Below are 448952 nucleotides of genomic sequence, written 5' to 3'. Positions count from 1 at the left end.
GGCACGACCTGGCGCCGCAACCCGGCCTGCGCGAACCAGTCCTCCCACTGCGCCGGATCGCCGAGCAACGGCGCCTGGGCCAGCGCCTCCAGCGGCTGTCCAATCAACTGGTGCGCCAACGCGGGCGACGCGACCGGCAGCATCGAGAGGTCGAAGAGCGGTTCACTCGTCAGGCCTGGCCAGGGACCGAGGCCTTGCCGCAACGCGATGTCGAATTTTTCCCGCTCCAGGTCGATGAGCCGGGCCGTCGCCTCAATCTCGATCGTCACTTCGGGATGCCGTGCGTGCCAGCGGCCCAGCCGCGGCAGCAGCCAGCGCTGCGCGAAGGAGGGCAGTACCGTCACGCGCAGGCTGCGCTGCCCGACGCCGTGCGCGGAGGTCGCGGCGCGCAGGCCCTGGTCGAGTTCCTGGTAGGCGCGCTCCACGCCGCGCAGCAGGGCTGCGCCGGCGGCGTTCAACACCACGCGTCGCCCCTGTCGATCGAAGACCGGGAAGCCGAGCTGCAGTTCCAGCGCACGGATCTGCTGGCTCACCGCGGAGTGCGTCAGGTTGAGTTCCTCGGACGCGGCACGCAGGTTCTGGTGCAGCGCGGCGGCCCGGAAGGCGGCCAGGTACTGGAGCGGCAGGCGGGGAAGTCGCATCGGGTGTCCTCCGGGAGAACGGGAAGGGAAGGCGAGGGCGACTGTAGCGACTCGTTGGAAAGTTTGGCTACTCAAGGAGGCAAGGATATAGCGTTTGTGGAGCGCTTGTTGGGCATCTAGCATTACCAGCACTGATCCCGAACTCCCCCCGATGAACGAAGGAACGACCATGAACGAGCCCGACATCACCGCCTGCCTCCGCCCCCGCGTGACCCCGCAGGTGCCGTGCTACGCCTACTCGCCGTGGGCGCGTTTTCCGGTGGTCGGCCCGGCGCTGACGGTGCTGATCGCGATCGTCTCGGCGCTGGCGCTGGTCTCGAACGCCAACGCGTTCAACGACGTCAACGCCGAACTGCAGATCGCCGCCCGTGAGCAGCGCGTCGCCAAGGTGGAGGCGCAGCGCGTGGCGCGCGAGCAGGCTGCGCGCCAGGCGACGCTGGTCGCCGCGGCCAACGATCGCCAGGGCGCCGTGGCGCCTCGCGTGCAGCCAGCTGTGAACCGGACCAGCGACCGGACCAGCGAAGACAAGAAGAGCCGCGCGCAATGAGGCCAAACGCAAACGGGCGCCTCGTCAGCGCCCGTTTCGTGTCCGGCGAGGACATCCCCGCCGGGAAGTGACGGTCAACCGCCGGTCACCCGTATTCAACCGCCATTCAACCGCACATCACACGCGGTTCATCGACATGCCCGCCGTGCTGCGCAGGCGCTCGATCAGCCGCGTGGCGATCTGGTGCAGCGGCAGCACCTCGTCGGCGGCGCCAGCGTTGATCGCCTCGCGCGGCATGCCGAAGACGACGCAGGTCGCCTCGTCCTGCACGAGGTTGTAGGCGCCCGCGTCCTTCATCGTCTTCATCGCCTTGGCGCCGTCGGCGCCCATGCCGGTAAGCATGATGCCCAGCGCGTTCTGACCCACCACGCGCGCGGCGGAGTTGAAGAGCACCTCCACCGACGGCTTGTGGCGGTTCACCGCCTCGCCGTCCTGCACGCGGGCGATGTAGTTGGCGCCGGAGCGCTCCACGCTGAAGTGCATGCCGCCCGGTGCGATGTAGCCGTGGCCGGGCAGGATGCGCTCGCCGTCCTGCGCTTCCTTCACGCGGATCTTGCACAGGCCGTCCAGGCGCGCCGCGTAGCTGCGGGTGAAGCCCGCCGGCATGTGCTGCGTGATGCAGACCGCCGGGCAGTCGGCCGGCAGGTTGATCAGCACGTCCTTGGTCGCTTCGGTGCCGCCGGTCGACGCGCCGATGAAGATTATCTTCTCGGTCGACAGCCGGCCCAGGCTCGCGATCGGAGAGGCCGGCTTGAGCGGCGGCGTCGCCCCTCCCGCCGGCGCGGGGGCGCCCGGCGCGGCGGCCGGGCCCGGCGCGTGCAGGCGGCGGATCTGCGCCTTCGCCGCGATGCGGATCTTGTCCGTGATGTCCTGCGCCAGCGCGCGGATGCCGTCGGCCACGCCGATCTTGGGCTTGGCGACGAAGTCCACCGCGCCCAGCTCCAACGCCTTCAGCGTGACCTCGGCGCCGCGCTCGGTCAGCGTCGACACCATCACGACCGGCATCGGTCGCAGGCGCATCAGGCGCTGCAGGAAGTCGAGGCCGTCCATCTTCGGCATCTCGACGTCGAGCGTGATCACGTCAGGGTTGAGGTTTCGGATCATCTCCCGCGCGACCAGCGGATCGCTCGCGGCCCCGATGCATTGCATGTCGGGCTGGCGGTTGATGATCTCGGTCAGGATGCTCCGCACCAGCGCGGAATCGTCGACGACGACGACGGTGGTCTTGGCCATTGGTTCTTACTCCTCGGTACTTCCGGGCACGCTGCTGTTCCGTGCTGCCTCAGTGGTGTCAGTGTCTTCTCAGAACAGATCGATCGAACCGCCGGTGCTCGCCACCGGTTGCGCCTGCTGCGCCGCGGCCTTGTCCTGCTGGACCAGGGCATCGGTGTTGGTCGGCGCCAGGCGCTTGACCATGGCCTTGCCGCTCTTGGGCAGGAAACACACCTTGCGCGGGTAGACGTCCATCACGTCCTTGGACACGATGGGAATGCGCTCGAGCTTCAGGAAATCGATGACGAAGTTGGTGTTGCGCTCGCCGACGTTGATCGTGTTCATGCCCGCGATCACCGCGCCGCCGCCGAAGATCTTCGCTTCCATGCGGCTCTTGGAGGCGCCGCGCTTCATCATCTCGTTGATCAGCAGTTCCATCGCGAACGAGCCGTAACGGCCCGAGTCGCCGTGGCCCTCGGGCAGCATGAAGTGGTTCATGCCGCCGATCTGCGCGTGGCGGTCCCACAGGCAGGCGGCGATGCACGAGCCCAGCGTGGTCATGACCAGCAGGTCGTCGTTGTCGACGAAGTACTCGCCGGGCAGCACCTTGACCGCGGCGTTCTTGAAATGCGCTTCGTAGAAGAAGAACGACGCCTCGCCGTTCTTGCGCGTCACCGACTTGAGCTGGGCCACGCGGGCCGCGCCGGCGCTGGCCAGCGCCGCGCTTTGCTGCATCGCGGAGGAGGCGGAGGGCAGGGTCATGGGGGTGTCGCTGAATGGGGGTTCTTCGGATCGTCGTGCGGCGGATCGTTCGCGGCGATCAGCCGACGCGCTCGTAGATCGTCTTGCCGCGCAGGCGGAAGAGATCGCGGGAATCGGTGAAGTTCTCGGAATGCCCGACGAACAGCAGCCCGCCCGGACGCATCACCTTGTGGATGCGCTCCAGCACCTTGCGCTGCGTCGGGGCGTCGAAATAGATCATGACGTTGCGGCAGAACACGACGTGGAAGGGATCACCCAGCGACCACGAGGCATGCATCAGGTTCAGCGGGCGGAAGTCGATCATCTTCGCCAGTTCGGGGCGCACGCGGATGCGGCCCGCGTTGGCCCCTGTGCCGCGCAGGAAGAACTGCTTGAGCCGCTGCGGCGACAGGCCGCGGGACTCGGCCGCGTAGACGCCCTTGCGCGCCGTGTTCAGGACGTTGGTGTCGATGTCGCTGGAGACGATCTGCACGCCGCTGTTCGCGCCCAGCGATTCCTGGCAGGTCATGGCGATGGAGTAGGGCTCCTCGCCCGTCGATGCCGCGCAGCACCAGATGCGGATCGGCTTGCCGGTGAGCGTCTTGAGGTCGTCGGTGAGCGACGTGAAGTGGTGGTCCTCGCGGAAGAACGAGGTCAGGTTGGTGGTCAGGCAGTTCACGAACTCCTGCCACTCCTGGTCGCCTTGCGGGCCGGTGACGCCCTCCAGCCATTGGAGGTAGTCGGCGAAGCTCTTGTAGCCGGTGTCGCGCAGGCGGCGCGACAGCCGGCTGTAGACCATCGCATGCTTGCCGTCGTGCAGCGAGATGCCGGCGTGCTGGTAGATCAGCTGGCGGACGCGTTCGAAGTCGGCCTTGCTGAAGCTGAACTCATGATCGATCGCCTCCACCGGCGACGGGGCCGCGAGCGAGACCGGTTGACCTTGGCGCATGGGGCTGTTTGGTTTTCTTCGAAGAGGAGATGCCGTAGCACCGGGTGATCACCATTGTCGACAATGCTAGTTTGATTGTGTTTGGTCCATTTGATGTGTGAAAGAGGTGGGGGGAACCCCTCTTTTCTGCGCGCTCATTTGAGGGGGAAGCCGCTAGACTGCGCCGGAAATTGCTTGAATCGACCTTGGACGCTCCGCAAAGTCTCATTGCAGCCCACAAGCTGCGCCTGGACCTGGCCCTGCAGCTGCTGCAGCAGGCCGGTGCGATGCTGCCCGACGCGGAGCCGTATTCGGAGCCGTGGCTGCAGGGCATCCTCGACGCCTTGTGCGATCTCTCCAGCAAGGACGCGTTGACCGGGCTGGTCAACCGCCGCAGCTTCGAGATGGCACTGGGCCGCGAGGTCGATCGCGTGGCGCGGTCCGGGGAACCGGCGCTGCTGCTGATGCTGGACATCGACCACTTCAAGGCGGTCAACGACCAGCACGGCCACGCGGCCGGCGACATGGTGATCCGCGCGGTCGCCCAGTCGATCGCGCAGACGGTGCGGCCGATGGACACGGTGGCACGGATCGGCGGCGAGGAATTCGCCATCATCCTGCCCAACTGCCCGACGTCGTTCGGGGTGACGGTCGCGGAACGCATCCGGCAGCGGGTGCAGGCGCTGGCGATCAGCGCCGGCGCCGGCCATGCGCCGCTGACCTGCACGATCAGCATCGGCGGGGCGTTCGCGCCGCAGTGGGTGCGGTCGTCGACGCTGATCTGGACGGAGCGGGCGGACCGCCAGCTCTACCGCGCCAAGGCCGAAGGCCGCAACCGCGCCTGCCTCGAGAGCCATGTGGACTCGCTGGTGAGCGCCGAGGAAAAGGGCATGTTGTTCGCCGTAACGCAACAGGATAGTGAATGAGCAATACAACAGCTCCTGCTGCATCGAATGCCCGCGGAGGCGCTCGCACCTTGGCCGTCACGAGCGGCAAGGGCGGCGTGGGCAAGACCTTCGTCACCGCCAACCTGGCGGCGGCCCTGGCCGCGCGCGGCGAGCGCGTGCTGGTGCTGGATGCCGACCTCGGCCTGGCCAACCTGGACGTGGTGCTGAACCTGCACCCCAAGCTCACGCTGCACGATGTCTTCACCGAGCGCTGCACCCTGGAGCAGGCGATCCTGCCGGCGCCGGGCGGCTTCCACGTGCTGCTGGCGGGCTCGGGCATGGTCGAGTATTCGCGGCTGACGCCCGACGTGCGCGACAAGCTGCTGCACATCCTCGAGGTCGTGCGGCCGCGGTTCGACTACGTGCTGCTGGACACCGGCGCCGGCATCTCGGACGTGGTGCTGTTCTCGGTGTCGATGGCGAATGACGTGCTGGTCGTCGCGACGCCGGAACCGACCTCGCTGACGGACGCGTACGCCACGATCAAGGTGCTCGCGACCCAGCAGGAGCGCCGCCTGGTGCGCCTGATCGTCAACCAGGCCAACCGGCCAGGCGAGGGCAAGCTGATCTGCGGCCAGCTGCAGCAGGTGCTGCAGCGTTTCGTCGGACCGACGCCGGGGCAGACCTTCAAGCTGGAGCTGCTCGGCGAGGTCAAGAACGACCCGATGGTGCGGCAGGCCGTGCTCAAGCGGCAGTTGCTGCTGGAGCATTACCCCGGCTGCGACGCCGCGCAGGGGATCCGCGGACTTGCGTCGAAGGTGCTGGAATACTGTGCGGGTCACGCGTGACCCCCTCCGCTTCGCGCTTCCTGCTCCCCGCTTCCTGATGACCGATTCCACCGATACCGGTGCCGCCGACGACACGGCGAGCACCGAAGACACCCCGACGGGGGCCGCTCCCGCCACCCCTTTCGAGTGGGTCGGCGGCGAGGACGCGGTGCGGCGACTCGTCGACCGCTTCTACGACCTGATGGACCTCGAGCCGCGCTTCGCGCAGTTGCGGGCGATCCACCCGACGACGCTGGATGGCTCGCGGGACAAGCTGTTCTGGTTCCTCTGCGGCTGGCTGGGCGGGCCGGACCACTTCGTGGAGCGCTTCGGCCATCCGCGCCTGCGCGCCCGCCACATGCCGTATCGCATCGGCATCGCCGAGCGCGACCAGTGGATGACGGCGATGACGCAGGCGATGGCCGAGTGCGAGCTCGACGTCGAGTTGCAGCGGCGCCTGGCGGCGTCTTTCGCCAACACGGCGGACTGGATGCGCAACGTCTGAACTGCGGGTGCTTCGCCGCGTCCGGGCATAGTCTGCAGTGACTGGAAATGATGTAAACGGAGCTTCCAGCGTGCATATCTGACACTGGCGCGGGTCGCGTCAGGGCACCGATGAACACGGCCCCGCCGCCTTCGTCTACCGTCGCGACCATCATGTACACGCTGCTCCACGACGATGAGGTCGGCATCGACGCCAATCCCGACCTGATGCATGTCCGGATCGACGATGGCCGCCTCTGGCTGTCCGACGATGCCCGTGAAGACATCGAGGTCTGCGCCGGTTACTGCCCGGACACCGACAGCCCCATCCAGATGCTGAACTTCCTGCGCGCGGCCTGCGTGCGGCTGCAGCATGTGGACATGGACGGCGAGGAGGCGGAGCACGCCTTCATGTCGTTCTGCGTGCTCAAGGGCCTGGAGCATGCGATCGAGACGCACTGGCAGGGCGCCGAGTCGGTCGGCGAGTTCCGCCCGGAGCGGCTGCTGATGGCGTTCACGACGCCCGTGTCTCCCTACGGCAGCCTGATGCTTCACTGATGTCGCCGCCCGGAAGGGCGAGGCGTTGACGCAGGAGGAAAAACGCCGGCCACGCGATTCGCGTGCCGGCGTTTTTGTCATTTCGGCCTCTGCACGAAGCCAGCGCGGGATGTCAGTCCATGCGGAAGGCGAAATCCTGCTGGAAGCGGTGCTCGCCCGGGCAGACGTAGCGCGACTTCAGCGTGCCCTCGATGGCGTTGGAGAACGCGCGGCGGGTGCGGGCATCCATCGATCCGCCGAGCGTCTGCAGTTGCACGGCGACGACGCGGCCGCCCTGCACGTCAGCCACGGCGCGGAATACCGCTTCACCGGTCCAGTTCACTGCGGGCATCTCCGGCGCCGCCATCTGCGTACAGATCGCGCCGGGCGTCTTGATGGTGGTGGGCGGGGTCGTCAGGGTGGGGGTCACCTCTTGCTTTGCGCCGGGTTCCGTCACCTCTGATGGCGTGGATGTCCTGCCGTCGGTCACCCCCACGGCGACGATGACCGGCTCTTTCGTCTGGGTGATGTCCACCGGAGGAATCGGTACCTCGACCACGCGCGGGGTCTGGATCGTCGGCTCCAGGATGCGCAGCGGCTCGGCGGGTTTGAGCTTGTCCTCGGGTTCGACGATCGTCTTCAACTTGATGAGCGGCGGCGCCTCGACGGCGTGGCGCTGGAAGCCCTTCACCAGGGCCCCAACCATCAGCAGGTGGACGAGGCCGACCAGGAGGAGGCCGGTGGTGCGGGCATTTGGAGCGCGCATCCGGCCGCGGATCCTGGCGGCGGTAGCGAGAGCCGGAAAGGTCGGCGACGTGGACATCAACATGCGTGTTCCCTCCCCATCGAAACGATGGCTGCGTGGTTGTGGAGACTCAATTTGTTGAGAACGGTTCTCGACTACGCCGGCATGTCCGCAGACTAGCCACGCGGCCACGGCGATGCAATCGCGTGTTCCGGAAAACAACGTGGAGCGGGGGAGGGGAAAGCCCGTGTGGGCGAGGGGCGGGGAGAGCGGCGACGCTCGATGGTTGCTCCCTCGTGAGGGGGACCCGTCGCGAGGGGTCAGGTCGCGTTCAGCAGGACCATCAACGCGCCGCTGCCGCCATCACTGGCGCGGGCCTGGACGAAGGCCAGGACTTCCTGCTTCTGTACCAGCCAGCGGCGCACGCGCGCCTTCAACACGGGCTCGCGCCCCGGCGAGCCGTTGCCCTTGCCGTGGACCACGCGCACGCAGCGCAGGCCACGCCGGGCGCTGTCGTGGATGAAGTGGCCCAGCGCCTCGCGCGCCTGATCGCGGCGCAGGCCGTGCAGGTCGATCTGCGCCTGCAGCGACCAATGGCCGCGTCTGAGCTTGCGCACGGATTCGGCCGAGATCTCCGGTCGGCGGAAGGACAGCGTCTCATCCGTCTCCAGCAGCGAATCGACGTCGAAATCGTCCGACAGCGCCTGCTTCCACGCCATCTGCTCGTCGAGTTCGCGCTGGCGGGGTTCCGGCTCAGGTCTGCCGAGGTTCAGGATCACGCGGTTGGTGTCGGGCAGCGGCACGACCATGCCGACGGTGCGCTCGAAGATGCGGGCTTCCTCGTCGCGCAGGCGGGCCAGCGCGGCCTCGCGCTCGCGGCGCTCTTCCTCCGCGCGTTGGCGGAGCTTCAGTTCTCGATGCAGCGTCTGCAGGTCTTGCAGGCTGCGCAGTCGGTCGGTCACAGCAGGCCCAGGTCGGTCATCGATGCGGGCTGGCCCACGCCGACGATGAAATGGTCCAGGACCTTCACGTCGATGAGCGCCAGCGACTCGATCATCGCGCGGGTCAGTTGGACGTCCTGCGGCGACGGATCGGTACGTCCCGAAGGGTGGTTGTGAACCAGGATCACCGCGGCGGCGTCCAGGATCAGCGCGCGTTTCACCACCTCCCGGGGGTATGCAATGGTATGGGAAAGGGTGCCGTGGAACAGCGTCTCCAGGGCGATCAGCCGATGCTGGGTGTCCAGGAACATCACGGCGAAGCACTCGGCGCTCTTGCCGTCGTACTCCAGGCGCAGGTAGTCGCGGACGGCTTCAGCCGATTCGAAGACCGGGCCGTCGCCGAGTGCGTGGCGGAATGAGCGCCGCGTGATCTCCAGCACCGCCAGCAGCATGCTTCGCTTCGATGGCCCCAGCCCCTTGATGCCCGCAAGCGCGTGGGCGGGGTCATTCAGCAGGCACTTGAAACCGCCGCATTGGTCGAGCACGTCGCGCGCAAACGTCAGGACCGGGCGACCGGGCAGGCCTGTACGGAGCACGATGGCCAGCAACTCAGCGTCGGAGAGGGTGGAAGGGCCCTGCGCGAGCAGCTTCTCCCGTGGACGAGCCTCGGGTGGCAGCGCGGCGATGACCGACATGACAGAGGGCCTGGGCAAGGCGATCGGGGCGGCGAGAACGGTCATGAGGAGACTCGGAGGAAGGATCGTGGCGCTCCAGCCTAAAATCACCCCTCGATTCCCAAAATCCCCCTGACTAGTGAACCTCGTTCAACCAGGATCCTTCCTGACCCTGCATTACCGGCTGAGCGGGCCGGACGGCCAGGACTTGATCAACACCTTCGCCGACAAGCTGCCGGCCACGCTCACGCTGGGCGCCGGCGAGCTGGCGCCCGCGATCGAGGCGCGCCTGGTCGGCCTGGCCGAGGGCACGCACACCCGCGTCGAACTGGCGCCGGGCGAGGCCTTCGGCGAGCGCAACCCCGAGCTGCTGCAGCGCGTGAAGCGCGCGCTGATGCGCCAACTGGGCGATCCGGACGAGGAGTACCACGTCGGCGACGTCGTGCAGTTCCCGACGCCGGACGGTCAGGGCCAGTACGCCGGCGTGGTGCGCGAGCTGGGCGAGGACTGGTTGCTGTTCGACTTCAATCACCCGTTGGCGGGACAGCCCGTCAGCTTCGAGGTGCAGCTGATCGGGGTGCTGTGATGACGGCCATGGACGTGAACATGAAGGACATCGTGCTGGCCGAGCCGCGCGGCTTCTGCGCCGGCGTGGACCGCGCGATCGAGATCGTCGAGCGCGCGCTGAAGAAGTTCGGCGCGCCGATCTACGTGCGGCACGAGATCGTGCACAACACCTACGTCGTCAACGACCTGAAGGCCAAGGGCGCGATCTTCATCGAGGACCTGGCCGAGGTGCCGCCCGGCGCGACGCTGGTGTTCTCGGCCCACGGCGTCAGCCAGGCGGTGCGCAAGGAGGCCCAGGAGCGTGGCTTCCAGATCTTCGACGCGACCTGCCCGCTGGTGACGAAGGTCCATGTCGAGGTCGCCAAGCTGCACCGCGAGGGCTATGAATTCATCATGATCGGCCACAAGGGACATCCCGAGGTCGAGGGCACGATGGGCCAGCTCAGCGACGGGATCTATCTCGTCGAGGAAGCGTCGGACGTGCCGCACGTGCGGGTCAAGGATCCGAGCCGGTTGGCCGTGGTCACGCAGACGACGCTGAGCGTCGACGACGCTGCCGAGATCCTGCGCGCCGTGAAGAAGCACTTCCCCGAGGTCCGCGAGCCGAAGAAGCAGGACATCTGCTACGCCACGCAGAACCGCCAGGACGCGGTGAAGGTGATGGCGCCGCAGGTTGACGTGGTGGTGGTGGTCGGCAGCCCGACGAGCTCCAACAGCAACCGCCTGCGCGAGCTGGCGGAGCGCCTGGGCACGCCGGCCTACATGGTCGACGCGGCCGAGGACGTCCAGGCCGAGTGGCTGGAAGGTCGCTCGAAGGTGGGCCTCACGGCGGGGGCTTCGGCGCCGGACGTGCTGGTGCAGGCCGTGATCTCGCGACTGCGCGAACTGGGCGCGACGACGGTCCGCACGCTGCCGGGCGTCGAGGAGCACGTGCGCTTCCCGCTTCCGATGGGACTGGGCGACAAGTCGATGGCCGAGGTCACCAGCGGCCGATCTTGATCGTCGTGGCTTCCCTCTTCGGAGGGCGGCCCGCCGAGCTCCCGATGAGCTCCGGCTGAGCTCACGCTGATCGACATCCCCCCATGCCATCGCCGACGCCCCCCCGAAGCGGGCCGCCGTCGGCGCAGAACACGAAAGACACACCATGCTGGACATCACCCTGCTGCGCAAGGACCTGGACGCCGTCATCGAGCGCCTCCAACAGCGCAAGAACCCCCAACCGTTCCTGGACGTCGAGCGTTTCAAGACGCTGGAGACCGACCGCAAGCAGGTGCAGATCCGCACCGAGGAACTGCAGGCCAAGCGCAACCAGCTGTCCAAGCAGGTCGGCATGCTGAAAGGCAAGGGCGAGGACGCCAGCGCCGTGATGGCCGAGGTGGCCGGCATCGCCGACGAACTGAAGGCCGGCGCCGAGAAGCTGGACCTGATCCAGCATGAACTCAACACGATGCTGATGAGCGTCCCCAACCTGCCCGACGCCAGCGTGCCGGCCGGTGCGGACGAGACCGGCAACGTCGAGGTGCGTCGCTGGGGCCAGCCGCGCGAGTTCGACTTCGCCGTCAAGGACCACGTCGACCTCGGAGCTCCGCTGGGCCTGGACTTCGAACTCGGCGCCAAGCTGTCGGGCTCGCGCTTCGCCTTCCTGAAGGGCCCGGTGGCGCGCCTGCACCGTGCGCTCGCGCAGTTCATGCTCGACATGCAGACGCAGGAGCACGGCTACACCGAGTGCTACACGCCCTACATCGTCAACCGCGAGATCCTCGAAGGCACGGGCCAACTGCCCAAGTTCAAGGAAGACATGTTCTGGGTCCTGCGCGGCGGTGACGACGAACAGAGCGAGCAGTACCTGATCTCGACCTCGGAGATCTCGCTGACCAACTCGGTCCGTGAGAGCGTCCTCTCGGTCGATGAACTGCCGGTGAAACTGACGGCGCACAGCCCGTGCTTCCGCTCGGAGGCCGGCTCGGCCGGTCGCGACACGCGCGGCATGATCCGCCAGCACCAGTTCGACAAGGTCGAGATGGTCCGCATCGAGCAGCCCGAGCACAGCATGGCCGCGCTGGAAGAGATGACCGCCCACGCCGAAGCGGTGCTGCAGAAGCTCGGCCTGCCGTACCGCACCGTGCTGCTGTGCGCGGGCGACATGGGCTTCGGCTCGGTCAAGACCTATGACCTGGAGGTTTGGCTGCCGGCGCAGAACACCTACCGCGAGATCAGCTCGTGCTCGAACATGGGTGCGTTCCAGGCCCGTCGCATGCAGGCGCGTTTCAAGACCGCGCAGGGCAAGAACGAGCTGGTGCACACGCTGAACGGCTCGGGTCTGGCGGTGGGCCGTACGTTGGTCGCGGTGCTGGAGAACTACCAGCAGGCCGACGGCAGCATCACGGTGCCGGAAGCGCTGCGTCCTTACCTCGGCGGCAAGGACGTGCTGAAGGCCTGAGCTGGCTGGTAGGGCGGGGGAGAAACGGGGGAACGGCGGCTGTAGCGGTCGCCGACGCGTCTTTCGCACAAACTCACGCGAGTTCTTGCCAAGCCCTCTGAAACCTCGCTATACTCTTAGGCTTAGTCGCTAACGACCACAGCGATCACCGAATTCCGGAGAGGTGGCAGAGTGGTTGAATGTACCTGACTCGAAATCAGGCGGACGGAAACGTCTCGGGGGTTCGAATCCCCCCCTCTCCTCCAGAACAGCTTGTTGAATCAAGCACTTAGAAAACCCGCCTAGAGCGGGTTTTCTTTTGTCCGCAGTGAGTTGATTGGAGTTTCCACAACTCCGCTGCGTAACTCACCGGCACCGGTTCCCGAATCGCCAGCGATGGCGATGGCGGTCTCAGCGCATATGCAGCGAACTCAGGCTCATGGGCCGGCTCGCCGCCAGTCGTGGAGCCTCGGCCAGCACGTTGAGGTCAGCCAGGAACTGCTCGAAGTCGCGGCCCTTGTCGTAGAAGGCGTTGGCGCCGTTCTGCACGCACAGCGGTCCATACATCTCCGACTCGCGGTTGCTGAGGACCAGGATGGTCCCGCCGAAGCCGGCCAGGCGCAGCTTGCGCAGCACCTCCAGCCCGGAGCCCGAGGCCAGCGCCAGGTCCAGCACCACGACATGCGGGCGCGTCAGTCCGACGGTGCACAACGCCTCCGCCTCGGTGGCGGCGAGGCCGACGACCGACAGGAAGGGCTGTTCCTTCAGTGTCGCCAACAGATGCTTGCGGACCAGCGGGGAGTCTTCGACAAGAACGACTTTCATGTATCAATTTTGCGCTTTTAAAATTGACAGAACCATGTGGAAAACCGAACGGTTGCGCTACCACGTGACATTCTCTGGACGTCGTCGATGACAAGCCCCCATCCGGGGGCGTCGCCGAAGGAGGTGCCGTCCCTGCCTTGTGGCTCCGGGGAGCCAGGCGCACACTGGACCGAACCCCCACCGCGATGGCTCTCAACGAGGCAATGAATCCATCCGGCCCGTCCGCCGATCGAGGGCCACGCCGTCGCTCCGTCGTGGGCGGCCTGGCGCTCGCCTGGGGGGCCTCCGTGTGGGGAAGTCCCCGACCCCGCGTGCTGCGCGCGCTGGTGGAATCCTGGCCGCCTTATCTCGTGCCCGGCACCGACGGGAGCGTGCGCGGCCTCGATGCGGAGCTGCTGCAGGCGATCTGCACGCAGGCGGGTTACGAGCTGAACTGGATCCGCGGCTCGGCGCAATGGCGCAAGCGGCGCTTCCGCGAGTTGCTGAACGACCAGTTCGACGTGATCTTCTCGGCGACGCCGGTGCCCGGTCGGGGCCGGATCGTCATGTACAGCCGGACCTATCGGAACGAGGCCTTCATGGTCGCGGCGGCGGACCGCCGCGATCCCCTGCTCGATGGGCTGAAGGGCTTCGAGCAGGTGCTCCAGCGTCGCATCCCGCTGCTGCATGTGGACGCGCTCGGCCTCGGTGCCGACTTCGAGGAATGGCGCAAGCGCCTCTCCGACGCAGGCCTCCTGCTCCCTTACCAGACCACGCGCCAGGGCGTCGACATGCTGCAGCTCGGACGCGCGTCGTTGATCCTCGGCGACGACCTGGACGTGCATGCGCAGGCGCGCGCCTCGGGCGTGCAACTGCTTCGGCAGCCTTTCGGGCGCAGCGTGCAGCCCGTGTGCCTGATGCTGAGCCGCCGTCGGCTCGACGAGCGCGACTTGGCGCGCATCGACCAGGCGATCCAGGTGTTGGAGCAGCGGGGCGCGCTCGCCGCGATCCGGCGGCGCCACGGCGCGACCTGAGCGGGATGACACCGCATCGCCGCCCGACGATGGCAGACTCGGCGACGACCCCTCTCCTGGAGCGTTGCCGTGAGTGAATCCCTTGAGTCCCCCGACGCCTTCGACGCCATCGTCATCGGAGTCGGCCAGGCCGGCCCCGCGCTGGCGGAGCGCATGTCGCAGGCCGGCTGGCGCGTTGCCGTCATCGAGCGCTCGCGCGTCGGCGGCACCTGCGTCAACACCGGCTGCATCCCGACCAAGGCGATGGTCGCCAGCGCCCATGCCGCCTGGGTCGTGCGCGAAGCCGCGCGCTGGGGCGTGCGGGCGCCGGCGCAGTCCGGCGTCGACCTGCCCGCCGTCATCGCGCGCAAGGAGCGGATCTCCGGCCAGTCGCGCCAGAACGTCGAGAAATGGCTGCGCGGCATGGACAAGGTCGAGCTCGTCATGGGCCACGCACGCTTCGAGGATCCGCACACCATCAGCGTCGAAGGACGGCGCCTGCGCGCGGACCGCTTCTTCATCAACGTCGGCGGCCGCCCCGCGCAGCCGGGCGTCGAGGGCCTGGACTCGGTGCCCTGGCTGACCAACGCGTCGATCATGAAACTCGACGAACTGCCCAGGCACCTGGTCGTCGTCGGCGGCAGCTACATCGGGCTGGAGTTCGCGCAGATGTTCCGGCGCTTCGGGTCCGAGGTGACCGTCGTGCAGCGCGGCCCGCGGCTGGTGCCGCGCGAGGATGCCGATGTCTCCGAGGCCTTGCGCGGGATCCTTGAACGAGAAGGCCTGACCATCCGCACCGGCGCCGAGTGCGTGAAGCTGGCGCCGGCCGAGGAGGGCGTCGCCGTGCGAGTGAACTGCCAGACCGGCGAGCCCGAGGTGCGCGGCAGCCACGTGCTGATCGCCACCGGCCGCAAGCCCAACACGGACGACCTGGGCCTGGACCGCGCCGGCGTGCGCGTGGACGAACGCGGCAACATCGTCGTGGACGACCAACTGCGCAGCAGCGTGCCCCACATCTGGGCGCTCGGCGACTGCAACGGCCGCGGCGCGTTCACGCACACGGCCTGGAACGACTTCGAAGTCACCGCGGCGAATCTCTTCGACGGCGCCGCGCGCGGCGTCGGCGATCGTGTCGTGACCTACGCGCTGTACACCGATCCGCCGCTGGCGCGCATCGGTCTCGGCGAGCAGGAAGTGCGAGCGAGCGGCCGTCCCGCGTTGATCGGCACGCGGCCGATGGCGCGCGTCGGCCGGGCGATCGAGAAGGGCGAGACCGAGGGCTTCATCAAGATCCTCGTCGATGCCGAGTCGAAGGCGATCCTCGGCGCCATGGTGCTCGGCGTCGACGGCGACGAGGCGGTGCAATCGCTGCTCGACGTCATCGCGTCGAAGCGGCCGTACACCGACGTCACCGCCGGCGGTGTGCGCATCCACCCGACGGTGAGCGAACTTCTGCCCACGGTGCTGCAGTCGTTGAAACCACTGTGAGCTACTGTGAGTCGCTGCGAGCCGCCGCTGATGCGCTGTTGATCGCTGGTTGATGGGTGGTTGATGGGCTGCGAGCACGCTGCCCCGTCGGGTATGGGCCTTGCCATGCGTGCTCACCGCATGATGCGGTTTCAAGAGGCTCGCGATGGACCGCCCTGCACAACGACGCCCCGGCATGACGCCGACGCTCTCTGCCGTGACGACGGTGAACCCCGCGCTGTCGCTGCATGTCGTCGAGATCATCGGTGCCGTCCCGCCGGACGAAGCGGCGGACGATCACGCCTCACTCGCATCGGCGTCGGACCGACTCGGCGCTACGCAGCTGGTGGCGCGGCTCGTGGATCGGCTGGGCAGCAGCGGCAACGTCCGCTTCACCGTCGTTTGCCCGGCGGACGGGCCGTACGCGGAACGGCTGCGCGGACTGGGTGCGGACATCGTGATCGTCGCCATGCCCGATGACCCGCCGTGGCACGCGATCCAGGTGCTCATCGGGCTGATCCGCAACAGGCAGGCGGCGGTGCTCCATGCGCATCTGCCGAACGCGCATCGCCTCGCGGGCCTGGCCGGAGGCATCACGCGCACGCCGGTACTCGCCACGGTACAGGGCGTTCAGCTGGACATGCCCGATCTGGAAGTGCATCGCCTGATCGCGAGCCAGCTCAGCGTGGTCACCGAGGCGAGCTACTTCCACGCGCTGGGGCTGGGTCTCTCGCCGGAACGCATCAGCCTCGACCCCTTCGACGCGCAGGCCGACGACGAGACGGCGCAGAACAGCCTCGATGCGATCGGGCAGCGGCTGCGATCGCTCGCGGCACCGGCGGAGTCACGTGGCGCGGCGCAAGCCCGCGCGCTCGTTCAACCGCTGGCGCAGGAGGTCGTTGCTCCGGTCACCACCGGCGCGCCGGTCGCGATCCGCGCGGTGCTCGATGAACTCGAGCCTTCACCCGCGCAGACCGCGATGGTCAAGGGGTGATCGGCAAGCGCCGCGGGCATCGGGATTGCCAGTCTTCTCTTGCAAGGGTGCTGTGATGGTTCGAGATGCGATACGACGCAAACCGGACCACGCGGGGCCCCCGGCAAGACCTCAATCCACAGCTTCCAGGAGATCCACCATGAACCCCCGTTCCAAGATCACCACCGTGGCAATGGCGATTGCGCTGGCTTCCGGCGTCGGCTTCCTTCACGCCCAGAGCGGCGGCCAGGGCGGCAGCTCCGGCTCCGTCGGCGCGCGCGACCAGACCAATGATCCGCTGTCCAACAACAACAATCAGGGCAAGGCGCCGCCCGCCACCCCGGCGGCCAATCCGAGCACGGGCCAGCCCGCGACCGCCACGGACATGCAGAACAGCCAGCCGGCCACCAGCAGCCAGAACAACGGCAACAACACGACGACCGAGCAGCGTCAGGACCCCAACGTCCGCACGCAGACGGACCCGATGCCGATGAGCGCGCCGAGCGCCGGTACCTCGTCGACGGACATGTCGACGACGAACACCGACAGCACGCTGCCGGCCCGCGCCGACCGCAACTGATCCTGCTGTCATCACCACGCAAGGCGGCCCGAGGGGCCGCCTTTTTCATGGGCGCGGCGGTCGTTGCGCGACCCCGCCGTACGTCCGACGGCAGCGAGATTGCCGCTTTGCCTTGCAAAGTGCCTTGCAGTGCCTTGCAGTGCCTTGAACGCTGCCTGAAGCTGCTTGGAGCGCTTTCAGCGCGCTCGGCGCGCGAGCCACACGCCGATCGCGACCAGCGCCATGCCGGCCATGGCGAGGCCGGTCAGCGTCTCCCCGAACAGCGACCAGGCGATCAATGCGGTCGTCGGCGGGGTCAGGTAGAAGAGGCTGGCGACATTGACCGCGCTGCCTCTGCGGATCAGCACGTTCAGCAGACTGACCGCGCCGAGCGACAACACCAGCACCAGCCACGCCAGCGCGAACAGGAACTGGCCGGTCCAGTGCACCGCCATCGTCTCGGTCGCCGCCGCGAGTGCGCCGGTGACGAGCAGGCTGGGCACGAACTGGATGATCGAGCCGGTGCGCAGGTCGAAGGACGGACAGAACTTCTTCTGGTAGAGCGTGCCGGCGGTAATGCCGATCAAGGCGATCACGGCCGGCAACAGCATCGTCAGCAGCGCGTTGCCGGGGACCGCCGCGATCTTCTGCGCGACGACGAGTCCTACGCCGAGGAAGCCCAGCGCCAGACCCAGCCACTGCATCCGGTCGATGCGTTCGCCGAGGAACGCGCGCGCACCGAGTGCCGTGACCAGCGGCTGCAGGCCGACGACCAGGGCGGTGATGCCCGCCGGCAGTCCATGCGCGATCGCGGTGAACACGCCGCCCAGATAGACGCCATGCACCAGCAACCCCGTCACCGCGATGTGCCCGCACGCGGACATCGAGCGGGGCCAGGGCGCGCGCAGCACCAGCACCACGGGCAGCATCAACGCGATGACGGCGGCATAACGCCACGCGAGGAAGGTCAGCGGCTCCGCGTCCGGCAGGCCGAACTTCGCGCCGATGAAGCCGGTGCTCCAGACGGCGACGAAGAGCAGCGGCAGCAGGCCGCCGGACCCATGCGTGCGATGCGCAGGCGCAGCGGCCGGCGAAGCAGGGGCGTTGGACGCGGAGGGCGGCGGGCTCATAAGACCCCGATGCTAACGAGGCCCTCCCGCCAGGCGGGCGGCTAGCGCGCCACGCCCCCTGTCGCGTTGGGCGAAAGCAGCGCCGTCGTGGGCGAGGGCGGGAGGGGCAGCGTCTCCTGCGCCTTCTCGGATGGAGCGGGCGTCGCGGCGTTTGTGGTCGCGTCCCAGCCGCCGCCGAACGCGCGGAACGCGGACACGGCCGCGCGCGCGTGGTTCGCGTCCAGCTGCGCGAGCTGGTCGCGCGCGGCGAGCAGCAGGCGATCCTCCTGCAACACCTCGATCAGGCTGGCGGCGCCGCCCTTGTAGGCGTCCTCGGCCGCGTCGCGCGCGACCTGGTGCGCGCGGACTTCCTGCGCGAGGTCGCCGCGTTGCTGCTCGAGCTCGGAGAGCGTGACGATCGCGTTCTCGACATCCTCGGTCGCGCGCAGCATGCGCTGGCGCACCTGCGCGAGCGCTTCGGCCCGCGCGCCGCGTGCCTGCGCGACCTCGGCGTCGACGCGGCCGAAGTCGAACAACCGCCAGTGCAATCCGAGCAGGGCCTGCGGCTGGAAGGCCTCCGAGCTGAACAGCCCACCATGCAGGCTCGACGCACCGAGCACGCCGCCCAGCGTCAGACGCGGGTAGTACTCGGCCGTCGCCACGCCGATGCGGGCCTGGCTGGCGTCGAGCTGGCGTTCGGCGGCGATGACGTCGGGACGACGGCGCATCAGCGTCGCGGGCGTGAGATCGCCCGGCAGCGACGGCACGCGATACGTCGGGGACTGCGAGGACGTCGAGGACCGCGAAAGCGTCTGCGAGGTGGACATCAGCTTCGCCGCATAGGTGCCGGCCTGCTCGCCCATCAGCACGTCCAGGCGATGCTGCTGCTGCGCGAGCTCCGTCCGCAACGGCGGCAGCGTGCCGCGCGCCTGCAGTTGCAGCGCCTGCGCCTCGGCGACTTCGCGCTGCGCGGCGAGCCCGCCCTTGAAGCGATCCTGGATCAGTTGCAGCAATTGCGACTGCGTGCGCAGATGGGCCTCGGCGACCTCGATGCGGGCTTGCGCGCCGCGCACGCGGAAGTAGGCGTCGGCGGCCTCCGCGGCGACGGTCACGCGGGCACCCAGCCGCGCGGCTTCGGCGGCCTGCCATTCCGCGACGGCCGCGGCCTCGCCTTGGCGCAGGCCGCCGGCGAGGTCCGCTTCCCAGCTGGCGCCAACGCCCAGCGTCTGCAGGGTCTGATTGCGGTCGTAGCCGGGAAAGCCGTGCGCGAGCGAGCCTTCAGGGCTCTTCAGCGACTGGCGCTGGCTCAGCAACTGTCCCTGGACAGCGCCCTGAGGCAGCCGCAACGCGCCGGCGCCTTGCGCCGCGGCGCGCGCCTGCTCGACACGCGCCAGCGCGATGGCGAGGTCCAGGTTCTGATCCAACGCGCGCTGAATGATGGCGGTCAGCGCGGGATCGTCGAAGTCCTGCCACCAGGTGCCGAGCGTGGCCGGCGCGGCGCCGTTCTGATGCTGCGCGATCAGGGCCTGACCGGCGAAGCGGTCGTCGAGCGCGCGGGGGCGCTCCCCGGCGCCCGGCATCTGAGCGCAGGCGACGAGGAAGGCCGCGAGCGCGAGCGGCGCGAGCCGGGCCAGCGGGCGGAGGGAGGCGGAATGCAGGAGCGTCATGGCGGGTCTCCTAGGGGATCGAAGGGTTCGGAGCGAGTGAGGGCGGTGGGGCGTCGGCATCAGAGTGGATCGCTGCGCATCAATGCGCATCGGCGGAGGGCGCGGCCGGCGGCGCGATCTTGCGCAGCATCGGCACGAACACCAGCGCGACGACGAAGCAGCCCATCACGATGAGGAAGGCGTCGGCGAAGGTCATCGTCAGCGCCTCGCGGTAGGTCAGGGACCAGAGCTGGCGCAGCGCGGCGGTGGCCGCATCGCTCGACGGCATCGAGGCCGACAGCGACGAGCTCACCGAGGCCAGCAACTGCGTCATCGACTCGTTGCTGGTGTTCAGGTGCTCGGCCAGACGCTGGAAGTGCAGGTTGGTGCGGTCGTTGAGGATGGTCGCGCAGGCCGCGATGCCGATGGCGCCGCCGAGGTTGCGCATCAGGTTGAACAGCCCCGAGGCCAGCTTGAGCCGCGACGGCGGTAGCGCGCCGAGCGCCAGCGTCACCACCGGCGGCACGCTGAGCTGCTGGCCCATGCCGCGCAGCGCTTGCGGCAGCAGCAGCTGATGCGAGCCCCAGTCATGCGTGATCGGCGCGAACTCCCACATCGAGATCGCGAAGAGCGAGAGTCCGGCGAAGAGGATCCAGCGCAGGTCGAAGCGGCTGGCGAGGAAGGCGTAGAGCGGGATCGACATCACCTGGAACACGCCGGTCGAGAACACGGCCAGGCCGATGTCGAGCGCGCCGTAGCCGCGCACGCGGCCGAGGAACAGCGGCGTCAGGTAGATGGTCGCGAAGATGCCGATGCCGGTGATGAACGAGAACAGGCTGCCCAGCGCGAAGTTGCGGTCCTTGAGCGCACGCAGGTCCACGATGGGATGGGGATGCGTCAGGCTGCGGGCGATGAAGGCGACGCCCGTCACGCCGGCGATCCACGCGGTGGCGACGATGGTCGAGTCGCTGAACCAGTTCCATCGCGGCCCTTCCTCGAGCGTGTATTCCAGGCAGCCCAGGAACACCGCGAGCAGCACCATCGACAGGTAGTCGGCGCCCTTGAGCAGCGAGAGGTTGGGCTTGTCGACGCGGACCATCAGCGGCACGACCACGGTCACGACCAGGCCCGGCAGCAGGTTGATGTAGAAGAGCCACTGCCAGGACAGCACGTCGGTGATGTAGCCGCCGACGACCGGGCCCAGCGTCGGTGCGAGCGAGGCGATCGCGCCAATCGTCGAGGCGGCGATCACGCGCTGCTTGCCGCTGAAGTACATGAACGCGGTGGTGAAGACCATCGGGATCATGGAGCCGCCCATGAAGCCCTGCAGCGCGCGGAAGGCGATCATGCTCTGGATGTTCCAGGCCAGGCCGCAGAGCAGGCTGGTCAGCGTGAAGCCCAGCGCCGACACCGCGAACAGCCAGCGCGTGGACATCACGCTGGCGAGCCAGCCCGAGAGCGGGATCACGATGATCTCGGCGATCAGGTAGCTGGTCTGCACCCAGGTGGTGTCGTCCGCGCCGGCCGAGAGACCGCCGCCGATGTCGCGCAGCGAGGCCGACACGATCTGGATGTCCAGCAGCGCGATGAACATGCCGACGCACATCGTCGCGAAGGCCAGCACCTTGTCGCGGGTCGTCAACTGGTCGATGGGGATGACGATGTCGGACCAGAAGGGCGGGCGCTTGCGCGAGAGGGCCGCCGTGTCCGCGGGCGCCCCGGCGCCCGGCGTGGCGGGGAGGGCGGTGCTCATTGCACGCTCGCCGTGGCCGTGGCCGTGGCCGTGGTCGCCTTGGCGGCGCTCGTGGTGGGAGCCGCGCTGGCGTTCTTGGTGCCTGCGCCGGCATGGTTGGTGTCGATCTCGACGACGACGGACAGCCCGGGGCGCAGGCGGCCGAGGCGATCGTCGGCGGGATCGAGCTGGATGCGCACCGGCACGCGCTGGACGATCTTCGTGAAGTTGCCGGTGGCGTTCTCGGCGGGCAGCACGCTGAACTGCGAGCCGGTCGCCGGCGCGAGGCTGCCGAGCGTGCCATGCAGCACGACGCCGGGCCAGGCGTCCGCGCGGATGGTCACCGGCTGGCCGGTGGTCATGCGCGCGAGCTGGTCTTCCTTGAAGTTCGCGTCGACCCACAGGCCTTGCGCGGGGACCACCGACAGCAGCGGCGTGCCGACGCCGACGTAGGTGCCGAGCCGCGCCTTGCGGTTGCCGATGTAGCCGTCGCGCGGCGCGCGCAGCTCGGTGTAGCCGAGGTTGAGCTGGGCGATGTCGCGTTCGGCCCTGGCCTGGTCGAGCGCGGCCTGCGCCTGGCGCTTCTGCGTGGCGATCACGTCGAGCTGGCGCTCGGCCGCCTGCTGTTCGGCGCGGGCGCGCGCGGAGCCGGCCTGCGCGGTCTTGAAGTTCGCCTCGGCGCGTTGGCTGCTTTCGACCGACACGGCCGCGCGGCCGACCAGGTCCTTGTAGCGCGCGAAGTCATCGCGGGCGCGCTGTTCCTCGGCCGAGGCGGCGTCGATGCCGGCGCGGGCCTTCGCGATCACGGCCTGCTGCAACGCGGCGGCCGCGCCCAGGTTGGCGATCGCGGCGTCCTGCGCCTCGACCGCGCCGATGGCGCGCTGCAGCGCGGCCTGGTAGTCGCGGCTGTCGATGCGGGCGAGCAGGTCGCCGGCGTGGACGAACTGGTTGTCTGTGACCGGCAGTTCGGTGATGTAGCCGGTGACCTTCGCGCCGATCACGGTCACGTCGCCGCCGACGTAGGCGTCGTCCGTCTCTTCATGGAAGCGGCCCACCGTCCACCAGTGCGCGCCGTACGCACCGGCCCCGAGCACGACGGCGGTCAGCACGGCCCATTTCAGCGAGGCGCGGCCGAGGGACCTGCGCGGCGTGGCGTCGGGCGCGACCGTCGCGGGGGTTGCCGCGGCTGTCGTGGCTGCGGGGGAGGCGGAAGGCGTTGAAGCGGTCATGGAAGGACTCCGGCGTCGAGGGCCCGCCGGGCGGCGAGCGATGGAGCGGACTATAGGAACGTCACTTTCATCATGGAAGTCACTTGGCGCGGAATGCACTGTTGCGGATTCGTCAACTAACTTTCATGATGAAAGTCAGTGAGAATCGCCGGACCGCCGTCGCGCCGATCGGGTGCGGCGGCCTTGGCACCACAAGGAGACCCCGATGCGCCGCACGAGCTTCGAAGACATGGCCTGCCCGGTCGCGCGGGCGACGGACATCCTCGGCGACAGCTGGAGCATGCTGATCCTGCGCGAGGTGTTCTACGGGCATCACCGCTTCGACGAGTTCGTGACCGAGCTGGGCATCGCGTCCAACACGCTGACGCGCCGGCTGGGGGAACTGGTGGAACGGGAGCTGCTCGAGAAGCGGCTCTACAGCGACAAGCCGCCGCGCTATGAGTACGTGCTGACGCAACGGGGCCGCGACCTGCGGCCGGTGATGCTGGCGCTGCTGACCTGGGGCAACAAGCACGCGGCACTGAAGAACAAGCCGGTGCGCCTGATCGACACGGAGACCGGGGAGCCGGTGGAGCTCAAGCTCATCGACGCCCGCACCGGCAAGGCGATCGGGCCGCAGCACAAGGTGGAGCGGCGATCGGGGCAACCGAAGAAGGTGGAGCTGTTCGCCTTCGACGGCGTGGTGCCGGCGGCGGACGAAGCGGCTTAGACCCTGACGGACGTCGCCGTCAGCGCTGGACCAGCGCGAGCTTGACACCCAGCCCCACGAAGGCGGCCGCGAAGCCGCGGCGCATCCAACGCAGCACCGGCGGTCGCGTGAGCACGCGATCGCGCATCGCGGCGGCGAAGACGCCGTAGACCGCGAACACGGCGAAAGTCATCGCCATGAAGACGAGGGAGAGCTCGATCATCAGCGGCGTCGGGTGCGGCTCATCGCGGGCGATGAACTGCGGCAGGAAGGCGAGGAAGAAGATCGAGAGCTTCGGGTTGAGCAGGTTCACGAGCACCGCGTGGGTCACCACCTGACGCGCGGAGCGCGGCGGGCTGTCGGCGTCGACGGCGAGCGGTCCGCTGTCCTTCAGCGACATCCAGGCCATGTAGAGCAGGTAGACGACGCCGATGTACTTGACCGCGTCGAAGGCGACGGCGCTGGCGTGCAGCAGCGCGGCCAGGCCGGTGATCGCGGCCAGCATGTGCGGGACGATGCCGATCGTGCAGCCGAGGGCGGCGTGGAGCGATGCCCGCGCGCCGCCCGCCAGGCCGGCGGCGAGGGTGACCAGCGCGCCGGTTCCGGGCGAGGCGACGACGATCAGCGAGGTGATCAGGAACTCGGGGTTCGAGAGCGAGGAGAAGGGCACGACGGACCTTGGTGCGGTGAAGGCGGGGAGGTCATCGTCGGCGCGCGCCGGTGGCGCGTCTTGGATGAAATTGCAGGCTGGTCTGTCGACCCATGGACCCGTCGGCCTTGGCCCCCTCGGTACTCAGCGAACTGGATGACCTTCAGTGAGCCTCGTGGCTTCAGCGAAGAGCGGCCGCGTACGCGCCCGGCGCGATGCCGAAGCAGCGGACGAAGTGGCGCGTCAGATGGCTCTGGTCGAAGAAGCCGCTGGCGGCGGCGACATCTGCGAGCGGCGTACCGAGCGCGATCAGCCGGCGCGCGTGCTGCAGTCGGCGCTGCACGAGATAGGCGTGAGGCGGCAGGCCGGTGGCGCGGGTGAAGCCGCGCAGGAACTGGAAGCGGCTGAGGCCCGCTTCGCGCGCGAGGTCGGCGAGGCTGACTGGCGCGGTGAGGTCGTCATCGAGCCGAGACCGTGCGATCGCGATGCCGACAGGGATCGCGGGCAAGCTGGCGGCGCGCGGCTGGAGCAGCGACTGCAGCAGCAGGAGCAGGGCGCCGTCGATGCGGAGCGTGTCAGTGGCCCCGGTCGGCGTGCCGGCCATCGCATGGAAGAGCGCCTCGAAGCGGCCGGCGATGCGGTCGTCGTGCAGCGTGGGTCGGTGGAACTCGACGCCGCCGATGGCGCGGCCCTCCGCGATGTCGGCGACGAGATCGCCGACCAACTCGGGCGAGAGGTACAGCATGCGCCAGGCGCGCCCGTGATCGCCGAGCGGCAGGCCATCGTGGACCTCGCCCGGGTTGACGGTGATCACATCGCCCGCGACGGACTGGACCATGCCGCGACCGCTCGCGGTCTTCTGCGCGCCGCGATCGATGCGGCCGATGCCGAACTCATCGTGGATGTGACGCGGGAACGCCTTCGCGCTGTCGGCGGCGACGATGTCGACGCCGGGGAGCGGGCAGGGGAGGCGGGTGAAGGCGGGCATGGCGCGGCGCGGAGGATGCAGCGACTCTAGCAAGGCCGAGGCACCCATAATCGCGCGTCCTCAACGCCCTCACTGGTTCCCGCGCTCATGCCCACCTCGCTTCGTATGGCCAACATCGTGCAGCTCGTGCTCTTCGGGCTGATGCTCATCGGCAATGCGATGCTGACGGTGTCGATCGGCGGAGAACTCTCGGGGGTCCTGACCTTGCTGCCGCCGGGGCTTGCGCTGATCGCGGGCCGGGCGGACTCCAAGCGGCTTGCGAGCTGGGCGTCGCTTGTCGTGAACACGTTGTGGGCGCTCATCCTCGGCTACATCGTGGTGTTGGTCGCGACGAAGTCGCCGATCAAGCTGGCCGCGGTGCCAGTCTTTGCCTTCGTGCTGTTGGCGCTGTGGAACGTGGCGGTCGCCTGGCTGCGGCTTTTCCCGTCGGAAGACGTCGTGAAGACGCCAGCGGCGGAACCGACGCCGTGAAGCGGTGCTCGCCGTCTAGGCGAGCAGATCCAGCGTGCGCTGATCCGGCTGGCCGCCGAAGTAGCGATCCAGTGCCTCGGTGAACACGGCCTCGTCGGCAGACGCCTTCGCGAAGAGCGTCAGCGATGAGCGGAACTTCATCGCGTCCACGACGCCCAGGATCTGCTCGGCGGTCCTGTTGCGGTGGGTGTTCATCAGCGCCACGCATTCGCGCAGGCGCGGTCCGAGGACTTCGTGGTCGAGATAGGCGATCGCCTCATCCAGCGACTGGATCCCGTAGAACTGCGCCGTGCTGCTCACGCCCAGCCCGCGAAGCTGGGGGAAGAAGTACCACATCCAGTGGCTGAGCTTGCGGCCGCGCTTCAGTTCGGCGAGGACGTCAATCACCTGCGGCGCTTGAGCGTCGAGGAAGCGTTGGAGATTGAAGGCTTTGGGCATGGAGGGCTAGCGTGGGATCGTCGAACTCTAGTCTTCGAATGACGTCAGAAATCAGGGGAACGTCAACCGCCAACTGAAACCACTCAACATTCCCCGTAGTTTTTCTTTCCGCCTTTCGTCAACGTATAGGTGCCGCCGCGAAGGCCTGTGTAGCAAACAGGGGCGGAGGGGGCCTCGTCGCGGCAGCGGAGGCGGAAGTCGCGGCAGGGGCAACCTGAGACGAGCTGTTCGATGCCTGTTGCGTCGGCGCGGGGCGCGCTGGCGGGCAATGGCAGTGATAGTCGCCCGTCTTGCGGTTGGTGTGGCAACTATCGGCGTTCAAGCCGCCGCCGTGGGCCATGGCGGCCCGGGAAATGAGAGGCGCCATCAATGCCGGCAGCGGTCTGAGCAGCTTGTTCAATGCATCCCCCTGCCTCATTCGAAGTCTTATGTTGCTTAGATTCTGCAAACTGCAACTGCAACTGCAACTGCAACTGCAACTGCAACTGCAACTGCAACTGCAACTGCAACTGCAACTGCAGGGCAGGTGGATGGTCCCGCTGAAGCAAATCGTCTCAGACTGGATGGACGAGGGGCCCACCCTGGAGTTTAAGGAGACCCTCCCTGACAGCTCCGACAAAAGGACAGTGGAGTTCTTAAAAGCGTTGCGGGCATGGCGAACCGCCTCGGCGGATACATCGTCTATGGCATACGCTGGGCTGCGCTGCGCTCTCGCTGGAGACCTTTCACCCTCGAGGTCGGCAAGCACATGCTGATGGGCTATCCGCTCGAAGAGACGCGGCGGCTGATCAACAAGACTCAGGATTTCCAGTCCAAGTTCGCAGCACTGTTCAGCGAGGAGCTTAGCCTGATGATCTCGCCGGACGTTGCCAACGACATGGCGGCGGCGGGGTGGGAGCGACACAAAGTCGAAGAGGCCGTCGCGTCCGGCATGCGGTATTCGCCATCGCGCACCACGGTGCTTACGCCCATGATCCGTGGTGGCTTCGGCGACGGCTTCGATGCCGAGTTCGACGACGAGTAGCCGCCAGCGACGGGAATATGCAGTGGTCGGACAGGTGTGGCGTCCGGCCGCTGCCGCCCGTCATCGGAACCAGTCGTCGGCAAGGACGTCATGCCCGAGCGCGATCTCGCGCTCGGCTTCGCGAAGGAAGCTCTCGATCTCTGCGTCCGGCAGGGTCACCCGCACCAAGTGTGAGCTCGAGACATCGACGGTCGCATTCGGATGCTCGGCCAGCACCCGTGGCTCGGCCAGAATTTGCGTCGTACGCTTGTCCAGAGGCGAAAGTGGCTTGAGCTCTTCGATCGTGTCCACGAAATGCCGAAGCTCGTATTGCAGCATTCGCCGGAGCCGCTCCTCGATGTCCGCTCGGCCCTTCACCACCAGCGGATCAGTCTCCGTCACTGCACATCCAAGGGTTCGGGACAACTCCGCCGGCAAGCGCTCCTGATCGTGGAGTGCTTGTACCCCCATGTAGTAGCAGACAGACAATGTGGCGTACATGCGCGTGATGGGCATGTTGTACTCAACGTCGCCTCGCCCTTCCTCTGGCTCGACCTGCGAGCTCGACACCCGCAGGTAGTAGGAGCCGGCGCCGTACACGTGCGATGCCCACGGGAATCTCTGACGCATGCCCTCCAACACCTGCGGGTACACCGTGCTCCAGATCCCGCTGACCGCCGGTCCTCGGTCTTCGGTGAACAAGCGATTGACCTGAATGAGCGTGCAGCGCTGTGCCATCACCATTGCGTCGATGAGGCGTCGATATTGCGGCTTCAACTCCTTTCCCTGCGCATCGACGATGAGCAGGAAATGGCACTGGGTCAGCCCCTCCTCCTCGAAGGCCTTGAAGATCTCGCAGACGGCTCGCCCAGAAACGACCGTGTCCACGAAGATGAACCGTTCCTTGGGCAGGTCGCGCGGCATGTAGCCCAGCCATTCCTGCTTCGCCAGCTTCTCGACCAACTGCTTGTAGAACACTAAGCGAGAATCTTTGCCGTCTCGGCGGACGATTGCCGCGAGAACTTGAGTCCAGTACGTTCTGATCGCCGCCGTCGTCTGGGTCTGCTCATTCGGATCTGCGGAGAACGGCAGCACGATCTCTTCGAAGAACGGGGAACCATTGAGCTCGCCCAGCGCGTTGATTTTTCCCTCAAGCGTTGGCTGAGCACGTGCGTCCAGTCGCCAAGCCATGTGGGCCGCCTTCACGAACGGCATGGCTCCGCGACTCGGGATGACCAGTTGGCCATACCCATCTTGAGCCAGCAACCGGACGTAGTGCGACAGTGCGCAGGCGGCCCTTGCGTAGTCGATCAGGTTGTCGACGGTGAAGTCGGTCTTCCACAACGCCGGCAAGTCTCCCTGCGGATCGCCTGCCAATCTCGGTCCTCCCTTGGATCCTTTGGAAGATTGTCGCCGCCGCAATAAGGCGGCGGTCCACAACGGGGCCCTACTGGAACGTCGTCACCACCAGCCAGCAGTTGGCCGTTGCGATCACCACAAACACCAGCCACGCCGTCAACGACACCAGCAAGACGTCGGCGTTCTGCTCCAAGACCTTGCAATCGCCCGTCAGCCGCGACTGGTCGATCGCGATGTCCTGTCTCGTCGGTCCGACTGCCCTGGAGCGTCAGGCGGCCTCGCCATCGTCCTGGTCCTTTCGGCGGTACTTGACCTGCGAGATTTCGTGGGTCGAGACGTCTGCGCTCTCGATCGTCACGTCAAAGCGCGCCCGGCCCAGTTCCGCGTGACTGTGCCTGTCGAACAGGACGTAGTTAACACCGCCCTTGTTCTGCACGGACCGGAACGAGATGCCGTCGAACGCATTGGGCTTATTGAAACGGATGAACTCGGCCAGCGCCTGGGTCATCACGTAGTCGACGTCGCCGAACCGGGTTGGGCGCGCGATCTCGTCGTGGAGATACTCGAGCAAGATCCGATGGTGATCTCGCTTCTCGTAATCGTGCTCGAAGAAGCTCAACGGCTCGTGGTGCAGGCGATGGCCCAGCACGTTGAAATCGAAGAACGTCAACGTCTTCGTCGATCTGAAGCGACCCACGACCACTAGATCCCCGATCGATGGACGGATCTCAGCGATGCTGGTCTCTATGTCCTTGGCGACATAGAGCAGCGGTATGCCAGAAGCACTCATCCGGTTGTTGGCCGCACGGTCCAACGGAGGTGCACCAAGCTTTTCCGCTGGCTTCTCGGTGAATTCCTCGACTTCCTTGCGACTGCTTGCGGCGCGCGCTCGGTAAAAGTAAGTCCCCTCCGGCAGCATCGTCGAAATCGCGGACTCATCGGATCCCTCGCTGCGTCGCGCACCCAGAGCTGCACCGACCAGGGACTCGAAGAATCGCTGAGCCCGCGGATTGAAGAAGCGCTGGCCATGCATCAAATCGCGGGCGATGCTGTGCCACTCGCCGGTCACATACCAACGTTCATGCTCCTGGTCATCGAAGGGGTTCCCGCGGCGTGAATACGTTTGCCCCGGCCAAAAGAAGCCCTCCTCGTCGTCACTCGGGCGCTCTAGGCAGCGGGCGACCGCCTCGCAGACCTCCTTGGACGCGCAGCCTATGGCGCGCTGTACGATTTGCGCCAGTGACTGCTCGTAGCCGGGGTAGAGGCCGAAGTCGACCTCGAAGTGCATGGGCAAGTACTTGCCAATGAATGCCGCGAGTCTCGATGGCTCCAGGAAGTTGGTCTTCTCCTGGCCACATGCCTCGCACAAATGCGGCTCTTGTGTGCGGGCGCCTAGCTTCTTGAGCATCGAGTCGCCCAGGCAATCCTGGCAGACCCACATCGGCTCCTGGCGTTCGCGTTCGAGCCCGAACTGCGCAAAATCCAAATGCTTCATTCTCCGCATCCTCCTCTCCTCCACCTAGATGTGAAGCTTCAATAGGTTGTATCGGGTGTTCACCAGGACTGAATTTGAGACGGGAAATCGCCAGACCCCAGTCACTCAGGAGAGCAGCCGGATGAACACTCGCAAGCATGCCCGACTCACCTTCGCGCGTCGACGCCAGATGGTCCAGCAGCTAACTTTCGAAGGGTTCTCCTTCGCTCAGGCCGCAGCCGAGCACGGCGTGACCCTGGCGACGGCGCGGAAGTGGCTGGCCCGCTATCTCGCGGGTGATGAATCCGCACTGGAGGATGAGTCCCCGAGGCCTGCGAAATCACCTCGCTCGATCTCCCCGACCAAGGCACTGCTGTTCGTGGAGTTGCGGCGTCGGCCCCTGCTGCAAGCGCGCATCGCGCAATCCGTAGGCGTCTCCGAGTCGGCTGTCAGCCGCGTGCTGGCGCGTACGGGACTGTCCAAGCTCAGCGACCCCAAGCCGGTCGAGCCGGTGCAGCGCTACGAGCACGAGGCGCCGGGAGGTCTGCTGCACATCGACCCGAAGAAGCTCGGGCGCATCATGCGGCCCAGCCATCGCGTCACCGGCGACCGCCGTGACAGCGCGGGCGGCGCTAGGTGGGAGACATTGCTCGTCGCCGTCGACGACCACGCTCGTATCTCCTTTACGGAGATGCAGCCTGACGAGAAGACACCGAAGGCTGTGCAGTTCTTGTGCGACGCCGCGGCGCATGACGCGTCGCTCGGCGTGCGCCTCAAGCGGCCGCTGACCGACAACGGTTCAGCTTTCAGACCCCGCGACTTCGTGGCCGCGTGTAAGGATCTGGGCATCCACCACCGCTTCACCCTGGCCTATAGACCGCGGGCCCAACGGCACGGCCGAACGCTTCATCTAGTCTGCGCTGCGCGAGTGGGCCTACGGCTGGGTGTCTCAGCACTCCAGGCATCCCACCGTAGCCTTGGCCAGTTGGATGCGCCACTGCAAATGGCATCGTCCTCACAGCGGCATCGGCGATGTCGCACCAATGACCGAGCTCAATGCTTCCGGACATAACATCTTGACGCTTCATACTTAGACAGCATCTGCGCCAGCGAGGGTGGCCGAGCGTGTCCTTGCCGCGATGGGCCTTGTCCGTGCTTTCCAGAGAATTGCGGCGAGCCGAAGCACAGCTAGCGGAGGTCCGTTCGTCGCCAAGGGTTTCGTGAGGAAGGAGAAGTTAGGTGTGCCCATGCAGGCTTCCGGCTTCTTGGTTGGCCGCTACAAACGAAAAAACCGCCTCCCGGCGGTTTTCACTTGAATGAGGTTGACGAGCCTTACCCTCCCCGGTGAACAGCGAGAACCCAGTGTTCATCGGGCTTGTGGCCGATGAGGTGGACGTGTCGGTACACAGTCCGGGTCCGCAGTTGCGCACTTTATCAAACGCTAGCGGCGTGACTTGTGTCGTGGGTACGGTTGCAGAAGGGCGCGTATCAACCAGGCTCGGATTTTTGGATTTGCGCGACCAGAGCGCGTAGTAGCCGATCCGATTGGATGAAATATCGTCCATCCCGGGCTTGCGTGATGAGTTGAGGCGAAAAAATTGGAGGAAGGCCAGGAATCATCATGTATCCGAGGATCGTGGTATTCGGAGTGTTGTGTTCAAGAACGCTACCCATTACTTTATCCACCGATACTGCGCCACTCATGAAGACCGAAATTTGATAGTCTCGTTCGCCGCACGTGATTTTCGAAGTGGCCCACTTTGGAAATGTTGGATAACCGGCATTGGCGAAAGTGGCTGCCACTGCATAGCTGATGTACTGAAAGTCTTTTAAGTAAAGGTCTCCGAACACCTTTGACAACGCATCTCGGGAATTTTTTTCAAAGGCGTCGCCGGCATCCGCAGCAGCGCCATTCGCTCCATTTGATCGAAGTCTGTAGGTGTGAAGGTGGGAGGACGTTTCCTTCCAGAGGTCCGCTGTCACTCCGTCATCGCGCCCGTTTCGCATCGGAGCTGAGGTAGCCCAAGAAACCAACAAATGAAGCCGAGCCGCTTCAATAATTCCGTTTAGTGCGTTTTGGCCCTCTGCAGCGCCGTTTGTGGCGATGGAACCTGTGATTAGTGCTAGCAGATCGAGAAAAGTGCCACCGCTTGATGCAACGTAAGCCAGTAGGGCCTCGCTTATAGTAACCATCCCCGTTGGGCATCCTCGATCTTTGATTGCCTCTGGAAGCGCAGCGCAAGGTGCGGTAATAATGGATATGACTAAAACCGACTCCATATCCTTATATTGCAAGGTGCAGCTGTCTCCGAATCGATTGAAGCCGGTTAAGTCGAAAGCGTGATTGTTGCTCCTGCCCCCTTCGTGCCAGAGGCGGACATATCGATGTTGCTGCTGTTGGTTATGCCGATATTGCTTCGCCAAAGGCGCAGCGGAATCGTGCAAGTAGAACAGGGCGACATGTCGACCATTCGACCAGAATAGATCGCATGGTTCCTTCGACGTGAAACCCTGTCTATAGTTCTGCGGTCGGAAGAGGTGAAAGGCGCCAAATCGTTCGGAGAACAATTTCTCAACTAGATGCTCTTGATTGCTGCTTAGCATGATGCGTCGATAACGGTAACGACTGCGAGAGCTTATGCAAAGGGCGTTAATATCAAACGGCCCTCAACCGTTCGTTCCGTCTCGTACAATGGGAATGCCAGTTGCTCATCTACAACCTCTATATACGGGCGCCGTTCTTCTTGGGTGACTGGAGAACAGAATGTTGGCATGTCTGTCTGCATCACGGGAAACTCTATCGGCGCCGAGGTGATCTTCGAAAAGTGAACCCGGCAGTACAGCCACCAGAATCCGTGATGCTCTCGCAAGCGTAAGAACGCCTGCCCCTCATCCCCCAAATCTACGCGAGCATCTTGAAGAATGGAAGCGATGCAAACGTTGATTTCTCTTATTAACTGTTTGGTGGTGTTTGCTGAAGTAAATGCATAGTCACCAGGTAGGGGATGCAGGGCAGCGGTTGAAAGCAAGCCAAAGGAATATTGATCTGCGTGAAAGTGTTGATACCTTCGCCCGATAGATCCCCATTCTGCAAGTTGCTTACCTTCTTGGATAAATTTCCCGATGTGGCCGAGCTTCTCGCGAATCTTCCGTCGAAACGCGCCCTGTGTGCGGCTCGGGTGGGCTATGAAATCACATACTTCAGCGAAGTCGCTGATTATGTGCGCTTGGGGGTGATTGATCTTTAACTTTGGGGATTCACGAGCAAGTTCTCGCAAATCGACCATCAGCTCTTTTACGTGGCTTTCATCGAACGTCTTGAGCTTGACGTAGTTGAGATTCTCCGAAATGGTTCGCAGCGTTTTCCTGGAAACGTAGTGCATGGCTGTTAGCGTCGCGGCGTAGGCACGGTCAGCAGCTTAGTCGCAGTTGAATGCGAAGGGGGATTGCTTAAAACACCGATATGGAGGTCGTCCTGAGTTGGTGCTTAATCGTCTCTAGCCACTCGCAGCGAGTCACCATGTGCAACCTGTACCACATGACGCCGAAGAACGACCTTGAGGTCTACATCCGGCGACACCTGTTCAAGCTCTACCTGCGGGGAAGCCCCCGCGAAGCCCTTCGTGGGCCCCTTCGACACCGGCATGTTCCTCCGCTCGGACGGCGAGGACGGACTGCATGGCGTCCTCGGCCAGTGGGGTCTCATCAGACCAGGTGCGCCAGCTCGCAAGGACATGATGGCTCCCAAGGCAGTGCCCGGGAAGAAGCCTCCGGCACCCCGCGCGAGGAGCACCAACAACGCCCGAGCTGAGACCGTGGCGACCTCACCAACATTCCGGGCTGCGTGGACCGAGGGTCGGCGCTGCCTGATCCCTGCGGTGTGGTACCAGGAGCCGAACTGGGAAACTGGCCGGAACATCTGGTGGCACATGCGGAGAGCTGATGGCCTCCCGTGGATGCTCGCGGGAATCTGGAACGAGTGGGTCGACCCCGAGACCGGTGAGCTGGTGCCGAGCTACAGCATGTTGACCATCAACTGCGACAACCACCCGCTGCTCCGCAGGTTGCACAAGCCGGACCCAAAGCTGCCTGAGAATGCGCAGGACAAGCGGGCTGTGGTCCATATCCAGCATGACGACTGGAGTAGATGGTTGGCAGGCGACGAGCTGGCAGCAAAGAGCCTGCTTCGAGCGCCACCATCGGAGTTCTACAACCAGGGCGACGCAGTAGCCACCGATGCATTGTTAACGGCTCTGTTCTAGTTGCAGGCCCTGTGCGCGGGATAAATTAGTAAGTTAGTCATGGCTATGAAATTTTTCTTCTCATTCGATCGAACGAACAAAGTCGTCTTTACGAAAGAGATCGACCTGAATAAGGATCGATTCTTCATTCCAAAGCCACTGCGGCTGAGGCTGTTTCGCAACGCGTCAATTTTGCTCGTCTTGCCAATCATTGCCTACTATTTTGAACAGATGCACATGGTTTGGTTTTCCCTGCTGTGGGCAGCGGCCATCACAGGCTGGCAAGCAATCGCATATGGATACTCCCCTAAGTCCTTTCTGGAAGATGATCTGAGCCCCACCGGAATCTATGGAAGAGGAACCTTGATCTTCCTAGCTGTCTTCTGGTCTGTTCTCATAGGTTCAGTCTCCATTGCCCTGTACCTCAAATCTCCATAGAGGCAATCAATCCAGGTCCCTCACAGAATCTCGCGCCAAGCCTAACCCCAATCGAGAGGATATGTTCCTGTAAGCCGGGTCATCCCATCTCAAACGTTGAGCGGCAGCTTTCTGGAAGCTTGACAGGTCTGTCGCGATGTCTGCTTCGGGCAACGCTGTCGTATGGACGCCGTCCGCGAGGGTCTGCGACCGTCAGCAATCGCTGCGAAGCGGAACATCACGCTGCCAACGGTTCGATGGTCACCAACTCTTCAGCAAGGGCCTCAGCAAGGGCCTCGTCATCCAGCCTCAAAGCCAACGCAGGGAACTGCGTGCGGGCTGCATCAAGCGCCACCTCGACCGCCGCCCACCATCGGCTCGCCGCCGCGCGCTGAGCATCGCTGGCCGGCAGATGAGGGGTCAGGAGCTGGGGCGCAGCAAGGTACGCCGCAAGCACCCCTTCAGGCCCTCCTAGGCACTCCTCCAGCACCCTCCGCACGACCAGCTCGGCGCCCTCAAGGTTTCGCTGAAGAACCGCGACTTGGTGCATGAAAACTTGGTACGGCACGCTCGCCTCCAACAGGCCAATTGCTACACTGTATGAATATACAGTAGTTGCCATGTTGGTCCATGCCCTCCGCCTCCGCAAGCTAGGTGTCAAGCTGACGCCCGCCGAGCTTCGCCTTCAGACCCCCCCTTGTGGGTCACCTCAGCTTCGTGCCGAGCCCGTATGCAAAGCGCGATGGGAAGGGCGCGTGGTACTGCTGCCTAGTGCCGGAGGTGACCCGCGTTTCCTATCGGAACAAGGCGGGCGTCATGGTCGAGGACACCCGGGCTCGAGAACTGCGGGCCTCGATGCTGTCCGGCGTGGCGGACTGGAACGCAAGGGTGAGCTTGGCGACAAGATAGCAAACTTGAAGGCGCCGACTCGTTATACAGAGTTCGGCGCCGCCTTTACTTGCATGTCTTCTAATATGCTGCTGAGAGTCCATTCCAGGAAGGACGGTTCAATACTGTATTTAATTGCCTCGCCAATGCTCAGAGTCTGATGTGCCTTGTCCCGGGTGCAATATAAGTCGGGAATCTCAACTTTGGGGTATACCAGTCGTATCCATTCAAGTCCGACAGAGTATGACCAGTCGAATCCCAGTGCCAGCCGGGCTTTCATTTCCTCAGTTGCGCTTGCTACTTCATCCTTTGTGGCTGCTGCCGACGAGATGAGGTTGACATTTGCCTCTCGGTTTTTTCCAAGGCAAACTTTGGATACTTCGGTGAATGCGCCTCTATGCCGGACTATCACTAAATTGGGGTTGATCGAGGCGTTGGTCAAACGCCTCTCAGAGTTGAAATTGCATATGACGTGGTAATACATCGCGGAATCGGTGATGTATTCAAATTGAGTGCCATTGTAAATTATGGCTTCAAAGGCGTAGCCGTAGGCATCTCTATGCCTCCCAGACGGCGCCAATTCTTCCTTCATTAACCCCACTGCCGCATTGAAAACGCAAATCCGCTTTAACTCGTCATCGTCGTCGGGACTTTTCGGGCCTTCGAAGAGAAGTGCTTTTGCTTCAGCACCTCCAGTGCCCTGATAATGCGTGTCATCGTAATAGACGCCGGATGGGTAGTTCGACCACCATGAAAAGCAATGTGAACTTTGGTCCTCGTCTATCACCCAGCCAACGATATTGCAGAAGTATGGGTTGCCATCGCCGTGTTCCGACATCTCTTCGGATTTCAAGAAGGCTTCAAGCGTGGATTTTGAGATTTGGTTTTGGCTCGCCCAATTCCGAAGGGCTCGCATTGCCGGCTGAATGGATATCAATTTTCCGGAGTAGCCTACGGCGAGCTTTGGATGAAGAATGACGATTTTCTTCATTGTTCCGACATCATTCCCATGTTGCGTGACGAGCAAATCGCCTATTAGCGCTGGCATGCCTATCGAGCGAAATGCGGCAATCATGGTCATAAAACGGTCCTCAAGTCGCGACGAGGAGTGTGTGCTGGATCGCGGTCTATGCCGGATGCAATCTTCGACGGCGAATGGCGGGCGGACGAGTCAGGCTGCTCGCCCGCAACGCTTGTTTATTCGTCGGGAAGAAGTTTCTCCAAAGGGAATCCGATTTCCGCTTCGTTCTGCCTATATTCCTTCTTGAGGAACTCAAAGAACTGCGTGAGGTAGACGTAGTGCTCCTCGTGCTCCGAACGGTCCCGGACGGTCTCGCTTCGAAGCAAACCCTCTTGGTAGAGAACCGCGTCGCGCACGGCGGTCATGAGCAGCGCCGCGTACGGGTTGGGAATCGTGATCATGCGGCTTCCTTGATGGCATTCACAGCGAGTTGGTTCAAGAGCATTTTGAACTGGTCCAGCGGCATGTCATGCGCCGGAGCGATGGTGTAGTGGGTGGCGCCTAAGCGCACATTGAAATTGTCTTTCACGATTGCCAGCCCGTGGGGCAGCACTGTCCCCGCTGAAATTCTGTAGTACGACCAGTCTTTTCCAGGCGGCACACCGACCATGTCGAAAGTGCTGATGCCTCGGGGACTCCTCGCGACGGTGACCCATTTGCTGCCACCTCGGTTCACGATGTCGATGTCTGGAGGGCGGATGCGGCCAGCCGAGTAAACAACGACCTCTTCAATGAGGTCGAACAGACCGCCACCCTTTTTGGTGTGAAGACCGCGCCAAAGATTCACAGGCACTTTGCCATCAAAGTAGTTGTGATCCTCGCCCAAGGAATGAAGCACATCCTTCAAGGTAACGCTCATCTAATGCTCCCGGTAAAACAGAGGGAGCAGTGTGGGTAGCGCGGCGTGGCACACGAAGTGACCTAAGTCCTTCGCATGCCGAAGTAGGGGACGGCGACATCGGCTTACCGAGGTGGCGGTACGTATGCGCGGGGCAAGTGCAGGGCGAGATATTGGATGGCCGAACTTGCCTTCGAACAACTTGAGCGCGCGGTCGCATGCTTCTTCGGCATCCGATGAGCGGACCTTCGCAGCCTTCCAGCGCGTGTAGACCTGACGCAGCGTCCGGGGTGTGCCGCGTGGCTCGGCGTGGGAGTCGCTCTCGGTGGACCCTGCGGGCGCTTGCACGGCCTCCAGGGCATCGGTTGGGGGCTCGGGCGGGGTGTCCACCAAGTCGCCGGAATGGCGCGCGAGGATGGCCTGAATTGCCCGGAGGCGAGCTTTCACCAGCTCTCGCGCCAGCGAGGGGCGAAGCGGATCGGTCGCGCTGACCGTCAGCCCGAGCGCTTGGAGCCATGTCGGCACGATGGTTTCGACCGGCCACGAATTGCCCGATGCATTCGCTTGTCGGAGCTGTGCTCGCTCGACCTCTAGGACCGTGGCAAGGCTTTCCATTTCCTGCGCAGACAACCCACCCAGGCGGCGCGCTTCGTCCGACTCCAGCATGCGGACATGCATGAGGTCGCAGGCTTCCTTGATGAGCGCCTCGGTCAGCACGACCGGTGCCATTGGGTTCGCGAGCTGCGGGCCAACAATCTCGCCCTTGCGTTGATGCTTGAAGCGCTCCATCCACTCGGCCCGAAGGCCAGCAGCCTTGGTGTTGGCGTCGCGGAGGTCGGCGGTCTCAAGGGAGCAGCGGTGTGCCCACTGACCTGCGTAGAGGTGCTTGAGGTCGCTCGGTGCTTTGATGCCCCAGTGCCAGGACGTGCTACCGGGCCGCTTTTGGACCCCCCGTGGCTCGCTTCATGTCTTCGCTCACATTCGTCATGAGCGGACCCTGAAGTTACACACCATCGGTACACAGTCGGATGCTTGGAACCCCGATAAACACGGGGATCCCGCATGAACACTGGGGAAAAGGAAAGAAGGTTGACGAGCCTTACCCTCGGCACTGGTCACAACGGTTAGGGCTGCTTGGTTCCCCATCTGACCCGGTTGGCCGCGCTTCCATGCGAGGAGGCCCGTCACCTCGCATTCTATCCGAGCTTTCGAGGGGCTCCGGACGAGCCGCCCCCCGTTCGCGCCGTCGCGCACCTCTCGCCGTGCGACCCGCGTGCGAACAACACCGCCCCGCCGTCGACTCACCCGTCGCGCCTGTGGTTAAATCCGTTCCGGACCTCGCGGGCGCCAGCCCTCCAGTGCCATCGCCGATTTACCAACTACTTGCGGGCGATCAACAAATGCGGCTAAAGCGTTGCGGCTCCGACTGCCCCCGGGCCGGCAAACGCCGGTGATCTCTGTGGGCTCTCGGAGTTTTTTCATGTCCGCTCGTCTCGCCCAGTTCGATTCGCTGCTGTCTCGCCGTCGCGCCGCTCGCGCCACCACCACCACGCCCGCCCAGCCCCCGCGCACCCTGCGCGACCCCTGGGGCGAACCGGTCGCCGAGTTCTCCCGCTTCCCGTCCGACCTCGAACTGCTCAAGGCCGCGTTCCGCCTCCAGGCCGACGACTGGATCGGCGCGCTCGCCGACGACGGCCAATCCCATCGCCTGAACGCCGCCTGGCGCCTCGCGCTGTTGCGCGCCGATCGCCATGGGCGCGCCCGCTTCTCGCGCGAGGTCGGCCCGCAGTGGCTCAGCTCGCCGCGCGTCGCGCGGCCCGGCGAACGTCCCGCCGCCCTGCGTCGCCAACTCCACGCCGCCGCCGTCCACCAACTCTGGCTGGCCGGCTGGAAGCTGGTCTGATCGGATGTCGATGAGACGGCTGGCGCGGATCCTCCTTGTGATCGTCGCGCTCGCCGTCCTCGGCGTGGGGGCGCTCTGGCTCGCCGGTCGGGAACTCGCCGCACCGGCCTTCCGCCCGATCGGCGCACCGCCGCCGGTGCTGCAGGCGCGGCAGATCCAGTTGGTGACGTCCTCCGACGTGCTCGTGTCAGGCTGGTGGAGTGCCGGTCGTCCCGGTCTCGGCACCGTCCTGCTGCTGCACGGCGTGCGCGGCGATCGCCGCCAGATGCTGCGACGCGCACAGCTGCTGCATCGTCAGGGACGCGGCGCGCTGTTGATCGACCTGCCCGGCCACGGTGAGAGCGGCGGCACCGCCATCACCTTCGGCTGGCGCGAGTCCGAAGCCGTCGTCGCCGCGCTCGAGTTCCTCGCCAAGGAGGCGCCTTGCGAGCGGCGTGGCGTCATCGGCGTCTCGCTGGGCGCCGCGTCGACCGTGCTCGCGCGAGACCGGCCACGGATCGACGCCGTGGTGCTGGAGTCGATGTACCCGACGATCGAGGACGCGGTCTCCGACCGGCTCAAGCTGCATCTCGGCGAGTGGGCCGGCGGGCTGTCGCCGCTGCTGCTGTCGCAGTTGCCGCTTCAGCTCGACATCACCGCGCAGCAACTGCGCCCGATCGACCACATCGCCGAATTACACGCGCCGCTGCTGGTGATCTCCGGCAGCAACGACCGACACACCACCGCCGAGGAGACGCAGCGGCTCTTCGCCGCCGCCACCGAACCCAAGTCCTTGTGGATGGTCCCGGGCGCGGCCCATGTGGACCTGTTCGACTTCGCGCCCGAGGACTACACGAGGCGGGTCTCCGCGTTCCTCGCGAGCCGTCTGGAGAGTCCCACCTGCGTCCCCGACCTGGCGGCCGCGTTCACGCCGTGACGAGCCGCTCCGCGAGCCACGCCTCGGTGGCGTAGGGGAAGGCGATCGTCGGCGCGCGCAGTTCCGCGTGGCGATCCTTCAAGGCGCGCAGCCGATCCGCGACGATTGCTTGTTCCGCCTCCCGCAGCGCGGCGATGAAGCTCACCGACAGGATGCGGTCGAGCACGACCTGCTCGAACGTTCCCACGTGGCTGTGCGGGAGCACCGTCCGCCGCAGCGGTCCGAAGAGCGCCTGTCCCTCGAAGGGCTGCTTCCACGTGCCCTTGTAGAAGCGCGGCGCGTCGCCCTCGTAGGGGGTGACGATCTCGGTGATCTCGGCGACCCAGTCGCGCGATTCGTCCCGCACGTTCCAGATCAGGCCCAGTCGTCCGCCAGGTCGCAGCACACGATGCATCTCTCGCAGCGCCTGGCCGTTCGCGAACCAGTGGAAGGCCTGGGCGCAGACGAGCACGTCCGCATCGCCGTCGGCCAGCGGGATCGCCTCCGCCGTGCCCGCGAGCGCCCGCACGCCGGGCAGGCTTTCCGAGAGACGCGCGCGCATCGCGTCGACCGGCTCGACCGCCGTCACCGTCGCGCCGGTGCGCGCCAGCAGCTTCGTGAACTTGCCGGTGCCCGCGCCGAGATCGAGGACCCGCGCGCCCGCCTGGACGCCGAGCGCCTCGCCCAGCCAGCCGGCGAGGGCGTCGGGGTACTCGGGGCGACCGCGCTGGTAGTTGTCGGAGGCGCTGGTGTAGCCGCGCTGCGCGGCGTCGTGGATGGACGTGTTCGAGGGCATCGGATGATCCTACGCCCGGCGGGGCGAGGGGACGTCAAGCCCGCGTCGTGGGCGTGATCGCCCGTCGACCGATCGGCCGTCCAGCACCGATTCCTCGACCGATCGAGGCGCGTCTCAGAGCCCGAGCAAGACCTGGCGCGTCACCGACACCGCCATCACATACGCGAGCGCCACCAGCGCGAGCACGTAGCCGAGGATGCGGAACTCCCCGCGCCCGAAGGCCCAGTGCCCGGTCGCGAAGTAGAGGCCCAGCGCGATGAACTTCGCCGTCATCCAGGGCTCGTAGCGCGGGTCGTGGTGCAGCGCGCCCCACAGGCTCAGGCCGGACACGACGATCAGCACGTGGCTGCTGAACACCAGCGTGCGCAGCCGTTCGTCCGCCACCCACGCGGCGCCGAACTGATGCGCCAGCCCGCGGACGAGGAACAGCCCGATGCTGCACCACGCCAGCAGCGCATGCATCTTGACCATCGGGCCGTAGAACCAGTCCATGACCGGGGAGCTTCGTCACCCGGCGGGGGGATGTCAACCTGGGGAACGCGAGGCGGGCAGGGCGCCCGGCAAATCCCCCGACTTCCCTCGGAAGAGGGCCCTCTCCGCATCCCCCGCCGCCCACAACTTTGAGTCATGGCAGAACGCCTCTCGATTCCGAGAATGAGCGCATTGCATCGACGTGGGTCGGTGATGGAAAGGCAAGCAGCGATGTTGCAGCAAGTTGAAATCATGGAAGCGCCACAGATGGCGGCGCTGGAGTCGCGCGCCACCGGTCGTGCGCGACCAGTGTGAGTGCACAGCAAGTCCCAGGCGCCGTATCTCTTCCGTCCGTGGATGAACCCCTGCGTGCCCGGCGAATGGCCTTATGACCTCCAGGCCTTGCGTGGCACGCAAGACTACGAAGACATCATCGACTGGTTCGCCCGCAAGCATCCGCATCTGCAGCGCGAGGACTTCGATACGGTCGACCGAGAGCTCGCCCGGTGCGCGGGGGGGCGGCAGATCAGTGTCCATGTGAAAAGGGATCCCGAGGAGTACGACCTGCTCTTGATGTTCACGCTCTTCGGCTATCCGCCGACTTCTGGCTACCCCTACGCGGAGGTTGAGGCATTTGAAGCATTGCACACGACGGTGCCGGCAATAGATCGCCTCTGGCTGACAGCGTTGGTCCGTACCTGCCCCGGTCGCTATGAGGACCGCCATCTGGTGAGGTGAGGACAGCGCAATGACAGTTTTCGATCCTGATGAGGTCCTTGTCGTCGCGCAACACTTGTTGACGCGAAACGACGAAGCGAGCAACCGCAGTGCAGTGTCGCGCGCCTACTATGGTGTGTTCCTGAGGGCGCGCGACATGGCGAACATTTCTGATCGGCATCCCAAGGTTCATCGATGGACCCTGGAGCACTACGAGCGTGAAGGGGAGAAGGTACTGGCCAAGAACTTGCGACTGCTGCGCGAGAGCAGGAACGACGCTGATTACGCGACCGATCGCCATGTGAGTCAACAGGACACCGATGACGCAATGAGGCGGTCCCGTCAGATCCGCGCCCAGCTCCAGGTGATCGCGGGCCGCGAGAAGTACCGCCTCGAACGAGGAAACAAGGTCGCGACCACAAATCCACCTGCATGAACGACGAAGGGCGCCTCAGCGCCCTTCATTCCTTCAGACCTGACCCCGCTCAGCGCAGTTGCAGATCGTCATCCCCGAAGCGGATGTCCAGCGGCTCGATCAGCAGCTGCTTCTCGCCGTCCTCGACGCGGCCCGCGTCCCACGCGTCGATGCCGCAGGCCTTGGCGATCTCCACCACCTTCGCCGCCTGGTCCGCCTTCACGAAGATCGCGAATCCGGCGCCCATGTTCAGCGTCGAATACGCCTCGCGGTCGTCCTGCTGCGCGTGGTCCTGGATGAACTTCAGCACCGGCGTCACCGGCGGCACCGTGTGGATGCGGTACGTGAACTTGCCGGGGTGGCGCAGCAGCTTGCGCCAGCCGTGGCCCGTGATGTTGGCGCAGTAGTGCGGCGTGATGCCGGCCTTGTACAGCGCCTCGGTCACCGGCGAATACAGCGCCGTCGGCGCCAGCAGCGCGTCGCCGTAGGTCAGGCCCGGCTGCACCTCGGTCAGGTAGCCCTGCGGCAGGCGCTCCGTCAGCTTGCGCGCCAGGCTCAGGCCGTTGGCGTGGATGCCCGACGAGGCCAGCAGCACGATCGCGTCGCCCGCGCCCAGCTTGTCGCCGACCGACAGGCGTTCCTTCGGATTGATCAGGCCGGTGCAGGACGCGGCCAGGTCGATGCGGCCGCCTTCGACGATGCCCGCCAGCGCCGGCGTCTCGCCGCCGCCCCAGGCGACCTGGCAGACATCGCAGGCCTTCTTCCAGCCCGCCACCAGCGCCTGCGCGCGCTGCGCGTCGCCGAACCAGTCCGAGCCGCCCGCGGCCCAGTAGGCCTGCACCACCAGCGGCGTCGCGCCGACGGTGATCAGGTCGTTCACCGCCATCGCGATCGTGTCCTGCGCGATGCCGTCGTAGTAGCTCTTGCCGGTCAGCGTCGCCATCTCGTCGGCCACCAGCGTCTTCGTGCCCAGGCACTCGACGATCGACGCGATGTAGAACGGACCCACGTCGACGACGTACGCCGACTCGCCGCGCGATGCCTTCACCTCGGTGAAGCCGTGGGCGCTCAGATGGCCGGCGGTCGCGGCCGCGGCGCGCTGGGCGCTGATCTTCAGCGGGTCGATCAGGTCGTAGTTGACGCCGGCCTGTTCGTAGCTCAGCGTGCCGGAGGAGGGATCGTGCGGGGTGCTCATGGGCGCGGATTATCCGTCAGCGCCGAACGCCTCTCCTGACAAACCCGGACGCGTTCCCGCCGCCGCCCGTCCGGGCGTGCCAAGCCGCCCCCGTAGAATGCCCCGCCATGAGTTACCAGGTCCTCGCACGCAAGTACCGCTCCCGCACGTTCGAGGAGCTGATGGGTCAGGAACACGTCGTGCAGGCCCTGGCCAACGCGCTGACGCAGCAACGCCTGCACCACGCCTATCTGTTCACCGGCACGCGGGGTGTCGGCAAGACCTCGGTGTCGCGGATCCTGGCCAAGTCGCTGAACTGCGTCGGACCGGACGGCACCGGCGGCATCACCGCCCAGCCCTGCAACGTCTGCGACGCCTGCCGCGACATCGACGCGGGCCGCTTCGTCGACTACGTCGAGCTGGACGCCGCCTCCAACCGCGGCGTGGAGGAGATCTCCCAGCTGCTGGACCAGGCCGTCTACAAGCCGGTCATCGGGCGCTTCAAGGTCTACATGATCGACGAAGTGCACATGCTCTCGAACACCGCCTTCAACGCGATGCTGAAGACGCTGGAGGAGCCGCCCGAGTACCTGAAGTTCGTGCTGGCGACGACCGATCCGCAGAAGGTCCCGGTGACCGTGCTGTCGCGCTGCCTGCAGTTCAACCTGCGCCCGATGGCGCCGCAGACGGTGCTGGAGCACCTGACGCGCGTGCTCTCCAACGAGCACGTCCCGAACGAGCCCGGTGCCCTGCGCCTGCTCGCCCGCGCCGCGCGCGGCTCGATGCGCGACGCGCTGTCGCTGACCGACCAGGCGATCGCCTTCGGCTCCGGCGAGCTCAAGGAAGCCGGCGTGCGCCAGATGCTGGGCAGCGTCGACCGCGGCCATGTGCTGGGCATCCTGAACGCGTTGATCGCGGGCGATGGCGCCTCGTTGGTCGGCGCGTCGGACCGGTTGCGCGACATGGGCCTGTCGGCGGGCGGCACGCTGGAGGATCTGGCGGTCGCGCTGCAGCATCTGGCGGTCGCGCAGGCGGCGCCGGGCGCGCTCGACGCGGGCGACCCCGACCTGGCCGAGCTGCTGCCGCTGGCGGGCCAACTGCCGGCGGATGAGATCCAGCTGATGTACAGCATGGCGCTGCATGGACGGCAGGAACTGCCGCTGGCGCCGGACGAGTACGCCGGCCTCACGATGGTGCTGCTGCGCATGATGGCGTTCCGGCCGAACGGGCAGGGCGCGCGTCAGCCGTCGGCGCCCGAAGGCGCGGCGCGTTCCGCTCCGGCTTCTGCCGCGAGCGCCGCGCCGGTCGCTCGTCCGCCCGCCGCGCCCGCGTCGCAAGCCGCGGCACCGCTGCCGGTCGCGCCTGCTCCGGCGCCCGCCGTGCCGCGCGTCGCCGAGGCGGCGGCGCCTGAACCCGAACCCGAGCCTGCGGAAGCGCCCGCAGCGGCGCCGGCTCCCGAGTCGCCCGCTCCGGCGGCCGCGGCCGCAGTCGCTGAAGCGCCGCCTCACGCCGCCGCGCCAGCGCCCGCACCGCCCGCAGAACTTGCAGAGCCTGCCGTGGCGCGTCCGCCTGAGCGTGCGCCAGCGCCGACGCCCCTGGCTGCGGCGCCTGCCCCTGAACCCGTGGCCGCACCAGCACCAGCGCCAGTGCAGGCAGCGCCGCGCGCACCCGCTCCGTCGGGGCCGCTGCGCGCCGCCACCGCGGGTGCGCCCGCGACCCGTTTCAGCGAGCGCCTGCGCCCGCGCGCCGCGCCGCTGCCCGCCGCGAAGGCGGAGGCCGACGGCGAGGAGCCCGAGGACCTGTCCCCGCCGCACGACGACGACGGTCCGCCGCCCTGGATGGACGTGCCGCCGCCGTCCGATGAGGAAGCGTCCGTCGGCATGTCGATGCCGGACATGGACGACCCGATGCCGTCGTCCGGCGATTCCGGCGGCGGCAGCGGTGGCGGCAACGGCATCTACGTGTCGACTGCGATCGAAGAGGTCGAGCTCGTGCCGACGGCGCTGGGCGAGCGCTGGTACGCCGTCGTGCCCCAACTGGGTCTGAACGCGCTGGCGCGCGAGCTGGCGCTGCAGGCCGAATGCCTGGAGATCGACGAGACCGCCGAGCCGCAACGCTGGCGTTTCCGCGTCGAGCGCGAATCGCTGCGCCAACCCGGCCTGCTGGAGAAGCTGCAGTCGGTGCTGGCGGGCTTCGTCGGCAAGCCGGTGCGGGTCGACATCGAAGCCGGCCGCGCATCCGATTCGCCCGCGCTGCGCGACACGCAGGCCACGCGCGCCCGCCAGCGGCAGGCGGAGTCCATCATCCTGGAAGATCCGGAAGTCCAGCAGCTGCTCGCGCAGTTCAAGACGGCGCGGATCCTGCCAGGCTCGATCAAGCCGGTCTGAAGATCCGGCCGCGGACCGCCGACCTTCGACCGCAGACAGCCGATCGCGGGACACCACGACGAGGCGCCAGCGCAGGCGCGCGCTGTGGGCGACAATCCCGCCCATCGCATCGACCTCCGGGTCATCTCCGGGGCGGCCCTCCACCGCCCCATTGAATCTCTGAACAAGGAATCACGATCATGATGAAGGGTCAACTCGCAGGCCTGATGAAGCAGGCGCAGGCGATGCAGGACAACCTGAAGAAGGCGCAGGACGAGCTCGCCAACATCGAGGTCGAAGGCCAGTCCGGCGCCGGCCTGGTGAAGGTCACGATGACCTGCAAGCACGACGTCAAGCGCGTCGCCATCGACCCCAGCCTGCTGGCCGATGACAAGGACATGCTGGAGGACCTCGTCGCCGCCGCGTTCAACGACGCCGTGCGCCGCGCCGAGCAGGTCAGCTCGGAGAAGATGGGCAAGCTGACTGCCGGCATGCCCATGCCCCCGGGCATGAAGTTCCCGTTCTGATCGCCGTTCTGATCATCGATCGGATCGGACTGCGGTGACCGCGCTCGAGCAGTTGATCGAGGCCCTGCGGCGTCTGCCCGGCGTGGGCCAGAAGTCGGCCCAGCGCATGGCCTACCACCTGCTGCAGCACGACCGCGCCGGCGCCGACGCGTTGGCCCGCGCGCTGCAGTCCGCGGCGACCAACGTGCGGCATTGCGAGCGGTGCCACACCTTCAGCGAAGCGCCGCTGTGCCCGATCTGCTCGGACCCGCAGCGCGACGCGCGGCTGCTGTGCGTGGTCGAGTCGCCGGCCGACCAGGCCGCGATGGAGCGCACCGCCTCCTACTTCGGCTACTACTTCGTGCTGCAGGGCCGGATCAGTCCGCTGGATGGCGTGTCCACGCGCGAGATCGGCGTCGATCAACTGCTGGAGCGCGCCGCCGACGGGCAGGTGGAGGAGGTGATCCTCGCCACCAGCTTCACCGCCGAAGGCGAGGCGACCGCGCATGTGCTGGCCGAGGCGCTCCGCGCGCGCGGCCTGCGCAGCACACGGCTGGCGCGCGGCGTGCCGGTGGGCAGCGAGCTCGAGTACGTCGACCTCGGCACCATCGCGCATGCGCTGGTGGATCGTCGGTCCACCTGACGCATCAGCTCCGGCGCGACCCCCTGATGCGGACCGTCGACGCACGGCCTCCCGACCCGGTGAGGGATACCCCATGACCATCGCCAACTACTGCCTGATCGTTGCCTGCCTGATGCCGGTGCTGTGCGCCGCGCTGGCCAAGTCCAAGGGCTTCGGCAAGCGCCGCCGCGACGGCGGCTTCGACAATCACGACCCGCGCGGCTGGCTGACGCGGCAGGGCGGCTGGCAGGCCCGCGCGAACGCGGCGCAGGCCAACGGCTTCGAATCGCTGCCGCTGTTCATCGCCGGCGTGCTGGCCGCGCAGCAGATGCAGCACGCGCAGTCGCGCATCGACCTGCTGGCGATCGCGTTCGTGATCACGCGCGTCGTGTATGTCGCGCTCTACATCGCCGACCAGCCGAGCCTGCGCAGCCTCGCCTGGGCGGTCGGCACGGCGCTCAGCGTGGCGCTGTTCTTCGCCTGATCCTCGCCTGACCTTCGCCTGACCTTCGCCTGACGAGGCGATTCAGCGCTCGGGGCGAGCTTCGTCCCGTGGCTTCGCGCCCCCCAGGAACATGTCGACGGGCGCTCGATCGAGCGCCCGTTCTTCTCCCGACGCGCGCCGTGGATCAGCGCAGGGCCGTCTTCGTCGCCACGGTGCGAGCGCCCTTGCCGTCGCTGGCGGCGACCTTCGCGCTGCGGGTCTTGGCGCTGCTCTTGGCCGGCTTGTTGGCCGCGCTCGACGCGACCTTGGTGACCTTCGCCGACTTCATCGTCCTGCTCGACGAGGACTTCGACGGCCCGGTCGACGTTTCCGCCGCGGCGAGCTGCTGGCCCTCACGCACGTAGGCGACGACCTGCTGGCCCGGCTTGAAAGCGGCCTTGGTGCTGACGCGGTTCCACTGCGCCAGCTGCGTCGTGCCCAGGCGGTAGCGGCGCGCGATGCTGGCCACCGTGTCGCCCTTGTTGGCCTTGAGGGTGACGCGGCGCATCGGCGGCACGTCGGGCGCGAAGCCGATCCGGGCGTTGTCGGCCAGGTGCTCGGACACGTCCTGGTCGCGCGACGCGGTGCGCGGCACCAGCAGCGTCGAGCCCTTGGTCACCAGCATCCGCGCCGGGATGCGGTTGATCTCGCGCAGGCCGGTCTCGCTCATGCCGACCTGCTTCGCGGCATCCGCCGGCTTCATCGTCTTCGGCACGACCCAGGCCGTCCACGACGCCAGCGGGCCGCGGTGCTTCTCGAGGTTGGCGACGAAGGTGCTGGCGTTGTCGTAGGGCAGCAGCAGCTGGCCGCTGCTGGCCGCCAGGATCACCGGCTTGTTCATCGACGGGTTGAACTGGCGGAAGGTCTCCTCGTCCAGTTCGGCCAGCTGCGCGGCGCGCGTGACGTCCATGTCGCGGTCGATGTTGACCGACAGGAAGTACGGATGGTTCGCCACGGCCGGCAGCTCCAGGCCGTAGGCCTCGGGGCGCATCACGATGTTCTTCACCGCCTGCAGCTTGGGCAGGTAGTAGCGCGTCTCGTCGGGCATGCGCAGGCTGTCGTAGTCGATCGGCAGGCCGGCCTTCTGGTTGCGCGCGACCGCCTTGCTGACGTTGCCCTGGCCCCAGTTGTAGGCGGCCAGCGCCAGCTGCCAGTCGCCGTCGAAGAGCTTGTTCAGGCGCTGCAGATAGTCCAGCGCCGCCTTGGTCGAGGCCAGCACGTCGCGGCGGTCGTCGCGGAAGATGTTCTGCTTCAGGTCGAAGTCACGACCCGTGGCGGGCATGAACTGCCACATGCCGACGGCCTTCGCGCTGGACTGCGCGTCGTTGCGGAACGCGCTCTCGACGAAGGGCAGCAGCGCCAGCTCCATCGGCATGCCGCGCTTCTGGACTTCCTCGACCACGTGATAGAGGTAGAGGCTGCCGCGGCCGGTCATGCGCGCGACGTAGTCGGGCCGGCTGCTGTACCAGTCCTCGGCCTTGCGGACCAGGTCGTTGTCGAGCTCGGGCATCGCCATGCCGGCGCGCATCCGCGCCCACAGGTCGACGTGCGTCTTCGGGGCGTCGAGGTCGACCTTCTCGCCGGGGTTCAGGTTGTCCTCGAGCAGGACGTCCAGCTTCTCTTCCGGTGCGGTGGCGACGCGCGCCACCGGCGTGGCCGGCGACGGGACGGCGGAGGCCGCGGACTCGACCGCCTGCACCGTCTGCTGCGCGACGGCCTGGGCTTCCTGGTTGTCGGCCCGCGGCGCGTTCGTCGCGCACGCGGCCAGCACCAGCGGCAGCAGCGCGGCGATCAGCGTCAGCGCGGGACGTTTCGCGGTGCCGTGGGCGGCAGTGGGGGAGACGGCGTCCGCGCCGGTCGCGGCGCGGTGGGAACGGGCGGTCGTGCGGGGCGGGGTCAGGTGTCGATGCATCGGAGGCTCAGCGAAATTCGTTCTTCCATTGACGCAGTCCGGCCAGGACCGAGACCGGCTGCGAGGTGACGCCCGGATCGCGGCGCTGGGCGGCCTCGCGGACGGCGGCGTGCTCGCAGCGCAGGAAGGGGTTGATCTGGAGCTCCACGGCGATGGTGGAGGGCAGGGTGGGCAGCGACTGCTCGCGCCGGGCCAGACACCAGGCCTCGTGGCGCGCGACCGCCTCGTTCTGGGGCTCGACTGTGCGAGCAAAACGCAGATTCGACAAGGTGTACTCGTGCGCACAGCAAACGCGGGTTTCCCCGGGGAGCGCCGCGAGCTTGGACAGCGACTCGTGCATCTGCGCGGGCGTGCCCTCGAAGAGCCGGCCGCAGCCGGCGGAGAACAGCGTGTCGCCGCAGAACAGGATCGGCGCGCCGCCATCGGTGGGCTGCTTCAACACGAAAGCGATGTGACCGGCGGTGTGACCGGGGACGTCGAGCACGTCGACGACCTGGCCGAGGACCTCGAAGCGGTCGCCTTCGCTCAACGGTTCGACGGGCACTGGCATGCTTTCGCCAGCGGGACCCCAGATCCTTGCGCCCTCGGCCAGCAAGGGCATCAACTCGCGCAGGCCGCCGACATGATCGGCATGGTGATGGGTCACTAGAATGCCCTGCAGGTCCAGTCCCAGCGAGCGCAGCGCCTCCTTCACCGGTGCGGCGTCGCCCGGGTCGACCACGAGCGCCGACCGGCCGTCATGCAGCAGCCAGAGATAGTTGTCTGTGAAGGCGGGAACGGCGACCAGGTTCATGCAGGCAAGGGGATCAGGTCCCAGCGATGAAGACTCCGGGCCAGGACGACGACAGCGACGAGAAGCCGCCGATTGTAGAGGCGCACTTCCGGCCGGACACCGCCGCGGCGGAGTTCGCGCACTGGTTGCGCACGCCTGCCGGGCGCTACCTGCTCGCGTGGGAGCAGCGCTTCATCGATGCCGCCGTCATCGACTGGTTCGGGTATCACGCGCTGCAGCTCGGCTTCCCGCAACTGCACGGCCTGCGGACCAACCGCATGACCAACCGCTGGCTGGCGCTGAACCACCGGCCCTTCGAGGACGGCGTCGCCGGCCCGCCGCGGGAGGGGCTGAGCATGCACCCGCTGGAGTACCAGCCCGAGCCGCAGGCCGAACTCGCCCCGGGCCTGAACGGCGCGGGCCGCGCGGCGGTCTATTGCGAGTTCGATGCGCTGCCGTTCGAGTCCAACAGCCTGGACCTGGTGCTGCTGCCGCACACGCTGGAACAGGCGGCCGACCCCCACCGTTGCCTGCGCGAGGTGGAGCGCGTGCTGCGTCCCGAGGGGCGCGTCGTGATCCTCGGCATGAACCCCGCCAGCCTGTGGGCGGTGAGGCAGAATCTCGCCCGCGTCAACGGCCGCATGCTGGGCCGCCCGCCGCGCCTCTACCTGCCGGAGGAGCGCGAGTACCTCGGCTACTGGCGCTTGCGCGACTGGCTGCGGCTGCTGTCCTTCGACGTCGAACGCGCGCAGTTCGGTTGCTACCGGCCGCCGCTGCTCAGCGATGCGTGGCTCGCGCGCTGGCAGTGGATCGAGAAGCCCGGCGGCAAGTGGTGGACGGTGCTGGGCGCGCTGTACGGCGTGATTGCGGTCAAGCGCGTGCACGGCATGCGGCTGATCGGCCTGGCGCGCAGCAAGAAGCGCGCCGCCAAGACCGCTCCGGCGGTCGCGGCGGTCCACCATCACCATCATCATCGCGACGATGCCGAGGTCGATTGATCCTCACGCCATCCCGGCTGCCGGACGCGTGATCCCGACCTGACTTCGACGTTCCCCGTTCCTTTCCGACTCCTTCATGACCGATACCTCCGCTTCTCCTGCTCCCGCTCCCGCCGCGCCGAAGATCGCCAAGCCGCCCGTCGTCATCTACACCGACGGCGCCTGCAAGGGCAACCCGGGCCCGGGCGGCTGGGGCGCGTGGCTCAAGAGCGGCGACCACGAGAAGGAGCTGTTCGGCGGCGAGCGCAACACGACGAACAACCGCATGGAGCTGACGGCGGTGATCGAGGCGCTGACCTCGCTCAAGCGCAGCTGCAACATCGTGATCTACACGGACAGCGAGTACGTCCGCAAGGGCATGACCGAGTGGATCGCGGGCTGGCAGCGCCGCGGCTGGAAGACGGCGGACGGCAAGCCGGTGAAGAACGCCGACCTGTGGCAGCGCCTGGAGGCGCTGCGCAAGCTGCACACGGTCGAGTGGCGCTGGGTCAAGGGCCACGCCGGCGATCCGGGCAACGAACGCGCGGATGCGTTGGCGAACAAGGGTGTGCTGGTCGCCAAGTAGGCCGCAGGCTTGTCCATCGGCGCAGTGCCATGGCGCGCTGCCGAGGTGCTCGATGGGCGCGTGCGTTGGAAACGCCATGTAGAAGTCCACAAGTACCTAGGAAATGCAACATCCCGAATAGGAAGGGCGCTTTCAACGTACCGCTGGCGACAATCCTTGCGCGATCTCTCTCGGCGTCTTCCCGAGCAGCCGCTTCAGCGAGTGGCTCATGTGCGCCTGATCGGAAAAGCCGAGCTCGGCGGCGACCTGCGACGCGGTCCACCCCTGGCGCAGCAGTTCGGCGGCCCGGTGGGCGCGCGCGATCTGCTGCAGCGTCTTGAGACCGAGCCCCGCCACCTCCGCGAAGTGCCGCTGGATGCTGCGTTCGTCGAGCCGTTGCCGTTGCCGCGCGCCCTGCATCGCCCGCAGGACGACCGGATCCCGCTCCAGCACGCCCTGGCGGGCCAGCGCCGCCACGAGCTGCTCGGCGCTGTCGAAGCGGGGGATCTCGAAGCGCTCTTCGCCGAGGTGGAAGCGCCCCCGCCGGTCGACCGGGCAGACCACGCCCTGGCCGACCATCAGCCGCCCGGGCAGGCGCGGCATGTAGACGTCGGTCTTGAAGGCGATGCTGAGGATCTCGTCGCCCGCGCGGTTGTCGATCGTGAGCGGGGCGGCAATCTGGCCGGTCTGGATCACGGTCACCGGGCCGTCGCCGCGGCGCACGAACAGCAGGTCCCACGAACCGTCGGGCAAGGCCGTCTCGCGGTTGTCCGCGAGATGCCGGACGCGGCGGACCTTCGCCACCAGGGGCGAATCCGCCGGACGCTCCTCCTCAGCGATCGGTCCTTCCATCCAGACCCTCTCGGGGTGTTCGGGACGCTTGCGCCCGCAGCGCGCCGAAGAATCGGCGCAGGTCGTCCACGACCAGTTGCGGGTCCGTTTCGTTGGCGAAGTGGCCACCGCGCGGCATCTCGGTCCACTGTAGCAGCCGGGTATGCGAGCGCGCCGCGAAGCTTCGGACCGAGCGGAAGTCGTCGGGGAACACGGCCACGGCCGTCGGCGTGTGATTGGGCAGGTCGCGATAACCCGCGCCGCTGGCGGCGTTGGCGAAGTACATCTCGGCCGCCTGCCCGCCGGTGCCGGTGAACCAGTAGAGCGACAGGTGGGTGAGGAAGCGGTCGCGGTCGACCTCGGCGGCGCGTTCTCCTTCGAAGCCGAAGAACAGCTCGGCATTCCAGGCCAGCAGCGCCGCCGGCGAATCCACCAGGCCGAATGCGAGGGTGCCGGGCCGCTTCGACTGGATGTCGACATAAGCGGCGTACTTCCTGAAGTAGCCCAGGCGTTCGAACCCCGACATCTCGAACGGGGTCAGGTCTTGCATCTCGTCGGGCGAGCCGGCGGGGAACGCGAAGATCTGCTGGACGTGGACGCCAGCCAAACCTTCCGGCGCGAGGATGCCCATCTCCCGAGCGACCAGCGCGCCGACGTCGCCACCCTGCGCGCCGTAGCGCTCGTAGCCCAGGCGCTTCATCAAGGTGTCCCAGGCGGCCGCGGTGCGGGCGGCATCCCAGCCCGCAGCCGCCAGTGGCGACGACAAGCCCATGCCCGGCACCGACGGGATGACCAGGTCGAAGGCCGGCGCATCGTCGCGGCCGTGGCCGCGCGGGTCCGTCAGCGGACCGATGAGGTCCAGGTACTCGGCCGGGGAGCTCGGCCAACCGTGCGTCAGGATCAGCGGAAAGGCCTGCGCTTCCGGCGACTTCACGTGGATGAAGTGGAGGGTCTGGCCGTCGATCTCCGTCGTGAATTGCGGCAGCGCGTTCAGGCGCGCTTCCTGGGCGCGCCAGTTGAAGCCGTCGCGCCAGTAGTCGGCCAGCTCGCGCACCAGCGACACGGCCTGGCCGTGGCTGAAATCGCGCACGACCGGCTGCGGCCAGCGCGTGGCGGCGAGGCGGGCGCGAAGGTCGTCGATCTGCGAGTCGGCGATCTCGATCCGGAACGGATGGATGGCGGTGTTCATGTCGGCTCCTTGGCGGGGTGGGAATGGCCTCACTGTCGGACAAGGCGGCGGCCGGGTCTTGTAGAAAACCGACGCGGCGGTTCGCCCGCTCCGCGATGGGTTCGCCGGGTCGACGTCCCGCGTGCCGCGGCGCCCCGACCGCTCCACTACACTTCTCCGCCTTCCTGGACCTCCGCGTTCCCGCTCCCGTCATGGACAACCAACCGCTGATCGACTGGCATTCGATGTTCATGGGTGTGGCCCTGCTGGCCAGCGCCCGTTCCAAGGACAGCCGCAAGCGCAACGGCGCCTGCATCGCCAGCGCGGACTACAAGATCGTCGGGGTGGGCTACAACGGCCTGCCGCGCGGCTGCGACGACAACGACCCCGCCTACTGGTCCGACGACGACGCCGATCCGGCCAACTCGCGCCACAGCTACATCGTGCATGCCGAGGTCAATGCGATCCTCAACTGCGTCGTGCTGCCGCTGACCGGCAGCACCATCTACACGACGCAGTACCCGTGCCCGCGCTGCGTGCAGTCCATCATCCAGGTGGGCATCCAGCGGGTGGTCTACCTGGAGAAGAAGGACCACCAGATCGGCCTCAACACGGCCTCGGCCAAGATGCTGACGGACGCGCGGATCGACGTGCTGGCGCTCAACGAGCTCGACGTGCCGTCGGCCGTCTGGTGCACCGACCTGTCGGGCTTCATCGCCAAGCCGCGGACCTGAGCGGTGCCCGGCGGCTGGCGGAAGCCGTGCGCGAGGACGCGAGGACGATGGGTCGCTTCGATGGATCACCCCGACGGGTGATCCGATGAACTGACCGGGAAAGACCCCGCTTTTCCCGCTCAAGTTTTTTCCGGCCCGATTCATGATCCCTCCCACGCCGACATGAATCGTTCCGAGGCCGCCATGCACACCACCATCCCGCCGCACCTGATGCCCGAAACCGCCCAGGCTCCCTGGGGACTGGTGCCGGATCTCGGCCTGACGGTGGCCGGCACGGCCAGCATGGACGAGCTGTTCGCGCTGCAGGACCTGATGGCCGGACAAGGCCTGACCCTGCAACCGACGCGCATGCTGTACGACCGCCTCTACGCGCTGGAGCGCCTGAACACCGCGCACGCCCGCGGCGACGCGCGGCTGCAGGCGGCCGCGCAAGAACTGTTCGACGCCTACCAGCGCCGCGGCGAATGGATCGGCCTGGTGCACTGAGCCGACGTTCCGTTCCTCGACCCCGATCCGAAGGCGCCCGTGTGGCGCCTTTGTCGTTTCCGGCATGACCTTCGGCCGCCTTGGCGCCTTCATTCCCCCAGTGCAGAATCCGCGCTCGAAAAAAAAGCCGATACGGCGGTTGAACTCGGGAGGAAAAGGCGATGCCATTCGTCGGATTGGGTGTTCACATTCTGCTGGCGAAGATCGACAAGGTCAGCGCGAAGTGGAATGCGCTGGCGAAGCAGCTGAATGAGCCGGTGATGCGGCGACTGCGGGTGGCGCGCAAGGCCTGACCCTGCGGCTCGACGAGGGCGCTGATTCAAGCGCTCACGAACGCCCGCTCCCGCATCCACTTCGTCGCCACCCACTTCTCGCCGCGCGTGACCGCGCTGCTGGCGTGCAGCGAGGCGTGGTCCAGTTCGCCGTGTGAGTTGGCGTACTCGAAGTAGACGGCGTTCCCCCGTTGCGGCGAGACCGCCCAGCCCGCCGCCGGAAACACCGTCTCGCCGCCGGCGGGCACGTCGTTCAGGTAGGTGACGAGCGTGCTGACGCGCTGCCCGCTGCGCGCGATCGACGCCTGGTTGGCTGGATTCGACGGCACCAGGAAGTCATAGTGCGGTGCGCTGGCGGCGCCTTCGGGGTAGTGCAGGATCTGCAGCCCTTCGCCGTGCGAGACCGGCAGGTTCATGATCTCCGCGATGCGCCGATCCAGGCGCGCGATCAGCGGGGTCTCGGCCGGGCGGAAGAACATGCCGAGGCTGCTGCGCAAGCCGCTCACGACGTCGCGCCCCGTGCGCGGATCGACGAGCGTCGAAGGCCGCAGGCGCCCTCGCGCCAGGGCGATGACCTCCTCGCACTCCTCCGCGCTGAAGACGCCGTTGAGCACCGCCAGCATCGGTCGCTCCGCACGCGCGGCCACGCGCACAAGGCGGTTGTCCGTCACCAGCGATGTGCCGGGGCGAAAGCGCGGTGTCTCGTACCGGTAAGGCGGTGCGCCGTCGAGGGCCGATGCCATCAGCATTCCCGTCGGCGTCCCTGTCGACATGCCCGTCGGCATCGGCGTGGGTGACAGCTCGACCTGATCCACCGGCATCGCGCGCTCCCCGCGACGCGCACGCACGAACGCCTCGACGATCGCCTGCGCCGCCTCGGCCGCGATGTCGCGCTCCTGCAGCGCGCCGCGCAGCTCGTCCGGCGCCACGCCGTTGTCCAGATGCTGGCGGACCCAGTCGCCCAGCGCGGGAGGAAAACGCACGACGGTCGTCATGTCGCCGCGCGCCTCAGAGCAGGTCCACGGCGACCCAACCGGTCTCCGTCTTCTTGAACGTCTCCTGCAGTTGCGCGCTGCCCGCGCCGCGGATCACCTGCGCCACGACGGGGAACACCTTCTGCAGCTCGGCATCGCCGGTCCACGGCGCAGCCTTGACCTGGTAGGTGTAGCTGACGATCGCGTGCCGGTCCTTGCCCTCGCCGCCGAGCTCCCAATGCACGACCTTGTCCAGACTCAGCTTGGCCGCGCAGAAGTCGCCGCGCGTCTCCTTGCCGCCGTCAGGGCGAGGCTGCTCGCGCATCACGTAGAACTGCTTGCCGCTCTCGGTCAGCGCGTAGCGGCGGACCTTCATGTGGTGCGACACCTCGTTGTCGTCCTTCACGTCGACCTCCGCCACCGTCGAACTCGCCAGCCCCAGCCGCTCCAGCACGGGCATCTGCAGCGCGTTGCGCGCGCCCGCGTCGATCTCGCGCTGGGTCAGGTCGATGGGCCACTCGTTCTTGGCCAGGCACAGGTCGCCGCGCTTGGCGAGGTAGTCCTGCATGCCCTGCACGAAGTGATCGGCGGTCGGCTCGGCCGCGGCCGTGGGGCCGGCCGGCTGCGCGGGCCGCGAGCAGGCGGCGAGCACGGACAGCGTGAGCGCCGCCGTAGTGAGACCGGCGGCGCGCGTCAGGCGATGCAGAGCGCGACGCGGAGCGCCACGAGGGACGGAAACGGCGGTCATGCGGAAGATGGACATGGGGGATTCGGAAGAGCTCATCACGACGTGCAGGCTCCCGGCGCGGGCGCTTTCGCCGGCTGGGTGTCCTTGTCGTTGAGCGTGTTCAGGAAGCAGAGCAGGTCGGCATGTCCTGCTCCGACATCGGCGGCTTGCTGTGCGCCGCGCGGCCGTCCAGGGGCATCTGCGAGTCGATGTTGCCGACGAACTGCGGAGGCAGATCGTCGAACTTGCGCACCTTGCCGCCGACGTACTGCGTGGTGATCAGGCCGTAGGTCGGGAAGTCGGGATCCGGCGTCGCCTTGGGCGTGCCGCCCACCGTCGGATACCAGAGCTCGGGCATCGTGTCGCGCGTGTTGTAGAAGCGGATCGTCTGCTCCAGCGAATGGAAGATGCCGTTGTGGAAGAAGCTGCCGCGCGTCGCCACGTTGCGCAGCGTCGGCGACTTGAACATGCCGCAGAAGGTGTTGCCCTTCACCGGCGCGTGGTCCGTGCGCAGCGGACCGCACAGGCCGATGTCGGCGTAGGCCGGGTCCGCATTCGCCGGAATGGCCGCGTTGCGCGGGACGCCGATCGCCTCGTAGGAGAAGTCCGTGAAGATCGCCGTGCTGCCGTTCAGGCCGGCGCCCTGGTAGTGGCAGGACGCGCAGTTGCCGCCGTTCGGGTCGGCGAAGACCTTCAGGCCGCGCGCCTCGGCCGCGGTCAGCACGCCGCCGATCTTGTTGCCGATGTAGAGGTCGAACTTGCTCGAGTACGGATGGAAGCTGACGTCCTCCAGCTGGAAGGCCTGCAGCGCCTTGCCGGCGGCGGCGAAGGCCTGATCGGCGTCCTCGAAGATCCGCGCGCCGAAGGCTTGCCGGAACTGCTCGGCATACGGGCCGGCCTGCAGCTTCTTGACGACGTCGGCGGCGCTGGCGTTGGCCATCTCGTTCGGGTCCAGCAGCGGCAGGCCCGCCTGCTCGGCGAGCGTCGCCGCACGGCCGTCCCACGCGAAGCCGCCGCCGGGACCGGGCACGCTGACGCCGTCGGGGTTGTCGAGCAGGTCCGCGTAGGGCGGCGTCGCGTCCTTGTAGCGCAGCGACGGCACGGCGCGTAAGCCGGCGCTCTTCAGATCGGGGCCGCCGAGTTGCACCGACAGATCGTTCGGCGGGCCGTAGGCATTCTTGGGAGCGTGGCAGGTCGCGCAGGCCATGCGGCCGGAGCCCGACAGCGTCGCGTCGAAGAACATCTTCTGACCGACCTGCGCGATGGGGCTCAGCGGCGTGACCGGGTTCAGCGCGGTGCCGACGGCGGCATTCGACGCAGCGTCCGATGCGGCGCTTGATGCCGCGCCCGATGCGGCGACATCGGCGTCGGTCTTGCCGGACGGACCGCAGGCGGCGAGCAGGGCGCCGAGGCCGACGCACACGCACGCGCCGACAAAGGCGTCAATCGCGCCGCGCACAGGGAAGAGGAGGTCACGCATGGCAAGCAGGGAAGGCAATGAGAGGGCCGGCGGCGCTCGCGCGCCGCCGGCTTCAGACGCGGCGGACCGCGATTACTTCTTCAGCGCCCAGACGTTGGTCTGGACCGCGTCGGCGCCGATCTGCGCGGCCGTGTTCACGTCGGACGACTGCTTCTGCGTGTAGTTGGCCGGGGCCTTCCACGCATGGTTGATCGCGCGCACCGAGTCGAAGTGGGTGTCGGCGCTGCCGGCGTACTCCGGCAGGTTGAGGATGTTGGCCGCGATGAACTTCTCGGTGTACTTCGAGCGGTTCATGTACGACGCATCCACCGCCGGGTCGGCCAGCTGGAACATGTCCTGCAGCGTGCGCACGAACGAGAAGTGGCTGTAGGCATCGCCGTCGGACACGCCCTTGGGTGCGTCGGCCTGGTTGGTCAGGATGCCGAAGATGCTCTGCCCGTGGCCGCGGTTGCCCTTGGTGTAGTTGTTGATGCTGGCGTCGACCGTGACCGCGCCGGTCTTCGGATCGACGACCACCGGCTTGGCCACCGCGCTGTTGGACACGTTCCAGCCGCAGCAGGAGTTGAAGCCCGAGGTGGCGCTGCCTTCGTCGAACATCAGCACGATGGCGACGCGCTTGGCCGGGTTCTTCCACAGCGGCGAGGCCTGGATCTTCTTCACCAGCGCGTCGACGTAGTTGTCGCCGCGCGTGATGATGTTGGCCGCCGAGCTCTGCGCCACGTTGTTGGCGACGCTGCCGCAGTCGCTGGCCGTGGCGGTGCTGCCGCTGGCCAGCTTGCCGATGACGCTGATGCCGTGCATGTCGTCGCACTGGTCGGGGACCAGGAAGTTCAGCGTGCCGACCTTGCCGCTGGCCAGGTCGGTGCCGAGCTGGTCGACGTCGTAGTTGGCCGGCATGGCGTAGGCGGAGCTGCTCTTGAGGTTGGCGTCCCACTGGCCGCCGCCCATGGTGCGGTTGCTGTACTTGAACTCCGGCGCGCTGCGGACGTTCTGGTAGGCCATGCCCGGATGGTGCTTGGTCTTGTACAGGCCGGCGGGCATCGGCAGCGTCAGGCCGGCGGTGCCGACCGCGGCGGTGTTGCCGTTGATCGTGCCCGGCGCGTAGACGTTGTCGGCGGCCGTGACGGCGGCGTCGGCGACGGAGTCGGTGCGGAAGTCCTGGCCCGGGTTCATCGACTCGCTGTAGGTGCGCCAGGTCATGCCGGCGGCCGTGATCGCGTTGAACAGGTTGGGCTTGCCGACGATGTTGTGGTTGATCGCCGCGGTCTGCGTGCAGCTGGCCGCGAACGGCGAGCTCGCCAGGCCCGGCTGGGTCTTGTCGGGCAGCGGCAGGTCCTGGACCGCATTGGCGCCGGTGGCGTCGCAGTTCCACTGGCTGTCGTCGGTGATGCCGAAGTCGTCGGCGCCGCCGAGGGCCGTGTAGTTCGGCTCGGACGGGTTGCCGGTGGCGTAGTAGCTGGTCAGCTGGTTGCCGGCGGCGAGCAGCGCGTTGATCTTGGGCGCCCACGGCGAGCCCTTGATCGACAGCGTGGCCTTGTTCTCCAGCATCACGATGAAGATGTGGTCGTAGCGCGGCACGCCTTCGAGCGCGAACGCGGCCTGCTGCGATTGCGCGAAGGTGATCTTGGTGCGGGCGTCGGTGCCGGTGGGCGCGGTGGCGACGCTCACGTTGGCGGCGCCGGCCAGACGCGGATCGCCGCCGGGCGCGGCCAGCGCGTCGGGGTACAGGTCGCCGCGGTCGAGCTTGGTGATCGCGTAGGTGAAGCGGTTGTCCAGGGCCTTGGACTCGGCCAGCAGGGCGACCTGCTCGGCGCCGGTGACGGTGCTCGCGTCGGCCAGCACGTTGGCCAGCGACACGCCGATGCGCGTGGCGACGGTCTGCTTCTCGGTCGCGTAGCTGGTGCCGTTGGCCTCGACGAGGCGCTGCACTTCCGACGACAGCGGGCTGATGACGACGTTGCCGGCCTGCTCGATGACCTGGTCCAGCGACGCGCGCAGCACGTCGCGGCTCGAGACCTTGGCGCCGGTGGTGGACAGCGTGGCGTCGGTGCCGATGTCGGCGATCAGCGCGGCGTTGGCCGGCAGGGTCAGCGAGAAGTGGCCCTTGGCGTCGGTGACGACGGGGTTCTCGGCGGTGTCGCAGACGCCGTTGCCGTTGGTGTCGACGCAGACCTTGGCGCCGACGTAGTAGGCGGGGTCGATCTTGGGATCGGTCGCGCTGCCGGCGGTGAAGCTGGTGGCGGTGACGACGCCGTTGATCGTGACGCTCGGCGACTGGGTGTCGCTATCGGAGCCGCAGGCCGCCAGGATGGCGGCGGCAACGAGGGTGAGCGAGGCGTTCAGCGCGGTGGATTTGCTGTGTCGCATGGGAGTCCTGGAGTGGTGGCGATGGCTGTGTTCGTGGGCCTCGGGGAGGAGGCTGTTCGAAACGCCGCGCACTCTAGAAATCACGCATGACGGATCCGTGTCACTCGTCGTCAAGGCCGCGTGAGGGCCCTTGCCAGGCAAGGCCTGGCACGTTTCGCAAAGTTACGTGAAGCGATGCACACACGCGGAATGGGTTGCGATGCGCACGGGGCTTGATGGCGAGGGAACGCATTCGGAATGAACTTGAGCTGGATCGCAGCGTGCCTTGCCCAGGCGCGTTGAACGCAGCAGGGCCTCAGCCCTTCACCCCACCCGCCGTCAGCCCCGACACGATCCACCGCTGCGCCAGCAGGAACACCGCCGTGATCGGCAGGCCTGAGAGCACGGCCGCGGCCGCGAAGTCGCCCCACAGGAAGCGCTGGTCGTGCAGGAAGTACTTCGACCCCACCGCCAGCGTGAGGTTGGATTCCTCGCGCAGCAGCACCGACGCCACCGGGTACTCGATGATGCAGCCGATGAAGGCCAGCACGAACACCACCATCAGGATCGGCACCGCCATCGGCAGCAGCACCAGCCGGAACGCCTGCCAGTGCGACGCGCCGTCGACCTTGGCGTTCTCCTCGATCTCCACGGGGATCGTCTCGAAGTAGCCCTTGATCGTCCAGATGTGCGTCGCCACGCCGCCCAGGTAGGCCACGATCACGCCCGCGTGCGTCTCGATGCCCAGCCACGGCACGAAGGTGCCGATGGTCTCGAAGATCGCGTAGATCGCCACCAGCGCCAGCACCGCCGGGAACATCTGCAGCAGCAGCATGCTGTTCAGGATGCTGGCCTTGAACGGGAACTTCAGCCGCGCGAAACCGTAGGCCGCCGTCGTCGAGATCGCCACGATCAGCACCGCCGAGATCGTCGCCACCTTGATCGAGTTCCACAGCCACGTCAGCACCGGGAAGGGCGGCTGCACCAGCGAGCCGTCCGCCGCCTGGTACGGAATGCCCAGCGCCAGCTGCCAGTGCTCCAGGCTGATCGTCGTCGGGATCAGGCTGCCGGTGGCGAAGTTGCCCGGCCGCAGCGAGATCGACACCACCGCCAGCAGCGGGAACAGCGTGATCGCCAGGAACACCCACAGCAGCACATGCGCCGCGATGACGCGCCAGCGCGCCTGTTTGCCTCGAACGATGGCCATGTCGTGTCCTTGTCCTTCGGCCGCGTCAGCGGTTGGCGTTGCGCATCAGGCGCAGGTTGAGCAGCGACATCCCCGCGACCAGCACGAAGATCAGCGTCGAGATGGCCGCGGCCAGGCCGAAGTCCGTGCCCGAGTCGCGGAACGCGATGCGATACGTGTAGCTGACCAGGATGTCGGTCTGCCCCGCGGGGATCTTGGTGGACAGGTAGTCCGGCCGCCCATCGGTCAGCAGCGCGATCAGCACGAAGTTGTTGAAGTTGAACGCGAAGGCCGAGACCAGCAGCGGCGACAGCGGCTTGATGATCAGCGGCGCCGTGATCTTGAAGAAGTTGGTCAGCGGCCCCGCGCCCGCGAGCGCCGAGGCCTCGTACAGGTCCGAGGGGATCGCCTTCAGCAGCCCCGTGCACAGGATCATCACGTACGGATAACCCAGCCACACGTTGACGATCAGCAGCATCGTCCGCGCCAGCGACGGGTCCGCGAACCACGCCGGCCGCACGCCGAAGAGCGCGTCCAGGATCGCGTTGATCTCGCCGAAGTTCTGGTTGAACAGGCCCTTGAACACCAGGATCGAGATGAAGCCCGGCACCGCGTAGGGCAGGAACAGCAGCGTGCGGTAGGTCGTGCGGTAGCGCAGGTCCTCCCAGTTCAGCAGCACCGCCAGCATCATGCCGATCGCCGTCGCGAAGACCACCGTCAGCAGCGAGAACACCACCGTCCAGCCGAAGATCGACAGGAAGGGGCCGCGGAACTCCGCGTCGAACAGCATGCGCTTGTAGTTCTGCGCGCCGACCATGACCTTGTAGCCGGGCGCCAGGTGCGTGCCCGCCGCCGCGCCCTGGCCTTCGTAGTAGCCGGTGCTCGCGTCCGGGCGGAAGAGGGCGCCGTCGGCGACGCGCTTCAAGCTGCCGTCGGACTGCTCCTCGAAGTGGGGCCGGATCGGGCCAAACTCGCGCAGGCCGAGGTAGCGCAGCGTCGAGGCGTCGCCCGCGCCGCCGGTGGCCGCCGTGCCGCCGCTTTCGCCCGGCAGCCGCAAGCGCAGTTGCGCCAGCGCCTGGCGGTGCTCGACCAGTTCCTTCAGCGTGAGCGCGGTGCCCAGCGTCGCATCGGCCGGTCCGGTCGCCTGCATCGCGACGTCGACCGGCTTCGTGCCCTGGCGCAGCGCCAGCGGCGGAGAGACGAATTGCGCCGTGCCATTCGACGGGTCGCGCAGCACCACGCGGAAGTCGCTGCCGGCGCCGTGCACGCTGTAGTCGCGCACGGCCTCGAGCGCCGTGTCGTGCTGGTCGAGCAGGAACTCGCGCACGCGTTCCTGGCTCAGCAGGTGGGCCGACGAGTAGTTGGTGAAGCCGATCTGCGTCGTGTACGCCAGCGGGAACGCGATGAACAGCAGCATCCCGGCCACGCCGGGGAAGAGGTAGCGGTAGGCGAAGCCGGCCTTCGACAGATAGACCGCGAAGCCCGTGCCGAAGAGCAGCAGCACGCCGAGCGCCCAGCTTGTCAGCCCGGCCGCGTACAGCATGAAGACGAGGTACAGCGCCCCCAGCGCGATCACGGCCATCGTCGGCCAGTACAGCGCCTGGGTGATCCGGTCGAGCACGCCGGGCGGCTGGCGCGTGTAGGCCTCGGACAGCGGCGAGCCGGGCAGGGCGGCGGCCCTGGAACTGGACAGGGCGCCTGACGGTGCCGGAGTCGATGCGGTCGTGGCGTTCATTGCTTCAGCAGCATCCGGCCCGACGCGCCGTCCAGCGCGTCCTTGGGGCTTTGCAGGCCGTTGGTGATCGCCTCCAGCGCCGCGTCCATCGCGGTCCAGAAACGCCCCACCTCGGGGATGTTGGGGATGGCCTCGCCGGCGCGCGCGTTCTCCATGCTCGCGCGGATCAGCGGGTTCACCGACAGCTGCTGGTAGAAGGCCTTGTTGGCTGGAACGCCGATCGGCACGTCGGCGTCAAGGACCTTCAGCGAGGCGGGGCGCATCAAGTGGTGCTCGATGAACTCACGCGCGAGGTCCTTGTTCTTCGACGGCGCCGAGATCATGCAGCCCAGCACGCCGACGAAGGGCTTGGACGGCTTGCCCGCCACCACCGCCGGGATCGGCGCGACGCCGATGTCGATGCCGGCCTTGCGCGCGTTCTCCCAGGCCCAGGGGCCGGAGATCATCATCGCGACCTCGCCGCGCGCGAAGCCCGATTCCATCTCGGAGTAACGCGCGCCGCGCGGCATCACGCCCTCGGTGATCAGTCGCTCCAGCATCTGGCCCGCGGCCAGCGCGCCGTCGTTGTTGACCTTGACCTGGCGCGCATCGAAGTCGCCTTGCGCGTCACGTCCGAAGATGACGCCGCCGGCGCCCGCGAACATCGGCCAGGTGAAGAAGCTCTTGTTGTAGTCCCACAGGATCGCGTGCTTGCCGCGCTGGCGCAGCTGCTTGTCGACGGCGATCAGTTCATCCCAGGTCGCGGGCGGCTTGCTCACCAGTGCCTTGTTGTAGATGAGGCCGGTCGTCTCGATCGCGATCGGGTAGCCCCAGAGGCGGCCCTGGTAGCGGAAGGCCTGCCACGCGGCGGACTCCACCTCGTCGTAGAGCGCCTTGCGCGGCTGGACCGGCGTCAGCAGCCCGGCCTTGGCCCATTCGCCGACGCGATCGTGCGGCCAGCAGAAGACGTCCGGCCCCTTGCCGGCGCCGGCCGCCTGCGTGTATTTCTCGGGCGCGTCGACCGGATGCTCGACGACGACCTTCACACCGGACTCGCGCTCGAACGCGTCACCGACCTTCTGCAGCCCGTTGTAGGCCTTGTCGCCGTTGATCCAGACCAGCAGCTTGGGGGCGGTCTGCGCGGCGACCTTCTCGCAGCCGCCGAGCAGCGCGACCGCCGCCAGCGTGACGAGCGCGACGCGCGCCACCGCCACGCGCCCGCCTGCACGAGAGGCAGGGCGCGTGAAGGACGCCGTGAAGGGCCGCGTCATTGCGCCGCCCCGAGCCGCTTGAACGCCAGGCCCTGTGCGTCGAAGAGATAGCAGAGGTCCGGCGGCAGGTGCAGTTGCAGGGTGTCGCCGGCGCGCACGCGCGTCCTGCCGTCGAATTCGCAGGTCAGCGCGTCCTCGACGCCCGGATAGGCGCAGTACGCATGCGTCACGCCGCCCAGCGATTCGACGAAGGTCACCGTGCTGGCGATCAGGTTGGCGTCGCCGCCGACCTCGAAGTGCTCCGGTCGCAGGCCCAGCGTGACCTTGTCGCCGGCCTTCGCGCGCGACGCGTCGACGCGCGTGCGGATCGTCGCGCCATCGCTCAATCGCACCGTGGCATGGTCGGCGCCGGCCGTCACGATCTCGGCCTCGATGAAGTTCATCTTCGGGCTGCCGATGAAACCGGCCACGAAGAGGTTGTCCGGATGCTCGTAGAGCTCCAGCGGCGTGCCCACCTGCTCGATGGTGCCGGCGCTCAGCACGACGATGCGGTCCGCCAGCGTCATCGCCTCGACCTGGTCGTGGGTGACGTAGACCATCGTGGTCTTCAGGTCCTCGTGCAGCTTCGCGAACTCGTAGCGCATGCGCACGCGCAGCGCGGCGTCGAGGTTGGACAGCGGCTCGTCGAAGAGGAAGACCTCGGGCTTGCGCACGATCGCGCGGCCGATGGCCACGCGCTGGCGCTGCCCGCCGGACAGGTCCTTGGGCTTGCGCTCCAGCAGGTGCTCGATGTGCAGGATGCGCGCGGCGTAGCGCACCGCGCGGTCGATCTCGTCCTTGGGCACCTTCGCCAGCTTCAACCCGAACGCCATGTTGTCGTACAGGTTCATGTGGGGATAGAGCGCGTAGCTCTGGAACACCATCGCGATGCCGCGCTCGGCCGGCGGCACGTCGTTGACCAGCCGGCCGCCGATGCGCAGCTCGCCGCCGGTGATGTCCTCCAGGCCCGCGATCGTGCGCAGCAGCGTCGACTTGCCGCAGCCCGACGGACCGACGAAGACCATGAATTCACCGTCCCGGATCTCCAGGTCGATGCCATGCAGGATCTTGGTCTCGCCATAGGCCTTGGCCACGGCTTGCAGCTTCACATCCGCCACGGGGTGTCTCCTTGTTTGTAGAGAATATACATGCCAGACCAGCGATTCACAACGCGGACTCGCCCCGCGTTTAATCAATGAATCTCATGAAATCAACAGCTTGCAATCGAATTCGGGATTACCCGATGTAGTGAAACTACATTCCTGTGAACGCCTGAGAGATACTTCGAACCATGATGACCGTCTTCCCAGAGGCCTTGTCAGCGGGCCGCCATGAGCCGCTGGGCGCCACCGTCCGCGACGGGGGCGTCAACGTCGCGGTGTTCTCGGCCCACGCGACGGGCGTCGATCTGTGCCTCTATGACGAGACCGGGACCGTCGAGCTGAAACGGTATGCGCTGGACGAGCCGGTCGACGGCGTGTGGACCGGCTTCCTGCCCGGCGCGCGGGCGGGCCAACTCTACGGCTTGCGCGCGCACGGCCCGCACGCGCCGCGCGAGGGGCACCGCTTCAACGCCGGCAAGCTGCTGCTGGACCCGTACGCGCGCGAGATCGTCGGCGAGTTCCGCAACCTGCCCGAGGACCACGGTTACCCCTTCGGCCATCCGGACGGCCCGCTCGCGCTGGACGAGCGCGACAACGGCGCGACCGCGCTGAAGGCGCGTGTCGCCGCGCCGCCCGCCGGCCCGAGTCCGCGCGCCAATGCGCCGCGTCATGCGCCGCGCGACGTGGTGCTCTACGAGGTCCATGTGAAGGGCTTCTCGATGCGCCATCCGCAGATCCCGCAGGCGCTGCGAGGCAGCTATGCCGCGCTCGCGCATCCGGTGGCGATCGCGCACTTCAAGCGGCTCGGCGTGACCACGCTGTCGCTGCTGCCGGTGCAGTTCGCCGTCGACGAGCCGCATCTCTCCGGCACCGGGCTGCGCAACTACTGGGGCTACAACACGCTGGGCTTCTTCGCGCCCGATCCGCGGCTGGCCTCCGCCGCCGTGCGCCACGACCCGACCGCCGTCGCCGCCGAGTTCCGCGCGATGGTCCGGGCGCTGCACGAGGCCGGACTGGAAGTCGTGCTCGACGTCGTCTACAACCACACGCCCGAGGGCAACGAGTGGGGGCCGACGCTGTCGCTGCGCGGGCTCGACCAGAAGAGCTACTACCGGCTGCAGGCCGACGATCCCTCGCGGATGGAGAACCTGACCGCCTGCGGCAACACCGTCAATGTCGAGCACCCGCGCGTCGCGCAACTCGTGCTGGACTCGCTGCGCTTCTGGGTCGGCGAGATGGGCGTGGACGGCTTCCGCTTCGACCTCGCGCCGGTGCTGGGCCGCACGGCGGCGGGGCACGATCCGCAGGCGGCCTTCTACACGGCGCTGCGGCAGGATCCGCTGCTCTCCCAGGTGCACCTGATCGCCGAGCCCTGGGACGTCGGGCCGGACGGTTATCAGCTCGGACGTTTCCCGGGCCGATTCATGGAATGGAACGACAAGTTCCGCGATGCGGCGCGCGGCTTCTGGCTCGGCCACGGGCCGGACGGCACGACAATCGGCCGCGCCGAATTCGCGCGACGCTTCACCGCGTCGCGCGATGTGTTCCATCCGCAAGGGCCGGGCGACGAGCGGGGGGCGCGTTCGCCGCTGGCCTCGATCAACTTCCTGGCGGTGCACGACGGCTACACGCTGAACGACCTCGTCAGCTACAGCCGCAAGCACAACCAGGCCAATGGCGAAGACAACCGCGACGGCCGCGACGGCGAGCTGTGCGGCAACTTCGGCGTGGAAGGGCCGACCGACCATCCCCACATCCGCGAGGCGCGCGAGCGCGCCCGGCGCGCGATGCTCGCGACGCTGCTGCTGTCGCAGGGCACGCCGATGCTGTACTCGGGCGACGAGTTCGGCAACGGGCAGGGCGGCAACAACAACGCGTACTGCCAGGACAACGAGATCGGCTGGCTCGACTGGCCGAACGCCGACGAGGCGCTGATCGCGTTCACCGCTGAACTCGCGCGGCTGCGCCGCACGCACCCTTTGCTTCGTCACGCGCGCTGGTTTGCCGCGCCGCAGGCCGATGGGGCCGATGAGACCGAGGCCGCACCGGACACGGGCACAGGCGCGATCGACCGCCCGGCGTTGCGCTGGTTCCATCCCGATGGACATGCGATGCGCGATCCGGACTGGCGCGATGACGAAGCGCCGGCGCTCGCCGTGCTGCTGAGCGATGGCCGCGAGCGCTTGCTGCTGATCGCCAATCCCTCGGCGACGCCCCGCCGCTTCACGCTGCCGGCCGCCGTGGCCGATGCAGCCGATGCAGCCCATGCAGCCGGCGCGATCGTGTCTGCCGGCGCGTGGCGCCTGCTGCTGGACAGCAGCGGCGAACTCACGGCCGCGCCCCTGGGCGACGATGCCTTCACCGCGCTCACGGCGCCCGCGCGCAGCCTGCTGCTGTGCATCGAGAATTCCGCAGAACCCCTCAGAGCGACACCATGACGATCGACCTCCACAAACGCCAATCCGGCGTGCTGCTGCACGTCACTTCGCTGCCCGGCCCGAACGGCGCCGGCGACTTCGGGCCCGGGGCCTACCACTTCGTCGACTGGTTGCAGTCGGCCGGCCAGTCGATCTGGCAGTGGCTGCCCAGCACCCCGATCGGCCCGGGCGAGAGTCCCTATCAGGGCGTGTCGGCCTTCGCCGGCAATCCGTGGCTGGTGGCCCTGGAGCCGCTGGTGGCCAAGGGCTGGCTCGCACAGCCGGTGCCGCCCGAAGGCGGCTTCGACGCGGCACGCGTCGATTACGGCCGCGTGCTGCCGTGGCGCGAGCAGCAGCTGCGCGCCGCCGCGCAGGGCTTCTTCACGACGGGCGCGGCCACCGACCGCGCCGCCTATGAACTCTGGTGCGTGTCGCAGCGCGACTGGCTGCAGGACTACGCGCTGTTCATGGCGATCCGCTCGCGACGCGACGGGCAGGGCTGGTGGGACTGGCCGCGCGACCTGGCCGCGCGCGAGCCGCGCGCGCTCGTGGCTGCCCGCGAGCAGTACGCGGACGAGGTCGCGTTCTGGCAGTTTGTGCAATGGTGCTTCGACGTCCAGGTCGGCGCGCTGAAGGCCTACGCGAATGAACGCGGCGTCCACATCATGGGCGACCTGCCGATCTTCGTCGCCCACGACAGCGCCGATTGCTGGGCCCGTCCCGACCTGTACGAGTTCGACGAGCACTTCCAGCCCACCGTCGTCGCCGGCGTGCCGCCGGACGCGATGGCCGCGACCGGTCAGCGCTGGGGCAATCCGATGTACCGCTGGGACAAGATGGCCCACGAGCACTTCGCGTGGTGGACCGCGCGCGTCAAGCGCATGCTGAGTTCGGCCGACGTGTTCCGCATCGACCACTTCCGCGGCTTCGCGGCCTACTACGAGATCCCCGCCGACAGCCCCGACGCGACGCGCGGTGTCTGGAAGACCGGTCCGGGCAAGGCGCTGTTCGACGCGATCGCGAAGTCGCTGGGCCAGCTGCCCATCGTGGCCGAGGACCTGGGATTCATCACGCCCGACGTGCATGAGCTGCGCGACGCGCTGGCCTATCCCGGGATGAAGATCCTCCAGTTCGGTTTCGGCGGCGACGGCGGGCACGAGTTCCTGCCGCACAACTGGCCGCGCGCGGCCGTCTGCTACACCGGCACGCACGACAACGACACGGTGCGCGGCTGGTGGAACCAGGCCAGCGCCCACGAACGCGCCTACGTCGCCGCATACCTGGCCTGCGGCGACCACGACATCCACTGGGCCATGATCCGCGCCTGCGCGAACTCGGTGGCCAACGTGGCGGTCTATCCGCTGCAAGACGTGCTGGGCCTGGACAGCGCCCATCGCATGAACATCCCCGGCACCCTCGGCGGCAACTGGGAATGGCGCTTCACCTGGGACATGGTCGGCGCCGAGCCGGGCCGCGTGCTCGGCCTGATCGCCGCGACCAGCGGGAGAGCCCCTATTGCCGGCGCCGGGCTGCCGGAGTGAAATCCTCTGAAACCGCTTTCATAAGAGCCTAGGGAAAGCGAGGGCGGTGATTGCGGGGGCGTGCCCCTCACAATCGAATCCCTGAGAGACAACGTTGTCATCGACTGCCCGGGCGCTGTGGCGCACCGGGCGGCGGACAGCGCAGAGGAGCCGCCGATGAGCACGACCGAGATCTTCCTGATCGCCATGGCGATCATCTTCACCGTCCCCTACCTGGTGTGGCGACTGGGGGGCACGGACTACTTCGCGCCGTTGGTCGTGGTGCAGATCATCACCGGCATCCTGCTCGGCCCGGGCGTGCTCGGCCGGGCCTTCCCCGAGTACTACCAGTTCGTCTTCAACCCGTCGGTCGTGCAGTCGCTCAACGGCGTGGCCTGGTGGGCGGTGATGCTGTTCGTGTGGATCGCCGGCATCGAGCTCGACCTGAAGAAGGCCTGGGTGCATCGCGTCGAGAGCGGCATCACGGCCGGCCTGGCGCTGGGCGTGCCGATGGCCTTCGGCTCCGTGGCCGCGGTGGTGCTGCTGGGCATGGGAACGCAGTGGATGGGCGCGCAGGCGCAGACCTGGCAGTTCATCGTTGGCGTCGGCATGGCGTGCGCGGTGACGGCGCTGCCCATCCTCATCCTGCTGATGGAGAAACTCGAGATCCTGCGCCAGCCGATCGGGCAGCGCATCCTCCGTTACGCCAGCCTGGACGACATCCTGATCTGGGCCGTGCTCGCCATCATCCTGATGGACTGGTCGCGGGTGGGCAAGCAGGTGCTGTTCCTGGCGGCATTCGCCATCGCGACCGTGCTGTTCCGGCGCCTGATGCGCGCCATTCCCGCGCGGGACCGCTGGTACGTGGGGCTGGTCTGGCTGGCGGTGATCGCGTTCGGCGCGGACTGGTCGGGGCTGCACTACATGGTCGGGGCGTTCCTGGCCGGTGTCGTGATGGATGCCGAATGGTTCGACCAGGAACAGATGGACGCGCTGCGCCATCACGTGCTGCTGGTGATCATGCCGGTCTTCTTCCTCAGCACGGGCCTGCGCACGCAGTGGGGACTGGAGGGCGGCGCGGTGTTCGCGGCGGCGGCGCTGCTGCTGGCGGCGTCGGTCAGCGGCAAGCTGCTGGGCACGCACGTGGCGGGACGCATCCTGCGATGGGCGCCCGGCGAGGCCGGCATCATCGGCTGGCTGCTGCAGACCAAGGCGCTGATCATGATCATCTTTGCCAACGTGCTGCTGGACAAGCAGATCATCACCAGCGAGACCTTCACCGCGCTGCTGCTGATGGCCGTCGGGTCGACGATGCTGACGGTGCCCGTGGTGGCGCCGCGGCTGGCGCGGATCAAGGAGCTGGTGTTCCGCGCCAGTTGAGGAGGGCAGGCAGAATCCCGGCGTTGTCGCCTGACGGGAGTCTGCCTTGATCGATCACCTCGACCACCTGGTCCTCACGACCGCCCATGAGGCGGACTGCATCCGCTTCTATACCGAGGTGCTGGGCATGCGGCTGGAGCGCTTCGTCGGCGGCACGCCGCCGGTCACGCGCCAGGCCTTCCTCTTCGGGTCGCAGAAGATCAACCTGCATGTGAAGGGCCGGGAGTTCGAGCCCAAGGCGCACACGCCGGTGCCGGGCGCGCTGGACCTCTGCTTCATCGCGTCGATCCCGCTGGATCAGGTCATCGAACGCTTGAACGCGCTGCAGGTGGCCATCATCGAAGGGCCGGTGATGCGCACCGGCGCGACGGGAAAGATCCGCTCGGTCTACCTGCGGGATCCCGACCTCAACCTCATCGAGATCTCGGAGCTGGCGGAGCCGTCGCCGGGCTCCTGAAGCGCCCCTGAAACGCCCCTGAAGCGAGCTTGGCGCTTCAGGCGTTCCTGGCGTTCCCGGTGTTCCAGGCGCGGGCCTCGCGGCTCGCGGCGCCTCAATGGGCCATCATCGCCGCGTGCGCCAGGGTCGGCATGTGCGTCAGCATCGAGGGCGGCGGCACCATCGCGGCCTGGGCCGCGGCGCTGACGACCACCGCGGCCGTCGCCGACCACGGCAGTCCGACGCGGGCCTCGGCCAGCAGGCGGGCCGGCACCTCCAACAGGTGGGGGACGATGCTGAGGGACTCGTCCGCGCGGGCGAGCTCGATCTCCTGCGCCGACATGCCCACGAACACGTGCGCGAAGCCCTGCTCGATGGCATCCAGCGCCGCCTCCGTGGCGCGGCGCCAGCGCTTCACCGCGGCGACGTCGGCCCGGGATGCGGCTTCCGGGATGGGCCACCGCGTGTCCCCGCCCGTCACCGCACGCGCGGCGTTGAACGCGTCCACCACGCCCGCCGGCCCGCCCAGTCGGGCGTCCAGCACCTGCATCGCGATGACGCATGCCAGCTCGCGCTGGTGATAGGGGACCATGACTCGTTCCAGGATGACTTCGTAGCGACGCATGACGGGTTCCTCGGTGGCTCGGCTGCTGAATGGGTAGGACGAGAATACTGGATGAACGTACAGTATTCAATCGCGATCCTGGGGGTAGCTGCCACGCGCTGGCAGGAGGGGGATTCCGGAGGGAACACAGGAGGGAATGCAGGGGGAATGCGGGCGGAATGCGGCCGGAATGCGGGGGGGGGCGGGCGGAATGCGGGGAAAGGGCAGGATGAAAAAAGCCCCCGCGCGGAGGACCGCGCGGGGGCTCTTGGCACCCTGTCGGGGGAGCGGCCGGTGCCGCTCCGGAGGGCTTCAGGCCTTACTTCAGGCCCGCGCCCATCGCCTTGGACAGCGAGGCCGTCGGATCGTCCCCCGAGAACTCCCAGAAGAACGCGCCGCCGAAGCCCTTGGACTTCACGTAGGCCATCTTGATGGCGATCGTGGCCGGCGTGTCGAAGCTCCAGAAGGTCGAGCCGTTGTAGATCCACTGCGCCTTGCTGACGTCGTCGATCCGGCTGGTGTAGCCCTGCAGGTTCTTCAGGACCTTGTAGTCCTCGTTGCCCGCCTCGTAGGTGCCGGGGGCCGGCGTGCCGCTCTGGTACAGGCCGTTGTTGACGTTGGGGACGTTGGTCCAGCCGCGGCCGTAGAAGCCGATGCCGACGTTCAGCTTCGAGGCCGGGACGCCCTTGTCCAGGAAGGCCTGCATCGCGTCGTTGGTGTTGTACTTCTTCACGTCACCCGTCGACGGATCGTTGGCCGGCGGGTACAGCGCCGAGTGGAACCCGGTGATCGTGTCCCAGCCGCCGTGGAAGTCGTACGTCATCACGTTGATGAAGTTCAGGTACGGATGGATCTGGTCCGGGTCATAGGCCCGCACCTTGTCCACGCCCGCGCCCGACGCGATCGACAGCAGCAGGCCCGGACGCACCGCGTCCAGCTGCTTGCGGAACTCGGCCAGCAGGCCGGTGAAGTTGGCGCGATCCTCGGCCGTGCCGCAGGCCAGGCCGCAGGCGTTCGGGTACTCCCAGTCGAGGTCGATGCCGTCGAACACGCCGGCCGCCGCGCCCGGGCCGCCCGCGCCGTCCGTCACCGGCACGTTGCCCTTGATGTAGGCGTCCACGCAGCTCTTGACGAAGTTGACGCGGTTCTCCGGACGCGCCGCGCTCGAGAAGCCGCGCGACCAGGTCCAGCCGCCCAGCGAGATCAGCACCTTGATCTTCGGGTACTTGGCCTTGAGCTTCTTCAACTGGTTCCAGCTGCCGCGCAGCGGCTGGTCCCAGGTGTCGGCCACGCCGTCGACGCTGAGGTCGGCGCCGTAGGACTTGCCGTAGTCGGCGAAGGCGTCGCCGCCTTCACCGGTGGACTCGTTGCTCGGGATGATCTTGCCGACTTCGCAGACGTTGTTGCGGACGTTGCCGAACGCGTAGTTGATGTGCGTGAGGTTGGCCGCCGAGCCGCTCGTGTCGATGTTCTTGACGTGGTAGTTGCGGCCGTAGATGCCCCACTGCGCGAAGTAGCCCAGCAGCACCTTGTCGCCGGTGGACTGCGTGTCGGTCTTCACCGTGATCGGCGCCGACGGCTGCGACGAGCCGGCCTGGTTGAAGGCCGAGACCGTGAAGGTGTAGTTCGTGTTGGCCGTCAGGTTGGTGACGCTGGCGCTGGTGGCCGCGCCCTGCGCGACCTGCGTCGAGCCCTGGTTGACGCGGTACTGCACCGTGCAGTTCGGGCCGGCGGCGACGGCGTTCCAGGCCAGGTTGACGCTGGTGGACGTCTTGGACGGCGAGCTCAGGCCCGAGGGCGTGGCCGGCGCCGCGGCGCAGGTGCCGTTGCTGGCGGTGCTGGTCAGCAGCGTGCTGCTCAGGCCGGAGACATTGCCCGCCTTGTCCTTCGCGCGGACCTGGTAGCTGTACGAGGTCCCCGCCGACAGGCCGGAATCGGTGTAGCTGGTCGCCGTGGGCGACGCGATCAGGGAGCCGCCGCGCAGCAGCTCGTAGTTGTTGACGCCGCTGCCGGCGTCGGTGGACGCGCCCCAGCTCAGCGTGATGCTGCTGCTGGTGATGCCGCTGGAGGTCAGGCCCGAGGGCACGGTCGGCGGCGTGGTGTCGGTGCCGCCGCCGGTGCAGGCGCCCAGCGACTTCCACACGTCCCATTGGCCGGAGTGGGTGGCGGGCGCTTCGTTCTGCGTCCACCACTTGGCCTGGTAGGCGACGTTGTTCTGCTTGGCGAAGCTGTTGGAGGTGCCGGTGTAGATGCCGGACGCCGACCATTCGGGCACGTTGGTGCAGTCGTAGGCGTGCGCGGTGCCGGCGGCCATCGCGGCGGCCAGGGCGATGCCGCCGAGGCGGACCATCTGTCTCTTCATGTCGATCTCCTGTGGGTCAAAGGGTGGTGGTGGGGAGGTCCGGGAGGCCGGCGCCGATGTCGTTCATCGCGCGGCCGAAGTCTTGGCGGAGGTCTTCGCCGCCGCCGCCGCCGGTGCTGCGGCAGGCACCGCGCCGCGGCGCGCTTCCTGCGCCAGCGCATAGCTGCGGCCGTTCACGGTGACGGTCCAGTTGCTGGGCATCGTCGACGGCAGGAAGTAGTTGATCGTCAGCGTCACGCTGGCCCCGGGGGCCAGGCTTTGCCACGACGGCAGCTTGAAGCTGGCGCGGTGGAAGTCGTTCTTCAGCCCGCCGATGTTGTTGCCCGCGGGGTTCGAGCCGTTGCTGATCACCGTGAGGCCGAAACCGCTCTGGTCCGTCACCGTCGACGGGATCGCGGTGGGGACGTCGAACTGGAACTCCGTGCCGCCGGGCAGCGTCGTCGTGCTGTTGTTGGTCAGCGTGAGCTTGGGCGTGATGGGGTAGTTGCTGTCGCCGAGCGCGAAGCCGCCGAGCGCGTACGCGATGTCCAGCGTCTGCGCCGGCAGCGCCGCCGAGCTGAGGCGGTTGCCGTAGGCCGGTGCCGTCTTCAGCTTGTTGTAGAGCGCGCTCGTCAGCGTGTTGCCGATGAAGTACTCGTTGCGCGCCGTGTCGAAGGCGTAGTCGCCGGCGAACTCCCAGAACATCACGCCGCCGATGCCGCGATCGGCCACGTACTGCGCCTTCACGCCCAGCGACTGCTCGTCCTCGGTGCTGATGAAGACCTTCTTCTGCGCGTTCCACAACCACGGCGCCACCAGCGTCGCGTCGTAGCTGCGGACGTAGGTGCCGGTCAACTGGTCGGCCGGGTTGGTCGCCGGATTCAGGCCGTAGGCGGCGAGGTAGCTGCCCGGGCGGCCCGAGGCGAGGTTCATCGCATGCCACATCGGGTTGGAGCCGGCGGGCACTTCCTTGCTGGAGACGTCGAGGTCGTGCCAGAGGTTGTCGATGCCGACGGCGCCGTTGCCGCACTTCTGCACGGTGCCGCCGCCGGTGCCGGCGGGGCACTTGCTCTGGTCGGGCAGGGCCGCCTGGCCCCACAGGCCGTTGGTGCCGCCCGTCACGCCCTGCCAGCCGCGGGTGTAGTACGGCACGCCGATGTTGATGCGGCCCGCCGGCATCGCGCCGCGGAAGTAGTGGTACGCCCAGTCGGTGTTGAGGTAGCCGATGCGCGCGTACTGCGTGGCGCTGTAGTAGCTCCACGCGGTGAGCTCGCCGTCCTTGCCGTCGTCGTACAGCGCCGCGTTGGGTCCGACGAACTGGTTCCACGCCCCATGCAGGTCGTAGCTCATGATGTTCACGTAGTCCAGGTACTGCGTGACCTGGAAGGCCTCCATCCCGCGCAGCAGGTAGGCGGAGGAGGGCGCCGCGATCGTGAGCAGGTAATGGCGCTGATCGGACTGGCTGGCCGCGTCGAGCTTCGCGCGCAGCGTGCGCATCAGCACGACGTAGTTCTTCATCAGCGCGCCGCGCCGGGCGTTGCTGATGGCGAAGTCCACCGGGTTGCCGGCGTTGTTCATGCTCGTCGGGTACTCGTAGTCGATGTCGACGCCGTCGAACCCGTACTGCCGCAGGAAGGCCACCGCCGAATCGGCGAAGGCGTTGATGCCGGCCGTGTTGGTCGAGCCGTCCGCGTTCGTCGTCATCGTGTAGAAGCCGCCCGTCTCGGCCCAGCCGCCGACGGAGATCAGCGTCTTGACGGCGGGGTACTGCTTCTTGAACTTGTTGAGCAGGTTGAAGTGGCCCTTGTACGCATAAGCCGGGTCCATCTCCGCGCCCGCGATGCCGGGCCAGGTGAGGCCGGTGGCGGGGTTGGTCGCGTCGGCGGTGTTGCCGACGGAAAGCTTGTTGGCCGCGTCCACATGCGCGAACGCGTAGTTGATGTGCGTGACCTGACCCCACGGGATCTGGTGCGCGAGGAACGCGGGCTGGCCGGTCTTGCCGGTGCGCCAGCTGGTGAAGTAGCCGATGATGCGGCGCGGCTTGTCCGCGCCCATCTTTTCGCGGCCCTGGTCGTCGTAGACCTTGCAGTAGGCGGGCGCGGTGCCGGCGGTGGTGGCGAGGCCCTCGGGGCGGCAGCGCTCGTCGCCGGTGACCTGGCCCTGCACGGTGACGCGCAGCGCGGCGGTGTCGGTGGTCGCGCCCTTGTCGTCGGTGGCGCGGGCGGTGATGTCGGCCACGCCGGCACGCGCGGTCCAGCTCACGCTGAACGGCGCGGTGGTGTCCTCGGCGACCAGCGCGCCGTTGACGTAGAAGCCGACCTTGGCGACCGAGCCGTCGCTGTCCGCGGCAGTCGCGGCCAGCGTCACGGTGTCACCGGCGGTCGGCGAGGTGCCCGCGGTCGGCGCGCTCAACGCCACCGTCGGCGGCTTGTTCGTGCCGCCGCCGCCACCACCGTCGCAGGCGCCCAGCACCTTCCACACGTCCCATTGCCCGGAGTTCGTCTCCGGCGGGTTGTTCTGCGTCCACCACTTGGCCTGGTAGGCGGTGCTGGTCTGCTTGACGATCGCATTGCCGCTGTACGCGGTGGCGGCGTTCCAATCGGTGACGCCGGTGCAGTCGTAGGCCATCGCCGAGGTGCCGGCGACGGCCAGCACCATCGGCATCAGCCACGGCAGCATCGGGTGGGGACGGGCGCAGGGACGTTGTCTCATCGGGGGGGCTCCTGACGGGGGGCGTGGTGGACGTCTTGGGGACGTCTTGCGGACGTCTTGTGGTCGTCTTCGGGAACTGCAGGGATGAGCGCCGCCGCACCGGGCGACTGCGGACGCAGCGCGGCGGAAACGGTCAGGGCTCGGGAAGAAAAAGCGCCGGTCGGTTCAACCGGCGAAGGCGGCGGCCGCTCGGGCTCGGCCGCCGGGGACCGGCCTCAGACGGTGGTCAGGCCGGCCACTCGGGGGCAGCGGGGCGGATCAGCGGTGCCGCGGCCGGCACGGGGCCGGCGGCGCGGTCGGCGGTACGGAAAAAGGCGCGTGCAGACATGGCAGTCACTCCCTGGCTTGTCGACGTGCGGTCCGCGGGCTGATCCCGGCGGACGGCGTGCGGTTTGCAACCGCGGCGTCTAGGAGACCAATACCGCTGCTGATCTCATAGTGGTATGCAATGTAGATACCACTAGCGCTCGAATCATTCAGGTTAACCCGCAGGACCTGCGTAACGTGTCGTAATGGTGTCGTCAATGACGTGTATGGACGTCAATTGATGCAAATCAAAGGGAAAACCGGTACGACCGGAGAGGTCGACAGGAAAAACCAGTGTGGGACCAATTCTTGCCACACGCGGTCTCCCGACCGGCTGCAAGGGGAGGAAAAGGGGAGGCAAAGGGGCGACAAGGGGGCCGCGCCGGGGAGGCGCGACAGCGTCGGAACTCAGCGCTCGACGCGCGACCACAACCCGTCGCGCAGCAACTCGTGCGGCAGGAAGCGGGCCTTGTAGGCCATCTTGTCGCTCTGCGCGATCCAGTAGCCCAGGTAGAGGTGGGGCAGGCTCAGGTCGCGGGTCTGGCGCAGCTGCCACAGCACGTTGTAGGTGCCGTAGCTGACGTTGGGCTCGGGCTCGTAGAAGGTGTAGACCGCCGACAGCCCGTCGCCCAGGATGTCCAGGATGGAGACCATCTTCAGCGCGCCGTCGGGCTCGCGGAACTCCACCAGCCGCGAGTTCACCCGGCTCTGCAGCAGGAACTGCGTGTACTGGTCGACGCTGTCGTGGTCCATGCCGCCGCCGCTGTGACGGCCGGCCTGGTAGCGCAGGTAGAGCTGGTAGTGCTCGTCGCTGTAGCCCAGCCGCATGACGCGGGCCTGCAGCGCCTGGTGCTGCGTCCAGGCGCGGCGCTGGCTGCGGTTGGGCTGGAAGTCCGCCACCGGGATGCGCATCGGCACGCAGGCCTTGCAGCCGTCGCAGTAGGGACGGTAAGTGAACATGCCGCTGCGCCGGAAGCCGGCGGCGACCAGGCTCGAATACGCGTCGGCGTGGATCAGATGGCTCGGCGTGGCGACCTGCGAGCGCGCCTGGCGGTCGCTGAGGTAGCTGCAGGGGTAGGGCGCAGTCGCGTAGAACTGCAGCTCGGCCAGCGGGAGTTCCTTGGGGTGCGTCACGGGCTCTGGGGCTCGGGGGCTTGGTGGCTCAGGGCGGGTCGTTCTGGGAGTCGCTCAAAGAGTCGCTCAGGCCCAGGTGGGCCCACAGGCGCGGATGATAGGACCAATCCCCGGGCGCAGGCAGGCCGGCGTGCGCGGCGAGGTGCGCCTCGAACGCGTCGCGGGCGACCGGCGCCGCGCCCAGCGAGGCGAGATGCGCCGTCTGCTGCTGGCAGTCGATCCAGGGGATGTCGAATTCCCGGCACAGGCAGATCAGCGCCGCAAGGGCGATCTTGGACGCGTCGGTCCTGCGCATGAACATAGATTCGCCGAAGAACATCCGGCCGAGGTTGACGCCGTACAGGCCGCCGGCCAGTTCGCCGTCCACCCAGGTCTCGACCGAATGCACCGTGCCTTCGCGCGCCAGCTGCAGGTAGGCCTGCTGCATCTCCGGCACGATCCAGGTGCCGTCCTGGCCGTCGCGCGAGGTGCTGGCGCAGGCCTTGAGCACGGTCTCGGCCGCGTGGTCGACGCGGATCTCGCAGCCCGGCGTGCGGATGAACTTCGCCACCGTCTTGCGCAGCGAGCGCGAGAGCTTGAAATCCTCCGTCCGCAGGACCATGCGCGGGTCGGTGGTCCACCACAGGATGGGCTGGCCTTCCCCATACCAGGGGAAGATCCCCCGGGCGTAGGCCGCGCGCAGGCGGGCGGGCCTCAGGTCGCCGCCGGCCGCGAGCAGCCCCGGCGCATCGCTGCGCGGCCCCAGCGCGCGGCGGGTCGGCGGGAAGTCCAGAGAGTCATCGTCGAGCCAGGGGATCATCCGCTTCATGGTAGCGTGCCGCCTTCGTTCCACGCCCGTCGGCGCCCCCCTCGTTCCCATGATCACCCTCTACGGCATCCCCAACTGCGACACCGTCAAGCGCGCCCGCGCCTGGCTCGACGAGCAGGGCCTCGCGTACCAGTTCCACGACTACAAGAAGCAGGGCGTGCCCGCGACGAAGCTGCCGCAGTGGATGGCCGAGCTCGGCTGGGACAAGGTGCTGAACCGCGCCGGCACCACCTGGCGCAAGCTGGACGACGGCGCCAAGGCCGGCGTGACGGATGCGACCAGCGCCGCCGCGCTGATGGTCGAGCAGCCGAGCGTGATCAAGCGCCCCGTCGTCGAATGGGAGGAAGGCCGGCTGAGCCTGGGCTTCTCGCCCGAGCTGTTCGCGTCGCACGCTGCTGAAGCGGCGAAAGCGGCGAAACGCTGATCGGAGGTCCGCCATGTTCACCGGCATCGTTCAAGGCATCGCGCAGGTCGCCGCCATCACCGACAGGGAAGGACTGCGCAGCTTCACGCTCGACTTTCCCGAGGGCTTCTGCCAGGACCTGGAGATCGGCGCGTCCGTCGCCTGCGACGGGGTCTGCCTGACCGTCACCGCCCTGAAGGGTGACCATGAGGCCGACTTCGACGTGATGCTCCAGAGCCTGAACCTCACGGCGCTGGGACAACTGGGCGTCGGCGGCCGGCTCAACGTCGAGCGCGCCGCCAAGGAGGGCGCCGAGATCGGCGGCCATCCGCTGTCGGGCCACGTCGACTTCATGGCGAAGGTCGAGTCGATCCGCCGCCCCGCCAACAACCACGTGATCCGCATTGCCGTGCCGGCGCCGTGGATGCGCTACATCTTCGCCAAGGGCTACATCGCGGTGAACGGCGCCAGCCTGACGGTGGCCGAGGCCGGCCGCAACGCCGATGGCTCGGGCTGGTTCGAGGTCTGGCTCATCCCCGAGACGCTGCGCATGACCACCTTCGCCGACAAAGGCGAGGGGGCGCCGCTGCACATCGAGATCGAGCGCCAGACGCAGGTGATGGTGGATACCGTCCGCGACGCCGTCGCCGAGAAGATCGGCGCGCTGATGCCGGCGCTGAAGCTGTTCGCGCAGGAGCGGGGCCTGGACCTCGACGCATAGCCGGCACGGTCGGCGGGGTCGCGCTCGCGAGGTCGACCCATAGTCGATGTCCCCGCATTCGCCATCCCTACAACACCAGATGACCTAAGTCATCGCGACGGCGAGATGCGCCCGCGCGGCGCCTGAACGAAAGTCCCCGCCGCCGCCCTGGCCGCGTGCGGGACACGGCCCCCGCGATGGCCGCCGCCGACTTTGCCCCGTGGCCATCGGCCCTCGCGCCTCACCCCGCCAGCCCGCGCCGTTGCTCGCTTCGCCGGGGGCAGGCGTTGCCGTGCGGTGTCCGTCGAAAGACCTCCGTGCGGCCTGTGGAACATGGGCGTGGCGGAATTCTCGAATCCGCCATCCCATCAACGTGGGCCCCGGGCATACCACCACGATGGGGGCCTCGCTTTTTCGCCGGGAGGCGGCTGACAATCCGCAACATTCCTTTGAAATCCGTCTGATTTCGAACCACTCGCGCAAGGGGAAACGAATGTTGGCCAGAGGCCTGATGGTTGCTGGATTGCTTGCCGCCTCGCTCGCGGCGGTCGCCCAGGTGCCTTACGTGTTCAGCTACAACCCGGGACCGTCCCGCGGGACGAAGTGGGTGGCCAAGGCCTCCGACGGCGATGCCGAAGGCGCGGCCTCGGTCGTCTCGTCCTCGCCGCGCCCGGTCTGGGCGCGGGTCTGCTACACGATCGGCCCGTCCGACAGCACCGTGTCGGTCTACGCGCAGACCCGCAATGAAGAGGCGCGCGCGTTCGAGATCGCCTGGGGCGGGTGCAGCGACGTGTTCGGTACCAGCATCTGGATCGGCAATCCGCACGGCCAGCCGGTCGGCGGCTATTACGGCGTCGCGCCGGCCACGCCCCTCGATTGATCCCTGAGTTCCCGGCTCCGTCCGGTCGGGTCCGGGCGGGGCATCGCGTCCGTTGCCCGCGTCCTTGTCGTCGCCAGCAGTCGCTCGCAGTTGCTCGTTGTCTCTCGTTCTTGTTGCTCGTTCTTGTTGCTCGTTGTGAGACGTCGTCCCGGACGTCGCTAGAAAACCTGGAGGATTCCATGCTTGCCACTTCCCGTCTTGTTTCGTCGTCCAGCCTCGTGCTGAAGTCCGCCCTGATGCTGTCCCCGCTGCTGCTGGCCGGTTGCCTGGCCACCGCGCCGACGATGGGCGAGAACAAGGGCACCGTCTCCGGCGCCGCCGGCGGCGCGACCGCCGAGAACCAGAACAGCAAGCTCGAGCATTGCGACGAGACGCTGGGCACGCTGGCCATCTTCGAAGACACCAACGCCCCGTGGTGGTCGCAGCTGCGCGACCGCCAGCTGGGTTCGACCACGCCGGTGCTGCGCCTGATGGTCCAGCAGTCCAACTGCTTCGTGATCGTGGAACGCGGCCGCGCCTTCGCCAACATGGAACGTGAGCGCGCGCTGATGCAATCCGGCGAAGTCCGCTCGGGCAGCAACTTCGGCCAGGGCCAGATGGTCGCCGCCGACTACACGATGAGCCCCGAGATCCAGTTCTCCGGCAAGACCGGCGGCGGTGGCGGCGGCATCGGGACCGGCGCGATCGGCCTGCTCACCGCGGTGGCCGCCAACGTCAGCACCAACGAGGCATCCACGACGCTGCTGCTGGTGGACAACCGCTCCGGCGTGCAGATCTCGGCCGCGGAAGGCACGGCCAAGAACTTCGACTTCGGCTTCGGCGGTGCGAGCTTCTTCGGCAATGCCGCGATCGCCGGCGGCGCCTACGGCAAGACGCCGCAGGGCAAGGTCATCGTGACCGCGTTCGCGGACTCGTACAACCAGATGGTCAAGGCGCTGCGCAACTACAAGGCGCAGCAGGTCAAGGGCGGTCTGGGCACCGGCGGCCGCCTGGGCGTGCAGGGCGGTTCGACCGCGGCGTCCAAGGAAGTCGACCAGGCCGCCACGCCCGCGAAGGCGGCTCCGAAGCCGGCCGCCAAGCCGGCCGCCAAGCCGGCGGCGAAGAAGCCCGCGACCACGACCACGACGACGACGACGCCGCCGACGACGAAGTGATGGGTCGTTGATGGCGGGAGCGGGGCGAGTCGGGGGACCGCCCAACTGCGCTTCGCCAAGCGCGGGCTCTCCACGAGGCAGGGGGCATCCCTCCGGGAACCCCCAGCCTCATTCCGGCCCCACTCGCAGCAGTTGACGACCTCGGTTCTGAGGTCGTGATGTGCGGGGTGGGGCTTTGCTTTTGCCTCTATTGCTGCTGGATCTCGGCGCGCAGGCGCTCTTCCTGCTCGCGCAATTCGGGCGTGAGGGCCTCGCCGAAATCTTCGGCTTCGAAGATCTGCCGGATCTCGATGTCCGAGTCGGTCATCTGCGGGTTGGGGCACTTCTTGACCCACTCGATCGCCTCCTGCAAGGAGGCGCATTGCCAGATCCAGTAACCGGCAACCAGTTCCTTCGTTTCAGCGAAGGGGCCGTCGACGACCTTGCGCTCCTTGCCGGAGAAACGCACCCGCGCGCCCTTGCTCGTCGGTTGCAGCCCTTCACCGGCCAGCATCACGCCGGCCTTCACCAGTTCCTCGTTGTACGTGAACATCGCGGTGAGCAGTTCGGTGCTGGGCATCTCGCCCGCTTCGCTGTGCTCGTCCGCCTTGACGATGACCATGAATCGCATGTCGGTCTCCTGATGCAGTCCTGAAAATGAAAGAGGGTGGACGAACCATTGAATGAATGGCGCGTCTCACCCTCATGACGTTCGGCGGGCACCGCTTTCGACACCGTCGACAGCGGCCCCACGTTCTTTTCAGTGGCGGATCGATGGGTCCCGTGGTCGCCCGATCACGCGGCCAGCAGTTGGCGCAGCACGTAGGGCAGGATGCCGCCGTGGCGGTAGTACTCGACCTCGATCGGCGTGTCGATGCGCAGGATCAGCGGGACGCGGCGCTCCGGCGCGACGCCGTCGGCCGCGCGGATCACCAGCGTCGCCTCGGACTGCGGCTTGATCTCGTCGCCGAGCTGGATGTCGATGATCTCGTCGCCCTTCAGGCCCAGCGATTCCCAGGAGTCGCCCGGGCGGAACTGCAGCGGCAGCACGCCCATGCCGACCAGGTTGGAGCGGTGGATGCGCTCGAAGCTCTTGGCCACGACCGCGCCGATGCCCAGCAGCTGCGTGCCCTTGGCCGCCCAGTCGCGGCTGGAGCCGGTGCCGTACTCCTCGCCGGCGAAGATCACCGTCGGCGTACCGGCGGCGATGTAGCGCATCGCGGCGTCGTAGATGAACATCTTCTCGCCGCCCGGCTGGAACAGCGTCAGGCCGCCTTCCTCGCGCGCGCCGTCGAGCTTGGCCGGGATCATCAGGTTCTTGATCCGGACGTTGGCGAAGGTGCCGCGCATCATGACTTCATGGTTGCCGCGGCGCGAGCCATAGCTGTTGAAGTCGGCCTTGAGCACGCCCTGCGCCTTGAGGTAGGCGCCCGCGGGCGAGACCTCCTTGATCGAGCCGGCCGGGGAGATGTGGTCGGTGGTGATCGAGTCGCCGAACAGCGCCATGATCCGCGCGCCCTTGACGCCGACTTCCTGTGCCTCGGGGATCTGCGTGAACTTGCCGAAGAAGGGCGGCTGAGCGATGTAGGTGCTCTTGGGCCAGCCGTAGACCTGGCCGGTGCTGCCCTTGATCTTTTCCCACAGCTTGCCGGGCTCCGACTTGACCTTGCCGTAGTTGGAGCGGAAGGCGTCGGGGTTGAGCGCCAGCTTGAGCAGCGCGTGGATCTCGTCGCTGGTCGGCCAGATGTCGCCCAGGTAGACCGGCTTGCCGCCCGTGCCCAGACCGACCGGCTCGGTCATCAGGTCGCGCGTCACGTTGCCGGCGATGGCATACGCGACCACCAGCGGCGGGCTGGCCAGGAAGTTGGCCTTGATGTTGGGGTGGATGCGGGCCTCGAAGTTGCGGTTGCCCGACAGCACCGCGGCGCAGACGAGGTCGTTGCCGGTGATCGCCTCGTTGATCTCGGGCGTCAGGTCGCCGGCGTTGCCGATGCAGGTCGTGCAGCCGTAGGCGGCCACGGAGAAGCCCAGCTTCTCCAGGTAGGGCAGCAGGCCGGCGTTCTGCAGGTACTCGGTGACGATGCGCGAGCCCGGCGCCAGCGAGGTCTTGATGTGCGGCTGGACCTTCAGGCCCGCCTCGACCGCCTTCTTGGCCAGCAGGCCGGCGGCGAGCATCACGCTCGGGTTGGACGTGTTGGTGCAGGAGGTGATCGCGGCGATCAGCACGTCGCCGTTGAAGATGTCCAGCCCCTTCTGCGTGCCGCCGAGCGGGAAGGACTTCGGCAGCTTGTCGACGGGTTGGTTGAACCCGTTCTCCGCGACCGGCTTGGTGAACAGCGAGGCGAAGGTCTTGGCCAGGTCGGTGATGACGATGCGGTCCTGCGGGCGCTTCGGGCCGGCCAGCGACGGCACCACGGTGCCCAGGTCCAGCGAGACCACCTGACTGAAGCGGATGTCACCCGCCTTGGGGACGCCGAACAGGCCCTGCGCGCGGAAGTAGCTCTCGAAGGCCTCGATCTCGTCGGCCGTGCGGCCGGTGCCCTTGAAGTAGTCGATGGTGCGCTCGTCGACGGGGAAGAAGCCCATCGTCGCGCCGTACTCGGGAGCCATGTTGCCGATGGTGGCGCGGTCCGGGACGGTCAGCGAGGCGGTGCCCTCGCCGAAGAACTCGACGAACTTGCCCACGACCTTGGCCTTGCGCAGGATCTCGGTCACGGTCAGCACCAGGTCGGTGGCGGTGACGCCCTCGCGCAGGCGGCCCGACAGCTCGAAGCCGACGACGTCCGGCGTCAGGAAGTAGACCGGCTGGCCGAGCATGCCGGCCTCGGCCTCGATGCCGCCGACGCCCCAGCCCACCACGCCGACGCCGTTGATCATCGTCGTGTGGCTGTCGGTGCCGACCAGCGTGTCGGGGTAGTAGACGGTGTCCGCGCCGCTGCCGGTCTTGTGCACGCCGCGGGCCAGGTACTCGAGGTTGACCTGGTGGACGATGCCGAAGCCGGGCGGCACGACGCCGAAGGTGTCGAAGGCCTGCATGCCCCACTTCATGAACTCGTAGCGCTCGCGGTTGCGCTCGAACTCCAGCTTCATGTTCAGGTCCAGCGCCTTTGGGCTGCCGAAGTGGTCGATCATGATCGAGTGGTCGACGACCAGGTCGACCGGCACCAGCGGCTCGATCGTCTTGGGATCCTTGCCCTGGGCCTTGGCGACGTTGCGCATCGCGGCCAGGTCGGCCAGCAGCGGCACGCCGGTGAAGTCCTGCAGCACCACGCGGGCGACGACGAAGGGGATCTCCTCGTTGCGGGGCGCGTTGGGCTGCCAGTTGGCGAGCTGCTCGACATGCTCCGCGGTCACGCGCTTGCCGTCGCAGTTGCGCAGCACCGATTCGAGCACCAGCCGGATCGAGACCGGCAGCTGGTTCACGTTGGGGAAGCGCTCGGCCAGCTTGGGCAGCGAGTAGTACTTGCCGCTCTTGCCGAACGCGGTCTTGAAGCTGGCGACGGTGTTGGCGAATGCATGGGGCATGGCTGACTCCTTGGCTTGGGGGTCCTGGCGCGCTCCTGGCCGTCGAGGAGGCGGGACGGTTTCTCTTCGGTCGGATGGGATGGGATGTCGGGGCTGATTGTGGCCTCGGGCGGCGGGCTTGTGATGACTCCTTCGGGCGAGCTTGTGCGAGGGCGCAACGACCCCTCGCGGGGGCCCCCGCCGGAGGGGCGCGGGCATGCGGCTTGCATCAATGTCCCCAGTCCGGGCGAGGGGGGAGGCATTGGCTAACATCGCCCGAAGACTTCCAGGCCGCCGGCACCCTGGCCGACAAGAACTGACCCCGGGGCGCTTCCGACCAACATTCTTTCGTAGCTTTCCGGACGAGGAATCCATGGATCAGGAACTGCTGTCGCCCACCGCCAGCGCCGCCCCCCGCGCGGCCGAGGTGATCCCGGAGGTGGCCGGCGCGCCGCCGCTGCCACCGGCGGGGCTCACGCTGCTGCAGCGGCTGTTTTCCGCCTACCCGGGCAGCATGGGGCTGCGGCTCGGGCACTGGTCGACGCGGCTGGGCCGGCAAGCACAGCAGCCGGCCGAGTTCACGCTGGTGCTGAACGACCCCACCGCGTTGCGGCGCCTGCTGCTCGGTCGCGACCCCTTGCGGTTCGCCGAGGCCTACTTCACCAGCCAGATCGATGTCGAGGGCGACTTCTTCGCCGCGCTCCAGCTCAAGGACCACCTGCCGGACTTGACGCTGTCCTGGAGCGACCGCCTGCGCCTGGCCGTTCGGCTGCTGGCCCCGCCGCCGCCCGCGACCGACGCCGAGCTGCGTTCGGGCGGTGTGCGCCGGCACACGCGCGCCGAGAACAAGGCGGCGATCGCCTTCCATTACGACCTGTCCAACGACTTCTATGCGTTGTGGCTGGACCCGGCGATGGTCTATTCCTGCGCCTACTACGAGACCGACGACACGGCGCTGGCCCAGGCCCAGTGGTCCAAGCTGGATCACATCTGCCGCAAGCTGCGGCTGCAGCCGGGCGAGGAACTGCTGGACATCGGTTGCGGCTGGGGCGCGCTGGTGATGCATGCGGCGCGACATTACGGCGTGAAGGCCACCGGCATCACCTTGTCTGAACGCCAGCTGGCGCTGGCCCGCGAGCGCATCGCCTCGGCCGGGCTGCAGGGGCAGGTGGAGGTCCGCCTGTGCGATTACCGCGACATGACAGGACAGTTCGACAAGATCTCCAGCGTCGGCATGTTCGAACACGTCGGGCTGAAGAACCTGCCGACCTATTTCGCGAGCGTGAACCGGCTGCTCAAGCCGGCGGGCCTGTTCCTCAACCATGGCATCACCCATGAGGAGGAGGGGTGGGGGCAGGCCTTGTCGTCGAAGTTCATCAACCGCTACGTGTTCCCCGATGGCGAACTGGACCGGGCGAGCAACGTGATGCGGGTGATGGAGCAGGAGCAGTTCGAGCTCCACGACGTCGAGGCGCTGCGCATGCACTACGCGAAGACGCTGCGCGCCTGGGTCGCGAAGCTGGAGGAGGGGCACGACCAGGCGCTGCAGTACGTGGACGAAGCGCATTACCGGATCTGGCGCCTGTACATGGCGGCTTCCGCGCTGGAGTTCGAGACCGGCGAACTGGGCCTGTACCAGATCCTGGCGAGCAAGCGTGATGGTGGCCCAGCCCCCGTGCCGTTGACGCGCCGCCACATGTACGACGCCCGCTGACCGCATTCCCAAGGCCCGAGGTCAACGGGCGCTTGTGGGGCCGGAATGGTGCTGGGGGTCCCTGGAGGGGCGCCCCCTGCACCGTGGAGTGCCCGCGCCAGGCCTCCCGAAGTTTTCCCGGAACTCGACCAGGTGCCCGCGCTTGGCCTGCCGAAGTTTTTTTCGGACCGCATTTAAGTCGCCCCGCCGACCGGTCGTCCTGTGAGTGGGAGGGCAGCTCAAGCCCTTCGATCAACGAAGCGCCCCCGCGCTTGCCCACACTCTCAAGGAGCGAACACCATGTTGAGCCTGCACACCAATGCCTCGGCCCTGTCGACCCAGAACTCGCTGAGCTCGACGCAGAAGAGCCTGGCCACGTCGATGACCCGTCTGGGGACCGGCTTCCGCGTCAACTCCGCGATGGACGATGCCGCCGGCCTGCAGATCGCCACGCGTCTGGATGCCCAGACCCGCGGCATGGCCGTGGCCCAGCGCAACACGCAGAACGGCATCTCGATGCTGCAGACCGGCGAAGGCGCGCTGAACGAAGTCAGCAACATCCTGCTGCGCATGAAGGACCTGGCCACGGAAGCCTTCTCGGCCTCCTCGACCGCGACCGACAAGACCGCGATGCAGGGCGAGTACGACGCGCTCGGCACCGAATTGACCAACATCGTCAAGAACACGTCCTTCGGCGGCACGCAGCTGTTCTCGGACGGCACGACCATCGACGGCACGCTGGGCAAGATGTCGGCCGCGATGAGCTTCCAGATCGGCGCCTCGGCCGGCGAATCGATGTCGGTGGACGTCAGCACGCAGCTGACCGCCCTGACGACCGCGCTGGGCACCGTGTCGACGCAGTACGCCGCCACGCCGGCTGCCGGTACCGAACTGTCGGCCACGACGAACACGCTGCTGACGACCATCGGCGGCGCGATCGACAAGGTCGGTGAACTGCGCGCCTCCTTCGGCGCCGCGGCCAACCGCCTCGACCACGTCTACAACAACCTGCAGAACATGAGCACCAACACGGCCGCCGCCAAGGGCCGGATCATGGACACGGACTACGCCGCCGAATCGTCGACGATGACGACCAAGCAGATGCTGATGCAGTCGGGCACGGCGATGCTCAAGCAGAGCAACAGCATGTCCGGCCTGGTCATGTCGCTGCTGGGCTGATGACCGCGGGGCGCGCCGCGCGGCGCGCCCGACGACATCGACGCGAGGGCTGGACGGCAACGTCCGGCCCTTTCTTTTTTCGACGGCAGCCGGAACGGCCGCGCGAGGCGGGGGCACATGGCGGGATCGACATCGAATGCCGGCGCGGTCGGCGGCGTGAGCGGCATCGGCGCCGTCGGGCGGCTGCAGGCGTCGTTGCGCGATGTCGGCGGACTGACGCCCGGCGCGGTGCTGCGTCTGTCGGGCGGCGGCGACCGCAATGGTGGCGGATCCGGATGGCGGTTGGAGTCGCTCGACAGCGGCGAGATCATGACGCTGATCGAGCCGCCGCTGGACGACCTGCTGCCGGGCGACCAGGTGCTGCTGCGCGTGCGGGCGGTGGTGCCGCGGACGGAGCTCGAAGTGATCGAGCGCCGCCGGGATCCCGCCAATGTCGGTGCGGCTTCCCCCAACGCCGGCGCTGCCGGGGGGCATGGCGACGGCGCGATGCCCAGCGCCTGGGGGCAGCTGTCCGCCTTGCGGGTGGACCTGGCGCAATGGCGGCGGCAGCTCTTGACCGCGATCGTCGAGACCCCGCCGGCGCGCACGCCGGCCGGATTGGTGTCGGCCTGGACCCTGGCGCTGGCGCACGGCCAGATGCCCGTGGGACCAGGCGGTGAGCCGCTGTGGCTGCTGCCGATTTCCTATTGGGTCCGGCGAGAGGGCCGTGACCCTGGCGACCCGCCAGGACGGCCTTCCGGCACTGGATCGTCCGCCCGCCATGACGACGTGCTGCACGCGCCGGCCGCATCCGCGCAAGGCGAGGAGCCCGCGCTGAGTCTCCTGCTGCGCTGGCGCGCAGAGGCGGTCGGCCTGCAGCTCCAGGGCACGCGCGCGGCGCTGGCGCTGACGGTCCTGGCCGAGCACGACCACGTGCTGACGGCGCTGCGCGGCGAGTTGCCGCGCGTGGTCGCGGCGCTGGTGCGGGCGGGCTTCCGTCTGAGGCGCCTGGGCTGGCGCAAGCAGCCCTTGTGGGTGCCGGTGGATCCTTCGCCGCCGATGCGATCGGACACGGCCTTGCTGACGGCGGCCGCCGAACTGGTGACGGCGCTGGGGTAGGCCTCCAGGCTGTCAAGCCTCTCATGGTCGGTGTGGCGTGTCGGCTGCTTTCCCCGCCGTCAGGGGGAACGCGCGTTGACCGTCTCTGGGGCGGCGCGCAAGATACCTCTTCATGGGGATCCGTCATGACGAAGTCAGGAACTGGCGGACGGCGGTCGAGCAGGGCGCCTTCGGCGTCTGGGACTTGAACCCGCCGCTGGAGCTGGTGCATTACTCGCCGCGCTGGAAGGAGCACCTGGGCTTTCCGCATCCGGACCAGCCCGACAGCACGGCGTTCTGGCGCTGCCGCGTCCATCCCGAGGACCTCGAGCCGATGATGCTGTCCTTGCGGGCGCACTTCGACGGCTTCACCGACACCTACGAGCAGCGCTTCCGCCTGCGCAGCAACGGCTCCGGCTATCGCAGCGTGCTGTCGCGTGGCCGGGTGGTGCAGCGCGATCACCGCGGCAACGTGCAGCGGATGCTGGGCACGATGGTGGACCTGACGGTGCGGCCGTTCACGCCGTATCAGGATCGCTCCCTGGGGGAGCATCAGCCGATCGGCGCGCTGGGGTGCACGCCGTTCCATGCGCTGCTCGGGTCGAGCCGCGCGGAGGCCGCGGCGCATGAGCCGCTGCCGGACGATGACACGGGACAGCTGCTGGACCAGTTGGCGGAGATCCTGGCGGTGTCGTTCAGGCAGGCGACGATGGTGCCCTGAGCAGTGGCTCTCATTCCTGCGCGGCCGACAGCGCATAAAAAAGGAGGAGCCTCGGCTCCTCCTTGAACACACGATCAGGACAGGATCAGAACGGGAAATCCGCCTTCTTGATCTTCACCCTGCGGCCATCTTCGTGATGCCACACGATGCCTTCAATCGGCTTGTCCCGCAGGTACGCCATGAGACCGGCAAAGGTCCGCGGAGCGTCCGCCAGCACATCCTCGCCGTGCGGGATGAGCACGTGCTCGGTGAGGTTCTCCGGATTCGCGCCGTGACGGGTGCCGATGCGCGGTCCGCAGACCTCGTAGGTGCCGTCCGGAATGCCTCGCGGATACCGCGTGGCAGCCGCCTGCACCGCCTCGTGGATGTAGCGCGAGTCCGGTCCCTCGGCCGCCACCCAGCCCGGCCAGTGGCCACTCACCGGGTCCGGATCCGGCTGAGCCGGGATGAACCCTGCGGGCGGCGTCCGACCGGTCTTGGCGTCGTACCGCTTGAACACCGCGCCGTCCTTGACCATCACCGCCAGGCCGTCCCACTTGCGGGTGGCCTGGCCTTCACCGTCGAGCACCCATCGGGCGTCGGGCGTGACTTCGTCGCGGACCTTGCGGTTGCCTTCGTAATTGCGCTGGAACAGCGAAATGATCTTCTTCATGAAAACGCCTTAACTTGGTTGATGATTTTTCGAGTCCCATCGCCTGCCATTAAGGTGCCCGTTCCTGGAAAGCCGAGATGACCCCGGCCTTCCAACAGCGGACCTGAAGTGTAGCCACGACAAGAGCAGGAGAGGCCCCGAAGGTCCTCGCGGCCATGCCGGTGGCGGTCGGCCAGCTCACCGGTGATATCGTTTCGCCGCACCCGGCAGAGGGGCGAGGGAGCGAGAGATGGATACGACGACGAGCGGTCCGGTGATGGCCGCCAACGATGACATGCCGACGCAAGGCGGCGATCAAGCCTGGCGCGACATCCTGTTCAAGACGGGCCGCGTGCTGTTCATCGTGGGTCTGCTGGACATCGCGGTGATGGTGGCGTGCATCGTGATGGGCAAGGCCTACTCGTCATCGGTGAACGTCTTCGCCGTCGTCGCCGGCTGGTTGCTGATGAGGGGGAGCCTCAAGTCGGCCGGCATCGTGCGGTGGATCGCCGTCCTGAGCTTGAGTGCCGCCCTTGCCGCGACGCTGGTCATGCCCTGGATCACGCCATGGGACCTCACGCGCGTGAAGATCAGGCTGATGCCGTGGTGGACGATGCTGAGTCTGACGGTCTTCACCGTGGCGGGACTGGCGCTTCTGGGATGGGTCGCCTCGCGCCTGGGGCGTCCGGAAGTGCTGGCGGCCCGCGAGTCGGCCGGGCTGAAACGGCGCGACATGCGCGTGCCTGCCGTCATCGGCGTCCTGTTCTGCGTGGTGATGGCCGGCGGCGTTGCATGGGGACTGAACGGTGAGTCGGCCCGACACGCGGAGCAGGTGGCCCGTGAGCGTTTCGGGGACACCTATCGCTACCAGACCACCCGCGTCGCGATGAACCACGTCGCCGGCAAGTCGACGTACTGGGCGACGGTCACCGTCTACAACGACACCGACATGCGCGAGGTGCCGGTGCAGTGGACCGATCCGCCGTCTGATGAAGAGACGCCGGCGGGCCGTTGAGCCGTTGAGCCGCTGAGCCGGCCCCTCAGGTCACCGGCGCCGGATTGAACAGCACCAGCGCGTTGTGCAGCTTGTGCTGTTCCGCCCAGGTCTTGCGGCCTGAGGCCACATCGAGCATCAGCCGGAACATCTCCCAGCCCATTTCCTGGATGGACTTCTCGCCGTCGGCGATCTGGCCGGCGTTGATGTCCATCAGGTCGTGCCAGCGGCGCGCCAGATCGCTGCGCGTCGCGACCTTGATCACCGGGCATTCCGCCAGGCCGTAGGGCGTGCCGCGGCCCGTCGTGAAGACGTGCAGGTTCATGCCCGCGGCCAACTGCAGCGTGCCGCAGATGAAGTCGCTGGCCGGCGTGGCCGCGTAGATCAGCCCGCGCTGCTCGCGCGTCAGCTTGTTGCCCGGCGACAGCACGCCCGAGATGGCCGAGCTGCCGCTCTTCACGATCGAGCCCATCGCCTTCTCGACGATGTTGGACAGCCCGCCCTTCTTGTTGCCCGGCGTCGTGTTGGCGCTGCGGTCGACGCTGCCGCGCTCCAGATACGCGTCGTACCAGGCCATCTCGCGCACCATCGCCTCGGCCACTTCCGGCGTGCTCGCGCGCGAGGTCAGCTGCGCGATGCCGTCGCGCACCTCGGTGTTCTCGCTGAACATCACCGTCGCGCCCGCGCGCACCAGCAGGTCGGCGCAGAAGCCCACCGTCGGATTCGCCGTCACGCCCGAGAACGCATCGCTGCCGCCGCACTGCACGCCGACCACCAGCTCCGACGCGGGCACCGTCACGCGCCGACGCTGGTTGAGGCGCTCCAGATGGACCGCCGCCTGCGTCATCACCGAATCGATCATCGACATGAAGCCGACGTGCTTCGCGTCCTGCAGGCAGACGACGTCGAGCGTCTCCGGTGTCGCGGACTCACCGCGTTGATCCGCGATCGGGATCACGCCCGGTGGCATCAGCCGCTCGGGCTGCAGCTTCTCGCAGCCGAGGCTGACGACCATCACCTCGCCGCCGAAGTTGGGGTTCAGGCTGATGTTGCGCACCGTGCGGATCGGGATCACCGCGTCCGGCGCATCGATCGCGACGCCGCAGCCGTAGGTGTGCTCCAGGCCGACGACGTCGTCGACGTTCGGGTACTTCGGCAGCAGCTCGCGCTTGATGCGGTCCACCGCGAACTCGACCACCCCCGACACGCATTGCACCGTCTGCGTGATCGCCAGGATGTTGCGCGTGCCCACCGAGCCGTCCGCGTTGCGGTAGCCCTGGAAGGTGTAGCCCTCGAGCGGTTCCTGCGCGGGCGCCTTCACCGTGGCCATCGGCAGGCCCTCGAGCTCGCGCGCCGGCGGCATGCGCAGCAGACGCTCGTGCACCCAGCTGCCGGCCGGGATGTCCTGCAGCGCGTAGCCGATCGGCACGTTGTAGCGCAGCACCGCCGCGTCGGCCGGCAGGTCGACCAGCGCGACCTTGTGGCCCTGCGGCACGTGGTTGCGCAGCACCAGCCCGGAGGCCAGCACCGTGCCCTCGGGCAGTCCGCCGTCGTTGGCCACGATGGCGACGTTGTCGGCCTCGTGGATCTGGATGGTCAGCGGGGAGGTGATCATGGCGGTGTCCTGGGTCGATTCAACCTGGGGAAATGGGGGAAGGGCGAGGGCGCGGTGCTCGGCGCCCTCGCGTCCGGACGTTCAGACGGGCTTCAATTCGACGCGCTTGATCTCGCCGACGATGAGCAGATAGCTTGCCACCGCGATCAGCGCGTGGGCGCCGACGAACACCAGCGCGCCGTTGAACGACTTCGTCGTCTGCACGATGTAGCCGATCACGATCGGCGTCACGATGCCGGCGACATTGCCGAAGGTGTTGAACAGCGCGCCCGACAGGCCGGCGATCTCCTTGGGCGAAGTGTCCGACACCACCGCCCAGCCCAGCGCGCCCAGGCCCTTGCCGAAGAAGGCCAGCGCCATGATGCCGACGACGACGGCCTCGATGCCCACGTAGTTGCACGCGATCATCGACGTCGACAGCAGCATGCCGACCACGATCGGCAGCTTGCGGGCGAAGGTCAGCGAGTGGCCGCGGCGCAGCAGCCAGTCCGAGATCACGCCGCCCAGCACGCCGCCGGCGAAGCCGCAGATCGCGGGCAGCGCCGCGACGATGCCGGCGTTCAGCAGCGACATCCCGCGCTCCTTGACCAGGTAGATCGGGAACCAGGTCAGGAAGAAATAGGTCAGCACGTTCACGCAGTACTGCGCGATGTAGACGCCCATCAGCATGCGGTTGCCCAGCAGCTGCTTGAGGTAGCCGAGCTTGGGTCCCGACGCGGTCTTGGCCTTGCCGTCGCCGGACAGCAGCGCGCCGCCGGACTCGATGTGCTCGCGCTCCGCGGCCGTGATGGTCGGGTGGTCGGCCGGACTGTTGTGCATCGTGCGCATCCACACGACGCTCATCACGATGCCCAGCGCGCCCATGAAGTAGAAGACCTCGGACCAGCCGATCGCGTGCACGATCCACGCCATGATCGGCGCGAACAGCACGGTGGCGAAGTACTGCGCGGAGTTGAAGATCGCCGACGCCGTGCCGCGTTCCTTCACCGGGAACCAGGCGGCGACCATGCGGCCGTTGGCGGGGAAGGAGGGCGACTCGGCCAGGCCGACCATCAGGCGCATCAGGAACAGCGCCGACACCGCCAGCGGCAGGCCGAACAGCATCGAGTTCATGCCCATGTGGTGCACGCTGCCCTGCAGCATCGTGAACAGCGACCACAGCAGGATGCTCCACGCGTAGACCTGCTTGGCGCCGAACTTGTCGAGCAGCCAGCCGCCGGGCAGCTGACCCAGCACGTAGGACCAGCTGAAGGCCGAGAAGATGAAGCCCATCTGGACCGCGTCGATGCCCAGTTCCTTGGACAGGACGGGGCCGGCGACGCCGACCGTGGCGCGGTCCGCGTAGTTCAGGACGGTCACGGCGAAGATCATCGCCAGCACGCCGAAGCGCGCGCGGCCGATGCCGGTCGCGGCCGAGGAGGAGAGGGATAACTGCATGTTGTCTCCGGATCGTATCGAGGGCCGGTCTGCGCCGGCTTGCCTGTCGGAAAGGCCCGGGGTCGGGCTTGGAATCAGGGGAGCACTCAGGCCTGCGTGTAGGCCGTCTTCACCGTCGTGTAGAACTCGGCGGCGTAGCGGCCCTGTTCGCGCGGGCCGTAGCTCGACGACTTGCGACCGCCGAAGGGCACGTGATAGTCGACGCCCGCCGTCGGCAGGTTGACCATCACCATGCCGGCCTGCGCGTGACGCTTGAAGTGCGTCGCGTGTTTCAGCGAGGTCGTCGCGATGCCGGTGGCCAGGCCGAACGGCGTGTCGTTGGCCAGGTGCAGCGCTTCGTCGTAGTTCCTGGCCTTGATCACGCTGACCACCGGGCCGAAGACCTCTTCGCGGTTGATGCGCATGGACGGCGCTGTCTCGGTGAACAGCGCCGGCGTCAGGTAGAAGCCGGGCGCGCCCGCGCTGCTGCTGGCCTGCGCTTGGCCGCCGGCGGCGAGCGTCGCGCCTTCCGCCTTGGCGATGGCGATGTACTCGAGGTCTTGCGCGAGCTGGCGCTCGTCGACGACCGGCCCGATGTCGGTGCCGGCCTTGCGGGCGTCGTCGACCTTCAGCGTCTTCATGCGTTCGACCATCGCGGCGACGAAGCGGTCGTGGATGCCTTCGGTGACGATCAGGCGCGAGGACGCGGTGCAGCGCTGGCCGGTCGAGAAGAAACCGCTGTTGATCGCGGCCGCGACGGCGACGTCGAGGTCCGCGTCGTCCAGCACGACGAACGGATTCTTGCCGCCCATCTCCAGCTGGAACTTGGCGCCGCGCGCGACGCAGGCCGCCGCGACGCGCTGGCCGGTGGCGACGCTGCCGGTGAAGCTGATGGCGTCGACGCCGGTGTTCTCCAGCAGCTCGGCGCCGACCTCGGCGCCGCGGCCCATGACGAGGTTGAAGACGCCGTCGGGCAGACCCGCGCGCTGGAGGATGTCGGCGATCGACCAGGCCGAGCCGGGCACCAGGTCGGCCGGCTTGAGCACGACGCTGTTGCCGAAGGCGAGGGCGGGCGCAATCTTCCACGCGGGGATCGCGATGGGGAAGTTCCACGGCGTGATCAGGCCGACGACGCCGATGGGTTCGCGCGTCATCTCGACGCCGACGCCGGGGCGCACGGACGGCACGACCTCGCCGCCGACGCGCAGCGCCTCGCCGGCGAAGAACTTGAAGATGTTGCCGGCGCGCACGACTTCGCCGATGGCTTCGGGCAGCGTCTTGCCTTCCTCGCGGGCGAGGAGGTCGCCGAGTTCGGCGCGGCGCGCGAGGATCTCGGCGCCGGCCGCGTCCAGCACGTCGAAGCGCTGCTGCGGCGTGGCCAGGCTCCACTTGCCGAAGGCGTTGCGCGCGGCGGCGATGGCGGCGCGGGTCTGCGTCACGTCGGCCTGGGCGTATTCGCCGACCACGTCGCGCGTGTCGCTCGGATTGATGTTGCGGGAGGCGCGGGGGCCGTCGACCCACTCGCCGTTGATGAGGTTCTTGAACATGCGGACTGCTCTTTCTTGGACTGCGCTCGCGTCGGGATCCTGGGCGCGCGCCGACACGGCGTCGGTGCGCGCCGCAGGGCTTACTGCGGGCCGAGCCTGGAGATCAGTGCGCCCAGCTCGTCGACTTCGGCGGGCTTGAGGTCCGACAGCGGCGGACGCACCGGACCGGCGGTGTGGCCGACCAGGGTCGCGCCGGCCTTGACGATGGAGACCGCGTAGCCGTGGCCCTTGTTGCGCAGGGCGATGTAGGGCAGGAAGAACTCCTTGATCAGGCGGTCCGTCGTGGCGGTGTCGCCGGCGGCGTGGGCGTTGTAGAAGTCGATGGCGGTCTTCGGGATGAAGTTGAAGACGGCGGACGAATACACCGGGCAGCCCATGGCGCGGTAGGCGCCGGCGAAGACTTCGGCGGTGGGCAGGCCGCCCAGGTAGCTGAAGCGGTCGCCGAGGGTCTGGCGGATGGAGACGAAGGACTCGATGTCGCCGAAGCCGTCCTTGAAGCCGATCAGGTTGGGGCAGGTGTCGGCGAGCTTGAGCAGCGACTCGGGCGTCAGGCGGCAGGCGCCGCGGTTGTAGACGATGACGCCGAACTTGACGCTGCGGCACACGGCCTGGACGTGGGCGACGAGGCCTTCCTGCGACGCTTCGGTCAGGTAGTGCGGCAGCAGCAGGATGCCCTGGGCGCCGAGGCGTTCGGCTTCCTGCGCGTACTGGATGGCGACGCGGGTGGGGCCGCCGGCGCCCGCGATGATGGGCATGCGGCCCTTGCAGGTCTCGACGGCGACGCGGATGACGTCGCTGTATTCCTTGGGCTCGAGCGAGAAGAACTCGCCGGTGCCGCCGGCGGCGAACAGGGCGGTGGCGCCGTAGGGCATCAGCCACTCCAGGCGCTCGGCGTAGGGCTTGGGCGCGAAGTTCAGCTGGGCGTCGAAGTCGGTCAGCGGGAACGACAGCAGGCCGTGGGAAATCGTCTCTTTGAGGGCTTGGGGCGAGGTCATGAGGGGGCTTGTCTCCGTGGCTACAACAGCGCTGGACCCTTCATCGCACCTGGATTGGTACCGGTACCAGCGTGAGCCGGATGGTAGCGAGCACGACCTCACGGTTCAAGAGGGAGGTCGTACAACTGCGGGTAATCACCTAATCATTCTTCGCGCAAGACATGAGGCGGAAATCGAGCCGGTTTGGCGATGGCGGGCAGTCGCCGGAATCGATGCGGCGGTGCTTCTGGTGTCCCCCAATGGGGGGCGCTCATTCGCGGGCGCCCATTGGAGGGACCACTTCAGAGGGAGGAGAGCTAGGGGTAGTGGGTCGCCGGAGCGGCATCTACAACCGGTAGGCGATCGAGGGGAAGCAGTCCGCTTTGTTCCCGATGCGCCGAGGCCGTACGCAGGCCTCTTCACGGCATTACCAAGGAGTCAGCCATGAGAACCGAAGCGAGAACCGCATTCCAGCAGCAGGTCATCGAAGCGCTCGTCGAGAGCAAGGCCATCAACATCGACGCGGTCAGCGCGACCTTCGCCAAGTTCGGCGAGCGCGCCCTGCTGCAGGGCGAACCGTTGGTGACCATCATCAACCGCCACGCCATCTGGAACTGCGGCTGGCCGGGACCGGAGCTGGACATCCTGCGCAACGTCCCTCAACTGCGCGAGTGACGCCATGAGCGCGGTCGTCTCGATGCCCAGTGTCCGGCCGATGGTTGGCAGGCGGTCGGTCGCGACCCGGCGTCGGGACGACCTGCTGGGCCGCGTGCACCTCGCGGTGCGCCTGGCCCGGAGAACCTTGAAGGCGGCCGCGGCCGCGGAGGAGGAGGGCCTCGCCAAAGTCGCCACGGACGAGCCGCCCGTGCTGGTGCTGGGCAAGGTCGTCGGCGAGGCCGCCATGCTGCTGCGCACGACGGCGCCCTTGCGCGGGGAGGACGAGACGCTCGATGTCGAGGCGCGCCTGCTCGCGGTGCAGCTCGTGGCGCAGGCGCGCGGGGCGAGGGTGCGGGAGCGCCTGTGCAACGACGCGGGTTGCGCGCTGGAGCATGCGTCGGCGCATCTGTTCCTCGGCGACGCGGGGTATCCGGACGAGGCGTTCGATCGCCTGCTCGGCGACATCCTCGATGGCAACGAGGCCTGCGGGCCGGAGCGGCTGCCGAATCACCAGCTCGAATGCGCGTGGCTCGATCAGATCCGGCGCGGTCGCGTCGATGTCGAGCCCATCGATGAAGAGCTGCTGATGAGCACCTGCATCGCCTGGCCGCTCGACGTGCTGGGGTGCTCGACCTTGGACCTCTACATGTTCACGCACGTGGTGATGTATGCCTCCGACATGGGGCGGCGTCCGGTGCACCTGCCACGACCGGTGGAGGAGATCCTCGCCGAGGCGGAGGCGGGACTGGCCGCGGCACTCGACGCGGACAACTTCGACCTCGCGGCGGAGTTGCTGTGGACCTGGCCGATGCTGCAGCAGCCCTGGAGCCCGGCGGCGGTCTTCGCCTTCGACGTGCTGGCGAGCGCGCAGGACGCGCAGGGTTTCCTGCCCGGGCCGGACCATGCGCGATGGATGGCGGCGACTGGACACGGTCTCTCGCATGAGGACGTCGTGCAGCGCACCTCGTATCACGCGAACCTCGTGATGGGCATGCTGTGCGCCGTCGCGCTGCAGGCGGGCAGGGAGCCGCCCGCGGAACCGCTGATGGCGGAGCAGGCCCTGAACATGCGGCATCGGCTCGATGGCGACCTGTTGCGGCGCCTGCCGCCGAGGCCCCTCGTGCCGCGTTGGCAACGGGCTTTCCTCGCGCTGGAGGAGCGCGAGCAGGCGGCGCTGTCCTCGCTGTGCTTCAGCGTCTGGTTCCGCCGGGCCGCGGCTGCGAACGACATCGCGCGACTGCGCGACGCCTTGGCCGCCACGCTGGAATACGACGACTGCGACGGGCCGTCAGCCCATCAGGCCTTGAAGCGACTGCAGCGGGTGACGGCCATCGGTCGGCTGCACGCGGTCGCGGTGGCTGCGCGCTGATCGAAGATCCTCGCCCGCGAGTGCGAGTGCGAGTGCGAGTGCGAGTGCGAGTGCGAGTGCGAGTGCGAGTGCGAGTGCGAGTGCGAGTGCGAGTGCGAGTGCGAGTGCGAGTGCGAGGCTTCAGCACGTCCGCCGCCGTTGGCCCTCACCCCCGCCCTCTCCCGCAAGCGGGAGAGGGAGTAAGAAGCGCTTGACACGGTTGCTCTCCCGCAAGCGGGAGAGGGAGAAGAGCGCGTCACTTCACGTCGACGACGGTGCCAAGCGAGAAGGCGCCCAGCGTCGCATCCCAGCGCTGACCCGAGGCGGCGTTGTCCGCATTGGCCCAGCGGATCGCGTAGCGCGCGTCGCCGCTCAGACGGGCGTCGCCGTCGGGCAGCGCCACGCTGACCTGATAGCGGCCAATCGGGAGGTCGGCGGGCACGGGCGCGGTGAGCGTCGCGGCCTGGTCGACGCCGCTGGGCAGCCACGTGCGCGGGTCGGCGCCCGAAGCATCGATGCGGCGCACCCCGCCGTTCGCGGCGTTCGTGAGCACGAGCTGCACGCCGCGCGGATTGAACACGCGCGCCCATCCGTCGTTGCGCAGGTCCAGACGCACACTCAAGGCCTGACCCCGCGTGACCGACGCCGCGTGCGTGGCCTTCACCAGCGCCAGTCGATAGCCCATCTTCCGTTGCACCTCGGTCATGCAGCCGCCTTGCACCCATTTGTCGTGGAAGGCGGTGCGGTAGTACTCGTCGTTGAGGTAGGTCAGGTTGTAGCGGGCGCCCTCGGCGAGGATGTCGGCGCATTGGCTGCGCGGCACGGCGCCGGCTTCGTCGGCCGGGTTGCAGGTCTCGCCGCCGAAGGGCGCGAGATCGCCCAGCCGGTCGATGTAGTCGCGCTGCTTCGAAGCGGTGGCCGTGTCGTCGTCATAGGTGCCGACGTCGGTCTTGCTGGCGAGGAAGCAGTCGTTGTGCACCCCGACGCGCAGGCTACCGGTCAGCACGGCGCTCAAGGGCGGCAGCGTCGGCGTGCCGTCCATCACGTAGGGCGGATAGCGCAGCTGGATGAAGCGGCTTGCCGGCAGCGCGGCGAGCAGCGCATCGCGGATCTGGTTGCGGCTGGCCGGGGCAGTCAGGTTGTTGGAGGAGGTGTGCCACTCGCCCCAGGCGCCGATGAAGCCCGCCTGCATGAACGCGATCACGTCGGCGTTGCGCTGCAGCACCGGCTTGAACTGCGTGATGTGGGCGAGCACGCGTGACAGCGGCGCGTCCTTGGCGTTCTGGTAGTCGACTTCCGATTCCGGATAGTTGTAGACCACGCGGATCACGAGCTTGACGCCGGCGGCGCGCGCATGGCCGAGCGCCGTCTCCACTTGAGCGAGCAGCGCCGGGGTCAGGTCTGAACCGCGATAGGCCGACAGGTCCAGCTTGGAAAAGAGCAGGCGATAGCCGGCCTTGTAGGCGTCATCGGCATCGGCGCGTGTGAAGGCGTCGAGGTTGGCCCAGGTCCAGCGGAAGAAGCCGCGCTCGGGATTCGGGAGTTCGGCGTCGGTCGCGGTGAAGGTGGCGGCCGTCTGGGGATCGTCCGCCCCGGCAGGAGGCACCGGCGCAGGCGTCGGCGTGGTGGTCGGCGTTTCTGGATTCTGCGGATTCTGCGGATTCTGCGGAGTCTGCGGAGTCGTCGGCGTTGTTGGTGTCGTCGGTGTGGACGGCGTTTCCGGCGTCGTCGGTGAACTGGCGCCGGTCGACGGTGGGGTGGTCGCCACCGGCGGCGGCGGGGCTTCGCTCGATCCCGATCCGCCTCCGCAGGCCGTGAGGATCGCCAGCGAGAACGCCGCGGCGATCGGGCTCATGCCCGTGAACGGACGGCGGAGGAGGCGTGGCTTCTGCATGGAGGCGGCTCATTGACTGGTTTGTTGCCAATGTATTTCTGCAGAAGCCGCGACGGCCGTTGCACCGCGCAACAGAGTGCTTCGCGGGCGACCGTTGGAAAAAGTCTTTCGAGGTTTCAAGGGGCGAAAGCGTGAACGCCCCCGCACCATCGAATGGTTGCGGTGGGCACTGGTGTCAAACAGCGTCAGCCCGGAGACGGTGGAGCGGGCGAAGGCCTTGCTCCATGAGTTGAAGCGGGATGGATCGGTGGGCGTTCCGTCGCTGCCGGTCGAAGGGAAGACCGCGGAATGGTTGATGCATCGTCAGGTCCGATTGGCTTGTTGAAGTCGGCCCTGGCGTGAGTCCTGCACCTTTGGGGGATCTCAGTCGCTCCAGAGGGTGAGACGCCCGAACCACGATGCCCAGGCCCTTGGTTTGCGCCCCGCCGGAGCGGCCATAGAGTGCCGTCATGCATTGATCTGAAGAGACATGACATGACCGCATTCCAATCACAGAACGACGAATCGACGACCTCGCTTTTTGAAGAGGACTTCCTTCTCCGGACGATCGGTCCCATCGCGGAAGACGCCGGCATGGCGTTGACGGAGCTCGTGGCCAACGCGTGGGACGCTGGCGCATCGCTGGTCGATCTGACGATTCCGGAGGCGACTGGCGGGACGCTGGTGGTCGAGGACGACGGTCACGGCATGACCGCCGACCAGTTCCGGGAGCGGTGGATGACGCTGGGGTACGACCGACTCAAGCGTCAAGGGGTCGAGGTCGAGTTCCCTCCGCTGCGCAAGGGTTGGCGGCGCTTCGCCTATGGTCGCAGCGGCATGGGGCGTCACGGGCTGCTCTGCTTCGCGGACAGGTACTCGGTCGAGACGTGGCGCGATGGTGAGGCCACGTGTGTAACCCTCGCTACGCCCACGGTGTCGATGCCCTTCGGTATCGAGAACGAGCTTCGTGCTCTCCGCGATGGTCATGGGACGCGCATCGCCGTCGTCGTTGAACGACGGCTTCCGGAAGCTGGTGAGATCCGCGCGCTGCTCGCGGCGGGGTTCCTCCATGACCCACGATTTCTGGTGCGTGTGAATGGTGAAGCTGTGACGACCGCGGATCTGTCCGGTTCAATCGAGCGCACCGCGCTGCGGCTGGACGGTCGCCCGCCGGTATCGGTGAGCGTTGTCGACGCCACTCGCGCCGGTCGGGTCGCCAGCCATGCCGGCATCTCCTTCTGGGTGAATGGACGGCGCGTTGGAATGCCGAGCTGGACGATCGAAGGCGAATCCCTGATCGATGCACACGGCCGTTTCGCGAAGCGCTATGCCATCGTCGTTCAGGCGGGGGAGGGGTGGTTGCCGGAAGTCGGGAGGGACTGGCGTGAGTTCAGGCCAGGCGCGATGGTCGATGCCATGCGTCTCGCGGTGCGCGACTACGTCAGCATCTCGCTCGACAAATGGGGCGGCACGGTGTCCGAGAAGAGTTCCGAGGACGCATTGATGTGCCATCGAGCGGCCTTCGGGATGCTGACGCCGATGCAGCGCGCGGGAGTCGCGACCTTCACGCGGGAGCTGGTGAAGGCCACGCCGGCTGTTTCCCAGGACATCCTGTCCGCGGCCGTGCTGGCGGCCATCCGCCTTGAACAATCGCGTGGTGGCTCAGGGTTGCTCGACAGGCTGGCGGTGTTCGGGGACTCGGACATCGAAGGTCTGGGTCGTCTTCTGGACCAATGGACCGTCCGGGACGCGCTCACCGTGCTGGACGAGATCGACCACCGCATGGCCGTGCTCGCCACGCTCGACCAGTTGAGCGGCGACCCGACGGCGGACGAATTGCAGGTCCTGCATCCGTTGGTGGCCCAATCCCGGTGGCTCTTCGGAGCAGAGTTCGATAGCGCCGAATACGTGTCCAACGTGTCGCTTCGGACCGCGGCGGAGAAGATCTTCAAGAAGCGCTTGTCTCCGATGGACTTCTCCAATCACCGAAAGCGCCCCGATCTGGTGATGCTTGCGGATGCCACCTGTTGTGTCGTCGGGACGGAGGGTTTCGGGCCCGGAGACGAGCGCCTGATCCGGCAGCAGAAAGTACTGCTGGTGGAACTCAAGCGTGGCGGACATGTGCTGCAGCGCGTTGATCTCTGGCAGACGCTCGGCTATCTGGACGACTTCTATCGCTGCGGCGCATTGGACGGGCCGTCGCAGCTGACTGCATTCGTCGTCGGTCACGCGATCGGAGAGGACGCGGAACTTGAAATGCCATTCGTGGCCGGCGGCCTGATTCGCGGCAGCGTCCGCGCGGTGACCTATGGGCAACTCACGCGCTCCGCGCACTGTCGCCTGCTTCAAATGAAAAACAGGATTCCGGCTCGCTACGAGGACATGTCGGGCGCGGATCTGTCCGCCAGGGTCATGCGTGCTGCGCAGCCCGAATCAGCATAGGCGCGGGCGTTCACAGAAAGTCACCCCAGCGTCCCCACCACCGCAATCTCCTTCTGATCCGGCACCTCGTTGTACGAGAGCACGGCCAGCCCGGGCGCGAAGAGCCGGGCGTATCGCGCCAGCAGCGGCCGCACCTGCGGCATGACGAGCAGCGCCGGCGGCGCGCCGAGCGACTTCATCTGGTCCCGCGCCCCCGGCATGTGCTGCTGCAGCTGCGACAGCAGCTGCGGATCCACCGGATAGCTGTCCAGCTGCACCTTCGCGCCGCCCGCGCGCGCCTGGTTCAGCGCGTTCAAGAGGTGGTTCTCCAGATCGCTGCCGAGGTTGAACACCTTCAGCGCCCCCAGCGCCCCCTGCGGCCCCTGCAGCTGCGAGACGATCTGCCGCTTCAGCGCGCAGCGCACCTCCGCCGCCAGCAGCACCGGATCCTTCGTCGCCTCCGCGTTCTCGACCAGCGTCGACGCGATGCTCTGGATGTCCTTCACCGCCACGCCCTCGGCCAGCAGCAGGCGCATCACCTTCAGCAGCTGCGCGTGCGTGTACGCCTTGTCCAGCGCACCGCCGAGCTTGGGCGCGATCGCGTTCAGGCGCTCCATCAGCGCCGCGATGTCGTCGAACTTCAGCAGCTCCGGCAACTGCTCGCGCAGCACCTTCGACACGTGCGTCGCGACCACGCTCGCCACGTCCACCACCTGGTAACCGAGCCCCAGCGCGTGCGCCTTGTGCTCGGTGTCGATCCACGTGATCGGCATCGCGTACGCCGGATCGAAACCCGGGATGCCGTCCACATCGCCCCACACCTGGCCCGACGCGATCGCCATCAGGCGGTCCGGATAGACCTCCGCCTGCGCCACCACCGCGCCGCTCAGCGAGATCGCGTACTGGCTCGGCTTCAGCGAGAGATCGTCCCGCACCGACAGCGTCGGCAGCAGCACGCCCAGCGACTCGCTCAGCGATTGCCGCATGCCGCGCACCCGCGCCTGCAGCGGCGCGCCCTGCGCCGGATCGATCAGGCCGACCAGCTTGTAGCCCAGGCTCACCGACACCGCCTCCACCACGGGCAGCGCGCGCCAGTCGATCTCCGGCGGCGCGCCGGCGACCAGCGCGCTCTCCACCGGCGCCGCCGGCTGGATGCGGTCGCGCGACCGGTCCCCCATCCGCCACGCCGCATAGGCCAGCGCCACCGCGAACGCACCGAACGCCAGCCACGGCATGCCGGGAATCAGCGCCAGCACGCCCATCACGCCCGCCGCGCTGTACAGCACCTGCGGCGACGCCAGCATCTGATCGCTGACCTGCTGCTCGAATTCGCCCGAGTCGCTGACCCGCGTCACGATGATCGCGGCCGCGGCCGACAGCAGCAGCGCCGGGATCTGCGCGACCAGGCCGTCGCCGATCGTCAGCAGGCCGTATTGGCGGATCGCCTCGCCCAGCGACAGGCCGTGCATCAACGCGCCGATCGCGACGCCGCCCACCAGGTTGATCAGCAGGATCAGGATCGACGCGATCGCGTCGCCGCGCACGAACTTGCTCGCACCGTCCATCGCGCCGTAGAAGTCGGCCTCGGTGCCGACCTCCTGCCGCCGCTTCTGCGCCTGCTCCTGGTTGATCAGGCCGGCGTTGAGGTCGGCGTCGATCGCCATCTGCTTGCCGGGCAGCGCGTCCAGCGTGAAGCGCGCCGACACCTCCGAGATCCGCTCCGCGCCCTTGGTGACGACGATGAAGTTCACCACCATCAGGATCACGAACACCACCAGGCCGACGATGAAGTTGCCGCCGATGACGACGTTGCCGAAGGACTCGATCACCTTGCCCGCCGCGTGCGTGCCCTCGTGCCCGTGCAGCAGCACCACGCGCGTGGACGCGACGTTCAGCGACAGCCGCATCAGCGTCGTCGCCAGGATCACGCTCGGGAAGATCGAGAAGTCCAGCGGCCGTCGGCTGTTCACGCTGACCAGGATCACCACCAGCGACAGCACGATGTTGAACGTGAACAGCACGTCCAGCAGCACCGGCGGCAGCGGCAGGATCACCATCCCCAGGATGGCCAGCAGGAACAGCGGCGCGGCCACGCGCAGGTCGCGCAGTTGCTGGCCGAGGCGGCCGAAGCGGCTGAAACGCGCGGCCCCGGCGGACGGCGAAGACGAGGAGGGCGGAGAGGACTTCATTCGGACTCCGGATCGGAGAGATGGCGCGGCACCGGCAGGTCGCCCGCCAGGCTTGGTTCGGTCGGGCGGCGGCCCGCGTGGAAGGCCTTCAGCTGCATCACGTAGCTGAGCACCTGCGCGACCGCCTGGTACAGCGACGCGGGAATCTGCTGCTGCACCTGCGCGCTGTTGTAGAGCGCGCGCGCCAGCGGCGGCAGCTCCAGCAACTGCACGCGGTGCTCGCGCGCGAGGGAGCGGATGTAGAGCGCCATCTCGTCGACGCCCTTGGCGACGACGTAGGGCGCCTCCGCCTTGGTGCTGTCGTAGCGCAGCGCGACCGCGTAGTGCGACGGGTTGACGATGACGACGTCCGCCTCGGGCACCGACTTGCGCACGCTGCGCCGCGCCAGCTGCTGCTGCAGTTGCCGGATGCGCTGGCGCACCTCGGGCCGGCCTTCGTTCTGCTTGTATTCCTCCTTGACCTCCTGCTTGCTCATGCGCTGGTTGCGCAGGAACAGCAGGCGCTGCAAGGGCACGTCCACCAGCGCATAGAAGGCGAGCACCGCCGCCAGCGTCAGCAACCCGTCCATCACCAGCGCGGCCGCGCGCGTCAGCGCCAGCGGCAGGCTCAGCGCCTGCAACTGCACGTACTGCGCCGCGTAGGCCGTGGTCACCCAGTACAGCACGGCCAGCACGCCGCCGGTCTTCATCAGCGTCGCGGCGAGCTCGGTGTAATGCTTGGCGCTGAAGAGCCGGCCCAGGTTGCCCAGCGGATTCAGCTTCGAGAACTTCGGCGCCCACTGCGACGGCGAGAACACGATGCCGCCGCCGAGCTGCGTCGCCAGGATCACCGCCGCCGGCAAGGCCAGCAGCGGCATCAGCATCTTCGCCAGCAGCCACAGCGATTCATGCGCCGCCTCGCCCCAGAGCGCGTCCAGTCCCTGCAGCGCATCGTTGCCGTCCAGCGGCGCGAGCGCCAGCCGGAACAGCCGCGCGAAGTCCTCGAGGTAGGACGGCGCGATCATCATCAGCAGCTTCAAGCCGGCCAGCAGGCCGATCGCCGCGCCGATGTCCTTGCTGCGCGCGACCTGGCCCTGCTCGCGCGCCTTGCGCAGCTTCTGCTCGGAGGCCTTCTCGGTCTTGTCGGCGGTGTCGGACTCAGCCATGCAGGCCCCCCGGTCCGATCATGCCGACGACGCCTGCCGCATCGGGCACGCCGCGCATGCCTTGCTCCAGCATCCGCAGCAGCTGCTGCGTCATGCGCAGGTAGTGCGCCGGCACGTGCGCCAGCATCTGCGTCAGCATGAACAGCCCGAACAGCGTGACCAGCGAGTAGCCCAGAGAGAACAGGTTGAGCGCCGGCGCCACGCGGTTCAGGAAGCCCATGCCCAGCTGCACGACCAGCGTCGCCGCCACCACCGGCAGCGCCAGCAGCAGCGCCGCGGAGAACACCCACGCCAGGTTGTAGGCCAGGTTCTGCAGCGTCAGCAGCGACAGCCCGGCGCCCAGCGGCCAGGCGCGGAAGCTCTCGCCCAGCACCGCCGTGAACAGCAGGTGTCCGTCCATGCCGAAGAAGGCGAGCACGCACAGGATGTTGAGCAGCGCGCCGACGACGTCCGAGGAACTGCCGTTGATCGGATCGTTCATCACCGCCATCGCCAGGCCCAGCTGCGACGACAGCAGGAAGCCCAGCACCCCGATCACGGCGATCGCCAGGTGGAAGGTCAGGCCCATGGCCAGGCCGAGGACGGCCTGCTCGGCGGCGGCCAGCACGCCCTGCATCGAGAAGACCGGGATGTGCACCGCCGTCGACTGCGCGACCGGCATCATCACCACCGCCAGCACCAGCGACAGCAGCACGCGCGCGGACATCGGCATGCCGGCGTCGCCCATCGTCGGCGCCGCGGCCAGCATCGCCAGGATGCGGCAGAACGGCCACCACAGCGCGCTGAGCCAGGCGGTGAGCTGGCTGAATTCGATCTCCACGGCGCGCTTCCTCGACGGGACCGGCTACGAGGCCAGCTGCGCCGCGCGCTCGAAGATCGAGACGCAGTAGTCCATCAGCAGGCCCACCATCCAGCGGCCCGCCATGCCCAGCACCAGCAGCGTCACCAGCAGCCGCGGCAGGAAGGCCAGCGTCTGCTCGTTGATCTGCGTCGCGGCCTGGAACAGCGCCACGATCAGGCCCGTCACCAGCCCCGGCAGGATCAGCACCAGCACCAGCAGCATCGTCAGGTGCAGGCTCTCGCCGATCAGGTCGGCGGCGATCTCGGGCGTCATCCCGCCACCCCGCGCACGCTCGACACCAACGTGTTCACCGTCAGCGTCCAGCCGTCGACCAGCACGAACAGCAGCAGCTTGAGCGGCAGCGAGATCACCAGCGGCGACAGCATCATCATCCCCATCGCCATCAGCACCGAGGACACCACCAGGTCGATCACCAGGAAGGGGATGAACAGCATGCAGCCGATCTGGAAGGCGGTCTTCAGCTCGGACAGCGTGAAGGCGGCGAGCTTCACCGGGAAGCTGTGGTCCTCCGGCTTGGCCACGTTGGTCTCGCCCGACAGCTGCGCGATCTGCGCCAGCGCGCTCTTGCCGGTCTGCGCCAGCATGAAGCGCGAGATCGGTTTCTCCGCGATCGCCAGCGCCTGCATCAGCGTGATCCTGTCGCTGTCGTAGGGCACCATCGCCTGCTCGTAGATCTGCGCGCCGATCGGGCGCATCACCAGGATCGTCAGGATCAGCGCGATGCCGGTCACCAGCCGGTTCGGCAGGCCCTGCTGCAGGCCCAGCGCCTGGCGCAGCAGCGACAGCACGATCACGAAACGCGTGAAGCTCGTCATCATCAGCACCAGCACGGGCAGCAGCCCGAGCAGCGTCATGATGACCAGCACCTGCGTCTTCAGCGTGAAGTCGCCGCCCCCCGCGCCGGCACCGGCGATGCGGATCGCCGCCATCGCCGGGTCGGCCGCGATCGACGCGAGCGCGAGCAGGCCGCCCAGCGCGACGAGCCTGGGCGCCAACGGGCGGCGCGCTCCCCACGTCCGTGGAGCGCCGCGATCGATCGCGTCCCCAGTCCTCATGAACCCAGCCGGTCCAGGTCCAGCCCGTCGATGTCGAGCACGCGCAGCGCGTGGCTGTCGCCGCTGACGACGACCTCGGCATGCCCGATCGGCGTGCCGTTCACCTTGATCACCAGCGGCGCGCCGGCCAGCGTGTCGAGCTCGACGACGCTGTCGGCCTGCAGCTGCGCCAGGTCGTGCAGCGACAGGCGCGCCTCGCCGACCTCCAGCGTCAGCGTCACCGGGATCTTGCGCATCAGCGCGGGCAGGTCGCGGCCGGCCGGTCGGCTCTCGACCACGCGGGCGTCCTCCGCCATCGGTTCGTCGAGCAGGCCGGCGATCAGATCGGTATCGCTCATCATCAATCACTCCAGGTCTTGGAAAGAGGTCAGGCACAACTTGCCCTGGTGTTCGGCCACGGCCGCGCTCATCAGCGCCGAGCCCTCGACCATCACGGTCGCATCGGTCAGCCGGATCGGGATCAGCGCGCCCGGGCGCAGGTCCAGCACGCTGCCGAGGTCCAGTTCACGCTCCAGCAGGCGCGCCTGCACGGTCAGCGCCAGGCGGCGGTCCAGCGGCTGCTGCTGCGCCGGCGGCCGCGACGGACGGTGCTGCGCGGACAGTTGACGCAGCAGCGGCAACAGATAGGCGCCGGCCAGGGCGAGCGAGATCGTGGCCTCCTGGTCGCCGTCGCGCAGCGAGGCGATCAGCTCCCAGCCGTCGGGGCCGAAGGCGGGCAGGGCGCCGCCCTGCAGCGGCGGCAGATCGCTGGCGGGGGTCAGGTCTTGCGTGGCGTCGCCATCGGGACGGGAGGCCTGCGCCAGCCAGTGCACGCACAGCCCGGCGAACTGGCCGGCGAGCAGGTGCAGCAGGCGGTCCTCGGTCGCGGTGGGCGGCGTGTCGGCGGTGGCCAGCGCGGTGTCCGCGCCCAGGCCGAGCCGCTTGGCCATCAGCGCCAGCACCAGCGGGCGGTCGATGCGGCAGGCCAGCAGGCCCGACGGCCCCGTGGTGCGCAGCCAGCGGGGCCCGTCCCCCGCCGGGCCCACCTCACCGAGGTCGCCGACCTCGCCGGCCTGGAGCCCTGCGCCGTCCAGCGGCCGCAGCGTCAGCGCGTGCAGCTCATGACGGCTGTGATAGCGGCGATTCCACGGCTGCACGAGCAGGCGCTGCAGCGCCTCGCGCAGGCGCTGCGCCACCTGCGGCAGCAGATGCACGGGGCGGCCCAGGCTGCGCGGATCGAGCGCGGCGGGCCGGTGCGGCTGGGCGGAGCGAGGCTGGTTCATCCGTGGTTCCAGAGAAGAAGGGAGGCGTGCTGAATGAAACTGTCGTACGACAACGGCCGGCACAACCATCGGGCGACGATTGCATTTCACGCCATAACCAGCGAATTCTAGGAATCGATGGTGATTTCAGCCAGCATTGGAACTGCTGGTTCGGAACATGCGGGGAATAAATCACAAACCGCCGATCGCGAATCGCACATCGCGGAAGCGGCGCGTTTAAGTCTCTCTCTGGATGGGTCGTTAATATCCCGACGAGCGCAGGGTGAATTACATTGTTCACATTTATCAATCCCGAAACAAAACCGACTTATTTCGAGGCAAATGCGCGAGCAGCGGATCGCCGTCCCGCGAGTATCGACGCCGGTTCGTGACATCCGTCACACCGGCGGACGCTGTTTTGGTGCGGTGCAAAAAGGGTTCTTGTTGCGCACGCTCACATTGACTACAGTCCGGACACATCAGGGCACACCCGAGCGAAAGCCGGGGTCGCAAAGCCTCCGGTCTACCGTCGGGCGCCAGCTGAAACCCTTTCAGCCAGGCGCCGGATCACGATAGCGGGGTTGCCAGACCTGAGTCTGCGAGCCGCGTGACGCGTGGTTCACAGGCGCTCGCCTGCCAGGCCCCACCCGGGCCTGTTGTGACCCTGCCTGCCCTCTCGCCGAGGTGCGCCCGTCTTGCACAGAGAGGACGGACATGGTCATTCACAGCCACCTTTTCATTCCCTGACCCGGCCCGCGACGGCACTGTCGGAGTCGTTCCGCCAGCGTCGCCCGGCCGAATGCGGCTCGCCGCCGCATGGGTTTCGGATATTCCCCGGAGATTCTCTATATCGATATCGCAGCCAAACTGGCGCGAGGGAATCTCTTTGTCCGAATCTCAGGGAATGAAACGGTCTGTAAATATCGAGGAAATGTCGCTGCAAAAATACGCGCCGCCAACACGGTGACAAAAAGAACAGCGACATTCGATCCGTCATGAATCTCCGCCCGGAGATTGAAAGATATCGATGCCAAAACCGCGCCATTAACCAGATGGAATGGGCGGATGAGGTGAATGAATAGCCAGGGGAAAACCCGCGCCGTCCGGCGCGGCGAGGCCCCTTTTTGCCCGGAGCCAAGGTATGTCGGCCACTATGCTCAATGCCGCCATCGGTCAATCGACGATGGAATCCCTGCTGAAACAGGACAGCGTGCGGCTGCAGCGGGACGCCCAGGCGCTGTCACAAGGCGTGGGCGATAACCTGTCCACACCGGGTTTCGAGCAGATGCTGCGGCGCGTGGACGACCGCGACCAGGCCGCCGCGGCCCGCATGGAAGCGGTCGAACGCGGGGAGAGCGACGACCTGGTCGGCGCGATGCTCGCCAGCCAGGAAGCCAGCCTGTCGTTCTCGATGCTGATGCAGGTCCGCAACAAGGTCGTCGGCGCCGTGGACGAGCTGATCAAGATGCAGCTCTGAGGCCTGCGGGACGCACAAGATGAACGAGCTGCAGACCCTTCAGAACGCGACCGGCACCGCCGGCGACGGCGGCATGCCGGCGTGGCGCCGCCGCCTCGGCCAGGCGCTGGGCGGCTTCAACAGGGCCGCGCCCGCCGCGGGCGCCGGTTTGCCGCTGCTCCGGTCGGCCGCGCCGCTGCTGATCCTGGCCGCCGCCGTCACCGCGCTGGTGCTGATGCTGCTGTGGCGCGACCAGGCCGGCTACAAGCCGGTCTTCGGCCAGCGTGAGCATGTGCCGACCGCCGACGTGCTGTCGGTGCTCGACGCCGAACACATCGCCTACCGCCTGCATCCCGAGAGCGGCCAGGTGCTGGTGCCCGATTCGGACCTGGGTCGCGCGCGCATGCTGCTCGCCGCCAAGGGCGTCGTGGCCAAGCTGCCGGCCGGCCTGGAGCTGATGGACCAGAACGATCCGCTGGGCGTGAGCCAGTTCGTGCAGGACATCCGCTTCCGCCGCGGTCTCGAGGGCGAGCTCGCCCAGAGCATGATGGCGCTCGACGCCGTCGAGGGCGCGCGCGTGCATCTGTCCGTCGCCAAGAGCAGCTCCTTCGTGCTCAACGACGGGCAGAAGAGCTCGGCCTCGGTCGTGCTGACGCTCAAGCCGGGCCGTTCGCTTAACCACGAGCAGATCGCCGCGGCGATCAACCTGGTCGCCGGCTCGGTGGCCAACCTCGATCCCGCGCGGGTCAGCCTGGTCGACCAGCAGGGCAACCTGCTGTCGGCGCGCGTCGACCTGAGCGAGGGCTTCGACGGCGGCGCGCAAGGCAACGAGGCGCAGCGCCGCATCCAGGACGACATCCGCCGCAACGTGCACGAGCTGCTGGCCCCGGTGCTGGGCGAGCAGAACTATCGCCTGAGCGTCACTGCCGACGTCAACAACGATCGCATCCAGGAAACCCGCGAGCAGTACGGCGACTCGCCCAAGCTGACCAACGAGGCGATGCGCGAGGAGCAGGACCGCGAGCGCATCGCGCTGGGCGTGCCGGGCTCGCTGAGCAACCGTCCGCCGGCCGCGCTGGCGGCGGCCGCCGCGTCCGCGGCGCAGGGCGAGGATCCCAACGGCGCGAACGCCAACAGCAACACCGCCCGCAAGAACGCCTCCACGCGCCAGTACGCCTATGACCGCTCGATCACGCAGGTGAAGAAGAGCCGCGGCCGGCTGCAGCGCCTGAGCGTGGCCGTGCTGCTCAACACCGCCGCCGCGCCGGGCGGCGCGAAGGACTGGACGCCGGCCGACCTGCAGAAGGTCGAGCGGCTGCTCAACGGCGGCCTGGGCATCGACACGCAGCGGGGCGACACGCTGAGCGTCTCCACGCTCGCCTTCCCGGCGCCGCCGGTCGTCGAGCCCTGGTACCAGCAGCGCGACACGATCGTCGAGTTCGGCGGCTGGGGCGCGTATGCCTTGGCCGCGCTGCTCGGCTACCTGCTGCTGGCGCGTCCGCTGCTGCGCATGGGCCAGCACGCGCTGGGCATGGGCGGCGCGCGGCGCAAGGAACGTGGCAACGACGGCCGCGCCGAGCGCCGCGCCGACGGTCCCGGGATCACGCCGCTGGAGCCGCTGTCCGGCGCCGCCGGCGCGGGCCTGGGCGCTCAGCCGGCGATGGCGCCGGCGGGCGAGGGCGTTCCGGCGCTCGGCGGCCCGATCGGTGCCGGCATGGGCGCCGGCATGGGCGCCGGCATGGGCGCTTTGGCCGGTGCCGGGCAGTCCGGCTCCGCGGTGACGCCGCTCCTCGAGAACTACGAACTGCCGCCGCCGGGATCCCCGGTGGACGTGCTGGTGGACCACCTGAAGGTGCTCGCGGCCAAGGAGCCGGAGCGGGTGGCGGAAGTCGTCAAGCAATGGGTGCAGAAGAAAAATGGCCGAAGCGAGTGATTTCATTCCGCCCGGCAGCGCGTCGTCGCTGAGCCCGGTCGAGCGTGCCGCCATCGTGCTGCTGAGCATGGGCGAGGAGCCCGCGGCCGCGGTGCTGCGCTGCCTGTCGCGCGACGAGCTGCTGGACGTCACGCAGGTGATGTCGCGGCTGTCGGGCATCAAGGTCGACTGGGTGCGCACCTCGCTGCAGACCTTCTTCGACGACTATCGCGAACAGAGCGGCGTGCACGGCGCGTCGCGCACCTACCTGAAGCGATCGCTGGACCTGGCGCTGGGCGGACAGATCGCGGCCAGCGTGCTCAACAGCATCTACGGCGACGCGATCCGGCCCAAGATGCAGCGCCTGCAATGGGCCTCGCCGAAGTGGCTGGCCGAGCAGATCAGCCATGAGCACCAGCGCATGCAGGCGGTCTTCCTGGCCTTCCTGCCGAGCGCGCTGGCCGGCGACGTCGTCGCCGCGCTGCCCGAAGGGCCGGCCGGCGGCCGCGACCGCGTGCTGCTGCAGATGGCGCGGCTGTCGGAGGTCGACGCCGAGCTGCTGGTGGAACTCGAGGAGCTGGTCGAGCGCTGCCTCTCCGGCCTGGGTCAGCAGGGCGCGACCGTCGAAGGCGTCAAGCAGGTCGCCGAGATCCTCAACCGCATGCCCGGCCAGCGCCAGCAGATGGTGGAACTGCTGCGCGCGCACGACCCGGGCGTGGTCGGCGAGATCGAGTCGTCGATGTACGAGTTCTTCATGCTCTCGCGCCAGAGCGAGGCGACGCTGACGCGCCTCATCGAGGAGGTGCCGCTGGAGCTGTGGGCCGTGGCGCTCAAGGGTGCCGAGCCGCCGGTGCGCGACGCGCTGCTGGCCGCGATGCCGCGCCGCCAGGCGCAGAGCTTCGAGGACCTGATGCGCCGCGGCGGTCCGATGCCGATGAGCCGCGTCGAGCAGGCGCGCGCCGAGATCATGGCGCAGGTCAAGGCGCTGGTGGACGTCGGCGAGATCCAGGTCCAGCTGTTCGCCGAGGACGTCGTCGAATGAAGACGCTGCGCCCGCATCGCTTCCCGCCGCTGGCCCAGGTCGGCCGCGCGTCCTCGCTGCTCGACGGGCAGTCCGGCGCGCAGCTGCAGGCCAGCCTGGCGCAGGGCTTCCAGGAAGGCCTGGCCAAGGGCTACGAGGAAGGCTATGCGAGCGGCCTGCAGACCGGCATCGACGAGGCGCGCAGCGCCGCCGAGGCGGCCGGCCATGCCGAAGGACTGGCCGCCGGCCGCGAGGACGCGCGGGCGCTGCTGGTCAGCCCCGTGGCGGCGGTCGACACGCTGCTCACCCACCTGTGCCAGCTGCAGCAGGACTACCAGTCCGCGATGCGGCGCGAGGTCGTCGAGCTGGTGGAGCGCGTCGCGCGCCAGGTGATCCGTGCCGAGTTGACGCTGCGGCCGACGCAGCTGATGGCGCTGGTCGACGAGACGCTGTCGGCGATGCCGCCGGCGCGCGACGGCGTCGAGGTCTTCCTGAATCCCGAGGATCGCCAGCGGCTGCTGGAGCTCGGTCCCGAGCGCGTGCACGAGTGGACGCTGCATGCCGACGCCTCGCTGGACCCGGGCGAGTGCCGCGTCATCGCCGGCGGTCGCGAGGCCGATGCCGGCTGCCGCCAGCGCCTGGCGGCCTGCATGGATCAGGTGCGGGGTCAGTTGATGCCCGAGACCACGATCGACGGCCACGGGTCCGACGGCGGTGCCGCGCCATCGCATTCGCACACGGCGGCTGGCGAGCTCGATGCGCTCGGCGCGGCCGGGGAGGGCGCCCGATGATCAGCAACGCGCTGCGTCGCGTCGAACTCGGCGACGTGCCGGTGTCGACCCCCACCGGCCGTCTGGTCGGCGCCTCGGGCCTGCTGCTCGAAGCGAGCGGCTGCACGCTGCGCACCGGTCAGCGCTGCCTGATCGAACAACGGCTCGAAGGCGCGAGCGAAGGTTCGCCCGACGGCTGGCTGGCGGCGCAGGTCGTGGGCTTCCGCGACCAGGTCGCCTACCTGATGCCCTTCAAGAAACCCGACGGCCTGGCCGCCGGCGCGCGCGTGCTGCCGGCGCCGGAGCGCTCGTCGCTGATGATCGGTCCGCAGTGGCTGGGCCGCATCGTCAACGGCCTGGGCGAGCCCATCGACGGCCGCGGCCGCCTCGGCGGCGACCTGCCGCTGCAGATGGTGCCGCCCAAGGTCAATCCGCTGCGCAAGAAGCCGGTGCACGAGCCGCTCGACGTCGGCGTGCGCGCCATCAACGGCCTGCTGACGCTGGGCCGCGGCCAGCGCGTCGGCCTGATGGCCGGCTCCGGCGTCGGCAAGAGCGTGCTGCTGGGCCTGATCACGCGCAACACGGTGGCCGATGTCGTCGTCGTCGGCCTGATCGGCGAACGCGGGCGCGAGGTGCGCGAGTTCATCGACCTGTCGCTCGGCGCCGAGGGCCTGGCGCGCGCGGTCGTCGTCGTGGCGCCGGCCGACGAGTCGCCGCTGATGCGCCTGCGCGCCACCGAGCTCTGCCACAGCATCGCCGCCCACTACCGCGACCAGGGCCAGCACGTGCTGCTGCTGGTCGATTCGCTGACGCGCTACGCGATGGCGCGCCGCGAAGTCGCGCTGGCGCTGGGCGAGCCGCCGGCCACGCGCGGGTATCCGCCGTCGGTCTTCAGCCTGCTGCCGGAGCTCGTCGAGAGCGCCGGCAACGGCGAGGGCGAGGGCAGCATGAGCGCGATCTACACGGTCCTCGCCGAGGGCGACGACCAGCAGGACCCGGTGGTCGACACGGCCCGCGCGATCCTGGACGGCCACATCGTGCTGACGCGCGCGCTGGCCGAGCGCGGGCACTACCCCGCCATCGACGTCGCGCAGTCGATCAGCCGCTGCATGGCGCTGGTCGCCGATCGCGGCCAGCAGCAGGCCGCACGCGAGATCAAGCAGCTGATGGCCCGCTTCGAGCAGGTCCGCGAACTGATGCCGCTGGGCGCCTACGTGCCCGGCGCCGATCCCGCCACGGACCGCGCCGTCGCGCTGTGGCCGCGCATCGAGGCTTTCCTCCACCAGGGCACCCACGAGGGCGCGCCGCTGGCATCGACACAAGCCCAACTGACGGAGGTGCTCGCATGAGCGGCAGCCAGGATTCGCTGCGTCGCAGCCTCGGCAAGCTGGCCGAGCTGCAGCAGTTCCAGCTCGATCGTCAGCAGGCGAAGCTGGTCGCGCAGCAGCAGCTGTGCCAGCGCGTGCAGGGCACGGTCGACCGGCTGGATGCGCTCGGCGCGCAGGCGACCCTGAGCGGCGTCGCCTTGCCCGGCCTGGCGCAGAACAGCGCCGCCTACAAGCAGGCGATGCGCGGCTGGGCCGACCAGCAGCGCGCGGAGCTGGCGCGTCGCCAGGCCGAGCTGGAGCTGGCCCGCGCCGACACGCTGGCCGCCGCCCGCAAGCAGGAGACGCTGCGCCAGCTGGTCGACCGCGCCGACGCGCGCGTCCGCACCGAGCAGGCCCGCCGCGACCAGAAGGGGCAGGACGAGATCGCGTCGCAGAGCACGGCCCAGCGCGGCGGGGCGGTCGGCGCCCAGAACGACAGCGCCTTCGGGGGGTTGAGCGCCTTCGGTGCGCTCGGACCGGGCGCCATGACCCGCATCACCGATCGGGGGCGCCGTGGCTGAGACCTGCGCCCGTCAGGCGGCCCGCCGCCAGAGGCCACCGTCGTCGCGGGGCGTCGGGCGGCGCCTGCTTAAGTTCCGGCCGCTGCCGGTCGCCTACCACCAGGGAAGTCTCAACCCCGGACCTTGTGGAGGAGCCCGCCATGGCGACTAGTTTCGATCCGACCTCGACGGCCACCAGCCTGGCCACCGCGTACACGCAGCCGGCGCAGACGCTGCTGGACGCCCAGACCAAGGCCGCGCAGACCGCGTCCAGCGGCCTGACCAAGCTGCAGAGCGCGCTGAGCGCGTTCAAGACGGCGCTGGCCGCCTTGTCGTCCAAGCCCGGCCAGTCGGTCACGCAGTACAGCGCCACGCCCAGCGACAGCGCGGTCATGACCGCGACCGCCGCGTCCGGCGCGCAGCCGACCAGCACGCCGCTGTTCGTCGAGCAGCTCGCGACGACCAACCAGGTCGCCTTCCAGGACCTGCCCGCGGTGCCGGCCGGCCCGGGCAGCATGTCCGTGCAACTGGCCAACGGCACCAGCTTCAACGTCGACCTCGCCAGCGCCGACGGCGACGGCGACGGCACGTTGTCGCAGACCGAGATCGCCCGTGCGATCAACACCGCGGCCAGCGGCAACGCCACCGCGATGGTCGTGACCGTCGGCGGCGCGACGCAGCTGGTGCTGACCTCCGGGGTCAGCGGCGCGGGCGGCAAGCTGACGATCGACACCTCGGGCCTGTCCGGTCCGCTGAAGACCGCGCTGGACGACACGAGCAAGCGCAAGGAGCTGGTCGGCGCGCAGGACGCCGTCGTCTGGCTGGGCGCGCAGGGCACCGGCGTGCGGCTGCAGCAGGCCAGCAACACGGTCACCGCGATCCAGGGCGTGTCCATCACGCTGAAGAAGGCGCAGGCCACCGGCGAGTCGCCGGTGACGCTGACCGTCGCGCGCGACGACACGGCCACCAGCGCCAAGCTGCAGAGCTTCGTCGACGCGTACAACACGCTGGAGAAGGCGCTCGACGACCTGACCGTCGTCGGCAAGGAAGGCACGGCCAACGGCGCCTTCGCCAGCGACGCCGGCGTGCGCGCGCTGCGCGACCGCATCGGCAACGTGCTGCGCAACGACTACGGCGGCGCCAGCCTGCGCACGCTGGGCGTGTCCATCGGCCGCGACGGCAGCGCCTCCCTCGACAGCACCAAGCTGGGCAAGGCGCTGTCGGCCACGCCCGACGCGCTGGACAAGGTGCTGGGCTCGACCGCGCTGTCCAACTCGTCGGGCCTGCTCGGCGCGATGGACAAGCTCGCCGACACCTGGACCAACAGTTCCAACGGCCAGATCAAGCAGCGCCAGACCACGATCCAGTCGCAGCAGAAGAGCATCAGCGACCGCCAGCTGCGTCTGGACCAGCAATACAACCAGGCGTACACGCGCTACCTCCAACAGTTCACGCAACTGCAGAACCTGCAGACGCAACTGGGTGGCACGGGCAGCCTGTTCGACGCCGTCGCGGCCTGAGCGCCGCGCACCTCCTCGACGACACGCCCACGACGACCCCATGAGCTACGACGCCTACCAGAGCTACCAGTCCGTCCATCTGCAGGCGCAGACCGCGCAGGCCTCGCCGCTCCAACTGGTGCTGGTGCTGATGGACGGCCTGCTGGACGAGCTCGCCCGCGCCCGCGCCCACATCGAGGCGCGGCGCTTCGAGCTCAAGGCCGCCAGCCTGGACAAGTGCGTCGCCATCATCAACGGGCTGTCCAGCGCGCTGGACCTGGACACGGGCGGGGAGGTCGTGGTCAGTCTGGCTCGGCTCTACGACTACTGCGCGGAGCGGCTGTACCGCGCCGGCGTCGAGCTGGACGTCGCGCTGGTCGACGAGGTGCGCGGCCTGCTCGCGCAGATCCGCGGCGGCTGGCAGGGCGTGCTCGCCCGCCACGGGTGAGGAGGACATGGCGATGCCCCAGACCCTCCGACCGGTGCCGATCACCGCCCGCCTGCAGATGCTCGGCGAGCGCCTGCGCGACGCCTGCGCCCAACGCAACTGGACCGCGCTGGCCCGCGGCGACGCGGAACTGGCCCAGTTTCTGGGCGGCCTCGACGCCGCGGCGCTGACGCCCGGCGAGCGCGCCGCGCTGCAGCAGCTGCGCCGGCTCCATCAGCAGGTCAGCGGCGAATGCCAGCGCGAACTCGAGCGGCTCGGGCAGACGCTGGAACAGATGCGGCAGCAGCGCCAGGGGTGGTCCGCGTATGCGGAGTCCGCCGACTGGGGCACGGAGGCGCAAGCATGACGATGACGATGAATCCGATGGCCGCCGCGGCCAATGCCGCCGCCTCGCCGTCCGCCGCGACGGCGCCGGGGCTCCCTCCTGGCAACGCGACCGGCGGCAAGGCGGACCGTGCGGGCTCGGCGGACGGGACCGCCGCCGCGCCGGCCGTGGTGCTGCCCTTCGCGCCGCTGATGGCGCCCGCGGGGGAGCGTGATGCCGCGCAGCCCCACGGGGCCGACGCGTCGGGCGGCAACGCCGATGGGAACGTCGACGTGCTCGACGCCGCGCTGATGCAGGCGCTTGATGAACTGCTGGGCCGCGGCCCGGCGGCCAGTGCGGGCCAGGACGCGATCGGCGTCGTTGTAGGGGGCGCGCGGCCGGCGGGCGACGGCACCGAGGGTGAGACTTCCGCTGCGCAGGACGCTGCGCTGCCCGGGAGCGCGACCACGCCGCTGATGGCGATGCTGATGCCGACCCTGATCCCCATGGTGATGCCGCCGACCCCGGTGGCACGCGATGCGGCCGGCGCGTCGGGTTATCCGGCCGGCGCGGCGTCGAACGCGCTGGCCTCGCCATCCACGCGGTCCTCGCAAGGTGCGACGACCCTGCCATCGGCACTGACCACCGACGCGGCGCGTCTGCTCGCGCTGCAAGGCGCGGACGTCGCGGTGCCGGCGAACGCGACGGACGCGGGTTCGTGGCAAGGGCTGCAGCGCTGGAGCGCCGACCTGATGACGACGATGACGCCGGGCGCGATGTCGGGCGGCACCGACGTCGGTGCCTCGGCGTCCTCGACGCTCACGCTGCCCGCCTCGCGCGAGGCCTGGCAGCAGCCGCTGCTGCAGGCGCTGGGCGACCGGCTGCAACTGCAGATCGCGCAGCGCGCGGACAGCGCTCGCCTCCATTTGGAGCCGCCGCAGCTGGGCCGCATCGAGATCGACATCCGCCAGCAAGGCGGCGCGCTGCAGGTGCAGCTCTCCGCCAGCAATGACGACGTGTGCCAGCAACTGCGCCAGATCGCCGAGCCGCTGCGCCATGAGCTGGTGCAGCGCCACTCGGGCGATGTGTCGGTGCAGGTCGCCTCGGGCGCGCAGGCGGCCGGCGACGGCCGTGGTCGCGACGGCGCCGCCGCGGGCGGACAGCCGCAATCGGGCGGTCAGCAACGCGATGCGCAACGCCAGCCCGGCCGCGCGCTGCAGGACGACGACCACGGCACGTCGGGCGCTTCCGCCGCCTTCGGCTTCGCGGACGCGTTGGCGGGCAACGCCGCGGGGGCGGGCGGTGTGGGCGCCATGGGCATCACGGGCGGCATCACGGTCGGCAACACGAGGACCACGCGATGAAGAGCAGGACCAAGTTGATCGGCGTGATCGCCGTCGTCGCGCTGCTGGCCGCCGGCGGCGCCGGCGCCGCCGTGTGGTGGCTGAAGGCCGACGGCACGAAGACGGCCGCCGGCGCCGATGCCGCCCATGGCGGCAAGGAGGCCAAGGACGCCAAGGATCCCAAGGACGACGGCAAGCCGGCACCCGACTACAAGTACGTGACGCTGGACAAGGTGCTGGTGATGCTGCGCGGTCCGAACGGCTCGGCGGTGTCGCACTACATGGCGGTGGACATCGTCTTCAAGACCTTGCCCGAGCAGGAGAAGCGCACCAAGGACCACCTGCCGCTGCTGCGCACGGTGGCGGTGAAGGCGCTGTCCACGCACACGGTCGAGAGCGCGCAGGCGATGAGCGTCGAGCAGTTCGCGCAGCTGCTCAACCAGGCCTATGCCGAGAGCTATGCGGCGGACCGGCGCGACGCGCCGTTCGCCGAGGCGCTGATCGGCAAGCTGATCATCGAGTGACGGTCCCGTCCGCGCGCGATCCCCAGCACGACCAGAACCACCAGCACCACCGGGACAGAGCACCGTGCAGCATGCCTACGCCGAATGGGGCGCCGTCGCGACGGCGGGCCTCAGCGCCGCGCAAAGCGCCGAGCTCGAGCAGCGCGCGCTGCGCGAGTACGCGCCGCTGGTCAAGCGCGTGGTGCGGCAGCTGTCGGCGCAGGCCAGCGCGGTGATGGACCGCGAGGACATGGAGCAGATCGGCCTGATGGGCCTGCTGGAGGCGCTGCGCCGCTACGGACAACCGGACGGCGGTTTCGGCGCCTTCGCCGCGCTGCGGGTGCGCGGCGCGATCCTGGACGAGCTGCGCCGCCAGGACTGGCGTCCGCGCACCGTGCGCCAGGACAGCCACAGGCAGCGCGACGCGCTGCGCGCGCTGACGCGCCAGCTCGGCCGCGAGGCGACCGAGGCCGAGATCCTGCGCCATCTGAAGCTCACGCCGCAGCAGTACCAGGACTTCCTCCAGGCCGAGGTGGCCGAGGAGATGGCCAGCTTCGACGAGCTGGTCGAGGAACTGGCGCAGATGCCCAGCGAGCATCGCAATCCGGAAGCGCAGCTGATGGTCACGCGCTCGATCGCGCAGGCGCTGACGGCGCTCAACGAGCGCGAGCAGCGGGTGATCCAGCTCTATTACGAATTCGACGCCAGCCTCAAGGAGATCGCCGCCGTGCTCGATCTCACCGAGGCGCGCGTCTCCCAGATCAACAAGGCCGCGCTCGCCAAGATGCGCGCCTTTCTGCAGCAAGTCTGAAGACCGGCGGAACAGGAAAAAGGAACGGACATGCAGGCACTCATCGGAATCGGGATCGTCCTGGGCTGCGTCTTCGGCGGCTTCATGCTGCACGGCGGGCAGTTCAAGGTCATCTGGCAGCCGGTGGAGCTGCTGATCATCGTCGGCGCCGGCGTGGGCGCGATCGTGCTGGGCAATCCGCGCCACGTGCTGTCGGAGATGCTGCTGCAACTGCGCAAGCTGGTGCGCCGCAACGACCATGGGCAGGAGTTCCAGCGCCAGCTGCTGCTGCTGATGTACGAGCTGCTGCAGACGGCCGCCGGCGGCCTGAAGGCGCTGGACGCGCACGTCGAGGCGCCGCACGAGAGCGCGCTGTTCCAGCGTTATCCGCTGATCCTCGACAACCGCAAGCTGCTGCACTTCATCGTCGACAACTTCCGCCTGATGGCGATGGGCAAGATCAACGCGCATGAGCTCGAGGGCGTGCTGGAGCAGGAGCTCGAGGCCATCCACGACGAGCTGATGCAGCCGTCCAAGTCGCTGCACAAGATCGCCGAGGCGATGCCCGGTTTCGGCATCCTGGCCGCGGTGCTGGGCATCGTGATGGCGATGAACCACGTCGCCGAAGGCGCGGGCACCGGCGAGATCGCCGTGATGGTCGCCGCCGCGATGGTCGGGACCTTCATCGGCATCTTCTTCTGCTACGGCGTGATGGACCCGCTGTCCAACATGATGAAGCAGCTGGTGCATGAGGAGCTGGCGTCGCTGGAGTCCGTCAAGGTCGTGCTGGTGACGCACGTGTCGGGCAAGCCGCCGCTGCTGGCGATCGACGCCGGCCGCCGTCTGGTGCAGCTCAACATCAAGCCCAGCTTCGCGCAGCTGGAGGGCTGGATCGACGCGCTCAGCGGCGACGACGCGTCCGCCGCGTCGCGCCGGCGCGCCGGCGACCGCGCGCCGGGCGAGGGGGAACGCCGTGCAGCCTGAGGTCGTGACCATCGGTCCCGGCGGCGTCGGCGGCCGGACCTCGCGCGACCACCACCCGACGGTGGTGAAGCGCGTCTCGCGCCGTGCCGACGACGAAGGCCACGGCGGCGCATGGAAGGTCGCGTTCGCCGACTTCTGCCTGGCGCTGCTGTGCCTGTTCCTGGTGCTGTGGCTGCTGGCCTCGCGCAACGCCGAACGCATGCAGGTCGTGCTGCAGAACGCGGGCGCCAACCTGATCGAGGACGGGCAGGGGCTGACGAACTCGCTGGCCGCCGGCTCGCGCGGCAGCATGATCGAGCGCCATCCGGTGCCCGCACGCAGCGAGGAGCCCAGCCCCGGCGATCCGCAGCACGGTTCGACCGACTCGCGCATGGGGCGGCCCAGCCTGGATTCGCCGGAGCAGTTGCAGGCGCTGGCGCGTCGCATCGCCGCGCTGGCCAAGGAAGAGGGCCTGGAGGGCCACCTGCGCAGCGCCGTCACGCCGCAGGGGCTGCGGCTGCAGTTGCACGACACCGAGGCCAGCGGCATGTTCGAGCGCGGCAGCGCGCAGCCGGCCGCGCCGCTGCGCGCGCTGCTGCGCAAGCTGGGCCCGCTGCTGGCGGAGATCCGCAACCAGCTGCTGATCGTCGGGCACACCGATGCGACGGCCTATCAGGACAAGGGCCCGGGCGCCTTCACCAACTGGGCGCTGTCCAGCCACCGCGCGATGGCGGCCCGCCAGGAACTGCTGGTCGGCGGCATGCCCGAGTCCAGCGTGCTGCAGGTCACCGGCATGGCCGACGCCGCGCCGCTGGACCCGCTGGCGCCGACCGCGGCGGCCAACCGCCGCATCGAGCTGATGCTGCTGACCGCCAAGCAGGCGCAGGCGATCGCCGGGATGTTCGGCCCGGCCGGGCTGCGCGACCCGGCGCGCGACGGCGATGCCGCCGAGCAGGTCCGCGGCGCGTTGATGAAGCCGCAGCCGGCGGCCTCCCGCTGACGGAGGCCGCATGCGCACCAGATCCAAGGGTGAACGAATGAAGATCACTGGCACCAACCCGTTGAATCCCGCCGCCGGCACGACGTCGTCGGCGTCCGTCGAGTCGACCGACCGCGCGCTCGGCGCCGGTCCGTCGTCCGGTCCCGCGATGCTCGCCGGCGAACTGGCGAGCGAGGTCCTCAAGCCCGCGCAGGCGACGCTCGCCGCGATGCCGGAAGTCGACGAGGTGAAGGTCGCCGCGCTGCGCGACGCGCTGGCCAAGGGCGAGATCAAGTTCGACGCGAATCGCCTGTCGCAGCTCATCCAGCGTTATCACGGAGGCCGCGCGTGACCGCGACGCTGACCCGCACGGCGCGCCGCGCCGACAGCACCGCCGCGGTGATGCTGCAGCAGCTCGTCGACGGACTCTCGCAGGACCTGCGCGGCTACGAGACCTTGCGCGCGCTGCTGGACCGCCAGTTCCACGCCGCGCTGCGCCACGAAGCCGAGGCGATGGCGGCGCTGTCCGCCGAGATCCTCGCGCAGGCCGCGGAGATGGAGGCGCAACGCGCGCGTCGCCGCGAGCTGCTGGTCGGGCTGCTCGGCCGCGCGGCGCAGCCCAGCCTGCGTGCGTTGCTGGAGCGCCTGCCCGCCGCGACGGCCGAGCCGATCGCCGCGCTGCGCCGAGCGATCGAACGCGGGTTGGCGGAATGCAAGGCGATGAACCTGCGCAACGCGCAACTGATCGGCGAGCAGCAGGCGCTGATGCAGCAACTGCTGGGCCGCGAGGAGCACATCTATGCGGAACGTTGAACTCCGCGCGGGCGAGTTCCCGTCGCTGGCGAGCGCTCAAGTCGCGCCGGCGCGCGCTGCCAGCGCGGGTGCCATCGGTGCGGTGGGCGCGGTCAGCCCGATCGGCGCCACGAGCACTGCTGGCGCGGGCGGCTTCGGCACGCCGCGCTTCGACGCGTTGTTCAACGAGCTGAACCGCGACGTCGTCCGCTACATCGAGCAGGGCGACGGCGGCTCCGGCGGCGGTCTCAGTCCTGAAGGGGCGTGGGGCCGCGTGCGGTCCCAGGCGGTGGCCGGCATGGACGCGGCGCCGGGCACCGGCGGCTCCGCGGACGACGCCGTCAGCGATGCGCAGCGCCAGGCCTTCATCGACGAAGTCCTGCCGCTGGCGCGCGGCGCCGGCGCGAAGCTGGGCGTCGCGCCCGAGGTGCTGACCGCGCAGGCCGCGCTGGAAACGGGCTGGGGCCGCTCGCCGATCCGCGCGGCGGACGGCGCGAGCAGCCACAACTACTTCGGCATCAAGGCCACCGGCTGGCAGGGTGCCGTCGCGCAGGCGATGACGACGGAGGTCGAGGGCGGCGCGCCCGTGGCACGCAGCGAGGCGTTCCGCGCCTACGCGTCGCCGTCGCAGTCCTTCGACGATCTGGCCCGGCTGGTCGGCTCGAGCCCGCGTTATCAGGGCGCGCTCAACGCCGGCGCCGACGCACGCGCCTACGGCGTCGCGCTGCAGCGCGGCGGCTACGCCACCGATCCGGCGTATGCGGAGAAGCTCACGCAGGTGGCGGCTCGCGTCACGGCGCACATCGACACCGCTCAACGATCGACCTCGACCTCGAACTCGAACTCGAATTTGATGGCGACTCGGATGTCGACCTCGACGGGCGCCGCCGCTCGCGCGACGGGAGCTGCGAAATGAAGCCGGTCTTCGCGGCGATCGCCTCAGCGCAGTTCGGCGGGCTCGACCAGTCCGGCGTCCAGCACGCGCGCCTGGATCACCCGACCGCTGGCGCTGTTGCGCACGCGGATCAGGCCCTGTCGCGCGCCGCTGTCGAGCGCCTCGCCGGCGCCCTCGACGCTGACGCCGCCGCGGCTGGCCTGGATGCGCACGGCGTCGCCGCGTTTGACCACGATGGCCGCCGCCAGCAGCCGCTTCTGCAGCAGCTGGCCCGGGCGCAACGTCGTGCGCGCGGCGAAGCCGGGCTCCAGCGTGGACAACGCGTCGGGCGTCTGGCTGATGTCGCGGCGCTGCAGCTGGAGCTGATCGTCGGTGACCGGCTGACCGCTGGCCACGCCCTGCGTGACGACGAGCACCTCGGCGCTCAGCGTCGCGCGCAGCAGGAAGTCCTGCGGCGGCACGCGGGCGGCGTCGTCGGTGCAGCGGGCCACCAGGCGCAGGCGCATCAGGCTGCGGCTGTCCTGCAGCGCGACGTCCCAGCCGGCCGGGCAGGCCGGACGTGGGCGCGGCGCGGGCTGCTGAAGCTGCAGCTCCGGCGAGATCAGGCCGGCCTGCTGCGCCTGGTCGAGCAACGCGGTCCGGGCGGTGTCCAGCACCTGGGCGTCGAGCTGGGCGGTGCCGTCCCTGGAGGCGCTCGGCGCCTGAGGTGCCGGACCCGCGGCCAGGGCGGCCGGCAGCCCGCAGGGCAAGGACAACGCTGAGATCGCCAGAGCGATCGACAGCGGACGACAGACAGCAACGGATTCGGAAACGAACGGAAAGAGGGAGTCGCGCATGAGCATCGATTTCAGCAAGGCGGCCGGGGTGCATGACGACGCGCTGCGTCTGCGCGCGGAGCGGACCAAGGTCCTGGCCTCCAACATCGCCAACGTCAGCACGCCAGGGTTTCAGGCGCGCGACATCGATTTTGCCGCGTCCTTGCGCAGCGCACTCGGATCCGGCGACGGATCGGGCGACGGGTTCAACGGCGAGCTCGCGCTGGACACCGGCGACCAGGACATGAAGTACCGCGTCCCGTATCACCCGGCGCAGGACGGCAATACGGTCGAGCTCGGCGTGGAGCAGGCCGCCTTCGCGCAGAACGCGCTCGATTTCCAGACCAGCCTGAGCTTCGTGAACATGAAGCTCAAGGGCGTGGCCAAGGCCATCAGCGGTCAATAAGCGACAAAACGGGAGCTGTCATGTCCTTCAAGCAGATCAGCCAGATCGCCGGTTCGGCGATGTCCGCGCAGACGGTGCGCCTGAACACGATCGCCAGCAACCTGGCCAACGCGCAGTCGGCCGCCGGCACCGAGACCGCCACGTACCACGCCCGCAAGCCGGTGTTCGCCGCGCTCGCCGCGCGCGAAGGGCTGGGCGACCAGCAGCTCGCCGGCACGCGCGTGCAGGTGCTGGACGTCGTCGAGAGCCAGGAGCCGCTGCGCAAGGCCTACGAGCCCGAGAACCCGCTCGCCAACGAGAACGGCGAGGTCTTCTACCCCAACGTCAACCCGGTCGCCGAGATGACCGACATGTTGTCCGCCTCGCGCGCCTTCGAGACCAACGTCGAGGTGCTGTCGCGCGTGAAGTCGATGCAGCAGTCGCTGCTGCGCCTCGGCGAAGGCTGATCCATGCCTGATCCGACCCTGATCAAGACCTGACCCCGATCCTCCACGGAGCACCGACATGACCACTTCCGTCAACAACAACTCGAGCGGCAACGGCGCTTCGTCGTCCAGCGCGGTCGCCGGCAACGGCGACAGCGCCGGCCTGAGCAACCTGTTCACCACGCTGCTCGTCGCGCAGATCAAGAACCAGGATCCGCTGTCGCCGCAGGACCCGTCGCAGTTCGTCAGCCAGCTCACGCAGCTCAGCCAGGTCGAATCGATGCAGAAGCTCACCTCGCAGGGCCAGACCAACGCCAGCATGCTGGCGAGCCTGCAGCTGATGACGCTGGGCGCGCAGGTCGGATCGACGCTGCAGGCCACCGTGTCGCAGGTGCAGCTGCAGGGCGAGCCGGTCGAGCTGCGCTACGCGCTGGATTCGAGCAGCCCCGCCAACACGCTGGTGGTGACGGCCGGCGACGGCACCGAGCAGCGCATCGATCTCGGCTCGCTCGGCAAGGGCGAGCACGGCTACACGCTGGACCCGGCCAAGCTGGGCCTGCGCGACGGCCAGTACAGCCTGAAGTTCGAGGCCAAGGACAAGCGCGACGTGAGCCTGGAGACCGTCGCCCGCCTGGACGGCGTGCGCCTGTCCGCCGACGGCAGCGTGATGCTGCAGCTGGCCGGCGTCGGCGAGGTCACCAGCCAGGCCATCACCCAGTTCAAGGGCCGCGCCGCGTCCTGACGCGCGTCCCTTCCCAGGTTCTTCAGAGTCTTCCCCAGTTCCCAGCATCCAACGCCTTCGGAGGCCCCCATGAGTTTCGAAATCGCACGTTCGGGCATCAACGCGGTCAACGCCAGCCTGGAGACCATCAGCAACAACATCGCCAACTCCGGCACCTACGGCTTCAAGTCCAGCCGCAGCAACTTCTCGTCCATGTACGCCGACAGCTCGCCCACCGGCGTGGAAGTGGGCTCGATCTCGCAGAGCATCCAGACCGGCGGCGGCCTGTTCAACACCGGCCGCGGCATGGACGCGATGATCCAGGGCCGCGGCTTCTTCGCGGTCAAGGGCGACGACGGCCAGACCGTGTTCACCCGCGTCGGCCTGTTCGACGTCGACAAGGACGGCAACGTCATCGACAGCCTGGGCCGCAAGGCCCAGGGCTACGCCGCGGTGCTGGACGCCAACGGCCGGCCGGTGCCGGGCGCCGGCCTGGGCGCCTTCGGCGACCTGCGCGTCAACGCCGGCACGATCCCGGCGCAGGCCAGCGACGTGCTGACCTACAACGGCAACCTCAGCGCCGACTGGACCGTGCCCGCGCTCGCGCCCTTCGACAAGGACGACTCGCGCAGCTACAACAGCTCGGTGACCTCGGTCGTGTACGACTCGCTGGGCACCAAGCACAGCGTGACGCAGTACTTCGTGAAGACCGGCGTCGGCGCCGTCAACGCGTACTACAGCTTCGACGGCGCGGCCCCGGCCGGCGTCGGCGCGACGCTGAACTTCGACGCGCTGGGCCAGCTCACCGCCGTGCCCGCCGTGACGCTGAACGCCGCGCCGGCCAACGGCGCCGCGCCGATCGCCATGCGCATCGACTACACCACCACCACGCAGTACGCCGGCGACACGACGACCCGCACCAACGAGTCCAACGGTTATGCCGCCGGCACTCTCACCGGCACCAGCCTGTCGGAGGACGGCTCGCTGGTGGCCAACTACAGCAACGGCGAGAAGCAGACCGTCGGCACCATCGCGCTGGCCACCTTCGCCAACGAGAACGCGCTCAAGCCGATGAGCGACACGAGCTGGACGTCGACCATCGACAGCGGCGTGGCGCTGTACTCGCGCCCGGGCGCGGGCACGGCGTCCAAGCTCAGCGCCGGTGCGATCGAGCAGTCCAACGTCGACGTCACCGGCGAGCTCGTCAGCCTGATGAGCGCGCAGCGCAACTACCAGGCCAACACCAAGCTCATCTCGACCGAGAACGAGATGATGCAGGCGCTGATGCAGGCCGTCTGACGCGAGCTCTCCCGCGAGTTCTTCCCGACCACCCGGACTGAAGCGAGCCCCCGATGGACGCCCTGATCTACACCGTCATGAGCGGCGCCGAGCGCATCCAGCGCGCGCAGGCCGTGCATGCCAACAACCTGGCCAACATGGAGACGGCCGGCTTCCGCGCCAACCTGGAGCAGGCCGGCGCCGCGCAGGTGAAGGGCTACGGCTACGACGCGCGGCACCTGGCGCAGGCGCGTTCGGACGTCGTCAGCGCGCGCGCCGGCAGCCAGCGCGACACGGGCCGCGATCTCGACCTGGCGGTCGAGGGCGAGGGCCTGTTCGCCGTCGCGCAGGACGGACCGGCGGGCCGCGAGGCCTACACCCGCAGCGGCAACTTCACCGTCGACGCCGACGGCACGCTGCGCCTGGGCCGTCACGCGGTGCTGGGCGAGGGCGGTCCGATCGTGCTGCCGCCGCACGACAGGCTGGAAGTGCAGGCCGACGGCACGATCTCGGTCCTGGCCAACGGCCAGCCCGAGCTGCAGACGGTGGACCGCCTCAAGCTGGTCAAGCCGCCGTTCTCGCAGCTGACCAAGAACGAGGCCGGCCTGCTGGTGACGCGCGACGGCAGCACGCCGGCCGCCGATCCGGCCGTGCAGGTCGCCAAGGGCAAGCTCGAATCGAGCAACGTGTCGGCCGTCGAGGAGATGGTCGCCACGATGAACCTGGCCCGCGACTTCGAGCTGCAGATGCGCCTCTACAAGGCCGCCGACGGCATGGCCGATACCGGCAACCGGCTGGTCCGCGAGTGACGCGGCCCTCCGTTCACTCGACCGCGATCTCGCATTCGAATTCGACCTCGACCTCGACCTCGACCTCGACCTCGACCTCGACCTCGATCTCGATCTCGATCTCGATCCCGTTCCCCCGACATTCCCGCATTTCCCCAAGGAGCCCCCGATGAACCCCGCCATGTGGATCAGCAAGACCGGCGTGCAGGCGCAGGACGCCAAGCTGCAAGCGATCGCCAACAACCTGGCCAACGTCAACACGGTCGGCTTCAAGCGCGACCGGGTGATGTTCGAGGACCTCTTCTACCAGGTGGAGCGCCAGCCCGGCGCGCAGGCCGAGGACGGCACCGCCGCGCCGACCGGCGTGCAGCTGGGCAACGGCACGCGCATGGTGGGCACGCAGAAGGTGTTCACCAACGGCAACCTGCAGACGACGGGCCAGAGCATGGACGTGGCCATCGTCGGCAACGGCTTCCTGCAGGTCGAGGGACCGAACGGCCGGCCGGCCTACACGCGCGCCGGCCAGCTCAACGTCAGCCCGGAAGGCCGGCTGACGACGGCGCAGGGCCAGCGCCTGCAGCCGGAGATCACCATCCCCGTCAACGCCAAGTCGCTGACGATCGGCGAGAACGGCGTCGTGTCGATCACCGTCGCCGACAACGCCGCGCCGCAGGAGATCGGCCAGCTGCGCCTGACGCAGTTCGTCAACCCGGCCGGCCTGCTGGCGCTGGGCGACAACCTGTACCAGGAGACCGGCGCCAGCGGCGCGCCCACCGAGGGCGTGCCCGGCGAGAACGGCCTGGGCAAGCTCAAGCAGGGCGCGCTGGAAGGCTCGAACGTCCAGGTCGTCGAGGAGATGGTCGACATGATCGCGGCGCAGCGCACCTACGAGATGAACACCAAGGTGCTCTCCGCCGCCGACAACATGCTGCAGGTGCTGGCGCAGGCCGCACGCTGAGGAGACGTCGATGAACGCCGCCGCACCGCCCGCCGCCGCACCTTCCACCGGAGCCGACCGCCTCGACCGCTCCGCGCGCTCCGCGACCCTGGCCGCGGTCCTTGCCGTGGTACTCGCGACGGCCCTGGGCGGCTGCGCGATCATCGCGCCGCCGGAACTGCCCAGCGCCGATCCGGGCGGCCTGCCGTTGCCGATCGCGGAGACGGTCCGGCCGTCGGGTGGCGGCGTGTTCGCCGCGGGCCGCAGCGCCAGCCTGATCGCCGACACGCGCGCCTTCCGTTCCGGCGACGTGCTGACCATCGTGCTCGAAGAGGCGACGCAGGCCAGCAAGAGCGCCAACACGCAGAGCGGCAAGACCAGCGGCGGCAGCTTCGGCCTGGATCTGAACGGCAAGCAGCGCTCGTACGGCATCAACGCGGGGCGCGACTTCAACGGCAGCGGCAGCAGCACGCAGCAGAACACGCTGCAGGGCGCGATCACCGTGGTCGTGCAGGAGGTGACCTCCAACGGCCTGCTGCGCGTGCACGGCGAGAAGAGCCTGACGCTGAACCAGGGCGAGGAGCTGATGCGCGTGGCCGGCTACGTCCGCCCGGCGGATGTGGACAGCGAGAACCGCGTGTCCTCGCAGCGCGTGGCCAACGCCCGCATCGCCTACAGCGGCCGGGGCGTCCTGGCCGATGCCGCCACGCCGGGCTGGTTCACGCGCTGGTTCAACAGCCCGTGGAATCCGATCTGAGATCCGGTCAGATGACCAATCCGATCCCCCTCCATCGCGAGTCCCCCATGAAGAATCGATCGATTCCCCTGTCCACCGGCCTGGTGCTCGGCCTGGTGCTCGGCGTGGTCCTCGGCCTGGGCGTGGCGATGCCGACCTTCGCGGCGCAGCCGCTGCGCCAGCTCGTCGACATCGAGGGCGTGCGCGAGAACCAGCTGCTGGGCTACGGCCTGGTGGTCGGCCTGAACGGCAGCGGCGACAGCACGCAGGTGAAGTTCGCCGGCCAGTCGGTGGCCAACCTGCTGAAGCAGTTCGGCGTGAAGCTGCCGGAGAAGACCGAGGCCAAGTCGCGCAACGCGGCGGCCGTGATGGTGAGCGCGAGTTTCCCGTCGGGCTATCGCCGCGGGCAGTCCATCGACATCACCGTGTCCTCGCTGGGCGATGCGAAGAGCCTGCGCGGCGGCACGCTGCTGCTGACCGAGCTGCACGCCGCCGACGGCGAGGTCTATGCGCTGGCGCAAGGCAACCTGGTCGTGACCGGCCTGAACGCGCAGGGGCAGAGCGGCTCCAGCGTGACGGTGAACACGCCGACGACCGGCCGCGTGCCCAACGGCGCGTCGATCGAGCGCGAGATCGCGAGCGACTTCGACTCGCGGCCGGACGTGGTGCTGAACCTCAAGCGCCCCGCCTTCCAGACCGCGACGCAGATCGTCGACGCGCTGAACCAGCGCTTCGGCAGCGGCACGGCGTCGACGCGCGACGGGACCAGCGTGTCGGTGCGCGCCCCGATGGAATCGACGCAGCGGGTCGCCTTCGTCGCGCAGCTGCAGGGTCTGTCCATCGACGCCGCGCCGGCGCTGCCGCGCGTGATCTTCAATTCCCGCACCGGCACCGTCGTCATCGCCGACGGCGTCAAGGTGCGGCCGGCGGCGGTGTCGCACGGCTCGCTGAAGGTCGTCATCAGCGAGAGCCCGCAGGTCAGCCAGCCCAACGCGTTCAGCCAGGGCCGCACGCAGACGGTGCCGCAGTCGCAGCTGCGCGTGGACCAGGGCGACGGCCGGATGTTCCGCTGGCCGGCGGGCACCTCGCTGCAGGCGATCGTCGACATGGTCAACAGCATCGGCGCGAATCCGGACGACCTGATGGCGATCCTGCAGGCGCTCGATCAGGCCGGCGCGATCGAGGGCGAGCTGCAGGTGATCTGATGAGCGACTTCCCGACTTCTTCTCCGATGCCGTCGGTCGCCGCGCTGGACGGCGCCAAGGATCCCGACGCCCGCATCAAGGCGCAGGCCACCGACGCGGCCGTCAAGTTCGAGGCCTTCTTCATCAAGCAGATGATCAGCCAGATGCGCGCCGGCACGCGCGCGCTGGCCGACGACGACAGCGTCGAGAACAAGCGCGCCAACCAGGACATGCTGGACCTGGCCGACGGGATGGTCGCCGACGCGCTGGCCCAGCAGCGCGCCTTCGGCATCGCCGACCTGATGCTCAAGCAGGTCCTTCCCGCGGCGGGCTTAAGTTCCGGCGCCGGCGCGTCGCCTTCCGGAGGGAAGACCCCCGCGGGCGCCCCCGCATCCTCAGGAACCTCCACCCCATGAGCATCCTCCTCAACGGCCTCACCGGCGCGCAGGCCGCCCAGGCCGCGCTGGGCACCACCAGCCAGAACGTCGCCAACGCGATGACGCCGGGCTACACCCGCACCGGCGTGCTGCTGGGCTCGCTGCAGACGCCGCAGGGCGGGGCCGGCGTGCAGGTGTCCAAGCTGCTGCGCTTTGCCGACAGCTTCAAGAACGTGCAGCTATGGCAGGCGACCAGCCAGCTCGGCCAGTACAGCGCCGGGCAGTCCTACATGACGCAGCTCGAGCAGGTCATGTCCGACGACACGGCCAACATCAACAACGGCATCGACCAGTTCTTCGCCGCGCTGAACGCGGCCAGCGTCCAGCCGGAATCCGGTCCGCTGCGCGAGGCCGTGCTGACCGCCGCCGACGGCCTGGTCAAGCGCTTCGACAGCCTGCAGCAGCTGTTCGCCAACCAGCAGACGGCGATCGCGACGCAGCGCGACGGCGTGGTCAACCAGGTCAACGCGCTGACGCAGGACATCGCGCTGCTGAACAAGCAGATCGCCGGCGGCCGCGCCACCGGCATGAACGACGCCGGGCTGCAGGACGCCCGCGACGAGAAGATCAAGGCGCTGTCCGCGCTGGTCGGCCTGCAGGTCGTCGACACGCCCGACGGCGCCAAGAGCGTGTCGCTCAAGGGCGGCCAGCCGCTGGTCGTCGGCGCGGACGCGGCGGTGATGTCCACGTCCGGGCCCGGCGCGCTGAAGATCCAGTTCGCCAACACCTCGTTCACCTTGTCGGACGTGGGGCAGGGCGGTCAGCTCGGCGGCCTGGCCGATCTGCAGAAGCAGGTGCTGGGTCCGATGCGCACGACGATCTCCGAGCTCGCCCTGGGCATCGGCAACGCGTTCAACGCGCAGCTGGCGCTGGGCTTCGCCCCGCCGGCCACGACGCCGGGCGCGGCGCTGTTCGACACCAGCGGCGGCACGCTCAAGATGACCGGGATCACCGCGTCGCAGCTGGCGTTCTCCGCCAGCGCCACGGTCAGCGGCGACAGCGGCAACCTCACCGCGCTGATCGGCCTGAAGAACCGGCCGATGACCATCACCACCTTCGATGCGGCCGGCAACGCCGCCGGCACGACGCAGATCATCACCGGCGACGTGTTCACGCAGCTGGTGGGCAAGCTGGGCGTGGCGAGTTCGCTGAACCAGAGCTCGCAGAAGACCGCGACGACGGTGCGCGACCAGTCCGAGGAGGACTGGAAGTCCAGCGCCGGCGTCAACACCGACGAGGAAGCCATCAACCTCATGCAGTACCAGCAGATGTACCAGGCCAACATGAAGGTGGTGGCGGTGGCGAACCAGCTGTTCGACAGCACGCTGCAGATGCTGGGCTGAGCCCGGCGTCGTCCATCCCCTTCAGCCCCGTTCAGATCGTCGCTTTCCGGAGAAGCCGCCATGCGCATCGCCAGCAACCAGTACCACACGACGATGAACAGCGCGCTGCAGGCCGCCAACGAGGGCCTGACGCACGTGATGCAGCAGATGGCGTCGGGCCAGCGCGTGCTCAAGCCGTCCGACGACAGCATCGCGGCGCTGCGCCTGGCGCGGCTGTCGCGCGAGGAGGCCTCGCTCGACCAGTACCGCGACAACATCGGCGCGCTGCAGAGCCGGCTCAAGACCAGCGAGGTGTCGCTGGACAGCATCCGCGAGGACCTGCAGGCGACGCGCGACCTGCTGGTCTGGGCGGCCGACGCGGGCAACACCGGCGACGACCTGAACGCGATGTCGGGCTCGGTGAAGACGCTGCACGACAGCCTGCTCTTCCTGGCCAACAGCAAGAACGCGGAAGGCCGCTACCTGTTCTCCGGCACGGCCAGCGACCAGCCGACCGTCGACGCGGGCTACAACTTCCTGGGCAACTCGCAGACGCAGCAGGTCGCCGTGGCGGACAACATGGCCATCGGCGGCAACGTGTCGCTCGAGGGCATGGGCGCGTTCCTGCGCCAGCTCAACACGTTGGGCGGCCAGCTGGCCACGCCGGGCGTCACCGCCGAAGGCGTGCACGCCGACGTGACCGCGATGATCGCCGCGCTCGACCAGACGCTGGGCGACGTGGCGGGCAAGATCGGCCAGCTCGGCGGACGGCAGAACATCCTGGACACCATCGACACGAACCATGCGTCGGTCAGCCTGGCCAACCGGCAGACCGCGCTGGACCTCGGTCAGATCGACTACGGCGAGGCCGCCACGCGCCTCAACAGCTACACGCTGGCGCTGCAGGCGACGCAGAAGGCCTATGCGAAGGTCAGCCAGCTGAGCCTGTTCGATGCGATCTGACGCGCTCACCGCGCCGGTGTTCGGCGGGGATCGCGCGTCGCGGTCCGCCGACGGCGCTCGCATGGCGGCGTTGCCGACCGCGCCCGCCTTGGCGACGAGCGGTGCCGGCGTCGCCGCGGCACGTCCCGCGCCCCTCGATGCGCCGGGCATGCGGCCTGCGCCGACCGCGCCGACGGCAGAGAAGCCCCTCGTCATCGAGGTCGCCGCGGCGCCGCTGCGCGCGGGCGACGGCGCTTCACCCGCTCGCGAACCGGGCGCGCAACTTCAGCTCGGCAAACTCCAGCAGGGGCTGGACTACCTCGATCGGCTGGCCGCGGCGATGCAGCAGCTCAAGGGCGGTCTCAGCGAGACGCTGGCGCGCCAGACTCCCCCGTCGGCGACGCTGGGCGGGCAGGTCGACCAGTTGCGTCAGCTCTGGTCGCAGCGCAGCCGCGAGGCCGGCGGTCGCGTCGATGCCGAATTGCAGGCCGCGCCCGAGGACGGCGCGGCGCGCCAGCGCTTCAAGTTGCGCGGCCTGGATCTGGCCGTGCTGCAGCAAGGGGGCAAGGAGACGCTGAGACTCCAGCTGCCGGGTCAGCCGCAGGAAGGCGGCGCGCCGGGCAAGGCGACGGTGATTGCCGTGTCGCTGGACGGCGAGGGCACACAGCAGCAGTTGCAGGCGCTGACGAAGGCGTTGTCTCCGGCGGGGCTGTCGGTGCAGGCGCAGGGCACGGAGATCGTGTTCAGCGTGGCCGAGTCGCAGTGGCCCGCGCTGCGCGACGGCCTGACCCTGCGCGGCGAAGGCAAGCGCTTCCCCAGCGGCCAGCCGGTGCGCGCGCTGCTGGAGCCGGCGCCGGACGCGCTGCAGCCGCAGCGCTGGGACCTGAAGGAAGCGACCGGGCAGCGCCAGGCGCTGGGACAGTTGCTGCAGGCGCAGCCCAAGGTCGCGCAGGCGCGGGCCCGCCTGCATGAGCAGCTCGAGTCGGCCGCGCGGCCGGCGCCGTCGATGGCGCCGGAGCAGGCCGGCGCGCTTGCCGGCGCGTTGGCGGGTGCGCTGTCCGGCGCCGAGTACAGCGACGTCGGCGCGCTGCTGCCGGCGCTGCGCGGCATGCACCGGCAGCGCGTGCGTCAGTTGCTGTCGCCCTGACGGGACCTGACGCTCGACGCCCGACGGGGGCGCTCAGGAGGACGGCAGGCGGCCGACGAAATCGTCGATCTGGAACGGCAGGCAGATCGTGTGCGGCAGCGACTTGCTGTGGCTGAACTCGAGTAGCGTCTTCACGAGCAGCGAGTCTTCGCGACAGTCGCCCCGCTCGACGCTGGCGACGCGCTGACCCTCGGTCTTCAATCGCGCGATCATGTCCTCGGTGTTGCGCGCCGGGATCAGGGAGTCCTTGCTGTTGTGGAACATCCTGAACTCGGCCAGCGGCAGGTCGTATCGCTGCGAACCGGACGCCAGGCTGTTCAACAGGAGATGCGGCGTGAGGCCGCTGAGCTTCCCGGCCCGGTAGTCGGCGAGGAAGGCCGGCAGCACCTGACCATCGGCGCCGAAGACCGTCCTGGGGTCGTAGGACAGGTGCTGGTAGTCGCGCAGTGCCGCGAGCGTGCGGCCCAGGTAGTCCGGGATGCGGCTCAGATCGGCCTTGTCCGAATACTCGTCGCGCGGTTCGCCGGCGGCCGCTCGCAGGGACGAGTCCAGCGTCCGGCGGATCTCGAAGGGACCGTCGCCGGTCGACACCAGCCGGATCGTCGTCTGGCGCGCCAGGTGCGGGATCGAGGCCATGGCGGAGAACGCCCCCTGCGACGGACCGATCATGCGCAGGTCCATCCCGGGCTGCGCGCGGTGGACCTGCATGAAGTACTCGTTGACGGCGCTCAGCATGTCCACGGTGTGCGCGGCCGTGTCCGCGGCGATCAGGAAGGCCTGCGGCGAGGCCGCCGTGTCGCCCTTGCCGATCAGGTCGGGGGTGAAGTAGATGTGGCCCTTGCCCGCCGCGCCCAGGCCGATCAGGACCATGGCGTTCCTGCCCGACGAGGGGGCGTCGGACTCGTTGGATTCGGCACCGCGCTGCCCGATCACCACGGGCCGGCCGTTGTAGTCGACCGGTGGGCCGCCTGCCGACGGCACGGGATAGACCAGCAGGCCGCTGAGCGTGATGGGCGCGCCGGACGCGTCGATGCTCCGATAACGGACGCGTTTGACCTGGGCGTCGAAGGCGGCGTTCGGCGAGGCGATGTGGGGCAGTTCGTGGCGCAGGAGCGGCTTGAGCACCGCGGCGGTCACGGGGTTGCCCCTCGCGTAGTCCTCCACCAGGACGCTGACCAGGTCGTTGATCTGCGAACGGGCGATCCGCGACGAGCCCGTCAGGCCGCCGAACTCCACCGGGAGGTCCGTGACGTCCCCGTCCAGCGCCCCACGGCGTTGCTGGCCGGTGCTGAAGACGGACACGGCCTTGCCGTTCAGCTGGAGCCCGTAGGACGTGTCCGGCTGCAGCGTCTGTCGCGGCTCGATCGTGCGCGAGCCGGCGAGGCCCCCGTTCGGGTTCGCCCATTCGCTGGACGCGACGACGGTGGTCGGCACGGTCGCCTGGGTCTTGTCGACCAGCTTGAAGTCGTCGCACGCGCCGGCGGTGGCGGCGGTGTAGTCGATGGTCACCGACGGATCGATGAACCCGGCCGTGACGGAGGCTTCGGGGGTGACGCGCAGCACCGTGCAGGCGGGCGCGACGATGTCCGGGCTCTTGTCGCCCTTGCCGCCGCCGCAGGCGGCGACCAGGACGGACAGGCTGAGCACGGTGAACAGCGAGGGAGGGGAAGGGCGCATGGGGAGTCGGGGAGGAGAGAGTCGGGGAGGAGGGACGAGGGGAGCGAGGAATGGGGAGAGGAGACGGGCCGCGGCAGAAGCACCGGAGGCAGGGAAGAGGGGGCGGGAGTCGAAGAGGGGATCGTCGATGCCCCGTTGCGCCGGCTCAATGCGGCGGACGGGGGGAAGCAGCGGCCCCGACTGGCTCATCGAGGGGAGGGAACCACCCGGATGCGGGGGGTGGCCCCGGGGGCGGCGGTCGATTGCCGGACCGGCGTCATCGCGCGGTCCGGCGGCTTATGTAGACTGTTTCCCCGATGAATCCGCCGGCCCGCTTTCCGACCGCAACGCCTGACCCCGGCCTGGACGCCGTGGCGCGCGACTTCCAGACGACCCCGCGCTTCGACCGCCTCGATGCGCTACGGGGCCTGGCCATGGTCTGGATGACCGTCTTCCACTTCTGCTTCGACCTGAGCTACTACAAGATCGTGGTGGAGGACTTCTACCGCGACCCGTTCTGGACCTGGCAGCGCAGCGCCATCGTCAGCCTGTTCCTGCTGTGCGCCGGCATGGGCCAGGCGGTGGCGCTGGCGCAGGGCCAGACGGCCTACCGCTTCTGGCGCCGCTGGGGCCAGGTCATGGCCTGCGCGCTGCTGGTGTCGATCGGGTCGTGGTGGATGTTCCCGCGCTCCTTCATCAGCTTCGGCGTGCTCCACGGCATGGCGCTGATGCTGATCCTGGTGCGCTTCGGCTTCTCGAGACTGCCTACCGCGGCGTTGTGGCTGCTGGGCGCGGTCGCGATCGCGCTGCCGTTCTTCGTCGCGCATCCCTTCTTCGACACCCGCACCACCAACTGGCTCGGCCTGGTCACGCGCAAGCCCCTGACCGAGGACTACGTCCCGCTGCTGCCGTGGCTCGGCCCGATGCTGTGGGGCTGCGCGCTGATGCGCGTCGAGGCGGTGCGGACCTGGATGCAGCGTCCGGTGCTGCCGGCGGTGCGTCCGCTGTCGGTGATGGGGCGGTGGTCGCTGTCGTACTACATGCTCCACCAGCCGGTCATGATCGGCCTGCTGGCGGCGGCGCGCACGCTGGGCTGGCTGTCAGGCAGGCCGTGACGGGTGCGCGACAATCGCGCCCATGAGCTCTTCCTCTCCTTCCAAGACCCAGATCCTGTTCGGCTTCCACGCCGTCACCGTGCGGCTGAAGACCGCGCCCGCCTCGGTGCAGGAGATCCTGTTCGACGCCACCCGCAAGGACCAGCGCATGCGGGGCTTCCTCGAGAAGGCCGAAGCGGCCGGCGCGAAGCTCGTCGAGAGCGACGACGACCGGTTGAAGGCGCTGTGCGGCACGCACCGCCACCAGGGCGTGGTGGCGCGGGTGAAGGCGGTGGCGCAGTCGCATTCGCTGGATGAGGTGCTGGAGCAGGTCGAGGGGCCGCCGCTGGTGCTGGTGCTGGACGGCGTCACCGATCCGCACAACCTCGGCGCCTGCCTGCGCGTGGCCGACGGTGCGGGCGCCCATGCGGTGGTCGCGCCCAAGGACCATGCCGTGGGGCTGAACGCGACGGTGGCCAAGGTCGCCAGCGGCGCCGCGGAGACCGTGCCCTACCTGATGGTGACCAACCTGGCGCGTTCGCTCAATGAGCTCAAGGAACGCGACATCTGGGTGATCGGCACCTCGGACCAGGCGGAGAAGACGCTGTACGACCTGGACCTGACGGGTCCGGTGGCGCTGGTGCTGGGCGCCGAAGGCGACGGCATGCGCCAGCTGACCGCGAAGACCTGCGACGAGCTCGTGCGCATCCCGATGCAGGGCGCGGTGGAAAGCCTGAACGTCTCCGTGGCCGCCGGCGTGTGCCTGTACGAGGCGCTGCGCCAACGTCAGAAGAAGGCCTGAGCACCCGACGCGAGATAATCGCGTCCATTCCGGCGCCCACGAGGCGCCGTTCCACCCTCCGCATCCCGGTAGCGCCATGCCAGTCATCGAAGTCACGCATCCCCTCGTCAAGCACAAGATCGGCCTGATGCGGGAGGGCGACATGTCCACCAAGAAGTTCCGCGAGCTGACCGGCGAGGTCGCGCGGCTGCTGGCCTACGAGGCGACGGCGGACTTCCCGCTCGAGAAGACGACGATCGAGGGCTGGTGCGGCCAGGTCGAGATCGACCAGATCGCGGGCCGCAAGGTGACGGTGGTGCCCATCCTGCGCGCGGGCCTGGGCATGCTGGACGGCGTGCTGGACATGATGCCCAACGCCAAGGTGAGCGTGGTCGGCCTGGCGCGCGACCACGAGACGCTGCAGCCGGTGAACTACTTCGAGAAGTTCGTCGGCAAGCTGGACGAGCGCACCGCGCTGATCGTGGATCCGATGCTGGCGACGGCCGGCTCGATGATCGCGACGGTGGACCTGCTCAAGCAGCGCGGCTGCAAGGACATCCGCGCGCTGGTGCTGGTGGCGGCGCCGGAAGGCGTGGCGGCGCTGAACAAGGCGCATCCGGACATCCGCTGCTGGACCGCGGCGATCGACTCGCACCTCAACGAGAACGGCTACATCATCCCGGGCCTCGGCGACGCCGGGGACAAGATCTTCGGGACGAAGGACGTCTGAGGTCCTTGTGCGGTGAAGGGATGATCGATACGACCGGTCGTTGATCAGTCGATCCGTGCCTCGGTCGGTCCCTCGGTCGGTCCGTCTGTTGGCCGGGACCGCTGCGCCAACAGGCGCTTGCGCACCGCATAGATGTTGTTGCGCAGCGCGTAGAGCTCTTCGGCATAGGACAGCGGCACCGCAATGCGGTGTGTGACGCGATCCAGCTCGTCCAGCTCGTCGAGCAATGCCTCGCGCTCGCCGGTGCCGGTTTCCAGCTTGGCTTCCACCTCGCGCAGCCGCGCATACCAGCGGAACACGCGCGAGCGCACGCGGAAGGTGTAGAGCGGCGGCACCACGCGCGACAGCGGCAGCATCAGCACCAGCAGGCCGCCGACCACGAGCCACATGCGCTCCAGCAGATTGCCGGCCCAGAAGGGCAGGTAGCGCGCCCAGGCCGGCGGCGTGCCGTTGATCGCGCGGTCGCCCTCGGCGCTGACCGGCAGCTCGCTGGTGCGGGTGTTGGGGAAGTCGCGCGCGCCGTTGAACCAGCCGGCCCCGCTGTGCTGGCCCAGGGCCGCCTGCGCGAACAGCTGGCGCAGCGCCGGGTGCGTCTGCTCGCGCGCCAGCAGGGCGGTGGTGGTGGCCAGCAGCGGTACGTCGTGCGGCGGCAGATCGGCCGCCAGGTCCACCACGCCGCGCGGCAGCGTCACGGTGGACAGGAAGGGCAGGTGGCGGGAATAGGCCTCGTTCTGCTCGAAGGCCATCAGCGCGATGGCCGGGTCGCGCAGCAGCGCGCGGATCAGGCCGGACTGCGGCGCCGAGATCAGCACCGCGGCGTCCAGCCGGCCCTGGCGCAGCGCCGCGCCGGCGTCGTCGGGCGCCAGATTGGACAGCTGCAGATCGGTCGGCTTCAACTGGTTCAGCGCCAGCAGCTTCTCGACGATCTGCGGGACACCGCTGCCGTCCTGGTCCACATTGACCCGCAGGCCGCGCAGCTGGGTCAGGCGCTGCAGTTCGCCGCCGGGCTGGCGGCGCGCGATGCCGAGATCGCGGCGATAGAAGATCCAGATCGGTTCGTAGAACAGGCTGCCCAGGGAGACGATGCCGGCCTCGGTATCGGCCACCGGATCGGCCATGCCGCCGCGGACGAAGCCCACATCGGCCGTGCCCGCGCGCAGATGGGCCAGATCGTCCTGCGCGCCTTCGCTGGCGATCAGCGCCACCTGGATGCGCTCGCGCGCCAGCGCCTTCGCATAGCCCTCGCCGAAGCCGGCGTAGGCACTGCCGACCGGGCCGGTGGCCAGGCGCACCTGGCGCGGCGGCTGCGGATCCAGCCACCAGTAGGCCGCGACCAGCAGACCGCCGCCGAGCAGCAGCAACGGCCCCATCGAGACCAGCATGTCGCGCACCGTCTGCACCAGCAGGCGCAGGCTGCGGGTGGCATGCCATTGCTGGATCGGGGTCATGGCTTGCCGTCCTGGGCGGGCAAGGTCCGGGCCTGCGCGTTGCGGGGGCGCTCGCCGTCCTGGGCACCCGCATGAGTGGCGGCCGCAAGGGTGAGCGTGAGCGTGAGCGTGAGCGTGATGCCGAGGCGTCGCATGGGCTGGGTCTTTGCCGATGGAGGATCGGTCCATCGTATTCGAGGCGTGCCGGTCGGACTGATATGCCCGCTCCGGTGCAGAGCTGCCGCCGCTAGACCACCCCGAGTGCTCCCAGCACGCCACCCGCCAGCACCAGCCACACGATGCCGATCTTGGTCCGCATCGTGAGCACCACCGTTGCGACGATCATCGCCAGCGTCGCCCAGCGGTGGTCCGGCTCCACGAGGTAGGGCGCGGCCAGTAGCCAGCCCGTCGCGATCATCAGGCCCAATGTCAGCGGCGCCATGCCGACGGTGAAGGCGCGCACGCCCAGGTGCTCGCGGTTGTTGCGGGCCCAGCGCGTGGCCGCGACCACCAGCGTCGTCGACGGCAGCAGGATGCCGGCCATCGCCGCCGCCGCGCCCAGCAGTCCCGACACGTTGAAGCCGAGCACCGCGACGAACAGGATGTTCGGCCCCGGCGCCGCCTGCGCCAGGGCGATCGAACTCGTGAAGCTCTGGTCCGTCAGCCAGTGCCGCTCATCCACCAGGTAGCGATGCATGTCCGGCGCCGTCGTGATGGCGCCGCCGATGGACAGCAGCGACAGCATCAGGAAGTGCAGCATCAGCGCGCCGAGCTCGGGCCAGCTCAGCGTGCCGACGAGCATCTGCGTCCAGCCGACGTGCGCGACGACATGGGGACCGACCTGCGCGCCGACGCTCACGTGCGCACTCCCACGCGGCTGCGCTTGAGTGCGATCAGCGCCAGCGTCATGCCCAGTCCGCCGACGCTCAGCACGATCCAGAACAAGGGCAGCTTGAGCCAGACCGTCGCGCCGAAGACCAGCGCGGCGAGCGCCAGTCCGGGCATCAGACCGATCGGGTTCTTCCTCAGCGAGGGCAGCAGCTTGAAGCCCGTGGCCAGGATCAGTCCGGCCGACACCGCCCCCATGCCGCGCAGCGCGCCGGTCATGCGCGGCGAGGCCAGCCAGGTCGTGGACAGGGCCGCCAGGATCAGCACGATCACGGCCGGGAAGAGCATCATTCCCGCCAGCGCGACCATCGCACCGCGCAGGCCGAAGAAGCGGTCGCCGATCATCAGCGAAATGTTCACGATGTTCGGCCCCGGCAGCACCTGCGCGACGGCGAGCGTCTCGACGAACTCCTCGCGCGTCATCCAGTTCAGGCGCTCCACCAGTTCCCGCTGCGCCACGGCCAGCACGCCGCCGAAGCCCTGCAGCGCCAGCCAGGTGAAGGCCCAGAACAGCTGGGAGAGGGATTCGGGTTGCGCGAGCGCGGGTTCGGGCGCGGCGGCGGCGGCGCCTGGCTCGGCGCCTTCAGGGGACGGTGGCGGCGTGGAGGAGGGCCCCGCGCTCACCGGTGCCCCTTCAGCACATCCGGATTGACGATGTTGCTCGGCTTGCCGGCCATGTAGTTCAGGACGTTGTCGAACGCCGCGTCGAAGTACATCTGGTAGCTGTCCTGCTCGACGTAGCCGATGTGGGGCGTGCACACGGCATTCTCGAGCCTGAGCAGCGGGTGGCCTTGCAGGATCGGTTCGGACTCGAACACGTCGACCGCAGCCATGCCGGGCCGGCCGCGGTTCAGTCCGGAGACCAGCGCGCCGTCGGCGACCAGTTCCGCGCGCGAGGTGTTCACGAACAGCGAGGTCGGCTTCATCCGCGCCAGGTCTTCGGCGCTCACGATGCCGGTGGTTTCGTCCGACAGCCGCAGGTGCAGCGTCAGCACGTCCGCCTGTTCGAAGAAGGCTTCGCGGCTGTCCGCGGCCTGATGACCGTCGGCCTGCGCGCGCAGCCGCGAGGCCTCGCTGCCCCAGACCAGCACCTGCATGCCGAAGGCCTTGCCGTAGCCGGCGATCAGCTGGCCGATCTTGCCGTAGCCCCAGATGCCCAGCGTCTTGCCGCGCAGCACCATGCCCAGGCCGAAGTTCGGCGGCATCGAACCGGACTTCAGGCCCGACTGCTGCCACACGCCGTGCTTGAGCGTGGAGATGTACTGCGGCAGCCGCCGCATCGCGGCCATGATCAGCGCCCAGGTCAGCTCCGCGGGGGCGATCGGTGACCCGCCACCTTCCGCCACGGCGATGCCCAGCCGCGTGCAGGCGTCGACGTCGATGTGCTTGCCGACGCGTCCGGTCTGCGAGATCAGCTTCAGCTTGGGCAGCTTCTCCAGCAGTTGGCGAGGGAAGTGGGTGCGTTCGCGGATCGTCACCAGCACTTCGGCGTCGCGCAGCCGGACCGACAGCTGCCCGATGCCCTTGACGGTGTTGGTGAAGACCTTGGCGTTCAGCGCGTCCAGCTTGGCGGCGCAAGGCAGCTTGCGCACGGCGTCCTGGTAGTCGTCGAGGATGATGATGTTCATAGGCGTGCGGGCTCCGATCCTACTCGCCTGAAACGGTCGCCCCAAGGCCATTGGGCGAGCGTCGTGCAACAGATCGGAACAGGCACTAGCATCGCGCCCGCATCGCATCCCCCCATCCCAGACAAGGAGACTCCCATGGACATGTACGCCGCCACCGTGCCGGTGTTCGACCGCATGCTGAGCAACATGCAGACCTGGATCCGCACCGCGCGCGATCACGCCCTGGCCAAGGGCTTCGACGAATCGGTCTACCTGACGCTGCGCCTGGCGCCCGACATGCTCCCGCTGCCGCGCCAGGTCCAGATCGCCAGCGATGCCGCGAAGAGCGGCGTCGCGCGCCTGGCCGGCATCGAGGTGCCGAGCTGGCCCGACAGCGAAGCCACGCTGGAAGAGCTGATCCAGCGCATCCAGAAGACGCGCGACTTCATCAAGTCGGTCAGCGCCGAGCAGATCAACGGCTCCGAGACCCGTGCGGTCAGCGTGCCGCGCCGCGACAAGGAGCCGCTGCAGTTCCAGGGGCAGGACTTCACCCGCTTCTTCAACCTGCCCAACTTCTTCTTCCACGCCACCACGCTGTACGCACTGCTGCGCCACGCCGGCGTGCCGCTGGGCAAGATGGATTTCCTGGGTCAGCCGAAGTAAGTCGCCCAGCGGCCCCGGGGCCACATCTACCCGGCCCCCAGAAGTCCTCAGTCGCAAAACCGTCGAAGGACGGCAGTGGTTGGGGGCGGCATGGCTTGGGGTTCAGGCGCTTGCCGCCCGCGGCCCCATGCCATGGCGACCTTCGCTCGGGCCGCCGCAGCGGGCGTCAGCCCAACAGCCGCCGCAGCAGGCTCTTCCCCTGCTCGAGCTGCCGATTGAGCGCGATCAGGCGCGCCTCGGCTTCCGCCTGGTCGACGCACCGGGCCACTTCCGTGTAGATCGCCGTCCGCAGATGCCACAGGTCCTGCGGATGCCGGGCATGGACGATGTGCCGGAGCAGGGCGCGCACGCGCTCCTGCGTGTCGACATCGGCATCGTCGGTCAGGTCGGTGACGCTGGCGCGGAAGGCTGTGCGCAGCCGGGCCATCGCCCGGGCGCTGGCCTGGGGCCGGCGACCTTCGCCGGGCCACAGCCGCATCAGGCTCTGGAAGATGGAATCGCCGTTGCGCCGCCGCGTCGGCGCATCGTTCATCGCCGCGCCGCCGGCACCGCCGAGGCGGACCGCCGGTTCCGTCCAGGTCTGGGTCTCTGCCGCCCGCGTCTCGAAATCGTCCGGCGCCACGGAATCCACCGCTTCCGCGGCTTCGACGATCTCATCCCAACGGGACAGACTCGGCATCGCTTTCATAGGCTGCGTTCTTCTTGTCCTGGTTGATCGGACGCGCGTCCCTCGACGTCCCTTTGCGGGCTTGCTCTATCGCGCGGCGTCCGGACTTCTGAGTGCCCGGATCGCGAGACGATTGTGGAAGTCGGCCATGTAACAAGAAGCTCGAATAAGGCGGTGACGGGGGCCTCAAATCGTGCTCAAGTTCTCACTCCGGCGGCCGATAAAGGGCTGAATGGGCGGGTCGCCGGTGTCCGCGGCGTGCCCAGGGCGGAGGTCCCAGGCGGGGAAATGGGCGGTCGGCACCGTCCATTTGCCGGGATGCTTCCGGGAACGCACGGACACAATCCCGTACAGGCGGCCCGTGGGCCCGAGCCGGCGTGTCCGGCCGCGCCCGCCGGATCGCTCCACCGTGCCCCGAAAGCCCGATCACATGGACATCGCCCACCCCAGCATGCCGAACTTGAGCGTTCCCGCCCCGCTGGCCCAGGAATGGGAGCAATTGCTGACCCGTGCCCGCGAGGGCTCGCTCCCGCTGCCGGAGCTGATGGACCGGGGCAATTTCTTCCAGGGCCAGAATCTTGGCGACGCCGCCGCCCATCTCTATGAGACGTGGCTCGCGCAGGAGGGCCAGCCGCCCGCCGCGCGTCTGGTGGCGCTGTACAACTGGGGCACCGTGCTGGGCAACATCCAGCAGCATGAGCGCGCCGAGCAGGTCTATCGCCAGGCGCTGGCGATCAGCCCGACCTTTGCCCAGGCCCGTCTGAATCTCGGTCATCAGCTGGAGCACCTCGGGCGGGTGGACGAGGCCCTCGGCGCCTGGCGCGAGGTCTACGAGGGCGCCGGCCCGATGGAGGCGCTCGGCGCCGACCAGACCGGCCTGCGCACGCATGCCCTGAACAACGCGGCCCGGCTGCTCGAAGTGCAGCGCCGCTACGACGAATCGGAAGCGCTGATGGTGCGCAGCCTCACGCTCAATCCCGAGCAGACGGACGTGATGCAGCATTACGTGCACATCCGCCAGAAGCAGTGCAAGTGGCCGGTTTACGAGGCGTTCGGCGAAGTTACACACAACAGGCTGCTCATTGCCACCTCGTTGCTGGCGACGCTGAGCGCCACCGACGATCCCGCGCTGCAGATGGGCGCCGCCCAGCGCTTCGTCCACGAGAAGGTGACGAAGCAAAAGGAGGCGCTCTGGCGCCATCCCGTTTCCGTGGCCGCGCGCCAGCAGGGGAAGCTCAAGATCGGCTACCTGTCCGGCGACCTCTGCATGCACGCCGTCGGCCTGCTGACCGCCGAGCTGTACGAGCTGCACGACCGCGAGAAGTTCGAGATCCATGCCTTCGACTGGAGCCGCGACGATGGCACCGCGCTGCGCAAGCGGATCCTGATGTCCATGGACAAGGTCTGGCGCCTGAACGCGATGGACGACGCCACGGCCGCCAAGCTGATCGCGCAGGCGGGGATCGACGTGCTGGTCGACCTGCAGGGCCTGACCAGCGGCGCGCGCCCCAACATCCTGGCCCATCGGCCGGCGCCGGTGCAGGTCAGCTACCTGGGCCTGCCGGCGACCTCGCTGCTGCCTGGCGTGGACTGGATCCTGGCGGATCGCTTCACGATGCCGGCCGAATACCTGCCGTACTGCAGCGAAAAGCCCATTTACCTGCCGCATTGCTATCAGGTCAGCGACCGCAAGCGCGAGATCGGGGCGACCCCCACGCGCGCCCAGTACGAGCTGCCCGAGGACGCCTTCGTCTTCTGCTCGTTCAACAACAACCACAAGATGAACGCCGAGATGTTCGGCGCCTGGATGCGCATCCTGCAGGGCGTGCCGAACTCGGTGCTGTGGCTGCTGGCGGACAACGAGTGGGCCAAGGCCAACCTGCGGCGCGAGGCCGAGTCCGCGGGCGTCGATCCCTCGCGGCTGATCTTCGCCCCGCGCGTGGCGCCGCCCGACTACCTGGCGCGCTTCCAGCTGCCGGACCTGGTGCTGGACACCTTCCCGTACAACGCCGGCACGACCGCCAGCGACTGCCTGTGGATGGGCACTCCGATCCTGACCCGCTCCGGCCGCAGCTACATCTCCCGCATGTGCGGCAGCCTGCTGACAGCCGTGGGCCTGCCGGACCTGGTCACCTTCTCGGTCGAGGAATACGTCCAGCGCGCCATCCAGATCGGCCTCAATCCTGGCCGTGCGAAGTCCTACAAGCGCTACCTGCGGGACGAAGGGCGCAACAGCGCACTTTTCGACATGCCGGCGATCGTTCGTGACATCGAGCGCGAATTCGAGCAATTGGCCCTCGCGCATCGAGGCTGAAACTGAAAAGATTTGATCAATGAACCGGCCGCACGACCCCTTCTTCGACGGTGACCAGCGCGCCCGCGGCCCCGGCCTGCGCCTGGCCGCGGAGGATGGCCAGCGTGCGCCCGGCATCCCGGACGCGCCGCACGACCCGCTCGCGGACCTGGCGCAGCAGCCGGCCGTCGATCCGCTGCTGCAGTGCCTGTCCTGGCTGACGCAGCATCATGGCCGCGCCCGCTCGGTCGAATCGCTGCGTGCCGGCGCGCCTGTCGAAGGCGCGCTCAGCCCCGATCAGGCCATCCGCCTGATGCGCGAAGCCGGCTACAACGCCGGCCTGCTGCGCAAGGGCATCGAGGAAATCAACCAGCTGCTGCTGCCCGCGGTGCTGCTCCTCAACGGCGGCGACGCCTGCGTGCTGGTGCGTCGCCTGGACGACGACGGCTCGGGCGCCGTCCGCTACGAGGTCGTGTTCCCCGGCCCCGAGGCCGCCAGCTGCGTCGCCCCGGCCTCCGAGCTGGACCAGGAGTACAGCGGCTTCATCCTCGCGATCGCTCCCCAGGAGGTCTCGCAGGCCAAGCCGATCGCCGGCGCGAAAGACGACACCCCGCTGCTGCAGGCCGATTCGCACTGGCTGTTCGGCACGCTGAAACGCTTCATCCCGTACTACCGCTCGGCGATGCTCGCCGCGCTGCTGAGCAACGTGCTGATGTTGGTGTCGGGCCTGGTGACCTCGGTCATCTACGACAAGGTCATCCCGCACCAGGCCTTCGTCACGCTGTGGACGCTGGCCGTCGGCGCCGGCCTGGCGCTGGTCTTCGACCTCTTCGCGCGCCAGCTGCGCGCTCACCTGATCGACCTGGCCGGCCGCAAGACCGACCTGCTCGTCGGCGCCAAGCTGTTCCGCCAGACGCTGGGGGTGCGGATGGAGCACCGCCCCGCGTCGGCCGGCTCCTATGCGCATTACCTGGCGCAGGTGGAAGTCGTGCGCGACTTCTTCACCTCGGCCACGATGTCGGTGCTGACAGACCTGCCGTTCGTGGTGCTTTTCGTCGTGATGACCTTCGTCATCGGCGGCCCGCTGGGCTGGGTGCTGATGGCGGCGATCCCGCTGATGCTGCTGATGAGCTTCGGCATCCAGGGCTACCTGCGCCGCGCGATGCGCACCAACATGACCGAGGCGGCCGACCTGCACGGCACGCTGGTCGAGGCGCTGGAAGGCCTCGAGGACCTCAAGACCACCGGCGCCGAAGGCCGCTTCCTGCGCCGCTACGAGCACAGCACCGCCATCGTCGCCGAGTCCGCGCTCAAGGCCCGCACGATGGCCAGCTGGAGCATGAACATCTCGATGACCATGCAGCAGGCGATCAACCTCGTGATGCTGGTCTGGGGCGTCTACCTGATCAACGAGAGCGTGATCAGCGCCGGTGCGCTGATCGGCGCGGTCATGTTCGCCGGCCGCGCCACGGTGCCGCTGAACAGCCTCGTGAGCCTGGCGACCCGCTACCAGGGCGCCCGCGCGGCGATGCTGTCGCTGAACGCAGTGATGAGCGCGCCGGTGGAGCGCGACTCCACCCGCAACTACGTCCCGCTGAACCAGATCACCGGCCGCATCGGCTTGAACGACATCGGCTTCTCGTACCCGGCGCAAGGCGACGCGCAGTCGCCCAAGGTGCTGCGCAACGTCACCATGCGCGTGCAACCGGGCGAGCGACTCGCGATCCTGGGCCGCATCGGCAGCGGCAAGTCGACCGTGCTGCGCATGCTGGCCGGCCTGTACCAGCCGACCGAGGGTCACGTCGAGATCGACGGCATCGACCTGCGCCAGGTCGATCCGGCCGAGTTCCGCAGCAAGGTCGGTTTCGTGTCGCAGGAGCCGCGGCTGTTCCACGGCACGCTGCGCGACAACGTCCTGATGGGGCGTCACGTCGATGCGCAGCGGCTCGTCGAGGTGGCCAAGCTCACGGGCCTGGACCGTGTGGTGGCCGGTCACCCGATGGGCTGGGACCTGCCGGTAGGCGAGATGGGTTCGCTGCTCTCCGGCGGCCAGCGCCAGCTGGTGGCGCTTGCGCGCAGCCTGGTCACCAAGCCGCAGATCCTGCTGATGGACGAGCCGACCAGCTCGATGGACGCCCAGTCCGAGATCGCCTTCCTCCGTCAGCTGCGCGACGCCGCCGGCGACTGCACGCTGATCATGGTCACGCACCGTCCGGCGGTGCTGGAACTCGTGTCGCGCATCGTCGTCGTCGACACCGGTCGCCTCGTCATGGACGGTCCGCGCGACCAGGTCCTGGCGGCGCTCTCCGGCGCCCGCCCGCCCGGCCAGCCGCAGCAGCAGCAACCGCAACCGGGCCAGCAGCCGCAGGCCGCGCCCGTTCACGTCCATCCGGCCGCGCAGGCGGTGAACCGCGCCGCGTCGGTGTGATGGCCGTCCGACGTCCGATCTGAAGAAGTCCGCCCCATGTCGCAGTCCCGCACCCTCAGCCGCGAAGAAGGCCTGTTCGTCGGCAGCGTCCAGTCGGCGCTGATCGACGAGCCGCTGCCGCGCGCCGTCTGGGCGCTCTACCTGATGGCGGCGGTGCTGCTGGTGGGGCTGGCCTGGTCGTCGATCGCGACGGTCGACGAGGTCACCCGCAGCGACGCGCGCATCGTGCCCGACGGCAAGGAGCAGGTGATCGCCAGCCTGGAGTCGGGCACGCTGGGCAAGCTGCTGGTCCATGAAGGCGAGGAAGTCGAGGCTGGCGAGGCCTTGGCCGAGCTGGACCCGACCCGCGCCGAGGCCGCCGAGAACGAGAGCCAGGCCAAGCGTCTGGGTCTGATGGCGCAGGTCTCCCGCCTGCGCGCCGAGGCGCTGGGCGTGCCGCTGAAATTCCCCGACGAAGTCAAAGGTGTGCAGCGCCTGGTCGACAGCGAGACCGAGGTCTTCGACACCCGCCGCCGCGTCCTCGAGGAGGCGACCGCCAGCATCAACCGCAGCATCGGGCTGCTCGCCACCGAGCAGAAGATGGCGCAGGACATGGCGTCCAAGGGTCTGATGTCCAACGTCGAGGTGATGCGCGTCACCCGCCAGGTCAACGAGCTGCAGCAGCAGCGCAACGAGCGCATCAGCCGCTTCCGCCAGGACTCGAGTTCCGAACTGTCGAAGGCGCAGACCGACCTCGCGCAGCTGGACGAACAGCTCGTCGTGCGCCGCGACGCGGTCACGCGCTCGGTGCTGAAGTCGCCGGTCAAGGGCCTGGTCAAGAACATCAAGATGAACACGGTGGGCGGCGTCGTCACGTCCGGCACGCCGATCATGGAGATCGTCCCGATCGGCCCGCGCATCCTGATCGAGGCGCGCATCAAGCCCAAGGACATCGGCTACATCCAGGTCGGGCAGACGGCCATCGTCAAGCTCAACGGCTACGACTTCAACGTCAACGGCGGCCTGCACGGCAAGATCGAGTACGTCAGCCCCGACGCGCTCGGCGAGACCGAGAAGAACAACGAAGGCACCTACTACCGCGTGCTCATCACGGCCGAGCGCAACACGCTGCGCGCCAAGGGCGAGCCGCTGCCGGTCATCCCCGGCATGACGGCGATGGTGGACATCCGCACCGGCGAGCGCTCCGTCCTGAGCTATCTGCTGCGGCCGATGCTGAAGTCCAAGGAAGCGCTGCGAGAGCGCTGAGTCAGGGCTGAAACAGTCCGGTTGCGCGCCGCTTATCGGCGCTTCGATTTCCCGCTGGAATGGTCCAGTTGAGGCATGGGAAATTGCTTGCAGTACGCGTGACCATGACCGACACCACCCGGCGCCGCAACCTGCGGCGCGCCTCGATCTCCTCCTTCCGACTGAGCGCCGGCGCGACCGTCGTCCTGACGGCGCTCTGCGCGTTCAGCGCGTCCGCCTGGGCGCAGGATCCGCCGCCCAGCCGCTGTTCGGACGAGCGCACGCTGCCGCCCGCGCAGCTGTCCGCCAAGGACACGGCGCTGCTGGATGTCGGCGACTCCGATCCGCGCGCCCAGCTGCAGGACCTCGTCAACCGCTCGCTCAACCGCAGCAAGGCGCTGGGCGCGACGCGGCTGCTCACGCTGGCGGCCGAGGCCGACTTCGAGGAAGCCAAGTCGCAGCGCCTGCCGACGGTGACGATGGGCATCACGGCCGGTCACACCGGCACCGTCGTGCCGGGCAACGGCTCGATCGACAACTCCAGCGGCCTGCAAGGGCGCGGCTCGTTGAGCGTGACCGCGCCGATCTACGATTCCGGCCGCATCACCAAGCTCACCGAATGGCGCTCGCAACTGCTCGAGGCCGCGCGCTACGGGCAGTCGAGCGCCGAGGAGCAGGTCGCCCTCCAGACCGTGTCGCTGGCGCTGGACCGCGGGCGCTATCAATTGCAGGCGCAGGTCTACAGCCAGTACGTTCGCAAGATGTCCTGCCTGGTCGAGGCCCTGGAGATCATCACCAAGGCCGACCGCGGCCGCGCCAGCGAGCTGGTGCAGGCGCAGAAGAGTCTGCAGCAGGCCGACCTGTCGTATGAGCAGACGACCTCGGCGCTGCGTCAGACCGAGGTGAGGCTGAAGCGCTTCGTCGGCGACGATCTGCCGCGCGGCGCGGCGATGAGTGCCGTGCTGGCCCGCCTGCCCGATCTCAACGAGATGCTGGCCGACGTGATGGTGTCGCCCGACGTGTCGGCGGCCGCGGCGCAGGCCCAGGCGCAGCGCAGCTACGCGGAATCGGTGCGCGCCGGGCAGCAGCCCAGCGTGAGCCTGCTGGTCAGCGGGAATTCGACGATCGGCCAGGCGCGGCAGACCGACTGGATCGGCGGCGTCACGGTCAACATCCCGATCGTGCAGCCGGGCGCCGACTCGGCGCTGACCTCGGCGCGGCGACGCGCGCAGGCGGCCTCGCTGCAGCGTGACGAGACGATCGAAGCCAAGCGCTACCGCGTGCAGGAGATGTACGAGGCCGCGTCCTCGTCGCTCGACCGTTCGCGCCGCCTGGTCGACATCCTGCGCAGCAGCGAACGCGTCCGCGGCTTCACGCTGCAGCAGTGGCAGCAGCTCGGCAAGCGCTCGCTGTTCGACGTGATGGCGGCGGAGGGCGACTACTACTCGAACCGCATCGCGCACGTGAACGCGCTTTACGACGCGCAGCAGGTCGTGGCGATCATCTGGTCGCAAGGGCGCGGCGTGGTGACGCCGCTGCGTTGAGCGGGAAGAGGAATCGGAAAAGGAAAAGCCGCCCCGAGGGGCGGCTTTCGCATTCAGCCGAGGCTGATTACTTGCGCAGGGCGCGGCGGCGTTGGGCGAAGCCCACGCCCGCCAGGGCCAGGCCGACCAGGGCCAGCGTGCCAGGTTCCGGCACGTTGATGACCAGCGAGCCGTCCAGGGTCGACTGACGGATCAGGCCGCTGCCGGAGTTCCACAGTTGGTCCGGGGTCGGGATCGGGGGATCGACGTTGGTGTCGAGCACCCAGCTCACCGAGATGCTGTTGTTCAGCCAGTTGCTGTACAGCGAGCCCAGGCCTTCGCCGGAGTTGAAGAAGTTCTGGATGAAGGTGTCGCCGCCAGCGTAGCTGTAGTCGACATAGCCCTTGACATTCAGGTTGGTCAGCTGGATGTCCGAACCCGTGACGATCAGGCGCAGGACTTCCTTGCCGTTGTTCGGATCCGTCGCGGCGCTCTGATAGAACACGCTGAAGACGCCGCTGGTGTAGGACACGTAGTCCGACACGCCGTCGCCGGTGGAGTCCACGGTCGTACCGACGATCTGGTACGAGTAGGTCAGGCCCCAGGCGCCGCCCAGGCCGCCGACGTTGCCGAAGCCGTAGGCCGGGAAGCCCACGCCGCCGACGAAGCCGTTCAGGTCGGTCGGGTTGACCGGGTTGTTCAGCGAGTCGATGTTGGTCTGTGCCGGCGCGTTCGGGTAGTTGAACGAAGCGGAACCGCCCGACAGCGTGGGATGCGTGCCGGCCGAGAAGCCGTAGAAGTTCATCACCGACGGAATGTTGGTGTCGATCACCGTGGTGCCGGGGGTGGCCGGGGAACCCAGGTAGATCGAGGTCGCCAGCGTCCCGCTGTAACCCAGCTGGTCGAACACCGTGGTGTTCGTCGAGCCGTTGGGCTCGGGATTGAAGTCCTGCCCGGTGTTGATGTACAGCGGTGCTGCCATCGCCGGCAACGTCGCGGCTGCCAGCGTCATCGCTGCCAGTGCGAGCTTTGCTTGCTTGAACATGTGTCTCTCCTTGAGGATGCGTCTTGCCAGAAGCACGTTAGGAAGCGGCACGTGCCGGCTTCTTGGCGGACATCAAAGCGACAACCGTGCCAGCGCACTTTCATCTTTTTAAATCAATGACTTAACATTCTGATGCGGGAATCCTCGACGGGTCCTGTCAAGTTTTTCGACAGCGGTCTGGCCCGCATATCGGGGGGTGTCAAGGGGGGGGAGGGGCCAGGCCGGGCGTCCTTGGCGCGATGCCCGGCGAGGATGCTTTCAGCGTTTTGCCGTCATGGCGCGGGCGCATACTCCTCGCCTGCGCTGTGCGAACCGATTTCGTGCGATCCGGCGGCGGCGCGATTCGAATAAAAGGGAGACCCCATGACGCGAGACACTCCTTCCGGTTTCGTCTTCGATTACGACCGCGCGTTCTCGCGCAATATCGGCTGGGTCACGAAGGACGAACAGCAGCGCTTGCGGCGGGCGCGCGTGGCGGTGGCCGGATTGGGCGGCGTCGGCGGTGCCCATGTGCTGACGCTGTCGCGTCTGGGAATCGCCAATTTCAATATCGCCGACTTCGATGAGTTCGACGTCCACAACATGAATCGCCAGGCGGCGGCATTCATGTCGTCGATGGGCCGCCCGAAGATCGACGTGGTCGCGGAAATGGCCCGCGACATCAATCCGGAAAGCGACATCCGTCTTTTCCGCGAGGGCGTCACCGACGCCAACCTCGACGAGTTCCTGAAAGGGGTCGACGTGTATGTCGACAGCCTCGACTTCTTCGTCCTCGAGGTGCGCCGCAAGGTTTTCCGCCGCTGTCGTGAGCTGGGCATCCCCGCGATGACCGCCGCGCCTCTGGGCATGGGCACCGCCTTCCTGTACTTCAGCCCGACCGGGATGAGTTTCGAGGACTATTTCCAGGTCGAGGGTCGCGACCACGAGGATCAATATGCGCGCTTCATCGCCGGGGTATCGCCGGCGATGCTCAGCCGCCAGTATCTGGTCGCGCCCGAGGCCGTGAATTTCAAGGAGAAGCGAGGACCCTCCACCGGCATGGCCTGCGAGTTGTGCGCGGGCCTGATGGGCACCAGCGTGCTGAAGCTGCTGCTGAATCGCGGCGCTTTGCGCGCCGCGCCGTGGGGCCTGCATTTCGACGCCTATCGCGGCCGGCTCAAGCACACCTGGCGGCCTTGGGGAAATGCCCATCCGCTGCAGCGCTTGCTGATTGCGCTGATCAAGCCGGTGCTGCGCGGGAAATAGCGTCTGAGGCCTCCCGCTTGCGGGTTTTCCATGACGCCGTCATGAGGTTTCCCGGGGGGATTTCGAAGCGCCTTCGCGCCGAGTTGTTTCGGGGGTGTATCCGGGCGGTTCCCAAGGCGGATCCGCTAGCACGGAAATCGCTCACGTCAGGGAGGGATCGCCCTCAGTCCAGGGGGTTCCACACCCGTGCGCGCTGAGGTGCAATCCGGTCAGCTTCCAGAGGGGTGGACATGGTGAAGAACACTGGATTGAAGATCGCTTCCGTCAAGGCGGCGCACGCCGCGTTGCTGGCCGCCGCCGCGGCGCTCGCCGGCTGCTCGACCACCGGCAACCTGCCGCCCGCGCCGGTCGCCGCCTCGCAGGCGGACTACAGCTACGTCGTCGGTGCCGGCGACCAGCTCAACATCATCGTGTGGCGCAACCCGGAGCTGTCGCTGACGGTGCCGGTCCGCCCCGACGGCAAGATCGCCGCCCCGCTGATCGATGAGCTGCAGGTGCAGGGCAAGAACTCGGTCGAGGTCGCCCGCGACATCGAGAAGCAGCTCGGCAAGTACGTGCGCGATCCGGTGGTGACCGTGATCGTGACCAGCTTCGTCGGCCCGTACAGCGAGCAGATCCGCGTCGTCGGCGAAGCCGCCAAGCCGATGTTCCTGCCCTACAAGCAGAAGATGACGCTGCTGGACGTGATGATCGCCGTCGGCGGCCTGACCGACTTCGCCGCCGGCAACTCCGCCTCCATCCTGCGGACCGCCGAGGGCAACAAGCAGTACTCGGTGCGCCTCAAGGACCTGATCCGTCGCGGCGACGTGTCCGCCAACGTCGAGATGCGTCCCGGCGACATCCTGATCATTCCGCAGAGCTTCTTCTGACCTTTGCCCGGAAGGCCGCGCGCGCGGCCCGCCGGGGCGCCGGGGTCGGCCAGGGGGCGAGACCCGGATCGTTGCCCGCATTTCCCGCATTTCCCGCAGTATCGGCCCGCCCCGAACCGGGCCCCGCCGGCGCTCCCGCCGGTGCAACCGAGATCGCCGCATGGATTCCCTCATCGCGCAACTGATGGCCGTGTTCAAGCGGATGTGGCGCTACCGCTGGCCGGGCCTGATCGCGTCGTGGCTGACCGCCATCGCCGCGGCCGTCGTCGTGTTCGTGGTGCCCGACCGCTACGAGGCCAGCGCGCGCGTCTACGTCGATACGCAGTCGATCCTCAAGCCGCTGATGTCCGGCATGGCCGTGCTGTCCAACACCGAGCAGCAGGTCAACATGCTCAGCCGCACGCTGATCAGCCGGCCCAACGTCGAGAAGCTGGTGCGCATGGCCGACCTGGACCTGAAGGCCACCAGCAAGTCCGACCAGGACGCGCTGATCGACCGCGTCACCCGCAACCTGTCGATCCAGACCGCCGGCAACTCGGCCAACAACCTGTACCTGCTGTCCTACCGCGACTCGTCGCCGGAGACGTCGAAGAAGGTCGTGGCCTCGCTGCTGTCGATCTTCATGGAGTCCAGCCTGGGCGCCAACCGCAAGGACAGCACGACCGCCGCGACCTTCCTGAACGAGCAGATCAAGACCTACGAGACCAAGCTCGAGGAGGCCGAGGCGCGCCGCAAGGAATTCCGCCTGCGCAACCTGCAGCTGACGCAGGCCGACGGCAAGGACGCCGCCGCGCGCCTGGCCGAGACCAGCAACCAGCTCGAGGCCGCCCGCCTGCAACTGCGCGAGGCCGTCAACGCCCGCGACGCCGCGCGCCAGCAGATCGAGGCCGAGCGCAAGCGTAGCCAGCCCGGCACCAGCCTGCAGAGCCTGATGCAGGAGAGCGCGCAGAAGTTCGCGACGCCCGAGCTGGACAACCGCATCGTCGAGCTCAAGCGCAACCTGGACCAGCTGCAGCAGCGCTACACCGACGCGCACCCGGACATCGTCAACGTCAAGCGCCAGATCCGCGATCTGGAAGAGCAGCGCCGCAAGGAGGTCGCCGAGCTGCAGAAGGCCGCGCTGGCCAATCCGGTGCCGACCGGCGGCCCCAACGACAGCCTGGCCAACCAGGAGCTGGCCCGCATCCTGGCGGCAAAGGAAGTCGAGGTCGCGCAGATCCGCGCCCGCGTCGACGAGTACAGCTCGCGCTACGCCTCCGCGCAAGGCTCGATCAAGCTGGCGCCCCAACTGGAGGCGGAGTTCTCGCAGCTGAACCGCGACTACGACATCATCAAGAAGAACTACCAGGAGATGGTCGAGCGCCGCGAGTCGGCCTCTCTGTCGACCGACCTGGACAACACCTCCGGCGTCGCCGATTTCCGCATCATCGACCCGCCACGCGCGTCGCCCAAGCCGGTGTCGCCGAACCGCCTGATGCTGCTGGCCGCCGGTCTGGTGGTGGCGGCGCTGGCCGGCCTGGTCACGGCCTTCGCCGCCAGCCAGATCCGTCCGGTCTTCCACGACCTCAACGAGCTGCGCCACCGCCTGGAGCTGCCGATCCTGGGCGCCGTGTCGCGCCAGGAGACGCGCGAGGACCGGCGTCGCCAGAAGGTGGACCTGCTGCGTTTCGGTGTCGCGTCGGGCAGCCTGGTCAGCCTGTACGCGGTCGGCCTGATCGGCATGGCCATCTGGATCAGCCGCCAGGCCGGGTGAGGGGAGCTTTCGCATGACGAGCCTGATCGAACAAGCCGCCGCGCGGCTGGAACAACTGAAGCAGGCCGGCGTCGACGTCGGCCTGGCCACGGCCGCCGCACCGGCGACCGTGCCCGCGACCGCGCCGCCGGCGCCTCACGTGGCGCCCGCGGTCGCACCGGTGGTGCTGCCGGCTGCCGTGCCGGCGGTGATCCGCACCCCCGGCGACGTGACCTCCAAGCGCGTCGACCTGGACCTCGAGGCGCTCGCCGCCCAGGGTTTCCTGACGCCGAACGCGCCGCGCACCGTGATGGCGGACCAGTACCGCAACATCAAGCGCCCGCTGATCCGCAACGCGATGAACAAGGGCGCCTCGTCGCTCAATCACGCCAACCTGATCATGGTGACCAGCGCGCTGCCCGGCGAGGGCAAGAGCTTCACCTCGCTGAACCTGGCCATGTCGATCGCGGCCGAGTTCGACAGCACCGTGATGCTGGTCGACGCCGACGTCGCCCGCCCGTCGATGCTGCGCATGCTGGGCCTGCCGCCCGGCCCCGGCCTGCTCGACGTGCTGGAGAAGGAGGCCGACATGGCCAGCGTCCTGCTCAAGACCAACGTCGACAAGCTGACGCTGCTGCCCAGCGGCCGCCCGCATGCGCGCGCCACGGAGCTGCTGGCCAGCGATGCGATGACCGCGCTGCTGGACGACATGGCCAAGCGCTATCCGGACCGGATCATCATCTTCGACAGCCCGCCGCTGCTGCTGACCACCGAGTCCCGGGTCCTGGCCACGCACATGGGCCAGATCGTCATCGTCGTGCAGGCCGAGCGCACGCCGCAGAGCGCCGTGCAGCAGGCGGTCGCCGCGATCGAGCACTGCCCGCTGAAGATGCTGCTGCTCAACCAGGCCAGCAACAAGCGCAGCAGCGGTTATGGCTATGGCTACGGCTACGGCTACGGCTACGGTTATGGGTACGGCAGCGCGGACGGGCAGGGCCATGCGCCGGACGCCGCGCCCAGCCCGGCCGCCGGCCCGGATCGGGCCTGACACGATGACGCGGGCCAACGACCTCCGCCGCCGGCCGCTGTCTCCGGTCCGAGTCGCCTGTCTGGCGGCGATGGGTCTGGCCGCGGCCCTGGCGCAGACGCCGGCCGCCGCCCAGGATGACGGCACCAGTGCCGCGGGCTCGCGCAAGGGCATCGCGTTCACGCCGCGGGTCAGCGTCTCCGAGACCTGGACCGACAACCTGGCGCTGTCGCCCGACAACTCGCGCGATCGCGCGTTCATCACGACGGTGTCGCCCGGTCTGACCATCTCCAGCACCACCGGCGCGATCCGGGGCAGCTTCGACTACACGCTCGACGGCATCGTCTACACGAAGAGCGACCGCGACGCGCGGCTGCAGAACCAGTTGAGTACCCGCATCACGGCGGAACTGGTGCAGTCGGCGCTGTTCGTCGACGTCACCGGCAACATCAGCCAGCAGACGGTCTCGGCCTTCGGCCAGCAGTCGCCGGACGGCACGCTGGACAACCCCAACCGCACGGAGACGCGCACGCTGCAGGTCTCGCCGTACTGGCGCGGCCGGCTGGGCAGCTTCGCGGGCTTCGAACTGCGGGCGATGGGCCAGATGCGCGATTCCAGCGAGGGCGGCACCGGTGCCGCCGGCGGCAGCGGCAACAGCAAGGAAGGCGCGTTGTCGCTGAACCTGTTCGGTCCCGCCGGCCGTGAACTCAACTGGGGCCTGAACGCGTCGACGTCGCGCATGCACTTCGAGCAGACCGGCATCGACTACCGCACCACCAGCGTGATCGCGTCGCTGAACTGGGTGCCCGACGTCGACTGGGGCGTCGGCCTCACCGGCGGTCGCGAGCGCAGCGACTACTTCGGACCCGAGACGACCTCCGTCTACGGCGCCAACCTGCGCTGGTCGCCGGGACCGCGGACCAAGTTCTCGGCCGACTGGCAGCACCACAGCTACGGCGACAGCCACAACCTGAGCTTCGAGCACCGCATGGCGCAGTTCTCGGTGCGGGCCAACAGCAGCCAGAGCGTCAGCACCGGCGAGACGCCGACCCAGGCGACCAACTACCAGCTGCTGGACCTGCAGTTCGGCAGCCTGGAGCCCGATCCGGTCAAGCGCGATGCCTTCGTCCGCGGGCTGCTGGCCGCGCTGGGCCTGGACCCGAACTCGTTCAGCGGCACCGGCTTCCTGAGCAACACCGCGTCGCTGCAGCGGCGCAGCGACCTGTCGCTGATCTGGACCGGACCGCGCATGACGGTCACGCTCAGCGGCAACGACAACAACAGCCGCCGCCTCATCAACTCGCCGCTGGGCGTGGGCAGCGGCGACCTGGCGCTGACGGACCGCGTGCGCCAGCGCGGCGCGACGGTGTCGGTGGGCTATCGGCTCACCCCGCTGGCCAACGCCAACCTCAGCTACTCGCGGCAGAACTCGCGCGGCGACGGCGGCGTGGGCGGCAACGACATGCGCACGCTGACCGCCAACGCCACCTACCGGCTGGGCCCGCGCACGGACGCGGCCTTCGGCCTGCGCCAGACCAGGTTCGACGACACCAGCCTGTTCGCCACCAGCTATCAGGAACACGCGATCTACGCATCGCTGACCCAGCGCTTTTAAGCAGTCACCGACATGTACGAGGCCTTCTACGGGCTGGCCAGCAAGCCGTTCCAGCTCAGTCCCGACCCCAGCTTCTACTTCGGCAGCAAGCAGCATCGCCGCGCCAAGGCCTACCTCGACTACGGGGTGCTGCGCAGCGACGGCTTCATCGTCATCACCGGCGAGATCGGCGCCGGCAAGACGACGCTGGTGCGCGGGCTGCTGGACAGCCTGAACCGCAGCAACGTCGTCATCGGCAACATCGTCACCACGCAGCTGGACGCCGAGGACACGCTGCGCCTGGTCGGCGCCGCCTTCGGCGTGCGGGTCAAGGACCTGCCCAAGAGCGAAGTGCTGATGGCGCTGGAGGCCTTCTTCGTCAGCGAGGCCAGCCGCGGCAAGCGCTGCCTGCTGATCGTCGACGAGGCGCAGAACCTGACCGCGCGCGCGGTCGAGGAACTGCGCATGCTGTCCAACTTCCAGTTCGGCAACCAGTCGCTGGTGCAGACCTTCCTGGTCGGGCAGCCGGAGTTCCGCGGCATCCTGCAGCGGCCCGAGATGGAGCAGTTCCGCCAGCGCATCGCGGCGAGCTGCCACATCGGTCCGCTCGACGAGGAAGACACGCAGCGCTACATCGAGCACCGGCTCAAGTGCGCCGGCGCCGCCGACAAGCCCAGCTTCGACGCCGACGCCTTCACCGCGCTGCACCGCGCCAGCCACGGCATTCCGCGCCGCATCAACACCTTGTGCGACCGGTTGCTGCTGCTGGGCTTCATGCACGAGAACCCGCACCTGACCGCGGCCGACGTGGAAGAGGTCGTGCAGGACCTGTCCGCCGAGTCGGCGTCCGCGCCGGCGCCGGCGGTGCACGGGTCGGAGATCAACGGCCATGCGTCCGAGGGCGACCTCGCGGTCGACCTGGACCTGACGCGGCTGCGTTCGCGCGTGGCGCAGGGCGGCGGACTGAACGGGGAACTTGGCGCACTGGCCGACGGACTCGCGGGCCTGAACCTGGACGGCCAGGAGACGCGCCTGCAGCGCATCGAGGACAGCCTGATGCGCCTGGAACGGATCAACCAGCAGACGCTGGCGCTGCTGCAGAAACTCGTGGGAGCGATGCGATGAACAAGATCCGCAACGCGATGAGCATCGACGTCGAGGACTACTTCCAGGTCTCCGCCTTCGCGCCCTACATCGCCCGTGGCGAGTGGGACGCGCGCGAGTGCCGCGTCGAGCGCAACATCGCGCGCATCCTCGATCTGCTGGACGCCAAGGGCGTCAAGGCCACCTTCTTCACGCTGGGCTGGATCGCGCAGCGTTATCCGCAGATCGTGCGCGAGATCGTCGCGCGAGGGCATGAACTCGCGAGCCACGGCTTCGGCCACGAGCGCGCCAGCGATCTGGATCGCGCCGCCTTCCTGAAGGACGTCGGCGACGCCAAGGCGCTGCTCGAGGACCTGGGCGGCGTCGAGGTCAAGGGCTATCGCGCGCCGAGTTTCTCGATCGGCAAAGACAACCTCTGGGCCTTCGACGTGCTGGCCGAGTGCGGCTACCGCTACAGCTCCAGCGTCTACCCGATCGAGCACGACCACTACGGCATGCCCGATTCGCCGCGCTTCGCCTACGAAGTGCGCCCGGGCCTGATCGAGGTGCCGGTGACGACGCTGCGCTGGCGCGGCAAGAACTATCCGAGCAGCGGCGGCGGCTGGTTCCGGCTGCTGCCCTACGGCGTGTCGCGCTGGATGATCGAACGCTTCAACCGCATCGAAGGCCGCAGCGCGGTCTTCTACTTCCACCCCTGGGAGATCGATCCGGAACAGCCACGCATCCCCGGCATCGACGCGAAGACGCGCTTCCGCCATTACGTCAACATCGGCCGCACCGAGTCGCGCATCGAGCAACTGCTGGGCGACTTCGCCTGGGCGCGGATGGACGAGATCTTCCTGCCGCAGGCCGGCACGGACCGGCTGGCGGCATGAGCGCGGCCGCACCGTCGATTCCGGGCGTCGCCACGGACGTGGCCGCGCCGACCGCCGTCGGCGCGACCGCGGCGGGCCTGCTCGAGGTCCGTCAACTCGACATCGCGGACAGCGCGACCGCGCGGCGCTGGGACGAGTTCGTCCGCGGTTGCGCCTACGCCACCTTCTTTCACCTGTCCGGCTGGCAACGCATCATCAGCCGTCAGTTCAAGCACCGGTGCTTCTTCCTCTACGCCGAGCGCGACGGCCGCATCGAAGGCGTACTGCCGTTGGCCCAGGTCAAGAGCCGCCTGTTCGGCCATGCGCTGGTGAGCCTGCCCTTCGCCGTCTACGGCGGCGTGGCGGCGGACAGCCTGGAGGCGGCCGACCATCTGGAGCAGATGGCGCAAAGCCTGTGCAAGACCCTGGATCCGGACCACCTGGAGTTCCGCAACGTCCAGCGCCGTCACGAGGACTGGCCGCACCAGGACCTCTACGTGACCTTCCGCAAGGAGATCCTCGAGGACGAGGAAGCCAACATGCTGGCCATCCCGCGCAAGCAGCGCGCGATGGTCCGCAAGGGCATCAAGAACGAACTGAAGGCCGAGATCGACCGCGACGTGTCGCGTTTCTTCGCGCTCTACGCGGACAACGTCCATCGCCACGGCACGCCCGCGATGCCCAAGCGCTACTTCCAGGCGCTGCTGGACGAGTTCGGCGACGCCGCCGAGGTGCTGATCGTCAGCAGCCCGCAGGGCCAGCCGCTGTCCGGCGTGCTGAGCTTCTACTTCCGCGACGAGGTGCTGCCGTACTACGCCGGCGATGCGGTCGCCGCGCGCGACCTGGCCGCCAACGACTTCAAGTACTGGGAGCTGATGCGCCGCGCCTGCGCCCGCGGGCTCAAGGTCTTCGACTACGGGCGCAGCAAGCAGGGCACCGGCAGCTATTCGTTCAAGAAGAACTGGGGCTTCGAGCCGACGCCGCTGCACTACGAGTACTGCCTCTACCGGCGCGACAGCGTGCCGCAGAACAACCCCAGCAACGCCAAGTACCAGCTCATGATCAAGGCCTGGCGCAAGCTGCCGATCGCCGTCGCCAACTGGCTCGGTCCGCACATCGTGCGCAGCCTGGGCTGAGGACGACGCATGGCCAACATCCTCTACCTGGTCCATCGGCTGCCGTACCCGCCCAACAAGGGCGACAAGCTGCGCTCGTACCACCTGCTCAAGCACCTGACCGCGCATCACAAGGTCTGGCTGGGCACCTTCGTCGACGACGCCGAGGACTGGGCCCACGTGCCCGCGCTGCAGGCGCAGTGCGAGCAGCTCTTCGCCGCCGACCTCAACCCGCTGCTGGCGCGCGTGGCCAGCCTGCGCGGCCTGGCGACCGGCGAGGCGCTGAGCCTGCCGTACTACCGCCACCGCGCGATGCGCGACTGGATCGCGCAGATCGCCAAGACGCAGCGCTTCGACGCGATCGTCGTGTTCTCGTCGACGATGGCGCAGTATGCCGAGCAGCTGCGGGCCGTCGCCGGCCCGGTGCCGATGCTGATCGACTTCGTCGACGTGGACTCGGCCAAGTGGACCGACTACGCCAAGGCCAACCGCTGGCCGATGTCGTGGCTGTACCGGCGCGAGGGCCGCGAGCTGCTGGCCTACGAGCGCCGCGTCGCGGAACAGGCCCGCTGCTCGTTCTTCGTCACCGAGGGCGAGAAGGCGCTGTTCCAGCGCCTGTCGGCCACCGGCGCGCCGGTCGAGGCGCTGGGCAACGGCGTCGACAGCGGCTACTTCGCCCCGCTGCCGCAGCAGGCGAACCCGTTCGCGGCGGACGAGCTGCCGCTGGTCTTCACCGGCGCGATGGACTACTGGCCCAACGTCGATGCGGTGCAGTGGTTCGCGGCCGAGGTGCTGCCGCAGCTGCGCCAACGCTGGCCGACGCTGCGCTTCACCATCGTCGGCCGTGCGCCGACGCCCGCGGTGCTGGCGCTGGCGGGCGACGCGGTGCGCGTGACCGGCACGGTGCCCGATGTGCGGCCCTACCTGCAGCACGCGGCGGCTGTCGTCGCGCCGCTGCGCCTGGCGCGCGGCGTTCAGAACAAGATCCTCGAGGCGATGGCCGTGGGCCGGCCCGTCGTGGCGGCACGCAGCTGCGTCGAGGCGCTGGGCGCCGACGGCGTGCTCGCCGGCCAGGACCTGCTCTCGGCCGACAGCGCCGCCGACTACCTCGAACTGCTCCACGCGTTGCTCAGCGCGCCCACCCGCGCGCAGGCGATCGGCCAGCAGGCGCGTGAACGCGTCCTGCGCCAGTTCAGCTGGCAGGCGCACCTGGCCAAGCTGGACGGGTATCTGCCGCAAGGACAAGTTGCATGAGCGCGCGCAGGGCCGCCCCAAGCAAGCTCAGCGTCCCCTCGGGGGACCGGCTGCGGCTTGCCGCAGACGAGGGGGCAACACTGCGCGCGCGCAGGGCCGCCCCAAGCAAGCTCAGCGTCCCCTCGGGGGACCGGCTGCGGCTTGCCGCAGACGAGGGGCAGCAATGAGCGCCACCACGCCGTCGGCGCTTCAGCAGCGCGGTGTCCCCGATGCCTGGCGCCGCCCGCTGGCGGTGCTGGTGCTGCTCGTCGTCGCGCTGCTGCTGCTGTACCGGCAGACGGCGCTGGGCATGGTCACGATCTGGTGGCGGTCCGGCACCTTCACGCATGCCTTCCTGGTTCCGCCGATCGTGCTGTGGCTGGCCTGGCGCCGCCGCGGGATGGTCGCGCCGCTGACGCCGCGGCCGGTGCCGTGGCTGGCGCTGCCCCTGGTGGCGCTCGGCGCGGTCTGGCTGTTCGCCGACTTCGCCGCGATCAACGCGGTCACGCAGTTCACGCTCGTCGCCATGCTCGTGCTGCTGGTGCCGGCCGTGCTGGGCTGGCGCATCGCGCGCGAGATGGTCTTCCCGCTCGGCTTCCTGTTCTTCTGCGTGCCGGTCGGGGAGTTCCTGCTGCCGCAGCTGATGGACTGGACCGCGAAGTTCACCGTCGTCGCGTTGCGGCTCAGCGGCCTGCCGGTCTACCAGGAAGGCCTGCAGTTCATCATCCCGAGCGGCCAGTGGTCGGTCGTCGAGGCCTGCTCCGGCGTGCGCTACCTGATCGCGTCGGCGATGGTGGGCACGCTGTACGCCTACATCAGCTACCACTCGAACCGCCGTCGGCTGGGCTTCATCGCCTTCGCGCTGGCGCTGCCGCTGGTGGCGAACTGGGCCCGGGCCTACCTGATCGTGATGATCGGCCACCTGTCGGGCAACACGCTGGCGGTCGGCGTCGACCACCTGATCTACGGCTGGCTGTTCTTCGGTATCGTGATGCTGGCGATGTTCCTCATCGGCGCGCGCTGGGCGCAGCCCGAGCTGCCGCTGGTGCCGCCGCCGCGCGATGTCGCGCCGGCCGCGACCGGTGCGGGCTGGCTGGCGACCGTCGCCGTGCTGCTCGCCATCGCGTTGCCGATCACCGCCGGCGTGCTGCTGCGCCAGGGGCACTCGGCCCCGATCGCCGCGCTGCCCGCGGTGTCCGCGGAGCCGGGCTGGTCGGACCAGACGGTCCCGTCCGACGCCTGGGTGCCGGACTTCGAAGGCGCCAACGCCGCGCTGCACCAGGAGTTCACCGGCCCGGCCCAGGTCGGCGCCGGGAAGCCGCGTGTCGGGCTGCACCTGCAGTACTTCCGCGATCAGGACTACGAACGCAAGCTGGTCAGTTCCAGCAACGCCGTCGTGGCCGCCGAGGACAAGCACTGGGCCGTCACCGGCCGCGGCGAGGCGGCGTTCTCGCCGGTCACCGGCGTCCCGGCGGCGCCGGTCCCCGTGCTGACCACGCAGGTGCGCGCCTCGTCGCTGGACGCGGTGACCGCGCCGCGGATGCTGGTGTGGCACGTGTACTGGATCAACGGCCGGCCGATGACGAGCGCCTGGCAGGCGCGCGTGCGCGGCGCGCTGGAGCGGCTCCAGGGCCGCGGCGACGACGCGGCGCTGGTGCTCGTCTACACCGAGGCCGACGAGCTGGCGCCGCAGCGGCTGGAGCTCTTCCTGCGCCAGCACTGGGGCACGATCGATGGCGAACTCCGCCGCGTGCGCGACGGCGGCGCACGGGGCGCGCCTTCGACGACGCCAACGACGCCAACGACATTGACGCCCTCGTCGCCAGGGGCGCCGACATGAGCGCCGGCCTGAGCGTCGAGCGCGCGCTCGCGGCCGCGGACGAGCGGCCGCTGGTGCTGCACGTGATGTACCGCTTCGACACGGGCGGTCTCGAGAACGGCGTGGTGAACCTGATCAACCACATGCCGGCCGACCGCTACCGGCACGCGATCGTCGCCCTCACCGAGGTCACCGATTTCCGCAAGCGGCTGCAGCGCGACGACGTCGAGTGCTTCGCGCTGGACAAGCCGCCGGGGCAGGGCTTCTGGCTCTATCCCAAGCTCTACAAGCTGTTCCGCGCGCTCAAGCCGGCCATCGTGCACAGCCGCAACCTGGCGGCGCTGGAAGTCCAGCTGCCGGCCTGGGCCGCGCGCGTGCCGGTGCGCATCCACGGCGAGCACGGCCGCGACGTCGGCGACCTGGACGGCCGCAACCGCGCCTACCAGCGCGTGCGGCGCTTCTACAAGCCCTTCGTCTCGCACTACATCGCGCTCTCGCGCGACCTCGGCGACTACCTGACCGGTCCGGTCGGCGTGCCGCCGGCGCGCGTGAGCCAGTTCGTCAATGGCGTCGACACCCTGCGCTTCCAACGCCAGCAGGTCGAGGCCATCCCGGGCTGCCCCTTCGATCCCGCCGCGCACTGGCTGATCGGCACCGTCGGCCGCATGGCGCCGGTGAAGGACCAGCTGATGCTGACGCGCGCCTTCATCGCGCTGATCGGCCAGGCGCCGGACCTGCGCGCGCGCGCGCGGCTGGTGCTGATCGGCGACGGTCCGCTGCGGGCGCAGTGCCAGGTCTTGCTCGACGAGGCCGGCCTGAGCGAGCTCGCCTGGCTCCCCGGCGAACGCACCGACGTGCCGGCGGTGATGCGCGGTCTGCACGTCTTCGCGCTGCCGTCGCTGGCGGAGGGCATCTCCAACACCATCCTCGAGGCGATGGCCAGCGGGCTGCCGGTGGTCGCGACCGAGGTCGGCGGCAACGCGGACCTGGTCACGCGCGACGTCAGCGGACTGCTGGTGCCGGCGGCGGATCCCGCGGCGATGGCCGCGGCGCTGCTGCGCCTGGCGCGCGATCCGGAGGGCGCGGTGGCGATGGGCGAGGCCGGCCGCGCGCGGGTCGAGCAGGATTTCAGCATGCGTGCCATGGTCGCTCGGTACCAGGGCCTGTATGACACGCTGCGCGGCCACAATGCCGCCAGCCACAAGAATTGACACGGGGTACGACCATGTGCGGAATCAGCGGACTTTTCGATACCCGGGGGCGGCGCGACTTCGACGGCGCGCTGATGCATCGCATCAACGACTCGCTGCACCATCGCGGCCCCGACGAAGGCTCGATCCACCTGCAGCCCGGGCTGGCCTTCGGCCACCGCCGGCTGTCCATCATCGACATCGCGACGGGCCAGCAGCCGCTGTTCAACGCGGACCATTCGGTGGGCATCGTCTTCAACGGCGAGATCTACAACTACCAGCAGCTGACCGACGAGCTCACCGCGCTCGGCTACCAGTTCCAGACGAAGAGCGACACCGAGGTCATCGTGCACGCCTGGTCCGCCTGGGGCGAGGCCTGCGTGCAGAAGCTGCGCGGCATGTTCGCGTTCGTGATCTGGGACAAGGCGCGCGACCAGCTCTTCATGGCGCGCGACCGGCTCGGCGTGAAGCCGATGTTCTACGGGCTGCTGGACGACGGCACGCTGGTCTTCGGCTCCGAGCTGAAGGCGCTGCTCGCGCATCCGGGCATGAAGCGCGACATCGTCCCGCAGGCGGTGGAGGAGTACTTCGCGCTGGGCTACGTCGCCGAGCCGCGCACCATCTTCCGTCAGGCGCTGAAGCTGCCGCCGGCGCACACGCTGGTGATCCGGCGCGGCGAGCCGCTGGGCCAGCCGCGCCGCTACTGGGACGTCAGCTTCACGACCGACAGCAAGATCGACGAGGTCCAGGCGCAGGAAGAACTGACCCGCCGCCTGCGCGAGTCGGTCAAGCTGCGCCTGATCGCCGAAGTGCCGCTGGGCGCCTTCCTGTCGGGCGGCGTGGACTCGAGCGCGGTCGTGGCGATGATGGCCGGCGAGACCAACGGGCCGGTGAAGACCTGTTCGATCGCGTTCGACGACCCGCAGTACAACGAGTCCGAATTCGCGCAGAGGGTGGCGGACCGCTACCAGACCGAGCACCACGTCGAAACCGTGCAGAGCGACGACTTCGACCTGATCGACACGCTGGCGCGGCTCTACGACGAGCCCTATGCCGACAGCTCCGCGATCCCGACGTACCGCGTCTGCCAGCTCGCGCGCAAGCACGTGACGGTGGCGCTGTCGGGCGACGGCGGCGACGAGAGCTTTGGCGGCTACCGCCGCTACAAGCTGCACATGATGGAAGAGCGCATGCGCGCCAGCCTCCCGCTGGGGCTGCGCAAGCCGCTGTTCGGCACGCTGGGCCGGCTCTATCCGAAGGCGGACTGGGCGCCGCGCGTGTTCCGCGCGAAGACGACCTTCCAGGCGCTGGCGCGCAACTCGGTGGAGGCCTACTTCCACACGATGTCCGTGATCCGCGACAACGAGCGCATGCCGCTGTACAGCGCGCGCTTCAAGTCGGAGCTCGGCGGCTACAACGCGCGCGACCTGTTCCTGCAGCACGCCGAACGCGCCAACACCGACGATCCGCTGGCGCTGATCCAGTACATCGACACGCACACCTACCTGGTCGGCGACATCAACACCAAGGTGGACCGCGCGTCGATGGCCCATTCGCTGGAGGTGCGCGAGCCGCTGATGGACCACCCGCTGGTCGAGTGGCTGGCGACGCTGCCGTCCCACCTGAAGCTGCGCGGCGGCGAGGGCAAGTACCTGTTCAAGAAGACGCTCGAGCCGCACCTGCCCAACGACGTGCTGTACCGGCCCAAGATGGGCTTCGCCGTGCCTTTGTCGCGCTGGTTCCGCGGACCGCTGCGCCAGCGCGTGCGCCATTCGCTGCTGGGCGGGCCGCTCGCGGATTCCGGCATGTTCGACCTGAAGACCGTCGGCCAGATGGTCGAGCAGCATGAGAACGGCAGCCGCGATCACAGCACGCCGCTGTGGACGCTGCTGATGTACGACGCGTTCCTGCGCAACGTGATGGGCGCGACCTCGATGCGCGAGGCGGCGTGAAGATCCTCTACCACCATCGCACCGCGTCCAAGGACGGCCAGGCGGTCCACATCGAGGAGATGATCGGCTCCCTGCGCGCGCTCGGCTACGAGGTGCGCGTGGTCGCGCCCGGCGGCGAGTCGGCGCCCGAGGACAAGGCGAAGATGGGCGACGACACCGGCTGGGTGCATCGCCTGCGCGCGAAGCTGCCCAAGTTCGTCTACGAGCTGCTGGAGCTGGCGTACTCGCTGGTGGCCTACCGGCGACTCGCGGCGGCGGCCCGGGACTTCCAGCCCGACCTGATCTACGAGCGCTACAACCTCTTCCTGCTCAGCGGGCTGATGCTCAAGCGCCGCCTGCGCGTGCCGCTGCTGCTGGAGGTGAACGCGCCGCTGGTCGACGAGCGCGCGAAGTTCGGCGGCCTGGCCCTGCCGCGCATCGCGCGCTGGGCCGAGGACACCGTCTGGCGCGGCGCCGACGCGGTGCTGCCGGTGACCCAGGTGCTCGGCGCGATGGTCGGCGCGCGCGGCGTGCCGCAGGAGCGGCTGGTCGTGATCCCGAACGGCATCAACGAGGAACACTTCGACGCGGCGCCGTCGTCCGAGGAGGCCAAGCGCACGCTCGGCTGGGACGGCGCGCTGGTGCTGGGGTTCACCGGCTTCGTGCGCGACTGGCACGGCATGGACCGCGTGATCCGCTGGATGGCGACGGACGCGGCGCCCGCCAATGCACGGCTGCTGCTGGTCGGCGACGGGCCGGCGCGGGCCGAGCTCGAAGCGCTGGCCGGCGAGCTGAAGCTCGGCGAGCGTGTGCGCTTCACCGGCGTCGTCTCGCGCGACGCGGTACCCGCCTACGTGGCCGCCTTCGACATCGCGCTGCAGCCGGCGGTGGTCGCCTACGCGTCGCCGCTCAAGCTTTTCGAATACCTGGCGCTGGGCAAGGCCATCGTCGCGCCGAACCAGCCCAACATCGAGGAAGTGCTGGACGACGACCTCAACGCCTTGCTCTTCGATCCGGCGCAGGCCGGCGCGCTGGAAGCGCTGCTGGCGCGGCTGGCGTCGGATGAGGCGCTGCGCCGACGTCTGGGCGAGGGCGCGCGCGCCACGATTGGTCGACTGCAGCTGACCTGGCACGGCAACGCCGCGCGCGTCGTGGCGCTGGGCCGGGCATTGAAGAGCGGGCAGGGCGCTTGCGAGGCGCAGCAGGCCGCTCACGCGGCCATTGCCCCGGGCGCCGTCACGTCCGCCATCACGTCCGCCGTCACGCCCGCCGTCGAGGCCGCCACCGCGGCGACGTCCCCTGCCGAGGACGCGAAGGCCTGAGCCATGCTGAAGCTGCTGACCTTCTCGACGCTGTACCCGAGCGCGGTGATGCCCGGCCACGGCATCTTCGTGGAGACCCGGCTGCGTCACCTGGTCGCGTCGGGGCAGGCTGAATCCCGCGTCATCGCGCCGGTGCCGTGGTTTCCGCTCAAGGGCGAGCGCTTCGGCGAGTACGGCAAGTTCGCCGCGACGCCGGCGCGCGAGTCGCGCCACGGCCTGGACATCACGCATCCGCGCTTCGTGCGCCTGCCCAAGGTCGGCATGAGCAGCGCGCCCTACACGCTGGCCTGGACCTTCCTGCGCGCGGCGCGGCAACTGCAGGCGACGGGTTACGACTTCGACCTGATCGACGCGCACTACTTCTATCCCGACGGCGTCGCCGCGGTGATGGTGGCGCGGGCGCTGAACAAGCCGGTGGTGATCACCGCGCGCGGCACCGACATCAACCTGATCCCGCAGCACGCCTTCCCGCGCAAGCTGATCCTGCGCGCGGCGGCGCAGGCCGACGCGATGATCACCGTGTGCGAGGCGCTCAAGGACGAGCTGGTCGCGCTGGGCGCGGACGCCGCGAAGGTGACCGCGCTGCGCAACGGCGTGGACCTGACGCTCTTCCATCCGGCCGGCCGCGACGAGGCCCGCGCCGCGCTGGGCCTGGCGGCCGGGCGCTTCACGCTGGCCTCGGTCGGCCATCTGATCGAGCGCAAGGGTCATGAGCTGGTCATCGGCGCGCTCGCCGAACTGCCCGACGTCGATCTGCTGATCGCCGGCACCGGCCCGGAGGAGGGCGCGTTGCGCCGCCTGGCCGAGTCGCTGGGCGTGGCGTCGCGGGTGCGGTTCCTCGGCGCGCTGCCGCAGGCGCGGCTGCGCGAGGTCTATGCCGGCGTGGACGCGCTGGTGCTGGCGTCGAGCCGCGAGGGCTGGGCCAACGTGCTGCTGGAGGCGATGGCCTGCGGCACGCCGGTGGCGGCGTCCAACGTGTGGGGCACGCCCGAGGTCGTGGCCAGCCCCGAAGCCGGCGAGCTGATGCCCGAACGCACCGCGTCGGGCGTGGCCGAGGCCGTGCGCCGCCTGCGCGCGTCGCCCCGCGACCGCGCGGCGACGCGGCGCTACGCCGAGCGTTTCAGCTGGGACGCGACGACGCAAGGCCAGCTCGACCTGTTCCACCGCATCCTGGCCGCGCGGCGGTCGCCGGAGCTGCGCCATGCGTGACCTGCTGATGCTGGGCCTGTTCGTGGCCCTGATCTACAAGACCTTCAAGGACCCGATGTGGGGCGTGCTGGGCTGGGTGTGGATGGGGGTGATGAACCCGCACCGCCTGGCCTACGGCTTCGCGCACGACGCGCCGTGGTCGATGGTGATCGCGCTGGCGCTGTTCGCGAGCCTGATGGTGCACCGGGACAAGCTGGTGAAGTTCCCCGTCAACGCGGTGACCATCCTGCTGTCGATCTGGATCCTGTGGATCGGCGTGTCGCCGCTGCTGTTCTCGTTCTACCCGGACAAGGAGATGCACTTCTGGTCGCGCGCGTTCAAGGTGCTGCTGATGGTGCTGGTGTCGCTGCTGGTGGTGAAGCGGCGGCGCGACCTGGACTGGCTGGTGCTGGTGCTGGTGATCTCGATCGGCTACTACGGCATCAAGGGCGGCGTGTTCACCGTGCTGTCCGGCGGCTCGGCGCGGGTGTGGGGGCCGGAGGGCTCGTTCATCGAGGACAACAACTCGCTGGCGCTGGCGACCATCATGACGGTGCCGCTGATCCGCTACCTGCAGCTGCAGGCCACCAAGCGCTGGCAACGCCACCTGGCCACCGCGGCGATGCTGCTGTGCATGGCGTCGGCGGTGGGATCGCAGTCACGCGGCGCCTTCCTCGCGATCGTGACGATGTCGTTCTTCATGTGGATGAAGAGCCGCAACAAGCTGCCGCTGGCGCTGGTGGTGCTGGTGGCGCTGCCGCTGATCTTCGTCTTCATGCCGGACAGCTGGACCAGCCGGATGGAGACCATCAAGACCTACGACCAGGACTCGTCGGCGATGGGGCGGATCAACGCGTGGCAGATGGCCTGGCGGCTGGCGATCGACCTGTTCCCGTTCGGCGGCGGCTTCACGGTCGCGGGGCCGGCGGTGTTCGCGAAGTACGCGCCCGATCCGTCGGTGCCGCTGACGGCGCACAGCATCTACTTCCAGGCGATGGGGGAGCACGGTTTCCTGGGCCTGGCGATCTTCGTCGGCATCTTCGCGACGACCTGGCGGCTGGCGAGCGCGACCATCCGGTCCGCCAAGGACCTGCCCGAACTGCAGTGGGCGCGGGACCTGTCGGCGATGTGCCAGGTGGGCCTGATCGGTTATGCGACTGGCGGGGCGTTCCTGAGCCTCGTGTATTTCGACCTGCCGTACTACCTCGTGCTGATCGTGGTGGTGGCGAACCGCGTCGTCGCCGCGGAGGTGGCGGGGCGCAAGCAGGCCGCCGTCGCGGCGGGGCAGGCGCCGCGGGACGTGCATTCGCCGTACTGGGGAGGCACCTGATGCTGGCGTCGCTGAGCCTGCTCGGCTGGCCGCGCGGCGAGCCGGCGTTGAGCATCCTGATCTATCACCGCGTGCTGCCCGCGCCGGACGCGATGCGGCCGGGCGAGATCGACGCGGCGCGTTTCGAGGCGCAGGTGTCCTTCCTGTCGCGGCACTTCTCGCTGATGACGGTGAGCGACGCGGCGCTTGCGCTGCGCGAGGGGCGCCTGCCGAAGCGCGCGGCGTGCATCACCTTCGACGACGGCTATGCGGACAACTGGACGGTGGCGCATCCGATCCTGGCGCGTCACGGCGCGCGCGCGACGGTGTTCATCGCGACCGGCTACCTGAACGGCGGCCGCATGTTCAGCGACACGGTGGTCGAGTTCGTGCGTCTGGTGCCGGGGCCGGTGCTGGACCTGTCGGCGGTGGGAATGGGCGTGCATCCGGTCGCGACGACCGAGGAACGTCTGAAGGCCGTGTCCGCGCTGCAGGTGCAGCTGAAGTACCTGGCGCCGGACGAGCGCGAGGCGCAACTGCGCCGGATGCTGGCGGCGCAGCCGGTCGGCGCGATGCCGGACGACCTGATGCTCACCGACGCGCAATTGAAGCAACTGGCCGACGCGGGCCACGAGATCGGCGGCCACACGGTGGACCACACGGTGCTGACGACCTTGTCGCCCGACGGCGCGCGCGAGCAGGTGCAGGCGGGACGCGACCACCTCGCGGCGCTGCTGGGGCGGCCGGTGCGCAGCTTCGCGTATCCGAACGGTCGGCCGGTGCGCGACTACGACGCGGGTCACGCGGCGATGCTGCGCGATCTCGGCTTCGAGGCAGCGGTCAGCACCGCCCCCGGCGTGGCGCTGCCGGGCGCCGACCTGTTCCAGCTGCCGCGCTACACGCCGTGGGGGAACTCCACCGCGATGTTTGCCGCGCGGATGATGCGCAACGCGCGCATGGGCGGACCGGCCGCGGTGGTCTGAGCACGCCCGGCGCCTCCGGGTGCCGCTGCGGATCGTCGCTTTTCGGACGCAAAAGTTCTAGGGATGGAACTTCGGTTGTCTGTGGACAAACACCCCCAAAAGATTCCTGCCAGTTCGTGGGCGCGACGCAACGACTGACCCCGTTTCGCCGGCCCCGTTGAATTTCGACGTGTTCGGACGGGCTAAGAATTTGTGGTCTGGAGGTGATCCATGCTTCAAATTCCACGCCCGGTCAGTCAGTGCGATCCGGAGTCTTCCGATCTCGACGTTGACGACCCGGGTCTGCTCTTTCCCCGTCGTCAGTTGGCGTCCCAGATCGCGAATGACCTGATGTCGCGCCCTCGCGAGTCGGGCTTGCTGCTCACCGGTCCGCGTCGCACCGGCAAAAGCACATTCGTCCGCGAAGACCTGCTCCCGATGCTGCACGCCGAGCACGACGTACACGTGGTCCATATCGATCTGGCGGCCTATCGGAACGCGGAGCCTGGACAAGCAAGCCTGCACGCACTGAGGACGGAGCTGCAGCGCTTCGATGGCGTGGTGCTGCGCGCGGCGCGGAGCCTCGGGCTCACGAACATCCGGTTGGGCGGCCTCGAGATGAATGTGGCCCAGGCCCAGGCGGTCTACACGGACGGTGTGCTCGATGTGCTCAAGGCGCTCTCGCAGAAGGCCGGGAAGCGCCTGGTCATCGTCATGGACGAGGTGCAGCGCAGCCAGTCCACGGAGCACGGGCGCAACGTGCTCTTTGCCCTCATGCGCAGTTCGGACCACCTGAACATCGGCCGAGGAACCGGCGTGCGCGTCGTGGCGACGGGATCGCACACGCACAAGCTGAGGAAACTGCTGTCCTCCAAGGAAGAGGCGTTCTATGACGCCACGGTGCGGGATCTGCCCCATCTCGGAACCGGGTTCGTCTTCTGGCTCAGGGAACAGATGCCGGGCCTGCTGAGGCTGAACCCGGAACTGATGGTCAAGGGCTTTGAGCTGCTGCTGCATCGTCCTCGCGAACTGATGGATGTCTGCAAGCAATTGGGAGAGACCGACATCCGATCGGAAGGCGCGGTCGATCAACTGTTCCAGTTGCTGGTCGCCGATCGTGCTGCCGAGGGCAAGGGGGAGTTCGTCGCGAAGCTCCGATCGCTGGCCGACCTGGAACTGGCGTTGCTGCGTGTGATGGCGGAAACCGGACCTCGCTTCTCGCCGCATGCCACGTGGTGCCGTCGACGCGCCGCGGAAGTCCTGGAGATGCTGCTGGGTGTTCCCCGGGCCCCGGATCCTGCGCGGGAGGACATCGAGTCGGCCCTCGACGGACTGGTGGCGCGCGGCATCATCTGGCGCGGCCTGGGCTTCGCCTTCGAGAACCAGCGCGCCGCGGATTGGCTGCTGTCGCTGGATCCGATCATGGACTTTCGAGGGGACCCGGACGACGTGTCGCCACCCGTCCTCACAGGGCAGCCCCTGGACTTCCCTGTGCTGGTGTCGTGACGTCCGGCGGTCCGAAAGTCCGAAAGTCCGAAAGTTCGAAAGGCAGCGGACTCAGACCCGGTAATTTGGCCGCCGCCCCCGCAGCCACTGCTCCAGCATCATCAGGATCCACACCATCTCGCCGTAGTACCCGGGGTGTTCCGGCAGCCGTTCCCTGAGCAGGCTCTGGATGAACTGCGGGCGGACGATGCCGCGCGTGGCCAGGCTGCCGAGCGAGTCCTCCGCCAGCGCGCGCAGGTTGGCGTCGCGCGTGGCCCAGACGCCGAAGGGCAGGCCGAAGCCCTGCTTCTTCTTGACGATGATCTCGTCGGGCAGAAAGCCGCGCAGCGCCTCCTTGAAGAACCAGCGCAGCTGCAGCCCCTTGAGCTTGTAGTCCGCCGGCAGGCGCTCGGAGAAGGCCAGCAGTTCGTCGTCCAGCATCGGGAATCCGACAGAGGTCCCCGCCAGCCGCGTCGTGCCGACCACCTTGGGCAGATCGGTGTCCGCCAGCGTGTAGCGCCAGTCGAAGGCCAGCATCCGGTCCACCAGCTTGCCGGTCTTCAGCCCGCCCCACACCTGGCGCTGCTGCTTCTGCGGCCCCAGGGGATCCACGCGACGCAGGAAGTCCGTCTCCAGCACGTCGGCCATGCCCAGCCGCGTCAGCAGGTTGTAGCTCTGCAGCCGGTCCGGCATCGGCACCCGCGCCTGGTCGATGTAGCTGGCGCCCTTCTTCAGCAGCGGCAGCTTGCCGATCGGCGAGCCGAACACCGGCTGCAGCACGAAGTCGCGCAGCGGACCCGGCACGTTGCCGTACCAGGAGAACACCGTCTGCTTCGCATAGCGGGTGTTGCCGCCGAAGAGCTCGTCCCCGCCGTCGCCGGCCAGCAGGTGCCGCACGCCGTTGTCGTAGGCCCGGCGCGCGCAGTAGTAGGCCGGCAGCGCCGAGCTGTTGCCGAAGGGCTGGTCGTAATGCGTTGCGACTTTCGCGATCCCGTCGACCAGGTCCTTCGGCGTCACGTAGTACTCGTGATGCCGGCAGCCGAAGTGCTTGGCCGCGATGCGCGCGAAGGCCATCTCGTCGTAGCCCTCGGCCTCGAAGCCGATCGAGTAGGTGTCCGCCGGCCGCCCCGCCACGCGGCTCAACATGCCCGCGACCGTCGAGCTGTCCGTGCCGCCGCTCAGGAAGCAGGCCGCGTCCGGCGCGTGCATCGCCCGTTGCACGGAGCGCTGCAGGATCTCCTTGAACTCGACCTTCAGGTCCTCGAGCCGGGGCGACGGATCGGCGCGGAAGGTCGGCGTCCAGTACGGCGTCACGCGCAGCTCGCCGCGCTCGAAGATCGCGACGTGCCCCGGCGGCAGCCGGAAGATGTTGCGGAACACCGTCCGCGGCGACGGGATGACGTGGAAGTAGAGGTAGTCGAACAGCGCCTGCGGGTCGAGGTCGACGTCGTCCCCGGCCAGGTCGTCCGCGCGGGTCGCGAACTGCAGCTCGTGCCCGACGATGCGGTAGCACAGCGGCTCGATGCCGAAGCGGTCCGTCGCCAGCAGCGTGCGTCCGCCGGGCTGCTGCCATGCCACCGAGAAGCGTCCGCCGACCTGCGCCAGCGCCGGCGCCGGATCGGTCGCCGACAGCAGCGTCTGCCACGCGGCGTCGCGTTGCGCGGCCGGGACATCGGCGGAGAGACCCGGCAGCACCGGTTGACCAGTGGAAAGGAAGGTGGCGGTGCTCGTCGTCATCGTTGTGTACGGACCGGCGAAGCGGCCAGGAGGCAAGGGAAGGGGCGCCCACGCGGCGTGGAATTCCCCCGGCGGATTCTGGCGTGGAAATGCGTCGGCGCACCCGTCCCCGACCCCACCCACTTGGAGGGCCGCGCTTCGGGGGGCGGCTTCCGACCATGCCGCACAATCGCGGCCTGCCCGCCGCCGGAGGCGGGCGCTGGAGCCGGTTTGCAGATTCACTGGATGCCTCACGCGCTGAACCCGGCCTATGCCGGCGTGCGCCTGCGCTGCCTGATGCCGAGCCGCGAATTGCGCCGCTCGGGTCTGGTCTCGCGCGTGCTGGATCCGGCGCCGGACTCGCAGCCGCTGCCCGAAGACGGCGTGCTGGTGGTCCAGGCGAAATGGCTGCTCGATGCCGGCTCGCCGGCCGCGCTGCGCGACCGGACCCGGCGTCTGGCCCAGGCCCGTGAACGCGGCGTCCGGCTGGTGCTGGACAGCTTCGACAACTACTTCCTGAACGAGTCCGGCGACCCCGCCCGGGCCGAGCTGCTGACCGCCTACCGCGAGGCACTGCCGCTGTTCGCGTTGTTCACCGTGTCCTCGCCGGGCCTGAAGCCCTTGCTGGAGGCGGAGCTGCCCGCCGACCTGCGTGCCGCCGCGCCGGTGCGGGTCGTCGGCGATCCGGTCGAGACGCCCGCCGCCGCGCGCGACTTCGAATCCTGGCCGCACCGCATGCATCCGGGTCGCTGGCGCGGTCAGTGGCGCGCCTGGCGCGAGTTGCGCGAGCACCGCGCGCAGCGCCGCGTCGCCCGTCAACTGGTGTGGTTCGGCAATCACGGCAGCGCCTACGCGACCGGCGGCATGGCCGAGCTCGAACCGCTGCTGCCGCTGCTGGAGGCCGCCTCGCGGCGTCAGCCGCTGCGGCTGACGGTGGTCAGCAACTCCGAGCAACGCTATCGCGAGCTGCTCGGTCGCGCCGCCTTCCCGCATCGCTACCGGCCCTGGGACCGCCTGCATTTCCTGTCGCTGCTCGGCGAGCAGGACCTGGTGCTGCTGCCCACCCGCATGACCGCCTTCACGATGGCCAAGAGCAACAACCGCATGCTGCTGGCGCTCGCCCAGGGCGTGCCGGTGATGGCCGACCCCTTGCCCGATTACCAGCCGTGGCGCGCGCACTGCGCGCTGGACGACTGGGACCACCTGGCCGACCACATCGCCGATCCGGCGCCGCTGGCCGCCCGCGCGCGTGCCGCGATGCCCGCCATCGAGCGCGACTACTCCACGCGTGCCATCGCCGCCCAATGGCGCGAGGCGCTGCAAGCCCTCGTTTCCCGATGAACCGCATGACGCCCGATTCCCTCGCCACGCCGGACCGCGCGGACGCGCACGCGTCTTCGACGCCGGCCTCCTCCGCGGAGAACCCGCTCGCCATCGCCATCGTGCTGCCGCAGTTCCACCCGTTCCGTCAGAACGACGCCTGGTGGGGCAAGGGCTTCACCGAGTGGCGCAACGTCGCCAAGGCCAGGCCGCTGTACAAGGGCCATTACCAGCCGCGCCTGCCGGGCGAGCTCGGGTTCTACGACCTGCGCCTGCCCGAGGCGCGCGCCGCGCAGGCCGAGCTGGCCCGCGAGCACGGCATCGGCGGCTTCTGCTACTACCACTACTGGTTCACCGGCGAGCGCCTGATGGAGCGTCCGATCGAGGAGATCCGCGCCAGCGGCGAGCCCGATTTCCCTTACTGCCTGGCCTGGGCCAACGAGAACTGGACCCGCGCCTGGAACGGCAAGGACCGGGAGATGCTGATCGAGCAGCGCTACTCGGACGAGGACGACGAGGCGCACATCCGCACGCTGCTGCCGCACTTCCGCGATCCGCGCTACATCCGCATCGACGGCAAGCCGCTGTTCATCGTCTACAAGGTCGATCACCTGCCCGATCCGCGACGCACGCTGGCGACGTGGCGCCGCATCGCGCGCGAGGAGGGCGTCGGCGAGCTGACGCTGGCCCAGTTCGAATGGAGCGGCACCGGCTCCGGCGCCGATCCGCGCGAGGTCGGGCTGGACCTGTCCATCGAATTCGCACCGGACTGGCGGCGCCTGGGCGGCAAGCACTTCACCGGCTGGAAGTCGCGCCTGGCGATGGCGCTGGGCCTGCTGCCCAAGGCCTACGGCCAGCACAACTTCTTCGACTACGACCGGATGGTCGACGGCGTGCTGGCCAAGCCGGCGCCGGACTATCCGTTCCTGCGCTGCGTCAGTCCCGGCTTCGACAACAGCGCGCGGCGCTCCTCGGGGGGCGCGACGATTCTCATGAACAGCACGCCGCAGCGTTATCGCCGCTGGCTCGAGGCCGCGCTCGCGTGGACGCGCAAGCACCAGCCGCCGCAGCGTCAGGTGGTGTTCATCAATGCCTGGAACGAATGGGCCGAGGGCAACCACCTCGAGCCCGACGCGCTGAACGGCCGCGCGCTGCTGGAAGCGACGCGCGACGCGTTGAAGCAGAAAGATTGAGGGGTCCATCGGTCCGGCGGACCAGGACTGCACCGGCTGCTCAGCGCCCGATCCGGGCCGCGCACGCGGCCTGGTGCCGGGCCACCGATCCCCGCATCGACGCCAGCGCGTCCTCGGTGCGTCGCAGGTCGTCGGCGATGCGCGGCGCGCGTTCGATCGCGGCCAGCCAGTAGTCGCACATCGAGGCCGCGTCGTCGCACTCGTGCAGCACGCCGCGATCGCGCAGCAGGCGGTAGACCGGATAGGACGGATAGGTCGTGTCCCAGCCGCCGCGGATCGTCAGCGGCTTGTTCAGCCCCAGCGGCTCCAGCACGTTGTGGTCCACGCCCACATGCGCGACGCTCGCCGCCGCGTAGAAGTCCCGCAGCTCGCCGACGGTGTCCAGCACAAGGCATTGCACGTCGGCCGCGAGCGGCGCGTCCTTGATCTGCGAGCGCCGCGTGACCCGCAGTCCCGCCTCGCCGAGCTGGCCCAGCAGCTCGCCCATGCGCTCGAGGTTCTCCGGATGCCGCGGCGCCAGGATCAGCAGCGCGTCGGGATGCGTGCGCCGCAGCCGTTCGAAGGCGGCCAGCACCTGGTGCTGCTCGGCGAGCTCGGTGACGCAGCCGCCGACCACGATGGGCCGGGCCGACGCGAGCAGATGGCCGAGCAGTCGCGGGCTGCGCGTGGCCTGCTCGACGCCCCAGTCGGCGCGGCGCATCGCGTCGAACTTCATGTTGCCCGTCACCTGCAGCCGCTCGCGCGGCGCGCCGCGCGCCTCGAGCTGTCGCGCGGTCTCGGCGTCCTGCACGCACAGCACGTCGAAGGCGTTCAGGAAGTCGCGCTCCAGCAGCCGGCGCTCCATCTGGTCCAGCCGCGCCGGCGGGTCGTAGTGGTACAGCCAGCCGTTGAGCATCAGCGTGGCGGCGTTGTGGCGGCGTGCCTCGCGCAGGAAGGCGTAGGAGAAGCGGCAGGGCGCCTCCGACGGCAGGCAGGGGATCTCCGCCACGGCCAGCATCGCCGGCGGCAGCAGGCGGGCGAGCCGGCGCGCATCGGCGCTGTGACCGCGGCTGGTGCAGACCACCGCCTGCGGCAGCCGGGCCAGGTAGGCGTCGCGGTAATGCGGATGCTCGGTGATCAGCACCGGACGCAGGTCGGGCCGCTGTGCGATCAGCCACTCGATCATCGGTGCGACCGCGTTGAGCTCGCCGATCGTCGTCACGTAGAACCACAGCGCCGGACCCGACGCGTCGGCCGGCGTCACCGAGAACGCGCCCAGCGTGTTGTTGCCGCGCAGGTCGCTGAGGCGCTCCAGCGCGCGGAACATCGCCCAGCGCAGCGCCTCGCCGGGGCGGATCGGCGCGGCGGTGGCGGGCACGGCCAGGGACGGTGTCAGCTCAGGCATGGCGGCTCCGGAGATGGGTCAGGGCGCGACGGACCTCGGTCATCGCCGGATGCCGCAGCAGCGCGGCGCAGGCCAGCCAAGCACCGGCGCCGGCGACGACGCACAGGACGATGCGCGGGATCAACGGCAGGCTCAACTCATGGCTGGCCAGTTGCGCCAGCCCGAGGCCGGCACAGCAGCCCAAGGTCAGTTGCACGCTGACCCAGCTGGGCGCGAACAGCTCGCGCGGCGTGGCCTTCAGCACTTCGGTCAGGTGGCGCGTGTACATCGCGACCTGCACCAGGTTGCCGATGACGAACACCGCCGCCACCGCGTGCAGGTTCCAGAACGCGGCCATCCCGACGCAGGCCAGGTGCGTCGGTCCGTACCAGAGAGCCACCGACAGCCGGCGGCGGATCTGGCCGGTGGCCGCCAGCGCGTTGGGCGCCAGCATCGTCAGCGCGTAGGGCAGGCCGGCCAGCGCGAGCAGCGTGGCCAGCGGCGCGGCCTCGTGCCATTGTGGGCCGAACAGCAGCGCGATGATGTCGCCTGACATCAGCGCCACGCCGCCCATGAAGGGCCAGGCGATGCCGGTGAAGATGGCCGTGCCCTTCGCGTACGGTCCGACCAGGCTGTGGCCGGCGCGGTGGTCCGCCGCCAGCGCGGGCGTCGCGACGCGCAGGATGGCCGAGCTCACCGTCTGCCCGAGCAGGTCGATCAGCCCCGTCGCGCGGCTGAACAGCCCCAGCGAGGTGAAGCCGAAGACCTTGCCGATGATCAGTTCATGGCCGTTGCGCGAGCCCGATTCCACCAGCCGCGAGCCGGTGAACATCGCGCCGAAGCGCAACTGCCGGCCCGCGCCGCGCAGGCGCGGCATCAGCAGCGCGTCGCGCGGCCGCAGCCAGACGAGGATCGCCACCTGCACCGCGATGCCGACCACCGGGCCCCAGGCCAGGCTCATCGCGCCATGGCCGCTCCAGGCCAGCGCGATGCTGGTGGCCGAGTTGGCGGCGTTGGCGCTGACCTGCACGAGGAAGATCTGGTGGAAGGCCATCTCGCGGTTGAGCAGCGCGAAGGAGGGCGAGGCCAGCGGCAGCATCACGAAGTTGAGGCTCAGCACCAGCAGCAGGTCCGCCAGCAGCGGCTCGTGGTACCAGTCGGCCAGCAGGAAGCGGCCGCCCAGGATCACCAGCGCGATGCTCCAGGCCATCAGCAGCGTGATGGTGAAGGCGCTGCGCAGCTTCTCGCGGTCGAGCTCGCGCTCCTGGATGAGGTACTCGCTGACGCCGAAGTCGCGCAGGATGGACGCCAGGTTCGTGACCACCGCGCACAGCGAATAGACGCCCACCTGCGTCGGCGTCAGCAGCCGCGCCAGGATCATCGTGGTCGGCACGGTGATCAGCAGGCTCAGGTAGCGCTCGCCGAAGGACCAGGCCAGCGCGCCGCGCACGGACGGGCTCTTGCTCATGAACCGGCCTTCACGACGCGGACTCCGCGCGCGCCGGGGGCGGCGTCGGCGATGTCGATGCCATCGCCGTCGCGGGCGTCGCTGCAGAGGCCGTCTCCGGCATCGCTGCAGAAGCCGCGTCCGGCATTCCTGCCGAAGCCGCCTCAGGGGTCTTGGCCGCACTCTCCTGCGCCGCCTCGGCGCCGGGTTCGCCGCCGCCGCGACGCAGTAGGCGCTTGAGCGCCGGCACCCAGCCCCAGCGGTACAGCGTGGCGTGATAGACCGGACGCGCGTCGGCGGTCCAGCGCGTATGCCACTCCATGACCTTGCCGTAGAACTCGATGCGGCGGATCGGACCGCCGGCCGCGGCCGCGTCGAACAGCTGCTGGAACTGCAGCTGGCGCATCAGCGTCGACGGCGACACGGCCTTGTGCGCCTCGTCGTAGGCGGTCTTGAGGATCACGATCTTGCCGCCCGACTCGATGCACAGGTCCATCGCGACGACGGCGTCGTCGAACCAGTACTGGTAGAGCCGGACCCGGCCGGCGCGCGCGAAGGCTTCCAGCATCGCGCGATAGAACTCGTACTGCGGATGCCCCGGCGCGATCGCCGTGCCTTCGGAACCCTTCCAGCCGCTGGCTTCCAGCCGGCCGTAGTTCGTCAGCGCGGGGGCGACATCCTCGGGCCGCGTCAGGCACTCCAGTCGCGTGATGGTGCCCGCCGTATCCAGCTTCTTCTGCTGCTTCTTCAGGTTCTGGCGCAGGTTCTTGCCGCGTGCTTCCCAATAGGTCGCGAAGTCGCCGGTCAGGTCGACCCAGGCGGTGTCGATGTAGTCCTGTCCGCGCCAGCGCGTGCCGTCGGCGGGGCGAGGGTGGAACAGGCTGTCGATCTGCGTCAGGCCCAGCGCGAGCGCGGGCAGCGGCAGCGCGCGCAGCAGGCCGTCCGCCAAGGGCTCGAGGGCCTCGCCGCCGGCGCTCAACCAGGCGCCCAGCGGCAGCTGCGAGGGCTGGAAGGTGGTCCATTGCGCGGTGCCGGCCGGCGTCACGATCGCCGCGGCCCGTGGAGCCTTCGGATCGCCGAGCAGCGCCAGCCGTTCGCGGCCGGTGCCGAAGACGCTCAGCAGCGGCGCGAGGAAGGCGCTCTCCAGGAACGGCAGGCCCGCAACGCGCGCCTGCAGCGCGTCCCACGCGGCGGCATGCGGCGCGAAGGCGGCCGCCGCGTCGGGCTGCGGCAGCGGGATCAGGGTCCAGCGCAGGGCGGCGGAGGCCGTCGAGGCAGGCGGGAAAGACGGGGAAGGCGGAGTCGTCGGGGTCATGGGCGGGCCTCGGCGGTAGGCATCTGGGGGGCGCAGGCCTCGTCGAGCACGCGGGCGAGTTCGCCGCTGCGGGACTCGCGCGAGGCTGCGGCGATGGCCGGCGCCGCGGGCAGCGCGGCACGGCCGTGGAACAGGTCGTCGAGGAAGCGGTCGAGCACGGCGGCCACGCCGGGACCGTCTTCCAGCGCCGCGTTGTGCGGCAGGCCGGCGCGGCGCATCAGCTGCGCGGTGTCGCCGGCCGGATCGGCCAGCGTCAGCACTGGCCGGCGCGCGCGCAGGTATTCGTAGGCCTTGGCGGGAATCTGGTCGTTGCAATCGTTGGACTGCAGCAGCAGCAGGCCGTCGGCGCGCAGCATCTCGGCGAGCGCGTCGGCATAGGGGATGGGAGGCGCGAGTTCGACCAGGTCGGCCACGCCCACGCGCAACGCGAGTTCGCGGACGAAGTCGTCGTGCGCGGTCGCGCGCAGGCGCAGCTTCAGGCGCGAGGCATCGATGCGGCCCGCGGCCTTGGCGGCGGCCAGCGCCTCGAACAGCCGCACCGGACTGCGCCAGTCGGGATAGACGACGCCGCTGTGCAGCAGCACGCGCGGGCCGGTGCCGCGTACCTCGGCGGCATGGGCCGCGTGGGCGGTGAGAGAGGCCTCCGCACCGCTGCGCTCGCCGCCGACGCCCATGGCCTGTTCAGCCTGCCGGAACGCGTCCTCGCTGTAGCCGTTCTCGATCACGCGGATGCGGTCGGCGGCGGCGGGGAAGCGCTTCGCATAGAGCCTGGCCGCGCCGGGCGTCGTGAACGTGAAGCGAGCGGCGCGCGCGAAGACCTTGCGCTCGACCGCCGCGAAGCTCTGCCACAGCACCGGGTCGGCGGGATACCCGTCGTGGGCCATCGGATCGCGGAAGTCGGCGACCCAGGGCAGGCCGCTGAGGCGGGACAGCCAGTCTCCGACCAGGTGCGCGGTCGGAATCGGGTAGGTGCTCCAGATCGCGTCGGGGCGGGTCTCGCGGATCAGCTTCAAGCCGGCAGGCACGGCGCCGAGCAGCCAGCTGTGCCAGCGGTCCGGGCGCGCCAGGAAACCGGGATAACGGCCCGCGATCGACAGGTGCCGCGCGGCGTCCAGCGCGAAGGCGCGGCGCACGATCAGGTCGGCGGGGATCTCCTCGACAAGGTCGGTGCCGGTCTGCGCATGCACGCGGGGATGCGCGGTCAGCACGCTCGGTATCCAGCCCGACGCGGGCAGCTGCTGCGCGAAGCGCAACGCGCGTTGCACGCCGCTGGTCCCCGCCATCGGCGGGAACTGGAAGGAGACCATGAGCACGCGCCGCATTGCCTGGCCCTCAGCGCGCGGGCGCGATGAAGAGGCGCTCGACCTGCTCGACGATGCGCCGCAGGTCGGCGTCGCTGAGGTCCTGGTGGCAGGCGAGCTGCAGCACGTGGTGCGACCACGACTTGCCGGCGTCGCCGGGCAGCGCCGGCACGCCGGGCCAGAGCCGGTCCCAGCGCGACACCGGCACGCCGAGCTTGCGCATCTCGGCGTAGCCCGGATCGGGCGTGCGCACCCACAGCGGGAAGACGTAGGGCGCGCAGTCCGCCGGCAGCGTCGGCAGCAGCGGACGCACGCCCTCGCGCCGCGAGAAGGCTTCGGTGAAGAACGCGTAGTGGTGCCGGCGCGCCTCGACGATGCGACGCCGCGGCACGCGCCGCGAGATCCATCCGCTGGCGCGCGTCAACGCGCGGTGCGACAGCGGCAGGTCGATCAGCGCCATGTTGGCGTCGATCTCCTCGGCCTCGTCGAGCTCGCCATGGCGGCTCGGCGTCGCGTCCGCGCCGCCCGCCCGGCCCTTCACCAGATGCCGCAGGGCGCTCTTGAGCGCGAACGCGCCGCGGATCAGCCGGTTCAGGCCGGTCAGCCGGTCGTGCGCGGCGCCCATGTGGAGGATGTCGGAGCCGGCCTTGACCTGGTCGATCCGCGAGGCCGGTGTCAGCGCCGGCATCGCCAGGTCGGCGCGGTTGAGCGCGAGGATGCCGCCCTCGGGCGTCGGGAAGAACTTGGTCAGGCTGGCGATGGCGACGTCGCCCCAGGAGCCGATCGGCCGCGTGCCGGCGCGACCGAACATCGCGTGCGCGCAGTCCTCGATCAGCGCGATGCCGCGCGCGTCGCACCAGGCGCGCACCGCTTCCATCGGCTGCGGCAGCCCGAAGTAATGCGGCACCAGCAGCGCCTTGGTGGCGGGCGGCACGTGGGCCGAGAGCCAGTCCAGTCGCGGCGCGCCGTGCTCGTCGATCGGATAGAAGGCGGCGTCGGCGCCGAGCGTCTTCACCGGCGAGACCATCGTCGGGCAGTGGTAGGTCGGCAGCAGCACCAGGTCGCCGGGACCGACGTCCAGGCATTCCAGCGCCAGCAGGATCGCCGCGCGGCCGCTGGTGGTCGACAGGTGACGCGGATGGTCGAGCAGGCTGTGCTGGTCGATGTGCGCGGCGCCGGCGAAGGTGCGCCAGCCGATGACAGGCAGTCGCGGCGCGATCATGGTGGGCGGCGGGCTCAAGTCGGCGGCCTCCCGGTCAGCGGGCGGTGGCCGGCGCGGCGGACTCAGGTGCCGAGGCGGCGGACGCCGCGGCCGATGCCGGTGACGATGCGGGCGAGGACGCCGGCGCGGAGGCCGCTTCGCCGGGCAGCACGAAGTCCGCGGGCCAGCGGTTGATCGCCATCAGCCGCTGGCGCAACACCGGGTGCGTCATGCCGGCGCCGTAGGCCTTGCGGGCGGACTCGACCGCCAGGTCGACCTGGTTGAGGTCCAGCGCGACCATGCCCACGTTGTAGACCGAGAAGGCGTTGTCGCCGGTCAGCTTGGACGCCGCTTCCAGCTGCTCCTTGGCGGGCGCGGGCTTGCCCTTGCCGTTCAGGTAGCCGGCGTAGATCAGGCGCACGATGACGTCGTCCGACTTCCAGGCCAGCGCGCGCTTGAAGTAGCAGTCGACGGTGAACAGCGCGTCCGGCGGCTGGTCGCGCTTGGTGCGATCGCCGTAGAGCATCATCGCGACCAGCGCGCGGTGGTGGTTGGGAAAGGCGCGCAGCGTGTAGTCGATGTCGCTGCCGATGGTGCCGCGCTTGCACTTGACCAGCGCCTCGCAGGTGTCGATGAAGTGGGCGCCCTCGACCATCTGCAGCGGCGACATCTGCTTGGTCACCGGATCGATCTCGGGCGCGTCCTTGTACTGGCGGTAGTCGTACGGGCCGTAGTTGTTGGCCAGTCCGCCGCAGCCCATGCCCTGCGCGACGGCGGCATGGGCGGCGACGACGCCGGCCAGCGCCAGCACGAGGGTGCGCCAGCGGGCGCGAGGCGCTTGAGAGGCGCCAGGGGCACGGGGGGCACGAGGGGCGCCGGGGGTAGCAGGGACGGACATGGCGGGGCTCCGGTGGGGCCGGGTGTACCGGTCAGGGCGGTCAGGCGGCGGCGGGCACGCCGCGCACGAAGGCGGCGGTCAGCCGTTCGACGTGGGCGCGCCAGGCGGCGGTCGAGAAGGTGTGGTCCGCGTCGGGCAGGTCTTCGCGGCGCAGGCCGGGGCGGGTCAGCAGGCCCTGCCAGGCGGGGCCGCCGTCGCGGCAGCGGTCCAGGAATTCATTGGCGCAGACATCGTCGCCCGAGAGGATCAGCAGCACCGGGCCGCCGAACGCGCGCAGGCCGTCGGCCATCTGCTCGGTGTAGTGGCGGGTGTCGACCAGACTCGTCGCGCTCGACGATCCCGCGGCGTATGCCGGCGCGCGGCTCTGCGCGAGCTTGCCCAGCAGCTCGCGCACGGCGCCCAGGCCCACGCGGCCGCTCAGCAGCTTGCGCCAGAACGCCGGCTGGCGCAGGCGGTCCAGGTAGTAGTGCTTGACCTGCGCGCGGGCCAGGCTGGTCGCGGTGCGGACCCAGGGATTGGCCAGGCACAGGCCGGCGACGCGCGGGTCGCGACGGCGATGCACGTAGAGCAGGGCGGCGGAGGCGGCGTCGCACAGGCCCCAGAGCACCACGCGCTTCAGCGACGGGTGTTCGCGCTGCCAGGCATCGATGGCGGCGGCGATGTCGGCGTCGAGCTGTTCGAAGTCGCGCTGCTCGCCTTGCGCGTCGCCCATGCCGCGGTGGTCCAGCCGCAGGCAGGGCACGCCGGCGCCGGCCAGCGCGCGGCCGAGCAGCGTGAACTGGCGGTGGCTGCCCACGCGGTACTGCGGGCCGCCGACGATCAGCAGCACGCCGGTGTCGGGAGCGGGCGCGTTCATCGACGTGGAAGCGGAGGCGGAGGTGAAAGCAGCGGCGGACGTGGACGTGGAAGCGGAGGTCGACGCGGCGGTGATCGCGAAGACGGGCTCGCTCAGCAGTCCGAAGAGCGCCTGGCCGTCGCAGTCGATGCGCAGCACGCTGTCGCGATGGGCGGGCGCGGCGGTCGCGTTCATGCGGGCACCGCCTCGACCGGTCGGGTCGCGAAGTCCGCGTCGGCGTTCAGCGCGGCGAGGCTGGCTTCGATCAGGCGCGGCGCTTCCTCGATCTCGGTGGCGGCCCAGAACGACGGACCTTGGCAGACGGCGGCGCGCACCTCGGCGCCTTGCGCGGTCCAGGCGTCGACGGCCATCGCCGCGGCGGGCGTGAGCGTCGCGTCCTCGCGCGGCGAGAGCTCCAGCCATGCGACGCGGCGCACGCGCGCCGACGGCTTCAACTGGGCGGATTCGAGACCTTCGGCCAGCGCGGGCGCGAGCAGGTAGCCGGCGATCTCGACCGGCTCGCCGCGCGCGAGCTGATCGCGCATCGCCTGGACGGCGCCCTTGGCCTGGCCGCCGATGAGGTCGGCCGCGACGCGCAGGCGCATGAACTGCTGGAGCTGGAGCTTGCCGGCGGCCAAGGGCTGCCAGAGCAGCAGATGCAGCGGCCGGTCGGTCAGCGCGTCGAAGGCCGCGGGCGCCAGCAGCGCACCGGCGCGCAGGCCCCACAGCCACAGCGGCGGCTTCCCGCCGCGGTCCGCGCCATCCGGGCCGGGCACGGCGCGGGCGTCGAGCCAGTCGACGGCCAGACGCACGTCGTGCTGCCAGCGTGTCCACGTGGCGTCGCCGAAGTCGCCGCTGCTGTCGCCGCAGCCGAGCAGGTCGATCGTCAGCACCTCGAAGCCGGCGGCGGCGAACGCGCGCGCGGCGAGGGCGATCATGCGGCGGGACTTGTTCATCTCCTCCGCGAAGGGCGGCAGGAGCAGGATCTGGCCGCGCGCGGCGCCGGTGGCGGGGTAGTGGACGCACAGCCGCTGCCCGCCGGCGCCGTCATCCAGGAAGAACGGCGTGGATGGGGAGGGCGGCGTGGTGGCGGCGGCCATGGGCAGGTGGCGCGGCGGTGGCGGCGATCGTGGCGGTCGCGGCGCCCGTCAGGCGGCGAGCTTGCCGTTCACGAAGTCGAGCAGCGCGCCGACGGTGGCGAAGGTGGCGCCGTCGATCTCGTCGTCGTCGACGACGATGCCGAACTGTTCCTCGAGCGCGGTGATCAGGCTGACGACCGCCATGGAGTCGAGCTCCGGGATCGCGCCCAGCAGCGCGGTGTCGACGGTGAAGTCCTTCGCCCGGCCTTCCAGGCTGAGGACGTCGTCGAGGATGGCGAGCAGGTGTTGTTGGCTGTTCATGGTCGGGGAGGATCTTAACTGTCGCCCTCTGGGGGAACCCCCGGGGCGCCCCCTCATCCCAAGGGGATCCAAGGGGATCCGGCGGGCTTCGTGCGGGATTGCCAGGGGACCGCGTGAGATACTTTTTTCATGACCGCCGCCACCGACAGCCACCTGCTTCCGCACCTGATCTGGCACAGCGCCGAGCGCGATCCGGCGGCCCCGGCGCTGCGCGACGGCGCCCGCGCGCTGGACTACGCCGGACTCGCCGCGCAGGTCCGCGCGCTGGCCAACGGGCTGCTGTCGCTGGGCCTGCAACGGGCCGAGCGCGTCGGCATCTACCTCGACAAGCGGCTGGAGACGGTGGTGGCCAGTTTCGCGGCGCCGGCCGCGGGCGGCGTGTTCGTGCCGGTCAACCCCATCCTCAAGCCGGAGCAGGTCGGCTTCATCGTGCGCGACTGCGACGTGCGCGTGCTGATCACCTCGCGCGACCGCTTCGCGTCGCTGCGGACGGTGCTGGCCGACTGCCCGTCCGTGCGTCACGTCGTCGTGGTCGATCCCGCGCCGAATTCGTCGTCTGAGGCTTCGTCCGATGCGTCGCCGGACGGCTGGGTCCGCTACAGCGACCTGCTGGACGCACCGGCGCAGACCGCGCATCGCGTCATCGACACCGACATGGTGGCCATCCTCTACACCTCCGGATCGACCGGCCGGCCCAAGGGCGTGGTGCTGTCGCACCGCAACATGGTGGCCGGGGCGAAGAGCGTCGCGAGCTACCTCCGCAACCGACCCGAGGATCGCCTGCTGGCCGCGCTGCCGCTGTCCTTCGACGCCGGCTTCAGCCAGCTGACGACGGCCTTCCACGCGGGCGCGTCGGTGTCGCTGCTGAACTACCTGATGCCGCGCGACGTGCTCAAGGCGCTGGAGCGCGACCGCATCACCGGCCTGACGGCCGTGCCGCCGCTGTACATCCAGCTCGCGCAGCTGGAGTGGCCGGCGGCGATCGACCAGCAGCTGCGCTACTTCGCCAACACCGGCGGGCGCATGCCGCGCGAGACGCTGAACCTGCTGCGCCAGCGCGTGCCGTCGGCGCAGCCCTTCCTGATGTACGGCCTGACCGAGGCCTTCCGCTCGACCTACCTGCCGCCGGAGGAGGTCGACCGCCGGCCCGATTCGATCGGCAAGGCGATCCCGAACGCCGAGATCCTGGTGCTGCGCGAGGACGGCTCGCCCTGCGCGCCGGACGAGCCCGGCGAACTGGTGCACCGCGGCGCGCTGGTCGGGATGGGCTACTGGAACGACGCCGAGAAGACGGCCGAGCGCTACAAGCTGCTGCCGCCCGGCGCGGCGGGCCGCGAGGCCGGACTGCAACTGCCGGAGTACGCGGTCTTCTCCGGCGACAACGTGCGCATGGACGCCGAAGGCTTCCTGTACTTCATCGGCCGGCGCGACGAGATGATCAAGACCTCCGGCTATCGCGTCAGCCCGACCGAGGTCGAGGAGATCCTGTACGCGACGCAACTGGTGGGCGAATGCGTGGCCTTCGGCGTGGACCACGCGACGCTGGGCCAGACGATCCAGGTGATCGCGACGCCGCCGGCCGGTGCCGACACCCTCGACAGCGCCGCGCTGCTGGCGCTGTGCAAGGCGCGCATGCCGGCCTACATGATTCCCGCCGGCGTCGAGCAGAAGGCCGGCCCGCTGCCGCGCAACCCCAACGGCAAGATCGATCGCAAGCTGCTGAGCACCGAATGGGTGGCGAAGCAGGAAGCCCAGTGAGAACCTCGTGACGACTGCCGTGAACAACGACGACAAGACCTCTCCCGCCGCGCCCGCCAAGGCCGCGCCGCAACACGCGCCGATGGACCAGTTCGTCGCGCGCGACGGCGTGCTGCAGATCGGCGGCCAGCCGCTGACGCGGCTCGCGGACCGCGTGGGCCGCACGCCGTTCTACGCGTATGACCGCGCGCTGCTGACGCGTCGCGTCGAGGAGCTCCGCGCCGCGATGCCCGCGAAGCTGGAGCTGCACTTCGCGATGAAGGCCAACCCGATGCCGGCGCTGGTCGCTCACCTCGCGACGCTGGTGGACGGCATCGACGTTGCCTCGGCCGGCGAGCTGCAGGTCGCGCTGGACGCCGGCGCCGACCCGCGCGAGATCAGCTTCGCCGGTCCCGGCAAGAGCGCGCTGGAACTGAAGCAGGCGCTGGCCGCCGGCATCCTGATCAACCTGGAATCGTTCCGCGAGGTCGAGCTGCTGCGCACGCTGTGCGCGGAGACCGGCTACGCGGCGCGCGTCGCCGTTCGCGTGAACCCGGACTTCGAGCTGAAGTCTTCGGGCATGAAGATGGGCGGCGGTCCGAAGCAGTTCGGCGTCGACGCCGAGCTGGTGCCGGAACTGCTCGCGCGCATCGGCGAGGCGGGCCTCGGTTTCGAGGGCTTCCATCTCTTCGCCGGCTCGCAGAACCTGAAGCCGGAGGCGATCGTCGAGGCGCAGCTCAAGAGCTTCGAGCTCGCGCTGCGGCTGGCGAAGGACGCGCCGGCGCCGGTGAAGGTGCTGAACCTGGGCGGCGGCTTCGGCATCCCGTATTTCCCCGGCGAGCAGCGCCTGGACCTGACGACCATCGGCGCCAACCTCGCCGCGCTGATCGAGCGCGCCGCGGTCGAGCTGCCGCAGGCGAAGCTGGTCGTCGAGCTCGGCCGCTACCTGGTCGGCGAGGCCGGCATCTACGTGTGCCGCGTCGTCGACCGCAAGGTCTCGCGGGGTCAGGTCTTTCTCGTCACCGACGGCGGCCTGCATCACCACCTGGCGGCCTCGGGCAACTTCGGCCAGGTGATCCGCAAGAACTATCCGGTCGCCATCGGCAACCGCGTCGGCGGCGAGACCGAGGCGGGCGTGTCCGTGGTCGGACCGTTGTGCACGCCGCTGGACCTGCTGGGCGAGCGCATGACGCTGTCGCACGCCGAGCCGGGAGATCTGGTGGTCGTCTTCCAGTCCGGTGCCTACGGCATCACGGCGAGCCCGCAAGGCTTCCTGAGCCATCCCGGCGCGGCCGAGGTCCTGGTGTGAGTTCCGCTCCACGCCTGGCGCAGCTCGATGCCCTGCGTGGCATCGCGGCGCTGGCGGTGGTGCTGTTCCACTACACGACGCGCTACGACCAGCTCTTCGGTCACGCGCAGGCGCCGGTGGTCTCGTTCCCGTACGGGTACCTTGGCGTCAACCTGTTCTTCATGATCAGCGGCTTCGTCATCTTCATGACGCTGGAGCGCACCGCGCGGCCGATGGACTTCGTCGTCTCGCGCTTCAGCCGGCTGTATCCGGCGTACTGGGGCGCGATCCTGCTGACCTTCGCGCTGACCCACGCGATCGGACTGCCCGGCAAGACGGTGGGCTGGGACGTGCTGCTGGTCAACGTGACGATGGTGCAGGGCTTCTTCGGCGTGGCGCATGTCGACGGCGTGTACTGGACGCTGGAGGTGGAGCTGCTGTTCTATGCCTGGGCGCTGCTGAGCTTCCGCTTCGGCGGCGCGGCGGGCCTGCGAAACTTCCTCTTCGCGTGTCTGGCGCTGCGGCTGGTCTATGCGGGGGCGAAGACCTTCTGGGGCGTCGATCTGCCCTGGGTCGGGCAGCGCTGGCTGCTGCTGCCCTACATCTGCTGGTTCGCGCTCGGCGTGACGGTCTATCGATTGAGTCGCAAGGGCGCAGGGTCCGCCTGGGACTGGGCCCTGGCGGCGGCGGCGATCCTCGTGATCGGGCTGGTCGAGGACTGGAGCCTCGCGGCACTCGCGGCGGTGTTCTACGCGGTGCTGTTCGGCGCGGCGCGCGGGCGATGGACCTGGCTGGAGCATCGGGTGCTGCTGTGGCTGGGGGCGATCTCGTACACGCTGTATCTGCTGCACGAGAACATCGGCTGGGCCGTGCTGCGTCGGCTCGAGGCCTGGGGCGTCGAAGTGCACCTCGCCATCGCGCTGACAATGACCCTGTCGATGGCGCTCGCCCACGGGCTGACGACGTTGGTGGAACAGCCAGGAATGCGCTGGATCCGCGACCGCTATCGCGCGCGAACGCAGACGTCGACACCCGCACCCGCCGGGGGCTGAGGCGCACTGGGCACTCCGCACTGCGCACTGCGCACCCCGCCCGCTTGGGGGCGCCGGTACCCCTCTCCGCTCAATCGCCTCCTCACGCTCGGCATTCGCTTCGAGGGGCACCGGCGCCCCCAAGCTCGAAGCGCGCCATGCGCTATGCGCCATGCGCCATGCGCCATGCGGCTTGCTGCGTGCTGCGTGCTGCGTGCTGCGTGCGGAGACAATGCGCGTTCACTCTCCTCAGCACGACGCTCCTGATGACCGAAGAACGGAAGAATTCCCTGATCCCGCTGGCGATCGGCGCAGTGGCGCTGCTGTCCTGCGGCGGCATGATCGCAGCGGGCGTGGCGATGTTGCGCAACGGCAAGCCCTCGACGCCCGCCGACGATCTCGCGGCGCGGATCGCCGCGATCCACGACATGCCGGTGACGGCGCCCGACTGCGGCACGGTGTTCAAGAACGAGGAGCCCGTGGTGATCGTGGTGATGGGGCAGTCCAACGCATCGAATCACGCCGACCCGATCCCGCCCGCCGCCGCGCCGGTGCCGCCGATGCCGGTGCTGCATCTGGGCGGCTGCGGTCTGGCAAGTTCACCGGTGCCGGGCGCGACCGGCAACGGCGGCAGCATCTGGCCGGCGGTGAACCAGGCACTGGGCGGACGCTGGAAGGGCCGTCCGATCGTGTGGGCGGTGGTGGCCGTGGATGGCAGTTCCATCGCCGAATGGACCGAACCGAACAGCGCGCTGCGCAGCTACTGGCAGACGCAGATGGACCGCATCAAGGGCACGCGCTGGCCGGTGGCGGCGGTGCTGTGGCAGCAGGGCGAAGCCGATGCGCGCGACCGCACGGCGATGGCCGACTACCGCGACGCGCTGGCGGCGCTGCGCGCCGGCGTGGCCCTGCGAGGCATCGATGCGCCGTGGTGGATCGCGCGTTCGACCTACTGCCCGCCGCACGACGGCGGTCAGGTGCGCGAGGCCGTGCGCGAGTTGCTCGCCATTCCCGACAGCGGCTTCCGCGCGGGGCCGGACACGGACACGCTCAGCCTGCCGCTGCGCAACGGGTGCCACTTCACGGTGGAGGGCACCGCGCGCGCGGCGGCGTTGTGGGCCGAGGTGCTGAAGCCGGCGGCGGCCGGGCAATAAGGCCGCGTTGAGAAGTCGTTGAGAACGCGTTTGCGCCGTCGCCATCGTGTGGCGCGGACGTCGACACCCCCTTCGGAAGGAGCGTTTCAGTCGCTCGGGACGGGTATCGTCAGCCTCCTGAACCCAGGGAGGGAACATTGAACGCACGACGACTTGCGCCGTTGCTGGCGCTGATCCTGGCGGCCACGGGGGCCGCCGCCGCGGAGGAACCGGGCAAGGCCCGCTGCGGCATCGAGGCGATGAACATCCCGGTGCGGCTGGTCGATCACCGGCCGGTGGCCACCGTGCAGTTGAACGGGGTCGAGGTGCCGATGCTGGTCGACAGCGGCGCCTTCTACAGCATGATGAGCGCGGCCACGGCGGCGCAACTGAACCTGAAGCTGCGGCGTCCGCCGCCCAACTTCACCATCCAGGGCCATGCGGGCTCGGTCGAGTCGCTGCGGGTCACGACGGTGGACGAGGTGGGCCTGCAGTTGGCCACGTTGAAGAAGGTGGACTTCTTCGTTGGCGGCAACGAGCTCAACGCCGGGATCATGGGCATCCTGGGCCGCAACTTCCTGTCCGCGGCGGACACCGAGTACGACCTCGCGCACGGCATGCTGCGCCTGGTCTTCCCCAAGGGCGACTGCGAGAAGGCAAACCTCGCGTACTGGGCCGGCGACGCGCCGGTGATCGAGGCGCCCATCGAGACCAACGGCCGCCGCAACGACACGGCGGTGCGCGTCCTCACGAAGATCAACGGCGAGCGCGTGACCGCGCTGATGGACACGGGGGCGCCGGGGACGTCGCTGTCGCTGAAGGCGGCGCGACGGGCAGGGATCAAGGACGCGGACATGAAGCCCTTCGGCCGCGCGAGCGGCATCGGCAGCGGCTACGCCGAACGCTGGATCGCCGATGTCGAGACCTTCGAGCTGGCCGGCGAGAAGATCACCCGGAACCGGCTGCCGATCGCCGACGTGGACACCTATGACCACGGGATGCTGCTGGGGCTGGACTACTTCCTGTCGCACCGGGTCTATGTGTCGCGGCTGCAAGGCAAGGTGTACGCGACCTGGAACGGTGGGCCGGTCTTCGCGCAGGGCCGCGCCGATGCGACCCAGTACGACCAGCGCTACGCCGCGAAGGCGGAGGAAATCGCTGCCGACGATGCCGACGGCTTGCTGCGGCGCGGCGCGGCGGCGCTGGCGGCCGGCGATCCGAAGCGGGCGCTGGAGGACCTGAACCGCGCCTGCGAACTCAAGCCCGAGGTTGCGGGCTGTTTCGACGCGCGGTCACGTGTGCACCAGGCGATGAAGCAGCCCAAGCTGGCGCTGGCGGACCTGGACACGGCGCTGACGCTGGACCCCTCGCTGGCCGAGGCGCGCCTGCGCCGCGTGCCGCTGCGCGTGGCCGCCGGTGACCGCGACGGCGCGAAGGCGGATCTGGCGGCGCTCGATGCGACGCTGCCGGCGGCGTCGAACCTGCGCGTCACGATGGCGGAGTTTCACGCCCGCTTCAACCAGGTGCCTGACGCGCTCAGGCAGTACGAGCTCTGGATCAAGAGCCACCCGAACGACCTGCGACTGGCCGAGGCCTACAACGGCCGGTGCTGGTTGCGGGCGCGGATGAACGTCGACGTGGCGCAGGGGCTGGACGACTGCAAGGAGGCGGTCGACCTGGACGGCGACACGCCGGCGTATCGCGACAGCCTGGGCTGGACCTACCTGCGCCTGGGCGATGCGTCCCGCGCGAAGAAGGCCTTCGACAAGACGATCGAGTTGAGATCCTGGGCCTGGCCGCTGTACGGCCGCGGCCTGGCGCAGCTCAAGCTCAACGAGGCGGAGAAGGGCCGTCAGGACCTGGAGGCCGCGCGCAAGTTGATGCCGACGATCGATGAGGCGGTGAAGAAGGCCGGGTTCGACGCATTGGCGGAGGCCGTGCATTGAATTCGATACATCGCGCGGGGAAAGCATCGAATTCGATACTTTGCTCGCGCACCTGATTTCGAGTCAGGTACATCGCTCCACCCTCGCTGCATAACAACCACGCTTCGCAAAATGTACCTGGAGGTAGCGAACATCCGGGTGGGCGAAGAAGCGTTCGATCAGAGGCTCGACCTGATCGCCGTCGACGAGGTCCGCGTCGACCATCATCCCCGTCGCGTCGAACGCCCGGACCGACAGCATCCGGCCGCGCAGCGCCTTCGGCACCTCGTTGACGCGATCGAAGCGCTCGGCGTCGGCCTCGCGGATGTAGATCGCATGCGTGCCGCGGTACGGCGTGTCGACGTCCAGGTAGACGTAGTTGAGCAGCAGCACCGTCTCGCCGGGCGCGGCGTCGTCCAGCGTGACCCGGTCCGGCGCCGAGCGCGGGCTGTCGACGCGCACGCGCAGCACGCCGTGCTCGCGCAGCGTCGCGTCGGTCATGCCGAACATCGGGCGGAAGGGGGCAGGGTCGAGACCCAGGATGCGGAAGTCCATGTGAGCGCGGCGCGGTGGCCGTCCGAGTGGTGGATGCGCTCACGATAGGGCTCCAGAGAAGCCCGGTCGCGCCGTTTCCGGACATGGAATTGCACGGCCGACACGCAGGGTCGCCATCGTGGCCATCGTGGGTGATCGCGTGCGATCCGGGCACCCGGTCGGCGGTGTCCCGCAAGGTCCGGCAAGGTCCGGCAAAACCCCGCCGGCATGGCCCTTCGTCCTGGGGGCTGGTCCGGTTGGCGGGATCGCGCGATCATCGGCGCTCATGCACGCTGATGCATCTGCGCTGCCGCGCCGGAGGACCGCATGCCGACTCACTGCCTCGCCGATTCGGAACGCCTGTACGGCCGCTGGCAGCGCATGCTGGAAGTCCTCGCTCAGCAGCTCGACATGCCGGTCGCGATGATCAACCTCGTCGACGGCAGCGACCTCGTCTTCTTCGGCGTGCGCGACGAGCAGCAGCGCTTCCCGCGCAACGGGCGCCTCGAACTCGCCGTCAACAGCTACTGCGCCAACGTGATCCGTCGCGGCGAGCATCTGCTCGTCGGCGACGTCCGTCGGCTGCCCGCCATCGGCGACAGCAACCCGACCGCGGCGCTCGGCCTGGTCCACTACTACGGCGAGCCGATCCGCGATGTCGAGGGCACCGTCGTCGGCACCGTGTGCGTGATGGACGAGCGCCCGCGCGAGACCTCCTCGGGCGTGCGCATGCTGGTCTCGCTGATGCGCGATGCGATCGAGGACGACCTGCGCGCCTGCACCGAGGTCGAGCGCTTCGAAGCCCGGCACGCCGAGCTGAAATCCTCCGCGCGGCAACTGCTCGACGCGATGGCGCGCTCGGGCCTGGGCGAGGCGAGGGCGCTGGAAGCGCTCGGCTTCAGCGCCGACGATCTGGAGAATCATCAGCGGCTGGCTCAGCTCGCCCAGGCGGCGCAGCCGGCGGTCCGATCGGGTCGGTCGGCCTGACCGACCCGGCCGGTGCAAGCAGTTCAAGCGGCTCAATTGGCTCAATAGGCTCAATAGGCCACTCGCCCGGGCACCGACGCGCGCCGAGCCGGATCGGTGCCTAGGGAAGCTTGATCGTCAGCCACGGCCAGCGCCGCTGGTACGACGCGGCCTTCCCCTCGAAGAGCCGGCGATGCGGCACCAGCGGATTCATTTCGAGCACGCCCTGGTACAGCCCTTCCAGGCCGTACGGCGCGTAGATCTCGCCGGGTCGCACGCCGACGCAGGTCGACGGCACCAGGAAGCGCTCGATTCCGTCGCGCGAACTGCGCAGCGGCTCGTAGGGTTCGCCGAAATCCGCTTCATACCAGAGGTGCACGCGCGCCTGGTTAGCGACCTCGGTCGTGATGCCGAGATCGCCCAGCACCGCGTCCACGCGGGCCTGGACGCGACGCTCGGCCTCGGCGCTCAGGTCGTCCGGATCGAAGTAGAAGAGGTCGTAGTCCTTGATGTCCGCCGTCGGCGGCCTGCCGTCCCGCAGGTTCCAGACCGTCTGGAACAGGCAGCCGGCCACCAGCCAGCCGTCGGGCAGCGCAAGCGCCTCCCAGCGCGCCAGGATCGTTCGGTTGTTGGGATTGCTGAGCAGGTCCGCGATGAAGCGGTTCTGCAGGTTCTGAGCGGGTTGGGCGTCGTCCATGCGGACCATTCTGTCCGCGCCGTCCCGGGCGGTCCGGTCAGTGAAATCCCTCTCTAGCCGAAGGAGGTCGCGGCACGTCGTCGGCACTGGAACGACGCCGGACGTGTGGCGCCCCGCTCGTCGTCCCGGTCCTCCTCACCGTCCGGTCGTGCGCAGCGCCGGCGCCTCCGGCAAGCGCACCGTCTCCGGCACGCTGACGACCACCAGCGTCTGGTCCGGCGACAGCGAGGACAGCTCGATCGATTCCCCCGCGTTCTCGCGCCGGGCGCCGGGCTCGCGCGTCTGCGCGGCGCGGCAGGCCGTCTCGTTGGCGCAGACGATCACGCGCAGCCAGCGGTCCTGGTGACGGATGCGCACCTCGGCCTGGTCCCAGTGCACCGGCAGGCAGGCGGTGACGCGCAGCCGGCCCTGCTCGATGACGACGCCGCAGATCGACTCCAGCGACGCCCGCAGCAGCCAACCCGCCGAGCCGCTGTACCAGCTCCACCCGCCGCGCCCGACCCAGGGCGCGTGCGAGTAGATGTCGCCCGCCATCACGTAGGGCTCGATCGCGTAGATCGGTCCCAGCCGCGGATCGGCCCATCGGTGCGCGGGGCTCAGTCCCGTGTAGACCTGCCACATCGTGTCGCGCTGCCCCAGCCGTGCCAGCGCCATCAGCGCCCACACCGCCGCGTGGTTGTACTGGCCGCCGTTCTCGCGCACGCCCGGCGCATAGGACTGGATGTAGCCCGCGCTCGGCTGCGCCATCGCCAGCGGCGGATGCAGCAGCCGCGCCAGCTTCGCCACCGGATCGAGCAGGTGTGCGCAGGCGCTCGACATCGCCTGCCGCGCATGCGCCGGATCGGCCGCCGAGGTCAGCACCGCCCAGCTCTGCGCGATCAGGTCGATCTTGCACTCCGCGTTCTCCGACGAGCCCAGCGGCGAGCCGTCGTCGAAGAAGCCGCGCCGGTACCACTGGCCGTCCCAGCCGGGGCCGTCCAGCGCCGCCACCCAGCCGTCGCGCGCCGCCTTCCAGCGCTGCACGCGCTCATGCTCGCCGCGCGCGGTCGCGACCGGCGCGAAGTCCTCGATCACCTGCGCCAGGAACCAGGCCATCCACACCGATTCGCCCTTGCCCTCGTGGCCGACGCGGTTCATGCCGTCGTTCCAGTCGCCGGTGCCGAACAGCGGCAGGCCGTGCTGCCCGCTGCCCAGGCTCCGGTCGATCGCACGGGCCGCGTGCTCGTAGACCGTGGCCATTGGACCGTCGGTGCGGGGACTCTCGTAGATGTCCTCGGCGCCCTCGGGCACCTGCTGCCCGTTGAGGAAGGGCACCGCGTCCTCGAGCAGCGTCAGGTCGCCGGTCCGGACCAGGTAGTGCGCCAGCGCGTACGGCAGCCACAGCCGGTCGTCCGAGAAATGCGTCCGCACGCCCGCGCCGCCCGGTTCATGCCACCAGTGCTGCACGTCGCCCTCGGGGAACTGACGCGCCGCGCTGCGGCGGATCTGGTCGGCCAGCAGTTGCGGCGCGACGTCCGTAAGCGCCATCGCGTCCTGCAGCTGGTCGCGGTAACCGAAGGCACCGCCCGCCTGGTAGAAGCCGGCGCGCGCCCACATGCGGCAGACCAGCGTCTGGTACGGCAGCCAGTGGTTGGTCAAGGCGTCGAAGCGCGGATCCGGCGTCGACACCTGCAGGCCGCCCAGCAGCTCCGGCCATTGCCGCCGCTGACGGTCCAGCCGGGTGGCCGGATCGAGCCGCCAGGCCGATTCCATCAGCGCATGCGCGGCCTCCGGCGTCGGGGCGTGACCCAGCAGCACGGTCAGTTCCGCGGGCTGCGTGCCGTCGAGTTCGAGGCGGGCGGCCAGCGCCGCGCAGGCGTCGAGCCCGCCGCCGCTGCGACGGCCCAGCGCCTTGGGCAGCACCATGCGGCCGGCGCTGTCGAAGAACTCCCGGCGGTCGCAGGTCCAGTCCTGCTGGTCGAGGCGCACGCGCGACGCGCCGGCCTCGGCACCGTCGCGCGCAATGACGCCGTCGGTCGGTTGTCGCGGGCGGATGCACAGCGCCGCCGTCGCGTCGCCGAATCCGCCGAGGTGGTCGAGCTGCGTCGCCTGCAGCGCGAGCGCGCGTTCCGGCTGCGGCAGCCCGGCGCCGAGTTCACCCACCGTCAGCCAGTCGTTGTGCGTCGTCACCGACAGGCGCTCACCGCGCGCGCTGCCGAGTTGCCACTCGGCCAGCGCCACCAGCCGCAGGCGGCGGCGTGATCGTGCCCCGGAATCGATGCGCACCTGCACCTGCTTCACCGAGGCGTCGCGGTCCACGCACCAGCACAGGTCCACCTGGAGATCGCCCAGCCGCTGCCGGCTGCGCGAGTAGCCGATGCCGTGCTCGATCGACAGCGGCGCCTCGCGGCGCAGTTGCCGGCCCAGCGGCCAGACGCGGTCGTTGTCCAGGTCGTGGAGCAGCAGCCATTCGCCGGGCGGATCGATCAGCGGATCGTTGGACCACGGCGTGACCTGGTGCATCCGGCTGTTGCCGGCCCAGGTGTAGCCCGCCGCGAGCTCGGTGACCTGGCAGCCGAAGTCGCGGTTCGCGAGCACGTTGACCCAGGGCTTGGACGGATGCCGGTCCGGCGACACCTCGAAGGAGAAACCGCCGTGTTCCGGGTCGAAGCGGCCTTCCGGCGGTCGCGGCTTGGCTTCCGGTCTCGGCCGTTCGGCCAGTGCATGCGCCACCGGCAGGAGCGCCGATTCGTTCGCCGGCGCGGAGTCCTCGATCCAGCGTTCGAGCTGCTGGGAGAGCGAGCGGCCATCGGCCTGCAGCCGCAGGCGCGTCAGCGTCTGCAGCGTGAAGCGCTCGTCGGGGTGCAGGTCGCCTTCGCGCAGCACGTGCAGCGCCGAACAGAGGTGGCCCGGCCTGCCTTGCGCCTGGCCCTGAAGCCGGGCCTGCAAGGCCTGCAGCGCCTGCTGCACCGGCGCGTTGTACGACGAAGGTTCCTCGTTCAGCACGACGAGGTCGACGCCCACCGCGTGCGTGGTCCACATGCGCAGCGCCTTCTTCAGCGCGCGGATCAGGTCGATGCCTTCCTCGCCGGTGACCGTGACCATCAGGATCGGCCGGTCCCCGGAGATGCCGAAGCGGTACAGCGCGCGCCGGTCGCAGCGGCCGCGCGGTTCGCGGACATGCGCGGGCTCACGCACCGCCTGGCCGGTGATCAGCGTGTTGAGCTGCAGCAGCGCGCCCCAGGTGGCCGTGTCGAACTGCAGTTCGCGCAGCCGGATGCCGCCCATCGTGTGCGACATCGAGGCGGAGCGCTCCACGTGCGCCGCCTGCCGGTACTTGTCGACCAGCGCGCGCAACAGGTCGCCGTCGCGCGAGGCCGCCGTGCAGAAGGTCAGCCGCACGGTGGCGCCCGGCGCGATGTCCAGCCCGACGCGCAGGCCGGCGATCGGATCCAGGCCGGTGTCGAGCAGCCGGCCCGGTTCGCCGGCGGCGGTCACGTCGGCCTCGTCGTCGACGAACTCCGGCCGCGCATCGCCGACCGGCCGCGTCGTGCTGCCGTAGCGGCCCAGCCAGCGTCCGCGATCGGCGATCGGCAAGACCTCGCGCACCGTGTAGCCGTCGGCACGGATGTCGAGGCCGTCACGCCCGCCGGCGTCATGCGCTCCGCGGCTGTCGGCCGCGCGGACGTCGTCGCGGCGCGCGGCCTTGCCGCAGGCCGCGCCGCCGTCGACGCCGGCCAGGAAGAACACCGCGCGCATCGCCGCTTCGTCGAACAGCCGTGGCCGGCGCCGCAGGTGCAGCGCGTGTTCCGCCTCGTCCCAGCGGGCCTGGATGAACAGGTTGGAGAAGGCCGGGTGCGCCTCGTCGCCGCGCTGCGGCGCGAGCGTGGCCTCGAAGGAGGACACCAGGTCCATCGACAGCGGCGTCGTGCCGCGGTTCGTGAGCTCGACCTGGCGCAGCTCGCAGTCGTCCTCGGGGCTCACCCACACCGTGGTGCAGCTGTGCAGGTCCGGCCAGCCGGCCTCGAAGATCACGCGCTCGGCCTGCATGCGGGCCGCATAGCGGGCGCGCGGATCGGGCGTCGGGCGGGCGGTGTTGCTGAACCAGTCGTCCTCGCCGGCCCGGCGCAGCATCGTGAAGCTGCCGTGCTGGTCGCGCAGCAGGTCGTCGCGCCAGCGCGTGACCGCGACGCCGTCCCAGTTGCTGTAGCCGCCGCCATGGCTGCGCAGCACCACCGAATAGCGCCCGTTGGTCAGCATGTGCGTCAGCGGCAGCGTCTCGCTCAGCGGCTCGCTCTCGCGCACCATGCGCGTCTTGCGTACCTGGCGCGTGCGCAGCGTCGGATCCACGACCGCCGTCGACAGCGGCGCGACTTCGCGCGGCGCGCGCTCATGCAGCAGCGTCGCGACGGCCTTCACGTGCGGATCGCTCATCAGCCAGCGGCGCGGCGCGTCGTCGGCCAGCAGGTTGGTCAGCGCGACGAATCCCATCGCCTGGTGGTGCGCCATGTAGGTCTGCACCAGCGTGAATCCCGCGCCGGCGGTCTGCCGCTGCGGCGTGTAGTCGACGGCCTCGATGAAGCCGAACGCGCCGCGCGCGCCCAGGCGCTCGAAGGCCTGCAGGTTGGACACGACGCGCACCGGCGCCACGATCGCGGCCATCACGGCCGCATAGGGCGCCAGCACGCGCTCGTCGACGGCCAGCCGCGCCAGCGCCAGCGTCTGCACGCCCTGCGGGCCGTACTGGTAGGCGAGGGTGTGGTCCTGTCCGGCGATCGCCGATTCCGAGATGCCCCACGGCGTGCCCTTGCCGCGGGCCTCGAAGCGCTGCTCGGCCACCGCCGTGCGGATGGCACGACCCAGCGCGCTGTTGGCCGGCTCGCGCAGCACCAGCGAGGGCATGAGGTACTCGAACATCGAACCCGTCCAGGACTTCAGCCCCAGCGAGTCGCCGGCCGCTTCGCGGGAGAAGAACGGCCGCCCCAGCGAGCGCCAGTGCTCCGGGGGCAGGTCGCCCTTGGCGATCGCGATCAGGCTGGTGAGCCGGGCCTCGCTGGCAAGCAGGTCGTAGTGGTTGTCGTCCAGTTGCTGCGCGTCGCCGCGCCAGCCGATGCGCAGCAGGCGCCGCTCGGGGTCGAACAGCGGGCGGTAGTCGGCCTCCAGGCCGAGGCGCCGCGCGCGCTGGGCGAGCTCGCGCAGGCGCTGGCGCGACTCGGCGAAGCCCGCGCCGTGATCGCGCCAGAACGATTCGAGCTGCGCGATCAGGTCGCGCAGCAGCCAATGCGCCGCCGTCGCCTCGTAGTGTTCGGCGGTGGCGAGGCCGTCGAGCTCCGCGCGCGCCGCCGCCACCTGCACGCGCAGCACGGCCTGCTGTTCCTCGGCGCCGGCACCGGCGTTCTCGGGATCGATCAACGCGGCCACCAGCGAGGCGCCCGCGCCCAGCACGCCGTCATTGGCCAGCGGGGGATGCATCACGCGCAGCCGGTGCAGCGTCTTCATCAACGCCTCGCGCGGGGCGGCGGCGAGCTGGTCCGGCGTCATCTCCGCGGCCAGTTCGCAGGCCCGCGCCACCGTCAGCAGGTGCGCCGAGCAGTTGCCGCTGTCGACCGCCGACACGTAGCCTGGCGCCAGCACGACCAGCGACTCCGTGTCGTACCAGTTGTAGAAATGGCCGTGCCAGCGCGGCAGACGCTCGAGCGTGTCCAGCGTCGCCGACAGCCGTTCCGACATCGTCACGACGCCGATGAAGCCCATCTCGCGCGCGCAGGCCACGGCCAGCAGGTAGAGGCCGATGTTGGTCGGCGAGGTGCGGTGCGCGATGAGCAGGTGCGGCGTCAGCTGCACGTTGTCCGGCGGCAGATGGTTGTCGGCCGCGCCGACGTGCGTGTCGTAGAAACGCCAGGTGTCGCGCGCGAGCTGCCAGAGGTAGTCGCGGCCCTGCGGATCGAGCTCGGCCTCGCGGTTCAGCAGCGGCGCCCGCGGCGCGCTGGTCCACCAGATCCACAGCGGCGAGAGCGCCCAGACGATCAGCAGCACGACCGCCGCCGTGCCCTCGACCGGCGCGCCGGACAGGGCGGCGGCGGCCAGCACGCCGCCGAGCACCGCGGCCGCGATGGGCACGCGCAGATGCTGACGGACCAGGGCCGGCAGCTCGCGCCGCGCGGCGGCCTGTGACGCCGCGGCCGTCGTCCATTCGAGCAGCCGGCGGCCCGACACGGCTTGGCGCCACAAGGCCCGGCCGATCGCGTCGAGGTACAGCAGCGACAGGTGCAGCAGCAGCGCGACATGCCAGGCCGCGAGGCCCAGCGCACGGCGCAGGTCGAGCGCGGTCTCGCGGTAGAAGTGCCGCCGCGCCAGGCCGTCGCGGCTGGGCACCAATCCGGCCAGCGCGCCCACCAGCGGCCCGATCGCGAAAGCGCCGGCGACCACCGCCAGCGTCAGCCAGAAGGGCAGCACCTCGGTGCCCAGCACCAGCAGCATCAGGCCGAGCGACATCGGCGCGACCAGCGAGCGGCGCAGGTTGTCGATCAGCTTCCAGCGGTTGATCGGCGCGATGCCGTAGCGGCCCGCGCGCGCAATGAAGGGCAGCAGCTGCCAGTCGCCGCGTGTCCACCGATGCAGCCGCGCATGCGCGACGTCCGCATGCATCGGCGAGTCCTCGACCAGCGTGATGTCGGAAATGCCGGCGCAGCGCGCGATGCTGCCTTCCAGCAGGTCGTGGCTCAACACCTGACCCTCGGGCAGCCGCGCATCGAGCACCGCATGGCAGGCCCGCACGTCGAGCAGGCCCTTGCCGGTGAAACTGCCTTCGCCGAACAGGTCCTGGAAGATCTCCGAGCTGACCGCGCTGTACGGGTCGATGCCGAACTGGCCGACGAACAGGCGGTGGTACGGCGTGCTCTCCTTGTCATCGGGCATGGGCGCGAGCACGCGCGGTTGCAGGATGGCGTAGCCCTCGACGACGCGGCGCCGTTCGGCGTCCACGCGGGGGCGGTTCATCGGGTGGGCGGCGGTGCCGACCAGCGCACGCAGGCGGCCCGGCGGCATGTCGGTGTCCGCGTCCAGCGTGATCAGGTGGCGCACGCCGTCTGCCGGCCGCGACATCGGGCCGAAGTCGACGAAGGGCGATGTCCCTGCCGAGGTCGCCAGCGTGCGCAGCAGCAGCTCGATCTTGCCGCGCTTGCGCTCCCAGCCGATCCAGCGGCGCTCGGTCGACGACCACTCGCGCTGTCGATGCAGCAGCAGGAAACGCGGCTGGCCGTCGGACAGCGGGCCGTGGCGCTCGTTGAGCGCCGAGATCGCGTCCGCCGCGGTGACGACGATCATCGTGTCGCCGGGCTGGTGTTCCTCGTAGGCATCGGCGTGATCGCTGAGCAGCGCGAACTGCACCAGGCGCTCGGGATTGGCGAGGTGGTGCTGCTCCAGCTGCGCGATCAAGGGCGCGATGGCGTCCTCGTTGGGCAGCAGCACCGGCATCACGACCAGCGTGCGTTCCGCGTCGGGCAGGCCGGCGGAGAAGTCCAGCCGCGGCAGGCGCGCGGGGCGGGCGAGCTCGCTGACCCAGCGGTTGGTCAAGGCCACGACGGCTTCGCTGATCGGTCCGGCGGCCAGCACGGCGGCGGTCCACAGCAGCCAGGTCGCCGCGCCGGGATGGGCCTGGCTCATCAGCCAGTACAGGCCGAGCAGGCCCAGCAGCGCGAGGCCGCCGAGGTAGGCCACCGCCGCCCAGCGTTGGCCGGGCGCGGTGTCGTGCGGCGGCCAGCGGCGCTCCTGCAGGCCCAGCGCCGCCAGCAGCGTGGGCCGGCCGGCGCCGCGCCACCAATAGACCGGCGCGCTGCGGCGGTCGGGCTCGCCGTCCTCCGGCGGGCTGGCGCGCTGCGTCAGTTCCAGCAACTGCCGGGCGATGTCGAGCTCGCTCTTGTCGCACTTGCGCGCGAGCGCCTCGATCTCGTGCAGCGTCATGTCCTGCGTGTCGGGCGCCTCGGCGGCGAACACCGGCGAGCGGTCCAGCGTCTGCATCACGGGGCTGACGGTCTGGATCAGCCGGCGCCAGTCCGTCTGGTCGATGCGCCGCAGCGCGGTGATCGCATTGCGGATGCTCTGCAGGTCGCGGATCGATTCGTCCTGTTGTCGCGCGAGCGCTTGCGCGGGCGCGGGCAGGCGCGTGCTGAGCCAGGCGGCCAGTTCGCCCATCAGCGGCTGCGGCAATTCCTCGAGGCGATGATCGACCTGGAGCCAGAACGCCTCGAGGACGCCGCGTTCCTTCATGCGCGGCTCCAGCCGCGTGATCGCCTCGATGCCGGTCTCCGCGGGGCGGCCGTCGTACCAGTGATGGACGACGTCGCGCGCCGCCTGCAGCGTCGCGAAACGTTCGGCCAGCCGGCGCAGGTTCTCGACCAGCACGACGCGCAGCGTCGTCGGCAACGCCCAGAGCTCGGCCATCGAGAGCGCGCGTTCCTCCTGGTACGCACGCAGGTAGGCGGCCAGCAGCTCGGTGTCGAAGCCGCCGTCGGTGTGCGCGACCCAGGCCCAGGCGATGCCGTAGATGCGGGGCAGGCCGGCCAGCGGTTCGTCGCGCAGGCGCGGCAGCAGCCGGAAGAAGCCGCGCGGCAGGCCGCGCCGCACCTGATGGGTCTGTTCGTCGATCAGCGCGGCGTTGTCCAGCAGCCATTTGCCGGCGGCGCCGAGGTGGCGGAAGTCGCGATGGCGCTTCTCGATCAGGCGCCGCGCCTGCTGCAGCATCGCGACGTTGTCGTCGAGCCGGGGGAAGAACTGGCCTGCGCCGGCCGTGCCCTGGACCGCCTGCGCCTGCGCGAGGCTGCGCCCGTGCTGCTCGAAGCGCGCCAGACCGAACAACACGGCCCGGACCGGCGGCTCGATCGTGCCGAGTGCCGGGTCGAGCAGCGCAAGTTCTTCCGCAATTTCCGGGGAGGATTCCGTCCCGGGCTCGGAGGAGCGGTCCGACGGACCCTCCGACGGGCGCGCCGGAGGTCGATGTGAGTCGTTCGCGCTCCGGACTTCGGTCATAGCCAGTGGGCAAACAGGCCGAAGGTGATGGCGCTGAGGGCGGCCGTCGTGGCCAGCCGGGGCAGCACCAGCCCCCGTGCACGTTCGGCGAACAATGCGACGCCGAACCATCGCCCTCGGGCCTTCGCGCACTGCATCAGGTGGCGCTGCAGCGCTTTGGCCTGGTCGTTGATGTGCGGGACGGCGGTGCCGACCGGACCGACCTGGACGATCGGGCTGAGCGGGCCGACTGGGCTGTTCATGGTGGGAACCTCTCTGCAAGTGGATGAAGCGGTCTGAAACCGGACGTATCAGCTTGGCAAGCCCCATGCCTGCGCAAGCATTCGGTCCGGGCGCCGCGGCTGGCCATCCGCATACCCATGCCAAGGCATGAATTCGAACGCGATGTCAAGCGCGCGCGAAGACCACGTCTGTCCCTGCCTTGTCCCCCGCGCCAACTCCGCCTGTCCCCCGCCTGTCCCCTGCCTGTCACCGAGGTGGTGGTCGCGTGTGTCCCTCGCCCGGCCCCGTCGTGCCGGGTCGGGACACCCGCCCGCCGAGGGGAACGAGGCGTGGCTTCAGAGGCGCGGGGATGCCTTGCCACCCCGATGAACACGGATCTTTCCGGCAGGCTGCCTCAAATGAGGGGGGCTGTCCCCGCTTAAGGAGTAGGGGGTGCGCGGGCCGCGGGGCGCCTCCTAGACTTCGCAGCAATCGCATCGCAACAGGGGCGCCATCGGCGCACGGGAGGGTGATCATGCTCGCGACGACCTGGTTCCAGAGAAGTCGACACGCCTGTGGCGGATGGTTGGCGAGAGGGCTCCTGATGGCGGCCTCCGCGGCCGGCCTGCTGGGCCTGTCCGCGGCGCCTGCCGCGGCCGCGCCGATCACGCTCACCACAACCCAGACTTCGGTGGTGCTGGATGCCGGTGACAACTTCGTCATCACCGGCCAGATCACCAACGTCAGCGGCGGTCCGCTGCTGACCACCGACTTCTTCCTGTCGCTCAGCGGCTACCCGTTCCCGTACGTCGACGTCACGCCGCTGCTGGGCGATCCCGAGGTGCTGATCCCGGACCGCACGATCAGCCCGGTGCTGGACCTGCTGATGATCGCGACGCTGCCGGACATCCTCGCGGACCTGAACTTCAACCTCTCCATCCTGCTGCAGGACATCAACGGCAACTTCGCCGACGAGGTGTCCGTGGCGGTGACGGTGCGCGCCGCGGCGGCGAGCGAGGTGCCGGAACCCGGCACGCTTGCCCTGGCGCTGATCGCGCTCGCGCCGCTGGTCGTCCGACGCGCCAACCGCGCGTCGGGCCCGTCGGCGCCGACCGCGACGCTGCCCGCCGGCACATGAAAACGGATGGCCGGCGGATCGCGCCGCCGGCCAGTTTCCTCTCCCGTCTCCAGCAGCGAACCGGCCTTCGGGCATCAGGCGGTCGCGGTCGGGCACGACGGGTCCACATCGACTCTCTTCGAGACATCACAAGGGGCAGGCATGGCCACAGTCGTCTCCGCGCGCGTGACCCTCGGCGCGCCATTCATCCAGCGCTTCGCCGGTCAGGTGAGGTTGAACATCCCGTTGATGAACATCGGTGAGTCGGCGCTCCAGGGCGTGCAGATCACCAGCATCACCTACGGCAGCGCCACGCGGCAGAGCCCGCCCAACGCGCCCATCGTGCTGGGCACGCTCGGGGCCTCGTCGTCGACGACCTTCGCCGGCCGCTTCTCCGACGCGGGGTTGGCCGACAACGCCAACCTGTTGCTGACGGTGCGCGGGTCCTACCTGGTCGCCGGCGTGGCCTACGGCCTGACGGTCAGCCGCTACGTGCGGGTGCCGGCCGCGGGGAGCTTCCCGGCCGACGAACTGCGCGCCTCGCTCGCGGTCACGACCACGCCCAACTACTGGAGCTACACGCTGACCAACAACGAGTCGGCAGGCAGCCCGCAGCGCATCGCGACGCTGTCGTTGACCGTCAACGCGCCGGTGACGGTGACGGGCACGCCGGCGGGATGGGAGGCGGACACCGACGGCATGACCTACGTGACCTGGGTCGCTTCGGACCTGCTGCCGCCTTATCCGAATCATGTGTCGCCCGGGGCGTCGTTGTCCGGCTTCCAGCTGATGAGCCCGCGCACGAGCTCCGAGTCGACCGGCGCGAGCCTGGTCGCCTGGAACCACGCGGCCGATGACGCCGGCAAGGTGGCCGCCGACTACACGCTGACGCCGTCGCGGGCCTGAGCCGCGCCAGCAAGGAGTGATCCATGACAGAACGCACCTTCGGTTTCGGGCAACGCGTCGCCGCGCTCTTGCGGCGCGGCATGGGCGGTTTCTCCGCCAGCGATTCGCCCGCACTGCGCTCGGATGACGCCATCGATCTCCAGGGACACCTGGCCGACAACGCCTTCGACAACTTCACCCGCTCGCTGGGCAGCCAGGGCTCGCGCCGCGACGTGCTGAAGGTGTCGGTGCTGGGGATGTTCTCGACGCTGGCCGGCGGACTGCTGCCGCGGACGGCGCAGGCGGCGGCGGACTGCCTGTGCGGTCGCCAGCTCTACGACCCGGCGCTGCAGTGCTGCCTGCCCAGCGGCGCCATCGCCAACAAACATCCGGTGGCGGATCTCGCGGCCTGTCCCAACCGGGTCGCGCATCCCGGCTATAGCTGCACGCCCAACGGCTGCGGCGCGGCGGGCGGCACGCAATTCCCGTCGCAATACGGCGCGGCCAGCTTCCTGGGCTGCTGCAACGGCCACGACTGCTGCTACGGCGAGTGCAACCAGGCCAAGGCCGGTTGCGACAACACCTTCTACAGCTGCATGACCGGCTCCTGCGACGCGGCGTATCCGGTCAGCATGGTCCAGATCGGACCGATCTCCGTGGACAGCAACAAGGTCAAGCGCGCCGCCTGCAAGGCGGCGGCGGGGGCGTACTACCAGGCGGTCAACAATGCCGGCGGCGATGCCTTCACCGCCGCGCAGCAGGCCGGTTGCGATTGCTGCGGCACGCAGCCTTGCCCGACCTGCCCCGGCGGCACCTGCGGTGCGTTGCCGAGTTGCCAGGACCCCGGTTGCGTCTGCTTCCAGACCATCGAGGGCCGCGGCTTCTGCCACCTGCCGCAATCGTGCGCGGGATTGCCGACCTGCTCCTCGTCCGCCGGTTGCCCGTCGGGATGGGCCTGCGTCAGCGTGACCTGCTGCGGTTCGACGCCGATCTGCATCCGGCCTTGCTTCGTCGTGGGATCGAGCCTGGCGAGCCGCTCGGCATCGGTTCCCAGCTTCGGCATGACGACGGCGGGTCCGGCACCCGGCTCGGACGAGATGCGGGCGAAATAACCGCGATCGCCGCAGGCAAACCCCTGATCGCGTCGGCTATCCGCGCCAGTGATCGGGGTCTCGAGCAGCGCCTCGCTTCGCGATGTCCGTCACGATGCAGGGCGCCGTCATGTCGCCCGGCCGCTCGGCCGGGCGCAACCATTGGTGGCGACACCGGACAAACGGAACGGGAAGGGAGACGCATCGTGGACATCCTGATCGTGTTGGGGGGTTGGTTCCTGGCGGGCGTGTTCGCGCTCGCGGCGTGGTCCAAGCTCGCGGAGCCGGACGCGACGGCGCAGGCGCTGCGCAGCTTCGGCGCGCCCGCGGCGCTGGCGCGCTCGGGCGCCTGGCTGCTGCCGCTGCTGGAATTCGCGGTCGCGCTGCTGGTGGTGCTGCCGTGGGCGCCGGCGCTGGGCATCGCATCGGCCGCCGGCCTGCTGGCCATCTTCGCCGCGGCGATGGCGGTGCAGCTGGCGCAGGGCAACAAGCCCTCGTGCAACTGCTTCGGACAGACGCGCTCGCAGCCGATCTCGTGGGCCAGCGTGGTCCGCAACGGCCTGCTGGTGGCGTTGGCGGCCTGGTTGCTGTCCAGCGCGCTGGCGGTCGAGGGCGCGGCCTCGTTGACCGGCACGCTGGTCTCCGGCGGACGGGGTCAGGTCTTGCTCTCCACGGTGCTGGTGCTGGCGGTGGGACTGCTGGGCTGGCTGGTGCTGCATCTGGCACGCCAGCAGGGCCGCCTGCTGCTGAAGATCGATCATCTGGAACTGCGGCTGCAGTCGCTGGGCATCGAGCCCGCGGGCGGTGTGCCGAGCCTGGAGACGCTGGTGTCGAACCAGGTGCTGCACGTCGGACAGGCGGCGCCGGCGTTTGCCGCGCCCACGGTGGCGGGGAATACGCGATCGCTGGCGGAGTACGTGGCGCAGTCGGGCTCGCAGCTGCTGGTCTTCGTCGGGCCGCAATGCGCGCCGTGCCACGAGGTCATGAGGGAGATGGCGTCCTGGCGCCGTCAGGATGGCGAGCCCGTGCACTGGCTGACCATCAGCAGCGGCAGCGCGGAGTCGAACCGCACGACCTTCAACAACCTCGCGCCGGATCGCGTGGTGCTGCAGTCGGGGCAGGATATCAACCAGCTCTTCGGCGTGATCGCCACGCCGAGCGCGCTCTGGGTAGGCGCCGACGGACGCATCCTGAGCACGGTGGCGGTGGGGCGCGACGCGATCCGCGCGTTGTACGACGCGCCGGTGCTGGCGCAGGGGGAGGGGCACGCGCTGCCGCTGGCCTCGGCGTGAGCGGATCGCCCCAGCTCAGGCTGGGGCGGGCCCCCGTCCGCCAGCTTCAGGCGTGGCGCCACCAGACGGGCTGGCTGGTTTCGCCTACCCCGTTGGATCGGTAGGCGCGCTCAGCGCGCCACGATGAGCCGCAGGCCCAACGCGACGAACACCGCGCCGGCGACGCGATCCAGCCATAGTCCCGCGCGCGGCTTGCGCTGCAGCCACTGGCCGATCGCGCCGGCGAAGTAGCCGAGCAGGCCGAACAGCACCGCCGCCTGCAGCGTGAAGGTCAGTCCGAGCAAGGCCGTCTGCGCCGCCACGTGGCCCTGCGCCGGCACAACGAACTGCGGCAGGAAGGACAGGAAGAACAGCACGACCTTCGGATTGATCGCGTTGGCGAAGACACCCTTGAAGAACAGGCGCGAGAGCGAGTCCTCGACCTGCGACGCATCCCCGACCGTCGCGCCGCCGCGGCTGCGCAGCGCCTTGATGCCGAGCCAGATCAGGTAGAGCCCGCCGCAGACTTTCAGCGCGGTGAAGGCCACCGGCGACGCCGCGATCAGCGCGCTGACGCCGATCGCCGCCAGCACCGTGTGACTCAGGCAACCCAGCGCACAGCCCAGGCCGAAGGCCATCCCGTGCCGCCGTCCCTTCGATACACCCATGCCGAGCACCATCAGGTTGTCGGGGCCGGGCGACGCGGTGATCAGCGTGGCGGCGAGCAGGAAACCGAAGAATTGTTCGAAGGTCAGCATGGGGCGGGATGATAGATCGCACCGGAAGCCGACCCGGACAGCGCGCCCGCAGTGACGCCCGACATCGCGCCCTGAAAAGCAAACGGGCCTCGATCACTCGAGGCCCGTTGTACTGGATGTCTGGCGGAGAGAGAGGGATTCGAACCCTCGGTAGGCTATTAACCTACACACGCTTTCCAGGCGTGCGACTTAAACCGCTCATCCATCTCTCCGAAGCCCGCCATCATAGCGCAGATTTTTGGCCCTGAATCAAACTTGCGGAGACGAGTTGCCGAGCAACTTGCGGCGCAGCTTGCAGAGCCTGAGCGCTCAAAGGCGGAGGAGGGTGGTCGAGTCCTCAGCGGCCCGGCTGGATCACCTTGTCGCTCTTGATCAGCGCCATCGCGGTGCCGATCAGGCCCGAGACCTCGCTCATGTTGGCCGGAACGATCATCGTGTTGTTCTTCTGGGCCAGTTGCGAGAAGGCCTCGACCGCCTTCTCCGCGACCTTCAACTGCACCGCGTCGCTGCCGCCCGGCTGCTGGATCGCCGCGGCGACCTTGCGGATCGCTTCGGCGCTCGCCTCCGCCACCGACAGGATGGCGGCGGCCTCGCCCTGCGCCTTGTTGATCTCGGCCTGCTTCTCGCCCTCGGAACGCGCGATCGCTGCTTCGCGTTCGCCGGTCGCGATGTTGATCTGCTCCTGGCGGCGGCCCTCCGAGGCCGCGATCAGCGCGCGCTTCTCGCGCTCCGCGGTGATCTGCGCCTGCATCGAGCGCAGGATCTCCGCCGGCGGCGTCAGGTCCTTGATCTCGTAGCGCAGCACCTTCACGCCCCAGTTCAGCGCGGCCTCGTCGAGCGCCTGCACGACGGAGCTGTTGATCACGTCGCGTTCCTCGAAGGTCCGGTCCAGCTCCATACGGCCGATCACCGAGCGCAGCGTCGTCTGCGCCAGCTGCGTGATCGCGATGATGTAGTTGCTTGAGCCGTAGCTGGCGCGCATCGCGTCGGTGACCTGGAAGTACAGGATGCCGTCCACCGTCAGCTGGGTGTTGTCCCGCGTGATGCAGACCTGGCTGGGTACGTCCAGCGGGATCTCCTTGAGCGAATGCTTGTAGGCCAGCCGGTCCACGAAGGGCACCAGGATGTTCAGGCCGGGCGTCAGCGTGCCGTGGTATTTGCCGAGGCGTTCCACGACCCAGGCGTTCTGCTGGGGGACCACCTTCACCGACTGGATGACGAAGACGATGGCGACGATCAAGATGACCAGGGCAATGATTTCCATGAGCGGGGCTCTCCTCCGGGATTGAAATTGAAACGGGTGGCGCGGATCAGGCGGGCTCGACGAGCAGGCAACTGCCCTCGACCGCGCGGATGACATGGCGCCCGATGGCCGGGGTGCCGGCGCCGACGAAGCGTGCCTGCCAGGCCGCGCCGCGGTAGCGGACTTCGGCGGTGCCGTCGGCGCGCCAGTGCGCGACCTCCAGGCTCTGGCCGATGTCGAGGTTCACGTTGGGGTTCTCTGCAGCCGGCAGTCTTGGATGGCGACGCAGCCGCAGATGCCACCAAGTCACCGCCCCGCCGCCGATCAGCGCGGCGAGGACCAACTGCGCCGAGAACGGGCCGCCGACGTGGGCGGTCAATGCCGCCGCGGCGGCGCCCAGCGCCAGCATCAAGAGATAGAACGTCGTGCCGGTCGCGAGCTCCGCCGCCACCAGTACGCCGCAGATCACCCACCACCAGGTGGCGAGACTCCAGTCCATCGATTCCTCCTAGCTGATTGCCGGGCGATCCGTGATTCGCCCGGTCCTTCGAGTCGGGTCAGTGTACGCCCCGGGCCGGTGCTTGCCAGGGCGCTCCAAAGGGGGCTTGCCTCCTGCTTTTCCGGGCCGTCGAGCCAGCGGGCGAGGGGTGATCGACGGCCCGTCGGCAGGTCGTCGGCAGGCGGTCGGCGGCATGGCCGTTCTGTTTCTGCGACAACCCCCGATCAACACTTGCGTGACACGGCTCTAGCCCTACACTTCGCGCCTTTCTTGTTTGACCTGCCCCGATCCGGAGGCTTCCATGACGCCGCGTTTCCGCTTTCCCATCGTCATCATCGACGAGGACTATCGCTCCGAGAACACCTCGGGTTTGGGCATCCGCGCGCTCGCGGAGGCCATACAGAAAGAGGGCTTCGAAGTCCTGGGCGTCACGAGCTACGGCGACCTGAGCCAGTTCGCGCAGCAGCAGAGCCGCGCCAGCGCCTTCATCCTGTCGATCGACGACGAGGAGTTCTCCGGCAACGGCGACGGCGCGGAACTCGACCCGGCCGTCCTGAACCTGCGCAAGTTCATCCAGGAGATCCGCTTCAAGAATGCGGACATCCCCATCTACGTGTACGGCGAGACGCGGACCTCGCAGCATCTGCCCAACGACGTCCTGCGTGAGCTGCACGGCTTCATCCACATGTTCGAGGACACGCCGGAATTCGTGGCGCGTCACATCATCCGTGAATCGAGGAGCTACCTCGACGGCCTGGCGCCGCCGTTCTTCAAGGCGCTGATGGCCTACGCGCAGGATGGCTCGTACTCGTGGCACTGCCCGGGGCACTCCGGCGGCGTGGCCTTCCTGAAGAGCCCGGTCGGACAGATGTTCCACCAGTTCTTCGGCGAGAACATGCTGCGCGCGGACGTGTGCAATGCCGTCGAGGAACTCGGCCAGCTGCTGGACCACACCGGCCCGGTCGCCGAGAGCGAGAAGAACGCCGCCCGCATCTTCAATGCGGACCACTGCTTCTTCGTCACCAACGGCACGTCGACGTCCAACAAGATGGTCTGGCACCACACGGTGGCGCCGGGCGACATCGTGGTCGTGGACCGCAACTGCCACAAGTCCATCCTGCACAGCATCATCATGACCGGCGCGGTGCCGGTCTTCATGACGCCCACGCGCAACCACTACGGCATCATCGGCCCGATCCCGGAGAGCGAGTTCTCGCCCGAGACCATCCGCAAGAAGATCGCGAAGAACCCGCTGCTCAAGGGCGTGGACGCGAAGAAGGCCAAGCCGCGGATCATGACGCTGACGCAGAGCACCTACGACGGCGTGCTCTACAACACCGAGACCATCAAGTCGAAGCTGGACGGCTGGATCGACACGCTGCACTTCGACGAGGCGTGGCTGCCGCACGCTGCGTTCCACAACTTCTACGGCTCGTACCACGCGATGGGCAAGCACCGTCCGCGTCCGAAGACCGCGATGGTCTACGCCACGCAGTCGACGCACAAGCTGCTGGCGGGCATCTCGCAGGCCTCGCAGGTGCTGGTGCAGGACTCGCAGAACGTGAAGCTGGACAAGCACCTGTTCAACGAGGCGTACCTGATGCACACCTCGACCAGCCCGCAGTACTCGATCATCGCCAGCTGCGACGTCGCGGCCGCGATGATGGAGCCCCCCGGCGGCACGGCCCTGGTGGAGGAATCCATCAGCGAGGCGCTGGACTTCCGCCGCGCGATGCGCAAGGTCGAGAAGGACTACGGCAAGGACTGGTGGTTCAAGGTCTGGGGGCCGGACAAGCTCGCCAACGACGGCATCGGCAAGGCGGCCGACTGGATGCTCAAGGCCAACGAGAAGTGGCACGGCTTCGGGCCGATCGAGGCCGGCTTCAACATGCTGGATCCGATCAAGTCCACGGTCATCACGCCGGGGCTGGACATGAGCGGCAAGTTCGCCAAGACCGGCATCCCGGCCAGCATCGTCACCAAGTTCCTGGCCGAGCACGGCGTGGTGGTGGAGAAGACGGGGCTGTACTCGTTCTTCATCATGTTCACCATCGGCATCACCAAGGGCCGCTGGAACACGCTGCTGACCGCGCTGCAGCAGTTCAAGGACGACTACGACCGCAACGCGCCGATCTGGCGCATCCTGCCGGACTTCGTGGCGGCGTTCCCGCGCTATGAGCGCATGGGCCTGCGCGACCTGAGCCAGAGCGTGCACGAGGCCTATGCGTCGGGCGACATCGCGCGCCTGACGACCGAGGTCTACCTGTCCGAGCTGGAGCCGGCGATGAAGCCGTCGGATGCGTATGCGCACATCGCGCATCGCAAGACGGAGCGCGTCGAGATCGACAAGCTGGAAGGCCGCGTCACGACTGCGCTGCTGACGCCGTATCCCCCGGGCATCCCGCTGCTGATCCCGGGCGAGCGCTTCAACAAGCGGATCGTGGACTACCTGAAGTTCACGAGAGACTTCAACGCCAAGTTCCCGGGCTTCGCCACCGACGTCCACGGACTGGTGGCGGAAAAGGGCGAGGACGGCGTCACGCGCTATTACGTGGACTGCGTGATCGACGCGAAGAAGTAAGCAGCTCAGCGCCCCGCGAATGCAAACAGGCCCCGAGGGGCCTGTTTTCGTTGGTGGACCTCATTCGGAGCCGGCGGAAGCCGGGCCGGGGTCGACGATTTGTGGAGCCTGCGAGACGTATGAGGAGACCCCGGCCCGGCTTCCGCCGGTGACCGGAGTCAGCCAAGACCGATCACTCGGTCCCGGCCATCGCCCCATGGCTGAACCCGCCGTCCACGTAGACGATTTCCGAGCTGATCCCGCCCGCCAGGTCTGACAGCAGGAAGGCGGCCGTGTTGCCGACGTCCTCGATCGTGACGTTGCGCTTGATGGCGGCGCTGTCGGCGAACTGCTTGAGCAGCTTGCCGAAGTCCTTGATGCCCGAGGCGGCCAGCGTCTTGATCGGCCCGGCGGAGATGCCGTTCACGCGGATGCCCTTGCCGCCCAGGCCGTAGGCGAGGTAGCGCACGCTGGCTTCCAGCGAGGCCTTGGCCAGGCCCATCGTGTTGTAGTTGGGAACGAAGCGGTCCGCCCCCAGATAGGACAGCGTCAGCAGCGCGGAGCCCGCGCGCAGGCGCGGCTGGGCGGCCTTGGCCATCGCCGGGAAGCTGTAGGCCGAAATGTCGTGCGCGATGCGGAAGTTCTCGCGCGTCATGCCGTCCAGGAATTCACCGGCGATCGCCTCGCGCGGCGCGAATCCGATCGAATGGACGAAACCGTCGAATTCCGGCCAGTGCTGGCCGAGGTCCGCGAACAGACGGTCGATCTGGGCGTCGTCGCTCACGTCGCAGTCGAACACCAGTTTGGAGTCGAATTCGGCGGCGAATTCGGTGATGCGATCCTTGAAGCGCTCGCCCTGGTAGCTGAAGGCCAGTTCAGCGCCCTCGCGGTGGCAGGCCTTGGCGATGCCATAGGCGATCGAACGGTTGGACAGCACGCCCGTGATCAGCAGTCGCTTGCCGGCGAGAAATCCCATGTCTGCTCCTGGTATTCATAGATTCAAGGAAGGCAGGGATTCTCGCACGTCATGCCGTGAAGGATGACGCAGCCTTGTCGGCACGCTGTTTGCATAGTACACTTCTAGCTTCGCTGAAAAAGTGAACGGTGGGCGGATTCATCCAGCCCATTTTTTTTGGCTGTACCTACGTGTCCGTCACAGGGCAAATACTTTCGTCGATGAATTTGAGCTGGCAAGCCGTTGTTGAAAAAACCGTGACCGGACTCGGTTACGAGGTGGTGGGCTGCGAACGCAGCGCCGGGGGCTTGCTGCGCGTGTACATCGACAAGGCGCTCGTGAACGGTCAGGAGCCGGAGCAGCCGGTCAACGTCGAGGACTGCGAGCGCGTCACGCGCCAGTTGCGCTACGTGATGGAAGTCGAGGAAGTCGACTACACGCGCCTGGAAGTGTCGACCCCCGGCCTGGACCGTCCGCTGAACAATGCAGGCGACTACGCCCGGTTCCGCGGTCACGAAGTGGAAATCACATTGCGCGAGGCTTTCCAGGGTCGCAAGAAGTACCGGGGTGTCCTGGTCGCGGCCGAAGGCGTGGCGCAGGACGACTGGAACGCGCTGGCGCAGAACACCGCCTGGCGCGTGATCTTCATGGACGGCAAGACCGAGCAGGTGCTGGACTTCGCGCTGGACGAAGTGCGCTCGGCCAAGCTGGTGCCGGAGATCGTTTTCAAGGGTCGCCCGCCGAAGCCGGCGGGCGGCGCTGCCGCGGATGACGCGGCGAAAAAGAACACGGGCTTGGCGCCCGGATCGGAATCTGCTGACGGAGCGGCTGCGAAGCCCAAGGCGTCGAAGAAGAAGAGCAATGCCAAGTCCCGGCAGACGGATGACAAGGTTGACGGAGGTCTCGATCAATGAACCGCGAACTGTTGATGCTGGTGGACGCCATCTCGCGCGAGAAGAGCGTGGAGCGCGATGTGGTGTTCGGCGCCGTTGAGGCGGCACTGGCTTCGGCCACCAAGAAGTTGTATGGCGGCGAGGTCGACATCCGCGTGGCCATCGATCGCGACACCGGCGAGTATGAGACCTTCCGCCGTTGGCACGTCGTGCCCAACGAGGCCGGCCTGCAGAACCCCGATTCCGAGATCCTGCTGTTCGAAGCGCAGGAGCAGATCGCCGACATCGAAGTCGACGACCACATCGAGGAAGGCGTCGAGTCCGTGCCGATCGGCCGCATCGGTGCCCAGGCCGCCAAGCAGGTCATCCTGCAGAAGATCCGCGACGCCGAACGCGAGCAGCTGCTGAACGACTTCATGTCGCGCGGCGAGCGCATCTTCGTCGGCACGGTCAAGCGTCTGGACAAGGGCGACATCATTGCCGAGTCCGGCCGCGTCGAGGGCCGTCTCAAGCGCAACGAGATGATCCCGAAGGAAAACCTGCGCACCGGCGACCGCGTCCGCGCAGTCATCCTGGGCATCGACCCGACGCAGCGCGGTCCGCAGATCATGCTGTCGCGCTCCTCCGGCGAGTTCATGAAGGAACTCTTCGCGCAGGAAGTGCCGGAGATCGAGCAGGGCCTGCTCGAGATCAAGAACGCCGCCCGCGACGCCGGCAGCCGCGCCAAGATCGCCGTCGTCTCGTACGACAAGCGCGTCGACCCGATCGGCACCTGCGTCGGCGTGCGCGGTTCCCGCGTCAACGGCGTGACCAACGAGCTGGCCGGCGAACGCGTGGACATCGTGCTGTGGTCGGAGGATCCGGCGCAGTTCGTGATCGGCGCGCTCGCTCCGGCGAACGTGCAGTCGATCGTCGTGGACGAGGAGCGCCACGCGATGGACGTCGTCGTCGACGAGGAGAACCTCGCGATCGCGATCGGTCGCGGCGGCCAGAACGTGCGTCTGGCCTCGGAGCTGACCGGCTGGAAGATCAACATCATGACCGCCGAGGAATCCGCGGCCAAGCAGGCCGAGGAATCCGACGGGGTGCGCAAGCTGTTCGTCGAGAAGCTGGACGTGGATGAGGAAGTCGCCGACATCCTGATCGCCGAAGGGTTCGCCTCGCTGGAAGAAGTCGCCTACGTCCCGATGCAGGAGATGCTCGAGATCGAGTCCTTCGACGAAGAGACCGTCAACGAGCTGCGCACCCGCGCCAAGGACGCCTTGCTGACGATGGAAATCGCCCGCGAGGAAAAGGTCGAGGAGGTCTCCCAGGACCTGCGCGACCTGGACGGCGTGACCCCCGAGCTGATCGCCAAGCTGGCGGCCGGCGACATCCATACCCGTGACGACCTGGCAGACCTGGCCGTTGACGAACTGGTCGAGATTTCGTCCCTGGACGAGGCAGCGGCACGCGCTTTGATCATGAAGGCGCGCGAGCACTGGTTCAACGCATAACGCCCGAGCAGACACGCTCTGAAGCGACTTCAAGCGAAACCAGACCGCTCCGCCCCACACAAGATTTAAGGATTTCAACAATGGCCGTGACCACCGTCGCCCAGCTGGCCGCAGAGCTCAACAGGCCTGCGACCACGTTGCTGGAGCAGCTCCAAGCTGCGGGCGTCAAGAAGGCGTCCGCCGAGGACACCTTGAACGAAAGCGACAAGGAACGTCTGCTGGATCACCTGCGCACCGCGCACGGGACAGCCGGCGGCGCCGAGCGCAAGAAGATCACGCTGACCCGCAAGTCGACCAGCGAGATCAAGCAGGCTGATGCCTCGGGCAAGGCCCGCACGATCCAGGTCGAGGTGCGCAAGAAGCGCGTCTTCGTCAAGCGCGAGGACGGTGTCGATGACGCCACCGCCGCCGCCGCCGAGGAAGCCGAGCTGAAGCGCCGCGAGGAAGAAGTGCAGGCGCAGGCCGAGGCACTGCGCCAGCAGGAAGAAGAACTCGCCCGCAAGGTGCGTGAGCGCGAGGACGCCGAGCGCGCCGCGCGCGAAGCCGAAGAGAAGCGTCGCGAGGAAGAGCGCGCCGCGCGCGAAGCGGCTGAACAGGCCGCCGCCGAAGCCGCGGCCAAGGCCGCCGCCGACGCCGAAGCGCGCAAGATCGCCGACGCCGCCAAGTCCAAGGCCGAGAAGGCCGCCGACAAGGCTGCCGAGAAGGCCGCGGCGGCTGCCGCGCCTGCACCGGCGCCGGCTCCCGTGGCCGCTGCTCCGGCGCCGGCTCCGGTCGAGCCCGCGAAGCCCGTGCTGCGCGTGGTGAAGGCCGCCGATGTCGCCGCCGACGAGAAGGCGCGTCAGGTCGAGCTGGAGCGCCGCCGCAAGGCCGCCGAAGCCGAGGCTGCCGCCATCCGCGCGATGATGAATGCACCCAAGAAGGTGCTGGTCGCGAAGAAGGAAGAGCCCAAGCCCGAAGCCACGCCGGCTGCCGGCATCAAGGGCACGATCCACAAGAAGCCGGGCGGTGCTCCTGGCGCCGCCGGCACGACGGCCGCCGCGGGCGCGAAGCCCGGCGACAAGAAGTCGGTCAAGTCCGAGAAGCTGTCGTCCAGCTGGGCCGATGACGCCAAGAAGCGTGGCGTCGCCGGCAAGCCGGGTGGCGGCCGCACCGATGGTCCGGCCCGTCCGGGCGGCGGTACCGGCTGGCGCGCGCCGGGCCGTGGCGGTCCGTCGGGCCGCCGTGGCGGTCGCGACGATCGCGGCGCCTCGCAGTCGAATTTCCAGGCGCCGAACGAGCCGGTGACCCAGGAAGTCCACGTCCCCGAAACCATCTCGGTCGCCGATCTGGCGCACAAGATGTCGGTGAAGGCCTCCGAGGTCATCAAGCAGCTGATGAAGCTGGGTCAGATGGTCACCATCAACCAGCAGCTGGACCAAGAGACGGCCATGATCCTGGTCGAGGAAATGGGCCACAAGGCCTTCGCGGCCAAGCTGGACGATCCGGACGCGTTCCTCGAGGAAGAGGGCGCCGCCGCCGAAGGCCAGCACGAGCTGCTGCCCCGTGCGCCGGTCGTCACCGTCATGGGTCACGTCGACCACGGCAAGACCTCGCTGCTGGACAGCATCCGCCGCGCCCGCGTGGCGGCGGGCGAAGCCGGCGGCATCACGCAGCACATCGGCGCTTATCATGTCGACACGCCGCGCGGCATGATCACCTTCCTCGACACCCCGGGTCACGAGGCCTTCACGGCCATGCGCGCCCGCGGTGCCCAGGCGACGGACATCGTCATCCTGGTCGTGGCCGCCGATGACGGCGTGATGCCGCAGACCAAGGAAGCCATCCACCACGCGAAGGCGGCCGGTGTGCCGATCGTGGTCGCGATGAACAAGATCGACAAGCCCGATGCCAACGCCGAGCGCGTGAAGAGCGAGCTGGTGGCCGAGCAGGTCGTGCCGGAAGAGTTCGGCGGCGAGTCGCCGTTCGTCCCCGTGTCGGCCAAGACCGGCCAGGGCATCGACGATCTGCTGGAGCAGGTGCTGCTGCAGGCCGAAGTGCTGGAACTGAAGGCCGCGAAGGATTCGATGGCCAAGGGTCTGGTCATCGAAGCCAAGCTGGACAAGGGCCGCGGCCCGGTCGCGACGGTGCTGGTGCAGTCGGGCACGCTCAAGCGTGGCGACGTGGTGCTGGCCGGCTCGACCTACGGTCGCGTCCGCGCCATGCTGGACGAGGACGGCAAGGCTGCCGCCGAAGCCGGTCCGTCGATCCCGGTCGAGATCCAGGGTCTGACGGAAGTCCCGCGCGCCGGTGACGAGTTCATGGTGCTGAGCGACGAACGCCGCGCCCGTGAAATCGCGACCTTCCGCGCCGGCAAGTACCGCGACGTCAAGCTGGCCCGCCAGCAGGCCGCCAAGCTGGAGAACATGTTCGCCGACATGACGGCCGGCGACGTGCAGACGCTGCCGCTGATCATCAAGGCCGACGTGCAGGGTTCGCAGGAAGCGCTGGCCTCCTCGCTGCTCAAGCTGTCGACCGACGAGGTCAAGGTGCAGATCGTGCACGCCGCGGTGGGTGCCATCAGCGAGTCCGACATCAACCTGGCGATCGCCTCCAAGGCCGTCGTGATCGGCTTCAACGTGCGTGCCGATGCCGGCGCGCGCAAGGTGGCCGAGCACAACGACGTCGACCTGCGCTACTACAACATCATCTACGACGCCGTGGATGAGGTGAAGGCGGCAATGGCCGGCATGCTGGCGCCGGAGCAGCGCGAGGAGATCATCGGTACCGCCGAGATCCGCACCGTGTTCGTGGCGACCAAGATCGGCACCATCGCCGGTTCGATGATCACCAGCGGTCACGTGACGCGCAACGCGCGCTTCCGTCTGCTGCGCGACAACGTCGTGGTCTACACCGGCGAGATCGAGTCGCTCAAGCGCCTGAAGGACGACGTCAAGGAAGTCCGCGAAGGCTTCGAGTGCGGTATCAAGCTGAAGAACTACAGCGATATCAAGGAAGGCGACCAGCTGGAAGTCTTCGAAATCAAGGAAGTGGCGCGCACGCTGTAAACCAGCCTGCCGCAGCTTCATGCCCGGCGGTTCGCACCGCCGGGCTTTGTTGTTTGAGAGAGTGAGGAAAGAGCCATGCGTCACAAGCGATCTATCCCCAACCGCGGTCTGCGCGTGGCGGACCAGATCCAGCGCGACCTGGCCGAGCTGATCCGGGACCTCAAGGACCCGCGCGTCGGCATGGTGACGATCAACGCGGTGGAGGTCACGCCCGACTACGCGCACGCGAAGGTCTACTTCTCGCTGCTGGTCGGCGATCCGGAAGCGACCGGCGCGGCGTTGAACGAGGCGGCGGGATTCCTGCGCAACGGCCTGTTCAAGCGGCTGCAGATCCACACCGTGCCGAGCCTGCATTTCCATTTCGACCGCACGATCGAGCGCGCCGCCGAGATGAGCGCGCTGATCAGCAAAGCGAACCTGTCCCGAGCCAAGGACGACGAGACCACCGAGGACTGAGGTCCTCCGAGCCAGAAAGACGGCGTCCCGAGAGGGCCGCCGCGTTGTGATGAGCGCAGTAGCCCCCCGCCCCAAGATCGTGAAGCGCGCCGTGCATGGCGTGCTGATGCTGGACAAGCCGATTGGCCTGACCAGCAATGACGCATTGCAGAAGGTCAAGCGCCTGCTGCGCGCCGAGAAGGCCGGTCATACCGGCACGCTGGATCCGCGGGCGACCGGGCTGCTGCCGCTGACCTTCGGCGCGGCGACCAAGTTCAGCCAGGTTTCGCTGGAGGCCGACAAGGGCTACCGCGCCACCTTGCGCCTGGGCATCACGACCACGACCGGCGACGGCGAGGGCGAGATCCTCGAGCAGCGCGACGAGGTCGCGAAGTCGCTGGACCTGGACACGATCCGCGCCGCCTGCGAAAGTTTCCGGGGCGCGATCTCGCAGCTGCCGCCGATGTATTCGGCGCTCAAGCATCAGGGCCGCGCGTTGTACGAGCTCGCCCGCGAAGGCGTGACCGTCGAGCGCCAGCCGCGCAATGTGACCATTCATGCGCTGGACATCGTCGACTGGCAAGCTGCCGAGCTGCTGCTCGTGATCGACGTGCGCTGCACCAAGGGCACCTACATCCGCACGCTGGGCGAGGACATCGGCGCCAAGCTGGGCTGCGGCGCGCACCTGGCCGGCCTGCGCCGGACGGCGAGCGGTCCGGTGTCGATCGAGCGGGCGGTGACGCTGGAGCAGATCGAGGCGCTGGACGAAGAGGCCCGCCTGTCGCTGCTGACCGCGCCGGACAGCCTGCTGGGCGAATGGCCCGAGGTCGAGCTGAGCAACGACGAGGCCGGCCGTTTCCTGTCCGGCATGCGCCGACGCGTGACGCTGACGGACATGCCGCAGGTGCGGGTGTACGGCCAGGCGCCGCGCGCCTTCCTGGGCAGCGCCCACGTGGCCGGCGGCGAGCTGATCGCCGACCGGCTGCTGAGCCCGACCGAAATCGCTTCCATGCTGATGCAGGCCGCCTGAGCCCGCATCGCCTAAAAAATCCGAGACATCCCGAGTTCCCCGACTTCCTCCGAATCCAGAGAAAGCCCCTAGCGAAAGCCGCCCCATGAGCAAGCAAATCCGCAACATCGCCATCATCGCCCACGTCGACCATGGCAAGACCACCATGGTGGACCAGCTCCTTCGCCAGAGCGGCACCTTCGCCGAGCACGAGAAGGTCGTCGACACCGTGATGGACAACAACGCCATCGAACGCGAGCGCGGCATCACCATCCTGGCGAAGAACTGCGCGGTCAGCTGGGAAGGCACGCACATCAACATCGTCGACACCCCGGGACACGCGGACTTCGGCGGTGAAGTCGAGCGCGCGCTGTCGATGGTCGACGGCGTGGTGCTTCTGATCGACGCGCAGGAAGGCCCGATGCCGCAGACGCGCTTCGTGACCAAGAAGGCGCTGGCGCTGGGCCTCAAGCCCATCGTCGTCGTGAACAAGGTCGACAAGCCGGGCGCCAAGCCGGACGCCGTCATCAACGCCGCGTTCGACCTGTTCGACAAGCTCGGCGCCACCGACGAACAGCTGGACTTCCCGGTCGTGTACGCCTCGGGCATCAACGGCTGGTCGTCGCTGGAAGAAGGCGCGCCGGGCGAGAAGTGGGGCGAGGACATGTCCGCCCTGTTCAACACCGTGCTCAAGCACGTGCCGGCCCAGAAGGGTGATCCGGATGCGCCGCTGCAGCTGCAGATCTCCGCGCTGGACTTCTCGACCTTCGTCGGCCGCATCGGCGTGGGCCGCATCAGCCAGGGCACGATCAAGCCGTCGATGGACGTGGTCGTCATGGAAGGTCCGGACGGCAAGGCCACCAAGGGTCGCATCAACCAGGTGCTGACCTTCCAGGGTCTGGACCGCGTGCAGGCCACCGAGGCGGGTCCCGGCGACATCGTGCTGATCAACGGCATCGAGGAGATCGGCATCGGCGTGACCGTCACCAGCCCGAGCAACCCGGCCCCGCTGCCGATGCTCAAGGTCGACGAGCCGACGCTGACGATGAACTTCTGCGTCAACACCTCGCCGCTGGCCGGCCGTGAAGGCAAGTTCGTCACCAGCCGCCAGATCTGGGACCGCCTGCAGAAGGAACTGCAAGCCAACGTCGCGCTGCGCGTCAGCGAGACCGACGAAGATGGCATCTTCGAAGTGATGGGCCGCGGCGAACTGCACCTGACCATCCTGCTGGAAAACATGCGCCGCGAAGGCTACGAGCTGGCGGTGTCGAAGCCGCGCGTGGTGTTCCAGGACATCGACGGCGTGAAGTGCGAGCCGATCGAGCTGGTCACCGCCGACGTGGAAGAAACCCATCAGGGCGGCGTCATGCAGGCGCTGGGCGAGCGCAAGGGCGAACTGGTCAACATGGAGCCGGACGGCCGTGGCCGCGTGCGCCTCGAGTACCGCATCCCGGCCCGCGGCCTGATCGGCTTCTCGAACGAGTTCCTGAACCTGACGCGCGGCTCGGGCCTGATCTCCAACATCTTCGACGGCTACGAACCCCACAAGGGCGATATCGCCGGTCGCAAGAACGGCGTGCTGATCTCGATGGACGCGGGTGAAATCTTCACCTACGCGCTGGGCAAGCTCGACGACCGTGGCCGCATGTTCGTGAAGCCGAACGACCCGGTCTACGAAGGCATGATCGTCGGCATCCACAACCGCGACAACGACCTGATCGTCAACGCGACCCGCACCAAGCAGCTGACCAACTTCCGCGTCAGCGGCAAGGAAGACGCCATCAAGGTGACGCCGCCGATCGACCTGACGCTGGAATACGGCGTTGAATTCATCGAGGACGACGAGCTGGTCGAGATCACGCCGAAGTCGGTGCGGCTGCGCAAGCGCCACCTGTCGGAAAACGAGCGCAAGCGCGCGCTGCGGAGCTGATCTCCGGAGGAGCCTGGACTGCGGAGGTTCGGGCGCTGGCCGCCAGTGCATGGGGCCTTGCCGGCAAGCGGCAAAACCCCAAGCACAGCCGTCCCCCATCACTGTCTCACTGCCTCGGTTTTGCGACCGAGGACGATGTGAGATGAAAACGCCCGGTGCATTTGCATCGGGCGTTTTTCTTTGGGTGCTCGTTGGGTGGGCTGTGCTTCGGCATGGGCTGCGCTTCGGCAAAAAGAAAGGCGACCCATCGGGTCGCCTTTCGCGGAGCAGGGAGGCTCAGCGTTGGGATTGCTTGCGGCGACGCACGCCGACCAGGCCGAGCAGGGCGACGGAGGCCAGGGCCAGCGAGGCCGGCTCCGGGACGTTGCCGTTGTTGCTGCCGCCGCCGGGCGCCTTGTTGCCCGAGACGGAGAACAGCTTGACGAAGTCGTAGCCGTTGTAGCTGCTGCTGCCCGTGCCGCGGGTCAGCCCGCTGGCGGTGCCGTCGTTGCCCGTCGCCGCGCCGCCCAACTGCGAGTTGTAGGCGGTGATGATCCACCAGCTGGAGGTGAGGCTCGTGTTCAGGTTGAGCGAATTGGCGCTGCCGACATCCGCATAGCTGTTCACCAGCGACCAGCCGTTGGCCGACTTCAGGTTCGCCGCCGTCTTGCCGGCGATGGTGCTCGCGGCGTTGCCGCCACTCGTGTTGCCGGTGTAGGCCAGCACGGTGATGTCGCTGTCGTATTGCCACCAGCCCAGCTTCAGCTGCGTCAGGTTCACGGCGGAGTCGAACTTCAACAGGATCAGGTCCTGGTAGCCGAAGTTGTCCAATGCATGGTTGGGCGACTGCGAGTCACCGCCCGGCGCCGTGACACCGAAACCGCTGCCGCTGTAGTACGCCAGCGTGCTCTGCGCGAAACCGCCGGTGCTGGAATACGCGCCGCCGCTGGTTTGATTGATCACGGCCGAATAGGCCGAGTAGCTCACGTTGGGCGCCGCGTCGCCGGTCTCGCTGCAGTTGCTGACGCAATTGCCCGCCGTCCAGGTGGAAAGCGCATGCGCGCTGAACGGCAGCAGCGACGCAAGCGCCACGGCAGCCATTCCGATCAGTCGTTGTTGAACTTTTTGCATGGTTTCCCCTCGGTGCCCCGACGTGATCGGAGTGTCAGATTCGTTCGACCTTCATTTAGCAAGGCCCGGGCCAACGTCTTGAATGCCTTGCGGCACAAGCACTTGCCGTTGGATGTGTCCGCTCTTGGAACGGGACTGTAAGTTCTTCCGACAAGCGCAGGAACCCCTCACCAGAGGGGCTTTCCGCCCTCAGCGCAGAGTCTGGCTCAAGGCCAGCGCCTCCTTGTGACTGTCGAACGCGGAGCTGCGCAGCGCGGCATCCAGTTCCTCGCGGGCTTCGGCCTTGCGCCCGGCCTTGGCCAGCGCCGCGGCGAGGTGGTAGCGGATGTCCGGGCTGTTGGGTTCCCGCAGGCGCGCATCGCGCAGCAGGGGCAGCGCGCGCTCGCCGTTGCCGGCCAGGTGGTAGGCCCAGCCGGCCGTGTCGATCACGGACGGGTTGCGCGGGTCCAGCGCCAGGGCCTTTTCGGCCATCGCCGCCGCGGCCGCCGCCTCGCCCTGACGGATCATCGTGCTCGCCAGGTTGTTCAGCGCCTCGACGTCATTGGGTCTGAGCTTCAGCGCGGACTCGTAGCTGCGCCGGGCCGCCGGGAACGCCCCGGCGCGCGCCTGGGCGTCGCCCAATGCCTTCCAGGCCGCGAGGTCGGCCGGACGCGTCTTCAGCCAGCGTTCGGCCAGGTCCTGGGCGGCCTTGCCGCTCGCGTCCTGCCGGCTCAAGGCCCGCATCAGCGCCAGCAGGCTGCCGCTGGTGGGCTGGACTTCATGGGCCTTGCGCAGCGCTTCCAGCGCCTGGGCGGGCTGCTTGCGAGCCTGCGCCACGTCCGCCAGCAGCGAATATCCAAGCGCCATCTGGGGCCGCAGCTGGATCACCTGCTTCGCCTGCTTCTCGGCCAGCGCCAGATTGCCCTGCTGCATCGCGACCGTCGAGGACAAGGCCAGGGCGCTGACATGCTGCGGCGCGGTCTGCAGCGCCTTGTCCAGGCTGTAGGCGGCGCCGACCAGGTCGCGCGCATCCAGTTGCAGTCCGGCGATCTGCGCGAGCGGATCCGCGCCGAATCCCGACCGCCGCGCCGCGCTGGTCAGCGTCGCCGTGGCGCCCTTGACGTCGCGGTTCGCGAGCTGCGCCCGGGCGTAGGTGATCAGCGTCTGCGGATCGTCGGGTGCCTTGCCGAGCAGCTTGCGGGCCGCTTCCAGCGCCGGTCCCGGCTGTTCCTGCTTCAGCAGCCAGGCGACCAGCGCCTGGTCCGCCCGCGTGTTGCGCGAGGTGCTCACGTCGGTGGCCTTGGACAGCCAGCGCTGCACCTCGGCCGTCTGGCCGCGGGCCTCGCTCAGCAGCGCCATCTCATAAAGCGCCTCGGCGTTCTTCTCGTCCGTCTTCAACAGGGCCGTCAACCGCGTCTGGGCCGCGTCGAACTGGCGCTCGGTGATGTCGACGCGCACCAGCCCGAGCTGCGCCTCGACCAGGCCGGGGTCGAGCTGACTGGCCTTCTGATAGGCCTCGCGCGCGCCGGCCGCGTTGTTGGCCGCCCGGCGCGCCACGCCGAGCTGGATCCACGCCGTCGGGTTGTTCGGATCCTGCTTGACCAGCTTGTCCGCGATGCCGACGGCCTTGGCCGTCTGCCCGCCGCGCAGGTAGAGCGAGACCAGCGCCATGCCCGCGTATACCTGGCGCGGGTCGCGCTGGAAGGCCTTTTCCAGCTCGCCGACCGCGTCGCCGGACTGGCCGCCGCGCAGCAGCGACAGACCGAGCGCGGTGCGGAACTCCGGCGCGTCCCGCGACTTCAGCGCCTCCTGCATCAAGGTGGCGGCGCGCGCATGGCGGCCCTGCGCCATCTGCAGCGTGGCCATCATCACGAGCGCCTGGCCGTCGCCGGGGTAGGCCTTGAGGTAGGACTCCAGCACCTCGCCGGCACGGTCGAGATTGGGCTCCGCCACATAGACCTGCGCCAGCAGCTTGGACAGCGGGCTGTTGGGTGTCTGGCGCTGGGCGTATTCGAGGTAGGGCTTGGCCTTCTCCATCTCGCCCAGGCCGTAATGGGCCAGGCCGTTGAGCATCAGGGCCTGGGGTCGGAAGCGGATGAACTCGATCGGCACCGGATCCAGCTCGGCGGTGACGGCCTTCAGCGCGGCCTTGGCCGCGGCGGCATCGTTGCGGCGCTCGGCGAGCACGGCGCTCAGGTAGAGGGCGCGGGGCTCGCTGGGGACCAGCTTCAACCCGGACTGGACCTGCGTCAGCGCTTCCGCGTCGCGGTTCAGGTCGATCAGCAGGCCGCCGCGCGCCAGTTGCGCCTCGAGGTGGCGCGGGTCGGCCGCGATCGCGCGTTCGTAGCCCTTGAGCGCTTCATCGAGCTTGCCCTGCACATGCGGCACGGTGGCGCGCTGGTAGAGCGCCTCGCTGTTGCCCGGTGCCAGCCGCAGCGCCTGGTCGGCGGCGGCGGTGGCCTGGTCGAACTGCCGCGCGCGCAGGCGCAGCGGCACCTCGGCCAGCCAGGTGTCGGCGTTGTCCGGAGGAATGGCGCGCGCCAGGTCGATCTGGGCCTGCGCCCGCGTCGGGTCGCCGAGGTCCGAGGCCGCCGCCGCGCGCACCAGCAGCAGCGGCTTGCGGATGTTGTCGGGCAGGCCGTCGGGGACGAGCGCCGGCAGCTTGAACACGTCGGGCTGCTTGCCCTGCGCGACCAGCGCCTGCGCCAGCGGCACGGCCACTTCGGCGCGGTTGATGCCTTGCGACAGCGCCTCGTTGAACTCGATCTCGGCGGCCGCGGCCTCGCCGCGCATCAGCAGCGCCTTGCCCAGCAGCACATGCACCGCCAGCATCCGGGCGTCCTGCTGCAGCGCGTTCTTGAGCTGGATGACGGCGCCGTCGAGGTCCTGGCGTTCGAAGCGCTTGAGCGCGTCCTCGTAATAGCGCGCGGCCTTGGCGCTGTCCGCCTGCGCCGCCGGAGCGCACAGCGCCAGCAGCGCCGCCGCAAACGCCGCCGTCAACGCCGCAGCGGCGGGACGTCGCCAGCCAGGCTTGCGAAGAGTGCTCATGTCGTCCCCCGGGGATGTTGTTCTGTTGCGCGGCGGATGCCGTCGCGGCGCGCAGGCGGGCAGGGCGCCCGCGTGGCGGAGCGGGACCGGCGCCGGATGGCCGCCCGGTCCGCGCCGAGGATCACTTGCGGTAGTTGTCGAAGCTCAGCGGCAGATCGGGCAGCGCCTTGCGCAGCGCGGCCTGCGCGCCCTGCAGGTCGTCCAGCGACTTGCCGGTGATGCGCACGATGTCGCCCTCGATCTGGGCCTGCACCTTGAGCTTGCTTTCCTTGATCGCGGCGACGACCTTCTTGGCCTCGGGCGCCTCCAGGCCGTTCTTGATCTTGTAGACCTGCTTGACGCGGTCGCCGCCGAGCTTCTCGATCTTGTCCTGCTTGTCGACGAAGCCGAGCACGACGCCCTGCTTGGTCAGCTTCGAATAGAGCACGGCCTCGATCTGCTCGAGCTGGAACTCGGCGTCGCCGGTGGCGTGGACTTCCTTTTCCTTGTCCTTCCACTCGATGGCGGCGCTGGTGCCCTTGAAGTCGAAGCGGGTCGCGATTTCCTTGGCGCTGGCGTCCACGCTGTTGCGGACCTTCACCATGTCGGGTTCGAGGACGGTGTCAAAGCTGGGCATGTGTACGGCTCTTTCAGAGGGGGAGGGCGGCGACCGGTTGTCGGGGGCTCGCCTCCGAGGGGATCTTCGAGGCTATTCGGGGATCTGGGCGAGAATTCTAGCCATGCAGTCTCCCGCCATCCCCCCCTCGACCGAGCGCCGCGAGGGCGTCGTCATCGAGCACGACGTCAACCTCAAGCCCTACAACACCTTCGGCCTGCCCGCGACGGCGCGCCGGCTGGTGCGCATCCGCGAGGAACTGGACGTCCGCCGCGTTGTCGACCATCCGGAACTGGGCCGCGCGCCGAAGTTCGTCCTGGGCGGCGGGTCGAACCTCGTGCTGACGCGGGATGTCGATGCGGTCGTGCTCAAGATGGAGATCATGGGCCTGAGCGTCGAGGAGCGCGACGACTGCTGGATCGTCGAGGCCGGCGCCGGCGTGCCCTGGCACGAAGCGGTCGCCGGGTCGCTGGCGCAGGGCGTGCCGGGGCTGGAGAACATGGCGCTGATCCCCGGGACCGTCGGGGCCGCGCCGGTGCAGAACATCGGCGCCTACGGCGTCGAGCTGAAGGACCGGCTGGAGAACGTGGACGTCGTCGACCTGACGACGGGGCGCCGCGTGACGCTACCCGCGGCGGTGTGCCGCTTCGGCTACCGCGACAGCGTGTTCAAGCAGACCGGCTACGGCGGCCTCGCGGGCAAGAGCGTGATCACCAAGGTGCGCCTGCGCTGTCCCAAACCCTGGCAGCCGCAGCTGGGCTACCTGGACATCGAACGCAAGATGGCCGAGACCGGCATCACGGCGCCCGACGCGCGCCAGGTGTTCGAGTGGATCTGCGAAATCCGCCGGGCCAAGTTGCCGGACCCGGCGCGCATCGGCAACGCGGGCAGCTTCTTCAAGAATCCCGTGGTCAGCGCGGAACAGTGCCGCGACATCATTGCGCGCGACCCGCACATCGTGCATTACCCGATGCCTGACGGCAGCTTCAAGCTGGCCGCGGGCTGGCTGATCGATGCCTGCGGATGGAAGGGCAAGAGCGTCGGCGGCGCGGCGGTGTACGAGAAGCAGGCCCTGGTGCTGGTGAATCGCGGCGAGGCCCGCGGCGCCGAGGTCGTCACGCTGGCGCGGGCGATCCAGGAAAGCGTCTACGGCCGCTTCGGCATCCGGCTGGAACCCGAGCCGGTGGTCGTCTGATCAGATCCAGTGGAAGCCTTTGGCCATGACGGCGACGAGGCTGAGCGCGACAGTGATGAGCGCGCCGAACAACAACCGGAAGTCGTGGGTGCGGATCGCCGTGATGTCGGCGCGCATCTCCTTTCGGAACTCGCGAAACTCACTCTTCAACTCGCTGACTTCGTTCTTCAATCCATGCACGTGGGTCTCCAGGACCGCCACCCTGACGGCAAGGCCGCGATCGTGGGTCGGCACCGAGGCGCGGTCAATGGCCTCGACAGGTAGAGTCAGGTGATGTGGCGACGTCATGCGAGGATCTCCGGCAACACCTGACCCCATGAACGCATTGGACATGGGACTGCTCATCGGGTGGCTCCTGATAGGACGAAAGGAATGCGTCCAATGTCTGCCGAATCGGCGCGAGGCGCTAGTCGAAAAGCCGCCCTCCGAAGAGGGGTTGAAGGGGGCAGACCTTTGGGGGATCAGGAGAGCAATCCCCACGTCCGCAGAAAATGCCGCGTCATCGCCGCGAACGGCTGATCGCCGTCGGCGCGGCGGCGGATGCCGGCGAGGACCTTCGCCGCGTTCGGTGACGCCGGATCCATCTCCTGGAACGCAAGCGCCAGCGTGCGCAGCAGGTCGAAGTGATTCCAGCGCAGGCGCAGCAGCTCCGTGCGGTTGAGTCCTAGCACCTCTTCGGCCGCCTTCGCCGCGGCCTTGGCTTTCGCTGAACGTCCTCGCGCGGTGAGCCAGACCTCCTTGGTCTCTTCGATCGCGTTCCACGACAGCAGCTTCTCGGGATCGACGAGGTAGGGATCCGGAAGATGCGGCTGCTCGCCCGCGAAGAAGCGCTTCAGCGATGCGTCCGTGGCGCTCGCGGGATCGAGGCAGAAGCTCGCGGCGAGCGCCGCCGCCTTGGCCGCGTCGATGGGCTGTGCGGCCGGCATGCGTGGTGGCTTCAATCGCGCGCCGGTGACCGGAAAGCTGTTGCCCTTGTAGACCTGGTTGCACACCTGGCAGCTGAAGGTGTAGTTGTCGACGCAGTAGGCGAGCCACCAGTACAGGTCCTTCGGCCGGAAGTGCTCGACGTCGCCATGCGCGACCACGGCCGTGTCGGCCTCGCAGTACGCGCACTTGCCAGCCGAATCGAGCCTGAGCGCGGGCTTCGCGGTCGACCAGATCTGGCGCGCCTTGGGCTTGAAGTCGACCCGGCCGCCGTCCTCGTAGAAGTAGCCCTCGAGCTTGAGCAGCCGCTGCTGCAGCTTGGCGCCGGTGAACGCGCCCAGGCTCGCGGCGTCGCGGCCGCGCCGCAGGCGGATCACTTCGAGCGCTCCACCCGCTTCACCGCCGCCCTCAGCTTGGTCGGTGACAGCGCCGGTGCCGGTGCCGGTGCCGGTGCTGGCTTGGCCGGCTTCCGATCGGCTGTGGTACCCGAGGACTTCTTCGCCACGGGCTTGCCGGCCGCGGCCTTCGTGGCGGGCGCGGACTTCGCCGCCTGCTTCGCGATCGTCGTCTTGAGTTCCTTCAGCAGCGCGGTCTGCTGCCGCGCGTAATCGGGCACCGCGTCCCATTCGGGCGCGACGCGAAGCACCTCGGCGCTGCGCTGCAGTTGCGTGCGCTCGCGCGAGGTCAGCGCCTTGCCTTGCGTCTTCGTCTTCGTGTGCAGCTTGCGGGCCGTGTTCCGCGCGGTTTCCACCGCCACCGAGTCCATCGACTCCAACCCGAACATCGGGCTCATCAGCAGCTGGTGCAGCATCATGAGCCGCGGCTCGCCGACGAAGGGCACCAGCGTCGGCCGCTGCTTCGGGCCTTCGCGTCGGATGACGAAGAGCTCGCCTTCACCGCTCTGCTGCGCGGTCAGCGCCGAGTGCGTCGTCGCGATGAACTGGAAGTGCGGCAGCAGGGTCGACAGGAAGTCCACCAGTTGCCGACGCCACACCGGGTGCAGGTGCAGGTCGAGCTCGTCGATCAGCAGCACGCCGCGCGTGGCCAGCGGATCCTTGCGATCGGGGAAGGCTTCGGTGATGCGGAAGAGCAGGTCGCCGCACCACGCCGCCATGTTCTGGTAGCCGTCGGACAGCTGGTTCAACGGCACTTCGCCGTCGACCGTCCTGAACATCAACTGCCCCGACTCCTTGTCGATGCGCGAGAAGTTCATGCCCCGCATCAACTGGTTGAGCGCCGCGCGGATCGGCGCCAGCGCCGCGTCGCCGCGCCGGTAGTCGAGGTCCATGGCCCAGCGCTGCAGCGACACCAGCGACGCCTCCGGCGAGAACATCGAGGCCAGCGCCCGTGCCCGCGACGAGCGCGCCGAATCGTCCAGCGGACCGCTTGAGCGCTTGCCGCCCTCCGGCGGGCGGCGCGAGACGCCGTAGCCCAGCACGAAGTAGTTGCGGTCGGTATGGCGGATCGCCGCGTCCAGGGCTTCCAGGGTCTGCGCGTTGCGCTCGAAGATCTCGCGCAGGCCGTCGCCGCGATGCAGCTCCAGCGCGATCTCGCGCGGTTCGCCTTTGGCCGTCACCAGCGTGCCGGCGATGCGGCATTGCCGCGCGCCGTTGCGGATCCAGCTGTCGGTGTCGCCGAGCAGTTCCGGCAAGGCCTCGCTGCCCGCCAGCAGCAGGCCGATCGCACGCAGCACGGTGCTCTTGCCGCAGCCGTTCTCGCCGAGCAGGAGCGTCCAGCGCCGGTTCGTTCCGGCCGGCGCGTCCGGACCGGCGCCGAAGTCGATCGCCAGCGACGCCATCGAGCGCACGTTGGTCAGCGCGATCCGGGACAGGTACATGGGCGGGGCTCTCCGTGGTGGAGAGGGACTATAAGAGAAGGCTCGTGGTCTTCAACGAAGACGGTCCGCCGTGCCGTCGGCGCGGCCGGGCCATTTCCGAGGCGCTTTCAAGCCACTTTCAAGCCACTTCCAAGCCGTTTCAGGCAGCTTCAGGTCGCGCCCGCGACGGCGCCAGCGTCTGCAGGCACGCGCGCAGCGTCTCCAGCTCGACCGGCTTGGCGAGGAAGGCGCTGATGCCGGCCTCGTCGGCCTTGCGGCGCGACTCCTCGAACGCGTCCGCCGAGAACGCGATGATCGGCAGCCGGCCTCGCGGCGCCGGCAGTTCGCGGATCAGCCGGGTCGCCTCGAAACCGTCCATCTGCGGCGTGTGCAGATCCATCAGCACGATGTCGAACGGTTGCTGACGCAACGCATGCAGCGCCTGCAAGCCGTTCTCGCACAGCGTCGGATGATGGCCGAGCCGCTCCAGCATCGCCTCGATGACGATGCGGTTGGTCGGGTTGTCCTCGCTGACCAGCACGCGCAGGCCGGTGACCGGCTGGGCGGCGTCCGCCGCGTCCTGCGCCGCAGGGTAGGCGTTGGCCGCATTCGAGGCCTCCGCAACACCTGGCACCATGCGCCCCGGTGGCAGCTCCGCACCGGCGCGCAGCGGCAGCGCGAGCGTGAAGCGCGCCCCTTGGCCGACCACGCTCTGCACGTGGATGTCGCCGCCCATCGCACGCGCCAGCCGGCGCGAGATCTCCAGCCCCAGCCCCGCGCCGCCGTGGCGCCGCGAGGTGCTTGCGTCGCCCTGGCTGAAGCGCTGGAACAGCCGCGCCTGCGTCTGCGCGTCGATCCCGGGCCCGGTGTCGCTGACCTCGACCATCAGCAGGTCCTCGCCCAGCGCGCCCACGCCGCACCGCATCTGGCAGCCGACCTGACCGCGGTCGCAGAACTTCAGCGCGTTGCTGAGCAGGTTCAGCAGGATCTGGCGCAGCCGCGTCGGATCGGCCAGCAACCAGCCGGGCACGTCGTCGTCGACGCCGAAATGCAGCGACAGTCCCTTGGCCGCCGCCTGCGGCCGGCTCAGCGCCTCGAGTTCCTTCATTAGCGCGCCCGGCTGCAGCGGCTCCGGCGCGATCGACAGGCCGCCGGCCTCCATGCGCGTCACGTCCAGGATGTCGCCCAGGACCGCCAGCAGATGGCGCGCGCAGTCGTTCGCGGCCTTCAACTGCTCCTGCTGCGCGGACGTCAACGGCGCTTCCTTGATCAGCCCGAGCATGCCCAGCAGCCCCTGCAACGGCGTGCGCAGCTCGTGGCTCATGTTGGCAAGGAACACCGTCTTGGCGCGGTTGGCCGCGTCGGCCTCGCGCTGCGCGTCGATGAGCCGGGCGGCCAGCGCCTTCTGCTTGTCGCCGTAGCGCTCCAGGCCGCGGAACTGGCGGTAGATGACGGCCGCGAACAGCAGCGTCATCGCCGACAGCGCCGCCGTCAGGCCCAGGCTCACGCGGCTCTGGTTGCGCACGATGTCGTTGCGCCGGGTGACGTCCTCGGCGACGTGGTGCGTCGAGGTCAGCGACAGGTCGCGGATCGGATCGGCCAGCGGCTCCAGCCGGTCGATGATCGCGACGATCCGCTCCGGATGCTCGCGGATCAGCGCGCCGTTGAGCGGCAGCGCATCGGCCCAGCGCACGAAGTCCTGCGTGCGCGCGAGCGTGCGCTGGTAGTCCGGGTGATGCGCCAGCACGAGCGCGGCGTGTTCGCTCTCCACCAGGTTCAGGCGGCTGACGAAGATCTCGTAGCGCTGCGCGACCTGGTCGGGATCGACCGCCACGCTGGGCCCGGCGGCCTGCTCGAGCGCCAGGCGCAGCTTCAGGTATTCGGTCTCGAACTGGAACAGGCTCCAGACGAGGTAGTCGTCCTGGTAGCGCCGCGTGCCGTTGAGCGCCTCGTACTGGCGCGCCTGCAGCCAGGCGACGCCCGCGAGCGCCAGCACCAGCAGCAGGCCCATCGCGGAGACGGCGATGCGCCAGCGGCGCTTGGCGCTGGCCTTGGCGCTCAAGAGGCGGGCGGCGTCACGTGTCATGCTCAGCGCAGCTCCAGGTGGGTGAGCTGCCACGCCGAGCGACCGTAGAAGATGCTGTTGCGCAGTTCGGGCGCGCGGTCGAATGGGTAGATCAGGAACAGCGGGCCCTTGTCGCGCACGGCCATGGGCTTGTCGTCGATCAGCCGCGCGACGATCACGTCGTAGCGCGCGCTGTCGTCGAAGGGAATGCTGACGCGGTAGTCGTTGAGCGCGCGGGCCTCGATCGTGCGGCCCTGCGCGCCGGCGGCGGCGAGCACGTCGCGCAGCAGCGGGCCGGTGAACTTGCGCGGGCTCGGGTACCAGGGGGTCTGTGTGCTGAAGCTGACCTGCGGCAGCCTTTCGAGCATGGCCATGTCGAAGGCGGCACGGCCGTCGCGGTTGGCGTTGCGCAGCGCGCCGCCGACGGTCAGCACGACCGGACCGGCGGGCAGGTCCAGCGGCGGCGCGGCGGGGATCGCCCACGCCGTCGATGCGTCGGTGGATCCCAGGACACAGGTCAACAGCCCCAGCAGGGTGGAACGGCGCGCGATCAGCATGGACGGAGGCACGACCCGGCCTCGCATCGACGCTGCCGGACCGGAAGCGGATGCCGTACGGGACATTGGTGAAAGCCCGCATGCTACGCGCGGCGCCCGCGCGGAGCATCTACGGGACCACCCCAATGGCGGGGATGCAGTCTTGTTTACGCCACACCGCGCCCGAGGCGGTTCCGCTGTGGGCGCCCCGCGTCGTTGCAAATCCTCGCCATAGCTGGGCTATGGCTGTGGTTTGCGCCTAGCGCTGCATCCCACAGCGGAACCGCCTCGGGCGCGGTGTTGTCGCTGCCGTGACAAGGTGGGTCGTGAGACCGGCTGAAGATCGGTCCAAACAATGACAGGAGACAGATCGATGACGCGCGTGGTCACCCCCCGTCCCGAGAACGCCGACGTGCAGTACAGCCATTGGCCGGCCAGGTTGCCGCGGCGGCTGGCGATTCCGCGGACCTCGCTGTGGTTCAACCTCGAGGTCGCCGCGAACCGCTATCCGGACAAGGCGGCGACGCAGTTCCTCGGTGCGACGCTGAGCTTGCGCGAGATGCGCCGCCAGGCCGAGGCGCTCGCCGGCTGGTTGCGGGCGCAGGGCGTGGGCAAGGGCGACCGCGTCGCGCTGTTCTTGCAGAACTGCCCGCAGTACCTGATCGCGTTCTATGCGATCAACCGCGCCGACGCGGTCGTGGTGCCGGTCAATCCGATGAACCGCGAGGACGAGTTCGGCCATTACCTGACCGATCCCGAGACCAAGGTCGTGATCTGCAGCGGCGAGCTCGCCGGCATCGTCGCGAAGGCCGCCGGCAAGCTGCCCGAATCGCAACGGCCGCGCGCGGTGCTGGTGACGCAGTATTGGCAGATGCTGCCGCCCGCCGGCCCCGATCCCGCCTGCGATGCGCCCGAGGCGATGCGCGCCTGGCTGACCGCCGTGCACGAGCTGCCGCCGGGCGCGACCGACTGGCGTGAGGCGATCGCCGCCGGCCTCGTGCCGGGGCCGCACACCGCGGGGCCGGACGATCTCGCGATGCTGCCCTACACGTCGGGCACCACCGGTCTGCCCAAGGGCTGCGTGCACACGAACGCGACACTGATGGCCAACAGCTGCGGCGGTTGCCAGTGGGGCTATGCCAGCGCGGAATCGGTGGGACTGGCGGTGGTGCCGATGTTCCACATCACCGGCACGCTCTACGGGGTGCTGGGCCCCGTGTTCATCGGCATGACGCTCGTGATCATGCCGCGCTGGGACCGCGAGCTCTGCGGGCGGCTGATCTCGCGCTACCAGGTCACGCACTGGACCTGCATCCCGACGATGATCATCGACCTGTTCGCCAGCCCCAACTACAAGTCCTTCGACCTGCGCAGCCTGCGCTACCTGAGCGGCGGCGGGGCGGCGATGCCAAAGGCCGTGGCGGAGCGGTTGCAGGACGAGTTCGACCTGACCTTCGCCGAAGGCTACGGCCTGACCGAGACCGCCGCGCCCAGCCATGGCAATCCGCCCGAGCGCGCGAAGCTGCAGTGCCTCGGCATCCCGATCTTCGGCGTCGATTCGCGCATCGTGGATCCGACGACGCTCGAGGAACTGCCGGTCGGCGAGGTGGGCGAGATCATCACGCACGGCCCGATGGTGTTCCAAGGCTACTGGCGGCAACCGGAAGCGACCGACGCAGCCTTCGTCGAGCTCGACGGCAAGCGCTTCTTCCGCACCGGCGACCTGGGACGCATGGACGAGGAGGGCTACTTCTTCATCACCGACCGGCTCAAGCGGATGATCAACGCCAGCGGCTACAAGGTCTGGCCGTCGGAAGTCGAGATGCTGCTGTACCGCCATCCGGCCGTGCAGGAGGCCTGCATCATCGCGGCCAAGGACGCCTATCGCGGCGAGACGGTGAAGGCCGTCGTCGTGCTGCGCGCCGAGGCCAAGGGCAAGACCACCGACAAGGACATCATCGATTGGGCCCACGAACACATGGCCGCCTACAAGGCGCCGCGCATCGTGGAGTTCGTCGACACGCTGCCCAAGTCGGGGTCGGGGAAGGTCATGTGGCGGCTGCTGCAGGAGAAGGAACCGACTTAGGAGCTCCTCGCCGACTGCCCTCGGGCAGGGCCGGGGCAGGCGACTCCCGTCGTGCCTCGGGCGCTCAACTCCCTTCGCTCACCTCCGGCTCGCTGCGGTCAGACAGAACGCGCCTGGTCAGTCTTGACGGCACGACTTCGTCGCCTGCCCCGGCCCTGCCCGAGGGCAGTCAGAATCGCGAACCGGGCTGTTGCAGGAACTCACTCTCCTCGGGGGTGCTCTCGCGGGCGAGGATCTCGTTGCGGTGCGGGAAACGACCGAAACGGACAATGACGTCGCGGTGCCTGCGCGCGTAGTCCAGCGCGTCCTTCAGGCGCTCGTCCTCGGCGGCCAGCGTCTCGAAGATCGCGACGCTGCGGTCCTGCATCGCAAGGTCCTCGGCGTGCTCCAGCGGCATCGCGACGAACCAGCGCTCCAGCGTGCCGAGATCCTGCGCGCGCGGCAGCAGCGTCAGCGCGGCTTCCAGTGCGAGGGCGTCTCCGGCGAAGGCGGTCGGCGTGTCGCGGTGGACGTTGCGCGTGAACTGGTCCAGCACCAGGATCCGCGCCAGCGCGCCCCACGCCGTCGAGTCCCATTCGCGCAGGCCGCCGTGCAGCGCCTGGTCGATGACGGGGGCGAAGCGCTCGCGCAGCGCGGCGTCGAAGGCCGCATCCTTCTTGAACCACTTCATCTGGACCTGGCCGTCCTGCTCGCTGCCGGGCAGGCCGAACCACTCGTTGAGCACGCGCTGCGCCGGTGCCGGCGTCAGCAGCCGTTGCCAGCGCGGATGCCGCAGCAGCCAGTGCCTCACGTAGCTGCAGCCCGGCACCAGTTGCAGCGGGAACTCGGCCAGCCAGCGCGCGGCGGCCTCCACCAGCGCGGCGGCGAGGCCTTGCCCGCTCAGCTGCGCTGGGACGCCGGTGTGGGTGATGATCAGCTGTTCGCCGTGGCGCTCATAGTCGAGCCGGCATTGCAGTCCGGGTTGCGGCTGCGCAAGAAAGCATCTCGCGTCGGGATGATGCTGGATGACCAGATTCAAGATACGTCTCCACGAGGGGACTCCCTGCCGAGTTGCCGCCACAGGTAGGCGAACTCGAGGGCTTGCAACAGCGCCCGCTGCTGGTTGTCCGCAGCGCCGCCGTGGCCGCCCTCGATGTTTTCGTAATAGAAGCACGCCTGGCCCAACGCCAGCATGCGAGCCGCCATTTTCCTCGCATGGCCGGGATGCACGCGGTCGTCGCGCGTCGAGGTGGCGAACAGCGCCCTCGGATACGTGACGCCCGGCTTGAGCTGCTGGTAGGGGCTGTACGCGGCGATGTGCGCCCAGTCGTCGGGGTCGTCCGGGTCGCCGTACTCGGCCATCCAGGACGCGCCCGCCAGCAGCAGGTGATACCGCTTCATGTCGAGCAGCGGCACCTGGCACACCACCGCGCCGAACAGCTCCGGCCGTTGCACCATGCAGGCCCCGACCAGCAGCCCGCCGTTGCTGCCGCCCATGATGCCCAGCCGTTCAGGCCGCGTCAGGCCGTGGGCGATCAGGTCCTCAGCCACGGCGATGAAGTCGTCGAAGCTGCGCTGCTTGTGCTCGAGCGTCGCCGCCTGGTGCCAGCGCGGGCCGTACTCGCCGCCGCCGCGGATGTTGGCGACCACCAGTTGCCCGCCGCGCGCGAGCCACGCCCGGCCGTTGCCGCCCGAGTACCACGGCTGCAGCGAGACCTCGAAGCCGCCGTAGCCGTAGAGCAGCGTCGGCGTCTCCTGCTGCGCCTGCGCGCTGCGGCCGCGCTTGCCGATGACGAAGTAGGGCACCGTCTCGCCGTCGGCGCTGGTGGCGAAGCGTTGCTCGACCGTCATGCCGTGGGCGTCGAACTGCGCGCCGCGCTGCTTCAGCGTCTCGCGCGTGTCGACGCCGGCCTGCGCCAGGCAGACGACATCGGGCGTCAGGAAATCGCAGTAGTGCAGCAGGTAGCGGTCGCCGAGCGCGTCCTCCAGCAGCTCCGGGTCGTGCAGGCTCTGCACGCTCAGCGTGCCGGGGAAGGGCGCCTTGACCTGGCGCAGCGTCGGCGGCCGGTGCGAGAGGTCCCATTCCTCGAGCCGGCTCGCGACGTGCTCGCTGACGTTGATCAGCAGGTGGTGGCGCGTCAGCGTGTAGTCCTCGAGCGAGCGGCCCGCCGTCGGCGAGAACATCACCCGGATGTGCTTGTCGTGCCGTTCGTTCTTCCAGAACGAGGCTTCCTCCATCAGCAGCAGCGAGCCCGACGGATAGGTCGGCCCGTGCGGGATGGCCCAGTCGGTGCGCGGACGCAGCAGCATCCATGGACCTTCCAGGTGGACGCTCATGTCGCTGGGCAGGTCGATCGGGACGAAGGCGCCGTCCTTCCAGAGGAAGCGCGCTTCGTTGTAGAAGTCCAGCGCGCGGCTGAAGACGACACGCTCGAAGCCGGGCGTTCGATCCACCGACGCGGAGACGGAGACGTCCGCCTTCTCGCCTTCGAAGATCACCGGCGCGGCGTCCAGCGGCGTACCGCGCGCCCAGCGCCGGACCTGCCGCGGATAACCCGACTCGGTCAGCGAGTCCGGCCCGAAATCGCTGCCGACCAGCAGCGTGTCGGCGTCCAGCCATTCGACGTCGCTCTTGGCCTCGGGCACGAAGAAGCCGCCGTCGGCCGGCGCGATGAAGCGCAGCGTCTCCAGGTCGAATTCGCGCAGCTCGTGCGCGTCGGCACCGCCGTCGGACAGCGACACCAGGCAGCGCCGGTATTCGGGCGCCAGCGCCGTCGCGCCGTGGAAGACCCAGCTGCGGCCCTCGTCGCGACCCAGCGCGTCCAGGTCCAGCACCAGGCGCCAGGGCGGTTCGGCGAGCTGGTATTCCTCCAGCGTGCAGCGCCGCCACAGGCCGCGCGGATGGACCTCGTCCTGCCACAGGTTGTAGAACCAGTCGCCGCGCCGCGCGACGTGCGGGATGCGGTCGCGGGCGTTGAGGATCTGCAGCAGTTCCTCGCGCACCGGCTCGAACTCGGACTCCGCCTTCAGCGCGGCGAGCGTGGCCTCGTTGCGTTCGCGCACCCATTGCAGCGCGCGTTCGCCTTCGTCGCCCTCGAGCGCTTCGAGCCACAGGAACGGATCGTCCCCGGCCGCGGAGGCTGCGGCGGAGGCGGCGGGTTCAATGGAAGCGGACGGCACGGGTGGCGACACAACGAACTCCTGATCGATGTCTTGCGCCCTCTCCCGCTTGCGGGAGAGGGCAGGGGCGAGGGCTGGGGTCGGCGCACTGCGACGTCACCGCGGCAGGCGTCATGCCTTGACCCCGGTCCTCACCTTACTCCAGGTCTCAGGCCTCGCGTTCCTTCAGCAGCTGCGGCGTGATCTCCACCGCGCCCTTCTCGGTGCTGACGTACGCCGTTCCGTCCTGGATGCTGACCTGCCACTGCATGCCGCGCTCGGCCAGTGCGGCCAACGCCTGGGCCTGCTCCGCCGGAATCTGCCACACGGCCAGCTTGGGCGTGCGCTGCAGCTTGTTCTGGATGCCGGCCCACCACACCGGCGTGCTGGACGCGTAGCCGATGACGGTGACGCGGTCCGCCCGGCCATGCGCCTGGCGCAGGCGACGTTCGTCGGGCTGGCCGAGTTCGATCCAGTGGACGACCTGGCCGGTCAGGTCGAGCTGCCACAGCGGCGGTTCGTCGACGTCGGACAGGCCCTTGCTGAACTCCAGCTTGCCGTGCAGGTCGTCGGCCGGCACGTTCAGCGCGTACGCGAGGATGCGCAGCATCATCCGCTCGTCGGTTTCCGACGGGTGGCGGGCGACGGTCAGGGAGTGCTCGCCGTAGACATGGCGGTCCATGTCGGAGAGCTGCAGCTGGGCTTTGTGGATGGTGGCCTTGAGCGCCATGGTGGGGTGCCGCCTGAGGCGGTCGTGTGCGGGGTGGACAGCCTGCCGTGCGGGCTGCACGCGGGCCGGAAACGATCTGAAGCGGCGCATTATCCGGGTCGTGGCATCATGCCGACCCGCACAGCGGACCGGTCGCGAGCCGGACGGTCCGTACCGACGAGACAGCGCCCATCCGGCGCAATGACTTGAGAGACGACATGAACACTCTTCGCACCTCCCTCGCCGTCGCGGCACTGCTGGCCTGCGGTCTGGCCTGCGCCCAGACGAGCGGACAGACGAACGCGCCGGCCAAGCCCGCCGCCAAGCCTGCCACGTCCGCCGCTCCGGCCGCGGCCACGACCACCAAGGGTGGCAAGGGCAAGCTGATGACGCGCGACGAGCTGCGCACCTGCATGAACACCAATCAGCAGAACGAAGCCACCGCCGCCGAGCTCGACAAGAAGAAGGCCGAGGTCCTGAAGGAGCGCGACGAGCTGCGCGCCGCCAAGGCCGACTCCGACAAGTTCGAGGCCGACATGCAGGCGCAGAGCACGGCGCTGAAGGCCGAGATCGACGGCGTCAAGGCGTTCGGCGCGGAGATCGAGGCCGGCGCCGCCAAGATGGAGAAGGCCGAGCTGAAGGCCAAGCAGGAGGAGTACCAGGCCCGCGCCAACGCGCTGCAGCCGAAGATCGACGCCTTCAACAAGGCCCGCAACGACCGCGTCGAAGGCAACAAGGCCTTCAACGTCCGCGTCGAGGCGCACCAGAAGATCGCCGACGACTTCAACGAGGCCGTCGAGGATCTGAACGACAAGCGCAACGACTGGAAGTTCAAGTGCGGCAACCGTTCGTACGACGAGGCCGACGAGATCGCGATCAAGAAGGAACAGAACAAGAAGTGATGAGGAAGGGGCAGACCCGATGAGCACCAATCCGCTGCTGTCCGCCTGGACCGGTCCGTACGGGCTGCCCCCGTTCGACGCGATCCGCGCCGAACACGTTGAACCCGCCTTCGACGCCGCGCTCGCCGCGCACCGCGCCGAGCTCGACGCGATCGCCACGAATCCGGCCGCGCCGGACTTCGACAACACGCTGGCCGCGCTCGATCGCGCGGGCCGCGCGCTGACCGCGCTGGAACATCTGTTCTCGACGCTGAGCGCCTCGGCCAGTTCGCCCGAGCTGCAGGCCGTGCAACGCCGCATGGCCGCGCCGCTGGCGGCGCACACGAACGCGATCTACCTGAACGCGGCGCTGTTCGAGCGCGTCGAGCGGCTGCATGAACAGCGCGCGTCGCTGGGCCTGCCGGCCGAGTCGCTGCGGCTGCTCGAACGCGTGCACCTGGACTTCGTCCGCGCCGGTGCCCGCCTGCAGGGCGAGGCGCGCGCGCGTTACGCCGCGATCATGGAGCGGCAGGCCGAACTCAACACCCGCTTCGCGCAGAACGTGCTCGCCGACGAAAGCGGCTACCAGCTGGTGTTGCGTGGCGAGGCCGAACTGGCCGGGCTGCCGGACTTCGTCCGCGCCGCCGCGCGGCAGGCCGCGCTGGAACGCGGGCAGGCAGAAGAGGGCGTGCACGTCGTGACGCTGTCGCGCTCGCTGATCGTGCCCTTCCTGACCTTCAGCGAACGCCGGGACCTGCGCGAGCAGGCCTGGCGCGCCTGGGTCGGCCGCGGCGAGATCCCCGGCGAGACCGACAACCGAGCGCTGGTGCGCGAGCTCCTCGCGCTGCGCCATGAGCAGGCCGCGCTGCACGGTCATCGCAGCTTCGCGGACTATGCGCTCGCCGACACGATGGCCGGCCGGCAATCCGCCGTGCAGGGCCTGCTGGACCAGGTCTGGGAACCGGCCAAGGCAGCCGCCGCGCGCGAGCGGGCGATGCTCGACGAGGTCCGGGCGCAGCTTGGCCACGACCTGACGATCGAGGCCTGGGACTGGCGCTGGTACGCGGAGAAGGTCCGCCAGCAGCGCTTCCAGCTCGACGAGGCCGAGGTCAAGCCCTACTTCCCGCTGGACGCGATGGTGCAGGCGATGTTCGACTGCGCCTCGCGGCTCTACGGCCTGCGCTTCGTGGCGCAGCCGCAGGTCGCCGGCTACCACCCGGACGTGAAGGTCTACGAGGTGCAGCGGCCGGACGGCTCGCTGCGCGGGATCTTCGTCCAGGACAACTTCGCGCGTCCGACCAAGCGCAGCGGCGCCTGGATGAACGCGCTGCGCTGGCAGGCCCGCAACGGCATCGACGCGCTGCCCATCATCCTGAACAACAACAACTTCGCGAAGGGCGCGCCGGGCGAACCGACGCTGCTGTCCTTCGACGACGTGCGCACGCTGTTCCACGAGTTCGGCCATGGCCTGCACGGGCTGCTGTCGGACGTCGAGTTCGAGCGCCTGTCCGGCACGCAGGTGCTGCGCGACTTCGTCGAGCTGCCGTCGCAGCTGATGGAGCACTGGATGGCCGAGCCCGAGGTGCTCAAGCGGCACGCGCGCCACTACAAGACCGGCGAGCCGCTGCCCGATGCGCTGCTCGACCGTCTGAAGGCGGCCGCGACCTTCAACCAGGGCTACGAGACGGTGCGCTACTGCGCGTCGGCGCTGGTGGACCTTGCGCTCCACGGGCGGGAGCAGGCCGAGGCGCCGGATCCGGTCGCCTTCGAGCGCGAGACGCTGGAACGCCTGGGCCTGCCGCCGGCGATCGGCATGAACCACCGGTTGACGCACTTCCAGCACCTGTTCTCGGGCAGCTATTACGCGTCCGGCTACTACGTCTACCTGTGGGCGGAAGTGCTGGACTGCGACGCCTTCGAGGCCTTCGTCGAAGCCGGCGACCCGTTCGACGCGGTGACCGCGCAATCGGTGCTGGCCAACATCCTGTCGGTCGGCAACAGCCGCGAACCGGGCGCGACCTATCGCGCCTTCCGTGGCCGCGATGCGCGCGTGGAGCCGATGTTGAAGGGCCGGGGACTGATCCCCGCCTGATGTTCGTGCGCTGACATCACGCGGATGCCGCGCGGATATCAGTCGGATATCAGTCGGATATCAGGCGGACATCCGGCCGAAGAGGGGCCCCGGAAGGGGCCCCTAGTTCATGGGGTAAACCCTTCCGATGGGTGTCATTCATCGCGCCCTGCCGCAGTTCATCGCCGGCTGGCACGGGTTGGTCGCAGCCGACTTCCGCTAGGGGTTAACCCCGGCAATCATTCGTCCCATGCCGCAAGAGCAACCCGCGGCCCCGGAGGACGAGATGAACACCATTCGCTGCTACGACCGATTCACGAACGTCAAGCGCGTCGCCGCGCTGATCGGCGTCGCGACCGGCATCGCCGCGGGCCTGCTGCTGGCGCTGCCCAGCCGCGCCGAAGAGCCGCAGCGACTGCCCACGGTGGTCATCAACGGCAAGTCGACCCAGACGCTGGCCGCGCTGCGCGCCGCCGGCGACGTGCGGACGCTGCCGACGGTCGTCGTCTCGGCCCGCCGCGCGGATCGTCCGATGGACGGCGAACAGGTGGCCGCGCGATGAGCGAACACGACGTCCTGTCCGGCATCCGCCTGTCGTGGCCAGGCCCGCTCCAAGGGGCGATGCAGGGGGCGGCCCACGAGGCGATGTCGGGCGCAGAGCGCGCCGCGGCTTCAGCCTCGCGTCAGCCGATTTCCCCCGTGCTCCCTATGATGCGGGGATGGACTCTGCCCACGCCGCCCTCGATTCCGTCGCTGCCGACGTGACCGCCTCGCCTGCGGTCGTCCCGCTCGCCGCAGCGACGCCCTCCAAGCTGCGATTCGCCGCCGTGACCGGCGCCGGGTCGGGCATCGGCCGCGCCGCCGCGCAGGCGCTGATGCAGGCCGGCTGGCAGGTGGCACTGCTTGGCCGCCGCGACGAGATGCTGCGCGAGACTGCCGCGTTCGCGCCCGAGCGCGCGCTCGTGCTGCCCACCGACGTCGCCGACGAAGCACAGGTCGCCGCCGCCTTCGACGCGATCGAGCGCCGTTGGGGCCGACTCGATTTCCTGTTCAACAACGCCGGTCGCGGCGCGCCCGCGTCGGACATCGACGAGCTCAGCATCGAGACCTGGCGCGCCGTCGTCGACATCAACCTGACCGGCAGCTTCCTGTGCGCCCGCGCCGCCTTCGGGCTGATGAAGCGGCAGTCGCCGCGCGGCGGACGCATCGTCAACAACGGCTCGATCTCGGCGCATGCGCCGCGGCCGGGGTCGATCGCCTACACCTCGACCAAGCATGCCATCACCGGCCTGACGAAGACGCTGGCGCTGGACGGCCGCAAACATGACATCGCCGCGGGCCAGCTCGACATCGGCAACGCCGAGACCGACCTGACCGAGCGCTTCGTGCACGGCGTGCCGCAGGCGCACGGCGGCACGATGGTCGAACCGCGGATGGACGTCGCGCATGCCGCCAGCGCGCTGCTCTACATGGCGGAATTGCCGCTGTCAGCCAACGTGCCGTTCCTGACGGTCATGGCCACCAAGATGCCCTACATTGGTCGAGGATGATTTTTGGGGGATCCGGGGCGTGATGGCCCCGCGGACTTGAATCCGCGCGATCGCCCCGATCTGAAGGAACGATGAACGCTCTCTCCACGCTTTTCTCGATCGCCGCCCGCCTCGTGCTGGCGGTGGCTTCCATCGTGCTGTTCCTGGTGGTGCTCGCCGCCGGGCTGGTGATCTTCGGCGTCGTGCTGCTGTGGAGCCTGATCCGCGGCCGCAAGCCGACGCTGCACACGGCCACGTTCCGCCGCGCGGCGCAGTTCCGTTCGCAGGCCTTCCGGCCGGGTGGGATGAACGCAATGAACGGCGGCCGGGCGCCGCAGGGCGAGGTGATCGACGCGGAAGTCCGCGAAGTCCCCAACGTGGATCCGCGTCTGGAACGCTGACTGCGTGGGGCCGCTCAATACTTCGGCGGTGCGCTGAGCTCGTCCCAGAGCTCGTCGTAGATGCGGTAGCGCGAGGGGCTGATCTTGCCCGCCTCGACGGCAACCAGCACCGCGCAGCCCGGCTCGTGCCGGTGGCTGCAGTTGTGGAAGCGGCACTCGCCCAGATACGGCTGGAAATCGGGCATGTAGCTCGCCAGGTCCGGGGCCGTGATCTGCCGCAGTCCGAATTCCTGGAAGCCCGGCGAGTCGAGCAGCGCGGCCTCACGCGCCGAATCCATCCAGTACCACTGCGTCGTGGTCGTCGTGTGGCGTCCTGAATTCAGCGCCACCGAGATCTCGCCCACCTGCGCCTTCGCGTCCGGCACCAGCAAGTTGATCAGTGTGCTCTTGCCGGTGCCGCTGGGGCCCAGCACCAGCGTCGCCTGGCCGTGCAGCAGCGGTCGCAGCGTGTCGCTCGCCTCGTCCGGCCGGCCCTTGAAACTGAGCTCCAGCACCCGCTGGCCCATCGCCTTGTACGGGGCGAGGCGCTCGCGCGCCGCGTCCGCGCCGGGCAGGTCGGTCTTGTTCAGCACGATGTCGGCGGTGATGCCGGCGCTGCGTGCCGCGATCAGCGCGCGCGTGAGCTGCGACTCGGAGAACTGCGGGTCCACCGCCACCAGGATCAGCAGCCGGTCCAGGTTGGCCGCGAAGCTCTTGGTCTTCCACTCGTCCTGGCGGAACAGCAGGTTGCGGCGCGGGTCGACCTTCTCGATGACGCCCTCGTGATCGCTGCTGCGCTGCCAGCGCACGCGGTCGCCGACGACGCAATCGCTCTTCTTGCCGCGGGTCAGGCAGTGGATGCGCTGGCCGTCGGTGTCCTCGACGACGTAATGCCGGCCGTGCCCTCGCACCACCAGTCCGGTCTGGACGTCCTTGCCCGTGCTCGTGCTCATGCGGGTTGTCCCGTCGGCGTGGAGGGCATCGATGGCGTCACGAGCGACGCGATCGCCGCCAGCCGCTCGCTGGCCGGCGGATGCGAGTAGTAGAAGCGCGCGAACACCGGGTCCGGCGTCAGCGTGCCGGCGTTGTCCTCATGCAGCTTCAGCAGCGCGTTCGACAGATCGGTGCCGCTGGCCTGCGCGCAGGCGTAGGCGTCCGCCTCGAACTCGTGCTTGCGCGACCACAGCGACATCAGCGGCGTCAGGAAGAACGCGAACGGCGGCAGCGCCAGCATGATCAGCAGCAGCGCCAGCGCGTCGTTGGGCGCTTCCAGGCTGGGCCGCACGCCCAGGCCCAGGTAGAAGCCCGCCTGCGCGCTGAGCCAGCCCAGCAGCGCGAAGCCGGCCAGGCTCAACGCGAACATCAGCACCATGCGCTGCGGCACGTGGCGGCGCTTGAAATGGCCCAGCTCGTGCGCGAGCACGGCCTCGACCTCCGGCGGGTTCAGGCGTTCCAGCAGCGTGTCGAAGAAGACGACGCGCTTGGCCGCGCCCAGCCCGGTGAAATACGCATTGCCGTGCGCCGAGCGCCGGCTGCCGTCCATCACGAACAGGCCCTTGGCCGCGAAGCCGCAGCGTTGCATCAGCGTCTGGACGCGCTCGCGCAGCACGGCGTCCTCCAGCGGCTGGAACTTGTTGAACAGCGGCGCGATGACTGTGGGATAGATCACCAGCATCAGCAGGTTGAAGCCCATCCACGCGCCCCAGGCCCACAGCCACCAGAGGCTGCCGGCCTGGGCCATCAGCCACAGGATCAGGGCCGCGATCGGCAGGCCCAGCAGCGCGCCGACCGCCAGTCCCTTCACCCCGTCGACGAGGAACAGCTTGAGCGTCGTGCGGTTGAAGCCGAAGCGTTCTTCCAGCCGGAAGGTGTTGTAGATCGACCAGGGCAGGTCCAGCACGCCGGACAGCATGGCGAACGCGGCCAGCAGACCGAGCTGGTAGCCCATGTCGCCGAGCTCGGGGCGCCACGACAGCATCCACTGGTTGAGCAGGTCCAGCCCGCCCAGCAGCGTCCAGCCCACCAGCAGCGCGGTGTCCCAGGCCAGGTGCAGCGTGCCGAAGCGGCCGCGGGCGACGGTGTAGTCGGCCGCCTTCTGATGCGCCGACAGCGGCACGGTCCCGACGAACGCGGAAGGCACCGCGCCACGATGCCGCGCCACATGGCGCATCTGGCGCGAGGACAGCCAGAGCTTGACCAGGAAGGACAGCATCACCGCGGCGACGAAGGCCGCGGTCAGCATCAGCGGGGAGTGGCTCAGCGGCGAGGGCGACGGAGCGGCGGCGAGCGCCGCGGGAGAGATCTGCATGGACGCAAGTGTAGAGGGGCCTGACTCGGCGACAATCGCGCCCAACCTGAAGGACAAGAACCCCATGACCACCGACACCACCGTCGCCCCCGCCGCTGGCGCCGGCGCCAATCCCGTGCTGCCGCTCAACGACCAGAACCTGATCTGGATCGACCTGGAGATGACCGGCCTGTATCCGGACAAGGACCGCATCATCGAGATCGCCGTCGTCGTCACCGACGCCCAGCTGACGGTGCGCGTCGAAGGTCCGGTCTTCGCGATCCACCAGTCCGACGCGATGCTGGACGGCATGGACGCCTGGAACAAGGGCACGCACGGCAAGAGCGGCCTGATCGACCGCGTCAAGGCGTCGACGATCGCCGAGGCCGATGCCGAGCAGCAGGTCATCGATTTCCTGAAGGCCTACATCCCGGCCGGCAAGTCGCCGATGTGCGGCAACTCGATCTGCCAGGACCGCCGCTTCCTGGCCAACTACATGCCCAAGCTGGAAGACTTCTTCCACTACCGCAACCTGGACGTGTCGACGCTCAAGGAGCTCGCGCGCCGCTGGAAGCCCGCCGCGATGGAGGGCTTCAAGAAGGCCCAGAAGCACACGGCCCTGGCCGACATCCACGAATCCATCGACGAACTGCTCCACTACCGCGAGCACTTCCTGAAGCTGGATTGAGTCCGGCTTCCGGCGCGCCCGCCGCTCCCGCTTACGTCCCCCTCCCGCTGTTGACGAGGAACGCGCCCCCGCGCGACTGAGACACGATGGACACCCCGCGCCGCCCCCAGGACCTGTGGGCGGCCTTCGACTTTCCGCGTCATCCGCTGGCGCGCGAGGACGGCGAACGCCTGCGTGGCGCCTTCTTCGCGCCGCCGTCGGAGCGCCTGATCGCGCGCGATCCCGATCGCCTGCGCGCCGTGCTGCGTCTGGCGCATGCCGCGTCGCGCGCGGGGGCGTGGGTGCTGGGCGGCCTGCGCTACGAGGCGGCGGGCGCGCTCGACGCGGTGCTGCGCACGCGGCCGGCGGGCGAGGCGCCGCTGGCGGAATTCCACGTCTGGCATGAAGCGCCGGCGCCGTGGCCGGAAGACCTCGCCGCGGCGGGCGCATCCGGCGCGCATCCGATGACGGCGTGGCGCGACACGCAGGCCGAGACCGATGAGCAGGCGCAGGTCGAGCGCATCCGCGCGTACATCCGCGACGGCGACTGCTATCAGGTCAACCTCACGACGCGGCTGAGTGCCGAGGCGCTCGACGGCTTCGACGAGGTCGCGCATTTCTTCGCGCTGCATGCGTCGCAGCCGGGCGGGTTCTCGATGTTCCTGCGGACCGGGACTGGCGCCTGCACCGAAGGCGACGGCGACGGCGGTGCCGTGGCCAGCGTCTCGCCGGAACTCTTCTTCGACTGGCGTCCGCTGCCCGAGACGCCGCAGGCCAGCCACACCTGGCTGCTGTCGGCGCAGCCGATGAAGGGCACGGCGCCGCGCGGCCGCGACCGCGCCGGCGACGAGGCCGCGCAGGCCTACCTGCGCACCAGCGCCAAGGAGCGCGCCGAGAACCTCATGATCGTCGACCTGCTGCGCAACGACCTCTCGCGCGTGGCGGTGCCGGGCTCGGTGCGTGTGCCGCGTCTGTTCGAGCTGCACGCGCTGCCGACGGTCTGGCAGATGACGTCGACGATCGGCGCGGTCACGCGCTCGGGCCTCGCGCTGGACGAGGTCATGACCGCGCTGTTCCCCTGCGGCTCGATCACCGGCGCGCCGAAGAAGCGGGCGATGGAGGTCATCGACGAACTGGAGCCCGGCCCGCGCGGCTGGTACTGCGGCGCGCTCGGTCTGCTGCAGCCGGGCGGGGCGGTGACCTTCAACGTGCCGATCCGCACCGTCGAGCAGACGGGGCGCGCCCTGCGCTGCGGCGTGGGCAGCGGCATCACGCTGGACTCGCGGCCAGGGGACGAGATCGACGAGTGGCGCGCCAAGGCGCGCTTCCTGGCTCGAGCCCAGGCGCCCATCGAGGCCCTGGAAACGATGCGGCTCGAGGACGGCGAGTTCGCCCGTGCCGGCCGGCACGTGGCGCGGATGCAGCGCACGGCGCGGCATTTCGGGCTGGCGTGGTCGGCGGACGCGGCGAAGGCGTGCCTCGTCGACATCGCGCGGCGCCATCCGCGCGGCGCGTGGCGCGTCCGTCTGACGCTGGCCCGCGACGGCACATTCAATGACACGGTGCAGGCCCTGCCGGCACCCACGGCCCCGGCGGCACCGACGGACAAGGGCGAGCCACTCATGGTGGCGCTGGCCCGGACGCCGATCGACACGCGCGGTCCGGCGGCGGAATTCATCCAGCACAAGACGACGCGTCGCGAGGTGTACCAGGTCTTCCTGGATGCCAAACCGGCGGACTGCTTCGACGTGCTGCTGTTCAACCGGGATGGCGAGCTCACGGAGGGCTGCCTGACCAACCTCGCGCTGCAACAGGCGCCGGACGGGCCGTGGCTGACGCCGCGCGCCGCGGCCGGCCTGCTGCCCGGCACGCTGCGCGAGGAACTGCTGGAACATGGCCGGCTGCGCGAGGCGCGGCTGACCCTGGACGATCTGCGGCGGGCGCATGCGCTCGCCATCTTCAACGGTGTCCGCGGCTGGCGCGAAGTGCGGCTGCGGCACGAGGATCCTCATGACGACGACTTCCCAACGACGCCGCCCCGCGGCGCGCAAGACCCGAGCGGTCAATGAAGCGGCCGCGCCGGTTGCGATCGACGCCGCCGTGGACACGGTGATCGAGCTCGCGCCCGAAGCGGCGGCCGAGGCGGTGCCGACCCCGGCGAGCGAAGCGCTCAAGCCCGCGCGCAAGCGGCCTGCCCGCGCCAAGGCGATTGAAGCTGCTGCACCGGCGGTGTTGTCTGAGGTCGCTCCCGTGGCGACGGCAGAAGCCGCTGAAACGCCGGTCGTGATGGTGGCGGAGGCCGTCGTCGACGCCGATGCGCCAGCACCGAAGCCGCCGCGCAAGCGCGGTGCCGCACCGAAGACCGTGGCGGTCGAGGAGCCCGCCGTCGCGGTCATGCTGGAGGCCGTCGAAGTCATGGCGGTCGCCGAGGCGCCCGCACCGCCGGCCGAGTCCGTTGCCGCCGACGATGCCGTTGCCCAGTCCGCCCCCGCCCGCAAGGGGCGCCGCAAGCCCAAGGCCGAGGCCGCCGTCGAGGAAGTTCCGGCGGAGCCGCCGCGCTTCACGCTCGGCGCGCGCGAGGACGACGGCGTGTTCGGCGACTACGAACTGCGCGATGGCGAGACCGGCGGCACGTTCCGCCTGCGCCTGCTGGGTCGCCACACCTGGCGCTGCGATTGCGCCGGTTATCGGGATCAAGGCGCGTGCGAGCACGGCGACCAGCTGCTGTCGCTGTTCGACGCGGACCAGCACGCGGCGCTCGATGCCGGCTGGCCGGCGCGCGAGGCCGAGGTCTGGCTCGTGCCCGGCGATGAGCGTGAACTGCAATGGGTCTGCGGCCGCGAGGTGCCGCAACGATTGCGCGAGCAGGCGGGCCTGGACGTTCAACAACGCCGTCGCGCCGAGGGTGGCCACGCGTGGCTGCAGCAGGTGCTGAGCGATGCCCGCGCGCTGGGCGTCGTGCTGCGCGTCGATGCGCCGGTGTGGCCGCAACTGGCCTGCGGACGCGACGCGCAGGCGCGCGTGCAGCGCCTCGAAACCCTGATGGCGGACGGCGCCGCGATGCGCGCGCTGCTGCGCGACGAGCTGCCGACGCATGCGTGGGAGGCCGCGCTGTTTGCCGTCTGCGCCGGGCGGGCGTTGATTTCCGACGACCTCGGGCTGGGCCAGCGCGGCGCCGCCATCGCCGCGATCCAGCTGTGGGCGACGCTGTTCGGCGTGAAGCCCGCCGTCGTCATCGCGCCGGAGTCCGCGCATGCCGCCTGGCAGCGCGACCTGAAGCGCTGGCTCGGCGACGACGCGAAGTCGGTGACGGTGGCCGCCGCGCCGCCCGCGAAGCCGCAGGCCGCGTTGCTGATCGTCGACGGCATCGAGCTGATGGGCGCGGATCGTCTGGCCGCGCTGCGCGCGCTGCCGGCCGCCCAGTTGCTGCTCATCGCGCACGAGGAGCCGCTAGGCGACGCGCGCCTGGCCGAGTGGGTCGACTGGCTCGACGACATGCGTCGCGGCCCGCTGTCCGATCTGCGGGTGCTGCCGGACGACGCCGGTAAGAAGGTCAGGCGCGACGCGCTGGAGCCGGTGTTGCTGTCGCGTCGCAAGCGCGAGCTGGACGAGCAATTGCCCGCCGCGTTGCTGACGCCGCTGTGGCTGGATGGTGCCGGATCCACAGGCGCCAGCCTGCCGGCCGCGCCGCTGAAGCAGCTGCGTCAACTGGTCGAGCGCTGGACCGCGCTGCGCTTCCTGTCGAGCGCCGAGCAGCAGCAGTTGCTGGAGGCGCTCGCGCTGCTGCCGCCGGCCTCGCGCCAGGCGCTGGCGGCCAAGGCCGAGGCCGTGCTCGCGTTGCGCCGCGAATGGATCCAGGCCGCCGCCGTGCCGGCCGCCGCGCGCCTGGTGATCTGCGCGCGCTCGGAGACGCTGCTGGACAGCCTGTCGATGTCGCCCCAGTTGCGCCGCCTGCCGCCGCAGCGCCTGCGCGCCGGTGATGCGGCCGACGTCCGTGAGGCGGCGCTGTCGGCCTGGCGAGGCGCCGAGGCCGGCGTGCTGCTGGCCAGCGATGACGCGCTCGGCAGCCTGGACGAGGGTGCTCTCGCCGGCGACCGCGTCGCGATCGTCCACGCGGACCTGCCCTGGCAGCCTGCCGTGCTGGCGCGCCGCATCGAGGCGGCCTGCGGTGAGGACGCCTGCGGCGTGCCGTCGGCGCTGCTGCTGATCGAGGACTCCCTCGACGCGGCGGTGCTGCGCGCGCAGCGCGACGGCGTCGTCTTCCCCGACTGGCTGGATGCCAGCCCCGCCTGGCTGGCGGGCGATCAGCTCGACGCGCTGATGGCCGTGCTGCCGAAGCTGCTGGAAGGGCTGTGAGGCCCTGAGCGGCCTCATGGCGTCACCATGAGGCCGCTCCAAAGCCCGTCGCAATGATGTGCTAGGTGAAAACCCCGAACGCTGTTATAGTCGTGGGCTTCACCGCTTCTGGCGGTGCTTCGTACGTCTCCTCTGACCTCTTGCAGACCGCTGCGCCGGGCATCCGAACGGACTCCCACGCAGGCTCCGGCTCTCCGCCGAAGCTGTTTCCCGCCACGGGGAGCGCGCACTGCATGCCCTCGGGTTCGGTCGGCGGCGATGCCGTCGCTTTGACTGTTCCCCGGCGCCTCACCAGGCCCTTCATGCCGACCACGGCGGTTGCTCTGCAATCGCGCCGCGCATGTGTCTTTCTTTCCTGGTGATCGACGCGAGCTTTCTCCCAGCGACATCACGGTTCTGCCGCGATCACAACGATCTTGCGCGGCGACCAGGCGCTCCGGCGCGGACTCCGTCTTGACGGCGTCGGCCCGGCTGTGCACCTTTGGATTGCAAAGACAGATGAGTTTCGACCACGACAAGAACGCCGACGCCCAGATCCTGGACATCAACGAGACCCTGAACGAGACGCCGGACGGCGAACTCGACCTGGCGATCGAACCCGGCGAACTCGGCGCCGACGCGCCGACCACCGGCACGCCGTTCTCGGCCCTGGGCCTGCACGACGCGCTGCTGCGCGCCGTCAAGGATTCCGGCTACGAGAACACCACCGAAGTGCAGGCGCAGGCGATCCCGCCGGCGCTCGACGGCAAGGACCTGATGGTCTCGTCGCGCACCGGTTCGGGCAAGACCGCCTCGTTCATCCTGCCCGCGCTGCAGCAGGTGCTGAACGCCCGCGCCGAACGCGCCGCCACCAACAACAAGACCCGGACCGTCGGCCCGCGCGTGCTCGTGCTGGCCCCGACCCGTGAACTGGCGATGCAGGTCGCCAAGGCCGCGATGACCTACGGTCGCCACATCCAGGGCCTGCGCGTCGCCACCGTGCTGGGCGGCATGCCCTACGCGCAGCAGCTGCGCGCGCTGAGCGGCCCGCTGGACGTCCTGATCGCGACCCCCGGCCGCCTGCTGGACCACATCAACAGCGGCCGCTGCAAGCTCGACAACGTGACGATGTTCGTCCTCGACGAAGCCGACCGCATGCTGGACATGGGCTTCATCGACGACATCAACTTCGTCGCCCAGCAGATCCCTTCCGAGCGCCAGACGCTGATGTACAGCGCGACCTTCGCCGGCAACACCGGCCGCCTGGCGTCGCAGCTGATGAAGGACCCGCAGCGCATCGACGTCTCGGGCCACACCGACTCGCACGAGAACATCGAGCAGCGCCTGCACTGGGCCGACAACGGTCAGCACAAGCGCAAGCTGCTGGAACACATCCTGGGTCTGCGCGACGTCGACCAGGCCGTGGTGTTCACCAGCACCCAGCAGGACACCGAGTGGCTGGCCGAGCAGCTGGAGGCCATCGGCCACCGCGTCGCCGCGCTGCACGGCGGCATGCCGCAGGGCAAGCGCACCCGCACGCTGATGGCGCTGCGCCGTCGCGACCTGCGCGTGCTGGTCGCCACCGACGTGGCCGCCCGCGGCATCGACGTGCCGACGATCTCGCACGTCATCAACTTCGGCCTGCCGATGAAGGCGGAGGACTACGTCCACCGCATCGGCCGTACCGGCCGCGCCGGTCGCTCCGGCCTCGCGGTGACGCTGGCCGAGCGTGGCGACATCTCGATGATCAAGCGCATCCAGCAGTTCACGACGCAACAGATCCCGGTCTCGCGCATCGAAGGCCTGGAGCCGCGCAACGAAGATCCGAAGATCTACCCGGCGCGCCCGGGTTTCGACCGCGGTGATCGCGGCGGCGACCGTGGCGGCTTCGGCGGCAATCGCGGCGGCTACGGTGGCAACCGTGGCGGCTTCGGCGGCAACCGTCCGCAAGGCGGCGGCTATCGTGGCGGCGACAACCGCTTCGACAACAGCGCGCGCTTCGAGCGTCCGGAAGGCCAAGGCCGTCCGCCGTTCGGCGAGCGCCGTGAAGGCGGTCAAGGTGGCCCCGGTGGTTTCGGTGGCGGTCAGCGCTTCGAGCACCGCAACGAGCGTCCGCAAGGTGACCGTCCGTTCGGCGATCGTCCGCAAGGCGACCGTCCGCAAGGCGACCGTCCGCGTTTCGGTGATCGTCCGCAAGGCGGTCAAGGCTTCGGCGGCGCGCCGCGCAGCTATGGCGACCGTCCGCAGCGTGACTTCGGCGGCCCGCGCGAAGGCGGCAACGGCGGTGGTTTCGACCAGCGTCGTCCGGACCCGCGCTTCGACCGTTCGGCCGAGAACAACGACCGCTACGCACCGCGTGCCGAGCGTCCGGCCTTCAACAAGGGCGACGACAACCGCTTCGAAGGTCGTCCGGCCAAGCCGGCGTTCAGCAAGGGCCCGCGTCCGCAAGGCGGCGACGACCGTGGCGAGCGCGGCGGCTTCGTGCCGCGCAAGGGCCCGCGCAAGTTCTGAGCCTCACGGCTCGGCTGACGAGGGGCGCTGAGGGATGCGCGTCGAGGGTCGGATCGTCCAATGGGACGACGCGAAGGGCTACGGCTTCATCGCGCCGTCCGATGGCGGGCCGAAGCGCTTCGCGCACATCAGCGCCTTCGGCCTGCGGGCCCGTCGACCCTTCGTCGGCGAACGCGTCGACTACGAGCCTGGATCCGATGCGCAGGGCAAGCCCCGCGCGCTGAAGGTCCGGAGCCTCGAGCCCAAGCCGGCGCCCGCCGGCCCCGCGCCCCGGCGTGGTCCGTCGTCCGGTTCTGCCGGCACGGCCCGCGCTGGCGCGCGATCCAGGCCCGCGCCGTCCGCGCGCGGTGCTTCCGCTGCTTCATCCCCCCAGACTTCCGCCGACACCGGTGCCTCGCTGTGGCTGGTGCCAGGCTTTGCCTCGCTGGTGCTGTTGACGCACCTGGCGTGGCCGTTGCCGCGCGGCTTGTGGGGCGTCTACGTCGCGATGAGCTTCGCGACCTTCATCGTCTACGCGCTGGACAAGCGCGCGGCGCGACTGGGCCAATGGCGCGTCAAGGAATCGACGCTGCATGTGCTCGCGCTGCTGTGCGGCTGGCCCGGCGCGTTGCTGGCACAGCACTTGCTGCGGCACAAGAGCGCCAAGCCGACCTTCCGGCGGGTGTTCTGGTTGAGCGTCGCACTCAACATCCTGGCCTTCGTCTGTCTTTTTACGCCGCTGCTGACGCCGTTCTTCTCCGGGATCTCCGACCACTGGAACGCGCGATCGGCCGGCTCATTCGTTTGATGCTGCAGTTGAAAGTGATTGGCACCGAGGACGTCCCGCACGTGCTCGCGTTGCAGGCCCAGTGCTACGGGCCCGAGTTCCTGGAAAGCGCCGAGGCCTTCGAGGCCAAGCTGAACGCGGCGCGCCATCTCCACTGTTCCTACCTGGCCGTCGAGGCCGGCGAGCCGCTGGCCTATGTCGTCAGCCTGCCGGTCGACGATGGGCAGCTGCCGGCGCTCGACGCGCCGTCGATCACGCCGGCGCGCGCACCGCGCACGCTGTACCTGCACGACCTCGCGGTCTCGCCGGCGGGGCGCGCGAAGCGCCTGGGCCACAAGCTGGTGCAGCAGGTGGTGCATCGCGCCCAGGACATGGGCCTGACGCAGGTCGCGCTGGTGGCGGTGCAGGGCTCGCGCGCCTACTGGGAGCGCCACGGTTTCTCCGACGCCGAGGCGCCGCTGAGCGCCGCGCTGACCGAGAAACTCGCCAGCTTCGGCTCCGGGGCAACCCTGATGCGGCGGTCCCTGACACCCGTGTGACGGCGGGTCGGGAGGGGCGCTCCGAGGGGCGATAATCCGCCCCTATGACAGTGACCCCGGGAGGCGTGGACGACGTGCTGCGCGACGATCTCCCCGAACCCTCATTCGAAGACCATTTCCGCGAAGGTCAGCTCCCGCAGGATTCGCTCCTGTGGTGGCAGCTGGAACGCAACGAGGCCCTGCTGGGCGCGCAGCGCGCGCTGTTCCACGGCCCGGCCACGCTGGTGCGGCTGCGCGTCTGGGTGTTCATCGAGCTGATGAGCCTGCCGCATTCGCGGCTCTCGCGCGACGACCTGAACCGCCACTTCCACGTGCTGCGCGACGAGGCGCTGGAGCTCGTGCTCAAGCGCCTGCGCGACGCGCAACTGTTGGCCTGGGACGCGTCCAACCAGCAGTACGGCGTGACGCCGCTCGCGCAGCAGCTGATGGCGATGGTGTCGCCGCTGACGCAGGGGCAGGCCGCGGACGAGGACGGCGACCTGGCCGGCCTGCTGGCCAACGTGGCCGGCGCGCAGCAGCTCGGCACGCTGGAGCCGGCGCAGCTGCAGCATCTGCTGGCGCAGCTCTCGCGGCTCTACAACGAATTCGCCGACGCGATCGCGTCCGGTTCCGAGTTCCACCTGCGCCGCGCGCGCATGCGCTTCGAGCGCGCGCTCAAGCTGGTCGAGCGGGCCAGCGAGGCGCTGTCCGCGATCATCCGCCAGGCGGAGGACGACGGGAACGCGCGGCTCGAGCGGCTTGCGCGCGAGCTGGGCCTGGCGCAGGCGCGGCTGCTCGCGATGGCGAGCCAGTTCAACCGCGCGCTGCAGCAGGCCGACCGCCAGCGCGTCACGCTGGGCTCTACCGGCATCACGACGACCGACGTGCGGCGCTGGCTGCAGGAGGTCCCGTTCCTCGAGAACCTCGCGCTGGGCGCGCTGTCGCGGCCCGTCCACCCGGTCTTCGTCGCGCAGCATGAACTGCTGGACGGCTGCGAGGCCGAGTTCGAACGCGACCGCCCGGTGCCGCCGACCCCCGAGCCGCTGCCCACCGGCCTGGCCGCGCCGCCGGGCGAGCTCGCCGTCATGAGCCTGCCGCCCGAGATGAACCAGCTGCAGGCGCTGCTGGGCCTGTGGACCGGCGACAGCGTGCAGATGAACGACCTGCGGCCGGCGGTGCTCGGCGGCAGCTATGCGCGTGCGGCCTACCGCGCGCAGCTGCTGCCGCTGCTCGGCGACGTGCAGGCACAGCATCTGGCCGGCGCGACCGGCGACATGGCGCGCCAGCCGTGGCGTGTGCGCTGGTCCGCGCAGCAGGGCGAGATCGACGACGAACACGTCCGCTGGATGAGCCAGGGCGTGCTGCACTCGACCGAGGTCGATCCGCCCGTCGAGCCCGAGCCCGAACCCAAGTGGCGCCCGCCCGAGCCGCCCGCGCCCAAGCGCGGACGCCGCAAGGCGGCCGCCGGGGCCGCCGACACGTCCTCGGACGCGGGCGCGCAAACCCCGACCCTCGATGCCGCCGCCGACACGGCCGTGGCGATGCCCGATTCCCCCGCATCGATCGCCGACACGACGCCGTCTCCGGACGCGCCGAGTGCGGCCGACGTCGATGCCGACACCCCTTCCCAGGCCTCCCAGGTTTCCCAGGCATGAGCAATCAACTCGACGACGCCGCCCAACTGGCGGCTCAACTGCTGGCGCGCCGCTGGCTGCCGCGGAACCAGCCGCTGGTGCGCCGCGCGCTGATCGACCAGGAACTCTGGCGCGCGGTCAACGAGCGCGTCGCCGCCGTCGGCCTGCGCGTCGTGGACAACGTCTACGCGGACCACATCACGCTGGCGATGCTGCGCCCGGCCGAGGTCGCCGTGTTCGGCGAGACCGGCCTGGCGTCCAACAACAACCTCGACCTGCCGCGCGACGGTGTGGCGCTGCTGGTGGTCGTGTGGGCGCTGATCGTGCTGCCCAAGCGCCAGCGCCAGCTCTCCCGCGCCGAGGAGACCGCCGAAGGGCAGGGCGAGATGTTCTCCAAGGACAAGCCGCTGCCCAGCGCCGCGAGCAGCGCGCCGACACTGTCCTATCGCAGCCTGCTGGCCGACTTCGGCAACCAGCTGGGCAAGAAGATGCGGCTCGATTCCAACCTCAAGCTGCTCGAGCGCCAGGGCTTCATCACCCGCAAGGGCGAGGACATCTGCGAAGGCCCGCTGCTGGACCTGCTGCTCGACTACGACACGCTGGCCCCGCGCATCCTCGACGGCGCGCTGGCCGACGTGCTCGCGCGCAGCACGGACGCCGAGTCCGGCCCGATGCTCACCGCCATCCTGGCCGCCCGCCACAACGAAGAATCCGATCTGAGCGACGCCTGATGTTTCACCTGCAATCCCTGGAACTGCTGCACTGGGACTACTGCCGCCGCGTCTCGATGCCGCTGGACGGCAACATCATCACCATCGCCGGGCCGAACGGCTCGGGCAAGACGACGCTGCTCGACGCGATGCGGACGCTGCTGGGGCTGGAGTGCTCCGGCGGCCGGACCTACAAGACCTACGCCCGCCACGCCAACGCGGAGCACGCCTGGCTGCGCGCGCTGGTGGACAACCGGCCGCGCAACCGCCAGAACAGCAGCCGCCCGTTCGCGAGCTCGCTGCTGTACTCGGACCAGGTGACGCTGGCCTGCCGCATCTCGCGCCAGGGCGGCGACTGGGTGCGCCGCTACACGCTGGTCGACGGCGTGCAGGAGATCGAGGAGCTCGACACCCGCGCCGACAAGGACTGGCTGGGCATCGAGGCCTGGAAGAAGCGCCTGGAGGCCGCCGGGCTGACGCGCGCGATCGGCCGCGTGCTCGCGCTGGAGCAGGGCCAGACGGACCGCCTCTGCGAGCTGTCGTCCAAGGAGCTGCTGCGACTGGTGTTCGAGGTCTTCGGCGACCAGGAAGTGCTGGACCGCTACGAGCTCGCGCGCAACCACCAGCAGCAGCTGCTCAAGGAAGTCGACCAGTCGACGCACGAGCTGTCGCATGCCCAGGCGCAGTTGTCGGACCTGGCCAACCGCGTCAACAGCTACCAGCAGTACCAGCTGCGGCTGAAGGAGCGCGAGCGGCTCGCGACCGAGGTCGTGCCCGTGATGCAGTGGAGCGAGCAGCGCCAGCGCACCGCGCAGCAGCTGCGCGAGCTGCATCGTCAGCGCCTCTTCGCCCGCTCCGACGAGCGCGGCATCAGCGACAAGCGCGCGCATCTGCTGGCGCTGTTCAAGGCGCAGGAGGCGGCCAAGGACAAGCTGGCCGATCTGGAACAGCAGCGCAAGGACGCGCGACAGGCCTTCGAGGCCGCGCGTGACGGCGAGCGGCCGATGGAGCAGCTCGCCAAGCGCGAGGAGGACCTGAAGGCGCTTGCCGCCGTCGAGACCGACGGCGCGGCGCTGACGGCGAAGCTGGAGGAGCTCGGCACGCGCCAGCACCAGCTGCGTGAGAGCTTCACGCGCCAGAACGACCAGCAGCGCAAGGCTCAGGCCGCGATGGACGAACTGACCGGGCAGCGGCTGCCGCCGCCGCCGGTCGAGGTCACCCGCTTCCGCAAGGCGCTGGACGAGGCCGGCATCGCGCACCACGTGCTGGCCGACGCGATCGACATCGCCGACGACCAGTGGCGCGCCGCCGCCGAAGGCTTCCTGCGGCCGTCGCGCTGGGTCGTGGTGCTCGCGCATGCGAGCGACGAGGGCCAGGCCTACCGCCTCGCGTCGCGCGAGCGCTACCGGCACTACGTCGTCGCCGACGGGGAGTTCGCGCCGACGGTGAGCCCGAAGGACAGCCTGTTGTCCGTGCTCAAGTTCAACGCGAAGGCGCCCGGCTGGCTGCTGCGGCAGCTGGCGTCGATCCGCTGTGTCGCGGACACCGACAAGGGCGCGCAGTCCGGCGGCGAATGGATCACGCCAGAGGCCTACTACCGCGACGGCCGCGGCGGCCGCAGCCTGTGGGTGGAGCCGCGCGAGTACCAGTTCGGCGACTCCGCGCTGGACACGCGCCGGGCCTCGCTGGACAAGGAGCTGACGCGTTACGACCTGGAGCTGTCCAAGCTCGCCAAGGAGCAGCTCGAGATCGAGCGCCAGCTCAAGGACGCGCAACGCGCGGCGCAAGGCCACAAGGCGGCGCAGGAGCTCGTGGAGCGCTCCGAGGAATTCGCCGAGGCGCGTGCGCGCCTGCCCGGCCTGCGCCAGTCGCGGATCGAGGCGGCGACGCGCATGGGCGCGCTCGACCAGGAGCACGACCGCACGGTGGCCGCGGCGACGCGCACCGAGCGCGACTACGAAGCCGCGCAGGCCAGCCTGAAGGCCAGCGAGGACAACGTCTCGCGCGCCGAGCGCGACTGGGCGTCCCGGCGCGACGACCTGATCGCGACGGCGAAGGCCTCGCGCGAGGCCCGGGCGAAGTTCCCCGCGATCTGGGTGCACCCGATGCGCCTGAACGCGTTGCGCGATGAATTCGAGAACGCCAAGCAGGCGGAGATCGCGTCGCGCCACGTGCAGCAGGAACTGGACACCGGCGTGTGGGAAACCGATGCCGGCGTGCAGGAGCGCCATGCGCGGATGCAGATGGCGGTGCTGGAGCAGACCACGCAGCTCGACGACCGCCGCGCGAGCAACGAGATGGCGCGCATCGCCGCGTTCAACGCGCGCGAGCGCTACATCGACGTGCTGCGCGCGACGGTGCGGCGCTACAAGAAGAACGTGCAGGAGCTGGGCGAACTGGCCGGCGTGCATGCGCAGGCCGAGCTGCCGCACCTGGACAACGACGACACGGTGCTGGCGCAGGCGGGGCTGCACGTGAAGTTCAACTTCGACGGCAAGGGCGAGGTGGGCATGAACGACGGCGAGGCCTCGGGCGGGCAGCAGGTGCTCAAGAGCCTGATCCTGCTGGTGGGCCTGATGAAGGACGACGACGCGCCCGGCGGTTTCGTCTTCATCGACGAGCCCTTCGCCCACCTGGACGTGCGCAACATCCAGCTGGTCGGCCACTTCCTGAAGAGCACGCGGGCGCAGTACCTGCTGACGACGCCGATCACGCACAACGTCGAGGTCTTCGAGCCGTCGGAGATCACGCTGGTCACGAGCAAGAAGCCGCGCGGCGAGCGCTGGGCGCCCCCGATCGCGGTGCTGGCGCGACGGCCGGAGAAGTCGGTCTACGGCTGATCCATCGGCCCCTCGATCCCACGAAAGCCGCGCCTCTGCGCGGCTTTTCTTTTGCGCGGCATTTCCTTTGCGCGGCATTTCCTTTGCGTGGATCGAACTGCCTTCCCCCAACGGTGGGCCACCTTCAGGACGAGATTCCAGACGGCAAGACTTGGCACTGACGCCTGTCGCAATGACGCGAGGAATCGACGTGACGCGTGCCGTTTATCTGGTCGAGGGCTTTCAACGATGGATGCGCAAGCAGGCGCTGGAAAGACAGCGACCTGTGTCGCGCCGTGGCTGAAATGGAAAGTGGCTTGATCGATGCAAATCTCGGTAGTGGACTTTTCAAGAAGCGGATCGGACGATCCGGTGCTGGGAAACGCGAGGGCTATCGCGTGATCGTCGCCAGGCATCCCGCAGGACGGTGGTTCTTCGTGGATGGTTATGCAAAGAACCGACTGGACAACATCGAGCCGAAAGCACTCCGCGCGTTGCGAGAGGAGGGCTCCTGGCTCATAGGCCTGTCGCAGAAGGAGTTGGCCGCGGTCGTCGGCCATGGCCACCTGAAGGAGGTGATGTGTGATGAGGAAAAGGAAGTCCGCCATCGTTGAGCGCGTACTTGCGGAAGGCCGCTTGTGGCACGCTCACGGACTGATCAGCGATGAGCGTCGTCGGTCCTGCGAGATCGTCTGCATGCCCGCGCCGATGCCGCTGGAGCCGGAGGAAGTGCGCGCCATCCGCGAGCGGGACAAGTTGGAACTGGCCGTGTTTGCGGATCTGATCAACACGACGTCGCGACAACTGCGACGGTGGGAGCAGGGCCTGGACCGTCCGCAGGGTCCGGCGTTGCGCCTGCTGCATCTGGTCCGCGATCGCGGCGTTCACGCCATCTTCCTTCCGTCGGAGCTTCAATGAGCTCGTCGAGATGCGAGAAAGCCCGGGCATGCCCGGGCTTTCTGGTGATGGCGCGCTCGAGGGCTACTTCAGACCGCCGCTCAGGAAAGCCTTGAGCCGCTCGCTCTGCGGCTTCGCCAACACCTCGCGCGGATCGCCTTGCTCCTCGACGCGCCCCTGGTGCAGGAACATCGTGTGCGACGACACCTCGCGCGCGAAGCCCATCTCGTGCGTGACGACGATCATCGTGCGGCCTTCCGCCGCCAGGTCGCGCATCACCTTCAGCACTTCGCCGACCAGCTCCGGATCCAGGGCCGAGGTCGGTTCGTCGAAGAGCATCACCTCCGGCTCCACCGCCAGCGCGCGCGCGATCGCCACGCGCTGCGCCTCGCCGCCCGACAACTGCGCCGGATAGACGTCCTTGCGGTGCGACACGCCCACGCGCGCCAGCAGCGCCTCGGCCTTCTCGATGGCCTGGGCGCGCGGCTGCTTCAGCACGTGGATCGGCGCCTCGATGACGTTCTCCAGGACCGTGCGGTGACCCCACAGGTTGAAGTTCTGGAACACCATCGCCAGCCGCGCGCGCCAGCGCTGCAGCTGCGCCGCGTCGGCGGACTTCAGGCTGCCGTCGCGGTCGCGCACGAGCTTGAGCTCTTCCGTCCCCAGCTTCAGCGTGCCTTCGAAAGGCTGCTCCAGCAGGTTGATGCAGCGCAGGAAGGTGCTCTTGCCCGAGCCGCTGGATCCGATCAGCGTGATCACGTCACCCGGCTTGGCGGCCAGGGACACGCCCTTGAGCACTTCGCGTTCGCCGTAGCGTTTATGGAGATTGTCGACAACAAGACTGGCCGCGGACATCAACGGGCTCCCAACAGTTTTCCGGTGCGGGTCGCTTCGCGCCCCGCGACTTTCGCGACACGCGCCCCGGCCGTGACCAGGCGCAGCGTGTCGCGTGCAAACAGCAGCCCGTCGGTGGGGCTCTTCAGGTCGGTCACCGACCCGCTGATCGGATCGATGACCTGCGCGATCACGTCGCCGGCCTGCACCGTCTCGCCGACCTCGCGCAGGAAGGTCAGCACGCCGCCGACCGGCGACGGGACCGGGATCGACCCCGCCAGCGGGCGCGCATCGCCGGCCGGCGTGGGCACCGGCGGCGTCGCGCCGTCCGGGGCGTCGGACGCGATCACGCCGCGATGGGTCAGGAAGTCCACGATCGCCTGCGCGTCCTTCGCCGCCAGGTCGTGGTGCACGTCCTGCTGGCCGCGCAGCTCGACCGTCACGGACAGGCAGGCCTGCGGGATCGGGAAGCGGTCGCCGAAGTGCTTCGCCCATTTCCACCAGACCTGCGAGCAGGCCTCGTCGAAGGGGTTGTCGCCAGAGTCCGTCGCCAGCAGCGTCACGCCGGCGCCCAGGAAGGCGGCCAGCGGCTCGCATTGCGGCCAGCACGGCGTCTCGGTGTAGAGGTGCATCACCGCCTGCGCGTCGCAGTGCAGGTCCAGCACCACGTCCGCGTCGCAGGCCATCAGCATCAGCGTCTTGCGTAGCGCCTTGAGCTCGGTGTCCGCGGGCGACGCCTGGACCTCGGTCTTCAGCGCGGCGCGCAGCACGGCCACGTTGCGCGCCGGATCGGCGCCCAGGCGCGGCTCGGCGTGTCGCGCGGCGGCCTCGATGTGCTCCGGGTAGTGGCGGTTGAAGTTCTCGCCGGACAGGCCTTCGAAGCGGCCCAGGTGCGTCTGCAGCCACCATTGCGACAGGCCGATCGGATTGGCCATCGGCACGAGGATGATCTCCCCACGCAGGCGGCCCGCGGCCTCCAGGGCATCGAAGTGGCGGCGCAGGTGCCAGGCGGTGAGCATGCCCGGCAGCTCGTCCGCATGCAGCGAGGCCTGGATGTAGACCTTCTGGCCCTGGCCGGGCTGGCCGTAGTGCAGCGAGACGAGCTCGCGCTGCGTGCCCGGCGTCGGGCTCGGGAGCGGGTGTTGTCGGAGTTGCATGGGATGTGTTCCGTTCGGGGCGGCGCACCGCCGTGTCAGCGGGGCACTGCCGTGTCAGCTGGGTGCCAGCGGGGCGTCAGCGGGGCATCAGTGGTTTGAGCCAGCGCTTCTCGGCCTGGTGGAAGAGACCGACCAGCACCAGCGTCATCGTGAAGTAGAAGATCGCGGCGGTGATGAAGGCCTCGAACGGGATGTAGTAGGTGGCGTTGACGTCGCGGGCGACGCCGGTGACGTCCATGATGGTGACGAGGCTGGCCAGCGCGGTGCCGTGCAGCATGAAGATGACCTCGTTGCTGTAGGCGGGCAGCGCGCGGCGCAGCGCATGCGGCACGACGATGCGGCGCAGCATCACCCAGCGGCTCATGCCCAGGGCCTTGGCGGCTTCGACCTCGCCGTGCGGCAGCGAGCGGATCGAGCCGGCGACGATCTCCGTCGTGTACGCGGCGGTGTTCAGCACGAAGGTCAGGCAGGCGCAGAACCAGGCGGAGCTGAACAGCGGCCACAGCGCGCTCTGCTGCATCCACTCGAACTGGCCCAGCCCGTAGTAGATGAGGAAGAGCTGCACCAGCATCGGCGTGCCGCGGAAGACGTAGGTGTAGCCCCAGACGGTGCGCGACAGCCATTTGATCGGCAGCGTGCGCAGCACGCCGAGCGGGATGGCCAGGGTCAGGCCGATGAGCAGCGAGATGGACAGCAGCTCGAAGGTGATGAGCGCGCCCTCGAAGTAGCGCGGGAGGTTCTCGACGATGGCGTCCAGGTTCATGGGGAATCGTGATTACAGCGAGTGGCGACGCACACCGATGGACAGGCGCTTCTGCAGCTGGTCGAAGACCAGCTCGGACACGGACGTGAAGAGCAGGTAGATCAGCGCCACGGCGAGATAGAAGACGAAGGGCTCGCGCGTGCCGGCGGCGGCCTGCGAGCCGCGCATCATCAGGTCGTGCAGCCCGATGACCGAGACGATGGCCGTGCTCTTGATCAGCACCAGCCAGTTGTTGGACAGGCCCGGCAGCGCATGCCGGAACATCTGCGGCAGCGTGATGCGCCACGCGACCTGCGCGGGGCTCATGCCGAAGGCCAGGCCCGCCTCGCGCTGCCCCGGCGGGATCGCCAGGAAGGCGCCGCGGAAGGCCTCGGTCAGGTAGGCGCCGAAGATGAACGCGATCGTCACCACGCCGGCGACGAAGGGGTTGATGTCGACGGGGTCCTCATGCCCCAGCGACAGCGCGATGGCGTTCACCGCGACCTGTCCGCCGAAGAAGATCAGCAGCACCAGCACCAGGTCCGGCACGCCGCGGATCAGTGTCGTGTAGACGGTGGCGACGCCCCTGGCGACGCGGGACTTCGACAGCTTGGCCATCGCGCCGATCATCCCCAGCACCATGGCCAGCGCCATCGAGCTGAGGGCCACGCCCAGGGTCAATACGGCGCCCTCGAGCAGGCTGGGCAGATAACCGTGCAGGAACATTCGACGGACCTTGTTCGTTCTGAAGGGAAGAGGCCCGGCGGTGCCGGGCCACAACGCACAGGGGCGGAGACACCGCGAGCGCGGCGCCTCCGGTGGGATCACTTGCCCGTCTTGCCCGAGATGTCGTACTCGAAGTACTTGTCGTTGAGCTTCTTGAAGGTGCCGTTGGCCTTCACCGCGGCGATGGCGTCGTTGAACTTCTTGCCCAGCGTCTTCTCGTCCGCCTTGCGCAGGCCCACGCCGCTGCCGGTGCCGAAGTACTTGACGTCGTCGTAGCTCGGGCCCACGAAGGCGTAGCCCTTGCCGGCCGGCGTCTTCAGGAAGCCCATGTCGGCGGCCACCAGGTCCGCCAGCGTCAGGTCCACGCGGCCCGACTTCAGGTCCAGGAAAGCCTGGTCCTGCGTCGCGTAGCGGACGATCTCGCTCTGCTTGAAGGTGTCGGCGGCGAACTTCTCATGGATGGTCGCGCGCTGCACGCCGATCTTCTTGCCCTTCAGGCCGGCGGGCGAGAAGTCGAACTTGGCGTCGGCCTTGGCGGTGAAGCGGGCCGGGGTGTTGTAGTACGGGTTGGAGAAGGCGATGACCTTCTTGCGCTCGTCGGTGATCGACACCGACGCGATGATCGCGTCCACCTTGCGCGACTGCAGCGCGGGGATCAGGCCGTCGAAGTCCTGCTGCACCAGCGTGCACTCGGCCTTGAGTTCGGCGCACAGCGCCAGGGCCAGGTCGATCTCGAAGCCCTTGAGCTTGCCGTCCGCGCCGACTTCGGAGAACGGGGGGTAGGCGCCCTCGACGCCGATGCGGATCTTCTTCCATTCAGGGGCCTGGGCGTGCGCGGCGCCGGCGGTGGCCAGCAGGGCGCAGGCCGCCAGGGCGGCGCGGGCGATCAGTTGTCGTCGTTGCATGTGGGCTCCTTGTGATGAGCAGGAAAGCGTGGAAACGCGTGGAATGGACATCCGGTGACGACCTCGGGCGGTTCGAGCCCGACCTCGTGAGAGGTCGTCCGGACTGGGGGGCATTGTTGCAATGCCGCACGTGCGGCGGCCATCAGGGTTAAGGAGAGTGCAAAAACGTGTGAACGGCCTGGACGGTGGACGCGGGGTCCTCCTCCTGGGGGACATGCCCTAATTCGGGGAAGACCTGCACGGTGCTGTGCGCGATGGCCTGATGGAAGCGCTCGGCCGCCGCAGGCGGGATGAGGCGATCCTTGCCGCCCCACAGGATCAGGGTCGGGACCTGGATGCGCGGCAGCAGATCGGCGTACCGGCCGGGCGCGCGCTGTGCCAGTCGTTGCGCCAGCGCCTCGCGGTTGCCTTCGCGCAGCGTCAGTTCGAAGTAGCGGTCCACCAGTGCCGCGGAAACCTGGGTCGGGTCGCCGTAGACCTCGCGCAGGCTGCGGTCCACCAGCGGCCGCGGCAGGAACACGCCGGCCAGCCAGTGCAGCACGCGCGAGTCGGGCACGCGGAACCCGGCGGGCACCGCCTCGCTGCGGACATCGAGCCCGCCGGCGTCGACGAGCACCAGCGCCGCGACCTGTCCGGGATGCCGCGCCGCATACAACCAGGCCAATCCGCCGCCCATCGAATTGCCGCCGAGGACCATGCGGTCAATCTGCAACTGTCGGAAGAACGACAACAGGAACGAGTCATAGGCATCGTCGCTGTAATCACCTAGGACGGAAGGGCCGGTGAGGCCGAAGCCCGGCAGGTCGAGCGTGATCACGCGGCGCGTCGCGCTGAGCGACTTCACCCAGCCCTCCCAGGTGTGCAGGCTCGCGGCGGTGCCGTGCAGCAGCACGACGGGCGTGGTGTCGGTCTTCGGGCCCTGGTCGCGGAAGTGGACCAGCTGGACCTGCCCGCCGGGCAGCTTCAGTTCGAGGAAGTCCGACGGCGGCGGCGCCCAGCGGGCGACCAGCCCTTCCAACGGCCGTTCCGGCGCGCGGAAGGCCATCGCGAGCAGGGCCGTCGCCAGCACGGCGAACCCCAGCAGCTTCATCAGCCGGGCGCCGACGGTGGGACGCTCGGTCATGCGCTCGATCATTCGACGACGGAGTCGGGCGAGGGCGCCAGTTCGGGGTCGACCGCGCGGCGCTCGTCGAACACGAAGCAGTCGCCGTGGTAATGCGCGTTGCCGACTTCCTCGAAGTACTTGAGGATGCCGCCCTCGAGCTGGTAGACCTTCGCGTCGAGGCCGTGGCGGACGGCTTCCTGATCGAGGTAGAGCGCGGCCTTCTCGCAGCGGATGCCGCCGGTGCAGTAGCTGACGACGGTCTTGCCGGCGAGCTCCGCGCGATGGGCCTGGAAGGCGTCGGGGAACTCGCTGAACTTCGTGATGCGCCAGTCGATCGCGCCGTCGAAGGCGCCTACGTCGACCTCGAAGCCGTTGCGCGTGTCCAGCGTGACGACCGGCCGTCCCTCGTCGTCATGGCCCTGGTCCAGCCAGCGCCGCAGCGTGGCGGCGGGCAGCGCGGGCGCGCGCGGCGCCTGGTCCGGGCGGATCGTCGGGTGGTTCATCCGGATGATCTCCGGCTTCACCTTCACCAGCAGCTTGCGGAACGGGACCTCGTCGCTCCAGCTCTCCTTGGGCGCCAGCGCGGCGAAGCGCCGGTCCTCACGCAAGGCGTGCACCCAGGCCTTCACCGCGTCCGGCGTGCCCGCCAGGAACAGGTTGATGCCTTCCTCAGCGATCAGCACCGTGCCCTTCAGGCCCAGCGCCTGGGCGCGCTCGTGCAACGTGTCCCGCAAGGTATCCGGCGCGTCGATGGCGACGAACTGGTAGCAGGAGATGTTGAGGACGGTCTTGGAGTCGGAATCGGTCGGGACAGCAGTGTTCATGCCGTTGCGGCGGCGCGGCGGCCGCGCAGGTTCAGCAAAACGCGCAATTGTAGGCGGCCGATTCAGCGGCGAGCTTCAGGCGACTTGGGTTCGTTGAGCTTCACATCGGGCGCGGGTACGGGCTTGATGCGCACTGGCACGGCGGCGCTGCACAGGTCCGTGTAGCCGGGGCTGTGGACGAACCAGCCGCCGCGGTTGCGGCGCGCGTTCAGCAGTTCGGTCCAGGTGGGCGTGTCGGTGCGCAGGACCTGCAGGGCAGGGCGCTGCTCGGCCGGCAGCGCGGAGGCGAGCGAGACGCGATCGATGCCCAGCCGCTGCTCGGGCTTGTCGTAGAAGCCCATCGCCGCGCCACCGCGCGGCAGCGCCGACAGGAACTCCATGCCCTTGAGCACGCGACCGACCACCGTGATGTTGAGGTCCAGCCCGCGCGGCGCGTGTCCGATCACCGCGTAGAGCTCGGCGCCGGTGCTGGAGTCCTTCGCGTTGCCGCGACCCGCACCGACGGTGCCGTAGCAATGCGCCAGCCAGGCCTGGCCGGTCTTCGGATCCGCGGCGGCCGGGAACCCGTCCACCTGCCCGGCGCGCGGCGCCCAGCCCTCGACATCCGGCAGCACCGTCATCGGCACGCCCTTCAGGGGGATCGAGAACTCCGCCGGAAGATGGGACTTCGCCCCCGCCGGGAAGGGCTTGCCCTTGCCCTTGAGGCCGGTGTCCTCGTCGTCCGCGTTGGGGTCGCCCCATTGGGTGACGAAGTTGTCCTGCACGCGGACGATTGCCAGTCCGTCGTAGTAGCCGCCGCGGGCCAGCGCGCGGATGTTGTCGACGTGCGCCGGCGCGAAGCGCGGCGCCAGCTCGATGAAGACCTGACCCTGCGGCAGTGCCATCACCAGCAGGTTGTCCGGATCGACATCGCGCCAGACGGAGGCGGGCGCGGTGGCGAGGATGTCGGCGCTGCTGCGCGGCGGCTGGGCGGGCTTCTTCGCCGTCGCCGTCGATGCCGCGGCGGGCTTGGCGGCCTTTGCCGCGGGCTCGGCCGCGTGCGACAGCAGCGGCGCGCACAGCGCCAGGGCCGCCATCAGGGGAAGGGCCGTCATCGTCGTCTTGCTCATCGTCATCCGGGCGCTCCGCGAGAGTGTTCGATGGGGGGCGAGCATAGCCTTCTTACAATCGCGCAATGGCTTTCGTTCACCTCCGCACCCACACCGAGTTCTCCGTCGTCGACGGCACGCTGCGCATCGACGACGCCGCCGCCGCGGCCGCCAAGGACGGCCAGGTCGCCCTGGGCCTGACCGACCTCGCGAACATGTTCGGCGGGGTGAAGTTCTACAACGCCTGCCGCAAGAAGGGCGTGAAGCCCATCCTCGGCGTGGAGGCCTGGCTGGAGCCCGAAGCGGTCGACCGGCCGCCGTCGCGGGTGCTGCTGCTGGTGCAGGACAACCAGGGCTATCTCAACCTGAGCGAGCTGCTGTCGCGGGCCTGGATCCAGAACGTGCAGCGCAACCAGGCGCTGCTGAAACTGGAATGGATGCAGGAGCTCAACGCCGGCCTGATCTGTCTGGGCGGCATGCAGTTCGGCCCGATCGGCCAGGCGCTGATCGCCGGCGACGAGGCGCGCGCGCTGGATGTGGCGCAACGCCTCGCCGCGATCTATCCGAACCGCTTCTACATCGAGCTGCAACGCGCCGGCCTGCCGGGCCAGGAGGCGCTGCTGCGCCAGCTCGTGCCGCTGGCCGCCAAGGCGGGTCTGCCGGTGGTGGCGACGCACCCGATCCAGTTCCTGGGCGAAGAGGACTTCGAGGCCCACGAGGCCCGCGTCTGCGTGGCCGACGGCGAGACGCTGTCCAACCCGAAGCGGGTCAAGCGCTTCCTGCCCAGCCAGCACTTCAAGAGCCAGGCGGAGATGGAGGCGCTGTTCGCCGACATCCCCAGCGCCATCGCCAACACGGTGGAGATCGCCAAGCGCTGCAGCCTGACGCTGGTGCTGGGCAAGCCGCAACTGCCGAACTTCCCCACGCCGATCCAGGCCGACGGCACGCCGATGCCGATGGAGCAGTACTTCCGCATGCTCTCGCACGAGGGTCTGGAGGACCGGCTGCAACTGCTGTACCCCGATCCGGCCAAACGCGAGGCGGTGCGCCAGCGCTATGTGGACCGGCTGGAGTTCGAGCTCGAGACCATCATCAAGATGGGCTTCCCCGGCTACTTCCTCATCGTGGGTGACTTCATCCGCTGGGCGAAGAACAACGGCTGCCCGGTGGGCCCGGGCCGGGGCTCGGGCGCGGGCTCGCTGGTCGCCTACGTGCTGCTGATCACCGACCTGGACCCGCTGCAGTACAACCTGCTGTTCGAGCGCTTCCTGAACCCGGAACGGGTCTCGATGCCCGACTTCGACATCGACTTCTGCCAGGGCAACCGCGACCGCGTCATCGAGTACGTCAAGGACAAGTACGGCCGCCCGGCGGTGAGCCAGATCGCGACCTTCGGCACGATGGCGGCCAAGGGCGCGCTGCGCGACATTGGCCGCGTGCTGGGCATGGGCTTCGGCCATGTGGACTCGATCGCCAAGCTGGTGCCCGCGCCTCCGGGCAAGACGGTGACGCTGGCCAAGCTGCCGCCGGACTTCGATCCGGACAAGGCCAAGATGGTCTACGCGCGCCACGAGTCGCCGGAGATCGAGGAACGCGAGGCGCAGGACGAGGAAGTCGCCGGCCTGCTGGAGATGGCGGCGCGCGTGGAGGGCACGGTGCGCTCGATCGGCATGCATGCCGGCGGCGTGCTGATCGCGCCGGGCAAGATCACCGACTTCTGCCCGCAGTACCAGCAGCCGGGTTCGACCTCGGCGGTCAGCCAGTACGACAAGGACGACGTCGAGGCCATCGGCCTGGTCAAGTTCGACTTCCTGGGGCTGGCGACGCTGACCATCCTCGAGCTGGCCAAGAACTTCATCGTCGACCGGTATCCCGAGCACAAGGACTTCGCGTTCGAGACCATCCCGCTCGACGACAAGCGGACCTACAAGCTGTTCTCCGACGGCCTGACGGAGTCGGTGTTCCAGTTCGAATCGAGCGGCATGCAGCGCATGCTCAAGGACGCGAAGCCGTCGCGCCTGGAAGACCTGATCGCGCTGAACGCGCTGTACCGGCCGGGCCCGATGGACCTGATCCCGAGCTTCGTCGCGCGCAAGCACGGCAAGGAGGTGGTCGAGTACCCGCATCCGCTGGTGGAGCCGGTGCTGTCCGAGACCTACGGGATCATGGTCTACCAGGAGCAGGTGATGCAGACCGCCCAGGTGCTGGGCGGCTACTCGCTCGGCGGCGCGGACATGCTGCGCCGCGCGATGGGCAAGAAGAAGGCCGAAGAGATGGCCATGCACCGCGACCTGTTCCGCAAGGGCGCCGCGGAAAAGGGCATCGGCCAGGACAAGGCCGACGAGGTCTTCGACCTGATGGAGAAGTTCGCGGGCTACGGCTTCAACAAGTCGCACGCGGCCGCGTACTCGCTCCTCGCTTATCACACGGGCTGGCTGAAGGTGCATTTCACGGCGGAGTTCTTCGCCGCGAACATGACCATCGAATCGGACGACACCGACAAGCTCAAGGTGTTGATGAACGATGCCAAGCTGTTCGGCATCGAGTTCGAGCCGCCCAACATCAACCTGGGCGTCGGCCGCTTCGAGCCGATGGCCGCGGACGAGGGCACGTCGAAGACGGTGGCCAAGGAAGGCAAGGCCGGCACCACGCCGCGTGCGCGCAAGATCAACTACAGCCTCGGCGCGATCAAGGGCACGGGCGCGGGCGCGATCGAGGCGATCGTGCGCGCCCGCACCGAAGGCGGTCCGTTCACCAGCTTCTTCGACTTCTGCGCGCGCGTCGACCGCAAGGCGGTCAACAAGCGCGTGGTCGAGGCGCTGATCAAGGCCGGCGCCTTCGACGCGCTGCACCCGAGCCGCGCGCGGCTGCTGGCCAGCGTCGCGCTGGGCTACACCTATGCGGACAACCTGGCGCAGAACGTCAACCAGGGCGGGCTGTTCGACTTCGACGGCGGGCACGGCTCGTCGACGGCGGAGCCGGACTTCGTCGACGTCCCCGAGTGGGGCATCAAGGAGCGCCTGAGCCTGGAGAAGACGGCGATCGGCTTCTACCTGTCGGGGCACCTGTTCGACCAGGCGGAGACGGAGCTGCGCCGGATGGTCAAGCGCCGCATCGTCGACCTGCAGGACAGCCGCGAGCCGACGACGGTGGCGGGCATCGTGTCGGACATGCGGGTGATCAACGGCTCGCGCGGCCGGGTGGCGATCTTCAAGATCGACGACAAGACGCATGCGATCGAGGCGGTGGCCAACGAGGAGATGCTCAACGCCAACAAGGAACTGCTGGCCGAGGACGAGCTGATCATCGCGGTGGGCAAGGTGCAGAACGACCGCTTCTCCGGCGGGCTGCGGATGAACGTGCAGCAGGTGTTCAGCCTGGCGGCGGCGCGGGCGCGCTTCGGGCGCTACCTGCGCACGGCGCCGAACCTGCCGGCGTCGACGGTGCTGGAACTGGTCAGGAGCTGGCCGGCCAAGCGCGTGGAGACGGAGCAGGGCGTGCTCAGCCAGGGGCTGGAGCTGCGCATCCCGATCAAGCGCAACGGCGCGGTCGCGGAACTGGGCCTGGGCGGCGCGGGCAAGTTCTGGCCCAGCGACGAGGCGCTGGAGCAGCTCAAGCCGGCGGAGATCGTGTACGACGCGGGCGGCTGAAGTGGCGCGCCTCGGCGCGCTTCAACCGGCTGTCGAGAGTTTGCTGCGGATCGCTTCGAGGAACTCCCGCGTGGTCGGTCGAAACGCCGTCGGGATGATGTCTGGCTGGAACATCCGCCGGAACCGATCGTTCAGATCGCCGTCCTACCAGGCGAGGAAGCGATCGATGTCGAGGCCAAGCCGCTGGGCGTAGTCCGCCGGGACATCGCGACGAAATGCGCCCACGACCTCCTCCAGGGTATCGCCGTTGATGTCGAAGTCCTGGTGGAACCGGCCGCTGATGAACTCGGCGAGGTCGGGATTGAGCGCTGGGTCTTCTGAAGTTGGACTCGGCATGGTCAGGGCTTGGGGTATGCGGTCAGGATGAAGTCCATGCGATTCTGCTGTTGAACTCGACGCAGGACGACGACCATCTTTGTCATCTGCTGCAACTGTCCTGTGGCTCGTACCACGCCTTCGCCGACCACAGACGCGGCTTGATAGTTGAAGGCCTTTGGCGGCGCATTGCGCCGACCAACTCCAGTGCACCACCCAGCAGCTTCCTTGCGCCCCAGAGGCGATTCGACAAGGTGGGTTCCTCATCGATCGTTTCTCCCGCGAGGACCGCTGCCGGCTGCACTGGCGTGAGCACCATCTGGACCCCGTCGTCGGCGAGCGATTCGTTCGTGGCCACGGTTGCGCCGCCAACGCTGACGTTGCTGATGGGACCGGGAGTCTTAGGCCGTTGCAGGCACGTCGTGTCGAATCGAGGCACCTCTCAAGGTGGCAAGGCGTCGTCTTGTTTTTCCGTCTTCGGAACAAAGGTTGTTCCAAGAAGCTTTGTCGCGTCTAAAACGTGCTTTATGAAGAGTTATAAGAATTACCCCTTCATCTTGGAAGACTCGCTGGAAGATCTCGGCGATCGCATTTCGTTGGCACGGCGAGCTCGACGGCTCACCCAGCAAGATCTGGCAGCGAAGGCGGGAATTGGCCTCAGCACGTTGCTGGCAGTAGAGAAGGGCACGCCCTCAGTCCAGATTGGATCGGTGCTGATGGTCCTATGGGCGCTCGGACTGGAGGGGACCTTCGATTCGTTGTCGAATCTCGGCTCAGACAAGGAGCTTTCAGAACTCATGGCCGACTTTGTGCCCTTGCGGGTGAGGCCACGGAAACCACGTTCGCGATGAGCTGGAGGCTATCCCACCGCTGATCTCTGCGCTTTGACCTCTGGCAGGTCTGTCTCGCCATCCCCCATTTGACGGGTACTGACGCCACCCCACGCCGGGGGTGTCAGGCGTAAGCTGCCCCCATGCAGGATGCCAAGCCCCGGACCGGCCTGATCCTTACCGGAGGAGGCGCACGCGCGGCCTACCAGGTCGGCGTGCTGGCTGCCATCGCGCAGCTGCGCCGCGATGCCTGCACCACCGGCGACAACCCCTTCCAGGTGATCTCCGGCACCTCCGCCGGCGCCATCAACGCCGCCACGCTCGCCTGCCAGGCCGACGACTTCTGCTCCGCCGTCGACGGCCTCATGTACATCTGGCAGAACATCCACGTCAACCAGGTCTACGCCGCCGATTCCTTCGGCGTGATCCGCTCCGGCGCGAAGTGGCTCAGCATGCTCTCGCTCGGCTGGGCGCTGAACCGCTGGCGCCGCACCCGCCCGCGCAGCCTGCTGAACAACACCCCGCTGCGCGCCCTGCTGGACCAGTGGATCAAGTTCGACCGCCTCGACGAGATGCTCGCCAAGGGCTACATCGACGCGCTTGCGGTGACGGGCTCCAGCTACACGTCCGGCCACCACGTCACCTTCTATCAGACGCACCAGCAGCGCGATCCCTGGGTCCGCACGCAACGCATCGCCACCCGCATCCCGAAGCTCTCGATCGAGCATCTGGTCGCCTCGTCCGCCATCCCCTTCATCTTTCCGGCCGAGCCGCTGGAACTCGGCGGCGAGGTCGAATGGTTCGGCGACGGCTCGATGCGCCAGACCGCGCCGATCTCGCCGGCCGTGCACCTGGGCGCGGAGAAGGTCCTCGTCATCGGCGCCGGCCGCATGCACGAGGCCGGCGGCGAAGGCCAGCACGGGCCGACGCCCGCCGGCCATCCCAGCCTGGCGCAGATCGCCGGCCACGCGCTGTCCAATATCTTCCTGGACGCGCTGGCCGTCGACATCGAGCGCCTCAAGCGCATCAACAGCACGCTCGCGCTGCTGCCGGAAGAGGCGCTGCGCAACACGCCGCTCAAGCCGATCGAGGCGCTCGTGATCGCGCCGAGCCGTCCGCTGGACAGCCTCGCCGCCGAGCACCAGGGCGCGCTGCCGCCGCCGATCCGCGCGCTGCTGCGCAGCGTCGGCGTGTCGGGCGAGGGCGCCACCGCCAGCGGCTCGGCGCTGGTCAGCTACCTGCTCTTCGAGCCCGAGTACACGAACGAGCTCATCACGCTCGGCATGTCGGACACGCTCGCCCGTCGCGTCGAGATCCAGCGGTTCTTCGACTGGCCCGCGCAGGCGCCGCAGATGGACCCCGCAGCGATGCGCAAGCGCGCCGGCGGCTTCGCGCTGCAGGTCCCGCCCAATCCTCCCGGGCCGCCCCGCCTGGTGGCCTCGTCGGGGGCCTGAACCGGGACCTGGATCGAGCCCGCTCCTGCGCCCGCACCCACACCCGCTTCTCACTGCGCCGCACCACACCGTGCCGAACGGGGCCGGAGGCGATGGATCTTTCCGAGGGACGGTGACGCTTCAGGTCGTCAGGCGGAGTTCAGCCATGAGCCCGCCTTCCGGGCGATTCGACAAGGTCAGCGATCCCCGCTGCCTCAGCGTCAGCTCCCGCGCGATGTAGAGCCCCAGTCCCGCGCCGCCGGTGTGACGGTTGCGGGAGTCCTCCAGGCGGTAGAACGGCTCGAACACCGCTTCCAGCTTGTCCTCTGGAATGCCGGGGCCTGGATCGGTCACGCGCAGCCAGGCGCCTTGCGCGTCCCGGCCGACGCGGACCTCCGCGCTGCCGCCGTAGCGCACCGCGTTGCCCACGAGGTTGCCCAGCACGCGCCGCAGCGCCATCGGCTGGCCCTTGGCGAGCACCGGCGCGCCGTTCATCGACTCGTCGTCAGACGACGCGCTGTCGTCCTCGAAGCGCACCGGCATCGCCTGCTCGATCAGGTCGTCGGTCAGCGCCTGCGCCAAAGCGCCGAGATCGACGTCGACCAGCGGCTCCGCCGCACCCGGGCCGTCGCCGCGGAACAGTTCCATCACCGCGTCCACCAGCGCATTCATCTCGCGGATGTCCTCGACGGAGCGCTGGCGCTGGATCTCCTCGATGTCCAGCGTCTCCAGCCGCATGCGCAGCCGCGTCAGCGGCGTGCGCAGGTCGTGGGAGATCGCCGCCACCATCAGCCCGCGCTCGTTGAACTGCCGCCGCAGCTGGCGCGCCATCGCGTTGAACACCTGCGCGCTCTCGCGGACCTCCAGGGTGCCGCGCTGCTCGTCGAGCAGCGGCAGCCGGTCCTGCTTGTGCAGCGATTGCCCCAGTTCCTGCGACGCCCGCACGAGATCGCGCATCGGGCGCGACAGCCAGCGCGAGGCGATCCAGGCCGCCAGGCCGGTGACGAGCAGGCGGATGCCGTAGTCGAGCGTCAGCTCCCACGCGGTCAACGCGCGGAACGGGCCTCGCCACTGCGGCGGCGGTCCGGAGGGCTGCGCGCCCTGCGTCTGCGAGGGCGGCGGCGCAAAGCCGCGGAAGCCCTCGCGCGGGGGCATCGGCATGTCGCCCGGGAGTGGCGGCTCGTCGTGCAATTCGGAGTCGGCGCCCATGCCCTGCGGTCCCGGTCCCGGTCCCGGTCCAGACCCGGGTTCGGTTCCGGGTCTTTGTCCGGGTCCGGGCGCCTGCGGCCCGCGCACGAGTGCCGGCATCGGCGGCAGCGACGGCGCGCCGTGCATGCGCAGGGCATAGGGATCGCCCCGGGTCCAGGTCACGACGCCGATTGCCAGCGCCTGCGCGACCACCAGCGTGACCCACAGCAGGAGAAAGATCCGCCGTGCGAGCGTGTCGCCGAAGGCCCGCGCGAATCCGTCGCGGATCACGACGGCCCGCCGCTTCAGGCGATGCGTCATCCGGTCCGTCCTGTGATCCGACACGCGGTCCGTCACGTGATCAGGAGCGCTCAAGTCTGCACCTGGGCGTCGAAGAGGTAGCCCTCGCCGCGCATCGTGCGGATCAGGCGCGGCTCCTTGGGCGAGTCGCCGAGCTTCTGCCGCAGCCGCGAAATCGTCAGGTCCACGCTGCGATCGTTGACCTCGACGCCGGGCGCTCGCGTCAGCTCGATCAGCTGCTCGCGGCTCAGCACGCGTCCGGGCCGCTCGACGAGCGCGCTCAGCATGCGGAATTCGGCGCTCGACAACGGCACCACCACCTCCTGCGGCGAGACCAGCTGCCGCAGCAGCCGGTCGAAGGCCCAGCCCTCGAAACGGAACTCGCGGCGTGTCTGCGCTTCGTGTTCGCCGCGACGCGCGCGGCGCCGGATCGCATGGATGCGGGCCACCAGTTCGCGGGGCTCGAAGGGCTTGGCCAGGTAATCGTCGGCGCCCATCTCCAGGCCGAGCACGCGGCTGATCGGATCGCCGTGCGCCGTCAGCATGATCACCGGCACCGACGGGTGGTGCTGCTGGATCCACTGGCACAGCGTCAGCCCGTTCTCGTCGGGCAGCATCAGGTCCAGCACGACGACGTCGAAGACCTGCGTCGCCATCAGGCGGCGCATCTCGCGGCCGTCGCCGGCGGTGCTCACCGCGACGCTGAACTTCTGCAGATACTCGTCGAGCGACCGGCGGATCTCCGCATCGTCGTCGACCACCAGACACCGCGTCATGCGCACCTCCACCGGCGCCACCGGCGGCATGCCGGGGCCAGCCTCGGACGATACACCGGGGTCCGGGAGGCCGGGACGGGTCGTGGGGATGAAGCGCGGCATGGGCGTCCGGATCAGGCGGCGATGCCCACCGTCAGCGTCGCGGCGTAACCGCTCGCGACGTCGCCGGTGAGCGTGGCCAGCTGGGTCGTGTAGCCGTCGCTGAAGACGTTGTCGGAGGCGAAGGTGATGCGATTGAAATTCGTCAGGCTGCTGCTGTAGCCCGAGGCGGTGCTGTAGACCGTCGTGCAGACCGCCGTCGGGAACGCGATCTGCGAGGTCTTGATCTTGTTGGCGTACGAGGTCGCGACGTCGGCGCTGCGGTAGACCTCGAAGTGCATGTGGGGCATGCGGCCGTCGTAGCAGCCGGGGAAGATGGTCGTGAAGGTGACCGTGCCGTCGCTGCCGGTGCTCTGCACGCCGCGCAGGTAGTTCTCGTTGACGACGCTGGCGCTGTAGAGGGAGTAGCGGCCCTCGCGGTCGCAGTGCCACAGGTAGATCGCGTAGCCGGACAGGTCCGCGCAGCTGCTGCTCGCGGTCACCAGCTTCAGCGTGAGGGTCAGCGGCACGCCGCCGGCCGTGCCGCTCGCGGTGCCGATGCTGGTGCGGATGTCGCTGCGCACGATGCCGCTGAGCGCCAGCGCGTTGGTGATCCCGCTGCCGTTGCTGTTGGAGCCGTCGCCGGGATAGGGGCCCGCGGTTTCCTCGGGGATCACCGAGCAGCTCCCGGTCGATCCCGTGGAGCCGGTCGATCCCGTGGAACCCGTGCCCACGGTGCTCGTGCCGGCGTCCGCGCCGCCACCGCCGCAGCCCAGCAAGGTCAGGCCGCCCAGGCCGGCGACGCCCGCCAGCAGGCCCAGCGCGCGTCGGCGCTGCTGGAGCACGGCAAGGTCGTGCGCGAGGCCTTGATCATGATCGTGGCCGGATTCGTGCGGGGTGTGGCGGTGTGGCTGCATGCGGAGCTCCTGAAAGGGATGCTCCGCATTGGATCGATCGGCGTTGTCGGGGGCTTATCGTCTTTGTGTCAGTGCTGACAAGACGTGGCTCGCCTGCGCAAACCGGCCCGGGGTCTGCTCCCACGCTGGCGGGGCTTCACCGCAGGTCGCCTCCCCCGGGCCGGTTTCCGCAGGCTCGGACCGAGGACTGGTCCGAGGCGCGGTGGGCGGCGCTCAGTGCTGGACCTTCACCATGCCGGCGTAGACGCCGTCCTTTGCCACCAGCTCGTCGTGGTCGCCGGACTCGACGACCTGGCCGTCGGCCATGACCTGGATGCAGTCGGCCCGCCGGATCGTCGACAGGCGGTGCGCGATGACGATCAGCGTCTTGCGGCCCTGCCATTGCTCCAGCGCCTGCTGCACGGCGCGTTCGCTCTCGGTGTCCAGCGCCGAGGTCGCCTCGTCGAAGATCCACACCGGCGCGTCCTTGTACAGCGCGCGCGCGATCGCCAGACGCTGGCGCTGACCGCCGGACAGCTTGCTGCCGTTGGCGCCGACGGTCGTGTCCAGGCCTTCGGGCAGCGCTTGCGCGAAGTCCCACAAGGCCGCGGCCCGCAACGCCTGTTCCAGCTTCGCGTCGTCGCGTTCCTGGCCGTAGGCGATGTTGTCCGCCACCGAGGCGTCGAACAGCACGATGTCCTGGGACACCACCGCGAACTGGCGCCGCAGGTTGGCCTTCGTCAACTCATCGATCGAGACGCCGTCCAGCAGGATGCGGCCGCTGTCCGGACGCTCGAAGCCCAGCAGCAGGTTGACCACCGAGCTCTTGCCCGCGCCCGAGCTGCCCACCAGCGCCGTCGTCCTGCCGGCGGGGATGTTCAGGTTCAGCGCGGCCAGCGCGTCGCGGTTCGCGCCGGGATAGCGCAGCGTGACCTGCTGCAGGGCGATGTCGCCGCGCACGTCGCTCAGCTCGCGCGTGCCGGTGTCGGGCTCGGCCGGCGTGTCCAGCAGACCGATGCAGCCGCGCGCGACGACGAGGGCGTTCGTGATGGGCTGCATCACGTCGCTCAGATGCCGCAGCCGCGAGCTCATCAGCAGCAGCGCCGCGACGAAGGCCGCGAATTCGCCCACGCCGGTGCCGTTCACCCGCGACTGGTAGAGCGCCAGGCTCACGATGAGCGAGATGCCGATGCTCGCCATCAGCTGCGAGAGCGGCTGCGCCATCGCATTGGACGCCGCCGTCTTCAGCGAGCTGCGCTGCACCTCGCGCGCCCGGTCGGCGAAGCGCCGCGTCTCGTAATCGGCCGCGTCGAAGCTGCGCACCACGCGCCAGGCGCGGGTGACGTCCTCGACGACGGAGACCAGCCGCAACTGCGCGTCATAGGCCCAGGTGCCCATGCGCCGGACCCGCTTGTTGACCTTTCGCACCACGAAGGCCAGCCCCGGCACCGTGATCAGCGACAGCAGCGTCAGCTTCCAGTTGATGAAGAACAGGTAGCCCATCAGCGCCAGCGCCGGCAGGCCGTCGCGCAGGATGGTGACCAGCGCGCCGGCGATCAGCGTCACGACATGCTGCGGGTCGTTGACGACCTTGGTCACCGCGGTGGCCGGCTGCAGGCTCGTGTAGACGCGGGCGTCGGCGCGCAGCAGCACCTGCAGCAGCGCCGCGCGCAGATCCATGACGGTGCGCGAGATGGTCCAGTTCAGCATGTACTGGCCGCAGAAGCTGAACAGGCCGCGCAAGGCGAACAGGCCGATCAGCACGATCGGCACCATCCAGATCGGGAAGCTGTACTGGACGTGCATGCTCGGCACGGCCGTGCCACCGGGCAGCGTGGTCGCCGCGGCGCTCTTGCCCTGGAAGCCCTCCCCGAGCGCGAAGCCCAGCAGTTGCGGGATCAGCGGTTCGGTCAGCGCCACCAGCACGAAGGAGACCACCGACAGCAGCAGCCCCCAGCGGTGCGGCTTCATGAAGCGCCACAGGCGGCTCGCGGTGGGGCCGAGCGATTCGTTGTCTTTGGCGGAGGCTTGGTCGGTCATGGCGCAGGTCGGCGCCGGACGCGATGCGCCGGCCCCGGCCAGGGGATCGATGGGAGGAAGCGGCGATTGTGCCGGAGTCGCGGCTCAGCTCGATTCGTCGAGCCAGGCCGTCACGACGCGCGCGGCGCGCCGCTTCCAGCGGATCCACTTGTTGGGCGTTTCCCGCGCGACGAACGTGCGGTGGTACCACGGGCCGTTCACCAGTCCGGGCGCTTCCCGGGCAATCAGGTCCATGCTGGCCTGGCGCAGGATCTGGCGTTCCTGCCACGCGGTGCGGCCGTTGCGGTAGACCTTGCCGCCGCTGGTCACCGGGCGGCGGTGGCTGGCCATCACCGCGTCCAGCAGCACCGTGCGGGTCTGGCCGCGCAGCTGTTGCAGCGTCGGGATCAGGAAGCGGTCCAGCCCCCAGGACGAGACGTTGTCCTGGTAGTACGCGCGCGCCGCCATGAACAGGTCGCCGCGGTAGAAGGGCATCATCACCTCGACCCAGTCCACCTCGCGGTAGATGCGGTTGGGCTGGTGCCGCATCCACTGGTGCGAGTACGGGCTGTCGTGGCTCAGCGAGGGCGAGAACACGTCCAGGCGCTCGGCGCGCCCCAGGTGCAGGGCGGTGTTGAGCTGGCTGACCGACAGCAGGATGTCGTCGTCGATCATGCCGACGTACTCCGGCCAGGGGCCGGCGCCGGCATCCTCCGCCGTGGCGGCAAGGTGATCGGACAGGTGCTTGAAGATCTCGCCCTTGCACTCGGTCTTCGCCGCGAGCACGGTCGTCGGCTGGCCGCGCAGCAGGCGCGCACCGGCGGCTTGCCGGCCGGTGTAGTCGAACAGGATCCAGTCGAACTCGGGCGAGGCGTCCAGGTGGACCAGGCTCAGCGGTTCGCTCGTGCCGTCCCAGGACACCAGCACGACGGGGCGCCGGATCGCGGGCGGCGTCCGGTCTTCGGAATAAACGCTCATCCCGCCATTATGTTGGCGGCGTCTCCAGCAGGTCCTGGGCCGTCTTCAGGGCGGCGGCCACGATCTGGTCCATGTTGTAGTAGCGGTATTGCGCCAGCCGGCCGACGAAGGTGACGCCCTGGGCCTGCTCGCCCATCTCGGCGTACTTCTTGAAGAGCGCCTCGTTCTCGGGGCGCGGCACCGGGTAGTACGGATCGCCCTCGGCCTGCGGGTACTCGCGCACGATGGAGGTGCCCGCATGCGTCTCGCCGGTCAGGTGCTTGAACTCGGTGATGCGGGTGTACGCGTGGTCGTTCGGGTAGTTGACCGTGCCCACCTGCTGGACCTGCGCGGTCGCCGGCAGGTGCTCGTGGTCGAAGCGCAGGCTGCGGTAGGGCAGGGCGCCGTGGCAGTGGCCGAAGTAGGCGTCGATCGGGCCGGTGTAGATGATGTGCGCGCCGGGGAAGTCGCCGCGGACCTCCTGGAAATCGACGCCGGTGCGGACCGTGATGCCCGGATGGTCGAGCAGCCGCTCGAACATCGCCGTGTAGCCGTCCGCCGGCATGAACTGGAAGGTGTCGCTGAAGTAGCGGTCGTCGTCGTTGCTGCGCGTCGGGATGCGCGCCGCGACGCCGGCCGACAGCTGCGACAGGTCCAGCCCCCATTGCTTGCGCGTGTAGCCGCGGAAGAACTTGTCGCACAGGTCGCGGCCGACGCTGTTCAGCACCACGTCCTCGCTGGTCTGGATCGGGTCGCGCGGCTCGCGCACCGTCTCGAGGTAGCCCTGCACCTCGTCCTCGGTCAACGACAGGCCGTAGAGCGTGTTGATCGTGGTGCGGTTGATGGGGATGGGCACCAGCTGCTCGCCGACCTTGGCCAGCACGCGATGCTCGTAGAAGCGCCAGGTGGTGAAGCGCGACAGGAACTCGAAGACCTTCTTCGCGTTCGTGTGGAAGATGTGCGGCCCGTACGGATGGATCAGCACGCCGTGGGCGTCGCGCTCGTCGTAGGCGTTGCCGCCGATGTGGGGGCGCTTGTCGATCAGGTGGACGGTCTTGCCGGCATCCGCCAGCACGCGCGCGCAGACCGAGCCGGCAAAGCCGGCGCCGACGATCAGGTAATCAGTCTTCATGGTCGAGCCCGGTGGGCTGTCTCCTGCTTTCAATTCGTTCGGATTGTGATCTCCGCTGCGGCCGCGATGCTCCGGAACAACCCAGCTTTAGCGGGGCTTCTCAGCGCCCAGCCGACCGTCTTGAGCAGCCGTCGTGCCCGCGGTGTTCCTCGCCGGTAACCGAACGTGCCCCGCATACACTGCCGCGATGTCTGAGATTTCCCCGAGCGGCCCGGCGGCGCCCGAGCGCCGCCGCGTGCTGCACTTCGTGACCGGCGGCTTCTCCGGCGCCACGCAGGTGGCGGTCGATCTGTGCCTGGCGCAGCTGAAGAGCGAGCGCATCGCGCCCATCCTGGTCCTGCGCCGCAAGATGCGCACCGAGAACGCCACCAAGCTGGCCCGCATCCAGGCGCTGCGTGAGCAGGGCCTGCCCGTGTACGTCGTGCCCGGCTGGGCGCACCTGGCGACGATCTGGGCGCTGCGTCGCCTCTGCGAACAGTTGCGCCCCGACGTGCTGATGGCGCATGGCTTTCCCGAACACCTGCTGGGCCGTCGCGCCGGGCGCCTGGCCGGCGTGCCGCTGCTGGTGCAGGTCGAGCACAACTCGCGTGAGCGCTACACGCGCTGCAAGCGCGCGCAGGCGCGTCGGCTGAGCGAGGTCAGCGCGCGGCTGGTCGGCGTGTCGGAGGGCGTTCGAAGACGCCTGGTCGACCTGGGCATGCCGGCAGAGAAGACCACGGCGATTCCGAACGGCATCCGGCTGGATCGCTTCGCCGCCGCCGACGAGCGTCCGGTCGAGCGCCGCGAGCCTGGCATCGTGATGTCGGCGCGCTTTGCGCGGCAGAAGGATCCGCAGACGCTGATCCGCGCGCTGGCGCTGCTGCGCGAGCGCGGCCTGCGGCCGGTGCTGCACCTGGCCGGCGGCGGCAAGGAGGCCTACCGGCGCGCCACCGAGCGCCTGACCCGGCAACTGGGCCTGGACGACCAGGTGCGCTTCCTGGGGCATCACGGCGACATCCCGGGCCTGCTGATGAGTCAGCAGATCTTTGTGCTGTCGACGCATTGGGAAGGGATGCCGCTGGCGCTGCTGGAGGCGATGGCGGCGGGCTGCGCCTGCGTGGCGTCGTTGGTGCCCGGCGTCGAAGGCGTGATCGAGGACGGGCGCACCGGCCTGCTCGTCCCGGAGGCGGATCCGGCGGCGCTGGCCGGCGCGCTGGAGCGGCTGCTGCGCGATCCGCCGCTGGCCGGACGGCTCGGCGCCGCGGCGCGTGCGCGGGCGATCGAGGAGCACGGCGTCGACCTCATGATGCGGCGCTACGAGGACATGCTGCTGGCGCTCTGAGATCGAAGGGCGGCGCGGGCCGGTTTCGTCCGGCCGCGCGGCGGCGTGATCGCCCGCCTCAGGCCGTGGCGGCGCTGCGCTGGTCCTCGGCGCGACGCAGCCAGTAGCGCAGGCGCATCGCGCGGATGAACCAGCCCCGACGCTTGTAGGCGCGGTCCAGTTCGCGCAGCGGGATCGGCGACGCTTCCTCGAAGGCCTGGCGGAACATCGCCACCATGCCCGCGCAGCCGCCGGGTTGCGCCTTGTCGGCCATGCGCGAGGCGCCGATGAAGTTGCGCGCCGCGAAGTGCGCCCAGGCGAAACGCGCCGCATCGTCCAGCGGCGCTCCGAGCGCCGCGTCGCGCAGGTTCGCGAGCGCATGGGCCAGGTGCTCCGCCTTGGTCATGTTGGGCGTGCTCAGGATGGAGCCGGCCCGCTGGCGGTAGGCCACCCACACTTCCGGCTCGTACCACGAGCTCTCGGCGAGCAGCGCCAGCAAGGGCGTGGTCGCCATGTCCTCGAAATAACGGCCGACCGGGAAGCGCACCTGTTCGCCCCAGACGCTGCGCCGCGCGATCTTGGACCAGCTGTGCATCTGGCCCGCCTCGAACAGGCCGTGGATCAGCAGCGACGGATCGCGCAGCAGCTGGCGTTTCGGACCGGCGAAGGTGCGCCGATGCAGTTCGCCGCGCAGCCGGTGCTTGAGCTTCATCCGCTCGCGCAGCATGAAGAAGTCGCACAGCACCAGCGCCGGCGCGTGCCCCTGGACCACCTGCCGCAGTCGCGGGATCGCGCCGGGCATCAGGTAGTCGTCGGAGTCGAGGAACCACACGTACTCGCCGCGGGCCTCCTGCAGCATGGTGTTGCGTGCGCCGGAGAGTCCCTGGTTCTGCCCGTGGAAAAGGCCCCGCACGCGCACCGGGCCGTCGGCGTGCGCCGCGACCAGCGTGCGCACGAGCTCGTCGGACCCGTCGGTGGAGCAGTCGTCCACCATCAGCACCTCGACGCCGGCATCCGCTTGCGAGAGGACGGAGTCCAGGCACTCGCGCAGGTAGTCCTTGACGTTGTGCACGGGAATGAGCACGGACAGCCAGGGCGTCGCCCCACCGGCCGGGCTCGCAGTGTCCTGGGCCTGCCGGTCGGGTGAGGGTGTGGACGGAAGGGGGCCGTTCATGCTGCGTGGCTCACTCGTGCCAGTGATCGGCGATCCACGGCGCCGGTTTCGGACGGCGCCAGTTGCCGTTGCTGCGGCCGGCCAGTGCGTCGGGCGGGTTCATGACGCCGTGGAAGATCAGGATCCGCGCGCCGTCGGGGATGAAGGGCGCCTGGAAGTAGTTCATCGGCCAGCGCGGGATGCTGTGGTACTTGAAGCTCGCGCACCAGCGGTCGTCCCAGTACTTCAGCAGGCCCTTGCGATGCATCTCGTCGGACAGGTAGGCCTGCTCGTTGCGGAACTGCTGGCGGATCGCGTCGAACTCGCGCCGGAACTTGACCAGCACCTCCGGGTGCGCGCCCAGCGTGAAGCGGTAGACCGAGGAGTTGCCCGTGATGCGCCAGGGGCGCTTCCAGTCATGGATGATGAGGAACTCGCCGGGCTCCTCGAAGAAGGGCGTGATGTTGTCGACGATCACCACGTCCAGGTCGAGGAACAGCGCCGTGCCGCGCAGGCCGTACTTCTGCACGAGGTCGTCGCTGAAGGTCGTCAGCTTGGTCCAGCCGCGCTCCGGGCTGCCGGGCGGCAGGTCCAGCGGCGGGATCGGCAGGCATTCGACCTCGGCACGCACGCCCTCGCCGCGATCGGTCAGGCAGACGAAGCGGAAGTCGCCGCGCAGGTGCCGGCGCACCATCGCGTACAGGCGGTTGACGTACTCTGGGCCGTACTTCGTGCCCCACTTCATGCACAGGATGACGCGGTCGCCGGACGCGGGGACAGGTGTTGCCGGGGTGCCGGCCGGTGCATTGGCCGGCGTGTGGGCCGCCGGGGCCGGAGCGGAGCTCATCGGGGTGGTCATCAGTGTCAGAGCTCTTCGACGTGGCGGGGCGGATAACTGTCCCAGCTGAGGCAGCCCGGGCATTGCCAGAAATAGTGTTGCGACTCGAAGCCGCAGGCGGCGCAGCGGTAGCGCTGCAGCGGCCGCACGGCGCGTTGCAGCGCGGTGCCGACCAGTTGGGCCTCGTCGTCGTTGAGCGGCTGCTGGCGCGTCTGGCTCTGCTGCAGCAACTGCGTCGCGGCCGACAGGGCCGGCTCGACGCGCAGGTGCTCGGTCAGGCGGCGGCGCTGCGCGTCGGGCGCGGGCTCCAGCAGCGCGATGGCCTGCAGCAGCGCCATGCTCGGATGGCGGCGGTACTGGGCCTCGATCAGCGCCAGCGCCTGCGCCACCGTGCCGGTGGCCTGCGCGCCTTGCGCATAGTCGCGCGCGACGAGGTTGAAGGCGTCGGGGTTGGCCCTCAGCAGGTCGCCGTAGAGGCCCATCGCACCGGCCTGGTCGCCCTGGCGCGCCAGCATCTGGCCGAGCAGCACGTAGGCCCGCGCCGATTGCGGTGCACGTTCGCGGGCCTGGTCCAGCCAGCGGCGCGCCTGCGGCTCGTCCTGACGGGCCTGGGCTTCCAGCGCCAGTTCGCACCAGTAGTTGGCGATGCGGCTCGCGAAGCTGCCGGTGCCGGCCGCCTCGAGCTGCTCGGAGACTTCGGCCGCCTTCGCCCACTCGCGCGAGCGCTCGTACAGCGACAGCAGCGCCAGCGCGGCCTCGTGGTCGAAGGCCGTGCCCTTGAGCGCCTCGTAGGCGGACTCCGCGCGGTCGAACAGCCCGGCCTTGAAGAAGTCCTGCGCCAGCGCATACTGCGCGCGATCGCGCTCGGACTTCGGCAGGTCGCCGCGCGACAGCAGATGCTGGTGCACGCGCACGGCGCGCTCGTATTCGCCGCGGCGGCGGAACAGGTTGCCCAGCGCGAAGTGCAGCTCGGAGGTGTCGGGGTCGGCCTGCACCGCTTCGATGAAGGCGTCGATGGCCTTGTCCTGCTGCTCGTTCAGCAGCAGGTTCAGGCCTTTGAAGTAGGCGCGCGGGGCGTCGCGCTGTTCGCGCTTCCATTGGCGTGCGTCCAGCTTGGACGCGAGCCAGCCCAGTCCGAAGACCAGGGGCACGCCGATCAGCAGCCAGCTGAGATCAAATTCCATCGGGGATCTTGGGGTCGTTGGCGGTCGCGGTCGCCGAGGGAGGCGGCAGGTCGTCCGCCGGAGGGAGCGATCGCGCGGCGGCGCGCTTGTGACGCCACCAGGCCGGGACCATCGCCAGCACGCCGAAGGCGCAGCCCATCCCGAAGGTGAGCAGCACCACGATCACCAGCGGAGCGCGCCAGGACTGGCCGAAGAACCAGTGCACGACGACCTCCTGGCTGTTGTTCAGCGCGAAGGCGAAGAGACAGAAGAACAGGAATGCTCGGAAGAGCCAGACCAGGATTCGCATGGGGGGCGATTCTAGGCGCGTGCGGAGTACGCCATGACCGATGGCAGGGCGAGTTAACCCCTGCATACATTCGGCCATCGATCGACGAGCGTTCCTACCCCGGGCCTGGATCAGGCGGCGCTTGAAATCTCCGTGCCGCGCGTGCCTGGCGGGTCATCGACGGGCCGGCCTGCAAGGTCACGCTGGCAGCTTGTCCAGTTCCTGCAAGTAGAGTTCGAGATGCCTGTCGGAGGAGCAGCAGAAGATCACCTCCTTGATCGACGTCGATTTGGTCAGGAAGTCGGTCACCGTGCGCACCGCGATCTGGGCGGCTTCCGGCGCAGGGAATCCGTACGAGCCTGTGCTGATGCACGGGAAGGCCACGCTGCGAGCGCCTTTCCTGGACGCCTCTTCCAGGGAGCGGCGGTAGCAACTGGCGAGCAGACTGGCCTCGTCATGGCGGCCGTTCTGCCATTTCGGTCCCACGGTGTGCACGACGTACAGCGCCGGAAGGAGGAAGGCGCGGGTGACCTTGGCGTCGCCGGTGTCGCAGCCGCCCAGCGGCTTGCAGGCTTTGAGCAGCTCCTTTCCAGCTGCCTGGTGGATGGCGCGATCGACACCCCCTCCGCCCAGCAAAGAGGGCTTGGCGGCATTGACGATGACATCGACCGGCAGTGTGGTGATGTCCGCGCGAATGGCCTGAAGCTTGGTCTGCGCCGGTGTCTGCGAGGCTTCGCCACTGACCGCGCTTGCCGAGGCCGGATCCTCGCGCAGCGCAGAGGCGCCGCCGGACATGCGCCGGGCGGCTGTCGGTTGGCCCCGCCTTGTCAGCGCCAGTGCGAGATGGTTGAACGCAACCAGCGTCGTGAGGTGACGCGATTCGAAAATGTCGACGTTGCGGTAGGCCCGCACCTCCGCGCACTTGTTGAAAACAAAGTCGTTGAGGTCGTCGATGCTGGGTTCATCCCCCCGCTTCAGGCGGCGGTAGGCCGACAAGGCCACGGCCATCAGGGCGGAGGCGTGATCGTCCGCGCACTGGAAAGCGACGGCCTCGCCGTCGCCCTGAGCTTGATCATCAATCGCCTTCACGAGATCCAGCATCCGCTGGGGGGTGACGGGGTCATGGGGATCCATGGGCGCCGCCTGCAGTCGTCGAACCCGCTGCGTGCGCGCCGTGTTGGCGTCCTGACCGGCGCGCAGCAACGACACCTCAAAGTTCGCCTCCGCGTGGCTCCCCGAGGTCGGATTCGCGTTGGCTGCCCGCTCGAAATCCACACGATAACGAGCCGCGCCCCACGTGGTTGTCCCGCGATTCATGCAATGCCCCTGCCGCTTCTCTGGCGCGTCCAGGTCGACCAGGCAGGAAACCCGGTTGCTGATGCAGGCGTCGGCCCAGGCCACGGCCTCCGCGAACCCTGGAGGTCTCATGAGGATGAGGCGGTCCGCCGGCAGCAGATTGGCATGAAGATGGATGCACCCTCCGGGCATCTCGAAGTCCGGCTTCAGCAGCGTCGACTCGCACACCGGCGGCGCCGTGGCGTCACGGCCCCCGGGTATGACCTGGCGCTCCCTCGTTCCTTGGAACTGCAGGTGGTTGAGTTCGCGGTACAGCGCCTCGCCGACCTCCCGATGTCGCTCGAGGTCGCGGTGAAGCGGCTGCGATTTCTTCAGGAAATCGGCAGTGTTGGAGGCGCTCGGGGGCGAGTCGAAGACCGTCTTCAGGAGTTGCAGCATGAGCCCGGGCCGACGAGTCCGGCACTGGAGGTTGGATGATGCAAATCAGTGGGCGCCTGCCGGTGCATCGTTCGAAAAAAAAGCGCCGCGGAACGCGGCGCTTCTGTTCGAGCGGTGAGGCGCTCAGGCGGCCTGCTGGTCGTCGTCCGTGACGGGCAGTTGCGCGTCGACGGCTTCGCGCAGGGCCTTGCCCGGCTTGAAGTGGGGCACCAGCTTCTCGGGGATCAGCACCTGCTCGCCGCTGCGCGGATTGCGGCCCATGCGCGGCGGACGGCGGTTGATCGAAAAGCTCCCGAAGCCGCGGATCTCGATGCGGTGGCCGCGGGCCAGCGCGTCGGACATCGCGTCCAGGATGGTCTTGACCGCGAACTCGGTGTCTCGTTGCGTGAGCTGGCCGAAGCGCTCGGACAAGTGGGCCACCAGGTCGGATCGGGTCATGGTCGTCGGCATCTGAAGAAAAACAGGCTCGCTGCGGAGCGAGCCTGTCGAAGCGCTTGTGCGTCGATTTGGCGTCTGGGAAACAGGCTAACTCAGCCCGCCTCCAGCCAGAACAAGGGATTCTCTTGAGACCGGGCGCGACGCTTGCGCGCCACGCCCGACGTTCAAGAAGATCAGCCGTTGTTCTGGTTGTCCAGCTTGGCGCGCAGTAGGGCGCCCAGGCTGGTCGTGCCGGCGTTCTCACGCTCGTTGTTCTGCGACAGACGCTGCATGGCTTGCTGTTCGTCGGCGCTGTCCTTGGCCTTGATCGACAGCTGGATGCTGCGCGACTTGCGGTCGACGTTGACGATCACGGCGGAGACTTCGTCGCCTTCCTTCAGCACGTTGCGGGCATCTTCCACGCGGTCGCGGCCGATTTCCGAAGCACGCAGGTAGCCGGTGACTTCCTCGCCCAGGTCGATCTCGGCGCCACGGGCGTCGACGGTCTTGACCTTGCCGGTCACGATCATGCCGCGGTCGTTGACCGAGACGAAGGTCGTGAACGGGTCGCCGTCCAGCTGCTTGATGCCCAGCGAGATGCGCTCGCGCTCGACGTCCACGGCCAGAACGATGGCGTCGACTTCCTGGCCCTTCTTGTAGTTGCGGACGGCGGTTTCACCCGGCTCGTTCCACGACAGGTCGGACAGGTGCACCAGGCCGTCGATGCCCTGGGCCAGGCCCACGAACACGCCGAAGTCGGTGATCGACTTGATCGGGCCCTTGACGCGGTCGCCGCGCTTGACGTTCTCGGCGAACTCTTCCCACGGGTTGGCGCGGCACTGCTTCATGCCCAGCGAGATGCGACGCTTGTCTTCGTCGATCTCCAGGACCATGACTTCCACTTCGTCGCCCAGCGAGACGACCTTGGAGGGCGCCACGTTCTTGTTGGTCCAGTCCATTTCGGAGACGTGCACCAGGCCTTCGATGCCGGGTTCGATCTCGACGAACGCGCCGTAGTCGGCGATGTTCGTGACCTTGCCGAACAGGCGGGTGTTGGCCGGGTAGCGGCGCGACACGCCGAACCACGGATCGTCGCCCAGCTGCTTCAGGCCCAGCGAGACGCGGTTCTTCTCGGCGTCGAACTTCAGGACCTTGGCGGTCAGTTCCTGACCGACCGTCACCACTTCGCTCGGGTGACGGACACGGCGCCAGGCCATGTCGGTGATGTGCAGCAGGCCGTCGATGCCGCCCAGGTCCACGAACGCACCGTATTCGGTGATGTTCTTGACCACGCCGTTGACGATGGCGCCTTCGGTCAGCGTCTCCAGCAGCTTGGCGCGCTCTTCACCCATCGAAGCCTCGACCACCGCGCGACGCGACAGCACAACGTTGTTGCGCTTGCGGTCCAGCTTGATGACCTTGAACTCCATGGTCTTGCCCTCGAACGGGCTCATGTCCTTCACCGGGCGGGTGTCGAGCAGCGAACCGGGCAGGAAGGCGCGGATGCCGTTGACCAGGACGGTCAGGCCGCCCTTGACCTTGCCGGAGACGGTGCCGGTCACGAACTCGCCGGATTCCAGCGCGTTCTCCAGCGACAGCCACGAGGCCAGACGCTTGGCCTTGTCGCGCGACAGGATGGTGTCGCCGTAGCCGTTTTCGATGGCGTCGATCGCCACCGAGATGAAATCGCCGACTTGGACTTCGACTTCGCCCTGGTCGTTCTTGAATTCCTCGACCGGCACGTAGGCTTCAGACTTCAGGCCGGCATTCACCACCACGAAGTTGTGCTCGATGCGGACCACTTCGGCCGAGATGACCTCGCCGGTGCGCATGTTGGCCTTCTGCAGCGATTCCTCGAACAGGGCGGCGAAAGATTCCATTTGGGACATGTGAGATTTCCTTGCCAGGCACAGAGCGTCCGGCGGCTTGAGCACTGACAAGTGACTCAGGCAGCCTGATCCGAGAGGTGCGTGGGCGTGTGTTGCAAGCGGACTTGCGGGTTAGGTTGTCGAACGCGTCACCCCCAGTGGACTGACGTCCGGAGGGAGGGGTGACGCTCCTGATTGCGCTCGACCCTTCCGGCGAGGGTCAGGCCTTGAACGGGCGCCGTTCGTTCCACCAGCTCAGCACCAGGTCACGGGATTCCCCGATGGTCTGCTGCGAGTTGTCCAGCTCGATCGCGTCCGCGGCGGCCTGCAGCGGGGAGGCGCTGCGACCCTTGTCGCGTGCGTCCCGCGCTTCAAGATCAGCGCGCAAGCTTTCGATATTAGCCGAAATGCCCTTGGAAATCAATTGCTTGTAGCGTCGCTCGGCCCGTGTGGCGGCACTCGCGGTCAGGAAGACTTTCAGGGGAGCGGCGGGGAAGATCGCGGTGCCCATGTCGCGTCCGTCGGCGACCAGCCCGGGCAGCCGGCGGAAGTCGAGTTGCAGCTGATGCAGCGCGCGGCGCACCGCCGGGTGGGCGCCGACCTGCGACGCCATCAGGCCGGTCGCTTCCTGGCGCAGGTCGCCGGAGACGTCCTCGTCGTCGAGCAGCACGCGGCCGGATTCGAACTTCAGGTCCAGCGTCGGGACGATGGCCGCCACGGCCTCGCCGTCGTCCAGCGAGATGCCCTTGCGCGACGCCGCCAAGCCCGTCACCCGGTACAGCGCGCCCGAATCCAGGACGTCGTAGCCCAGGGCCTGGGCGACCTCGTCCGTCAGCGTGCCCTTGCCGGAGGCCGTCGGACCGTCGATGGTGATGACGGGGATGTCCTCGACGTTCGCGCGGACGACGCCGAACAGCGTCTCGAAGTAGTCCGGGAAGGTCTTGGCGACGCATTGCGGATCGAGGATGCGAACCGGCACGGCCACGCCTTGCCGATCGTCCTGCAGCCCGTTGAACGCGGCCAGCGAGAAACACATCGCCACGCGGTGGTCGTCATAGGTGTGGATTGCCGCCGGCTTCCAGGCCTTCAGCGGGTGGACCCGCAACCAGTCGGAACCTTCCTCCACCTGCGCGCCAAGCTTGCCCAGCTCCGCGACCATCGCGGCGATGCGGTCCGTCTCCTTGACGCGCCAGGACGCGATGTTGCGCAGCGTCGTCGGGCCGTCGGCGTAGAGCGCCATCACGGCCAGCGTCATCGCGGCGTCGGGGATGTGGTTGCAGTCGAGGTCCAGCGCCTTCAGCGGCCAGGCGCCGCGACGGACCTCGAGCCAGTTCGGACCGATCTCGACGCGCGCGCCCATCGCCTGGGCGGCCTCGACGAAGCGGACGTCGCCCTGCACCGAGGTCGAGCCGACGCCCTCGATGCGCAGCGGCGCATCGGTCGCCGCGATCGCGCCGAGCGCGACGAAGTAGGACGCCGAGGACGCGTCGCCCTCGACGTGCACTTCGCCCGGCGAGCGGTAGCGGCTGCCGGCGGGAATGACGAAGCGCTGCCAGTCTTCGTCACGGCGGACGTGCACGCCGAAGCGCGCCAGCAGTTCGAGCGTGATGTGGACGTAGGGCTTGGAGATCAGCTCGCCGGTGACTGCGATGACGACGTCGTTCGCGCTCACCAGTGGCAGCGCCAGCAGCAGGGCGGTGAGGAACTGGCTGGACACGTCGCCGCGCACGCGCACGGGCGCGTCGAGCGTCAGCGTGGCCGGGCCGTTCAGGCGCAGCGGCGGATACCCTTCCTGGCCGAGGCAGTCGATCGGGCAGCCCAATGCGCGCAGCGCGTCGACGAGGTCGCCGATCGGACGCTCATGCATGCGGGGCACGCCGGAGAGCTCGAACGTGCCGCCCTGCGTCGCGGCCAGCAGCGCCAGCGCCGCCGTCAGCGGCCGCATGGCAGTGCCGGCATTGCCGAGGAACAGCTTGGCCGCTGTCGTCCGGAGCGTCCCGCCGATGCCGGTCACCGACAGCACGCCGTCGGCGCCCGTCTCGAGCCGGCAGCCAAGCTCGCGCAACGCGGCGAGCATGACCTTCGTGTCGTCCGAATCCAGCAGGTCGTGGACGCGCGTGACGCCGTCGGACAGCCCGGCCAGCAGCAGCACGCGGTTGGAGATGCTCTTGGAGCCGGGCAGCGACACGGTGCCCGCGGCGCCGCGCAGCGGGGGCAGGTCCAGGAAGGGGATCTTGTACATGGCGCTGTCGCGGCACGCGCGACGTGCCGGCGGAGAGGGGAAGGAGGTTTACTTGGACTTCGACGACGACGGCGCGGGGGCGCCGAGCTGCCACTGCGCGCGACCCTCGGAGGCCTGACGGATCATCGCCTCCAGCGCATGGGCGTCGCCCTCGCGGATGGCCTGCTCCATCTGGTCCAGCACTTCGCGGAAACGCTGCGATTGCGTCAGCAGGTCCTGCTTGTTGGCGATCAGGATGTCGCGCCAGATGGTGGGATCACTCGCGGCGATGCGGGTGAAGTCGCGGAAGCCGGGGCCGGCCAGGCTGAGGAAGTCGCGGCCCGACGGCTGCTTCTGCACCGAGCTGAAGTACGCGTAGGCCAGCAGGTGCGGCAGGTGGCTGACCGCGGCGAAAGCCTCGTCGTGGTGGTGCGGCGCCATCTTGAGCACCTGGCAGCCCAGCGCCGACCAGAGGTCCGTCGCCTTCTGCACCATCTCCGGCTTGGTCTGTTCCAGCGGCGTCAGGATGACCTGGCGACCCTGGTACAGCGCCGCGTCGGCATGCTGCACGCCGGCGCTCTCCTTGCCGGCGATCGGGTGCGCGGGCACGAAGCTCGAGAACTGCTTGCCCAGCGCGCGCTTGGCCGCGTCGACCACGTCGCTCTTGGTCGAGCCCACGTCCATCAGCAGCACATCGGCGCGCACCAGATGGCGGATCGCCTTGAGCGTCGACTCGGTGGCCGCCACCGGCACGGCGATCAGCACGATGTCCGAGCCGGACACGGCCAGCAGCGCCGATTCCGCGGCGATGTCGATCACGCCCATGCGACGGGCGGTCTCGGTCGTGGACGGGCTCTTGCTGTAGCCGACCACCCGGCGCACGAGGCCGGCTTTCTTCATGGCCAGCGCAAACGATCCGCCCATCAGGCCGCAACCGATCACGCCGAGTTGGTTGTACATCGCGAGAAACCTCTTTCGCTCAGGGCGTCAGCGTCAGGACTTCAGCGGGTAGGCGCCGATGACCTTGTAGAACGCGCACAGCTCCCGCAACTCCGCCAGTGCGGCCGCGACATGCGGCTGCGACGGATGACCGTCCAGGTCGATGTAGAAGTAGTACTCCCACTGACCGGTGCGGGCCGGGCGCGATTCCAGGCGTGTCATCGACACGCCATGCTTCTTCAAAGGAACCAGCAGATCATGCATCGCGCCGGGGCGGTTCGCCACGGAGACGATGAGGCTGGTGCAGTCCCGCCCCGTAGCCGGGGGGGTGGCCATGGTCTGCGGCAGGCAGATCACGGCGAAACGGGTCCGGTTGTACGCCTCGTCCTGTACCGCGTGCGCGGTGATGTGCAGGCCGAAGAGCGTCGCCGCGCGCTCGCTGGCGATCGCGGCGTAGGCCGGGTTCTCGGCGGCCAGGCGGGCGCCCTCGGCGTTGCTGGAGACGGCGCGGCGCTCGGCGTTGGGCAGGTGCTTGGACAGCCAGTTCTGGCACTGCGCCAGCGCCTGCGGGTGGGCCAGCACGGCTTCCACGCCCTGCAGCGTGTTCTCCTTGCGCAGCAGGTTGTGGCGGATCAGCAGGCTGACCTCGCCGACCACGTGCGTGGGCGTGTGCAGGAACAGGTCAAGCGAGCGCGTCACCACGCCCTCGGTCATGTTCTCGACGCCGACGACGCCGTACTGCGCGCTGCCGGAGGCGGTCGCGTGGAAGACCTCGTCGAAGCTGTTGCAGTAGATGAGGTCGGCGGCGCCGCCGAAGTACTCGATCGCGGCCTGCTCGCAGAAGGTGCCGAACGGCCCCAGCACGGCGACGCGCTGCGGCGATTCCAGCGCCAGGCAGGCGGACATGATCTCGCGCCAGATCGCGGCGACGTGCTCGCCCTTGAGCGGGCCGGGATTGGCGCCCCTGATCTTGGCGATGACCTGCGCGACTCGGTCGGGGCGGAAGAAGGGCGTGCCGTCGCGGCGCTTGATCTCGCCGACCTGTTCGGCGACATGGGCGCGCTGGTTCAGCAGCGTCAGCAGCTGCGAGTCGAGCGCGTCGATCTGGTCGCGCAGCGCGAGCAGTTCCGGATCGGCCACCGGCGCCGGAGGCACGGGGGTGCCGGCCGGCTCGAGCGGCTCAGGCGGCGTGGAAGGGGTCGGCGTGTCAGCCATGTCGGGTCTCGAAATCCTTGAGGTGGCTTACCAGGGCTTGAACGCCCTCCAGCGGCATCGCGTTGTAGATCGATGCCCGCATGCCGCCCACCGACTTGTGGCCTTTGAGTTGCAGCAGTCCGCGTTCCCTGGCGCCGGCCAGGAAGGCGTCGTTCAGACGCTCGTCGCGGAGGAAAAACGGAACGTTCATCCGCGAGCGGCAATGCGCCGCCACGCGGTTTTCATACAGCGAGGAGCCGTCCAGCGCCTGATAGAGCAGGGCGGCCTTGTCGATGTTGCGCTGCTCGATCGCCGCCAGGCCGGTCTTGCCGCCGTACTCGAAGCGCTTGAGCCATTGGAAGACGAGGCCGGCGACGTAGATGCCGAAGGTCGGCGGCGTGTTGTACATCGACTCGGCCTCGGCCACGATCTTGTAGTCGAACGCGGACGGGCAGATCGGCAGCGCATGGCCCAGCAGGTCCTCGCGGACGATGACCAGCGTCAGGCCGGCCGGGCCGATGTTCTTCTGCGCGCCGGCGAAGGCGATGCCGACCTTGGACCAGTCGACCGGGCGCGAGGCCACGTGCGACGAGAAGTCGATCGCCAGCGGCGCGTCGCAGCCCAGCGCGCGGAGGTCGGGCAAGGCCTGGAACTCGATGCCGTCGATCGTCTCGTTGGTGCAGACGTGGACGTAGGCGGCGTCCTTGCGCAGTTGCCAGGTCGACGGATCGGGGATGTCGAGGTAACGACCGCCGGCGGCGTCCAGCTCGGCGGCGTCCGCGGCGATCTTCACGTCGGCATAGCGCCTGGCCTCGCCGGCGCTCTTCTTCGACCACGAGCCGGTGACGACGACGTCGACGGCGCCGCCGCGCGACAGGTTCATCGGCAGGATGGCGTTCTCGCCCAGGCCGCCGCCCTGCATGAACAGGATGCGGAAGTTCGCCGGGACCTGCAGCAGCTCGCGCAGATCGGCCTCGGCGGCTTCATAGATCGAGAGGAATTCGCGGCCGCGATGGCTCATCTCCATGACGCTCATGCCGGAGCCGTGCCAGTCGAGCATCTCCTCGGCGACCAGGCTCAGGACCTCTTGAGGGAGGGCGGCGGGACCGGCGGAGAAGTTGAACGGGCGGACAGCTTGCATGGAGGCGCGGAGGGAGGACGCGGATGGCAGTGGCGATGACGGCGCGATCGGGAAGCGATCGAGCGGTCCGACGAGGGGCGGGCCCCTCGCCGGAAGGCGATGCCGGACTTACTTCTTCGGTGTCGTCGCGGGCTTGTTGGTGTTCAGCTTCGGTGCCGAGGCCGCGCCCGAGGGCGGCGGACCGGCTTCCAGGCCCAGCTGCTTGGCGATGTTCTGCTGCAGCGCGGTGAACTTCTCGTCGAGCTGCTTGCCGTTGTCGTCGATCAGCTTCTTCGTGTAGAGGCTCTGCAGTTCCTGCGAGGACTCGGCAAACTTCTTGCTCACCGGCGATTGCAGCCAGGCCAGCAGCTGCTTGAGTTCGTCCTCGGTGAACTTCTCGTCCAGCGCGACGCCCATCGTCGACGGGGCCAGCTTGATGCCCTTGTCGACCAGCGGCTTGGCGTTGTCTTCGAGGAACTTGCGCAGGTCGGCGTCGATCTGCTTGGCGGTGGCTTCGCGCTTGGCTTCCGGCACGTTGCGCAGCGCGGGCGCGGCCTTGGCGGCAAGTTCATTGACCGGACGGCTCAGCACGCCCATGGTCAGCGCCTCGATCGCGGGCCGCTGGATTTCCAGGACCTTCGCGATGACATCCTTCTTGGACTGCGGGCTGTCAGCCTTCTGCGCGAAGACGACGGGGCTCGCCAGCAGCGAGGCGGCGATGGCGCCGGCTTGGATGGACTTCAGCAACAAGGTCATTCCTTCACGTCGGGGGTGGAGTCGCCTGCGTCGCCCGTGGCGTCGCCGGCATCGGAACCGTCGGCGCCGGTGGCGTCCGCATCGGTCGATTCTGTCGATTCAACCGCATCGTTTTCCACGATGCGCTGCAGGCCCGAGAGCTTCGCGCCCTCGTCCAGCGAGATCAGGGTCACGCCCTGCGTGGCGCGGCCCAGTTCGCGGATCTCGGCAACCCGCGTGCGCACCAGCACGCCGGTGTCCGTGATCAGCATGATCTCGTCCTCGGGGCGGACCAGCGTGGCGGCCACGACCTTGCCGTTGCGCTCGCTCTGCTGGATCGCGATCATGCCCTTCGTGCCGCGGCCATGACGCGTGTATTCCGCGATGTTGGTGCGCTTGCCGTACCCGTTCTCGGTCGCGGTCAGCACGCTCTGCGTCTCGTCCTCGGCCACCAGCATGGCGATCAGGCGCTGGTCGGGCTCGAGCATCATGCCGCGCACGCCGCGGGCCTGACGGCCCATCGGGCGGACGTCGTCCTCGTCGAAGCGCACCGCCTTGCCGCCGTCGGAGAACAGCATCACGTCATGCTGGCCGTCCGTCAGCGCGGCGCCGATCAGGTAGTCACCCTCGTCCAGGTCGACGGAGATGATGCCGGCCTTGCGCGGGTTGCTGAAGTCCTTCAGCGAGGTCTTCTTGACCGTGCCCAGCGCGGTGGCGAAGAAGATGAAGTGGTCTTCGGGGAAGGTGCGGAACTCGCCGGTCAGCGGCAGGATGACGTTGATCTTCTCTTCCGGCTGCAGCGGGAACATGTTGACGATCGGCTTGCCGCGCGCGTTGCGCGAGCCTTGCGGCACTTCCCAGACCTTGAGCCAGTACACGCGGCCGCGGTTGCTGAAGCACAGCATCCAGTCGTGCGTGTTGGCGATGAAGAGCTGGTCGATCCAGTCGTCGTCCTTCGTGGCGGTGGCCTGCTTGCCGCGGCCGCCGCGGCGCTGCGCGCGGTACTCGCTCAGCGCCTGGCTCTTGATGTAGCCGGTGTGGGAGAGCGTCACCACCATGTCGGTCGGCGTGATCAGGTCCTCGGTGCCGAGTTCCTGGGCGTTGTGCTCGATCACGCTGCGGCGCGCGCCCAGCTTGGTCTGGCCGAATTCCTGGCGGACCGAGGCCAGCTCGTCGCCGATGATCGTCGTCACGCGGGCGGGCGTGGCCAGGATGTCGAGCAGGTCGGCGATCTGGGCCATCACGTCGCGGTACTCGCCGACGATCTTGTCCTGCTCCAGTCCGGTCAGGCGTTGCAGGCGCATCTGCAGGATCTCGCCGGCCTGGTCGTCGGACAGCTTGTACAGGCCGTCCTCCTGCATGCCGTACTGCGCGGGCAGGCCTTCCGGACGGTAGGCGTTGCGGCCGCCGGCGGTCTCGCCCTCGGCGCGCGACAGCATCTCGCGCACCAGCGACGAGTCCCAGGCGCGCGCCATCAGCTCGACCTTGGCGACCGGCGGGCTGGGGCTGCGCTTGATGATCTCGATGAAGTCGTCGATGTTGGCCAGCGCGACGGCCAGGCCTTCCAGCACGTGGCCGCGCTCGCGGGCCTTGCGCAGCTCGAAGACGGTGCGGCGGGTGACGACCTCGCGGCGGTGCTCCAGGAAGACCGTGATCAGGTCCTTCAGGTTGCACAGCTTGGGCTGACCGTCGATCAGCGCCACCATGTTCATGCCGAAGCTGTCCTGCAGCTGCGTCTGCTTGTACAGGTTGTTCAGGACGACTTCCGGGACCTCGCCGCGCTTGAGCTCGATCACCACGCGCATCCCGTCCTTGTCGGACTCGTCCTGGATGTGGCTGATGCCCTCGATCTTCTTTTCCTGGACCAGCTCGGCAATGCGCTCGAGCAGGGTCTTCTTGTTCACCTGGTAGGGGATCTCGTCGACGATGATCGCCTGGCGCTGGCCGCGGTCGATGTCCTCGAAGTGCACCTTCGCGCGCATCACCACCTTGCCGCGGCCGGTGCGGTAGCCCTCGCGCACGCCGCTCAGGCCGTAGATGATCCCGGAGGTCGGGAAGTCCGGCGCCGGGATGATCTCCATCAGCTCGTCGATCGAGCAGTCCGGATTCTTCAGCGAATGCAGGCAGGCATCCACGACCTCGTTGAGGTTGTGCGGCGGGATATTCGTCGCCATGCCGACCGCAATACCGGACGAACCGTTGATCAGCAGATTCGGCAGGCGGGCCGGCAATACCAGCGGTTCTTTCTCGCTGCCATCGTAGTTCGGACCGTAATCGACGGTTTCCTTGTCGATATCGGCCAGCATTTCATGGGCGATTTTCGACAGCCGGATTTCGGTGTATCGCATGGCGGCGGCGTTGTCGCCGTCGATCGAGCCGAAATTGCCCTGGCCGTCCACCAGCATGTGGCGCAGCGAGAAGTCCTGCGCCATCCGCACGATGGTGTCGTACACGGCGCTGTCGCCGTGCGGGTGGTACTTACCGATGACGTCGCCGACGATACGGGCCGACTTCTTGTAGGGCCGGTTCCAGTCGTTGTTCAGCTCGTGCATCGCGAAGAGCACGCGCCGGTGCACCGGCTTGAGGCCGTCGCGGGCGTCGGGCAGCGCGCGGCCGACGATCACGCTCATCGCGTAGTCGAGGTAGGAGCGGCGCATCTCCTCCTCGAGGCTGATCGGCAGGGTTTCCTTGGCGAACTGGGTCATGCGCGTGTGCCGCGCACGGAAGTGCACGGCCTCTGGAGAGATCGGAAGACGATGATTCTAATTGCGCCCGCTTGTCGTGCTTCTGCAACAGGTTCATGAACGGAAGTCGCCACTGCCGTGAGAATGCAGACGTCCTGTTGCCCTATGGCACAATCGGTTCGTCCCTAGGAGAAACCCTTGGTCGGGGAGACTCCTGAGGTTTTAGTTCCGACATTGGACGTTTCGCAGGGCAACTGCGGCTTTCCTTGAGAGGAGAATCATGAAGAAATTGAACCGCGTGGCAGCGCTCTTCGCTGTCGCCGCCGTCGCCACCTCGGGCGCTATGGCCCAAACCGTGGATAACTGGCGCGCTACGGATGGCACCGTTTGGAAGAACGGTACGAACGAGCTGTGCTGGCGCGATGCTTTCTGGACGCCGGCCACGGCTGCGAAGGACTGCGACGGCGCGCTGAAGCCGGTTGCTCAGGCCACCCCGGCCGCGGCGCCCGCCCCGGCTCCGGCGGCGAAGCCGTCGGCTCCGGTGGTTGCACCGGTGCCCGTCGCTCCGACGAGCGAGAAGGTCACGTACGCCGCTGACGCCTTCTTCGACTTCGACAAGTCGACGCTGAAGCCGGAAGCCAAGGCCAAGCTGGATGACCTGGTCTCCAAGACCGGTGGCATCAACCTGGAAGTGATCATTGCTGTCGGCCACACCGACGGCATCGGCTCTGACGCCTACAACCAGAAGCTGTCGGTTCAGCGTGCTGAATCGGTCAAGTCCTACCTGGTGTCGAAGGGTCTGGAAAAGAACCGCGTCTACACCGAAGGCAAGGGCAAGAAGCAGCCCATCGCCGACAACAAGACCGCGGAAGGCCGCGCCAAGAACCGCCGCGTCGAAATCGAAGTGGTCGGTACCCGCGCCGTCAAGTAAACGGTCCGAGGGCGACTTCGGTCGCCTCTCGACAAACCCCGCCAGCCGTCAGGCTTGCGGGGTTTTTTCATTGCGGCGTCATGCAGGGGGCGTGCCCGGGAGGGTGCATGGCGTGGGCAATCTGCGCGATGTCGGGCGGTGGCGCCGCGTTGCTCGGCTACCATTGCGCCCATGGCGAATGTCGATGCAAAAGAGCTCGAGAAGTTCAGCGAGCTGGCCCACCGCTGGTGGGATACCGAAAGTGAATTCAAGCCGCTGCACCAGATCAATCCATTGAGATTGAACTGGATCGACGGGCTGTGCGGCCTGCAAGGCAAGACGGCGCTCGACGTCGGCTGCGGTGGCGGCATCCTGGCCGATGCGATGGCGCGCAAGGGCGCCAACGTCCTGGGCATCGACCTGGCGACGAAGTCGCTGCGCGTGGCCGAGTTGCATGCGATGGAGGCCGGCACGGAGAACGTCGCCTACCAGGAGATCGCGGTCGAGGACCTGGCGGCACAGCGCCCGGCCTCCTTCGATGTCGTGACCTGCATGGAAATGCTGGAGCACGTGCCGGATCCCGCATCGGTCGTCACCGCGCTGGGGCAACTGGTGAAGCCGGGTGGCTGGGTCTTCCTGTCGACCTTGAACCGCAACGCGAAGTCCTTCCTCTTCGCGATCGTCGGCGCCGAGTACGTGCTTCGCATGCTTCCCGCCGGCACGCACGAGTACGCGCGCTTCATCCGTCCGTCGGAGCTGGCGCAGATGTGCCGCGATGCCGGTCTGGAAGTGCAGGGCGCCAAGGGGCTGACCTTCAATCCGCTCACGCAGCGGTATGCGCTGAATGCGGATACCGACGTGAACTACCTGCTGGCCTGCCGCCGTCCCGCATGAGCACGGCGATGCTGAACTCGCCGGTCGGCATGCCGGTGCGCACGACCATCCGGACGGTGCTGTTCGATCTCGACGGCACGCTGGTGGACAGCGCGCCTGATCTGGCGGGCGCGACGAACGAGATGCTGGTCGCGCGCGGCCTGCCCGAAGTGCCGTTCGAGCGACTGCGTCCGATGGTCGGCTCAGGTGCGCGCGGCATGATGGGGGTGGCGTTCGGCGTGTCCCCGATGGAGATGTCGTTCCCCGCGCTGCGCGACGAATTCTTCGATCGTTATGAGCAGCGCCTGCTGCGCGCGACCTTCCCGTTCGATGGCGTCGCCGCGATGCTGCAGTCGCTGTCGGACGACGGTCTGAGCTGGGGCATTGTGACCAACAAGTCCGAGCGTTTCGCGCTGCCGTTGACGCGAGGATTGGGCTGGGAGGCGCAGGCCGCGGCGGTCATCGGCGGCGACACGACGCCGCACAGCAAACCGCACCCCGCGCCGCTGCTCGAAGCGGCCAGACGTGCCGGCGTTGCGCCGCAGGAATGCATCTACGTCGGTGACGATGCGCGCGACATCCTGGCGGGTCGCGCGGCGGGCATGACGACGGTCGCGGTGCGTTGGGGCTACCTGGGTGATGGTGAGCCCATCGAGGCCTGGGGTGCGGACGTGGTGCTGGACACGCCGGCGCAGCTGATCGAGTGGCTCCGGGCGTCGCGCTGATGGCTCGCTGACGGCTTGTCGGGCACACGCCTGTCGAACTTCAGGAGGAGTCTTTGAAAGACTCTTTGATGAACTTGTCGAGATCGGGCTCTTGAAGTCTGGTCGGCAGGCATAATGTGAGACTTCTCTCTCTGGGGCCGACCTGGTTTCGACGTGGGTACGGATTTGGAGTAGGGCATGCCGAGGGCCAGGCACCTCGTAAATCCATCTGGAACAAACCAACTGCGAACGATCAAACGTACGCTCTCGCGGCTTAAACCCCGCGGACCTCTCACCGGTTGGCCAATGGGCCGGGTGACGGGACGCAAGTCCTGACACAGAGAGGTTATACACATTGGCTGGCTGTCATTCGTGCACCTTGGGTGACGGCGAGATTTAGGGTGCTGGCCCGTCCGGTAGCGTGCTCCTGCGCGACCGGGTAGGTGAGAACCAAATCAGAGAGCTAAGCATGTAGAACTGCCCGATGAAGGCTTGCGGACGCGGGTTCAATTCCCGCCGGCTCCACCATATATGAGTGTCATGACCGCTCATGACCTGCCAAGCGCCTAAGTGAATCAACCACTTAGGCGCTTTTTCTTTGGCACGTTGGCGCACAACCTCCCTTTACTTGGCACGCCACCCCGCACAACAATCCGCACAACAGCCCAATCGGGCAGCTGAATCTCAGGAGTTGTGCGGTATGCCGGGCGTGAATCTGTTGAGCGTGAAGGGCATTGAGGCTGCGCTGAAGCGCGCGGCCGCGGCCGGGAAGGCAGTGAGCGTTAACGATGGCGCCGGCTTGACGTTGGAGGCGCAGCCTTCAGGGGCGGGATGGTGGCGCCTGAGGTACTGGGTAGACGGCAAAGCAAACCGTCTCAGCCTCGGCACCTACCCGGACACCACGCTCGCATTGGCTCGACAGAAGCGCGACGAGGCAAGGCAAGGCCTTGCGGCCGGCAAGGATCCTGTGCAGGCGAAGCGCGCCCGCAAGGATGTGGCCACGGCCACCAGGTTACGCGCCCAGCTCGAGGCCGAAGGCAAACCGCTGCCAGGCTCCTTCGAGTTCGTGGCGCGCGAGTGGCTGGACAAGGTGCACCGAGTCAAGGTCAGCACCAGCCACGCCGACCGCACGCTCACTCGGCTCGTGAACGACGCCTTCCCGGCACTGGGCCGCCGTCCTATCGCCGACATCGATCCGCCCGAGCTCCTGCAGGCGCTCCGCAAGGTCGAGGCCCGCGGCGCGATCGAGACGGCGCATCGCCTCAAGGACGCTTGCGGCCAGGTGTTCCGCTACGGCGTAGCCACGGGCGTCTGTGGCCGGAACCCGGCGCAGGATCTGCGGGATGCGCTGCAGCCGGTCCAGACCAAACATCACGCCGCGTTGGTGGCGCCAACGGAAGTTGCGGCTCTCTTGCGCGACATGGCCGGCTACAGCGGTCACCCCGTAACGAAAGCTGCGCTGGCGCTCACGCCGCTGCTGCTGCTTCGACCAGGCGAGCTGCGTCAAATGCAGTGGGCCTGGGTCGACCTTGAGAAAGCGATGCTCACGGTTCCCGGAACGGTGATGAAGCGGCTCAAGGCTGACAAGACCGCCGGGCCTCCGCACCTTGTGCCGTTGGCTCGCCAGGCAATAGATGTGCTGCGCGAGTTGCAGCCGCTCACGGGGAGTGGGGCGTTTGTCTTCCCCGCCTTGACCACACGCCAGCGGTGCATGTCTGAGAACACGGTGCGAAGCGCGCTGCGGCGGATGGGCTATGGCAACGACGACATGACCGCCCACGGTTTCCGTGCGACCGCACGCACCTTGATCGCTGAGCGCCTTGGGATCGAGGACAAGATCGTCGAGGCCCAACTTGCACACGCGGTGAATGATGCGCTCGGCCGTGCGTACAACCGCACGCAATACCTGGAACAGCGTCGCGACATGCTTCAGCGGTGGGCCGACTACGTGGAGCGACTGCGAGCCGGCGGCGAAGTGATCGAACTCCGAAGCGCTTGAGCGGTTCTGGTACAGGCGCAATCAAGTGCTGGCGGGACGTCAGGCACCCGTCCATCGTCTTGCTCACTACGATACTTTGGAGGTCATTCTCACCTGCGTCGAACCACGTTTGCGCATGTACAGTTTGGACGTCTCACAACGACGATTCCAACTATCCCCGCAAGGGATCGATCTTCCGGCCATAGGCCCGCATCCCAGCGTCCGTGACGCTCAAACCGGCTAGGCCGGAAGCTAAGGGATGGAAAGGTGCGCCTGGGAGTTTGGCAGCGCCATACCCCAGAGAGTTCGCCGTAGCGCGACCGCAAGCACGACCAAGTAGAGCCCGCCGGAGTACCGCGCGGGCTCTTTTCATTTCCGCCTCAACCCAAATCCGTCTGGGATCACATCGCCCGCCCTGCGCAAGCTCGGTGGGCTATTTCATTTGAAAGCACGCACATGACTCACACGCAGAGCATCTCCGTGAAGGCCGCGCCGAATCGAGGCAACGCAATCAACCCTCAACCGCTGCAAGCACTGGATCTGCCAGACGCGCTCTTGCGCCTTGACACGCTCGCAGCTGCGACTGGGTTAAGCGTCTCAACCCTCTACCGCAAAGCGGCGGCGGGCGAGCTGCAGTTGGTCAAAATCGGAACCCGTTGCACCCGGGTGCGAGCGGCACATGCCCGCCACTTCATCGAGTCGCTCGGTCGCGCAGCATGACGTACCGCGCCGAGCCCACCGGCGTCATCGCCGGGTGCGTTGATCCCGACGCACTTGCCAGAAATGGGAAGGCCCGGTCAGCCGTTGCAGCGGCGCCGGGCCATCACGAAGTCGAACACCTCCATTCTCCACAGACGGACGCCGAGCACAAGGGTCTCCGGAATCTCCGCGACCTCCAAGCTCGATTCGCCCTGCTTGGTCTGGCTCTTCATCGAACCGACGAAGGCTTCCTGTTGGTCGACTCCGTCGGCCGAGCCCGCGAGCTGCGCGAAGTCGAACAGGCGGAGCGACTTCTGGAGGATCTGGGAGGTGCGCGATGAGCGACATCAACCAGCTGGGCCTCTTCAACGCCGACGGATCGCCCGCGGCCAATGCCCCGTTCCTCGGACCAAATAGTCCACGGCAAGAGCGCGTCTTGGCCGCGCTCATGACGGGCGTCGCAATGACCAATGCCGGCGTCCGTTCCATCGCCCATGCCGCGAACGGCCCGGACGTTATCGCAAAGCTACGCGCCCGCGGTCTCAGCGCTGCGAACGATCTCATCACCGAGTACGTTGACATCGTTGACGCGGACGACAAGACGGCCCGCATCGGGCGTTGGAGGCTTACCGACGCCGGCCGCGCCAAGGTCGCAGCTTGGATGGCTGAGCAGCAGCCAAGGGAGGCCGCTTGAGCGTCAAGGCACTCTCTATCGTCTTCGATGCGCCGATTCGCCCACCGACGAACAAGCTCCTCGCCGCTGTGATGGCGGACTGGTGCGATGACCGCGGAGGCAGCCTATTCCCCTCCATGGCGCGCATCGCTGAAAGAGTCGGTATCAGCCGCAGCCAAGCGCAGCGCATCGTGCATGGATTCGTCGAGCAGGGTCTCCTTTCAGTAGTTTGCAACGCTGCCGGAGGTAAGCCCGGCATGGCTCCGCACTATCGCCTTCACCTTGACCGCATCGCGGCTCTCGCTGACACGGGTTGCGCCAGTGCGACGGGTCGCATGGATGCGACGGGTAGCACCGACGCGACGGGTGTCACCGACGCGCAGGAGGGGTCGCATGGATGCGTGCAAGGGGTCGCACCCATGCACGAGACGGGTCGCACCGATGCGACCCTAACCACCATAGAACCGTCAGTGAACCACCATGGATCCGTCAAGGCGCGCAAGCGTGCCGATGCGGACGATTCGTTGGCCTTTCCAGACTGGCTACCCCAGCACACGTGGCAAGACTTCCAACAGATGCGGAAGTCGATGCGCAAGCCGATGACACAGGCCGCCTCGCGCTTGATCGTCAAGAAGCTGGAGGAACTGAGAGAGAAGGGGGACGAACCGCAAAGGGTGTTGGAGCAGTCGATCGAGAACTCCTGGGTCGGAGTGTTCCCGCTCAAGGGAGCAAGAGGTACGCCGGCAAGCCGCCCATCTCGCCATTCCGGCTTTGATGAGTTGGACTACAGCAAGGGGGTCGGCGATGACGGATCGCTCAATTGACGACGTTCCAAGCCCGCGCGCGGCGCTCTCGTCGCGCACGGATCTGGGCACGAAGGATGCGGTTTGCCCGGAGCACGGGGAGTTCGTGTCGAAGGGCTTCCGCCTGGAGGCCTGGAAGCGCGAGATCTGGTCGCAGTGCTCGCAGTGCCAGCAGGCCGCCGAGCGCGAGCAGCGCGACGAGGAGCGCCGCCGCCAGGCGGACAGGGTCGCGCGTGAGCGGCAGGAGGCTATCGGACAGACCTGCATCCCGCTGCGGTTCCAGGACCGGACCTTCGAGGCGTTTCACGCGGCCAACGAGGTTCAGCGGCGGGCGCTGACTGTCGTGCGCGACTTCACCGAGAGCTTCGTCGCCTACGCGTCCAAGGGGAGCGGCCTGATCCTGTCCGGCAAGCCAGGCACCGGTAAGACGCACCTCGCCTCGGCCGCGATGCTCGCGTTGATGGGTTCGGGGCGCTGGCTGCAGTACTTGACCCTCATGGAGATGATCCGAATGGTCCGCGAGACGTGGTCGCGCAACTCGGAGCGCACCGAGCGCGAGGTCCTTCGGCTGCTGGGATCGAAGATCGACCTGCTGGTGATCGATGAGGTCGGCGTGCAGTACGGCACCGAGGGCGAACAGAACATCGTCTTCGACGTGCTGGACCGGCGCTATGCGGAGATGCGGCCCTCGATCCTCATCACGAATCAGGACGCCGAAGGGCTGAAGGCCTCGCTGGGCGAGCGCACGTTCGATCGACTGCGCCAGACCCACGCGCTGGTGAAGTTCGACTGGCCCAGCTACCGGCGGACGGCGCGCAAGGAGAGTGCGGAATGAGGGCGATCAAACCTCTCACGCACCGACCCTGCGCACGGTACTTCTTGCAGCGTCCATGGCGGCCGGTGCATCGGATCTACGTCGAGCCGATGTTGGCGAACAAGCTCTGGATCTCACCCCGCGGGCGCTCGCTCACCTCGCACGAATGGGACGCCGCACTTGAGCTGTTCGAGGCGCAGGCGGACTACCTGTTCTGGAAGCTCAACGGGTCACCGGAAGCGGACGCCGCACTGTGGGCGCTGATGGACAGCAAGGTTCCTGCAGTCCTATGCGAGTCCGATCTGGGCGGATGTGGCCAGCCATGCCAAGCAGCCCTGATCGAGTACGAGCACTCCCCTTGGCCGATCGACATAGGCGACATCAAGCCGGAGGACCGCCGTGCGCTGATCTGCCCTGGTCCATCGCTCGTGCCGGCGCCCGGCATGGGACTACAGGTCAACGGATCCACCTGGCTCGTCGTCCGTTCATTCCAGATGGGGCCGCCAGGGCCGACGGTGCTCTATGCCTGTCAGGTCCGGCCCCCCGATACCAGCTGACCAGCGCAGCGTTGCGCCGGAGCCCAGTTCATCAACTCACACACCCAAACGAAATGCAAACCACAGACCGTCCCCAGACCCCCGCCGAGATTGAGGCGGAGAAGCGCCAGCGGGAGAACGACCAGCGCTGGCCCCTGGCTTCCGCCGACCGTCAGGTGAGGCGACAAGCCATCGCCGACCTCATCCGTCGGAACTCCGCTCCCAAAGCCGGCTCGAACACCTGAAGGAACCGACATGAAAGTCATCGCATACGCCCTCCGCCGCGACGGATCCGCGTTCCCGGCCGCTGGTGAAACCGACATGCGCCGCCCGACGATGGACGGGTCCAAGAAGGCCTATGGGGGCGAACCAGTGCCGGGGGGGGGCGGCTGCCGCCTGCCGCCTGATGCCTACAGCATGTGGAGGACACGGCCGGGCCAAGTCTTCGCCATCAACCCGTCCGATTCGCACGAGCACGGCGCGAACTCGCGCTGAGGAGATCACATGCCACCAGTCATCATCGCGGCCGCCTATATCGCTGCCGCCTACGGCGCGGCTTCATATCTTGCACTCGCCGTTATCACGCCACCACTGAACTACAGACGAAGGGCGGAGGCGCGCGCCGTTTCCATGGAGGCGCGGCCATGAGCATTCTGAACGCCCAGTGCTGCGGGGCCGAATGCATCATCGAAGTCGACACGCTAGGCGGCGTCGCGCCTGGAATGTTGCCTGACGGATTGATGGCAGAGCAGGTGCTTGTTCCGGTTCCGAAGGTGTGCGTCGTCGCACATCAAAGCCTGATGGCCGCCTCGCGCGGCACGACTCTGTTCTTCTGCTTACTCTCGCAAGCACTTCAAGTGAGTCCTTTGCGTGCAGATGAGCTGCTGGATCACGCGCAGGATTTGCTCACCGAGCTCTACCACGGGCAATTCCTGCGTCATCCACTCAGCGCTCAAGGTGGCATGCGCGAGGTATCCAACGATGGGGTGATTGCCTGCTTCTCGCCGCGTTTGCAACGCATGCGAGTCCTCTCCTTCTGCACGAGGGGTCCAAGCGAGCCGGTCGAAGTGAACTGGCTTAGTGAAGGAGGGCGTCGCGACGTCCACATAACCCCTTGGTTCGATGAACTCGAACCCTTCGAAAGAGCGGCGCTGGCCGGGCGGAGCATCGAAGCAATGCCGGCAGTGCAACTACGCCTCGTCGCCGAAAGGCATCCAGAAATGATGACTGGCGGGGACATCGTCACCGTTCGCCTCAGCATGGACGAGATTCGGGTGACCAAGAGGCCCCAGCCCAGCTGGCGATGAGTCATCGCCGCCAGCTTCAAGCCATGACCGTTGAACGAGCAGCGGTGCTCAGGCCAGCGTTCATCGGACTCATGAACAACAACGCAAGTGGGCGTGGGCGCGAAGCCGAACGTCCATCTGGGCGCACACACACCAAAGCATGTCGAAAGGCCAACATGACTGAGACCAACGCCACATCGCGCATCGCAGCGCGCAACAGTCTTGACACTGCATTCCAGGCGCTAGCTCGAGGAGCGGAGCAGGACCAATCCCGCGCGAGGTCGATCCTGGGTAAGACGCACATCGAAGGGGGCCAGCACGAGCAGACGACATCTGTGTCGAAGATCCTCGCTGGTGCGAAGCAAGACGGGCGTCAAGTTAGCAGGGCGCTCGCCGCGGCAATGAATGCCTGCAAGGCGGCGAATACGGCGCTGTGGGCGCTGGCGTACGGGACTTCACCGGCCGTTCTGATCGCACGCGGAGAAGGGCATGGCCCCACGGCTCAAGACTGCAACGCTGCATTGATCGATTTCGACGAGCCCTGGCCGCTCGACGACGGTGACCTGCAGCCGGGAGACCGTCGCGCGTTGATCTCGCCGGAAGAGGGGTTGCAGCCAGGGGCGGGCATGAGCCTCAACCTCGGTGGTGCCACGTGGCAGATCGTGAGGTCGCGACGGCTCGCTCCAGCTGGTGCGCCCCTGCTGTTTCTTTGCCAAGTTCGGCCATGAGCAGCTGGAGCGTTCCGTTCGACCAGCTCGCCGAGAAGGCAAGGCTCGACCTCGAGGTTGTCGTGCGGCGAAGCACGTTTCAGCTGTTCAAGTCTGTCGTTGACCTGAGCCCAGTCGACACGGGCCGCTTCCGAGGCAACTGGTTCCCATCGCACGGCCTCATCCTGAACGAGGTCAGCGAAGCCGCAAGGTCGAACGACTCCTACTCCCGTCTTGACCGGGTGTACGAATTCCCGGTGGGTGGCGTCGTCTACCTGACCAACAACCTGCCCTATGCCCAGCGCCTGGAGCACGGATGGTCCAAGCAGGCGCCCACCGGCATGGTCCGCAAGAGCGCCGTCCAGTTCACGCGATTCGTGCGAGCCAGTCTTCGAGGCTGAGTGCTCGTACCAACCCAATCCAGAAAGATCCACATGCAAGCATCCATCAACGCAAAACCCACGTTCGTCGCCACCGTCGAGATCCGTCGGCCAGGAGAGGACGGCCCGATGAAGTTCCGCGGCGTCTTCAAGCACCGGACAAAGGACCAGTTCGCAGCGTTCGCCCAGGCCTCGCAAACCGACCCGCAAACCGACCTCGATGCGGTTCTGGACGTGCTGGTCGGTTGGGAAGACATGGCGGAGGAATTCAGTCGGGACCACGTTGCGTCCCTGCTTCAGAACTTCCATCACGCCGCCGATGACATCGCTCGCACCTACGTCCGCGAACTGGGACCTGCACGCTTGGGAAACTGAGACAGGCCGGGGCCAAGCTCTACAAGAAGCGGCCAAAAGCCGAAGAGCTCGAGGACCTCGGCCTGACCTTCGAAGACGTGGCGGACCAGTTCGACATTGAACTCTGGCCCGACACCTTCGAGTCGTTCGTTCTGTTCGATCGCGTGCGCCATCAGTGGGTGATGGGTCCGATGGGCCCAACCGCCCTGAACTACCAAGCGGTTGAATCCGCGCTTCGACTGATGGCCGTCCCGCGCAAGCGCTGGTCCGAACTGTTCGAAGACATCCAAGCTCTTGAAGCTGGTGCGCTATGCGAGATCTACGCAGCCTCCAGCAAATCCAAATGAGGTCCCATACATGGCAGACCAGAACACAACATCTTTGAGCATTGCGGTCGACAGCTCCGGGGTCCGGACCGCGGAGGGAGATCTCCGCGGTTTCGCGAAAGCCGGCGGTGAAGCGGCGAAGTCCGCGTCGCTGTTCGAGCGTGCGATGTCGTCCAACGCTCAGTCAACGACTCAGGCGGCTGCCGCCGTTGGCAAGATCAACGGCGCTTCCAATATCTTCAAGAGCGCGGCAGCGGGAGCGGAGAAGTTTGCCGCTAGCACGAAGCTCAGCGCCTACCAGGCGCAGCAACTGTCCTTCCAGTTGCATGACCTGGGCGTGCAGCTTGTCGGCGGAAGCAACCCGTTCACCGCCCTGATCCAGCAGGGAAGTCAGGTAGCGGGCGCGTTCGGAGGGATCCGTTCGGCCGCGTCCACGCTGGCCGGCGCGGTGTCCGGAACCACGGCGGTGATTGGCACCGCCACTTCTGTCATCGCCGGCCTCGGCCTTGCATACAACGCTGGCGCCGAGCAGAGCAAGGCTTTCAAAAACGCGATCCTCCAGACGGGCAATGCTGCCGGGTTGACCGAGGGTGCGTTCAACTCCCTTATCGACAGAACTGCCGACGTGACGAAGACGTCGAAGGATTCCGCGCGCGAAATGGCGCTCGCGTTCGTGCAGTCCGGGCAACTGAGCGGCCAAGCCCTTGAGGCGACGGTGACCACCGGTCTGAACATCGCCAAGGCCACCGGCGCGTCGATCGAAGAGGTGCAGAAGCAACTGCTGGGCGTGACCAACGGCGTCGCGAACTTCGCCGCCACGCAGAACCGCAGCCTCAACTTCCTCACCTCGGCGCAGTACCGCTACATCAAGTTGCTGGAGGATCAGGGCAGCACCGCCAAGGCCATCACAGTCACGATGGAGGCGCTCAACGAGCGATACAAGGATCAGGCGCAGAACTTGGGTCTGATCGAACGCGCGTTCAAGAGCGCGAAGAAGGAGGCATCCGACTTCTGGGATTCCCTCAAGGCGATCGGTCGTGACCTCACCCTCGAGGAGCGCTTGAAGCAGAACACCCAACGCATTCAGACCCTGCTCGAGGGGATGGGCAAGTACGACCCTGCGGCGCGTAAGGCGGCAGCCGCTCTTGAGCAGGCCAACTTGGCCCTGATCAAGCAACGCGATGCAGCGGAGGCAAACGCAGCCGCCCAAGCAGAGAGCGCTCAGAAGTCCAAGGTGGGCATCGAATACACCGATGTCCTCGCGCGAGCGATGTCGCGGCAGGCGCTCGCGGCAAAGGTGCTCAGCGACGCAAAGCAGAAGCTGGCGAAGTCGGATCTCAGCGCAGCCGAGCAGGGGAAGGTCATCGCCCAACTTCAGAAGGAGTTGGATCCAGGTGTGACGCAAACGGCGGACCAGTCCCGTGTCGCAGGCATCAAGCGCTCGCTGGATGACATCGTGGCGAGCTACGAGGCGGCGGAGTCGACGCTCGAGGCGAGTCGGCAGGCTGGTCTGGTCTCGGACCAGGACTACTACGCCGAGAAGATCAAGTTCGTCCAGCGCTATGAGCAGGCGCGGATCCTCGCGCTGAAGCTGGAGAACGAGGAGCTCGCGCGCCAGCGGCGCAACCCAGACAACATGACCGCAGACCGCGCGTCGATTGACGACCGGGTGAAGGACAACCTAGCTGAGATCGGCCGGCTTCAGCAGCGTGCAGCGGCCGAGGCAGCCAATCTTGGCCTTCAGGGAGCCACCGCGGCGGGGAACCTCTCTAAGGGTTACGCCGACGCCCGAGCATCGGCCGAGTCCTACCTCGCCACGCAAGATCGCGTGCGTCAGCGCGAGCTCGACCTGATGGGCCTGGGTGATGCGGCGCGGGCCCGCGAAGCAGGTCGCAACCAGATCTCCGATCGATACGACGAAGAGCGCCGTCGACTGGAGCAGGAGAGAAATGCTCTCGGGATCTCGCAGCAGGGCGGTCTCCGTCAGGACCAGAAGGATCAGTACAAGGCGCTCATCGACCTCAATGAGGAATTCCGGAAGAAGGATCTCGCCGGATGGGACGAGTACTACGCAAAGTTCAATGAGAAGCAGCGCGATTGGACGGTCGGCGTCTCGGAGTCCTTCGCGAACTATGCGGACGCGGCGCGCAACTCCAGCAAACAGGCTGAGCAGGTCTTTGCCAACGCCGCCAGACGCATGGAGGACTCAATCGTGACGTTCGTGCAGACTGGGAAGTTCAGCTTCACGCAACTGGCAAGTTCGATCATCGCCGACATGATCCGCGTCGAAGCGCAGCGAGCGACGAGCTCGATCTTCAGCTCTGTATTGGGTGCGTTCGGGGCCTACTTCGGCAACACGGGGATGACGGCGGCGGCGGCCTCGAGCATGAGCGGTGACTCGCTGGACAACTTTCTCAACCTGAACAACAACTTCGCTGGCCCACGCGGTGGCCGCGCCATCGGCGGACCGGTGTCTGCCGGCGGGATCTACCGCATCAACGAGCAGAACCGCCCCGAGGTAGCGAACTTCGGCGGGAAGGACTACCTGCTGACCGGCGGGCAGAGCGGGACGGTGCGGCCTGCAGGTGATGGCGGCGGGGCTCCGGTTAGCGTGACCGTGAACATCGGCTCCGGGGTGACGCGCGCCGAACTGCAGGCCTACGTTCCGACCATCGTCAAGCAGGTCGAGGCAGCAGTCGGGCAGAGGCAGCGCCGCGAGGCGACGTTGGGGCGGGGGTGAGGCGCAACTCTCTGTGGTTGCCAGCCTTGGTTTCCAGGGCTGGTTTCCACGGAATAGCAGCACCAAGTCAGCTCGCGTGCCGCCTCCTCGGCCATTTGTCCGGTTGGTGCTCCGCGGACCAAAGTAGGTAGGCGATGAAACGTCGGGCCGACGCTCCTGCCCGGCTCCATTCCTCCGCGTCGAATCCCTCCACCTCGATAGAACCCACCCGCGAACTGACGCCGCGGGTGCTTGAGGTTTTGCCCCGGGCCAAACCGCCCGGGGTCTTTTCTTCTTTCTCCCTGTCCATGACCAACTGTCGCCGAGCCCGACGCGCGGATCAACGTGAGAGTCGCTTGCCGATTCACTGATGCGCGCTGGTTAGCGTGCGGCGGTTAGTGCGCTGGTTAGCGCGCACGGCTAGGTTGACGGCCTTCGACCGTATCCCTCAGGCAAGCGGCGGAACCGTCAACCTTGGGTCAACCTTGACAGGGAAGGGCGGAGTCAGGTCGCGTCAGGGGGAGTTGTCCTGGGATACCTGGGGGATGCGGCTGCGGGGCGTCTGGAAAGTCCGTCAAGGGTCGGTCAAGGTAGCGATGCCAGCCTAGGAGCAAGTTGCTGCTTGGAGGGGGGCGTCGGATGACCGCTCACTCATCGCCGTACAGTTCTTGGCCCGACGGCGGGGCTGCCCCTTGCCGAACAAGCGCATCAATCTCCCGGTACGCCACCACGAACAGCTTCATATTGCCGTCGAACTCGCGTTCCCATCGATCAAGCGTCGTGGCTTCTGGCATCACAACTAGCGTGTACAGGCTGGCCCTGCGATGTGCGATCTCATCCCTCAGCGCCTTTAAACCCTCGATGGCTCGTATCAGGCGGGGCGCTGCATTGTTGGGCAAGCCCAGCAGCCCTATAAGGTCGCTTTCCGGTAAGGCCATCACCGAGTCGGGAAAAGCCTTGAGAAATTCGACCTGCAGGACATGTGACTTCTCTTCTCTGCTGGCGAACATCATTCCGACGTCGATCTCGACGATCTTTGCGGAAATGGTATCCAGTCGACTGCCGAGCTTGGCCGCAGCGAAAACGGCGAGCGCGCGATGTCTTGCGTCCTCACGACGGTGGCCGGACAGCCCAAAGTACAACGCTAGTGCTGCAGCTGCGGCCGTGCCGATGGACGCGCTCGCCTGAATTGCCAACTCGACAATCTTCATCGCTGGCGCCTCCGACTTCGGAAGGACCGCGCCAAGCAAGAGCATTACGGCCCAGGATCCAAAGCCTATAGCAACTGCGTAGAGCGCCCAATCTCGGCCGTTCGGCGCCATCGCTCAGAGCCTCCCGCGGCGGAACTGGTCTCCGAGTTCGGTCAGCCAGCGCCGACCGTCCTCGCGCGGCGTCGTGGCAAGTCCCTTGTCCTGCAATCGCTGCTGCAGCTCCTCAGGAACGATCTTCCCACCGACAGCGCTAGGGATGAAGTAGAGGGCTGCGCGCTCCTCCTCCGTGATGTCCGGTGTTTGCATGGGGGCCTTTGTCGATCGCCAGATTTTATGGACGGCGGCAAAGCGTCCGCCTGCCATCCTTGCTTCTCGATAGGACTAGAGTCGGCGCATGTGCAACCTCTATCACATGAGTCCGAAAGGCGCGTTCGAGGTCTACGTTCGCCGGCACCTGGGGAAGCTGTGGTTGCCCGACCTCGAGCCTGAGCGTCCGTTCGTCGGCCCGTTCGACACCGGCATGTTCCTGCGATCGGACGGCGATGATGGTGTGGTCGGTGAGTTCGGTCAGTGGGGCCTGATTCGGCCCGGCGCTCCGACGCGCAAGGACATGATCCCGGGCAAGCCCGCGGCATCCGGCAAGAAGCCGCCGGCTCCGAAGCCGCGCGCGACGAGCAATGCGCGCACTGAGACCGTCGCCACGTCGCCCACGTTCAGGGCAGCATGGAACGAAGGCCGGCGCTGCCTGATCCCCGCGACTTGGTACCAGGAGCCGAACTGGGAGACCGGCAAGAACGTGTGGTGGCAGTTGAGGCGCGCCGACGGCCTGCCATGGATGCTGGCCGGGATCTGGAACCACTGGACCGACTCGGACACCGGCGAGATCGTCCCCAACTACACCATGCTCACGCGCAACTGCGACGGGCATACGCTGCTGGCCAGGCTGCACAAGCCCGACCCGAAGCTGCCCGCCGACAAGCAGGACAAACGGGCCGTGGTCCATGTCGAGCCCGAGGACTGGGCAGCATGGTTGACCGGGCCGGCCGACGACGCCCGCTCTCTGATCCGCCTGCCGACCCCCGAGTTCTTCGACCAGGCCGACGCGGTCAGGACGGATGCGCTGCTGACCACCTTGCTGTGACGGCGGTTAGTGACAGCCTGATGGCACTGAACCCCCAGCGCGGGGGGCGACAGTGGGCCGGGCGGGAAAGCGATAGGAGGCCGCCCGGTGCAGGTTCAATGCTGCTGCTTGCGCCTATTTCGGCGTTGTTGCACTAGAAGCCCCAGTCCGGTCAACATGAGAAGTGCTGTGGTGGGTTCCGGGACGGCACGAGCCACTTCGATCGAGTCGAGAATCAGCGCACTTTGACCCTGCGGTGACATGACCGGGTTATCCCACAACCGGATCTCGTCAAAACCGCCGCCGGAGAAGCCAACGTAATGCGCGTCCGGGTGGTGCGCCAGAACACCGGACGCAACGCTCAATCCGTCTTTGAACAGCGCATAGTGAAGAGTAAGCAGCGCGGCAACGTCGTCACAGCCCCGAGGGCACGAGACGCCGTATCCCGTTCCGACCAAGAAGCCGACGGAGTCGAAGTCGGCGCCGGAGGTTAGGATAATTCGTTCATAGCCGGACTGCTCGGGCTGGCTCAGATCCAGCAGGGTGGGATACCAGGATCGCTGCCCCTCAAAGCCCAGACGGCTCAAGTTCATGGCGGTCCAGATCTCCACCGGCTTTCCAACATGATCGACCCTGATGCCGCCTTCCGTGTGGGTTCTGGTCCGCACCAGTTCCGACTTCATCGCCTCAAACCCATTGAATCCTGTGCGGCTGTCATTCGAGATGAAGTCTGATGTGTGCACCACGATAGCTGCAGTGGCCGGCACGGTCATTGCAAGTAGCGCGCTTGCGGCAAAGCACTTGAACATCGTCTGCGAGACATTGGCAATTTTCCGAATCATTTCCCCTCCCAGGGATGAAGTCGTCTTGTGATTGGCAGCCACGCCGATGGGCAATGAGACGGGATCAACGCCTTGTTGCCACCAATTTAACGGCGGGGGGAGGATAAGGTGGTAGCCCGACTGCAACCGCAACTCGTGCCCCCATATTCCGGGGGGCACGATCGAGCAAGGTGCGCCTACGAGCGGATGGTTACGTGCTCGTCAGCCATGGCCTCCTCGAGGTCCTCGACATCCATGCGCAGCACAAGCGCCGGGAACTCCAAGTGGGCCGCATCTAACGCGGCGAGCGTCGCGTCGCGCCAGCGCTCGCTGGCGGCACCCGCTGTTGGCCTGATCCCGTAGTCCTCTCCGCCGGCGGCGAGGAAAGCCTCGACGACGTCTGCGGCGCCGCCGAGGTGCTGCTCCAGCACGCGGCGGATCGTGCGCTCGGCGCCGTCAAGGTCGCGCTCGAGCACAACGACCTGGTGCATCCCGATTGAGTACGTCATGGCGTCTTCCTGTCCGCTTGGCGAGGCGCCCGCTCCATCCGCGGCCCGCTGCATTCCCGCGGATCGATCGGTGCTGGCGGCGTCGAAGGCACGCCAGTCATGCCCCACATGGTGATCGGAATGCCAGTGAGCTGCCCCGAAGCGTGCGAAGACTCGATCTCCTCGCAAACCTCAGCGGGCAACTCCCGTAGGGCCCAAGTCTGCCGCAGCGAAACCTCCACCCCATCGATTACCTCGCGCTCGATGCCGGTAACCGACCAGAAGGCGCCGCGCGCGTAGATCACTTCCGCATCCCACAGCGGCAGCAACTCGTCCTTGTCCACATCGCGGTCTGGTGCGGAGATCGGAAGCACCCGGGCAACGCGTACGGTCCGGCGGGAGTCGGAGTCGAAGACCTCCGTCAGGCGGAAGCGACCGCCCTTCGTGATTGCAGGGTGGCGGTCAGCAGGCAGCTTTCGTCCGCGGCGAAAGAGGGGGGTGGCGAGGCAGAGCATACTGTATATTTATACAGTATTTTATCGGCCCGCCACTGTGATCTATGTCGTGTCTGTAGCTGTAGAGTCGACTTGTGAGGACAGGGAGAGTCTTCTAAGCTTGGCCATCTAGCGCCCGACGAACCCTAATGCGCAGGTCTTCCGACGTGAACGGCTTGAAGACGATGTCGTAGCTCTCTCCGCCCCATCGACCCGGGCTGCCGTCTGCAAACCCGGTCATGAGCAGCACCTTGAGCGAGGACTTCAGCCGCTGCGCATCCTGCGCGAGCAAGACCCCGTTCTTGCTGCCGGGCATGATGATGTCGGTCAGCAAGAGTTTCACGTCGGGATGCTGCCGGAGCGACTGCATCGCCTCCTGCGCGCTGTGGGCGACTGAACATGTGTAGCCGGCGGCCTCCAGCATCGCCGCGGCGGTCTGCGCGACCTCCGGTCGGTCATCCACGACGAGAATTTGCTCGCCTTGGCCGGCCCTCGGCTGGATCTTCGGAACTTCTGTGGTTGCGGCGGAGTCCGCAATCGCCGGAAAATAGAGGCGCACAGTGGTGCCTACCCTTTCCTCCGAGTAGATCGTGGCCGCGCCGCCGCTTTGCTTAGCGAAGCCGTACACCATGGAGAGGCCCAGTCCGGTACCCCCGCTCTCTGCTTTTGTCGTAAAAAACGGGTCCATCACCCTAGCCAGGATCGGCGCAGCGATGCCGACGCCCTCATCGCTGACGGAGACCGTCACGTAGTCACCGGGCAACGCGAGGCCATGGCTAGCGGCGTCCTCCTGGTTCGCGCGGAGATTCGCTGACCGGATCCAGATGCGGCCGCCGCGTGGCATAGCGTCTCTAGCATTCACCATGAGATTCAACAGCGCCGTCTCAAACTGCGAGGGGTCGACACGGGCGTTCGCCAGCAAGGGATCGAGCTCAAGAACCACCCGCACGTCACTGAGCGAGTTCGCAGCCATGTCCGCAGTTCTTGAAATGGTCTCGTTGACGTTCACCACACGGCCTTGAAGCTGCTGCTTTCGGGCGAACGCAAGCAGTTGCTGAGTCAATGCGCCGGACCGCGACGCCGCCGCTCTGACGTTGGCGATCGATCTCGCAAGCAACGCGTCTTCCGGCGCGGCCGACCGCGCGCGATGAGCCGCAATCTCGGCATTGCCAGTAATGACCTGTAGCAGGTTGTTGAAGTCGTGCGCGATGCCGCCGGTCAGTTGGCCCAATGCCTCCATCTTCTGCGCCTGGCGCAATGCAGCTTCCGCATCGCGCCGCCGACTGACGTCAAGCTGGGATGAGAAGTAGTAGATCAGCTCGCCGTCCTCGCTGCGCACCGGCGTCAGGAAGAGCGCGTTCCAGAAGGTTGATCCGTCCTTGCGATAGTTCAGCAGCTCGACCGTCAACTCGCGCTCGGATTTCAGGGCCTCGCGGATGAGCGCCACCGTGCCCGGATCGGTCTCCGGCCCTTGAAGAAAGCGGCAGTTTCGACCGAGGATCTCTTCGAGGGCGTACCCCGTCATTTCAAGGAATGCCTGATTCGCGAACACCAGTGGCGCGTCCGGCTGGCGCGGGTCGGCGACGACCATCGGCATGCGTGTCGCCTGCACTGCGGCGAAGAAGATGTCGCGTCCATGTCCGCCCGACGCAAATCCCTGCGTCTGTACCCGTGCATCGTGGCGTGGCATGTGCGGGGCTTTGTCCCGCGGGTCGGTCTCTGAACTCATGACGGCAAATCACCTGGATGCGCGTGATGTTGCCAAGCCCCTCGGGTAGGTCAGGCCGGAGGTGATCTTGTTCGCATGCAGGACACGTCTGACAAGCTTTGGAATGGTGGTCCCGTAAGACTCGCATCACCTGCTCGGGAGCGCCAGCACGCCGCCGTCTTCGCCGCCTCAGCTTGGCCGGCCGGATACGTTGAACCAGCCGTTCTCCGTGAACTCGACCGCGGTGAGGTATCCAGTGCGTGGTATCCACGCGGTATCCACGGAAGGGCCTGTTTCCACTGTCGGGAGACATGCCCATGACCGGGAAAAGAAAAGCCCCGCAAGCGGGGCTCTCTGACGCCCGGGGAAGGCTTTGGAATCGCCATTCCGGACCGCTGCCGCTTTGCTTCAAGCGGCAGACTCAAGCCGGCTTCCGCCGGAGACGCCGCGATCCTAGCTGAGGAAGATCGGATGAAGCTCCGGTTGAGCTGCGGCAGACCGCTCTCAGAGCGTTTTGACCTGCATAGGGCCGAGTCAGCGAAGCGATGAGAAGCAACCTACTGCGATTCTCGGTCGAAGTGAGAGGCCGAGCGCTAGTGCGCCTGGACTTCGATCGACGGAGGTCCGAGCCGGTGCGCAGCTTCGGCTCACTTGGAGGGCGCTGATCGGGAGGACGGCTCAGCCGCGATTCAGCTGGCCTTGTTTGCGAGCTGGCGCGCGAGGGCGTCGGCGTCAGCCAAGGTCTTGAGCAGGCGCGCAGCGACCGACGCTTTGCTTCCGCCAACGCCGTCGAGCTCCAGTGACTTCTTCAGCCTCGCCTGGATCTCCGCATTCAGTGAACGCTGCTTCTCTTCCGCCGCGGCCTGCAGCTGCGTGCGCAAGTCTTCGTCAAGGCGAAGGGGATAGGACGGGGCTTGGTGTCGATCAGTGGCCATGCCTCATTGTGGACATCAAACAGAATCTTTACAAAGAATCTATTTGACATCCACATGGTGTGGAATCTATATTTCATCCACACACACGGAGAACGTCATGGCCCAAATCATCAACATCGCAGTCGCCCGCCAAGCCAAGGAAGCTAAGCGCGCTCCGCAGCCGCGGCGCAAGGCGAAGGCCGTTGGTCGTCTGAGCCTGGCTGCCTCCATCAAGCGCGACGCTGTGCGTCAGCGCGCCAAGGCTGCGCTCTGAGGCCCGCCACCGCACCCACGACCACCAACGTCAGGAGAATGAAGATGGACAAGCGCAAGAGCGCACCGACGCGCCGCACCATCGACGTGATAGACCAAATCATTGCGGAGATGGCACCCGCGCGTGACACCGTGAAGATTGATGCTGAGGCCGTCGAAAAGCTCGTTGTTGCTCTTCAAGAGTTCGTCGCAACCATCCAGCCGAAGATCCGCCAAGCACCTTTGAAGATGCACGCGGCTCGGCTAGAAAAGGGACGCAAGGGGACATCGGACTGGCTGAGACGGGTTATGGAGGACATGCCCGGTCGCCGTCACTAGCCATGCCCTCGCAAGCCATCGACGCCGTACCATAGCGGCGTGACGCTGAAGCTGGTACCACCCACACCCGAGCCCGAGCCGACGCCTGCCGAGAAAGTGAGGCGCCGGGTCGCTGCAGCCGCGCCGCGGCACATGCTGACCTGCAATCGATGCGGGTCGGGAGAGTTCATCGAGACCCGAGTGGGGGTCAACGTCACGCCGGCCGGCAAGCACGTCGGCGGCACGAAGGCGCTGATCTGCCTTCACTGCATGGTCCTGAGACACGAGCGCGTCGAGGTCTGAAGGGGGCGGGCGACGGCCCCGCAGAACTCGCTGTCCCAGAGAGGACGTCTGCGCAACTTTGCGCAGACGTCCTCCACAGGCGCAACCGCAGTGGCGGATCGCCGGTCAACGCCGACACGCCTTACCCTTCCGCGGGAGTGCCGAGGCTCGCTTGATCGCATCGCCTGGGAACTGCACCCGTCTGCTGAAAGTTCAGCCGACGGGTGTCTTCACTCGCGAGCTTGGTCGCGCCGAAGGATCCAGAATTTCCAAGCTTCGAAGTCGGCTCGCTACCGAAATGGCCCGCCGCCATGGGCCAGCCTGACGAGGGTCTTTCCAGAATCGGAAAAAACCTTCTCCCCGATATTGGGGAGAAGGTCAGATCGACCCTCCCATCATGCGCGCCACCATGGTTTCGTGCCGTGATTTCTCTGCCGACGTCAGGGCGGACTGCAGTGCTTCCGTTGCGCCCCTCGCCTCCGGTTGAGTTGCGGCCAGCGCCTTGAGCGCCTTCGTGACCTCATCCGTCTTGCTCGCTTCCACCGCGATGCACGCGATGGCCGCCGACAGAACGTTGATGTGGGTTTCGAGTTCCAGATCTGTCATGTGGGTAGTTCCTCCTCCACTGCCGCGCCTCCGGCGATCCCCTGGGCATGACGGGTCATCACGGAATGCTACGAAGACAGTCAAAAGAAGTGTTCCGGGGCCCAGCAGCGCCACCTCGGCCGGTTTGCTTCCCCAGGTTCGGGGATCGATGATCTCGAAGCCGGGCCTTTGCGGAAATCACCGCATGCCCACACACTCGCCAGAGTGCCCAACCAAACCGGGAGGATCCCGGTTTGCTTGAGGCCAAGCGCGTCGTTCTTCAAATACGGGAGATTCCCGTATTTGGAGCTGGGCGCGGTCCCGTTGCCGCCAGGGAAAGTGGGGAAATCTCAGTTTGCTCAGTTAGAGCGAGGCTGCGCTCCTGCGTGAGGATTTGGAAATCGCACAGAGGATGGTCTCCAAACCGTCTGCCCAAGGATGGGCGCGCGCAATCTCCGCACTTTTGCGGCTATCTCTCAGCCGACGCAGAAGTGCGTCGGCTACAGCGGCATGGCCGCATAAGCGCGGTAAGCCAAGGATTCGGCACTGATCCAGATGGCAAGAGAGATCAAGGTGCGCGCGGAGCGCCGCTGCGGCGAGTTGCTGTCGCACTCCGAGCTTCGCAACGGTGGGCACGCGATGAAAGCTCGGTCCAACGATGCGACCGAGGTGCCGCCAACGCTGGCTGAAATGGGCCTTAGCAAGAGAGAGTCCAGCCGCTACCAGCAGCTCGCCGCAATGCCTGCTGAGCCCATTGGGCAGCCTCATCAGTTTGTAGGAGGCACTCGGCCTTCCACCTGTGCTATGAACCCGCAGGCATGGAGGAGGGCACGGATGCAGGACGTGATCGACAAGGCGCTATTACTTGCAGACAGGGTGAATGAGGCGTTGCGCTTTGCGGAAGCTGTCGACAACTCACAGATGCGAGCGGTACGCGCTCGAGCGGCGGTACGGCTTCTGGAAGAGCTGCAGGAACTCGCGGGCCGGCACCCGTTTCTGAAGCTCGAGCGCCTCGACAGCGTGGAGGCGAAGCTCGCCGAATTGCTTGTGGCTGGTGGTCCCAATCCGCCTAATGCTCACTCCGGAGACCCGTTGGGGTCTGCCAGAGCAAATGCTGACCTCATCAAGGGTCTGGAGTTCAGAGCCACGCTGCAACTGAGGACGCCGCTCTCGGTGCTTAGGAAACACGGCAAAGTGCACAAGAACCTTGCCAAGGAGCCTCCGGCGTACGCCAAAGAGCCATGGCATGGACACTGGTCCCTCGTGCTGAAGACTTGGAAGGAGCTTGGCGGCGCAGACATCCTCGACTGGACACCTTCGACGGTCGCGACGGATCTGGGACCGATGGAGGACCACGGGCAGCAATACTATGAGTTTCTGATGGCGGTCCGTACGCTCGCGGCAGACCGATCTATCCCCAAAGACGATCGAGGCGCCGCCATCGCCTCCGAAGCAGCGCAGTCCAAGTGGTCGCGCTTTACCGAGGCGCATGGAGGTCCCGAAGCAGTCGCTCTCAAGGTGATGTCACCCTTGAAGGGCTAGGTGATCTCGCTTGCTAGATTCGCCGCGGTGGAAGACCGTCTGCGCAATTTTGCGCAGACGGTGCGCCAACCGTCTGCTCACCTTCGAGCAGGCGCAATCACCGCAATATTGCGGGCATTGCTACGCCGGCGCGGAAGTGTGTCGGGTGAGATTTCAGTGGATGGCTCGCCGTGGATGAAACCTGGCGAACAGGCCTCGGAGATCCGAGTGCGCGCCCAGCGCAAGGCCGGCAAGATGTTTACCAAGGCCGCTGGGGAGGGCGAGCGCGCTACTCGGTCCGAGCATGGGCGCGGGAAGCAAGTCGCATGCGGCGACCAGCATCCGCCCACGCTGGCAGAGATCGGCATCACGAAAAGCGAATCCAGCCGCCTTCAGCAACTCGCGGCGATGCCCGCCGAGCACTTCGAGACCGCCGTCATCAATCTTTAGGAGGCGACCGTGCCACAGCCATGTTATGAACCGGTCACATAACAAGTGGAGGGTCAGGCATGGAGGTCGTGGTCGTATGGGCGCTTCTTGCACTCGCCTTGGGCTGGTTGGCAACGGAGCGTGGACGAAGCGGCGTGGGCTTCTGTCTCCTGCCGATCGTGCTGTCACCGCTGATCGGGTTCGTCGCAGTCCTGGTCCTTCCAAATCTCGCGAGGCGCGAGGAGGAAGAGCGCGAGAAGCTAGAGGCTGAACGCAAGAGCAAGCAGGAGAACGAACGGCAGCATGACGCATCTCCGCAGGCCCGAACCCGACCGGAAATGGGGGGCGGTGATCCGAGCGCACCATCAAGTTCTTGTCAGAAAACGGAGCAAGCGCATGAGTACCGAAATTCACTTTGGGCCCTTTGTCCATAAGCTCAACAAGGGTGGGCTGCACAGCATCGTGCAAAGCGCGAGCTTTCGGGGGACTGCGGCTGGGAACAACATGGCTAACGACGATCCTGCCGTGCGGGCCTACGTCGGCTCCTTCGAACACCAGCAGCGCAACAAGAACTGGAGTAGTGCGTCGATTACCGTGATCGAGTTCTTGACGTTCACGCCTCCGCGCCCAGGGTGCCCTCCTGGCTATGCTGAATGGCGGGGAGAACAACTGGTCGACGGCCATCTTGCCGTGCGCATCCTGCGCGTACTCAACGGTAGAGGCGAGCCCGTGTACTTTGCGGAGAGGGGCGGCTGAGCAGTCATGTAGGACATTGAAGACCGCTTTAGCGGCGGATTCAACTACGCCGAGGTTACACGCCATGGTTACACCCCGCGGTTGCACCCTGTGACCCGGCCAGGCCAGGGACTGCGGATCCCTGCAAAGCATGCCAAGTTCCGAAACCGAAAGTTCGCACCGGACCTGGCCGGTAGGCCGCATGAATCCTAGCTATCAGCTTCGAAGCTGACCGCCGTAAGTGCGCAGTTTCGGAACTTTCCTGACTGACGACGGCCGGCACATCACGTGCCGGTTGGCCCTTCGCCGAAGACGAAATCGGTACGCGGTACGCAGTCCGGTACGCACCCGATCGGCGCCCCCGTCGCAACCCGTCTCTCGGGCAACCCCGGGCAGACCTGTGCCCCGGACGATGCCACGATCAAACCTTCAACGGCGTGGGGAGGGGGATGGGATGCGTGAAATCAGGGCCGGCGACCAACCCAGGCGAGCGCTGCCGCCCTTGCTCGTGACCCGTGAGGAAGCTGCGGCGGCCCTGACCTTGAGCATCCCAACGTTTCTGAAGGCAGTTCGGGAGGGGCGCATGCCGCAGCCGCGTCTGATCTCTGCAAACCGCGTCGGATGGCTGTGGTCTGAACTTGAGACCTTTGCTGCGGCCTTGCCTGTATCGAGGCTTCCGGCGCCTCCAAACACAGGGAACCGAAGGCGTAAGTCATAGGGCGCGCGCACTGTCGGCGCTCACCTCAGGTCGTATCTGCGGCGGGGCGTCTGCGCAAGGGGATGACTTCTGCGCTTTGGGGCTGCGCGAGGTCGAGCGCGATTCCTGGCCTTTCCTCTTGTCGAGCCCACGGCTTCTCTACTTCGAACATCTCGCTACGTAGAAGAGGGCGCCATTTCCCGTCGCTTCGTTCTCGGACTGCAGCCAAAGCGAGATCTTGCGCCGCTTCGGCGATGACGCATTGCGGTTGCCCATGCGAGCCGCGCACATGCCGAACCAAACCTAGTGGTAGCCTAAATCCGTGAGTGGCAAACGGAGATGCGTCACAGATCGGGCAGCGGGCTCGACGATCCATGGTCGCGCTCGGCCGAGCGGCTGTGGTCGCCGCCTTGCTGAGCCACTCCATCCAGTCATCGAAGTCCTCGATCGTGTAGACGGAGAGCCATGCGTCGATCTTGTCGGCCATTCGCTCCCCGCATAGCGAGAGCATCTGGAACTGCGTGCGCTGAAGCCTTCGCTGAAGGTCAGCGACTTTTTCCTCCAGTGCCGAGGTGCTTGAAGTTCTTGCCATCCGCGTAGCGTAGCTGTTTACGGCCGCGGCGCTGGTCCCTTGAGGCTTGTGAGCGCAGAGGACGCAATGGCGGGCTGCGGCGCACGGGACAGACCCGTGCAGTCGCAGCGGGACGCCGCCGAGCGCCGCGCGCTCCAGATGGTCGAGCACATCACCGGCGCAGACGCGACGCCCGCCTGGGTCAGCGCTCTGCGCCTTGTCCTGGCTGCGGCCATTGATGCCGGTACCCGACAGCCCGGATAGGTGCTCTGCGCGCAGAGCGTCGGGGAATCGATCGGGGAACGGCGGAGGCTCAGCCGGCCGACGGTCCAGGAATCATGCGGCCGGCCTGCCGATGTGCGGCATCCATCAGAACGTTGCGATGGGGTGTGAAGGGGTCTGCCGGCCCAAGGCCTTCAGCGCCTTCTAGAATTTGCTCGCCCGGAGGAGGGGTACTCGATGGCGAGCTTTCTGCGAGATGTGGCAATCAAGAATGTGGTGATGACCGAGGATGCGATTCAGGAGCTGAACCAGGTGTTCACCGAACGGATCCAGTCGCACAACCGGTCGCTTCGCCAAGAGGACTCTGATCGAGAGCTCCTGCACTGGTACATCGTGCGCTTCGATGGGCGTGGGTACCGAAGCCTCAGCGCGCAGGAGGCGTGGGGCGACTACAAGCGCGCCCAGAACGTCGAGCGTGTCGTAATGCAGGCTGTTTGCAAGCGGCACAACGCGACGAACAATCTGGTCGGCGAGCATCTGGACATCCGGCTCGATGCCGGCGCCAACACCACCTCGCACATCATTGTTGGGGGCGAGGACCGGGACTGGGTTGAAAGCACGTTTGGCGCCCTGGAAACGGTCTTGCGGAGACATCGTGACGCGGCCACGGCCGTGATCCGCATGCCATGGACGGGCCTGCTGCTCCAGTTCCTGGGCGTCATCGTTGGTCTGCTTCTCGCTCTCTGGCTGTCGGTGCTGACAGCGCCACTGCTGAAGGGGATGGAGTACCCCCGCGCTGTAGCGTTCGGGCTTTGGTTCCTGGCGTACAGCAACCTGTGGACCTTCCTGCAGCGGCAGGCAATGGACGGCATCGAGGCACTTTTTCCCAACGTGCGCTTCAGCAGAGGGGGTGACCACTGGGTGCAGTCCTTCATGCGAGAAGGCGTGAAAACCGTGGGCGTCGCCGTCCTGCTGTACCTCTTCGGCAAGCTGTCGGTGTGGGTTTCGACGTTGGTCATTCCGCTGGTCACGGCGCCTGCCTGAGCGCCGGCGCCACCATCATGAACGGCCCCAGCGCTCCAGGCTGCATGATCGACGCCGCCGGGTCGGCCGAGCTGCTCGGTGTCTCGCGCCGCATGGTCTACGCCTCTTCAGCAGCGGCCGTTTACGTGGCTACCGCTACAGCGCCCGGGCCATTCGTTCGACTTGGCAGACGTCGCGGCCTTCCGGGACGCCAGCCGCTCCGCGTCGCAGAAGTTGCCGATGATCCGTCCGCCGACCTCGTCCATCCCGGATTGGGACGTCGGCGCCAGGCTGCCGGAACTGTTCGCATCACGCGGCGTGAAATCGCGCCGCCGACCGCCGGGTGCGAAATGAGGACGCCGCGCCACAGTCGTGTGAGGGGCGTGCATGCAGCGCCTGCCGGGCGATCGACCGCACAACCGACCGCACAACAAAACGGCTGTGACTTAGCAAGACTTAACATCCATGCGGGTTTGCGGGCAGTGTTCGCGTGACGCCGGCCCACCATCTTCCTGAAAGGGCCCGGACGTTTCGTCCGGGCCCTTTTCATTTTGGGCGGCGAGGGCGGCAGCAGTGGCATGCCGTCGCGCCGCCGAGCGGGCTCGGCACGAGCCTGCCGCGCAGCGAGGGCTTCGCGTCGCCGCGTTTGCGCCTACCGCGCCGCCGTCTTGCCCGACCGCGCCTTCAACCGCGGCGCCGGCAGGCCCAGCTGCGGCAGCTTGCGGCGCGAGTTCAGCACTGCGTCGATGTCCTCGTTCGCCCCGTCGATCAACTGGACGATCGCGCGCTCGGCCTTCAGCGGCGCACGCGCGATCACCGCGTCGAGCACCGCGCGGTGCAGCGGCAGCGACGATGCCGGCCCGTCCGGGCGCAAGTTCGAGATCTCGAAGCTGGTGCGCAGCAATGCGTCCAGCGCCTTGCTCATCTGCGCGACCATGCGGTTGTGGCAGGCGCGCAGCAGGCCATGATGAAAGCGCAGGTCGTGGGTGACGTAGTCGCCGCCTTCCTCCACCGACCGCACCATGCCGGCGTAGGCCGACTCGATCTCGGCAATGTCTTCCTCCGTGGCGCGCGCCGCGGCCAGGCGCACCGCGACCGGCTCGACAAGGCGGCGCAGTTCCTGCAGATCACGCAGGAAGTCGCGCGACAGTCCGGCGCGGGACTGCCACCTCACGACGTCGGGGTCGAACCAGTTCCACAGGTCCTCGTTGAGCACCCGCGTGCCGACCTTCGGGCCGGTCACCAGCAGGCCCTTGGCAATCAGCGACTTGACCGCCTCGCGGATCACCGTGCGGCTCACGCCGAGCTCTTCGCACAGCAGCGGTTCGGGCGGCAGCGAGCTGCCGACGGGATAGCGGCCCGTGACGATCGCTTCGCCGAGCAGATCGACGGTGCCGCCGTGTACGTTCTTGATCATCGCGAATGTGTGTTCAGAGCGTGGTGATCACGCTGCCGTCGCGATCGGCAAGCTTTTGGTCTGCTCTTCACGACCCCCTTGTCTCCAGTGTAGACCACGGTACCGGGCAGGCCGGACGCGGTGCGGGTGCGCCGGCGAGGTCAGCCCAGGCGGTGGCCGCTGGCCGAGTCGAACACATGCGCCTTGCCCACGTCGATGGCGAGGTGGAGCGTGTCGTCGGGCCGTGCGGCGGTGCGGCCGTGGATCACGGCGATGATCTGCGCGTCGCCGACCTGCAGCAGCAGCTCCGTCTCGGCGCCGGTGGCCTCGACGACGATGACCTTCGCCGCAATGCCCGAGCCCTCCGGCGCCAGATGGATGTCGCCCGGGCGGATGCCGTAGTGCACGGCCTGCCCGTCGCTGCCGTCGAACTGCGGCGGCACCGGCCACCGCGTGCCGGCCGCCAGGACCTCGGTGGCGCCGCCGCTGCCGCGCAGCGTGCCGGGGAGCACGTTCATCGCCGGCGAGCCGATGAATTGCGCGACGAACAGGTTGTCGGGCCGGTCGTACAGATCGAGCGGCGTGCCGATCTGCTCGATGATGCCGTCGTGCATCACGACGATGCGGTCCGCCATCGTCATCGCCTCGATCTGGTCGTGCGTGACGTAGACGGTGGTGGTCCTGAGCCGCTGGTGCAGTGCCTTGATCTCGGCGCGCATCGCGACGCGCAGCTTGGCGTCGAGGTTGGACAGCGGCTCGTCGAACAGGAAGACCTTCGGGTCGCGCACGATCGCGCGCCCCATCGCGACGCGCTGGCGCTGGCCGCCGGAGAGCTCGCGCGGGTGGCGGTCCAGCAGGGTGTCGAGGTTGAGGATCTTCGCGGCCCGGGCGACCCGCTCGTGGATGAGCGCCGCATCGGCCTTGCGCAGTTTCAGGCTGAACGCCATGTTCTCCCCGACCGTCATGTGCGGGTACAGCGCGTAGCTCTGGAACACCATCGCGATGTCGCGGTCCTTCGACTCCAGATCGTTGACGACCTTGCCGTCGATCGTGATCTCGCCGCCGGTGATGTCCTCCAGGCCCGCGAGCATGCGCAGCAGCGTCGACTTGCCGCAGCCCGACGGACCGACCAGCACGACGAACTCGCCCTCGGCGATGTCGAAGCTGACGCCGTGCAGCACCTTGACCCGGTTGCCGTAGGTCTTCTCGATCTTGTGAAACCCCACCGTGGCCATGGCTCGTCCCCTCGTTGATCTGTCTTGCCGGCGGCGCTTCAGCTCTTCACGGCGCCGGCCGTCAGGCCGCTCACCATGTAGCGCTTGAAGGCGTAGTAGATCGCCGCCGGCGGCAGCGCATAGATCAGGCCGGTGGCCATCAGCAGCTCCCACGGCGAATCGTCGGCGGCGAGAAAGTTGCCGAGCGTGACCGCCAGCGTCACGCTCCTGTCGTTGGACAGCAGCAGGAAGGCGTACAGATACTCGTTCCACGCCAGCAGCAGCGCGTACGTGCCGACCGCGACCAGCGAGGGCACCATCAGCGGCAGGTAGACCAGTCGGAACAACTGCAGCGGCGAGGCACCGTCCATGCGCGCGGCTTCGTCGAGCTCCGGAGGCAGCTTGTCCGACGCCTGCTTGAGCACCCAGATGCAGTAGGGCGAGGCGATCGTCACCATCGCGAGGATCAGCGCCCACTGGCTGTTCAGCAGCCCGTAGTTGCCCATGGTCTTGTACATCGGCACCGCGAGGAACGCGGCCGGGATGAAGTAGGTGAAGAGGGCGAGGTTCATCACCGTCCGCCCGCCGCGCACCTTGAGCCGGCTGATCGCGAACGCGGCCGAGGTGGCGACGAACAGCGTGATCGCCGCGACCGCCACGGCGATCAGCACCGAATTGCCCAGCTGCAGCCAGAAGTGGTCGAGGTAGAAGTGCTTCTGGCCGAAGACGTTCTCGAAGTTCTCCAGCGTCGGGTGGTCGGGCCACAGCTTGCCGGTCGTGGCCTGGTCCTTGGGCGAGATCGCGAACAGCACCAGGTGGTAGACCGGGATGAGGGTCCACAGCAGCACCGGGATGCCGATCAGCAGCAGCTTGGCTTCGGTGGTCACCGTCGTCCAGTTCAGCTTTCCGCCGCTCATTTCGACAACCTCTTCATCATGATGTAGACAAGCGGCAGCACGAGCGGCAGCGCGACGACGATGGACGCCATCGACAGATCGACCTGGTCGAGCCGCAGGTAGCGGATGCCCAGGGTCGCCAGGACATGCGTCAGGTCGGCCGGGCCGCCGCCGGTCAGCAGGTAGACGCTGTTGAAGTCGCCCAGCGTCCAGATCATCGACAGGATCAGCGAGGTCACGTAGAGCGTGCGCAGCGACGGCCAGGTGATGAAGCGGAACTTCTGCCAGCGGGTCGCGCCGTCGACCGACGCGGCCTCGTATTGCTCGGAAGGGATGGCCAGACGCCCGGCGATCAGGATCAGGGTCCAGAACGGCAGCGACTTCCAGACATGCATGAGCATCGAGAAACCGAGCGCCAGCGGCGGGTGGTTCAACCAGTTCGGGCCGTCCAGCCCGGTGAGATTGAAGATCAGCGTGTTGATCACGCCCCACTCGGGGTTGAGCATGAAGCGCACCGACAGGATCGTCGGGATCGACGGCAGCGCCCAGGGCAGGATGAAGATCAGCGACAGGATCCTGATCCACCAGCGCTCGGTCACGAAGAAGCCCGAGAGCATCATCGCCAGCACCATCTTGATGTTGATCGCGACGACCAGGAACACCAGCGTGTTGATCAGGCTGCGCAGGAAGATCGGATCGTCGAACAGCCTTTCGTAGCTGGACGGATGACGCGCCAGCCACATCCCGTAACCCAGCGGGTAGAGCACGAAGATCACGAAGACCAGGAGGTAGGGCAGCACGAGCATGCGCCCCCAGAACTGCCAGCGGTCGGGCGTCCGCCTCGGGCGCGTGCCCGCGCCGGCCGGATCGCTGCTCATCCGGGCGCTCATCGGGGTGCTCATCTTTGCACTCATCTTTGCACTCATCTTGGCGCTCATCTCGGCGCTCATCTCGGCGCCGGCGCCGCCGCGATGGGCGCCGCGCTCGGCGTCGCGACCACCTTGATGCGCGCGATCATCTCGTCGACGGCCTGGTCGACCGGCACCTTCTCGTTGAGCACGCGGTTCATCGCCTTGGCCCAGACGTTCTCGTTGTTCAGCGTCGTGAACTTGTAGTTCCTCGTGAACTCGAACGTGACCGTGCCGGCCATGAACTGGTCGTGGACCGATTGGCGATGGGCGTCGGCCTTCCAGAACGCGCTCTGCTGCGCCGCCCTGGTGACCGGGAACCAGCGGCCCAGCGAGCCCTCGACGTAGGGCGTCAGGTTCTGCTCTTCGAGCAGGAAGCCGACGAACTGCTTGGCCGCGACCTTGTTCTTTGCCTCCTTGAACACCACGCCGGTCTTCACCGCCGCGCGGTAGACCATCTTCGAACCATCGGGTTTGGCGGGGAATCCCGCGGTGCGGATCCGCTGCGTGTAGTTCTTCTTCGCCGTGGCGCGCTGCTCGTCGCTGAGCATGGCGTTGTTCATGTCGTCCAGCCACTTGGCGGCGATCGAGATCGTCGCGTTGTGCGTCATCACGGTCGTCCTGTTGTGGAACGCGACGTTGTTGTCCGGGTCCTTCCAGCTCGTGCTCGACGGCGGCGAGCATCCCTTGCTGTAGACCTGCGTGTAGTCGGTCAGCGCGCTGATCAGGCCCTGGCGCACGGTCGGGTCGTCGATCAGCAGCTTGCCGCTGTCGTTGACGAGCCTGACGTTGTAGGCGTCCATGAAGGTCAGGAACGAGTAGAACGAGTCGCTCGAATCCACGCCCAGCGGCATGCCGATGCCGAACACGCGCGAAGCGGTCTTGGCGCGATACGCGGGTTGGACCTTGTCGCACCAGAAGCTCCAGAAGTCCTTCCAGCCGGTCGGGATGTCGGACTCCTTGAAGCCCGCATCGGCCAGCATGTCGACCCAGAACTCGATGTGCATCGTCTGCTGCTTGATCGGGAACGCGTAGTACGCGCGCTTCCTGTCCTGGTCGTTGTACAGGAACGTGGTCTCGACCGTGTTCGGTGCGAAGCGCGCGCGGATCGGGTCGATCACGCTGCTGATGTCCTCGAGCTTGCCGTCGAAGGCCCACTTGCCCGTGACCTGCAGGTCGAAGAGGTCGGCATAGGCCACGTCCGGCGGGTTGCCGGAGTCGAGCGCGGACACGGTCTTGGGGATCATGTCCTGCACCGGGTACTGCGACAACTCGACCTTGACGTTCCTGTGCTTCTCCTCGAATTTCCTGATCGCGGCGAGGAGCGCGTCGTCCTCGGCCTTGTAGAAGCCCTTGACCCACCAGACGGTGAGCTTTTCCTGCGCGAAGGCCGGGCCGGTGGCGACGAGGCAGGCGCCAGCGATCGCGACCGCCATCCATGTTCTGAGCTGCATGTGCTTGTCTCCTGTGCAGGGCCCAGTCTGTAGAGGGCTTGTAGTATCGTATGATGATTGAAGGAATCGGACCGCCGGGAAATACCCGGATGGCGGCGCCGATCGAACCGGCTCAGCCGGTGCCGGCCGCCCGCGCGACCGCCCGGGGATCGACCCCGAGCTGACGCGCGGTCACGAGGATCTGCCCCCACGTCGTCGCATCGATCGGAACGCCGTCGCGCAGCCGGCGCGCGCGCGATTCGCGTTCGGGCTCGCCGGCCAGCCGGACCCTGTCCACGCCTTCGCGCGGCGGCGAAGCCAGCGTCCAGTCGGTGAAGGCCAGCACCTCGCGCTCGAAGGCCGCGCGGTCGCCGAGCGCGGCCGGGTCGATCAGCACCGAGAGCATGCCGTTGAGCACGCGCCGCTGGCCGGTGTCGTCGTCGTGCTGCGCGAGGCCCGCGGCGAGCGCGCCCCCGAGCAGCTCGCACAGCATCGCCAGGCCGTAGCCCTTGTGCGTGCCGAAGGGGAGGATCGCGCCGAAGGGCTCGATCACCGCGTAGCGCGGATCGCGCGTCGGCCGCCCGATGTCGTCGATCAGGATGCCCGGCTCGAGCAGCTCGCCCTTGTTGTGCGCGACGCGGGTCTTGCCCTGCGCCAGCATGCTGGTGGCGAAGTCGAGGATCATCGGCGGGCGGCCCGGCATCGGCACGCCGGCGGCGAACGGGTTGGTGCCGAAACGCGCGTCGCTGCCGCCGAACGGCGCGACGATGCAGCGCGAGATCACGTTGACGAAGTGCATCGACACCAGGCCGGCCTCGGCCGCCTGCTCCGCCCAGGCGCCGATGCGACCCAGGTGGTGCGAATGGCCGAGCGCCACGATGCAGCAGCCGCCTTGCCTGGCCCGTGCGATGCCCAGCGCCATCGCCTCGCGCCCGATCACCTGGCCGAAGCCGGCCCCGCCGTCGAGCCGCAGCATCGCGCCGGCGTCGAGCAGCGTGCGCACATGGGCATTGGGCTTGAGGCCGCCTTCGAGGTACGCGCCGGCGTAGCGGGGCAGGATGCCGATGCCGTGGGAGTCGTGGCCGGTCAGGTTGGCGTCGACGAGGTGGGTGGCGACCGCGTCGATCTCGTCGTCGCCGCTGCCGAAGCCGGCGACGACCAGCCGCACGGCGCCGAGCAGCCGCGTCGCGTCGATGGTCAGCGCCTCGCTCATGATCGGCATTCCGGCACCGGCGAGATCGGCGGCCTGCCGGCGAGGCGCGCCTGCAGGTTGGCGAGCACGAGGTCGGCCATCGTCTGGCGCGTCTGGGTGGTGGCGCTGCCGATGTGCGGCGAGAGCACCACGTGCGGGATGGCGCGCAGGCGCCCGGACACGTCCGGCTCGTTCTCGAACACGTCGAGCCCGGCGCCGGCGATCACGCCGCGCTCCAGCGCGTCGATCAGCGCCGCTTCATCGACGACCGAGCCGCGCGCCACGTTGACGAGAATGCCCTCGGCGCCCAGCGCGGCGAGCGCCTCGGCGTTGATCAGGTGGCGCGTCGCGGCGCCGCCCGGCGTGATGACGACGAGAAAGTCGCTCTCGGCGGCCAGCGCCACGGGGTCGGCGACGTAGCGGTGCGGGACCCCCGCCCGCGGGCTGCGCGAGGTGTACGCGATCGACATGCCGAACGCCGCGGCGCGGTGCGCGATGGCCTGCCCGATGCGCCCCATGCCGACCAGACCGAGCCGCGCGCCCGACATCTTGCGGCCCAGCGGCATCGGCCCGCTCGCCGCCCATTGGCCGCTGCGCACATGGCGGTCGGCCGCGGGCAGCTGGCGCGCAGCCGACAGCATCAACCCGATGGCGAGATCGGCGACGTCGTCGTTCAACACGTCCGGCGTGTGTGTGACGACCGCCCCGCGTGCCTTCGCCGCCGCGACGTCGACACCGTCGTAGCCGACCCCCATCACCGAGATGATTTCCAGCCTGGGCAACTGCGCGATCAGCTCGGCGGAGACCTTGGACTCGCCGTTGGCGGCGATCGCGCGGATCGTCGGTGCGACTGCCGCGAACGCGGCGGGGTCGGTCTCGTGCAGGCGATCGTGCACGGCGAAGACGGCGTCGAGTTTCGGCGCGAGCAAGGACGACAGTCTGGCGGCGGTGAGCAGCGCAATGGCGGCGGGCATGGGTGATTCCTCCGGACGACACGACGGGTTGACGTTCAATCGTCATACCATAATACTCATGCCATTCCCGGTCGCTGATCCGGGTTAACCGGGGTGGAAATGAACCAGACTCCCAGGAAGAAGCCCGCAGCGCTCCGCAGCCAGCAATGGTTCGGACGCCGGGACCGCGACGGATTCGCCTACCGCAGCTGGCTCAAGGGATCGGGCGTGCCGCACGACCAGTTCGACGGCCGGCCGGTGATCGGCATCTGCAACACCTTCAGCGAGCTCACGCCCTGCAACTCGCACTTCCGCACGCTGGCCGACCAGGTCAAGATCGGCGTGTACGAGGCGGGCGGCTTTCCGCTCGAGTTCCCGGTGATGTCGCTGGGCGAGACGCTGCTGCGCCCGACGGCGATGCTCTACCGCAACCTGGCGTCGATGGATGTCGAGGAAAGCATCCGCGGCAACCCGATCGACGGCGTCGTGCTGCTGATGGGCTGCGACAAGACGACGCCGTCGCTGGTGATGGGCGCGGCCAGTGTCGACCTGCCGACCATCGGCGTCAGCGGCGGCCCGATGCTCAACGGCAAGTGGCGTGGCCGGGAACTCGGTTCGGGCACCGGCGTGTGGCGCATGAGCGAGCAGGTGCGCGCCGGCACGCTCCAGCTCGCGGACTTCTTCGACGCCGAGAGCTGCATGCACCGCAGCCACGGCCACTGCATGTCGATGGGCACGGCGAGCACCATGGCGTGCATGGTCGAGGCGCTGGGTCTCGGGTTGCCCGGCAATGCGGCGTACCCGGCCGTCGACGGCCGGCGCAACCTGCTGGCGCGCAACGCCGGGCGACGCATCGTGCAGATGGTGCACGACGACCAGGTGCTGTCGAGCCTCCTGACGCGCGAGGCCTTCGAGAACGCGATCAGGACGCTCGCCGCGATCGGCGGCTCGACCAACGCGGTGATCCACCTGATCGCGATCGCCCGTCGCATCGGCGTGGCGCTGGACATCGAGGACTTCGACCGGCTCGGGAGCGACTTGCCGTGCCTCGTGGATCTCCAGCCGTCGGGCAGCTTCCTGATGGAAGACTTCTGCTACGCCGGCGGGCTTCCGGTCGTGATGAAGGAGATCGCGCGGCACCTGCACCTGGGCGCGATGACCGCGAGCGGGCGGAGCGTCGGCGAGAACATCGCCGACGCCGAGAACTTCAACGCGGAGGTGATCCGGCCGCTCGCCACGCCGTTCAAGGAGAAGGCGGGCATCGTGGTGCTGCGCGGCAACCTCGCGCCGCGGGGCGCGGTGATCAAGCCGAGCGCGGCCACGCCGGGCCTGCTGGTGCACAAGGGCCGCGCGGTGGTGTTCGAGGACATCGAGGACTTTCACCGGCGCATCGATGACGAGGACCTCGACATCGACGAGACCTGCGTGATGGTGCTGAAGAACTGCGGTCCCAAGGGCTACCCCGGCATGGCCGAGGTCGGCAACATGCCCTTGCCGCCCAAGCTGCTGCGCAGGGGCATCACCGACATGATCCGCATCAGCGACGCGCGCATGAGCGGCACGGCCTATGGCACCGTTGTGCTGCACACCGCGCCGGAGGCGGCGGCGGGCGGTCCGCTGGCGATCGTGCGCAACGGCGACATCGTCGAGCTGAACGTGCCCGATCGGCGCCTGCAGCTGCACATCGGCGACGCGGAGCTGGCGATGCGCCTTGCGGCATGGCAGGCACCGCCGCCGCCGCTCGCCAGCGGCTACTGGCGCCTGTACGTGGACCACGTGCTGCAGGCGGATCAGGGCGTGGATCTGGATTTCCTCGTCGGCCGGCGCGGGGCCTTCGTGCCGCGGGACAACCACTGAGGACCCGGATCGCGGTCGACGGCGCCCGTAGTCGCCGCTGACGTACACGGAACGGCATCCTGCCTGCCGTGCGTCTTCCCACAAGGAGACGCCATTGATGGAGAGCGATGCGCATCGAGACGGCATCCGCCGGGTCGCACTGGCCCGGCAACTGCGCGAACTGATCGACGACGGCCGCGACGCACTGCCGCTGCCGGGCGGCGGCCGCACGCTTGACCGCTGGCGCGCGCTCGCGCGTGTCGCCGCGCAGGACCTGTCGCTGGTCAAGCTCTTCGAAGGCCACACGGATGCCCACGCCACGCTCGCGGAGGCCGGCGTCGCGCCCCATGCCCGCGCCAGCTACGGCCTGTGGGCCGCCGAACCGCCGCAGGCGCGGGTGGTGTTCCGCCGCGTGGCCGAGGGCGGGATCGTCCTTCACGGCAACAAGGCCTGGTGCTCCGGTGCCGAAAGGCTGGACCGCGCGCTGCTGACCGTGTGGGACGAGGAGGGCGCCGGTCCCTGGCTCGCCGACGTCGATCTGCATCACCCCGGCGTGCACATCGACGACGCCGCCTGGCACGCCGTCGGCATGGCCGCCACGGCGAGCGCCACGGTGAACTTTGAAGCCGCTCCCGCACGCCTGATCGGCGACGCCGGTTTTTACCTGTCGCGCCCCGGCTTCTGGCACGGCGGCGTCGGCATCGCGGCCTGCTGGCACGGCGCCGCATGTGCGGTGGCGGACGCTCTCCGTGCGCAAGCGAACACAAGCCCCGACCCGGGCTGGCACCGCAGCCTGGCGCTGGGCGAGGTGGACCGCCTGCTCAGCGCCAACGCCGCCCTGCTGCGCGAGGCCGCCGCCTGGATCGACCGCCATCCCACCGCCAACGCGCGCCTCTGGGCGCTGCGCACGCGGGCCGCGGGCGACGACTGCGCCCAGCAGGTCCTGCGCGCCGCCACGCGCGCCATGGGCGCCGGTCCGCTGTGCCTTGACCCTCATTTCGGGAGGCTGGCAGCGGATTTGCCAGTGTTCATCCGGCAATGCCACGGCGACCGCGATCTGGCCGCCCTGGGGGCCGACAACCTCAAGGAAGACATCCCGCCATGGACGCTCTGATGCACCGACGCCCGTTCCAGACCGTGAACGAGGGCATGCCCGCCGACCTCGCCGCCGGCGAGTCGCCGCTGCGGTCGCCGTCCGACCGCCGCATCGATGGCGAAGGCACGCCCGAATGGGCCTGGCGCCAATGGCAGCCGCTGTGGGGCGCGCCGCTGACCTCGCTCGACGAACTGGTGCCCGTAGGCCGCCGCGCCGTCGTCGTCGCGCCGCATCCCGATGACGAGGTGCTGAGCTGCGGCGGCCTGCTGTCGCTGCTGGTGACGCGCCACCGCGCCGGCCTGCCGCCCGATCGCGCGCCGGCGCCGCCGGTCGAACTGGTGGCCGTGACGGATGGCGAAGCCAGCCATCCGGGCTCGCCGCGCTGGACGCCGCAGCGCCTGGCCGTGCAGCGCCGCTACGAGCGCGCCTCCGGCCTGCGCCGTCTGGGTCTGCACGTCCCCGTGCATGCGCTGGGCGTGCCGGACGGACGCATCGCCGAGCAGGAGGACGACCTGGTGCTCGAGTTGTGCCGCCGTCTGCGGCCGGACGATGTCGTCCTCACCTCGTGGCGATTCGACGGCCATCCGGACCATGAGACCACGGGCCGCGCCTGCGCGCGCGCCACGCTGCTGACGGGCGCCTCGCTGGTGGAGATCCCCATCTGGGCCTGGCACTGGGCCCGCCCCGGCGACGCCGCGGTGCCCTGGCACCGGATGCGGCGCCTGCCGCTCAACGCGCGCTCGCTGCGGGACAAGCGCACCGCGCTGGCCGCGCATCGCAGCCAGCTGCTCGACGACGGGGACCACCCGCCGGTGCTCTTCGCCGAGGCGGTGAACCGCCTGCTGCGCCCCTTCGAATTCGTGCTCGCGCCCGAGGCGCCTCAATGAAGGACGACGCCAGCGGTGCTCCGGCGGCGTTGGCGCGTCATTTCGAAGCGCTGTTCACTGACAGCGCCGACCCCTGGGGCTATCGAACCCGGTGGTACGAACAACGCAAGCGCGCGATGGTGCTGGCCTGCCTGCCGCGGGAACGCTACGCGCGCGGCTTCGAGCCGGGCTGCGCCAACGGCGAGCTGAGCGCCGCGCTGGCCACGCGATGCGACCGCCTGCTGTCGACCGACGGCAGCGAGACGGCCGTGGCGCATGCGAAGGAACGGCTCGCGTCCCTGGTCCATGTCGACGTCACGCGCGCGACCATGCCGGCCGACTGGCCGGTGGGCCGCTTCGACCTGATCGTGCTGAGCGAGATCGGCTACTACCTGGAGGAGGGCGGTCTCGACGCGTTGATCCGCCGCGCCGCCGCGAGCCTGGAGACGGGCGGCACGCTGCTGGCGAGCCATTGGCGGCACCAGGAGGGCGACTACCTGCGCCTGGGCGACGAGGTGCATCGCCGCATCGACCTGCTGCTGCGCGAGCGTCACGGCATGACACGGCTGCTGCGGCACGACGAGGCGGACTTCCTCGTCGAGGTGTGGAGCGACGACGCGCGCTCGGTGGCGCAGCGTGAGGGCTTGAGACCATGATCGGCATCGTGGTCCCCGCGCATGACGAGCAGGCGCTCATCGGCCGCGCGCTGACGGCGCTGAAGGTCGCCGCGGCGCATGAGGACCTGGGCGCGGAGGAGGTCCGCATCCTGGTGGTGCTCGATGCGTGCCGCGACGGGACGGAGGCGGTGGCCCGCGCGCTCGGCATCGACCGCCTCGCGATCGAGGCGCGCAACGTCGGCATCGCGCGCGCGGCCGGCGCCCAGGCGCTGATCCAGCGCGGCGCGCGCTGGCTCGCCTTCACCGACGCCGATTCGACGGTCGCGCCGTGCTGGCTCGCGCGGCAGCTCGCGCTGCGCAGCGAGGCGGTCTGCGGCGTCGTGGAGGTCGACGACTGGAGCGGCTATTCCAGCGAGGAACGGCGCGCCTATGAAGCCGGCTACCTCGATGCCGAAGGGCATCGCCACATCCACGGCGCCAACCTCGGCGTGTGCTCGAACGCCTATCAGCGCGCCGGCGGCTTTCCGCCGCTGACCAGTCGCGAGGACGTGGCGCTGGTGCACCGGCTCGTCGCGCAGGGCGCCCGCATCGCATGGACCAACACCGTGCGCGTGCTGACGAGTGCCCGCCGCGCCGGCCGCGCGCCGGAAGGCTTCGCCTCCTTCATGCAAGGGCTGTGCGTGTCCCCGCAGACCTTGTGAGTTTCGTGAGACTCGCACGCCTCGCGGTGGGACCCAGAGGCCTCACGGCCCACAGGCCCCACAGGCGCCACTGGCCCGACTGGCCCCACTGGCCCCACTGGCCACTGGCCCCGCAGGCCACCAGCCCCGCAGGGCACCATCCGCGCAGGCCACTGGCCCCACTGGCCTCATGGGCTTCGCGAGGACCGACGCCGCGGGTCTCCTCACGTCCGCAGGTCGGCGACCTTGTCCGGCGTCATCGGCGTGCTGCGCAGGCGCTTGCCGGTGGCGTGGAAGATCGCGTTGCTGATCGCCGCGGCGACGCCGACGAGGCCGATCTCGCCGACGCCCTTGGCGCCGAGGCTGCTCACCACGCGGTCGTCCTCCTCGACGAAGAGCACGTCGATGTCCGGCACGTCGGCGTTGCAGGCGATGTGGTACTCGGCCAGGCTGTGGTTCATGAAGCGGCCGAGCGCGTGATCGCTCAACGTCTCCTCATGCAGCGCCTGGCCGATGCCCCACACGACGCCGCCGATGATCTGGCTGCGCGCCGTCACCGGATTGATGATCCGGCCCGCCGCGACCGCGCTGACGACCCGCGTCACGCGCACCGTGCCCAGCCGCTCGTCGACGCGCACCTCGACGAAGACCGCCGAGTGCACCGCCCGGATGTACTTCCGCTGCTTCAGTACGTTGGGCAGCATCAGGTACTTCTCGTCGAGCGGACCGCCGGCCTCCTCGCGCAGCAGTTGCGACAGCGGCACCGCCGCGCCGGTGTCGGATCGATGGAGCTGGCCGCCGCGGCAGACGATGTCGGCGAAGCGCGCGCCGTCGAAGCCGGGCGCGTGCTGCTTCGCCCGTTTCCACAGCGCCTTGCGCAGCTTCTCGCAGACGCCTTGCACGGCTGAGCCCACCGTCGCGACGTGCGCCGAACCGCCCTCGATCGGCGCGACCGGCAGCGTCGAGTCACCGAGCCGGAACGTGACCTGCTCCAGCGGCAGGCCCATCTCCGCCGCCGCGATCTGCGCCATCGTCGTGTAGGTCCCGGTGCCGATGTCGGTCGCGGCGCTCTCGACCACGAGACGGCCGTCCTCATCGAGCGTCGCCCGCGCCCGCGCGAACATCTGCATCGCGTCCCAGGTCCCCGTCGCCAGGCCCCAGCCGACGAACTCATGGCCCTGCGGCATCGAGCGCGGCGCGGCGGGCCGTCGCTCCCAGCCGAAGCGCCGCGCGGCCTGCGCGTAGCACTGGCGCAGCGCCTTCGTCGAATAGGGCAGGTCGTTGGCCTCGTCCCGCTCGGCGTAGTTGCGCAGCCGCAGCTCGAGCGGATCGATGCCCGCGGCATGGGCGAGTTCGTCCATCGCGACCTCCAGCGCATGGACGCCGTGCGCGGCGCCGGGCGCGCGCATGTCGATCGGGCTGTACTGGTCGAGCGGCACGACCCGGTAGTCCAGCCGCACGTTGTCGCAGGCGTAGAGCTGGCCGGACCAGTTGACGACGACCTCCACGTAGTCCTCGCGACGCGAGGTTTCCGCGATGGCCTCGTGCATCACGGCCGTGAGCCGGCCGTTCGCGTCCGCGGCCAGCCGCACGCGCTGCCAGGTCTCGGGCCGATGGCCGAAGGTGAACATCTGCTGGCGCGTCAGCACGACCCGCACCGACTGCTTCAGCTGCAGCGCCGCCATCGTCGCGAGCAGCAGGTTGTACTGCGGCCGCAGGCCCGACCCGAAGGCGCCGCCGACGAAGGCGTTCTTCACCGTCACCCGGCGCGCCGGCAGCCCGAAGGCGCGCGACACGACCCAGCGCGAGTTCTGCGATCCCTGCGTCTTGTCGTGGATGGTCAGGTGACCGTCGGGATCGAGGAGCACCGTCGTGGCGTGCATCTCCATCGGGTTGTGGTGCTCGACGCCGGCGTAGTACTCGCCGTCGGTCGAGAACGCGGCCGCGTGCCACGCGGCCTCCGCATCGCCGCGCGGCTTCGGCGGCGGCGAGAAGCCGACCTTCAGCCGCGACGGTTCGCGGGCGCGCGAGCGGTTGTCCAGCAGATGCGTGTCGTGCGGCGCGACCTCGACCTCGACGCGGACCAGCATCGCCGCGTAGCGCGCCAGCTCCAGCGTGGTCGCTACCACCAGCGCCACCGGCTGGCCGCTGTAGTGGACCTCGTCGTCGTGCAGCGGCTTGAACGGCGAGCCCCCCGGCGCGGTCATGTCCTTGTAGAACAGGTCCATCGATCGCATCTTGGGCCGGTGGAGGTGGGTCAGCACGTCCACGACGCCGGGCAGCGCCAGCGCGGCGCTCGCGTCGATGGACACGATGCGGCCGCGCGCGACCGGCGTGTTGACGACGACGCCGATCAGCAGCCCGGTGCCCGAATGCTCCGCTGCGTACTTCGCCGCGCCGGTGACCTTTGCCAGCGCGTCGATGCGCGGCAGCGGCGTGCCGATCGCGACGGTGCCGGTGCCGGCGGGGGCCATGGGCTGCTGCGTCTCCCGCAGTCGACGGCGTTCATCACCGGTCGTCGTGCCGGCGCCGGCGGGAAGGTCGAAGGCATCGGCCGTCTCAGCGGTGGCCGCATCGGCGGCGACGGAGGCATTGGCCGAATCGGCGGCATCGGACGCATTGGACGCATTGGACGAACGGGAAACGGGCAGTGAGCTCATGGAGCCTCCGCGGTCGGGGCGCGGTCCTCTCGCGCGCCGAGCGCGCGAAAGGCGTCTTCGCCCGTGTTGGTGGGGATGCCCGCCAGCGCCATCTCCAGCGCGCGCACGACGGCATGTCGCGCCAGCGGGATCTTGAAGGCGTTGCCGGGCGTCGATTCGGGCAGCGCGGGACCGCCGCAGGGGATGGCGTCCTTCAGCAGCGCCGCCGCGCAGGCGCTGAAGAGCTGCGGAGAGGGCCGCTCGCCGACCAGCAGCCGTTCGGCCTCCGGGTTGCGCCAGGGCTTGTGGGCGACGCCGCCCAGGGCGACCCGTGCGTCGACGATCAACCCCGTGTCATCGAGCTCAAAGCCGGCGGCCACCGAGACCAGCGCGAATGCGTAGGACGCGCGCTCGCGCAGCTTCAGATAGCAGCTGTGCGCCTGCAGGCTGTTGGGCGGCACGACCAGATGGGTGATGAGCTCGCCCGGGGCCAGCGTGGTGTCGAGGTCCGGTCGATCGCCGGGCAGCCGGTGGAACTCGCCGAACGGGATCACCCGTCGGCCCGCGGTGCCGATGACATGGACCTCCGCGTCCAACGCGGCCAGCGCGACGCAGAGGTCCGACGGATGCGTGGCCACGCAGTGCGCGCTGGCCCCGAGGATCGCGTGCTGCCGCGCCAGTCCCGTCGCCGCCGGGCAGCCGCTGCCGGGAATGCGCTTGTTGCAGGGCACGCCGGCGTCGTAGAAGTAGAGGCAGCGGGTGCGCTGCAGCAGGTTGCCGCCGTTGGTCGCGCGGTTGCGGATCTGCGGCGAGGCGCCGGCCAGGATGGCTGAACGCAGCAGCGGCAGGCGCTCGGCGACCAGCGGGTGGTAGGCGGTCGCCGCGTTCGTCGCCAGCGCGCCGAGGTGCACGGCGCCGTTGCCGGCGTCGCGGATCTCGCGGATCTCGCGCATGTCGCGCATGTCGCCGACGCCCAGGCGGCTGATGTCGACGAGCCGCACCGGCGCCATCACGCCTTCCTTCATCAGGTCGACGAGGTTGGTCCCGCCGGCGAGGTAGCGCGGCGCGCGCGCCTCGGCGGCGCCGGCGGTCCCGAGGTCGCGCGGCCCGACGGTCGTCTGGGCGAGGGGCACCTCGGCGAGGGGCGTCTCGACGGCAGCCTCGCCGACGGGACCAACGACGGGACCAACGACGGGACCAACGACGGGACCACCGACCGGAGCAGCGACCCGACCGGCGGCAAGACCGGCGAACTGGTGGAGGGCCTCGTCCGCGGACGTGGCGCGGTGATAGTCGAAGCGGTTCATTCGCGCACCTCGCCGGTGTCGGCGGCGGAGGCCACCATCGACGCCGCCGCCGCGCAGACGGCGGGCACGGCGCTGTCGGGGCGCAGCACGATGCGCGCGACCGCGTCGACGATCTGCGGATAGGCCCCGCAACGGCAGAGGTTGCCGCTGAGGCGCTCGCGCAGCTCATGCCGGTTGACGGGGCGGGGCTCGTTCAGCAAGCCCGCCGCCGAGCACAGTTGTCCTGGCGTGCAATAGCCGCACTGCAGCGCGTCGCAGTCGATGAACGATTGCTGCAGCGGATGCAGCACGTCCGGGTCGGTGGCCGCGTGATCTTGGCTCGTGTTCGTGGTTGCGGCCGTGGCCATTGCCATGGTCGTGGCCGCGGTCGTTGTCGTTGTCGTTGTCGTGGCCGCGGTCACGAGACCGGGCAGGCCCTCGACGGTCGTGATGGCCTGGCCGTCGAGGCTCACGGCGAGCAGCAGGCAGCTGTTCATGCGCGCGCCATCGACGAGCACCGTGCACGCGCCGCATTGACCGTGGTCGCAGCCCTTCTTCGTGCCGGTGAGGTCGAGCTGCTCGCGCAGCAGGTCGAGCAGCGTCGTCCATGGCTCGACCGCGAGCGCGTGCGCGCGGCCGTTGATCGTGAGCCGGATCGGCTCGGGCCGCATCGGCGCGGGCAGGGTGTCCGCGCCCGTGTGCAGGGGCGGGTGTTCGGCGATGTCCATGGGACCTCCTGGCGGATGCCGGGGTTGTGCTGCGTTGGGAGCCGGAGGCTCAGGATTTCTTCGTGACGGACGCCCACAGTTCGCGCAGCGTGGCCGCGATGACGCCGCGCGCGTCGGGATCGCCGAGCAGCAGTGCCGTGGCGTACTGCAGCATCTGCCGGGGCTCGACGTGCGGCGGCAGCGGCGGGACGTCCGGATCGACGACCATCTCCAGCAGCATCGGCCGGTCGGCGCGGAGCGCGCGGTCCCAGGCGGGCGCGACGTCCTCGGGCCGGTCGATGCGCAGGCCCTCGAGACCCAGCATGCGGGCGTACTCGGCATACGGGAACGCGGGCAGCGTCTGCGAGGCCTCGAACTTGGGATCCCCGGCCGTGACGCGCTGCTCCCAGGTCACCATGTTGAGGTCGCCGTTGTTGAGCACCATCACGACAAGGCGCGGGTCCGACCAGTCGCGCCAACGATGCGCGATCGTGATCAGCGCGTTGATGCCGATCATCTGCATCGCGCCGTCGCCGAGCAGCGCGATCACCGGCCGCCCCGGATGCGCCAGCTTGGCCGCCAGCGCATAGGGCACGGCGCAGCCCATCGTCGCCAGCCCGCCGGAGACCGAGCCCATCATCCCGGGGCGCGCCTTCAGGTCGCGCGCGTACCAGCCCGCGGACGTGCCGGAGTCGCAGGTCAGGATCACATCGTCCGGCAGGCGCGGCGACAGGTCCCAGAACACGCGCTGCGGATTCAGCGGCTTGGCATCGGTCATCGCGCGCGCCTCGAGGACCTGCCACCAGTCGCGGACCTCGGACTCGATGCGATGCCGCCAGGTCTTGTCCGGATTGGGTCTCAGGTACGGCAGGAGCGCCTCGAGCGTGATCCGGCTGTCGCCGACCAGGTTCGCCTCCATGGGGTATCGCGTCGACACGCGCCGGCCGTCGATGTCGATCTGCACGCCGCGCGCCTGGCCTTCCTTGGGCAGGAACTCCGAATACGGGAAGTGCGATCCCACCATCAGCAGCGTGTCGCACTCGTTCATCATCGTCCAGCTGGGCTTGGTGCCGAGCAGGCCGATCGAGCCTGTCACGAAGGGCAGTTCGTCGGAGACGGCCATCTTGCCCAGCAGCGCCTTGGCGATGCCCGCGCCCAGGCGCTCCGCGACCTGGATGAGCGCATCGCCCGCGTGCAGCGCGCCGGCGCCGGCCAGGATCGCCACGCGCTTGCCCGCATTGAGGATGTCCGCCGCGGCGCGCAGTTGCGCGTCGCCGGGCGCGCCGGGCGACGCGGTCCAGCCGATGCCGGTGTGGATCGTGTCATGCGCGCGCGGCGGTTCGGTCACGGCGTCCAGTTCCTGCAGATCGTGCGGCAGGATCACGCAGGTCACGGTGCGCTGGTCCCGCGCGATGCGCACCGCGCGGTCGATCAGGTGCCGCACCTGCGCGGGCGCCATCGCCGTGTGGACGAACTCGTGCGCGACGTCCTTGAACAGGCTGTGCAGGTCGACCTCCTGCTGATAATCGCCGCCGAGCGCGGAGCGCGCGCTCTGCCCGACCAGCGCGACCACCGGCATGTGATCGGCCTTGGCGTCGTAGAGGCCGTTGAGCAGGTGGATCGCGCCCGGCCCCGAGGTGGCCATGCAGACGCCGACCTCGCCGGTGAACTTGGCGTGCGCGGTCGCCATGAACGCGGCGAGCTCTTCGTGGCGGACCTGCACGAAGCTCATGTCGTCCTTGCGCCGCCCGAAGGCGCCCATCAGGCCGTTGATGCCGTCGCCGGGGTAGCCGAAGACGCGACGGATGCCCCAGCCGTGGAGTCGGTCGAGGATCTGGTCGCTGACGGTGGCGGTCATTCGGTGGGGCTCCGGCGGGTGGGCGTGCCCCTCGTCGGCAAGCCGCTTGCCCATCCCCGGCAGGGAACATCGCAGCGATGAACCGGCGGCTGCGTCCGTTCGACACCGTGCAGCCGTTCGACGTCGCCATTCCACGCCGCAATACGACGCCGCAATACGACGCCGCCGACCAGGCACGACCGCCAAGGGGCATTGCCGCGGCGCAGCATGACAACGCCGTGGACCGGGGCGTAGCATCGAGATTCCTCGGACTCATGTCCCCCGTCATGTCAGTCTGGCAATTCGATCTCGCCTTTTCGCAAGGCGGCGCGGCGGCCTCGTGGTTGCCGTCCTCGCGCACCGACGTCATGCACTACCTCGCCTCGCGCGTCGGGCCGAGCACGCCGATGCTCGAAGGCTGGCGCTACTTCGGCAACGAGGCGGGCAACTGCATCGACATGGTCTCCGACCCCGACGGTCGCTATGAGCTGCACGCCCGGCTGGACGCCTGCGCCAGCGAGACCGACCACTTCATCGAGGTCGTCTGCGACGTCGCCCATGCGCTGGGCTGCGAGTTCTTCAGCGAGGAGCTGTCGGCGCTGGTGCGGCCGAGCTCGCGTGAACTGAAGGAAGCGCTGCAGCGCTCGAGCGCCTGGCGCTTCGCGCTCGATCCCGAAGGCTTCCAGCCGAGCCGCTGATCAGCCTCGGGTGATCGGCCTCGGTTGATCAGGCTCGGTGGATCAGCCTCGGGTGTTGCCGTCGATCGCCGCCTTCAGATGCGGCGCCGTGCGCGAGTCCGCGCTGGCGGCCACCTCGTCCGGCGTCCCCGCCGCGACCACGCGGCCGCCATCGCCGCCGGCCCCCGGACCGAGGTCGATGACCCAGTCCGCCGCGGCGACCACGCGCATCTCATGCTCGACGACGACCACCGTGTGGCCCGCCTCGACCAGGTCGCGCAGCTGGACCATCAGCTTGTCGACGTCGGACGGATGGAGGCCGGTGGTGGGCTCGTCCAGCACGTACAGTGTGTGGCCGCGCTGCGTGCGCTGCAGCTCGGTGACGAGCTTGATGCGCTGCGCCTCGCCGCCGGACAGCTCGGTCGCCGGCTGGCCGAGCCGCAGGTAACCCAGGCCGATGCCCTTCAGCAGCCCCAGCGGCCGTGCCAGCGCCGGTTCCTCCGCGAAGAACTCGAAGGCCGTGTCCACCGTCATGCCGAGCACCTCCGCGATGCTGCGGTCGCGGTAGCGGATCTTCAGCGTCGCCTCGTTGTATCGGGCGCCGTGACAGGCGGGGCAGGGCGCGAAGACGCTGGGCATGAACAGCAGCTCCACGCTGACGAAACCTTCACCCTCGCAGGTCTCGCACCGGCCCTTGGCGACGTTGAAGGAGAAGCGCCCCGCATCGAACTTGCGGGCGCGCGCGGCCGGTGTCGCGGCGAAGAGCTTGCGCACGTGGTCGAACAGCCCCGTGTAGGTCGCGAGGTTGGAGCGCGGCGTGCGGCCGATCGGCTTCTGGTCGACCTGCACCAGCCGGCGGATCGCCTCGGCGCCGTCGGCGATCCGTCCGCCGGTGGCTGCTTGCACGTCGGCGCCGAGCTCAGCGTCCTCGTCGTCCTCGACGGCCGCGGGTTCATGGCCCAGGTGCGCGCCGACCAGGTCCACCAGCGCGCGGCTCACCAGCGACGACTTGCCGGAACCCGACACGCCGGTCACCGCGGTGAACACGCCGAGCGGGAACGCGGCGTCCAAGTCGACGAGGTTGTTCTGCGTGATGCCTTCGAGCCGCAGCCAATCTTTCGGGGCGCGGCGCCTGGGCCGTCGGCCGGGACGACTGGCCGCACCGACAGGACCGGAGGCACCTTCGGAGGCGCCGTGGGACGCCGCCTCGGTCACATCGGTCACGTTGTTCACGTCGCTCACATCGGAGAAGGACTCCGGGAACAGGTAGGCGGCGGTGCGCGACTCCGCGATGCCGCGCAGTCCCTCGGGCGGACCGCTGTACAGCACGCGGCCGCCGAGTTCCCCGGCCGCCGGCCCGACGTCGACGATCCAGTCCGCGGCGCGCATCAGGGTGAGGTCATGCTCGACGACGTAGACCGAGTTGCCCGCCGCCTTCAGCGATCGCAGCGAGGCGAGCAGCGATTCGTTGTCGGCCGGATGCAGGCCCGCGGAGGGTTCGTCGAGCACGTAGACCACGCCGAAGAGGTTGGAGCAGATCTGCGTGGCCAGCCGCAGCCGCTGGAGCTCGCCGGGCGAGACGGAGGGCGTCGCGCGCTCCAGCGAGAGATGGCCGAGCCCGAGCGAGAGCAACGGACGCAGGCGCATCAGCACGTCGTCCACCAGGCGATGGGCGGCGAGGCGTTTTTCCTCGCTGAGGCCGTCGATGGCGGCGTCGCCGAGGTGCTCCGCCAGCTGCGCCAGCGGAAACTGCGACAGCGTGCCGATGTCGAGTCCGTCGAAGGTCACCGACAGCGCCTCGCGCTTGAGCCGCTTGCCGTCGCAGACCGGGCAGGCGCCGCCGATCAGGTAGCGCGACACGCGGCGCTTCATCAGCGCGCTCTGCGTGGTCGCGAAGGTGTGCAACACGTAGCGCCGCGCGCTGCTGAAGGTGCCCTGGTAGCTGGGCTCCATCTTGCGGCGCAGCGCGTCCTTGGTCTCGGCGGGCGTGAAGCCGGCATAGACGGGCACGGTGGGCTGCTCGTCGGTGAACAGGATCCAGTCGCGCGTCTTGCGCGGCAGCTCGCGCCAGGGCTTGTCGACGTCGATGCCCAGCGTGACCAGGATGTCGCGCAGGTTCTGGCCGTGCCAGGCCGGCGGCCAGGCGGCGACGGCGCGGTCGCGGATGGTGAGCGTGTCGTCGGGGACCATCGAGGCCTCGGTGACCTCGTACACGCGGCCCAGCCCGTGGCAATGCGGGCAGGCGCCTTGCGGCGTGTTGGGCGAGAAGTCCTCCGCGTACAGCATCGGCTGCTTCGCGGGGTAACGGCCGGCGCGCGAGTACAGCATCCGCAGCAGCGACGACAGCCCGGTCACGCTGCCCACGGACGAGCGCGCGCTCGGCGTGCCGCGCTGCTGCTGCAGCGCCACGGCCGGCGGCAGGCCGTCGATCGAGTCGACGGCGGGCACGCCGACCTGATCGATGAGCCGGCGCGCGTACGGCGCGACCGATTCGAAGTAACGACGCTGCGCCTCCGCGTAGATCGTGCCGAAGGCGAGGGAGGACTTGCCGGAACCCGACACGCCGCTGAACACCACGAGCGCGTCGCGCGGCACGTCCACGTCGACGTTCTTGAGGTTGTGCTCGCGCGCGCCGCGGACCTGGACGAAGGCGGCGCGTCCGGGGTGTTCGCGCACGGCATCGGGCGCCGCGACGGGCGCGGGCGCGGACGCGAACGTCTGCTTGGACGCGGGCGTGGACGACGAAGAGGACGGTGGGCGAGCGGTAGGACGTTTGGCCAAGACGGAACCTCGGGTGATCAGCGCGACGCGCGCTGGGACGGCGGGGGCGAAGTATCGGTCGATGGCACCGATCAGCAAGCAGGATGCCCACCGGCACGGACATGGCCATTGCCATCGCCGTTGCCGTTGGCGATGACGGGTTCCACTCCCGAGCCACCATGAAGCGCTCGACCGATGTGATGCCCGTGCGATTCGCGCCTGCGCTCGAGCGGTTCGGCGGGTCGGGAGCGGGACTTGCTGCGAAGGAGGGAACCTTTCCACCTTTCACAGGAGTCCCCATGACCGACAAACCCCTCTCCGACACCGAGCGACGCGAGAAGCTCTGGGACCTCATCAAGGACATCAAGGTCGGCCTGTTCACGACGCACCATGCGAACGGGCATCTGCACTCGCGCCCGATGACGCTGCAGAACAAGGCGCTCGACGAGGGCGAATCGCTGTGGTTCTTCATGTCCCGCAGCGGCGAGCCGTTCAGCGACATCGTCGCGTCGCCGCAGGTGAACGTCGGCTTCGCCGACCGGGACGACGACACCTACGTCTCGGTGTCCGGCACGGCGGAGCTCAACGAGGACCGCGCCAAGCGCCAGGAGCTCTGGAGCAAGGCGGCGGAGGCCTGGTTCACGCAGGGCATCGACGATCCCGACCTGGCGGTGGTGCGCGTGCGCATCAGCCACGCCAGCTACTGGGACGTGAAGGCGTCCAAGCTGACGCAGCTCTACGCGATGGCGAAGGCGGCCGTGACCGGCAAGCCGCCCACGGGGCTGGCCGAGACCGGCGAGGTGCGCATGAAGTGAGGCCGTGATGAGGCCACATTGAGGCCGGCGGATCGCGCAGACGGTCTGCCGGATTTCCTGCATCGAACGACGATCGGAGGTCCCCATGCCCAGAGGCGACAAGTCGTCCTACACGGACAAGCAGAAGCGACAGGCCGAGCACATCGAGAGCGGCTATGAGCACCGCGGTGTGCCCAAGGATGAAGCGGAACGGCGCGCGTGGGCCACGGTCAACGCAGAAACGGGGGGCGGCAAGAAGTCCGGCTCCGGTCGAGGTCAGCCTGAGGACCACGCGCCCGCCCGCAAGGGCGGACACCTGGGCGGCAAGGCTGCGGCGAGCCGCACGGCTGCGGAGCGCTCCGCGTCCGCGAAGAAGGCTGCGGCGACGCGCAAGCGCAATGCGGCGGCACGCGCCGGTCATCACTGACGACGGATCTTTCTCCCGGCCCAAATGACAACGCCGACAGGACGAAGGTCCTGTCGGCGTTGGTCGCTTCGGGCTCCAAGCCCGAGGGGCAGTCTTAGCGGGCGGCAATGCCTTCGGTCGCAACGCCCTTGGCTTCCTTGGCCGCGTAGCGCTGCACCAGCGCGGCGTACGTCGGCGACGCTTTCATTTCTGCGTAGCGGGCTTGCGCCTTCGCGCGTTGACCGGCGTTCAGGCTGAAGTCTTCCGTGCGGTCGACGGCGGCCAGGCCGGACTCGCGATAGATCTCCAGATCGGCCAGCACTTCGGCGCGGCTCTTCTGGCTCTGGGTGATCGGATCGAGGTGGCTGTAGCTCTGCGCGAAGGCCGGCACGGCGGCGGCGGACAGGGCGATCAGGGCAGTAGCGATCAGGGTCTTGGCAGTCATGATGGGTTCCTTTGAGAGAGCGGTGGATCGGGGTGTCTGAGAGTCTTTGGCCGGCGTCGTTTGCCGATGACTGAAGGTTAGGCGTGGGCCTCGTCCGGATAAACGGGCTGCGTCGCAATGCCTCGTTGTGAGGCTCGCAACAATCGACCGTCCTTCGACACGCGCGATTCACGGGGGCTGCCCGTCGTGCTCGGCACAAAGCAAGACGCCCGGCATGAGCCGGGCGTCTTGCGTGGGAGCGAACCGAAGGTCGTCAGTCCGTGGATCGCTCCACCGAAACAGCGCAACCTGTGGCGTTCATTCGGCCGAGGCGTCCTGGTCGACAGCCGTGCTGCGGCGGCCGGTCACGTACACCGTGGGCAACTGCTCGCGCTTCACGGTGACGACCACCGGGTCCAGCGTGACGATCGAGGCGCGCATCTCGCGTTGGCCTTGTGCATGAGCGATACCCAAGCCGAGGGCCAGCGCCGCGATGGCACCGAAGGCGACAGCCTTGACGGTGGTGCTGGTGGCGGAAGTGATGGCGAGGCGGTGGGCGGTGTTCATGTCGATCTCCTTGGGGGCGTTGGCTGTGTCGATGGAGTCAGTGTCGTCATCGAGCCCCTTCGTTTCGAGCGCTCAGCGACGAAGCTGCGCGGCGGCGGTGTGAGATGCATGCCAAGCGGACAAGCCGTAGCGGTTCACACGCCGTTTCGCCCCTCCCAGACGAAGACGCCGGCGGGACCGAAGTCCTGCCGGCGCTTGTGGCCGGGGAGGGCGAGGGGATCACTCAGCGGGCGGAGACGCCTTCGGTCGTCGAGCCCTTGGCTTCCTTCGCCGCGAAGCGCTGCACCAGCGCCGCGTACTTCGGCGAGGCCTTCAGCTCGGCGTAGCGGGCCTCTGCCTTGGCGCGCTGGGCTGCGTTCAGCGTGAAGTCTTCCGTGCGTTCCGCGGCGGCCAGGCCGGACTCGCGATAGATCTCCAGGTCGGCCAGCACTTCGGCGCGGCTCTTCTGGCTCTGCGTGATCGGATCGAGGTGGCTGTAGCTCTGCGCGAAGGCCGGCACGGCGGCGGCGGACAGGGCGATCAGGGCGGTGGCGATCAGGGTCTTGGCGGTCATGATGGTTTCCTTTGAGAGAGCGTTGGATCGGGTGTCTGGGGTCTTGGGCCGGCGTCGTTTGCCGATGACTGAAGGTTAGGCGCGGGCCTCGTCCGGATAAACGGGCTGCGCCGCAATGCCCCGTTGTGGCGGCCGCAATAATCCTGGCCACCGTCGACGCCCGAGAGCCTTTGATCCATGCAGACTGCCCGACTCACCCTGTCGCCGCTCGTCGACGCCGATGTCGATGCGCTGGCGAGTCTGCTCTGGGACGAACGCGTCTACGAGCACATCGGCGGTCTGCCGTCAGGCGCGGCAGAGGTCGCGCTGGGGCTGCGGAGGGCGTTGGCCGGGCCGCCCGCCCATCGAGCTTCGGAGCGATGGCTCAACTACGCCGTGCGACTGCGCGGAAGTCATCAACTGATCGGGCGGCTGGAGGCGACGGTGCACGCCGGGATCGCGGAGGTGGCCTTTCTGCTGGCACCGGCGTATTGGGGCCACGGCTACGCCAAGGAGGGATTGAGCTGGCTCCATGACGAGTTGTCCCGCGTGTGCCCCGATGCGCGATGCTGGGCCACGACGCTGCCGGTCAACCTGCGAAGCAGCCGGCTGCTGAGCGCATGCGGCTACGAGCGGGTCGATCCGGCCACGGCGCCCGACCTGCTGACCTATGACGAGGGTGACTGGGTCTTTCGCCGGGCTCACGCCTGACTGCGACGCGACAGCTTGGACCGCCTGCGAGGCGGATGAACCGTTGAGCTCACAAAGCCAGGACGCCGGCAGGACCGAAGTCCTGCCGGCGTCCATGGCCGGGGAGGCGAGCGGCGCTCAGCGGGCGGAGACGCCTTCGGTCGTCGAGCCCTTCGCGTCCTTCGCCGCGAAGCGCTGCACCAGCGCGGCGTACTTCGGTGAGGCCTTCAGCTCGGCGTAGCGGGCTTCTGCCTTGGCGCGTTGGCTCGCGTTCAGCGTGAAGTCTTCCGTGCGGTCCGCGGCAGCCAGGCCGGACTCGCGATAGATCTCCAGGTCGGCCAGCACTTCGGCGCGGCTCTTCTGGCTCTGCGTGATCGGATCGAGGTGGCTATAGCTCTGCGCGAAGGCCGGCACGGCGGCGGCGGACAGGGCGATCAGGGCAGTAGCGATCAGGGTCTTGGCGGTCATGATGGTTTCCTTTGAGAGAGCGTTGGATCGGGTGTCTGAGAGTCTTTGGCCGGCGTCGTTTGCCGATGACTGAAGGTTAGGCGCGGCCCCCGTTCGGATAAACGGGCTGCGCCGCAATGCCTCGTTGTGAGGCTCGCAACAATCGACTGCCTTCAGACTCGCGAGTCCCTTCGACCGTTGGTCGTGCGCGGCACAAAGCAAGACGCCCGGCATGAGCCGGGCGTCTTGCGTGGGAGCGAACCGAAGGTCGTCAGTCCGTGGATCGCTCCACCGAAACAGCGCAACCTGTGGCGTTCATTCGGCCGAGGCGTCTTGGTCGACCGCCGTGCTGCGGCGGCCGGTCACGTACACGGTGGGCAGCTGTTCGCGCTTCACGGAGATGACCATCGGGTCCAGCGTGACGATCGAGGCACGCATCTCGCGTTGGCCTTGTGCATGAGCGATCCCCAGGCCCAAGGCCAGCGCGGCGATGGCACCGAAGGCCACGGCCTTGACGGTGGTGCTGGTGGCGGAAGTGATGTTGAGGCGGGTGGCGTTCATGTCGATGTCCTGAAGGGGTTGGCTGTGTCGATGGAGTCAGTGTCGTCAGTGGGGCGCCGCCTTTCGAGCGCTGCGCGACGAAGCTGCGCCGCGGCGGTGTGAGATGCATGCCAAGCGGACAAGCCGTCGCGCTTCACACGCCGTATCGCCCCTCCCAAACGAAGACGCCGACAGGACCGAGGTCCTGCCGGCGCTGATGGCCGGGGAGGGCGAGGGGATCGCTCAGCGGGCGGAGACGCCTTCGGTCGTCGAGCCCTTGGCTTCCTTGGCCGCGAAGCGCTGCACCAGCACCGCGTACTTCGGCGAGGCCTTCAGCTCGGCGTAGCGAGCTTCCGCCTTGGCGCGCTGGTTCAGTTCCAGCGACGAGTCTTCGGTGCGGTCCACCGCGGCCAGGCCGGACTCGCGATAGATCTCCAGATCCGCCAGCACTTCAGCTCGGCTCTTCTGGCTTTGCGTGATCGGATCGAGGTGGCTGTAGCTCTGCGCGAAGGCCGGCACGGCGGCGGCGGACAGGGCGATCAGGGCGGTAGCGATCAGGGTCTTGGCGGTCATGATGGTTTCCTTTTAGAGAGCGTTGGATCGGGTGTCTGGGGTCTTGGGCCGGCGTCGTTTGCCGATGACTGAAGGTTAGGCGCGGGGCCGAATCGCATAAATGGCTCAGCCGCGAATTGGTTGTTGTGAGGCCCGCAACAATCGCCCGTCCCCACGCGCGCAGGGCGCGGGGGGCTGAAGCTCCAGCAATCGCACGGACATTCATGGACCCTTCCATGAGGCGGCTCTATGATGAGAAGAGTTCTCATTTGCAACAAAGCCAGTCGTCCATGTCTTTCCCGGTCTCACGCCTGCGGGGCGCATTCCCGTTGATCTCGCGCATCGTCGCGGCGATCGGCGGCGGTTACGCGCTGGCGGCGCTGGTCAGCGTCGCGGTGCTCGCGCTGCCGGTGAACCGCATCCAGGCGGTCATCGGCGGCATGCTCGGCAGCTTCGCCGTCTATGCCGGCGCGGTCGTCTGGGTCTTCGCGGTGCGTAGCGCCACGCGGGCCTGGGTCGGGCTGATCGTCGCCGCGCTGCTCCTGCTGCCTTTCGCGTGGTCCGTCTGGACCGCGGTCGAACCTGCCGCCTCGCCATGACCGCCGACGTCCAAGCCCCCTCGGCCGCGCCGCAGCCGCGCGGCATCCGGCAGACGATGTCGGACCTGCACATCTGGACCGGTCTGTTGCTGGGCTGGTTCCTGTTCGCGATGTTCCTCACCGGGACCGTCAGCTACTTCAAGGAGGAGCTGTCGCAATGGATGCGGCCGGAGATCGCCCATCAGGCCGTGACGCCCGAGCCGGCCGTCGTGGCCGGCCGCATCGCCAGGGAGCTCGAGACGCTGGCCCCGGGCACCACGCAGTGGAGCCTGCGCCTGACCGACGATCGCCACAGCGTGGCCAACGCCTTCTGGCGCGTGCCGCCGAAGGACGGCGCCAGGCGCGCCTTCAAGGACGCGAACTTCGATCCGCAGACGGGGGAGAAGGTCAGCGCGCGCGAGACGCTGGGCGGCGAGTTCTTCTACCGCTTCCACTTCCAGTTCCACTACATGCCGGTGGTCTGGGGCCGCTGGCTCGCGGGACTGGCGGCGATGTTCATGCTGGTGGCGATCGTCAGCGGCGTGATCACGCACAAGAAGATCTTCACCGACTTCTTCACCTTCCGCTGGGGCAAGGGCCAGCGCTCGTGGCTGGACGCGCACAACGCGCTGTCGGTGTTCGGGCTGCCCTTCCACCTGATGATCACGTACACCGGCCTGGTGACGCTGATGACGCTGTACATGCCGTGGGGCGAGCAGGCCGGCATCAACTCGCCAGCGATGAAGAAGCAGCTGACCTCGGAGATGAACGCGTTCCTCCAGCCGGCCAAGCCCTCGGGCGAGGCGGCCCCGCTGGCCTCGATCGAGGCGATGGTGCGCGAGGCCGAGCGCCGTTGGGGACCGGGCAGCGTGGCGCGGGTCACCGCGGTGAATCCGGGCGATGCCGTGGCGCGCGTGGCGATCACGCGCGGCGAGGGCGGGCGGGTCTCGATGAGTCCGCAGTACCTGCTGTTCGACGGCGTCTCGGGGCGACTGGTCGAGGAGAAGAACGGCGTCGGCGCGGCGGCGGAGACCCGCGGCGTGCTGTACGGATTGCACCTCGGGCGATTCGGCGATGACGCGACCCGCTGGCTGTACTTCATCGTCAGCCTGGCCGGCACGGCGATGGTCGGCAGCGGCCTGGTGATGTGGACCGTCAAGCGCCGCCAGAAGCTGCCTGACCCGGACAGGCCGTACTTCGGCTTCCGCGTCGTGGAGCGGCTGAACATCGCCGCCATCGCAGGCCTGCCGCTGGCGATGAGCGGCATGTTGTGGGCCAACCGGCTGTTGCCGATGGGGCTGGAGAAGCGCGCAGAGTGGGAAGTGCACGTGGTCTTCATCGTGTGGGCGGTGACGCTGCTGCACGCGCTGGTCCGGCCGGCGAAGCGGGCATGGATCGAACTGCTGTGGCTGGGCGCGGTGTCGCTGGCGCTGCTGCCGGTGGGCAACGCGCTGACGACGGACCGCCCGCTGTGGCGCAGCGTCGCGCAGGGCGACTGGACCTTCGCGGGCGTGGAGCTGATGCTTTGGGTGTTCGCGGCGCTGCTGGCGTACCTGGCGATCCGCACGGGGCGCCACGCCCCTCGCGCGTTGAAGGGGCGGCCGGTCGCCAAGGACAGGCCGCATGCCCAGGCCTCGCGGGCGCCGGTGGCCGCGTCGTCGGCCTCGTCTTCCGGAGAGGTCGGCTTGGCGCTGCGATCCGGCGGGGAGGGCGCGCGGTGATGCACCTCCTCAGCCTGTTGATCTGCGTGGCCGCCTTCGCGGCGCTCGCGATGGCGACGGACCGCGCGCAGTGCGACGTCCTGGGCCGCGAGCTGCCCGCGGCGAAGTCCCGCGCGCTGCGCACCGCCGGCTGGGCGCTGCTGCTGGCGAGCCTCGCCCTCGTCGTGACCGCACAAGGCTGGGGCCTGGGCCTTGTCAGCTACAGCGGCCACACCAGCGTCGCGGCGGGCGCGGTGTTCGTCGCGTTGATCGTGCATCAGCGGCGCCAGCCTCGGAAGCGCAGGCGCTGAACCCCGGCGCGGCGTGAGCGAAACCCGTCGCCGTGTAGTCCTTCGCCTGACTTCCTGTCGGCCAGCGGGCCCACCCTGGCTGGGGGCCGGCCGGCCTCGAAAATGATCCGGGCATCAACCATCATGGAGTCACACAGGGAGACAAGACATGAAGGTTGCACTGATCGAGGACAACGCGCTGCTCCGTCGCCTGATGGTGTCGCGCCTGGAGTCCGAGGCGTCCATCACCGTGGTGAGCCAGGCCTCCAGCGAGAACGCCGCGATCAGCACGATTGCACTGAGCGCGCCGGACGTGGTGCTGGTGGACCTGAGCATCGACGGCGGCTCCGGCCTGGGCGTGATCGAACGCCTGCGCGCGGCGCGCTTCCGCGGCCGCATCCTGGTGCTGAGTTCGGAAGACCGCTCGGCCTACGAGCCACGCGTCATCTCCTGCGGCGCGGACGGCTTCTACGACAAGGCCTGCGACTTCGAACGCCTCGTCGGCGAGCTCTGCACGCTGTCCAACAGCGCGTGGATGGCGGACTGAGCCGCCCACCCGGGGAAGCAGCGCTTCCTCAATGCGCGTGGTCGCCGTGACCACCGCCCTTGTCGTCCTTCGCCGGCATCGCCGCATTGAGCGCCCGAACCGGCGCCTTCACCTCGACGGTCTGACGGGCGCCGCCGCGGTCCTCGAAGATCAGCGTCAGCGGCACCTGGTCGCCCGCCTTCACCTGGGCGGGCAGGTCCAGGAACATCACGTGATACCCGCCGGGCTTGAGCTCGACCGTCTTGCCCGCCGGCAGTTCGATCGCCGGCACTTGGCGCATGCGCATCACGTTGTCCTGCATCGCCATCTCATGCACCTCGGCCTTGGGCGTCAACGGCGTGGTGACGCCGATGAGCTTCGTGTCCTTCGCCGCCGTCAGCTTCATGAAGGCGCCGGTCGCCTTCTGCTGCGGCACGGTGGCGCGCACCCAGGCGTCGTCGATCTTCACCTGGGCATGAGCGATGGAGGCGAGTAGCGAGCCCGCGACGAGCAGCAGCGAGTGGATCTTGAAAGTCATGTCGGTTCTCCGGAATCGGTGTGTTGGGATATGGAGGGTCAGGTGTTGAGCAGCTGGCGCACGTCCTGGGCGAGGTCGGCGGCGCTCATCTCGTGCTTGATGGCCAGGCGTGCCTTGCCCTTGCGGTCGAACACGGTGCTCAGGGTGGAGTGGTCCATCGTGTAGCTGCTGCCCGTGGGCACCTTGCCGTAATAGACCTTGAACTCCTTGGCGACGGCGGCAGTCCCCGCGAGATCGCTGTAGAGCCCGAGGAAGCTCGGATTGAACGCGGCGGTGTAGGCCGCCAGCACCGGCGCGGTGTCGCGCTCCGGATCGATGGTGACGAAGGACCTGGAAGTCCGCGGCATCCGCGCCCAGCATCTGATGCACGGCGGCGGCGCGCGCCAGCGCGGTCGGGCAGACGTCGGGGCACTGCGTGAAGCCGAAGAACATCATCACGACCTTGCCGCGGAAGTCGGCCAGCCGATGCGGGCGGCCGTCCGCGCCTTGCAGCGCGAAATCGCTCGCGTAGCTCACCAGCGAGAGATCGATGCCGTGGAAGGTCGGAGCGGGCTTGCACGCCGCCAGCGGCAGCAGGCAGGTGGCGATCGTCAGCGCCCGACGACGCGCGTCGGGGACGACGACGGAATCGCCAGAGAGGGCGCGCGCAGACGGCGCGAGGTGCGCGAGGTGCGCGAGAGAAGGGTGTCGCATGATCGAAATGGCGTGGACCGACCCTGCCGCGCATGAGCGCATGAGCGCATGAGCGCATGAGCGCATGAGCGCATGAGCGCATGAGCGCAGAGGCGCATTCGCGCGAGCGAAGGCGACAGGTCAGTCGTGAGGTGCTTCGCATCCGGGACGGAGCGAAGTGCGCATCGGCCGCGAGGCGGCGATCAGGCGACGGCGGGAGGTCCGCGAGCGAGCGAAGGCGCCCACGCGAAGAGCGGGCGCGGTGCCGTGAAGAACAGATGCGGACGTTCGAACTTCAAAGCGTCGGGCGGCGCCCACTGCACCGTGGCGGGCGGCAGGTCGGGCGCGCCGTGGTGGATGGCGCAGTACGGGCAGTTCATCGACGAGCTCATCAGCGATGAGCCGTCGCGGCTTGTGTCGACATTGCCGGTGGCGTCGATCACCACGAGCTTGGCGCCGGTCGCAGAGCAGATCTCCGCGAAGGTGGCGCCCTGATGGACCAGCATCGCATGCGACAGCGACGGCAGCATCGCCGCGAGCAGGATCGTGAGACTCACGAGCCATGCCCAGCGCCTGGTCGAAGTCCGCGTCGCATGCATGCGCGGCATTCTATGCCGCAGGCTTTCGAGCAGAGGCTCGGTTCGTCAATACGTCTTGTACGGCAGGAACTTCCCGCTCATCACGATGCTGACGCGGTCGCCCTTCGGGTCGGGCTCGCGCTGCAGGTCCATGCGGAAGTCGATCGCGCTCATGATGCCGTCGCCGAACTCCTCGTGGATCAGCTCCTTGAAGGTCGTGCCGTAGACGCTGATCAGCTCGTAGAAGCGGTAGATCAGCGGATCGGTCGGGACCGACGTCGGCAGGCTGCCCTTGTAGGGCACAACCTTGAGCCACTGCGTCTCCGCCTCGGTGAGGTCGAAGAGGCCCGCCAGCGTCGCGGCCTGCGCGTCGTCGAAGGTCATCTGGCCCAGGCAGCCGGCCGTGACCCACTCCTTGCTCAGGCCGACGGCCTCGGCCACGTCGGACCACTTCAGGCCCTTGGCCACCTTGGTGGCGATGATCTTTTCGGTGACGTCGAGTCGGCTCATGGGATGCTCCTTGGAGGGGGGACGGGATGGCTGCGCTCCACCAGGAAATCCATCAGGTGGTTGCGCATCGGGTAGTACTGCGGGTCGTGATGCAGCGTGGCGCGCTGGCGCGAGCGGGGCATCGTGTTGACGACGATCTCCGCGACCCGCGCGTGCGGGCCGTTCGACATCAGCATCACGCGGTCGGCCAGCAGGATGGCCTCGTCCACGTCGTGCGTGATCATGAAGACCGTTTGCCGCGTCGCGGCGCAGATCTTCAGCAGCTCGTCCTGGATCGTGCCGCGCGTCAGCGCATCCAGCGCGCCGAAGGGCTCGTCGAGCAGCAGCATCCGCGGCTCGATCGCGAAGGCCCGCGCGATGCCCACGCGCTGCTTCATCCCGCCGGAGAGCTGGCTCGGCTTCTTGTCGAGCGCCGGCGTCAGGCTGACCAGGGCGACGTACTTGCGGACCTGCTCGTCGACCTGCGTCTTCGACCAGTCCGGCCACTTGCTGCGGACCGCGAAGGCGATGTTCTGCCGCACCGTCAGCCAGGGCATCAACGCATGGCCCTGGAAGACGACGCCGCGATCGAGGCCGGGGCCGGCGACCTCGCGGCCGTCGACGATCACGTGGCCCTCGCTGGCCTGCTCCAGTCCTGCGAGCGTGTTCAGGATCGTCGTCTTGCCGCAGCCGCTGTGGCCGACGATGCAGACGAACTCGCCCTGGCGCAGCGTGAAGTCCACGTCCTCGAAGATGGTGGTGTCGCCGTAGCGCTTGGCCAGGCCTTCGACACGCACCAGCACCGGTGCCGCATCGACCGCCGCCGCGGCGCCCTGTTCCAGCGGATCAATCCGCATACGTCACCGCCTTCTGCGCGCGGGCGAAGAGCCCGTCCAGCGCCATGCCCACGAGGCCGATCACGAGGATCGCGAAGATCACGTTGGGCAGGCTGAGGTTGTTCCACTCGTTCCAGACGAAGTAGCCGATGCCGGTGCCGCCGACCAGCATCTCCGCCGCGACGATCACCAGCCAGGCGATGCCCATGCTGATGCGCATGCCGGTCAGGATGGTGGGCGCGGCGGCGGGCAGGATCACCTCGAAGGCGCGGCGCAGCGGGCGGACTTCCAGCGTGCGCGCGACGTTGAGCCACTCCTTGCGCACGCCGGCGACGCCGAAGGCCGTGTTGATCAGCATCGGCCAGACGCTGCAGATGAAGATCACGAAGATGCCGCTCGCCGCCGAATCCTTGATCGTGTAGAGCGCCAACGGCATCCACGCCAGCGGCGAGATCGGCTTGAGCACCTGGATGAAGGGATCGAGCGCGCGGTGGACCAGCGGACTCATCCCGATCGCGAAGCCCAGCGGGATCGCGACGAGGGCCGCGAGCAGATAACCCAGCGCCACCCGCCCCAGCGAGTACGCCAGCTGCAGGCCGATGCCCTTGTCGTTGGGGCCCTTGTCGTAGAACGGATCGGCAAGGTGGTGGACGACGGTCGTGCCCATCTGCGCGAGCGTCGGGAAGCCGCTTTTGGCCGCCGCGGGCGAGGCGCCGCTGCCGCCCGCGTCGGCGGGCACGGGCTTGCCCATCAGCCTGGCGTATTCGATCTGCTCGGCCGTCATCGCCGGCGCCGCGGTGGACCCCGCGGACGAGGCGGTCCCCGTGCCCATCGTCGCCAGGTGCCAGATGCCCAGCATCAACCCGAGCATCAGCAGCGAGAGCAGGGCGGCGCGCGCGTTCAGCGAGGTCATCGCAGGCTCCCGCTCAGGCGCGCTTGATCGCGAAGCCGGCCACATAGGCATCGGGTTGCGCGGGATCGAAGGTCTTGCCCATGACGCTGAACTTCGGATACGCGCCCTCCGGCACGGCCTGGTCGAGCGCCTTCATCTGCTTCTTCGCGTCGGTGAGCAGGAAGACCTTCTCCGCGATCTGCTTGTAGTTCACGTCGCCCTTCAGGTAGCCCCAGCGCTTCATCTGCGTGAGCATCCACACGGCCATGCTCTGCCAGGGGATGGGGTCGAAGTCGGCGCGGTCCGGCACGACCCGCACGTTGCCCAGGCCGTCGGCGAACTTGCCGGTCAGCACCTGCGCGATGACCGTCTCCGGCTGGTTCAGGTAGGCCTGCGGCGCGATGACCTTGGCGATGAGCTCGCGGTTGCGCGCCTCCCGCGCCATCGCGGCCGAGGTCAGCACCGCGCGGTACAGCGCGGCGAAGGTGTTGGGGTTCTTCTGGATGAACTCGGTGCTGGTGCCGAAGGCGCAGCAGGGATGGCCGTTCCACAGTTCCTTGGAAAGGATGTGGATGAAGCCGACCTCCTCGAACACGGCGCGCTGGTTGAACGGATCCGGGCCGAGGAAGCCGTCGATGTTCCCGGCGCGCAGGTTGGCCACCATCTCCGGCGGCGGCACGACGCGGATCTGGATGTCGCGGTCGGGATCGAGGCCCGCTTCCGCCACGTAGTAGCGCAGCAGGAAGTTGTGCATCGAGTACTCGAAGGGCACGGCGAACTTGAAGCCCTTCCACGACTTCGGGTCGCGCTTGTCCTTGTGCTTCGTCGCCAGCGTGATCGCCTGGCCGTTGGTGTTCTGGATCGTCGCCACGTTCATCGGCGTGGCCGTCGCGCCCAGGCCCAGGCTGATCGCCAGCGGCATCGGGCTGAGGAAGTGCGTGGCGTCGTACTCCTTGTTGATCATCTTGTCGCGGATCAGCGCCCAGCCCGCGGTCTTCACGACCTCGACGTTCAGTCCCTGCTTGCTGTAGAAGCCCAGCGGGTGCGCCATGATCAGCGGCGTCGCGCAGGTGATCGGGATGAAGCCGATCTTCAGGTCCTTCTTCTCCAGCGCGCCGCGCTCCTGCGCCATCGCCTGCAACGGCGCGATGGGCAGCACGCTGCCGATCGCGGCCATCGCGCTGCCGCGACCGACCGCGCGCAGGAAGCGGCGTCGCAGCGCATCCTGCGGGAACAGCGCCTTCACCAGCGCGGCCTCGACGAACTGGTTGGACTCGGCCTCGATGTCGGTCGTGTCCATCGCGTCGGCGCGTTGGCGCAGCGTCGCCGCAGCGCGGTCACGGTCCAGCTCGCGGACATGCTCCGCCTCGCTGCCGTGGCGTCCGCAGGCGCAGCGCATCAGCAGCGGTCGATCAGCGTCGTAAGGGTCGTGGCGGAGGTCGCTCATCGCTGCTTTCCAGGTCGGTGGACGGAGGACTCCACTCTAGGAAAGCGCGTTCGATCACGGCATCGTGCGCGCCGTGGTTCTCTTGTAGGGGCCGCACTACAAACGGCGCGGCCGACTTCGACCTTCGTTCACTTCGACGTTCACTTCGTTCGGCCAAGCGCGGGCTCTCCACGGGGCATGGGGCACCCCTCCAGGGACCCCAAGCCCCATTCCGGCCCCACAGTCACTCGCTGACCCCGTCCGCCTTCTAGACCGAGGTCAGGGGGAGAGCAGCTCCCGCCTCACGGCAAAGAGCGTCAGCTCCACATCGTTGCGCACGCCGGTCTTCTCGAGGATGCGGGCGCGGTAGGTCGACACGGTGTTGGAGGACAGCACCAACTGCTCCGCGATCTCGCCGACGCTGCGTCCGGCGACCAGCATCTGGAAGACCTGGTGCTCGCGGTGCGAGAGCACTTCATGCAACGGCACCGTGTCGTCCGCGGCGAAGCCGTCGCCGATGGCAGCGGCCAGATGCTCCGCGACGCTGGGTGTGATGAAGCGACGGCCCCGGGCGACGGTGCGCACGGCATCGATCATCTGCTCGCTGTCCGCGCTCTTGTTGAGGTAGCCCGCCGCGCCCAGCTTGAGGCTGCGCACCGCGTACTGACGGTCCGGATAGGTGGAGAGCATCAGCACCGGCAGCTTCGGGAACTCGCTCCGGAGCGCCTTGAGGATGTCGAGTCCATCGCGCTGCGGCATGGCGATGTCCAGCAGCACGACGTCGGGGCCCGAGCCGGCCGCCGCCCCCGCGCGGACCTGCTGGATCGCCTCCGGTCCGTTGGCGGCCTCGCCCATCACGCGCAGGTCGCTGGCCTCGGCGAGGATCTGCTTGATGCCTTCGCGCACGATGCGGTGGTCGTCGCAGATCAACACGCGGATTGTCATGACGGGTCTCCTTCGCGCCGTGACTCTTTTCGCCCCGGCGCTTCCGGTCCCGGCTCATTCTGTCGAAGCTCTTCCAACGGCGCGCCTTCCAGGGGCATGACCAGCCGCACCGTCGTGCCGCGCCCGGGCGCGCTGGCGATGCCGAGCAGGCCGCCGAATTGCGCCGCGCGCTCGCGCATGCCGAGCACGCCGTAGCTGCGCGCGTCGTTGAGCGCCTCGTCCGGCGCGCCGATGCCGTCGTCGCTGACCTGGAGGTAGAGCACCGGCTGCGGCGGCGCGTCGACGTCGATGCGGATGTCGACGCGCGACGCCTGCGCGTGGCGCGCGACGTTGGACAGCACCTCCTGGAAGATCCGGAACACCGCGATCGCCAGGCCGCCTTCGGGCGGAGCGACATCGGCGGCGACGAAGATGCGGAAGCGCACCTCGCGCTCGTCGCTGCCGGCGAGCTGGAACTCCTGCGCCTGCCATTCCAGCGCGGCCCACAGGCCCTGGTGGTCGAGGATGCTCGGGCGCAGGTCCGTGATGATGCGGCCCACGGCATCGACGGCCGTGTCGACGAGGCCGCCCATGCGGTGGCACTTCGCCACCATCGCGGCGCGCTGGCCTTCGTCGCCGACGCGGCGCTCCAGCCAGTTGACGTCCATCTTCAGCGCGACGAGCAGCGAGCCGAGTTCATCGTGGATCTCGCGCGCGATGCGCTTGCGTTCGGTCTCGCGGACGGCCTCGAGGTGGTGTGCGAGCTCGCGCAGCTGCGAGGTCCGCTCGGCGACGCGGCGCTCGAGCTGATCGTGGCTGGCGCGCAGCAGCTCTTCCGCGTGCTTGCGCTTGGAGATGTCGACGAAGGTGACCACGGCGCCCTGGACCTGGCCGTGCTCGAAGAGCGGGTAGCTCGAGTACTCGGCCGGGAAGGCGCTGCCGTCGGCGCGCCAGAGCACCTCGTCGTCGATGCGGCAGGGATCGCCGCGGCGGAAGGCGTTGAAGATCGGGCAGTCGCACTCGCGGTAGTCGCTGCCGTCGCCATGCGAGTGGTGGATCAGCGCATGCATGTTGCGTCCGAGCACCTCGTCGGTGCGCCAGCCCAGCGTGTCGCAGGCGGCGCGATTCACGAAGGTGCATCGGCCGTCCATGTCGATGCCGAAGATGCCCTCGCCGGTGCTGGCCAGCAGCAAGGCGAGCCGGCGCGCGGCCTCGTCGGGCGAGGCTTGATCGACGGCATCGGCGGAAGCGGGCAGGGCGGTCGACGTGGACATGCCCAGCGTGAGTGCAAGGGATGTGCCACGTCGGACCGCCGTGCGCACTCAAGCGCGGCGCAGCTTCACCGACGGGAAGTCGACCGGCACTGCGAAGGCGACGTTCACGTAGTTGGTGAACAGGTTCAGCGCGACGTGCGCGAGGATCTCGACGATGGCGCCGTCGTCGAAGCCGACGTCGCGCAGCGACTGCACGTCGGCGTCGTCGACCTGGGCGCGGTCGCTGACGACCTTCAGCGCGAAGCGCAGCGCGGCGGCGGTCTTCGGATCGGCGGACTCGCCCATCTGCGCGGCGGCCATCTCATCGGCGCTGGCGCCTGCCTTGCGGCCGAGCGCGGTGTGCGCGGCCAGGCAGTACTCGCAGGCGTTGCGATCGGCGATGGCGACGGCGATCTGCTCGCCGAGCTTCGCGGGGATCACGCCGCCGCCCAGGGCGCCGAAGCTGCCCCACAGGCTCTTGATCGCGGCGGGCGAGTTGGCCACGGCGCGGAACATCGCCGGCGTGGCGCCGAAGGCGGCCTGGATCTGATCGAGCGCGACCTTGGCGTCGCCTTGGGCTTGCTTGGGATCGACGAGGGCGACGCGGGACGTGGTGGACATGATGATTCCTTTCAATGGTGGATGACGGGGGCTGTGTCAGGCAGCGTCTGGTGTTGGCTGCTGGACGTCAGTGTGGTCCTCGCAGGAGTAGGATTGGCAGCGTTTCATCCATAAAACGCATCCAAACGTCCATGACTGCCAAGTCCGCGACCTCTGCCGGTGCGTCGCCCATAGCGACCACCAAGGCGCCCCCCGCATCGACGGCGTCGCTCCCGCCGATCGATCGGTTGTCCTCGCTGCTGGAGCACTTCCGCGTGCGTGCGCGGCTGTTCCACGTCGGGCCGCTGTGTGGGGTCAACCCGTTCGATCCGTTGCCGGGCCGGGGCTTCCTGCATGTGATGAAGCGCGGAGAGATGGAGCTCCGTCACCCGGCCAGCGCCGGTCTGCCGCGCAAGCTGCGCGTGGACGAGCCCTCGCTGCTCTTCTATCCGCGACCGGTCGCGCACGAGTTCCGCAACCCGCCGCGCGAGGGGTCCGACTTCACCTGCGCGGAGCTGGAGTTCGACGGCGGCCCGCTCAATCCGCTGGTGCGCGCGCTGCCGCCGCTGGTGCTGCTGCCGCTGGCGCGCGTGGAGGGGCTGGAGATGTCCTTGCAGCTGCTGTTCGCGGAGACGGAGCGCGTGCGCTGCGGTCAGCGCGTGCTGGCGGACCGGCTGTTCGAGGTCGTGCTGATCCAGCTGCTGCGCTGGCTCATCGACCATCCGGCGGAGGCGGGCGTGCAGCCGGGGCTGGTGACGGGCCTGTCGGATCCGCGCGTCGCGCTCGCGCTCGCGGCGGTGCACGAGGCGCCGGGCGAGGCGTGGTCGCTGGAGCGCATGGCGGCGCGCGCGGGCATGTCGCGCAGCGCATTCGCCGCGCGCTTCCGCGAGTTGGTGGGGCAGGCGCCGGCGGCGTACCTCGCCGATTGGCGGCTGAGCCTGGCGCAGGAGCAACTGCGACTGGGTCGCTCGATCAAGCAGATCGCCGATCAGCTCGGCTACGCGAACGCTTCGGCGCTGTCGCGCGTCTTCACGCAGCGGGTGGGGCGGTCGCCGCGGGAATGGCGGCAGGGGGTGGTGGCATCGTCAGCGCCCGAGGCGGATTGACCGGTCGTAGGAGAGGACCTTGTCGAAGCAGCAGAACGTCCAACAGCAGAATGAAGACGTGGAGCGGGGCGTCCGGTCCAGCGCCAGCCGTTGGCGAGCAATGGCTTGGCCGCTGGCCTTGTACGCGTCGGCCCGGGCAGCTGGGATCGATTGTGATCGGGCGATCATCGTCGACTTGGATATCGACTATCCGGGCATGCCTCAACTGTTTGGTCTGCTGCTGACCGCTGAGCGCCGTTTCATCGCCTTCGAGATCGACACGGACGAGAGCCACGATGTCATCGAGGGTGTCTCCAGATGGGAGGACGTCACGGATCAGCAGAACCTGTCGCGGCACAACAAGGAATTCGGCATCGGGCGCGGGGCAATGGCTCTGCGGATGCTGGACGAGTTGAACACCAAACCAGGAGGCGTGTGATGAAGACCGTCGCCGCGCTGGTCCTCGTCGCTGGCACGTCCTTGGCGCATGCCGGTCCCGAATGCCCCGCCGATTACGGTCAGCGTCTGACGATCACCGCCGCGCATCACATGACCTGCAGCCGCTGGCGGACTACGTCGCCGAGGCGCAGAGACGCTTTGACTCGCGGTGAAGTGCTGATCTCTTCGGGTTGAATTGATGCGAGTCCTGGACGATCGGTAGCGCTCGCTGCCAAGCCGTCTTCCACACTGGGCCATCGACAACTTCCCCGATGTGGACTCCATGAAGATCGCCGTATTCGACACCTACGTCACCCGGCCCGACGGCCGCCTGATGCACTTCGACATCCTCGTGCCGGATGCGTCCCGCGCGCAGGAGCAGGTGCTGGCGTTCGGTCGCAAGTACCTCGCCGCGAGGGGCCTGCCTGCGCATCAACTGTCGGCCGAGGAGTGCCGCTTCTGCCACATGGAGATCGCGCCGGATCCGGTCATCGAAGAGATCGCGCGCGAAGGCTTCGCGATCATCGAGTTGGCCAATTGCGACTGAGATGTCAGGCCCGCGCAAGTGAGCGAGCCTGTGCAGTCCTCTGGCCGTAGCGACCCGCATCCGTGCTCCCCGAACCGTCACGCTCTTGCAGGGCAGATCAGTGCGGGATTCTGCAGAGTCTCCCTGGTGTCGTCCCATGGAAATGTGGGACAACACTGACCGCCGATGCGGGGATTTGTCGGCACAATGCGTCGACAGGGGGACAAGAAAAGAGACAACGTCAGCCCGAGAGGCCTGCGCATGAGCTTGCTGCCGGACTTGATCGCGCGCCATGTCATCGCTGCGGCGATCGCTGCGCTGGGCCCGCCGACCGTCTTGCTCCCACCCCGCTCCTGGCGACACCCCCGCTGGCAGGAGGTTGTGCATGCGCTGGCCTGAGTTCTTGCCCTGGCGGCGTACCAGCATCCGCCTGCGCCTGCAGCTTCTGGTGGTGGCCTGCGTCGTGCCCGGTTGGCTGGTGGCCATGGTCATTGCGGTCACCAACTACCAGCGCGAGCATGCCGCCTTGATGCAGAACGCCAGCGCGTCCGCAATACGGCTGATGCTGGCCCTCGATTCTGAAGTCGACAAGTACGCCATGGCGTTGCAGATGCTGGCCACATCGCCCCATCTCGACAGCGGTGACTTGCGCGGCTTCTATGCGCAGGCCCTGTTGGCGAAGCCCCATACAGGTGCCCTGACCCTCGTGCTTTTCGATGCGCAGGATCAACAGATCCTCAATCTGCTGGTGCCCTTCGGCGAGCCCTTGCCCGCGTATCGCCCGCTGGATGGTTTCCCGCCTCCCAGCGATGATCCTCGGCCGCAGGTCTCGGATCTGTTTGTCGGGAAAGTCACCGGCGTCCAGCGGGTGGCGCTGCGTGTCCCGGTGCTGCGCGAGGGGCGCGCCAAGTACCGGCTGGTCATGGTGCTGTCGGTCGAGGCCCTGGCCGACTTCATGCGGCGACAGGGACTGCCGCCTGGCTGGATTGCCAGCGTCGTGGACAGTCGGGGCATCACGGCAGCACGCACGCTCAACGCGGATCGATTTGTCGGCACGCCCCTCGTGCCGCATATGCTGGAGCGCGTGCTGAATCAGGAAAGCAGCAGCTCCTTCACCCAGACACGCGAGGGTGTCGACGTGCTGGCCAGCCATGCGCGGTCGCAACGCTACTCCTGGTCGGTCACGATAGGCGCGCCGGAGGCGGCGCTCACGGCGGACTTGCGGCAGCAGATCGTCAAGTCCAGTGGCTTGGCCGCGGCTCTGCTTCTCGCCGGGCTGGCGCTGGCCACCGCACTGGGCGGCAGCATCGCCCGCCCGATACGGGCGCTGATCGGACCCGCGCGGCTGATCGGCGAAGGCCGCCGTGTCGACATGCCCCAACCCGCCATGCGCGAAGCGCGCGAGCTCGCGGAGGCGATGGCGAATGCCCAGAGCTTGCTCTTCGAACGCGAACAGGCCCGCGATGCCGCCATCACGGCGCTCAAACGCAGCGAATCCGATCTGCGACTGGCCATCGAAGCCAGCCGCATGGGGACCTGGGATCTGGACATCCGGAGCGGAGAACTTCGCCACTCGCTGCAGCACGACCGCTGTTTCGGCTACCCGGAGGCGGTCGCCGACTGGTCCATCGACTCGTTTCGTGAAGCCTTGCATCCCGAGGATCGAAGCCGCGTGCTCGCTCAAACCGCCGACGCGGAAAAAAGCGGCGTGCCGCTGAGCGAGGAATTCCGAGTGCTCTGGCCCGATGGCAGCGAGCACTGGTTGGCTGTTCACAGCCTCTTGCTGCGCGACGACGCGGGACAGCCCTCGCGCATGATCGGCGTCGTCGCCGACATCACCGAGCGCAAGCAGGGCGAGGCGCTGCGCCTGCACAACGCCCAACTCGAGATCCAGAACCGCGAGATCCTCGAAGCCAGCCGCCGCAAGCAGGAGTTCCTCGCCAACGTGTCTCATGAGCTTCGCAACCCGCTGAATGCAGTCATCGGCTTCGCCGACATCCTGCGCCAAGGCATCTTGCCTCCCGACTCGCCCCGCCACCGGGAGTACATCGACCACATCGCCAATGGCGGGCTCCACCTGCTTCAGATCGTCAACGATCTGCTCGATCTGTCGAAGATGGAGGCGGGCAAGCTCGAGTTCCGTGCCGAGCAGATCGACCTGCCAGCGCTTGTCGACGAAACCATCGCCATGGTGCGCGGGCCGGCCGATGGCAAGCGCCTGGAGCTGCGGGTGGAGCTCGACGCACTGCTGACCGATCTCAGACTCGACCCCTTGCGGCTCAGGCAGGTGCTGTTGAATTTCCTGTCGAACGCCGTCAAGTTCACGTCGCCGGGCGGGCTCATCGTCGTGCGCGCCGCCGAGATCAGCGCAACGCGCTGGAGGCTCGAGGTCGAGGACAACGGCGCCGGCATCAGCGAGCAGGATCAGGCCCGGCTCTTTCAACGCTATGAACAGGTCCTTGGCGGGGCCTCCGATCAGGTGCATGGCACGGGCTTGGGGCTGCACGTCACGCGGCAACTGGTCGAACTCCAGGGCGGTAGCGTCAGCATGCGAAGTCGGTACGGCGTCGGCAGCGTGTTCTGTGCCGAGCTGCCCAGGCAAGCCCAAGGCTGATGAAGCCTCACGGCCTGGTTCCGGCCGTGCTGCACGGCCACTGATCCAGCAGCGCATTGAAGCCCGCGCCGTCATCGAGAAAAGGCGCATGGCCGGAGGCGGCGAAAAGTGAGCCTTCGACCAGCACGCGCGCCAGGGCTTCGTTGACCGACAGTTGTTTAGGACACAAGTGATACCAAGCTTGTTTCAGTGGAGGGCTGACGGCATTGGCATGCCTGGTGTTGTCGATTGCATCCGGGTATGCCGTGTTTCGCACTGTCGTCGACCATGAAGGCCGACCTCGTCGCTGAACGGCCGTGCTCCCAGTGGCCGTCTGACCGGTCTTCATCGGGCGGGCTCGTCCTCATCCACCGCAATCACTTGCTCCGCGGCTCGCAGATAGGCCAGCGCCGCGTCGGGATCGCGTGAGCCACGCGCCACCTCTTCCAGCGAACCGGAGCGGCGCAGCGCCTTGTTGAGCTCGGGCACCTCGTCGCCCAGCTTGCGGGCCGCATCGAGCGCGCTCATCAGGTCGAGCAGGCCGCCGTGCTTCGGGCGCGAGACGTCGGGGCACAGACGGCGCACCAGCTCCGGCTGCGTGCGCAGCGCGTCGGCCAACGCGATGGCCTCGCGGTCGCGCAACGGGGCGAGGTGGCCGGTGCCGTGCAGCAGCATCGGCGCCACCGCGCGCAGGAAGCGCGAGGGCAGATTGGCGTAAAGCTCGCGCAGCAGCGTCGCGGCCTCATGCAGTTGCAGACGGATCGCCGCGCGCGCCACTTGCAGCGTCGCCGGGTCGTTCTCGACCTGGCAGCGCCACACGCAGGCGGCCGCAAGGTAGAGCGCGGCGAGCACGTCGCCCAGGCGCGCCGACAGCAGCTCCATGCGTTTGAGCTTGCCCCCCAGCAGACCCATGGCGAGGTCGGCGGTGAGCGCGTAGCGGGCCGACAGCGAGGCGATGAGCGTGGCCTCGGCGCGCAGGTCGGCCGGCGGCTTCCCGCGCAGCGGCGTATGCGCCAGGCTGCGCCAGAGGTTGCGCATCACATGGCCGACATGGCCCGCGAGCGCGCGGCCGAGTCGCTCCTCGTCCTTGGCCTGCACGGCCGACATCTCCTCCAGCACGAAGGGATGGCAGCGCGTCGCGCCCTGGCCGAAGATGATCAGCGCCCGCGACAGCAGGTTGGCGCCTTCCACCGTGATCGCGATGGGCGCATGGCGGTAGGCCACGCCCAGCAGATTGCGCGGCCCGGAGATGATGCCCTTGCCGCCGAGCACGTCCATGCCGTCGTTGACCGCGCGGCGTCCCGCCTCGGTGAGCTGCACCTTGAGGATGGCGCTGGCAACGCTGGGCTGCTCGCCGGCATCGAGCGCCGCGGCGGTGAAGCGTCGCGCGGCATCGGTGGCGTAGAGCCGCGCGGCCATCTGCGCGGTGATGCCCGCGATCGCGTGGAATCGTCCGATGGGCAGGCCGAACTGCTCGCGCACCTGCCCGTAGCCGTTGACCACGAACAGCGCCGTCTGCTGCATCGCCGCGCCCAGCGCCGGCAGCGAGATGGCGCGGCCGGCGGCCAGGCATTCCATCAGCATGCGCCAGCCCTGGCCGACACGTTCCTCGCCGCCGATCACCCAGTCCATGGGCACGAAGACGTCCTCGCCGCGGATCGGGCCGTTCATGAAGGCCGAGTCCATCGGACGGTGGCGGTGACCGATCTCCATGCCGGGCGTGGGCACGGGCAGCAGCGCGCAGGTGATGCCGAGTTCCTGCTGACCTTCGGGCCGCGAGGGATCGATCGCCTGGAAGGCGAGGCCCACCACGCTGGCCACCGGCGCGAGCGTGATGTAGCGCTTGTCGAAGCGCACGCTGAAGCCACGCACCACGCGGCCGTCGATGACGCGCTCGGTGAGTACGCCGCGGTCGGGGATGGACGCGGCGTCCGACCCCGCGTACGGCGAGGTGAGGCCGAAGCAGGGCAGCTCCCGGCCATCGGCCAGGCGCGGCAGGTAGTGCTGCTGCTGGGCCGGCGTGCCGTAGCGCAGCAGCAGCTCCGCCGGGCCCAGCGAATTGGGCACCATCACCGTCACCGCGCAGGCGGTGTTGACGGTGGCGATGCGGGTCACGACCTCGGCATGCGCGTAGTGGCCGAAGCCCAGGCCGCCGTACTCCTTCGGAATGATCATCCCGAAGAAGCGGTGCTCGCGCAGGTACTGCCAGACCTCGGGCGGCAGGTCGCCGGCCGTGTCGATGGCGTGGTCGTCGAGCATGCCGATGAGCGTGCTCACCTCGTGATCGAGGAAACGACGCTCCTCGTCGGTGAGGCGATTGGGACCTCGCGCGATCAGCACGTCGAAGTCGGGCTGGCCGGCGAAGAGCTGGCCCTCGAAGCCCACCGTGCCGGCTTCGAGCGCGGCACGTTCCGTGTCGCCCATCGCGGGCAAGGCCTTGGAGAAGGGCGTCATCGCCAGGCGCCCGAGGAGTCGGTGGAATCCCATAGGCACAGCCTAGGTCCCCGTGCCTGTCACCGGCGTCAGCCTGGAACGCAGGCGCGCGTAGGACGCACGGCCACGATGGGCGGCCGCCAGGCACGCGTGAGCCGGTGGCACACTCCGCCGACCTGTTCAGGAGGGGCGCATGGGTTTTGTGACGACGCGCGACATGGCGCGCGACTACGACGTCATCGTCGTCGGCTCGGGCGCCGGCGGCGGCCAGACGGCTTACACCCTGGCCCTCGAGGGCGTGAAGGTGCTGATGCTGGAAGCCGGCCGGTACTACGACTTCCGTACCGAGACGCCGATGTTCCAGGCCTCTCACGACGCCCCGCTGCGCGGCGCGGGCACGCCGGACAAACCCTTCGGCTTCTACGACGCGACCGTGGACGGCGGCTGGCAGGTGCCGGGCGAACCCTACACCCAGGCCTCCGACAACGAGGAGCAGCGCTTCGACTGGTGGCGCGCCCGCATGCTGGGCGGCCGCACCAACCATTGGGGCCGCATCTCGCTGCGCAACGGGCCCTACGACTTCAAGCCGCACAGCCGCGACGGCCTGGGCTTCGACTGGCCGATCAGCTATGAAGACCTGGCCCCGTACTACGACAAGGTCGAGATGCTGGTGGGCATCTACGGCAGCAACGAGGGCCTGGAGAACACGCCCGATTCGCCCGACGGCTGCCTGCTGCCCGCGCCCGCCGCGCGCGTGGGTGAACGCCTCATCGCCCAGCGCGCCGGCAAGCTCGGCATCCCGGTTGTGCCCATCCATCGCGCGGTGCTGACCGCGAAGCTCGACGACACCCGCCTCCCCGCGCTGCTGCATCCCGGCAACCCGCGCGCGCAGGCGCTGGTCGCGCAGTCCATGCGCGAGCGCGCCGCCTGCTTCTGGGCCACGCCGTGCTCGCGCGGCTGCTCCATCGGCGCGACCTACCAGAGCCCCGCGGTGCACCTGCCGCCGGCACTCGCCAGCGGCAATCTCGACGTGCTGTGCGACGCCATGGTCTACGAGGTGACCACCAAGGACGGCAAGGCCAGTGGCGTGCGCTTCGTCGATCGCAAGACCGGCAAGCACATCGAGGCCAGGGGCCGCGCCGTCGTGCTGTCCGCCAGTGCCTGCGAGTCGGTGCGCATCCTGCTCAACAGCAAGACCAGCGCCTACCCGCAGGGCCTGGCCAACAGCAGCGGCAAGGTCGGCAAGTACGTGATGGACACCGTCGGCAGCGACCTGTCCGGTCAGGTCCCGCTGCTGGAGAACCTGCCCCCGCACAACGAAGACGGGGCAGGGGGCTCGCACATGTACGCCCCCTGGTGGCTGTACGGCCGGCAGGGCAAGGGCTGGGCCGAGAAGGGCCTGGGTTTCCCCCGCGGTTATCACATCGAGCTGGGCACCGGACGCCGCATGCCCGGCGCCAGCACCGGCGCGAACCTGGAATGGCTGACGAAGGGCAGCTACGGCGCGGCGTTCAAGCAGGACGTGCGCCGCACCTTCGGCTCGTTCGTGTACCTCTCCGGCCGCGGCGAGATGATCCCCAACGAGCACTCGTTCTGCGAGATCGACCCGACGACGAAAGACCGCTTCGGCATTCCCGTGCCGCGTTTCCACTGGCAGTGGGCCGAGCACGAAACCCGCCAGGCCGCCCACATGCAGAAGACCTTCGCCGAGATCATCGCGGCCATGGGCGGCCGGGTGCTCGACGGCGGTCCCGAGCTGGACGGCCGCAAGGCCATCGCGCCCGGCGGCTCGATCATCCACGAGGTCGGCGGCGCCATCATGGGCGCGGACGCCAGGACCTCCGTCACCAACGGCTGGGGTCAGACCTGGGACGTGCCCAACCTGTTCCTGTCCGACGGGGCGCCCTTCGCCTCCAATGCCGACAAGAACCCCACGCTGACCATCATGGCGCTGGCCTGGCGCCAGGCCGACCACATCGTCGACCGCTTCCGCAAGAAGGAGCTCTGAGCATGGACCGCAGAACGACCCTGCAATGGATGCTGGCCGCCGCCGCGGCGCTCAGCGTCGAGGTGTCGGCCGGTGCCACGCCCGCTACTCGCAAAGGCGGCAAAGGCGGCAAGGCAGGCATCGGTGGCAAGCCCCAGGGCTACGGCACCGACCCCACGCTGACCAAGAGCTACCAGGCCGGCGAGCTCTGGCCGCTGTCCTTCAACGCCGCGCAGAACCGCACCGCGCAGGCGCTGTGCGGCCTGATCATCCCGGCCGACGACCAGTCGCCCAGCGCCGCGCAATTGCAGGTGCACCGCTTCATCGACGAATGGGTCAGCGCGCCGTACCCCAACCAGGCCAAGGACAGGCCCGTCATCGTGAACGGCCTGGACTGGCTGGAGGCCGAGAGCGCCCGGCGCTTCGGTGGCAAACGCTTCGACCAGCTCGACGTCGCCCAGCAATCGCAGATCGCCGACGACATCTGCTGGACCGAGACCGCCAAGCCTGGGTTCGCCACCGCCGCGCGCTTCTTCAAGCGTTTCCGCGACCTGACCGCCGGCGGCTTCTACACGACGCCCGACGGCATGAAGGACGTCGGTTTCGTCGGCAACATCCCCTCCGTCACCTTCGACGGCCCGCCCCTCAAGGTCCTGCAGATCGTTGGAGTCGCCTGATGCGCCTTGCCCCTGTTGTCGCCGCGGCCTCGGCCGCCTTCGCCCTGTCCGCCACTGTCCACGCCGCCGACATGCCCAACACGCTCACCGCCGAAGAGACCGCCGCCGGCTGGCAACTGCTGTTCGACGGCAAGAGCCTGGACCACTGGCGCGCCAGCGACCAGCCCGGCTCCTTCAGCGTGAAGGACGGCGCCATCGTCGTCCGCGGCCCGCGTTCGCACCTGTTCTACCTGGGCCCGGTGCAGCAGCACGACTTCAAGAACTTCGAGCTGAAGGTCGACGTGATGACCTTCCCCAAGGCCAACTCCGGCGTCTACTTCCACACCAGGTGGCAAGAGGTGGGCTGGCCCGAGTTGGGCTATGAGGTGCAGGTCAACAACTCCCACAGCGACCCCAGCCGCACCGGCGGCCTGTGGGGCGTGCAGGACTACATGAAGGTCGTGTCGCCCGACCACCAGTGGTTCACGCTGACCGTGCGCGTCGAAGGCAAGCACGTCACCACCTTCGTCAACAGCGAGAAGACGGCCGACTACACCGAGGAGTCGCCCATCGTCCGCAAGAAGGGGCTGGAGAAGCGCTACCTGGCAAGCGGCACCTTCGCGCTGCAGGGCCACGATCCGGAGAGCGAGGCGCACTTCCGCAACATCAAGGTGAAGGTGCTGCCCTGACGGATCGGGAACGCGGAGACGCGGAGGCGTTCAGCGTCCCTTCTGGCCCATCTGGCCCTTCTCCACATCCATCTTGCTGTCCGGATCCAGCGTGCGCACGAGGTAGCGCGTGCGCGCGTCGAAGGACCCGCGCGCGATGACGACGCCGGGGTTCTCCGCGTGATAGACCGCCGCCTCGAGGATGACCGGATCCTTGGACGGCGCGATCAGCCAGCCGCCCGGTGCCACCTTGGGCAGCGGCGAGCACGGCATCGGTCCGGTGTGTTCCGCGATGCCCTTCTCGGGATACCAGATCACGCACTGGCCCTTCTTGAGCGGCAGCAAGGGCGCAGGGATGCGGTTCTTGGCCGTGACGTTGAAGTAGGAGTTGTCCTGCCCCGGCGCGGCGCGGCCGACGTCCCGTTCCGGGTCCGAGGCCTTGCCGACGGACTGGGCCGCGGCACCGAGGCCGGTCAGCAGGGCGGCAGCGCCGAGGACGGCGGCAGCCAGGTGGCGATGGGTCATGACGATCTCCTGTTGTGATGGCGGCGGCCTCCAGAGGCCCTCGCCGACAACAGGCAACCGGCATGCCAGCGCCATCTCCCGCAGCCGATGGCGGGCGTCATGACCCTGGTGATCGGGGCGGCGCTGCTGGCTTGAGCAGTCGGCCGGTCAGGGACGGGCGTCCAGCAGCTCCTGCATCACCTGCTCCAGCTCGTTGAATTCCACCGGCTTCACCAGATGGGCGTCGAAGCCCGCGGCCGCCGTCGCGTCGCGATCGGAGCGCTGGCCCCAGCCGGTGATCGCGATCAGCGCGAGCGGCTCGGCGCCGCGCGTCGCTCTCAGCTTTCGCGCGACGTCCGTCCCGGAGAGCCCCGGCAGCCCGATGTCCAGCAGCACCACGCGCGGCTGCGTGTCGTCGAACACCGCCAGCGCCTCCTCGCCGCTGTACGCGACCGTCGCCCGAAAACCGACGCCGCGCAGGACCTCGGCCAGCGTGTTGGCCGCGTCCACGTTGTCGTCGACGACCAGGACCAGGGTCTGCGCCTGCGTCGCCGTCGGGCGTGTCACGTCGCCGCCGGTCCCGGTCTCGTTCGCGTGCGGGGTCTGCCCGTGGTCCGCCAGCGGCAGGGTGACCGTGAAGCGGCTGCCGTGCCCGAGGCCCTCGCTCGCCACGGTGATCGTGCCGTCGTGCAGCTGCACGAGCTGCTTCGACACGGCCAGGCCGATGCCCAGCCCCGACGGCGCCGCTCCGCGCGCGTCGATCCGCGTGAAGAGCTCGAAGACCCGCGGCTGCATCGCCGGCGCGATGCCCACGCCCCGGTCCGTCACCGTGATCTGCGCCCGGTCCGCGACCACCCCCACGTGCACGTGCACCTCGCCCGGCTCCGGGCTGTACTTGGCCGCGTTGTCCAGCAGGTTGCCCAGCACCTGCTGCAGCCGCGTCGGATCGCCGTCGACCGGCACCGGCGTCGGCGGCAGCGACAGCGTGACGCGGTGCTTCATCTCGCTGTACAGCGGCTCGATCGCCTCCAGCGCCTGCCTCACCACCGTGCGCAGGTCGATGACCTGACGCTTGAGCTCCACCACGTTGCGCGTGATGCGGCTCATGTCCAGCAGGTCGTCGAGCAGCCGCGCCATGTGCGCCGACTGCCGCGCGATGATGTCCGTGGCCTGCGCGCGCGTGTCGTCGGAGGACGACTGCCGCAGCATCGCCACCGCGTAGCGGATCGGCGCCATCGGGTTGCGCAGCTCATGCGCCAGCGTCGCCAGGAACGAGTCCTTGCGCTCGCTCTCGCGGCGCAGTTCCTCCTGCGCGGCGGACAGCTCGGTCACGTCGACCGTCGCGCCGATCACCCGCTGCACCTGCCCGTCGTGCGCCGTGATCGGCCGCAGCGAGGTCAGCAGCTGGTAGGTCCTGCCGCCGTGCGTCGTGCGCTGCGCGAGGTTCATCGCCTGGCCCGTGATCACCGCCTCGCGGACGATGCCGGCGAACTCCGGCTCGCCGACCAGGCTGCCGACCTCCGCGCCGATCAGCGCCTCGCGCGTGAACCCCATCGGCGTGTTGAAGGCCCAGGTGTAGCGGCCCTGGACGTCGCATTCCCATGCCATCACCTTGCCGCTCTGCAGCGCGAGGTGGAAGCGCTCCTCGGCCGCCTGGCTCGCGCGCAGCGCCTCCTGCTGCGAGGTGACGTCGACCGCGACCCCGTAGGCATGCACCGCGCGGCCCTTCGCGTCCAGGCTCACGTAGCCGTCGAACTGCGTCCACACGACCTCGTCGTTGTCCGCGCGGGTGATCGGGCAGGCCAGGCTGAAGCGGCCGCCGCTCTCCGTCGCGTAGCGGTAGCGGTCGCGGAAGCGCGCGGCGTCCTGCGCGGACATGCCGGCGAGCATGTCGTCCATCGACGCCCAGTTCCGCCCGAACAGCTGCTTCGCGCCGCCGCCGGTGGTGGCGAATCCGGTGACCGCGTCCCAGTCCCAGGTGATCATGCGGCCCGCCGCCAGCGCGAGGTTGAGACGGCGCCGGCTGTTGCGCTCCTTCTGCATCAGCCGGCCCGCCCAGGCCGAGACCGTCGCGACCAGCGAGCCGGTCAGCAGGAACAGCACGACCATCGCCGCGTCCGCGAACGAGTTGACCGGGAACATCTGCCCGACCGGCTCGATCCAGAAGTAGAGGATCGCCAGGCTGGCCGCCACCAGGAAGGTCAGCGCCGGGGCGAGGCCGCAGACCAGCCCGACGATCACCAGCGACGGGAAGTAGGGCAGCAGCGGCTCGCGGCTGTTGAGCGCGGGCTGGAGGAACAGGTTGAGCCAGGTCGCGGCGACGAAGACAAGCACCGCCGCGGGCCAGCGTAACCAGAACCTCTCGATCACCATCTCCCTGCCCCTCCTCCGTGCTGGCGCAGCACCGCTTCGGGCGCCTCGCGTCGTTGCAAATCCTCGCCATGGTCCCGCTATGGCTCCGGTTTGCGCCTGGCGGGGCATCCCAAATCGGAGCCGCGTCAGCACGGGGGAATCATGCGGGACTTTGCTGTGGGGCGAGCATACAGAGGGCGGGCGGGGTTCGAACACTCAGCGTGTCACCGACGTGTGTCGAGGGATGACAGCGGTGCAGGGAGGCGAGTGGGTCAGGACCGGCGCGCGCGTCGCCGCGCCAGTCCGCCGACCGTCAGCAGGCCAGCGACCATCAGCGCGTAGCTCGAGGGCTCGGGCACCGCGCTCGCGGTCAGGAAGCCGCGGATCTCGCCGCCCGGCGCGAAGGTCGAGTGCACGTTGAGGTAGGCGCTGCCGCCCGCCAGCCCCGTCGACAGCGCCGCGAAGGCGCCCGCGATCGTGCCGCCGTTGGCGTTGATGAAGGCCGCGTTCCAGCTGCCGGTCTGCGTCAGGTCGAAGGTCTGGTCGTAGCTGCCCGAAGTCACGCCGAGCGGGAAGTTCGGGAAGGTCGGCGTCGTCGTCGCGACGCCCGCGTTGCCGGCGCCCGCCACCGCCGTGCAGCAGTGGATGTGCGCCGCCGTCGTCGTGCCGGTCAGCCCGGCGAAGGTGACCTGCACGCGCATCGTGAAGTCGTCGTCGTTGAAGGTCACCCGCGCCAGCCCGGTGCCGGCGGAGGCGTTCGGCGGGAACTCGGCCGCGCCGCTCAGCGGCGCGGTGTAGACGATGTCGTGCGCGACGGCGGGCAGCGCGAGGCTCGCGGCCGCGATCGCCAGCGCCGCGAGGGGCAAGGACTTCATGGACTTCAAGCACTTCATGGACGTCGTCATGTCGGTCTCCTGGGTTCGGCTCCGCAACGGGCTGCGCGGAACTCAGGCGGCGGTATACGTCGATGCCATCGGACTTGTGCGCGACCGGCAGCCCGGCGTGGGGAGATGAGGTCCCTGGCGGGGACGGGAGGCAACCGGATCGCCGGAATCCGGCACAGGGTCCGATGTAACGGGGTGTGCGCGGCGGGCACGCGGATTGCGCGAGCCATGGTTGTGACAGTCTCGGACGGCGGTGGAGACGGACGAAAAAACGGCGCCCTCAAGGCGCCGTTGTCATCGAGGAGCGCGGCGGCTCCCGTGTCGTCAGGCCGGCTTGACCAGCAGCGAACGCGCCCAGGCGTCCGCCTCGCGGGCCGGCGTCTGGCCGCTGACGCGGATGCGGTCCAGCAGCTCGGCGACGCGGCCGCGGATCTGGCCGACCTCGGCCATCACGGCGTTCTCTTCGCCTTCGTTGCGGAACTCGCGCGCGACGCTGATGATGCCGCCAGCGTTCACGAGGTAGTCCGGCAGGTAGGTGATGCCGCGGGCCTGCAGCGCGTCGCCATCGGCGGCGGTCGCGAGCTGGTTGTTGGCGGCGCCGGCGATCAGCGCGGCCTGCAGCGCGGGGATGGACTGCGCGTTCAGCGTCGCGCCCAGCGCGCACGGCGCGACCACGTCGACGTCCGCGGCCAGGATCTCGTGGATGCCGACGGCCTTCGCGCCCAGCTCGGTCTGCGCGCGCGCGACCTTCTCGGCGTTGACGTCGGCGACGACCAGCTTCGCGCCGGCGCGGTGCAGGTATTCGGCCAGGTGCCAGCCCACCGCGCCCAGGCCTTGCAGGGCGACGCGCACGCCCTCGAGCGACTCGCGGCGCAGCACGCGCTTGACGCCTTCATCGATGGACACGAACACGCCGTAGGCGGTCTTGGGGCTGGGGTCGCCGCCGAAGGCGCCGTCGCGCGGGATGCCCGAGACGTACCGCGTGTGCGCCATCATGCCCAGCATGTCGGCGGTGGTGGTGCCGACGTCCTCGGCGGTGATGTAGGCGCCGTCCAGCGACTGCACCGCGCGACCGAAGGCCGCGAACAGCGCGGCGCGGTCGAAGTCGCCCTGCGGCTTGATGATCACGGCCTTGCCGCCGCCGAAGGGCAGGTTGGCCAGCGCGTTCTTCAGGCTCATGCCCTGCGACAGGCGCAGCGCGTCGTTCAGCGCGGCCAGTTCGTTGTCGTAGCTCCAGAAGCGGCAGCCGCCGAAGGCCGGGCCGCGCGCGGTGCTGTGCACCGCCAGGATGGCCTTGAGGCCGGTCACCGGATCGGCGGCCAGCAGCACGCGTTCGTGCGGGGCCTGGTCGGGCAGGCCGAAGAGGGAGGAGGGGATGGCGTCGGTCGAGCCGGCGGCGAGCGCGCGGGCGATGTCGGTGATGGCGTTCATGGGAACCTGCACTTGTGATGCTTGAAGAAGACCGGATCGCGGCGATCCGGCGGGGTCCGCTGCGCTTGTGGCGCACCGGCCCCGGAGTTTAAGCCGCCCTGTCGCGCCCGCGCCGCAGCACCCCGAGGTCCCCATGTCGGGCGATTGGCGCACGAGCAACGACGTGTTACACCCGTCCATCGGAGAAGTACACAAGACGAATCCAATCGTCAGGGAGGCTCCGCATGTCAACTGATCGCAGTGACGACCGGTACCGGTCGATCGTGGAGGCGATCCCGAGCGCCATCGTGCTCGTGGATCGCCAGCGCCGGATCCGGCTGGTCAACCGCAAGGCCGAGGAGCTCTTCGGCTACGCCCGCGACGAGTTGCTCGACGCCTCGGTGGAGCTGTTGATCCCCAACCGCTTCCATGGCGACCACCCGCGTCACGTGGCGCAGTTCTTCGCGCAGCCGGAGACGCGGCCCATGGGCGCGGGGCGGGATCTCTTCGGCCGGCGCAAGGGCGGCGAGGAGGTGCCGATCGAGATCGGCCTGAGTCCGATCGAGACCGCCGAGGGCCTGTGCACGCTCGCCTCCATCATCGACATCACCGAGCGCAAGAGCGCGCGGGAACGTTATGAGGATGAGCTCCGGCGCAGCAACGCGGACCTGGAGCAGTTCGCCTACGTCGCCTCGCACGATCTGCAGGAGCCGCTGCGCATGGTCGCCAACTACACCGAGCTCCTGGCGCAGCGCTATGCGGGCCAGTTGGATGAGCGGGCCGACAAGTACATCCGTTACGCCTCCGACGGCGCGCGCCGCATGCAGCGGCTGGTGGCCGATCTGCTGGCCTACTCGCGGGTGGGGTCGCAGGGCAAGCCGCTGGCGCCGGTCGCGGCGGACGAGGTGCTCGCCGCGGTGACGCACGGCCTTCAGCGCCTGCTGAGGGAGTCCGGCGGCACCGTCGAGGCCGGGCCGCTGCCGCTCGTGCTGGCCGACGAGGTCCAGTTGCATCAGCTGCTGCAGAACCTGGTGAGCAATGCCATCAAGTTCCGCTCGGAGGCGGCGCCGCGCGTGCGCGTCGAGGCCCAGCGCGAAGGCACGCGCTGGCGGTTCAGGGTCGACGACAACGGCATCGGCATCGACATGCAGTACGCGGAGCGCGTCTTCCAGATGTTCCAGCGGCTGCACGAACAGGGGCGATACGACGGCAGCGGCATCGGCCTGGCGATCGCCAAGCGCATCGTGGAACGGCATGGCGGCACGATCCGGATCGACTCCGAGCCGGGGCGCGGCAGCGTCGTGTCCTTCACGCTGCCCGCGGCCCAACCGGAGCAGCTCTCGTGAGCCGGCCGCTGAGCGTGCTCCTCGTCGAGGACAACCCCGGCGACGCCGATCTGGTGATCGAGACCCTGGAGCAGGGCAAGCTGATGCTGGACATCGCGGTGGCCGTCGACGGCGCGCAGGCGCTGGCGCGGCTGCTGCGCCAGCCGCCGTTCGAGGCGGCGATGCCGCCCGACCTCATCCTGCTCGATCTGAACCTGCCCAAGGTGACCGGCCGCGAGGTGCTGGCGCGCATCAAGCAGGAGCCCGGCCTGCGGGAGATCCCGGTGGTGGTGCTGACCTCGTCCGACGCCGAGCACGACATCGTCCGGAGCTACCAGCTGGGGGCCAACTGCTACGTGACCAAGCCGGTGGGGCTGGTGGCGTTCCAGTCCATCGTGCAGGCGATCGAGGGCTTCTGGTTCACGGTGGTGAAACTGCCATGAGCGCCTTGCCCGACGACCTGGCCCTCGAGCCTCGACGCGCGCCCTGGCCGATCCTGCTGGTGGAGGACAACGACGGCGACGCCGACCTGATCACCGACCTGCTGGCCGAGGGCGGCACGGTGCCGCCGCGTCCGGTGCTGCGGGCCGCGCGGCTGGACGAGGCCGTGCGCGCGCTGCAGCAGCAGCGCATGTCGGCCATCCTGCTGGACCTGCGCCTGCCGGACGGGGAAGGCATCGACTGCGTGAAGGCCGTGCGGGCGCAGGCGCGCGACACGCCGATCGTCGTGCTCACCGGCCTGGAGGACGACCAGCTCGCGCTGTCCTGCATGACGGCCGGCGCGCAGGACTATCTGTCCAAGCAGGACGTGCGCCCGCGCTCGCTGCTGAGGGCCATCGACTACGCGATCGTCCGCGCCCGCGAGGGCCGCGAGCGGATGCGCTCGCAGGCGCTGCGGCTGCGCAGCGCGGAGCTGGAGCTGGAGAACAAGCGCATCCTGGAGGTCAGCCGGCAGAAGGGCCGGGTGCTGGCCAACATGTCGCACGAGCTGCGCACGCCGCTGAACGCGATCATCGGCTTCTCCCAGCTGCTGACCGACGGCGCCGCCGGGCTGGACCAGCCGGCGGTGCAGCGCTACGCCGGACACATCCTGGCCAGCGGCCGCCATCTGCTGGCGTTGATCAACGACATCCTCGACATGGCCCGCATCGAGGCCGGCGGGATCGACCTGCATCCGGAGGCGACGCCGGTCGCCGAGCTGGCGCGCGAAGTGGTCGACGTGGTGACGGGCAGCTTCACCGACAAGGCGATGACGGTCCGGATGGAGATCGATGACGGACTGGGGAGCGTCTGGACCGATCCGCTGCGCTTGCGTCAGGTGCTCTACAACTACCTGTCCAACGCCTGGAAGTTCACCCCGGCGAACGGCGAGATCGTCGTGCGCGGCCAGCGCACCGGGGCACAGGGCTTCCGGGTGGAAGTCTGCGACACCGGCCTGGGCATCGCGGCCGAGCATCTGCCGCGGCTGTTCACCGAGTTCACGCAGCTGCCCTCGGAAGAACGCCGCCGCTATCGCGGGACCGGCCTGGGTCTGGCGCTGAGCAAGCGCATCGTCGAGGCCCAGGGCGGCAGCGTCGGGGTGATGAGCTCGCCGGGCAACGGCTCGACCTTCTTCGCCGAGCTGCCCGACCCGGGCGTGCCGCTCGTCAGCGCCCCATGAACGCGTCCGCGCGCAGCGTCACGACCAGCGTGTCACGATGGCCGGCATGCGCGGGATCGATCGGCTGGATCGGCGTGGTCTCGTGGATGACGCGTTCGTCGTCGAGCAGCAGCAGCGTCCACGGCTCCATCATCGTGAAGCGCTGGCCGCGCGGGCCATCCGCTTCGAAGACGCGCGACTCGCCGCCCTTGATGCCGTGGCGCGCCAGCATGAACACCGCCACCAGGTCCACGCCGTCGCGGTGCGCACCCTCGGGCGTGGGCCGGCCGATGCCGCCCGCCGTGTCGATGCGGAACTGGTGCGCCTCGATGAACCAGGGCCGCGCGCCCTTGAGCCGGTCCGCGACCGAGGCCAGCCCCAGCAGCAGCCGCGGCCAGATCGGCAGGTCGACGGCGGCGGGATCCATCGGCTCGAACCAGCGTTCGATGCCGCCGTGCAGCGCGTTGTAGTCCACCGGCTGCCAATGCGCGCGATGCGGCGCCAGACGCACCGACGGCTCCGCCTGCGAGTCCACGACGAAGCTCGCATGCCGCCGGAACCGGTAGCGGCCGCCGTCGCGCAGGTAGGCGTCCGGGGGCAGGTCGTTCCAGTAGGTCTGCAGCGCGCGCAGATCGCCGGCCTGGCAGTGCAGCCAGTGCGTCAGGCTCTCGGGCGCGATGACGGTGTGGCCGAGGTTCTGCAGTTGATGTTCGAACTGCGCGGCGCTGGAGTACGGCGGCGGGAAATGCTTCATGCGCGAAAGTATGGAACGTCGAGCCCGGGATGGCACATGTCACGCCGTGAACGCGGGATTGCCGGGGCGCTACGTGGATCGGATCAGCCCGCGTGTTTGTCCAGTTCGGACGTGAACGCGTCGGCGTAGAACTCTTCGGCGGGCAGGCCGCAGGACGCGACGAAGTCGCGCTGCGCGGACTCCACCATCACCGGCGCGCCGCACGCATAGACCTGATGCTTCGACAGGTCGGGCAGGTCCGCCATCAGCACCTGGTGGACGAAGCCGGTACGGCCGGTCCAGCCGTCCTCGGCCTTCGGCTCGGACAGCACCGGCACGTAGGTGAAGCTCGGCATCGCGGCGGCGGTCGCCACGGCCCAGTCGTGCAGGTAGAGGTCGGCCCGGGACCGGCAGCCCCAGTACAGCGTCACGGGCCGGGTGATGCCCTCGTCCTGGATGCGCTCCAGGATCGCCTTGATCGGCGCGAAGCCCGTGCCCGAGGCGAGCAGCACGATCGGCTTGTCGCTGTCCTCGCGCAGGAAGAAGCTGCCGAACGGGCCTTCCATGCGCAGGATGTCCTTTTCCTTGAGCGCGCCGAAGACGTGGTCGGTGAACTTGCCGCCGGGCATGTGGCGGATGTGCAGCTCGATCGCCGGCGGCGTGCCGAGGCGGCTCGGCGCGTTGGCCATCGAGTAGCTGCGCCGCGCGCCGTCGCGCAGGATGAATTCGACGTACTGGCCGGCGCGGTACTGCAGGTTCTGCGTGGCCGGCAGCTGGAGCCTGACCACGGCGACGTCGCCGGCCGGCTTCTCGACGGTGATCACGCGGCTGGGCAGCTTCAGCACCGGGAACTCGCCGGCGCCGGGCACGGTGCGGGCCTCGACGGTGCAGTCCGTCTGCGGCTTGGCGCAGCAGGTCAGGATCAGGCCGGCGGCTTCTTCTTCCGGCGACAGCGCCTTGGTCTGGTGCTCGCCGTGCACGACCTGGCCCTCCATCAGCCGGCTCTTGCAGGAGCCGCAGGCGCCGTCCTTGCAGCCGTAGGGCAGGCCGATGCCCTGGCGGATGGCGGCGGCCAGCACGGTTTCGTCGTCGTCGACGGTGAAGTTGCGGCCGGCGGGCAGGACGGTGACCTGGAAGCTCATGATGCGGAGTCGGCGCGGCACGGGGCCGCGCGATGTCGTAAGAGGAGGGGGCGGAAGCGACACGGCCCGCGCGGTCCGCAGACCGGGGCGCGAGCCGTTCGAGCCATGAAGGACGATCTAAACTGGCCCGCCATTTTGCCCCAGCCCCGCTTCGACCCCCATGCCCGGTGCCAATCCCGCTTCGCCTTCCGTCAACCGCCGCGGCCGCCGCGGCCGTCGCAGCCGTCTGCTGATCGTCGGATGCGGCGATGTCGGGATGCGCGTGCTGCGGCAGCTGGCCGGGCGCTGGACGGTGATGGCGTTGACGAGCAGCGCCGCGCGGGTCGATGAGCTGCGCACCGCCGGCGCGATCCCGCTGATCGGCAACCTCGACGACGCCGCGACGCTGGGGCGGCTGGCGGGGCTCGCGGATCGCGTGCTGCATCTGGCGCCGCCGGCCGCGCAGGGGCGGACCGACGAGCGCACCCGGCGGCTGTTGCAGGCGCTGTCGCGCTCGGCGGTTCCGGCGCATCTGGTCTACGCGAGCACGAGCGGGGTCTACGGCGATTGCGGGGGCGCGCGCATCGACGAGACGCGCCGTCCCAATCCGTCCAATGACCGCGCCTGGCGCCGTGTCGATGCCGAGGACCAGTTGCGCCAGTGGGGCCGCGCGACGGGCGCGCCGGTGACGATCCTGCGCGTGCCCGGCATCTACGCGTTCAACCGCGACGGCGGGCATCCGCGCGAGCGCCTCGGCAAGGGGCTGCCGGTGCTGGCGCGCGAGGACGATGTCTACACGAACCACATCCAGGCCGACGACCTGGCGCGCGCCTGCGTGCTGGCGCTGATGCACGGCCCGGCGCAGCGGATCCTGCATGCGAGCGACGACAGCGAGCTGCTGATGGGCGACTACTTCGAGCTGGCCGCCACCGTGTGCGGCCTGCCGCCACCGGCCCGCGTCACGCGGACCGAAGCCCCCGGCGTGTTCTCGCCGATGCAGATGAGCTTCATGAACGAATCGCGCCGGATGGACAACCGGCGGCTCAAGCGCGAGCTGCGCCTGCGGCTGCGCTACCCGACGCCGCGCGAGGGGCTGCTCGCCGTCGAGGACTGAAGAGCGCGCAACGGCTGAAGGGGAGGGCCGGGGGCCGGGGGGACGGGGTCGAGGAACTGCTCAGCGCCGGCGGCTGCCGCGCCAGTAGTTGATCATCAGCCAGGCGCCGAGCATGCCGCCCAGGTGCGCGAAGTGCGCGATGCCGCTGCCGCCGGTGATGCCCAGGAACAGTTCGAGCGCGCCGAAGATGGCGACGAAGTACTTGGCCTTCATCGGGATCGGCGGGAACAGCGGCATGATGACCCGGTCCGGGAACAGCAGCCCGTAGGACAGCAGCAGGCCGAACAGCGCCCCGGACGCGCCGACGGTGGGTGCGAGCGATCCCATCAGCAGCGTGAACACCAGTTGCGCCGCGGCGGCGGTCAGCGCGCTGGCCACCAGCAGTTGCGCGTAGCGCTTGCCGCCCCAGACCGTCTCCAGCTCGGAGCCGAACATCCAGAGCCCGAACATGTTGAAGAACAGATGCGCGACGCTGCCATGCAGGAAGGCGTAGGTGATCGGCTGCCAGAACTCGAATCTTCCGGAATTCAGCGGCCACAGCGCCATCTCGACATTCATCGATGCCAGCGGTGTGATGACGATCGGGAGACAGAACAGGCCCACGCAGATCAGCATGAAGGCCTTGGTCACCGGAGGAATGAAGGGCATGGGGCAGGCGTCTTCAGAAGGCACCGCGGTCGGCGCGTTGGGAAGGCGCAATGGACATGAGGTCAAGCCAATGCGTTCGGGCCAGTGTAGCCCGGGCGTGCGCAAGACCCGACCCAGGCCGCGCACGGCTTTCCCCTCAGCGGGATGGCGGGAACCTGACAGAGGCTGCAATGACGTCCGCGGCGTGGCCCGGCATGCGGAACGGCCTGCCGGAAAAACGCGGAACGATTGCAAGAGGAGTTGCGGAAGAGGAGTTGCCAAGACCTGACCACCTGGAGGGTGGTGCCCGGAGCCGGACTCGAACCGGCACACCTTGCGGCGGGGGATTTTGAGTCCCCTGCGTCTACCGATTTCGCCATCCGGGCGTCACGGCAACTTCTGCGTGCGAAGCCACCGGGGGTGGCCTGCATGATCTGTTTCGGGGTTCGGGAGCGTTGCCGCGGAGGCAACGGTGAGCCGCGAAATGAGAAAGACATTATGCCACGCAGGAACACGCCGCCACTGAGAGAATGCATGCTTATGAGTGATGCAAGCGCCTTCGACCCCACGAGCTATCCGACCCTGGAAGACGTCATCGGCAACACGCCGCTGGTTCGGCTGCAACGCATGCTGGGACCCGAACTGGCGGCGCGCGGCAACGTGCTGCTGGCCAAGCTCGAAGGGAACAACCCGGCGGGCTCGGTCAAGGACCGCCCCGCCATCAGCATGATCCGGCGCGCCGAGGAGCGCGGCGAGATCAAGCCCGGCGACACGCTGATCGAGGCGACGTCCGGCAACACCGGCATCGCGCTGGCGATGGCCGCCGCGATCCGGGGCTACCGCATGGTGCTGATCATGCCGGAGGACCTCTCGGTCGAACGCGCCCAGACGATGAAGGCCTTCGGCGCCGAGCTGATCCTGACGCCGCGTTCCGGCGGCATGGAATACGCCCGCGATCTGGCCGAACAGATGCAGCGCGACGGGAAGGGCCGGGTGCTGGACCAGTTCGCCAACAACGACAACCCGCGCATCCACTACGAGACCACCGGGCCCGAGATCTGGCGCGACACCGGCGGGCGCATCACGCACTTCGTCAGCGCGATGGGCACGACCGGCACGATCACCGGCGTGTCGCGTTTCCTGAAGGAGAAGAACCCGGAGGTGCGCATCGTCGGCGCGCAACCGGCCGAGGGCTCGCGCATCCCCGGCATCCGCAAGTGGCCGGCCGCGTATCTGCCCAAGATCTACCGGCCCGAGACCGTGGACGAGCTGGTGCTGGTCGGCCAGTCCGACGCCGAGGACATGGCCCGCCGCCTGGCGCGCGAGGAAGGCCTGTTCGGCGGCATCTCGGCCGCCGGCGCCTGCTGGGTCGCGATGCAGATCGCGCGTCAGGTCTCGAACGCGACGATCGTCTTCGTGGTCTGCGACCGGGGCGATCGATATCTGTCGACGGGCGTCTTCCCGGCCTGACGGCGTGCGGCCAATCAGGGATGATGGCCGCATCGCGACACGCAGGCGCCACCGCGCCCACGCCTCATGAGCTTCCGCTTCTGCCCGCAATGCGCCAGTGAACTGGCATGGATCGAGCTGCCGGAAGACGGCGGCCCGAAGACCCGGCTGCGTTGCCCGAACTGCGACTTCACCCACTGGAACAACCCGACGCCGGTGCTGGCCGCCGTCGTCGAATGCGTCGACCGCGAGGGCCAGGTCTTGCTCGCGCGCAACGCGGCGTGGCCGGGACCGTTCTTCGGCCTGATCACCGGGTTCATGGAAGCCGGCGAGTCGCCGGAAGAGGGCATCCGGCGCGAGGTGCTGGAAGAGACCTCGCTGGAGGCGCTGGGCGCGACGCTGATCGGCGTCTACGACTTCCAGAAGAAGAACCAGGTCATCATCGCGTACCACGTGCCCGCGCGCGGCGAGGTCTCGCTGTCGCCGGAGCTGGTCGAGTACACGCTGACGCCGCCGGCGCAGCTCGAGTGCTGGCCCGCTGGCACCGGCCAGGCGCTGGCGGACTGGTTGCGCGGGCGCGGCATCGAACCGAAGTGGATGGCGCCTCGCGGCTGAGGGGGCTGACTAGAATCCGCTGCATCGCCCCCGGTCATCGGCGGCAAGGACGCTCTCATGGACATTCACAAGGAACTCGACACCCGCGGCCTGAACTGCCCGCTGCCCATCCTCAAGGCCAAGAAGGCCCTGGCGGAGATGGAAAGCGGCCAGCTGCTGAAGGTCGTCGCGACGGATCCCGGCTCGACGCGCGACTTCCAGGCCTTCGCGCGACAGACCGGCAACGAGCTGGTCGAGCAGAGCTCGGCGGGCGACGAATTCATCCACGTGCTCAAGCGCCGCTGAGCTACGGCCGGCCTGACGACGGCCGCGGTCACCGTCACCGACACCGTGACCGTCACGGCGAAACGAAGAAGGCCACGCGATGCGTGGCCTTCGTGCTTCATGACGCGGCAGTGACGGGAAGTCCTGCCGTCAGAAGTTCAGCGCGGTCAGATTTCCAGGGCCTTGAGGTACTCGCGGAAGCTGGCGCCCAGTTCCGGGTGAGCCAGCGCCAGTTCGACGTTGGCCTGCAGGAAACCTTCCTTGCTGCCGCAGTCGTAGCGCTTGCCTTCATAACGGAAGGCGAAGACCTTCTCGCGGCGCATCAGCGCGGCGATGCCGTCGGTCAGCTGGATCTCGCCGCCGACACCGCGCGGCTGGGTCGCGATCTCGCGGAACACGCCCGGCGTCAGGATGTAGCGGCCGGCCACGCCCAGGCGCGACGGCGCGTCCTCGGGGGCGGGCTTCTCGACCATGTGCGTGAGATCCATCAGGCGGTCGCTGATCGCCGCGCCGGCCACGATGCCGTAGCGCTTGGTGTGCTCGGCCGGCACTTCCTGGACCGCCAGGATGGACGCCTGCCATTCGGCGAACTGGTCCACCATCTGCTTGAGCACCGGCGGCCTGCCGACCATCAGGTCGTCGGCCAGCAGCACGGCGAAGGGCTCGTTGACGACGACGCATTGCGCGCACAGCACCGCGTGGCCCAGGCCCAGGGCCTTGGGCTGGCGGATGTAGATGCACTCCATGTCGTCCGGCTTGATCGAATGGACCATCGCCAGCAGTTCCTTCTTGCCGGCGGCTTCCAGTTCGGTCTCGAGTTCGAAGGCGGTGTCGAAGTGATCCGGAATGGCGCGCTTGTTACGGCCGTTCACGAAGATCATCTGGCGGATGCCCGCCGCGTAGGCTTCCTCCACCGCGTACTGGATCAGCGGCTTGTCGACCACCGGCAGCATCTCTTTGGGCTGCGCCTTCGTGGCGGGCAGAAAGCGTGTGCCGAGTCCGGCAACCGGGAAGATTGCCTTGTTGATGAGGGCCATTTACGTACACTCCGACGGTAATTGCGCCGGCATTCTTGCACGGCGCAGCTGAAAGAAAATCAAACAAACCTCTCCAAACCGCTCATGGCAGTGCTAGTCCTGGAACCGCTGGAGGCTGACGTCCTGGAATGGCTGGCGGAGCGCCACGTCATCCAGGCCGCACCCGATCTGGCGGAGGCGCCGCACGCCTTGAGAGAGCATGTTGCGCAGGCCCAGGCAATTTTCTTGCCCGCCTCGATCGCGCTGGATGCGGAGATGGTCCGACGCGCGCCGCGACTGCGTGCCGTGGGCCGCATCGGCGCCGGCGCGGAGAACATCGATCTCGAAGCCTGCCGCGCCGCCAACATCGAGGTCGTGCGTGCGCCGACCGCGGCGGCATCGGCGGAAGCCGAGTTCGTCATCGGCGCGCTGCTGGCGCTGCTGCGGCGTGTGCCGGTGCAAGGCGCGGATGGCAACTGGGTGGGGCGCGAGCTGGGCTGCGCCACGGTCGGCCTGGTCGGCCTCACGCCGTCGGCGCGCCAACTGGCGACGCTGCTGCCGGCCTTTGGTGCGCGCGTGATCGGTTATGACCCCAGCCTGCACCATGCCGACCCGCTCTGGGGTCAGTGGGGCATCGAGCCCTATGGCTTGCGCGAGTTGATGCAGGCCGCCGACGCGGTCAGCGTGCAGTTGGCCTACTTCCCGCGCTACCGCGGCCTGATCGGCGAGCGGGTGCTGAACTTCTGCAAGCCGTCGCAGGTGCTGGTGTCGACCTCGCATTCGGCGCTGTTCGATGAACAGGCGCTGGCCGACGCGCTGCAAGGCGGCCGGCTGCTGGCGGCCTGGCTGGATCTGATGGAGCCCGGCCTCATGGAAGCCGGGCGTCCCTTGCATGGCGTGCCCGGATTGCAGGTCACGCCGCGGATCTCGGCGACGACGCGCGAGTCACGCATGCGCGCCGCGTGGAGCGTGGCGCGGCGGATCTCGGAGATCCTGGCCACGCCCGCCGTCCAGCCTGAGTTCAGGCCGACCCACCCAGGCGCGCTGCCTGATCTTTTAGCCGAGCCACGGTGGCGCTGAAGTCGGCGATGCGCTGACGTTCCTGCTCCACGACGGCCGCCGGCGCGCGCGCCACGAAGCCTTCGTTGTCCAGCTTGGCCTTGGCCTTGGTGATCTCGCCTTCCAGACGGGCGGTCTCCTTGGCGATGCGGGCGCGCTCGGCCTCGACGTCGATCTCCACCTTCAGCGCCAGACGCGCCGCGCCGTGCACCAGGACCGGCGACATCGCGCTCTGCGCGTTGAACGCGGCCTCGTCATCGATCAGCTCGACGCTCTGCAGCTTGGCCAGCACCTTCAGCGCGGGCGCCGCCTCGCGCAGGAAGGACAGGTCGCCGCCGGCCAGCAGCGGCACGCGGTCGGACGGGCTCAGGCCCATCTCGCTGCGCAGGCTGCGGCAGGTGCCGACCACCGACTTCAACTGCTCGACCCAGGCCACGGCCTGCGGATCGATGCGCTCCGGCTGGGCGACGGGGTAGGCGGCCGTGACCAGGTACTCGGTGGACTTGCGGCCCGCGATGGGCGCGACGGTCTGCCAGAGTTCCTCGGTGATGAACGGCGCGATCGGGTGCAGCAGGCGCAGGATGGTCTCCAGCACCCGGATCAGCGTGCGGCGCGTGGCGCGCTGCGCGGCGTCGTTGCCTTCGGCCTGCGCAGTCTGCAGCTGGACCTTGGCCAGCTCCAGGTACCAGTCGCAGTACTCGTCCCACACGAACGAATAGATCGCGTTGGCGACCTGGTCCAGGCGGTAGTCCGCGAAGCCTTGCGCGACGGCCTGTTCGACCTTCTGCAGCTCGCTGACGATCCAGCGGTCGGCCTGCGAGAACTGCAGGTAGCCGTGGGCGCTGCCGCCGGGGGCGCATTGTTCCTTCGTGTGCTCCACCAGGCCGCAGTCCTGGCCTTGCGTGTTCATCAGCACGAAGCGCGTGGCGTTCCACAGCTTGTTGCAGAAGTTCCGGTAGCCCTCGCAGCGCTTGCTGTCGAAGTTGACGCTGCGACCCAGCGTCGCCATCGCCGCGAAGGTGAAGCGCAGCGCATCGGCGCCGTAGCCGGGGATGCCTTCGGGGAACTCCTTCTCCGTGGCCTTGCGGACCTTGGGCGCGGTCTCGGGCTTGCGCAGGCCCTGCGTGCGCTTGTCCAGCAGCGGGGCCAGCTCGATGCCGTCGATCAGGTCGACCGGGTCGAGCACGTTGCCCTCGGACTTGCTCATCTTCTTGCCCTGCGCGTCGAGCACCAGGCCGTGGATGTACACATGCTTGAAGGGCACCTGGCCGGTGAAGTGCGTTGTCATCATGATCATCCGGGCGACCCAGAAGAAGATGATGTCGTAGCCGGTCACCAGCACCGACGACGGCAGGAAGAGGTCCTGCTCCAGCGTCTTCGCCGGCCAGCCCAGCGTCGAGAAGGGCACCAGCGCCGACGAGTACCAGGTGTCCAGCACGTCCTCGTCGCGCGTCAGCGGGCCGGTGTAGCCGGCCGCCGTGGCCTTGGCCTGGGCTTCGGCCTCGTCATGGGCGACGAAGACCTCGCCGTTGCTGCCGTACCAGGCGGGGATCTGGTGACCCCACCACAGCTGGCGCGAGATGCACCAGTCCTGGATGTTGTTCATCCACTGGTTGTAGGTGTTGACCCAGTTCTCGGGCACGAACTTCACCTCGCCGCTGGCGACGACGTCGATCGCCTTCTGCGCGATGGACTTGCCGTCCTTGCCCGGCTTGCGGGTGGCGACGAACCACTGGTCCGTCAGCATCGGCTCGACGATCTGGCCGGTGCGGGTGCAGCGCGGCACCATCAGCTTGTGCTTCTTGACCTCGACCAGCAGGCCCTGGTCCTCCAGCGCCTTGACGATCAGCTTGCGCGCGGCGAAGCGGTCCAGGCCGCGGTACTCGGCCGGGATCTCGTCCATCGTGTCCACGACGGTCGCGTCCAGCGTGAAGATCGTCAGCATCGGCAGCTGGTGACGCTGGCCGACCTGGTAGTCGTTGGTGTCGTGCGCCGGCGTGACCTTGACGACGCCGGTGCCGAATTCCTTGTCGACGTATTCGTCGGCAATCACCGGCACGAGGCGGCCCGTGATGGGCAGCTTCACCTGGCGGCCGATCAGATGCTTGTAGCGCTCGTCCTCCGGATGGACCATCACGGCGGTGTCGCCCAGCATGGTCTCGGGACGCGTGGTCGCGACGACCAGCGATTCCTCGCCCTCGGCCATCGGATAGCGGATGTGCCACAGCGAGCCGTCTTCCTCCTCGCTCTCGACCTCGAGGTCGGAGACGGCGGACTTCAGGATCGGGTCCCAGCTCACGAGGCGCTTGCCGCGGTAGATCAGGCCCTCGTCGAAGAGCTTGACGAAGGTGTCGACGACGACGGGCGACAGCTTCTCGTCCATCGTGAAGTACTCGTGGCCCCAGGACACCGAGTCGCCCATGCGGCGCATCTGCTGCGTGATGGTGGAGCCGGACTGCTGCTTCCACTCCCAGACCCGGGCGACGAAGTTCTTGCGGCCCAGGTCGTGGCGGTTCTGGCCCTGGCCCTGCAGCTGGCGCTCGACGACGATCTGCGTGGCGATGCCGGCGTGGTCGGTGCCGGGGACCCACAGCGTGTTGTGGCCGCGCATGCGGTGGTAGCGCGTCAGCGAGTCCATGATGGTCTGGTTGAACGCGTGCCCCATGTGCAGCGTGCCCGTCACGTTCGGCGGGGGCAGCTGGATGCTGAACGACGGCTTGGCCGGATCGAGCGACGGCTCATAAAGGCCCTTGGACTCCCACAGCGGGCCCCAGTGGGCTTCCAGGGACGCGGGTTCGAAGGACTTGGCGAGTTCGGTCATGGGGGCGCTCCGCCGTGAGGCGGTGTCATCTGGGCGAGGGACAAGGTGAGCCGGCGATTGTAGAGGGGCGGGGCCCTGCAACGCCCCTGGCGGGCGGCCGGAGACGGGGGACACCCCGCAGGGGGATCAGAGGGGCATCAGAGGGAAGTAGAGGGGGATGACGGGGGATGACGGGGGATGGCGGCCCGGCGGCGGACCGCGTGTCGAATCCCGACTCCCTGACGCGTCGTGTCAGCAGGGACGCTGTTTCCGCCGCCTTTCCTCCGTGCTTCGCCCAGTTCCCCCCTTGGAGGCATTCCCTCGGACAGGGCAACGGCGATACAAAACGAAAAACAGCGATACCGCGGTGAGATGCCCTGGCGAGGGGGCATGGGAATCATGGCGACATGGATTCACCGCCCGGACACCCGGGCTTTACCGAGGAATTGCAACATGCATCTGTTTCGACGCTGGAGCCACCACCATGAACGTCAGCACGCTCACTTCGACCACGATGGCCGTTTCGGTCCTGTCGGCCCTGTGTGTGACGATGGCTACTACGGCCCGCTGCCCGTCACCGGCCCCTGGTACCGCTTCGGCGGTTTCGGCGGCTTCCCCTGGGGGTGGGGCGGTCTTGGAGACGGGCATGGCGGTGGGCATGGCGGTGGACATGGACGCGGACACGGTCGCCACGGCCACCACGGTCGCCATGGTCACCACGGCGGTCATGGGTGGGGCGGCTTCGGCGGGGGCCTGGGATCCGATGCCCACCACGCCGGCCGCGGCGAGAGGCTGCAAGCCCGGGCCCGCGCCTTTCTGGACCTGAGCGACAGCCAGGCCGAACTGCTGGAGCGGCTGATCAGCCAGCTCGCCGCGGCGCGGCGCGCGGTCAAGGCGCTGGCGCGCGGCCCGGAGGTCGCCCGCCTCGTCGAGACCGAGAACTTCCGTCGCGACGAGGCGCAGGAGCTCTTCGACGGCCAGATCGAAGCGCTGCGCGCGACCGGTCCGGCGCTGGTCGCGGCCTCCGGCGACTTCTTCGACGCCCTGGACTTCGACCAGCAGCAGATGCTGCGTTTCGTGCTGCGCCGGCTGCGCCGCCGGGCGGGTCGAGGGGAAGGCCGGGAGAGTCGTGACGGGCGCGATGGCCGCGACGCCGCCGACGACCGGAGCCTCTGATGGACAGCCGCGACTGCCGGCAGCCCCCCGGGCTGCTGCGGCCGGTCATCGACCGCAACCGCTGCGAGGGCAAGGGCGATTGCGTCGAGGTCTGCCCCTACGGTGTCTTCTCGGTCGGCACCTTGCCGGTGGAACGGCGCAAGGAGCTGAACCTGTTCGGCAAGCTGCGCGGCTACGCGCACGGCTGGCAGCAGGCGTTCACGCCGAATGCCGACGTGTGCCGCGCCTGCGGCCATTGCGTCAAGGCCTGTCCCGAGTGGGCGATCACGCTGGTCCGGCACGGCCACAATGGACGCCACGATGCATCGATTGCTGCTGATTGACGACGACGAGGCGCTGGCCGCGCCGCTGGCGAGCTACCTGGCGCGCTTCGACTTCGCGCTGAGCGCCGTGACGCGACCGAGCGCCGCGCTCGCGCGCCTGGCCGAGGAGCGCTTCGACGCGCTGATCCTGGACGGCATGCTGCCGGAGATGGACGGCTTCGCGTTCTGCAAGCGCGTGCGCGGCGGGGCGGAGCCGTGGCGCGAGATTCCGATCCTGATGCTGACCGCGCGCGGCGACCTGACCGACCGCGTGGTCGGCCTGGAGCTGGGCGCGGACGATTACCTGTCCAAGCCCTTCGAGCCGCGCGAGCTCGCGGCGCGGCTGCAGACGATCCTGCGTCGCACGCGGCTGTCCCCCGCGGCGGCGGCGGCGCCGGCGCCGGTCGCGACGACACTGCGCTTCGTGGGCCTGGACATCGATACCGCACGCCGACAGGTCACCGTGGCCAGCGGCCCCGTCGAGCTGACGAGCACCGAGTACGAACTGCTCGTGATGCTGGCGCGGGAACCCGGACGCGTGTTCTCGCGTGACGAGATCCTGAACCAGCTGCGCGGCCAGGAGGCCGACATCTTCACCCGGGCGGTCGACATCCTGGTGAGCCGGATGCGCCGCAAGCTCGAACCGCTGGAGGCGCTCAAGACGCTGCGCAACGCGGGCTACTGCTTCGCGTTGCCGGCCGCGGGGGAGGAGGGCGCATGAACGATCCGCGCCATCCCTACGATCACTGGAACGATCCCCGCCACCACGAGCGGCGGCGCGACGACTGGCGTCGCCGGGAGCGGCAGGCCCGGCGCCTGCACAAGCTGGAGAAGATGCGCCGCTGGGCGGAGATGGAGGCCAAGGGCATCCCGTTCCCGCGCGAACGCGGCTGGCGCTGGCACATGCGGGCGCGCAACCGCTGGCACCAGCGCTGGCATCGGCATCATGCGCATTTCAAGCATTCGCTGGGCGCGCGGCTGATCGCGATCTTCGTCGTGCTGGCCTGTGCCGGGATCGGCATCCTGTGGGCGTCGATGCAGGTCGAGTACGGCCTGCTCTGGGCGATCCCGCTGCTGCTGCTGGTGACAGGTCTTGCCTACGGCGGCATCCGCCACCTGGTGGGGCCGCTGCGCGAGCTGGCGGCGGGGGCGGAAGCGTTCGGGCGGGGCGACCTCGCGCATCGCGTCCCCATCTACCACCGCGACGAGATCGGCGACCTCGCGCACCGCTTCAACCAGATGGCCGAGGACATCCAGGCGATGCTCGACGGCAAGCGCGCGCTGCTGCTGGCGATCAGCCACGAGCTGAGAAGCCCGCTGACGCGGGCGCGGCTGCATGCGGAACTGGTCGACGAGGGCGCTTCGAAAGCGGCGTTGCTGGACGAGCTCGGCCAGATGCGCGAGCTGATCTCGGCGCTGCTGGAGAGCGAGCGCCTGGGCAGCGGCCACCGCGCGCTGCAGGTCAGCGATTGCGACCTCGGCGCGCTGGCGCGGGAGCAGGACCAGCCGGGCGTCGCGCTGCGCGTCGACCGTGACTTGCCCGTGCTGAAGCTCGATCGCATGCGGGTGCAGCTGCTGCTGAGAAATCTCGTCCACAACGCCCTGCGGCACAACGACCCGGACGTCGGGCCGGTGATGGTGAGTGTCGAACGCGATGGCGACGGCGCGACGCTCAGCGTGCGCGATCACGGACCGGGCGTGTCGGCGGAGGCGCTGCCGCAGCTCGGCCAGCCGTTCTTCCGCCCCGACGAGGCGCGCGCGCGCAGCGAGGGCGGCGTGGGCCTGGGCCTGTCACTGTGCCGGCTGGTGGCCGAGGCGCACGGCAGCCGGCTGGAGCTGCGCAACGCGCAGCCGGGGTTCGAGGCGGTGGTGAGATTCCCCTGAGGCCTTCCCGCATGGCTTCTGGGGTGCACCGGAGACTCTCTGACCGGCGGGCTCAGACCAGCACGGCCGCGATCGCATAGTCCTGCGGCCCCTGCACCACGTTGGAAGCGATCACCGTCACGGTCCACGCGCCCTTGGCGGCCTTGGCCACCTGCACGACCTCGACGTTGTTGCGCGTGTCCATCGCGAGCGCGCCGCCCGCGCTCGCCGCCAGGTTGCCGACGTGGCGCGTGCCGTCCGGCGCGGTGACCACCAGGTTCAGGTTGTTGATCAGCCCCTTGCCGGGGAAGTCCGAGTAGGCCATCACCACCCGCAGCGTGCGGCTGGCGCGGGTGACCTTCAGCGCCTGGTTCACGAGCTGGCCGCTGGTCAGGCCCTTGCCGTCGATGGTCAGCAGGACGGTCTTCGTCGACCGGTCGAGATTCACCGCGCCGTGGCCCTGGTGGTTGTCCAGCAGGGTGCCTGCGGGTGCCGTCTTCGGCAGCCGGCGGGCGCCGGCGATCAGCAACGCCTTCAGCAGCGCGGCCCGCGGCGCGGCGATCTTGCGCTTCGTGCGCAGGAACTCGCGCAGCAGCGCCAGCGCGCCCGAGGTCAACGGCGTGGCCATGCTGGTCCCGCCCATGTGGAAGTAGAGCTTGCTCTTCGGGAACGCGGCCCAGGCGAAGTTGTTGGCCGCCAGCTGCGTCGACCGCGTCGACAGGATGAAGGTGCCCGGCGCCACCACGTCGGGCTTGATGCGCCCGTCCAGCGTCGGGCCGCGGCTGGAGAAGGCCGCCACCTGGTCGGCGCTGTTGGCCATCGGATCGGCCCTGTAGGGCGCGACCGGGAAATCGTCCGGCCACCACACGCCGTAGCGGTCGGCGTCGAACTCGGGTCGCAGGTTCTCGCTCGCGCCGACGGTGATGCAGTTCTTCGCGGTGCCGGGCGAGGTCACGCTGCCCGCGTTGATCTGACCGTCGCCGTCCGAGTCGGTGCCGTCGTTCCCGGCCGCGATCACGAAGCACATGTCCTTGCGCTTCCAGACGAAGGCGTCGAACTGGCTGCATTGCTCGTCGTAGTCGCCGGGGTCGCCGCCGCCCCATGAGTTGGAGTGGATCCGCGCGCCCTGGTCGTAGGCGAACTGGAACAGGCTGGAGAGATCCGACGGCAGGCCGGCCAGCAGGAAACGGGCGCTCCGCAACTGGGCGGGCGCGCTCGGCTTCCAGCGCATCTGCTGCTCGATGGCCTGGAAGACCAGCTTCGCCTGCGGCGCATGGCCGCGGATCGGCTTGGCCAGCGTGGCCGACGCGCTGCCATTGCCGAGCACCGAGCCCGCGACGTGCGTGCCGTGACCGGAGTCGAGGTCCGCGGGGCCGTCGTCGGCGCCGGCGTTGGTGGCGTAGATCTGCCAGTCGGGCGTGACGGGATAGCTCTTGATCGCGGCGATGCGGCCGGCGAAATCGGGGTGGATGGTCGCCGGATCGCCGGTGTCCAGGCCGGTGTCGCAGACGGCGACGGTCTCGCCCTTGCCGCTGAGCTTGAGCCCGCTGGCCTGGATGGCCGAGAAGGCATTGCCCATCAGCGTCGTGGCCACGTTGTTGGAGGTCCGCGGCACCACGCGCTCGCGGATGTAGCGCACGCCGTGCACGGCGGACAGCGCGCGCACCTGGTCGCGCTGCTGCCTGGCCGTGCCGTCCGGCCCGAAGCGGACCTTGAGCACGCGGGCGCGCGGGTTCGAGGACACGACGGCGAAACCCAGCTCGCGCGCGGCGCGTTCGATCGCGCCGAGGTCGGCGGCGTCGAAGACCTCGACGACCAGCAGGTCCGGCACGACGCGGCGGCGCGGCAGTTCGGGCGTGCCGCCCGGCGTGGCGAGCGCCGGCGCCACGCGATCGGCATGCGGCAGATGGCCGACCCAGCGCACCATCGGCAGGGCCTCGATGGCCCGGATCGCGGCCTCGTCGGCCTTGACCACGTAGGCGAAGCCGCTCATCGGCTGGCGCAGCGTGGCGCCGGCCGAGCGCAGCTTCGCCAGCCACGGCCGCTTGACCGGCCCGATGAACTGGACGACGTAGTGATGGGCGCCCGGCAGCAGCGCGGCGGCCTGGGTCGCCAGCGAGCGCGACTTGGCGGTGCGGGCCGTCGGATCGGTCGTGCCGCCGCCGAGATCGAGCTGGAACTGGTCGGACATGTCCTCGACCGGGAACTGGCGCACGAGGCGCGCCGCGTCGGCGTCACCGGCCTCGACGAGCACGAACGCGGGATAGCGCTCGATCACGCGTGCGTCGGGTGCGATCGCGGCGACGTCGGCGGGCGTCGCGAAGACTTTGAGCATCGTCATGGCGGATCTCCTCGCGGGCCATCGGCCCGATGGGTCATCTCGGCCCGGTTGGCCCGATCGGCGAGCAGGAGCGCCGCGTCGAAGGCTGAAGTGTGGTCCACACCGGCCCGGAGTTCACCCTTCAATGTTGGGATGCGGGCCGCGCCGGACGGCTGACCCACTCATGCGAGTGGGATCCGGCGATTCGCCTACCGAGACAAGTCGGTCCTCCTGCGAGAACCCGTGTGGTGCCGATGCCAACGATTTCATTGAATCGATTTCATTGATCTTTTCGTGCCAGGTCTTGCGGGTGGCGCAGGAAGATCCCTCTCCCGCGTCGTCAGGCGCGGTCCATGTCATCCCGACGAAGGTGATGTTTATGAATTGATCCGATCTGACTGGAGTTGTCCATGTCCCCGATGTCCTCTTCTTCCTCCTCTTCCTCTTCATACTCTTCTCAGGCCAGCCCCTGCGGCGCTTCCAACCCGTCCTTCTCTTCGGCCGCCTCGGCCCGCTTCCGTGTCCCGGCCGGCTTCCACGCCAGCCTCGATGACGAGCTCGACCACGATCCCGGCGCCGAGCTCGCCGCGAGGGCGCTCGACGCGATGTCCCTCGATGCGGGCGCCGGCGGCGGCGTGCCACCCGCGCCGCCCGCGCCGCCACCGGTGTCCGCCGCCGCCGCTTCCGCTCCGCGTCGCACGAAGACGCTGTTCATGCAGCGCCGCCTGATGGAACTGCGACCGCTGCTGCGCCTGAACGGCGAGGAGTTCGAAGCCTTCCTCTACCAGTCGCGCATGTACCCGACGCTGAGCCGCTTCGCGCCGGGCAACGTCGAGTACTGCGTGCCGCGCCGCGACATCACGGTCGGCGTGGCGATGAAGACGCTGCGCGAGCGCATCGAGCATGCCGCGGTCATCGCCGAGCTGGTCTGCCGCCTCAAGCGCGACGACGACGAGGAGGGCGCGCTGTGCAACGACGACGAGGCGGTCGTGGCCACCGCCGCGATCCGCGACGACCTGCGCGAGGCACTGGGCATGCTCGGCGTCTACGAGCAGGCGATCCGCGACGGCGTGCCGGTGGTGCAGTACCACGAGCCGGTGGAGGACGAGGCCCGGTAAGCCGCGGGTAAGTCGGGGGAACGGAGGATGCGCCCTTAACATCCGCATTTCCGCCCCCGCTGCCCATGAACCGAATCGCCCTGGTCGAGGATCACGTCCGGCTGGCCGGCCTGATCCGTCAGGCCTTGCAGGCCGCTGGCATTCCGACCGATGTCTTCCACGCGATGGAGGCCGCCTGGGTCGCGCATCGCGACGTCGGCTACGCGGCGCTGGTCATCGACCGGGGCCTGCCGGACGGTGACGGCCTGTCGCTGGTCAAGCGCCTGCGCGCCGCGCATCAGGGCACGCCGTGCCTGATGCTCACGGCGCGCGACGCGCTGCACGACCGCATCGACGGACTCGAGTCCGGCGCCGATGACTACCTCGCCAAGCCCTTCCCGATGGAGGAGCTCGTGGCGCGCGTGCGGGCGCTGATGCGCCGGTCCGTGGCGGTGCGGCCGGCGCGCGCCGTCTTCGGCGACATCGAGGTCGTCATCGAGGAAGCGCTCCTCGTGCGCGGCGAGGTGTCCGTGGCGCTGGCGCCGGCGGAGCTGCAGATCGCGATCGCGCTGGTGCAGCAGCAGGGGCGCACGGTGCGGCGCGCGGCGCTGGAGGCGGCGGCCTGGGGCCTGTCCGAGGCGGTGACGCCGAACGCGCTCGACGTCGCGCTGCATCGCCTGCGCAAGAAGCTGAATTCCCTCGGCTCGGCGCTGCGCATCGTCAATCTCAGGAACCATGGGTATGCGCTTCAAGATGCGGTGGCCGAATAGCCTGCGCAACCGCGTGCTGGCGGTGCTGGGGGCCAGCATGGTGCTCAGCGCTGTGCTGGTGGGCGTGGCGTCCATGGTGCTGTGGGAGCCGTTCACGCGCTGGGTGCTGCGTGACCAGATCGAGGACAACGGTGATGCACTGGCGCGCAATCTGCGCTTCGATGCGCAGGGCTGGCCGGTCGGCATCAACGAGAAGGCGATCGAGCCCTGGGTCTTCGACAGCCTGCGCAACGAGGTCATGTTGCGCGTGGCCGACCGCGAGGGCCGGGTCGCGTATGCCCCCGACGGATTGAAGACCACGTTTGCACCGGACTGGAAGCCCTTCGAGCCGCGACGCCAGTCCTTCACCTTCCACCGCAACGGCGTGGCGATGCATGCGGCCACCGTGCCCTACGACCATGCCGGGCGCCGCTGGTACATCCAGTTCGCCGTCACCGATCGTCTGGTGCTGCTGATGCGGAAGTCGATCGGTTTCGACGTGTTCCGGCAGGGGGTGATCGCCCTGGGCGCGACCTTCGTGCTGGTGTTCCTGATCACGATCCACGTGGCGCTGCGGCAGGCCTTGCAACCCGTGCGGGAAGCCTCCAGCGCCGCACGTCGCATCGAACCGCGCACGCTGGCCGACCGGCTGCCTGCGGCGGGTCAGCCGCGGGAACTGCGCCCGTTGATCGAGGCCTTCAACGCGGCGCTGGACCGCTTGCAGGGTGGCTTCAGGACGCAGCAGGAATTTCTGTCGAATGCCGCGCACGAACTGAAGACGCCGCTGGCGCTGATCCGCGCGCAGGTGGAGCTGGTCGAGCCCGGCGTGTGGCGCGACCAGGTGCTGGACGACATCGACCGCGTCGCGCGGCAGGTGCAGCAACTGCTGCTGCTGGCGGAGGCCAGCGAGCAGCGCAACTACCGCGTCGAGGCGATCGATCCGACGCCGGCGCTGCGCGAGGTCTTCGAGTTCATGGAGCGCGTGGCCGCGAGGCACGACGTGACCCTGGGCCTGCACGTGAGCCCGTCGCTGCGCACTTGGCGGGCGGATCGCGGGGCGCTGTTCACGCTGCTGAAGAACCTGCTGGAGAACGCGATCCAGCACAGCCCGCGCGAGGGCGTGGTCACGCTGATGGCGGGGCCGGACGGCTTCGCGGTCGCGGACCAGGGCAAGGGCGTGGCCGAGCAGGACCTGCCGCGCATCTTCGAACGCTTCTGGCGCGGCGCTGACCGGCGAGAGCAAGGAGCCGGCCTGGGGCTGTCGATCTGCACCGAGATCGCGGCGGCGCACGGCTGGCGCTTGAGCGCGCATCGGCGGATGCCGGGGCCGGGCCTGGAGCTGCGATGCGACATGACGGCGGCGACCGGCGCCTGGCCAGACCGAGGGGCTGCGGCAGCGATGCCCGGACGCGGCATCGAGCCACCGACGGCGCCGGACACCACCCCGAGGCCCGCGGGCGCCGGGGTCCAGGCGGGCTACTCGCAGGCATTGGCGCGCGCGTTGTTCTGAGCGGCGGGCTGCCGACCGTCTGGCGGATTGACGGCCATGCCACCCGCTGTTCAATAATCCTGCCGCGAAAAGAACCTTCAGGGAATCAAGGCGTGCAGCACTTTCACCGATTCAACGTTGCCCGAAGCGCAACGGCCATCGCGATCCTCTTAGGCCTGTCTGCTTGCCAGACAGTGCAGCCCGAGGAGGACTCGATGTTGACGGCGGATGCCGTCTCCGTCTTCAGCACCGAGCAGGACGCGGCGGCGGTGGCCTCCGGCCATCCTGGCGCCGTGCCCCGGATGATCGCCCGCGAGACGGACCTGGTGGTGATCGGACGACGGACCTGTGACGCGGGCGCAGTGCAGGTCAAGGCGCCGGACGGGTTGATGGGATGGTCTGTGGCGACGTCGCTCAAGAGTGTGGGGTCATGTCCAGTTCGAAGCTGAATTCGAACTGTGCAAAGTTCCCTCAGGATCCGCGTGCACTTCTGATCGATCGCTGTTCCGCCGAATCACTACGTCGCTCGAAAGGCGTATGCGGATAGGGGGAATTGCAACACGGGCCATCAGAAAATCCCGAACGACTTCTTCGGATTCTCCTGTTTGTGGCCTGGGAATTCGTGAATAGAGTCGCGAGTCCTTCGGCGGCGAAGGACTACCGCGCAGATGATTTCGACCTGCCGGAAGTCACCGACCTGTCTCCCCCTCCAAGGGGGGGCGTCCGGTCGGTAGTGGGTTCCTCACAATCCGCTTCCGCAGTTGTACAAGAGTCGCTCAAGCGACGACAGGGATGTCTTCAAATCAGGGAATGGCGGACGCGCTCCAAGACGCGTCCGGCTCGGCTGCCGTATTGGCGGTCGGGCGAGGGGCCGACGAGACATCGTCGGAAGTGGACCGTGACGGTGCGCTGCGCGCGTTGTGCATCGTCGCCCGCATGCATCACGTGGCGGCGGATGCGCCGTCGCTGCGGCACGCGCTCGGCCTGGGCGCCAGCGATGCACCGACGACCCAGGACCTGCTCCTCGCCGCCAAGCGGCTGGGGCTCAAGGCCAAGCGCTCGCAGACGACGATCGACCGTCTGAGCCTCGCGGCGCTGCCCGCGCTCGCGACGTTGCGAGACGGTCGCACGGTGGTGCTGGCGCAATGCGACGGCAAGCGCGTGCTGTTCATGGATCCGACCGGCGACGAGGCATCGGCACGGCCCACGATCGAGCCGGTCGAGACCTTCGCCGCCGAATGGACCGGGGAACTGATCCTCGTCACCAGCCGCGCGAGTCTGGCCGGCGATCTCGCGAAGTTCGACTTCTCCTGGTTCATCCCGAGCATCGTCAAGCACCGCCGCCTGCTGGGCGAGGTGCTGTCGATCTCGCTGTTCCTGCAGCTGTTCGCGCTGGTCAGCCCGCTGTTCTTCCAGGTCGTGATGGACAAGGTGCTGGTGCACCGCGGCCTCACCACGCTGGACGTGCTGGTGATCGGCCTGGTCGTGATCATGGTGTTCGAGAGCGCGCTCAACATCCTGCGCTCCTACGTCTTCAGCCACACGACCAGCCGCATCGACGTGGAGCTCGGCTCGCGGCTGTTCCGGCATCTGCTGAGCCTGCCGCTGGCCTACTTCCAGGCGCGGCGCGTGGGCGACTCGGTGGCGCGCGTGCGCGAGCTCGAGAACATCCGCCAATTCCTGACCGGCAACGCGCTGACGCTGGTGCTGGATGTGCTGTTCTCGGTGATCTTCATCGCGGTGATGTTCAGCTACAGCGCGACGCTGACGCTCATCGTGCTGATCTCGCTGCCGCTGTATCTGATCCTGAGCCTGTCGATCGTGCCGGTGCTGCGCGGACGCTTGAACGAGAAGTTCGCGCGCGGCGCGGAGAACCAGAGCCTGCTGGTCGAGACGGTGACCGGCATCCAGACGGTCAAGGCCAGCGCGCTGGAGCCGCAGATGGCGCGCAAGTGGGACGAGCAGCTGGCGGCGTATGTCTCGGCGTCGTTCCGGACGCAGACGCTGGCGCAGTACGGCAATGAAGGCATCAACCTGATCGGCAAGCTGGTGAACGCCGCCACGCTGTGGTGGGGCGCCCACCTGGTGATGCAGGGCGATCTGAGCGTGGGCCAGTTCATCGCCTTCAACATGTTTGCCGGTCGGGTCGCGCAGCCAATCATGCGCATCGCGCAGATGTGGACGGACTTCCAGCAGACGGGCATCTCGATGGCGCGGCTGGGCGACGTGCTGAACACGCGCACCGAGCTGCGGTCGCAGAGCGCCGGCGCGATGCCGCGCGTGCGCGGCGACGTGACGCTGGAGAACGTCACCTTCCGCTACCGGCCCGATGCGCAGCCAGTGCTGCACGGCGTGAACCTGTCGGTGCAAGCGGGCGAGGTCATCGGCATCGTGGGCCGCAGCGGCTCGGGCAAGAGCACACTGACCAAGCTGCTGCAGCGGCTGTACGTGCCCGAGTCCGGCCGCGTGCTGGTCGACGGCCAGGACATCGCGATGGCCGACGCGACGCAGCTGCGCCGGCAGGTCGGCGTGGTGTTGCAGGAGAACATGCTGTTCAACCGCTCGGTGCGGGAGAACATCGCGATCGCCGATCCGGCCGCGCCGATCGAGGCGGTGATGCAGGCGGCCAAGCTCGCCGGCGCGCACGACTTCATCGCCGAGCTGCCCGAGGGCTACGACACGGTGGTGGGCGAGCAGGGGACGGGGCTGTCGGGCGGGCAGCGGCAGCGCATCGCGATCGCGCGGGCGCTGTTTGGGCAGCCGCGGGTGCTGATCTTCGACGAGGCCACCAGCGCGCTCGACTACGAAAGCGAGGCCATCATCCAGAAGAACATGCGGGCGATCTGCCAGGGGCGGACGGTGTTCATCATCGCCCACCGGCTGAGCGCGGTGCGCCATGCCCACCGGATCATCGCCATGGAGAGGGGCCGCATCGCGGAGATGGGCAGCCATGATGAGCTGATCGCCAAGCCGCAAGGGCTCTACGCGCATCTGTGGCGCATGCAGGGCGAAGGAGGCTCGGAATGAGCGCCGAAGTGATCGAGGGGGCGGGGACGCCTGACATGCGGGCGGCGCGCGACGGTGCGGATGCGCCGCAGGCGCCGCGACACCCGCTGCGCGAGCTGCTGGGACGCTATGCCGGAGTCTTCAAGGCCGCCTGGGAGCGACGCGAAGAACTCGCCGGGCCGCGCCGCATGGCCGACGAGCGGGCCTTCCTGCCCGCCGCGCTGGAGCTGCAGGAAACGCCGCCGCATCCGGCGCCGCGTCGCATGGCGATCGCGATCTGCGCGCTGTTCGTGATCGCGCTGGTGTGGGCCATCGTCGGACAGATCGACATCGTCGCGGTGGCGCAGGGACGGATCATCGTCAGCGACCGCAGCAAGACGATCCAGCCGCTGGAGACCAGCGTGGTGCGCGAGGTCTTCGTCAAGGACGGGGACAAGGTGAAGGCGGGGCAACTGCTGATCGCGCTGGACTCGACGATGACGGAAGCGGACAGCCACCGCGTCGACAAGGAGCGCGTGGCGGCCTTGTCCGAGGTGCTGCGTTCGCGCGCGCTGCTGCAGGCGTTGACGGGCGGCGGCGCGCCGCAGCTGTCGGAGGCGTCGATGAAGTCGATGCCTCGCGAGGACGCGGACAGCGCGCGTTTCCAGCTGCAGAGCGAGTGGGCGGACATCTCCGCCAAGCTCGCGAAGCTGCAGGCGGAGCTGGAGCGCCGCGATGCGGAGATCGCGACGGCGAAGCAGGTCGTCGAGAAGCTGCAAAGCACGGTGCCGATGGCGCAGCAGCGCGAGCGCGACTACAAGGCGCTGAGCGACCAGGGCTTCGTTGCGGGCCATGCGGGGCAGGACCGGACGCGGGAGCGGATCGAGCAGGAGAAGGACCTCGGCACGGCCATCGCGCGCCAGCGTGAGGCCCAGGCCGCGTTGGCGGAGTCGCGCGGATCGACGGCGTCGTTCAAGGCGGAGACGCTGAGGACGCTGCGCGACCGCGAAGCGCAGGCGGACCTGAAGCTCAAGCAGCTCGCAGAGGAGGGCGCGAAGGCCAACAAGCGCAATCAGCTGACGAGGCTCACCGCGCCGGTGGACGGCACGGTGCAACAACTCGCGGTGCACACGGCGGGCGGTGTGGTGACCGAGGCGCAGGTGCTGCTGGTGCTCGTGCCCGATGAGGCCGAGGTGACCGCGGAGGTCGTGCTCGAGAACAAGGATATCGGCTTCGTGCGCGCCGGGCAGGAGGCGGAGATCAAGCTCGAGACCTTCCCGTTCACGCGCTACGGCACGGTGGCAGCGACGGTGAAAAGCGTGAGCGCGGATGCGGTCAGCGACGAGAAGCGCGGGGCGATTTTCCCGGTGACGCTGGTGCTGGGGCAGGGCGCCATCGACGTCGACGGAAAACAGGTCCGACTGGCGCCGGGCATGAACGTGACTGCGGAGATTAAGACCTCTCAGCGACGCGTGATCCGGTATCTGTTTGATCCGGTGAGGCAGCACGTCGACGAGAGTATGAGAGAGCGGTGAGAGATGGTAATTACTTCCTTAAAGGACGAATTGTCGAGGATAAGACTTTGAAAGAATTTCTCGAAAATAGAGCCAAATACTTGGCGTTGATAGATGGGATGAGAACTCCTATTGCAATAGTCGTTCTGACGTCCGGTCTGTGCTTCTTCCGCTATCTCAATTATTGGAATGCCTTTTGGCTCTATGCAATGCTTGGGTGTGCGGTTGTCATGAATATGGCGGACGTTCATCTTCAAAAGAAGGAAGAAGCTCTTTTCTATGATTTGCGACCCGGGCGGCATGCTCGATTGTGGCGTGTGAGGTTGTCTAAATTAATTTTTGACGTTATGTCTCAAGTGACTCAGTTGCTATTATTGGCATATATTTTTGCTTATTTCTTGAGGGGGGTCTAATTATGGCAAGCGCAGTGGTTGTTGTTGGTGAGGCGACTGGTGTCTGGAACGATGTCCGTTCCGTTATGGACAATTTATCCAACGGTCAAGGGTCTGGTGCCGATTTTTCCGCGGGACTTAATAGTGCTCTTGCAATCATTGGAGCTCTGCGAGATAACCCGTGGATACGTTCTCTCAACGCCACGGCTATTGGTCTGTCGCTTGCGGCGGAAATGACAAAGTTGCAAGATGCATCTAATATCTCTGACCCAGCCGCTCGGACTGATCAGCAAGTAGATGCAGTTCTGGGGATCGTTGGTGCGATCGGATCAATTATCTCCACGGTTCCGGCGCCGCAATTCAAGGCGGCAGGTATCGCACTCTCGCTGACTGCCGCTTCGGCCAAGGAGCTCTATAAGAATCGACAGGCCATCAAAGAAGCGTGGGATCAATACTCACGACATCTCAATGAGCAGCGAGCAATCGAAGAGCAGAACTACAAGCAGCTTCTAGAGGATATGAGAGGGCGGAAAAAACCGCTGCTGAGTCCTGACGTGGCTGACCTGGATCCGAGCACCTTACTACCCCGCCGCATGACGGACGGGGGCAAGAAGTATCAACGGGCGAAGGTGGAGCGCCGTCGGGATCCGTTGGCGATTGATCTGGGCGGCGATGGCATCCAGATGGTTTCCGGTGACGTTCCGGTTCTGTTCGATCACGATGGCAACGGCGTGAAGACCGGCACCGGCTGGATTTCCGGCGGAGACGCATGGCTCGTGATGGATCGGAACGGCAACGGCACCATCGATTCTGGTCAGGAACTCTTCGGCGTCGATACGGTCATCACCACTAAGGGAACGTATCTGGACAATGCCGGCGTGGAGCAGTCCTGGTCCCTGACACGGAACGCCTCGAGCGGCTTCGAAGCGCTTACTGCACTCGACGGCAACGGCGACAAGGTTTTCGACGCGCGAGACGAAGCGTTCCAGTCGATCCGACTCTGGCAGGACCAAAACAGTGATGGTATCAGTCAGGCAGATGAGCTATTCACGCTGCAACAAAAGGGAATTCTCGAAATCTCGTTGAACGCCGATTCTTCGTCGGTGGAACTCGGCAATGGCAATGGCATCACCGGCCAAGCACCTATCAAGTGGGCATACGGCGGGGCTGGACAGATCGATTCAATCGGGCTGCAATCGAACGCCGCGAATTTGAACCTCGCCGATACGCCATTCTTTCGTGAATTCGTCACGAAGATTCCGCTGACGGAGCAGGCGAAGGCACTCCCCGATTTGATGGGAACGGGTTGGGTGAGGGATCTCGGCGAAGCAATGAGCTTGAATTCCGCTGCGGCTGAAAAATTGGCCGGACTTGTCACGCAGTATTCGCACGCGCATACCAAGGCGGAGCAGGTGGCAATGCTGGATGCATTGCTTCATGACTGGGCCGATACCACGGGAAAGCTGAACCAAAATACGGTTCCCACTCGCAATCTGTCTATGAGGGTCATTTCCTCGACGCTCCAGCCCGGGCAGGATCCCACGCGTACGCCATACACTGAAGTGGTGGAGTATAAATTTGCTGATCCGGGTGAAGGGCATGACTATGCGAGCATCCTGCTTCCCGACAGGTACTACGAGGATGCTCGCAAAGGTATGCTCAATGCCGACGGTATTGAATTGCTCAAGCGTCTCAATATCCTTGAAGTCTTCAACGGTCAGCGCCTCCTTGAGACGACGGTGACTGAGAAGCATGGGCCCGCAGGAGCCTCATCGGGTGGATCCGGCTCCGGCGGTGCCGCCCAGGACCCGAGCGCACCGCGCCAACTCTTAACGATCACCTTGCTGCAGGACCAGATCGATGAGTTCGAGTCTGCGTACCAGTCCTTCCGCGATGGTATTTATGACGGATTGGTCTTTGATACGCGCCTGCAGTCGTTCATTAAACTTATCGAACTGAATTTCGACGGCTCCGCGTATGTATTCGATACCTCGAAACTAGTGCAGCGTTTCGAAGACATACGCGCAACGGATCCGAAGAATGCGCTGGTAGACTTTGTAGAACTTGCAACCTATGCCCAGATTGACCTGGATATTGCAGATCTCGACATCGCCGGAGTGTTGACTCGATGGATCGAGGACAGTCGGGGCGATGCCGCGTTTGAGGACTTGCTTCACGAACTACACGTGTTCAAGGGAGCTGAGACCACGGGTACGGGCGATGAAGACCTCTTCCTCGCGGGAACGGCCGGCAGCACATTCGCTGGGGGCGAGGGTGCCGACCAGCTCTTTGGCGGCTCAGGCGTCGACAAGCTCTATGGTGACGCGGGGGCAGACCGTCTCGAAGGGAATGACGGGGACGACACGCTGGACGGCGGAGCGGGCTCGGACGTGCTCAAGGGCGGGCGTGGAAACGACAACCTGAACGGCGGCACTGACAACGACACTCTCGATGGAGGCGCCGGCAACGATTCGCTATCTGGCGGCAACGGCGATGACGTGATCTTGTTCGGCAAGGGGGACGGCCAGGACTACCTGAGCGGCGACTATGACAGCCGATCCAATCGACTGGACGTGCTGCAGTTCAAGGCGGGCGTCAGCGCGAGCGAGATCGTCGCCACGCGCGACAGCTCGAGCCTGGTGCTGAGCATCGCCGGCACGACCGACAAGATCACGATCGGGTCCTTCTTCAACAACGACGACCCGCGCAGCGCCTACAACCCCGTGCAGCAGGTTCGTTTCGCCGACGGCACTTCCTGGAGCATCGACGACATCCTGTCGCGCTACTTCGGGGGCACGGCGGGCAATGACCAGATCGGTGGGACGGTCGCCGCGGACGTGATCAATGGCCAGGCCGGCAACGACACGATCAGCGGCTACGCCGGCAACGACGTGATCAACGGCGGCGACGGCATCGACAACCTGTCGGGCAACGCGGGCAACGACACTCTGGACGGCGGTTCGGGCAACGACTACCTGACCGGTGGCGACGGTGACGACGTGATCCTGTTCGGCAAGGGCGACGGCCAGGACTACCTGAGCGGCGACTCCGACAGCCGATCCAATCGACTGGACGTGCTGCAGTTCAAGGCGGGCGTCAGCGCGAGCGAGATCGTCGCCACGCGCGACAGCTCGAGCCTGGTGCTGAGCATCGCCGGCACGACCGACAAGATCACGATCGGATCCTTCTTCAACAGCGATGATCCGCGCAGCGCCTACAACCCCGTGCAGCAGTTTCGTTTCGCCGACGGCACGAACTGGTCCGTCGATGACATTCTGTCGCGCTACTTCGGGGGCACGGCGGGCAATGACCAGATCGGTGGGACGGTCGCCGCGGACGTGATCAACGGCCAGGCCGGCAACGACACGATCAGCGGCTACGCCGGCAACGACGTGATCAACGGCGGCGACGGCAACGACAACCTGTCGGGCAACGCAGGCAACGACGTGCTGGACGGCGGCGCGGGCAGCGATTCGCTCACCGGCGGCGACGGCGATGACGTGATCCTGTTCGGCAAGGGTGATGGTCAAGACTACCTGAGCGGCGACTCCGACACCCGCGCTAATCGACTGGACACCTTGCAGTTCAAGGCTGGTGTTTCGCCGGACGAGATCATCGCCACGCGCGACAGCTCGAACTTGGTGTTGAGCATCGCCGGCACGACCGACAAGATCACGATCGGATCCTTCTTCAACAACGATGATCCGCGCAGCGCGTATAACCCGGTACAGCAGGTGCGGTTCGCCAATGGCACCGTCTGGAATATCACCCAGATCTTGGCAGTCCTGTCGGGGGGAACGTCGGGCGCGGACAATATCACCGGCACCAGTGGCGCCGATGTGATCGATGGACGCGCCGGGAACGATACCTTGCGTGGCGCCGGGGGCAACGACCAACTGTTCGGCGGTGACGGCACCGACAACCTGTCGGGCGACGCGGGCAACGACACTCTGGACGGCGGTTCGGGCAACGACTACCTGACCGGTGGCGACGGTGACGACGTGATCCTGTTCGGCAAGGGCGACGGCCAGGACTACCTGAGCGGCGACTCCGACAGCCGATCCAATCGACTGGACGTGCTGCAGTTCAAGGCGGGCGTCAGCGCGAGCGAGATCGTCGCCACGCGCGACAGCTCGAGCCTGGTGCTGAGCATCGCCGGCACGACCGACAAGATCACGATCGGGTCCTTCTTCAACAACGACGACCCGCGCAGCGCCTACAACCCCGTGCAGCAGGTTCGTTTCGCCGACGGCACTTCCTGGAGCATCGACGACATCCTGTCGCGCTACTTCGGGGGCACGGCGGGCAATGACCAGATCGGTGGGACGGTCGCCGCGGACGTGATCAATGGCCAGGCCGGCAACGACACGATCAGCGGCTACGCCGGCAACGACGTGATCAACGGCGGCGACGGCATCGACAACCTGTCGGGCAACGCGGGCAACGACACTCTGGACGGCGGTTCGGGCAACGACTACCTGACCGGTGGCGACGGTGACGACGTGATCCTGTTCGGCAAGGGCGACGGCCAGGACTACCTGAGCGGCGACTCCGACAGCCGATCCAATCGACTGGACGTGCTGCAGTTCAAGGCGGGCGTCAGCGCGAGCGAGATCGTCGCCACGCGCGACAGCTCGAGCCTGGTGCTGAGCATCGCCGGCACGACCGACAAGATCACGATCGGGTCCTTCTTCAACAACGACGACCCGCGCAGCGCCTACAACCCCGTGCAGCAGGTTCGTTTCGCCGACGGCACTTCCTGGAGCATCGACGACATCCTGTCGCGCTACTTCGGGGGCACGGCGGGCAATGACCAGATCGGTGGGACGGTCGCCGCGGACGTGATCAATGGCCAGGCCGGCAACGACACGATCAGCGGCTACGCCGGCAACGACGTGATCAACGGCGGCGACGGCATCGACAACCTGTCGGGCAACGCGGGCAACGACACTCTGGACGGCGGTTCGGGCAACGACTACCTGACCGGTGGCGACGGTGACGACGTGATCCTGTTCGGCAAGGGCGACGGCCAGGACTACCTGAGCGGCGACTCCGACAGCCGATCCAATCGACTGGACGTGCTGCAGTTCAAGGCGGGCGTCAGCGCGAGCGAGATCGTCGCCACGCGCGACAGCTCGAGCCTGGTGCTGAGCATCGCCGGCACGACCGACAAGATCACGATCGGGTCCTTCTTCAACAACGACGACCCGCGCAGCGCCTACAACCCCGTGCAGCAAGTGCGGTTCGCCGATGGCACGAACTGGTCCGTCGATGACATCCTGTCGCGCTACTTCGGGGGCACGGCGGGCAATGACCAGATCGGTGGGACGGTCGCCGCGGACGTGATCAACGGCCAGGCCGGCAACGATACGATCAGCGGTTATGCCGGCAACGACGTGATCAACGGCGGCGACGGCATCGACAACCTGTCGGGCAACGCGGGCAACGACACTCTGGACGGCGGCGCGGGCAACGACTACCTGACCGGTGGCGACGGTGACGACGTGATCCTGTTCGGCAAGGGCGACGGCCAGGACTACCTGAGCGGCGACTACGACAGCCGATCCAATCGACTGGACGTGCTGCAGTTCAAGGCTGGTGTCAGCGCCAGCGAGATCGTCGCCACGCGCGACAGCTCGAGCCTGGTGCTGAGCATCGTCGGCACGACCGACAAGATCACGATCGGGTCCTTCTTCAACAACGATGATCCGCGCAGCGCGTACAACCCCGTGCAGCAGGTTCGTTTCGCCGATGGCACTTCCTGGAGCATCGACGACATCCTGTCACGCTACTTTGCGGGCACGGCTGCCGCTGACACCATCAGCGGCACCGTGAGTGCCGACCTCATCCGCGGCCAGGCCGGCAACGATTCGCTGTCGGGCAACGGCGGCAACGACACGTTGTATGGCGGTGACGGCAACGACACCCTCAGCGGCGGCGATGGCAACGACGTCCTCGAAGGCGGTGTCGGCAACGACACGCTGTATGGCGGCAACAGCAACGACACCTATGTGTTCGGCCGCGGCGACGGGCAGGACAGCATCCAGTCGAAGTACGACTCGTCGACCTCCAAGCTGAACGTCCTTCAGCTGAAGGACGGCATCTCGTCCGGTGACGTGACTACGACGCGCTCTGGTGAAAACCTGGTGATCGGTATCGCAGGGACGACGGACACCGTCACTGTCTCGGCGTTCTTCTACAACTCCGGCAGCCCGTCCAACAACTACAACCCGCTGCAGCAGATCCGTTTTGCCGACGGCACCGCCTGGTCGCTCGCCGACATCGACAACAAGGTGAAGGGCCTGCCGATGTCGAGCGCCTCGGCGCGGACCGCAAACACCGATCGTCAGGCGGATGCGCTCATCTCGGCGATGGCGTCGTTCTCGGGGGCGTCGGCAACGGCGACTCACGCCGCGATGCCGAGCTACTCGACCAGCAACAGCGACGCGTTGATGGCCGTTTCGACGCGTTGATCGGCTGACCGCGTCCCCGAACATCCCGGCACCAGCGAGCCGGGGTGTTCGGGAAGCCGGCGACGTTCCTCACGACGGGACCCCTTGGGGTCCCGTTTTCTCTTGGCTCGCGGAATTGCTTCAAGGACCATACCGACAGGACGCAATGAGGACGTGTGCACGTCCCGCCGGTTCATCGCTATCATCCCCGCGATCAAGGAGACGACATGACCACACGCTTCTGGATGGCGCTCACCGCGGGCGCGCTTCTCTCGCTTTCTGCGGCGGCCCAGGAGGTCACGTTGACGCGGCTCGACTGCGGCAACGGGACCAACGACCCTCGGCGCTTCAGCGACACCTTCGCCTACACCGAGACGAGCAAGCCCTTCACCTTCAGCTGCTACGTCATCCGGCACGGCTCGGACGTGATGGTGTGGGACACCGGCTACCTGCCGGGCTCCGCGCCCAACGCGACCAACAAGCCGTTGGGGGATCTGCTCAAGCAGATCAAGATCGATCCGGCCGACGTGAAGTACGTGGGCATCAGCCACTTCCACGCCGATCACACCGGCCAGGTGAGCCTGTTCAAGAACGCGACGCTGCTGATCGGCAAGGCCGATTGGGAAGCCATCAACGCGACGCCGCCGATGGCCGGCGCGAACGCCAAGGGCTTCGCCGAGTGGATCGCCGAGAAGCGCAAGGTCGATGCGCTGACCGCGGACAAGGACGTCTTCGGCGACGGCACCGTCATGGTCCTGCGCGCGCCCGGCCACACGCCGGGGCACAGCATCCTGCTGGTCCGCCTCAAGGAGATGGGGCCGGTGATCCTCAGCGGCGATTCCGTCCACTTCCACGAGAACTACGAGCACGATGGCGTGCCCGGCTTCAACGATGACCGCGCGCAGACGCTCGCCTCGATCCAGCGCGTCAAGCAGATCGAGAAGAACCTCAAGGCGACGGTCATCATCCAGCACGACCCGCGCGACATCGGCAAGCTGCCGGCCTTCCCGGCGGCAGCGAAGTAGCCGCCTTCGGAGCGCGGAGGCCGAGGCTGAAGCCGAAGCCGAAGCGCTCCGGATCGAGCCTCGCTCAAGGGTCGCTCAAGCGCCGATCAAGCGCCGCTCAAGCCCTGCGCCAGGCTGACCTGCTGCCGCCAGGCATGGTCCACGCGACCATCCTGCGTGCTGCGGTGTTCCGCGAAGTAGCGCGACGGGCAGTCGCCATAGCAGCGCATCCACACCTTGGCCAGGTGGGCGGAGTCGGTGAACCCCGACGCCTGCGCGATGGCGGTCAGGGCGCGTCCGCTGCCGAAGAACATCGCCGCGCGCTGGATCTTCACCGCCAGCGCGTATTGCCGCGCGGAGATGCCCAGCGATCGCAGGAAGCCGCGCGACGCCTGCGCGGCGGTCATGCCGACCGGCGCGCCAAGCGTGGCCAGATCCTGCGCGGGGTCGAGCCGGAGGCCCGCCATCATCTGCGCCACGCGCGGGTCCAGCGGACGATGCGGCGCGACGCTGTCCGCCACGCTGCCCACCAGCATCTGCACCGACGCCCGCAGCCGCCGCCCGCTCAAGGCGTCGCGGGCAAAGGCGGCGGCGCAGTCCAGCAGGCCCGCGAAGTGCTCCGCGTCCAGCACGCGCACCGGCGCGCGGTCCGGCCAACGGCTGAAGGTGTTGTAGCGCGGGTGGGTCGGCTCGAGGTCGATCAGCACGACCGGTTGCCCGCCGGAGTCGAGGGCGCGCGATGCAAACGGACGCACCGCCACCAGACGGCCTTGCCAGTGCTGGCCGTCGACGCTGACGCTCAGCGGCTGCGGCGTCAGCGCGCAGGCCAGCGTCACCGAGTGCCGCCGCACGCGCGAGCGCACCGCGCCGCTCGCGTAGATGAAGCTGTCGCCCAACAGGCCCAGGCGAGGGCCGACGAAGTTGCCAGACATCATGGCGGCATGCTGCGTCCAGCGACGCCGCCGCGTCAAGGCTGAACCGCGCCGCGCTCCTGGTCATAGCGGACCTGCGCGCGCATGGCCTTCTCCTCCATGCTGCGCGCCGTCGAGGTGTCCTCGCGCATGAGCTCCAGGATGCGACGCGCGACGGCGTCGTCCTGCGCGAACATCTGCTGGGCCGCCTCCGCGCCGAAGTGGGCGGCTCGAAGCGCCTGCATCGTCCGCAGTTGCGCCAGTCCCTCTTCGGGCACCAGGGGCGCCTGACCGGGCGGGAACGCGGCGGCCTGGGCGGTCTGGTAGGCCTCGAACTGCGCCACCAGCTCGCGGGCGCGCGCGGCGGCCGGCGCCGGCAGGCCGGCGAGCTCGGCGTCCATGCGGGCGGCCAGCGCATCGCCTTCGTTGAGCGCCAGCATCGATTCGGCCCGCAGGCGCATCGGCTGGTCGACGACGAGCCGCCCCCGTGCATCGGTGCGGAACACGCGTTGCGACTTCCCCTCAAGACCTGGCACCGTCGCGGGCAGTGGGACCGCGGCGCCCGCGTCGATCGGAACTCGGGCCGCCGCTGTCGGCGTGCCGACCGCCTCGGAAGCGGCGGTCGAGCGGGACCAGGGGAATGCCGTCTTCGGGTCCTCGACGACCGCCGGCGCGTGAGCGCCGGCGGCGAGCCAGGCGAGGAGGGCCACGGCGCCGAGGCCGGCGGCAAGGGCCAGCGCGACGCGCCGGCCCCGTTGGCGATCGGACATGTGCGACATGGCGTCCTCCGTCGGGCTCAGTAGGGGCAGTTCTGGTTGTAGCGGTCGAAGACCAGCGCGGTCGCGTAGGCCGTGTGCGGCGCGCCGCACAGGAACGGCGAGTAGCGCGTGTCCGCGTCCACGAAGCGCTTCATCCAGGTCACGCCGTAGCGGCCGATCGGCGTGTTGGTGCTGTTGGGCGTGAAGTGGGAGGCGCCGTTGAGCTCCGCATAGGCCTTGAACGTCGTGGCCGGCAGGCTGGCGTAGAAGGGCCGCGCATGCACGGCGACCGAGGCCACCGTGTCGCCGTCGGCGCCGACGATGAGCGTCGGCACCCGCACCTGGGTGAAGCTGGTGCTGAGGTTCCACGGTGTCAGCGGCAGCGCGGCCTTCAGCGTCGGGTTGTCCTCGGCCGCGATCAACGCGCCGCCGCCGCCCATCGAGTGGCCGGCCACGGCCAGCCGCGTGCTGTCCACGCGGCTTCTCACGGTGCTGCTGGCGCTGTTGACCACGTAGTTGAGCGCCGCCATCAGCTGCGTGGCGCGGCTGGCGGGCTGGTCCAGCGTCGTGTTGGTGTTGATCGTGATCACGACCAGGCCGTGGGTGGCCAGGCGGCGGCCGAGCCAGGCGATGCTGGATTCGGTGGCGGTGAAGCCGGGGCTGATGGCGACCACGCCGTAACGGCCGGAGGTCGTGGGGTAGTAGATGGTGCCGCCGCCGAAGCCGCGCGCGATCGTGACGTTGCTGGTCGCGACCGCGAACGATCCCGAGGTGGCGTTCAGGCTGGCGGAGGTGGGGTCTGGACCGATCTGGGCCGAGGCGCTGCCGGCCGCGAAGGTGGCGAAGGCGGCGCACAAGGCTGCGGTCCGCCAGGCGGTCCGCAGCGAAGCTGGCTGAGTCATGGTGTCTCCCTTGAAGAGGTGCCGTGGTGCGAGATGCACCGGGCCAGCGCAGTCTAGGAAGCGCACCGTCGGAGTGCCTTGTATGCATCCGGGGGAGGCACCCCCTAGGATCGTTCAGGGAAAACCCTGGGTGGATCTCGCCGCTAGGATGCCGGCATGCCCACCGTCGCCCCTGAGGTCGCAGTCACGCCCGACGCCCCCAGCACCCGCCTGCGCGACCTCGCTCGCCTGCGGCGCGTCCGTGACCGCATCGATCGCGAGTACGCCCAGCCGCTGGACGTCGAGGCGCTCGCGTTGGGCATCGGCATGTCGTCCGGTCATCTCAGCCGGCAGTTCCGGCTGGCTTACGGCGAATCGGTCTACGCCTACCTGATGACCCGCCGCATCGAGCGCGCGATGGCGCTGCTGCGCCGCGGCGACCTCAGCGTCACCGAAGTCTGCTTCGAGGTCGGCTGCTCGTCGCTGGGCACCTTCAGCACGCGCTTCACCGAGCTGGTCGGCGTGCCGCCGAGCGTCTACCGCCGCGACTCGGCGGCCGAGGCCGAAGGCCTGCCGTCCTGCGTCGCCAAACAGGTGACGCGTCCGATCAGGAATCGAGAAGCGCCGGAGAAGACGTCCCCCTAGACTGCCTTCCAAGGGTCCGGACCCCGGCGGCGACGGCCGCCGACCCCTCTGACATCACCCCTCTGGAGACACGCATGGACATCACCATTCATTCGACCTTCCTGCCGCACACGGACGCCGAGGCATCACTGGCCTTCTACCGCGACGGCCTGGACTTCGAGATCCGCAAGGACGTCGCCTTCGGCGGCAACCGCTGGATCACGATCGGGCCCAAGGGGAAGCCGGACACCTCCATCGTCCTGTTCCCGCCGAACGCCACGCCCGGTCTCACCGACGAGGAGAAGCGCACCATCGCCGAGATGATGGCCAAGGGCACCTACGCCATGCTGCTGCTGGGCGCGAAGGACCTGGACGAGACCTTCCAGCGCCTGCAGTCGCGGGACGCGGAGATCGTGCAGGAGCCGATCGACCAACCCTACGGCGTGCGTGACTTCGGTGTGCGGGACCCGGCGGGGAACATGATCCGTATCCAGCAGCTCAAGCACTGACCCCGGAGACTCGCATGCCCAGCACCACCGATCCGAATAAGAAGCCCTTGACCGGCGCCGCCAGGCACGCTGCGAAGTACGTGGCAAAGAAGGCGGTCAAGCCGGTCGCCAAGAGCACCTTCAGAAGCGCAGCGCCCAGCGACGACAACGTCCCTGGCGTGGACGCTTCCAAGATGATCGACGCCCGCATCGCGGAGCTCGGCGACTGGCGCGGCGAGCTGCTCGCGCGGCTGCGCAAGCTGATGAAGGAGGCGGTGCCGGGCGTCGAGGAGACGTGGAAGTGGCGCGGCACGCCGGTGTTCGAGCACAACGGCCAGATCTGCACCGGCGAGACCTACAAGGAGGTCGTGAAGATGACCTTCGCGAAAGGCGCGAAGCTGGCGGATCCGGGCAGGCTCTTCAACTCGAGCCTCGACGGCAACGCGCGCCGCGCCATCGACATCCGCAAGGGCGACAAGATCGATGAGGCGGCGTTGAAGGCGCTGTTCAAGGCCGCTGCGGCGCTGAACGACGCGGCCGCCAAGCCCAAGAAGGCCAAGCCGGCGGCTTGAGGCCCGCCGGCTCGGTGCTTCAGCTATCAGCCGTTGTCAGCCGTCAGCCGTCAGCCGTCGGTCTTCAGGCCTGCTGACTCGCGAAGGTCCTGCGGAACTCCGGCGCCGCGTCCTCGCGGGTGTTCACCTCGAGCATCAGCCGTCCCGGCATCCAGCAGAAGAAGCGCGAGCCGCGCGCATGCGAGATCAGCTCGGTTTCCATCGGCACGCCCGCGCCGAGCATGTCGGCGTGGATGCGCTGGAGGTCCGTCAGCGTCGAGACTTCGACGCCGATGTGGAAGTTGCCGGGCCAGGTGATGTCGCGATCGCGCGCGTCCTCGAGGACGATGTCGAGGGCGTCCTTCTTCACGACGCGGCTGCTGCCCATCGCTAGCACGGCGAAGCCGAGGAAGTGCTCGAAGAACGCGGCGGTCGCGGGGACGTCGTGGGAGGGGACGCTCAGATGATTGAGCGTGGAACGGACCGTAGTGAAGTGCGTGGTCATGGAGTGCCTGTGCGCAAGCCGGCACGACGCTGAGGCGTCGCAATGCCAGTGGGGTTGCGCGTTGGCTGACGTAAACGCTTACGGCCCGGTGCAGATCAGTTCAGGACGAAAGGACTGCGGAGCGGTTGTCATCGTAGTGGCGCCGCGCGAACACGGTCAAGCGCGGGGATGCCGAGCGGCCCGTCGTCGTGCGATCAGCGGATGAACGCCTTCATCGATCCCGCCGCGCGGTGCGGAACGTGATCGACCAGCGCAGCCGTTCCACCGGCGCGACGCTGTGTTGCCACGCCCATCGCGACGGTCCTCGCAGCGCGTAGATCGATCGCGGCTCGACGCTCACCTTGATGACGTCGGCGCGCTTGGGCGCATCGGGCGGGTAGGGGCGGAAGCGCAGCGTCGCGGCCGCGCCGAGCGAGACGCCGAAGACCTCCTCGAAGTCCGGCACGTCGCGATGCCAGCCCAGCGGCGTGCCGGGCGAGTACTCGGCCACCAGCGCGTGCACCAGCGCCTCCGGCGCCATGCCCGCCCATTCCGCGACGCGTTGCCGCAGCGGCTCCAGTTCCTCGATGAGCGCCTGCGCCGGGCGCAGCCGGTTGGTGTCGTAGTCGAAACTGCCGCCGTAGCTGACGACGCGGCGTCGCGCGGTGTATGCCTTGTACTGCGCGGCCTCCAGCGGCAGCGAGCGGATCAGCTCGATCAGCGCGCCTTCCTCGCCCGACGACAGGAAGCCCGAACGATACGTCATGCCCTCGGGCAACGCGTCGGCGGGCGGGTCGAGATCGAAGAGGGAGGTCTGGTCGGCGGGGGCCATGCGGCAGTGTTCCGGCGGGTCAAAATCCGCCGCTGTGGAAACAGGGAGGACGCATGACCGAAGCAGTCATCAAGAAATCATTCTGGCGCGAGTGGGGCATCCTGATCGGGTTCGCGGTCTTCGCGGTCGCGGCGATCGGCGCGTTCCGCATGTGGACCGAGCACAAGGCCGAACAGCCGATCGTCGAGCCTTACAAGCGGTATCTCGCCGAGCTCGCCGCGGCCTCGCCGGGCGCGGCGAAGTTCCTCCAGCAATATCGCGCCGTGCACCGCCGGGACAGCGTCGCCTCGATGCATTACCCCCACCTGTGCGGCGCCATGACCCGCATCGCTGAACAGGAGGGCGTGGATCCCGAAAGGATCGATCCGGGACAGGCGCCGACCTGCAGCCATATTGGCAAGCTACTGCCGGAGCAGTTGGTGATCCCTTGAGTTGTTGCTCGTTGAGGGCCATGTCTCAACCGGAGCCAACAGGGCATCACCCGGCCAGATAGTTGTCCTTCACCCGGATGTAATGCTCGGCGGAGTACTTCAGGTAGGCGATCTCGTCGGCGGTCAGTTCGCGCACGGGCATCGCGGGTCGGCCCATGTAGAGGTGGCCGCTCTTGAGCACCTTGCCCGGCGACACCAGGCTGCCGGCGCCCAGCATCACGCGGTCCTCGATGACGACGTCGTCCATCACGATGCTGCCCATGCCGATCAGGCATTCGTTGCCGATGCGGCAGCCGTGCAGGATGACGGAGTGACCGACCGTCACGTGGTCCCCGATGATCAGCGGCGAGCCTTCCGGCTTCTTCGGGTTCTTGTGCGAGACGTGCCCCATGGTCAGGTCCTGCACGTTGGTGCCGGTGCCGATCACAATGCGGTTCACGTCGCCCCGCAGCACCGCGTTGCACCAGACCGAGCTGTCGGGACCGAGGGTCACGTCGCCGATCACCTGGGCGGATTCATGGACGAAGACGCGCTCGGCGAGCACCGGGGCGGTATCGAGGTAAGGGGACAGCGGCATGGCGGGCGAAGGCGGGCAGCGGAAGAAGAAGGCCATTGTCGCGGCGTCGAAGAAGACCGTCGCGAAGCCTGCTGCCAAAACCACAGCCAAGCCGGCTGCGAAACCGGCCGCCAAACCCGCTGCGAAACGGACGACGAAGCCCGCCGCCAAGGCGCCGCGCGAGAAGCGCCATCACCACTACGTCTACGTCGTCGAGCTCGCCGACCAGGTCTGGAACGAGCCGCGCTTCCGCAAGTCGAATCCGGACTACCGGCTCGGCATGCCCTTCGTCTACGTCGGCATGACAGGGCTCGATCCCGACCTGCGCTTCGACAAGCACAAGGCCGGCATCCAGTCCAACCGTTTCGTCTTCGACTACGGCCTGCGCCTGCTGCCGCAGCTGTACGAGGTCTACAACCCCATGCCCTACGAGGCCGCGCGGGAGATGGAGGTGGAACTCGCCATCGGCCTGCGCGAGGCCGGGTACGGCGTCTGGCAGGCCTGAGTGGCGGGCTCGAATGGATAGCCTGCATGGACAGCCGGAATGGCCGCCCTGAATTGAAGTCCTGAATGGCAGGCCTGAATGGCCGGCCCGACGCTGTTCCGATACAGCCCTGCGGCATGATGGCCCGGCCCTTCGTTCAGGAGCAGAGATGACCGCCACGTCCCCCGCCGCCGCCACGCCCGTGGCGCTCCCGACCTACGCCGACGTCGAGGCCGCCGCCCGCCGCATCGACGGTCACGCGCATCGCACGCCGGTGCTGACCTCGCGCACCGTCGACGAGCTGCTCGGCGCGCAGGTGTTCTTCAAGTGCGAGAACTTCCAGCGCATGGGCGCCTTCAAGTTCCGCGGCGCGTTCAACGCGCTGTCGCGCTTCACGCCGGAACAGCGCCGCTTCGGCGTGGTGACGTTCTCGTCGGGCAACCATGCGCAGGCGATCGCGCTGTCCGCGCGCATCCTCGGCATGCCGCCGACCATCGTCATGCCCAAGGACGCGCCCGCGGCCAAGATCGCCGCCACGCGCGGCTACGGCGGCAACGTCGTCCTCTACGACCGCTACACCGAGGACCGCCAGCAGATCGGTCGCGACCTGGCCGAGAAGCACGGCCTGACCCTGATCCCGCCGTTCGACCACCCCGACGTGCTGACGGGGCAGGGCACCGCCGCGAAGGAGCTCTTCGACGAGGTCGGGGCGCTCGACGCCGTCTTCGCGCCGCTGGGCGGCGGCGGCCTGCTGTCGGGCACGGCACTGTCGACCCGCGCGCTCTCGCCGAAGGCGACGCTGTACGGCGTCGAACCCGAGGCGGGCAACGACGGGCAGCAGTCGTTCCGCAGCGGCCGCATCGTCACCATCGACACGCCGCGCACCATCGCCGACGGCGCGCAGACGCCCCACCTGGGCGACATCACCTTCGCGCTGATCCGCCAGCACGTCGACGACGTCCTCACCGCGACCGACGCGGAACTGGTCGACGCGATGGGCTTTTTCGCGTCGCGGATGAAGATGCTGGTCGAGCCGACCGGCTGCCTGGGCTTCGCCGCGGCGAAGGCGATGAAGGACCAGTTGAAGGGCCAGCGCGTCGGCATCGTCATCAGCGGCGGCAACGTCGACATGGCGCGTTTCTGCGAGCTGGTGGGCGCCACAGCGACTTGAGCGCGGGGCCAGGGTGGCCCCCCCCGCGCGCGGCGCTTGCAATGCGCTCGGTTCGTGCGGTCAGGCCTGCGGTCAGGTGTGCGCTACGCGTTACCGCCCGTCACAGCTGCGAGGGACGCGAGGCCGCTCAGATGACCTTGGTCAATGTCGCCGTCGGAGCCCGATGCCCAGAATCCACTTGCCATCCGTTTTCGACAGCAAGGGGATCCTCGCGTGCAAGCTCATCTCATCGACTCCGTCGGCGCCGCCGGCAAGAATCGCAAGGCCGACGTCGAATCCGTCCAGCGTCTGCTGACGGCCCGTCATCTCTATCGCGGTCGCGTCGACGGCCTGTGCGGCCCGCTGACGGTGGACGGCATCCTGCGCTTCCAGCGCGGCTTCATGAGCAAGCCCGACGGGCGCGTCGACCCCAACGGCCGCACCTTCAAGCGCCTGAGCGCGCCCGCCGAGTCCTCGAGCACGCACGCCGCCACGCCGGCCGCGCGCGTCGCGCCGGCCGCCGCCTCCCGCCCGGTCACCGCCGCTCGCCCCACCTCCACGCCCACGCACACCGCCACGGCGGCGCCGACCACCAGCGCCGGCAGCACCTCCGCCGCGACGCCTCAGCACGTCGCCGCCAGCGGCGATGCCGGCAGCGCCCGCGCCCTGCTGACCACGCTCGTGCCGCGCCCCGACGCGCACACGATGAACCCCGGCCTGGTGGCCGTGTCCTCGTCCTACATGGTCCAGGCGCTGGGCCAGCCGCGTCACTCGTACTCGCAGGACTGCCAGCCGCTGACCAACGAGAAGCTGAAGAAGCACATCGTGTCGAAGTCGGTGGGCCCCTTCCGCGCCACCGGCCTGGACCTGGCCGTCGACAGCCTGGCCGCCGTGATGGAGGACATCCGCAAGGAGCAGCCGGCCGTCTACGCCGCGCTGGGCACCGCCGGCATGCTCTGCTGCCGCAACATCCGCGGCTCGACCACCGGCATCTCCAACCACTCGTGGGGCACGGCGATCGACCTGACCCTCAACGGCGTCCTGGACCGCCGCGGCGACAGCAAGGTGCAGGTCGGCCTGACGCTGATCGCGCCGATCTTCAACCGCCACGGCTGGTATTGGGGCGCCGCGTTCCGCACCGAGGACGCGATGCACTTCGAGGCCAGCCGCTCGCTGGTCGCGCAGTGGGCGCCGCGCCTGGTCTGAGCCATCCCCAACTGATCTGCCGGCCGGCGACCGCGGTCGCCGGCTCCGAGCGTCGGTCCCGACCATCGGGGGTGCCGCCCGCCACGACACCCGTTGTTTCAATCTCCGCGACGCGCGCCCACCGGTGCGCGTCGCCGCATGGATACTTGTCGTCATGAAGCTCCGCTTGATTTCCGCCTTCCGCCTGCTGGCCCTGTCGGGCCTGGTGATGACCGCCGCCTGCCAGCCCACGCTGGCCGCCTGCAACGTGGCCACGCTGCCCGACGGCTGGGCCGCGGGATCGGCGCGCTGGGACGGCGCCTGCGCCGCCGACCGGGCCGACGGCCTGGGCGTGCTCAAGGAGCAGCAGGGCGCCGCCGTGAAGCGCATGTTCCTCGGCCGCGTGGCCAAGGGCGAAATGGCGCTGGGCGTCGTCGACATCCCCGACCAGGGCTACATGGCCGGCCGCTTCGAGCAGGGCAAGCTCGTCCCCAGCGACGACCGCCAGGTCTTCATCCAGGCCTTCGACGAGGCCGCGAAGGCCGCCACGTCGGTCGCGGACCGCTTCGAGAAGGCCGGCAACGCCGCCTCGGCGAAGTTCTATCGCGCCAAGGCCAAGGCCCTGCGCGAGCAGATGGACTGAGCTCGCGCGCCTGCCGTGCGGTCCCAAGGCCCTGCGGCCTGAGGGGGCTGGGTCTGGGCTGGGTCTGGGGCTGGCGCTGGCGCCGACTGGACGGCCATCCTGGCTGCAGGCCCGGCTGACGATGCCCTACTGACGATGCTCTGCTGACAGGGCGCGTCGTGGCGCTCGCTACAGTCGATTCATGACCGACAGCCCCCGCGCCTGGATCCGCCTGCCCTCCGGGGCGGCGCTCGACCTGATCAATCCGTCCCCCGATGCCTGGACCGACGAGGACCTCGCGTTGCGCCTGGCGCGCACCTACCGCTGGGGCGGCGAGTCCGTCTGGCCCTGGCCGCTGTCGGTCGCGCAGCATTCGCTGCTGGTGCTCGCGTTGCGCCGCTCATGGGCTGACGAGGGCGGCGGCGAACCGCTGTCGCCCGCGCTGCAGCGCGCGGAGCTCCTGCACGACGCGGAGGAGGGCTTCCTCGGGTTCGATTGCATCTCGCCGCTCAAGTGCGTGCTGGGCGAGCCCTTCCGCGTCGTCGGCGACCGGCTGATGGCGGCGATCGCCGTCCGATATCGACTGCCCGCGTGGACGCCCGACACGCACGCGACGCACAAGCGCGCCGACAGCACTGCCGCCGCGACCGAAGCCGTGCGCTGCACGGGCTGGTCCGAGCGCGAAGTCCGCGAGGTGCTGGGCATCACCCACCCGGTGCTGGACGCGGATCCCTTGCAGGCCGCGTACGGCGGCACGCCGTGGGAACCGTGGCCGTCGGACATCGCCGCGGGGCGGTTCCTGGAAGCACTGCGCCGGCTCAATACCTGACCCCAGGCACGGCCCGGCGAGCAGGCGCCGCACACCTGGCGGACCCGGCTGCCGAGGTGGAATTCAGATGTGCCGCGCGATCGACCGCCAGGCGGCCTCGGCCAGGATCGCTCCCCGGTCCGCTGGGCTCGCCAGCCGGCGTCCCGCCAGCCACGAGCGGCTGTACCACTCCGCCGCGCCCAGCACGAGCGCCGGGATCAGTTCCTCCGGCAGCGGCATCACCCGGCCGTACTTCACGTCGCGCGCGAAACACGCGTCGATCGGCGCGTATCGCGCCGCGATCCGCACCCGGAGGTCGTCGCCGAACGGCCCGCCCGCGACCACCTCGCGGGCGATGAAGTAGAAACGCGCCAGCTCCGCATGCTCGGTGATCCAGTCCACATAGGCGGTGATCAGGGCGTCGACCACCGCGTGGCTGTCCTCCAGCCCGCCGATCCGCGCCGCGATGGCGCGGCTCTGGTCGTCCACCGCCGCGAACAGCAGCGCCGCGACCACGCCTTCCTTGTTCTTGAAGTGGTGATAGATCGTGCCCACACTCTGGCCGCTGGCCGCGCGCAGGTCGTCGATCGTCGTGGCCTCGATGCCGCGGGCGTTGAAGGCCGACAAGGCCTGCGCCAGGATCAGCCGCTTGGTCTCGGCGCGGTCGTCCGGATAGGCGGCCTTCAGCACTTGCTCGGTCCTCGCGACGGCCTTGGCGGTCTTCGTGGGCATGATTAGAATAATCTTCTAGAGTTGTCGGCGGTCCCGTCCGGGGAACCCGTCCAAGGAATTGGAGACCGCGGGGCAATAAGCGCGATCATCCCTCAAAGAACATGGTGTCCACGCACGCATGAAGCCCTCGTTGCTGCCCGTCCTGAACGCCCTCGGTGTCCTGGACAACCCAAACCGGCAATTGCAGTCGCATTTGCAGCCGCAATCGCAGCCGACTCCCGGCGATCGTCAGAAGATGGCGTACGCCAGCAGCGCGCAGGACGTCGATGCGCGTTCGCTGGACGACGCGTTGGCGTCGGGGCTCTATGCGGTCAACGTGACGCTCGGGCATGTGGCCGGGAGCGACGATCCGCGCACCGCCACGGAGCGCGACATCGCCGGCTGGGACGCGTTCATCGCGGCGCATCCGCAGTTGCTCAAGGTGGGCACGGGCGAGGACCTCGCCACGGCGCGCCGGGACGGTCGCATCGGCGTGATCTACGGTTTCCAGAACACCGAGATGCTGGGCACCGACGTGGCGGCCGTGGACCACTTCGCCGACCTGGGCGTGCGGGTGATCCAGCTGACCTACAACGGCCGCAACGCGGTGGGCTGCGGCGCGACGGTGCCGGACGACGACGGCCTGAGCGCCTTCGGCGCCGAGGTGGTCGAGCGCCTGCAGCAGCGGCGGGTGCTGGTCGACCTGAGCCATAGCAGCGAGCGCACCTGTCTGGACACGCTGCGACGGGCGCGACAGCCGGTGGCGATCACGCACACCGGCTGCCGCGCGATCGCCGATCATCCGCGCAACAAGAGCGACACCGAGCTGCGCCTGCTCGCCGAGCGCGGCGGGGTGGTCGGGCTGTACTTCATGCCTTACCTGCGGATGAGCGGGCAGCCGCATGCGGAAGACCTGATCGCGCACCTGGAGCACGCGATCGACGTCTGCGGCGAGGACCACGTGGGCCTCGGCTCCGACGGCGGCAGCACGCACTACGACGACATGGCCGCCTACCGCAAGCACCTCGAGGACGAGATCGCGCTGCGTCGCAGCCTGGGCATCGGCGCGCCGGGCGAGACGGCGGACGTGGGGCTGTTCCTGCCGGACCTGTGCGGGCCCGACCAGTACCAGCAGCTGGCGCGGCTGCTGTCGGCGCGGGGACACCGCGCGGCGCGCATCGAGAAGATCCTGCACGGCAACTTCCGCCGGCTGATGACGGAGACCTGGGAATGACAAGAACGACGAAATGCCGGCTGACCGCCATGCATGCCGCGACGCGGGCCGCTCTGAGTGTGGCCTTGTGCGCGGTGCTCTGGGCGCCGGCCGCCCGCGCGCACGACGATCACGAGCGCCAATGGGCGCCGACGGCCGCCGATGCTCATGCCGCCCAGGCCGCGTTGCCCGCGCCGCAGGTGCTGCCGGGCGCGAAGGCGCAGCTGTCGCAGGTCCAGATCCACGGCGTGACCGTCGGCCGGCAGGCGCTCAGTCGCCAGGGCGACGAGGTGCTGGTCGACTACGCCTTCAGCGAGCGCGGCCGCGGCGATCAGCTCCGCGCGCGCTGGACGCTCGATGCGCGCGGCCTGCCGCTGCGCTACGAGGCCGAAGGCAACGACTACTGGAAGGTCCCGCTCACCGAGCGCTTCGACCGCGCGGACGGCAAGGCGTCGTGGAAGAACCGCGTGGAGCAGGGCGGCGCGGCGTGGCCGGAAGCGGGCGCGTTCTACCTGCCCGCCAACGCGCCGCCGGAGTTCACCGGCGTGCTCGCGCGCGCGCTGCTGAAGGCGCCGGGGCAACGCCTGGCCCTGCTGCCGGCGGGCGAGGCGACGCTCGCGAAGGGGCCGACGATCGCGGCGGGCGGACGTCGGCTGACCTTGCATCTGATCTCGGGCATCGACTTCACGCCGGTGGCGGTGTGGCTGGACGAGCGCCTGCAGACCGCCGCCGTGATCGACGACTGGTTCGAGGTGCTGGAGGCGCGCGACGTGCCGGCGCTGGCGCGACTCTCCGCGGCGCAGCGCGACGCGGACAAGCGCTGGTCCGCGGACCTGGCAAAGCGGATGACGCATGTGCCGCAGGGCGACCTGCTGATCCGCCATGCGCGGCTGTTCGAGCCGCGCGACCTGACGGCGCGGGAAGACATGCGGGTGCTGATCCGCGGCGGCTTCATCGTGCGCGTCGAGCCCGACGATGCTTCCCCGGCGCCGGCGGGCACCGAGGTCATCGAGGCCGCCGGCCGATTCCTGATGCCGGGGCTGTGGGACGTGCACCAGCACTTTTCCGGCACGGACGGTGTCTTCGACCTGATCGCCGGCGTGACCAGCGCGCGCGACATGGCCAACGACAACGTCCCGCTGATCGAGCGCGTGAAGCGCTTCGATGCCGGGACCGAGCTCGGTCCGCGCGTGGTGAAGGCCGGCATCATCGAAGGCGTGGGACCGCTGGCCGGTCCGACCGACGTGCGCGTCGAGACTGTCGAGCAGGCGCGCAAGGCGGTCGACTGGTACGCCGATCGCGGCTACGACCAGATCAAGATCTATTCGTCCTTCAAGCCGGAGCTGGTGCGCCCCATCGCCGACATGGCGCATGCGCGCGGCCTGCGCGTCAGCGGCCACGTGCCGGCGTTCATGCGGGCGGGGCAGTTCATCGACGCCGGCGCGGACGAGATCCAGCACCTGAACTTCATCGTGCTGAATTTCTTCCCCGAGGTCGCCGACACGCGCGGCAAGGACCGCTACACGGTGATGGCGGAGAAGCTGCTGCAGCTGGACCTCGACAGCGCGCCGGTGACGGGATTCATCGCGGAGCTGCGGCGCCGGCACACGGTGCTCGACCCGACGGTGGCGATCCTGGAGGGCTTGTACTCGGGCGCGCCGGGCGAGCCGCCCGCGGCGCTGAAGGGCATGGCCGAGCGCTTCCCGCCGACCGTGCGCCGGCGGCTGTTGTCCGGGGCGGTGGCGGTGCCGCCGGGCAAGGAGGAAGCGTACCGGCAGGCGCTGCCGCGGCTGCTGCAACTGGTCAAGCGGCTGCACGACGGCGGCGTGACGCTGATGCCGGGCACGGATGCGTTCGCGGGCTACACGCTGCACCGCGAGCTGGAGCTCTACGTGCGCGCCGGCATCCCCAACGCGGAAGTGCTGCGCCTGGCGACGCTGACGCCGGCGCAGGTGCTGGGCGTGGCGGGGCAACGCGGCGAGATCGCGGCGGGCAAGCAGGCCGACATGGTGCTGCTGGACGGCGATCCGCTGAAGGACATCGCCGCGCTGCGGCAGGTCGTGAAGACGATCAAGGCGGGGCGGGTGTTCGATCCGGCCCAGCTGGAAGCGGCGATGGGGATGACGAAATGAGGAGCCTTCGATGAGCACGACACACGACACCATCCATCGCTTCAACAGCGGCCTCGTCCTCCCCGCCAGCGTCCCGTTCCCCGAGGGCACGGCCTTCGGGCCGTTCGTGTTCCTGTCGGGTCAGCTGGGCAACAAGCCCGGCACGCTGGAGCTGGTGGAAGGCGGCATCCGCGCCGAGGCGCTCCAGACGCTGCGCAACATCGAGACCGCGCTCCAGGCGCAAGGCCTCGGCGTCGAGCACCTGATGCGCTGCACGGTCATGCTCGCCGACATGGCGGAGTGGGGCGTCTTCAACGAGGTCTATCGCGCGTTCTTCGGCGACCGGCCGCTGCCGGCGCGCAGCGCGTTCGGTTGCAACGGGCTGGCGCTGGGCGCGCGCGTCGAGATCGAATGCACCGCCGCGCGCCCGGCATCCTGACGCAGGATCCGCGCCTTACGGCGCCGGCTGGAAAGCCACGGCCGTCACGACGCGCGTCGATTGGTTGTATCGGTCCGAAGTGACGATCACCGCGGTCACGCGTTCCATCAACTTGTAGTCCGCCGGGCAGACCCGGTTGATCGAGGCTGCGCTGTGCTGCGTCGTCGTGCCGTTGGCATTGGTCACGTTGAGGAAACACGTGCCCTCGATGGGGCGCGTCATGACCGGACTCTCGATCGTGCCTGTCGTCTCGTTCAGCGTGAAGCCGGCCGGCAGCCCGAACTGCGGATCGCGCACCTCCACCTTCAAGCCTTTGAGACACGCCTGCGTCATACCGCGCGCCTGGAGCGTCCAGGTATTGCGCTGGTTCAGCTTGTAGGTCAGCGCGTCCTGCGCCACCTGGCCGGTGAGCGGCACGCTGGGCGTGAAGTAGACGTCGGCGCGTTCGCCGGTGACCTCGCAGTCATCGTCGCCGCCGCCCCCGCAACCGTTGAGCAGCCCCGCGACGGCCAACGCCGCCAGACCGGCCATCACGCCGCGTCCCCAGGACTTCGAAATCCGCGCCATCACTCACTCCCCGACTTGTCGTGCTTGTTGCTGAAGGGGCGGGATGCTAAAGGGCGCGCGCGTGGCTTTCGCGCGAATGCGTCCCCCGCGTCGGGGGGAGGCGCCGTGATGGATGCCGCAGTGGCATCGCTACCAGTCAAGCAGGGTGCGATTGAAGGGCCGCGCGAGCGATTCGTCGCGCGGCCTCATGCGACTCATGCGGCCTCAGTCAGCCTCATGCGTCTTCGAGCGGCTCAGAAGCCCTTCATGTCGTACCGCACCCCGACCCAGGCCTGACGGCCCAGACCCTGGTACGAGTAGACCGGCTGCACGTCGCGATCGGCGACGTTGAGGACCTTGGCCTCCAGTCGCCATTGCGGCAGGAAGCGCCAGGTCGCGCGCAGGTCCGTCACCGCGTAGGCGCCGAGTTGCGCGCCGACATCGGGCCGCGCGCCGACTTCCGTCAGCGACGCGCCGACGCTCCACACGCCGGTGTCGTAGTCGGCGGAGACGCTCTCCTGATGCGCCGCGCGGCGCGGCAGGCGCGCGCCGGTCTCCACATTGCGCGCGTCGAGGAAGTCGACGGTCGCGGTCAGGCTCAGGTTGCCGAAGCGATGCGCGCCGGACAGCGTCGCGCCCTGCAGCTTGGCGCGACCGATGTTGTCCGCGCAGCCGAAGAAGCCCGCCGGGCATTCGGTGCCGGTGGGATCGGGGTTGTAGACGATCAGGTCGCGGACCTTGTTGCGGTACACCGTGGCCGAGGCGCTGCTGGCGCCGGAGCGCCAGTTCACGCCGAACTCGATGCTGCGACCGCGTTCGGGCTGGATGTCCGGACGACCATAGAACGGGAAGTACAGGTCGTTGAAGGTCGGCGCGCGGAAGCTGGTGCCGGCGAGGGCGCGCACCTTGAGGGTCTCGGTGATCGCGTAGCTCGCGCCCAGCGTGCCGGTCGTGAAGCCGCCGTAGGCGGAGTTGTCGTCGCGGCGCAGGTTGGCCTGCAGCGAGGTCGCGCCGAACTGGCCCGTGTAGCCGGCGATGTAGGCGTTGTTGTTGCGCTTGAGCGCATCCGTCACGACGCCTTCGGCCTTCTCCGACAGATGCTCGTAGGCGAGCAGCAATTGCTGGTCCGGCGCCAGGCGCAGGGCGTTCTGCCAGGTGGCCTGATCACGGGTCGTCTTGAACGGCACGGGATCCGGCGCGCCGGAGCGCGAGTCGTCGATGCCGTGCGTCGCCAGCACGGTCGTCGTCCAGATCGGCGACAGCGTGCCGCGGTAATCGGCGCTGACCACGCGGGTCGTGAGCCGGTTGCGGAAGTCAGGCGACGCATCCGGCAGGAAATCCGGCGGATTGAAATTGGCGCTGTCGTACTGCGCGTTGAGCTTGTTCTGCGAGGCGCTGACGCCGATGCGATGCCCCTCGGCCGGCGTGAAGCCCAGCCGCGCCGTGGCCGACGTGCGGCGGAAACCGTCGCGGTCGGGGTTGTAGTAGCCGTTGATGTCGTTCGGGCGGATCGACGACACGCCGTCGCTGGTCTCGCGACCGATGCTGGCCGCGTAGTCGAAGCCGGCCTGCGCGCCGCTGAGCGCGAAGTCCGCCTTGCGCGAGTCGTACTCGCCGACGGCGACGCCGGCGGTGATGTTCAGCGGACCTTGACCCCGCTTCGTGAAGATCTGGATCACGCCGCCGACCGCGTCCGAGCCGTACAAGCCCGAGGCGGGACCGCGCAGCACCTCGATGCGCTCGATCTGGTCGAGGCTCATCGACTCGAAGGCCGCCTGGCCCAGCGTCGCCGAGCCGACGCGCAGACCGTCGATCATCACGATGGTGCTGTTGGTATTGGTGCCACGCAGCAGGTAGCCGGCGGTCTGTCCGGGACCGCCGTTCTGCAGGACCTGCAGGCCGGCGTAGCGGCGCAGGACCTCTTCGACGCTGGCGGCGCCGCTGTCGCGCAGGGTGTCGCGGTCGATCAGGACGACGTCGGCGACGCTCTTGCTCAGCGCCTGCGGCTCGCGGGTGCCGATGACGACGACGGGATCGAGGGACGACTGCGCGAACGCGCTCGACGGGACGATGATGGACAGGGCGGGCAGGGCGAGCAGCGCGGTCGCCGAAGCACGGGCGACAGCGCGCAACGCGGCGCGGGGAGAAGAGGCTTGCATGTCGGAATCGGATGAGCAGCGGCAGACGGCCGCTTCCCCGCGGCCGCATGCGGAATGGACGCGCCGTGCTCCTGGAAGCACGACGACGATCCGCCTGTTGGCCGGTATCCGGGCTGTCGGAAGAATGAACCCGTGTTGCCTTCCCGGACGACCGTCCAGTGGTTTCAGACACGAGCCGCGCGCTTTCTGCTTTCAGAAGAGGCGCGCCTTCCGCTTACCGTTGCGGGGGCAGCTCAGGTTGGGGCCACGACCGCGCGGGTGCGGCCCCTCCTGATTCCCGTTGAACTGCGCCGGCAGGGAGCCGGGCGCGAGCACCAACGGGCGGCATCATAGCGGGAGGGGCGGGGGGCGCTTCGCCCCCTGAACTGCAGGAGGGCTGGAGCGGGCACTCCTGCGTGCCTGGCGCGGGCACTCCTGCGGGAGGCCTGGCGCGGGCACTCCACGACGCGAGGGGCATCCCTCCGGGAACCCCTCGCATCATTTCGGCCCCACCAGCGCTCGCTGTCCGCGGGCCTGGGGCATGCGGGTGGACTGCGGGCCTTGGCTTACATGAACAGGTGTTCGCCGGCGTTTTCTCCGCCGAGGACCACGTAGTTCACCTTGCGCAGGTCGCCGAGGCTGCGGCCGCCGGCATAGGAGATCGAGCTCTGCAGGTCCTCCTCCATCTCGCGCAGCGTGTCGGCGAGGTGGCCCTTCACGGGCTCGAGGATGCGCTTGCCCTCGACGTGCTTGTACTCGCCCTTGTTGAAGTCGGACGCGGAGCCGTAGTACTCCTTGTAGCGCTTGCCGTCGACCTCGACCGTGTTGCCCGGCGATTCCTCATGACCCGCGAAGAGCGAGCCGATCATCACCATCGCAGCACCGAAACGCACGCTCTTGGCAATGTCGCCGTGATGGCGGATGCCGCCGTCGGCAATGATCGGTTTGGTCGCGACACGGGCACACCACTTCAGCGCCGAGAGCTGCCAGCCGCCGGTGCCGAAACCGGTCTTCAGCCGCGTGATGCAGACCTTGCCCGGACCGATGCCGACCTTGGTCGCGTCGGCGCCCCAGTTCTCGAGGTCGATGACGCCTTCAGGCGTGCCGACGTTGCCGGCGATGACGAAGGTGTCGGGCAGCTTGTGCTTGATGTGGCCGATCATGCGCTGCACGGCATCGGCGTGGCCGTGGGCGATGTCGATGGTGATGTAGTCGGCGCCGAGACCCTCGGCGGCCAGGCGGTCGATGAGGGCGTAGTCCGCCTCCTTGACGCCGGCGCTGATGGAGACCAGCAGGCCCTTGTCGCGCATCGTGCGGGCGAAGGCGATCGCATCGAGGTCGAAGCGGTGCATCACGTAGAAGTAGCCGTTGGCGGCCAGCCATTCGGTGATGGACTCGTCGACGACCGTCTTCATGTTCGCGGGCACCGCCGGCAGCTTGAAGCGGCGGGGGCCGAACTCGACGGAGGTGTCGCACTCGCTGCGGCTGTTCACGCGGCACTTGCGCGGCAGCAGCAGGATGTTGTCGTAGTCAAAGATTTCCATGGTCCAAAGTCGCAAAGTCGGGCTGCGTTGATGCAGTGCACGCCCTGGGCTGCGAGCGCTTGACTTGGGACCCGGCCAAAAAAAAACCGAGTCCCAAAATTTGGGCCCGGTGACCCATTCTACGCGTGCTGCGGGGTGCCGCTGCCGCGCTGCGGTGCAGCATGCATCGATCGGGGGCTTTTGGGCGCAGTTCGCTAAACTTCGCCCCCTTGGCCCTGCAACGGGCGACATCAGAAGACAAGCCACATGCATTCCGTCGTCATCAGCGGCACCGGTCTCTACCAGCCCCCGCACGTCATCACCAACGCCGAGCTGGTGGACTCGTTCAACCGCTACGTGGACCTGCAGAACGCCGAGCACGCCGAGGCCATCGCCGCCGGCACGCGCGAGGCGCTGGTGCACTCGAACGTGGAGTTCATCGAGAAGGCCTCGGGCATCAAGCAGCGCTACGTGATCGAGAAGGAAGGCGTGCTGGACCCGACGCGCATGTACCCGCGCTTCGAGGAACGGGCGGACGACCAGCTGTCGCTGATGGCGGAGATCGCGGTGGACGCGTCGCGCAAGGCGCTGGCGGCGGCGGGCAAGAAGCCCGAGGACGTGGACGCGGTGTTCTGCTCGGCGGCGAACATGCAGCGCGCCTATCCGGCGATGGCGGTGGAGATCCAGCAGGCGCTGGGCGCGGGCGGCTACGGCTTCGACATGAATGTGGCGTGCTCGTCGGCGACCTTCGCGCTGGAGCAGGCGTACAACGCGGTGCGCTCGGGCGCGTCGAAGTGCGTGCTGATCGTGAATCCGGAGATCACGTCGGCGCATCTGGAATGGAAGGACCGCGACTGCCACTTCATCTTCGGCGACGTGTGCACGGCGATCGTGGTCGAGCGCGCCGATCTGGCGACGGCGCCGGAGCAGTGGGAGATCCTGGGCACGAAGCTGGCGACGCAGTTCTCCAACAACATCCGCAACAACTTCGGCTTCATGAACAAGGCCGAGGACAGCGATCCCGACGGTCGGGACAAGACCTTCCGCCAGGAGGGCCGCAAGGTCTTCAAGGAAGTGGTGCCGATCGCCGCGGCGCACATTGAGAACCACCTTGCGTCGCTGCACATCCAGCCGACGGACGTCAGCCGCTATTGGCTGCACCAGGCCAATCTGGGCATGAACCAGCTGGTGATCAAGAAGCTGGTCGGCGGCGAAGCCGGCGCGGAGATCGCGCCGCTGATCCTGGACACGTATGCGAACACGGCGTCGGCCGGCTCGGTGATCGCGTTCCACGAGCATCGCGCCAACCTCAAGCAGGGCGACCTGGGGGTGATCTGCTCGTTCGGGGCGGGGTACTCGGTGGGGAGCGTGATCGTCAAGAAGCGCTGAGCTTCCGAGGGGTCAGGCCTGAACGTCCACCAGGACGCCCTTGGCCTGGTCCGGCGCCTCTTGCGGTGCCTTGCCGACCGCGCCGTCGTAGGTGACGGGCGCAGCGGTGCCATCGGACGTGGCGTCGTCCGCGGATCCCTCCGCTGAGGGCCCGTCGACTTCGGACCCCGTCGCCGGGTCCGCCGCACCTTCCGTCGAATCGACCAGGTCGCTCTTGCTGGCCGCCTCCGTTTCGGCCTGTGCCATTGCGAGCGCCTGCTGCGCCCTGGGCGACAGCGCCTTCAGCTTCTCATCCTTGACCGCCTGAGGGATCGTCGTGTCCTTGTTGATCAGCTGCGCCTGCAGGCCGGTTTCGAGCAACGCGGCGGCGGGGCCCTTGGGCGCGGTGCCAGGCCTTGCCGGCCCGGTGTCGGCGGGTGGCTTGAAGGCGCTGAGGGTCGAGGTTGGGGAGATGTTCATGGTCGGGGTTGAGGAGGCGAAAGCCTCGCCGCAAAGGCGGAGGTCCTGTCATGGCATCGGCAGGAACCCGCCTGGGCTGAAGGTCTCATCCGAGGTAGACCAACGCTGGAACCCGTGATCAGACCAGCAGCGCGCCCATGCGTTCGCGGAGGTCCGCGGCGGGCTCGTCGCGATGGGCTTGCGTCAACTGCGCGAGCGCCTCCGGGGGCCACGCCGACCGTTCCCAGGCCTGGAGTGCGCGCACGGCCATGCTGCGGTTGCGGATGACCGGGCTGCGCAGTCCGGCGGCGATGAAGGTCTCGCCGTTGCCGGGGAAGCGGCCCAGCTCCTGAAGGATCCAATCGAGCGCCGAGTGCTGCGCGAACGCCGGGCCCAGGCCCGTCTCGTTGCCGGGTCCCGTCGCGATCGACGCCAGGTCGATCTGGATGAGCGCCAGTGCCAGCGCGCGGTCGATGCGGGTCGGGTCGGTGCTGCGCATCAGCCAGAACCATTGCGGACCCTTGCCGAGGCGCTGCCGTTCCAGGCGCGTGTCCCAGATGTCCAGGCCCAGGTGTTCCGCCACCGTGGCCGCGGTCCAGAAGGTCTCGCCGTCCTCGGCGTCGAGCGACGTCATCGTCAAGGCCTGCCACCGCGGCGCGGCCAGGATTTCGGCGGCCTTCGCGCCGATCGCGGCGCGGCGCTCCGGGAGCCACCCTTGAGCCGCCAGGTCCTCGCGCGCCGGATCCGCGTCAACGACAAAGTCGGCGATGGCGGAGACCGCGAGGTAGATCGTCAGCGGGGGTGACGTGCGGCCGGCAACGTGGGTGAGGAAACGCTGGACGGCCTCGACGCCGTCGTCGTAGGCGCCAATGTCTGCCACGGGGCCGCCGGCGATCAACGCCTGGAGGATCTCGCCCGCGCCGTGGAGCAAGGCGTCGTCGACCGTGTCGGCCTGCAACGCCGCCAGCAGGTTCCCGCCGTTGGCGCAGGGATGGGCGAGGTACTCGACCATGATCGAGTTCTTGTAGCCGTCTCGCAGCAGCCAGGCCTTGAGGTCCGCGCGTCCGGTCCTGGACAGCCGCTCGACGAGATGGATGCGTCCCCAGCCGTCCACGCTGCGCGCGAGCGTCCAGAGGGCCTTTTCCGCCTCGTCCGTCGGCAGGGAGTTGCTCAGCGCGACGGCGACGTACAGGGTGAATTCATCATGCAGGCCCAACCGCATCAGCGGGGCGGTGTCCTGCTGAGGCTGTATCAGCCCGAGCAGGGCGATGCCGACCTTCACCGGCGACCTGTCCGGCGCTTCGCACATCAGCCATCGCGCGAACAGACGGACCGCGTCGGCATCGAGGCTGTCGGACTGTTGCACCGCCTCCAGCAACGGGTCGACGAGGCTCAACACGCGGTCGTCGTTGACGAGGTCGTAGAAGTCCTTGACGTGCTCGGGCGAGCGGGTCGTCGAGGCCGACGCCAAGGCGCGAAGCGCCTGGTCGGCGGAGAGGCCGTCGGACGGGCTGGCGTGATGACCGAACGCGCCGTCGAACGCGCCCGGCGCCCAGCGCAGCGTCGAGCCGCTGCGGCTGGCGATCAGCGCTTCATCGGGGAGCGGGAGGGCTGCGTCTGGCAGCCGGCCTCCAGCCTCCAGGGCGAAATCGGCCAGGTGACCGTGAATGCTGGGACGGTCCAGGTTCCATGGCGCCGGAAAGCCGTTCACCAGCGCAGGGGCCGGCAGGGAAGGCCGGCGTGCCAGCAATTGCTTCAACCATTGCATCGCGAGTGCTTCCTCCGGTCCAGTCGCCGTGTTGTCCTGGGCGCGCAGCATACCGGGGGAGAGTGGCAGATTCGGTGGGAACGTCGGCACGGCGCCACCGATGCCGGACCAGCGCGTCGGCGACGCGAGAGGCTGTCCAGCCGTGATCCAACCGGCCGGCGATCAACGCGCGCACGCTGATGGAGACACTGGCATCGACGGGCGCGGATCGCAGCACGGCTCCGTCCTCCAACAACCAATGCATCACCTCCAGCACGCGCTGACGTGCGATGGCATCGGGCATGCAGGGTCAGGTGCCAGTGCTTGCCGGGCGCGTTCGAAGGCGTCGGACAGGCCGGACCGGACCTTCGACAGCAAGCGTACCGGGGAAGGCGGTGTGCCCCTTCGCTCGTGCTGAGCGACGCGAGCCGCGTAGTACGCGTCGTCAAGCAACTCGGCATCGAAGAGCAGCCAACGCGCTTCGTACTGCGTTCCCTCGGCGACGAGGTTGGTGAAGTCGACGGTCTGGTTGCCGCTCAGCAGGATGGCCTGCCGGGGCTGCGCACGCACGCTGGCCCCGCGTGCCGGCTTGACGGTCTTGATGCCGCGATCGACAAGGATCAGTGCGGGCAGATCGACGCGCATCCGCAGGATCTGCAGGCCGCGCCCTTGCAGCACGTGAGCCGCGACACCGACGCCGGGGCGGATGTGAAGCTCGCGGGCCAGCGCGGACCCGTCGGGGGCGTGGATCGTGCTCGGCTTCAAATCGATTCCTCGTGAAGGGATGAATCGATCCTAGCGGGAGAGCCTCACGCCGCCGGTGCGGCGGCGATCAGGTTTGGTGCCGATCCGATCAGACCCGATCAAGCCGGGTCAAACGCGCCGACGGCGCCATGCGGCCACTCCGACCGCGATCGCGATGGCCGCAGCCAACGCTGGCAACCACACCCACACCAGCTCCGACTGCAGCACCTCCCAGCCCCGCCCGCTGAGCACGCGCTTCAAGCTCAGCGGCGACACCTCGATGACCTGCGCGGAGAAGAAGACGCGTTCCTCTGAGAACGGCCACCACAGCGCGACGCCTTGGCCGCCGTCGGTGAGCATGTCCAGCAGGCCGTGGGACAGGCCGGACAGGGCGACGAAGACGAAAGCCCACCAGCGCGGCGCCCGCAGTGCCCGCGCCGACAGGAACGCGATCAGCCCCATCAGCAGCGCAAAGACCAGAGAGTGCGAAGCCCCTCGATGTCCGAACGCATCCGCGTACGGGATGCCGATGCGGAAGGCGATGACGTCAAGGTCCGGGATCACCGAGGCGGCGATGCCGGCCGCCAGCAACCGGTTGGAGACGAGCGGCTTGCCGAGCCCGAGTCGCGCGGCGACGGGGATGACGGCGTGGGTGAGGATGGTGGGCATGTTGGGGGGGGGGCTGGATCTCAGATGTCCAGGTCATCCACCATGTTGAAGACGAACTCCCGCTCCACGATCGCGGGGATCGGCAGTCCGGCGTAGGTGGCCGGCACGAACCTGGATCGCTTCATGGCCGCGATGCACAGCTTGTGGAACGCGCTCGGCGCGTCCGAGATGACCAGGAAGTCGGAGGCCGTGCCGTCAGTGTTGAGCAGGAACATCAGCTTGACCTTGAACGTGCCGGCGTAGAGCGCTGCTTCCGAGTCCAGTTCGACCGGCGCGTCGTCGAGGATGCCGATGTCCCCGTAGGCCTGGAAATCCATCGCCGGCAGGGTGAACAGCGCATCCACCCGCGTGGGGAAATGCTCGCGG

At 68.5% G+C, this 448952-nt stretch carries 410 protein-coding genes, 3 tRNA genes, 2 other RNA genes, 5 pseudogenes and 2 riboswitches (2 of these 422 cut by a window edge); of the genes and pseudogenes, 223 read left to right on the top strand and 197 right to left on the bottom strand.

Going from position 1 to position 448952, the window contains the following annotated elements; translation table 11 throughout:
• Positions 1 to 641, bottom strand: the 5' portion of a protein-coding gene (locus tag ACQ4L4_RS12925; protein WP_431104604.1) for a LysR substrate-binding domain-containing protein. It extends 349 nt beyond the left edge of the window; 641 of the gene's 990 nt are visible here — the first part of the coding sequence; it begins with the start codon at positions 639 to 641; its stop codon lies beyond the left edge, outside the window.
• Positions 642 to 810: 169 nt separating this feature from the next.
• Between ACQ4L4_RS12925 and ACQ4L4_RS12920 the strand changes: the two genes are divergently transcribed.
• Complete coding sequence (locus tag ACQ4L4_RS12920) at positions 811 to 1188, top strand: hypothetical protein (RefSeq protein WP_431104603.1); 378 nt, start codon at positions 811 to 813, stop codon at positions 1186 to 1188.
• A gap of 117 nt (positions 1189 to 1305) precedes the next feature.
• On the opposite strand, the gene ACQ4L4_RS12915 is transcribed toward ACQ4L4_RS12920, so the two are convergent.
• The 3 genes from ACQ4L4_RS12915 to ACQ4L4_RS12905 all read right to left on the bottom strand — a co-directional run bounded on the left by ACQ4L4_RS12915 (position 1306) and on the right by ACQ4L4_RS12905 (position 4090).
• A complete protein-coding gene (locus ACQ4L4_RS12915; protein WP_377152976.1) occupies positions 1306 to 2421 on the bottom strand; it encodes a protein-glutamate methylesterase/protein-glutamine glutaminase in 1116 nt (371 codons plus the stop codon).
• Positions 2422 to 2490: 69 nt separating this feature from the next.
• Positions 2491 to 3162: a chemoreceptor glutamine deamidase CheD gene (gene cheD, locus ACQ4L4_RS12910; RefSeq protein WP_431104602.1), complete on the bottom strand. Its 672-nt coding sequence runs from the start codon at positions 3160 to 3162 to the stop codon at positions 2491 to 2493.
• Between the two features lie 58 nt (positions 3163 to 3220).
• Positions 3221 to 4090 (bottom strand): CheR family methyltransferase, encoded by an 870-nt coding sequence (locus ACQ4L4_RS12905; protein ID WP_431104601.1) that lies wholly within the window; start codon positions 4088 to 4090, stop codon positions 3221 to 3223.
• Between the two features lie 185 nt (positions 4091 to 4275).
• On the opposite strand from ACQ4L4_RS12905, the gene ACQ4L4_RS12900 reads away from it, so the two are divergent.
• From ACQ4L4_RS12900 to ACQ4L4_RS12885, 4 genes are all read left to right on the top strand, one after another.
• The gene (locus tag ACQ4L4_RS12900) at positions 4276 to 4995 is read left to right on the top strand and encodes a GGDEF domain-containing protein (RefSeq protein ID WP_377152982.1); all 720 of its coding nucleotides are present in this window, start codon (positions 4276 to 4278) and stop codon (positions 4993 to 4995) included.
• On the top strand, positions 4992 to 5804 hold the full coding sequence (locus ACQ4L4_RS12895) for a MinD/ParA family protein (RefSeq protein ID WP_431104600.1): 813 nt from the start codon (positions 4992 to 4994) through the stop codon (positions 5802 to 5804). The genes ACQ4L4_RS12900 and ACQ4L4_RS12895 overlap by 4 nt, the downstream gene beginning before the upstream one ends.
• A gap of 37 nt (positions 5805 to 5841) precedes the next feature.
• Positions 5842 to 6288, top strand: a complete 447-nt coding sequence (locus tag ACQ4L4_RS12890; protein WP_377152986.1) for a group II truncated hemoglobin — start codon at positions 5842 to 5844, stop codon at positions 6286 to 6288.
• Positions 6289 to 6440: 152 nt separating this feature from the next.
• Positions 6441 to 6824 carry a hypothetical protein gene (locus ACQ4L4_RS12885; RefSeq protein ID WP_431104599.1) on the top strand — a complete coding sequence of 128 codons (384 nt, stop codon included), beginning with the start codon at positions 6441 to 6443 and terminating at the stop codon, positions 6822 to 6824.
• A gap of 112 nt (positions 6825 to 6936) precedes the next feature.
• Here ACQ4L4_RS12885 and ACQ4L4_RS12880 read toward each other — a convergent pair whose 3' ends face one another.
• From ACQ4L4_RS12880 to radC, 3 genes are all read right to left on the bottom strand, one after another.
• Positions 6937 to 7632 carry a hypothetical protein gene (locus tag ACQ4L4_RS12880; RefSeq protein ID WP_431104598.1) on the bottom strand — a complete coding sequence of 232 codons (696 nt, stop codon included), beginning with the start codon at positions 7630 to 7632 and terminating at the stop codon, positions 6937 to 6939.
• A gap of 236 nt (positions 7633 to 7868) precedes the next feature.
• Positions 7869 to 8510 (bottom strand): Smr/MutS family protein, encoded by a 642-nt coding sequence (locus ACQ4L4_RS12875; RefSeq protein WP_377153002.1) that lies wholly within the window; start codon positions 8508 to 8510, stop codon positions 7869 to 7871.
• Entirely contained in the window at positions 8507 to 9229 is a 723-nt protein-coding gene (radC, locus tag ACQ4L4_RS12870) for a RadC family protein (protein ID WP_431104597.1), read from the bottom strand. Before radC ends, ACQ4L4_RS12875 begins: the two co-directional genes overlap by 4 nt.
• Before the next feature lie 73 nt (positions 9230 to 9302).
• On the opposite strand from radC, the gene ACQ4L4_RS12865 reads away from it, so the two are divergent.
• From ACQ4L4_RS12865 to ACQ4L4_RS12850, 4 genes are all read left to right on the top strand, one after another.
• A complete protein-coding gene (locus tag ACQ4L4_RS12865; protein ID WP_377153006.1) occupies positions 9303 to 9749 on the top strand; it encodes an FKBP-type peptidyl-prolyl cis-trans isomerase in 447 nt (148 codons plus the stop codon).
• 8 nt (positions 9750 to 9757) lie between these two features.
• The gene (ispH, locus tag ACQ4L4_RS12860) at positions 9758 to 10729 is read left to right on the top strand and encodes a 4-hydroxy-3-methylbut-2-enyl diphosphate reductase (RefSeq protein ID WP_431104596.1); all 972 of its coding nucleotides are present in this window, start codon (positions 9758 to 9760) and stop codon (positions 10727 to 10729) included.
• 145 nt (positions 10730 to 10874) lie between these two features.
• Positions 10875 to 12170 carry a serine--tRNA ligase gene (gene serS, locus ACQ4L4_RS12855; protein ID WP_431104595.1) on the top strand — a complete coding sequence of 432 codons (1296 nt, stop codon included), beginning with the start codon at positions 10875 to 10877 and terminating at the stop codon, positions 12168 to 12170.
• Positions 12171 to 12327: 157 nt separating this feature from the next.
• Positions 12328 to 12415: transfer RNA gene (locus ACQ4L4_RS12850), tRNA-Ser, on the top strand.
• Positions 12416 to 12560: 145 nt separating this feature from the next.
• Here the strand turns inward: ACQ4L4_RS12850 and ACQ4L4_RS12845 are convergent.
• The gene (locus tag ACQ4L4_RS12845; RefSeq protein ID WP_431104594.1) at positions 12561 to 12974 is read right to left on the bottom strand and encodes a response regulator transcription factor; all 414 of its coding nucleotides are present in this window, start codon (positions 12972 to 12974) and stop codon (positions 12561 to 12563) included.
• Positions 12975 to 13177: 203 nt separating this feature from the next.
• Between ACQ4L4_RS12845 and ACQ4L4_RS12840 the strand changes: the two genes are divergently transcribed.
• The 4 genes from ACQ4L4_RS12840 (at position 13178) to ACQ4L4_RS12825 (ending at position 16986) form a co-directional block, all read left to right on the top strand.
• Positions 13178 to 13987 (top strand): substrate-binding periplasmic protein, encoded by an 810-nt coding sequence (locus tag ACQ4L4_RS12840; protein ID WP_431104593.1) that lies wholly within the window; start codon positions 13178 to 13180, stop codon positions 13985 to 13987.
• 69 nt (positions 13988 to 14056) lie between these two features.
• Positions 14057 to 15454, top strand: a complete 1398-nt coding sequence (locus tag ACQ4L4_RS12835; protein ID WP_431104592.1) for an FAD-containing oxidoreductase — start codon at positions 14057 to 14059, stop codon at positions 15452 to 15454.
• A gap of 145 nt (positions 15455 to 15599) precedes the next feature.
• Positions 15600 to 16427, top strand: a complete 828-nt coding sequence (locus tag ACQ4L4_RS12830) for a hypothetical protein (RefSeq protein ID WP_431104591.1) — start codon at positions 15600 to 15602, stop codon at positions 16425 to 16427.
• 139 nt (positions 16428 to 16566) lie between these two features.
• Positions 16567 to 16986 carry a hypothetical protein gene (locus ACQ4L4_RS12825; RefSeq protein ID WP_377153021.1) on the top strand — a complete coding sequence of 140 codons (420 nt, stop codon included), beginning with the start codon at positions 16567 to 16569 and terminating at the stop codon, positions 16984 to 16986.
• Positions 16987 to 17162: 176 nt separating this feature from the next.
• On the opposite strand, the gene ACQ4L4_RS12820 is transcribed toward ACQ4L4_RS12825, so the two are convergent.
• From ACQ4L4_RS12820 to ACQ4L4_RS12805, 4 genes are all read right to left on the bottom strand, one after another.
• Complete coding sequence (locus ACQ4L4_RS12820; protein WP_431104590.1) at positions 17163 to 18095, bottom strand: DMT family transporter; 933 nt, start codon at positions 18093 to 18095, stop codon at positions 17163 to 17165.
• Positions 18096 to 18136: 41 nt separating this feature from the next.
• Positions 18137 to 19741 carry an efflux transporter outer membrane subunit gene (locus ACQ4L4_RS12815; protein WP_431104589.1) on the bottom strand — a complete coding sequence of 535 codons (1605 nt, stop codon included), beginning with the start codon at positions 19739 to 19741 and terminating at the stop codon, positions 18137 to 18139.
• A 79-nt stretch (positions 19742 to 19820) separates the two neighbouring features.
• The gene (locus tag ACQ4L4_RS12810) at positions 19821 to 21473 is read right to left on the bottom strand and encodes a DHA2 family efflux MFS transporter permease subunit (protein ID WP_431104588.1); all 1653 of its coding nucleotides are present in this window, start codon (positions 21471 to 21473) and stop codon (positions 19821 to 19823) included.
• Entirely contained in the window at positions 21470 to 22681 is a 1212-nt protein-coding gene (locus ACQ4L4_RS12805) for an HlyD family secretion protein (RefSeq protein WP_431104587.1), read from the bottom strand. Before ACQ4L4_RS12805 ends, ACQ4L4_RS12810 begins: the two co-directional genes overlap by 4 nt.
• 205 nt (positions 22682 to 22886) lie before the next feature.
• Between ACQ4L4_RS12805 and ACQ4L4_RS12800 the strand changes: the two genes are divergently transcribed.
• Complete coding sequence (locus tag ACQ4L4_RS12800) at positions 22887 to 23390, top strand: winged helix-turn-helix transcriptional regulator (protein WP_431104586.1); 504 nt, start codon at positions 22887 to 22889, stop codon at positions 23388 to 23390.
• A 19-nt stretch (positions 23391 to 23409) separates the two neighbouring features.
• Here the strand turns inward: ACQ4L4_RS12800 and ACQ4L4_RS12795 are convergent, their stop codons facing one another.
• Both ACQ4L4_RS12795 and ACQ4L4_RS12790 read right to left on the bottom strand, forming a co-directional pair.
• Positions 23410 to 24039, bottom strand: coding sequence for a LysE family translocator (locus tag ACQ4L4_RS12795; protein ID WP_431104585.1), 630 nt, complete (start codon positions 24037 to 24039; stop codon positions 23410 to 23412).
• A gap of 160 nt (positions 24040 to 24199) precedes the next feature.
• Positions 24200 to 25006 (bottom strand): AraC family transcriptional regulator, encoded by an 807-nt coding sequence (locus ACQ4L4_RS12790; protein WP_431104584.1) that lies wholly within the window; start codon positions 25004 to 25006, stop codon positions 24200 to 24202.
• Between the two features lie 105 nt (positions 25007 to 25111).
• Here ACQ4L4_RS12790 and ACQ4L4_RS12785 point away from each other — a divergent pair, with 105 nt between their 5' ends.
• Positions 25112 to 25477: a hypothetical protein gene (locus ACQ4L4_RS12785; protein WP_431104583.1), complete on the top strand. Its 366-nt coding sequence runs from the start codon at positions 25112 to 25114 to the stop codon at positions 25475 to 25477.
• Positions 25478 to 25492: 15 nt separating this feature from the next.
• Here ACQ4L4_RS12785 and ACQ4L4_RS12780 read toward each other — a convergent pair whose 3' ends face one another.
• Both ACQ4L4_RS12780 and ACQ4L4_RS12775 read right to left on the bottom strand, forming a co-directional pair.
• Positions 25493 to 25915, bottom strand: coding sequence for a DUF1810 domain-containing protein (locus ACQ4L4_RS12780; protein ID WP_431104582.1), 423 nt, complete (start codon positions 25913 to 25915; stop codon positions 25493 to 25495).
• A 118-nt stretch (positions 25916 to 26033) separates the two neighbouring features.
• Complete coding sequence (locus tag ACQ4L4_RS12775; protein ID WP_431104932.1) at positions 26034 to 26255, bottom strand: YHYH domain-containing protein; 222 nt, start codon at positions 26253 to 26255, stop codon at positions 26034 to 26036.
• A 312-nt stretch (positions 26256 to 26567) separates the two neighbouring features.
• On the opposite strand from ACQ4L4_RS12775, the gene ACQ4L4_RS12770 reads away from it, so the two are divergent.
• Complete coding sequence (locus tag ACQ4L4_RS12770) at positions 26568 to 26939, top strand: hypothetical protein (RefSeq protein WP_431104581.1); 372 nt, start codon at positions 26568 to 26570, stop codon at positions 26937 to 26939.
• Positions 26940 to 26999: 60 nt separating this feature from the next.
• On the opposite strand, the gene ACQ4L4_RS12765 is transcribed toward ACQ4L4_RS12770, so the two are convergent.
• Both ACQ4L4_RS12765 and ACQ4L4_RS12760 read right to left on the bottom strand, forming a co-directional pair.
• Positions 27000 to 28295 carry a hypothetical protein gene (locus tag ACQ4L4_RS12765; RefSeq protein ID WP_431104580.1) on the bottom strand — a complete coding sequence of 432 codons (1296 nt, stop codon included), beginning with the start codon at positions 28293 to 28295 and terminating at the stop codon, positions 27000 to 27002.
• 250 nt (positions 28296 to 28545) lie between these two features.
• A complete protein-coding gene (locus tag ACQ4L4_RS12760; RefSeq protein ID WP_431104579.1) occupies positions 28546 to 29772 on the bottom strand; it encodes an RES family NAD+ phosphorylase in 1227 nt (408 codons plus the stop codon).
• Positions 29773 to 29893: 121 nt separating this feature from the next.
• Between ACQ4L4_RS12760 and ACQ4L4_RS12755 the strand changes: the two are divergent.
• Positions 29894 to 30845, top strand: a pseudogene (locus tag ACQ4L4_RS12755) (IS481 family transposase).
• A gap of 394 nt (positions 30846 to 31239) precedes the next feature.
• Here ACQ4L4_RS12755 and ACQ4L4_RS12750 read toward each other — a convergent pair.
• Both ACQ4L4_RS12750 and ACQ4L4_RS12745 read right to left on the bottom strand, forming a co-directional pair.
• On the bottom strand, positions 31240 to 32355 hold the full coding sequence (locus ACQ4L4_RS12750) for a hypothetical protein (protein WP_431104578.1): 1116 nt from the start codon (positions 32353 to 32355) through the stop codon (positions 31240 to 31242).
• Between the two features lie 32 nt (positions 32356 to 32387).
• Positions 32388 to 33134 (bottom strand): hypothetical protein, encoded by a 747-nt coding sequence (locus ACQ4L4_RS12745; RefSeq protein ID WP_431104577.1) that lies wholly within the window; start codon positions 33132 to 33134, stop codon positions 32388 to 32390.
• Positions 33135 to 33374: 240 nt separating this feature from the next.
• Here ACQ4L4_RS12745 and ACQ4L4_RS12740 point away from each other — a divergent pair, with 240 nt between their 5' ends.
• Together ACQ4L4_RS12740 and ACQ4L4_RS12735 are read left to right on the top strand one after the other, a co-directional pair.
• On the top strand, positions 33375 to 34013 hold the full coding sequence (locus ACQ4L4_RS12740) for an SOS response-associated peptidase (RefSeq protein ID WP_431104576.1): 639 nt from the start codon (positions 33375 to 33377) through the stop codon (positions 34011 to 34013).
• Positions 34014 to 34052: 39 nt separating this feature from the next.
• The gene (locus ACQ4L4_RS12735) at positions 34053 to 34430 is read left to right on the top strand and encodes a hypothetical protein (RefSeq protein ID WP_431104575.1); all 378 of its coding nucleotides are present in this window, start codon (positions 34053 to 34055) and stop codon (positions 34428 to 34430) included.
• Between the two features lie 217 nt (positions 34431 to 34647).
• Here the strand turns inward: ACQ4L4_RS12735 and ACQ4L4_RS12730 are convergent, their stop codons facing one another.
• The 6 genes and pseudogenes from ACQ4L4_RS12730 to ffs form a co-directional block, all read right to left on the bottom strand.
• Positions 34648 to 34977: a hypothetical protein gene (locus tag ACQ4L4_RS12730; RefSeq protein WP_431104574.1), complete on the bottom strand. Its 330-nt coding sequence runs from the start codon at positions 34975 to 34977 to the stop codon at positions 34648 to 34650.
• 363 nt (positions 34978 to 35340) lie between these two features.
• Positions 35341 to 36378, bottom strand: a complete 1038-nt coding sequence (locus tag ACQ4L4_RS12725; RefSeq protein ID WP_431104573.1) for a hypothetical protein — start codon at positions 36376 to 36378, stop codon at positions 35341 to 35343.
• Positions 36379 to 36494: 116 nt separating this feature from the next.
• A complete protein-coding gene (locus tag ACQ4L4_RS12720; protein ID WP_431104572.1) occupies positions 36495 to 36719 on the bottom strand; it encodes a hypothetical protein in 225 nt (74 codons plus the stop codon).
• Complete coding sequence (locus ACQ4L4_RS12715) at positions 36716 to 37177, bottom strand: hypothetical protein (RefSeq protein ID WP_431104571.1); 462 nt, start codon at positions 37175 to 37177, stop codon at positions 36716 to 36718. Before ACQ4L4_RS12715 ends, ACQ4L4_RS12720 begins: the two co-directional genes overlap by 4 nt.
• Positions 37178 to 38086: pseudogene (locus tag ACQ4L4_RS12710) on the bottom strand (DUF6538 domain-containing protein); the annotation flags it as partial.
• A gap of 158 nt (positions 38087 to 38244) precedes the next feature.
• Positions 38245 to 38342, bottom strand: an RNA gene (gene ffs / locus ACQ4L4_RS12705) — signal recognition particle sRNA small type.
• Between the two features lie 294 nt (positions 38343 to 38636).
• Between ffs and ACQ4L4_RS12700 the strand changes: the two genes are divergently transcribed.
• Positions 38637 to 39059, top strand: a complete 423-nt coding sequence (locus ACQ4L4_RS12700; protein WP_431104570.1) for a hypothetical protein — start codon at positions 38637 to 38639, stop codon at positions 39057 to 39059.
• Positions 39060 to 39063: 4 nt separating this feature from the next.
• The gene (locus ACQ4L4_RS12695; protein WP_431104569.1) at positions 39064 to 39975 is read left to right on the top strand and encodes an alpha/beta hydrolase; all 912 of its coding nucleotides are present in this window, start codon (positions 39064 to 39066) and stop codon (positions 39973 to 39975) included.
• Here the strand turns inward: ACQ4L4_RS12695 and ACQ4L4_RS12690 are convergent.
• Positions 39965 to 40750 carry a methyltransferase domain-containing protein gene (locus ACQ4L4_RS12690; RefSeq protein ID WP_431104568.1) on the bottom strand — a complete coding sequence of 262 codons (786 nt, stop codon included), beginning with the start codon at positions 40748 to 40750 and terminating at the stop codon, positions 39965 to 39967. The genes ACQ4L4_RS12695 and ACQ4L4_RS12690 overlap by 11 nt on opposite strands.
• A 114-nt stretch (positions 40751 to 40864) precedes the next feature.
• Positions 40865 to 41242, bottom strand: coding sequence for a SirB2 family protein (locus ACQ4L4_RS12685; RefSeq protein ID WP_431104567.1), 378 nt, complete (start codon positions 41240 to 41242; stop codon positions 40865 to 40867).
• Between the two features lie 162 nt (positions 41243 to 41404).
• Here ACQ4L4_RS12685 and ACQ4L4_RS12680 point away from each other — a divergent pair, with 162 nt between their 5' ends.
• Genes ACQ4L4_RS12680 through ACQ4L4_RS12670 form a run of 3 tightly spaced genes read left to right on the top strand, consistent with a single transcriptional unit; the run spans position 41405 to position 42374 of the window.
• Positions 41405 to 41536: a hypothetical protein gene (locus ACQ4L4_RS12680; protein ID WP_431104566.1), complete on the top strand. Its 132-nt coding sequence runs from the start codon at positions 41405 to 41407 to the stop codon at positions 41534 to 41536.
• Positions 41537 to 41959: a hypothetical protein gene (locus ACQ4L4_RS12675; RefSeq protein WP_431104565.1), complete on the top strand. Its 423-nt coding sequence runs from the start codon at positions 41537 to 41539 to the stop codon at positions 41957 to 41959.
• 10 nt (positions 41960 to 41969) lie between these two features.
• Positions 41970 to 42374, top strand: coding sequence for a hypothetical protein (locus tag ACQ4L4_RS12670; protein ID WP_431104564.1), 405 nt, complete (start codon positions 41970 to 41972; stop codon positions 42372 to 42374).
• A gap of 49 nt (positions 42375 to 42423) precedes the next feature.
• Here the strand turns inward: ACQ4L4_RS12670 and ACQ4L4_RS12665 are convergent, their stop codons facing one another.
• On the bottom strand, positions 42424 to 43548 hold the full coding sequence (locus ACQ4L4_RS12665; RefSeq protein ID WP_331613085.1) for an AIR synthase-related protein: 1125 nt from the start codon (positions 43546 to 43548) through the stop codon (positions 42424 to 42426).
• A 107-nt stretch (positions 43549 to 43655) separates the two neighbouring features.
• On the opposite strand from ACQ4L4_RS12665, the gene dnaX reads away from it, so the two are divergent.
• The 4 genes from dnaX to ACQ4L4_RS12645 all read left to right on the top strand — a co-directional run bounded on the left by dnaX (position 43656) and on the right by ACQ4L4_RS12645 (position 47505).
• Positions 43656 to 45914 carry a DNA polymerase III subunit gamma/tau gene (gene dnaX, locus ACQ4L4_RS12660; RefSeq protein ID WP_431104563.1) on the top strand — a complete coding sequence of 753 codons (2259 nt, stop codon included), beginning with the start codon at positions 43656 to 43658 and terminating at the stop codon, positions 45912 to 45914.
• Positions 45915 to 46093: 179 nt separating this feature from the next.
• Positions 46094 to 46420: a YbaB/EbfC family nucleoid-associated protein gene (locus ACQ4L4_RS12655; protein ID WP_431051755.1), complete on the top strand. Its 327-nt coding sequence runs from the start codon at positions 46094 to 46096 to the stop codon at positions 46418 to 46420.
• Between the two features lie 34 nt (positions 46421 to 46454).
• Positions 46455 to 47042: a recombination mediator RecR gene (gene recR / locus ACQ4L4_RS12650; RefSeq protein WP_431104562.1), complete on the top strand. Its 588-nt coding sequence runs from the start codon at positions 46455 to 46457 to the stop codon at positions 47040 to 47042.
• Between the two features lie 73 nt (positions 47043 to 47115).
• Entirely contained in the window at positions 47116 to 47505 is a 390-nt protein-coding gene (locus tag ACQ4L4_RS12645; protein WP_431104561.1) for an MAPEG family protein, read from the top strand.
• A gap of 145 nt (positions 47506 to 47650) precedes the next feature.
• On the opposite strand, the gene ACQ4L4_RS12640 is transcribed toward ACQ4L4_RS12645, so the two are convergent.
• The gene (locus ACQ4L4_RS12640; protein WP_431104560.1) at positions 47651 to 49417 is read right to left on the bottom strand and encodes a transglycosylase SLT domain-containing protein; all 1767 of its coding nucleotides are present in this window, start codon (positions 49415 to 49417) and stop codon (positions 47651 to 47653) included.
• Positions 49418 to 49424: 7 nt separating this feature from the next.
• A complete protein-coding gene (gene gloB / locus ACQ4L4_RS12635; protein WP_431104559.1) occupies positions 49425 to 50210 on the bottom strand; it encodes a hydroxyacylglutathione hydrolase in 786 nt (261 codons plus the stop codon).
• A gap of 26 nt (positions 50211 to 50236) precedes the next feature.
• Here gloB and ACQ4L4_RS12630 point away from each other — a divergent pair, with 26 nt between their 5' ends.
• The gene (locus tag ACQ4L4_RS12630) at positions 50237 to 51187 is read left to right on the top strand and encodes a class I SAM-dependent methyltransferase (RefSeq protein ID WP_431104558.1); all 951 of its coding nucleotides are present in this window, start codon (positions 50237 to 50239) and stop codon (positions 51185 to 51187) included.
• 76 nt (positions 51188 to 51263) lie between these two features.
• Positions 51264 to 51752: a ribonuclease HI gene (gene rnhA, locus ACQ4L4_RS12625; RefSeq protein ID WP_431104557.1), complete on the top strand. Its 489-nt coding sequence runs from the start codon at positions 51264 to 51266 to the stop codon at positions 51750 to 51752.
• A gap of 132 nt (positions 51753 to 51884) precedes the next feature.
• Here rnhA and ACQ4L4_RS12620 read toward each other — a convergent pair whose 3' ends face one another.
• Positions 51885 to 52583, bottom strand: coding sequence for a helix-turn-helix domain-containing protein (locus ACQ4L4_RS12620; protein WP_431104556.1), 699 nt, complete (start codon positions 52581 to 52583; stop codon positions 51885 to 51887).
• The gene (locus tag ACQ4L4_RS12615; protein WP_431104555.1) at positions 52564 to 53751 is read right to left on the bottom strand and encodes an epoxide hydrolase family protein; all 1188 of its coding nucleotides are present in this window, start codon (positions 53749 to 53751) and stop codon (positions 52564 to 52566) included. Before ACQ4L4_RS12615 ends, ACQ4L4_RS12620 begins: the two co-directional genes overlap by 20 nt.
• A 191-nt stretch (positions 53752 to 53942) precedes the next feature.
• Between ACQ4L4_RS12615 and ACQ4L4_RS12610 the strand changes: the two genes are divergently transcribed.
• From ACQ4L4_RS12610 to ACQ4L4_RS12600, 3 genes are all read left to right on the top strand, one after another.
• Positions 53943 to 54464 (top strand): deoxycytidylate deaminase, encoded by a 522-nt coding sequence (locus tag ACQ4L4_RS12610; protein ID WP_431104554.1) that lies wholly within the window; start codon positions 53943 to 53945, stop codon positions 54462 to 54464.
• 183 nt (positions 54465 to 54647) lie between these two features.
• Positions 54648 to 54950, top strand: coding sequence for a hypothetical protein (locus ACQ4L4_RS12605; RefSeq protein WP_431104553.1), 303 nt, complete (start codon positions 54648 to 54650; stop codon positions 54948 to 54950).
• A gap of 161 nt (positions 54951 to 55111) precedes the next feature.
• Complete coding sequence (locus ACQ4L4_RS12600) at positions 55112 to 55243, top strand: hypothetical protein (protein ID WP_431104552.1); 132 nt, start codon at positions 55112 to 55114, stop codon at positions 55241 to 55243.
• 26 nt (positions 55244 to 55269) lie between these two features.
• On the opposite strand, the gene ACQ4L4_RS12595 is transcribed toward ACQ4L4_RS12600, so the two are convergent.
• From ACQ4L4_RS12595 to ACQ4L4_RS12560, 8 genes and pseudogenes are all read right to left on the bottom strand, one after another.
• Entirely contained in the window at positions 55270 to 56217 is a 948-nt protein-coding gene (locus ACQ4L4_RS12595; RefSeq protein ID WP_431104551.1) for a 2OG-Fe(II) oxygenase, read from the bottom strand.
• Positions 56218 to 56230: 13 nt separating this feature from the next.
• Positions 56231 to 56959 carry a hypothetical protein gene (locus ACQ4L4_RS12590; protein ID WP_431104550.1) on the bottom strand — a complete coding sequence of 243 codons (729 nt, stop codon included), beginning with the start codon at positions 56957 to 56959 and terminating at the stop codon, positions 56231 to 56233.
• Positions 56960 to 56979: 20 nt separating this feature from the next.
• Positions 56980 to 58403 (bottom strand): annotated as a pseudogene (locus tag ACQ4L4_RS12585) (cytochrome-c peroxidase).
• 72 nt (positions 58404 to 58475) lie between these two features.
• A complete protein-coding gene (locus ACQ4L4_RS12580) occupies positions 58476 to 60770 on the bottom strand; it encodes a phosphoesterase (RefSeq protein WP_431104549.1) in 2295 nt (764 codons plus the stop codon).
• A 295-nt stretch (positions 60771 to 61065) separates the two neighbouring features.
• On the bottom strand, positions 61066 to 61956 hold the full coding sequence (malG, locus tag ACQ4L4_RS12575; protein WP_377153118.1) for a maltose ABC transporter permease MalG: 891 nt from the start codon (positions 61954 to 61956) through the stop codon (positions 61066 to 61068).
• 25 nt (positions 61957 to 61981) lie between these two features.
• Entirely contained in the window at positions 61982 to 63670 is a 1689-nt protein-coding gene (malF, locus tag ACQ4L4_RS12570; RefSeq protein WP_431104548.1) for a maltose ABC transporter permease MalF, read from the bottom strand.
• On the bottom strand, positions 63667 to 64863 hold the full coding sequence (gene malE / locus ACQ4L4_RS12565; RefSeq protein WP_431104547.1) for a maltose/maltodextrin ABC transporter substrate-binding protein MalE: 1197 nt from the start codon (positions 64861 to 64863) through the stop codon (positions 63667 to 63669). Before malE ends, malF begins: the two co-directional genes overlap by 4 nt.
• 53 nt (positions 64864 to 64916) lie before the next feature.
• Positions 64917 to 66017, bottom strand: a complete 1101-nt coding sequence (locus ACQ4L4_RS12560; RefSeq protein ID WP_431104546.1) for an ABC transporter ATP-binding protein — start codon at positions 66015 to 66017, stop codon at positions 64917 to 64919.
• Between the two features lie 176 nt (positions 66018 to 66193).
• On the opposite strand from ACQ4L4_RS12560, the gene glgX reads away from it, so the two are divergent.
• The 4 genes from glgX (at position 66194) to ACQ4L4_RS12540 (ending at position 71776) form a co-directional block, all read left to right on the top strand.
• Complete coding sequence (gene glgX, locus ACQ4L4_RS12555) at positions 66194 to 68440, top strand: glycogen debranching protein GlgX (protein ID WP_431104545.1); 2247 nt, start codon at positions 66194 to 66196, stop codon at positions 68438 to 68440.
• Positions 68437 to 69960, top strand: a complete 1524-nt coding sequence (gene malQ / locus ACQ4L4_RS12550; protein ID WP_377153130.1) for a 4-alpha-glucanotransferase — start codon at positions 68437 to 68439, stop codon at positions 69958 to 69960. Before glgX ends, malQ begins: the two co-directional genes overlap by 4 nt.
• Positions 69961 to 70116: 156 nt before the next feature.
• On the top strand, positions 70117 to 71319 hold the full coding sequence (locus ACQ4L4_RS12545; protein WP_431104544.1) for a cation:proton antiporter: 1203 nt from the start codon (positions 70117 to 70119) through the stop codon (positions 71317 to 71319).
• Positions 71320 to 71365: 46 nt separating this feature from the next.
• Positions 71366 to 71776, top strand: a complete 411-nt coding sequence (locus tag ACQ4L4_RS12540) for a VOC family protein (RefSeq protein ID WP_431104543.1) — start codon at positions 71366 to 71368, stop codon at positions 71774 to 71776.
• 94 nt (positions 71777 to 71870) lie between these two features.
• Here the strand turns inward: ACQ4L4_RS12540 and ACQ4L4_RS12535 are convergent, their stop codons facing one another.
• The 5 genes from ACQ4L4_RS12535 to aat form a co-directional block, all read right to left on the bottom strand.
• Entirely contained in the window at positions 71871 to 72380 is a 510-nt protein-coding gene (locus ACQ4L4_RS12535) for a hypothetical protein (RefSeq protein ID WP_431104542.1), read from the bottom strand.
• Positions 72381 to 72678: 298 nt separating this feature from the next.
• Entirely contained in the window at positions 72679 to 74721 is a 2043-nt protein-coding gene (locus tag ACQ4L4_RS12530; RefSeq protein ID WP_431104541.1) for a glycosyl hydrolase family 18 protein, read from the bottom strand.
• 63 nt (positions 74722 to 74784) lie between these two features.
• On the bottom strand, positions 74785 to 77412 hold the full coding sequence (locus ACQ4L4_RS12525; protein WP_431104540.1) for a chitinase C-terminal domain-containing protein: 2628 nt from the start codon (positions 77410 to 77412) through the stop codon (positions 74785 to 74787).
• 714 nt (positions 77413 to 78126) lie between these two features.
• Entirely contained in the window at positions 78127 to 78852 is a 726-nt protein-coding gene (locus tag ACQ4L4_RS12520; protein WP_377153142.1) for an arginyltransferase, read from the bottom strand.
• A 28-nt stretch (positions 78853 to 78880) separates the two neighbouring features.
• Positions 78881 to 79651 (bottom strand): leucyl/phenylalanyl-tRNA--protein transferase, encoded by a 771-nt coding sequence (gene aat / locus ACQ4L4_RS12515; RefSeq protein ID WP_431104931.1) that lies wholly within the window; start codon positions 79649 to 79651, stop codon positions 78881 to 78883.
• 58 nt (positions 79652 to 79709) lie between these two features.
• On the opposite strand from aat, the gene ACQ4L4_RS12510 reads away from it, so the two are divergent.
• The 4 genes from ACQ4L4_RS12510 (at position 79710) to ACQ4L4_RS12495 (ending at position 82797) form a co-directional block, all read left to right on the top strand.
• Entirely contained in the window at positions 79710 to 80084 is a 375-nt protein-coding gene (locus tag ACQ4L4_RS12510) for an ArsC family reductase (protein WP_431104539.1), read from the top strand.
• A gap of 13 nt (positions 80085 to 80097) precedes the next feature.
• Positions 80098 to 80784 (top strand): riboflavin synthase subunit alpha, encoded by a 687-nt coding sequence (locus ACQ4L4_RS12505; RefSeq protein WP_377153146.1) that lies wholly within the window; start codon positions 80098 to 80100, stop codon positions 80782 to 80784.
• 472 nt (positions 80785 to 81256) lie between these two features.
• Positions 81257 to 81643, top strand: coding sequence for a hypothetical protein (locus ACQ4L4_RS12500; protein WP_431104538.1), 387 nt, complete (start codon positions 81257 to 81259; stop codon positions 81641 to 81643).
• Positions 81644 to 81822: 179 nt separating this feature from the next.
• Positions 81823 to 82797 carry a CsgG/HfaB family protein gene (locus tag ACQ4L4_RS12495; protein ID WP_431104537.1) on the top strand — a complete coding sequence of 325 codons (975 nt, stop codon included), beginning with the start codon at positions 81823 to 81825 and terminating at the stop codon, positions 82795 to 82797.
• Between the two features lie 187 nt (positions 82798 to 82984).
• Here the strand turns inward: ACQ4L4_RS12495 and ACQ4L4_RS12490 are convergent, their stop codons facing one another.
• Together ACQ4L4_RS12490 and acnA are read right to left on the bottom strand one after the other, a co-directional pair.
• Complete coding sequence (locus tag ACQ4L4_RS12490; RefSeq protein WP_431104536.1) at positions 82985 to 83407, bottom strand: YciI family protein; 423 nt, start codon at positions 83405 to 83407, stop codon at positions 82985 to 82987.
• Positions 83408 to 83571: 164 nt separating this feature from the next.
• Complete coding sequence (acnA, locus tag ACQ4L4_RS12485) at positions 83572 to 86301, bottom strand: aconitate hydratase AcnA (protein ID WP_431104535.1); 2730 nt, start codon at positions 86299 to 86301, stop codon at positions 83572 to 83574.
• A gap of 352 nt (positions 86302 to 86653) precedes the next feature.
• Here acnA and ACQ4L4_RS12480 point away from each other — a divergent pair, with 352 nt between their 5' ends.
• The 4 genes from ACQ4L4_RS12480 (at position 86654) to ACQ4L4_RS12465 (ending at position 90950) form a co-directional block, all read left to right on the top strand.
• A complete protein-coding gene (locus ACQ4L4_RS12480; RefSeq protein WP_431104534.1) occupies positions 86654 to 87994 on the top strand; it encodes a class I SAM-dependent methyltransferase in 1341 nt (446 codons plus the stop codon).
• 279 nt (positions 87995 to 88273) lie between these two features.
• The gene (locus ACQ4L4_RS12475) at positions 88274 to 89152 is read left to right on the top strand and encodes a flagellin (protein WP_431104533.1); all 879 of its coding nucleotides are present in this window, start codon (positions 88274 to 88276) and stop codon (positions 89150 to 89152) included.
• Between the two features lie 117 nt (positions 89153 to 89269).
• Positions 89270 to 90250, top strand: coding sequence for a hypothetical protein (locus ACQ4L4_RS12470; protein WP_431104532.1), 981 nt, complete (start codon positions 89270 to 89272; stop codon positions 90248 to 90250).
• 112 nt (positions 90251 to 90362) lie between these two features.
• Complete coding sequence (locus tag ACQ4L4_RS12465; protein WP_431104531.1) at positions 90363 to 90950, top strand: PAS domain-containing protein; 588 nt, start codon at positions 90363 to 90365, stop codon at positions 90948 to 90950.
• 85 nt (positions 90951 to 91035) lie between these two features.
• Here the strand turns inward: ACQ4L4_RS12465 and ACQ4L4_RS12460 are convergent, their stop codons facing one another.
• On the bottom strand, positions 91036 to 91602 hold the full coding sequence (locus ACQ4L4_RS12460; RefSeq protein ID WP_431104530.1) for a hypothetical protein: 567 nt from the start codon (positions 91600 to 91602) through the stop codon (positions 91036 to 91038).
• Positions 91603 to 91831: 229 nt separating this feature from the next.
• Here ACQ4L4_RS12460 and ACQ4L4_RS12455 point away from each other — a divergent pair, with 229 nt between their 5' ends.
• Positions 91832 to 92596, top strand: a complete 765-nt coding sequence (locus ACQ4L4_RS12455; protein WP_431104529.1) for a hypothetical protein — start codon at positions 91832 to 91834, stop codon at positions 92594 to 92596.
• Between the two features lie 25 nt (positions 92597 to 92621).
• On the opposite strand, the gene garD is transcribed toward ACQ4L4_RS12455, so the two are convergent.
• The 4 genes from garD to kdgD form a co-directional block, all read right to left on the bottom strand.
• Positions 92622 to 94190: a galactarate dehydratase gene (garD, locus tag ACQ4L4_RS12450; RefSeq protein WP_431104528.1), complete on the bottom strand. Its 1569-nt coding sequence runs from the start codon at positions 94188 to 94190 to the stop codon at positions 92622 to 92624.
• A gap of 81 nt (positions 94191 to 94271) precedes the next feature.
• Positions 94272 to 95627, bottom strand: coding sequence for an MFS transporter (locus ACQ4L4_RS12445; RefSeq protein WP_431104527.1), 1356 nt, complete (start codon positions 95625 to 95627; stop codon positions 94272 to 94274).
• Positions 95628 to 95713: 86 nt separating this feature from the next.
• On the bottom strand, positions 95714 to 97153 hold the full coding sequence (locus ACQ4L4_RS12440) for an aldehyde dehydrogenase family protein (protein ID WP_431104526.1): 1440 nt from the start codon (positions 97151 to 97153) through the stop codon (positions 95714 to 95716).
• Positions 97154 to 97233: 80 nt separating this feature from the next.
• The gene (gene kdgD / locus ACQ4L4_RS12435) at positions 97234 to 98148 is read right to left on the bottom strand and encodes a 5-dehydro-4-deoxyglucarate dehydratase (protein ID WP_431104525.1); all 915 of its coding nucleotides are present in this window, start codon (positions 98146 to 98148) and stop codon (positions 97234 to 97236) included.
• Positions 98149 to 98571: 423 nt separating this feature from the next.
• Between kdgD and ACQ4L4_RS12430 the strand changes: the two genes are divergently transcribed.
• On the top strand, positions 98572 to 98802 hold the full coding sequence (locus ACQ4L4_RS12430) for a hypothetical protein (protein ID WP_377153175.1): 231 nt from the start codon (positions 98572 to 98574) through the stop codon (positions 98800 to 98802).
• Between the two features lie 4 nt (positions 98803 to 98806).
• Positions 98807 to 100153 (top strand): DUF6895 family protein, encoded by a 1347-nt coding sequence (locus ACQ4L4_RS12425; RefSeq protein ID WP_431104524.1) that lies wholly within the window; start codon positions 98807 to 98809, stop codon positions 100151 to 100153.
• 235 nt (positions 100154 to 100388) lie between these two features.
• On the opposite strand, the gene ACQ4L4_RS12420 is transcribed toward ACQ4L4_RS12425, so the two are convergent.
• A complete protein-coding gene (locus ACQ4L4_RS12420; protein WP_431104523.1) occupies positions 100389 to 102026 on the bottom strand; it encodes a DUF4832 domain-containing protein in 1638 nt (545 codons plus the stop codon).
• 474 nt (positions 102027 to 102500) lie between these two features.
• Here ACQ4L4_RS12420 and ACQ4L4_RS12415 point away from each other — a divergent pair, with 474 nt between their 5' ends.
• Positions 102501 to 104447 carry an ATP-binding protein gene (locus ACQ4L4_RS12415; RefSeq protein ID WP_431104522.1) on the top strand — a complete coding sequence of 649 codons (1947 nt, stop codon included), beginning with the start codon at positions 102501 to 102503 and terminating at the stop codon, positions 104445 to 104447.
• A 20-nt stretch (positions 104448 to 104467) separates the two neighbouring features.
• On the opposite strand, the gene ACQ4L4_RS12410 is transcribed toward ACQ4L4_RS12415, so the two are convergent.
• The 7 genes from ACQ4L4_RS12410 to ACQ4L4_RS12380 are packed head-to-tail and all read right to left on the bottom strand — an operon-like array spanning position 104468 to position 110939.
• Positions 104468 to 106615: a flagellar biosynthesis protein FlhA gene (locus ACQ4L4_RS12410; RefSeq protein ID WP_431104521.1), complete on the bottom strand. Its 2148-nt coding sequence runs from the start codon at positions 106613 to 106615 to the stop codon at positions 104468 to 104470.
• Positions 106612 to 107760, bottom strand: a complete 1149-nt coding sequence (gene flhB, locus ACQ4L4_RS12405; RefSeq protein WP_431104520.1) for a flagellar type III secretion system protein FlhB — start codon at positions 107758 to 107760, stop codon at positions 106612 to 106614. The genes ACQ4L4_RS12410 and flhB overlap by 4 nt, the downstream gene beginning before the upstream one ends.
• A complete protein-coding gene (locus ACQ4L4_RS12400) occupies positions 107753 to 108580 on the bottom strand; it encodes a flagellar biosynthetic protein FliR (RefSeq protein WP_431104519.1) in 828 nt (275 codons plus the stop codon). Before ACQ4L4_RS12400 ends, flhB begins: the two co-directional genes overlap by 8 nt.
• A gap of 24 nt (positions 108581 to 108604) precedes the next feature.
• Positions 108605 to 108874 (bottom strand): flagellar biosynthesis protein FliQ, encoded by a 270-nt coding sequence (gene fliQ / locus ACQ4L4_RS12395; RefSeq protein ID WP_431104518.1) that lies wholly within the window; start codon positions 108872 to 108874, stop codon positions 108605 to 108607.
• On the bottom strand, positions 108871 to 109677 hold the full coding sequence (fliP, locus tag ACQ4L4_RS12390; RefSeq protein WP_431104517.1) for a flagellar type III secretion system pore protein FliP: 807 nt from the start codon (positions 109675 to 109677) through the stop codon (positions 108871 to 108873). The genes fliQ and fliP overlap by 4 nt, the downstream gene beginning before the upstream one ends.
• On the bottom strand, positions 109674 to 110015 hold the full coding sequence (locus ACQ4L4_RS12385; protein ID WP_377153193.1) for a FliM/FliN family flagellar motor switch protein: 342 nt from the start codon (positions 110013 to 110015) through the stop codon (positions 109674 to 109676). Before ACQ4L4_RS12385 ends, fliP begins: the two co-directional genes overlap by 4 nt.
• A 6-nt stretch (positions 110016 to 110021) precedes the next feature.
• The gene (locus ACQ4L4_RS12380; RefSeq protein WP_431104516.1) at positions 110022 to 110939 is read right to left on the bottom strand and encodes a hypothetical protein; all 918 of its coding nucleotides are present in this window, start codon (positions 110937 to 110939) and stop codon (positions 110022 to 110024) included.
• 452 nt (positions 110940 to 111391) lie between these two features.
• Positions 111392 to 111507, top strand: a riboswitch (cyclic di-GMP riboswitch).
• Between the two features lie 552 nt (positions 111508 to 112059).
• Here ACQ4L4_RS12380 and ACQ4L4_RS12375 point away from each other — a divergent pair.
• From ACQ4L4_RS12375 to ACQ4L4_RS12295, 17 genes are all read left to right on the top strand, one after another.
• A complete protein-coding gene (locus tag ACQ4L4_RS12375) occupies positions 112060 to 112395 on the top strand; it encodes a flagellar hook-basal body complex protein FliE (protein ID WP_431104515.1) in 336 nt (111 codons plus the stop codon).
• A 19-nt stretch (positions 112396 to 112414) separates the two neighbouring features.
• Positions 112415 to 114307: a flagellar basal-body MS-ring/collar protein FliF gene (gene fliF / locus ACQ4L4_RS12370; RefSeq protein ID WP_431104514.1), complete on the top strand. Its 1893-nt coding sequence runs from the start codon at positions 112415 to 112417 to the stop codon at positions 114305 to 114307.
• On the top strand, positions 114291 to 115328 hold the full coding sequence (locus tag ACQ4L4_RS12365; protein ID WP_431104513.1) for a FliG C-terminal domain-containing protein: 1038 nt from the start codon (positions 114291 to 114293) through the stop codon (positions 115326 to 115328). Before fliF ends, ACQ4L4_RS12365 begins: the two co-directional genes overlap by 17 nt.
• Positions 115325 to 116098, top strand: coding sequence for a flagellar assembly protein FliH (fliH, locus tag ACQ4L4_RS12360; RefSeq protein ID WP_431104512.1), 774 nt, complete (start codon positions 115325 to 115327; stop codon positions 116096 to 116098). The genes ACQ4L4_RS12365 and fliH overlap by 4 nt, the downstream gene beginning before the upstream one ends.
• Positions 116095 to 117426 carry a flagellar protein export ATPase FliI gene (gene fliI / locus ACQ4L4_RS12355; protein WP_431104511.1) on the top strand — a complete coding sequence of 444 codons (1332 nt, stop codon included), beginning with the start codon at positions 116095 to 116097 and terminating at the stop codon, positions 117424 to 117426. The genes fliH and fliI overlap by 4 nt, the downstream gene beginning before the upstream one ends.
• Positions 117423 to 117965: a flagellar FliJ family protein gene (locus ACQ4L4_RS12350; RefSeq protein ID WP_431104510.1), complete on the top strand. Its 543-nt coding sequence runs from the start codon at positions 117423 to 117425 to the stop codon at positions 117963 to 117965. Before fliI ends, ACQ4L4_RS12350 begins: the two co-directional genes overlap by 4 nt.
• 140 nt (positions 117966 to 118105) lie before the next feature.
• Complete coding sequence (gene fliD, locus ACQ4L4_RS12345; RefSeq protein WP_431104509.1) at positions 118106 to 119464, top strand: flagellar filament capping protein FliD; 1359 nt, start codon at positions 118106 to 118108, stop codon at positions 119462 to 119464.
• Between the two features lie 40 nt (positions 119465 to 119504).
• Positions 119505 to 119891, top strand: coding sequence for a flagellar export chaperone FliS (gene fliS / locus ACQ4L4_RS12340; protein WP_431104508.1), 387 nt, complete (start codon positions 119505 to 119507; stop codon positions 119889 to 119891).
• A 13-nt stretch (positions 119892 to 119904) separates the two neighbouring features.
• Positions 119905 to 120237 carry a hypothetical protein gene (locus ACQ4L4_RS12335; RefSeq protein ID WP_431104507.1) on the top strand — a complete coding sequence of 111 codons (333 nt, stop codon included), beginning with the start codon at positions 119905 to 119907 and terminating at the stop codon, positions 120235 to 120237.
• A complete protein-coding gene (locus tag ACQ4L4_RS12330; RefSeq protein ID WP_431104506.1) occupies positions 120234 to 121559 on the top strand; it encodes a flagellar hook-length control protein FliK in 1326 nt (441 codons plus the stop codon). The genes ACQ4L4_RS12335 and ACQ4L4_RS12330 overlap by 4 nt, the downstream gene beginning before the upstream one ends.
• Positions 121556 to 122062 (top strand): flagellar basal body-associated FliL family protein, encoded by a 507-nt coding sequence (locus tag ACQ4L4_RS12325; protein WP_431104505.1) that lies wholly within the window; start codon positions 121556 to 121558, stop codon positions 122060 to 122062. Before ACQ4L4_RS12330 ends, ACQ4L4_RS12325 begins: the two co-directional genes overlap by 4 nt.
• A 64-nt stretch (positions 122063 to 122126) precedes the next feature.
• Complete coding sequence (locus tag ACQ4L4_RS12320; RefSeq protein WP_431104504.1) at positions 122127 to 122852, top strand: FliA/WhiG family RNA polymerase sigma factor; 726 nt, start codon at positions 122127 to 122129, stop codon at positions 122850 to 122852.
• A gap of 30 nt (positions 122853 to 122882) precedes the next feature.
• A complete protein-coding gene (gene motA, locus ACQ4L4_RS12315; RefSeq protein ID WP_431104503.1) occupies positions 122883 to 123815 on the top strand; it encodes a flagellar motor stator protein MotA in 933 nt (310 codons plus the stop codon).
• Positions 123816 to 123819: 4 nt separating this feature from the next.
• On the top strand, positions 123820 to 124794 hold the full coding sequence (locus ACQ4L4_RS12310; RefSeq protein WP_431104502.1) for a flagellar motor protein MotB: 975 nt from the start codon (positions 123820 to 123822) through the stop codon (positions 124792 to 124794).
• A 10-nt stretch (positions 124795 to 124804) separates the two neighbouring features.
• Positions 124805 to 125125 carry a flagellar biosynthesis anti-sigma factor FlgM gene (flgM, locus tag ACQ4L4_RS12305; RefSeq protein ID WP_431104501.1) on the top strand — a complete coding sequence of 107 codons (321 nt, stop codon included), beginning with the start codon at positions 124805 to 124807 and terminating at the stop codon, positions 125123 to 125125.
• Positions 125122 to 125586: a flagellar protein FlgN gene (locus tag ACQ4L4_RS12300; protein ID WP_431104500.1), complete on the top strand. Its 465-nt coding sequence runs from the start codon at positions 125122 to 125124 to the stop codon at positions 125584 to 125586. Before flgM ends, ACQ4L4_RS12300 begins: the two co-directional genes overlap by 4 nt.
• A complete protein-coding gene (locus ACQ4L4_RS12295; protein WP_431104499.1) occupies positions 125573 to 126481 on the top strand; it encodes a glycoside hydrolase family 73 protein in 909 nt (302 codons plus the stop codon). The genes ACQ4L4_RS12300 and ACQ4L4_RS12295 overlap by 14 nt, the downstream gene beginning before the upstream one ends.
• Before the next feature lie 23 nt (positions 126482 to 126504).
• On the opposite strand, the gene flgA is transcribed toward ACQ4L4_RS12295, so the two are convergent.
• Positions 126505 to 127215: a flagellar basal body P-ring formation chaperone FlgA gene (gene flgA, locus ACQ4L4_RS12290; RefSeq protein ID WP_431104498.1), complete on the bottom strand. Its 711-nt coding sequence runs from the start codon at positions 127213 to 127215 to the stop codon at positions 126505 to 126507.
• Positions 127216 to 127294: 79 nt separating this feature from the next.
• On the opposite strand from flgA, the gene flgB reads away from it, so the two are divergent.
• The 12 genes from flgB (at position 127295) to ACQ4L4_RS12230 (ending at position 137598) form a co-directional block, all read left to right on the top strand.
• Positions 127295 to 127681, top strand: coding sequence for a flagellar basal body rod protein FlgB (flgB, locus tag ACQ4L4_RS12285; protein ID WP_377153235.1), 387 nt, complete (start codon positions 127295 to 127297; stop codon positions 127679 to 127681).
• Positions 127682 to 127701: 20 nt separating this feature from the next.
• Positions 127702 to 128127, top strand: a complete 426-nt coding sequence (gene flgC, locus ACQ4L4_RS12280; RefSeq protein ID WP_431104497.1) for a flagellar basal body rod protein FlgC — start codon at positions 127702 to 127704, stop codon at positions 128125 to 128127.
• Between the two features lie 58 nt (positions 128128 to 128185).
• Positions 128186 to 128848, top strand: a complete 663-nt coding sequence (locus ACQ4L4_RS12275) for a flagellar hook capping FlgD N-terminal domain-containing protein (RefSeq protein WP_431104496.1) — start codon at positions 128186 to 128188, stop codon at positions 128846 to 128848.
• Positions 128849 to 128917: 69 nt separating this feature from the next.
• On the top strand, positions 128918 to 130126 hold the full coding sequence (locus ACQ4L4_RS12270) for a flagellar hook protein FlgE (RefSeq protein WP_431104495.1): 1209 nt from the start codon (positions 128918 to 128920) through the stop codon (positions 130124 to 130126).
• A gap of 53 nt (positions 130127 to 130179) precedes the next feature.
• Positions 130180 to 130914, top strand: coding sequence for a flagellar basal body rod protein FlgF (locus ACQ4L4_RS12265; RefSeq protein ID WP_431104494.1), 735 nt, complete (start codon positions 130180 to 130182; stop codon positions 130912 to 130914).
• Between the two features lie 148 nt (positions 130915 to 131062).
• Positions 131063 to 131851: a flagellar basal-body rod protein FlgG gene (gene flgG / locus ACQ4L4_RS12260; RefSeq protein ID WP_431104493.1), complete on the top strand. Its 789-nt coding sequence runs from the start codon at positions 131063 to 131065 to the stop codon at positions 131849 to 131851.
• Between the two features lie 10 nt (positions 131852 to 131861).
• On the top strand, positions 131862 to 132587 hold the full coding sequence (gene flgH / locus ACQ4L4_RS12255) for a flagellar basal body L-ring protein FlgH (RefSeq protein WP_431104492.1): 726 nt from the start codon (positions 131862 to 131864) through the stop codon (positions 132585 to 132587).
• Positions 132588 to 132715: 128 nt separating this feature from the next.
• Positions 132716 to 133771, top strand: a complete 1056-nt coding sequence (locus ACQ4L4_RS12250; protein ID WP_431104930.1) for a flagellar basal body P-ring protein FlgI — start codon at positions 132716 to 132718, stop codon at positions 133769 to 133771.
• Positions 133771 to 134166 (top strand): rod-binding protein, encoded by a 396-nt coding sequence (locus ACQ4L4_RS12245; protein ID WP_431104491.1) that lies wholly within the window; start codon positions 133771 to 133773, stop codon positions 134164 to 134166. Before ACQ4L4_RS12250 ends, ACQ4L4_RS12245 begins: the two co-directional genes overlap by 1 nt.
• Positions 134163 to 135530: a flagellar hook-associated protein FlgK gene (flgK, locus tag ACQ4L4_RS12240; protein ID WP_431104490.1), complete on the top strand. Its 1368-nt coding sequence runs from the start codon at positions 134163 to 134165 to the stop codon at positions 135528 to 135530. The genes ACQ4L4_RS12245 and flgK overlap by 4 nt, the downstream gene beginning before the upstream one ends.
• Before the next feature lie 60 nt (positions 135531 to 135590).
• Positions 135591 to 136472, top strand: coding sequence for a flagellar hook-associated protein FlgL (gene flgL, locus ACQ4L4_RS12235; protein ID WP_431104489.1), 882 nt, complete (start codon positions 135591 to 135593; stop codon positions 136470 to 136472).
• Positions 136462 to 137598, top strand: a complete 1137-nt coding sequence (locus tag ACQ4L4_RS12230) for a hypothetical protein (protein WP_431104488.1) — start codon at positions 136462 to 136464, stop codon at positions 137596 to 137598. Before flgL ends, ACQ4L4_RS12230 begins: the two co-directional genes overlap by 11 nt.
• A gap of 33 nt (positions 137599 to 137631) precedes the next feature.
• Here ACQ4L4_RS12230 and ACQ4L4_RS12225 read toward each other — a convergent pair whose 3' ends face one another.
• Positions 137632 to 139275: a hypothetical protein gene (locus ACQ4L4_RS12225; RefSeq protein WP_431104487.1), complete on the bottom strand. Its 1644-nt coding sequence runs from the start codon at positions 139273 to 139275 to the stop codon at positions 137632 to 137634.
• Between the two features lie 296 nt (positions 139276 to 139571).
• On the opposite strand from ACQ4L4_RS12225, the gene ACQ4L4_RS12220 reads away from it, so the two are divergent.
• The 3 genes from ACQ4L4_RS12220 (at position 139572) to upp (ending at position 141859) form a co-directional block, all read left to right on the top strand.
• Entirely contained in the window at positions 139572 to 140369 is a 798-nt protein-coding gene (locus ACQ4L4_RS12220; protein WP_431104486.1) for a DUF1624 domain-containing protein, read from the top strand.
• A gap of 22 nt (positions 140370 to 140391) precedes the next feature.
• Positions 140392 to 141150, top strand: coding sequence for a 23S rRNA (guanosine(2251)-2'-O)-methyltransferase RlmB (gene rlmB, locus ACQ4L4_RS12215; RefSeq protein ID WP_431104485.1), 759 nt, complete (start codon positions 140392 to 140394; stop codon positions 141148 to 141150).
• A 76-nt stretch (positions 141151 to 141226) separates the two neighbouring features.
• Complete coding sequence (upp, locus tag ACQ4L4_RS12210; RefSeq protein WP_067274770.1) at positions 141227 to 141859, top strand: uracil phosphoribosyltransferase; 633 nt, start codon at positions 141227 to 141229, stop codon at positions 141857 to 141859.
• Positions 141860 to 141903: 44 nt separating this feature from the next.
• Here the strand turns inward: upp and ACQ4L4_RS12205 are convergent, their stop codons facing one another.
• The 5 genes from ACQ4L4_RS12205 to ACQ4L4_RS12185 all read right to left on the bottom strand — a co-directional run bounded on the left by ACQ4L4_RS12205 (position 141904) and on the right by ACQ4L4_RS12185 (position 145802).
• A complete protein-coding gene (locus tag ACQ4L4_RS12205; protein ID WP_431104484.1) occupies positions 141904 to 143307 on the bottom strand; it encodes a TAXI family TRAP transporter solute-binding subunit in 1404 nt (467 codons plus the stop codon).
• Complete coding sequence (locus tag ACQ4L4_RS12200) at positions 143304 to 143441, bottom strand: hypothetical protein (protein WP_431104483.1); 138 nt, start codon at positions 143439 to 143441, stop codon at positions 143304 to 143306. The genes ACQ4L4_RS12205 and ACQ4L4_RS12200 overlap by 4 nt, the downstream gene beginning before the upstream one ends.
• 92 nt (positions 143442 to 143533) lie before the next feature.
• Positions 143534 to 144145, bottom strand: coding sequence for a chromate transporter (locus tag ACQ4L4_RS12195; RefSeq protein ID WP_431104482.1), 612 nt, complete (start codon positions 144143 to 144145; stop codon positions 143534 to 143536).
• Entirely contained in the window at positions 144142 to 144798 is a 657-nt protein-coding gene (locus ACQ4L4_RS12190; RefSeq protein ID WP_431104481.1) for a chromate transporter, read from the bottom strand. Before ACQ4L4_RS12190 ends, ACQ4L4_RS12195 begins: the two co-directional genes overlap by 4 nt.
• Entirely contained in the window at positions 144795 to 145802 is a 1008-nt protein-coding gene (locus ACQ4L4_RS12185; protein ID WP_431104480.1) for a D-2-hydroxyacid dehydrogenase family protein, read from the bottom strand. Before ACQ4L4_RS12185 ends, ACQ4L4_RS12190 begins: the two co-directional genes overlap by 4 nt.
• 135 nt (positions 145803 to 145937) lie before the next feature.
• Here ACQ4L4_RS12185 and ACQ4L4_RS12180 point away from each other — a divergent pair, with 135 nt between their 5' ends.
• Positions 145938 to 146444 carry a DUF1993 domain-containing protein gene (locus tag ACQ4L4_RS12180; protein WP_431104479.1) on the top strand — a complete coding sequence of 169 codons (507 nt, stop codon included), beginning with the start codon at positions 145938 to 145940 and terminating at the stop codon, positions 146442 to 146444.
• 166 nt (positions 146445 to 146610) lie between these two features.
• Here ACQ4L4_RS12180 and ACQ4L4_RS12175 read toward each other — a convergent pair whose 3' ends face one another.
• Positions 146611 to 147132 (bottom strand): hypothetical protein, encoded by a 522-nt coding sequence (locus ACQ4L4_RS12175; protein WP_431104478.1) that lies wholly within the window; start codon positions 147130 to 147132, stop codon positions 146611 to 146613.
• 439 nt (positions 147133 to 147571) lie between these two features.
• Here ACQ4L4_RS12175 and ACQ4L4_RS12170 point away from each other — a divergent pair, with 439 nt between their 5' ends.
• From ACQ4L4_RS12170 to ACQ4L4_RS12155, 4 genes are all read left to right on the top strand, one after another.
• Positions 147572 to 149425 (top strand): tetratricopeptide repeat protein, encoded by a 1854-nt coding sequence (locus ACQ4L4_RS12170; protein WP_431104477.1) that lies wholly within the window; start codon positions 147572 to 147574, stop codon positions 149423 to 149425.
• A gap of 19 nt (positions 149426 to 149444) precedes the next feature.
• Positions 149445 to 151832, top strand: coding sequence for a type I secretion system permease/ATPase (locus ACQ4L4_RS12165; RefSeq protein WP_431104476.1), 2388 nt, complete (start codon positions 149445 to 149447; stop codon positions 151830 to 151832).
• A 36-nt stretch (positions 151833 to 151868) separates the two neighbouring features.
• Positions 151869 to 153077 (top strand): HlyD family type I secretion periplasmic adaptor subunit, encoded by a 1209-nt coding sequence (locus ACQ4L4_RS12160; RefSeq protein ID WP_377153381.1) that lies wholly within the window; start codon positions 151869 to 151871, stop codon positions 153075 to 153077.
• A 104-nt stretch (positions 153078 to 153181) separates the two neighbouring features.
• Positions 153182 to 154600: a TolC family protein gene (locus ACQ4L4_RS12155; protein ID WP_431104475.1), complete on the top strand. Its 1419-nt coding sequence runs from the start codon at positions 153182 to 153184 to the stop codon at positions 154598 to 154600.
• Positions 154601 to 154667: 67 nt separating this feature from the next.
• On the opposite strand, the gene ACQ4L4_RS12150 is transcribed toward ACQ4L4_RS12155, so the two are convergent.
• The gene (locus tag ACQ4L4_RS12150) at positions 154668 to 155624 is read right to left on the bottom strand and encodes a PEP-CTERM sorting domain-containing protein (RefSeq protein WP_431104474.1); all 957 of its coding nucleotides are present in this window, start codon (positions 155622 to 155624) and stop codon (positions 154668 to 154670) included.
• A 363-nt stretch (positions 155625 to 155987) separates the two neighbouring features.
• Here ACQ4L4_RS12150 and ACQ4L4_RS12145 point away from each other — a divergent pair, with 363 nt between their 5' ends.
• From ACQ4L4_RS12145 to ACQ4L4_RS12065, 17 genes are all read left to right on the top strand, one after another.
• Positions 155988 to 156869: a ThiF family adenylyltransferase gene (locus ACQ4L4_RS12145; protein ID WP_431104473.1), complete on the top strand. Its 882-nt coding sequence runs from the start codon at positions 155988 to 155990 to the stop codon at positions 156867 to 156869.
• Positions 156870 to 157099: 230 nt separating this feature from the next.
• On the top strand, positions 157100 to 157738 hold the full coding sequence (locus ACQ4L4_RS12140; protein ID WP_377153390.1) for an XrtA/PEP-CTERM system exopolysaccharide export protein: 639 nt from the start codon (positions 157100 to 157102) through the stop codon (positions 157736 to 157738).
• A 160-nt stretch (positions 157739 to 157898) separates the two neighbouring features.
• Complete coding sequence (locus ACQ4L4_RS12135; RefSeq protein ID WP_431104472.1) at positions 157899 to 159491, top strand: XrtA system polysaccharide chain length determinant; 1593 nt, start codon at positions 157899 to 157901, stop codon at positions 159489 to 159491.
• A 13-nt stretch (positions 159492 to 159504) separates the two neighbouring features.
• Entirely contained in the window at positions 159505 to 160518 is a 1014-nt protein-coding gene (locus ACQ4L4_RS12130) for an XrtA-associated tyrosine autokinase (protein WP_431104471.1), read from the top strand.
• Between the two features lie 4 nt (positions 160519 to 160522).
• Positions 160523 to 162112, top strand: a complete 1590-nt coding sequence (locus ACQ4L4_RS12125; RefSeq protein ID WP_431104470.1) for a TIGR03016 family PEP-CTERM system-associated outer membrane protein — start codon at positions 160523 to 160525, stop codon at positions 162110 to 162112.
• A 12-nt stretch (positions 162113 to 162124) separates the two neighbouring features.
• On the top strand, positions 162125 to 163216 hold the full coding sequence (locus ACQ4L4_RS12120; protein WP_431104469.1) for an XrtA/PEP-CTERM system-associated ATPase: 1092 nt from the start codon (positions 162125 to 162127) through the stop codon (positions 163214 to 163216).
• Positions 163213 to 164070, top strand: a complete 858-nt coding sequence (locus ACQ4L4_RS12115; protein WP_431104468.1) for an XrtA system polysaccharide deacetylase — start codon at positions 163213 to 163215, stop codon at positions 164068 to 164070. Before ACQ4L4_RS12120 ends, ACQ4L4_RS12115 begins: the two co-directional genes overlap by 4 nt.
• Positions 164067 to 165185 (top strand): FemAB family XrtA/PEP-CTERM system-associated protein, encoded by a 1119-nt coding sequence (locus tag ACQ4L4_RS12110; RefSeq protein WP_431104467.1) that lies wholly within the window; start codon positions 164067 to 164069, stop codon positions 165183 to 165185. The genes ACQ4L4_RS12115 and ACQ4L4_RS12110 overlap by 4 nt, the downstream gene beginning before the upstream one ends.
• Before the next feature lie 9 nt (positions 165186 to 165194).
• Entirely contained in the window at positions 165195 to 166418 is a 1224-nt protein-coding gene (locus tag ACQ4L4_RS12105) for a TIGR03087 family PEP-CTERM/XrtA system glycosyltransferase (protein ID WP_431104466.1), read from the top strand.
• 163 nt (positions 166419 to 166581) lie between these two features.
• Positions 166582 to 168237 (top strand): exosortase A, encoded by a 1656-nt coding sequence (gene xrtA / locus ACQ4L4_RS12100; RefSeq protein WP_431104465.1) that lies wholly within the window; start codon positions 166582 to 166584, stop codon positions 168235 to 168237.
• The gene (locus ACQ4L4_RS12095) at positions 168234 to 169427 is read left to right on the top strand and encodes a TIGR03088 family PEP-CTERM/XrtA system glycosyltransferase (RefSeq protein WP_431104464.1); all 1194 of its coding nucleotides are present in this window, start codon (positions 168234 to 168236) and stop codon (positions 169425 to 169427) included. The genes xrtA and ACQ4L4_RS12095 overlap by 4 nt, the downstream gene beginning before the upstream one ends.
• A gap of 14 nt (positions 169428 to 169441) precedes the next feature.
• Positions 169442 to 171358 carry an XrtA/PEP-CTERM system amidotransferase gene (locus tag ACQ4L4_RS12090; RefSeq protein WP_431104463.1) on the top strand — a complete coding sequence of 639 codons (1917 nt, stop codon included), beginning with the start codon at positions 169442 to 169444 and terminating at the stop codon, positions 171356 to 171358.
• Positions 171355 to 172659 carry a glycosyltransferase family 4 protein gene (locus ACQ4L4_RS12085; protein ID WP_431104462.1) on the top strand — a complete coding sequence of 435 codons (1305 nt, stop codon included), beginning with the start codon at positions 171355 to 171357 and terminating at the stop codon, positions 172657 to 172659. Before ACQ4L4_RS12090 ends, ACQ4L4_RS12085 begins: the two co-directional genes overlap by 4 nt.
• Before the next feature lie 6 nt (positions 172660 to 172665).
• Positions 172666 to 173868, top strand: coding sequence for a glycosyltransferase family 4 protein (locus ACQ4L4_RS12080; protein ID WP_431104929.1), 1203 nt, complete (start codon positions 172666 to 172668; stop codon positions 173866 to 173868).
• Complete coding sequence (locus ACQ4L4_RS12075) at positions 173861 to 175177, top strand: putative O-glycosylation ligase, exosortase A system-associated (RefSeq protein ID WP_431104461.1); 1317 nt, start codon at positions 173861 to 173863, stop codon at positions 175175 to 175177. Before ACQ4L4_RS12080 ends, ACQ4L4_RS12075 begins: the two co-directional genes overlap by 8 nt.
• A complete protein-coding gene (locus tag ACQ4L4_RS12070) occupies positions 175177 to 176139 on the top strand; it encodes a polysaccharide deacetylase family protein (protein ID WP_431104460.1) in 963 nt (320 codons plus the stop codon). Before ACQ4L4_RS12075 ends, ACQ4L4_RS12070 begins: the two co-directional genes overlap by 1 nt.
• Positions 176140 to 176349: 210 nt before the next feature.
• The gene (locus ACQ4L4_RS12065; RefSeq protein WP_431104459.1) at positions 176350 to 177624 is read left to right on the top strand and encodes a hypothetical protein; all 1275 of its coding nucleotides are present in this window, start codon (positions 176350 to 176352) and stop codon (positions 177622 to 177624) included.
• A 51-nt stretch (positions 177625 to 177675) separates the two neighbouring features.
• Here ACQ4L4_RS12065 and ACQ4L4_RS12060 read toward each other — a convergent pair whose 3' ends face one another.
• Complete coding sequence (locus ACQ4L4_RS12060; protein ID WP_431104458.1) at positions 177676 to 179340, bottom strand: asparagine synthetase B family protein; 1665 nt, start codon at positions 179338 to 179340, stop codon at positions 177676 to 177678.
• Positions 179341 to 179565: 225 nt separating this feature from the next.
• On the opposite strand from ACQ4L4_RS12060, the gene ACQ4L4_RS12055 reads away from it, so the two are divergent.
• The gene (locus tag ACQ4L4_RS12055; protein WP_431104457.1) at positions 179566 to 180660 is read left to right on the top strand and encodes a hypothetical protein; all 1095 of its coding nucleotides are present in this window, start codon (positions 179566 to 179568) and stop codon (positions 180658 to 180660) included.
• Between the two features lie 5 nt (positions 180661 to 180665).
• Positions 180666 to 181832, top strand: coding sequence for a glycosyltransferase WbsX family protein (locus ACQ4L4_RS12050; protein WP_431104456.1), 1167 nt, complete (start codon positions 180666 to 180668; stop codon positions 181830 to 181832).
• 40 nt (positions 181833 to 181872) lie between these two features.
• Here ACQ4L4_RS12050 and ACQ4L4_RS12045 read toward each other — a convergent pair whose 3' ends face one another.
• The 9 genes from ACQ4L4_RS12045 to ACQ4L4_RS12005 are packed head-to-tail and all read right to left on the bottom strand — an operon-like array spanning position 181873 to position 191592.
• Entirely contained in the window at positions 181873 to 183216 is a 1344-nt protein-coding gene (locus tag ACQ4L4_RS12045) for a 3-deoxy-D-manno-octulosonic acid transferase (RefSeq protein ID WP_431104455.1), read from the bottom strand.
• Positions 183209 to 184663 carry a lipopolysaccharide biosynthesis protein gene (locus ACQ4L4_RS12040; protein WP_431104454.1) on the bottom strand — a complete coding sequence of 485 codons (1455 nt, stop codon included), beginning with the start codon at positions 184661 to 184663 and terminating at the stop codon, positions 183209 to 183211. The genes ACQ4L4_RS12045 and ACQ4L4_RS12040 overlap by 8 nt, the downstream gene beginning before the upstream one ends.
• A gap of 10 nt (positions 184664 to 184673) precedes the next feature.
• The gene (locus ACQ4L4_RS12035) at positions 184674 to 185957 is read right to left on the bottom strand and encodes a GNAT family N-acetyltransferase (protein ID WP_431104453.1); all 1284 of its coding nucleotides are present in this window, start codon (positions 185955 to 185957) and stop codon (positions 184674 to 184676) included.
• Positions 185954 to 187264 (bottom strand): glycosyltransferase, encoded by a 1311-nt coding sequence (locus ACQ4L4_RS12030; protein WP_431104928.1) that lies wholly within the window; start codon positions 187262 to 187264, stop codon positions 185954 to 185956. The genes ACQ4L4_RS12035 and ACQ4L4_RS12030 overlap by 4 nt, the downstream gene beginning before the upstream one ends.
• Positions 187265 to 187289: 25 nt before the next feature.
• Positions 187290 to 188498, bottom strand: coding sequence for a DegT/DnrJ/EryC1/StrS family aminotransferase (locus tag ACQ4L4_RS12025; protein WP_431104452.1), 1209 nt, complete (start codon positions 188496 to 188498; stop codon positions 187290 to 187292).
• A 16-nt stretch (positions 188499 to 188514) separates the two neighbouring features.
• On the bottom strand, positions 188515 to 189357 hold the full coding sequence (locus tag ACQ4L4_RS12020) for a tetratricopeptide repeat protein (RefSeq protein WP_431104451.1): 843 nt from the start codon (positions 189355 to 189357) through the stop codon (positions 188515 to 188517).
• Positions 189358 to 189397: 40 nt separating this feature from the next.
• Positions 189398 to 190387, bottom strand: coding sequence for a hydrolase 1, exosortase A system-associated (locus tag ACQ4L4_RS12015; RefSeq protein WP_431104450.1), 990 nt, complete (start codon positions 190385 to 190387; stop codon positions 189398 to 189400).
• On the bottom strand, positions 190384 to 191292 hold the full coding sequence (locus ACQ4L4_RS12010; RefSeq protein ID WP_431104449.1) for a hydrolase 2, exosortase A system-associated: 909 nt from the start codon (positions 191290 to 191292) through the stop codon (positions 190384 to 190386). The genes ACQ4L4_RS12015 and ACQ4L4_RS12010 overlap by 4 nt, the downstream gene beginning before the upstream one ends.
• A 48-nt stretch (positions 191293 to 191340) precedes the next feature.
• Positions 191341 to 191592 (bottom strand): acyl carrier protein, encoded by a 252-nt coding sequence (locus ACQ4L4_RS12005; RefSeq protein ID WP_067274648.1) that lies wholly within the window; start codon positions 191590 to 191592, stop codon positions 191341 to 191343.
• Between the two features lie 129 nt (positions 191593 to 191721).
• Here ACQ4L4_RS12005 and ACQ4L4_RS12000 point away from each other — a divergent pair, with 129 nt between their 5' ends.
• From ACQ4L4_RS12000 to ACQ4L4_RS11980, 5 genes are all read left to right on the top strand, one after another.
• A complete protein-coding gene (locus tag ACQ4L4_RS12000) occupies positions 191722 to 193350 on the top strand; it encodes an acyl-CoA ligase (AMP-forming), exosortase A system-associated (protein WP_431104448.1) in 1629 nt (542 codons plus the stop codon).
• 82 nt (positions 193351 to 193432) lie between these two features.
• A complete protein-coding gene (locus ACQ4L4_RS11995; protein ID WP_431104927.1) occupies positions 193433 to 194638 on the top strand; it encodes a pyridoxal-dependent decarboxylase, exosortase A system-associated in 1206 nt (401 codons plus the stop codon).
• Positions 194635 to 195669 carry an acyltransferase family protein gene (locus tag ACQ4L4_RS11990; RefSeq protein WP_431104447.1) on the top strand — a complete coding sequence of 345 codons (1035 nt, stop codon included), beginning with the start codon at positions 194635 to 194637 and terminating at the stop codon, positions 195667 to 195669. The genes ACQ4L4_RS11995 and ACQ4L4_RS11990 overlap by 4 nt, the downstream gene beginning before the upstream one ends.
• 245 nt (positions 195670 to 195914) lie before the next feature.
• Positions 195915 to 196802: a sialate O-acetylesterase gene (locus tag ACQ4L4_RS11985; RefSeq protein WP_431104446.1), complete on the top strand. Its 888-nt coding sequence runs from the start codon at positions 195915 to 195917 to the stop codon at positions 196800 to 196802.
• Positions 196803 to 196939: 137 nt separating this feature from the next.
• Positions 196940 to 198727 (top strand): retroviral-like aspartic protease family protein, encoded by a 1788-nt coding sequence (locus ACQ4L4_RS11980; protein WP_431104445.1) that lies wholly within the window; start codon positions 196940 to 196942, stop codon positions 198725 to 198727.
• Between the two features lie 63 nt (positions 198728 to 198790).
• On the opposite strand, the gene ACQ4L4_RS11975 is transcribed toward ACQ4L4_RS11980, so the two are convergent.
• Positions 198791 to 199261: a DUF1203 domain-containing protein gene (locus ACQ4L4_RS11975; protein ID WP_431104444.1), complete on the bottom strand. Its 471-nt coding sequence runs from the start codon at positions 199259 to 199261 to the stop codon at positions 198791 to 198793.
• Positions 199262 to 199567: 306 nt separating this feature from the next.
• Between ACQ4L4_RS11975 and ACQ4L4_RS11970 the strand changes: the two genes are divergently transcribed.
• Positions 199568 to 200227: a GAF domain-containing protein gene (locus tag ACQ4L4_RS11970; RefSeq protein WP_431104443.1), complete on the top strand. Its 660-nt coding sequence runs from the start codon at positions 199568 to 199570 to the stop codon at positions 200225 to 200227.
• A 100-nt stretch (positions 200228 to 200327) separates the two neighbouring features.
• Here the strand turns inward: ACQ4L4_RS11970 and ACQ4L4_RS11965 are convergent, their stop codons facing one another.
• The 3 genes from ACQ4L4_RS11965 to ACQ4L4_RS11955 all read right to left on the bottom strand — a co-directional run bounded on the left by ACQ4L4_RS11965 (position 200328) and on the right by ACQ4L4_RS11955 (position 210151).
• A complete protein-coding gene (locus tag ACQ4L4_RS11965) occupies positions 200328 to 200903 on the bottom strand; it encodes a nucleotidyltransferase family protein (protein ID WP_431104442.1) in 576 nt (191 codons plus the stop codon).
• A gap of 135 nt (positions 200904 to 201038) precedes the next feature.
• On the bottom strand, positions 201039 to 209741 hold the full coding sequence (locus tag ACQ4L4_RS11960; protein WP_431104441.1) for a GH36-type glycosyl hydrolase domain-containing protein: 8703 nt from the start codon (positions 209739 to 209741) through the stop codon (positions 201039 to 201041).
• Positions 209742 to 209905: 164 nt separating this feature from the next.
• The gene (locus tag ACQ4L4_RS11955; RefSeq protein WP_431104440.1) at positions 209906 to 210151 is read right to left on the bottom strand and encodes a hypothetical protein; all 246 of its coding nucleotides are present in this window, start codon (positions 210149 to 210151) and stop codon (positions 209906 to 209908) included.
• 563 nt (positions 210152 to 210714) lie between these two features.
• Between ACQ4L4_RS11955 and ACQ4L4_RS11950 the strand changes: the two genes are divergently transcribed.
• The 4 genes from ACQ4L4_RS11950 to ACQ4L4_RS11935 all read left to right on the top strand — a co-directional run bounded on the left by ACQ4L4_RS11950 (position 210715) and on the right by ACQ4L4_RS11935 (position 214495).
• The gene (locus tag ACQ4L4_RS11950) at positions 210715 to 211248 is read left to right on the top strand and encodes a hypothetical protein (RefSeq protein WP_431104439.1); all 534 of its coding nucleotides are present in this window, start codon (positions 210715 to 210717) and stop codon (positions 211246 to 211248) included.
• Between the two features lie 141 nt (positions 211249 to 211389).
• Positions 211390 to 212133: a hypothetical protein gene (locus tag ACQ4L4_RS11945; RefSeq protein ID WP_431104438.1), complete on the top strand. Its 744-nt coding sequence runs from the start codon at positions 211390 to 211392 to the stop codon at positions 212131 to 212133.
• Positions 212134 to 212156: 23 nt separating this feature from the next.
• On the top strand, positions 212157 to 213224 hold the full coding sequence (locus ACQ4L4_RS11940; protein WP_431104437.1) for a hypothetical protein: 1068 nt from the start codon (positions 212157 to 212159) through the stop codon (positions 213222 to 213224).
• A 185-nt stretch (positions 213225 to 213409) separates the two neighbouring features.
• A complete protein-coding gene (locus tag ACQ4L4_RS11935) occupies positions 213410 to 214495 on the top strand; it encodes a MauE/DoxX family redox-associated membrane protein (RefSeq protein ID WP_431104436.1) in 1086 nt (361 codons plus the stop codon).
• Positions 214496 to 214605: 110 nt separating this feature from the next.
• On the opposite strand, the gene ACQ4L4_RS11930 is transcribed toward ACQ4L4_RS11935, so the two are convergent.
• The 4 genes from ACQ4L4_RS11930 to ACQ4L4_RS11915 all read right to left on the bottom strand — a co-directional run bounded on the left by ACQ4L4_RS11930 (position 214606) and on the right by ACQ4L4_RS11915 (position 216974).
• Complete coding sequence (locus tag ACQ4L4_RS11930) at positions 214606 to 215232, bottom strand: LysE family translocator (protein ID WP_377153477.1); 627 nt, start codon at positions 215230 to 215232, stop codon at positions 214606 to 214608.
• A 121-nt stretch (positions 215233 to 215353) separates the two neighbouring features.
• Positions 215354 to 215444: transfer RNA gene (locus ACQ4L4_RS11925), tRNA-Ser, on the bottom strand.
• Between the two features lie 125 nt (positions 215445 to 215569).
• Positions 215570 to 216496 carry an SPFH domain-containing protein gene (locus ACQ4L4_RS11920; RefSeq protein WP_067274606.1) on the bottom strand — a complete coding sequence of 309 codons (927 nt, stop codon included), beginning with the start codon at positions 216494 to 216496 and terminating at the stop codon, positions 215570 to 215572.
• A gap of 46 nt (positions 216497 to 216542) precedes the next feature.
• Positions 216543 to 216974, bottom strand: a complete 432-nt coding sequence (locus tag ACQ4L4_RS11915) for an NfeD family protein (RefSeq protein ID WP_431104435.1) — start codon at positions 216972 to 216974, stop codon at positions 216543 to 216545.
• A 301-nt stretch (positions 216975 to 217275) separates the two neighbouring features.
• Between ACQ4L4_RS11915 and ACQ4L4_RS11910 the strand changes: the two genes are divergently transcribed.
• Positions 217276 to 219555 carry an Orn/Lys/Arg decarboxylase N-terminal domain-containing protein gene (locus ACQ4L4_RS11910; RefSeq protein WP_431104434.1) on the top strand — a complete coding sequence of 760 codons (2280 nt, stop codon included), beginning with the start codon at positions 217276 to 217278 and terminating at the stop codon, positions 219553 to 219555.
• A 172-nt stretch (positions 219556 to 219727) separates the two neighbouring features.
• On the opposite strand, the gene fabI is transcribed toward ACQ4L4_RS11910, so the two are convergent.
• Positions 219728 to 220510: an enoyl-ACP reductase FabI gene (gene fabI / locus ACQ4L4_RS11905; RefSeq protein ID WP_377153483.1), complete on the bottom strand. Its 783-nt coding sequence runs from the start codon at positions 220508 to 220510 to the stop codon at positions 219728 to 219730.
• Positions 220511 to 220638: 128 nt separating this feature from the next.
• Here fabI and rimP point away from each other — a divergent pair, with 128 nt between their 5' ends.
• From rimP to typA, 6 genes are all read left to right on the top strand, one after another.
• Positions 220639 to 221403 carry a ribosome maturation factor RimP gene (rimP, locus tag ACQ4L4_RS11900; RefSeq protein ID WP_431104433.1) on the top strand — a complete coding sequence of 255 codons (765 nt, stop codon included), beginning with the start codon at positions 220639 to 220641 and terminating at the stop codon, positions 221401 to 221403.
• Positions 221400 to 222878: a transcription termination factor NusA gene (nusA, locus tag ACQ4L4_RS11895; RefSeq protein ID WP_377153487.1), complete on the top strand. Its 1479-nt coding sequence runs from the start codon at positions 221400 to 221402 to the stop codon at positions 222876 to 222878. Before rimP ends, nusA begins: the two co-directional genes overlap by 4 nt.
• Positions 222879 to 222958: 80 nt before the next feature.
• Complete coding sequence (gene infB, locus ACQ4L4_RS11890; protein WP_431104432.1) at positions 222959 to 225922, top strand: translation initiation factor IF-2; 2964 nt, start codon at positions 222959 to 222961, stop codon at positions 225920 to 225922.
• 75 nt (positions 225923 to 225997) lie between these two features.
• Positions 225998 to 226378 carry a 30S ribosome-binding factor RbfA gene (gene rbfA, locus ACQ4L4_RS11885; RefSeq protein ID WP_377153491.1) on the top strand — a complete coding sequence of 127 codons (381 nt, stop codon included), beginning with the start codon at positions 225998 to 226000 and terminating at the stop codon, positions 226376 to 226378.
• 49 nt (positions 226379 to 226427) lie between these two features.
• Entirely contained in the window at positions 226428 to 227387 is a 960-nt protein-coding gene (gene truB / locus ACQ4L4_RS11880; RefSeq protein WP_431104431.1) for a tRNA pseudouridine(55) synthase TruB, read from the top strand.
• A gap of 85 nt (positions 227388 to 227472) precedes the next feature.
• Positions 227473 to 229296, top strand: a complete 1824-nt coding sequence (gene typA / locus ACQ4L4_RS11875) for a translational GTPase TypA (RefSeq protein ID WP_297528746.1) — start codon at positions 227473 to 227475, stop codon at positions 229294 to 229296.
• 276 nt (positions 229297 to 229572) lie between these two features.
• On the opposite strand, the gene xdp1 is transcribed toward typA, so the two are convergent.
• From xdp1 to ACQ4L4_RS11860, 3 genes are all read right to left on the bottom strand, one after another.
• Positions 229573 to 230406, bottom strand: coding sequence for an exosortase-dependent surface protein XDP1 (gene xdp1 / locus ACQ4L4_RS11870; RefSeq protein ID WP_431104430.1), 834 nt, complete (start codon positions 230404 to 230406; stop codon positions 229573 to 229575).
• 189 nt (positions 230407 to 230595) lie between these two features.
• Complete coding sequence (gene prsT / locus ACQ4L4_RS11865; protein ID WP_431104429.1) at positions 230596 to 233433, bottom strand: XrtA/PEP-CTERM system TPR-repeat protein PrsT; 2838 nt, start codon at positions 233431 to 233433, stop codon at positions 230596 to 230598.
• 121 nt (positions 233434 to 233554) lie between these two features.
• A complete protein-coding gene (locus ACQ4L4_RS11860) occupies positions 233555 to 234049 on the bottom strand; it encodes a YajQ family cyclic di-GMP-binding protein (protein ID WP_297528740.1) in 495 nt (164 codons plus the stop codon).
• Between the two features lie 103 nt (positions 234050 to 234152).
• Here ACQ4L4_RS11860 and murB point away from each other — a divergent pair, with 103 nt between their 5' ends.
• Positions 234153 to 235223: a UDP-N-acetylmuramate dehydrogenase gene (murB, locus tag ACQ4L4_RS11855; protein ID WP_431104428.1), complete on the top strand. Its 1071-nt coding sequence runs from the start codon at positions 234153 to 234155 to the stop codon at positions 235221 to 235223.
• On the opposite strand, the gene ACQ4L4_RS11850 is transcribed toward murB, so the two are convergent.
• The 5 genes from ACQ4L4_RS11850 to ACQ4L4_RS11830 all read right to left on the bottom strand — a co-directional run bounded on the left by ACQ4L4_RS11850 (position 235224) and on the right by ACQ4L4_RS11830 (position 240597).
• Positions 235224 to 235568, bottom strand: a complete 345-nt coding sequence (locus ACQ4L4_RS11850) for a hypothetical protein (protein ID WP_431104427.1) — start codon at positions 235566 to 235568, stop codon at positions 235224 to 235226.
• Between the two features lie 116 nt (positions 235569 to 235684).
• Positions 235685 to 236524, bottom strand: coding sequence for a hypothetical protein (locus ACQ4L4_RS11845; protein WP_431104426.1), 840 nt, complete (start codon positions 236522 to 236524; stop codon positions 235685 to 235687).
• Positions 236521 to 237984 (bottom strand): AAA family ATPase, encoded by a 1464-nt coding sequence (locus ACQ4L4_RS11840; RefSeq protein WP_431104425.1) that lies wholly within the window; start codon positions 237982 to 237984, stop codon positions 236521 to 236523. Before ACQ4L4_RS11840 ends, ACQ4L4_RS11845 begins: the two co-directional genes overlap by 4 nt.
• A 139-nt stretch (positions 237985 to 238123) precedes the next feature.
• Positions 238124 to 240049 (bottom strand): ATP-binding protein, encoded by a 1926-nt coding sequence (locus tag ACQ4L4_RS11835; RefSeq protein ID WP_431104424.1) that lies wholly within the window; start codon positions 240047 to 240049, stop codon positions 238124 to 238126.
• Between the two features lie 2 nt (positions 240050 to 240051).
• On the bottom strand, positions 240052 to 240597 hold the full coding sequence (locus tag ACQ4L4_RS11830; RefSeq protein WP_431104423.1) for a hypothetical protein: 546 nt from the start codon (positions 240595 to 240597) through the stop codon (positions 240052 to 240054).
• 340 nt (positions 240598 to 240937) lie between these two features.
• On the opposite strand from ACQ4L4_RS11830, the gene ACQ4L4_RS11825 reads away from it, so the two are divergent.
• Positions 240938 to 242650, top strand: coding sequence for a long-chain fatty acid--CoA ligase (locus tag ACQ4L4_RS11825; RefSeq protein ID WP_431104422.1), 1713 nt, complete (start codon positions 240938 to 240940; stop codon positions 242648 to 242650).
• Between the two features lie 169 nt (positions 242651 to 242819).
• Here the strand turns inward: ACQ4L4_RS11825 and ACQ4L4_RS11820 are convergent, their stop codons facing one another.
• The 3 genes from ACQ4L4_RS11820 to ACQ4L4_RS11810 all read right to left on the bottom strand — a co-directional run bounded on the left by ACQ4L4_RS11820 (position 242820) and on the right by ACQ4L4_RS11810 (position 246518).
• A complete protein-coding gene (locus tag ACQ4L4_RS11820; protein ID WP_431104421.1) occupies positions 242820 to 243668 on the bottom strand; it encodes a DUF924 family protein in 849 nt (282 codons plus the stop codon).
• Positions 243665 to 245821 carry a prolyl oligopeptidase family serine peptidase gene (locus ACQ4L4_RS11815; RefSeq protein ID WP_431104420.1) on the bottom strand — a complete coding sequence of 719 codons (2157 nt, stop codon included), beginning with the start codon at positions 245819 to 245821 and terminating at the stop codon, positions 243665 to 243667. The genes ACQ4L4_RS11820 and ACQ4L4_RS11815 overlap by 4 nt, the downstream gene beginning before the upstream one ends.
• Before the next feature lie 136 nt (positions 245822 to 245957).
• Positions 245958 to 246518: a YaeQ family protein gene (locus ACQ4L4_RS11810; RefSeq protein WP_431104419.1), complete on the bottom strand. Its 561-nt coding sequence runs from the start codon at positions 246516 to 246518 to the stop codon at positions 245958 to 245960.
• A 197-nt stretch (positions 246519 to 246715) separates the two neighbouring features.
• Here ACQ4L4_RS11810 and ACQ4L4_RS11805 point away from each other — a divergent pair, with 197 nt between their 5' ends.
• From ACQ4L4_RS11805 to ACQ4L4_RS11785, 5 genes are all read left to right on the top strand, one after another.
• Positions 246716 to 247399 (top strand): hypothetical protein, encoded by a 684-nt coding sequence (locus ACQ4L4_RS11805; protein ID WP_431104418.1) that lies wholly within the window; start codon positions 246716 to 246718, stop codon positions 247397 to 247399.
• Positions 247400 to 247418: 19 nt separating this feature from the next.
• On the top strand, positions 247419 to 249470 hold the full coding sequence (locus ACQ4L4_RS11800; protein WP_431104417.1) for a M3 family metallopeptidase: 2052 nt from the start codon (positions 247419 to 247421) through the stop codon (positions 249468 to 249470).
• A gap of 265 nt (positions 249471 to 249735) precedes the next feature.
• Positions 249736 to 250011, top strand: coding sequence for a hypothetical protein (locus ACQ4L4_RS11795; protein WP_431104416.1), 276 nt, complete (start codon positions 249736 to 249738; stop codon positions 250009 to 250011).
• Positions 250012 to 250168: 157 nt separating this feature from the next.
• Positions 250169 to 250999 carry an SDR family oxidoreductase gene (locus ACQ4L4_RS11790; protein WP_431104415.1) on the top strand — a complete coding sequence of 277 codons (831 nt, stop codon included), beginning with the start codon at positions 250169 to 250171 and terminating at the stop codon, positions 250997 to 250999.
• Positions 251000 to 251070: 71 nt separating this feature from the next.
• The gene (locus ACQ4L4_RS11785; RefSeq protein ID WP_431104414.1) at positions 251071 to 251379 is read left to right on the top strand and encodes a hypothetical protein; all 309 of its coding nucleotides are present in this window, start codon (positions 251071 to 251073) and stop codon (positions 251377 to 251379) included.
• Positions 251380 to 251393: 14 nt separating this feature from the next.
• On the opposite strand, the gene rsgA is transcribed toward ACQ4L4_RS11785, so the two are convergent.
• Both rsgA and ACQ4L4_RS11775 read right to left on the bottom strand, forming a co-directional pair.
• Positions 251394 to 252311, bottom strand: a complete 918-nt coding sequence (gene rsgA, locus ACQ4L4_RS11780; protein WP_431104413.1) for a ribosome small subunit-dependent GTPase A — start codon at positions 252309 to 252311, stop codon at positions 251394 to 251396.
• On the bottom strand, positions 252308 to 253618 hold the full coding sequence (locus tag ACQ4L4_RS11775; RefSeq protein WP_431104926.1) for a M48 family metallopeptidase: 1311 nt from the start codon (positions 253616 to 253618) through the stop codon (positions 252308 to 252310). Before ACQ4L4_RS11775 ends, rsgA begins: the two co-directional genes overlap by 4 nt.
• Positions 253619 to 253730: 112 nt before the next feature.
• Here ACQ4L4_RS11775 and orn point away from each other — a divergent pair, with 112 nt between their 5' ends.
• From orn to ACQ4L4_RS11720, 11 genes are all read left to right on the top strand, one after another.
• Positions 253731 to 254333 carry an oligoribonuclease gene (gene orn / locus ACQ4L4_RS11770; protein ID WP_431104412.1) on the top strand — a complete coding sequence of 201 codons (603 nt, stop codon included), beginning with the start codon at positions 253731 to 253733 and terminating at the stop codon, positions 254331 to 254333.
• An 86-nt stretch (positions 254334 to 254419) separates the two neighbouring features.
• Positions 254420 to 256381, top strand: coding sequence for a chorismate-binding protein (locus ACQ4L4_RS11765; RefSeq protein WP_431104411.1), 1962 nt, complete (start codon positions 254420 to 254422; stop codon positions 256379 to 256381).
• Entirely contained in the window at positions 256323 to 258668 is a 2346-nt protein-coding gene (locus ACQ4L4_RS11760) for a hypothetical protein (protein WP_431104410.1), read from the top strand. The genes ACQ4L4_RS11765 and ACQ4L4_RS11760 overlap by 59 nt, the downstream gene beginning before the upstream one ends.
• 498 nt (positions 258669 to 259166) lie before the next feature.
• Complete coding sequence (locus ACQ4L4_RS11755; RefSeq protein WP_431104409.1) at positions 259167 to 261158, top strand: DEAD/DEAH box helicase; 1992 nt, start codon at positions 259167 to 259169, stop codon at positions 261156 to 261158.
• 34 nt (positions 261159 to 261192) lie between these two features.
• Entirely contained in the window at positions 261193 to 261945 is a 753-nt protein-coding gene (locus ACQ4L4_RS11750) for a DUF1294 domain-containing protein (protein WP_431104408.1), read from the top strand.
• The gene (locus ACQ4L4_RS11745) at positions 261945 to 262463 is read left to right on the top strand and encodes a GNAT family N-acetyltransferase (protein WP_377153538.1); all 519 of its coding nucleotides are present in this window, start codon (positions 261945 to 261947) and stop codon (positions 262461 to 262463) included. Before ACQ4L4_RS11750 ends, ACQ4L4_RS11745 begins: the two co-directional genes overlap by 1 nt.
• A gap of 44 nt (positions 262464 to 262507) precedes the next feature.
• Positions 262508 to 264097, top strand: a complete 1590-nt coding sequence (locus ACQ4L4_RS11740; RefSeq protein ID WP_431104407.1) for a hypothetical protein — start codon at positions 262508 to 262510, stop codon at positions 264095 to 264097.
• On the top strand, positions 264094 to 264807 hold the full coding sequence (locus ACQ4L4_RS11735; protein ID WP_431104406.1) for a hypothetical protein: 714 nt from the start codon (positions 264094 to 264096) through the stop codon (positions 264805 to 264807). The genes ACQ4L4_RS11740 and ACQ4L4_RS11735 overlap by 4 nt, the downstream gene beginning before the upstream one ends.
• Entirely contained in the window at positions 264807 to 267626 is a 2820-nt protein-coding gene (locus ACQ4L4_RS11730; RefSeq protein WP_431104405.1) for an ATP-binding protein, read from the top strand. Before ACQ4L4_RS11735 ends, ACQ4L4_RS11730 begins: the two co-directional genes overlap by 1 nt.
• A 197-nt stretch (positions 267627 to 267823) precedes the next feature.
• Positions 267824 to 268219 carry a type II toxin-antitoxin system RelE/ParE family toxin gene (locus tag ACQ4L4_RS11725; RefSeq protein WP_431104404.1) on the top strand — a complete coding sequence of 132 codons (396 nt, stop codon included), beginning with the start codon at positions 267824 to 267826 and terminating at the stop codon, positions 268217 to 268219.
• An 82-nt stretch (positions 268220 to 268301) separates the two neighbouring features.
• Positions 268302 to 268523 carry a helix-turn-helix domain-containing protein gene (locus ACQ4L4_RS11720; protein WP_431104403.1) on the top strand — a complete coding sequence of 74 codons (222 nt, stop codon included), beginning with the start codon at positions 268302 to 268304 and terminating at the stop codon, positions 268521 to 268523.
• Between the two features lie 63 nt (positions 268524 to 268586).
• Here ACQ4L4_RS11720 and ACQ4L4_RS11715 read toward each other — a convergent pair whose 3' ends face one another.
• The 8 genes from ACQ4L4_RS11715 to ACQ4L4_RS11680 form a co-directional block, all read right to left on the bottom strand.
• The gene (locus ACQ4L4_RS11715; protein WP_431104402.1) at positions 268587 to 269357 is read right to left on the bottom strand and encodes an ABC transporter ATP-binding protein; all 771 of its coding nucleotides are present in this window, start codon (positions 269355 to 269357) and stop codon (positions 268587 to 268589) included.
• Positions 269357 to 270493 carry a succinylglutamate desuccinylase gene (locus tag ACQ4L4_RS11710; RefSeq protein ID WP_431104401.1) on the bottom strand — a complete coding sequence of 379 codons (1137 nt, stop codon included), beginning with the start codon at positions 270491 to 270493 and terminating at the stop codon, positions 269357 to 269359. Before ACQ4L4_RS11710 ends, ACQ4L4_RS11715 begins: the two co-directional genes overlap by 1 nt.
• 76 nt (positions 270494 to 270569) lie before the next feature.
• A complete protein-coding gene (locus ACQ4L4_RS11705) occupies positions 270570 to 271256 on the bottom strand; it encodes an ABC transporter permease (RefSeq protein ID WP_431104400.1) in 687 nt (228 codons plus the stop codon).
• Positions 271257 to 271268: 12 nt separating this feature from the next.
• A complete protein-coding gene (locus tag ACQ4L4_RS11700) occupies positions 271269 to 271961 on the bottom strand; it encodes an ABC transporter permease (protein WP_431104399.1) in 693 nt (230 codons plus the stop codon).
• A gap of 98 nt (positions 271962 to 272059) precedes the next feature.
• A complete protein-coding gene (locus ACQ4L4_RS11695) occupies positions 272060 to 272866 on the bottom strand; it encodes an ABC transporter substrate-binding protein (RefSeq protein WP_431104398.1) in 807 nt (268 codons plus the stop codon).
• Between the two features lie 148 nt (positions 272867 to 273014).
• A complete protein-coding gene (locus tag ACQ4L4_RS11690; protein ID WP_431104397.1) occupies positions 273015 to 273989 on the bottom strand; it encodes an alpha/beta fold hydrolase in 975 nt (324 codons plus the stop codon).
• Positions 273990 to 273997: 8 nt separating this feature from the next.
• Complete coding sequence (locus ACQ4L4_RS11685; protein ID WP_431104396.1) at positions 273998 to 274795, bottom strand: sulfurtransferase; 798 nt, start codon at positions 274793 to 274795, stop codon at positions 273998 to 274000.
• A gap of 62 nt (positions 274796 to 274857) precedes the next feature.
• Positions 274858 to 275910 carry a peptidylprolyl isomerase gene (locus tag ACQ4L4_RS11680; protein WP_431104395.1) on the bottom strand — a complete coding sequence of 351 codons (1053 nt, stop codon included), beginning with the start codon at positions 275908 to 275910 and terminating at the stop codon, positions 274858 to 274860.
• Between the two features lie 59 nt (positions 275911 to 275969).
• Between ACQ4L4_RS11680 and dnaE the strand changes: the two genes are divergently transcribed.
• Entirely contained in the window at positions 275970 to 279533 is a 3564-nt protein-coding gene (dnaE, locus tag ACQ4L4_RS11675) for a DNA polymerase III subunit alpha (protein ID WP_431104394.1), read from the top strand.
• A gap of 144 nt (positions 279534 to 279677) precedes the next feature.
• Here the strand turns inward: dnaE and ACQ4L4_RS11670 are convergent, their stop codons facing one another.
• Together ACQ4L4_RS11670 and ACQ4L4_RS11665 are read right to left on the bottom strand one after the other, a co-directional pair.
• Positions 279678 to 279869 carry a contact-dependent growth inhibition system immunity protein gene (locus ACQ4L4_RS11670; protein WP_431104393.1) on the bottom strand — a complete coding sequence of 64 codons (192 nt, stop codon included), beginning with the start codon at positions 279867 to 279869 and terminating at the stop codon, positions 279678 to 279680.
• 2 nt (positions 279870 to 279871) lie between these two features.
• Complete coding sequence (locus ACQ4L4_RS11665; protein ID WP_431104925.1) at positions 279872 to 279985, bottom strand: hypothetical protein; 114 nt, start codon at positions 279983 to 279985, stop codon at positions 279872 to 279874.
• 171 nt (positions 279986 to 280156) lie between these two features.
• Here ACQ4L4_RS11665 and ACQ4L4_RS11660 point away from each other — a divergent pair, with 171 nt between their 5' ends.
• Together ACQ4L4_RS11660 and ACQ4L4_RS11655 are read left to right on the top strand one after the other, a co-directional pair.
• Entirely contained in the window at positions 280157 to 280699 is a 543-nt protein-coding gene (locus ACQ4L4_RS11660) for a helix-turn-helix domain-containing protein (protein ID WP_431104392.1), read from the top strand.
• A 122-nt stretch (positions 280700 to 280821) separates the two neighbouring features.
• Positions 280822 to 282132 carry a patatin-like phospholipase family protein gene (locus ACQ4L4_RS11655; protein WP_431104391.1) on the top strand — a complete coding sequence of 437 codons (1311 nt, stop codon included), beginning with the start codon at positions 280822 to 280824 and terminating at the stop codon, positions 282130 to 282132.
• 120 nt (positions 282133 to 282252) lie between these two features.
• On the opposite strand, the gene ACQ4L4_RS11650 is transcribed toward ACQ4L4_RS11655, so the two are convergent.
• From ACQ4L4_RS11650 to glf, 6 genes are all read right to left on the bottom strand, one after another.
• Positions 282253 to 283620 (bottom strand): ATP-binding protein, encoded by a 1368-nt coding sequence (locus tag ACQ4L4_RS11650; protein ID WP_431104390.1) that lies wholly within the window; start codon positions 283618 to 283620, stop codon positions 282253 to 282255.
• A gap of 50 nt (positions 283621 to 283670) precedes the next feature.
• Positions 283671 to 284405, bottom strand: a complete 735-nt coding sequence (locus ACQ4L4_RS11645; RefSeq protein ID WP_431104389.1) for a response regulator — start codon at positions 284403 to 284405, stop codon at positions 283671 to 283673.
• Positions 284406 to 284488: 83 nt separating this feature from the next.
• A complete protein-coding gene (locus ACQ4L4_RS11640; RefSeq protein ID WP_431104388.1) occupies positions 284489 to 285370 on the bottom strand; it encodes an intradiol ring-cleavage dioxygenase in 882 nt (293 codons plus the stop codon).
• 213 nt (positions 285371 to 285583) lie between these two features.
• The gene (msbA, locus tag ACQ4L4_RS11635; RefSeq protein ID WP_431104387.1) at positions 285584 to 287389 is read right to left on the bottom strand and encodes a lipid A export permease/ATP-binding protein MsbA; all 1806 of its coding nucleotides are present in this window, start codon (positions 287387 to 287389) and stop codon (positions 285584 to 285586) included.
• Positions 287390 to 287473: 84 nt separating this feature from the next.
• Positions 287474 to 288346, bottom strand: coding sequence for a hypothetical protein (locus ACQ4L4_RS11630; protein ID WP_431104386.1), 873 nt, complete (start codon positions 288344 to 288346; stop codon positions 287474 to 287476).
• 7 nt (positions 288347 to 288353) lie between these two features.
• A complete protein-coding gene (gene glf / locus ACQ4L4_RS11625; RefSeq protein WP_431104385.1) occupies positions 288354 to 289457 on the bottom strand; it encodes a UDP-galactopyranose mutase in 1104 nt (367 codons plus the stop codon).
• A 187-nt stretch (positions 289458 to 289644) separates the two neighbouring features.
• Between glf and ACQ4L4_RS11620 the strand changes: the two genes are divergently transcribed.
• The gene (locus ACQ4L4_RS11620) at positions 289645 to 290778 is read left to right on the top strand and encodes a glycosyltransferase (protein WP_431104384.1); all 1134 of its coding nucleotides are present in this window, start codon (positions 289645 to 289647) and stop codon (positions 290776 to 290778) included.
• Between the two features lie 58 nt (positions 290779 to 290836).
• Here the strand turns inward: ACQ4L4_RS11620 and ACQ4L4_RS11615 are convergent, their stop codons facing one another.
• The 13 genes from ACQ4L4_RS11615 to gyrA all read right to left on the bottom strand — a co-directional run bounded on the left by ACQ4L4_RS11615 (position 290837) and on the right by gyrA (position 307133).
• Positions 290837 to 291931, bottom strand: coding sequence for a glycosyltransferase family 2 protein (locus ACQ4L4_RS11615; protein ID WP_431104383.1), 1095 nt, complete (start codon positions 291929 to 291931; stop codon positions 290837 to 290839).
• Positions 291932 to 291941: 10 nt separating this feature from the next.
• Positions 291942 to 292655, bottom strand: coding sequence for a glycosyltransferase (locus tag ACQ4L4_RS11610; protein ID WP_431104924.1), 714 nt, complete (start codon positions 292653 to 292655; stop codon positions 291942 to 291944).
• A gap of 119 nt (positions 292656 to 292774) precedes the next feature.
• Positions 292775 to 293932, bottom strand: coding sequence for a lipopolysaccharide assembly protein LapB (lapB, locus tag ACQ4L4_RS11605; protein WP_431104382.1), 1158 nt, complete (start codon positions 293930 to 293932; stop codon positions 292775 to 292777).
• Positions 293922 to 294221: a LapA family protein gene (locus ACQ4L4_RS11600; protein ID WP_377153591.1), complete on the bottom strand. Its 300-nt coding sequence runs from the start codon at positions 294219 to 294221 to the stop codon at positions 293922 to 293924. The genes lapB and ACQ4L4_RS11600 overlap by 11 nt, the downstream gene beginning before the upstream one ends.
• A 177-nt stretch (positions 294222 to 294398) precedes the next feature.
• Entirely contained in the window at positions 294399 to 294974 is a 576-nt protein-coding gene (locus ACQ4L4_RS11595; protein WP_431104922.1) for an O-acetyl-ADP-ribose deacetylase, read from the bottom strand.
• 1083 nt (positions 294975 to 296057) lie between these two features.
• Positions 296058 to 296372, bottom strand: a complete 315-nt coding sequence (locus ACQ4L4_RS11590; RefSeq protein ID WP_067282544.1) for an integration host factor subunit beta — start codon at positions 296370 to 296372, stop codon at positions 296058 to 296060.
• Between the two features lie 173 nt (positions 296373 to 296545).
• A complete protein-coding gene (gene rpsA / locus ACQ4L4_RS11585) occupies positions 296546 to 298231 on the bottom strand; it encodes a 30S ribosomal protein S1 (protein WP_377161851.1) in 1686 nt (561 codons plus the stop codon).
• Positions 298232 to 298439: 208 nt separating this feature from the next.
• Complete coding sequence (locus ACQ4L4_RS11580; protein WP_431104381.1) at positions 298440 to 300461, bottom strand: bifunctional 3-phosphoshikimate 1-carboxyvinyltransferase/cytidylate kinase; 2022 nt, start codon at positions 300459 to 300461, stop codon at positions 298440 to 298442.
• Between the two features lie 48 nt (positions 300462 to 300509).
• Positions 300510 to 301400 (bottom strand): prephenate dehydrogenase, encoded by an 891-nt coding sequence (locus tag ACQ4L4_RS11575; protein WP_431104380.1) that lies wholly within the window; start codon positions 301398 to 301400, stop codon positions 300510 to 300512.
• 33 nt (positions 301401 to 301433) lie between these two features.
• Positions 301434 to 302594 (bottom strand): prephenate dehydratase, encoded by a 1161-nt coding sequence (pheA, locus tag ACQ4L4_RS11570; RefSeq protein WP_431104379.1) that lies wholly within the window; start codon positions 302592 to 302594, stop codon positions 301434 to 301436.
• Positions 302587 to 303714: a 3-phosphoserine/phosphohydroxythreonine transaminase gene (serC, locus tag ACQ4L4_RS11565; protein WP_431104378.1), complete on the bottom strand. Its 1128-nt coding sequence runs from the start codon at positions 303712 to 303714 to the stop codon at positions 302587 to 302589. The genes pheA and serC overlap by 8 nt, the downstream gene beginning before the upstream one ends.
• A 108-nt stretch (positions 303715 to 303822) precedes the next feature.
• Complete coding sequence (locus tag ACQ4L4_RS11560; RefSeq protein ID WP_377153602.1) at positions 303823 to 304440, bottom strand: DUF2059 domain-containing protein; 618 nt, start codon at positions 304438 to 304440, stop codon at positions 303823 to 303825.
• A 5-nt stretch (positions 304441 to 304445) separates the two neighbouring features.
• Positions 304446 to 307133, bottom strand: a complete 2688-nt coding sequence (gene gyrA / locus ACQ4L4_RS11555) for a DNA gyrase subunit A (protein WP_431104377.1) — start codon at positions 307131 to 307133, stop codon at positions 304446 to 304448.
• 259 nt (positions 307134 to 307392) lie between these two features.
• Here gyrA and ompA point away from each other — a divergent pair, with 259 nt between their 5' ends.
• The 5 genes from ompA (at position 307393) to ACQ4L4_RS11530 (ending at position 311598) form a co-directional block, all read left to right on the top strand.
• Positions 307393 to 308043: an outer membrane protein OmpA gene (gene ompA, locus ACQ4L4_RS11550; protein WP_431104376.1), complete on the top strand. Its 651-nt coding sequence runs from the start codon at positions 307393 to 307395 to the stop codon at positions 308041 to 308043.
• Positions 308044 to 308214: 171 nt separating this feature from the next.
• Positions 308215 to 308916 (top strand): bifunctional 2-polyprenyl-6-hydroxyphenol methylase/3-demethylubiquinol 3-O-methyltransferase UbiG, encoded by a 702-nt coding sequence (gene ubiG / locus ACQ4L4_RS11545; RefSeq protein WP_377153607.1) that lies wholly within the window; start codon positions 308215 to 308217, stop codon positions 308914 to 308916.
• Positions 308913 to 309620, top strand: coding sequence for a phosphoglycolate phosphatase (gene gph / locus ACQ4L4_RS11540; RefSeq protein ID WP_431104375.1), 708 nt, complete (start codon positions 308913 to 308915; stop codon positions 309618 to 309620). The genes ubiG and gph overlap by 4 nt, the downstream gene beginning before the upstream one ends.
• Before the next feature lie 133 nt (positions 309621 to 309753).
• Positions 309754 to 310127, top strand: a transfer-messenger RNA (tmRNA) gene (gene ssrA, locus ACQ4L4_RS11535).
• A 172-nt stretch (positions 310128 to 310299) separates the two neighbouring features.
• Positions 310300 to 311598, top strand: coding sequence for a tyrosine-type recombinase/integrase (locus ACQ4L4_RS11530; RefSeq protein WP_431104374.1), 1299 nt, complete (start codon positions 310300 to 310302; stop codon positions 311596 to 311598).
• A gap of 776 nt (positions 311599 to 312374) precedes the next feature.
• On the opposite strand, the gene ACQ4L4_RS11525 is transcribed toward ACQ4L4_RS11530, so the two are convergent.
• Positions 312375 to 312509 carry a hypothetical protein gene (locus ACQ4L4_RS11525; protein ID WP_431104373.1) on the bottom strand — a complete coding sequence of 45 codons (135 nt, stop codon included), beginning with the start codon at positions 312507 to 312509 and terminating at the stop codon, positions 312375 to 312377.
• Positions 312510 to 312613: 104 nt separating this feature from the next.
• Between ACQ4L4_RS11525 and ACQ4L4_RS11520 the strand changes: the two genes are divergently transcribed.
• From ACQ4L4_RS11520 to ACQ4L4_RS11470, 11 genes are all read left to right on the top strand, one after another.
• Positions 312614 to 312970, top strand: a complete 357-nt coding sequence (locus ACQ4L4_RS11520) for a hypothetical protein (protein WP_431104372.1) — start codon at positions 312614 to 312616, stop codon at positions 312968 to 312970.
• Positions 312967 to 313773: a helix-turn-helix domain-containing protein gene (locus ACQ4L4_RS11515; protein WP_431104371.1), complete on the top strand. Its 807-nt coding sequence runs from the start codon at positions 312967 to 312969 to the stop codon at positions 313771 to 313773. Before ACQ4L4_RS11520 ends, ACQ4L4_RS11515 begins: the two co-directional genes overlap by 4 nt.
• 85 nt (positions 313774 to 313858) lie before the next feature.
• On the top strand, positions 313859 to 314587 hold the full coding sequence (locus ACQ4L4_RS11510; protein WP_431104370.1) for an ATP-binding protein: 729 nt from the start codon (positions 313859 to 313861) through the stop codon (positions 314585 to 314587).
• A complete protein-coding gene (locus tag ACQ4L4_RS11505) occupies positions 314584 to 315123 on the top strand; it encodes a hypothetical protein (protein ID WP_431104369.1) in 540 nt (179 codons plus the stop codon). The genes ACQ4L4_RS11510 and ACQ4L4_RS11505 overlap by 4 nt, the downstream gene beginning before the upstream one ends.
• A gap of 234 nt (positions 315124 to 315357) precedes the next feature.
• Positions 315358 to 315597 (top strand): hypothetical protein, encoded by a 240-nt coding sequence (locus tag ACQ4L4_RS11500; protein ID WP_431104368.1) that lies wholly within the window; start codon positions 315358 to 315360, stop codon positions 315595 to 315597.
• A 149-nt stretch (positions 315598 to 315746) separates the two neighbouring features.
• Positions 315747 to 316409, top strand: a complete 663-nt coding sequence (locus ACQ4L4_RS11495; protein ID WP_431104367.1) for a hypothetical protein — start codon at positions 315747 to 315749, stop codon at positions 316407 to 316409.
• 155 nt (positions 316410 to 316564) lie between these two features.
• Positions 316565 to 317116 carry a hypothetical protein gene (locus tag ACQ4L4_RS11490; RefSeq protein WP_431104366.1) on the top strand — a complete coding sequence of 184 codons (552 nt, stop codon included), beginning with the start codon at positions 316565 to 316567 and terminating at the stop codon, positions 317114 to 317116.
• Positions 317113 to 317496 (top strand): hypothetical protein, encoded by a 384-nt coding sequence (locus ACQ4L4_RS11485; protein WP_431104365.1) that lies wholly within the window; start codon positions 317113 to 317115, stop codon positions 317494 to 317496. The genes ACQ4L4_RS11490 and ACQ4L4_RS11485 overlap by 4 nt, the downstream gene beginning before the upstream one ends.
• Positions 317497 to 317529: 33 nt before the next feature.
• Positions 317530 to 317850 (top strand): phage tail assembly chaperone, encoded by a 321-nt coding sequence (locus tag ACQ4L4_RS11480; protein WP_431104364.1) that lies wholly within the window; start codon positions 317530 to 317532, stop codon positions 317848 to 317850.
• The gene (locus tag ACQ4L4_RS11475; protein ID WP_431104921.1) at positions 317847 to 318176 is read left to right on the top strand and encodes a DUF1799 domain-containing protein; all 330 of its coding nucleotides are present in this window, start codon (positions 317847 to 317849) and stop codon (positions 318174 to 318176) included. Before ACQ4L4_RS11480 ends, ACQ4L4_RS11475 begins: the two co-directional genes overlap by 4 nt.
• Positions 318177 to 318186: 10 nt before the next feature.
• A complete protein-coding gene (locus ACQ4L4_RS11470; RefSeq protein ID WP_431104363.1) occupies positions 318187 to 320895 on the top strand; it encodes a phage tail length tape measure family protein in 2709 nt (902 codons plus the stop codon).
• A gap of 626 nt (positions 320896 to 321521) precedes the next feature.
• Here the strand turns inward: ACQ4L4_RS11470 and ACQ4L4_RS11465 are convergent.
• Together ACQ4L4_RS11465 and ACQ4L4_RS11460 are read right to left on the bottom strand one after the other, a co-directional pair.
• Entirely contained in the window at positions 321522 to 322085 is a 564-nt protein-coding gene (locus ACQ4L4_RS11465) for a hypothetical protein (protein ID WP_431104362.1), read from the bottom strand.
• Positions 322086 to 322199: 114 nt separating this feature from the next.
• Positions 322200 to 322391: a hypothetical protein gene (locus tag ACQ4L4_RS11460; RefSeq protein ID WP_431104361.1), complete on the bottom strand. Its 192-nt coding sequence runs from the start codon at positions 322389 to 322391 to the stop codon at positions 322200 to 322202.
• Between the two features lie 163 nt (positions 322392 to 322554).
• On the opposite strand from ACQ4L4_RS11460, the gene ACQ4L4_RS11455 reads away from it, so the two are divergent.
• Complete coding sequence (locus ACQ4L4_RS11455; RefSeq protein ID WP_431104360.1) at positions 322555 to 323226, top strand: SOS response-associated peptidase; 672 nt, start codon at positions 322555 to 322557, stop codon at positions 323224 to 323226.
• Positions 323227 to 323321: 95 nt separating this feature from the next.
• Here the strand turns inward: ACQ4L4_RS11455 and ACQ4L4_RS11450 are convergent, their stop codons facing one another.
• The 5 genes from ACQ4L4_RS11450 to ACQ4L4_RS11430 all read right to left on the bottom strand — a co-directional run bounded on the left by ACQ4L4_RS11450 (position 323322) and on the right by ACQ4L4_RS11430 (position 327651).
• Positions 323322 to 324173 carry a PEP-CTERM sorting domain-containing protein gene (locus ACQ4L4_RS11450; protein ID WP_431104359.1) on the bottom strand — a complete coding sequence of 284 codons (852 nt, stop codon included), beginning with the start codon at positions 324171 to 324173 and terminating at the stop codon, positions 323322 to 323324.
• 50 nt (positions 324174 to 324223) lie between these two features.
• The gene (locus ACQ4L4_RS11445; RefSeq protein WP_431104358.1) at positions 324224 to 324535 is read right to left on the bottom strand and encodes a hypothetical protein; all 312 of its coding nucleotides are present in this window, start codon (positions 324533 to 324535) and stop codon (positions 324224 to 324226) included.
• Entirely contained in the window at positions 324532 to 325029 is a 498-nt protein-coding gene (locus ACQ4L4_RS11440) for a hypothetical protein (RefSeq protein WP_431104357.1), read from the bottom strand. Before ACQ4L4_RS11440 ends, ACQ4L4_RS11445 begins: the two co-directional genes overlap by 4 nt.
• 94 nt (positions 325030 to 325123) lie before the next feature.
• Entirely contained in the window at positions 325124 to 326737 is a 1614-nt protein-coding gene (locus ACQ4L4_RS11435) for a histidine kinase famiy protein (protein WP_431104356.1), read from the bottom strand.
• A 668-nt stretch (positions 326738 to 327405) separates the two neighbouring features.
• Complete coding sequence (locus ACQ4L4_RS11430; RefSeq protein WP_431104355.1) at positions 327406 to 327651, bottom strand: Arc family DNA-binding protein; 246 nt, start codon at positions 327649 to 327651, stop codon at positions 327406 to 327408.
• 97 nt (positions 327652 to 327748) lie between these two features.
• Here ACQ4L4_RS11430 and ACQ4L4_RS11425 point away from each other — a divergent pair, with 97 nt between their 5' ends.
• From ACQ4L4_RS11425 to ACQ4L4_RS11415, 3 genes are read left to right on the top strand one after another with little or no spacing between them, the layout of a single operon-like run.
• Positions 327749 to 327904, top strand: a complete 156-nt coding sequence (locus ACQ4L4_RS11425) for a hypothetical protein (protein ID WP_431104354.1) — start codon at positions 327749 to 327751, stop codon at positions 327902 to 327904.
• Positions 327905 to 327948: 44 nt separating this feature from the next.
• Positions 327949 to 328221, top strand: a complete 273-nt coding sequence (locus ACQ4L4_RS11420) for a hypothetical protein (protein WP_431104353.1) — start codon at positions 327949 to 327951, stop codon at positions 328219 to 328221.
• Between the two features lie 39 nt (positions 328222 to 328260).
• Positions 328261 to 328503: a hypothetical protein gene (locus tag ACQ4L4_RS11415; protein WP_431104352.1), complete on the top strand. Its 243-nt coding sequence runs from the start codon at positions 328261 to 328263 to the stop codon at positions 328501 to 328503.
• 357 nt (positions 328504 to 328860) lie between these two features.
• Here the strand turns inward: ACQ4L4_RS11415 and ACQ4L4_RS11410 are convergent, their stop codons facing one another.
• Positions 328861 to 329088 (bottom strand): hypothetical protein, encoded by a 228-nt coding sequence (locus ACQ4L4_RS11410; protein WP_431104351.1) that lies wholly within the window; start codon positions 329086 to 329088, stop codon positions 328861 to 328863.
• A gap of 534 nt (positions 329089 to 329622) precedes the next feature.
• On the opposite strand from ACQ4L4_RS11410, the gene ACQ4L4_RS11405 reads away from it, so the two are divergent.
• From ACQ4L4_RS11405 to ACQ4L4_RS11395, 3 genes are all read left to right on the top strand, one after another.
• Entirely contained in the window at positions 329623 to 330609 is a 987-nt protein-coding gene (locus ACQ4L4_RS11405; RefSeq protein ID WP_431104350.1) for a hypothetical protein, read from the top strand.
• A complete protein-coding gene (locus ACQ4L4_RS11400) occupies positions 330610 to 331038 on the top strand; it encodes a hypothetical protein (RefSeq protein WP_431104349.1) in 429 nt (142 codons plus the stop codon).
• Positions 331039 to 331413: 375 nt separating this feature from the next.
• On the top strand, positions 331414 to 331773 hold the full coding sequence (locus tag ACQ4L4_RS11395; RefSeq protein ID WP_431104348.1) for a hypothetical protein: 360 nt from the start codon (positions 331414 to 331416) through the stop codon (positions 331771 to 331773).
• Between the two features lie 722 nt (positions 331774 to 332495).
• Here ACQ4L4_RS11395 and ACQ4L4_RS11390 read toward each other — a convergent pair.
• On the bottom strand, positions 332496 to 332936 hold the full coding sequence (locus ACQ4L4_RS11390; protein WP_431104347.1) for a hypothetical protein: 441 nt from the start codon (positions 332934 to 332936) through the stop codon (positions 332496 to 332498).
• A gap of 543 nt (positions 332937 to 333479) precedes the next feature.
• On the opposite strand from ACQ4L4_RS11390, the gene ACQ4L4_RS11385 reads away from it, so the two are divergent.
• Positions 333480 to 334286, top strand: coding sequence for a hypothetical protein (locus tag ACQ4L4_RS11385; protein WP_431104346.1), 807 nt, complete (start codon positions 333480 to 333482; stop codon positions 334284 to 334286).
• Between the two features lie 631 nt (positions 334287 to 334917).
• Here the strand turns inward: ACQ4L4_RS11385 and ACQ4L4_RS11380 are convergent.
• The 7 genes from ACQ4L4_RS11380 to ACQ4L4_RS11350 form a co-directional block, all read right to left on the bottom strand.
• Complete coding sequence (locus ACQ4L4_RS11380; protein WP_431104345.1) at positions 334918 to 335682, bottom strand: FadR/GntR family transcriptional regulator; 765 nt, start codon at positions 335680 to 335682, stop codon at positions 334918 to 334920.
• A gap of 140 nt (positions 335683 to 335822) precedes the next feature.
• On the bottom strand, positions 335823 to 336896 hold the full coding sequence (locus ACQ4L4_RS11375) for an ABC transporter ATP-binding protein (protein ID WP_431104344.1): 1074 nt from the start codon (positions 336894 to 336896) through the stop codon (positions 335823 to 335825).
• 38 nt (positions 336897 to 336934) lie between these two features.
• Positions 336935 to 337792 carry a carbohydrate ABC transporter permease gene (locus tag ACQ4L4_RS11370; RefSeq protein WP_431104343.1) on the bottom strand — a complete coding sequence of 286 codons (858 nt, stop codon included), beginning with the start codon at positions 337790 to 337792 and terminating at the stop codon, positions 336935 to 336937.
• The gene (locus tag ACQ4L4_RS11365; RefSeq protein WP_431104920.1) at positions 337789 to 338649 is read right to left on the bottom strand and encodes a carbohydrate ABC transporter permease; all 861 of its coding nucleotides are present in this window, start codon (positions 338647 to 338649) and stop codon (positions 337789 to 337791) included. The genes ACQ4L4_RS11370 and ACQ4L4_RS11365 overlap by 4 nt, the downstream gene beginning before the upstream one ends.
• 68 nt (positions 338650 to 338717) lie before the next feature.
• Positions 338718 to 340133 carry an ABC transporter substrate-binding protein gene (locus ACQ4L4_RS11360; RefSeq protein ID WP_431104342.1) on the bottom strand — a complete coding sequence of 472 codons (1416 nt, stop codon included), beginning with the start codon at positions 340131 to 340133 and terminating at the stop codon, positions 338718 to 338720.
• A 112-nt stretch (positions 340134 to 340245) separates the two neighbouring features.
• Positions 340246 to 341325, bottom strand: coding sequence for a malate/lactate/ureidoglycolate dehydrogenase (locus ACQ4L4_RS11355; RefSeq protein ID WP_431104341.1), 1080 nt, complete (start codon positions 341323 to 341325; stop codon positions 340246 to 340248).
• Complete coding sequence (locus ACQ4L4_RS11350) at positions 341322 to 342278, bottom strand: 2-hydroxyacid dehydrogenase (protein ID WP_431104340.1); 957 nt, start codon at positions 342276 to 342278, stop codon at positions 341322 to 341324. Before ACQ4L4_RS11350 ends, ACQ4L4_RS11355 begins: the two co-directional genes overlap by 4 nt.
• 99 nt (positions 342279 to 342377) lie before the next feature.
• Here ACQ4L4_RS11350 and ACQ4L4_RS11345 point away from each other — a divergent pair, with 99 nt between their 5' ends.
• From ACQ4L4_RS11345 to ACQ4L4_RS11325, 5 genes are all read left to right on the top strand, one after another.
• On the top strand, positions 342378 to 344114 hold the full coding sequence (locus ACQ4L4_RS11345; protein WP_431104339.1) for an IlvD/Edd family dehydratase: 1737 nt from the start codon (positions 342378 to 342380) through the stop codon (positions 344112 to 344114).
• 97 nt (positions 344115 to 344211) lie between these two features.
• Positions 344212 to 345207 carry an acyl-CoA dehydrogenase gene (locus tag ACQ4L4_RS11340; protein ID WP_431104338.1) on the top strand — a complete coding sequence of 332 codons (996 nt, stop codon included), beginning with the start codon at positions 344212 to 344214 and terminating at the stop codon, positions 345205 to 345207.
• Positions 345207 to 346076, top strand: a complete 870-nt coding sequence (locus ACQ4L4_RS11335) for a PIG-L deacetylase family protein (RefSeq protein WP_431104337.1) — start codon at positions 345207 to 345209, stop codon at positions 346074 to 346076. Before ACQ4L4_RS11340 ends, ACQ4L4_RS11335 begins: the two co-directional genes overlap by 1 nt.
• Entirely contained in the window at positions 346073 to 346711 is a 639-nt protein-coding gene (locus ACQ4L4_RS11330) for a class I SAM-dependent DNA methyltransferase (protein ID WP_431104336.1), read from the top strand. Before ACQ4L4_RS11335 ends, ACQ4L4_RS11330 begins: the two co-directional genes overlap by 4 nt.
• Positions 346708 to 347373, top strand: coding sequence for a glycosyltransferase (locus ACQ4L4_RS11325; RefSeq protein WP_431104335.1), 666 nt, complete (start codon positions 346708 to 346710; stop codon positions 347371 to 347373). The genes ACQ4L4_RS11330 and ACQ4L4_RS11325 overlap by 4 nt, the downstream gene beginning before the upstream one ends.
• Before the next feature lie 203 nt (positions 347374 to 347576).
• On the opposite strand, the gene ACQ4L4_RS11320 is transcribed toward ACQ4L4_RS11325, so the two are convergent.
• The 4 genes from ACQ4L4_RS11320 to ACQ4L4_RS11305 form a co-directional block, all read right to left on the bottom strand.
• Positions 347577 to 349826, bottom strand: a complete 2250-nt coding sequence (locus tag ACQ4L4_RS11320) for a xanthine dehydrogenase family protein molybdopterin-binding subunit (RefSeq protein ID WP_431104919.1) — start codon at positions 349824 to 349826, stop codon at positions 347577 to 347579.
• Positions 349827 to 350008: 182 nt separating this feature from the next.
• Positions 350009 to 351298, bottom strand: coding sequence for an FAD binding domain-containing protein (locus ACQ4L4_RS11315; protein ID WP_431104334.1), 1290 nt, complete (start codon positions 351296 to 351298; stop codon positions 350009 to 350011).
• Entirely contained in the window at positions 351295 to 351948 is a 654-nt protein-coding gene (locus ACQ4L4_RS11310; protein ID WP_431104917.1) for a (2Fe-2S)-binding protein, read from the bottom strand. Before ACQ4L4_RS11310 ends, ACQ4L4_RS11315 begins: the two co-directional genes overlap by 4 nt.
• Before the next feature lie 106 nt (positions 351949 to 352054).
• On the bottom strand, positions 352055 to 353842 hold the full coding sequence (locus tag ACQ4L4_RS11305) for a thiamine pyrophosphate-requiring protein (RefSeq protein ID WP_431104333.1): 1788 nt from the start codon (positions 353840 to 353842) through the stop codon (positions 352055 to 352057).
• 266 nt (positions 353843 to 354108) lie between these two features.
• Here ACQ4L4_RS11305 and ACQ4L4_RS11300 point away from each other — a divergent pair, with 266 nt between their 5' ends.
• Positions 354109 to 354519, top strand: a complete 411-nt coding sequence (locus ACQ4L4_RS11300; RefSeq protein ID WP_377153758.1) for a hypothetical protein — start codon at positions 354109 to 354111, stop codon at positions 354517 to 354519.
• Between the two features lie 42 nt (positions 354520 to 354561).
• Here ACQ4L4_RS11300 and ACQ4L4_RS11295 read toward each other — a convergent pair whose 3' ends face one another.
• The gene (locus ACQ4L4_RS11295) at positions 354562 to 357174 is read right to left on the bottom strand and encodes an excinuclease ABC subunit A (RefSeq protein ID WP_431104916.1); all 2613 of its coding nucleotides are present in this window, start codon (positions 357172 to 357174) and stop codon (positions 354562 to 354564) included.
• A 383-nt stretch (positions 357175 to 357557) separates the two neighbouring features.
• Here ACQ4L4_RS11295 and ACQ4L4_RS11290 point away from each other — a divergent pair, with 383 nt between their 5' ends.
• Together ACQ4L4_RS11290 and ACQ4L4_RS11285 are read left to right on the top strand one after the other, a co-directional pair.
• On the top strand, positions 357558 to 358073 hold the full coding sequence (locus ACQ4L4_RS11290; protein WP_431104332.1) for a pyridoxamine 5'-phosphate oxidase family protein: 516 nt from the start codon (positions 357558 to 357560) through the stop codon (positions 358071 to 358073).
• Positions 358074 to 358158: 85 nt separating this feature from the next.
• Positions 358159 to 358479 carry a plasmid stabilization protein gene (locus tag ACQ4L4_RS11285; RefSeq protein WP_377153763.1) on the top strand — a complete coding sequence of 107 codons (321 nt, stop codon included), beginning with the start codon at positions 358159 to 358161 and terminating at the stop codon, positions 358477 to 358479.
• 94 nt (positions 358480 to 358573) lie between these two features.
• On the opposite strand, the gene ACQ4L4_RS11280 is transcribed toward ACQ4L4_RS11285, so the two are convergent.
• The 3 genes from ACQ4L4_RS11280 to ACQ4L4_RS11270 all read right to left on the bottom strand — a co-directional run bounded on the left by ACQ4L4_RS11280 (position 358574) and on the right by ACQ4L4_RS11270 (position 360002).
• Positions 358574 to 358903 carry a DUF4148 domain-containing protein gene (locus ACQ4L4_RS11280; protein ID WP_431104331.1) on the bottom strand — a complete coding sequence of 110 codons (330 nt, stop codon included), beginning with the start codon at positions 358901 to 358903 and terminating at the stop codon, positions 358574 to 358576.
• A 297-nt stretch (positions 358904 to 359200) separates the two neighbouring features.
• Positions 359201 to 359449 (bottom strand): hypothetical protein, encoded by a 249-nt coding sequence (locus ACQ4L4_RS11275; protein WP_431104330.1) that lies wholly within the window; start codon positions 359447 to 359449, stop codon positions 359201 to 359203.
• A gap of 223 nt (positions 359450 to 359672) precedes the next feature.
• Positions 359673 to 360002 carry a DUF4148 domain-containing protein gene (locus ACQ4L4_RS11270; RefSeq protein WP_377153769.1) on the bottom strand — a complete coding sequence of 110 codons (330 nt, stop codon included), beginning with the start codon at positions 360000 to 360002 and terminating at the stop codon, positions 359673 to 359675.
• 177 nt (positions 360003 to 360179) lie between these two features.
• Between ACQ4L4_RS11270 and ACQ4L4_RS11265 the strand changes: the two genes are divergently transcribed.
• Entirely contained in the window at positions 360180 to 360692 is a 513-nt protein-coding gene (locus ACQ4L4_RS11265; RefSeq protein ID WP_431104328.1) for a GNAT family N-acetyltransferase, read from the top strand.
• A gap of 117 nt (positions 360693 to 360809) precedes the next feature.
• Here the strand turns inward: ACQ4L4_RS11265 and ACQ4L4_RS11260 are convergent, their stop codons facing one another.
• The 3 genes from ACQ4L4_RS11260 to ACQ4L4_RS11250 form a co-directional block, all read right to left on the bottom strand.
• Positions 360810 to 361139 (bottom strand): DUF4148 domain-containing protein, encoded by a 330-nt coding sequence (locus tag ACQ4L4_RS11260; RefSeq protein ID WP_431104326.1) that lies wholly within the window; start codon positions 361137 to 361139, stop codon positions 360810 to 360812.
• 294 nt (positions 361140 to 361433) lie between these two features.
• The gene (locus ACQ4L4_RS11255; RefSeq protein WP_431104325.1) at positions 361434 to 361679 is read right to left on the bottom strand and encodes a hypothetical protein; all 246 of its coding nucleotides are present in this window, start codon (positions 361677 to 361679) and stop codon (positions 361434 to 361436) included.
• 222 nt (positions 361680 to 361901) lie between these two features.
• Positions 361902 to 362231 (bottom strand): DUF4148 domain-containing protein, encoded by a 330-nt coding sequence (locus ACQ4L4_RS11250; protein ID WP_431104324.1) that lies wholly within the window; start codon positions 362229 to 362231, stop codon positions 361902 to 361904.
• Between the two features lie 269 nt (positions 362232 to 362500).
• On the opposite strand from ACQ4L4_RS11250, the gene ACQ4L4_RS11245 reads away from it, so the two are divergent.
• From ACQ4L4_RS11245 to ACQ4L4_RS11230, 4 genes are all read left to right on the top strand, one after another.
• Complete coding sequence (locus tag ACQ4L4_RS11245; RefSeq protein WP_431104323.1) at positions 362501 to 362809, top strand: DUF3649 domain-containing protein; 309 nt, start codon at positions 362501 to 362503, stop codon at positions 362807 to 362809.
• Positions 362806 to 364509, top strand: a complete 1704-nt coding sequence (locus ACQ4L4_RS11240; RefSeq protein WP_431104322.1) for a PepSY-associated TM helix domain-containing protein — start codon at positions 362806 to 362808, stop codon at positions 364507 to 364509. Before ACQ4L4_RS11245 ends, ACQ4L4_RS11240 begins: the two co-directional genes overlap by 4 nt.
• Positions 364509 to 364799 carry a DUF3325 domain-containing protein gene (locus ACQ4L4_RS11235; protein WP_431104321.1) on the top strand — a complete coding sequence of 97 codons (291 nt, stop codon included), beginning with the start codon at positions 364509 to 364511 and terminating at the stop codon, positions 364797 to 364799. The genes ACQ4L4_RS11240 and ACQ4L4_RS11235 overlap by 1 nt, the downstream gene beginning before the upstream one ends.
• Positions 364800 to 364947: 148 nt before the next feature.
• Positions 364948 to 365325, top strand: a complete 378-nt coding sequence (locus ACQ4L4_RS11230; protein WP_431104320.1) for a response regulator — start codon at positions 364948 to 364950, stop codon at positions 365323 to 365325.
• Between the two features lie 28 nt (positions 365326 to 365353).
• Here the strand turns inward: ACQ4L4_RS11230 and ACQ4L4_RS11225 are convergent, their stop codons facing one another.
• From ACQ4L4_RS11225 to ACQ4L4_RS11180, 10 genes and pseudogenes are all read right to left on the bottom strand, one after another.
• Positions 365354 to 365842, bottom strand: a complete 489-nt coding sequence (locus ACQ4L4_RS11225) for a copper chaperone PCu(A)C (protein WP_431104319.1) — start codon at positions 365840 to 365842, stop codon at positions 365354 to 365356.
• A 38-nt stretch (positions 365843 to 365880) separates the two neighbouring features.
• Positions 365881 to 366535, bottom strand: a pseudogene (locus tag ACQ4L4_RS11220) (SCO family protein).
• Positions 366536 to 366717: 182 nt separating this feature from the next.
• Entirely contained in the window at positions 366718 to 367071 is a 354-nt protein-coding gene (locus tag ACQ4L4_RS11215; protein WP_431104318.1) for a DUF2946 domain-containing protein, read from the bottom strand.
• Between the two features lie 87 nt (positions 367072 to 367158).
• Positions 367159 to 367602: a cyanase gene (cynS, locus tag ACQ4L4_RS11210; RefSeq protein ID WP_377153793.1), complete on the bottom strand. Its 444-nt coding sequence runs from the start codon at positions 367600 to 367602 to the stop codon at positions 367159 to 367161.
• Complete coding sequence (locus ACQ4L4_RS11205; protein WP_431104317.1) at positions 367599 to 368438, bottom strand: ABC transporter ATP-binding protein; 840 nt, start codon at positions 368436 to 368438, stop codon at positions 367599 to 367601. Before ACQ4L4_RS11205 ends, cynS begins: the two co-directional genes overlap by 4 nt.
• Positions 368428 to 369330, bottom strand: coding sequence for a nitrate ABC transporter permease (gene ntrB / locus ACQ4L4_RS11200; RefSeq protein WP_431104316.1), 903 nt, complete (start codon positions 369328 to 369330; stop codon positions 368428 to 368430). The genes ACQ4L4_RS11205 and ntrB overlap by 11 nt, the downstream gene beginning before the upstream one ends.
• A gap of 13 nt (positions 369331 to 369343) precedes the next feature.
• On the bottom strand, positions 369344 to 370756 hold the full coding sequence (locus ACQ4L4_RS11195) for a CmpA/NrtA family ABC transporter substrate-binding protein (protein WP_431104315.1): 1413 nt from the start codon (positions 370754 to 370756) through the stop codon (positions 369344 to 369346).
• A gap of 258 nt (positions 370757 to 371014) precedes the next feature.
• A complete protein-coding gene (locus ACQ4L4_RS11190) occupies positions 371015 to 371680 on the bottom strand; it encodes a response regulator (RefSeq protein ID WP_431104314.1) in 666 nt (221 codons plus the stop codon).
• Positions 371677 to 372933 carry a PAS domain S-box protein gene (locus ACQ4L4_RS11185; RefSeq protein ID WP_431104313.1) on the bottom strand — a complete coding sequence of 419 codons (1257 nt, stop codon included), beginning with the start codon at positions 372931 to 372933 and terminating at the stop codon, positions 371677 to 371679. Before ACQ4L4_RS11185 ends, ACQ4L4_RS11190 begins: the two co-directional genes overlap by 4 nt.
• A gap of 48 nt (positions 372934 to 372981) precedes the next feature.
• Positions 372982 to 373533: a carboxymuconolactone decarboxylase family protein gene (locus ACQ4L4_RS11180; RefSeq protein WP_431104312.1), complete on the bottom strand. Its 552-nt coding sequence runs from the start codon at positions 373531 to 373533 to the stop codon at positions 372982 to 372984.
• Positions 373534 to 373664: 131 nt separating this feature from the next.
• Here ACQ4L4_RS11180 and ACQ4L4_RS11175 point away from each other — a divergent pair, with 131 nt between their 5' ends.
• The 5 genes from ACQ4L4_RS11175 (at position 373665) to ACQ4L4_RS11155 (ending at position 378175) form a co-directional block, all read left to right on the top strand.
• Positions 373665 to 374618 carry an AraC family transcriptional regulator gene (locus ACQ4L4_RS11175; RefSeq protein ID WP_431104311.1) on the top strand — a complete coding sequence of 318 codons (954 nt, stop codon included), beginning with the start codon at positions 373665 to 373667 and terminating at the stop codon, positions 374616 to 374618.
• A gap of 19 nt (positions 374619 to 374637) precedes the next feature.
• Positions 374638 to 375036, top strand: a complete 399-nt coding sequence (locus ACQ4L4_RS11170) for a hypothetical protein (RefSeq protein ID WP_431104310.1) — start codon at positions 374638 to 374640, stop codon at positions 375034 to 375036.
• Positions 375036 to 375230 (top strand): hypothetical protein, encoded by a 195-nt coding sequence (locus ACQ4L4_RS11165; RefSeq protein WP_431104309.1) that lies wholly within the window; start codon positions 375036 to 375038, stop codon positions 375228 to 375230. Before ACQ4L4_RS11170 ends, ACQ4L4_RS11165 begins: the two co-directional genes overlap by 1 nt.
• Positions 375231 to 375318: 88 nt before the next feature.
• Positions 375319 to 375582: a DUF2024 family protein gene (locus ACQ4L4_RS11160; RefSeq protein ID WP_431104308.1), complete on the top strand. Its 264-nt coding sequence runs from the start codon at positions 375319 to 375321 to the stop codon at positions 375580 to 375582.
• 364 nt (positions 375583 to 375946) lie between these two features.
• The gene (locus ACQ4L4_RS11155; RefSeq protein WP_431104307.1) at positions 375947 to 378175 is read left to right on the top strand and encodes a sensor histidine kinase; all 2229 of its coding nucleotides are present in this window, start codon (positions 375947 to 375949) and stop codon (positions 378173 to 378175) included.
• Between the two features lie 7 nt (positions 378176 to 378182).
• Here ACQ4L4_RS11155 and ACQ4L4_RS11150 read toward each other — a convergent pair whose 3' ends face one another.
• Positions 378183 to 378503, bottom strand: a complete 321-nt coding sequence (locus tag ACQ4L4_RS11150) for a hypothetical protein (RefSeq protein ID WP_431104306.1) — start codon at positions 378501 to 378503, stop codon at positions 378183 to 378185.
• A complete protein-coding gene (locus ACQ4L4_RS11145; RefSeq protein WP_431104305.1) occupies positions 378500 to 380641 on the bottom strand; it encodes an acyl-CoA dehydrogenase in 2142 nt (713 codons plus the stop codon). Before ACQ4L4_RS11145 ends, ACQ4L4_RS11150 begins: the two co-directional genes overlap by 4 nt.
• Positions 380642 to 380780: 139 nt before the next feature.
• Here ACQ4L4_RS11145 and ACQ4L4_RS11140 point away from each other — a divergent pair, with 139 nt between their 5' ends.
• From ACQ4L4_RS11140 to ACQ4L4_RS11130, 3 genes are read left to right on the top strand one after another with little or no spacing between them, the layout of a single operon-like run.
• The gene (locus ACQ4L4_RS11140) at positions 380781 to 382595 is read left to right on the top strand and encodes a GMC family oxidoreductase (RefSeq protein ID WP_431104304.1); all 1815 of its coding nucleotides are present in this window, start codon (positions 380781 to 380783) and stop codon (positions 382593 to 382595) included.
• 2 nt (positions 382596 to 382597) lie between these two features.
• Complete coding sequence (locus ACQ4L4_RS11135; protein ID WP_431104302.1) at positions 382598 to 383251, top strand: gluconate 2-dehydrogenase subunit 3 family protein; 654 nt, start codon at positions 382598 to 382600, stop codon at positions 383249 to 383251.
• A complete protein-coding gene (locus tag ACQ4L4_RS11130; RefSeq protein ID WP_431104301.1) occupies positions 383251 to 383919 on the top strand; it encodes a 3-keto-disaccharide hydrolase in 669 nt (222 codons plus the stop codon). The genes ACQ4L4_RS11135 and ACQ4L4_RS11130 overlap by 1 nt, the downstream gene beginning before the upstream one ends.
• A 30-nt stretch (positions 383920 to 383949) precedes the next feature.
• On the opposite strand, the gene ACQ4L4_RS11125 is transcribed toward ACQ4L4_RS11130, so the two are convergent.
• The 3 genes from ACQ4L4_RS11125 to ACQ4L4_RS11115 form a co-directional block, all read right to left on the bottom strand.
• On the bottom strand, positions 383950 to 384423 hold the full coding sequence (locus tag ACQ4L4_RS11125) for a hypothetical protein (RefSeq protein ID WP_431104299.1): 474 nt from the start codon (positions 384421 to 384423) through the stop codon (positions 383950 to 383952).
• A 147-nt stretch (positions 384424 to 384570) separates the two neighbouring features.
• Positions 384571 to 386775 (bottom strand): hybrid sensor histidine kinase/response regulator, encoded by a 2205-nt coding sequence (locus ACQ4L4_RS11120; protein ID WP_431104297.1) that lies wholly within the window; start codon positions 386773 to 386775, stop codon positions 384571 to 384573.
• A 251-nt stretch (positions 386776 to 387026) separates the two neighbouring features.
• Positions 387027 to 387629, bottom strand: coding sequence for a CHRD domain-containing protein (locus ACQ4L4_RS11115; protein ID WP_431104296.1), 603 nt, complete (start codon positions 387627 to 387629; stop codon positions 387027 to 387029).
• Here ACQ4L4_RS11115 and ACQ4L4_RS11110 point away from each other — a divergent pair.
• A complete protein-coding gene (locus ACQ4L4_RS11110) occupies positions 387628 to 387768 on the top strand; it encodes a hypothetical protein (protein WP_431104295.1) in 141 nt (46 codons plus the stop codon). The two genes, ACQ4L4_RS11115 and ACQ4L4_RS11110, sit on opposite strands and share 2 nt — an antisense overlap.
• Before the next feature lie 194 nt (positions 387769 to 387962).
• Here the strand turns inward: ACQ4L4_RS11110 and ACQ4L4_RS11105 are convergent, their stop codons facing one another.
• Positions 387963 to 389069, bottom strand: coding sequence for a Glu/Leu/Phe/Val family dehydrogenase (locus tag ACQ4L4_RS11105; protein WP_431104294.1), 1107 nt, complete (start codon positions 389067 to 389069; stop codon positions 387963 to 387965).
• Between the two features lie 224 nt (positions 389070 to 389293).
• On the opposite strand from ACQ4L4_RS11105, the gene ACQ4L4_RS11100 reads away from it, so the two are divergent.
• The 3 genes from ACQ4L4_RS11100 to ACQ4L4_RS11090 are packed head-to-tail and all read left to right on the top strand — an operon-like array spanning position 389294 to position 392033.
• Positions 389294 to 390394: a sensor histidine kinase gene (locus ACQ4L4_RS11100; protein WP_431104293.1), complete on the top strand. Its 1101-nt coding sequence runs from the start codon at positions 389294 to 389296 to the stop codon at positions 390392 to 390394.
• On the top strand, positions 390391 to 390816 hold the full coding sequence (locus ACQ4L4_RS11095) for a response regulator (protein ID WP_377153878.1): 426 nt from the start codon (positions 390391 to 390393) through the stop codon (positions 390814 to 390816). Before ACQ4L4_RS11100 ends, ACQ4L4_RS11095 begins: the two co-directional genes overlap by 4 nt.
• Positions 390813 to 392033 (top strand): ATP-binding protein, encoded by a 1221-nt coding sequence (locus ACQ4L4_RS11090; protein WP_431104291.1) that lies wholly within the window; start codon positions 390813 to 390815, stop codon positions 392031 to 392033. Before ACQ4L4_RS11095 ends, ACQ4L4_RS11090 begins: the two co-directional genes overlap by 4 nt.
• Here ACQ4L4_RS11090 and ACQ4L4_RS11085 read toward each other — a convergent pair.
• Together ACQ4L4_RS11085 and ACQ4L4_RS11080 are read right to left on the bottom strand one after the other, a co-directional pair.
• Positions 392020 to 392766 carry a 2OG-Fe dioxygenase family protein gene (locus ACQ4L4_RS11085; protein ID WP_377153883.1) on the bottom strand — a complete coding sequence of 249 codons (747 nt, stop codon included), beginning with the start codon at positions 392764 to 392766 and terminating at the stop codon, positions 392020 to 392022. The two genes, ACQ4L4_RS11090 and ACQ4L4_RS11085, sit on opposite strands and share 14 nt — an antisense overlap.
• Positions 392767 to 392849: 83 nt before the next feature.
• Positions 392850 to 393887 (bottom strand): CDP-6-deoxy-delta-3,4-glucoseen reductase, encoded by a 1038-nt coding sequence (locus tag ACQ4L4_RS11080; protein ID WP_431104915.1) that lies wholly within the window; start codon positions 393885 to 393887, stop codon positions 392850 to 392852.
• Positions 393888 to 394047: 160 nt separating this feature from the next.
• Here ACQ4L4_RS11080 and ACQ4L4_RS11075 point away from each other — a divergent pair, with 160 nt between their 5' ends.
• Positions 394048 to 394980, top strand: a complete 933-nt coding sequence (locus tag ACQ4L4_RS11075; protein ID WP_431104290.1) for an NAD-dependent epimerase/dehydratase family protein — start codon at positions 394048 to 394050, stop codon at positions 394978 to 394980.
• A 60-nt stretch (positions 394981 to 395040) separates the two neighbouring features.
• Here ACQ4L4_RS11075 and ACQ4L4_RS11070 read toward each other — a convergent pair whose 3' ends face one another.
• Positions 395041 to 395628 carry a rhomboid family intramembrane serine protease gene (locus ACQ4L4_RS11070; RefSeq protein WP_431104289.1) on the bottom strand — a complete coding sequence of 196 codons (588 nt, stop codon included), beginning with the start codon at positions 395626 to 395628 and terminating at the stop codon, positions 395041 to 395043.
• A gap of 280 nt (positions 395629 to 395908) precedes the next feature.
• Positions 395909 to 395993: transfer RNA gene (locus tag ACQ4L4_RS11065), tRNA-Leu, on the bottom strand.
• 154 nt (positions 395994 to 396147) lie between these two features.
• On the opposite strand from ACQ4L4_RS11065, the gene cysM reads away from it, so the two are divergent.
• The 3 genes from cysM (at position 396148) to ACQ4L4_RS11050 (ending at position 397956) form a co-directional block, all read left to right on the top strand.
• On the top strand, positions 396148 to 397077 hold the full coding sequence (gene cysM / locus ACQ4L4_RS11060) for a cysteine synthase CysM (RefSeq protein WP_067274271.1): 930 nt from the start codon (positions 396148 to 396150) through the stop codon (positions 397075 to 397077).
• A 66-nt stretch (positions 397078 to 397143) separates the two neighbouring features.
• A complete protein-coding gene (locus ACQ4L4_RS11055; protein ID WP_431104287.1) occupies positions 397144 to 397671 on the top strand; it encodes an NUDIX domain-containing protein in 528 nt (175 codons plus the stop codon).
• A gap of 57 nt (positions 397672 to 397728) precedes the next feature.
• The gene (locus ACQ4L4_RS11050) at positions 397729 to 397956 is read left to right on the top strand and encodes a sulfurtransferase TusA family protein (protein ID WP_297526152.1); all 228 of its coding nucleotides are present in this window, start codon (positions 397729 to 397731) and stop codon (positions 397954 to 397956) included.
• Positions 397957 to 398102: 146 nt separating this feature from the next.
• Here the strand turns inward: ACQ4L4_RS11050 and galU are convergent, their stop codons facing one another.
• Positions 398103 to 398972 (bottom strand): UTP--glucose-1-phosphate uridylyltransferase GalU, encoded by an 870-nt coding sequence (gene galU, locus ACQ4L4_RS11045; RefSeq protein ID WP_431104285.1) that lies wholly within the window; start codon positions 398970 to 398972, stop codon positions 398103 to 398105.
• An 84-nt stretch (positions 398973 to 399056) separates the two neighbouring features.
• Between galU and ACQ4L4_RS11040 the strand changes: the two genes are divergently transcribed.
• Complete coding sequence (locus ACQ4L4_RS11040; protein WP_377153899.1) at positions 399057 to 400031, top strand: NAD(P)-dependent oxidoreductase; 975 nt, start codon at positions 399057 to 399059, stop codon at positions 400029 to 400031.
• Here ACQ4L4_RS11040 and ACQ4L4_RS11035 read toward each other — a convergent pair.
• The gene (locus ACQ4L4_RS11035) at positions 399973 to 402831 is read right to left on the bottom strand and encodes a valine--tRNA ligase (RefSeq protein ID WP_431104283.1); all 2859 of its coding nucleotides are present in this window, start codon (positions 402829 to 402831) and stop codon (positions 399973 to 399975) included. The genes ACQ4L4_RS11040 and ACQ4L4_RS11035 overlap by 59 nt on opposite strands.
• A 432-nt stretch (positions 402832 to 403263) precedes the next feature.
• On the opposite strand from ACQ4L4_RS11035, the gene ACQ4L4_RS11030 reads away from it, so the two are divergent.
• From ACQ4L4_RS11030 to ACQ4L4_RS11015, 4 genes are read left to right on the top strand one after another with little or no spacing between them, the layout of a single operon-like run.
• Entirely contained in the window at positions 403264 to 403986 is a 723-nt protein-coding gene (locus ACQ4L4_RS11030; protein WP_431104282.1) for a hypothetical protein, read from the top strand.
• Positions 403986 to 404309 carry a 4Fe-4S dicluster domain-containing protein gene (locus ACQ4L4_RS11025; protein ID WP_431104280.1) on the top strand — a complete coding sequence of 108 codons (324 nt, stop codon included), beginning with the start codon at positions 403986 to 403988 and terminating at the stop codon, positions 404307 to 404309. Before ACQ4L4_RS11030 ends, ACQ4L4_RS11025 begins: the two co-directional genes overlap by 1 nt.
• Complete coding sequence (locus tag ACQ4L4_RS11020) at positions 404287 to 405009, top strand: response regulator transcription factor (RefSeq protein WP_431104279.1); 723 nt, start codon at positions 404287 to 404289, stop codon at positions 405007 to 405009. Before ACQ4L4_RS11025 ends, ACQ4L4_RS11020 begins: the two co-directional genes overlap by 23 nt.
• Positions 405006 to 406172, top strand: a complete 1167-nt coding sequence (locus ACQ4L4_RS11015; RefSeq protein ID WP_431104278.1) for a HAMP domain-containing sensor histidine kinase — start codon at positions 405006 to 405008, stop codon at positions 406170 to 406172. The genes ACQ4L4_RS11020 and ACQ4L4_RS11015 overlap by 4 nt, the downstream gene beginning before the upstream one ends.
• Before the next feature lie 52 nt (positions 406173 to 406224).
• Here ACQ4L4_RS11015 and ACQ4L4_RS11010 read toward each other — a convergent pair whose 3' ends face one another.
• Entirely contained in the window at positions 406225 to 408492 is a 2268-nt protein-coding gene (locus ACQ4L4_RS11010; RefSeq protein ID WP_431104277.1) for a S8 family serine peptidase, read from the bottom strand.
• A gap of 389 nt (positions 408493 to 408881) precedes the next feature.
• Here ACQ4L4_RS11010 and ACQ4L4_RS11005 point away from each other — a divergent pair, with 389 nt between their 5' ends.
• The 8 genes from ACQ4L4_RS11005 to ACQ4L4_RS10970 all read left to right on the top strand — a co-directional run bounded on the left by ACQ4L4_RS11005 (position 408882) and on the right by ACQ4L4_RS10970 (position 424174).
• Entirely contained in the window at positions 408882 to 409589 is a 708-nt protein-coding gene (locus ACQ4L4_RS11005; protein WP_431104275.1) for a hypothetical protein, read from the top strand.
• A gap of 65 nt (positions 409590 to 409654) precedes the next feature.
• Positions 409655 to 410338 (top strand): response regulator transcription factor, encoded by a 684-nt coding sequence (locus tag ACQ4L4_RS11000; protein ID WP_431104273.1) that lies wholly within the window; start codon positions 409655 to 409657, stop codon positions 410336 to 410338.
• Positions 410310 to 411827: a sensor histidine kinase gene (locus tag ACQ4L4_RS10995; RefSeq protein WP_431104272.1), complete on the top strand. Its 1518-nt coding sequence runs from the start codon at positions 410310 to 410312 to the stop codon at positions 411825 to 411827. The genes ACQ4L4_RS11000 and ACQ4L4_RS10995 overlap by 29 nt, the downstream gene beginning before the upstream one ends.
• A 194-nt stretch (positions 411828 to 412021) precedes the next feature.
• Entirely contained in the window at positions 412022 to 412255 is a 234-nt protein-coding gene (locus tag ACQ4L4_RS10990) for a hypothetical protein (protein WP_431104270.1), read from the top strand.
• 442 nt (positions 412256 to 412697) lie between these two features.
• Positions 412698 to 414833: a type I secretion system permease/ATPase gene (locus tag ACQ4L4_RS10985; RefSeq protein ID WP_431104269.1), complete on the top strand. Its 2136-nt coding sequence runs from the start codon at positions 412698 to 412700 to the stop codon at positions 414831 to 414833.
• Positions 414830 to 416326, top strand: a complete 1497-nt coding sequence (locus ACQ4L4_RS10980) for an HlyD family type I secretion periplasmic adaptor subunit (RefSeq protein WP_431104268.1) — start codon at positions 414830 to 414832, stop codon at positions 416324 to 416326. The genes ACQ4L4_RS10985 and ACQ4L4_RS10980 overlap by 4 nt, the downstream gene beginning before the upstream one ends.
• Before the next feature lie 604 nt (positions 416327 to 416930).
• On the top strand, positions 416931 to 423170 hold the full coding sequence (locus ACQ4L4_RS10975) for a beta strand repeat-containing protein (protein WP_431104267.1): 6240 nt from the start codon (positions 416931 to 416933) through the stop codon (positions 423168 to 423170).
• Positions 423171 to 423376: 206 nt separating this feature from the next.
• On the top strand, positions 423377 to 424174 hold the full coding sequence (locus ACQ4L4_RS10970) for an N-acyl homoserine lactonase family protein (protein WP_431104265.1): 798 nt from the start codon (positions 423377 to 423379) through the stop codon (positions 424172 to 424174).
• An 86-nt stretch (positions 424175 to 424260) separates the two neighbouring features.
• Here the strand turns inward: ACQ4L4_RS10970 and ACQ4L4_RS10965 are convergent, their stop codons facing one another.
• The 3 genes from ACQ4L4_RS10965 to ACQ4L4_RS10955 are packed head-to-tail and all read right to left on the bottom strand — an operon-like array spanning position 424261 to position 426724.
• A complete protein-coding gene (locus tag ACQ4L4_RS10965) occupies positions 424261 to 425088 on the bottom strand; it encodes a helix-turn-helix domain-containing protein (protein ID WP_431104264.1) in 828 nt (275 codons plus the stop codon).
• 32 nt (positions 425089 to 425120) lie between these two features.
• Positions 425121 to 425843 carry a lipase secretion chaperone gene (locus ACQ4L4_RS10960; protein ID WP_431104262.1) on the bottom strand — a complete coding sequence of 241 codons (723 nt, stop codon included), beginning with the start codon at positions 425841 to 425843 and terminating at the stop codon, positions 425121 to 425123.
• A gap of 17 nt (positions 425844 to 425860) precedes the next feature.
• Complete coding sequence (locus tag ACQ4L4_RS10955; protein WP_431104261.1) at positions 425861 to 426724, bottom strand: alpha/beta hydrolase family protein; 864 nt, start codon at positions 426722 to 426724, stop codon at positions 425861 to 425863.
• A gap of 156 nt (positions 426725 to 426880) precedes the next feature.
• On the opposite strand from ACQ4L4_RS10955, the gene ACQ4L4_RS10950 reads away from it, so the two are divergent.
• From ACQ4L4_RS10950 to ACQ4L4_RS10940, 3 genes are all read left to right on the top strand, one after another.
• Entirely contained in the window at positions 426881 to 427348 is a 468-nt protein-coding gene (locus tag ACQ4L4_RS10950) for a helix-turn-helix transcriptional regulator (protein ID WP_431104260.1), read from the top strand.
• 74 nt (positions 427349 to 427422) lie between these two features.
• The gene (locus tag ACQ4L4_RS10945; protein ID WP_431104259.1) at positions 427423 to 427836 is read left to right on the top strand and encodes a VOC family protein; all 414 of its coding nucleotides are present in this window, start codon (positions 427423 to 427425) and stop codon (positions 427834 to 427836) included.
• Between the two features lie 173 nt (positions 427837 to 428009).
• Positions 428010 to 428387, top strand: a complete 378-nt coding sequence (locus tag ACQ4L4_RS10940) for a DUF1801 domain-containing protein (RefSeq protein ID WP_431104914.1) — start codon at positions 428010 to 428012, stop codon at positions 428385 to 428387.
• 64 nt (positions 428388 to 428451) lie between these two features.
• On the opposite strand, the gene ACQ4L4_RS10935 is transcribed toward ACQ4L4_RS10940, so the two are convergent.
• Both ACQ4L4_RS10935 and ACQ4L4_RS10930 read right to left on the bottom strand, forming a co-directional pair.
• The gene (locus tag ACQ4L4_RS10935) at positions 428452 to 428871 is read right to left on the bottom strand and encodes a VOC family protein (RefSeq protein WP_431104258.1); all 420 of its coding nucleotides are present in this window, start codon (positions 428869 to 428871) and stop codon (positions 428452 to 428454) included.
• A gap of 211 nt (positions 428872 to 429082) precedes the next feature.
• The gene (locus ACQ4L4_RS10930; RefSeq protein WP_431104256.1) at positions 429083 to 429682 is read right to left on the bottom strand and encodes an alpha-ketoglutarate-dependent dioxygenase AlkB; all 600 of its coding nucleotides are present in this window, start codon (positions 429680 to 429682) and stop codon (positions 429083 to 429085) included.
• Between the two features lie 53 nt (positions 429683 to 429735).
• Here ACQ4L4_RS10930 and ACQ4L4_RS10925 point away from each other — a divergent pair, with 53 nt between their 5' ends.
• A complete protein-coding gene (locus ACQ4L4_RS10925) occupies positions 429736 to 430113 on the top strand; it encodes a hypothetical protein (protein ID WP_431104255.1) in 378 nt (125 codons plus the stop codon).
• Positions 430114 to 430159: 46 nt separating this feature from the next.
• Here ACQ4L4_RS10925 and ACQ4L4_RS10920 read toward each other — a convergent pair whose 3' ends face one another.
• The gene (locus ACQ4L4_RS10920) at positions 430160 to 430690 is read right to left on the bottom strand and encodes a gamma carbonic anhydrase family protein (protein WP_431104254.1); all 531 of its coding nucleotides are present in this window, start codon (positions 430688 to 430690) and stop codon (positions 430160 to 430162) included.
• Between the two features lie 163 nt (positions 430691 to 430853).
• Here ACQ4L4_RS10920 and ACQ4L4_RS10915 point away from each other — a divergent pair.
• From ACQ4L4_RS10915 to ACQ4L4_RS10895, 5 genes and pseudogenes are all read left to right on the top strand, one after another.
• Positions 430854 to 431174: pseudogene (locus ACQ4L4_RS10915) on the top strand (hypothetical protein); the annotation flags it as partial.
• A gap of 148 nt (positions 431175 to 431322) precedes the next feature.
• Positions 431323 to 432324, top strand: a complete 1002-nt coding sequence (locus ACQ4L4_RS10910) for a threo-3-hydroxy-L-aspartate ammonia-lyase (RefSeq protein WP_431104253.1) — start codon at positions 431323 to 431325, stop codon at positions 432322 to 432324.
• 213 nt (positions 432325 to 432537) lie between these two features.
• The gene (locus ACQ4L4_RS10905) at positions 432538 to 433509 is read left to right on the top strand and encodes a M15 family metallopeptidase (RefSeq protein ID WP_431104251.1); all 972 of its coding nucleotides are present in this window, start codon (positions 432538 to 432540) and stop codon (positions 433507 to 433509) included.
• A 154-nt stretch (positions 433510 to 433663) separates the two neighbouring features.
• Positions 433664 to 434131 (top strand): hypothetical protein, encoded by a 468-nt coding sequence (locus ACQ4L4_RS10900; protein ID WP_377153951.1) that lies wholly within the window; start codon positions 433664 to 433666, stop codon positions 434129 to 434131.
• A 181-nt stretch (positions 434132 to 434312) separates the two neighbouring features.
• Positions 434313 to 434939 carry a phosphohydrolase gene (locus tag ACQ4L4_RS10895; protein WP_431104250.1) on the top strand — a complete coding sequence of 209 codons (627 nt, stop codon included), beginning with the start codon at positions 434313 to 434315 and terminating at the stop codon, positions 434937 to 434939.
• Between the two features lie 63 nt (positions 434940 to 435002).
• On the opposite strand, the gene ACQ4L4_RS10890 is transcribed toward ACQ4L4_RS10895, so the two are convergent.
• Positions 435003 to 435650 carry a TetR/AcrR family transcriptional regulator gene (locus ACQ4L4_RS10890; RefSeq protein WP_431104249.1) on the bottom strand — a complete coding sequence of 216 codons (648 nt, stop codon included), beginning with the start codon at positions 435648 to 435650 and terminating at the stop codon, positions 435003 to 435005.
• Between the two features lie 118 nt (positions 435651 to 435768).
• Between ACQ4L4_RS10890 and ACQ4L4_RS10885 the strand changes: the two genes are divergently transcribed.
• Genes ACQ4L4_RS10885 through ACQ4L4_RS10875 form a run of 3 tightly spaced genes read left to right on the top strand, consistent with a single transcriptional unit; the run spans position 435769 to position 439392 of the window.
• A complete protein-coding gene (locus ACQ4L4_RS10885) occupies positions 435769 to 436863 on the top strand; it encodes a dipeptidase (RefSeq protein WP_431104247.1) in 1095 nt (364 codons plus the stop codon).
• Positions 436860 to 438974 (top strand): amidohydrolase family protein, encoded by a 2115-nt coding sequence (locus ACQ4L4_RS10880; RefSeq protein WP_431104245.1) that lies wholly within the window; start codon positions 436860 to 436862, stop codon positions 438972 to 438974. Before ACQ4L4_RS10885 ends, ACQ4L4_RS10880 begins: the two co-directional genes overlap by 4 nt.
• Before the next feature lie 10 nt (positions 438975 to 438984).
• Positions 438985 to 439392, top strand: coding sequence for a RidA family protein (locus ACQ4L4_RS10875; RefSeq protein WP_431104243.1), 408 nt, complete (start codon positions 438985 to 438987; stop codon positions 439390 to 439392).
• 15 nt (positions 439393 to 439407) lie between these two features.
• Here ACQ4L4_RS10875 and ACQ4L4_RS10870 read toward each other — a convergent pair whose 3' ends face one another.
• From ACQ4L4_RS10870 to ACQ4L4_RS10860, 3 genes are all read right to left on the bottom strand, one after another.
• Positions 439408 to 439959, bottom strand: coding sequence for a hypothetical protein (locus ACQ4L4_RS10870; RefSeq protein WP_431104242.1), 552 nt, complete (start codon positions 439957 to 439959; stop codon positions 439408 to 439410).
• A gap of 233 nt (positions 439960 to 440192) precedes the next feature.
• Positions 440193 to 442097 (bottom strand): TonB-dependent receptor domain-containing protein, encoded by a 1905-nt coding sequence (locus ACQ4L4_RS10865; RefSeq protein WP_431104241.1) that lies wholly within the window; start codon positions 442095 to 442097, stop codon positions 440193 to 440195.
• An 82-nt stretch (positions 442098 to 442179) separates the two neighbouring features.
• A riboswitch (cobalamin riboswitch) is annotated at positions 442180 to 442431 on the bottom strand.
• A 211-nt stretch (positions 442432 to 442642) separates the two neighbouring features.
• Positions 442643 to 443620 (bottom strand): GMP reductase, encoded by a 978-nt coding sequence (locus ACQ4L4_RS10860; protein WP_431104240.1) that lies wholly within the window; start codon positions 443618 to 443620, stop codon positions 442643 to 442645.
• Positions 443621 to 443866: 246 nt separating this feature from the next.
• Here ACQ4L4_RS10860 and ACQ4L4_RS10855 point away from each other — a divergent pair, with 246 nt between their 5' ends.
• A complete protein-coding gene (locus ACQ4L4_RS10855) occupies positions 443867 to 444988 on the top strand; it encodes a beta-ketoacyl-ACP synthase III (protein WP_431104239.1) in 1122 nt (373 codons plus the stop codon).
• Between the two features lie 12 nt (positions 444989 to 445000).
• Here ACQ4L4_RS10855 and ACQ4L4_RS10850 read toward each other — a convergent pair whose 3' ends face one another.
• The 5 genes from ACQ4L4_RS10850 to ACQ4L4_RS10830 all read right to left on the bottom strand — a co-directional run.
• Positions 445001 to 445447: a hypothetical protein gene (locus ACQ4L4_RS10850; RefSeq protein WP_431104238.1), complete on the bottom strand. Its 447-nt coding sequence runs from the start codon at positions 445445 to 445447 to the stop codon at positions 445001 to 445003.
• A gap of 118 nt (positions 445448 to 445565) precedes the next feature.
• Positions 445566 to 447194, bottom strand: a complete 1629-nt coding sequence (locus ACQ4L4_RS10845; protein ID WP_431104237.1) for a hypothetical protein — start codon at positions 447192 to 447194, stop codon at positions 445566 to 445568.
• A gap of 243 nt (positions 447195 to 447437) precedes the next feature.
• Positions 447438 to 447938: a hypothetical protein gene (locus ACQ4L4_RS10840; RefSeq protein ID WP_431104236.1), complete on the bottom strand. Its 501-nt coding sequence runs from the start codon at positions 447936 to 447938 to the stop codon at positions 447438 to 447440.
• Between the two features lie 108 nt (positions 447939 to 448046).
• Complete coding sequence (locus ACQ4L4_RS10835) at positions 448047 to 448586, bottom strand: metal-dependent hydrolase (RefSeq protein WP_431104235.1); 540 nt, start codon at positions 448584 to 448586, stop codon at positions 448047 to 448049.
• A 20-nt stretch (positions 448587 to 448606) separates the two neighbouring features.
• Positions 448607 to 448952, bottom strand: the final stretch of a protein-coding gene (locus ACQ4L4_RS10830) for a hypothetical protein (RefSeq protein WP_431104234.1). The gene runs 392 nt beyond the window's last position; 346 of the gene's 738 nt are visible here — the last part of the coding sequence; the start codon falls outside the window, past its right edge; the stop codon is at positions 448607 to 448609.

It is taken from the genome of Roseateles noduli, assembly GCF_050626985.1.
In the GTDB taxonomy this organism is placed as follows: Bacteria; Pseudomonadota; Gammaproteobacteria; order Burkholderiales; family Burkholderiaceae_C; genus Roseateles; species Roseateles noduli_A.
This window is presented reverse-complemented; position numbering and strand designations above follow the sequence as displayed.

Coding starts and splice junctions, on each gene's coding strand:
- ACQ4L4_RS12920 (WP_431104603.1), top strand. CDS start 811: ATGAACGAGCCCGACATCACCGCCTGCCTCCGCCCCCGCGTGACCCCG.
- ACQ4L4_RS12915 (WP_377152976.1), bottom strand. CDS start 2,421: ATGGCCAAGACCACCGTCGTCGTCGTCGACGATTCCGCGCTGGTGCGG.
- cheD (WP_431104602.1), bottom strand. CDS start 3,162: ATGACCCTGCCCTCCGCCTCCTCCGCGATGCAGCAAAGCGCGGCGCTG.
- ACQ4L4_RS12905 (WP_431104601.1), bottom strand. CDS start 4,090: ATGCGCCAAGGTCAACCGGTCTCGCTCGCGGCCCCGTCGCCGGTGGAG.
- ACQ4L4_RS12895 (WP_431104600.1), top strand. CDS start 4,992: ATGAGCAATACAACAGCTCCTGCTGCATCGAATGCCCGCGGAGGCGCT.
- ACQ4L4_RS12890 (WP_377152986.1), top strand. CDS start 5,842: ATGACCGATTCCACCGATACCGGTGCCGCCGACGACACGGCGAGCACC.
- ACQ4L4_RS12885 (WP_431104599.1), top strand. CDS start 6,441: ATGTACACGCTGCTCCACGACGATGAGGTCGGCATCGACGCCAATCCC.
- ACQ4L4_RS12880 (WP_431104598.1), bottom strand. CDS start 7,632: ATGTTGATGTCCACGTCGCCGACCTTTCCGGCTCTCGCTACCGCCGCC.
- radC (WP_431104597.1), bottom strand. CDS start 9,229: ATGACCGTTCTCGCCGCCCCGATCGCCTTGCCCAGGCCCTCTGTCATG.
- ispH (WP_431104596.1), top strand. CDS start 9,758: ATGGACGTGAACATGAAGGACATCGTGCTGGCCGAGCCGCGCGGCTTC.
- serS (WP_431104595.1), top strand. CDS start 10,875: ATGCTGGACATCACCCTGCTGCGCAAGGACCTGGACGCCGTCATCGAG.
- ACQ4L4_RS12845 (WP_431104594.1), bottom strand. CDS start 12,974: ATGAAAGTCGTTCTTGTCGAAGACTCCCCGCTGGTCCGCAAGCATCTG.
- ACQ4L4_RS12840 (WP_431104593.1), top strand. CDS start 13,178: ATGAATCCATCCGGCCCGTCCGCCGATCGAGGGCCACGCCGTCGCTCC.
- ACQ4L4_RS12830 (WP_431104591.1), top strand. CDS start 15,600: ATGGACCGCCCTGCACAACGACGCCCCGGCATGACGCCGACGCTCTCT.
- ACQ4L4_RS12825 (WP_377153021.1), top strand. CDS start 16,567: ATGAACCCCCGTTCCAAGATCACCACCGTGGCAATGGCGATTGCGCTG.
- ACQ4L4_RS12820 (WP_431104590.1), bottom strand. CDS start 18,095: ATGAGCCCGCCGCCCTCCGCGTCCAACGCCCCTGCTTCGCCGGCCGCT.
- ACQ4L4_RS12815 (WP_431104589.1), bottom strand. CDS start 19,741: ATGACGCTCCTGCATTCCGCCTCCCTCCGCCCGCTGGCCCGGCTCGCG.
- ACQ4L4_RS12810 (WP_431104588.1), bottom strand. CDS start 21,473: ATGAGCACCGCCCTCCCCGCCACGCCGGGCGCCGGGGCGCCCGCGGAC.
- ACQ4L4_RS12805 (WP_431104587.1), bottom strand. CDS start 22,681: ATGACCGCTTCAACGCCTTCCGCCTCCCCCGCAGCCACGACAGCCGCG.
- ACQ4L4_RS12800 (WP_431104586.1), top strand. CDS start 22,887: ATGCGCCGCACGAGCTTCGAAGACATGGCCTGCCCGGTCGCGCGGGCG.
- ACQ4L4_RS12790 (WP_431104584.1), bottom strand. CDS start 25,006: ATGCCCGCCTTCACCCGCCTCCCCTGCCCGCTCCCCGGCGTCGACATC.
- ACQ4L4_RS12785 (WP_431104583.1), top strand. CDS start 25,112: ATGGCCAACATCGTGCAGCTCGTGCTCTTCGGGCTGATGCTCATCGGC.
- ACQ4L4_RS12780 (WP_431104582.1), bottom strand. CDS start 25,915: ATGCCCAAAGCCTTCAATCTCCAACGCTTCCTCGACGCTCAAGCGCCG.
- ACQ4L4_RS12775 (WP_431104932.1), bottom strand. CDS start 26,255: ATGGCCCACGGCGGCGGCTTGAACGCCGATAGTTGCCACACCAACCGC.
- ACQ4L4_RS12770 (WP_431104581.1), top strand. CDS start 26,568: ATGGCGAACCGCCTCGGCGGATACATCGTCTATGGCATACGCTGGGCT.
- ACQ4L4_RS12760 (WP_431104579.1), bottom strand. CDS start 29,772: ATGAAGCATTTGGATTTTGCGCAGTTCGGGCTCGAACGCGAACGCCAG.
- ACQ4L4_RS12750 (WP_431104578.1), bottom strand. CDS start 32,355: ATGCTAAGCAGCAATCAAGAGCATCTAGTTGAGAAATTGTTCTCCGAA.
- ACQ4L4_RS12745 (WP_431104577.1), bottom strand. CDS start 33,134: ATGCACTACGTTTCCAGGAAAACGCTGCGAACCATTTCGGAGAATCTC.
- ACQ4L4_RS12735 (WP_431104575.1), top strand. CDS start 34,053: ATGGCTATGAAATTTTTCTTCTCATTCGATCGAACGAACAAAGTCGTC.
- ACQ4L4_RS12725 (WP_431104573.1), bottom strand. CDS start 36,378: ATGACCATGATTGCCGCATTTCGCTCGATAGGCATGCCAGCGCTAATA.
- ACQ4L4_RS12720 (WP_431104572.1), bottom strand. CDS start 36,719: ATGATCACGATTCCCAACCCGTACGCGGCGCTGCTCATGACCGCCGTG.
- ACQ4L4_RS12715 (WP_431104571.1), bottom strand. CDS start 37,177: ATGAGCGTTACCTTGAAGGATGTGCTTCATTCCTTGGGCGAGGATCAC.
- ACQ4L4_RS12700 (WP_431104570.1), top strand. CDS start 38,637: ATGTCCGCTCGTCTCGCCCAGTTCGATTCGCTGCTGTCTCGCCGTCGC.
- ACQ4L4_RS12695 (WP_431104569.1), top strand. CDS start 39,064: ATGTCGATGAGACGGCTGGCGCGGATCCTCCTTGTGATCGTCGCGCTC.
- ACQ4L4_RS12690 (WP_431104568.1), bottom strand. CDS start 40,750: ATGCCCTCGAACACGTCCATCCACGACGCCGCGCAGCGCGGCTACACC.
- ACQ4L4_RS12685 (WP_431104567.1), bottom strand. CDS start 41,242: ATGGACTGGTTCTACGGCCCGATGGTCAAGATGCATGCGCTGCTGGCG.
- ACQ4L4_RS12680 (WP_431104566.1), top strand. CDS start 41,405: ATGAGCGCATTGCATCGACGTGGGTCGGTGATGGAAAGGCAAGCAGCG.
- ACQ4L4_RS12670 (WP_431104564.1), top strand. CDS start 41,970: ATGACAGTTTTCGATCCTGATGAGGTCCTTGTCGTCGCGCAACACTTG.
- ACQ4L4_RS12665 (WP_331613085.1), bottom strand. CDS start 43,548: ATGAGCACCCCGCACGATCCCTCCTCCGGCACGCTGAGCTACGAACAG.
- dnaX (WP_431104563.1), top strand. CDS start 43,656: ATGAGTTACCAGGTCCTCGCACGCAAGTACCGCTCCCGCACGTTCGAG.
- ACQ4L4_RS12655 (WP_431051755.1), top strand. CDS start 46,094: ATGATGAAGGGTCAACTCGCAGGCCTGATGAAGCAGGCGCAGGCGATG.
- ACQ4L4_RS12645 (WP_431104561.1), top strand. CDS start 47,116: ATGACCATCGCCAACTACTGCCTGATCGTTGCCTGCCTGATGCCGGTG.
- ACQ4L4_RS12640 (WP_431104560.1), bottom strand. CDS start 49,417: ATGCATCGACACCTGACCCCGCCCCGCACGACCGCCCGTTCCCACCGC.
- gloB (WP_431104559.1), bottom strand. CDS start 50,210: ATGAACCTGGTCGCCGTTCCCGCCTTCACAGACAACTATCTCTGGCTG.
- ACQ4L4_RS12630 (WP_431104558.1), top strand. CDS start 50,237: ATGAAGACTCCGGGCCAGGACGACGACAGCGACGAGAAGCCGCCGATT.
- rnhA (WP_431104557.1), top strand. CDS start 51,264: ATGACCGATACCTCCGCTTCTCCTGCTCCCGCTCCCGCCGCGCCGAAG.
- ACQ4L4_RS12620 (WP_431104556.1), bottom strand. CDS start 52,583: ATGGAAGGACCGATCGCTGAGGAGGAGCGTCCGGCGGATTCGCCCCTG.
- ACQ4L4_RS12615 (WP_431104555.1), bottom strand. CDS start 53,751: ATGAACACCGCCATCCATCCGTTCCGGATCGAGATCGCCGACTCGCAG.
- ACQ4L4_RS12610 (WP_431104554.1), top strand. CDS start 53,943: ATGGACAACCAACCGCTGATCGACTGGCATTCGATGTTCATGGGTGTG.
- ACQ4L4_RS12605 (WP_431104553.1), top strand. CDS start 54,648: ATGCACACCACCATCCCGCCGCACCTGATGCCCGAAACCGCCCAGGCT.
- ACQ4L4_RS12600 (WP_431104552.1), top strand. CDS start 55,112: ATGCCATTCGTCGGATTGGGTGTTCACATTCTGCTGGCGAAGATCGAC.
- ACQ4L4_RS12595 (WP_431104551.1), bottom strand. CDS start 56,217: ATGACGACCGTCGTGCGTTTTCCTCCCGCGCTGGGCGACTGGGTCCGC.
- ACQ4L4_RS12590 (WP_431104550.1), bottom strand. CDS start 56,959: ATGTCCATCTTCCGCATGACCGCCGTTTCCGTCCCTCGTGGCGCTCCG.
- ACQ4L4_RS12580 (WP_431104549.1), bottom strand. CDS start 60,770: ATGCGACACAGCAAATCCACCGCGCTGAACGCCTCGCTCACCCTCGTT.
- malG (WP_377153118.1), bottom strand. CDS start 61,956: ATGGCCATCGTTCGAGGCAAACAGGCGCGCTGGCGCGTCATCGCGGCG.
- malF (WP_431104548.1), bottom strand. CDS start 63,670: ATGAACGCCACGACCGCATCGACTCCGGCACCGTCAGGCGCCCTGTCC.
- glgX (WP_431104545.1), top strand. CDS start 66,194: ATGACCGTCTTCCCAGAGGCCTTGTCAGCGGGCCGCCATGAGCCGCTG.
- malQ (WP_377153130.1), top strand. CDS start 68,437: ATGACGATCGACCTCCACAAACGCCAATCCGGCGTGCTGCTGCACGTC.
- ACQ4L4_RS12545 (WP_431104544.1), top strand. CDS start 70,117: ATGAGCACGACCGAGATCTTCCTGATCGCCATGGCGATCATCTTCACC.
- ACQ4L4_RS12535 (WP_431104542.1), bottom strand. CDS start 72,380: ATGCGTCGCTACGAAGTCATCCTGGAACGAGTCATGGTCCCCTATCAC.
- ACQ4L4_RS12530 (WP_431104541.1), bottom strand. CDS start 74,721: ATGAAGAGACAGATGGTCCGCCTCGGCGGCATCGCCCTGGCCGCCGCG.
- ACQ4L4_RS12525 (WP_431104540.1), bottom strand. CDS start 77,412: ATGAGACAACGTCCCTGCGCCCGTCCCCACCCGATGCTGCCGTGGCTG.
- aat (WP_431104931.1), bottom strand. CDS start 79,651: ATGATCCCCTGGCTCGACGATGACTCTCTGGACTTCCCGCCGACCCGC.
- ACQ4L4_RS12510 (WP_431104539.1), top strand. CDS start 79,710: ATGATCACCCTCTACGGCATCCCCAACTGCGACACCGTCAAGCGCGCC.
- ACQ4L4_RS12505 (WP_377153146.1), top strand. CDS start 80,098: ATGTTCACCGGCATCGTTCAAGGCATCGCGCAGGTCGCCGCCATCACC.
- ACQ4L4_RS12500 (WP_431104538.1), top strand. CDS start 81,257: ATGTTGGCCAGAGGCCTGATGGTTGCTGGATTGCTTGCCGCCTCGCTC.
- ACQ4L4_RS12495 (WP_431104537.1), top strand. CDS start 81,823: ATGCTTGCCACTTCCCGTCTTGTTTCGTCGTCCAGCCTCGTGCTGAAG.
- ACQ4L4_RS12490 (WP_431104536.1), bottom strand. CDS start 83,407: ATGCGATTCATGGTCATCGTCAAGGCGGACGAGCACAGCGAAGCGGGC.
- acnA (WP_431104535.1), bottom strand. CDS start 86,301: ATGCCCCATGCATTCGCCAACACCGTCGCCAGCTTCAAGACCGCGTTC.
- ACQ4L4_RS12480 (WP_431104534.1), top strand. CDS start 86,654: ATGGATCAGGAACTGCTGTCGCCCACCGCCAGCGCCGCCCCCCGCGCG.
- ACQ4L4_RS12475 (WP_431104533.1), top strand. CDS start 88,274: ATGTTGAGCCTGCACACCAATGCCTCGGCCCTGTCGACCCAGAACTCG.
- ACQ4L4_RS12470 (WP_431104532.1), top strand. CDS start 89,270: ATGGCGGGATCGACATCGAATGCCGGCGCGGTCGGCGGCGTGAGCGGC.
- ACQ4L4_RS12465 (WP_431104531.1), top strand. CDS start 90,363: ATGGGGATCCGTCATGACGAAGTCAGGAACTGGCGGACGGCGGTCGAG.
- ACQ4L4_RS12460 (WP_431104530.1), bottom strand. CDS start 91,602: ATGAAGAAGATCATTTCGCTGTTCCAGCGCAATTACGAAGGCAACCGC.
- ACQ4L4_RS12455 (WP_431104529.1), top strand. CDS start 91,832: ATGGATACGACGACGAGCGGTCCGGTGATGGCCGCCAACGATGACATG.
- garD (WP_431104528.1), bottom strand. CDS start 94,190: ATGATCACCTCCCCGCTGACCATCCAGATCCACGAGGCCGACAACGTC.
- ACQ4L4_RS12445 (WP_431104527.1), bottom strand. CDS start 95,627: ATGCAGTTATCCCTCTCCTCCTCGGCCGCGACCGGCATCGGCCGCGCG.
- ACQ4L4_RS12440 (WP_431104526.1), bottom strand. CDS start 97,153: ATGTTCAAGAACCTCATCAACGGCGAGTGGGTCGACGGCCCCCGCGCC.
- kdgD (WP_431104525.1), bottom strand. CDS start 98,148: ATGACCTCGCCCCAAGCCCTCAAAGAGACGATTTCCCACGGCCTGCTG.
- ACQ4L4_RS12430 (WP_377153175.1), top strand. CDS start 98,572: ATGAGAACCGAAGCGAGAACCGCATTCCAGCAGCAGGTCATCGAAGCG.
- ACQ4L4_RS12425 (WP_431104524.1), top strand. CDS start 98,807: ATGAGCGCGGTCGTCTCGATGCCCAGTGTCCGGCCGATGGTTGGCAGG.
- ACQ4L4_RS12420 (WP_431104523.1), bottom strand. CDS start 102,026: ATGCAGAAGCCACGCCTCCTCCGCCGTCCGTTCACGGGCATGAGCCCG.
- ACQ4L4_RS12415 (WP_431104522.1), top strand. CDS start 102,501: ATGACCGCATTCCAATCACAGAACGACGAATCGACGACCTCGCTTTTT.
- ACQ4L4_RS12410 (WP_431104521.1), bottom strand. CDS start 106,615: ATGAAGTCCTCTCCGCCCTCCTCGTCTTCGCCGTCCGCCGGGGCCGCG.
- flhB (WP_431104520.1), bottom strand. CDS start 107,760: ATGGCTGAGTCCGACACCGCCGACAAGACCGAGAAGGCCTCCGAGCAG.
- fliQ (WP_431104518.1), bottom strand. CDS start 108,874: ATGACGCCCGAGATCGCCGCCGACCTGATCGGCGAGAGCCTGCACCTG.
- fliP (WP_431104517.1), bottom strand. CDS start 109,677: ATGAGGACTGGGGACGCGATCGATCGCGGCGCTCCACGGACGTGGGGA.
- ACQ4L4_RS12385 (WP_377153193.1), bottom strand. CDS start 110,015: ATGAGCGATACCGATCTGATCGCCGGCCTGCTCGACGAACCGATGGCG.
- ACQ4L4_RS12380 (WP_431104516.1), bottom strand. CDS start 110,939: ATGAACCAGCCTCGCTCCGCCCAGCCGCACCGGCCCGCCGCGCTCGAT.
- ACQ4L4_RS12375 (WP_431104515.1), top strand. CDS start 112,060: ATGTCGGCCACTATGCTCAATGCCGCCATCGGTCAATCGACGATGGAA.
- fliF (WP_431104514.1), top strand. CDS start 112,415: ATGAACGAGCTGCAGACCCTTCAGAACGCGACCGGCACCGCCGGCGAC.
- ACQ4L4_RS12365 (WP_431104513.1), top strand. CDS start 114,291: ATGGCCGAAGCGAGTGATTTCATTCCGCCCGGCAGCGCGTCGTCGCTG.
- fliH (WP_431104512.1), top strand. CDS start 115,325: ATGAAGACGCTGCGCCCGCATCGCTTCCCGCCGCTGGCCCAGGTCGGC.
- fliI (WP_431104511.1), top strand. CDS start 116,095: ATGATCAGCAACGCGCTGCGTCGCGTCGAACTCGGCGACGTGCCGGTG.
- ACQ4L4_RS12350 (WP_431104510.1), top strand. CDS start 117,423: ATGAGCGGCAGCCAGGATTCGCTGCGTCGCAGCCTCGGCAAGCTGGCC.
- fliD (WP_431104509.1), top strand. CDS start 118,106: ATGGCGACTAGTTTCGATCCGACCTCGACGGCCACCAGCCTGGCCACC.
- fliS (WP_431104508.1), top strand. CDS start 119,505: ATGAGCTACGACGCCTACCAGAGCTACCAGTCCGTCCATCTGCAGGCG.
- ACQ4L4_RS12335 (WP_431104507.1), top strand. CDS start 119,905: ATGCCCCAGACCCTCCGACCGGTGCCGATCACCGCCCGCCTGCAGATG.
- ACQ4L4_RS12330 (WP_431104506.1), top strand. CDS start 120,234: ATGACGATGACGATGAATCCGATGGCCGCCGCGGCCAATGCCGCCGCC.
- ACQ4L4_RS12325 (WP_431104505.1), top strand. CDS start 121,556: ATGAAGAGCAGGACCAAGTTGATCGGCGTGATCGCCGTCGTCGCGCTG.
- motA (WP_431104503.1), top strand. CDS start 122,883: ATGCAGGCACTCATCGGAATCGGGATCGTCCTGGGCTGCGTCTTCGGC.
- flgM (WP_431104501.1), top strand. CDS start 124,805: ATGCGCACCAGATCCAAGGGTGAACGAATGAAGATCACTGGCACCAAC.
- ACQ4L4_RS12295 (WP_431104499.1), top strand. CDS start 125,573: ATGCGGAACGTTGAACTCCGCGCGGGCGAGTTCCCGTCGCTGGCGAGC.
- flgB (WP_377153235.1), top strand. CDS start 127,295: ATGAGCATCGATTTCAGCAAGGCGGCCGGGGTGCATGACGACGCGCTG.
- flgC (WP_431104497.1), top strand. CDS start 127,702: ATGTCCTTCAAGCAGATCAGCCAGATCGCCGGTTCGGCGATGTCCGCG.
- ACQ4L4_RS12275 (WP_431104496.1), top strand. CDS start 128,186: ATGACCACTTCCGTCAACAACAACTCGAGCGGCAACGGCGCTTCGTCG.
- ACQ4L4_RS12270 (WP_431104495.1), top strand. CDS start 128,918: ATGAGTTTCGAAATCGCACGTTCGGGCATCAACGCGGTCAACGCCAGC.
- ACQ4L4_RS12265 (WP_431104494.1), top strand. CDS start 130,180: ATGGACGCCCTGATCTACACCGTCATGAGCGGCGCCGAGCGCATCCAG.
- flgG (WP_431104493.1), top strand. CDS start 131,063: ATGAACCCCGCCATGTGGATCAGCAAGACCGGCGTGCAGGCGCAGGAC.
- flgH (WP_431104492.1), top strand. CDS start 131,862: ATGAACGCCGCCGCACCGCCCGCCGCCGCACCTTCCACCGGAGCCGAC.
- ACQ4L4_RS12250 (WP_431104930.1), top strand. CDS start 132,716: ATGCCGACCTTCGCGGCGCAGCCGCTGCGCCAGCTCGTCGACATCGAG.
- ACQ4L4_RS12245 (WP_431104491.1), top strand. CDS start 133,771: ATGAGCGACTTCCCGACTTCTTCTCCGATGCCGTCGGTCGCCGCGCTG.
- flgK (WP_431104490.1), top strand. CDS start 134,163: ATGAGCATCCTCCTCAACGGCCTCACCGGCGCGCAGGCCGCCCAGGCC.
- flgL (WP_431104489.1), top strand. CDS start 135,591: ATGCGCATCGCCAGCAACCAGTACCACACGACGATGAACAGCGCGCTG.
- ACQ4L4_RS12230 (WP_431104488.1), top strand. CDS start 136,462: ATGCGATCTGACGCGCTCACCGCGCCGGTGTTCGGCGGGGATCGCGCG.
- ACQ4L4_RS12225 (WP_431104487.1), bottom strand. CDS start 139,275: ATGCGCCCTTCCCCTCCCTCGCTGTTCACCGTGCTCAGCCTGTCCGTC.
- ACQ4L4_RS12220 (WP_431104486.1), top strand. CDS start 139,572: ATGAATCCGCCGGCCCGCTTTCCGACCGCAACGCCTGACCCCGGCCTG.
- rlmB (WP_431104485.1), top strand. CDS start 140,392: ATGAGCTCTTCCTCTCCTTCCAAGACCCAGATCCTGTTCGGCTTCCAC.
- upp (WP_067274770.1), top strand. CDS start 141,227: ATGCCAGTCATCGAAGTCACGCATCCCCTCGTCAAGCACAAGATCGGC.
- ACQ4L4_RS12205 (WP_431104484.1), bottom strand. CDS start 143,307: ATGACCCCGATCCAGCAATGGCATGCCACCCGCAGCCTGCGCCTGCTG.
- ACQ4L4_RS12200 (WP_431104483.1), bottom strand. CDS start 143,441: ATGCGACGCCTCGGCATCACGCTCACGCTCACGCTCACGCTCACCCTT.
- ACQ4L4_RS12185 (WP_431104480.1), bottom strand. CDS start 145,802: ATGAACATCATCATCCTCGACGACTACCAGGACGCCGTGCGCAAGCTG.
- ACQ4L4_RS12180 (WP_431104479.1), top strand. CDS start 145,938: ATGGACATGTACGCCGCCACCGTGCCGGTGTTCGACCGCATGCTGAGC.
- ACQ4L4_RS12175 (WP_431104478.1), bottom strand. CDS start 147,132: ATGAAAGCGATGCCGAGTCTGTCCCGTTGGGATGAGATCGTCGAAGCC.
- ACQ4L4_RS12165 (WP_431104476.1), top strand. CDS start 149,445: ATGAACCGGCCGCACGACCCCTTCTTCGACGGTGACCAGCGCGCCCGC.
- ACQ4L4_RS12160 (WP_377153381.1), top strand. CDS start 151,869: ATGTCGCAGTCCCGCACCCTCAGCCGCGAAGAAGGCCTGTTCGTCGGC.
- ACQ4L4_RS12155 (WP_431104475.1), top strand. CDS start 153,182: ATGACCGACACCACCCGGCGCCGCAACCTGCGGCGCGCCTCGATCTCC.
- ACQ4L4_RS12150 (WP_431104474.1), bottom strand. CDS start 155,624: ATGTTCAAGCAAGCAAAGCTCGCACTGGCAGCGATGACGCTGGCAGCC.
- ACQ4L4_RS12145 (WP_431104473.1), top strand. CDS start 155,988: ATGACGCGAGACACTCCTTCCGGTTTCGTCTTCGATTACGACCGCGCG.
- ACQ4L4_RS12140 (WP_377153390.1), top strand. CDS start 157,100: ATGGTGAAGAACACTGGATTGAAGATCGCTTCCGTCAAGGCGGCGCAC.
- ACQ4L4_RS12135 (WP_431104472.1), top strand. CDS start 157,899: ATGGATTCCCTCATCGCGCAACTGATGGCCGTGTTCAAGCGGATGTGG.
- ACQ4L4_RS12130 (WP_431104471.1), top strand. CDS start 159,505: ATGACGAGCCTGATCGAACAAGCCGCCGCGCGGCTGGAACAACTGAAG.
- ACQ4L4_RS12125 (WP_431104470.1), top strand. CDS start 160,523: ATGACGCGGGCCAACGACCTCCGCCGCCGGCCGCTGTCTCCGGTCCGA.
- ACQ4L4_RS12120 (WP_431104469.1), top strand. CDS start 162,125: ATGTACGAGGCCTTCTACGGGCTGGCCAGCAAGCCGTTCCAGCTCAGT.
- ACQ4L4_RS12115 (WP_431104468.1), top strand. CDS start 163,213: ATGAACAAGATCCGCAACGCGATGAGCATCGACGTCGAGGACTACTTC.
- ACQ4L4_RS12110 (WP_431104467.1), top strand. CDS start 164,067: ATGAGCGCGGCCGCACCGTCGATTCCGGGCGTCGCCACGGACGTGGCC.
- ACQ4L4_RS12105 (WP_431104466.1), top strand. CDS start 165,195: ATGGCCAACATCCTCTACCTGGTCCATCGGCTGCCGTACCCGCCCAAC.
- xrtA (WP_431104465.1), top strand. CDS start 166,582: ATGAGCGCCACCACGCCGTCGGCGCTTCAGCAGCGCGGTGTCCCCGAT.
- ACQ4L4_RS12095 (WP_431104464.1), top strand. CDS start 168,234: ATGAGCGCCGGCCTGAGCGTCGAGCGCGCGCTCGCGGCCGCGGACGAG.
- ACQ4L4_RS12090 (WP_431104463.1), top strand. CDS start 169,442: ATGTGCGGAATCAGCGGACTTTTCGATACCCGGGGGCGGCGCGACTTC.
- ACQ4L4_RS12075 (WP_431104461.1), top strand. CDS start 173,861: ATGCGTGACCTGCTGATGCTGGGCCTGTTCGTGGCCCTGATCTACAAG.
- ACQ4L4_RS12070 (WP_431104460.1), top strand. CDS start 175,177: ATGCTGGCGTCGCTGAGCCTGCTCGGCTGGCCGCGCGGCGAGCCGGCG.
- ACQ4L4_RS12065 (WP_431104459.1), top strand. CDS start 176,350: ATGCTTCAAATTCCACGCCCGGTCAGTCAGTGCGATCCGGAGTCTTCC.
- ACQ4L4_RS12060 (WP_431104458.1), bottom strand. CDS start 179,340: ATGACGACGAGCACCGCCACCTTCCTTTCCACTGGTCAACCGGTGCTG.
- ACQ4L4_RS12055 (WP_431104457.1), top strand. CDS start 179,566: ATGCCTCACGCGCTGAACCCGGCCTATGCCGGCGTGCGCCTGCGCTGC.
- ACQ4L4_RS12050 (WP_431104456.1), top strand. CDS start 180,666: ATGACGCCCGATTCCCTCGCCACGCCGGACCGCGCGGACGCGCACGCG.
- ACQ4L4_RS12045 (WP_431104455.1), bottom strand. CDS start 183,216: ATGCCTGAGCTGACACCGTCCCTGGCCGTGCCCGCCACCGCCGCGCCG.
- ACQ4L4_RS12040 (WP_431104454.1), bottom strand. CDS start 184,663: ATGAGCAAGAGCCCGTCCGTGCGCGGCGCGCTGGCCTGGTCCTTCGGC.
- ACQ4L4_RS12035 (WP_431104453.1), bottom strand. CDS start 185,957: ATGACCCCGACGACTCCGCCTTCCCCGTCTTTCCCGCCTGCCTCGACG.
- ACQ4L4_RS12030 (WP_431104928.1), bottom strand. CDS start 187,264: ATGGTCTCCTTCCAGTTCCCGCCGATGGCGGGGACCAGCGGCGTGCAA.
- ACQ4L4_RS12020 (WP_431104451.1), bottom strand. CDS start 189,357: ATGTCCGTCCCTGCTACCCCCGGCGCCCCTCGTGCCCCCCGTGCCCCT.
- ACQ4L4_RS12015 (WP_431104450.1), bottom strand. CDS start 190,387: ATGAACGCGACCGCCGCGCCCGCCCATCGCGACAGCGTGCTGCGCATC.
- ACQ4L4_RS12010 (WP_431104449.1), bottom strand. CDS start 191,292: ATGGCCGCCGCCACCACGCCGCCCTCCCCATCCACGCCGTTCTTCCTG.
- ACQ4L4_RS12005 (WP_067274648.1), bottom strand. CDS start 191,592: ATGAACAGCCAACAACACCTGCTCGCCATCCTCGACGACGTCCTCAGC.
- ACQ4L4_RS12000 (WP_431104448.1), top strand. CDS start 191,722: ATGACCGCCGCCACCGACAGCCACCTGCTTCCGCACCTGATCTGGCAC.
- ACQ4L4_RS11995 (WP_431104927.1), top strand. CDS start 193,433: ATGGACCAGTTCGTCGCGCGCGACGGCGTGCTGCAGATCGGCGGCCAG.
- ACQ4L4_RS11985 (WP_431104446.1), top strand. CDS start 195,915: ATGACCGAAGAACGGAAGAATTCCCTGATCCCGCTGGCGATCGGCGCA.
- ACQ4L4_RS11975 (WP_431104444.1), bottom strand. CDS start 199,261: ATGGACTTCCGCATCCTGGGTCTCGACCCTGCCCCCTTCCGCCCGATG.
- ACQ4L4_RS11970 (WP_431104443.1), top strand. CDS start 199,568: ATGCCGACTCACTGCCTCGCCGATTCGGAACGCCTGTACGGCCGCTGG.
- ACQ4L4_RS11965 (WP_431104442.1), bottom strand. CDS start 200,903: ATGGACGACGCCCAACCCGCTCAGAACCTGCAGAACCGCTTCATCGCG.
- ACQ4L4_RS11955 (WP_431104440.1), bottom strand. CDS start 210,151: ATGAACAGCCCAGTCGGCCCGCTCAGCCCGATCGTCCAGGTCGGTCCG.
- ACQ4L4_RS11950 (WP_431104439.1), top strand. CDS start 210,715: ATGGCGGCCTCCGCGGCCGGCCTGCTGGGCCTGTCCGCGGCGCCTGCC.
- ACQ4L4_RS11945 (WP_431104438.1), top strand. CDS start 211,390: ATGGCCACAGTCGTCTCCGCGCGCGTGACCCTCGGCGCGCCATTCATC.
- ACQ4L4_RS11940 (WP_431104437.1), top strand. CDS start 212,157: ATGACAGAACGCACCTTCGGTTTCGGGCAACGCGTCGCCGCGCTCTTG.
- ACQ4L4_RS11930 (WP_377153477.1), bottom strand. CDS start 215,232: ATGCTGACCTTCGAACAATTCTTCGGTTTCCTGCTCGCCGCCACGCTG.
- ACQ4L4_RS11920 (WP_067274606.1), bottom strand. CDS start 216,496: ATGGAAATCATTGCCCTGGTCATCTTGATCGTCGCCATCGTCTTCGTC.
- ACQ4L4_RS11915 (WP_431104435.1), bottom strand. CDS start 216,974: ATGGACTGGAGTCTCGCCACCTGGTGGTGGGTGATCTGCGGCGTACTG.
- ACQ4L4_RS11910 (WP_431104434.1), top strand. CDS start 217,276: ATGACGCCGCGTTTCCGCTTTCCCATCGTCATCATCGACGAGGACTAT.
- fabI (WP_377153483.1), bottom strand. CDS start 220,510: ATGGGATTTCTCGCCGGCAAGCGACTGCTGATCACGGGCGTGCTGTCC.
- nusA (WP_377153487.1), top strand. CDS start 221,400: ATGAACCGCGAACTGTTGATGCTGGTGGACGCCATCTCGCGCGAGAAG.
- infB (WP_431104432.1), top strand. CDS start 222,959: ATGGCCGTGACCACCGTCGCCCAGCTGGCCGCAGAGCTCAACAGGCCT.
- rbfA (WP_377153491.1), top strand. CDS start 225,998: ATGCGTCACAAGCGATCTATCCCCAACCGCGGTCTGCGCGTGGCGGAC.
- truB (WP_431104431.1), top strand. CDS start 226,428: ATGAGCGCAGTAGCCCCCCGCCCCAAGATCGTGAAGCGCGCCGTGCAT.
- typA (WP_297528746.1), top strand. CDS start 227,473: ATGAGCAAGCAAATCCGCAACATCGCCATCATCGCCCACGTCGACCAT.
- xdp1 (WP_431104430.1), bottom strand. CDS start 230,406: ATGCAAAAAGTTCAACAACGACTGATCGGAATGGCTGCCGTGGCGCTT.
- prsT (WP_431104429.1), bottom strand. CDS start 233,433: ATGAGCACTCTTCGCAAGCCTGGCTGGCGACGTCCCGCCGCTGCGGCG.
- ACQ4L4_RS11860 (WP_297528740.1), bottom strand. CDS start 234,049: ATGCCCAGCTTTGACACCGTCCTCGAACCCGACATGGTGAAGGTCCGC.
- murB (WP_431104428.1), top strand. CDS start 234,153: ATGCAGTCTCCCGCCATCCCCCCCTCGACCGAGCGCCGCGAGGGCGTC.
- ACQ4L4_RS11850 (WP_431104427.1), bottom strand. CDS start 235,568: ATGAGCAGTCCCATGTCCAATGCGTTCATGGGGTCAGGTGTTGCCGGA.
- ACQ4L4_RS11840 (WP_431104425.1), bottom strand. CDS start 237,984: ATGTACCTGTCCCGGATCGCGCTGACCAACGTGCGCTCGATGGCGTCG.
- ACQ4L4_RS11835 (WP_431104424.1), bottom strand. CDS start 240,049: ATGACACGTGACGCCGCCCGCCTCTTGAGCGCCAAGGCCAGCGCCAAG.
- ACQ4L4_RS11825 (WP_431104422.1), top strand. CDS start 240,938: ATGACGCGCGTGGTCACCCCCCGTCCCGAGAACGCCGACGTGCAGTAC.
- ACQ4L4_RS11810 (WP_431104419.1), bottom strand. CDS start 246,518: ATGGCGCTCAAGGCCACCATCCACAAAGCCCAGCTGCAGCTCTCCGAC.
- ACQ4L4_RS11805 (WP_431104418.1), top strand. CDS start 246,716: ATGAACACTCTTCGCACCTCCCTCGCCGTCGCGGCACTGCTGGCCTGC.
- ACQ4L4_RS11800 (WP_431104417.1), top strand. CDS start 247,419: ATGAGCACCAATCCGCTGCTGTCCGCCTGGACCGGTCCGTACGGGCTG.
- ACQ4L4_RS11795 (WP_431104416.1), top strand. CDS start 249,736: ATGAACACCATTCGCTGCTACGACCGATTCACGAACGTCAAGCGCGTC.
- ACQ4L4_RS11790 (WP_431104415.1), top strand. CDS start 250,169: ATGGACTCTGCCCACGCCGCCCTCGATTCCGTCGCTGCCGACGTGACC.
- ACQ4L4_RS11785 (WP_431104414.1), top strand. CDS start 251,071: ATGAACGCTCTCTCCACGCTTTTCTCGATCGCCGCCCGCCTCGTGCTG.
- rsgA (WP_431104413.1), bottom strand. CDS start 252,311: ATGAGCACGAGCACGGGCAAGGACGTCCAGACCGGACTGGTGGTGCGA.
- orn (WP_431104412.1), top strand. CDS start 253,731: ATGACCACCGACACCACCGTCGCCCCCGCCGCTGGCGCCGGCGCCAAT.
- ACQ4L4_RS11765 (WP_431104411.1), top strand. CDS start 254,420: ATGGACACCCCGCGCCGCCCCCAGGACCTGTGGGCGGCCTTCGACTTT.
- ACQ4L4_RS11760 (WP_431104410.1), top strand. CDS start 256,323: ATGACGACGACTTCCCAACGACGCCGCCCCGCGGCGCGCAAGACCCGA.
- ACQ4L4_RS11755 (WP_431104409.1), top strand. CDS start 259,167: ATGAGTTTCGACCACGACAAGAACGCCGACGCCCAGATCCTGGACATC.
- ACQ4L4_RS11750 (WP_431104408.1), top strand. CDS start 261,193: ATGCGCGTCGAGGGTCGGATCGTCCAATGGGACGACGCGAAGGGCTAC.
- ACQ4L4_RS11745 (WP_377153538.1), top strand. CDS start 261,945: ATGCTGCAGTTGAAAGTGATTGGCACCGAGGACGTCCCGCACGTGCTC.
- ACQ4L4_RS11740 (WP_431104407.1), top strand. CDS start 262,508: ATGACAGTGACCCCGGGAGGCGTGGACGACGTGCTGCGCGACGATCTC.
- ACQ4L4_RS11735 (WP_431104406.1), top strand. CDS start 264,094: ATGAGCAATCAACTCGACGACGCCGCCCAACTGGCGGCTCAACTGCTG.
- ACQ4L4_RS11730 (WP_431104405.1), top strand. CDS start 264,807: ATGTTTCACCTGCAATCCCTGGAACTGCTGCACTGGGACTACTGCCGC.
- ACQ4L4_RS11720 (WP_431104403.1), top strand. CDS start 268,302: ATGCCCGCGCCGATGCCGCTGGAGCCGGAGGAAGTGCGCGCCATCCGC.
- ACQ4L4_RS11715 (WP_431104402.1), bottom strand. CDS start 269,357: ATGTCCGCGGCCAGTCTTGTTGTCGACAATCTCCATAAACGCTACGGC.
- ACQ4L4_RS11710 (WP_431104401.1), bottom strand. CDS start 270,493: ATGCAACTCCGACAACACCCGCTCCCGAGCCCGACGCCGGGCACGCAG.
- ACQ4L4_RS11705 (WP_431104400.1), bottom strand. CDS start 271,256: ATGAACCTGGACGCCATCGTCGAGAACCTCCCGCGCTACTTCGAGGGC.
- ACQ4L4_RS11700 (WP_431104399.1), bottom strand. CDS start 271,961: ATGTTCCTGCACGGTTATCTGCCCAGCCTGCTCGAGGGCGCCGTATTG.
- ACQ4L4_RS11695 (WP_431104398.1), bottom strand. CDS start 272,866: ATGCAACGACGACAACTGATCGCCCGCGCCGCCCTGGCGGCCTGCGCC.
- ACQ4L4_RS11690 (WP_431104397.1), bottom strand. CDS start 273,989: ATGACCGAGCGTCCCACCGTCGGCGCCCGGCTGATGAAGCTGCTGGGG.
- ACQ4L4_RS11685 (WP_431104396.1), bottom strand. CDS start 274,795: ATGAACACTGCTGTCCCGACCGATTCCGACTCCAAGACCGTCCTCAAC.
- ACQ4L4_RS11680 (WP_431104395.1), bottom strand. CDS start 275,910: ATGACGATGAGCAAGACGACGATGACGGCCCTTCCCCTGATGGCGGCC.
- dnaE (WP_431104394.1), top strand. CDS start 275,970: ATGGCTTTCGTTCACCTCCGCACCCACACCGAGTTCTCCGTCGTCGAC.
- ACQ4L4_RS11670 (WP_431104393.1), bottom strand. CDS start 279,869: ATGCCGAGTCCAACTTCAGAAGACCCAGCGCTCAATCCCGACCTCGCC.
- ACQ4L4_RS11655 (WP_431104391.1), top strand. CDS start 280,822: ATGCAGGATGCCAAGCCCCGGACCGGCCTGATCCTTACCGGAGGAGGC.
- ACQ4L4_RS11650 (WP_431104390.1), bottom strand. CDS start 283,620: ATGACGCATCGCCTGAAGCGGCGGGCCGTCGTGATCCGCGACGGATTC.
- ACQ4L4_RS11645 (WP_431104389.1), bottom strand. CDS start 284,405: ATGCCGCCGGTGGCGCCGGTGGAGGTGCGCATGACGCGGTGTCTGGTG.
- ACQ4L4_RS11640 (WP_431104388.1), bottom strand. CDS start 285,370: ATGCAGCCACACCGCCACACCCCGCACGAATCCGGCCACGATCATGAT.
- msbA (WP_431104387.1), bottom strand. CDS start 287,389: ATGACCGACCAAGCCTCCGCCAAAGACAACGAATCGCTCGGCCCCACC.
- ACQ4L4_RS11630 (WP_431104386.1), bottom strand. CDS start 288,346: ATGAGCGTTTATTCCGAAGACCGGACGCCGCCCGCGATCCGGCGCCCC.
- glf (WP_431104385.1), bottom strand. CDS start 289,457: ATGAAGACTGATTACCTGATCGTCGGCGCCGGCTTTGCCGGCTCGGTC.
- ACQ4L4_RS11620 (WP_431104384.1), top strand. CDS start 289,645: ATGTCTGAGATTTCCCCGAGCGGCCCGGCGGCGCCCGAGCGCCGCCGC.
- ACQ4L4_RS11615 (WP_431104383.1), bottom strand. CDS start 291,931: ATGAACGGCCCCCTTCCGTCCACACCCTCACCCGACCGGCAGGCCCAG.
- ACQ4L4_RS11610 (WP_431104924.1), bottom strand. CDS start 292,655: ATGAAGTGGGGCACGAAGTACGGCCCAGAGTACGTCAACCGCCTGTAC.
- lapB (WP_431104382.1), bottom strand. CDS start 293,932: ATGGAATTTGATCTCAGCTGGCTGCTGATCGGCGTGCCCCTGGTCTTC.
- ACQ4L4_RS11600 (WP_377153591.1), bottom strand. CDS start 294,221: ATGCGAATCCTGGTCTGGCTCTTCCGAGCATTCCTGTTCTTCTGTCTC.
- ACQ4L4_RS11590 (WP_067282544.1), bottom strand. CDS start 296,372: ATGACCCGATCCGACCTGGTGGCCCACTTGTCCGAGCGCTTCGGCCAG.
- rpsA (WP_377161851.1), bottom strand. CDS start 298,231: ATGGAATCTTTCGCCGCCCTGTTCGAGGAATCGCTGCAGAAGGCCAAC.
- ACQ4L4_RS11580 (WP_431104381.1), bottom strand. CDS start 300,461: ATGTACAAGATCCCCTTCCTGGACCTGCCCCCGCTGCGCGGCGCCGCG.
- ACQ4L4_RS11575 (WP_431104380.1), bottom strand. CDS start 301,400: ATGTACAACCAACTCGGCGTGATCGGTTGCGGCCTGATGGGCGGATCG.
- pheA (WP_431104379.1), bottom strand. CDS start 302,594: ATGGCTGACACGCCGACCCCTTCCACGCCGCCTGAGCCGCTCGAGCCG.
- serC (WP_431104378.1), bottom strand. CDS start 303,714: ATGCAAGCTGTCCGCCCGTTCAACTTCTCCGCCGGTCCCGCCGCCCTC.
- gyrA (WP_431104377.1), bottom strand. CDS start 307,133: ATGACCCAGTTCGCCAAGGAAACCCTGCCGATCAGCCTCGAGGAGGAG.
- ompA (WP_431104376.1), top strand. CDS start 307,393: ATGAAGAAATTGAACCGCGTGGCAGCGCTCTTCGCTGTCGCCGCCGTC.
- ubiG (WP_377153607.1), top strand. CDS start 308,215: ATGGCGAATGTCGATGCAAAAGAGCTCGAGAAGTTCAGCGAGCTGGCC.
- gph (WP_431104375.1), top strand. CDS start 308,913: ATGAGCACGGCGATGCTGAACTCGCCGGTCGGCATGCCGGTGCGCACG.
- ACQ4L4_RS11530 (WP_431104374.1), top strand. CDS start 310,300: ATGCCGGGCGTGAATCTGTTGAGCGTGAAGGGCATTGAGGCTGCGCTG.
- ACQ4L4_RS11525 (WP_431104373.1), bottom strand. CDS start 312,509: ATGAAGAGCCAGACCAAGCAGGGCGAATCGAGCTTGGAGGTCGCGGAG.
- ACQ4L4_RS11520 (WP_431104372.1), top strand. CDS start 312,614: ATGAGCGACATCAACCAGCTGGGCCTCTTCAACGCCGACGGATCGCCC.
- ACQ4L4_RS11505 (WP_431104369.1), top strand. CDS start 314,584: ATGAGGGCGATCAAACCTCTCACGCACCGACCCTGCGCACGGTACTTC.
- ACQ4L4_RS11500 (WP_431104368.1), top strand. CDS start 315,358: ATGAAAGTCATCGCATACGCCCTCCGCCGCGACGGATCCGCGTTCCCG.
- ACQ4L4_RS11495 (WP_431104367.1), top strand. CDS start 315,747: ATGAGCATTCTGAACGCCCAGTGCTGCGGGGCCGAATGCATCATCGAA.
- ACQ4L4_RS11490 (WP_431104366.1), top strand. CDS start 316,565: ATGACTGAGACCAACGCCACATCGCGCATCGCAGCGCGCAACAGTCTT.
- ACQ4L4_RS11485 (WP_431104365.1), top strand. CDS start 317,113: ATGAGCAGCTGGAGCGTTCCGTTCGACCAGCTCGCCGAGAAGGCAAGG.
- ACQ4L4_RS11480 (WP_431104364.1), top strand. CDS start 317,530: ATGCAAGCATCCATCAACGCAAAACCCACGTTCGTCGCCACCGTCGAG.
- ACQ4L4_RS11470 (WP_431104363.1), top strand. CDS start 318,187: ATGGCAGACCAGAACACAACATCTTTGAGCATTGCGGTCGACAGCTCC.
- ACQ4L4_RS11465 (WP_431104362.1), bottom strand. CDS start 322,085: ATGAAGATTGTCGAGTTGGCAATTCAGGCGAGCGCGTCCATCGGCACG.
- ACQ4L4_RS11460 (WP_431104361.1), bottom strand. CDS start 322,391: ATGCAAACACCGGACATCACGGAGGAGGAGCGCGCAGCCCTCTACTTC.
- ACQ4L4_RS11445 (WP_431104358.1), bottom strand. CDS start 324,535: ATGACGTACTCAATCGGGATGCACCAGGTCGTTGTGCTCGAGCGCGAC.
- ACQ4L4_RS11440 (WP_431104357.1), bottom strand. CDS start 325,029: ATGCTCTGCCTCGCCACCCCCCTCTTTCGCCGCGGACGAAAGCTGCCT.
- ACQ4L4_RS11435 (WP_431104356.1), bottom strand. CDS start 326,737: ATGAGTTCAGAGACCGACCCGCGGGACAAAGCCCCGCACATGCCACGC.
- ACQ4L4_RS11430 (WP_431104355.1), bottom strand. CDS start 327,651: ATGGCCACTGATCGACACCAAGCCCCGTCCTATCCCCTTCGCCTTGAC.
- ACQ4L4_RS11425 (WP_431104354.1), top strand. CDS start 327,749: ATGGCCCAAATCATCAACATCGCAGTCGCCCGCCAAGCCAAGGAAGCT.
- ACQ4L4_RS11420 (WP_431104353.1), top strand. CDS start 327,949: ATGGACAAGCGCAAGAGCGCACCGACGCGCCGCACCATCGACGTGATA.
- ACQ4L4_RS11410 (WP_431104351.1), bottom strand. CDS start 329,088: ATGACAGATCTGGAACTCGAAACCCACATCAACGTTCTGTCGGCGGCC.
- ACQ4L4_RS11405 (WP_431104350.1), top strand. CDS start 329,623: ATGGCAAGAGAGATCAAGGTGCGCGCGGAGCGCCGCTGCGGCGAGTTG.
- ACQ4L4_RS11395 (WP_431104348.1), top strand. CDS start 331,414: ATGAGTACCGAAATTCACTTTGGGCCCTTTGTCCATAAGCTCAACAAG.
- ACQ4L4_RS11390 (WP_431104347.1), bottom strand. CDS start 332,936: ATGGCCGACAAGATCGACGCATGGCTCTCCGTCTACACGATCGAGGAC.
- ACQ4L4_RS11385 (WP_431104346.1), top strand. CDS start 333,480: ATGGCGAGCTTTCTGCGAGATGTGGCAATCAAGAATGTGGTGATGACC.
- ACQ4L4_RS11380 (WP_431104345.1), bottom strand. CDS start 335,682: ATGATCAAGAACGTACACGGCGGCACCGTCGATCTGCTCGGCGAAGCG.
- ACQ4L4_RS11375 (WP_431104344.1), bottom strand. CDS start 336,896: ATGGCCACGGTGGGGTTTCACAAGATCGAGAAGACCTACGGCAACCGG.
- ACQ4L4_RS11370 (WP_431104343.1), bottom strand. CDS start 337,792: ATGAGCGGCGGAAAGCTGAACTGGACGACGGTGACCACCGAAGCCAAG.
- ACQ4L4_RS11365 (WP_431104920.1), bottom strand. CDS start 338,649: ATGAGCAGCGATCCGGCCGGCGCGGGCACGCGCCCGAGGCGGACGCCC.
- ACQ4L4_RS11360 (WP_431104342.1), bottom strand. CDS start 340,133: ATGCAGCTCAGAACATGGATGGCGGTCGCGATCGCTGGCGCCTGCCTC.
- ACQ4L4_RS11355 (WP_431104341.1), bottom strand. CDS start 341,325: ATGAGCGAGGCGCTGACCATCGACGCGACGCGGCTGCTCGGCGCCGTG.
- ACQ4L4_RS11350 (WP_431104340.1), bottom strand. CDS start 342,278: ATGCCCGCCGCCATTGCGCTGCTCACCGCCGCCAGACTGTCGTCCTTG.
- ACQ4L4_RS11345 (WP_431104339.1), top strand. CDS start 342,378: ATGAACCAGACTCCCAGGAAGAAGCCCGCAGCGCTCCGCAGCCAGCAA.
- ACQ4L4_RS11340 (WP_431104338.1), top strand. CDS start 344,212: ATGGAGAGCGATGCGCATCGAGACGGCATCCGCCGGGTCGCACTGGCC.
- ACQ4L4_RS11335 (WP_431104337.1), top strand. CDS start 345,207: ATGCACCGACGCCCGTTCCAGACCGTGAACGAGGGCATGCCCGCCGAC.
- ACQ4L4_RS11330 (WP_431104336.1), top strand. CDS start 346,073: ATGAAGGACGACGCCAGCGGTGCTCCGGCGGCGTTGGCGCGTCATTTC.
- ACQ4L4_RS11325 (WP_431104335.1), top strand. CDS start 346,708: ATGATCGGCATCGTGGTCCCCGCGCATGACGAGCAGGCGCTCATCGGC.
- ACQ4L4_RS11320 (WP_431104919.1), bottom strand. CDS start 349,826: ATGGCCCCCGCCGGCACCGGCACCGTCGCGATCGGCACGCCGCTGCCG.
- ACQ4L4_RS11315 (WP_431104334.1), bottom strand. CDS start 351,298: ATGAACCGCTTCGACTATCACCGCGCCACGTCCGCGGACGAGGCCCTC.
- ACQ4L4_RS11310 (WP_431104917.1), bottom strand. CDS start 351,948: ATGCGGCCCGAGCCGATCCGGCTCACGATCAACGGCCGCGCGCACGCG.
- ACQ4L4_RS11305 (WP_431104333.1), bottom strand. CDS start 353,842: ATGACCGCCACCGTCAGCGACCAGATCCTCGACCGACTCCACGGCTGG.
- ACQ4L4_RS11300 (WP_377153758.1), top strand. CDS start 354,109: ATGTCAGTCTGGCAATTCGATCTCGCCTTTTCGCAAGGCGGCGCGGCG.
- ACQ4L4_RS11290 (WP_431104332.1), top strand. CDS start 357,558: ATGACCGACAAACCCCTCTCCGACACCGAGCGACGCGAGAAGCTCTGG.
- ACQ4L4_RS11285 (WP_377153763.1), top strand. CDS start 358,159: ATGCCCAGAGGCGACAAGTCGTCCTACACGGACAAGCAGAAGCGACAG.
- ACQ4L4_RS11280 (WP_431104331.1), bottom strand. CDS start 358,903: ATGACTGCCAAGACCCTGATCGCTACTGCCCTGATCGCCCTGTCCGCC.
- ACQ4L4_RS11275 (WP_431104330.1), bottom strand. CDS start 359,449: ATGAACACCGCCCACCGCCTCGCCATCACTTCCGCCACCAGCACCACC.
- ACQ4L4_RS11270 (WP_377153769.1), bottom strand. CDS start 360,002: ATGACCGCCAAGACCCTGATCGCCACCGCCCTGATCGCCCTGTCCGCC.
- ACQ4L4_RS11265 (WP_431104328.1), top strand. CDS start 360,180: ATGCAGACTGCCCGACTCACCCTGTCGCCGCTCGTCGACGCCGATGTC.
- ACQ4L4_RS11260 (WP_431104326.1), bottom strand. CDS start 361,139: ATGACCGCCAAGACCCTGATCGCTACTGCCCTGATCGCCCTGTCCGCC.
- ACQ4L4_RS11255 (WP_431104325.1), bottom strand. CDS start 361,679: ATGAACGCCACCCGCCTCAACATCACTTCCGCCACCAGCACCACCGTC.
- ACQ4L4_RS11250 (WP_431104324.1), bottom strand. CDS start 362,231: ATGACCGCCAAGACCCTGATCGCTACCGCCCTGATCGCCCTGTCCGCC.
- ACQ4L4_RS11245 (WP_431104323.1), top strand. CDS start 362,501: ATGTCTTTCCCGGTCTCACGCCTGCGGGGCGCATTCCCGTTGATCTCG.
- ACQ4L4_RS11240 (WP_431104322.1), top strand. CDS start 362,806: ATGACCGCCGACGTCCAAGCCCCCTCGGCCGCGCCGCAGCCGCGCGGC.
- ACQ4L4_RS11235 (WP_431104321.1), top strand. CDS start 364,509: ATGCACCTCCTCAGCCTGTTGATCTGCGTGGCCGCCTTCGCGGCGCTC.
- ACQ4L4_RS11230 (WP_431104320.1), top strand. CDS start 364,948: ATGAAGGTTGCACTGATCGAGGACAACGCGCTGCTCCGTCGCCTGATG.
- ACQ4L4_RS11225 (WP_431104319.1), bottom strand. CDS start 365,842: ATGACTTTCAAGATCCACTCGCTGCTGCTCGTCGCGGGCTCGCTACTC.
- cynS (WP_377153793.1), bottom strand. CDS start 367,602: ATGAGCCGACTCGACGTCACCGAAAAGATCATCGCCACCAAGGTGGCC.
- ACQ4L4_RS11205 (WP_431104317.1), bottom strand. CDS start 368,438: ATGCGGATTGATCCGCTGGAACAGGGCGCCGCGGCGGCGGTCGATGCG.
- ntrB (WP_431104316.1), bottom strand. CDS start 369,330: ATGACCTCGCTGAACGCGCGCGCCGCCCTGCTCTCGCTGCTGATGCTC.
- ACQ4L4_RS11195 (WP_431104315.1), bottom strand. CDS start 370,756: ATGAGCGACCTCCGCCACGACCCTTACGACGCTGATCGACCGCTGCTG.
- ACQ4L4_RS11190 (WP_431104314.1), bottom strand. CDS start 371,680: ATGACAATCCGCGTGTTGATCTGCGACGACCACCGCATCGTGCGCGAA.
- ACQ4L4_RS11185 (WP_431104313.1), bottom strand. CDS start 372,933: ATGTCCACGTCGACCGCCCTGCCCGCTTCCGCCGATGCCGTCGATCAA.
- ACQ4L4_RS11180 (WP_431104312.1), bottom strand. CDS start 373,533: ATGTCCACCACGTCCCGCGTCGCCCTCGTCGATCCCAAGCAAGCCCAA.
- ACQ4L4_RS11175 (WP_431104311.1), top strand. CDS start 373,665: ATGACTGCCAAGTCCGCGACCTCTGCCGGTGCGTCGCCCATAGCGACC.
- ACQ4L4_RS11165 (WP_431104309.1), top strand. CDS start 375,036: ATGAAGACCGTCGCCGCGCTGGTCCTCGTCGCTGGCACGTCCTTGGCG.
- ACQ4L4_RS11160 (WP_431104308.1), top strand. CDS start 375,319: ATGAAGATCGCCGTATTCGACACCTACGTCACCCGGCCCGACGGCCGC.
- ACQ4L4_RS11155 (WP_431104307.1), top strand. CDS start 375,947: ATGCGCTGGCCTGAGTTCTTGCCCTGGCGGCGTACCAGCATCCGCCTG.
- ACQ4L4_RS11150 (WP_431104306.1), bottom strand. CDS start 378,503: ATGAAGACCGGTCAGACGGCCACTGGGAGCACGGCCGTTCAGCGACGA.
- ACQ4L4_RS11145 (WP_431104305.1), bottom strand. CDS start 380,641: ATGGGATTCCACCGACTCCTCGGGCGCCTGGCGATGACGCCCTTCTCC.
- ACQ4L4_RS11140 (WP_431104304.1), top strand. CDS start 380,781: ATGGGTTTTGTGACGACGCGCGACATGGCGCGCGACTACGACGTCATC.
- ACQ4L4_RS11135 (WP_431104302.1), top strand. CDS start 382,598: ATGGACCGCAGAACGACCCTGCAATGGATGCTGGCCGCCGCCGCGGCG.
- ACQ4L4_RS11130 (WP_431104301.1), top strand. CDS start 383,251: ATGCGCCTTGCCCCTGTTGTCGCCGCGGCCTCGGCCGCCTTCGCCCTG.
- ACQ4L4_RS11125 (WP_431104299.1), bottom strand. CDS start 384,423: ATGACCCATCGCCACCTGGCTGCCGCCGTCCTCGGCGCTGCCGCCCTG.
- ACQ4L4_RS11120 (WP_431104297.1), bottom strand. CDS start 386,775: ATGGTGATCGAGAGGTTCTGGTTACGCTGGCCCGCGGCGGTGCTTGTC.
- ACQ4L4_RS11110 (WP_431104295.1), top strand. CDS start 387,628: ATGGACTTCAAGCACTTCATGGACGTCGTCATGTCGGTCTCCTGGGTT.
- ACQ4L4_RS11115 (WP_431104296.1), bottom strand. CDS start 387,629: ATGAAGTCCTTGCCCCTCGCGGCGCTGGCGATCGCGGCCGCGAGCCTC.
- ACQ4L4_RS11105 (WP_431104294.1), bottom strand. CDS start 389,069: ATGAACGCCATCACCGACATCGCCCGCGCGCTCGCCGCCGGCTCGACC.
- ACQ4L4_RS11100 (WP_431104293.1), top strand. CDS start 389,294: ATGTCAACTGATCGCAGTGACGACCGGTACCGGTCGATCGTGGAGGCG.
- ACQ4L4_RS11090 (WP_431104291.1), top strand. CDS start 390,813: ATGAGCGCCTTGCCCGACGACCTGGCCCTCGAGCCTCGACGCGCGCCC.
- ACQ4L4_RS11085 (WP_377153883.1), bottom strand. CDS start 392,766: ATGAAGCATTTCCCGCCGCCGTACTCCAGCGCCGCGCAGTTCGAACAT.
- ACQ4L4_RS11080 (WP_431104915.1), bottom strand. CDS start 393,887: ATGAGCTTCCAGGTCACCGTCCTGCCCGCCGGCCGCAACTTCACCGTC.
- ACQ4L4_RS11075 (WP_431104290.1), top strand. CDS start 394,048: ATGCCCGGTGCCAATCCCGCTTCGCCTTCCGTCAACCGCCGCGGCCGC.
- ACQ4L4_RS11070 (WP_431104289.1), bottom strand. CDS start 395,628: ATGCCCTTCATTCCTCCGGTGACCAAGGCCTTCATGCTGATCTGCGTG.
- cysM (WP_067274271.1), top strand. CDS start 396,148: ATGAGTGATGCAAGCGCCTTCGACCCCACGAGCTATCCGACCCTGGAA.
- ACQ4L4_RS11055 (WP_431104287.1), top strand. CDS start 397,144: ATGAGCTTCCGCTTCTGCCCGCAATGCGCCAGTGAACTGGCATGGATC.
- ACQ4L4_RS11050 (WP_297526152.1), top strand. CDS start 397,729: ATGGACATTCACAAGGAACTCGACACCCGCGGCCTGAACTGCCCGCTG.
- galU (WP_431104285.1), bottom strand. CDS start 398,972: ATGGCCCTCATCAACAAGGCAATCTTCCCGGTTGCCGGACTCGGCACA.
- ACQ4L4_RS11040 (WP_377153899.1), top strand. CDS start 399,057: ATGGCAGTGCTAGTCCTGGAACCGCTGGAGGCTGACGTCCTGGAATGG.
- ACQ4L4_RS11035 (WP_431104283.1), bottom strand. CDS start 402,831: ATGACCGAACTCGCCAAGTCCTTCGAACCCGCGTCCCTGGAAGCCCAC.
- ACQ4L4_RS11030 (WP_431104282.1), top strand. CDS start 403,264: ATGCATCTGTTTCGACGCTGGAGCCACCACCATGAACGTCAGCACGCT.
- ACQ4L4_RS11025 (WP_431104280.1), top strand. CDS start 403,986: ATGGACAGCCGCGACTGCCGGCAGCCCCCCGGGCTGCTGCGGCCGGTC.
- ACQ4L4_RS11020 (WP_431104279.1), top strand. CDS start 404,287: ATGCATCGATTGCTGCTGATTGACGACGACGAGGCGCTGGCCGCGCCG.
- ACQ4L4_RS11015 (WP_431104278.1), top strand. CDS start 405,006: ATGAACGATCCGCGCCATCCCTACGATCACTGGAACGATCCCCGCCAC.
- ACQ4L4_RS11010 (WP_431104277.1), bottom strand. CDS start 408,492: ATGACGATGCTCAAAGTCTTCGCGACGCCCGCCGACGTCGCCGCGATC.
- ACQ4L4_RS11005 (WP_431104275.1), top strand. CDS start 408,882: ATGTCCCCGATGTCCTCTTCTTCCTCCTCTTCCTCTTCATACTCTTCT.
- ACQ4L4_RS11000 (WP_431104273.1), top strand. CDS start 409,655: ATGAACCGAATCGCCCTGGTCGAGGATCACGTCCGGCTGGCCGGCCTG.
- ACQ4L4_RS10995 (WP_431104272.1), top strand. CDS start 410,310: ATGCGCTTCAAGATGCGGTGGCCGAATAGCCTGCGCAACCGCGTGCTG.
- ACQ4L4_RS10990 (WP_431104270.1), top strand. CDS start 412,022: ATGTTGACGGCGGATGCCGTCTCCGTCTTCAGCACCGAGCAGGACGCG.
- ACQ4L4_RS10980 (WP_431104268.1), top strand. CDS start 414,830: ATGAGCGCCGAAGTGATCGAGGGGGCGGGGACGCCTGACATGCGGGCG.
- ACQ4L4_RS10975 (WP_431104267.1), top strand. CDS start 416,931: ATGACAAAGTTGCAAGATGCATCTAATATCTCTGACCCAGCCGCTCGG.
- ACQ4L4_RS10970 (WP_431104265.1), top strand. CDS start 423,377: ATGACCACACGCTTCTGGATGGCGCTCACCGCGGGCGCGCTTCTCTCG.
- ACQ4L4_RS10965 (WP_431104264.1), bottom strand. CDS start 425,088: ATGATGTCTGGCAACTTCGTCGGCCCTCGCCTGGGCCTGTTGGGCGAC.
- ACQ4L4_RS10960 (WP_431104262.1), bottom strand. CDS start 425,843: ATGTCGCACATGTCCGATCGCCAACGGGGCCGGCGCGTCGCGCTGGCC.
- ACQ4L4_RS10955 (WP_431104261.1), bottom strand. CDS start 426,724: ATGACTCAGCCAGCTTCGCTGCGGACCGCCTGGCGGACCGCAGCCTTG.
- ACQ4L4_RS10950 (WP_431104260.1), top strand. CDS start 426,881: ATGCCCACCGTCGCCCCTGAGGTCGCAGTCACGCCCGACGCCCCCAGC.
- ACQ4L4_RS10945 (WP_431104259.1), top strand. CDS start 427,423: ATGGACATCACCATTCATTCGACCTTCCTGCCGCACACGGACGCCGAG.
- ACQ4L4_RS10940 (WP_431104914.1), top strand. CDS start 428,010: ATGATCGACGCCCGCATCGCGGAGCTCGGCGACTGGCGCGGCGAGCTG.
- ACQ4L4_RS10935 (WP_431104258.1), bottom strand. CDS start 428,871: ATGACCACGCACTTCACTACGGTCCGTTCCACGCTCAATCATCTGAGC.
- ACQ4L4_RS10930 (WP_431104256.1), bottom strand. CDS start 429,682: ATGGCCCCCGCCGACCAGACCTCCCTCTTCGATCTCGACCCGCCCGCC.
- ACQ4L4_RS10925 (WP_431104255.1), top strand. CDS start 429,736: ATGACCGAAGCAGTCATCAAGAAATCATTCTGGCGCGAGTGGGGCATC.
- ACQ4L4_RS10920 (WP_431104254.1), bottom strand. CDS start 430,690: ATGCCGCTGTCCCCTTACCTCGATACCGCCCCGGTGCTCGCCGAGCGC.
- ACQ4L4_RS10910 (WP_431104253.1), top strand. CDS start 431,323: ATGACCGCCACGTCCCCCGCCGCCGCCACGCCCGTGGCGCTCCCGACC.
- ACQ4L4_RS10900 (WP_377153951.1), top strand. CDS start 433,664: ATGAAGCTCCGCTTGATTTCCGCCTTCCGCCTGCTGGCCCTGTCGGGC.
- ACQ4L4_RS10895 (WP_431104250.1), top strand. CDS start 434,313: ATGACCGACAGCCCCCGCGCCTGGATCCGCCTGCCCTCCGGGGCGGCG.
- ACQ4L4_RS10890 (WP_431104249.1), bottom strand. CDS start 435,650: ATGCCCACGAAGACCGCCAAGGCCGTCGCGAGGACCGAGCAAGTGCTG.
- ACQ4L4_RS10885 (WP_431104247.1), top strand. CDS start 435,769: ATGAAGCCCTCGTTGCTGCCCGTCCTGAACGCCCTCGGTGTCCTGGAC.
- ACQ4L4_RS10880 (WP_431104245.1), top strand. CDS start 436,860: ATGACAAGAACGACGAAATGCCGGCTGACCGCCATGCATGCCGCGACG.
- ACQ4L4_RS10875 (WP_431104243.1), top strand. CDS start 438,985: ATGAGCACGACACACGACACCATCCATCGCTTCAACAGCGGCCTCGTC.
- ACQ4L4_RS10870 (WP_431104242.1), bottom strand. CDS start 439,959: ATGGCGCGGATTTCGAAGTCCTGGGGACGCGGCGTGATGGCCGGTCTG.
- ACQ4L4_RS10865 (WP_431104241.1), bottom strand. CDS start 442,097: ATGCAAGCCTCTTCTCCCCGCGCCGCGTTGCGCGCTGTCGCCCGTGCT.
- ACQ4L4_RS10860 (WP_431104240.1), bottom strand. CDS start 443,620: ATGGAAATCTTTGACTACGACAACATCCTGCTGCTGCCGCGCAAGTGC.
- ACQ4L4_RS10855 (WP_431104239.1), top strand. CDS start 443,867: ATGCATTCCGTCGTCATCAGCGGCACCGGTCTCTACCAGCCCCCGCAC.
- ACQ4L4_RS10850 (WP_431104238.1), bottom strand. CDS start 445,447: ATGAACATCTCCCCAACCTCGACCCTCAGCGCCTTCAAGCCACCCGCC.
- ACQ4L4_RS10845 (WP_431104237.1), bottom strand. CDS start 447,194: ATGCAATGGTTGAAGCAATTGCTGGCACGCCGGCCTTCCCTGCCGGCC.
- ACQ4L4_RS10835 (WP_431104235.1), bottom strand. CDS start 448,586: ATGCCCACCATCCTCACCCACGCCGTCATCCCCGTCGCCGCGCGACTC.